428 protein-coding genes, 2 tRNA genes and 5 pseudogenes (1 of these 435 running past the window's edge) are annotated in these 450,572 nt (G+C 60.6%); 182 read left to right on the top strand and 253 right to left on the bottom strand.

The features are described from left to right. Positions 1-42 precede the first annotated feature (42 nt). A complete protein-coding gene (locus tag C4J87_RS07510) occupies positions 43-558 on the bottom strand; it encodes a plastocyanin/azurin family copper-binding protein (protein WP_124366285.1) in 516 nt (171 codons plus the stop codon). Between the two features lie 155 nt (positions 559-713). On the opposite strand from C4J87_RS07510, the gene C4J87_RS07505 reads away from it, so the two are divergent. Further along, entirely contained in the window at positions 714-1,394 is a 681-nt protein-coding gene (locus tag C4J87_RS07505; RefSeq protein WP_124366284.1) for a heavy metal response regulator transcription factor, read from the top strand. Continuing rightward, positions 1,391-2,737 (top strand): heavy metal sensor histidine kinase, encoded by a 1,347-nt coding sequence (locus C4J87_RS07500; RefSeq protein ID WP_124366283.1) that lies wholly within the window; start codon positions 1,391-1,393, stop codon positions 2,735-2,737. Before C4J87_RS07505 ends, C4J87_RS07500 begins: the two co-directional genes overlap by 4 nt. A gap of 115 nt (positions 2,738-2,852) precedes the next feature. On the opposite strand, the gene C4J87_RS07495 is transcribed toward C4J87_RS07500, so the two are convergent. From C4J87_RS07495 to C4J87_RS07485, 3 genes are read right to left on the bottom strand one after another with little or no spacing between them, the layout of a single operon-like run. Further along, entirely contained in the window at positions 2,853-4,097 is a 1,245-nt protein-coding gene (locus tag C4J87_RS07495) for a lipoprotein-releasing ABC transporter permease subunit (protein ID WP_124366282.1), read from the bottom strand. A gap of 60 nt (positions 4,098-4,157) precedes the next feature. Continuing rightward, positions 4,158-4,841 (bottom strand): lipoprotein-releasing ABC transporter ATP-binding protein LolD, encoded by a 684-nt coding sequence (lolD, locus tag C4J87_RS07490; protein ID WP_164487647.1) that lies wholly within the window; start codon positions 4,839-4,841, stop codon positions 4,158-4,160. A gap of 7 nt (positions 4,842-4,848) precedes the next feature. Further along, the gene (locus C4J87_RS07485) at positions 4,849-6,099 is read right to left on the bottom strand and encodes a lipoprotein-releasing ABC transporter permease subunit (protein WP_124366280.1); all 1,251 of its coding nucleotides are present in this window, start codon (positions 6,097-6,099) and stop codon (positions 4,849-4,851) included. Positions 6,100-6,193: 94 nt separating this feature from the next. On the opposite strand from C4J87_RS07485, the gene C4J87_RS07480 reads away from it, so the two are divergent. Together C4J87_RS07480 and C4J87_RS07475 are read left to right on the top strand one after the other, a co-directional pair. Continuing rightward, positions 6,194-6,772 (top strand): PilZ domain-containing protein, encoded by a 579-nt coding sequence (locus C4J87_RS07480; protein ID WP_124366279.1) that lies wholly within the window; start codon positions 6,194-6,196, stop codon positions 6,770-6,772. A gap of 44 nt (positions 6,773-6,816) precedes the next feature. After that, positions 6,817-7,539: a glycerophosphodiester phosphodiesterase family protein gene (locus C4J87_RS07475; RefSeq protein ID WP_124361806.1), complete on the top strand. Its 723-nt coding sequence runs from the start codon at positions 6,817-6,819 to the stop codon at positions 7,537-7,539. A 42-nt stretch (positions 7,540-7,581) separates the two neighbouring features. Here the strand turns inward: C4J87_RS07475 and sthA are convergent, their stop codons facing one another. Further along, complete coding sequence (gene sthA, locus C4J87_RS07470) at positions 7,582-8,976, bottom strand: Si-specific NAD(P)(+) transhydrogenase (RefSeq protein WP_003189670.1); 1,395 nt, start codon at positions 8,974-8,976, stop codon at positions 7,582-7,584. A 600-nt stretch (positions 8,977-9,576) separates the two neighbouring features. Beyond that, the gene (locus C4J87_RS07460; RefSeq protein WP_124361805.1) at positions 9,577-11,040 is read right to left on the bottom strand and encodes a glyceraldehyde-3-phosphate dehydrogenase; all 1,464 of its coding nucleotides are present in this window, start codon (positions 11,038-11,040) and stop codon (positions 9,577-9,579) included. A gap of 340 nt (positions 11,041-11,380) precedes the next feature. Here C4J87_RS07460 and mfd point away from each other — a divergent pair, with 340 nt between their 5' ends. From mfd to C4J87_RS07445, 3 genes are read left to right on the top strand one after another with little or no spacing between them, the layout of a single operon-like run. After that, entirely contained in the window at positions 11,381-14,830 is a 3,450-nt protein-coding gene (gene mfd, locus C4J87_RS07455) for a transcription-repair coupling factor (RefSeq protein ID WP_124366277.1), read from the top strand. Positions 14,831-14,841: 11 nt separating this feature from the next. Beyond that, on the top strand, positions 14,842-15,408 hold the full coding sequence (locus C4J87_RS07450) for a CsiV family protein (protein ID WP_124366276.1): 567 nt from the start codon (positions 14,842-14,844) through the stop codon (positions 15,406-15,408). A 9-nt stretch (positions 15,409-15,417) separates the two neighbouring features. Continuing rightward, positions 15,418-18,108, top strand: coding sequence for a DEAD/DEAH box helicase (locus tag C4J87_RS07445; protein ID WP_124366275.1), 2,691 nt, complete (start codon positions 15,418-15,420; stop codon positions 18,106-18,108). Positions 18,109-18,319: 211 nt separating this feature from the next. Here C4J87_RS07445 and C4J87_RS07440 read toward each other — a convergent pair whose 3' ends face one another. From C4J87_RS07440 to C4J87_RS07430, 3 genes are all read right to left on the bottom strand, one after another. After that, complete coding sequence (locus C4J87_RS07440) at positions 18,320-21,625, bottom strand: DEAD/DEAH box helicase (protein WP_124366274.1); 3,306 nt, start codon at positions 21,623-21,625, stop codon at positions 18,320-18,322. 109 nt (positions 21,626-21,734) lie between these two features. Further along, the gene (gene nagZ, locus C4J87_RS07435; protein WP_124366273.1) at positions 21,735-22,745 is read right to left on the bottom strand and encodes a beta-N-acetylhexosaminidase; all 1,011 of its coding nucleotides are present in this window, start codon (positions 22,743-22,745) and stop codon (positions 21,735-21,737) included. Between the two features lie 135 nt (positions 22,746-22,880). Beyond that, positions 22,881-23,588, bottom strand: a complete 708-nt coding sequence (locus tag C4J87_RS07430) for a TetR/AcrR family transcriptional regulator (RefSeq protein WP_124366272.1) — start codon at positions 23,586-23,588, stop codon at positions 22,881-22,883. Between the two features lie 263 nt (positions 23,589-23,851). Between C4J87_RS07430 and lexA the strand changes: the two genes are divergently transcribed. Both lexA and sulA read left to right on the top strand, forming a co-directional pair. Next, complete coding sequence (gene lexA / locus C4J87_RS07425) at positions 23,852-24,460, top strand: transcriptional repressor LexA (protein ID WP_003172575.1); 609 nt, start codon at positions 23,852-23,854, stop codon at positions 24,458-24,460. Between the two features lie 10 nt (positions 24,461-24,470). Further along, positions 24,471-24,944, top strand: a complete 474-nt coding sequence (gene sulA / locus C4J87_RS07420) for an SOS-induced cell division inhibitor SulA (RefSeq protein ID WP_124366271.1) — start codon at positions 24,471-24,473, stop codon at positions 24,942-24,944. A gap of 23 nt (positions 24,945-24,967) precedes the next feature. On the opposite strand, the gene C4J87_RS07415 is transcribed toward sulA, so the two are convergent. The 7 genes from C4J87_RS07415 to C4J87_RS07385 form a co-directional block, all read right to left on the bottom strand. Further along, the gene (locus C4J87_RS07415) at positions 24,968-25,201 is read right to left on the bottom strand and encodes a hypothetical protein (RefSeq protein WP_124361797.1); all 234 of its coding nucleotides are present in this window, start codon (positions 25,199-25,201) and stop codon (positions 24,968-24,970) included. Positions 25,202-25,264: 63 nt separating this feature from the next. Then, the gene (locus tag C4J87_RS07410; protein WP_124366270.1) at positions 25,265-25,786 is read right to left on the bottom strand and encodes a DUF6586 family protein; all 522 of its coding nucleotides are present in this window, start codon (positions 25,784-25,786) and stop codon (positions 25,265-25,267) included. Between the two features lie 235 nt (positions 25,787-26,021). After that, the gene (gene topA, locus C4J87_RS07405) at positions 26,022-28,643 is read right to left on the bottom strand and encodes a type I DNA topoisomerase (protein WP_124366269.1); all 2,622 of its coding nucleotides are present in this window, start codon (positions 28,641-28,643) and stop codon (positions 26,022-26,024) included. A gap of 114 nt (positions 28,644-28,757) precedes the next feature. Then, a complete protein-coding gene (locus tag C4J87_RS07400) occupies positions 28,758-28,994 on the bottom strand; it encodes a DUF1653 domain-containing protein (protein WP_124366268.1) in 237 nt (78 codons plus the stop codon). Positions 28,995-29,089: 95 nt separating this feature from the next. Beyond that, positions 29,090-30,265, bottom strand: a complete 1,176-nt coding sequence (gene fadA / locus C4J87_RS07395) for an acetyl-CoA C-acyltransferase FadA (protein WP_124361793.1) — start codon at positions 30,263-30,265, stop codon at positions 29,090-29,092. Between the two features lie 29 nt (positions 30,266-30,294). Next, positions 30,295-32,442 (bottom strand): fatty acid oxidation complex subunit alpha FadB, encoded by a 2,148-nt coding sequence (gene fadB / locus C4J87_RS07390; RefSeq protein ID WP_124366267.1) that lies wholly within the window; start codon positions 32,440-32,442, stop codon positions 30,295-30,297. A gap of 474 nt (positions 32,443-32,916) precedes the next feature. Further along, positions 32,917-33,354 (bottom strand): hypothetical protein, encoded by a 438-nt coding sequence (locus C4J87_RS07385; protein ID WP_124361791.1) that lies wholly within the window; start codon positions 33,352-33,354, stop codon positions 32,917-32,919. 105 nt (positions 33,355-33,459) lie between these two features. On the opposite strand from C4J87_RS07385, the gene C4J87_RS07380 reads away from it, so the two are divergent. Then, positions 33,460-33,900: a universal stress protein gene (locus tag C4J87_RS07380; RefSeq protein ID WP_124366266.1), complete on the top strand. Its 441-nt coding sequence runs from the start codon at positions 33,460-33,462 to the stop codon at positions 33,898-33,900. 179 nt (positions 33,901-34,079) lie between these two features. Here the strand turns inward: C4J87_RS07380 and C4J87_RS07375 are convergent, their stop codons facing one another. Then, the gene (locus C4J87_RS07375; protein WP_124366265.1) at positions 34,080-35,999 is read right to left on the bottom strand and encodes an ATP-binding cassette domain-containing protein; all 1,920 of its coding nucleotides are present in this window, start codon (positions 35,997-35,999) and stop codon (positions 34,080-34,082) included. 213 nt (positions 36,000-36,212) lie between these two features. Between C4J87_RS07375 and C4J87_RS07370 the strand changes: the two genes are divergently transcribed. After that, a complete protein-coding gene (locus C4J87_RS07370) occupies positions 36,213-38,141 on the top strand; it encodes a transglycosylase SLT domain-containing protein (RefSeq protein WP_124366264.1) in 1,929 nt (642 codons plus the stop codon). Positions 38,142-38,219: 78 nt separating this feature from the next. On the opposite strand, the pseudogene C4J87_RS07365 reads toward C4J87_RS07370, so the two are convergent. Both C4J87_RS07365 and C4J87_RS07360 read right to left on the bottom strand, forming a co-directional pair. Then, a pseudogene (locus C4J87_RS07365) lies at positions 38,220-38,975 on the bottom strand (Fic family protein); the annotation flags it as partial. Positions 38,976-39,038: 63 nt separating this feature from the next. Next, positions 39,039-40,805: an ABC transporter transmembrane domain-containing protein gene (locus C4J87_RS07360; protein ID WP_124366262.1), complete on the bottom strand. Its 1,767-nt coding sequence runs from the start codon at positions 40,803-40,805 to the stop codon at positions 39,039-39,041. A 245-nt stretch (positions 40,806-41,050) separates the two neighbouring features. Here C4J87_RS07360 and C4J87_RS26085 point away from each other — a divergent pair, with 245 nt between their 5' ends. Further along, positions 41,051-41,224, top strand: coding sequence for a PA1571 family protein (locus C4J87_RS26085; protein ID WP_164485237.1), 174 nt, complete (start codon positions 41,051-41,053; stop codon positions 41,222-41,224). A 54-nt stretch (positions 41,225-41,278) separates the two neighbouring features. Here the strand turns inward: C4J87_RS26085 and pdxB are convergent, their stop codons facing one another. Next, on the bottom strand, positions 41,279-42,421 hold the full coding sequence (gene pdxB / locus C4J87_RS07355; RefSeq protein WP_124366261.1) for a 4-phosphoerythronate dehydrogenase PdxB: 1,143 nt from the start codon (positions 42,419-42,421) through the stop codon (positions 41,279-41,281). Between the two features lie 152 nt (positions 42,422-42,573). Between pdxB and C4J87_RS07350 the strand changes: the two genes are divergently transcribed. Then, positions 42,574-43,722, top strand: coding sequence for a DDE-type integrase/transposase/recombinase (locus tag C4J87_RS07350; protein ID WP_124365247.1), 1,149 nt, complete (start codon positions 42,574-42,576; stop codon positions 43,720-43,722). A gap of 236 nt (positions 43,723-43,958) precedes the next feature. Continuing rightward, entirely contained in the window at positions 43,959-45,353 is a 1,395-nt protein-coding gene (locus tag C4J87_RS07345) for an MATE family efflux transporter (RefSeq protein WP_124366260.1), read from the top strand. Here the strand turns inward: C4J87_RS07345 and tusA are convergent. Both tusA and rlmM read right to left on the bottom strand, forming a co-directional pair. After that, the gene (gene tusA, locus C4J87_RS07340) at positions 45,350-45,595 is read right to left on the bottom strand and encodes a sulfurtransferase TusA (RefSeq protein ID WP_124366259.1); all 246 of its coding nucleotides are present in this window, start codon (positions 45,593-45,595) and stop codon (positions 45,350-45,352) included. The genes C4J87_RS07345 and tusA overlap by 4 nt on opposite strands. 21 nt (positions 45,596-45,616) lie before the next feature. Next, the gene (gene rlmM / locus C4J87_RS07335) at positions 45,617-46,693 is read right to left on the bottom strand and encodes a 23S rRNA (cytidine(2498)-2'-O)-methyltransferase RlmM (RefSeq protein ID WP_124366258.1); all 1,077 of its coding nucleotides are present in this window, start codon (positions 46,691-46,693) and stop codon (positions 45,617-45,619) included. Positions 46,694-46,884: 191 nt separating this feature from the next. Between rlmM and acnA the strand changes: the two genes are divergently transcribed. Further along, entirely contained in the window at positions 46,885-49,626 is a 2,742-nt protein-coding gene (gene acnA, locus C4J87_RS07330) for an aconitate hydratase AcnA (protein WP_124366257.1), read from the top strand. Between the two features lie 125 nt (positions 49,627-49,751). Here acnA and C4J87_RS07325 read toward each other — a convergent pair whose 3' ends face one another. Continuing rightward, positions 49,752-50,687, bottom strand: coding sequence for an aspartyl/asparaginyl beta-hydroxylase domain-containing protein (locus C4J87_RS07325; RefSeq protein ID WP_124366256.1), 936 nt, complete (start codon positions 50,685-50,687; stop codon positions 49,752-49,754). 139 nt (positions 50,688-50,826) lie between these two features. After that, a complete protein-coding gene (cysK, locus tag C4J87_RS07320; RefSeq protein ID WP_124366255.1) occupies positions 50,827-51,801 on the bottom strand; it encodes a cysteine synthase A in 975 nt (324 codons plus the stop codon). A gap of 126 nt (positions 51,802-51,927) precedes the next feature. Between cysK and C4J87_RS07315 the strand changes: the two genes are divergently transcribed. The 3 genes from C4J87_RS07315 (at position 51,928) to C4J87_RS07305 (ending at position 55,126) form a co-directional block, all read left to right on the top strand. After that, positions 51,928-53,004, top strand: a complete 1,077-nt coding sequence (locus C4J87_RS07315; RefSeq protein ID WP_124366254.1) for a DUF748 domain-containing protein — start codon at positions 51,928-51,930, stop codon at positions 53,002-53,004. 98 nt (positions 53,005-53,102) lie between these two features. Then, complete coding sequence (locus tag C4J87_RS07310; protein ID WP_003189627.1) at positions 53,103-53,948, top strand: MoxR family ATPase; 846 nt, start codon at positions 53,103-53,105, stop codon at positions 53,946-53,948. After that, on the top strand, positions 53,948-55,126 hold the full coding sequence (locus C4J87_RS07305; RefSeq protein WP_032892863.1) for a VWA domain-containing protein: 1,179 nt from the start codon (positions 53,948-53,950) through the stop codon (positions 55,124-55,126). Before C4J87_RS07310 ends, C4J87_RS07305 begins: the two co-directional genes overlap by 1 nt. Before the next feature lie 126 nt (positions 55,127-55,252). Here the strand turns inward: C4J87_RS07305 and C4J87_RS07300 are convergent, their stop codons facing one another. The 3 genes from C4J87_RS07300 to C4J87_RS07290 are packed head-to-tail and all read right to left on the bottom strand — an operon-like array spanning position 55,253 to position 57,599. Then, positions 55,253-56,161 carry a biotin-dependent carboxyltransferase family protein gene (locus tag C4J87_RS07300; RefSeq protein WP_124366253.1) on the bottom strand — a complete coding sequence of 303 codons (909 nt, stop codon included), beginning with the start codon at positions 56,159-56,161 and terminating at the stop codon, positions 55,253-55,255. Continuing rightward, positions 56,158-56,862, bottom strand: a complete 705-nt coding sequence (gene pxpB, locus C4J87_RS07295; RefSeq protein ID WP_124366252.1) for a 5-oxoprolinase subunit PxpB — start codon at positions 56,860-56,862, stop codon at positions 56,158-56,160. The genes C4J87_RS07300 and pxpB overlap by 4 nt, the downstream gene beginning before the upstream one ends. After that, positions 56,859-57,599, bottom strand: a complete 741-nt coding sequence (locus C4J87_RS07290; protein WP_124366251.1) for a 5-oxoprolinase subunit PxpA — start codon at positions 57,597-57,599, stop codon at positions 56,859-56,861. The genes pxpB and C4J87_RS07290 overlap by 4 nt, the downstream gene beginning before the upstream one ends. A gap of 177 nt (positions 57,600-57,776) precedes the next feature. Between C4J87_RS07290 and C4J87_RS07285 the strand changes: the two are divergent. Then, positions 57,777-58,690: pseudogene (locus C4J87_RS07285) on the top strand (LysR family transcriptional regulator). A gap of 107 nt (positions 58,691-58,797) precedes the next feature. Here C4J87_RS07285 and C4J87_RS07280 read toward each other — a convergent pair. Genes C4J87_RS07280 through C4J87_RS07270 form a run of 3 tightly spaced genes read right to left on the bottom strand, consistent with a single transcriptional unit; the run spans position 58,798 to position 60,685 of the window. Continuing rightward, entirely contained in the window at positions 58,798-59,340 is a 543-nt protein-coding gene (locus C4J87_RS07280) for a DUF2937 family protein (RefSeq protein WP_005786113.1), read from the bottom strand. 10 nt (positions 59,341-59,350) lie between these two features. After that, entirely contained in the window at positions 59,351-60,127 is a 777-nt protein-coding gene (locus C4J87_RS07275; RefSeq protein ID WP_053136626.1) for a class II glutamine amidotransferase, read from the bottom strand. Between the two features lie 30 nt (positions 60,128-60,157). Beyond that, entirely contained in the window at positions 60,158-60,685 is a 528-nt protein-coding gene (locus C4J87_RS07270) for an MFS transporter (RefSeq protein WP_124366250.1), read from the bottom strand. Positions 60,686-60,709: 24 nt separating this feature from the next. Between C4J87_RS07270 and C4J87_RS07265 the strand changes: the two genes are divergently transcribed. Next, positions 60,710-62,752, top strand: a complete 2,043-nt coding sequence (locus tag C4J87_RS07265) for a S9 family peptidase (RefSeq protein ID WP_124366249.1) — start codon at positions 60,710-60,712, stop codon at positions 62,750-62,752. Between the two features lie 68 nt (positions 62,753-62,820). Then, a complete protein-coding gene (locus C4J87_RS07260; RefSeq protein WP_124361771.1) occupies positions 62,821-63,294 on the top strand; it encodes a cyclic nucleotide-binding domain-containing protein in 474 nt (157 codons plus the stop codon). Here C4J87_RS07260 and C4J87_RS07255 read toward each other — a convergent pair. After that, on the bottom strand, positions 63,291-63,569 hold the full coding sequence (locus C4J87_RS07255; RefSeq protein ID WP_124366248.1) for a hypothetical protein: 279 nt from the start codon (positions 63,567-63,569) through the stop codon (positions 63,291-63,293). The two genes, C4J87_RS07260 and C4J87_RS07255, sit on opposite strands and share 4 nt — an antisense overlap. A 78-nt stretch (positions 63,570-63,647) precedes the next feature. Between C4J87_RS07255 and C4J87_RS07250 the strand changes: the two genes are divergently transcribed. From C4J87_RS07250 to C4J87_RS07235, 4 genes are all read left to right on the top strand, one after another. Then, positions 63,648-64,334: a spermidine synthase gene (locus C4J87_RS07250; protein ID WP_124366247.1), complete on the top strand. Its 687-nt coding sequence runs from the start codon at positions 63,648-63,650 to the stop codon at positions 64,332-64,334. A gap of 59 nt (positions 64,335-64,393) precedes the next feature. Then, entirely contained in the window at positions 64,394-64,768 is a 375-nt protein-coding gene (locus C4J87_RS07245) for a YajD family HNH nuclease (protein WP_003210675.1), read from the top strand. Positions 64,769-64,935: 167 nt separating this feature from the next. Beyond that, entirely contained in the window at positions 64,936-65,403 is a 468-nt protein-coding gene (locus C4J87_RS07240; protein WP_124366246.1) for an RNA methyltransferase, read from the top strand. Positions 65,404-65,470: 67 nt separating this feature from the next. After that, positions 65,471-65,821 (top strand): DUF2892 domain-containing protein, encoded by a 351-nt coding sequence (locus C4J87_RS07235; RefSeq protein WP_124366245.1) that lies wholly within the window; start codon positions 65,471-65,473, stop codon positions 65,819-65,821. Positions 65,822-65,965: 144 nt separating this feature from the next. Here the strand turns inward: C4J87_RS07235 and C4J87_RS07230 are convergent, their stop codons facing one another. Next, positions 65,966-67,186, bottom strand: a complete 1,221-nt coding sequence (locus C4J87_RS07230) for a hypothetical protein (protein ID WP_124366244.1) — start codon at positions 67,184-67,186, stop codon at positions 65,966-65,968. A 13-nt stretch (positions 67,187-67,199) separates the two neighbouring features. Beyond that, the gene (locus C4J87_RS07225; RefSeq protein WP_003172524.1) at positions 67,200-67,649 is read right to left on the bottom strand and encodes a YcgN family cysteine cluster protein; all 450 of its coding nucleotides are present in this window, start codon (positions 67,647-67,649) and stop codon (positions 67,200-67,202) included. Between the two features lie 153 nt (positions 67,650-67,802). Here C4J87_RS07225 and C4J87_RS07220 point away from each other — a divergent pair, with 153 nt between their 5' ends. After that, complete coding sequence (locus tag C4J87_RS07220; protein ID WP_124366243.1) at positions 67,803-68,387, top strand: nitroreductase family protein; 585 nt, start codon at positions 67,803-67,805, stop codon at positions 68,385-68,387. Positions 68,388-68,581: 194 nt separating this feature from the next. Here C4J87_RS07220 and C4J87_RS07215 read toward each other — a convergent pair whose 3' ends face one another. The 4 genes from C4J87_RS07215 to C4J87_RS07200 form a co-directional block, all read right to left on the bottom strand. Next, complete coding sequence (locus C4J87_RS07215; protein WP_124366242.1) at positions 68,582-69,514, bottom strand: D-2-hydroxyacid dehydrogenase; 933 nt, start codon at positions 69,512-69,514, stop codon at positions 68,582-68,584. Between the two features lie 108 nt (positions 69,515-69,622). Then, positions 69,623-69,916: a YcgL domain-containing protein gene (locus tag C4J87_RS07210; protein WP_124366241.1), complete on the bottom strand. Its 294-nt coding sequence runs from the start codon at positions 69,914-69,916 to the stop codon at positions 69,623-69,625. After that, complete coding sequence (gene rnd, locus C4J87_RS07205; RefSeq protein ID WP_124366240.1) at positions 69,913-71,046, bottom strand: ribonuclease D; 1,134 nt, start codon at positions 71,044-71,046, stop codon at positions 69,913-69,915. Before rnd ends, C4J87_RS07210 begins: the two co-directional genes overlap by 4 nt. Before the next feature lie 122 nt (positions 71,047-71,168). Next, positions 71,169-71,768: a class I SAM-dependent methyltransferase gene (locus C4J87_RS07200; protein WP_124366239.1), complete on the bottom strand. Its 600-nt coding sequence runs from the start codon at positions 71,766-71,768 to the stop codon at positions 71,169-71,171. A 207-nt stretch (positions 71,769-71,975) separates the two neighbouring features. Between C4J87_RS07200 and C4J87_RS07195 the strand changes: the two genes are divergently transcribed. After that, positions 71,976-72,749, top strand: a complete 774-nt coding sequence (locus tag C4J87_RS07195) for a transporter substrate-binding domain-containing protein (RefSeq protein ID WP_124366238.1) — start codon at positions 71,976-71,978, stop codon at positions 72,747-72,749. A 72-nt stretch (positions 72,750-72,821) separates the two neighbouring features. After that, positions 72,822-73,661 (top strand): cache domain-containing protein, encoded by an 840-nt coding sequence (locus C4J87_RS07190; protein WP_124366237.1) that lies wholly within the window; start codon positions 72,822-72,824, stop codon positions 73,659-73,661. Between the two features lie 774 nt (positions 73,662-74,435). Here C4J87_RS07190 and C4J87_RS07180 read toward each other — a convergent pair. Both C4J87_RS07180 and pobA read right to left on the bottom strand, forming a co-directional pair. Then, on the bottom strand, positions 74,436-75,950 hold the full coding sequence (locus tag C4J87_RS07180; RefSeq protein ID WP_124366236.1) for an MDR family MFS transporter: 1,515 nt from the start codon (positions 75,948-75,950) through the stop codon (positions 74,436-74,438). Positions 75,951-76,016: 66 nt separating this feature from the next. Continuing rightward, a complete protein-coding gene (gene pobA / locus C4J87_RS07175) occupies positions 76,017-77,201 on the bottom strand; it encodes a 4-hydroxybenzoate 3-monooxygenase (protein ID WP_177412809.1) in 1,185 nt (394 codons plus the stop codon). Between the two features lie 187 nt (positions 77,202-77,388). Here pobA and C4J87_RS07170 point away from each other — a divergent pair, with 187 nt between their 5' ends. Continuing rightward, entirely contained in the window at positions 77,389-78,267 is an 879-nt protein-coding gene (locus tag C4J87_RS07170) for a helix-turn-helix domain-containing protein (protein ID WP_124366234.1), read from the top strand. A gap of 28 nt (positions 78,268-78,295) precedes the next feature. Here C4J87_RS07170 and C4J87_RS26080 read toward each other — a convergent pair whose 3' ends face one another. Together C4J87_RS26080 and C4J87_RS07165 are read right to left on the bottom strand one after the other, a co-directional pair. Further along, entirely contained in the window at positions 78,296-78,472 is a 177-nt protein-coding gene (locus tag C4J87_RS26080; protein WP_164484515.1) for a hypothetical protein, read from the bottom strand. Positions 78,473-78,570: 98 nt separating this feature from the next. Beyond that, positions 78,571-79,476, bottom strand: coding sequence for a LysR family transcriptional regulator (locus C4J87_RS07165; protein ID WP_124366233.1), 906 nt, complete (start codon positions 79,474-79,476; stop codon positions 78,571-78,573). Between the two features lie 105 nt (positions 79,477-79,581). Between C4J87_RS07165 and C4J87_RS07160 the strand changes: the two genes are divergently transcribed. The 4 genes from C4J87_RS07160 to C4J87_RS07145 all read left to right on the top strand — a co-directional run bounded on the left by C4J87_RS07160 (position 79,582) and on the right by C4J87_RS07145 (position 83,609). Next, positions 79,582-80,448: an MBL fold metallo-hydrolase gene (locus C4J87_RS07160; RefSeq protein WP_124366232.1), complete on the top strand. Its 867-nt coding sequence runs from the start codon at positions 79,582-79,584 to the stop codon at positions 80,446-80,448. Between the two features lie 34 nt (positions 80,449-80,482). Then, positions 80,483-81,097 (top strand): NAD(P)-dependent oxidoreductase, encoded by a 615-nt coding sequence (locus C4J87_RS07155; RefSeq protein ID WP_124366231.1) that lies wholly within the window; start codon positions 80,483-80,485, stop codon positions 81,095-81,097. 244 nt (positions 81,098-81,341) lie between these two features. Next, the gene (locus C4J87_RS07150) at positions 81,342-82,529 is read left to right on the top strand and encodes a cyanate transporter (protein ID WP_124366230.1); all 1,188 of its coding nucleotides are present in this window, start codon (positions 81,342-81,344) and stop codon (positions 82,527-82,529) included. Between the two features lie 138 nt (positions 82,530-82,667). Further along, the gene (locus C4J87_RS07145; RefSeq protein WP_124366229.1) at positions 82,668-83,609 is read left to right on the top strand and encodes a LysR family transcriptional regulator; all 942 of its coding nucleotides are present in this window, start codon (positions 82,668-82,670) and stop codon (positions 83,607-83,609) included. Between the two features lie 81 nt (positions 83,610-83,690). Here C4J87_RS07145 and C4J87_RS07140 read toward each other — a convergent pair whose 3' ends face one another. Beyond that, the gene (locus tag C4J87_RS07140) at positions 83,691-84,614 is read right to left on the bottom strand and encodes a LysR substrate-binding domain-containing protein (RefSeq protein ID WP_124361748.1); all 924 of its coding nucleotides are present in this window, start codon (positions 84,612-84,614) and stop codon (positions 83,691-83,693) included. A gap of 1,077 nt (positions 84,615-85,691) precedes the next feature. Between C4J87_RS07140 and C4J87_RS07135 the strand changes: the two genes are divergently transcribed. Both C4J87_RS07135 and C4J87_RS07130 read left to right on the top strand, forming a co-directional pair. Beyond that, complete coding sequence (locus tag C4J87_RS07135) at positions 85,692-86,999, top strand: MFS transporter (RefSeq protein WP_124366228.1); 1,308 nt, start codon at positions 85,692-85,694, stop codon at positions 86,997-86,999. Beyond that, positions 86,996-87,754: a substrate-binding domain-containing protein gene (locus C4J87_RS07130; RefSeq protein ID WP_124366227.1), complete on the top strand. Its 759-nt coding sequence runs from the start codon at positions 86,996-86,998 to the stop codon at positions 87,752-87,754. Before C4J87_RS07135 ends, C4J87_RS07130 begins: the two co-directional genes overlap by 4 nt. Here the strand turns inward: C4J87_RS07130 and C4J87_RS07125 are convergent. Next, complete coding sequence (locus C4J87_RS07125) at positions 87,746-88,648, bottom strand: LysR family transcriptional regulator (RefSeq protein ID WP_065886461.1); 903 nt, start codon at positions 88,646-88,648, stop codon at positions 87,746-87,748. The two genes, C4J87_RS07130 and C4J87_RS07125, sit on opposite strands and share 9 nt — an antisense overlap. Positions 88,649-88,981: 333 nt before the next feature. Here C4J87_RS07125 and C4J87_RS07120 point away from each other — a divergent pair, with 333 nt between their 5' ends. From C4J87_RS07120 to C4J87_RS07095, 5 genes are all read left to right on the top strand, one after another. Further along, complete coding sequence (locus C4J87_RS07120) at positions 88,982-89,263, top strand: type II toxin-antitoxin system ParD family antitoxin (protein WP_177412808.1); 282 nt, start codon at positions 88,982-88,984, stop codon at positions 89,261-89,263. Continuing rightward, a complete protein-coding gene (locus tag C4J87_RS07115; protein WP_124366225.1) occupies positions 89,260-89,577 on the top strand; it encodes a type II toxin-antitoxin system RelE/ParE family toxin in 318 nt (105 codons plus the stop codon). Before C4J87_RS07120 ends, C4J87_RS07115 begins: the two co-directional genes overlap by 4 nt. 219 nt (positions 89,578-89,796) lie before the next feature. After that, positions 89,797-91,023 (top strand): MFS transporter, encoded by a 1,227-nt coding sequence (locus C4J87_RS07110; protein ID WP_124366224.1) that lies wholly within the window; start codon positions 89,797-89,799, stop codon positions 91,021-91,023. Positions 91,024-91,489: 466 nt separating this feature from the next. Then, the gene (locus C4J87_RS07100; protein WP_124366222.1) at positions 91,490-91,729 is read left to right on the top strand and encodes a type II toxin-antitoxin system RelB/DinJ family antitoxin; all 240 of its coding nucleotides are present in this window, start codon (positions 91,490-91,492) and stop codon (positions 91,727-91,729) included. Further along, complete coding sequence (locus tag C4J87_RS07095) at positions 91,719-92,012, top strand: type II toxin-antitoxin system RelE/ParE family toxin (RefSeq protein ID WP_124366221.1); 294 nt, start codon at positions 91,719-91,721, stop codon at positions 92,010-92,012. Before C4J87_RS07100 ends, C4J87_RS07095 begins: the two co-directional genes overlap by 11 nt. A 95-nt stretch (positions 92,013-92,107) precedes the next feature. Here the strand turns inward: C4J87_RS07095 and C4J87_RS07090 are convergent. The 5 genes from C4J87_RS07090 to dapA form a co-directional block, all read right to left on the bottom strand. Next, positions 92,108-92,197 (bottom strand) — tRNA-Ser (locus C4J87_RS07090). A gap of 83 nt (positions 92,198-92,280) precedes the next feature. Beyond that, positions 92,281-92,994 carry a phosphoribosylaminoimidazolesuccinocarboxamide synthase gene (gene purC, locus C4J87_RS07085; protein ID WP_048726015.1) on the bottom strand — a complete coding sequence of 238 codons (714 nt, stop codon included), beginning with the start codon at positions 92,992-92,994 and terminating at the stop codon, positions 92,281-92,283. Between the two features lie 27 nt (positions 92,995-93,021). Beyond that, positions 93,022-93,780, bottom strand: coding sequence for an MBL fold metallo-hydrolase (locus C4J87_RS07080; protein ID WP_057723051.1), 759 nt, complete (start codon positions 93,778-93,780; stop codon positions 93,022-93,024). Positions 93,781-93,784: 4 nt separating this feature from the next. Beyond that, the gene (gene bamC / locus C4J87_RS07075) at positions 93,785-94,900 is read right to left on the bottom strand and encodes an outer membrane protein assembly factor BamC (RefSeq protein ID WP_124361739.1); all 1,116 of its coding nucleotides are present in this window, start codon (positions 94,898-94,900) and stop codon (positions 93,785-93,787) included. A gap of 17 nt (positions 94,901-94,917) precedes the next feature. Then, a complete protein-coding gene (dapA, locus tag C4J87_RS07070) occupies positions 94,918-95,796 on the bottom strand; it encodes a 4-hydroxy-tetrahydrodipicolinate synthase (protein ID WP_124366220.1) in 879 nt (292 codons plus the stop codon). Positions 95,797-96,058: 262 nt separating this feature from the next. On the opposite strand from dapA, the gene C4J87_RS07065 reads away from it, so the two are divergent. Together C4J87_RS07065 and C4J87_RS07060 are read left to right on the top strand one after the other, a co-directional pair. Next, positions 96,059-96,619, top strand: coding sequence for a glycine cleavage system protein R (locus C4J87_RS07065; RefSeq protein WP_003189463.1), 561 nt, complete (start codon positions 96,059-96,061; stop codon positions 96,617-96,619). Positions 96,620-96,629: 10 nt separating this feature from the next. Continuing rightward, positions 96,630-97,103: a peroxiredoxin gene (locus C4J87_RS07060; RefSeq protein WP_124366219.1), complete on the top strand. Its 474-nt coding sequence runs from the start codon at positions 96,630-96,632 to the stop codon at positions 97,101-97,103. Between the two features lie 19 nt (positions 97,104-97,122). Here the strand turns inward: C4J87_RS07060 and C4J87_RS07055 are convergent, their stop codons facing one another. Next, positions 97,123-97,362, bottom strand: a complete 240-nt coding sequence (locus C4J87_RS07055) for a sulfurtransferase TusA family protein (protein WP_124366218.1) — start codon at positions 97,360-97,362, stop codon at positions 97,123-97,125. Between the two features lie 95 nt (positions 97,363-97,457). Here C4J87_RS07055 and C4J87_RS07050 point away from each other — a divergent pair, with 95 nt between their 5' ends. After that, complete coding sequence (locus C4J87_RS07050) at positions 97,458-98,891, top strand: M48 family metalloprotease (RefSeq protein WP_124366217.1); 1,434 nt, start codon at positions 97,458-97,460, stop codon at positions 98,889-98,891. 67 nt (positions 98,892-98,958) lie between these two features. Here the strand turns inward: C4J87_RS07050 and C4J87_RS07045 are convergent, their stop codons facing one another. From C4J87_RS07045 to rpoE, 4 genes are all read right to left on the bottom strand, one after another. Continuing rightward, on the bottom strand, positions 98,959-100,398 hold the full coding sequence (locus C4J87_RS07045) for a DegQ family serine endoprotease (protein ID WP_124366216.1): 1,440 nt from the start codon (positions 100,396-100,398) through the stop codon (positions 98,959-98,961). Positions 100,399-100,633: 235 nt separating this feature from the next. Next, positions 100,634-101,593, bottom strand: a complete 960-nt coding sequence (locus tag C4J87_RS07040; protein ID WP_124366215.1) for a MucB/RseB C-terminal domain-containing protein — start codon at positions 101,591-101,593, stop codon at positions 100,634-100,636. 16 nt (positions 101,594-101,609) lie between these two features. Further along, positions 101,610-102,197 (bottom strand): sigma-E factor negative regulatory protein, encoded by a 588-nt coding sequence (locus C4J87_RS07035; RefSeq protein ID WP_057723059.1) that lies wholly within the window; start codon positions 102,195-102,197, stop codon positions 101,610-101,612. Positions 102,198-102,229: 32 nt separating this feature from the next. Further along, the gene (rpoE, locus tag C4J87_RS07030; RefSeq protein WP_003172477.1) at positions 102,230-102,811 is read right to left on the bottom strand and encodes an RNA polymerase sigma factor RpoE; all 582 of its coding nucleotides are present in this window, start codon (positions 102,809-102,811) and stop codon (positions 102,230-102,232) included. Between the two features lie 464 nt (positions 102,812-103,275). On the opposite strand from rpoE, the gene nadB reads away from it, so the two are divergent. Beyond that, positions 103,276-104,892 carry an L-aspartate oxidase gene (gene nadB / locus C4J87_RS07025; RefSeq protein ID WP_124361732.1) on the top strand — a complete coding sequence of 539 codons (1,617 nt, stop codon included), beginning with the start codon at positions 103,276-103,278 and terminating at the stop codon, positions 104,890-104,892. On the opposite strand, the gene C4J87_RS07020 is transcribed toward nadB, so the two are convergent. Together C4J87_RS07020 and C4J87_RS07015 are read right to left on the bottom strand one after the other, a co-directional pair. Further along, on the bottom strand, positions 104,861-105,307 hold the full coding sequence (locus tag C4J87_RS07020; RefSeq protein ID WP_124366214.1) for a protein YgfX: 447 nt from the start codon (positions 105,305-105,307) through the stop codon (positions 104,861-104,863). The two genes, nadB and C4J87_RS07020, sit on opposite strands and share 32 nt — an antisense overlap. After that, positions 105,291-105,545, bottom strand: a complete 255-nt coding sequence (locus tag C4J87_RS07015; protein ID WP_014717362.1) for a succinate dehydrogenase assembly factor 2 — start codon at positions 105,543-105,545, stop codon at positions 105,291-105,293. The genes C4J87_RS07020 and C4J87_RS07015 overlap by 17 nt, the downstream gene beginning before the upstream one ends. Before the next feature lie 140 nt (positions 105,546-105,685). Between C4J87_RS07015 and C4J87_RS07010 the strand changes: the two genes are divergently transcribed. After that, positions 105,686-106,627, top strand: a complete 942-nt coding sequence (locus C4J87_RS07010) for a folate-binding protein YgfZ (RefSeq protein WP_124366213.1) — start codon at positions 105,686-105,688, stop codon at positions 106,625-106,627. 37 nt (positions 106,628-106,664) lie between these two features. Next, the gene (locus C4J87_RS07005) at positions 106,665-107,486 is read left to right on the top strand and encodes an HDOD domain-containing protein (protein ID WP_124366212.1); all 822 of its coding nucleotides are present in this window, start codon (positions 106,665-106,667) and stop codon (positions 107,484-107,486) included. Here the strand turns inward: C4J87_RS07005 and C4J87_RS07000 are convergent. Both C4J87_RS07000 and C4J87_RS06995 read right to left on the bottom strand, forming a co-directional pair. Further along, positions 107,480-108,871: a sensor histidine kinase gene (locus C4J87_RS07000; protein WP_124366211.1), complete on the bottom strand. Its 1,392-nt coding sequence runs from the start codon at positions 108,869-108,871 to the stop codon at positions 107,480-107,482. The genes C4J87_RS07005 and C4J87_RS07000 overlap by 7 nt on opposite strands. Further along, complete coding sequence (locus tag C4J87_RS06995; protein WP_124366210.1) at positions 108,864-109,535, bottom strand: response regulator; 672 nt, start codon at positions 109,533-109,535, stop codon at positions 108,864-108,866. The genes C4J87_RS07000 and C4J87_RS06995 overlap by 8 nt, the downstream gene beginning before the upstream one ends. A gap of 393 nt (positions 109,536-109,928) precedes the next feature. On the opposite strand from C4J87_RS06995, the gene C4J87_RS06990 reads away from it, so the two are divergent. The 4 genes from C4J87_RS06990 to C4J87_RS06975 all read left to right on the top strand — a co-directional run bounded on the left by C4J87_RS06990 (position 109,929) and on the right by C4J87_RS06975 (position 113,984). Further along, a complete protein-coding gene (locus C4J87_RS06990; RefSeq protein WP_164484579.1) occupies positions 109,929-110,918 on the top strand; it encodes a tripartite tricarboxylate transporter substrate binding protein in 990 nt (329 codons plus the stop codon). A 61-nt stretch (positions 110,919-110,979) separates the two neighbouring features. Beyond that, positions 110,980-111,438 carry a tripartite tricarboxylate transporter TctB family protein gene (locus C4J87_RS06985; RefSeq protein ID WP_124366209.1) on the top strand — a complete coding sequence of 153 codons (459 nt, stop codon included), beginning with the start codon at positions 110,980-110,982 and terminating at the stop codon, positions 111,436-111,438. 1 nt (position 111,439) lies between these two features. Beyond that, a complete protein-coding gene (locus C4J87_RS06980) occupies positions 111,440-112,954 on the top strand; it encodes a tripartite tricarboxylate transporter permease (RefSeq protein WP_124366208.1) in 1,515 nt (504 codons plus the stop codon). Beyond that, positions 112,947-113,984 (top strand): AbrB family transcriptional regulator, encoded by a 1,038-nt coding sequence (locus tag C4J87_RS06975; protein WP_124366207.1) that lies wholly within the window; start codon positions 112,947-112,949, stop codon positions 113,982-113,984. Before C4J87_RS06980 ends, C4J87_RS06975 begins: the two co-directional genes overlap by 8 nt. Before the next feature lie 14 nt (positions 113,985-113,998). Here the strand turns inward: C4J87_RS06975 and ung are convergent, their stop codons facing one another. Then, positions 113,999-114,691 carry a uracil-DNA glycosylase gene (ung, locus tag C4J87_RS06970; RefSeq protein ID WP_124366206.1) on the bottom strand — a complete coding sequence of 231 codons (693 nt, stop codon included), beginning with the start codon at positions 114,689-114,691 and terminating at the stop codon, positions 113,999-114,001. Positions 114,692-114,827: 136 nt separating this feature from the next. Between ung and C4J87_RS06965 the strand changes: the two genes are divergently transcribed. After that, a complete protein-coding gene (locus C4J87_RS06965) occupies positions 114,828-115,940 on the top strand; it encodes an enoyl-CoA hydratase/isomerase family protein (protein ID WP_124366205.1) in 1,113 nt (370 codons plus the stop codon). Between the two features lie 4 nt (positions 115,941-115,944). Here the strand turns inward: C4J87_RS06965 and C4J87_RS06960 are convergent, their stop codons facing one another. After that, positions 115,945-116,379, bottom strand: a complete 435-nt coding sequence (locus C4J87_RS06960; protein ID WP_124366204.1) for a DUF3757 domain-containing protein — start codon at positions 116,377-116,379, stop codon at positions 115,945-115,947. Positions 116,380-116,524: 145 nt separating this feature from the next. After that, positions 116,525-116,878: a hypothetical protein gene (locus C4J87_RS06955; protein ID WP_124361718.1), complete on the bottom strand. Its 354-nt coding sequence runs from the start codon at positions 116,876-116,878 to the stop codon at positions 116,525-116,527. 293 nt (positions 116,879-117,171) lie between these two features. Here C4J87_RS06955 and C4J87_RS06950 point away from each other — a divergent pair, with 293 nt between their 5' ends. The 6 genes from C4J87_RS06950 (at position 117,172) to C4J87_RS06925 (ending at position 120,592) form a co-directional block, all read left to right on the top strand. Then, the gene (locus tag C4J87_RS06950) at positions 117,172-117,384 is read left to right on the top strand and encodes a cysteine-rich CWC family protein (protein ID WP_124366203.1); all 213 of its coding nucleotides are present in this window, start codon (positions 117,172-117,174) and stop codon (positions 117,382-117,384) included. Beyond that, a complete protein-coding gene (locus C4J87_RS06945) occupies positions 117,374-118,066 on the top strand; it encodes a pseudouridine synthase (protein ID WP_124366202.1) in 693 nt (230 codons plus the stop codon). The genes C4J87_RS06950 and C4J87_RS06945 overlap by 11 nt, the downstream gene beginning before the upstream one ends. Before the next feature lie 304 nt (positions 118,067-118,370). Next, positions 118,371-119,255 carry an alpha/beta fold hydrolase gene (locus tag C4J87_RS06940; protein WP_124366201.1) on the top strand — a complete coding sequence of 295 codons (885 nt, stop codon included), beginning with the start codon at positions 118,371-118,373 and terminating at the stop codon, positions 119,253-119,255. Positions 119,256-119,389: 134 nt separating this feature from the next. Further along, positions 119,390-119,463: transfer RNA gene (locus C4J87_RS06935), tRNA-Gly, on the top strand. A gap of 196 nt (positions 119,464-119,659) precedes the next feature. Next, positions 119,660-119,992 (top strand): hypothetical protein, encoded by a 333-nt coding sequence (locus tag C4J87_RS06930; RefSeq protein WP_124366200.1) that lies wholly within the window; start codon positions 119,660-119,662, stop codon positions 119,990-119,992. A gap of 99 nt (positions 119,993-120,091) precedes the next feature. Beyond that, complete coding sequence (locus C4J87_RS06925; protein WP_124366199.1) at positions 120,092-120,592, top strand: methylated-DNA--[protein]-cysteine S-methyltransferase; 501 nt, start codon at positions 120,092-120,094, stop codon at positions 120,590-120,592. On the opposite strand, the gene C4J87_RS06920 is transcribed toward C4J87_RS06925, so the two are convergent. Beyond that, the gene (locus C4J87_RS06920) at positions 120,593-121,375 is read right to left on the bottom strand and encodes a GNAT family N-acetyltransferase (protein ID WP_124366198.1); all 783 of its coding nucleotides are present in this window, start codon (positions 121,373-121,375) and stop codon (positions 120,593-120,595) included. Between the two features lie 176 nt (positions 121,376-121,551). Between C4J87_RS06920 and C4J87_RS06915 the strand changes: the two genes are divergently transcribed. Further along, positions 121,552-121,977 (top strand): low affinity iron permease family protein, encoded by a 426-nt coding sequence (locus C4J87_RS06915; RefSeq protein WP_124366197.1) that lies wholly within the window; start codon positions 121,552-121,554, stop codon positions 121,975-121,977. 53 nt (positions 121,978-122,030) lie between these two features. Here C4J87_RS06915 and C4J87_RS06910 read toward each other — a convergent pair whose 3' ends face one another. Next, positions 122,031-122,558, bottom strand: a complete 528-nt coding sequence (locus tag C4J87_RS06910) for a DUF4142 domain-containing protein (protein ID WP_057723086.1) — start codon at positions 122,556-122,558, stop codon at positions 122,031-122,033. Between the two features lie 169 nt (positions 122,559-122,727). Continuing rightward, positions 122,728-123,138 (bottom strand): fosfomycin resistance glutathione transferase, encoded by a 411-nt coding sequence (gene fos / locus C4J87_RS06905; protein ID WP_124366196.1) that lies wholly within the window; start codon positions 123,136-123,138, stop codon positions 122,728-122,730. 100 nt (positions 123,139-123,238) lie between these two features. Here fos and C4J87_RS06900 point away from each other — a divergent pair, with 100 nt between their 5' ends. Both C4J87_RS06900 and C4J87_RS06895 read left to right on the top strand, forming a co-directional pair. Beyond that, complete coding sequence (locus C4J87_RS06900) at positions 123,239-123,478, top strand: CopG family ribbon-helix-helix protein (protein WP_124361708.1); 240 nt, start codon at positions 123,239-123,241, stop codon at positions 123,476-123,478. Further along, on the top strand, positions 123,468-123,752 hold the full coding sequence (locus C4J87_RS06895) for a type II toxin-antitoxin system RelE/ParE family toxin (RefSeq protein ID WP_124361707.1): 285 nt from the start codon (positions 123,468-123,470) through the stop codon (positions 123,750-123,752). The genes C4J87_RS06900 and C4J87_RS06895 overlap by 11 nt, the downstream gene beginning before the upstream one ends. Positions 123,753-123,759: 7 nt before the next feature. On the opposite strand, the gene C4J87_RS06890 is transcribed toward C4J87_RS06895, so the two are convergent. Next, on the bottom strand, positions 123,760-124,677 hold the full coding sequence (locus tag C4J87_RS06890; RefSeq protein ID WP_124366195.1) for a LysR family transcriptional regulator: 918 nt from the start codon (positions 124,675-124,677) through the stop codon (positions 123,760-123,762). Between the two features lie 68 nt (positions 124,678-124,745). On the opposite strand from C4J87_RS06890, the gene C4J87_RS06885 reads away from it, so the two are divergent. Next, positions 124,746-125,234 carry a DMT family transporter gene (locus C4J87_RS06885; RefSeq protein ID WP_124366194.1) on the top strand — a complete coding sequence of 163 codons (489 nt, stop codon included), beginning with the start codon at positions 124,746-124,748 and terminating at the stop codon, positions 125,232-125,234. A gap of 86 nt (positions 125,235-125,320) precedes the next feature. On the opposite strand, the gene C4J87_RS06880 is transcribed toward C4J87_RS06885, so the two are convergent. Together C4J87_RS06880 and C4J87_RS06875 are read right to left on the bottom strand one after the other, a co-directional pair. Then, positions 125,321-126,514 carry a CaiB/BaiF CoA-transferase family protein gene (locus C4J87_RS06880; RefSeq protein ID WP_124366193.1) on the bottom strand — a complete coding sequence of 398 codons (1,194 nt, stop codon included), beginning with the start codon at positions 126,512-126,514 and terminating at the stop codon, positions 125,321-125,323. A gap of 92 nt (positions 126,515-126,606) precedes the next feature. Then, on the bottom strand, positions 126,607-127,281 hold the full coding sequence (locus tag C4J87_RS06875) for an NAD-dependent epimerase/dehydratase family protein (RefSeq protein WP_124366192.1): 675 nt from the start codon (positions 127,279-127,281) through the stop codon (positions 126,607-126,609). A gap of 352 nt (positions 127,282-127,633) precedes the next feature. Here C4J87_RS06875 and C4J87_RS06870 point away from each other — a divergent pair, with 352 nt between their 5' ends. Both C4J87_RS06870 and C4J87_RS06865 read left to right on the top strand, forming a co-directional pair. Further along, positions 127,634-128,440: an aminotransferase class I/II-fold pyridoxal phosphate-dependent enzyme gene (locus C4J87_RS06870; protein WP_124366191.1), complete on the top strand. Its 807-nt coding sequence runs from the start codon at positions 127,634-127,636 to the stop codon at positions 128,438-128,440. A gap of 104 nt (positions 128,441-128,544) precedes the next feature. Then, a complete protein-coding gene (locus C4J87_RS06865) occupies positions 128,545-129,732 on the top strand; it encodes an MFS transporter (RefSeq protein ID WP_124366190.1) in 1,188 nt (395 codons plus the stop codon). Here the strand turns inward: C4J87_RS06865 and yiaY are convergent. Next, positions 129,699-130,847, bottom strand: coding sequence for an L-threonine dehydrogenase (yiaY, locus tag C4J87_RS06860; RefSeq protein WP_124366189.1), 1,149 nt, complete (start codon positions 130,845-130,847; stop codon positions 129,699-129,701). The two genes, C4J87_RS06865 and yiaY, sit on opposite strands and share 34 nt — an antisense overlap. Before the next feature lie 123 nt (positions 130,848-130,970). On the opposite strand from yiaY, the gene C4J87_RS06855 reads away from it, so the two are divergent. Continuing rightward, positions 130,971-131,987, top strand: coding sequence for a DUF4917 family protein (locus C4J87_RS06855; protein ID WP_124366188.1), 1,017 nt, complete (start codon positions 130,971-130,973; stop codon positions 131,985-131,987). A gap of 125 nt (positions 131,988-132,112) precedes the next feature. Here C4J87_RS06855 and C4J87_RS06845 read toward each other — a convergent pair whose 3' ends face one another. From C4J87_RS06845 to C4J87_RS06830, 4 genes are all read right to left on the bottom strand, one after another. After that, the gene (locus C4J87_RS06845) at positions 132,113-133,330 is read right to left on the bottom strand and encodes an SAM-dependent methyltransferase (RefSeq protein WP_124366186.1); all 1,218 of its coding nucleotides are present in this window, start codon (positions 133,328-133,330) and stop codon (positions 132,113-132,115) included. A 237-nt stretch (positions 133,331-133,567) separates the two neighbouring features. Further along, the gene (locus tag C4J87_RS06840; RefSeq protein WP_124366185.1) at positions 133,568-134,185 is read right to left on the bottom strand and encodes a TPM domain-containing protein; all 618 of its coding nucleotides are present in this window, start codon (positions 134,183-134,185) and stop codon (positions 133,568-133,570) included. Between the two features lie 31 nt (positions 134,186-134,216). Then, positions 134,217-134,975 (bottom strand): YgcG family protein, encoded by a 759-nt coding sequence (locus C4J87_RS06835; RefSeq protein WP_124366184.1) that lies wholly within the window; start codon positions 134,973-134,975, stop codon positions 134,217-134,219. Between the two features lie 18 nt (positions 134,976-134,993). Continuing rightward, positions 134,994-135,605 carry a LemA family protein gene (locus tag C4J87_RS06830; RefSeq protein WP_124361693.1) on the bottom strand — a complete coding sequence of 204 codons (612 nt, stop codon included), beginning with the start codon at positions 135,603-135,605 and terminating at the stop codon, positions 134,994-134,996. A 237-nt stretch (positions 135,606-135,842) separates the two neighbouring features. On the opposite strand from C4J87_RS06830, the gene bglX reads away from it, so the two are divergent. Both bglX and C4J87_RS06820 read left to right on the top strand, forming a co-directional pair. After that, entirely contained in the window at positions 135,843-138,134 is a 2,292-nt protein-coding gene (gene bglX / locus C4J87_RS06825) for a beta-glucosidase BglX (RefSeq protein ID WP_124366183.1), read from the top strand. Between the two features lie 244 nt (positions 138,135-138,378). Further along, positions 138,379-141,342, top strand: a complete 2,964-nt coding sequence (locus C4J87_RS06820) for an autotransporter domain-containing protein (protein WP_164487646.1) — start codon at positions 138,379-138,381, stop codon at positions 141,340-141,342. A 32-nt stretch (positions 141,343-141,374) separates the two neighbouring features. On the opposite strand, the gene C4J87_RS06815 is transcribed toward C4J87_RS06820, so the two are convergent. The 4 genes from C4J87_RS06815 to C4J87_RS06800 all read right to left on the bottom strand — a co-directional run bounded on the left by C4J87_RS06815 (position 141,375) and on the right by C4J87_RS06800 (position 144,670). Beyond that, positions 141,375-142,532 carry a phosphatidylserine/phosphatidylglycerophosphate/cardiolipin synthase family protein gene (locus C4J87_RS06815; protein WP_124366181.1) on the bottom strand — a complete coding sequence of 386 codons (1,158 nt, stop codon included), beginning with the start codon at positions 142,530-142,532 and terminating at the stop codon, positions 141,375-141,377. Position 142,533: 1 nt separating this feature from the next. Further along, entirely contained in the window at positions 142,534-143,115 is a 582-nt protein-coding gene (locus C4J87_RS06810; RefSeq protein ID WP_124366180.1) for a YceI family protein, read from the bottom strand. Between the two features lie 170 nt (positions 143,116-143,285). Continuing rightward, the gene (locus C4J87_RS06805) at positions 143,286-143,600 is read right to left on the bottom strand and encodes an amidase (protein WP_124366179.1); all 315 of its coding nucleotides are present in this window, start codon (positions 143,598-143,600) and stop codon (positions 143,286-143,288) included. Further along, positions 143,597-144,670, bottom strand: coding sequence for a serine hydrolase (locus C4J87_RS06800; protein ID WP_124366178.1), 1,074 nt, complete (start codon positions 144,668-144,670; stop codon positions 143,597-143,599). The genes C4J87_RS06805 and C4J87_RS06800 overlap by 4 nt, the downstream gene beginning before the upstream one ends. A 185-nt stretch (positions 144,671-144,855) precedes the next feature. Here C4J87_RS06800 and olsB point away from each other — a divergent pair, with 185 nt between their 5' ends. Together olsB and C4J87_RS06790 are read left to right on the top strand one after the other, a co-directional pair. Beyond that, positions 144,856-145,611, top strand: coding sequence for an L-ornithine N(alpha)-acyltransferase (olsB, locus tag C4J87_RS06795; protein ID WP_124366177.1), 756 nt, complete (start codon positions 144,856-144,858; stop codon positions 145,609-145,611). Beyond that, positions 145,611-146,402: a 1-acyl-sn-glycerol-3-phosphate acyltransferase gene (locus tag C4J87_RS06790; RefSeq protein ID WP_124366176.1), complete on the top strand. Its 792-nt coding sequence runs from the start codon at positions 145,611-145,613 to the stop codon at positions 146,400-146,402. The genes olsB and C4J87_RS06790 overlap by 1 nt, the downstream gene beginning before the upstream one ends. Before the next feature lie 121 nt (positions 146,403-146,523). Here C4J87_RS06790 and C4J87_RS06785 read toward each other — a convergent pair whose 3' ends face one another. Continuing rightward, positions 146,524-147,108 carry an ACP phosphodiesterase gene (locus C4J87_RS06785; protein WP_124366175.1) on the bottom strand — a complete coding sequence of 195 codons (585 nt, stop codon included), beginning with the start codon at positions 147,106-147,108 and terminating at the stop codon, positions 146,524-146,526. Positions 147,109-147,262: 154 nt separating this feature from the next. Here C4J87_RS06785 and C4J87_RS06780 point away from each other — a divergent pair, with 154 nt between their 5' ends. Further along, complete coding sequence (locus C4J87_RS06780; protein WP_124366174.1) at positions 147,263-147,604, top strand: helix-turn-helix transcriptional regulator; 342 nt, start codon at positions 147,263-147,265, stop codon at positions 147,602-147,604. Between the two features lie 26 nt (positions 147,605-147,630). Continuing rightward, on the top strand, positions 147,631-148,686 hold the full coding sequence (locus C4J87_RS06775; RefSeq protein ID WP_124366173.1) for an alkene reductase: 1,056 nt from the start codon (positions 147,631-147,633) through the stop codon (positions 148,684-148,686). A 302-nt stretch (positions 148,687-148,988) separates the two neighbouring features. Here C4J87_RS06775 and C4J87_RS06770 read toward each other — a convergent pair whose 3' ends face one another. Next, on the bottom strand, positions 148,989-149,621 hold the full coding sequence (locus tag C4J87_RS06770; RefSeq protein WP_124366172.1) for a TetR family transcriptional regulator: 633 nt from the start codon (positions 149,619-149,621) through the stop codon (positions 148,989-148,991). A 286-nt stretch (positions 149,622-149,907) separates the two neighbouring features. Here C4J87_RS06770 and C4J87_RS06765 point away from each other — a divergent pair, with 286 nt between their 5' ends. The 5 genes from C4J87_RS06765 (at position 149,908) to C4J87_RS06745 (ending at position 158,091) form a co-directional block, all read left to right on the top strand. Then, positions 149,908-151,056 carry an efflux RND transporter periplasmic adaptor subunit gene (locus C4J87_RS06765; RefSeq protein WP_124361682.1) on the top strand — a complete coding sequence of 383 codons (1,149 nt, stop codon included), beginning with the start codon at positions 149,908-149,910 and terminating at the stop codon, positions 151,054-151,056. A gap of 3 nt (positions 151,057-151,059) precedes the next feature. Beyond that, positions 151,060-154,221: an efflux RND transporter permease subunit gene (locus tag C4J87_RS06760; RefSeq protein WP_124366171.1), complete on the top strand. Its 3,162-nt coding sequence runs from the start codon at positions 151,060-151,062 to the stop codon at positions 154,219-154,221. Beyond that, positions 154,218-155,675, top strand: a complete 1,458-nt coding sequence (gene adeC, locus C4J87_RS06755) for an AdeC/AdeK/OprM family multidrug efflux complex outer membrane factor (protein ID WP_124361680.1) — start codon at positions 154,218-154,220, stop codon at positions 155,673-155,675. Before C4J87_RS06760 ends, adeC begins: the two co-directional genes overlap by 4 nt. A gap of 181 nt (positions 155,676-155,856) precedes the next feature. Further along, the gene (locus tag C4J87_RS06750; protein ID WP_124366170.1) at positions 155,857-157,107 is read left to right on the top strand and encodes an OprD family porin; all 1,251 of its coding nucleotides are present in this window, start codon (positions 155,857-155,859) and stop codon (positions 157,105-157,107) included. 84 nt (positions 157,108-157,191) lie between these two features. Continuing rightward, positions 157,192-158,091 (top strand): polysaccharide deacetylase family protein, encoded by a 900-nt coding sequence (locus C4J87_RS06745; protein WP_124366169.1) that lies wholly within the window; start codon positions 157,192-157,194, stop codon positions 158,089-158,091. A 139-nt stretch (positions 158,092-158,230) separates the two neighbouring features. Here the strand turns inward: C4J87_RS06745 and pcaC are convergent, their stop codons facing one another. From pcaC to pcaR, 11 genes are all read right to left on the bottom strand, one after another. Next, entirely contained in the window at positions 158,231-158,626 is a 396-nt protein-coding gene (gene pcaC / locus C4J87_RS06740; protein ID WP_124366168.1) for a 4-carboxymuconolactone decarboxylase, read from the bottom strand. Between the two features lie 10 nt (positions 158,627-158,636). Then, positions 158,637-159,428 carry a 3-oxoadipate enol-lactonase gene (gene pcaD / locus C4J87_RS06735; RefSeq protein WP_124366167.1) on the bottom strand — a complete coding sequence of 264 codons (792 nt, stop codon included), beginning with the start codon at positions 159,426-159,428 and terminating at the stop codon, positions 158,637-158,639. 10 nt (positions 159,429-159,438) lie between these two features. Further along, positions 159,439-160,803: a 3-carboxy-cis,cis-muconate cycloisomerase gene (locus C4J87_RS06730; RefSeq protein WP_124366166.1), complete on the bottom strand. Its 1,365-nt coding sequence runs from the start codon at positions 160,801-160,803 to the stop codon at positions 159,439-159,441. 10 nt (positions 160,804-160,813) lie between these two features. Next, a complete protein-coding gene (locus tag C4J87_RS06725; protein WP_124366165.1) occupies positions 160,814-162,109 on the bottom strand; it encodes an MFS family transporter in 1,296 nt (431 codons plus the stop codon). A 185-nt stretch (positions 162,110-162,294) separates the two neighbouring features. Continuing rightward, complete coding sequence (gene pcaG / locus C4J87_RS06720) at positions 162,295-162,861, bottom strand: protocatechuate 3,4-dioxygenase subunit alpha (protein ID WP_124366164.1); 567 nt, start codon at positions 162,859-162,861, stop codon at positions 162,295-162,297. Between the two features lies 1 nt (position 162,862). Next, positions 162,863-163,567, bottom strand: coding sequence for a protocatechuate 3,4-dioxygenase subunit beta (gene pcaH, locus C4J87_RS06715; RefSeq protein ID WP_124366163.1), 705 nt, complete (start codon positions 163,565-163,567; stop codon positions 162,863-162,865). A gap of 17 nt (positions 163,568-163,584) precedes the next feature. Then, a complete protein-coding gene (gene pcaF / locus C4J87_RS06710; protein WP_177412772.1) occupies positions 163,585-164,787 on the bottom strand; it encodes a 3-oxoadipyl-CoA thiolase in 1,203 nt (400 codons plus the stop codon). Further along, positions 164,784-165,566, bottom strand: coding sequence for a CoA-transferase subunit beta (locus tag C4J87_RS06705; protein ID WP_177412789.1), 783 nt, complete (start codon positions 165,564-165,566; stop codon positions 164,784-164,786). The genes pcaF and C4J87_RS06705 overlap by 4 nt, the downstream gene beginning before the upstream one ends. Then, a complete protein-coding gene (locus C4J87_RS06700; protein WP_124366160.1) occupies positions 165,563-166,420 on the bottom strand; it encodes a CoA transferase subunit A in 858 nt (285 codons plus the stop codon). The genes C4J87_RS06705 and C4J87_RS06700 overlap by 4 nt, the downstream gene beginning before the upstream one ends. 268 nt (positions 166,421-166,688) lie before the next feature. Beyond that, positions 166,689-168,029: an MFS transporter gene (locus C4J87_RS06690; protein ID WP_124366158.1), complete on the bottom strand. Its 1,341-nt coding sequence runs from the start codon at positions 168,027-168,029 to the stop codon at positions 166,689-166,691. A gap of 142 nt (positions 168,030-168,171) precedes the next feature. Further along, a complete protein-coding gene (pcaR, locus tag C4J87_RS06685; RefSeq protein ID WP_124361666.1) occupies positions 168,172-169,014 on the bottom strand; it encodes a pca regulon transcriptional regulator PcaR in 843 nt (280 codons plus the stop codon). Between the two features lie 513 nt (positions 169,015-169,527). Here pcaR and C4J87_RS06680 point away from each other — a divergent pair. Both C4J87_RS06680 and C4J87_RS06675 read left to right on the top strand, forming a co-directional pair. After that, entirely contained in the window at positions 169,528-169,728 is a 201-nt protein-coding gene (locus C4J87_RS06680) for a hypothetical protein (RefSeq protein ID WP_003189295.1), read from the top strand. Positions 169,729-170,062: 334 nt separating this feature from the next. Beyond that, entirely contained in the window at positions 170,063-171,538 is a 1,476-nt protein-coding gene (locus C4J87_RS06675) for an inorganic phosphate transporter (RefSeq protein ID WP_124361665.1), read from the top strand. Positions 171,539-171,786: 248 nt separating this feature from the next. Here the strand turns inward: C4J87_RS06675 and ccoM are convergent, their stop codons facing one another. From ccoM to C4J87_RS06670, 3 genes are all read right to left on the bottom strand, one after another. Beyond that, entirely contained in the window at positions 171,787-171,903 is a 117-nt protein-coding gene (ccoM, locus tag C4J87_RS26520) for a cytochrome c oxidase subunit CcoM (RefSeq protein ID WP_034096309.1), read from the bottom strand. A gap of 143 nt (positions 171,904-172,046) precedes the next feature. Further along, a complete protein-coding gene (locus C4J87_RS26075; RefSeq protein WP_090408332.1) occupies positions 172,047-172,208 on the bottom strand; it encodes a hypothetical protein in 162 nt (53 codons plus the stop codon). Positions 172,209-172,281: 73 nt separating this feature from the next. Continuing rightward, positions 172,282-172,623 (bottom strand): aspartate-semialdehyde dehydrogenase, encoded by a 342-nt coding sequence (locus tag C4J87_RS06670; RefSeq protein WP_124361664.1) that lies wholly within the window; start codon positions 172,621-172,623, stop codon positions 172,282-172,284. Between the two features lie 249 nt (positions 172,624-172,872). On the opposite strand from C4J87_RS06670, the gene rapA reads away from it, so the two are divergent. Next, positions 172,873-175,719: an RNA polymerase-associated protein RapA gene (gene rapA / locus C4J87_RS06665; protein WP_124366157.1), complete on the top strand. Its 2,847-nt coding sequence runs from the start codon at positions 172,873-172,875 to the stop codon at positions 175,717-175,719. Positions 175,720-175,890: 171 nt separating this feature from the next. Here the strand turns inward: rapA and C4J87_RS06660 are convergent, their stop codons facing one another. After that, positions 175,891-177,234 (bottom strand): MFS transporter, encoded by a 1,344-nt coding sequence (locus tag C4J87_RS06660; RefSeq protein WP_124366156.1) that lies wholly within the window; start codon positions 177,232-177,234, stop codon positions 175,891-175,893. A 251-nt stretch (positions 177,235-177,485) separates the two neighbouring features. Here C4J87_RS06660 and C4J87_RS06650 point away from each other — a divergent pair, with 251 nt between their 5' ends. Together C4J87_RS06650 and C4J87_RS06645 are read left to right on the top strand one after the other, a co-directional pair. After that, positions 177,486-177,854 carry a YkgJ family cysteine cluster protein gene (locus C4J87_RS06650; RefSeq protein WP_124366155.1) on the top strand — a complete coding sequence of 123 codons (369 nt, stop codon included), beginning with the start codon at positions 177,486-177,488 and terminating at the stop codon, positions 177,852-177,854. 137 nt (positions 177,855-177,991) lie between these two features. Further along, on the top strand, positions 177,992-180,256 hold the full coding sequence (locus C4J87_RS06645) for a bifunctional diguanylate cyclase/phosphodiesterase (protein WP_124366154.1): 2,265 nt from the start codon (positions 177,992-177,994) through the stop codon (positions 180,254-180,256). 204 nt (positions 180,257-180,460) lie between these two features. Here C4J87_RS06645 and C4J87_RS06640 read toward each other — a convergent pair whose 3' ends face one another. Continuing rightward, positions 180,461-180,763, bottom strand: a complete 303-nt coding sequence (locus C4J87_RS06640) for a DUF2288 domain-containing protein (protein WP_124366153.1) — start codon at positions 180,761-180,763, stop codon at positions 180,461-180,463. 340 nt (positions 180,764-181,103) lie between these two features. Between C4J87_RS06640 and C4J87_RS06630 the strand changes: the two genes are divergently transcribed. The 9 genes from C4J87_RS06630 (at position 181,104) to C4J87_RS06590 (ending at position 188,728) form a co-directional block, all read left to right on the top strand. Beyond that, the gene (locus C4J87_RS06630; RefSeq protein ID WP_027604422.1) at positions 181,104-182,231 is read left to right on the top strand and encodes a branched-chain amino acid ABC transporter substrate-binding protein; all 1,128 of its coding nucleotides are present in this window, start codon (positions 181,104-181,106) and stop codon (positions 182,229-182,231) included. Between the two features lie 229 nt (positions 182,232-182,460). After that, positions 182,461-183,384 (top strand): high-affinity branched-chain amino acid ABC transporter permease LivH, encoded by a 924-nt coding sequence (livH, locus tag C4J87_RS06625; RefSeq protein ID WP_003231100.1) that lies wholly within the window; start codon positions 182,461-182,463, stop codon positions 183,382-183,384. Beyond that, on the top strand, positions 183,381-184,634 hold the full coding sequence (locus tag C4J87_RS06620; RefSeq protein ID WP_124361657.1) for a high-affinity branched-chain amino acid ABC transporter permease LivM: 1,254 nt from the start codon (positions 183,381-183,383) through the stop codon (positions 184,632-184,634). The genes livH and C4J87_RS06620 overlap by 4 nt, the downstream gene beginning before the upstream one ends. Next, positions 184,631-185,398, top strand: a complete 768-nt coding sequence (gene livG / locus C4J87_RS06615) for a high-affinity branched-chain amino acid ABC transporter ATP-binding protein LivG (protein WP_012722652.1) — start codon at positions 184,631-184,633, stop codon at positions 185,396-185,398. The genes C4J87_RS06620 and livG overlap by 4 nt, the downstream gene beginning before the upstream one ends. 1 nt (position 185,399) lies before the next feature. Then, positions 185,400-186,101, top strand: a complete 702-nt coding sequence (locus tag C4J87_RS06610) for an ABC transporter ATP-binding protein (protein ID WP_065932826.1) — start codon at positions 185,400-185,402, stop codon at positions 186,099-186,101. A gap of 173 nt (positions 186,102-186,274) precedes the next feature. Next, positions 186,275-186,571 (top strand): DUF2282 domain-containing protein, encoded by a 297-nt coding sequence (locus C4J87_RS06605; protein ID WP_124366152.1) that lies wholly within the window; start codon positions 186,275-186,277, stop codon positions 186,569-186,571. A gap of 23 nt (positions 186,572-186,594) precedes the next feature. Continuing rightward, positions 186,595-187,473, top strand: coding sequence for a DUF692 domain-containing protein (locus C4J87_RS06600; protein ID WP_124366151.1), 879 nt, complete (start codon positions 186,595-186,597; stop codon positions 187,471-187,473). Next, positions 187,470-188,246, top strand: coding sequence for a DUF2063 domain-containing protein (locus C4J87_RS06595; RefSeq protein ID WP_124366150.1), 777 nt, complete (start codon positions 187,470-187,472; stop codon positions 188,244-188,246). Before C4J87_RS06600 ends, C4J87_RS06595 begins: the two co-directional genes overlap by 4 nt. Further along, on the top strand, positions 188,243-188,728 hold the full coding sequence (locus tag C4J87_RS06590) for a DoxX family protein (protein ID WP_124366149.1): 486 nt from the start codon (positions 188,243-188,245) through the stop codon (positions 188,726-188,728). The genes C4J87_RS06595 and C4J87_RS06590 overlap by 4 nt, the downstream gene beginning before the upstream one ends. On the opposite strand, the pseudogene C4J87_RS06585 reads toward C4J87_RS06590, so the two are convergent. Beyond that, a pseudogene (locus C4J87_RS06585) lies at positions 188,716-189,632 on the bottom strand (LysR family transcriptional regulator). The gene C4J87_RS06590 and the pseudogene C4J87_RS06585 sit on opposite strands and share 13 nt — an antisense overlap. 104 nt (positions 189,633-189,736) lie before the next feature. Between C4J87_RS06585 and C4J87_RS06580 the strand changes: the two are divergent. From C4J87_RS06580 to C4J87_RS06570, 3 genes are all read left to right on the top strand, one after another. Then, positions 189,737-190,336, top strand: coding sequence for a short chain dehydrogenase (locus C4J87_RS06580; protein WP_124366148.1), 600 nt, complete (start codon positions 189,737-189,739; stop codon positions 190,334-190,336). 95 nt (positions 190,337-190,431) lie between these two features. Further along, complete coding sequence (locus C4J87_RS06575) at positions 190,432-191,103, top strand: COG3650 family protein (RefSeq protein WP_124361650.1); 672 nt, start codon at positions 190,432-190,434, stop codon at positions 191,101-191,103. Positions 191,104-191,211: 108 nt separating this feature from the next. Then, on the top strand, positions 191,212-192,825 hold the full coding sequence (locus C4J87_RS06570; protein WP_124366147.1) for an NAD(P)/FAD-dependent oxidoreductase: 1,614 nt from the start codon (positions 191,212-191,214) through the stop codon (positions 192,823-192,825). A 109-nt stretch (positions 192,826-192,934) separates the two neighbouring features. On the opposite strand, the gene C4J87_RS06565 is transcribed toward C4J87_RS06570, so the two are convergent. Then, the gene (locus tag C4J87_RS06565; protein ID WP_124366146.1) at positions 192,935-194,029 is read right to left on the bottom strand and encodes a PLP-dependent cysteine synthase family protein; all 1,095 of its coding nucleotides are present in this window, start codon (positions 194,027-194,029) and stop codon (positions 192,935-192,937) included. Between the two features lie 217 nt (positions 194,030-194,246). Between C4J87_RS06565 and nhaA the strand changes: the two genes are divergently transcribed. After that, positions 194,247-195,431, top strand: a complete 1,185-nt coding sequence (gene nhaA, locus C4J87_RS06560) for a Na+/H+ antiporter NhaA (protein WP_124366145.1) — start codon at positions 194,247-194,249, stop codon at positions 195,429-195,431. Positions 195,432-195,911: 480 nt separating this feature from the next. On the opposite strand, the gene C4J87_RS06555 is transcribed toward nhaA, so the two are convergent. From C4J87_RS06555 to dinG, 6 genes and pseudogenes are all read right to left on the bottom strand, one after another. Beyond that, positions 195,912-196,376: a glycine zipper 2TM domain-containing protein gene (locus C4J87_RS06555; RefSeq protein ID WP_065886131.1), complete on the bottom strand. Its 465-nt coding sequence runs from the start codon at positions 196,374-196,376 to the stop codon at positions 195,912-195,914. A gap of 256 nt (positions 196,377-196,632) precedes the next feature. Continuing rightward, positions 196,633-197,279: pseudogene (gene pdxH, locus C4J87_RS06550) on the bottom strand (pyridoxamine 5'-phosphate oxidase). Between the two features lie 27 nt (positions 197,280-197,306). Further along, positions 197,307-198,467 (bottom strand): OmpA family protein, encoded by a 1,161-nt coding sequence (locus C4J87_RS06545; protein ID WP_124366144.1) that lies wholly within the window; start codon positions 198,465-198,467, stop codon positions 197,307-197,309. A gap of 143 nt (positions 198,468-198,610) precedes the next feature. Beyond that, positions 198,611-199,756: a serine hydrolase domain-containing protein gene (locus C4J87_RS06540; protein WP_124368943.1), complete on the bottom strand. Its 1,146-nt coding sequence runs from the start codon at positions 199,754-199,756 to the stop codon at positions 198,611-198,613. Positions 199,757-199,838: 82 nt separating this feature from the next. Beyond that, a complete protein-coding gene (locus C4J87_RS06535) occupies positions 199,839-202,148 on the bottom strand; it encodes a beta-galactosidase (RefSeq protein WP_124366143.1) in 2,310 nt (769 codons plus the stop codon). An 89-nt stretch (positions 202,149-202,237) separates the two neighbouring features. Next, positions 202,238-204,382: an ATP-dependent DNA helicase DinG gene (dinG, locus tag C4J87_RS06530; RefSeq protein WP_124366142.1), complete on the bottom strand. Its 2,145-nt coding sequence runs from the start codon at positions 204,380-204,382 to the stop codon at positions 202,238-202,240. A 99-nt stretch (positions 204,383-204,481) separates the two neighbouring features. On the opposite strand from dinG, the gene C4J87_RS06525 reads away from it, so the two are divergent. Beyond that, on the top strand, positions 204,482-204,946 hold the full coding sequence (locus tag C4J87_RS06525) for a CopD family protein (RefSeq protein ID WP_124366141.1): 465 nt from the start codon (positions 204,482-204,484) through the stop codon (positions 204,944-204,946). A gap of 79 nt (positions 204,947-205,025) precedes the next feature. On the opposite strand, the gene C4J87_RS06520 is transcribed toward C4J87_RS06525, so the two are convergent. Continuing rightward, entirely contained in the window at positions 205,026-205,784 is a 759-nt protein-coding gene (locus C4J87_RS06520) for a collagen-like protein (protein ID WP_124366140.1), read from the bottom strand. Positions 205,785-205,971: 187 nt separating this feature from the next. Between C4J87_RS06520 and C4J87_RS06515 the strand changes: the two genes are divergently transcribed. The 14 genes from C4J87_RS06515 (at position 205,972) to pdeM (ending at position 220,925) form a co-directional block, all read left to right on the top strand. Continuing rightward, positions 205,972-206,469, top strand: a complete 498-nt coding sequence (locus C4J87_RS06515; protein WP_124366139.1) for a DUF6231 family protein — start codon at positions 205,972-205,974, stop codon at positions 206,467-206,469. Positions 206,470-206,473: 4 nt separating this feature from the next. Continuing rightward, positions 206,474-206,944, top strand: a complete 471-nt coding sequence (locus C4J87_RS06510) for a YchJ family protein (protein WP_124361639.1) — start codon at positions 206,474-206,476, stop codon at positions 206,942-206,944. Positions 206,945-206,966: 22 nt separating this feature from the next. Further along, entirely contained in the window at positions 206,967-207,449 is a 483-nt protein-coding gene (locus C4J87_RS06505) for an LEA type 2 family protein (protein WP_124366138.1), read from the top strand. Beyond that, the gene (locus C4J87_RS06500; protein WP_124361637.1) at positions 207,446-207,652 is read left to right on the top strand and encodes an SEC-C metal-binding domain-containing protein; all 207 of its coding nucleotides are present in this window, start codon (positions 207,446-207,448) and stop codon (positions 207,650-207,652) included. Before C4J87_RS06505 ends, C4J87_RS06500 begins: the two co-directional genes overlap by 4 nt. Before the next feature lie 222 nt (positions 207,653-207,874). Beyond that, on the top strand, positions 207,875-210,316 hold the full coding sequence (locus C4J87_RS06495; RefSeq protein ID WP_124366137.1) for a penicillin acylase family protein: 2,442 nt from the start codon (positions 207,875-207,877) through the stop codon (positions 210,314-210,316). A gap of 296 nt (positions 210,317-210,612) precedes the next feature. Then, on the top strand, positions 210,613-211,617 hold the full coding sequence (locus tag C4J87_RS06490) for a ligase-associated DNA damage response exonuclease (protein ID WP_124366136.1): 1,005 nt from the start codon (positions 210,613-210,615) through the stop codon (positions 211,615-211,617). Beyond that, entirely contained in the window at positions 211,614-213,248 is a 1,635-nt protein-coding gene (locus C4J87_RS06485) for an ATP-dependent DNA ligase (RefSeq protein WP_124366135.1), read from the top strand. Before C4J87_RS06490 ends, C4J87_RS06485 begins: the two co-directional genes overlap by 4 nt. A gap of 310 nt (positions 213,249-213,558) precedes the next feature. Further along, complete coding sequence (locus C4J87_RS06480) at positions 213,559-214,338, top strand: transporter substrate-binding domain-containing protein (RefSeq protein ID WP_122683522.1); 780 nt, start codon at positions 213,559-213,561, stop codon at positions 214,336-214,338. A gap of 57 nt (positions 214,339-214,395) precedes the next feature. Then, positions 214,396-215,124: an ABC transporter permease gene (locus tag C4J87_RS06475; RefSeq protein ID WP_124366134.1), complete on the top strand. Its 729-nt coding sequence runs from the start codon at positions 214,396-214,398 to the stop codon at positions 215,122-215,124. Next, complete coding sequence (locus tag C4J87_RS06470; RefSeq protein ID WP_124361632.1) at positions 215,121-215,831, top strand: ABC transporter permease; 711 nt, start codon at positions 215,121-215,123, stop codon at positions 215,829-215,831. The genes C4J87_RS06475 and C4J87_RS06470 overlap by 4 nt, the downstream gene beginning before the upstream one ends. A 9-nt stretch (positions 215,832-215,840) precedes the next feature. Further along, positions 215,841-216,959 carry a succinylglutamate desuccinylase/aspartoacylase family protein gene (locus tag C4J87_RS06465; protein ID WP_124366133.1) on the top strand — a complete coding sequence of 373 codons (1,119 nt, stop codon included), beginning with the start codon at positions 215,841-215,843 and terminating at the stop codon, positions 216,957-216,959. Between the two features lie 13 nt (positions 216,960-216,972). Beyond that, on the top strand, positions 216,973-217,737 hold the full coding sequence (locus C4J87_RS06460; protein WP_065951958.1) for an ABC transporter ATP-binding protein: 765 nt from the start codon (positions 216,973-216,975) through the stop codon (positions 217,735-217,737). A 57-nt stretch (positions 217,738-217,794) separates the two neighbouring features. Further along, positions 217,795-220,275 (top strand): ligase-associated DNA damage response DEXH box helicase, encoded by a 2,481-nt coding sequence (locus tag C4J87_RS06455; protein WP_124366132.1) that lies wholly within the window; start codon positions 217,795-217,797, stop codon positions 220,273-220,275. Then, positions 220,275-220,925, top strand: coding sequence for a ligase-associated DNA damage response endonuclease PdeM (gene pdeM / locus C4J87_RS06450; RefSeq protein ID WP_124366131.1), 651 nt, complete (start codon positions 220,275-220,277; stop codon positions 220,923-220,925). Before C4J87_RS06455 ends, pdeM begins: the two co-directional genes overlap by 1 nt. A gap of 21 nt (positions 220,926-220,946) precedes the next feature. Here the strand turns inward: pdeM and C4J87_RS06445 are convergent, their stop codons facing one another. After that, positions 220,947-221,147 (bottom strand): hypothetical protein, encoded by a 201-nt coding sequence (locus C4J87_RS06445; RefSeq protein ID WP_124366130.1) that lies wholly within the window; start codon positions 221,145-221,147, stop codon positions 220,947-220,949. Between the two features lie 108 nt (positions 221,148-221,255). Further along, positions 221,256-221,822: a dCTP deaminase gene (dcd, locus tag C4J87_RS06440; protein ID WP_048719838.1), complete on the bottom strand. Its 567-nt coding sequence runs from the start codon at positions 221,820-221,822 to the stop codon at positions 221,256-221,258. A 387-nt stretch (positions 221,823-222,209) separates the two neighbouring features. On the opposite strand from dcd, the gene C4J87_RS06435 reads away from it, so the two are divergent. Further along, positions 222,210-222,419: a cold-shock protein gene (locus tag C4J87_RS06435; RefSeq protein ID WP_002554837.1), complete on the top strand. Its 210-nt coding sequence runs from the start codon at positions 222,210-222,212 to the stop codon at positions 222,417-222,419. Between the two features lie 295 nt (positions 222,420-222,714). Here C4J87_RS06435 and rpoS read toward each other — a convergent pair whose 3' ends face one another. The 8 genes from rpoS to C4J87_RS06395 all read right to left on the bottom strand — a co-directional run bounded on the left by rpoS (position 222,715) and on the right by C4J87_RS06395 (position 229,837). Continuing rightward, entirely contained in the window at positions 222,715-223,722 is a 1,008-nt protein-coding gene (gene rpoS / locus C4J87_RS06430) for an RNA polymerase sigma factor RpoS (protein WP_124361628.1), read from the bottom strand. Positions 223,723-223,827: 105 nt separating this feature from the next. Beyond that, complete coding sequence (locus tag C4J87_RS06425) at positions 223,828-224,664, bottom strand: peptidoglycan DD-metalloendopeptidase family protein (protein ID WP_124366129.1); 837 nt, start codon at positions 224,662-224,664, stop codon at positions 223,828-223,830. A gap of 209 nt (positions 224,665-224,873) precedes the next feature. Continuing rightward, positions 224,874-225,509, bottom strand: coding sequence for a protein-L-isoaspartate(D-aspartate) O-methyltransferase (locus C4J87_RS06420; RefSeq protein WP_170827533.1), 636 nt, complete (start codon positions 225,507-225,509; stop codon positions 224,874-224,876). Between the two features lie 41 nt (positions 225,510-225,550). Continuing rightward, positions 225,551-226,300: a 5'/3'-nucleotidase SurE gene (gene surE, locus C4J87_RS06415; RefSeq protein WP_124366128.1), complete on the bottom strand. Its 750-nt coding sequence runs from the start codon at positions 226,298-226,300 to the stop codon at positions 225,551-225,553. Further along, on the bottom strand, positions 226,288-227,346 hold the full coding sequence (gene truD / locus C4J87_RS06410) for a tRNA pseudouridine(13) synthase TruD (protein ID WP_124366127.1): 1,059 nt from the start codon (positions 227,344-227,346) through the stop codon (positions 226,288-226,290). The genes surE and truD overlap by 13 nt, the downstream gene beginning before the upstream one ends. Continuing rightward, positions 227,343-227,816 carry a 2-C-methyl-D-erythritol 2,4-cyclodiphosphate synthase gene (ispF, locus tag C4J87_RS06405; RefSeq protein WP_012722614.1) on the bottom strand — a complete coding sequence of 158 codons (474 nt, stop codon included), beginning with the start codon at positions 227,814-227,816 and terminating at the stop codon, positions 227,343-227,345. Before ispF ends, truD begins: the two co-directional genes overlap by 4 nt. A gap of 54 nt (positions 227,817-227,870) precedes the next feature. Next, positions 227,871-228,716, bottom strand: coding sequence for an S-formylglutathione hydrolase (gene fghA, locus C4J87_RS06400; RefSeq protein ID WP_124366126.1), 846 nt, complete (start codon positions 228,714-228,716; stop codon positions 227,871-227,873). Positions 228,717-228,724: 8 nt separating this feature from the next. Next, on the bottom strand, positions 228,725-229,837 hold the full coding sequence (locus C4J87_RS06395) for an S-(hydroxymethyl)glutathione dehydrogenase/class III alcohol dehydrogenase (RefSeq protein WP_065880066.1): 1,113 nt from the start codon (positions 229,835-229,837) through the stop codon (positions 228,725-228,727). 108 nt (positions 229,838-229,945) lie between these two features. Here C4J87_RS06395 and C4J87_RS06390 point away from each other — a divergent pair, with 108 nt between their 5' ends. Beyond that, positions 229,946-230,842 (top strand): LysR substrate-binding domain-containing protein, encoded by an 897-nt coding sequence (locus C4J87_RS06390; protein ID WP_124366125.1) that lies wholly within the window; start codon positions 229,946-229,948, stop codon positions 230,840-230,842. A 118-nt stretch (positions 230,843-230,960) separates the two neighbouring features. Here the strand turns inward: C4J87_RS06390 and ispD are convergent, their stop codons facing one another. The 23 genes and pseudogenes from ispD to rpsB form a co-directional block, all read right to left on the bottom strand. Continuing rightward, a complete protein-coding gene (gene ispD, locus C4J87_RS06385; RefSeq protein WP_124366124.1) occupies positions 230,961-231,668 on the bottom strand; it encodes a 2-C-methyl-D-erythritol 4-phosphate cytidylyltransferase in 708 nt (235 codons plus the stop codon). After that, positions 231,665-231,943 carry a cell division protein FtsB gene (ftsB, locus tag C4J87_RS06380; protein ID WP_057723188.1) on the bottom strand — a complete coding sequence of 93 codons (279 nt, stop codon included), beginning with the start codon at positions 231,941-231,943 and terminating at the stop codon, positions 231,665-231,667. The genes ispD and ftsB overlap by 4 nt, the downstream gene beginning before the upstream one ends. Before the next feature lie 171 nt (positions 231,944-232,114). After that, entirely contained in the window at positions 232,115-233,404 is a 1,290-nt protein-coding gene (gene eno, locus C4J87_RS06375; protein ID WP_124366123.1) for a phosphopyruvate hydratase, read from the bottom strand. A 156-nt stretch (positions 233,405-233,560) separates the two neighbouring features. Continuing rightward, entirely contained in the window at positions 233,561-234,406 is an 846-nt protein-coding gene (gene kdsA, locus C4J87_RS06370) for a 3-deoxy-8-phosphooctulonate synthase (RefSeq protein ID WP_124366122.1), read from the bottom strand. 5 nt (positions 234,407-234,411) lie between these two features. Next, a complete protein-coding gene (locus C4J87_RS06365) occupies positions 234,412-236,043 on the bottom strand; it encodes a CTP synthase (protein WP_124361620.1) in 1,632 nt (543 codons plus the stop codon). Between the two features lie 273 nt (positions 236,044-236,316). Next, positions 236,317-237,627 carry a tRNA lysidine(34) synthetase TilS gene (gene tilS / locus C4J87_RS06360; RefSeq protein WP_124366121.1) on the bottom strand — a complete coding sequence of 437 codons (1,311 nt, stop codon included), beginning with the start codon at positions 237,625-237,627 and terminating at the stop codon, positions 236,317-236,319. Positions 237,628-237,788: 161 nt separating this feature from the next. Continuing rightward, complete coding sequence (locus C4J87_RS06355; protein WP_016976871.1) at positions 237,789-238,736, bottom strand: acetyl-CoA carboxylase carboxyltransferase subunit alpha; 948 nt, start codon at positions 238,734-238,736, stop codon at positions 237,789-237,791. 152 nt (positions 238,737-238,888) lie between these two features. After that, entirely contained in the window at positions 238,889-242,410 is a 3,522-nt protein-coding gene (dnaE, locus tag C4J87_RS06350) for a DNA polymerase III subunit alpha (RefSeq protein WP_124366120.1), read from the bottom strand. Positions 242,411-242,487: 77 nt separating this feature from the next. Next, a complete protein-coding gene (rnhB, locus tag C4J87_RS06345) occupies positions 242,488-243,120 on the bottom strand; it encodes a ribonuclease HII (RefSeq protein WP_124366119.1) in 633 nt (210 codons plus the stop codon). Then, positions 243,117-244,256 (bottom strand): lipid-A-disaccharide synthase, encoded by a 1,140-nt coding sequence (lpxB, locus tag C4J87_RS06340; protein ID WP_124366118.1) that lies wholly within the window; start codon positions 244,254-244,256, stop codon positions 243,117-243,119. Before lpxB ends, rnhB begins: the two co-directional genes overlap by 4 nt. Before the next feature lie 2 nt (positions 244,257-244,258). Continuing rightward, positions 244,259-245,035, bottom strand: coding sequence for an acyl-ACP--UDP-N-acetylglucosamine O-acyltransferase (gene lpxA, locus C4J87_RS06335; protein ID WP_124361615.1), 777 nt, complete (start codon positions 245,033-245,035; stop codon positions 244,259-244,261). After that, positions 245,032-245,472: a 3-hydroxyacyl-ACP dehydratase FabZ gene (fabZ, locus tag C4J87_RS06330; protein ID WP_003172281.1), complete on the bottom strand. Its 441-nt coding sequence runs from the start codon at positions 245,470-245,472 to the stop codon at positions 245,032-245,034. The genes lpxA and fabZ overlap by 4 nt, the downstream gene beginning before the upstream one ends. Positions 245,473-245,583: 111 nt before the next feature. After that, on the bottom strand, positions 245,584-246,639 hold the full coding sequence (lpxD, locus tag C4J87_RS06325) for a UDP-3-O-(3-hydroxymyristoyl)glucosamine N-acyltransferase (protein ID WP_124366117.1): 1,056 nt from the start codon (positions 246,637-246,639) through the stop codon (positions 245,584-245,586). 3 nt (positions 246,640-246,642) lie between these two features. Next, positions 246,643-247,146 carry an OmpH family outer membrane protein gene (locus tag C4J87_RS06320; protein WP_003172279.1) on the bottom strand — a complete coding sequence of 168 codons (504 nt, stop codon included), beginning with the start codon at positions 247,144-247,146 and terminating at the stop codon, positions 246,643-246,645. A gap of 45 nt (positions 247,147-247,191) precedes the next feature. Continuing rightward, positions 247,192-249,579 carry an outer membrane protein assembly factor BamA gene (gene bamA, locus C4J87_RS06315; RefSeq protein ID WP_124366116.1) on the bottom strand — a complete coding sequence of 796 codons (2,388 nt, stop codon included), beginning with the start codon at positions 249,577-249,579 and terminating at the stop codon, positions 247,192-247,194. 74 nt (positions 249,580-249,653) lie between these two features. Then, positions 249,654-251,005 (bottom strand): annotated as a pseudogene (gene rseP / locus C4J87_RS06310) (sigma E protease regulator RseP). Between the two features lie 38 nt (positions 251,006-251,043). Next, a complete protein-coding gene (gene ispC, locus C4J87_RS06305) occupies positions 251,044-252,249 on the bottom strand; it encodes a 1-deoxy-D-xylulose-5-phosphate reductoisomerase (protein ID WP_124366115.1) in 1,206 nt (401 codons plus the stop codon). Continuing rightward, positions 252,246-253,052 carry a phosphatidate cytidylyltransferase gene (locus C4J87_RS06300; protein ID WP_124366114.1) on the bottom strand — a complete coding sequence of 269 codons (807 nt, stop codon included), beginning with the start codon at positions 253,050-253,052 and terminating at the stop codon, positions 252,246-252,248. Before C4J87_RS06300 ends, ispC begins: the two co-directional genes overlap by 4 nt. Further along, positions 253,053-253,808 (bottom strand): polyprenyl diphosphate synthase, encoded by a 756-nt coding sequence (gene uppS / locus C4J87_RS06295; RefSeq protein WP_057723202.1) that lies wholly within the window; start codon positions 253,806-253,808, stop codon positions 253,053-253,055. A gap of 17 nt (positions 253,809-253,825) precedes the next feature. Next, a complete protein-coding gene (frr, locus tag C4J87_RS06290) occupies positions 253,826-254,383 on the bottom strand; it encodes a ribosome recycling factor (protein WP_057723203.1) in 558 nt (185 codons plus the stop codon). Continuing rightward, the gene (gene pyrH / locus C4J87_RS06285) at positions 254,380-255,123 is read right to left on the bottom strand and encodes a UMP kinase (protein WP_003172271.1); all 744 of its coding nucleotides are present in this window, start codon (positions 255,121-255,123) and stop codon (positions 254,380-254,382) included. The genes frr and pyrH overlap by 4 nt, the downstream gene beginning before the upstream one ends. Before the next feature lie 211 nt (positions 255,124-255,334). Further along, positions 255,335-256,198, bottom strand: coding sequence for a translation elongation factor Ts (gene tsf / locus C4J87_RS06280; RefSeq protein WP_124361608.1), 864 nt, complete (start codon positions 256,196-256,198; stop codon positions 255,335-255,337). A 203-nt stretch (positions 256,199-256,401) separates the two neighbouring features. Continuing rightward, positions 256,402-257,139, bottom strand: coding sequence for a 30S ribosomal protein S2 (gene rpsB, locus C4J87_RS06275; RefSeq protein ID WP_048719953.1), 738 nt, complete (start codon positions 257,137-257,139; stop codon positions 256,402-256,404). A gap of 376 nt (positions 257,140-257,515) precedes the next feature. Between rpsB and map the strand changes: the two genes are divergently transcribed. From map to C4J87_RS06255, 4 genes are all read left to right on the top strand, one after another. Continuing rightward, positions 257,516-258,310 carry a type I methionyl aminopeptidase gene (gene map, locus C4J87_RS06270; RefSeq protein ID WP_124361607.1) on the top strand — a complete coding sequence of 265 codons (795 nt, stop codon included), beginning with the start codon at positions 257,516-257,518 and terminating at the stop codon, positions 258,308-258,310. A 64-nt stretch (positions 258,311-258,374) separates the two neighbouring features. Further along, positions 258,375-261,077, top strand: a complete 2,703-nt coding sequence (locus C4J87_RS06265) for a [protein-PII] uridylyltransferase (protein ID WP_124366113.1) — start codon at positions 258,375-258,377, stop codon at positions 261,075-261,077. A gap of 157 nt (positions 261,078-261,234) precedes the next feature. Then, complete coding sequence (gene dapC, locus C4J87_RS06260; RefSeq protein ID WP_124366112.1) at positions 261,235-262,434, top strand: succinyldiaminopimelate transaminase; 1,200 nt, start codon at positions 261,235-261,237, stop codon at positions 262,432-262,434. Between the two features lie 114 nt (positions 262,435-262,548). Further along, positions 262,549-263,289 (top strand): M12 family metallopeptidase, encoded by a 741-nt coding sequence (locus C4J87_RS06255; protein ID WP_124366111.1) that lies wholly within the window; start codon positions 262,549-262,551, stop codon positions 263,287-263,289. On the opposite strand, the gene C4J87_RS06250 is transcribed toward C4J87_RS06255, so the two are convergent. Further along, positions 263,282-264,925 (bottom strand): Na+/H+ antiporter, encoded by a 1,644-nt coding sequence (locus C4J87_RS06250; protein WP_124366110.1) that lies wholly within the window; start codon positions 264,923-264,925, stop codon positions 263,282-263,284. The genes C4J87_RS06255 and C4J87_RS06250 overlap by 8 nt on opposite strands. 213 nt (positions 264,926-265,138) lie before the next feature. Between C4J87_RS06250 and C4J87_RS06245 the strand changes: the two genes are divergently transcribed. From C4J87_RS06245 to C4J87_RS06230, 4 genes are all read left to right on the top strand, one after another. After that, the gene (locus C4J87_RS06245) at positions 265,139-265,501 is read left to right on the top strand and encodes an ArsC family reductase (RefSeq protein ID WP_053137275.1); all 363 of its coding nucleotides are present in this window, start codon (positions 265,139-265,141) and stop codon (positions 265,499-265,501) included. Between the two features lie 31 nt (positions 265,502-265,532). Then, complete coding sequence (gene dapD, locus C4J87_RS06240) at positions 265,533-266,567, top strand: 2,3,4,5-tetrahydropyridine-2,6-dicarboxylate N-succinyltransferase (protein ID WP_124366109.1); 1,035 nt, start codon at positions 265,533-265,535, stop codon at positions 266,565-266,567. A gap of 68 nt (positions 266,568-266,635) precedes the next feature. Further along, positions 266,636-267,841, top strand: a complete 1,206-nt coding sequence (locus C4J87_RS06235; RefSeq protein WP_124366108.1) for an aminotransferase class V-fold PLP-dependent enzyme — start codon at positions 266,636-266,638, stop codon at positions 267,839-267,841. Continuing rightward, entirely contained in the window at positions 267,838-268,245 is a 408-nt protein-coding gene (locus C4J87_RS06230) for a SufE family protein (protein WP_124366107.1), read from the top strand. The genes C4J87_RS06235 and C4J87_RS06230 overlap by 4 nt, the downstream gene beginning before the upstream one ends. 100 nt (positions 268,246-268,345) lie before the next feature. On the opposite strand, the gene tcdA is transcribed toward C4J87_RS06230, so the two are convergent. Then, positions 268,346-269,155 carry a tRNA cyclic N6-threonylcarbamoyladenosine(37) synthase TcdA gene (gene tcdA / locus C4J87_RS06225; RefSeq protein ID WP_372238434.1) on the bottom strand — a complete coding sequence of 270 codons (810 nt, stop codon included), beginning with the start codon at positions 269,153-269,155 and terminating at the stop codon, positions 268,346-268,348. Positions 269,156-269,372: 217 nt separating this feature from the next. Between tcdA and C4J87_RS06220 the strand changes: the two genes are divergently transcribed. From C4J87_RS06220 to C4J87_RS06205, 4 genes are all read left to right on the top strand, one after another. Continuing rightward, the gene (locus C4J87_RS06220) at positions 269,373-271,964 is read left to right on the top strand and encodes a glycosyltransferase (RefSeq protein ID WP_124366105.1); all 2,592 of its coding nucleotides are present in this window, start codon (positions 269,373-269,375) and stop codon (positions 271,962-271,964) included. 237 nt (positions 271,965-272,201) lie between these two features. Beyond that, a complete protein-coding gene (gene dapE, locus C4J87_RS06215; RefSeq protein WP_124366104.1) occupies positions 272,202-273,353 on the top strand; it encodes a succinyl-diaminopimelate desuccinylase in 1,152 nt (383 codons plus the stop codon). Further along, complete coding sequence (locus C4J87_RS06210; RefSeq protein WP_124366103.1) at positions 273,353-274,162, top strand: putative RNA methyltransferase; 810 nt, start codon at positions 273,353-273,355, stop codon at positions 274,160-274,162. The genes dapE and C4J87_RS06210 overlap by 1 nt, the downstream gene beginning before the upstream one ends. Before the next feature lie 54 nt (positions 274,163-274,216). Next, on the top strand, positions 274,217-274,594 hold the full coding sequence (locus C4J87_RS06205) for a hypothetical protein (RefSeq protein WP_078731861.1): 378 nt from the start codon (positions 274,217-274,219) through the stop codon (positions 274,592-274,594). 139 nt (positions 274,595-274,733) lie between these two features. On the opposite strand, the gene C4J87_RS06200 is transcribed toward C4J87_RS06205, so the two are convergent. Continuing rightward, complete coding sequence (locus tag C4J87_RS06200) at positions 274,734-274,943, bottom strand: cold-shock protein (RefSeq protein ID WP_124366102.1); 210 nt, start codon at positions 274,941-274,943, stop codon at positions 274,734-274,736. Between the two features lie 178 nt (positions 274,944-275,121). Here C4J87_RS06200 and plsB point away from each other — a divergent pair, with 178 nt between their 5' ends. From plsB to C4J87_RS06185, 3 genes are read left to right on the top strand one after another with little or no spacing between them, the layout of a single operon-like run. Then, a complete protein-coding gene (gene plsB / locus C4J87_RS06195; RefSeq protein WP_124366101.1) occupies positions 275,122-277,632 on the top strand; it encodes a glycerol-3-phosphate 1-O-acyltransferase PlsB in 2,511 nt (836 codons plus the stop codon). 46 nt (positions 277,633-277,678) lie between these two features. Continuing rightward, positions 277,679-278,080, top strand: coding sequence for a YbaY family lipoprotein (locus C4J87_RS06190; protein ID WP_124366100.1), 402 nt, complete (start codon positions 277,679-277,681; stop codon positions 278,078-278,080). A 22-nt stretch (positions 278,081-278,102) separates the two neighbouring features. Next, positions 278,103-278,792, top strand: a complete 690-nt coding sequence (locus tag C4J87_RS06185; RefSeq protein WP_124361593.1) for a DUF4197 domain-containing protein — start codon at positions 278,103-278,105, stop codon at positions 278,790-278,792. Positions 278,793-278,854: 62 nt separating this feature from the next. Here the strand turns inward: C4J87_RS06185 and C4J87_RS06180 are convergent, their stop codons facing one another. The 3 genes from C4J87_RS06180 to C4J87_RS06170 all read right to left on the bottom strand — a co-directional run bounded on the left by C4J87_RS06180 (position 278,855) and on the right by C4J87_RS06170 (position 283,365). Beyond that, positions 278,855-279,070 (bottom strand): hypothetical protein, encoded by a 216-nt coding sequence (locus C4J87_RS06180; protein ID WP_124366099.1) that lies wholly within the window; start codon positions 279,068-279,070, stop codon positions 278,855-278,857. Between the two features lie 128 nt (positions 279,071-279,198). Next, positions 279,199-282,258, bottom strand: coding sequence for an efflux RND transporter permease subunit (locus C4J87_RS06175; RefSeq protein WP_124366098.1), 3,060 nt, complete (start codon positions 282,256-282,258; stop codon positions 279,199-279,201). A gap of 6 nt (positions 282,259-282,264) precedes the next feature. Further along, on the bottom strand, positions 282,265-283,365 hold the full coding sequence (locus C4J87_RS06170; protein ID WP_124366097.1) for an efflux RND transporter periplasmic adaptor subunit: 1,101 nt from the start codon (positions 283,363-283,365) through the stop codon (positions 282,265-282,267). Positions 283,366-283,458: 93 nt separating this feature from the next. On the opposite strand from C4J87_RS06170, the gene C4J87_RS06165 reads away from it, so the two are divergent. Continuing rightward, entirely contained in the window at positions 283,459-284,094 is a 636-nt protein-coding gene (locus tag C4J87_RS06165) for a TetR/AcrR family transcriptional regulator (RefSeq protein WP_124366096.1), read from the top strand. A gap of 567 nt (positions 284,095-284,661) precedes the next feature. Here C4J87_RS06165 and C4J87_RS06160 read toward each other — a convergent pair. Continuing rightward, positions 284,662-285,444, bottom strand: a complete 783-nt coding sequence (locus C4J87_RS06160) for a class I SAM-dependent methyltransferase (protein WP_124366095.1) — start codon at positions 285,442-285,444, stop codon at positions 284,662-284,664. A gap of 96 nt (positions 285,445-285,540) precedes the next feature. Here C4J87_RS06160 and C4J87_RS06155 point away from each other — a divergent pair, with 96 nt between their 5' ends. Then, positions 285,541-286,161: an energy transducer TonB gene (locus tag C4J87_RS06155; RefSeq protein WP_124366094.1), complete on the top strand. Its 621-nt coding sequence runs from the start codon at positions 285,541-285,543 to the stop codon at positions 286,159-286,161. Positions 286,162-286,164: 3 nt separating this feature from the next. Here the strand turns inward: C4J87_RS06155 and C4J87_RS06150 are convergent, their stop codons facing one another. From C4J87_RS06150 to ppc, 7 genes are all read right to left on the bottom strand, one after another. Then, positions 286,165-286,845, bottom strand: a complete 681-nt coding sequence (locus C4J87_RS06150) for an extensin family protein (RefSeq protein WP_124366093.1) — start codon at positions 286,843-286,845, stop codon at positions 286,165-286,167. Between the two features lie 21 nt (positions 286,846-286,866). Next, on the bottom strand, positions 286,867-287,694 hold the full coding sequence (locus C4J87_RS06145) for an isocitrate lyase/phosphoenolpyruvate mutase family protein (protein WP_124366092.1): 828 nt from the start codon (positions 287,692-287,694) through the stop codon (positions 286,867-286,869). 26 nt (positions 287,695-287,720) lie between these two features. Next, a complete protein-coding gene (locus C4J87_RS06140) occupies positions 287,721-288,581 on the bottom strand; it encodes a DUF72 domain-containing protein (RefSeq protein ID WP_124366091.1) in 861 nt (286 codons plus the stop codon). Then, complete coding sequence (locus C4J87_RS06135) at positions 288,581-288,871, bottom strand: hypothetical protein (protein WP_124361584.1); 291 nt, start codon at positions 288,869-288,871, stop codon at positions 288,581-288,583. Before C4J87_RS06135 ends, C4J87_RS06140 begins: the two co-directional genes overlap by 1 nt. Before the next feature lie 160 nt (positions 288,872-289,031). Further along, on the bottom strand, positions 289,032-289,718 hold the full coding sequence (gene tsaB, locus C4J87_RS06130) for a tRNA (adenosine(37)-N6)-threonylcarbamoyltransferase complex dimerization subunit type 1 TsaB (protein ID WP_124366090.1): 687 nt from the start codon (positions 289,716-289,718) through the stop codon (positions 289,032-289,034). 89 nt (positions 289,719-289,807) lie between these two features. Beyond that, on the bottom strand, positions 289,808-290,455 hold the full coding sequence (gene adk, locus C4J87_RS06125; protein ID WP_124361582.1) for an adenylate kinase: 648 nt from the start codon (positions 290,453-290,455) through the stop codon (positions 289,808-289,810). Positions 290,456-290,735: 280 nt separating this feature from the next. Continuing rightward, a complete protein-coding gene (gene ppc / locus C4J87_RS06120; RefSeq protein ID WP_124366089.1) occupies positions 290,736-293,363 on the bottom strand; it encodes a phosphoenolpyruvate carboxylase in 2,628 nt (875 codons plus the stop codon). 163 nt (positions 293,364-293,526) lie between these two features. Between ppc and C4J87_RS06115 the strand changes: the two genes are divergently transcribed. The 3 genes from C4J87_RS06115 (at position 293,527) to C4J87_RS06105 (ending at position 295,411) form a co-directional block, all read left to right on the top strand. Then, complete coding sequence (locus C4J87_RS06115) at positions 293,527-293,871, top strand: pilin assembly protein (RefSeq protein WP_124366088.1); 345 nt, start codon at positions 293,527-293,529, stop codon at positions 293,869-293,871. Positions 293,872-294,143: 272 nt separating this feature from the next. Beyond that, entirely contained in the window at positions 294,144-294,569 is a 426-nt protein-coding gene (locus C4J87_RS06110) for a DUF4398 domain-containing protein (RefSeq protein WP_124361579.1), read from the top strand. A gap of 56 nt (positions 294,570-294,625) precedes the next feature. Further along, positions 294,626-295,411, top strand: a complete 786-nt coding sequence (locus C4J87_RS06105; protein WP_104501912.1) for an OmpA family protein — start codon at positions 294,626-294,628, stop codon at positions 295,409-295,411. 29 nt (positions 295,412-295,440) lie between these two features. Here C4J87_RS06105 and C4J87_RS06100 read toward each other — a convergent pair whose 3' ends face one another. The 16 genes from C4J87_RS06100 to C4J87_RS06025 form a co-directional block, all read right to left on the bottom strand. After that, positions 295,441-295,647 carry a hypothetical protein gene (locus tag C4J87_RS06100; RefSeq protein ID WP_124361578.1) on the bottom strand — a complete coding sequence of 69 codons (207 nt, stop codon included), beginning with the start codon at positions 295,645-295,647 and terminating at the stop codon, positions 295,441-295,443. 143 nt (positions 295,648-295,790) lie between these two features. Then, positions 295,791-296,150 carry a hypothetical protein gene (locus tag C4J87_RS06095; protein WP_177412788.1) on the bottom strand — a complete coding sequence of 120 codons (360 nt, stop codon included), beginning with the start codon at positions 296,148-296,150 and terminating at the stop codon, positions 295,791-295,793. Between the two features lie 168 nt (positions 296,151-296,318). Then, complete coding sequence (locus C4J87_RS06090) at positions 296,319-296,645, bottom strand: hypothetical protein (protein WP_124366087.1); 327 nt, start codon at positions 296,643-296,645, stop codon at positions 296,319-296,321. Then, positions 296,642-297,547 (bottom strand): alpha/beta hydrolase, encoded by a 906-nt coding sequence (locus tag C4J87_RS06085; RefSeq protein ID WP_124366086.1) that lies wholly within the window; start codon positions 297,545-297,547, stop codon positions 296,642-296,644. Before C4J87_RS06085 ends, C4J87_RS06090 begins: the two co-directional genes overlap by 4 nt. Positions 297,548-297,588: 41 nt before the next feature. Then, positions 297,589-298,866: a flavohemoglobin expression-modulating QEGLA motif protein gene (locus C4J87_RS06080; protein ID WP_124361575.1), complete on the bottom strand. Its 1,278-nt coding sequence runs from the start codon at positions 298,864-298,866 to the stop codon at positions 297,589-297,591. A gap of 35 nt (positions 298,867-298,901) precedes the next feature. Further along, the gene (locus C4J87_RS06075; RefSeq protein WP_124366085.1) at positions 298,902-299,618 is read right to left on the bottom strand and encodes a TetR/AcrR family transcriptional regulator; all 717 of its coding nucleotides are present in this window, start codon (positions 299,616-299,618) and stop codon (positions 298,902-298,904) included. Between the two features lie 106 nt (positions 299,619-299,724). Further along, positions 299,725-301,227, bottom strand: coding sequence for a lysine--tRNA ligase (lysS, locus tag C4J87_RS06070; RefSeq protein WP_124366084.1), 1,503 nt, complete (start codon positions 301,225-301,227; stop codon positions 299,725-299,727). A 96-nt stretch (positions 301,228-301,323) separates the two neighbouring features. Further along, positions 301,324-302,419 (bottom strand): peptide chain release factor 2 gene (gene prfB / locus C4J87_RS06065; RefSeq protein ID WP_100226016.1). Its coding sequence is split into 2 segments (ribosomal slippage): positions 301,324-302,346 and positions 302,348-302,419, totalling 1,095 coding nucleotides; the frame shifts between segments, so codons are not numbered across the junction. Positions 302,420-302,837: 418 nt separating this feature from the next. After that, positions 302,838-303,839 (bottom strand): PleD family two-component system response regulator, encoded by a 1,002-nt coding sequence (locus C4J87_RS06060; RefSeq protein ID WP_124366083.1) that lies wholly within the window; start codon positions 303,837-303,839, stop codon positions 302,838-302,840. Positions 303,840-303,891: 52 nt separating this feature from the next. Next, complete coding sequence (locus tag C4J87_RS06055) at positions 303,892-304,902, bottom strand: chemotaxis response regulator protein-glutamate methylesterase (RefSeq protein WP_124366082.1); 1,011 nt, start codon at positions 304,900-304,902, stop codon at positions 303,892-303,894. Further along, entirely contained in the window at positions 304,899-307,166 is a 2,268-nt protein-coding gene (locus C4J87_RS06050; RefSeq protein WP_124366081.1) for a hybrid sensor histidine kinase/response regulator, read from the bottom strand. Before C4J87_RS06050 ends, C4J87_RS06055 begins: the two co-directional genes overlap by 4 nt. Then, positions 307,163-307,864: a chemotaxis protein CheW gene (locus C4J87_RS06045; RefSeq protein WP_124366080.1), complete on the bottom strand. Its 702-nt coding sequence runs from the start codon at positions 307,862-307,864 to the stop codon at positions 307,163-307,165. The genes C4J87_RS06050 and C4J87_RS06045 overlap by 4 nt, the downstream gene beginning before the upstream one ends. After that, entirely contained in the window at positions 307,861-309,120 is a 1,260-nt protein-coding gene (locus tag C4J87_RS06040) for a protein-glutamate O-methyltransferase CheR (protein ID WP_124366079.1), read from the bottom strand. The genes C4J87_RS06045 and C4J87_RS06040 overlap by 4 nt, the downstream gene beginning before the upstream one ends. After that, the gene (locus tag C4J87_RS06035; RefSeq protein WP_124366078.1) at positions 309,117-309,629 is read right to left on the bottom strand and encodes a chemotaxis protein CheW; all 513 of its coding nucleotides are present in this window, start codon (positions 309,627-309,629) and stop codon (positions 309,117-309,119) included. Before C4J87_RS06035 ends, C4J87_RS06040 begins: the two co-directional genes overlap by 4 nt. Then, positions 309,629-311,251, bottom strand: coding sequence for a methyl-accepting chemotaxis protein (locus tag C4J87_RS06030; RefSeq protein ID WP_124366077.1), 1,623 nt, complete (start codon positions 311,249-311,251; stop codon positions 309,629-309,631). The genes C4J87_RS06035 and C4J87_RS06030 overlap by 1 nt, the downstream gene beginning before the upstream one ends. Positions 311,252-311,440: 189 nt before the next feature. After that, positions 311,441-312,148: a tellurite resistance TerB family protein gene (locus C4J87_RS06025; RefSeq protein ID WP_124361565.1), complete on the bottom strand. Its 708-nt coding sequence runs from the start codon at positions 312,146-312,148 to the stop codon at positions 311,441-311,443. Positions 312,149-312,450: 302 nt separating this feature from the next. Between C4J87_RS06025 and C4J87_RS06020 the strand changes: the two genes are divergently transcribed. After that, a complete protein-coding gene (locus C4J87_RS06020) occupies positions 312,451-314,076 on the top strand; it encodes a glucan biosynthesis protein D (RefSeq protein ID WP_124366076.1) in 1,626 nt (541 codons plus the stop codon). Between the two features lie 151 nt (positions 314,077-314,227). On the opposite strand, the gene C4J87_RS06015 is transcribed toward C4J87_RS06020, so the two are convergent. From C4J87_RS06015 to C4J87_RS06005, 3 genes are all read right to left on the bottom strand, one after another. Further along, entirely contained in the window at positions 314,228-314,413 is a 186-nt protein-coding gene (locus tag C4J87_RS06015; RefSeq protein ID WP_124366075.1) for a hypothetical protein, read from the bottom strand. Positions 314,414-314,634: 221 nt separating this feature from the next. Next, the gene (locus tag C4J87_RS06010; protein ID WP_124366074.1) at positions 314,635-315,741 is read right to left on the bottom strand and encodes an NADH:flavin oxidoreductase/NADH oxidase; all 1,107 of its coding nucleotides are present in this window, start codon (positions 315,739-315,741) and stop codon (positions 314,635-314,637) included. 150 nt (positions 315,742-315,891) lie between these two features. After that, positions 315,892-317,793, bottom strand: a complete 1,902-nt coding sequence (locus C4J87_RS06005) for a potassium transporter Kup (protein ID WP_124366073.1) — start codon at positions 317,791-317,793, stop codon at positions 315,892-315,894. Positions 317,794-318,475: 682 nt separating this feature from the next. Here C4J87_RS06005 and C4J87_RS06000 point away from each other — a divergent pair. From C4J87_RS06000 to C4J87_RS26320, 3 genes are all read left to right on the top strand, one after another. Next, the gene (locus C4J87_RS06000; protein WP_124366072.1) at positions 318,476-319,384 is read left to right on the top strand and encodes a hypothetical protein; all 909 of its coding nucleotides are present in this window, start codon (positions 318,476-318,478) and stop codon (positions 319,382-319,384) included. Between the two features lie 520 nt (positions 319,385-319,904). After that, the gene (locus C4J87_RS05995; RefSeq protein WP_256679981.1) at positions 319,905-320,144 is read left to right on the top strand and encodes a hypothetical protein; all 240 of its coding nucleotides are present in this window, start codon (positions 319,905-319,907) and stop codon (positions 320,142-320,144) included. A 13-nt stretch (positions 320,145-320,157) separates the two neighbouring features. Continuing rightward, a complete protein-coding gene (locus C4J87_RS26320) occupies positions 320,158-320,454 on the top strand; it encodes a hypothetical protein (RefSeq protein ID WP_124366071.1) in 297 nt (98 codons plus the stop codon). A gap of 817 nt (positions 320,455-321,271) precedes the next feature. On the opposite strand, the gene C4J87_RS05985 is transcribed toward C4J87_RS26320, so the two are convergent. The 24 genes from C4J87_RS05985 to C4J87_RS05875 all read right to left on the bottom strand — a co-directional run bounded on the left by C4J87_RS05985 (position 321,272) and on the right by C4J87_RS05875 (position 339,829). Beyond that, the gene (locus C4J87_RS05985; protein WP_124366070.1) at positions 321,272-322,243 is read right to left on the bottom strand and encodes a hypothetical protein; all 972 of its coding nucleotides are present in this window, start codon (positions 322,241-322,243) and stop codon (positions 321,272-321,274) included. Beyond that, positions 322,216-322,920 (bottom strand): hypothetical protein, encoded by a 705-nt coding sequence (locus tag C4J87_RS05980; RefSeq protein ID WP_124366069.1) that lies wholly within the window; start codon positions 322,918-322,920, stop codon positions 322,216-322,218. Before C4J87_RS05980 ends, C4J87_RS05985 begins: the two co-directional genes overlap by 28 nt. Continuing rightward, positions 322,917-323,468 (bottom strand): DNA-binding protein, encoded by a 552-nt coding sequence (locus C4J87_RS05975; RefSeq protein WP_124366068.1) that lies wholly within the window; start codon positions 323,466-323,468, stop codon positions 322,917-322,919. Before C4J87_RS05975 ends, C4J87_RS05980 begins: the two co-directional genes overlap by 4 nt. After that, positions 323,465-324,388: a hypothetical protein gene (locus C4J87_RS05970; RefSeq protein WP_124368940.1), complete on the bottom strand. Its 924-nt coding sequence runs from the start codon at positions 324,386-324,388 to the stop codon at positions 323,465-323,467. The genes C4J87_RS05975 and C4J87_RS05970 overlap by 4 nt, the downstream gene beginning before the upstream one ends. 1 nt (position 324,389) lies before the next feature. Further along, positions 324,390-325,028 (bottom strand): hypothetical protein, encoded by a 639-nt coding sequence (locus tag C4J87_RS05965; protein ID WP_124366067.1) that lies wholly within the window; start codon positions 325,026-325,028, stop codon positions 324,390-324,392. A 2-nt stretch (positions 325,029-325,030) separates the two neighbouring features. Then, on the bottom strand, positions 325,031-327,667 hold the full coding sequence (locus C4J87_RS05960; RefSeq protein ID WP_124366066.1) for a phage tail protein: 2,637 nt from the start codon (positions 327,665-327,667) through the stop codon (positions 325,031-325,033). A 9-nt stretch (positions 327,668-327,676) separates the two neighbouring features. Next, positions 327,677-328,201, bottom strand: a complete 525-nt coding sequence (locus tag C4J87_RS05955; RefSeq protein WP_032895744.1) for a phage tail protein — start codon at positions 328,199-328,201, stop codon at positions 327,677-327,679. Further along, positions 328,198-329,370, bottom strand: coding sequence for a baseplate J/gp47 family protein (locus C4J87_RS05950; protein WP_124366065.1), 1,173 nt, complete (start codon positions 329,368-329,370; stop codon positions 328,198-328,200). The genes C4J87_RS05955 and C4J87_RS05950 overlap by 4 nt, the downstream gene beginning before the upstream one ends. Beyond that, positions 329,367-329,684 carry a DUF2590 family protein gene (locus C4J87_RS05945; RefSeq protein ID WP_124366064.1) on the bottom strand — a complete coding sequence of 106 codons (318 nt, stop codon included), beginning with the start codon at positions 329,682-329,684 and terminating at the stop codon, positions 329,367-329,369. Before C4J87_RS05945 ends, C4J87_RS05950 begins: the two co-directional genes overlap by 4 nt. Beyond that, complete coding sequence (locus C4J87_RS05940) at positions 329,681-331,993, bottom strand: phage tail tape measure protein (protein ID WP_124366063.1); 2,313 nt, start codon at positions 331,991-331,993, stop codon at positions 329,681-329,683. Before C4J87_RS05940 ends, C4J87_RS05945 begins: the two co-directional genes overlap by 4 nt. 6 nt (positions 331,994-331,999) lie before the next feature. Next, positions 332,000-332,143: a hypothetical protein gene (locus C4J87_RS26315; RefSeq protein ID WP_032862709.1), complete on the bottom strand. Its 144-nt coding sequence runs from the start codon at positions 332,141-332,143 to the stop codon at positions 332,000-332,002. Between the two features lie 20 nt (positions 332,144-332,163). After that, the gene (locus C4J87_RS05935) at positions 332,164-332,451 is read right to left on the bottom strand and encodes a putative phage tail assembly chaperone (protein ID WP_124366062.1); all 288 of its coding nucleotides are present in this window, start codon (positions 332,449-332,451) and stop codon (positions 332,164-332,166) included. A gap of 13 nt (positions 332,452-332,464) precedes the next feature. After that, positions 332,465-332,941, bottom strand: coding sequence for a lysis system i-spanin subunit Rz (locus C4J87_RS05930; protein WP_124366061.1), 477 nt, complete (start codon positions 332,939-332,941; stop codon positions 332,465-332,467). Continuing rightward, positions 332,941-333,474 (bottom strand): lysozyme, encoded by a 534-nt coding sequence (locus tag C4J87_RS05925; RefSeq protein WP_124366060.1) that lies wholly within the window; start codon positions 333,472-333,474, stop codon positions 332,941-332,943. Before C4J87_RS05925 ends, C4J87_RS05930 begins: the two co-directional genes overlap by 1 nt. Then, positions 333,471-333,677 (bottom strand): hypothetical protein, encoded by a 207-nt coding sequence (locus C4J87_RS05920; protein ID WP_057701077.1) that lies wholly within the window; start codon positions 333,675-333,677, stop codon positions 333,471-333,473. The genes C4J87_RS05925 and C4J87_RS05920 overlap by 4 nt, the downstream gene beginning before the upstream one ends. After that, positions 333,674-333,892 (bottom strand): TraR/DksA family transcriptional regulator, encoded by a 219-nt coding sequence (locus C4J87_RS05915; RefSeq protein ID WP_003235240.1) that lies wholly within the window; start codon positions 333,890-333,892, stop codon positions 333,674-333,676. The genes C4J87_RS05920 and C4J87_RS05915 overlap by 4 nt, the downstream gene beginning before the upstream one ends. Beyond that, positions 333,892-334,341: a phage protein gene (locus C4J87_RS05910; protein WP_032895736.1), complete on the bottom strand. Its 450-nt coding sequence runs from the start codon at positions 334,339-334,341 to the stop codon at positions 333,892-333,894. The genes C4J87_RS05915 and C4J87_RS05910 overlap by 1 nt, the downstream gene beginning before the upstream one ends. A gap of 6 nt (positions 334,342-334,347) precedes the next feature. Continuing rightward, complete coding sequence (locus tag C4J87_RS05905) at positions 334,348-335,469, bottom strand: DUF2586 domain-containing protein (protein ID WP_124366059.1); 1,122 nt, start codon at positions 335,467-335,469, stop codon at positions 334,348-334,350. Positions 335,470-335,480: 11 nt separating this feature from the next. After that, a complete protein-coding gene (locus C4J87_RS05900) occupies positions 335,481-336,161 on the bottom strand; it encodes a virion morphogenesis protein (RefSeq protein WP_124366058.1) in 681 nt (226 codons plus the stop codon). Next, positions 336,151-336,600, bottom strand: a complete 450-nt coding sequence (locus C4J87_RS05895; RefSeq protein WP_124366057.1) for a phage tail protein — start codon at positions 336,598-336,600, stop codon at positions 336,151-336,153. Before C4J87_RS05895 ends, C4J87_RS05900 begins: the two co-directional genes overlap by 11 nt. Continuing rightward, a complete protein-coding gene (locus C4J87_RS05890; RefSeq protein WP_124366056.1) occupies positions 336,597-337,067 on the bottom strand; it encodes a head completion/stabilization protein in 471 nt (156 codons plus the stop codon). Before C4J87_RS05890 ends, C4J87_RS05895 begins: the two co-directional genes overlap by 4 nt. A 98-nt stretch (positions 337,068-337,165) precedes the next feature. Next, positions 337,166-337,894: a phage terminase small subunit gene (gene gpM, locus C4J87_RS05885; protein WP_124366055.1), complete on the bottom strand. Its 729-nt coding sequence runs from the start codon at positions 337,892-337,894 to the stop codon at positions 337,166-337,168. Next, a complete protein-coding gene (locus C4J87_RS05880) occupies positions 337,891-338,910 on the bottom strand; it encodes a phage major capsid protein, P2 family (RefSeq protein ID WP_124366054.1) in 1,020 nt (339 codons plus the stop codon). Before C4J87_RS05880 ends, gpM begins: the two co-directional genes overlap by 4 nt. 1 nt (position 338,911) lies before the next feature. Then, on the bottom strand, positions 338,912-339,829 hold the full coding sequence (locus C4J87_RS05875) for a GPO family capsid scaffolding protein (protein ID WP_124366053.1): 918 nt from the start codon (positions 339,827-339,829) through the stop codon (positions 338,912-338,914). Between the two features lie 162 nt (positions 339,830-339,991). On the opposite strand from C4J87_RS05875, the gene C4J87_RS05870 reads away from it, so the two are divergent. The 3 genes from C4J87_RS05870 (at position 339,992) to C4J87_RS05860 (ending at position 343,163) form a co-directional block, all read left to right on the top strand. Continuing rightward, complete coding sequence (locus C4J87_RS05870) at positions 339,992-342,049, top strand: terminase large subunit domain-containing protein (protein WP_124366052.1); 2,058 nt, start codon at positions 339,992-339,994, stop codon at positions 342,047-342,049. Continuing rightward, a complete protein-coding gene (locus C4J87_RS05865) occupies positions 341,961-342,830 on the top strand; it encodes a phage portal protein (RefSeq protein WP_164487682.1) in 870 nt (289 codons plus the stop codon). The genes C4J87_RS05870 and C4J87_RS05865 overlap by 89 nt, the downstream gene beginning before the upstream one ends. Positions 342,831-342,902: 72 nt before the next feature. Continuing rightward, positions 342,903-343,163: an ogr/Delta-like zinc finger family protein gene (locus C4J87_RS05860; protein ID WP_038449110.1), complete on the top strand. Its 261-nt coding sequence runs from the start codon at positions 342,903-342,905 to the stop codon at positions 343,161-343,163. 703 nt (positions 343,164-343,866) lie between these two features. Here the strand turns inward: C4J87_RS05860 and C4J87_RS05855 are convergent. From C4J87_RS05855 to C4J87_RS05845, 3 genes are read right to left on the bottom strand one after another with little or no spacing between them, the layout of a single operon-like run. Continuing rightward, positions 343,867-344,793, bottom strand: coding sequence for a hypothetical protein (locus tag C4J87_RS05855; protein WP_256679978.1), 927 nt, complete (start codon positions 344,791-344,793; stop codon positions 343,867-343,869). 5 nt (positions 344,794-344,798) lie between these two features. After that, positions 344,799-345,422 carry a hypothetical protein gene (locus tag C4J87_RS05850; protein WP_124366051.1) on the bottom strand — a complete coding sequence of 208 codons (624 nt, stop codon included), beginning with the start codon at positions 345,420-345,422 and terminating at the stop codon, positions 344,799-344,801. Then, a complete protein-coding gene (locus C4J87_RS05845) occupies positions 345,419-345,649 on the bottom strand; it encodes a Cro/CI family transcriptional regulator (protein WP_124366050.1) in 231 nt (76 codons plus the stop codon). Before C4J87_RS05845 ends, C4J87_RS05850 begins: the two co-directional genes overlap by 4 nt. A 150-nt stretch (positions 345,650-345,799) precedes the next feature. On the opposite strand from C4J87_RS05845, the gene C4J87_RS05840 reads away from it, so the two are divergent. Continuing rightward, on the top strand, positions 345,800-346,504 hold the full coding sequence (locus C4J87_RS05840; RefSeq protein ID WP_038449107.1) for an XRE family transcriptional regulator: 705 nt from the start codon (positions 345,800-345,802) through the stop codon (positions 346,502-346,504). Positions 346,505-346,535: 31 nt separating this feature from the next. Here the strand turns inward: C4J87_RS05840 and C4J87_RS05835 are convergent, their stop codons facing one another. The 6 genes from C4J87_RS05835 to C4J87_RS05810 form a co-directional block, all read right to left on the bottom strand. Further along, positions 346,536-346,835 (bottom strand): hypothetical protein, encoded by a 300-nt coding sequence (locus tag C4J87_RS05835; RefSeq protein ID WP_122560722.1) that lies wholly within the window; start codon positions 346,833-346,835, stop codon positions 346,536-346,538. Then, positions 346,832-347,074, bottom strand: a complete 243-nt coding sequence (locus tag C4J87_RS05830) for a hypothetical protein (protein ID WP_124366049.1) — start codon at positions 347,072-347,074, stop codon at positions 346,832-346,834. Before C4J87_RS05830 ends, C4J87_RS05835 begins: the two co-directional genes overlap by 4 nt. Before the next feature lie 3 nt (positions 347,075-347,077). After that, positions 347,078-347,632: a hypothetical protein gene (locus C4J87_RS05825; protein ID WP_124366048.1), complete on the bottom strand. Its 555-nt coding sequence runs from the start codon at positions 347,630-347,632 to the stop codon at positions 347,078-347,080. Between the two features lie 116 nt (positions 347,633-347,748). Further along, positions 347,749-348,021: a DUF1654 domain-containing protein gene (locus C4J87_RS26590; RefSeq protein WP_124366047.1), complete on the bottom strand. Its 273-nt coding sequence runs from the start codon at positions 348,019-348,021 to the stop codon at positions 347,749-347,751. Positions 348,022-348,088: 67 nt separating this feature from the next. Continuing rightward, complete coding sequence (locus C4J87_RS05815; RefSeq protein WP_124366046.1) at positions 348,089-349,708, bottom strand: recombinase family protein; 1,620 nt, start codon at positions 349,706-349,708, stop codon at positions 348,089-348,091. Further along, complete coding sequence (locus tag C4J87_RS05810) at positions 349,705-350,730, bottom strand: hypothetical protein (RefSeq protein WP_124366045.1); 1,026 nt, start codon at positions 350,728-350,730, stop codon at positions 349,705-349,707. Before C4J87_RS05810 ends, C4J87_RS05815 begins: the two co-directional genes overlap by 4 nt. 130 nt (positions 350,731-350,860) lie before the next feature. Between C4J87_RS05810 and rimO the strand changes: the two genes are divergently transcribed. The 5 genes from rimO to tsaA all read left to right on the top strand — a co-directional run bounded on the left by rimO (position 350,861) and on the right by tsaA (position 354,808). Continuing rightward, positions 350,861-352,186, top strand: a complete 1,326-nt coding sequence (rimO, locus tag C4J87_RS05805; RefSeq protein WP_124366044.1) for a 30S ribosomal protein S12 methylthiotransferase RimO — start codon at positions 350,861-350,863, stop codon at positions 352,184-352,186. Between the two features lie 100 nt (positions 352,187-352,286). Continuing rightward, positions 352,287-352,757 carry a GNAT family N-acetyltransferase gene (locus tag C4J87_RS05800; protein ID WP_124366043.1) on the top strand — a complete coding sequence of 157 codons (471 nt, stop codon included), beginning with the start codon at positions 352,287-352,289 and terminating at the stop codon, positions 352,755-352,757. Between the two features lie 109 nt (positions 352,758-352,866). Further along, positions 352,867-353,577 (top strand): rRNA pseudouridine synthase, encoded by a 711-nt coding sequence (locus tag C4J87_RS05795; RefSeq protein WP_124366042.1) that lies wholly within the window; start codon positions 352,867-352,869, stop codon positions 353,575-353,577. Positions 353,578-353,647: 70 nt separating this feature from the next. Beyond that, a complete protein-coding gene (locus C4J87_RS05790) occupies positions 353,648-354,109 on the top strand; it encodes a DUF1456 family protein (protein ID WP_124361554.1) in 462 nt (153 codons plus the stop codon). A 3-nt stretch (positions 354,110-354,112) separates the two neighbouring features. Further along, complete coding sequence (tsaA, locus tag C4J87_RS05785) at positions 354,113-354,808, top strand: tRNA (N6-threonylcarbamoyladenosine(37)-N6)-methyltransferase TrmO (protein WP_124366041.1); 696 nt, start codon at positions 354,113-354,115, stop codon at positions 354,806-354,808. A 119-nt stretch (positions 354,809-354,927) separates the two neighbouring features. Here the strand turns inward: tsaA and fpr are convergent, their stop codons facing one another. Continuing rightward, positions 354,928-355,707, bottom strand: a complete 780-nt coding sequence (fpr, locus tag C4J87_RS05780; protein WP_003189055.1) for a ferredoxin-NADP reductase — start codon at positions 355,705-355,707, stop codon at positions 354,928-354,930. A gap of 124 nt (positions 355,708-355,831) precedes the next feature. Here fpr and C4J87_RS05775 point away from each other — a divergent pair, with 124 nt between their 5' ends. Next, positions 355,832-356,758 carry a LysR family transcriptional regulator gene (locus C4J87_RS05775; RefSeq protein WP_010212678.1) on the top strand — a complete coding sequence of 309 codons (927 nt, stop codon included), beginning with the start codon at positions 355,832-355,834 and terminating at the stop codon, positions 356,756-356,758. Between the two features lie 3 nt (positions 356,759-356,761). Here the strand turns inward: C4J87_RS05775 and C4J87_RS05770 are convergent, their stop codons facing one another. The 3 genes from C4J87_RS05770 to C4J87_RS05760 form a co-directional block, all read right to left on the bottom strand. Continuing rightward, positions 356,762-357,124 carry a diacylglycerol kinase gene (locus C4J87_RS05770; protein ID WP_003189051.1) on the bottom strand — a complete coding sequence of 121 codons (363 nt, stop codon included), beginning with the start codon at positions 357,122-357,124 and terminating at the stop codon, positions 356,762-356,764. Positions 357,125-357,199: 75 nt separating this feature from the next. Beyond that, complete coding sequence (gene erdR, locus C4J87_RS05765; protein ID WP_124366040.1) at positions 357,200-357,850, bottom strand: response regulator transcription factor ErdR; 651 nt, start codon at positions 357,848-357,850, stop codon at positions 357,200-357,202. 251 nt (positions 357,851-358,101) lie between these two features. Continuing rightward, the gene (locus tag C4J87_RS05760) at positions 358,102-358,821 is read right to left on the bottom strand and encodes a tRNA-uridine aminocarboxypropyltransferase (RefSeq protein ID WP_124366039.1); all 720 of its coding nucleotides are present in this window, start codon (positions 358,819-358,821) and stop codon (positions 358,102-358,104) included. A gap of 178 nt (positions 358,822-358,999) precedes the next feature. On the opposite strand from C4J87_RS05760, the gene C4J87_RS05755 reads away from it, so the two are divergent. Together C4J87_RS05755 and C4J87_RS05750 are read left to right on the top strand one after the other, a co-directional pair. After that, positions 359,000-359,434 (top strand): PA3611 family quorum-sensing-regulated virulence factor, encoded by a 435-nt coding sequence (locus tag C4J87_RS05755; protein WP_124366038.1) that lies wholly within the window; start codon positions 359,000-359,002, stop codon positions 359,432-359,434. Positions 359,435-359,718: 284 nt separating this feature from the next. Then, positions 359,719-360,831 (top strand): TIGR00730 family Rossman fold protein, encoded by a 1,113-nt coding sequence (locus C4J87_RS05750; RefSeq protein WP_124366037.1) that lies wholly within the window; start codon positions 359,719-359,721, stop codon positions 360,829-360,831. Between the two features lie 61 nt (positions 360,832-360,892). Here C4J87_RS05750 and recX read toward each other — a convergent pair whose 3' ends face one another. From recX to C4J87_RS05640, 23 genes are all read right to left on the bottom strand, one after another. Continuing rightward, positions 360,893-361,360, bottom strand: coding sequence for a recombination regulator RecX (gene recX, locus C4J87_RS05745; protein WP_124366036.1), 468 nt, complete (start codon positions 361,358-361,360; stop codon positions 360,893-360,895). A gap of 8 nt (positions 361,361-361,368) precedes the next feature. Beyond that, complete coding sequence (recA, locus tag C4J87_RS05740; RefSeq protein WP_005785454.1) at positions 361,369-362,427, bottom strand: recombinase RecA; 1,059 nt, start codon at positions 362,425-362,427, stop codon at positions 361,369-361,371. Between the two features lie 83 nt (positions 362,428-362,510). Continuing rightward, entirely contained in the window at positions 362,511-363,011 is a 501-nt protein-coding gene (locus C4J87_RS05735) for a CinA family protein (protein WP_124366035.1), read from the bottom strand. Positions 363,012-363,092: 81 nt separating this feature from the next. After that, a complete protein-coding gene (locus C4J87_RS05730; protein WP_124366034.1) occupies positions 363,093-363,593 on the bottom strand; it encodes a lysis system i-spanin subunit Rz in 501 nt (166 codons plus the stop codon). Beyond that, positions 363,581-364,138 (bottom strand): glycoside hydrolase family 19 protein, encoded by a 558-nt coding sequence (locus C4J87_RS05725; protein ID WP_124361544.1) that lies wholly within the window; start codon positions 364,136-364,138, stop codon positions 363,581-363,583. Before C4J87_RS05725 ends, C4J87_RS05730 begins: the two co-directional genes overlap by 13 nt. Positions 364,139-364,160: 22 nt before the next feature. Continuing rightward, positions 364,161-365,162 carry a contractile injection system protein, VgrG/Pvc8 family gene (locus tag C4J87_RS05720; protein WP_124366033.1) on the bottom strand — a complete coding sequence of 334 codons (1,002 nt, stop codon included), beginning with the start codon at positions 365,160-365,162 and terminating at the stop codon, positions 364,161-364,163. Positions 365,163-365,171: 9 nt separating this feature from the next. Continuing rightward, positions 365,172-365,384, bottom strand: coding sequence for a tail protein X (locus C4J87_RS05715; RefSeq protein WP_124366032.1), 213 nt, complete (start codon positions 365,382-365,384; stop codon positions 365,172-365,174). Beyond that, complete coding sequence (locus C4J87_RS05710; protein ID WP_124366031.1) at positions 365,377-365,760, bottom strand: phage tail protein; 384 nt, start codon at positions 365,758-365,760, stop codon at positions 365,377-365,379. The genes C4J87_RS05715 and C4J87_RS05710 overlap by 8 nt, the downstream gene beginning before the upstream one ends. Continuing rightward, entirely contained in the window at positions 365,760-367,982 is a 2,223-nt protein-coding gene (locus tag C4J87_RS05705) for a phage tail tape measure protein (RefSeq protein ID WP_124366030.1), read from the bottom strand. Before C4J87_RS05705 ends, C4J87_RS05710 begins: the two co-directional genes overlap by 1 nt. A 128-nt stretch (positions 367,983-368,110) precedes the next feature. Beyond that, positions 368,111-368,692: a phage tail assembly protein gene (locus C4J87_RS05700; RefSeq protein ID WP_124366029.1), complete on the bottom strand. Its 582-nt coding sequence runs from the start codon at positions 368,690-368,692 to the stop codon at positions 368,111-368,113. A gap of 52 nt (positions 368,693-368,744) precedes the next feature. After that, on the bottom strand, positions 368,745-369,251 hold the full coding sequence (locus C4J87_RS05695) for a phage major tail tube protein (RefSeq protein ID WP_124366028.1): 507 nt from the start codon (positions 369,249-369,251) through the stop codon (positions 368,745-368,747). Continuing rightward, positions 369,251-370,417, bottom strand: a complete 1,167-nt coding sequence (locus tag C4J87_RS05690) for a phage tail protein (protein ID WP_124366027.1) — start codon at positions 370,415-370,417, stop codon at positions 369,251-369,253. Before C4J87_RS05690 ends, C4J87_RS05695 begins: the two co-directional genes overlap by 1 nt. Positions 370,418-370,419: 2 nt before the next feature. Then, positions 370,420-370,593, bottom strand: coding sequence for a hypothetical protein (locus C4J87_RS26070; protein WP_164484513.1), 174 nt, complete (start codon positions 370,591-370,593; stop codon positions 370,420-370,422). A gap of 86 nt (positions 370,594-370,679) precedes the next feature. Then, positions 370,680-370,937 (bottom strand): tail fiber assembly protein, encoded by a 258-nt coding sequence (locus tag C4J87_RS05685; protein WP_124366026.1) that lies wholly within the window; start codon positions 370,935-370,937, stop codon positions 370,680-370,682. A gap of 12 nt (positions 370,938-370,949) precedes the next feature. Further along, a complete protein-coding gene (locus C4J87_RS05680) occupies positions 370,950-371,570 on the bottom strand; it encodes a hypothetical protein (RefSeq protein WP_124366025.1) in 621 nt (206 codons plus the stop codon). A 26-nt stretch (positions 371,571-371,596) separates the two neighbouring features. Continuing rightward, complete coding sequence (locus tag C4J87_RS05675) at positions 371,597-372,130, bottom strand: phage tail protein (RefSeq protein WP_124366024.1); 534 nt, start codon at positions 372,128-372,130, stop codon at positions 371,597-371,599. Further along, positions 372,127-372,765 (bottom strand): phage tail protein I, encoded by a 639-nt coding sequence (locus C4J87_RS05670; protein ID WP_124366023.1) that lies wholly within the window; start codon positions 372,763-372,765, stop codon positions 372,127-372,129. The genes C4J87_RS05675 and C4J87_RS05670 overlap by 4 nt, the downstream gene beginning before the upstream one ends. Further along, positions 372,762-373,757, bottom strand: a complete 996-nt coding sequence (locus C4J87_RS05665) for a baseplate J/gp47 family protein (RefSeq protein WP_124366022.1) — start codon at positions 373,755-373,757, stop codon at positions 372,762-372,764. Before C4J87_RS05665 ends, C4J87_RS05670 begins: the two co-directional genes overlap by 4 nt. Next, a complete protein-coding gene (locus C4J87_RS05660) occupies positions 373,754-374,086 on the bottom strand; it encodes a phage baseplate protein (protein WP_124361531.1) in 333 nt (110 codons plus the stop codon). Before C4J87_RS05660 ends, C4J87_RS05665 begins: the two co-directional genes overlap by 4 nt. Before the next feature lie 12 nt (positions 374,087-374,098). Next, positions 374,099-374,707 (bottom strand): phage baseplate assembly protein V, encoded by a 609-nt coding sequence (locus C4J87_RS05655; protein WP_124366021.1) that lies wholly within the window; start codon positions 374,705-374,707, stop codon positions 374,099-374,101. Positions 374,708-374,710: 3 nt separating this feature from the next. Beyond that, on the bottom strand, positions 374,711-375,226 hold the full coding sequence (locus C4J87_RS05650) for a hypothetical protein (protein ID WP_124366020.1): 516 nt from the start codon (positions 375,224-375,226) through the stop codon (positions 374,711-374,713). Positions 375,227-375,245: 19 nt separating this feature from the next. After that, a complete protein-coding gene (locus C4J87_RS05645; protein ID WP_124366019.1) occupies positions 375,246-375,584 on the bottom strand; it encodes a phage holin family protein in 339 nt (112 codons plus the stop codon). Positions 375,585-376,173: 589 nt separating this feature from the next. Further along, positions 376,174-376,908, bottom strand: a complete 735-nt coding sequence (locus C4J87_RS05640; protein WP_124361528.1) for an XRE family transcriptional regulator — start codon at positions 376,906-376,908, stop codon at positions 376,174-376,176. Between the two features lie 262 nt (positions 376,909-377,170). On the opposite strand from C4J87_RS05640, the gene C4J87_RS05635 reads away from it, so the two are divergent. The 4 genes from C4J87_RS05635 to fdxA all read left to right on the top strand — a co-directional run bounded on the left by C4J87_RS05635 (position 377,171) and on the right by fdxA (position 381,264). Next, positions 377,171-377,659, top strand: coding sequence for a Panacea domain-containing protein (locus C4J87_RS05635; protein WP_124366018.1), 489 nt, complete (start codon positions 377,171-377,173; stop codon positions 377,657-377,659). Then, the gene (locus tag C4J87_RS05630; protein WP_124366017.1) at positions 377,652-378,023 is read left to right on the top strand and encodes a hypothetical protein; all 372 of its coding nucleotides are present in this window, start codon (positions 377,652-377,654) and stop codon (positions 378,021-378,023) included. The genes C4J87_RS05635 and C4J87_RS05630 overlap by 8 nt, the downstream gene beginning before the upstream one ends. A 183-nt stretch (positions 378,024-378,206) precedes the next feature. After that, positions 378,207-380,798, top strand: a complete 2,592-nt coding sequence (gene mutS, locus C4J87_RS05625) for a DNA mismatch repair protein MutS (RefSeq protein WP_124366016.1) — start codon at positions 378,207-378,209, stop codon at positions 380,796-380,798. A gap of 142 nt (positions 380,799-380,940) precedes the next feature. Continuing rightward, on the top strand, positions 380,941-381,264 hold the full coding sequence (gene fdxA, locus C4J87_RS05620) for a ferredoxin FdxA (RefSeq protein WP_124361524.1): 324 nt from the start codon (positions 380,941-380,943) through the stop codon (positions 381,262-381,264). A gap of 454 nt (positions 381,265-381,718) precedes the next feature. Here the strand turns inward: fdxA and apbC are convergent, their stop codons facing one another. Beyond that, the gene (gene apbC, locus C4J87_RS05615; protein ID WP_124366015.1) at positions 381,719-382,813 is read right to left on the bottom strand and encodes an iron-sulfur cluster carrier protein ApbC; all 1,095 of its coding nucleotides are present in this window, start codon (positions 382,811-382,813) and stop codon (positions 381,719-381,721) included. Between the two features lie 172 nt (positions 382,814-382,985). Between apbC and metG the strand changes: the two genes are divergently transcribed. The 4 genes from metG to C4J87_RS05595 all read left to right on the top strand — a co-directional run bounded on the left by metG (position 382,986) and on the right by C4J87_RS05595 (position 387,094). Continuing rightward, positions 382,986-385,037, top strand: a complete 2,052-nt coding sequence (gene metG / locus C4J87_RS05610) for a methionine--tRNA ligase (RefSeq protein ID WP_124366014.1) — start codon at positions 382,986-382,988, stop codon at positions 385,035-385,037. Between the two features lie 87 nt (positions 385,038-385,124). Beyond that, entirely contained in the window at positions 385,125-386,099 is a 975-nt protein-coding gene (gene rsxB / locus C4J87_RS05605; RefSeq protein WP_124366013.1) for an electron transport complex subunit RsxB, read from the top strand. 67 nt (positions 386,100-386,166) lie between these two features. Next, positions 386,167-386,805, top strand: coding sequence for an endonuclease III (gene nth / locus C4J87_RS05600; protein ID WP_124366012.1), 639 nt, complete (start codon positions 386,167-386,169; stop codon positions 386,803-386,805). A 106-nt stretch (positions 386,806-386,911) separates the two neighbouring features. Then, positions 386,912-387,094 (top strand): PA3496 family putative envelope integrity protein, encoded by a 183-nt coding sequence (locus C4J87_RS05595; protein ID WP_124361519.1) that lies wholly within the window; start codon positions 386,912-386,914, stop codon positions 387,092-387,094. Between the two features lie 87 nt (positions 387,095-387,181). On the opposite strand, the gene C4J87_RS05590 is transcribed toward C4J87_RS05595, so the two are convergent. The 3 genes from C4J87_RS05590 to C4J87_RS05580 form a co-directional block, all read right to left on the bottom strand. Continuing rightward, positions 387,182-387,814, bottom strand: coding sequence for a response regulator transcription factor (locus C4J87_RS05590; protein WP_003188986.1), 633 nt, complete (start codon positions 387,812-387,814; stop codon positions 387,182-387,184). A 628-nt stretch (positions 387,815-388,442) separates the two neighbouring features. After that, positions 388,443-389,660: an argininosuccinate synthase gene (locus C4J87_RS05585; RefSeq protein WP_065886002.1), complete on the bottom strand. Its 1,218-nt coding sequence runs from the start codon at positions 389,658-389,660 to the stop codon at positions 388,443-388,445. 129 nt (positions 389,661-389,789) lie between these two features. Then, positions 389,790-390,698, bottom strand: coding sequence for an OmpA family protein (locus tag C4J87_RS05580; protein WP_124366011.1), 909 nt, complete (start codon positions 390,696-390,698; stop codon positions 389,790-389,792). Between the two features lie 156 nt (positions 390,699-390,854). Between C4J87_RS05580 and pyrC the strand changes: the two genes are divergently transcribed. After that, positions 390,855-391,901, top strand: coding sequence for a dihydroorotase (pyrC, locus tag C4J87_RS05575; RefSeq protein ID WP_124361516.1), 1,047 nt, complete (start codon positions 390,855-390,857; stop codon positions 391,899-391,901). Further along, entirely contained in the window at positions 391,898-392,572 is a 675-nt protein-coding gene (gene rnt / locus C4J87_RS05570) for a ribonuclease T (RefSeq protein ID WP_124366010.1), read from the top strand. Before pyrC ends, rnt begins: the two co-directional genes overlap by 4 nt. A gap of 64 nt (positions 392,573-392,636) precedes the next feature. On the opposite strand, the gene C4J87_RS05565 is transcribed toward rnt, so the two are convergent. Continuing rightward, the gene (locus C4J87_RS05565; RefSeq protein WP_124361514.1) at positions 392,637-393,239 is read right to left on the bottom strand and encodes a peroxiredoxin; all 603 of its coding nucleotides are present in this window, start codon (positions 393,237-393,239) and stop codon (positions 392,637-392,639) included. Positions 393,240-393,484: 245 nt separating this feature from the next. Between C4J87_RS05565 and C4J87_RS05560 the strand changes: the two genes are divergently transcribed. Both C4J87_RS05560 and bfr read left to right on the top strand, forming a co-directional pair. After that, positions 393,485-393,703 (top strand): bacterioferritin-associated ferredoxin, encoded by a 219-nt coding sequence (locus C4J87_RS05560; RefSeq protein ID WP_124365113.1) that lies wholly within the window; start codon positions 393,485-393,487, stop codon positions 393,701-393,703. A gap of 200 nt (positions 393,704-393,903) precedes the next feature. After that, positions 393,904-394,374 (top strand): bacterioferritin, encoded by a 471-nt coding sequence (bfr, locus tag C4J87_RS05555; RefSeq protein WP_124361513.1) that lies wholly within the window; start codon positions 393,904-393,906, stop codon positions 394,372-394,374. 191 nt (positions 394,375-394,565) lie between these two features. Here bfr and grxD read toward each other — a convergent pair whose 3' ends face one another. Beyond that, positions 394,566-394,904 (bottom strand): Grx4 family monothiol glutaredoxin, encoded by a 339-nt coding sequence (gene grxD / locus C4J87_RS05550; RefSeq protein ID WP_110624405.1) that lies wholly within the window; start codon positions 394,902-394,904, stop codon positions 394,566-394,568. A gap of 99 nt (positions 394,905-395,003) precedes the next feature. Beyond that, positions 395,004-397,112, bottom strand: coding sequence for a molybdopterin oxidoreductase family protein (locus C4J87_RS05545; RefSeq protein WP_124366009.1), 2,109 nt, complete (start codon positions 397,110-397,112; stop codon positions 395,004-395,006). 432 nt (positions 397,113-397,544) lie between these two features. Here C4J87_RS05545 and argF point away from each other — a divergent pair, with 432 nt between their 5' ends. Then, positions 397,545-398,465, top strand: coding sequence for an ornithine carbamoyltransferase (gene argF, locus C4J87_RS05535; RefSeq protein ID WP_124366008.1), 921 nt, complete (start codon positions 397,545-397,547; stop codon positions 398,463-398,465). Beyond that, the gene (locus C4J87_RS05530; protein ID WP_124366007.1) at positions 398,462-399,505 is read left to right on the top strand and encodes an ABC transporter ATP-binding protein; all 1,044 of its coding nucleotides are present in this window, start codon (positions 398,462-398,464) and stop codon (positions 399,503-399,505) included. Before argF ends, C4J87_RS05530 begins: the two co-directional genes overlap by 4 nt. 123 nt (positions 399,506-399,628) lie before the next feature. Here the strand turns inward: C4J87_RS05530 and ybaK are convergent, their stop codons facing one another. After that, positions 399,629-400,099: a Cys-tRNA(Pro) deacylase gene (ybaK, locus tag C4J87_RS05525; RefSeq protein ID WP_124366006.1), complete on the bottom strand. Its 471-nt coding sequence runs from the start codon at positions 400,097-400,099 to the stop codon at positions 399,629-399,631. A gap of 325 nt (positions 400,100-400,424) precedes the next feature. Here ybaK and C4J87_RS05520 point away from each other — a divergent pair, with 325 nt between their 5' ends. The 11 genes from C4J87_RS05520 (at position 400,425) to C4J87_RS05470 (ending at position 412,873) form a co-directional block, all read left to right on the top strand. After that, positions 400,425-401,279: an MIP/aquaporin family protein gene (locus C4J87_RS05520; RefSeq protein WP_124361508.1), complete on the top strand. Its 855-nt coding sequence runs from the start codon at positions 400,425-400,427 to the stop codon at positions 401,277-401,279. Positions 401,280-401,355: 76 nt separating this feature from the next. Continuing rightward, positions 401,356-402,861: a glycerol kinase GlpK gene (gene glpK / locus C4J87_RS05515; protein ID WP_124361507.1), complete on the top strand. Its 1,506-nt coding sequence runs from the start codon at positions 401,356-401,358 to the stop codon at positions 402,859-402,861. Between the two features lie 94 nt (positions 402,862-402,955). Continuing rightward, the gene (locus tag C4J87_RS05510) at positions 402,956-403,711 is read left to right on the top strand and encodes a DeoR/GlpR family transcriptional regulator (protein ID WP_124361506.1); all 756 of its coding nucleotides are present in this window, start codon (positions 402,956-402,958) and stop codon (positions 403,709-403,711) included. A 249-nt stretch (positions 403,712-403,960) separates the two neighbouring features. Next, positions 403,961-405,499 (top strand): glycerol-3-phosphate dehydrogenase, encoded by a 1,539-nt coding sequence (gene glpD, locus C4J87_RS05505; RefSeq protein ID WP_124366005.1) that lies wholly within the window; start codon positions 403,961-403,963, stop codon positions 405,497-405,499. A gap of 374 nt (positions 405,500-405,873) precedes the next feature. Continuing rightward, on the top strand, positions 405,874-406,800 hold the full coding sequence (locus C4J87_RS05500) for a glutamate/aspartate ABC transporter substrate-binding protein (protein ID WP_124366004.1): 927 nt from the start codon (positions 405,874-405,876) through the stop codon (positions 406,798-406,800). Between the two features lie 192 nt (positions 406,801-406,992). Continuing rightward, a complete protein-coding gene (locus C4J87_RS05495; protein WP_024073702.1) occupies positions 406,993-407,739 on the top strand; it encodes an amino acid ABC transporter permease in 747 nt (248 codons plus the stop codon). Further along, positions 407,739-408,410 (top strand): amino acid ABC transporter permease, encoded by a 672-nt coding sequence (locus tag C4J87_RS05490; RefSeq protein ID WP_046071144.1) that lies wholly within the window; start codon positions 407,739-407,741, stop codon positions 408,408-408,410. The genes C4J87_RS05495 and C4J87_RS05490 overlap by 1 nt, the downstream gene beginning before the upstream one ends. Next, positions 408,407-409,141: an amino acid ABC transporter ATP-binding protein gene (locus C4J87_RS05485; RefSeq protein WP_124361503.1), complete on the top strand. Its 735-nt coding sequence runs from the start codon at positions 408,407-408,409 to the stop codon at positions 409,139-409,141. The genes C4J87_RS05490 and C4J87_RS05485 overlap by 4 nt, the downstream gene beginning before the upstream one ends. 158 nt (positions 409,142-409,299) lie before the next feature. After that, entirely contained in the window at positions 409,300-411,201 is a 1,902-nt protein-coding gene (locus C4J87_RS05480) for a sensor histidine kinase (protein ID WP_124366003.1), read from the top strand. Then, positions 411,198-412,535 carry a sigma-54 dependent transcriptional regulator gene (locus C4J87_RS05475; RefSeq protein WP_124366002.1) on the top strand — a complete coding sequence of 446 codons (1,338 nt, stop codon included), beginning with the start codon at positions 411,198-411,200 and terminating at the stop codon, positions 412,533-412,535. Before C4J87_RS05480 ends, C4J87_RS05475 begins: the two co-directional genes overlap by 4 nt. Continuing rightward, positions 412,535-412,873 carry a GlpM family protein gene (locus tag C4J87_RS05470; RefSeq protein ID WP_124361500.1) on the top strand — a complete coding sequence of 113 codons (339 nt, stop codon included), beginning with the start codon at positions 412,535-412,537 and terminating at the stop codon, positions 412,871-412,873. The genes C4J87_RS05475 and C4J87_RS05470 overlap by 1 nt, the downstream gene beginning before the upstream one ends. Before the next feature lie 121 nt (positions 412,874-412,994). Here C4J87_RS05470 and C4J87_RS05465 read toward each other — a convergent pair whose 3' ends face one another. The 6 genes from C4J87_RS05465 to C4J87_RS05440 all read right to left on the bottom strand — a co-directional run bounded on the left by C4J87_RS05465 (position 412,995) and on the right by C4J87_RS05440 (position 420,357). After that, the gene (locus C4J87_RS05465; RefSeq protein ID WP_124366001.1) at positions 412,995-414,392 is read right to left on the bottom strand and encodes a sigma-54 dependent transcriptional regulator; all 1,398 of its coding nucleotides are present in this window, start codon (positions 414,390-414,392) and stop codon (positions 412,995-412,997) included. Continuing rightward, complete coding sequence (locus C4J87_RS05460) at positions 414,382-416,160, bottom strand: HAMP domain-containing sensor histidine kinase (RefSeq protein ID WP_124366000.1); 1,779 nt, start codon at positions 416,158-416,160, stop codon at positions 414,382-414,384. The genes C4J87_RS05465 and C4J87_RS05460 overlap by 11 nt, the downstream gene beginning before the upstream one ends. Further along, complete coding sequence (locus C4J87_RS05455; protein WP_124365999.1) at positions 416,160-417,284, bottom strand: GNAT family N-acetyltransferase; 1,125 nt, start codon at positions 417,282-417,284, stop codon at positions 416,160-416,162. The genes C4J87_RS05460 and C4J87_RS05455 overlap by 1 nt, the downstream gene beginning before the upstream one ends. Before the next feature lie 79 nt (positions 417,285-417,363). Continuing rightward, positions 417,364-418,275, bottom strand: a complete 912-nt coding sequence (locus C4J87_RS05450; RefSeq protein ID WP_124365998.1) for a carboxylesterase — start codon at positions 418,273-418,275, stop codon at positions 417,364-417,366. Continuing rightward, on the bottom strand, positions 418,272-419,666 hold the full coding sequence (locus C4J87_RS05445; RefSeq protein ID WP_124365997.1) for an aspartate aminotransferase family protein: 1,395 nt from the start codon (positions 419,664-419,666) through the stop codon (positions 418,272-418,274). The genes C4J87_RS05450 and C4J87_RS05445 overlap by 4 nt, the downstream gene beginning before the upstream one ends. Continuing rightward, a complete protein-coding gene (locus C4J87_RS05440) occupies positions 419,659-420,357 on the bottom strand; it encodes an MtnX-like HAD-IB family phosphatase (protein ID WP_124365996.1) in 699 nt (232 codons plus the stop codon). Before C4J87_RS05440 ends, C4J87_RS05445 begins: the two co-directional genes overlap by 8 nt. Positions 420,358-420,588: 231 nt before the next feature. Between C4J87_RS05440 and C4J87_RS05435 the strand changes: the two genes are divergently transcribed. Next, on the top strand, positions 420,589-421,344 hold the full coding sequence (locus C4J87_RS05435; protein WP_124365995.1) for a MipA/OmpV family protein: 756 nt from the start codon (positions 420,589-420,591) through the stop codon (positions 421,342-421,344). Positions 421,345-421,476: 132 nt separating this feature from the next. Here C4J87_RS05435 and C4J87_RS05430 read toward each other — a convergent pair whose 3' ends face one another. The 6 genes from C4J87_RS05430 to C4J87_RS05410 all read right to left on the bottom strand — a co-directional run bounded on the left by C4J87_RS05430 (position 421,477) and on the right by C4J87_RS05410 (position 425,116). Then, positions 421,477-421,881, bottom strand: a complete 405-nt coding sequence (locus C4J87_RS05430; RefSeq protein ID WP_124365994.1) for an EamA family transporter — start codon at positions 421,879-421,881, stop codon at positions 421,477-421,479. Further along, positions 421,878-422,258 (bottom strand): EamA family transporter, encoded by a 381-nt coding sequence (locus C4J87_RS05425; RefSeq protein ID WP_124365993.1) that lies wholly within the window; start codon positions 422,256-422,258, stop codon positions 421,878-421,880. The genes C4J87_RS05430 and C4J87_RS05425 overlap by 4 nt, the downstream gene beginning before the upstream one ends. Beyond that, positions 422,255-423,175 (bottom strand): arginase, encoded by a 921-nt coding sequence (locus C4J87_RS05420; RefSeq protein ID WP_124365992.1) that lies wholly within the window; start codon positions 423,173-423,175, stop codon positions 422,255-422,257. The genes C4J87_RS05425 and C4J87_RS05420 overlap by 4 nt, the downstream gene beginning before the upstream one ends. 212 nt (positions 423,176-423,387) lie before the next feature. Then, the gene (locus C4J87_RS05415; protein ID WP_124365991.1) at positions 423,388-424,041 is read right to left on the bottom strand and encodes a DsbA family oxidoreductase; all 654 of its coding nucleotides are present in this window, start codon (positions 424,039-424,041) and stop codon (positions 423,388-423,390) included. Positions 424,042-424,097: 56 nt separating this feature from the next. Further along, complete coding sequence (locus tag C4J87_RS26310; RefSeq protein WP_256679975.1) at positions 424,098-424,454, bottom strand: alpha/beta fold hydrolase; 357 nt, start codon at positions 424,452-424,454, stop codon at positions 424,098-424,100. Further along, positions 424,400-425,116 carry an alpha/beta fold hydrolase gene (locus C4J87_RS05410; RefSeq protein ID WP_256679974.1) on the bottom strand — a complete coding sequence of 239 codons (717 nt, stop codon included), beginning with the start codon at positions 425,114-425,116 and terminating at the stop codon, positions 424,400-424,402. Before C4J87_RS05410 ends, C4J87_RS26310 begins: the two co-directional genes overlap by 55 nt. A gap of 182 nt (positions 425,117-425,298) precedes the next feature. Here C4J87_RS05410 and metR point away from each other — a divergent pair, with 182 nt between their 5' ends. Beyond that, the gene (gene metR / locus C4J87_RS05405; RefSeq protein ID WP_124365990.1) at positions 425,299-426,216 is read left to right on the top strand and encodes a transcriptional regulator MetR; all 918 of its coding nucleotides are present in this window, start codon (positions 425,299-425,301) and stop codon (positions 426,214-426,216) included. Positions 426,217-426,455: 239 nt separating this feature from the next. Next, a complete protein-coding gene (locus tag C4J87_RS05400) occupies positions 426,456-430,637 on the top strand; it encodes a dermonecrotic toxin domain-containing protein (protein ID WP_124365989.1) in 4,182 nt (1,393 codons plus the stop codon). A gap of 7 nt (positions 430,638-430,644) precedes the next feature. Here C4J87_RS05400 and C4J87_RS05395 read toward each other — a convergent pair whose 3' ends face one another. Genes C4J87_RS05395 through C4J87_RS05385 form a run of 3 tightly spaced genes read right to left on the bottom strand, consistent with a single transcriptional unit; the run spans position 430,645 to position 432,874 of the window. Then, positions 430,645-431,154, bottom strand: a complete 510-nt coding sequence (locus C4J87_RS05395; RefSeq protein WP_124365988.1) for a GNAT family N-acetyltransferase — start codon at positions 431,152-431,154, stop codon at positions 430,645-430,647. After that, entirely contained in the window at positions 431,151-431,564 is a 414-nt protein-coding gene (locus C4J87_RS05390) for an NUDIX domain-containing protein (protein WP_124365987.1), read from the bottom strand. The genes C4J87_RS05395 and C4J87_RS05390 overlap by 4 nt, the downstream gene beginning before the upstream one ends. Continuing rightward, the gene (locus tag C4J87_RS05385; RefSeq protein ID WP_124365986.1) at positions 431,561-432,874 is read right to left on the bottom strand and encodes an HD domain-containing phosphohydrolase; all 1,314 of its coding nucleotides are present in this window, start codon (positions 432,872-432,874) and stop codon (positions 431,561-431,563) included. The genes C4J87_RS05390 and C4J87_RS05385 overlap by 4 nt, the downstream gene beginning before the upstream one ends. Before the next feature lie 221 nt (positions 432,875-433,095). Here C4J87_RS05385 and C4J87_RS05380 point away from each other — a divergent pair, with 221 nt between their 5' ends. From C4J87_RS05380 to C4J87_RS05365, 4 genes are read left to right on the top strand one after another with little or no spacing between them, the layout of a single operon-like run. Beyond that, positions 433,096-434,970: a bifunctional diguanylate cyclase/phosphodiesterase gene (locus tag C4J87_RS05380; RefSeq protein ID WP_124365985.1), complete on the top strand. Its 1,875-nt coding sequence runs from the start codon at positions 433,096-433,098 to the stop codon at positions 434,968-434,970. A 24-nt stretch (positions 434,971-434,994) separates the two neighbouring features. Next, a complete protein-coding gene (locus C4J87_RS05375) occupies positions 434,995-435,963 on the top strand; it encodes a cytochrome-c peroxidase (RefSeq protein WP_124365984.1) in 969 nt (322 codons plus the stop codon). Next, the gene (locus C4J87_RS05370; protein ID WP_124365983.1) at positions 435,960-437,786 is read left to right on the top strand and encodes a DAHL domain-containing protein; all 1,827 of its coding nucleotides are present in this window, start codon (positions 435,960-435,962) and stop codon (positions 437,784-437,786) included. Before C4J87_RS05375 ends, C4J87_RS05370 begins: the two co-directional genes overlap by 4 nt. Continuing rightward, positions 437,783-439,162, top strand: a complete 1,380-nt coding sequence (locus tag C4J87_RS05365) for an ATP-binding protein (RefSeq protein WP_124365982.1) — start codon at positions 437,783-437,785, stop codon at positions 439,160-439,162. The genes C4J87_RS05370 and C4J87_RS05365 overlap by 4 nt, the downstream gene beginning before the upstream one ends. Before the next feature lie 30 nt (positions 439,163-439,192). Here C4J87_RS05365 and C4J87_RS05360 read toward each other — a convergent pair whose 3' ends face one another. Further along, positions 439,193-439,708 carry a hypothetical protein gene (locus C4J87_RS05360; protein WP_124365981.1) on the bottom strand — a complete coding sequence of 172 codons (516 nt, stop codon included), beginning with the start codon at positions 439,706-439,708 and terminating at the stop codon, positions 439,193-439,195. A gap of 141 nt (positions 439,709-439,849) precedes the next feature. Between C4J87_RS05360 and C4J87_RS05355 the strand changes: the two genes are divergently transcribed. Both C4J87_RS05355 and C4J87_RS05350 read left to right on the top strand, forming a co-directional pair. After that, positions 439,850-441,469, top strand: a complete 1,620-nt coding sequence (locus tag C4J87_RS05355; protein ID WP_124365980.1) for an FMN-binding glutamate synthase family protein — start codon at positions 439,850-439,852, stop codon at positions 441,467-441,469. 175 nt (positions 441,470-441,644) lie between these two features. Then, positions 441,645-442,769, top strand: coding sequence for an OpgC family protein (locus C4J87_RS05350; RefSeq protein WP_124365979.1), 1,125 nt, complete (start codon positions 441,645-441,647; stop codon positions 442,767-442,769). A 597-nt stretch (positions 442,770-443,366) separates the two neighbouring features. Here C4J87_RS05350 and C4J87_RS05345 read toward each other — a convergent pair. Beyond that, on the bottom strand, positions 443,367-444,779 hold the full coding sequence (locus tag C4J87_RS05345) for an amino acid permease (RefSeq protein ID WP_124365978.1): 1,413 nt from the start codon (positions 444,777-444,779) through the stop codon (positions 443,367-443,369). Positions 444,780-445,156: 377 nt separating this feature from the next. On the opposite strand from C4J87_RS05345, the gene C4J87_RS05340 reads away from it, so the two are divergent. Together C4J87_RS05340 and C4J87_RS05335 are read left to right on the top strand one after the other, a co-directional pair. Further along, on the top strand, positions 445,157-448,327 hold the full coding sequence (locus C4J87_RS05340) for a transglycosylase domain-containing protein (RefSeq protein ID WP_124365977.1): 3,171 nt from the start codon (positions 445,157-445,159) through the stop codon (positions 448,325-448,327). A 62-nt stretch (positions 448,328-448,389) separates the two neighbouring features. Continuing rightward, positions 448,390-450,572, top strand: partial view of an NEL-type E3 ubiquitin ligase domain-containing protein gene (locus tag C4J87_RS05335; RefSeq protein ID WP_124365976.1) — the beginning only. It continues 2,911 nt past the right edge of the window; only the first 2,183 of its 5,094 coding nucleotides appear in the window; the start codon lies at positions 448,390-448,392; the stop codon falls past the right edge of the window.

Below are 450,572 nucleotides of genomic sequence, written 5' to 3'. Positions count from 1 at the left end.
GCACAAGTCTACCAGCCTTTGCCCGCGCCCTTAAGGAACGCCTTACTCAACGGTCAGTTTGCCGACCATGCCCGCCTGGTAATGCCCGGGAAGATTGCAGGCGAACTCAAGGTCAGTGGCTTTGGAGAACGTCCAAGTCAGCTCGGCGGTTTTGCCGGGCTCGACCAGCACACTGTTCGGATCATCGTGCTTCATCGCGCCATGGTCCATTTTACTGTGGTCCATTTCTCCCATACCGGTGGCCGTAAGCATGCCGCTGGCCTGCATCTGTAACATTTCCTTCTGGTGTTCGGCGTGCATGGCCGCGTCGCCGAGGTTGAACTCATGCAGCAACCGGCCTTTATTGATCAGCACAAAGCGCACCGTCTCACCGGCCTTGACGTCGAGGGACTTGGGCGAAAAGGAAATATCCTGCAGGGTCACCTCAACTGTGCGCGTGGCTGTGGCCGCTGCGGCCGGCTGGCCGAAGGCATAGGTGGTGTGGGCCCCATCGGCCACGGCATCGAAACTCAGGGCCAACAGGCAGCCCGCCAGGAACACAGGTGTACGCAACGCCATCTCTGAATCTCCAAATGGGTGACTCGCTTGGCCAGCACTTTAAGATGGCCTCGCTGCCAGCCAACTGACTGCTAGATTACAACTTTGTCAGGTTACCCCCTTACCTGGGAGCCCGCGGTATAAAGCCCGGCGCCCACCGCTGCCAAGAGTCGCCCATGAAACTGCTGATTGTCGAAGACCAACCGAAAACCGGCCACTATCTGCGCCAGGGCCTGGCCGAAGCCGGGTTCACCACCGAACTGGTGGCCGACGGTATCAGCGGGCAGCACCTGGCGCTGACTGGCGACTATGACTTGTTGATCCTCGATGTGATGCTGCCCGGTCGTGACGGCTGGCAAATCCTGCAAGCGGTGCGCAGTGCCGGCCTGGACATTCCGGTGTTGTTCCTGACCGCGCGCGACGCGGTGGCGGATCGCGTGCACGGCCTGGAGCTGGGCGCCGACGATTACCTGGTCAAGCCCTTCGCCTTTTCCGAACTGCTCGCCCGCGTACGCAGCCTGTTACGGCGCGGCAGCAGTGCACCGCAGGAAACCTGCCTGCAACTGACCGACCTGCGCCTGGACCTTATCCGTCGCCGCGTTGAGCGCAGCGGCCAGCGTATCGACCTCACCGCCAAGGAGTTTGCCCTGCTGGAGCTGCTGCTGCGCCGCCAGGGCGAAGTGCTGCCCAAATCCCTGATCGCCTCGCAGGTGTGGGACATGAATTTCGACAGCGACACCAACATCATCGAAGTGGCGATCCGCCGCCTGCGCCTGAAAGTCGACGACGCCTTTCCCAACAAGCTGATTCACACCGTGCGCGGCATGGGCTATGTACTCGAGGAGCGCTTCACTTGATCAAGCGTTTGTCCCTCGCCAGCCGCCTGGCGCTGCTGTTTGCCGCCTGCACCGCCGTGGTCTCGCTGCTGGCCGGCGTGCTGTTCAACCATGCCAGCGAGGCGCACTTCATCGAGCTGGACCAGCAGCAATTGGACAGCAAACTCGTGGCGCTGCGCAGTACGCTGCAGGGGGTCGACTCGCCGCACGCCTTCGCCCAGCGCGAACCCCAACTGCGTGCCGACCTCAGCCACCAACCCGACCTCGCCTTGCGCATCACGACGGCCGGCCAGCGCTGGCTTGACGATGCGCCGGGCGTGGCGTTGCCCGAGGCCCCTGGCCTGCATAGCGTGCAAAATGCAGGCACCGCCTATCGCGTGTATAACGCGCCCTTGAGCCCTGGCCAATCCAGCTCGGCGCAATTGACCCTGATACTCGACATCACCCACCACCAGCATTTCCTGCAACGCATGCAACGCTTGATCTGGCTGACCGTCGGTCTCTCGGCCCTGGCCACCGCACTGCTCGGCGCCTGGGCGGCGCGCAGCGGGTTGCGGCCATTGCGGCGCATGGCTGAAGTCGCCGCCGGCGTGTCCGCGCATTCCCTGACGCAACGCTTGCCGCACCAGCAAATGCCAGCAGAACTGGCGGAGCTGGCCCAGACCTTCAACGCCATGCTGGGCCGGCTGGACGATGCGTTCCAGCGCCTCTCGGCCTTCTCCGCCGATATCGCCCACGAGTTGCGCACACCGCTGTCGAACCTGCTGACCCAGACCCAGGTCATCCTGACCCAGCCGCGCCCCTTGGAGGACTACCGCGAAGCGCTGCACAGCAACCTGGAGGAACTGCAGTGGATGGCGCAGTTGGTGAACGACATGCTGTACCTGGCCAAGGCCGATCACGGTTTGCTGGTGCCCAAGCGCGAGCCTTTGGCGCTGGCCGATGAAGTGGAGGCGTTGTTGGAGTTTTTTGCGTTGCTGGCCGAAGACGCCCACGTCAGCCTGGTGCGAGAAGGCACAGCCCATACGATGGGTGATCGCGGTATGTTGCGTCGGGCGCTGTCGAACCTGCTCGATAACGCGCTGCGATTTACGCCAGCGGGCGGCGAAGTGCGGGTACGCATGGTGGACGGCGTGACACTCACGATTGAGAACACCGGGGAAGGCATTCCAGCGCAGTTGTTACCGCGGTTGTTCGATCGGTTCTACCGGGCCGACCCGGCGCGCCATGAAGGCAGCAGCGAACACGCGGGGCTGGGGTTGGCGATTACCCAGTCGATTGTACGGGCGCATGGGGGGCGGATTTTTTGTGAGTCCGGGGTGGGGTGGACACGGTTTGTGATCGAGTTACCCCAGGGGGATTGATGCAGGCTGGGCCGGCCCTATCGGGAGCAAGCCCCCTCCCACAGTGGTCCTCATTTGCAGGAAGAATGAGGTCAAAATGTGGGAGGGGGCTTGCTCCCGATAGCGGTCTCAAATATTACGAATATCTCAGCGCATGCGCCGGCTCGATCTTCGCCGCCCGATAAGCCGGGTAAATGGTCGCCAGAAAGCTCAACACAAACCCCGCCGAGCAAATCAGCAACACATCCCCACCTTGCAGTTCGGACGGCAGGTTGCTGACGAAGTACACATCCGAACTGAAGATATGCTGCCCGCTCACCCGCTCCAGCCAGCCTACCAGTTCACTCACGTTCAGCGCCGCAATCACCCCCAGCACGCCGCCGATCAGGGTGCCGACAACGCCGATCACCGTGCCCTGCACCATGAAGATCGCCATGATCTGGCGGGGCGTGGCGCCGATGGTGCGCAGGATCGCGATGTCCGCACCCTTGTCGTTCACCACCATAATCAAGGTGGCGATGATGTTGAAAGCGGCCACCGCGACGATCATCAGCAACAGCAGGCCGATCATGGTCTTTTCCATTTTCATCGCGCTGAACAGGCTGCCCTGGGTGTGGGTCCAGTCGTCCGCCTTATACGCCGCGCCGAGGCTGGCGGCGATATCGGCCGAGACCTTGGGCGCCGCGTACAGGTCTGTCACTGCCAGGCGTACGCTCTGCACCTGGTTGGGTTGCCAATGCTGGATTTCGGCCGCATCGGCCTTGTTGATCAAGGCCATGGAGCCGTCCAGCTCGGCGCCCACCTTGAAGATACCCACCACGTTCAAACGCTGCATGCGCGGGGTGATCCCGCCCGGCGCGGTGCTGATTTCCGGGACGATCAAGGTCAGTTTGTCGCCCACGTTCAGGCGAAAGCGACGCGCGGTGATGTCGCCGATCACTACGCCGAACTCGCCGGCTTTCAAGTCTTCCAATTTGCCGCGCACGATATGCTGGGCCACGATCGACACCTTGCCTTCCTGGGCCGGGTCGACGCCGTTGATCTCAATCGGCTGCATCGCGCCCTTGTAGGAGAACATACCGTCCATCTGGGTAAACGGTACCGCTGCCGTGACTTGCGGGTTCTTCATTGCAGCAGCAGCCACCGGCTGCCAGTCATCGATCGGGTTCACCCCCACGATGGTAGCGTGGGGCACCATGCCGAGGATGCGCGAGCTCATTTCGCGCTGGAAGCCGTTCATCACCGAAAGCACCACGATCATCGCCAACACGCCCAGGGCGAGGCCGATCATCGAGGTCATCGAGATAAACGAGACAAAACGGTTGCGGCGCTTGGCGCGGGTATAGCGCGTGCCGATGAAAATCGATAACGGTCTGAACATTCGCGGGCACCGTTGAAAAAATGAAAAAGCCCGGTTTCAAAAAAACGGGCTTGCAACAGGTCAGATAGCGACCAGATGACCTTCCTGCAAGTGCAGTACTCGGTCCATCTGGCGGGCCATGCTCATGTCATGGGTCACCACCAGGAACGCGGTGCGCATCTGGGTGCTCAGCTCCAGCATCAAGTCCTTGATGCCCTGGGCCGTGTGGGAGTCGAGGTTACCGGTGGGCTCATCGAGCATCACCAAGCCTGGGTTGTTCACCAGGGCACGGGCAATTGCCACGCGCTGGCGCTCGCCGCCGGACAGCTCGGCCGGTTTGTGCTCCAGGCGATGGCCGAGGCCGACGCGCTCCAGCAAGGCCGTGGCACGCTGGCGCGCCTCCGGGATCGCGGTCTTGCCGATCAACAGCGGCATGCACACGTTTTCCAGGGCGGTGAATTCCGGCAACAGGTGGTGGAATTGATACACGAAACCCAGCGAACGGTTGCGCAGCTGGCCGCGGGCCCTTTCATTCAAGGCAGACAGCTCTTCACCGGCCAGCCACACGCTGCCCTGGGACGGCGTATCGAGGCCGCCCAACAGGTTGAGCAAGGTACTTTTGCCGGAACCGGAACTGCCGACGATCGCCACGCGCTCGCCCGGATGCAGTTCAAGCTGCAGGTTGGCCAGCACCACCACGGATTCCGGGCCTTCCTCGTAGGATTTGCCCAGGTTGCGGCAGCTCAGGATTGCTTTTTCACTCATGCCCGATTCACTCATAACGTAATGCCTGTGCTGGCTGGGTGCGTGCCGCGCGCCAGGCTGGATACAGGGTGGCAAGGAAACTCAGGACCAACGCGGCGCCGCCCACCATCAACACGTCCTGGGCCTGAACCTGGGACGGCAAGTAGTCGATGAAGTAGACATCGGCGTTGAGGAACTTGTGGCCGAGCACTTTTTCAAGCAAGGCGATGGCGGCGCTGACATTCAGTGCGGCCAGAATCCCCAAGGCGGTGCCGATCAGGGTGCCGACCACGCCGATCACCGTGCCTTGCACCATGAAGATCGCCATGATCTGCCCCGGCGTGGCGCCGAGGGTGCGCAGGATGGCGATGTCGCCCTTCTTGTCATTCACCACCATCACCAGCGTGGAGATGATGTTGAAGGCGGCCACGGCGACGATCAGCAGCAACAACAGGCCAATCATGGCTTTTTCCATGCGGATGGCCTGGTACAGGTTGCCGTGGGTGCGGGTCCAGTCGCGGGCGTAATACTGCGATTCGCCCAGGTGCTGGGCGATTTCCCAGGCGCCGCGCGGTGCCTCGAACAGGTCGTTGAACTTCAGGCGCAGGCCCTGCACCTGGTCCGGCTGCCAGCGATGCAGGCGCGCCAGGTCAGTGAGGTTGGTCAAGCCGAGGTAGCCGTCGATCTCGCCGGCGCCGACATGGAAGGTGCCGACCACGGTAAAGCGCTTCATGCGTGGGAACATGCCGGCCGGGGTCACGGTGACCTCCGGCGCGACGAAGGTCAGCTTGTCGCCGACGCCCACACCGAGCTTGGCAGCGGCCTTGTCGCCGATGACGATGCCGAAGCTGCCCGGCGCCAGATCGTCGAGTTTGCCCTGCAACATGAACTTGTCGATGATCGAGACGTTGCGCTCCTGGGCCGGGTCGACGGCATTGAGCAGGATTTTCTGCACCTTGCCGTCGTTGGTCAGCAGCCCTTGCATCTGGGTAAACGGCGCAACGGCCAGCACCTTGGGGTTCTGCTTGACCTTGGCGGCCAGGCTTTGCCAGTCACTGATGGGCGCGTCGCCCTCGATGGTCGCGTGGGGCACCATGCCCAGCACGCGGGTGCGCATCTCATGATCGAAGCCGTTCATCACCGACAGCACCACAATCATCACGACCACGCCCAGGGCGAGACCGATCATCGAGGTCAGGGAAATGAACGACACAAAATGATTGCGACGCTTTGCACGGGTATAACGCGTGCCAATAAATACGAAGAGAGGTCTGAACATGTCGGGGCTTGTTCGGAGGAAAAGAAGACGTCCCGGTGGCGGGGTCTGGTCAGCAGCTTTACACTCAGACCATTACCGTTACCTGGGGTTCGCCATGTCGACATTAGATGAAGAAGAGCGCCGCGAATACTACCGTATCGACGACATGATCGCACTCCAAATCAAACCCCTGTCGGCCCCCGACGCGGCGAGCAAGGAAGTGTTGCTGGATGATTCGCCGCTGTTCAATCTGCTCAGTGAACTGCACCTCAGCGAATTCGAGGCCCAGCACCTGCTGCGTCAGATCAACGAAAAAGACCGCAGCCTGGCGGCGTTCCTCAAAGTGCAGAACAAACGCCTGGACCTGCTCAGCCAGGTCATGGCTCGCGGGCTGCTCAGCGAGGTGGGCGCGCCGCAGCCGGTGATCCTTTCCGAAGGCGGCATCGACTTCCAGCACCCTGTGGCGCTGGCCCCGGACACGCACCTGGCGGTCAAGCTGGTGCTGATGCCCCAGGCCCTCGGCCTGCTGCTGCGTGCGCGGGTGACCCATTGCGATCCCAAGGGCGAGCGCTTTGACGTGGGCACGGAGTTCGAATCCATGACCGATGCCCAACGCCAACTGCTGGCGCGCTACATCCTGCAGAAACAGGCGCAGGAACGTCGCCTGGCGCGAGAACAAAGCGACGAACTCTGAATGCGTATTCACGACGCCAGCGAGCCTGGCGCAAAGGAGCAATTGTGACCCTGATTTACGGCCATCGCGGTGCCAAAGGCGAAGCACCGGAAAACACCCTGACCAGCTTTCAGGAATGCCTCAAACACGGCGTGCGCCGCTGCGAACTGGATCTGCACCTGTCCATGGACGGCGAGCTGATGGTCATCCACGACCCGACCCTCAAGCGCACCACTGACCGGCGCGGCAAAGTCGTCGAGTATTCGGCGGCGGACCTGGTGAAGATGGACGCACGCAAAGGCGGCCCAGGCTGGGTCAACCCATGCCCGATCCCGCGCCTGGAAGAGTTGTTCGAACAGTGCGACTTCGATCACTGGCAACTGGAAGTCAAAAGCGCTTCGCGCACTCGCGCTGCGACCACCGTGTTGGCGATCCGCGAGATGGCCGTGCGGTTTGGCCTGATGGACAAGGTCACGGTGACCTCAAGTTCACGGGAAGTGTTGAAAGCGGCGGTTGACCTCACCCCAGACCTGTCACGCGGGCTGGTGGCCGAATACGCCTGGCTCGACCCGTTGAAGGTCGCGCAGAACTACGGTTGTGAGTTCCTGGCATTGAACTGGACGTTGTGCACCCCCGAGCGGCTGGAAAAAGCCCAGCGTCAGGGCCTGCACGTATCCGTTTGGACGGTCAACGAACCTGCGCTGATGCGCAGGCTCGCCGACTTCGGCGTAGATAGCCTGATTACAGACTTTCCCGGTTTGGCCACTGCCACCCTCGGGAATTACTGAAACCGGTCTCCCCGGCCGGCTCAGGCCACCGGCCGGAGCCGCTCAAAAAAGCCGGTTGAGGCCGTCGTAGGCCGCTACCCGATAGGCTTCAGCCATGGTCGGGTAGTTGAACGTGGTGTTCACAAAATACTTCAGGGTATTTTGCTCGCCGGGCTGGTTCATGATTGCCTGGCCGATGTGCACGATCTCCGACGCCTGATAGCCGAAGCAATGCACGCCGAGCACTTCCAGCGTCTCGCGGTGGAACAGAATCTTCAGCATGCCTTGCGGCTCACCGGCGATCTGCGCACGCGCCATGCTCTTGAAGAACGCCTTGCCCACTTCGTAAGGCACCTTGGCCTTGGTCAGTTCGTGCTCGTTCTTGCCGATCGAGCTGATCTCGGGAATGGTGTAGATCCCGGTCGGCACGTCGTTCACGTAGCGCCAGCTGCCGTTGTCGACAATGCTGCCAGCAGCCGAACGACCCTGGTCATGGGCGGCGCTGGCCAGGCTTGGCCAGCCGATCACGTCACCGGCGCCGTAGATGTTCGGCACGCAGGTGCGGTAGTTCTCGTCCACCTCGATCTGACCACGGCTGTTGACCTTGACCCCGATGTTTTCCATGCCCAGCTTGTCGGTGTTGCCGGTACGCCCGTTGCACCAGAGCAAGGCGTCGGCCTTGATCTTCTTGCCGGACTTGAGGTGCAGGATTACGCCGTTATCCAGGCCTTCGACACGCTCGTACTCTTCGTTGTGGCGCACGGTGATGTTGTTGTTGCTGAAGTGGTAGCTCAACGCCTGGGAAATTTCCGAGTCGAGGAAGCTCAGCAACTGGTCGCGATTGTCCACCAGCTCCACCAGCACACCCAGGCCGCTGAAGATCGAGGCGTATTCGCAGCCGATCACCCCGGCGCCGTAGATGATCAGTTTGCGCGGGGTGTGGCCCAGGCTGAGGATGGTGTCGCTATCGTAGATACGGGGGTGGTGAAAATCGATGTCCGCCGGGCGATACGGGCGCGAACCGGTGGCGATGATGATGTGCTTGGCCACCAGTTTCTCGACCACGCCGTTGGCGCAGACCACTTCGACGGTTTGCTCGTCGGCGAAGCTGCCGGTGCCGAAGAACAGGTCGACGCGATTACGGGCGTAGTAGCCGGTACGCGAAGCGACTTGCTTGGAGATGACCTTTTCAGCGCTCTTCAACACGTCCGGAAACGAGAACCAGCGCGGCTCGCCGATGGCCCGGAACATCGGGTTGGTGTTGAATTGCATGATCTGGCGCACGGAGTGACGCAACGCCTTGGACGGGATGGTACCCAGGTGGGTGCAGTTACCGCCGACCTGGCGACGGCTATCGACCATCGCCACCTTGCGCCCTGCTTTGGCAGCGTTCATCGCCGCGCCTTCTCCAGCCGGGCCGGAACCCAGTACCACCACGTCGTAGTTGTAGACAGCCATGCGTACTCCTCAGAACAGGCCAGGCGTACGGTTGGACGCCTGGCTAAATCATGCCGCGGCCAGCGGGCATGAAGGACAATTTGGCTCAAGTGTGTGAACCGGGGCACAGTCTATATAAGGCTCAACGCCGCGCACATTAACCCTTGGTCGCGTCATAGGCCAGTCTTGCCATACTAACAGGCCGCCAATCAGCGTCGATTTCGGGATGAGCATTATGCGGCAACTATTTTGCTGATGGTGTCAGTTGTTGAAGTTGTGGCTGGACTACCGCTATCGGGGGCAAGCCCTAATGCCAGTCAGTTAAGGACGAACACTGTACCTGTGGCGAGGGAGCTTGCTCCCGCTGGGCCGCGAAGCGGCCCCAAAAATGGGACTGCTGCGCAGTCCAGCGGGAGCAAGCCCCCTCGCCACAGGTTACTTTTTACCCTTTCTACTTCTTAACTGACTGGCATTAGGGCAAGCCCCCTCCCACATTTGAATGTATTCGCAAATCAATTGTGGGAGGGGGCTTGCCCCCGATGAGGCCCTCACTCACACCACAAAACCACAGGCATAAAAAAGCCCCAAACCAGTCGGGGCTTTTTCATTTATTGCTGATGCTTAGCGCGGAAACGCCGGCGGGTTGACCCCAGCCATGTCTTCCATCACGCGAACCACCTGGCAGCTGTAGCCGAACTCGTTGTCGTACCACACGTACAGGACAACGCGGTTGTCCTGGCTGATGGTCGCTTCGGCGTCCACCACACCGGCGTGGCGCGAGCCGACGAAGTCGGTGGATACCACTTCCTGGGAATTGACGAAATCGATCTGCTTGTGCAGATCGGAGTGCAGCGCCATGTAGCGCAGGTACTCGTTCATCTCTTCACGGGTGGCGGCTTTCTCAAGGTTCAGGTTGAGAATGGCCATCGACACGTTTGGCGTCGGCACACGGATCGCGTTACCGGTCAGCTTGCCGGCCAGTTCAGGCAGGGCCTTGGCGGCAGCGGTGGCGGCGCCGGTCTCGGTGATTACCATGTTCAGCGCGGCGCTGCGGCCACGGCGGTCGCCCTTGTGGAAGTTGTCGATCAGGTTCTGGTCGTTGGTGTACGAGTGAACGGTTTCGACGTGGCCGTTGACGATACCGAACTTGTCGTTCACTGCTTTGAGCACCGGCACGATGGCGTTGGTGGTGCAGGAAGCGGCGGACACGATCTTGTCGTCAGCGGTGATTTCAGTGTGGTTGATGCCGTGCACGATGTTCTTCAGCTTGCCCTTGCCAGGCGCGGTCAGCACGACACGGTCAACACCCGGGCAGGCCAGGTGCTGGCCCAGGCCCTCGGCATCACGCCATACGCCGGTGTTGTCCACCAGCAGGGCGTCCTTGATGCCGTACTGGGTGTAATCCACCTCGGACGGGTTCTTCGCGTAGATCACCTGGATCAGGTTACCGTTGGCGGTGATGGTGTTGTTTTCTTCGTCGATGACGATGGTGCCGTTGAACGGACCGTGTACCGAGTCGCGGCGCAACAGGCTGGCACGCTTGGTCAGGTCGTTTTCGGCGCCTTTGCGCACCACGATGGCGCGCAGGCGCAGGCCGTCGCCGCCGCCGGTTTTTTCGATCAGGATGCGCGCCAGCAGACGGCCGATACGACCGAAGCCGTACAGCACAACGTCGGTGCCTTTGCGGGCAGCGGCGTTTTGCTGGCCGACCACGTCGGCCATTTCTTCACGCACGAACTGCTCGGCACTGCGGCCGGCGCCTTCTTTACGGAATTTGTACGCCAACTTGCCCAGGTCCACCGACGCCGCGCCGAGCTTGAGCTCGCTCATGGCCTTGAGCAGTGGGAATGTTTCGTGGACGGAGAGTTCGCTGTCGTCGGCGGAACGGTGACGCGCAAAGCGGTGAGCCTTGAGAATCGCGATGACGGACTGATTGATCAGGCTGCGGCCATAGATCGAGCTCACCACATTGTTATTGCGGTACAGCTGGCCGATAAGCGGGATCATCGCTTCTGCGAGTGCTTCACGGTCGATCCATTCACCAAGACACTGGTCGGGCTTCTGAGTCACGGGAACCTTCCACATGTAGGGGCAGAAAAAAGGGGCTACATTATGTCGCCCGACTGCCCGTTGAGCAATGCGCGACAGGCAACAAAAACCCCTTGCAAAAAAATACCACCCCGCTACAGCCCAGGAAACACGCGGGTTCCAGAAGGCCACTAGTTTGCCGAGCAGCTCGACTTGTCCGTAACCCTCCTAAACATTCGCGTATTTTGGCACTACATATTGAGTCAAAACCGACGATTGTTTGTCTTAGCCACTACATTTCCAACAAACCGTAATAGGCACAGTCAGCAACTGACAGGCGGCACCTCTGGCCGCTACAATTACCGACTTTGTCGCAACGCTTGGAGCTCAACCTTCCGTGCCCGTTCTGCGTCTACCGCTACTCCCTGCCGCGGCAGGTAAACAGCACTGGGGCAACCTGCCCGGTGCCGTCCTGAGCCTGGCCATTGCCGAGGCTGCCAGCGCAGCCAAACGCTTTACCCTGCTGCTCACCGCCGACAGCCAAAGCGCCGAGCGGTTGGAGCAGGAGCTGAGCTTCTTCGCCCCCGATTTGCCGGTGCTGCACTTTCCCGACTGGGAAACCCTGCCCTACGATCTGTTCTCGCCGCACCAGGACATCATTTCCCAGCGCATCGCCAGCCTGTACCGTTTGCCGGAACTGGCTCACGGCGTGCTGGTGGTGCCGATCACCACTGCCCTGCATCGCCTGGCGCCGACCAAATTCCTGCTGGGCAGCAGCCTGGTGCTGGATGTCGGCCAGAAACTCGACGTGGAGCAGATGCGCACGCGCCTGGAGGCCACCGGCTACCGCTATGTCGACACGGTGTACGAACACGGCGAATTCACCGTACGCGGCGCATTGATCGACCTGTTCCCGATGGGCAGCAAGTTGCCGTATCGCATCGACCTGTTCGATGACGAAATCGAGACCCTGCGCACCTTCGACCCGGAAAACCAGCGCTCCATCGACAAGGTCGAGTCGATCAAACTGCTGCCGGCGCGGGAATTCCCGCTGCAAAAAGATGCGGTCACGCGCTTCAAGGCACGCTTTCGCGAGCGCTTCGACGTGGACTTCCGCCGCTGCCCGATCTTCCAGGACCTGAGCAGCGGGATTACACCGGCCGGTATCGAGTACTACCTGCCGCTGTTCTTCGACGAAACCTCCACCCTCTTCGACTACCTGCCCCAGGACACCCAGGTGTTCTCGCTGCCAGGCATCGAACAGGCCGCAGAAAACTTCTGGAACGATGTGCGCAACCGCTATGAAGAGCGCCGCGTCGACCCGTCCCGGCCGTTATTACCACCTGCCGAATTGTTCCTGCCGGTGGAAGATTGCTTCGCCCGCCTGAAAAACTGGCCACGCGTGGTCGCCAGCCAGCAGGATGTGGACGCCGGCAGCGGCCGTGAGCGTTTCCCGGCGGGCACACTGCCGGACCTGGCGATCCAGGCCAAAGCCACGCAGCCGCTCGAAGCGCTGTCCAACTTCCTCGGCGACTTCCCCGGCCGCGTGCTGTTCACCGCCGAATCCGCCGGGCGTCGCGAAGTCCTGCTGGAGCTGCTCGAACGCCTCAAGCTGCGCCCGAAGACCGTCGATAGCTGGCCGGATTTCGTAAAAAGCAAAGAGCGCCTGGCGATCACCATCGCGCCATTGGACGAAGGCTTGTTGCTGGACGACCCGGCCCTGGCGCTGATCGCCGAAAGCCCGTTGTTCGGCCAGCGCGTGATGCAGCGTCGCCGCCGTGAAAAACGCGCCGACGCCAACAATGACGCGGTGATCAAGAACCTCACCGAGTTGCGTGAAGGCGCGCCGGTGGTGCACATCGACCACGGCGTGGGCCGCTACCTCGGCTTGCAGACCCTGGAAATCGACAACCAGGCCGCCGAATTCCTCACCATGGAATACGCCGAAGGCGCCAAGCTCTACGTGCCGGTGGCCAGCCTGCACTTGATCGCGCGCTACACCGGTAGCGATGACGCCCTGGCGCCGTTGCACCGCCTGGGCTCCGAGACCTGGCAGAAAGCCAAGCGCAAGGCCGCCGAACAGGTGCGCGACGTCGCCGCCGAACTGCTCGACATCTACGCCCGCCGTGCGGCCCGCGAAGGCTATGCGTTCGCCGACCCGAAAGCCGATTACGCTACCTTCAGCGCCGGCTTCGCCTTCGAAGAAACCCCCGACCAGCAAACCACCATCGACGCCGTGCGCGCCGACATGCTTGCGCCCAAGCCGATGGACCGCCTGGTGTGTGGCGACGTCGGCTTCGGCAAGACCGAAGTGGCGATGCGCGCGGCCTTTATTGCGGTACATGGCGGCAAGCAGGTGGCGATCCTGGTGCCGACTACCCTGCTCGCCCAGCAGCACTACAACAGCTTCCGCGACCGCTTTGCCGACTGGCCGGTGAGCGTGGAAGTGATGAGCCGCTTCAAATCCGCCAAGGAAGTGAATGCCGCCATCGCCGACCTCGCCGAAGGCAAGATCGACATCGTGATCGGCACGCACAAACTGCTATCGGACGATGTGAAGATCAAGAACCTGGGCCTGGTCATCATCGACGAAGAGCACCGCTTCGGCGTGCGCCAGAAAGAACAGCTCAAGGCCCTGCGCAGCGAAGTCGACATCCTCACCCTCACCGCCACGCCGATTCCGCGTACATTGAACATGGCGGTGTCGGGCATGCGCGACCTGTCGATCATCGCCACGCCGCCTGCACGCCGTCTGTCGGTACGCACCTTCGTGATGGAGCAGAACAAAAGCACGGTCAAGGAAGCGCTGCTGCGCGAATTGCTGCGCGGTGGCCAGGTGTATTACCTGCACAACGACGTGAAGACCATCGAGAAATGCGCCGCCGACCTCGCCGAACTGGTGCCGGAGGCCCGCATCGCCATCGGCCATGGGCAGATGCGTGAGCGCGAACTCGAACAGGTGATGAGCGACTTCTACCACAAGCGCTTCAACGTGCTGATCGCCTCGACCATCATCGAGACCGGTATCGACGTCCCCAGCGCCAACACCATTATCATCGAACGCGCCGACAAGTTCGGCCTGGCCCAACTGCATCAACTGCGCGGCCGGGTCGGGCGCAGTCACCACCAGGCCTACGCCTACCTGTTGACGCCACCACGCCAACAGATCACGTCCGACGCGGAAAAGCGCCTGGAAGCGATCGCCAACACCCAGGACCTCGGCGCCGGCTTCGTGCTGGCCACCAACGACCTGGAAATCCGTGGCGCCGGCGAACTGCTCGGCGACGGCCAGAGCGGGCAGATCCAGGCCGTGGGCTTCACCCTTTATATGGAAATGCTCGAGCGCGCGGTGAAAGCCATTCGCAAGGGCGAACAGCCGAACCTCGACCAACCGTTGGGCGGTGGCCCGGAAATCAACCTGCGCTTGCCGGCGTTGATCCCCGAAGCCTACCTGCCGGACGTGCACGCGCGGCTGATCCTGTACAAGCGCATCGCTTCGGCCACCGACGAAGAAGGCCTGAAGGACCTGCAGGTGGAAATGATCGACCGCTTCGGCCTGTTGCCGGAACCGACCAAGAACCTGGTGCGCCTGACCCTGCTCAAATTGCAGGCCGAACAACTGGGCATCAAGAAAGTCGACGCCGGGCCGCAAGGCGGGCGTATCGAATTCGAAGCGCAAACGCCGGTAGACCCGTTGGTGCTGATCAAGCTGATCCAGGGCCAGCCCAACCGCTACAAGTTCGAAGGGGCTACGCTGTTCAAGTTCATGGTGCCGATGGAACGCGCCGAAGAACGCTTCAATACCCTGGAGGCGCTGTTTGAGCGCCTCATTCCGAAATCTGCTTGAAGGACGCCTCCATGCGCGTGTTCCGCATTCTGAGCCTGCTGTTGCTGGTATTCGCGCCTTCGGCCTTTGCCGACAGCCCCTACCAGGTGGAGATGATCCTGGTACGCCAGAATGCAGAGCCGGTGATCAACAGCCGCGCCGCCCCGGAAAACTGGGATAGCGGTGCGCAGCGCCTGGGCGAGCGAATGAGCCCGCCGCGCCTGGGCAATATCGTCGAAAAACTGCGCGCCGATTCCAACTACACCGTGCTTGCGCACAAGGCCTGGGAACAGAGCCTCGGCGAACAGCCAGTGAAGATCGCGATCACCGACGGCCAGGAGCAATTCGGCCAATTTCCTATCGAGGGCGTGCTGAACCTGCAACTGGGTCGCTTCACTGATATCGACGCCGACTTCTGGATCAACCAGTTCGACAGCAACGGCAGCGTGATCGCCAGCGAACACCTGAGTCAGAAAGACGTACGCACCAAGAACAACCAGCTCAATTACCTGGATGGCGGCCACCTGGCGCTGCTGATCAAGATCACTTCGCTGACCGCCAAGCCCCCCAGCGCACCACCGCCCGACATGCAGGACTGATCCCGCGCCATGCCCCTGACAGCGTCGCTGACCAAACCCCTGGCCCCTTCGTGGGCCAATCGCTTCAAAGAGCAAAGCCTGGAGCGCGGGCGGCGTTACGCGTTGGAGAATCGGGTGCGCATCGTCGAGTCCGGCGACAGCACCATCACCGCCAGTTGTGAAGGCTCGGGCGGCAACGTCTACCGACAGACCATTTCGTTACGCGAATCGGCCAAGGGCATGCTGATTCTGGTGGACAGCCGCTGTACCTGCCCGGTGCACACCAATTGCAAACATATTGCCGCCGTGCTGCTCAAGGTGCAGGAAACCCTGGCCTACCCGGCGGCGGCCCAGGATGCCGAGTTGCTGGGAAAACTGCAGGCGGTGTTGGATAACCGTGTGGTACTGCCGCAGGTGGTCATGGAGGATGTGCGCCCAGTGCCGCGCCTGTGGCTAGCCAGTGTGGAGTTCAGCGCGTTCGAACCGCGCAATGGCAAGATGCAGCGTTACATCCAGCATCGCGCGGCGCTGTCGTTCAACTATCTGGGCAACTATGTCAGCGGGCAAAAGAACGCCGATATCATCGTGCGCCAGGAAACCCAAAGCCTGCGCATCAAGCGCCATCCCGAGCTGGAACAGCCCTATCGCGAGCAACTGCGCCTGCTCGGGTTCAAGATCGCCACGCGCCAGAGCAAGGCCTTGCCGGAAAGCGCCGGCGAGCTGTTCGAGATGGTCAATGACAGCGCCTGGTTGAATTTCACCCTCAACGCGTCCCCTGCCCTGCGGGCCGAAGGTTGGGAGCTGCAAATCGATGAAGACTTCGGTTTTGACCTCAGCCCGGTGGACGACTGGTACGCCAGCGTCGATGAAGCCCCCGAGCGGGACTGGTTCGATCTGGAGCTGGGTATCATCGTCAACGGCGAACGGCTGAGCCTGCTGCCCATCCTGCTGAATTTGATGCGTTCCCACACCGAAATCCTCAACCCGGAAAAACTCGCACGGCGCCGCGATGATGAATTGATCCTGGTGAACATTCCCGGCCTGCCCAACGGCCACGGTCCGCTGCAAGTGGCGCTGCCCTACGGGCGATTGAAGCCGGTACTGGCGACCCTCGGCGAGTTCTACCTGCAGGAACCCGGCACCACCACATTGCGCCTGGCCAAGGCCGATGCGGTCCGCTTGAACCCGCTGGAAGATCTGCCGCTGCAATGGGAAGGCGGCGAGAAAATCCGCAACTTCGCCCAGCGCCTGCGGGACATCAAGGATTTCACCTGCGTGGCGCCTGAAGGCTTGAATGCAACCTTGCGCCCTTACCAGCTGGAAGGCCTGAGCTGGATGCAGTCGCTGCGCCAATTGGAGGTGGGTGGGATTCTTGCGGATGACATGGGCCTGGGTAAAACCTTGCAGACCCTGGCGCATATTCTTACGGAAAAAAATGCAGGACGGCTGAATCGACCGTGCATGGTGGTCATGCCTACCAGCCTGATCCCCAATTGGCTCGATGAGGCCGCGCATTTCACTCCGCAATTGCGGGTGCAGGCGCTGTACGGCGCAGGGCGTAAGAAACATTTCGCCAATCTGCAGGACTATGACCTGCTGTTGACCACCTACGCGCTGCTGCCCAAGGACATCGACACCCTCGCCGCCCTGCCCCTGCATGTGCTGATCCTCGATGAAGCCCAGTACATCAAGAACCCCACCAGCAAGGCGGCGCAAGCGGCACGCGAGCTGAATGCGCGGCAGCGCCTGTGCCTGAGCGGCACGCCGCTGGAAAACCACCTGGGCGAGTTATGGTCGTTGTTCCACTTCCTGTTGCCGGGCTGGCTCGGCGATGTGAAAAGCTTCAACCGCGATTACCGCGTCCCCATTGAAAAACGCGCCAGTGAGGTGCGATTGCAGCACCTCAACGGTCGGATCAAGCCGTTCCTGCTGCGCCGCACCAAGGAACAGGTGGCCACGGAACTGCCGCCCAAGACCGAGATTATCCACTGGGTCGACCTTAATGAGGCGCAGCGCGACGTGTATGAAACCATGCGCCTGGCCATGGATAAAAAGGTCCGCGACGAGATCACCCGCAAGGGGGTGGCGCGCAGCCAGATCATCATCCTTGAAGCACTGCTCAAACTGCGCCAAGTGTGCTGCGATTTGCGCCTGGTCAACGATGCCGCCCTGCCCGCCCGCGGCAGCAGCTCGGGCAAGCTCGACAGCTTGATGCAGATGCTTGAGGAATTGTTTGCCGAGGGGCGGCGGATACTGCTGTTCTCGCAGTTCACCTCGATGCTGAGTCTGATCGAGGCTGAACTCAAGCAGCGCAAAATCGCCTACGCCTTGCTGACCGGCCAGACACGTGATCGGCGCACACCAGTGAAGGACTTCCAGAGCGGCAAGCTGCAGATTTTTCTGATCAGCCTGAAGGCCGGCGGCGTCGGCCTGAACCTGACCGAAGCCGACACCGTGATCCACTACGACCCGTGGTGGAACCCCGCAACCGAAAACCAGGCCACTGACCGCGCCTACCGCATCGGGCAAGAGAAGCCGGTGTTCGTCTACAAGATGATTGCCCGAGGCACGGTGGAAGAGAAAATCCAGCATTTGCAGAAGGAAAAATCCGACCTGGCGGCGGGTGTGCTGGATGGGCGTTCGACCGGGGATTGGCAGTTGGGTAATGAGGATATCGAGGCGCTGTTTGCACCGTTGCCGAATAAGCAAGAGAAGCGCTGACTGTCGGATCGACATCGGGGGCAAGCCCTAATGCCCGTCAGTTAAGAAGTAGAAAGGGTAAAAAGTAACCTGTGGCGAGGGAGCTTGCTCCCGTTGGACTGCGCAGCAGTCCCATTTTTGGGGCCGCTTCGCGGCCCAGCGGGAGCAAGCTCCCTCGCCACAGGTACAGTGTTCGTCCTTAACTGACTGGCATTAGGGCAAGCCGCGGTCGTTAGCCAGGCAAAGGTGCAAACAGCGCCTCAATATCCCGCTGCTCCAGCTTCCAACCCGCACTGGCGCCCCCTTCAAGCACGCCGTCGGCAAGCGCTGCCTTTTCCAATTGCAACGCCTGAATCTTTTCTTCCACCGTGCCCCGGGCAATCATCTTGTAGACGAATACCGGCTTATCCTGCCCGATCCGGTAGGCCCGGTCGGTGGCCTGGTTTTCCACGGCCGGGTTCCACCAGGGGTCGTAATGAATCACCGTATCTGCGGCCGTCAGGTTCAAGCCGGTTCCGCCCGCTTTCAGACTGATCAGGAACAACGGCGTCTTGCCGTCCTGGAAATCCTTCACCGGTGTGCGCCGGTCCAGGGTTTCACCGGTCAGGATTGAATAGTCGACCTGACGCTGCTTCAGCTCCTCTTCGATTAATGCCAGCATCGAGGTGAACTGCGAAAAGAGCAGGACGCGCCGCCCCTCGCTGAGCAACTCTTCGAGCATCTCCATCAAACTGCCGAGTTTGCCAGTACCGGCCCGGGCCAGTTTGGAGGCGGGTGCAGTCTTGACCAGGCGCAAGTCGCAGCAGACCTGGCGCAACTTGAGCAGCGCTTCGAGAATGATGATTTGGCTGCGGGCGACACCATGCCGGGTGATTTCGTCGCGAACCTTCTTGTCCATCGCCACACGCACGGTTTCATACACGTCACGCTGGGCGTCGCTCAAGTCCACCCAGTGCACGATCTCGGTCTTGGGCGGCAGCTCGGTGGCCACCTGTTCTTTTTTGCGGCGCAACAGGAAGGGTTTGATCCTCGCCGTCAGGTGCTGCATGCGTTGCGCATTGCCGTGCTTTTCAATCGGCGTGCGGTAATCGCGATTGAAGGTTTTACTATCGCCCAGCCATCCCGGCAACAGGAAGTGAAACAGCGACCAGAGTTCGCCCAAATGGTTTTCCAACGGCGTCCCGCTCAGGCACAGCCGCTGGCCGGCATCCAGTTGGCGAGCGGCCTGGGCCGCCTTGCTGTTGGGATTCTTGATATTTTGCGCTTCGTCGAGGATCAGCACGCTCCAGCGCTGCGGCTGCAGGACCTCAAGGTCTCGCGGCAACAGCGCGTAGGTGGTGAGTACCAGGTCGTAATCGGTCAAGCGCAAGAAGTCAGCCTGACGCTGTGCACCGTGCAGCGCCAGAACTCTGAGCTGTGGCGTGAACCGTGTGGCTTCGTCGATCCAGTTCGGGATCAGGCTGGTGGGCATTACGGCCAATGCGGGCATTTGCAATCGCCCTGCCTGTTTTTCCACGAGCAGGTGCGCAAGGGTTTGTAGGGTTTTGCCCAGGCCCATGTCATCCCCAAGAATCCCGCCGACTTCCAGCTCGCGCAGCGTTTGCATCCAGTTCAGGCCTTCGAGTTGATAGCCACGAAGTTCGGCTCTCAGGCCTTCGGGGGCAGAGACCTGGGCATGGGTGGAGCCCTTGAGACGCTGGGCGAAATCACGCAGTCGCTCGCCGCCCTGCCAGACCAGAGGTAGTGCATCCAGGTTACTGAGCCTTGCCGCATCCGGCGCACTCAGCCGCAGTGCGTCTCCTTCAGGCGCGCGCAGGTAGAGTTCGCCGAGGGTCGCCATCAGAGGTTTGATACGACCGTAGGGCAGCGCAACTTTGATATGAGTGCGGGCATCCAGACTGACCAACACGCGCTCATCATCATCACGTTCGGCCATGTAGGTGGCGTCAAGCAGTTTGGGTTGACGCCGCATCAAGTCGAGCATGATGGGCAACAGGCTGTGCCGCTCGCCATTGACCTCAATGCCCAGCTCAAGGTTGAACCACTCGTGACCGGGTGACTCTTCAATGTCCGCGTACCAGCCGTCAACAGCCTCCACATTGTAATAAAACCCCGGATGAATGACGACTTCCCACCCTGCTTCACGCAGAACCGACAGCTGGCTTTCAACAAAAGCCAGCCAGGCTTCATCGTTGGGTAGATCGAACATCTCTCCTGCACCGACAGGCAGTGCACCGCTTTTGCGATTGACCGTTTTAAAGCCGATTTTCGTGAGCGTCTTGCGCAAGGCTTTTTCAGCTGCGGGCTTGCGTTGGATGCGTTGGGTTTCGGTGCCATTGAGAAACAGGATGTCCTCAGTGCCCTTGCCGCTGACCAGGCTTGTGTCGTAACGAAAAGCCAGGGCGGCGCGGTGTTCCAGGGCGAGCATCCGCCGATAGTCGACCTGGCTGTACACGTAGGATTCGTCGCTTCCCAATGTAAGACACCCTTGGGGCTCCAACGTATCCACGACGCGCTCGGTCAGCTCGCGTGGTGGCGGAATCACCTTGGACACCGCACTGATGCGATGACTGAATAACGCGACTTGCTCAGCTGGAATCATCGGCAAGCCGCAAAGATGCATGGCCAGATTTTCCTCCAGCCCGTGCTCGACCACCCCGATCGTCATGTTATCGAGGTCAAGATAATGAAGCGGCTGGAGGGGCAGCACTTCGTCCAACTCGCGCCCGTCGCTGATCCAGCAGGGAATGTAATTGCCGTCGGGCAACACGGCCCAATCAAAACGAGCAGCGCGCGCCGGGCCAGGGTTGAGCGCCAGTCCAGTGCTCAGCTCCAGAAACAGGCGCTGGGTTTTTAACGCCAATTGGAGAATTTCGGCCCCCGTCTCACCGGCCAACTGAAAACTGCTGCCATAGCTGGCATAAGATCGGCCCAACATCAGCAATCGACCAATGCGGGTATCCAGCTCATGCATATAGCCAGGGGCACGCCGCAATACCTCATCCATCGAGTGCAGAGGCTTGATATCGCTGTACTCGCCTTTTTTCGTCACGCGCGCCCGATACACCTCCAATGACCAGCCACTGGAATAAACATCAGGAGTGATTTGGTACAGCAAACAAGTGCCGGTGTTCTTGGGCTGAGCCTCACCCGGCGGGGTGGGCTTGGGGATACTTTCGAGCCAGTTTTCGAGCTGCGGACTCAGGCGGTCACCCACCGGCTTCTTCGGCTCGTTCAGCTCTTCGTACAGCGCAGTCAACGTAAACAAGACCGCAGCCGCGTGCTTGCAATTGATCGCCACCGGGCAAGAACACACACAGATGATGCCCGGTCGACGGGATGCTGCACTCTCCAGGGTAATCGACAGGCTGTAGACATTACGTCCAGACCCCCTGCAATGCGCGATCAGCCTGTGATGCCCGAACTCTTTGATCTCAAGACGATTTTCGCCAGCATACTCAAACCCGCGCTCCAGCGAACGAGGTTCAAAGTAGGCTTGCCAATCCAACTCGACGATACGTGCAATCAGGTCATTCATGAAACAAGGACTCTACAGCAGCCAGTAATGGAGGTTAAAGCAGCGCAACTCCTACACTGCGGCAAGAAACAGCCTCAGCCGCATTCAAACGCTACCTACATCAAGCTTCTTATTCAATCAGCTGAGCGTCTCGCAACGCTCCAAGGGCTGCCAGCCAGCGCGGATCCTGTTTGTAGTCAGTCGAGGCAATTGCTTGTCCCCGCATACGCGCAATGCGAGCCGAAGGCGTGACCTTCATCCGCTGGGCTGCAGTCAGTGCAAGCTCGGCAGCCGCGCGGTCATTGCACACCAGCCCCATGTCACAACCAGCAGTGAGTGCCGCCTCGATCCGACTGGCCGCATCACCCACCACATGGGCACCGGCCATGGACAGGTCATCACTGAAAATCACCCCGTCGAACTGCAGCTCACCGCGCAGGATGTCCTGCAACCAGCGGCGTGAGAAGCCGGCGGGCTGGCTGTCCACTTGCGGGTAGATCACATGCGCGGGCATCACGGCCGCCAATTGCTTGCTCAGGCGTGCGAAAGGCACCAGGTCATTGGCGCGAATCTGTTCCAGGCTGCGCTCGTCGTTGGGAATCGCGACGTGGGAATCGGCCTCGGCCCAACCGTGACCCGGAAAGTGCTTGCCGGTGGCGGCCATGCCCGCGCTGTTCATGCCGCGGATAAAGGCACCGGCGAGTACGGCGGCGCGCTCGGGGTCGCCTTCGAACGAGCGGGTGCCGACCACGGCGCTGCGCTGGTAATCCAGGTCGAGCACTGGAGCGAAGCTGAGGTCCAGGCCCACGGCGAGTACTTCGGTGGCCATGATCCAGCCACATTGTTCGGCCAGGTACTCGGCGTTGGGGTTATCCGCCAGCGCGCGCATGGCCGGCAAGCGCACGAAGCCCTGGCGCAGGCGCTGCACCCGGCCGCCTTCCTGGTCAACCGCCAGCAGCAGGTCCGGGCGCACCGCACGAATCGCCGCGCTCAATTCGCGAACCTGGCGTGGATGCTCGATATTGCGCGCAAAAATGATCAAGCCGCCCACTTCAGGTTGGCGCAACAGATGGCGGTCCTCGGCCGTCAGCCAGGTACCGGCAACGTCGACCATCAAAGAACCTTGCAGGGCAGCAGTCATAAACCTTCCTTAAATAACGCGCACAACCCGTCATCCCTACCGGTTACGGTAAGCACGACGGGTTGCGCGTAAATAGCTGAAATCGGCATGGCGGCTAGCTTAGCGGATGCAAGCGGCCGCGCACACCCGCAGCGGTCAAACCTTGGCGAGGCTGGGTGTGGACTTGCTGCGCGGGCGCAATTGAGCCACCGCCATGGCCTGATCGGTCACACCGGTTTCAGCGCGCATGCCGGCGGCGAGGAATGGCACCATCAGGCGCATCACCTGCTCGATGGAGGTGTTGACGCCGAAATCGGTCTCGGCAATCGCGCGCAGCGCCTTGATCCCGGACATGCTGAAGGCCGCAGCGCCGAGCATGAAGTGCACGCGCCAGAACAGCTCGATGGGTGGGATACGCGGGGCAGCTTCATTGACCAACAACATATAGCGACGAAACACCTTGCCGTACATGTCTTCCAGGTAACGACGCAGGTGGCCCTGGCTCTGACTGAACGCCAGGCCCAATAGACGCATGAAAATAGACAGGTCGTTACCGCTGCGCGGCTGAACCACCAGGGCTTGCTCGACCAGGATTTCCAAAAGCTCTTCCAGGCTTGGCTTGTTATCCACCTTGGCCTGGCGACGCTCCAGCTCGCGGTCAAGGCTGGCACAGAACGGCCCCAGGAAGCGCGAGAACACCGCCTGGATCAGGGCTTTTTTTGAGCCGAAATGGTAGTTCACGGCGGCGAGGTTAACCCCAGCCTTGCTGGTGATCAGCCGCAATGAAGTTTCAGCAAATCCTTTTTCCGCGAACAATTGCTCGGCAGCATCGAGAATGCGTTCAACGGTTTCCGACTGGGCCATGGCTACTCCGCCTGACAAACACTTGTTTGAAACATACGTTTCAGGGTATGTCTTGTCAAGCCTGCGTGTCCGTTTTCCGGCCGGGCAGTCATCTATTTCGTCGCTATTTAATCACATCTTTCATGGCCTATAGGCAGCGCTACCTCTGCCCCGCAGTACGGATGATGGATGACCGTCCAGCGGAGCCGTTCAAAAGGATGATTGCCAAGCGCCGTTCACTGTATATAATCCCAGTCACTGTATAAAAAGACAGAGCGATCAACATGCTAAAACTGACGCCACGCCAAGCTGAGATTCTGGCTTTTATCAAGCGCTGCCTTGATGACAACGGTTACCCACCGACACGCGCCGAAATTGCGCTGGAGCTGGGTTTCAAGTCTCCCAACGCTGCCGAGGAACACCTCAAGGCCCTCGCGCGCAAAGGCGCGATCGAGATGACCCCAGGGGCTTCGCGCGGTATTCGCATCCCTGGCTTCGAAGCCAAGGCCGACGAATCGACACTGCCGATCATCGGTCGAGTGGCTGCGGGTGCGCCGATCCTGGCGCAGCAACACGTCGAGGAATCCTGCAACATCAACCCGACCTTCTTCCATCCGCGCGCCGATTACCTGTTGCGGGTGCACGGCATGAGCATGAAGGACGTGGGTATTTTCGACGGCGACCTGCTGGCCGTTCACACCACCCGCGAAGCCCGCAATGGCCAGATCGTCGTGGCGCGGATCGGCGATGAGGTCACCGTCAAGCGCTTCAAGCGTGAAGGCAGCAAGGTCTGGCTCCTGGCCGAGAACCCGGAGTTCGCGCCGATTGAAGTGAACCTCAAAGACCAGGACCTGGTGATCGAAGGCTTGAGTGTCGGCGTCATTCGCCGCTAAAGGAGACATCATGCAGCTCGTGCACACCCCACAACACACACAACTGTCGCTGTTCGAGGCCTTTATGGCTCAACCCCTTGCGCCCATCCTCAAGGAAACGGTCGAAGCGCCGTGGAGCTGCGAACCTGAGGTATTCAGTGAATTGTCGTTGCGTGGGGCTGCCGGGAGCTGCTTGAGCCTGCTGGCGCCGATCCTGCGCGAACTCAGTGAGGAGCAGGACGCGCGCTGGTTGACGCTGATCGCCCCGCCCGCCAGCCTGACCCAGGCTTGGCTGCGGGATGCCGGCCTCAACCGTGAGCGTATTCTGTTGCTGCAGCCACGGGGCACGCAAAGTGCTCAGCAGTTGACCTGCGAAGCCTTGCGCCTGGGCCGTAGCCATACGGTGGTGAGCTGGCTGAACCCGTTGAATGCAACGGCCAAGCAGCAGCTGATCAGCGCCGCGCACACGGGCGATGCGCAGAGCTTGAATATTCGACTGGGGTAAGAGGTGAGCGGGTTACCCAGGGCTCAGTGAAGAACCTTTGGGCCATCTTCCTTCTCCGGCTCGCCTTCAGCCAGGCGACCGGCCATTTGCACGCCAACGCTCAACATCGCTTTAGCCACTTCCACATGCTGGCCTTGCAGGAACGCTTTTGCGTCTTCGGAAAAGTCCAGGATGACCAGAGAACCTTCGTCCTCGGCCCGACGCAGCTCGATTCGGCCGTCAGGCAGTTCAACAATTTCCAGAAAGGACGTTGGCATAAAAGTCTGTTCTCCACGAAAGCGCGGGATTATATCAGTGTTGTCGCGTGCAGGCGTGCCCGCTCAGCACTCGCTCAAACCTTCGCGAAAGCGCAACGCCAGCTTTTTAAGTTCCTGACGCCAGCTTTCCAGCTCTTCCCGGCTCAAAGGCCTGGGCTCATCCGCCTCCAATGCAACCGCCAAGATCAATGGCTGCGTCACATCACCCTTGGGTACATGGGGAACGCGGGGCGGCTGGAACATGTCGGCGTGCGCCTTGAGCAGGCGTGCTACCCAACTGTCCGGGCTCTGGGCCATTTCCACCAGTTCGGCCAATTCCGGGATAGCCATGGTTTCCAGCACGTCTCGGGCCATGATCATTTCCGCGCGGGGCGAACCGGCCTGGGGCAAGCGGTAGAACCCGGCGATTTCATGGCATAACCCCAGCAAGGCGCCATACAGGTGAAACAGAGCGGCTTCACGCCCCGCCTGGACCAGCGCGATGGCATTCATCTCCTTGCCCGCCTCGGCACGACCGAGGGCTTCCAGGGATAACCCCGCGAAGTAAATTTTCTGGTTGGTACGGGTATAGAGTTCGTTGGCCATGACGGCAATCTCCACAACGAATGAGGCGTGATGCTGGCTGTGTAGGAGCGAGCTTGCTCGCGTAAAACTTGAGAGCACCACTGTGTATCAGATTTCTCGCGTCATAGTTAACTGCAAGTGCCATTAGGCAGATCCAAATGTGGGAGGGGGCTTGCTCCCGATGGCGATGCATCAGTCATAGGTATGTTGACTGATACACCGCTATCGGGAGCAAGCCCCCTCCCACATTGGGCTATCAAGCGCCCTGACGCTTGTCCTCGACCTTCCACTTGCCGCCGTCGTAGAACGCTTTCCAGCCGGTAGGCTTGCCGTCGACTTCGGTCTGCACGTACTGCTCCTTGGTTTTGCGGCTATAACGGATCACGGCTGGGCGACCATCCGGGTCCTTCTTCGGCGCTTCACACAGGAAGTGGTACTTCGGATCGATCTCATCCTTGTGCGGTACGATTTCCAGCACCAGCGGGGCACGGGTCTCGCGGTTTTTCGGGAACTGGCTGGCTGCCAGGAACAGCCCCGAAGCACCGTCGCGCAGGATGTAGGTGTCGTTGACCTTCTCGCACTTGAGCTCAGGCATCTTCACCGGGTCCATCTTCGGCGGCGCCGCGTCACCGCTCTTCAGCAGTTTGCGGGTGTTCTTGCAGGTTGGGTTGGTGCAACCGAAGAACTTGCCGAAACGGCCGGTCTTGAGCTGCATCTCGCTGCCGCACTTGTCGCACTCCAGGCTCGGACCTTCGTAGCCTTTGATGCGGTAGGTGCCCTCTTCAATCTCGTAACCGTTGCAATCCGGGTTGTTACCGCAGATATGCAGCTTATGCTTTTCATCCAGCAGGTAAGCGTCCATCGCCGTGCTGCAGATCGGGCAACGGTGCTTGCCACGCAACACCAGCGACTCGGATTCACCCTCGTCATCCGCCGCGATTTCATCGCCCGGCACCAGGTTGACGGTGGCCTTGCAGCGCTCTTTGGGCGGCAGGCTGTAGCCCGAGCACCCCAGGAACACGCCGGTGGACGCTGTACGAATCTGCATCGGCCGGCCGCAGGTGAGGCACGGAATGTCGGTCATGACTGGCTGGTTGGCACGCATGCCGCTCTCAGGGCTCTCGGCCACTTCGAGTTTTTTCTTGAAGTCGCCGTAGAACTCGTCCAGCACGCTCTTCCAGTCGCGTTCGCCCTGGGCCACGTCATCGAGGTTCTCTTCCATGCCGGCGGTGAAGCCGTAGTCCATCAGGTTGGAGAAACTTTCGGACAGACGCTCGGTGACGATGTCACCCATTTTTTCCGAATAGAAGCGGCGGTTGTGCAGCGCCACGTAGCCACGGTCCTGGATGGTGGAGATGATCGCCGCATAGGTCGAAGGACGACCGATGCCGCGTTTCTCCATCTCTTTTACCAGGCTGGCTTCCGAATAACGCGCCGGCGGCTTGGTGAAGTGCTGGGACGGGTCGAGCTTGATCAGCTTCAACGTATCGCCCTGGGCCATGTCCGGCAGCACATCGTCGTCGCCAGGCTTGGCGATTTGCGGCATTACACGGGTATAACCGTCGAACTTGAGGATCCGGCCCTTGGCGCGCAGCTCAAAGTCGCCCGCCCCCACGCTGACGGTGGTGGACAGGTATTGCGCCGGCAGCATCTGGCAGGCCAGGAACTGGCGCCAGATCAATTCGTAGAGGCGCTCGGCGTCGCGTTCCATGCCGCTCAGCTTGCTCGGCTCGGTGTTGGCGTCGGAAGGACGAATCGCTTCGTGAGCCTCCTGGGCGCCCTCTTTGCTGCTGTAGACGTTTGGCTTTTCCGGCAGGTACTTCTTGCCGAACTCGCTTTCAATATAAGTACGCGCCATCGCCACCGCGTCTTGCGACAGGTTGGTGGAGTCGGTACGCATGTAAGTGATGTAGCCGGCTTCGTACAGACGCTGGGCCATCATCATGGTTTTCTTCACACCGAAGCCCAGGCGGTTGCTCGCGGCCTGCTGCAGGGTGGAGGTGATGAACGGCGCCGACGGCTTGCTGCTGGTCGGCTTGTCTTCGCGCTTGACGATGCTGTAGCTGGAGGCCTTGAGCTTCTCCAGCGCGGCCATGGCCTGGGCTTCGTTCAGCGGTTTGAAGGCCTCGCCTTTTTCGCGGGCCACTTCAAAGCGCACGTTGTTGCCCTTGGCAGTGCCCAGGTCAGCGTGGACCTCCCAATATTCTTCGGGGTTGAACGCACGAATCTCACGCTCACGCTCCACCACCAGCTTCACCGCCACCGACTGCACACGGCCGGCGGACAGGCCACGGGCGATTTTTGCCCACAGCAGCGGCGAGACCATGTAGCCCACGACGCGGTCGAGGAAGCGCCGCGCCTGCTGGGCGTTGACGCGGTCGATGTCCAGCTCGCCCGGCTTGGAGAAGGCTTCCTGGATGGCTTTCTTGGTGATTTCGTTGAACACCACGCGCTTGTAGCGGCTGTCATCACCGCCGATGGCTTCGCGCAGGTGCCAGGCAATGGCTTCCCCTTCGCGGTCCAAGTCCGTCGCGAGATAGATGGTGTCGGCATCTTTGGCGAGCCGGCGCAGCTCTTCGATGACCTTTTCCTTGCCCGGAAGGATTTCGTACTTGGCCTTCCAGCCATGATCCGGGTCCACACCCATGCGGGAGACCAGCTGCTTGCGCGCTTTCTCTTTAGGCGTGAGCACCGGACCTTCGCCCGCGGCCGCCTTGCCGCGCTTGGCGGCAGGCTCCTTGCTGGCGCTAGCCGAACCGCTGGTGGGCAGGTCTCGGATATGGCCGATACTCGACTTCACCACGTACTCGTTGCCCAAGTACTTGTTGATGGTCTTGGCCTTAGCCGGGGATTCCACAATGACCAGCGATTTGCCCATGGATCGGAAAATTCCTGAATTCGAGAAGTGAAAGGCAGTTGGCGCCTGTCGCGGCAACGCTATATATAGTGGCAACAAGGTGAGGTCAAGCGCAGCATTTTGCGCGACCCGCCGTTATTGCCCTTTAAAAAGACTGGGTTCGGCCTGGACCAAAGCAAAGCGCGGGACCTGCTCGCCGTCAACCTCGACGGTCTCCAGGAACATGCTCAACGGGCGTACCCAAAAGCCGTAATCGCCATACAGTGCTTGGTAGAACACCATTTCTTCTTCGGTCTCGGAGTGCTGCGCCAGGCTGAAAACGCGGTACTGCGGCCCCTTGTAATGCTGGTAGAGCCCGGGTTCGACTTTCATGCTCTGGCCCTCTTACAAAATTTATTGAAAAAAAATTAAAAATTCCAAAAAACAAAAACCGGGGCACTGGGCCCCGGCTTCCGTCAACCCAACGCTTAGACGCGTTCGAAGACGGTGGTAATGCCTTGGCCGAGACCAATGCACATGGTTGCAACCCCAAGGTTACCGCCATTTTGCTTCATCACGTTCAGCAATGTGCCGGAGATGCGGGCACCGGAGCAACCGAATGGGTGGCCCAGGGCAATCGCGCCGCCGTGCAGGTTAACCTTCTCATTCATCTTGTCGAGTACTTTCAAATCTTTCAGCACTGGCAGGGCCTGTGCGGCGAAAGCTTCGTTGAGCTCGAAGAAGTCGATATCGGAGATGGTCAGGCCCGCGCGCTTCAAGGCTTTTTGTGTGGCCGGTACTGGACCATAGCCCATGATCGCAGGGTCCACACCCGCCACGGCCATCGAGCGGATCACCGCCAGCGGCTGGATTCCCAGGTCCTGGGCACGTTGCGCCGACATCACGATCATGCACGAAGCACCGTCGGTGATTTGCGACGACGTACCGGCAGTCACGGTGCCACCCTTGGGATTGAACGCCGGCTTGAGCGCCGCCAGGCTTTCCAGGGTGGTGTCCGGACGAATGGTTTCGTCGTAGTCGAACAACTTCAGGAAACCGTTCTCGTCGTAGCCGTTCATCGGGATGATTTCATCCTTGAACTTGCCCTCCACGGTCGCCTTGTGGGCGAGTTGGTGGGAGCGCAGGCCGAACGCGTCCTGGGCTTCGCGGGTAATGCCGTGCATCTTGCCGAGCATTTCTGCGGTCAGGCCCATCATGCCCGAGGCTTTTGCCGCGTACAGCGACATGTGCGGGTTAGGGTCGACGCCGTGCATCATGCTGACGTGGCCCATGTGCTCCACGCCGCCGACCACGAACACATCACCGTTACCGGTCATGATCGCCTGGGCGGCAGTGTGCAGCGCGCTCATCGACGAACCGCACAGGCGGCTGACGGTCTGGCCGGCCGCGGTGTGCGGGATCTGGGTCATCAAGGAGGCCATGCGCGCGATGTTCCAGCCCTGCTCCAGGGTCTGGTTGACGCAGCCCCAGATCACGTCCTCGACTTCGTTAGGGTCAACCTTGACGTTGCGCTCCAGCAGCTTGCTGATCAGGTGCGCCGACATGTCTTCGGCACGGGTGTTGCGGTGCATGCCGCCCTTGGAGCGGCCCATCGGCGTACGACCGAAGTCGACGATCACGACGTCTCTTGGATTCAAGCTCATAAATATTCTCGCTCTAGTCGATTGGGCGCTTAACCGAAGAAGCTCTGGCCATTCTTGGCCATTTCACGCAGCTTCGCGGTCGGGTGGTACAGCGGGCCCAGATCAGCGTATTTGTCAGCCAGGGCAACGAACTCGGCCACACCGATCGAGTCGATGTAACGCAGCGCACCACCACGGAACGGAGGGAAACCAATACCGTACACCAGGCCCATATCGGCTTCGGCGGCGGTCTCGACGATGCCGTCTTCCAGGCAACGTACGGTTTCCAGGCACAGGGCGATCATCATCCAGTTGATGATGTCCTCGTCGGACACCTCACGCTGCTCGTAGATGACGGGTGCGAGTACTTCGTGCACCGACGGGTCGGCCACTTTCTTCTGCTTGCCCTTCTTGTCGGTCTCGTAGGCGTAGAAGCCCTTGCCGTTCTTCTGGCCCAGGCGCTTGGCTTCGTAGAGTGCGTCGATCGCCGAGCGGCGGTCGTCTTTCATACGGTCCGGGAAGCCTTCAGCCATGACGTCGCGACCGTGGTGGCCGGTGTCGATGCCGACCACGTCCATCAGGTACGCAGGGCCCATTGGCCAGCCGAATTTTTCCATGACCTTGTCGATGCGCACGAAGTCCACACCGGCGCTGACCAGTTTGGCGAAACCGCCAAAGTACGGGAACAGCACGCGGTTGACCAAAAAGCCCGGGCAGTCATTGACCACGATCGGGTTCTTGCCCATTTTCTTGGCGTAGGCAACGGTGGTGGCAATGGCCAGCTCGCTGGACTTCTCGCCACGGATCACTTCCACCAGCGGCATCATGTGCACCGGGTTGAAAAAGTGCATGCCGACGAAGTTTTCCGGACGCTTGAGGGCCTTGGCCAGCAAGCTGATGGAAATGGTCGAGGTGTTGGAAGCCAGGATGGTGTCGTCTTTGACCTGGGCTTCGACTTCAGCCAATACCGCCTGCTTGACCTTCGGGTTCTCGACAACGGCTTCGACGACCAGGTCGACGTGGCCGAAATCGCCGTAGGACAGCGTAGGACGAATGCCGTTAAGCACTTCAGCCATTTTCGCAGCGGTCATACGACCTTTATCGACGCGGCCCACCAGCAGTTTGGCGGCTTCCGCCAGGCCCTGCTCGATGCCGTGCTCGTTGATGTCTTTCATCAGGATCGGCGTGCCTTTGGACGCCGACTGGTAAGCGATACCGCCGCCCATGATACCGGCGCCCAATACGGCGGCCTGTTTCACGTCCTTGGCGATTTCGTCGTAGGCCTTGGCCTTTTTCTTCTGTTCCTGATCGTTCAGGAACAAGCCGATCAGGCTCTGTGCAGCCGAGGTTTTCGCCAACTTGACGAAGCCTGCCGCTTCCACTTCCAGGGCTTTGTCGCGACCGAAGTTCGCGGCCTTCTGGATGGTCTTGATCGCTTCGACCGGTGCCGGGTAATTCGGGCCGGCTTGGCCTGCCACGAAACCTTTGGCGGTTTCGAACGACATCATTTGTTCGATGGCGTTGAGCTTGAGCTTTTCCAGCTTCGGCTGACGCTTGGCCTTGTAGTCGAATTCGCCGCTGATGGCGCCCTTGAGCAGGTTCAGCGCAGCTTCGGCCAGTTTGTCCGGGGCAACCACGGCATCGACGGCACCGACTTTCAGCGCGTCTTCAGCACGGTTTTCCTTGCCGGCGGCAATCCATTCGATGGCATTGTCGGCACCGATCAGGCGCGGCAGGCGCACGGTGCCGCCAAAGCCCGGGTAGATGCCCAGCTTGACTTCAGGCAGACCGATCTTGGCGGTAGCGGACATGACACGAAAGTCTGCCGCGAGGCACATTTCCAGGCCGCCGCCCAGGGCGATACCGTTGATCGCAGCAACGGTGGGTACGTTGAGGTCTTCGAAATCGCTGAAAATCTTGTTGGCTTCGAGGTTGCCAGCCACCAGCTCGGCATCGGGCAGCTTGAAGTTGTCGACGAATTCGGTGATGTCAGCGCCGACGATGAACACGTCCTTGCCGCTGGAGACGATCACGCCCTTGACCGAAGCATCTGCTTTGATGGTGTCTACGGCCTGACGCAGTTCGTTCAGGGTTAGACGGTTGAACTTGTTGACGGACTCACCCTTGAGGTCGAATTTCAATTCGACGATGCCACTTTCAAGAGCCTTAACCGTGATGGCTTTACCTTCGTAAATCATCAACTGATCTCCACGATATGGAAGCTGAACAGTACACACCGGACGCTGGCCTCTGGTTGGACATTGACAACTGCATCAATGCTCACGCCAATCCGCCAGGCACACCCGCCAGTGCGATAGTCGGGGTTATGTCAGAGTCGCCTGTAGGACAAACGCTCAATTCATACGCCCGTTTGATTTGGGTACGCCACCTTCATCCAATTCAGAGCAATTGTCAATCGCTCCAAAGGCTAGGAAAAACGCGACTTTCCAGTCATTTCAGAACCTCGGCCACCGGCTCGCTACCCGTCAATATTGGAATATTCACAGGATCAATAATAGAAAAGTTGTCAAAAAAGGCTGTACGCAATGGGATATGCGGCTAGGCTAGCTGCAACCCAAATGCCTCAAATGAATTTACCGGCCTGCCTGGCCAACTCCAGCCCGATGATATGTCGGGCTTTTTATTGCCTGTTTTTGTAGGAGCGCGCGGCGTCAGGCCAATGCCTTGAGCAGCGCATCAATATCCTTCAACACGCTCGCCTCGCCCTTCTCGCCCCAATACAAGGCGATCATTTGCTTGTCGGCCTCGACCTTGTACACGTTGGCCGGCAGCGTCGAAAAATACGGCAACAACCTTTCATCCACGCAGACCTCGCGCCATTGATTGACCCACACCCCCGGCTCCAACTGCCAGTAACTCCAGAGGGCCGGCGTGCTGCCGCGTCGTGGCCGGCAATACTGCGCGCAGGGGCTCGGCGGCTCTTGCTTGAGCCAGTGCGGCCACTCCTGGGGCGCCAGTTGCATGGCCAGCCCGATGCGACGCGCCTCCATGCGCAGGGCCATGCGCCCGCTCTGATGGCGCGACGGGCGCAGCCATGCCAGAGGGCTCAGGACCACCACAAGGATTGACACCACTATCCAGACCGTCATATGTGTACTCCCGAATTTCTAGATGAGCGGATTTGACCTGACGCAACCGCATCCGCTTGAAAGCAGCCATACTGAACTTATTGCAGTCCCCTGGAGGAACGCCCCATGCCCTACACACATATTCTGGTCGCGGTCGACCTGACCGAAGAGTGCGATCCAGTGATCAAGCGCGCGCAGGAATCTGCATTGGCCAATGGCGCCATACTGTCGTTGGTGCATATCGTCGAGCCCATGGCCATGGCCTTTGGCGGTGACGTGCCGATGGACCTTTCCCAGTTGCAGCAACAACAATTTGACCAGGCCAAGGAGCGCCTGGATCGTTTGATTCTCAAATACCCGCACCTGAAAAGGGAAGACTGCCACCTGACATACGGCCAACCGCGCCAGGAAATCCACCACTTGGCCAAGGAAAAGGCTTGCGACTTGATCGTGGTGGGTAGCCATGGTCGTCACGGTTTGGCGTTGTTGCTGGGTTCTACTGCCAATGATGTACTGCACGGTGCACCGTGCGATGTATTGGCGGTGAAGCTGGTAAAAAATACTTAAGTACGCTGGAACCCAATGTGGGAGGGGGCTTGCTCCCGATAGCAGTCTGTCAGTTGATACATCTGGTGACTGATACACCGCTATCGGGAGCAAGCCCCCTCCCACATGTTGATCGCATTTCATATAAAAAAGCCCGGCGCTCATAAGAGCGCCGGGCTTTTTGATTGTGCGACGGTCACTCAGCCATCCAGTTCGGCCCAACGCTCAACCAGCACTTCCAGCTCCTGATTCAGTTTCTCCAGGGAAGCAATAACCTCGGCAGTCTCTGCCGCCGGACGCTGGTAGAAACCCGCGTCAGCCATTTGTGCTTCCACCGCGGCGATCTGTTGTTCCTTGGCGTCGATATCGCCCGGCAACGCTTCCAGCTCGCGCTGCAGCTTGTAGCTGAGTTTTTTCTTCGCAGAGGGTGCAGCTTCCGGTGCCGGAGCAGCAGCGGTCACGGGCGCGACGACTGCGGAGGTCAAGTCGGCCTTGCCGGACTTGCTCTCGGTTACGCCCAGCAGGCGCGGCGAGCCGCCCTGGCGCAGCCAGTCCTGATAACCACCGACGTACTCGCGCACCTTGCCTTCGCCTTCGAAGACCAGGGTACTGGTGACCACGTTGTCGAGGAATGCCCGGTCGTGGCTGACCATCAGTACGGTGCCGTTGAAGGTCAGCAAGACCTCTTCCAGCAGTTCGAGGGTTTCCACGTCGAGGTCGTTGGTCGGTTCATCGAGCACCAGCAGGTTCGCCGGTTTGCTGAACAGCTTGGCCAGCAGCAGGCGCGCACGCTCGCCACCGGACAAGGCTTTCACCGGTGTACGCGCACGTTGCGGGCTGAACAGGAAGTCGCCCAAATAGCTGAGCACGTGGCGGCTCTGGCCGTCGATGTCGATAAAGTCGCGGCCTTCGGCAACGTTGTCGATCACGGTTTTTTCCAGGTCCAACTGGTGGCGCAGCTGATCGAAGTAGGCCACGTCGATGCGAGTGCCCTCTTCCACCGTGCCGTTGGTCGGCTGCAGACCGCCGAGCATCAGCTTGAGCAAGGTAGTCTTGCCGGTACCGTTGGCGCCCAGCAGGCCGATACGGTCACCGCGCGCCAGGACCATGGAGAAGTCCTTGATCAGGAACGGGCCGTCCGGATGATGGAAGCTGACGTTCTCCAGCACCATTACCTGCTTGCCCGACTTGTCGGCGGTATCGAGCTGGATATTGGCCTTGCCGGTGCGTTCACGCCGTTCGCTGCGCTCAACCCGCAGCGCTTTCAACGCGCGCACGCGGCCTTCGTTACGGGTGCGGCGCGCCTTGATACCCTGGCGGATCCAGACTTCTTCCTGGGCCAGCTTCTTGTCGAACAGGGCGTTGGCGGTCTCTTCAGCCGAGAGTGCAGCTTCCTTGTGCACCAGGAAGCTGGCGTAGTCGCCGTTCCAGTCGATCAGGCCACCGCGGTCCAGTTCCAGGATGCGCGTAGCCAGGTTCTGCAGGAAGGACCGGTCGTGCGTGATGAACAGCACGGCGCCCTGGAAATCCTTGAGGGCTTCTTCGAGCCAGGCGATAGCGCCGATGTCCAGGTGGTTGGTCGGTTCGTCGAGCAGCAGCAGATCCGGCTCGGACACCAACGCCTGGGCCAGCAGCACGCGACGACGCCAGCCACCGGACAATTGGGCGAGGGTCTTGTCGGCGGGCAATTGCAGGCGGCTCAAGGTGCTGTCCACCAGTTGCTGCAGGCGCCAGCCGTCACGGGCTTCGAGGTCTTGCTGGACATGCATCAGCTTGTCCAGGTCGGCTTCGGTGACGCAGTTCTGCGCCAGGTGATGGTATTGCGCAAGCAATTCGCCAACGCCGTCCAGGCCTTCGGCAACCACGTCGAACACTGTCCGCTCGTCGGCTACCGGCAATTCCTGCGGCAATTCGCCGATCTTGAGGCCTGGGGCACGCCAGACAGAGCCTTCATCGGGCTTCTGGTCGCCTTTTACCAGCTTCATCATGCTGGACTTGCCGGTGCCGTTGCGGCCGATGATGCACACCCGCTCACCACGGGCGATCTGCCAGGACACCTTGTCCAACAACGGCATAGCGCCGAAAGCAAGGGACACATCGCTGAATTTGAGCAGGGTCATACACTTCTCCAAAAACTGGGCGCGCATTCTACCTGAGTTGAGGGTGGGATGCGGCCAGCATTTTCTCTGCCGACACGTTCATCAGGACATTTGCCGCGAACTTGAACCAACCGGCCGGCAAAGCTTTCGCCGGCCGCTGGCAAAAGGCTAAGCTAGGGGCAATCAGTGTCGGCGGTGCCGGTGCTAGTCGTGATTTCTCTGCACGGACGTCTCATGCGCAGTCGCCTTTTCAACTTTTTATCCTGCCTGCTTCTCTCCGCCACCGCCGTTCAATCTGCCCAGGCCGTGGACCTCACCACCCAACGTCAATATTACGATGAAGCCAAACGCGCCCTGGCCAAGGGTGACAGCGGCCCGTACATGCAATACAGCCAGGCCTTGGCCGACTACCCGCTGACGCCGTACCTGGCCTATGACGAACTGACCGCGCGTCTTAAAACCGCGAGCAACCAGGAAATCGAACAGTTCCTCGCCAAAAACGGCGACCTGCCCCAGGCCAATTGGATGAAGCTGCGCTGGTTACGCTGGCTGGCCGAACGGGGTGACTGGCAGACCTTTGAAAAGTACTACGATGCCAAGCTCAATTTCGTCGAACTGGACTGCCTGCATGGCCAGTTCCAACTGACCCACAACCTCAAGGCCGAAGGCTACAAGACCGCCGAAAAGCTGTGGATGACCGGTAAAACCCAACCGGCCGCCTGTGATGCGACCTTTGGCCAGTGGGCCTCTGATGGTCAGCTGACCGAACAAAAAATCTGGGACCGCGCCAAGCTCGCCGCCGAAGCGCGCAACTACGCGCTGGCCAACAGCCTGGTGAAAACCCTGCCAACGCTCGGCGCACAAGGCCGCCTGATGATCGACGTGGCGCAAAAGCCCGATATGCTCAGCGACCCGTCGCGCTTCCTGCCGGCCACCGAGGCCATGTCTGACGCCGTAGGCCTGGGCCTGCGTCGCCTCGCACGCCAGGACCCGGACAAGGCCATGGCCCTGCTGGACGGCTACGCCAGCAGCATGCACTTCTCCCGTGACGAAAAAGTCTCGATCGCCCGAGAAATCGGCCTGACCCTGGCACGCCGCTACGATCCTCGCGCATTGGACGTAATGACCAAGTACGACCCGGAGCTGCGCGACAACACCGTCTCCGAATGGCGCCTGCGCCTGCTGTTGCGCCTGGCGCGCTGGGAAGATGCGTACCAGTTGACCCGCAAGCTGCCGCAGGATCTGGCCACCACCAACCGCTGGCGCTACTGGCAGGCACGCAGCCTGGAATTGGCCGAACCGAAAAACCCGCAGGCGTTGGTGCTGTATAAAAACGTGGCCAAGGAACGCGACTTCTACGGCTTCCTCGCTGCGGACCGTTCCAAGACCCCTTACCAGTTGAACAACAAGCCGCTGGTGATGAGCCAGGCGCTGGTCAATAAAGTGCGCAATACCCCAGGCGTGCGCCGGGCCCTGGAGTTCTACGCCCGTGGCCAGATCGTCGATGGCCGCCGCGAGTGGTACCACGTCAGCCGTCACTTCAACCGTGACGAGATGGTCGCGCAGGCGAAGCTGGCCTACGACATGAAGTGGTACTTCCCGGCGATCCGCACGATCAGCCAGGCGCAATACTGGGACGACCTGGACATCCGCTTCCCGATGGCCCACCGCGACACCCTGGTGCGCGAAGCCAAGGTGCGCGGCCTGCATTCAAGCTGGGTGTTCGCGATTACCCGCCAGGAAAGCGCCTTCATGGACGACGCCCGCTCCGGCGTCGGTGCCAGCGGCCTGATGCAGCTGATGCCCGGGACGGCCAAGGAAACCGCGCGCAAGTTCAGCATTCCACTCGCCTCCCCGGCCCAGGTACTGGACCCGGACAAAAACATCCAGCTCGGCGCCGCCTACCTGAGCCAGGTGCACAGCCAATTCAACGGCAATCGCGTGCTCGCCTCCGCCGCCTACAACGCCGGCCCCGGCCGCGTGCGTCAATGGCTACGCGGTGCGGATCACCTGAGTTTCGACGTGTGGGTGGAAAGCATCCCGTTCGACGAGACCCGTCAGTATGTGCAGAACGTGCTGTCTTATTCGGTGATCTACGGGCAGAAGCTCAATTCACCGCAGCCGTTGGTGGATTGGCATGAGCGGTACTTTGATGATCAGTAAGGGAGGGAGCTTCAAGCGCTAAGTTTGAAGCGACAAGAAAATGCCCGCGTTATGCGGGCATTTTTTATGAAGTTGTTACACCGCCTCGGCCAACGCCAGATTCAGGGCTTGCAACATGAACTCTACAAAAGGTGTCGCTTCTGCCTGCTGATCCGCCGCCGAAAGCGCCGCATAGTAGGCATCCTGCTGATCCCGGATGACTGCTTCCACTGGCAGGTAAGCCAGCACCGGGCGCCACTGGCTGAGTATCAACGTTTGCCAGAGCCGCCCCATGCGGCCATTACCGTCTGCAAATGGATGGATGAACTCGAACTCATAATGGAATACGCAACTGGCGATCAAAGGGTGCCAATCTGAAACTGACTGCCATTGCAGCAAGTCATCAATGAGGTGCGCCACGCGGCTCGCAGGCGGCGCCATATGCACCAGTTGTTCGCCACGATAAATGCCGACGCCTGACTGGCGAAGCCGTCCGGCATCGTCTATCAGTCCAAACATCAGCAGTTCGTGGGCTTTCAGCAGGTCGGCACGATCGCTCGGCGTCCATTGCGGCATCGCCTCATAGGCTGCAAACGCGTTGCGCACTTCCTGGATTTCCCGTGGCAGCCCCAATACCCGCTTTCCCTCCAGGACAGCAGTGACCTGCTCGATGCTGAGCGTATTGTTCTCGATGGCGAGCGAAGCCTGAATGGTGCGAATCCTGTTACCGCGCCTCAGCTGAGGCGTCTGACGGCTATCGTTACCGACTGAGAGCTGGCCGATCTGCTCACTGATATCGGCCACCAGGGCCAGCATCTTTGTCGTCAGCGTCAACGGAGGTTGATAACGGCTCATATCCTCATCCAGATCATTATCGAAAAACCACATGATGCCCTAAGACGTAGCCATACCGCAGCTTCATTGCACTTCCTTACCCTCACTGAACTGCAACGCCGCCAACCGCGCATACAGCGGATTGCTCGCAATCAACTGCTGATGCGTGCCCACGGCTACCAGTTTGCCCTGGTCCATCACCGCGATCCGGTCGGCGTTCTTCACCGTGGCCAGGCGGTGCGCAATCACCAGGGTGGTGCGGCCCTGCATCAATTGCGGCAGGGCTTGCTGGATCAGGTGTTCACTCTGGGCATCGAGGGCACTGGTGGCTTCGTCCAGCAGCAGGATGGGCGTGTCTACCAGCAACGCACGGGCGATGGCCAGGCGTTGCCGCTGCCCCCCGGAGAGGCCCAGGCCACCGTCGCCGAGGTGGGTCTGGTAGCCCTCGGGCATTTGCAGGATGAAGTCATGGGCATGGGCGATGCGGGCTGCGGCTTCGACCTGCTCGCGGGTGGCCGTCGGGTTACCGTAGCGGATGTTGTCTTCGATGCTGCCAAAAAACAGCGCCGGGCTCTGGGATACCAGCGCGAAGTGGCGGCGCAGGTCCAGCGGGTCGAGTGCGGTCAGCGGCTGCCCTTCGAGCAGGATGCGGCCGTGCTGGGGGTCGTAGAAGCGCAGCAGCAAGTCGAAGAGCGTCGATTTGCCTGCGCCGGAAGGCCCCACCAAGGCCAGGGTTTCGCCAGGGTTGACGCTCAGGTTCAGGCCGTCGATGGCGTAGCTGTCTGGCCGTGACGGGTAGGAAAAGCGCAGGTCCTGCAGCTCCATGCGCCCGCTGACCCGTTCCGGCAGCCGTAGGCCACCGCTGGCCGGCGCCTGGATGTCGTTGCTCGACTGCAACAGTTCGCCAATCCGCTCCGCCGCACCGGCGGCCCGCTGCAGCTCGCCAAGCACTTCACTCAAGGTGCCGACAGCGCTGCCGACGATCAGGCTGTAGAACACGAACGCCGCCAGCTCACCGCCGGAAATGCGCCCGCTGATCACGTCCATCCCGCCGACCCACAACATCACGCCCACGGCACCGAGCACCAGCATGATCACCAGGGTAATCAGCCAGGAACGTTGCAGGATGCGTTTGCGGGCAGTGGTGAACGCTTCTTCCACGGTGAGGGCGAAACGCTGTTCGTCCTGCGCCTGATGGTTATAGGCCTGCACGGTCTTGATCTGGCCCAGGGTCTCGGACACATAGCTGCCGACATCGGCGATGCGGTCCTGGCTCTGCCGCGACAGGCTGCGCACGCGCCGGCCAAAGATCAGGATCGGCGCCAGCACCAGCGGCAACGCCACCACGACAATGCTGGTGAGCTTGGGGTTGGTGATGAACAACAGCACGATACCGCCGATGACCATCAGGGCATTGCGCAGGAACAGCGACAGCGATGAGCCGATCACCGATTGCAGCAGGGTGGTGTCGGTGGTCAACCGTGACTGGATTTCCGAGCTGCGGTTGTTTTCGTAGAAGCCCGGATGCAGGTAGATCAGGTGGTTGAACACCTGTCGGCGAATGTCCGCCACCACCCGTTCGCCGATCCACGACACCAGGTAGAAGCGCGTGAACGTGCCCACCGCCAGGCCCACTACCAGCACCATGAACAGCGCGATGGACTGGTTGAGCAGGTGCGGTGACTGGGTCATGAAACCCTGGTCGACCAGCAGGCGGATACCTTGCCCCATGGACAAGGTGATGCCGGCGGTGACGATCAGCGCCAGCAGGGCACCCAGCGCCTGCCAGCGGTAGGGCGCAATGAAGCGGCTGGCCAGGCGAATCGCGCGGCGTTGTCGGACTGAGAACATTTAGGGCTTCACCAATGAGGAGACTATTGATCAACATTGGGGGAACTTGGGCAAATAGCAATGAGTCAGGTTAATTATGCCCGCCGATAGAGGCCGCTAGAGGCTATCGGTCTAAGACTGATCTGGAAATATGTGCCGGTTTCTGGTGGACTGGGTGTTCGAACCGATGATCGTGTAAGGAGTTGTAATAGCTCGGTCACGCGGGGGAATTAAAGTAGGTACACAACCTGATGAGGAGACAGGCCATGACCTTGCAAAACAGCAGCGATGCCAAAATTGAAGTGATCCGCCAACCGCAGGAGCTGCCTTGTTCGTACATCGATGCCAAGGGCCGCGAAGTGCAGATTACCGAAGAAATGATCCAGCAAGCCTGCAGCGAACTGGAACAGCGCCTGGTCAAGCCTGCACAGCAAGGCTGAAGCGCCGACGCTCTTGCAAACCCGGCCCAGGTGGCCGGGTTTTTTATTGGGTGTTTAAACGCAGACCGCGCCCAGTGCGGTCACGATGTTCGATAACACGGCCGACTCACCGTTAATGCGCACCTTCAAGCCGTCAATCTCACGACGCTCCGGGTAATGCTTGCGTAACAGGTCGAATGCCTTGCGCTGCTCTTCTACCGTTCCTACAAGGCTGCGACGCAAATCCGCATCGTCCCGGCGCGGGTCGTACACACTGCGGCACAAGGTCGCCAGCGCCCAGGCCGGATCGGTTGAGGCATTCAAGTGCACCTCGGCCAGCCACGGTTGCGGCAGCAGGTCGCGCAAATGAATGCTCGGTTCCTGGCCCAGGTGCGCACAGAACGCCTGGTAGATCTGCGCCGTACCGCGCTGCTTGCCGTCGAGGCTGTAGCCGGCGATATGCGGCGTAGCCAGCACGCACAGGTCAGCCAGGTCAGCATCCACCTGCGGCTCGCCTTCCCACACGTCCAGCACGGCTTGCAGGTCTTCGCGCTCCAGCAACACATCGCGCAGCGCGGCGTTATCCACCACCGCGCCCCGGCTGGCGTTGATCAGCCAGGTGCCGGGCTTGAGCTGCGCTAGGCGCTGGCGATCGAACAGATGCCAGGTGGAGCCATTGCCGGACTTGGTCAGCGGCGTGTGCAAGCTGATGACATCGCATTGCTCGATGATCTGCTGCAGGCTCACGTAATCACCGTCTTCGGCGATCTGCCGTGGCGGATCACACACCAGCACGTTCCAGCCCAGGCCCTTGAGCACCTGGACCAGCCGCCCGCCGACCTCCCCGGCGCCAACGATGCCGTAGGTGCGCCGGCTGAGGTCGGCGCCTTCGATTTCAGCCAGGGTCTGCAAGCTGCCCAGCACATAATCCACCACGCCCCGGGCATTACAGCCGGGTGCGCTGGACCACTGGATACCGGCCTGCCTGAAGTAATCGAGGTCCAGATGATCGGTGCCGATGGTGCAGGTGCCGACAAACCCCACCTTCGTGCCCTCGAGCAAAGCCCGGTTGACGTTGGTCACCGAGCGTACCAGCAGCACATCGGCCTGCTCGACCGTGGCGCGGTCAATGGAACGACCGGGCACGCGGCGAATCTCGCCAAACCCCTGGAAGAATGCATCGAGCAGCGGAATATTTTCGTCGGCAACAATCAGCATGGCAGGCTCCTTTGGCGGATCAGCAGTGTACAGCCTTGTGAGGATCCGATGTGGGAGGGGGCTTGCTCCGGTACAAACCGGGGACATCGTTTACATTTCTAACCGGGGACATGGTTTACAGGTTAATACGCATGATCAGGAGGTAACTGATCATGCCCTGGAACCAAGAGTCTCCGATGAATCAACGAATCAGACTGGTCGCTGACTGGCTTTCTGGTAACTACACCAAAAGCCAGCTGGCGCGCCGCTTTAACGTAAGTCGGCCTACCGTCGACAAATGGATCGGCCGGCACAATGGCGATTTAAAGTCTTTAGCCGAACTGTCCCGACGCCCTCACAACAGCCCCAATAAAATCGACGATGAAATCCTGGCCCGTGTGGTGGCGATGAAGGAGGCGCACGATAAATGGGGTCCGAAGAAGCTTCTCGAGCTATTGCGACTTGAAGATCCCTCCATCGCCTGGCCTTCCCCAAGTACAGCAGGCCAATGGCTTGATCGACTTGGGCTCGTCCAAAAGCGGCGCTTCAAGCGCAGACACGGTACTTCCCCTGTAGCAATGCGCGAGGCCAACGAACCTAACCAGACATGGTGCGCCGACTACAAAGGGCAATTCAAAATGCATAACGCGCAGATGTGCTTCCCTTTGACCATCACAGACCACGCGTCCCGGATGATTTTGGCGTGCAGGGCTCATTCAAAGATCAAGACTGAACCTGTTAAACACGCCTTTGAGAGACTATTTGAGGAGTACGGCATGCCCGAAGTTATTCGGTCGGACAACGGTGTTCCGTTTGCCTCTCCTGGCCTGGCAAGAATGTCCACGCTGGCAGTTTGGTGGATACGTCTGGGCATCTATCCGGAGCGCACCATGCCAGGAAGACCGGCCCAAAATGGTCGCCATGAGCGGATGCACCGTAGCTTGAAACTGGAGCTGCCTTTAGGAGAAAACTTAATCGAGCAGCAGCTTTTGCTGGAGCATTTCAGGCATGAGTTCAATTACGTGCGCCCTCATGAAGCGCTCGGTATGAAGCGTCCAGGGGACGTGTATGTGCCGTCTACCCGGATTTACCCAGGATGCTTGCCGGATGTGGCGTATCCGTCCGAAATGAAGGTTCGAAGCGTCAGGCAGGACGGGTCGATCAAGTGGAAAGGCAAGTTGGTATTTATCAGCGAGGCGCTGTCAGGGGAGCAGATAGGGCTTAAAGAGGCTGAGGATGATGTTTGGGATTTGTACTTGTGTGATTATCCCCTGGGAAGGCTTGGGCGAGGTATGACCCGCGTCCAAGCCTCAAATGTGTAAACGATGTCCCCGGTTTCAGATGTAAACGATGTCTACGGTTCTACATCCCGATGGCGGTGGGTCAGTTGATGCATCTGTGATGAACCACCGCTATCGGGAGCAAGCCCCCTCCCACAGGGGTTACAAGGTGCCTGCGAGACCGCATTACAAATCAGCAACACAGGTTTTTTCCTGACCGTTGCGTCAAAGCGTAGAATCCGCCGTCCTTGCGACTGCATTTTATTGGACACCTGTACGTGAACACTGCCACCGCTACCCTCACCCGCCCCGCCCGTATCAGCCGGGAAGTGCGCGACCTGCTGACGCTGGCGCTGCCGATCATCATCGGCCAACTGGCAACCACCGCGATGAGCTTTGTCGATGCGGTGATGGCCGGACGTGTCAGCCCCCAGGACCTGGCGGCGGTTGGCCTGGGTAACTCGATCTGGATCCCGGTCTACCTGTTGATGACTGGCACCCTGCTGGCCACCACGCCGAAAGTCGCGCAGCGCTACGGCGCAGGCAAGTACAGCGAAATCGGGCCATTGGTGCGCCAGTCTCTGTGGCTAGCCGTGGTGGTCGGCATCGCGGGTGCGCTGCTGCTGCTGTGCGCCGAGCCGGTGCTGCATGCGATGAAGGTCGAGCCGGCCCTGATCGAGCCGTCCATGGGCTACCTGCATGGCATCGCCGCCGGCATGCCGGCCATTGCGCTGTATTACGTGTTCCGCTGCTTCAGCGACGGCATGGGCCGTACGCGGCCGAGCATGGTCATGGGCTTGTGCGGGTTGGCACTGAACATTCCGCTGAACTACATCTTCATCTACGGCCATCTCGGCCTGCCGGCCATGGGCGGCGTAGGCTGCGGCTGGGCCACGGCGATTGCGATGTGGGTGATGATGCTCGGCATGGCCGGGTGGACCCGCTGGGGCCCGGCCTATCAGAGCAGCGAATTGTTCAAGCGTTTCGACTGGCCACAATGGGCGGTGATCAAGCGTGTACTGGGGATCGGCCTGCCGATTGGCGTGGCGATCTTTGCCGAGTCGAGCATCTTCGCGGTGATCGCCCTGCTGCTGGGCAGCCTGGGGGCTACCGTGGTGTCCGGCCATCAGATCGCGCTGAATGTCAGTTCCCTGGTGTTCATGATCCCCTACTCCCTGAGCATGGCCGTCACCGTGCGCGTCGGCCAGGCCCTGGGCCGTGGCGAACCACGTGAAGCCCGCTTCGCCGCCGGCGTTGGCATGGGCACCGCATTGGCCTATGCCTGCCTGTCCTGCAGCCTGATGCTGGTGTTTCGCGAGCAGATTGCGGCGATCTACACCCCCGACCCGGTGGTCATCCACCTGGCATCGATGCTGATCGTGTTCTCGGCGTTGTTCCAGTTTTCCGACTCGATCCAGGTGACCGCCGCCGGCGCGCTGCGCGGCTATCAGGACACCCGGGTCACCATGCTGCTGACCCTGTTCGCCTACTGGGGCGTGGGCTTGCCGGTCGGTTACGCCCTGGGGCTGACCGACTGGCTGGGCGAACCCAGCGGCCCAAGCGGCTTGTGGCAAGGCCTGATCGTCGGCCTGAGCTGCGCGGCAGGCATGTTGCTGGTGCGCCTGGCGCGCAGTGCGCGCCGGCGTATCCACGCTGACAAGGTGCGGGCTTAATCGGCTTTCTTGCGAATCCAGTACAGGTACGTACCGGCCTGCTCCTGCTGATCCACCAGTTCATGGTCGAGGAACACGCAGAATTTGGGAATATCGCGGCGGGTCGACGGGTCGGTCGCGATCACCTTGAGCAGGCCGCCCGCAGGCAGGTCGCGGATGTGCTGGTGCAGCATCATCACCGGTTCCGGGCAATTGAGACCGGTGGCGTCGAGGGTGCCATCGACGGGTAAATCAACGCTCATAGTTCACTCCTGACAGTGAGATCAGTGCTTTCTCGATTTCTTGACGTCCACCAGCCGGCGTAGATGGCAGGTGACTTCCTCGCGGTCGTGGTACAGCTGCTTGCAGCCGATCTCCACCCGAATGCCGCGTGCCTTGAAGCCGTCTTCGATGCGCTCCAGCAGACGCTTCACTTCGGCATACCGTTGCTTCATCGGCAGCTTGAGGTTGACCACCGCCTCGCGGCAATACCCCTCGCCGATCCAGGTTTCCAGCAATGCCGCGTTGCGCGCCGGCTTCTCGACAATATCGCAGACCATCCAGTCCACCGGCTGCTTGGGCACGAAGGTAAAGCCGTCGGCCATCAAATGCTGCACCAGGCCGGTGTCCATCAGGCTTTCGGCCATGGGCCCGTTGTCAATGGCGGTCACCAGCATGCCCCGGTTGACCAGCTGCCACGTCCAGCCGCCGGGGGCCGCACCGAGGTCGACACCGGTCATGTCGCCATGCAGGCGTTCGTCCCACTGCTCGCGAGGAATAAAGTGGTGCCACGCCTCTTCCAGCTTCAAGGTCGAGCGGCTTGGGGCTTCACGCGGGAACTTCAAACGCGGGATACCCATGGGCCACATCGCTGAATTGTTCGATTCGGCCAGGCCCATGAACACTTCGCGGCCGCTCTTGAACGTCAGCAGCAGGCGCGGCTTGCTCGGGTCGTCCACCAGCCTGCCGGCGTTGAGCAAGGCTTTGCGCAGGTGAACCTCGAATTTCTTGCAGAAGTTCGACAGTTCCTTACCGTCGTTGGTATCGACCATCTCCAGCCACAGGCTGCCGCACACCGGGAATTCACGCAGGTGGGCGAGGATCACGCTGATGCGGTCGGTTTCCGGCAGGTCGATGAACACCCCGCGCGCCCATTGCCTGGGGAAGATCAGCTCGGCGAAGCGCTGGCCGTGCATCAGGCGTTGCGCGCCGTCTTCTTCGGTGCAGACAAATTCGGCGCAGGCGCTGCCGGTCTTGGCCTTGGCGTAGCCGGAAACGTTCAGGCGCGCGGCATGTTCCGCGATCTCGGAACAGACCTCGCCTTCAAAACCCGGACGGCAGTGCATAAAAAGGGTGTTCAATTGAATCTCCTGGCAACGGGATTGCTCTATCGCAATACCTGTCATGAAAACGCGCGCATGATAGCCGAGTTCGGAACCTTGGACTTGAGCATAGAGTCCAGTTATTAGCCTGCTAATGAAAATCGCGCTAAGTTGAACGCTCTGTTCGTCCCGTCAGGTCCGTGGCCGTGCGGATCAAAAGGAGTCATGTAATGTCATCCCTTGATAGCCTGAGAACCCTTAAAACCCTGCAAATAGACAGCAAGACCTACCACTACTTCAGCCTGCCCGAAGCCGCCAAGAGCCTGGGTGACCTGGACAAGCTGCCGATGTCGCTCAAAGTGCTGCTGGAAAACCTGCTGCGCTGGGAAGACGCCAAGACCGTCACCGGTACCGACCTCAAGGCCATCGCCGCCTGGCTCAAGGAACGCCGGTCCGACCGTGAGATCCAATACCGCCCCGCCCGCGTGCTGATGCAGGACTTCACCGGCGTGCCCGCCGTGGTCGACCTGGCCGCCATGCGCGCCGCCGTGGCCAAGGCCGGGGGCGACCCGCAGCGCATCAACCCGCTGTCGCCGGTCGACCTGGTGATCGACCACTCGGTGATGGTCGACAAATTCGGCAACGCCGACGCCTTTGAGCAAAACGTCGACATCGAAATGCAGCGCAACGGCGAACGCTACGCTTTCCTGCGCTGGGGCCAGAGCGCCTTTGACAACTTCAGCGTGGTGCCGCCGGGCACCGGCATCTGCCACCAGGTCAACCTGGAATATCTCGGCCGCACCGTGTGGACCAAAGATGAAGACGGCCGCACCTACGCCTTCCCCGATACCCTGGTAGGTACCGATTCCCACACCACCATGATCAACGGCCTCGGCGTGCTCGGCTGGGGCGTGGGCGGGATCGAAGCGGAAGCGGCGATGCTCGGCCAGCCGGTGTCTATGCTGATCCCGGAAGTGATCGGCTTCAAGCTCACCGGCAAATTGAAAGAAGGCATCACCGCCACCGACCTGGTGCTGACCGTGACCCAGATGCTGCGCAAAAAAGGCGTGGTCGGTAAGTTCGTTGAATTCTATGGCGACGGCCTGGCCGATCTGCCCCTGGCCGACCGCGCCACCATTGCCAACATGGCACCGGAATACGGCGCTACCTGCGGCTTTTTCCCGGTAGACGAGGTGACGCTGGACTACCTGCGCCTGTCCGGTCGCCCGACGGAAACTGTCAAGCTGGTCGAGGCCTACACCAAGGCCCAGGGCCTGTGGCGCAACGCCGGCCAGGAGCCGATCTTCACCGACACCCTGGCCCTGGACATGGGCAGCGTCGAAGCCAGCCTTGCCGGGCCGAAACGCCCGCAGGACCGTGTCGCCCTGCCAAACGTGGGCCACGCGTTCAGTGATTTCCTCGACCTGCAATTCAAACCCACCAGCAAGGAAGAAGGCCGCCTGGAAAGCGAAGGCGGTGGCGGCGTCGCCGTGGGCAATGCCGACCTGGTGGGCGAAGCCGATTACGAATACGAAGGCACCACCTATCGCCTGAAAAACGGTGCCGTGGTCATCGCAGCCATCACCTCCTGCACCAACACCTCCAACCCCAGCGTGATGATGGCGGCCGGGCTGGTGGCGAAGAAGGCCGTGGAAAAAGGCCTGACGCGCAAGCCATGGGTCAAGACCTCCCTGGCGCCGGGTTCGAAAGTGGTTACCGACTATTACAAGGCGGCCGGCCTCACCCACTACCTGGACACACTTGGTTTCGACTTGGTGGGCTACGGCTGCACCACCTGCATCGGCAATTCCGGGCCGCTGCCCGAGCCGATCGAAAAAGCCATCCAGCAAGCCGACCTCACCGTCGCCTCAGTGTTGTCCGGCAACCGCAACTTCGAGGGCCGCGTGCACCCACTGGTGAAAACCAACTGGCTGGCCTCGCCGCCCCTGGTGGTGGCCTACGCGTTGGCGGGTACGGTGCGTATCGACATCAGCAGCGAGCCCCTGGGTAATGACCAGCAGGGCAACCCGGTGTACCTCAAGGACATCTGGCCCAGCAGCCAGGAGATCGCCGACGCGGTGGCCCAGGTCAGCACGGGCATGTTCCACAAGGAATACGCCGAAGTATTTGCCGGCGACGCACAGTGGCAAGCGATTGAGGTGCCGCAAGCGGCGACTTATGTGTGGCAGAAGGATTCCACCTATATCCAGCATCCGCCGTTCTTCGACGATATCGCCGGGCCGCTGCCGGTGATCGCAGACATCAAGGGCGCCAACGTGCTGGCCCTGCTCGGCGACTCGGTGACCACCGACCACATCTCCCCTGCCGGCAACATCAAGACCGACAGCCCGGCCGGCCACTACTTGCGCGAGCAAGGCGTGGAGCCACGGGACTTCAACTCCTACGGCTCACGCCGGGGCAACCATGAAGTGATGATGCGCGGCACCTTTGCCAATATCCGGATCCGCAACGAAATGCTCGGCGGCGAGGAAGGTGGCAATACGCTGTATATCCCGACCGGCGAGAGAATGGCGATCTACGATGCTGCGATGAAATACCAGGCATCGGGCACACCGCTGGTGGTAATCGCCGGCCAGGAGTACGGCACCGGCTCAAGCCGCGACTGGGCGGCAAAGGGCACCAACCTGCTGGGCGTCAAGGCGGTGATCGCGGAAAGCTTCGAGCGAATCCACCGCTCCAACCTGGTAGGCATGGGCGTGCTGCCGTTGCAGTTCAAGCTGGACCAGAACCGCAAGTCGCTCCAGCTCACCGGCAAGGAGAAGATCGATATTCTCGGGCTGACGAATGCCGAGATCGAACCTCGGATGAACCTGACGTTAGTGATTACCCGGGAAGATGGCCGCAGCGAGAAGATCGAGGTGCTGTGCCGGATCGATACGCTTAACGAAGTGGAATACTTCAAGGCAGGCGGTATCTTGCATTACGTGCTGCGCCAGTTGATCGCCTCTTAAGCAACACTGCAAAACCAATGTGGGAGGGGGCTTGCTCCCGATGCCGGAGTGTCAGGTTAAACATCTTTACCTGACACTCCGCTATCGGGAGCAAGCCCCCTCCCACATTTTTGACCGCGCTCCGATCAGAACAACCACTTCCACAGCAATACCAGCACAACCACCGCCAACACCGGTCGCGCAATGCGGTAGGCCTTGGGATGCTTGCGCTTCCACTGCTTGACCTGGCCGCTGAACTTGTCGCTGAAGCTCTTGCTCCAGGCATACGCCTGGTTGATGCCACCCACGCGCTCGTCGTCGAGGTTCTGCGGCGCGGTAGCACGCCCCAGTTGCTTGCTGACCCAGCGGTTGACGCGGGTCATCAGGTGGTTGCTCAGCGGGCGTTCGATGTCGCAGAACAGGATTACACGGGTCTGATCGGTTTCGTTCTTGACCCAGTGCACATAGGTTTCGTCGAACATCACGTCTTCACCGTCGCGCCAGGCATAGACCTGGCCGTCGACGAAGATGCGGCAGTCGTCGGAGTTCGGCGTGGACAGCCCCAGGTGATAGCGCAGGGAGCCGGCGAACGGGTCGCGGTGCGGGTTCAGGTGGCTGCCGCCCGGCAACAGCGCAAACATTGCGCCCTTGACGTTGGGGATACTGCTGACCAGCGCCACGGTTTTCGGGCACAGGGCCTCAGCCGATGGCAGGGGCTTGTCGTACCACTTGAGATAGAAGCGCTTCCAGCCTTTTTTGAAGAACGAGCCGAAACCGGCATCGTTGTTCTTTTCGGCGGCGCGGATGTAGCCCTCGTCGAACAGGTGCATGGCCTCTTCGCGGATCACTTCCCAGTTGTCCTTGAGCACGTCCAGTTCCGGGAACTTGCTGCGGTCCAGGTAGGGCTTGGACGGTACCGCGGAAAACAGGTACATCAAGGCGTTATACGGGGCGAACAGCGCCGAATGGTTGACGAACTGGCGCAGCATCGGCAAGCGGGCCTTGCCGCGCAGGTGCACGTACAGCGTGCTGCCGATAAACAGCAGCAACACCGACAGTTTGGCGGCCAAAGAAAAGGTCATGCAGCAACTCCTGGAAATAAGCGCCTGGCCAACAGCAGACGTAGCAGCCGGCCATGATAAACATTTGGGCCATTATGCAGAAGACCTTGGCCAATCGGCTGACCTGAATCAACACCCCGTCGCCCTCTGGTGTAGGCGCTCAAACCTGGTTTTCCTGCTCGGTAAACAAATCACTGAACAACATGCTCGACAGGTAGCGCTCACCGGAGTCCGGCAGGATCACCACGATGGTCTTGCCCTGCATTTCCGGCTTCTCGGCCAGGCGCACCGCCGCCGCCATGGCGGCGCCGCAGGAGATGCCGCACAAAATGCCTTCTTCCTGCATCAAGCGCAGGGCCATGGCCTTGGATTCTTCGTCAGTGACCAACTCCACGCGGTCGACCATCGACAGGTCGAGGTTTTTCGGCACGAAACCGGCGCCAATGCCCTGGATCTTGTGCGGGCTGGGCTTGATCTCTTCGCCGGCCAGCGCCTGGGTGATCACCGGCGACACGAGCGGCTCCACTGCCACTGACAGAATCGGCTTGCCCGCCGTGTGCTTGATATAGCGCGACACACCGGTGAGGGTGCCGCCCGTGCCCACGCCCGCCACCAGCACATCCACGGCGCCATCGGTGTCGTTCCAGATTTCCGGGCCAGTGGTTTTCTCGTGGATGGCAGGGTTTGCCGGGTTTTCAAACTGGCCCGGCATAAAGTAGGCTCCAGGGTCGGCGGCGACAATTTCTGCGGCTTTTTCAATCGCGCCTTTCATGCCCTTGGCCGGTTCGGTCAGCACCAGCTCGGCGCCGAGGGCCTTGAGCACTTTACGGCGCTCGATGCTCATGGACGCGGGCATGGTCAGCAGCAGTTTATAGCCGCGTGCCGCCGCCACGAACGCCAGGCCGATCCCGGTATTGCCGGAGGTGGGCTCGACAATGGTCATGCCCGGCTTGAGTTTGCCGCTGCTTTCCGCGTCCCAGATCATGTTGGCGCCAATGCGGCACTTCACCGAGTAGCCTGGGTTGCGCCCCTCGATCTTGGCCAGGATGGTGACCCCGCGCGGTGCGATGCGGTTGATCTGCACCAGGGGCGTATTACCGATGGAGTGCGCGTTGTCTGCAAAGATGCGGCTCATGACGGATCCTATTTGGCAATGTCCAGAAAGGTCCCAAGGGTATGCCTCGTGCCACTAGGCGTCCAGTCGGAGGAACGTTGCGCCCCTTGCAACAGTCCATCACCTACGAGCAAGGAGGACTGCCCCATGAAACGTCGTTACAGCTGGCCGCTCTGGACCCTCGCCGGGCTGGTGCTGGTACTGGTTGCCGTGCACATCGCGCTGCCTTACCTGGTGCGCAACTACCTGAATGAAAGGCTCGCCAATATGGGCGACTACCGTGGCGAAATTGCCGATGTGGACCTGGCTTTATGGCGCGGCGCCTACCGGATCAATGGTCTGCAGATCGTCAAGGTCGACGGCAAGGTACCGGTGCCGTTCATCAAGGCGCCGCTCATCGAGTTCGCAGTGAGCTGGCATTCGCTGTGGTACGACCATGCGGTGGTAGCCGAAGGGCATTTCGTACGGCCGGAGGTCAATTTCGTCGACGGTGGCGCCAACAAGCAGGCCTCCCAGACTGGTAAAGGCACCGACTGGCAGGAACAACTGCGCAAGCTGCTGCCGATCACCCTCAATGAAGTGCGCATCGAAGACGGCAAGATCTCGTTTCATAACTTCAGCTCCACGCCCAAGGTCAACCTCAATGCCACCGGGGTCAACGCCAGTTTCTACAACCTGACCAACGTGGTGGACGTCAAAGGCAAGCGCGATGCGCGCTTCGAGGGCAAGGCGCTGTTGCAAGGCCAGGCGCCTCTGGAAGCCAACGCCACCTTTGACCCGCTGAGCGATTTCGAAGAGTTCGAATTTCGCTTGCGCGCCCGCGACCTGCAACTCAAGCGCATGAATGACTTTGCCTCGGCCTATGGCAAGTTCGACTTCAAGGCCGGCACCGGCGACGTGGTGATCGAAGCCCAGGCCGAAAAAGGCCAACTGAGCGGCTATATCAAGCCGCTGCTGCGCGATGTCGAGGTGTTCGACTGGCAGCAGGACGTGGAAAACAAAGACAAGAACATCTTCCGCTCGATCTGGGAGGCTGTGGTTGGCGCCAGCGAGACGGTGTTGAAGAACCAGCGCAAAAACCAGTTCGCCACCCGCGTGGAGCTGAGCGGCAGCGTGCATCAACAAAACGTCAGTGCGTTTTCCGCGGTGATCGCGATTCTGCGCAACGGGTTCATCCAGGCGTTCAACGCGCGCTATGAACAACCCAAGCCAACGGCGGAGTGAGCCTGACCGGCCATTCAGAGACTGAATAGCCCGTCTGCGTTCACAGTCGCCGGGGCTGCGCGGTATAGTCGGGCATTGATGAATTCGAGGAATGACCGATGAAGTTCGAAGGCACCCAGGCCTATGTGGCTACCGATGACCTGAAACTGGCCGTCAACGCCGCCATCACCCTGGAGCGTCCGCTGCTGGTCAAGGGCGAACCGGGCACCGGCAAGACCATGCTCGCCGAGCAATTGGCCGAGTCCTTTGGTGCCAGATTGATCACCTGGCACATCAAGTCCACCACCAAGGCCCACCAGGGCCTCTACGAGTACGACGCGGTCAGCCGCCTGCGCGACTCGCAACTGGGTGTGGACAAGGTGCACGACGTGCGCAACTACCTGAAAAAGGGCAAGCTCTGGGAAGCCTTCGAATCCGAGGAGCGGGTGATCCTGCTGATCGACGAAATCGACAAGGCCGACATCGAGTTCCCCAACGACCTGTTGCAGGAACTCGACAAGATGGAGTTCTACGTCTACGAAATCGACGAGACCATCAAGGCCAAGAAACGCCCGATCATCATCATTACCTCCAACAACGAAAAAGAGCTGCCGGACGCGTTCCTGCGCCGCTGCTTCTTCCATTACATCGCCTTCCCCGACCGCACCACCCTGCAAAAAATCGTCGACGTGCACTACCCGGACATCAAGAAAGACCTGGTCAGCGAAGCGCTGGATGTGTTCTTCGACGTGCGCAAGGTGCCCGGTTTGAAGAAAAAACCTTCCACCTCCGAGCTGGTGGACTGGCTCAAGCTGCTGATGGCCGACAATATCGGCGAAGCCGTGCTGCGCGAGCGCGACCCGACCAAGGCCATCCCGCCGCTGGCAGGCGCCTTGGTGAAGAACGAGCAGGACGTACAATTGCTGGAGCGTCTGGCGTTCATGAGCCGTCGCGGTAATCGCTGATGCTGCTCAACCTGTTCAATGAAATGCGGGCCGCCAAGGTGCCGGTGTCGGTGCGCGAGCTGCTCGACCTGATCAACGCGCTGAAACAACGCGTGACCTTCGCCGACATGGACGAGTTCTACTACCTGGCGCGGGCGATCCTGGTCAAGGATGAACGGCATTTCGACAAGTTCGACCGGGCTTTTGGCGCCTACTTCAATGGCCTCGAAAAGCTCGACGATCACCTGCAGGCGCTGATCCCCGAAGAGTGGCTGCGCAAGGAGTTCGAGCGCTCGCTGAGCGATGAAGAGCGCGCGCAGATCCAGTCCCTCGGCGGCCTCGACAAGCTGATCGAGGAATTCAAGAAACGCCTGGAAGAACAGAAAGAACGCCACGCCGGCGGCAACAAATGGATCGGCACCGGCGGCACCAGCCCCTTCGGTTCCGGCGGCTACAACCCGGAAGGCATTCGTGTGGGCGATGCGGGCAAGCGCCAGGGCAAGGCGGTGAAGGTGTGGGACCAGCGCGAGTACAAGAACCTCGACGATCAGGTGGAACTGGGCACGCGCAACATCAAGATCGCCCTGCGCCGCCTGCGCAAATTCGCCCGCCAGGGTGCGGCGGAAGAGCTGGACATCGATGGCACCATCGACCACACCGCGCGCGACGCCGGGCTGTTGAATATCCAGATGCGCCCCGAACGACGCAACACTATCAAGCTGTTGCTGCTGTTCGATATCGGCGGCTCGATGGACGCCCATGTGAAGATCTGCGAAGAGCTGTTCTCTGCCTGCAAGACCGAGTTCAAGCACTTGGAGTACTTCTACTTTCATAACTTCGTGTACGAGTCTGTGTGGAAGAACAACCAGCGCCGCACCTCGGAGCGCACCTCCACTCAGGACCTTCTGCACAAGTACGGCGCGGACTACAAAGTGATCTTTATCGGCGATGCGTCCATGGCGCCCTATGAAATCACCCAGGCCGGCGGCAGCGTCGAGCACTGGAACGAGGAGCCTGGGTATGTATGGATGCAGCGGTTCATGGCCAAGTACAAGAAGCTGATCTGGATAAACCCGTATCCCAAGGATACCTGGGGGTATACGGCGTCGACGGGGATCGTGCGCGAGTTAGTGGAGGACCAGATGTACCCGCTGACGTTGCGCGGGTTGGAAGAAGGTATGCGTTTTCTCTCCAAGTAACCCAAATCCAATACACATCCAATGTGGGAGGGGGCTTGCCCCCGATAGCAGTATGTCAGTCAATACATCAGTGACTGGACCACCGCTATCGGGAGCAAGCCCCCTCCCACATTTTGGACTGCAGTGTTACTGGAATCGGCGCAAATAGTCGATGTGCTGTCGATGCGCGGTTTCCTGCACCACCGGTGTCAATCGCACCTTCTCCCCCGGCAGGCACTGCGCCAGGCGCGCCAGGGATAAAGGCGTCAGCGCACCCAACCGTGGATAACCGCCGATGGTCTGCCGATCATTGAGCAACACAATCGGCTGCCCATCCGGCGGTACCTGGATCGCGCCCAGGGGAATGCCTTCAGAAATCAACGACGGTCCCTGATAGTGCAGCGGCGTGCCGAGCAAGCGCATGCCCATGCGGTCGGCGCGGCTGTCCAGCGCCCATTCGGTGTTGAACGCGTCGAATAAACTCTGCCCGCTGAACCGGCCTATTTGGGCGCCGACGATTACGTCCAGTGAGGCACCGGATTGCAAATCCGGGTTGGCCAGCACCCTCATCGCCCCGCCCGTGCCGGAATAGGCCAAGCGCCCGCCTTCGACCAATGCCTTGCCCAAACCGTCGACGCCGCCCAACTCCTCACGCACCACCGTTGCACAGCTGCCCAGCACCTGCGGCGCATCGAACCCGCCCGGCGCCGCCAGGTAAGCCCGTGCGCCCTTGAACGGCTGGGTAAAGCGCAAGCGCTGGCCTTTTTGCAGGATAAAACTGCGCCCTGGGCTGATTGCGCGCTCGTCGATAAAGGCGCCAAGGTCGGCACCGGCCAGGGCCAGCAGGCAGTAGTCCTCGGCCTGCACGGTAAAGCCGCCCAGGGTGATTTCCACCACGGGCGCATCCAGCGCATTGCCCAGCAGCCAATTGGCCCACGACATCGACACCCAATCCAGCGCGCCGCCCTGGGTCACGCCCAGGTGGCGCACGCCGAAACGTCCGGCATCCTGCAACAGGCACAGCGGCGTGCTGGCTTCGATCAACAAGCGGCTCATGCCTGCGCCTCCAAGGGCGTGTCATCGCCGCCCAGGTTGACGAACTCCGCGTGGCTGACCGCCTCGAAGCGCACCGTGTCGCCCGGCTGCATCAGGCTGTAGCCGTCGCGCTCGCGGTCGAACAGTTTGGCCGGGGTGCGCCCGATCAGGTTCCAGCCACCGGGGGACACCACCGGATAGGCGGCGGTTTGCCGCTCGGCGATACCCACACTGCCGGCCGTCACGCGCTTGCGCGGGGTGCTGAGGCGCGGTGTGGCGAGGACTTCATCCACCAGCCCCATAAAGGCAAAACCGGGGGCGAAACCGAGGGCGAACACTTGATAAAGGTGAGTGCTGTGGCGACGAATCACTTCAGCCACCGCAAGCCCGCTGCGCTGGGCTATCAACGTCAGTTCCGGGCCAACGCTCAGGTCGTACCACACCGGCAGCACATGGCAGCGGCCGCCGCCCTGGGCCTGGGGCTGCAGGTCGGTCAGCGCCTGGTCGATCAACGCCCGCGCCTCGGCCGGGGCCAGCGTGGCGAGGTCGTAATGCACCATCAAAGTGGTGTAGGACGGCACCAGGTCGACCAAGGCACCGCCGAACCCGCTGCGCAACCGCTGGGTGGCGGCGAGCATCCACGGCATGTTGGTTTCGGCAATCTCATCGAACAGCCGCACCATCAGGCAGTCGATGGCCACCACTTCAATCCGTGGCTTCATGCTGGTTTCAACGCCTGGCGGATACGCTGCACCGCGGCCACCGAGCTGGCGTTATCACCGTGGACGCACAACGTGTGGGCCTGCAAGACCAAGGCGCTGCCGTCGCTGGCGCTCAGGGCCTCACCTCGGGAAATAGTCTCCGCCTGATTGACGATGGTCTCGGTATCGTGGTGCACCGCACCCGGCAGTTGGCGAGAAACCAGATGGCCCTGGCTGTCATAGGCGCGGTCGGCAAAGGCTTCGAACCACAGGGTCACACCGTATTCATCGCCCACGGCCTGGGCCGCGCTGTTGTCGCGCGTGGCCAGCAACATCAGCGGCAGGTCGCCGTAAGCGGCCACGGCCTGGATCACCGCGCGCAGCTGGGCGGGGTTGGCCATCATGTCGTTGTACATCGCGCCATGGGGTTTCACGTAACTGACGCGCCCCCCTTGTGCGCGGCAGATCCCATCCAGCGCACCGATCTGGTAGTGCAGCAGGTCCTGGATTTCCTGGGGCGTGTAGTTCATGGAGCGCCGGCCGAAGCCTTGCAGGTCCTGATAGGCCGGGTGCGCGCCCACTTGCACGGCGTGCTTGAGCGCCAGGCTGACGGTCTTGCGCATGATGCTCGGGTCGCCGGCATGGAAGCCGCAGGCCACGTTGGCGCAATCGATGAACGGCATGACTTCAGCGTCCAGACCCATCGTCCAGTTGCCAAAGCTTTCGCCGATGTCGCAATTCAATAGCAGGCGGCTCACGGGGTCGCTCCTGTAGGCTTTGTTTTTTTGTAGTGTGGGATCTTTTACCAACATCTCGCAACGATGTTGTCCTGAACCCCAACGACGCTTATCGTGGAACGACTCGATTTTTGGCGCTGGCCCGGTGCGGCGTCCAACTAATAAAAACCGATCCAAGCATAAGAAAAAGTTGATCCCATGAATTTGAAGTTCCTCGAAACCTTCGTCTGGGTGGCCAAGCTCAAGAGTTTCCGCCTGACCGCCGAAAAGCTGTTCACCACCCAGGCGTCGATTTCCAGCCGCATTGCCGTGCTCGAAAGCGAGTTGGGGGTAAAGCTGTTCCTGCGCGATTCGCGTGGCGTGAGCCTGACCCCGGAAGGTTTGAAGGTGCTCGACTATGCCGAGCAGATGATGGTGACCATGCAGGGCTTGAAGCAGTCCCTGGAAACCACCAGCAGCAAGGTCGGACGGATTCGGATCGGCGCGATGGACACCGTGATTCACACCTGGCTCAGCCCGTTGGTCGCTGAGTTGATGAGCCTGTTCCCGCGGGTAGAAATCGAATTGGTCGCCGATACTGCATTGAACTTAAGCGATCAGCTGCAAAAAGGCTTCCTCGACCTGATCCTGCAAACTGACCTGCTGCGCCTGGAAAGCGTGCGCAGCCTGGAACTGGGCAGCCACCCCATGGCGTGGATCGTCGCCAGCCAGTCGATCTATAACCGCGACTACGCTTCCCTCGCCGAATTGGCCCAGGAACGTATCATCACCTACTCGAAAAACTCCTGCCCCCATCAGGATGTGCTGAGCCTGATGCAGGCCAACGGCGTGGCCGCGCCACGGATGAATTGCGTGAATTCGGTGTCGGCCATCACCCGTTTACTGCGCGATGGCTTTGGCATTGGCGCACTGCCGCCGGTGCTGGTCAGCGAAGAGCTGGCACGGGGGAATTGGTGATGCTGCCGATGGCGCAGAAGTTGCCAAACCTGCAGGTGGTGGTGTCGTGGCGGGTCGGGGTGGAATTGGTGGAGGAGATTGTGGGGTTGTGCCAGAAGGTCGTTGCTCGCTATGCCGAAGAAGTCGGCGAAGAGCGAATGGTGCTGAGCCACTGAATGAACCGGGTCCAAATGTGGGAGGGGGCTTGCTCCCGATAGCAGGGTGTCAGTCAGCCTATTTCCAGCTGACCCACCGCTATCGGGAGCAAGCCCCCTCCCACATTTTAGAGGCCTTTGAGGTCCCGCTCTTCGATCGGCCGGCTCTGGCGCAGGCGTCGGCCGCCCAGCACCACCCAATCGATAAGTCGATACAGGCATTCGATACCGAACGACAACAGCATCGCCCCACCCAGGCCCCAGCCCATGGCTTCGGGCGTGAGCAATATCTGGTAGCTGTAGCCATTCCAGGTTTCCAGGCGAATATCCGGATCGGCGGCCACCGCCACTTGCAGGGCGCGGATGTACCAGGGGCCTTGCATGGCCTGGAATTGCTTGTCCAACTCGAGCTGCCGGTCGAGCATCGCGCCCAGGCTGCTCGCGTCGCTCTGGAACACCGGGTCGTCACTGGCACGGTAATGCGCCACCAGGGCTTGCATGTCACCGTTGAAGAACTGCTGCGCGGTGGACTCGAACCCGCGCAGGCCCGTCTGGGCCTCGATCAGGTGGGCTTCGACGCGCTTGGCGTAATCGTTGATGAAGCCCGGCACTTGCACACCGACCAACAAGCCAATGGCAAACAGCACCAACCGCAGATAACTGAGCAACATGGTCGATTCCTTATTCGGTAACGCCCTGGCTGACGCATTCGCCGCGCCGCCACAGGCTCCATTGGCCCGGTTCGTAGCGGGTCCAGTTTTCGTTGTCGGTCAGAGGCTCGGTGGCGATCACCGTTACCACATCATTGGGGGTGGTTTCGGCCTGAAAATCGACGATCACGTCGACATCTTTCAAGCGGGCCGGGCCAAACGGGGCGCGCCGGGTGATCTGCGCTAGCTTGGTCGAACAGTAGCAGAACAGCCAGTCGCCATCGCTGAGCAGGCAGTTGAACACGCCCTTGCTGCGGTATTCGGCACAGGCGGCGATCAGGTCCGGCAGCATCTGCTCGATATCCACCGGCTCGGGGAAGGCTTCGCGCACGCGGTTGAGCAGGTCGCAGAACGCCGCTTCGCTGTCGGTGTCGCCGACCGGTCGGTAGAAGGTGGCGCGGGGGGTGAAGTCGGCCAGTTGGCCATTGTGCGCAAAACACCAGTTGCGGCCCCACAGTTCGCGCACGAACGGGTGGGTATTGGCCAGGCTCACCTTGCCCACATTGGCCTGGCGGATATGGCCGATCACCACTTCGCTCTTGATGGGATAGCGCTGCACCAGCAACGCGACTTCCGACTCGCTGCTCGCGGCCGGGTCCTGGAACAGGCGCAGGCCACGGCCTTCGTAGAAGGCGATGCCCCAACCGTCGCGGTGCGGGCCGGTACGCCCGCCCCGCTGCATCAGCCCGGTAAAGCTGAACACGATATCGGTGGGGACGTTGGCACTCATGCCCAATAATTCACACATGCCAGGGCTCTCGCTGCAGGACGGACAACGTTAAAGGCGCGGTTCGACCCGCATGCCACCGACGGGCGCCGGGCGATGGAACGGTTCGTCTTCTTCCGGCTCGGCGGCCAACGCGGCATCCGTGGCGGCCTTGCGCTCGCGGCGGGCATTGGCGGCGCGCTCGAGGGGCCAGCGGATCAGCACGAACACGATGTACAGCCCGAACACGATCATGGTGTACATGAACAGGTCGGAGATGGCGCGCCAGGCGTTATTGCCGACCTTGAGCACCAGGTCCAGGGCGGTGATCGCCACGGCCGGCGCGAACTGGGTCTTGATCGGGTCGACGATGGTGGGACTGAGCAACAGCACCGCCATCAGTAACTGCAACGGCTCACGCAGCCAGCGCCACATCCAGCGGGTCATGCGCCACCACACTAACAGGCAGCCCAAAGCGGCGAAGGCGTAAAGGCCCCAAGCGGTCAGATAGTCGTTCTCGGTCATGGTGTCCATGGCAAGGCTGGCAAAGAGGCGGCTATGATAACGGCTTTTGCGTGTCGCGGCTGCAATGCCGGCCACCGTCCGCCCGATAGAGAATTATCCATGCCTATTTCGACCGCACCGATTGCCCGCAAGGCCCCAGGCCCAGACCCGTACGCCTGGCTGCAGGAGCGTGACAGCCGCGACGTCCTCGATTACCTCAAGGCCGAAAACGCCTGGCAAGAGGCGCAGCTCGCCGACCAGCAGGCGTTGCGCGAGACCCTGTTCGAAGAGATCAAGGGCCGTATCCTGGAAACCGACTTGTCCCTGCCCTCCCCCTGGGGCCCGTATCTGTACTACACCCGCACCACCGCCGGTGACGAATACGCGCGCCACTACCGCTGCCGCCGCCCGGCCGATGACAGCAACCAGGTGGATGAGCACAGCGAAGAACTGCTGCTGGACCCGAACGAGCTGGCCAATGGCGGGTTTTTCTCCCTCGGCGCGTTCAGCATCAGCCCCGACCATCAGCGCCTGGCCTACAGCCTCGACACCAGCGGTGAAGAGATCTACACCCTGTTCGTGAAGGAATTGGCTACCGACAAGGTCAGCGAACTGGCGTTCGACAACTGCGACGGCAGCATGACCTGGGCCAACGACAGCCTCACGCTGTTTTTTGGCGAACTGGACGACACCCATCGCCCGCACAAACTCTACCGCTACCGCCTGGACGGCACGGCGGCGCAGGAAGTGTTCCACGAACCCGACGGACGTTTCTTCCTGCATTGCTACCGTTCCAGCTCCGAGCGCCAGTTGCTGCTGGCCCTGGGCAGCAAGACCACCAGCGAAATCTGGGCACTGGACGCCGACCAGCCGCACCTGGGTTTCACCTGCCTGGCGCCACGGGTAGAAGACCATGAATACGATGTCGACCACGGCCAACTGAACGGCCAGTGGACCTGGTTTATCCGCAGCAACCGCGACGGCATCAATTACGCACTGTTCGTTGCCGCCGACACCGGCACGGTGCCCACCGAAGCCGACTGGCAGAACCTGATCCCCCACAGCGACGAGGTGATGCTGGACGGCATCAGCCTGAATGCCAGCGCCATGACCTTGAGCCTGCGCATCGGTGGCCTGCCGGTGATCGAAGTGCACCCCGAGGGCGTGCCGGCCTATCGCGTGGAATTGCCTGACGCGGCCTACAGCCTCTACGTACAGGACAGCCTGGAATTTATCAGCGACAAGGTCCGCCTGCGCTATGAAGCCCTGAACCGCCCGGCCCAGGTGCGCCAGCTGGACCTGGCCAGCGGCGCTCAACAGGTGCTCAAGCAAACCCCGGTTCTCGGCGCATTCAATGCCGACGACTACGTCAGCCAGCGCCTGTGGGCCACGTCCGCCGACGGCACCCAGGTGCCGATCAGCCTGGTGGTCAAGCGTGACCAGCTCGGCAAGCCGACACCGTTGTACCTGTATGGCTACGGCGCTTACGGCCAAAGCCTCGACCCGTGGTTCTCCCACGCACGCCTGAGCCTGCTCGACCGTGGCGTGGCGTTTGCCATCGCCCATGTGCGCGGCGGCGGCGAACTGGGTGAAGCCTGGTATCGCAACGGCAAGCAGGAACACAAGCAGAACACGTTCAGCGATTTCATCGCCTGCGCCGAACACCTCATCGCCCAGGGCCTGACTACCGCCAGGCAGCTGGCGATCAGCGGCGGCAGCGCCGGCGGCCTGTTGATCGGGGCCGTGCTCAACCAGCGCCCGGAGCTGTTCCAGGCGGCGATCGCCGAAGTACCGTTTGTCGATGTGCTCAACACCATGCTCGACCCGGACCTGCCGCTGACCGTCACGGAGTACGACGAATGGGGCAACCCGCAGGAGCCCGAGGTGTATGCGCGCATCAAGGCGTATGCGCCTTACGAAAACGTGCGGGCCCAGGCCTACCCGCACCTGCTGGTGATCGCCGGTTACAACGACAGCCGCGTGCAGTACTGGGAAGCGGCCAAGTGGGTGGCCAAATTGCGCGACACCAAGACCGACGACAACCTGCTGCTGCTCAAGACCGAGCTGGGTGCCGGTCACGGTGGCATGAGTGGCCGTTACCAGGGATTACGTGACGTAGCGCTCGAATACGCCTTTGTCTTCAAGGCGCTGGAACTGATTTAGGAACTTAGCCAGGCGGTCCTGTCTGAACACAGGACCGCCTACCGAATTGATGGACCAAGATCGCAGTTATGTCAGAACCCACCCTGCTCAACCAAGAAATCCGCGACATGCTGATGGACTGCGGCCTGTTCGACCCGCTGCTACCGGAAGATTTTCATATCGCCGCGGGCTACTTCAATATCAGCAGCATTGCCCAGGATGAGGTGATTTTCCTCGAGGGCGATGCCGGCACCTTCATGTGCATCCTCCACAGCGGCCAGGTTGCGGTGCAGAAAACCAACCACGCAGGCCAACGCCTGACCATCGCCACCCTGCGCAGCGGCCGGGCCTTTGGCGAAATGGCGGTACTCGACGGCGAACGGCGCTCGGCCAGCTGCATGGCGGCCACCGACTGTGTGCTGCTGAACCTGGGCAAGGACGCTCTGGAGAAAATGCTCAACGAAGCGCCCAGGGTGGCGGCCAAGATCATCCGCGCGATTGCCATCGCCCTGTCCAAGCGTTTGCGCATGGCTGACGGGCAATTACTGGCGCAACAGTTTTAACCGCCAGGCGTCTTCGGCTTGCTGTCGTTCTGCTGCAGGCCCGGCACGGTCTGGTCCTTGGGCGGCGCCGGCAGCACGATGGGTGCCAGGGGCGGCGAGCCGTTGGTCTTGGGCACGACGGGCGGCGTGACCTGCGGGTACAACGTAGGCGTTGGCGTGCCCGGCGCGCCGGGGGTGGGTGCGGGGGCGACCGGTACGGTTTGCGACTCCTGCGCCTGTGCCGCACCCAATGCGAGCGCGCCAAGCACAATGACCGTTAGAATACTGCACTTCATCGATGGCTCCATGGCCTGACCGGAATGTCGTAAGGCTACTCCCAACCGCGCAAGAATGCCCTTCCCAATGAGATTTCCATGAAACGTTTCGTTCTGCTGGACACCACTCCGATCCCCGACAACGGCGGTGCCTTGTGCCTGTTCGAATACGGCGAGGATTTCGTGATCAAGATTCAGGGCGGTGACGGTGGCCAGTTGATGAACACGCGCATGCACGGCTCCGAAGATGTCCTGGCGGAGATCCCCTGCCGCAAGGTCGCGGGGCGCCCGGGCTCACGGGTGCTGATCGGCGGCCTGGGCATGGGATTCACCCTGGCCTCGGCGCTCAAGCACTTGGGCAAGAGCGCCGAAGTGGTGGTGGCGGAATTGGTCCCGGGCGTGGTGGAGTGGAACCGTGGGCCGCTGGGCGAAAAGTCCGGCCGCCCCTTGCTCGACCCACGCACGGTGATCCGCCTGGAAGACGTGGCCAAGGTGCTGCAGGCCGAGCCCCAGGGCTTTGATGCGATCATGCTCGACGTCGATAACGGCCCTGAAGGCCTCACGCAGAAGGCCAACAGCTGGCTGTATTCCGCCGGTGGCTTGGCCGCCTGCGCCAAAGCGCTGCGCCCCAAGGGCGTGCTGGCGGTGTGGTCAGCCAGCGCCGACAAACTGTTCAGCGACAAACTGCGCAAGGCCGGTTTCAAGGCCGAGGAAGTGCAGGTGTTTGCCCACGGCAACAAGGGCACGCGGCATACCATCTGGATTGCGGAAAAGCTCAAGGGCTAATTGCGCTGTGATTAGCTAGAATCAACCTGTCCGTGACCACCCAATAGCCAGGAGCCATGATGAGCTCGACCAATCCGCCCTCCCACACCGCCAAGCTGGACCGCATCCTCGCCGATGCCCAGCGCGACCGGGAAATGGGCTACCGCGACAAAGCCCTGAAAATGTACCCCCACGTGTGCGGCCGCTGCGCCCGTGAATTCGCCGGCAAGCGCCTGAGCGAACTGACCGTGCATCACCGCAACCACAATCATGACGACAACCCCCAGGACGGCTCCAACTGGGAATTGCTCTGCCTGTACTGCCACGACAACGAACATTCGCGCTATACCGACCAGCAGTATTTCGGCGAAGGCTCCACCAGCAGCCCGACGATTGCCAAGGCCACGCACAACCCGTTTGCGGCGTTGGCGGGGTTGATGAAGAAGGACGACTGAGGATTTTGTCGCCTGTTCCGGCCTCATCGGGAGCAAGCCCCCTCCCACATTTGACTGTATTCACAAATCAAAATGTGGGAGGGGGCTTGCTCCCGATAGCGATCGCCCCAGCACCACGATGCCCCAAAGCCGTATAATCGCGGTTTTTCTCCAAGGCACCTTTCCCCGTGGGCAATAAACGCTACAGCTGCATCGGCCTGTACAACCCCAAATCCCCTGAAAACGTCGGCTCGGTAATGCGCGCCGCCGGCTGCTACGGTGTGGCTTCGGTGTTCTATACCGGCGTGCGCTACGAGCGCGCGCGGGACTTCATCACCGACACCAAGAAGGTCCACCACGACATTCCGCTGATCGGCATCGATGACCTGAAGAAGATCCTGCCCCTGGGCTGCATCCCCGTCGCCGTGGAACTGGTGGAAGGCGCCCGCCCGCTGCCCGAATACACCCACCCCGACCGCGCGCTGTATATCTTCGGCCCGGAAGATGGCTCGCTGGATAAAGACATTCGCGACTGGTGCGAAGACGTCGTCTATATTCCGACCATCGGCTGCATGAACCTTGCCGCCACTGTCAACGTGGTGCTCTACGACCGCCTGGCCAAGGGCAACAACACCCGCTCGGGCCCCAAGTACTGAAATATCGGGAACATCCGGCCCTCGAGAACAGTCAGCTACTTACACTTGCCTTTGTAGGAGACAGACCATGAGCGACAGCAAAACCCTGCGACCTTTCATTGAACATCAGCAGCCTGAAGCCCCGCGTACACAGAACGTGCACGGCTGGGAGCGCATCGGCTCGGTGGCCGGTGGCGTGATGATGGTAGGCAAAGGCCTGCGCCGTGGCGGGCTCTTCGGGCTGATCCAGGTGGCGATTGGTGGCGTGGCGCTGGCTCGGGGTTTCACCGGGCACAGTTCGCTCAAGGACAAGCTGGAGCAAGGCCGCCAGGAAATGAACAGCGTACGCACGAAGATCGAGCGCGCTGGCGCGGAGCTGCAGAACTTGAAGACCAAGGCTGAAGTGGCGGCTGAGAAAGCCACGAAAACCGTGGGGTGACCCAGGTCTTCGGCCTATAGAGATTCAAATGTGGGAGGGGGCTTGCTCCCGATAGCAGGGTGTCAGTCACCGCATACAGTGACTGAACCACAGCAATCGGGAGCAAGCCCCCTCCCACATTTTGCTTTGTGCATGGCTTGAAGATCAGCGCAGCAGCTTGCTGTCGAGCACGGCGGATGAACCATCGATGATGCGCTCAGCCAGTTGCACAAACTCTTTTGTGGTAACGCTACCGGCCCGCATCACCGCCTGTGCCAGATCATCCAGCGAGCGCTTGTTATGGGTTTTCACGCGGATCTCTCGGTCCAGCTCCTGCAACACCACCACGGCCCGTGACACCGTCGCGCCGCTGACATGTTCGCCCCGCAGGCGCGTCACGTCCTTGCCCTCCTTCGCCAGGCGCGCCTGTATCGCCTGATACCGTTCATCGGTGATCCCCCCGGCGCGGCGTACCAGCTCGATGGCGTAATAGCCGGCCAGGCCTTCGCTGATCCAGTCACTGCTGTCGTGGTCATTGAAACGGGCGATGGCCTGCACCACTTCGCGGATCAACGGGCTGCTGCCGTCTTCGCTGACCAGCGGCGTGCGGCTGTTGAGGTAGATCGAGTCACGCGCCGAAACTGCGCCACGGCGCATCGGATCGCTGGCGCCCACCACCAGCAATTTGGCCGGGTGGCGCGGGAACGCGGCTTCCACCTGCGGCCACACGAAGGTCAGCAGCGTCAGCACATCCATACGCCGCATGCCCTGGCCCTTGGGCGAGGTCACGGTAACGTCGGTTTCCCCCAGGCGCATGCGGCGGCTGCCCAGGTTACCGGCAAGCATCCAGCCGGTGGGGCGGTCGAACAGGCGGGATACGTTGTCGACGCGGAACCGATTTTTGCCGATACGCGGCCAGGCGGTCTCGACGCTTTTCCAGCCTGGCGGCAGCTCAAACATCAGCCGCGCGACCAGCTCCACCCCGTCCTGCTGGTCCAGCCGTGCGGCGGGCACCAGGTCATCGCCACGAAACAGCGCCCAGCCTGGCGTCATACGCGTTTCATAGCTGCCCGGCTTGCGCGCGTGGGTGAGGCGTACGCGATAGGTCAGGCTGGCCTTGTCGGCGCCGGGTTGCCAATGACCGCGATGACCAGTGACTTTCCATTGCCCATCGGCCTTGAAGTCGCTGTAGTCACCGTCCTGGCCCAGGTCAAAATCCAGGCTGCGCACGGCGGAACCCTGGGACAGGCTCACGCGCACTTCGGCCTGATCGCTCTGGGGCAGGAGTTTGACGTGGTAATCCAGGTCGACTTTCTTCGCGCACCACGCCGGCATGCTCAGCGCCAGCAACACGGCAGCGGTCGCCAGCTTGAATCCCACCCTCATACACACTCCTTGTTCAACCTGCCCGGAAGATCAGGTAATCCTCCCAGTCGTCCTCTGGCACGCTGCCTTCGCTGAGCATGCGCCCGGACTGGGAAATGCGTTCGTGGTGCACGGCGTCGCGGTCGCCACAGACCAGGTGGTGCCACAGTGGCAAATCCTTGCGCTCGCTGACCAGTCGATAGCCGCAGGTGGGCGGCAGCCACTTGAACTGGTCGGCCTGGCCGGGTGTGAGCTGGATGCAGTCGGGCACCGACGCGCGACGGTTGGGATAGTCGGTGCACTGGCAGGTTTTCAGGTCGAGCAGTTTGCAGGCAATGCGGGTGTAATAGACGCTGTTGTCGTCTTCATCCTCAAGCTTTTGCAGGCAGCACAGGCCACAGCCGTCGCACAACGACTCCCATTCCTCCTGGTCGAGGTGTTCGAGGGTTTTGCGTATCCAGAAAGGTTCGACTTTGGCGGCCATGGCTCTGCATCAGTATCGGTAGGTGAAAAGGCCGCCAGTCTAGTGCCCAAGCCCCCTCGGGCCAAGCGCTGTCGACTGGCGGTGTAACAACACTTGTCAGTCTAGTAGCGGCGCAGTAGTTTTGAGCGCCGAATCGACGATCAGGAACTGCTTATGACCCGTGTTGCCGACTACCCGATCCACCCCCAGTTTATCGACCGCTGGTCGCCGCGCGCCTTTACCGGCGAAAGCATTCCCCAGGAAACCCTGCTGAGCTTCTTCGAGGCGGCGCGTTGGGCCCCTTCGGCCTACAACTCGCAGCCATGGCGTTTTCTCTATGCCCGTCGTGACACGCCGGATTGGCAGCGTTTCCTGGGCCTGCTCAATGAATTCAACCAGGGCTGGGCGCAGCATGCGTCGGCGCTGGTGATCATCGCCTCGAAAACCGACTTCATCGCTCCCGGTGCCAAGGAAGAAACCCCGGCCTTGTGGCACACCTTCGACACCGGCGCCGCCTGGGCTCACCTGGCCCTGCAAGCCAGCCTGAGCGGCTGGCACACCCACGGCATGGCCGGCTTCGATCAGGAGCTGACCCGCAAGGAGCTGAAGATTCCAGAAGGGTATGCACTGCATGCCGCCGTGGCCATCGGCAAGCTGGGGGATAAGTCGAGCCTGCCGGAGTATTTGCAAGGCCGCGAAGCGCCGAGCCCGCGCAAGCCGCTGAGCGAGCTGGTCTCGGAAGGCGACTTCAGTCTCTGAAGCGTGCACTAATGCGAGCCAGTTAGGGCTTTTTGTAGGAGCGAGGCGGGCGGCTAGCCCTTGCTCGCGAAGAACCCAAGGCGCCCGCGTTTATCCAGAATGAACGCGTTGCCTGAACGTTTTTCGCGAGCAAGCTCGCTCCTACAGGAGCATCATCAGGGCAAGCCCCCTCCCACATTTTTTACCGCGTCGTGTCAGTAACCGCGCTCGAAATCCACTTCCCCGCGCAGTGCCTGTTTGGCCTGGTACGCACGCACGTTCTGCACGAACAGCTCCACCATCATCGACGGCGAAGTCGGCGCCGAGCTGTGCCCGGTCAACAATAAGCCCCACGCCGTCCAGAACGGATGGCGCTGCGGCAGCGGTTCCTGGCGGCACACGTCGATCACCGCACCGGCCAGGTGCCCTTCTTTCAGGGCTTCGACCAGATCGGCATCGACCACCGCCACGCCGCGCCCGACGTTGATAAACAGCCCGGTCGGCTTGAATTGCTTGAACAGGGCCGCGTCGTACAGGTCATGGGTTTCGGGGGTGTTGGGCAGCAGGTTGATCACATAATCCACCTCGCCCACCAGCCGGCCCAATTGTTCGAGCCCGGCGACTTCAATAAATGGCGCCTGCTCGCGGGCCTGGCTGGCGATGCCATACAGCTTGACGCCGAACGGCAGCAGGAACTGCGCCACGCTCTGGCCAATATCACCGGTTCCGACGACCAGCACCTTGCGCCCCGCCAGGCTCTGGCCCAAGCGGTTGTCCCACTTGCGCTCGACCTGGCTGACCAGCCGCGCCAGCACTTCACGTTCGTGACCGAGCATGTAGGTCAGGACGAATTCGGCCATGACCTGGCCAAAGATACCGACCGCACGGGTCAGGCGATAATCACGCGGCAGGCCTTCAGCCAGCAGCGGCGTGATGCCGGCCCAGGTCGATTGCAGCCATTGCGGGTGATGCCCCTGGCGCAACAGCGTTGCCAGCAGGTCCGGCTGGCCCAGCCACACCGGACAATCGGCAGCCAGGCGCGAGAGTTCGGCCGAGTCGCCGCTGGTCAGCACCTCGAGGTCTGGCGCGGCTTCGCGAAGCAATTGGGCGTAGAGCGGGTGATCCTGTTCAGCAATCAGAACACGCATGGTTCAAACCTTTCAAAAACAGTACAGACGGCCGCCCGCATCCTTACGGCCACCGCCAACTCAATACGATTGCGTTGAAGAATGTGCCCGGCACCGGGCACCCACCGATCACATCGGGTCGTTGCGTCGCAGCAGCTCTTCGGGCAAGTGTTCGATGTACTCGTCCTCGGCCGGCGGCATTTGCAGGTGGTAGCCCTGCTTGTCGAGGTTTTCCAGGACCACGACGATGTCTTCGCGCGACAGCTTGCGCTGCGGTGTCAACACCATGTCGAACGCGTGATGCGGCTTGCCGAAGGCCATCATCAACGGCTCCGGCACCCGCTCCAGGGCGTCACTTTTGAGGACGTAGAGGTACATGCCGTCTTTTTTCAAGCTGCGATAAATGGAGCAGATACGTTTCAAGGCTGTTCTCCGGCACTGGCCAGGCTGTCGAGCAGCGCCTGGCCCATCAACTCGCGACGCCAGCCACGCAGCGAGTCTGGCAATTGGTAAGGTCCATCGGGGTAGCCACTTTTAACCAGGGCTTCGAGGGTTTTCTTGCGCAGCATCAGTTCCGGGGCCATGTCCAGGCGTTCAGCTTCAGCCTGGCCCAGGGCGCGCAGTTGCTTGATCAGCGCGGCGGCGTCGACCGGCAGCGGTTCAGGCACGGCAGGCGGCCATTGGTCCATGGGCACGCTGCCCGCACGCTTGATCAGGTCGAGCAGGAACTGGCCGTCCTGACGCACGGTGCGCGGGTGCATGTCTTCGATCTTGCCCAGGGCGGCGAGGTTATCCGGCTGGGATTTGGCCAGGGGCCATAATGAGTGTTCACGGATGATGCGGTTGCGCGGCAGGTCACGGGCACGGGCTTGCTGTTCGCGCCAGGCGCACAGTTCACGCAGTACGGCGAGTTGGGCGCGCGACAGCTTCCACGCCAGCTTGGCGTCGCGGTACACCTCGTACGGGTCGACTTCGCGACGCAGGTTGGCCACCAGTTCGGCACCGTCCTCCAGCACCCAGGTGTACTTGTCATCCGACAGACGCGGGCGCAGGCGGATATACACCTCGGCCAGGTGCACGGCGTCTTCGGCGGCGTAGCTCACCTGGGTGTCGGACAATGGCCGCTGCAGCCAGTCCGAGCGCGTCTCGCCCTTGGGCAGGTCGATATCGAGCACCGCTTGCACCAGGCGCGAGTAACCCATGGAGAAACCCAGGTTCAGGTAAGCCGCAGCCAATTGGGTGTCGAACAACGGCGCCGGCAGGCTGCCGGTCAGGCGCAACAGCACTTCCAGGTCTTCGCTGCAGGCGTGTACCACCTTGATCACGCCTGGGTCTTCCAGCAAGGCAGCCAAGGGTTGCCAGTTGTCGATGGTCAGCGGATCGATCAGGTAAGCGCGCACGCCATCACCGATCTGGATCAGCCCGGCAATGGGATAGAAGGTGTCGACCCGCATGAATTCGGTGTCGAGGGCGACGAATGGCAACTGCTGCCATTCGGCGCAATGCTGGCCGAGGCTATCGTTGTCGCAGATCCAGTGAATATCGATGGCCACACGGCTCTCCCTTGAAGAATGGCGCGCAGTATATATCGCGAAAGGGACTTGCGAGCATCCGCAGTGCACAGGCAACCATGAAAACTCAGACAGGAGATGACGAATAATCCGACAGGCGGGAGTTATCCCCTCTTACGCAGGACGTAGACACACCAGAGCTTGGAGCCCGGCAGGAACTCCCGGTGATTCAAAACCTTGAAGCCCGCCTGGCGAAACTCATCCTCAACCGGCGTACGCGCGGCCACGGACACAATCACGGTATCGCGACTGACCCGGTGAAATTCGCGCAGCAACGCCAGGCGCACCTCGGTGCTGGGCACGTGGCGAAACAACTCCAGGCAGAAAATGCAATCCACCGCGTTGGCCGAAAGCCCGATGGAAAACGCCGAGCCGGGGAATGTCTTGACACGTTTGAGCAACGCCGCTGGATGATGGGTGCGGGCATGGTCGAGCATTTCTTCGGAATTGTCCGACGCCAGGATCACCCGATTGACGTGCTCGCCCAGCACCGGCCAGAACCGCCCGGAGCCGCAGGCCAGGTCCAGGATCAACCCCGGCTCCCCGGCGACCTTCAACGCATGGCGCACCAACCGCGCATCGCGCCATGCGGCCAGGCGCTGCAACAGCCCAGGCGGACGTGTATCACCGCAGACCCTGGCATGCTCACGGTCATGGCGCTCGGTGAATTCGGTCTCGATGGAGGATGGAGGTTGTGACGACATCGCGGGCTCATGTGGCTATAACGGAAGTAGAACGACCTTGGTCCGCAGCTTAACCACTGCAACGTGAAAAAAAGGTCGAAAGCCCTTCGGGTCTTCCGTTGATGATTCGGGAGGCTATTGCAGTAGGGCTAAACCGGCGACGCACCTTGTCCCCCTGCCCCGCGCTGTCAATAATGACCACCCGACCTGCCCCAAGGATTCGACCGCATGAAAGCACCTCTAGCCCTGTGTGTACTGGCGAGCATGGCAACCACCGCCCTGGCCGATACCAGCCCGTCGCGCCTCGACGACGTCATCGAGCGTGGCACGCTGACGGTGTGCACCACCGGCGACTACATGCCCTACACCTCGCTGCGTGCCGATGGTCACTATCAAGGCATTGATATCGCCATGGCCGAATCCCTGGCCAAGAGCCTCAACGCGACGATCACCTGGGTGCCCACCACCTGGAAAACCCTGATGCCGGATTTTCTGGCGCAACGCTGCGACATTGCCGTGGGCGGTATTTCGGTGTCGTTGGAGCGCCAGAAAAAAGCCTTCTTCAGCCAGCCGCTGGGCGTCGACGGCAAGATCCCGCTGGTGCGCTGCGCCGACGTACAGCGCTACCAGAGCGTCGAACAGATCAACCAGCCCCAGGTGCGGGTGATCGAGCCGGCGGGTGGCACCAACGAAGTGTTTGCCCGCACCCACCTGGCCCAGGCGCAGATACGCCTGCACGACAACGTGACGATTTTTGACGAACTGCTGGCGGGCAAGGCCGACGTGATGATCACCGACGCCAGCGAAGCGCGGTACCAGCAAAAGCAAAAACCGGGACTGTGCGCGGTCAACCCCGAGCGGCAGATGCAGTACAGCCAGAAAGCCTTCCTGCTGCCGCGCGATGATGTGGCCTGGAAAAGCTACGTCGACCAATGGTTGCACCTGAGCGTGGCGACCGGGGTGTATGACGGCATCGTCAGTCAGTGGCTGGCGGCGCCTTGATCAGCTTGCGCCACGATTCCCTCGCCGACCGTCTACGCTCTTGTCATTCCAACAAAATCGAGGGACGGATAAATGAACACACTGCTGCGATTCACCTGGCTGTTGCTGTTGTGCTGTAGCCAGGTGCACGCCGCCACGGCCGAGGATGCGGAGGCCCAGGCGGCCAAGGCGCTGCTGGAAAAAGCCCTGGCGTACTACCAGAGCAACGGTGACCAGGCATTGGCCGCTTTCAGCCGCCAAGGTGAGTTCATCGACCAGGACCGCTACGTATTCGTGGTCGATACCAAAGGCGTGCTGCTGGCCAGTGGCGGCCCCTCTTCGGCCTTGATCGGTCGAGACGTGTCCGAGGTACTTGGGCCTGATCTGCAGGCTTCGTTCAAGCAAGCTATCAGCGCACCCGAAGGCCAGGGTATCCAGCAGGCCGATTACCGCTGGCAGAACTGGAATGACGGCAAGGTCGAGCACAAGCATGTGTTTTACCAGCGCGTGGGCGAGCGCATCCTGGCGGTCGGCTATTACCTGCCACGGGCTACGCCGGAACAGGCACGGGCGCTGCGCAACAAGGCGGTGAACGCGCTGGTGAAGGATGAAGCGGGGACGCTCAAGGCGATCAACTCATTGCAGGGTGGTTTTCTGCAGGACGATCTCTACGTGTTCGTGGTGGACCTGGATACGCGGCGCTATGTGGCCCATGGCACCAACCTGCGCTTGATCAATACGGATTTTGCCAAGGTCAAGGACCCGGATGGGAAGCCTGTGGGTGAGCCGATTCTTCAGCTGATGACTGAGCAGGATCAGGGGGAGTACAAATATCGGTGGAAGAATCCGGTGACGGGGAAGGTTGAGAATAAGCATGCTTATTTGCGTAAGGCGGGGCGGTTTATGGTGGCGGTGGGGTATTACAGTCCCTGATTAGGGGTTTTTCGTGGCGGCCTCTGGGCCGACCAAGTAGTGAGTTTTATTGAGTACATATCCGTTATTTAGGTAACGGCGGCTTAGGGTTCCGCTCTTACAGCGGGTCACTTTGGAAAAGCCCCAAAGTAACCAAAGGGCTCTTGCCCCACCACTCGGCACCTCGCTCACGCTCGGTGTGCCCGTAATCCGACAGTGATTTGGGGGGCCGCCGCCACGCGCCATCCATGGCGCGGGGCGGCTAAACCGGCATCCCTGCCGGTTTACCCCCCAAATCCCTATCGAATTCCGGCCAGCGTGGTTTAACGGGGCGCTTAGATCAAAAGCAAAAGCAAAAGCAAAGCGAGGCGGCCTTCGAGCCGACCTAATCATTGAAGCGTACGCGGTGTGGCTTCTACTTCCTTAGACGCTGACGAAGTCAGCAATCTTTTGATCTGGCTCTTGCTTTGGATCTTGATCTCAGTCGCCCCGTTAAACCACGCTGGCCGAACGCAGGCTTGAATCCGTGGGTAACCCGGCAGGACGCCGGGTTAGCCGCCCTGCGCCATGGATGGCGCATGGCGGCGGCCCACGGATTCAAGCCGGAGTGAGGGCACACCGAGCCCAAGCGAGGTGCCGAGTGGTGGGGCGAGGACCTTTTGGTTACTTTTGGGTCCCTCCAAAAGTGACCCGCTGTAAGAGCGGAACCGCCAGCCGCCATGACCTAAATAACGGATATGTACACAGTCAACCCCAACGACCTGGTCGGCCCAGAGGCCGCCACGCCCCCAAGCCTCAGCGCTTATCCCCAAGCCCCCGCAACACCCGATCCGGCATCACCACCGCCGCCACCAACCCCAACAACGACACCCCCGCACTCACCATCAACAAATGCCGAAACGTCACCGCCAACTCCCCCCGCAACGCATCCCGCGCCGCCCCAGGCGCAGCGTTAAGCCCATCAAGCAGCACATTCCCAGAGCCCCCCTCGCCCACCAACGCACCACTGGCCAAATGAACAAAACTTCCATCCTGCAACAACGCCAGCAGTAACGCCGACATACACGCCACCCCCACCGCTCCACCCAGGGAGCGGAACAGGTTGGTCGTACTGGTCGCCACGCCAATATCACGCTGCTCCACCGAATTCTGCGTCCCCACCAACGACGTCGGAAACTGCATCCCCGCAGCAATCCCGCACAGCAGCATGAACAATGACGTCAGCCCGACTGCCTCAGGCGCACTGTAGGCCATGCCGAAAATCGCCAGGGGACTCAACACCGCGCCACTGAGGATCATCGGTTTATAGCGGCCCGTCACCGACGTCCTGCGCCCGGCGAAATAGGCGCCCATCGGCAACCCCATCGCCAGGGGCAGCAGGTGCAGGGCCGCGCTGTCGGCACCGGCGCCGGTCACGGTCTGGTAACGCAGCGGCATCAGCACGGTCAGGGAAATCGCCTGGAAGCTGGTGATGAAAATCGTGCACCAGCACAACACCGCGCTGCGGTTGACGAACAGGTGCATGGGCAACAACGGCTCCGGCGCGCGGCGTTCATGCCATACGAACACGCTCAACGCCAACAGCGCACAGGCCAGCAGCCCGAGCACTTGATCGTCACGCCAGGCATGGCCCTGGCCGATTTGCGTGATACCAAGCAACAAAGCGGTCAAACCGATGATCATCAGCACGGTGCCGAGGTAATCGATGATCGGTTTGCGTTGTGGCACCGGCAACCCCACCAGGGTGCGATGGGCCACGTACCAGGCGACTGCGCCCAACGGCAGGTTGATCAGGAACACCCAACGCCAGGACAGGTATTGGGTCATATAACCGCCCAACACCGGCCCGGCGACGCTGGCCACTGCATACATGCTGCTGAAGTAGCCCTGGTAACGCCCGCGCTCGCGGGGTGGGATGATGTCGCCGATGATCGCCTGGCTTACCGAGACCATCCCGCCGGCACCGATGCCCTGGAGAACCCGCGCCAGCACCAGTTGCTCCATGCTTTGCGCCAAGCCACAGAACAGCGAGGCGCCGGTGAACAGCCCCATGCCGATCAACATCATCGGCCGCCGCCCATACAGGTCGCCGAGTTTGCCGTAGATCGGCACCGCCACCGTCATCGCCACCATGTAGCCGGAGATCACCCAGGCCAGCAGGTTGACGTCATGAAATTGCGCGGAAATGGCCGGCATCGACACGGCGACGATGGTCTGGTCCAGCGCACCGAGAAAGATCGCCAGCATCAGCGCGGCGAGGATGCTGCGCACGGCGGGAACGGTTGGAGCGGGCTGATTGAGAGGGGTCACGGCAGAACCTTCGAGCAGGGCCCGCAGGCAACGGCAGCCAGCGGGAAGGCCGAATACGATAGCAGGCTATTCGATAGCTTCGTAAGGAAGCCCGACGTAATTTTCCGCGATGGTCTTGCGCCCCGCCTCGGAGTCAATGAAGTAATCCAGCTCGCTCTCGGCAATGCGCTGGCTGAAGCCGTCCGCCTCGGGAAATTGATGCAGCATCGAGGTCATCCACCAGGAAAACCGTTCGGCCTTCCACACCCGCCGCAGGCAGATGGCGGAGTACCGCTCGAGCAACTCCACGCGCCCTTCGCGATAGACCTTGAGCAAGATCCGAAACAAGGTGTTCACATCACTGGCCGCCAGGTTCAAGCCCTTGGCGCCGGTGGGCGGCACGATGTGCGCGGCATCGCCGAGCAGGAACAGGCGCCCGTACTGCATCGGCTCCACCACGAAGCTGCGCAGCGGTGCGATGCTTTTTTCAAGGGACGGCCCGGTGACCAATCGTTCAGCCAGGTCGGCGGGCAGGCGGGTTTTCAGCTCACCCCAGAAGCGCTCGTCCGACCAGTCGGCCAAGGCCTCCTGCGCGGGCACCTGCAAGTAGTAACGGCTGCGGGTCGGCGAACGCATGCTGCACAGCGCAAAGCCGCGGGAATGCTTGGCGTACACCAGCTCCGGGTGCACCGACGGCGTATCGGCAAGCATGCCCAGCCAGCCGAACGGATAGACGCGCTCGAACACTTGCAGCGCCTCGGGCGGAATCGACTGACGGGCCACGCCGTGAAAGCCATCACAACCGGCGATGTAATCGCACTCCAGGCGAAAGGCCTGGCCCTGATGCTCGAAGGTCAGCCAGGGACGTTCACTTTTCAGGTCATGGGGGCGTACGTTCGAGGCTTCATACAATGTCGTGGCGCCGGCTGCTGCACGGGCGGCCATGAGGTCACGGGTGACTTCGGTCTGGCCGTAGATCATCACCGACTGGCCGCCGGTCAGGGTCTTGAGGTCGATGTGGGTGAGTCGGCCATCGCGCGCCACGGCGAAACCGTCATGCACCAGGCCCTCGGCGTCCATACGTCGGCTGACGCCGGCCTCGCGCAGCAGGTTGACCATGCCTTGCTCCAGCACCCCGGCGCGGATGCGACCTTGCACGTAATCGGCGGTTTGGCGCTCTAGGATCAGGGTCTGAATGCCAGCATTGTGCAGCAACTGGCCGAGCAACAGTCCGGAAGGACCGGCGCCAATAATGGCGACTTGGGTTTTCAGCGTTTTCATTATTCTTATGGCCTGTAGGCTTCACCCGAACCGAACGAGTGAAAGAGTTGTCAGTGGACGTGTGGCTGACATTTTTCACTTGAGCGAGCAGCATAAGAAGGTGAAAACTGTTTCAAAGCCTGCGCTTTTTGCCAATCGGGGCGATTACCGACCACTTCCTGAGTATCGGATTGAAACCATGACCAACACCGCGATTCCGGTCTTCAAGCTTTACGGGGAAAGCCAACAGTGGCCGACCCCCGATTTGTTGCACTGCGAAACCATTTCCCGGCGCAGTCGGGAATACCAGTGGGAAATCCAACCCCACCGGCACGCGGATCTCTGCCAACTGCTGTACGTGCACAAAGGCCAGGCACACCTGGAAATCGAAGGCCAGCGCACCACGCTCAACGAAGCGAGCCTGCAGGTACTGCCGCCGCTGTGTGTGCACGGTTTTCGTTTTTCCGAAGATGTCGAAGGTTACGTGGTGACCCTGTCGGCGCCCCTGGTCAGCCACTTGCAGGCGCAACTGGGCAGCACGGTCGATGGCCTGCACGCCCTGGGCAACTACCCGGCGGGCAAGGACAGTGATTACCTCAACAACCTGTTCACCCGTTTGCAGGACGAGTACGCCGACGATCAACCGGCACGGGACATGATGATGCACGCCCTGGTCAGCGTGCTGCTGGTGTGGGTCAGCCGCCAGGCGATCCAGCGCCGCCACCCCAGGGTGCCACGCAGCCGTGAATATTTCCGACGCTTCACCCAGTTGGTCGAACAGCATTACCGCGAACACCCCAAGATTGAAGACCTGGCCCACAAGTTGGGCATCTCGGTCTCACACTTGAATGGGACGTGTCGGGAATTGGGCGGGCAGCCAGCCTTGCAGATCATGCATGACCGCCAATTGCTGGAGGCCAAGCGCCTGCTCACGTACACCAGCATGACGATCAATGAAATGTCGGAAGTGCTGGGGTTTTCCGACCCGACCAACTTCTCACGCTTGTTCCGCCGCAGGGTCGGATTCTCACCCAAAGCGTTTCGCGAGCAGCTGAAGGCCGATAGCCCGCAGCAATAAACATCGGCGGCTTGCAGCGTGTCCGGCATCAACGCAAGGCACTGAAACTGCCGCTGCGGGGCACACACATATCCTGATGGCAACTGATCGCAAAGGTGGGCTGCATGCGCGTCTGTTCCACGCGATAAGCGGCCGTCCCGTACAGCGCGGTAGCCAATGCGCACAGGCTGAAAATCATCAGGTACTTTCTGGTTTTAATACTCATGACACACCTCTGAACAGATCTATACGGTGCTGTTTAAAGCATAGGTCAGTCCGGGCAAGTTGCCATGATTGCAGGCCATTCAGCCCGTTTATGTCGCCTCAGAGACCGACATCCCAAGCAGGCGCCTCGGGAAACCGCAACACCAGAAAATCCAGCAGACTGCGCAACGCCGAGGGCATGTGCTTGCGCGAGGCGTACACCGCATAGATATTCATCTGCCGTGGCTCGGCTTCCGGCAGCAAGCGCACCAGTTCACCGCTGCGGATCAGGTCGCCGGCCTGATAGCTGGGGAGCATCGCCACCCCTGCCCCAGCCAGCGTTACGCGCAATAACGTACTGGCCTCGTTGGCGGTGATATTGCCGTGTACGGGCACCGACACATGCTCGCCGTTTTCCTCGAAATGCCACAGGTTCTTGCCGAAGTAGGAGTGGGTCAGGCAGTTGTGCCGGGCCAGGTCTTCGACTTTCTGCGGCGCCGGATGCACCTGCAGATAAGCCGGCGTGGCGCATACCACCGAGCGGCATACGGTCAGGCGCCGGGCGATCAGGTTCGGGTCCAGGTCGTTGCTGGTGCGGATCGCCAGGTCGATGCGCTCATCCACCAGGTTCACCGTGCGATCCAGCATCTGCAGGTCGACCGTCACCAACGGGTAGCGTTTGACGTACTCGGCAATGGCAGCGCCCAACTGCGCCTGGCCGAACGAGGTGCTGACACTCAGGCGCAACAGGCCCCGTGGGGTCTCATCGGGCTCGCTGACGGCGGCCTGCATATCAGCGCACAGTTCCAGCAATTGCCGACAACGCGGCAGGGTTTCACTGCCGGCGGCCGTGAGGCTGAGCTTGCGCGTGGTGCGGTGCAGCAGGCGCGCGCCGACCCAATCTTCCAGTTCGGCCAGATAGCGCGAGACCACCGGGCGCGACAGGTCCAGATGATCGGCGGCAGCAGATTGACTGCCCAGGTCCACCACGCTGACAAACACGCGCATTGCTTGAAGACGATCCATGATTTGCCCGATTTCAGAAACAAACTATGTCCCAGCATCGCATTTTTTGTGATGTTTTATGCAACTAAGCTCTGTACATCCCTTACCGATGGCAGGAGCTGCCCGATGTTCACAACCTTCAAACGCTTGACCCTGGCGACCGCCGCCCTGGCCTTCAGCGCCCACGCACTCGCGGCAGAGTTGAAACTCGAGGTGTACAACCCTGGCGAAGCCGCGATTTTCCCGGTCAGCTCGGTGCTGGTCAGCGGTGCCAAGGACGCGATCCTGGTGGACGCACAATTCGGCAAGAGCCAGGCCGAGCAACTGGTGCAGAACATCCGCGCCAGCGGCAAACAGCTGACCACCATCTACATCAGCCACGGCGACCCGGACTACTACTTCGGCCTTGACACCCTCACCGCCGCCTTCCCCGAGGCGAAAGTGCTGGCGCCCCAACCGGTGGTCGACCATATCAACGCCACCGTCGCCGCCAAGCTGGCGTTCTGGGGCCCGAAAATGGGCGCCGACAAACCGGCCAAGACCGTTGTGCCACAGGTGCTTGAAGGCCACAGCCTGACGCTGGAGGGACAGCAGTTGGAAGTCATCGGCCTGGACGGCCCGCAGCCGGATCGCAGTTTTGTGTGGATTCCGTCGATCAAGGCCGTGGTCGGCGGCGTGGTGGTCGCGCAAAACATTCACCTGTGGATGGCTGACACCCAGACTCCGCAGTCCCACAAGGATTGGCTGACCACCTTGCAACGTATTGCAGACTTGAAGCCGACCACCGTGATTCCGGGCCACTACCTGGGTACTCCATCGCCGGCCTCGGTCAGGTTCACCGCCGACTACATCAAGGCCTTCGACATCGAAACCGCCAAGGCCAAGAATTCCGCCGCCCTGATCGCGGCGATGAAAAAGCATTACCCGACCCTCGCCGACGAAAGCTCGCTGGAATTGAGCGCCAAAGTCGCCAAGGGCGAAATGAAGTGGTAATTGGTTTTAAACCCTGACCTGACTGGAGAACGTCATGAGCAAGATCGCAATCATTGGTGCCACCGGCCGTGCCGGTAGCCAACTGCTGGAAGAAGCGCTGCGCCGTGGGCATAGCGTCACTGCCATCGCGCGCAATACCGACACCCTGGCCGGGCGCCCTGGCGTCACAGCCAAAGGCGTCGATGCCCTGGACGCCGATGCCCTGCAACAGGCCGTGAGCGGCAGCGATGTGGTGATCAGTGCGGCGCACTTCGCCACCTTGCCCGCCAGCGCCGTGATCGGCCCGGTCAAGAAGGCCGGGGTCAAACGCCTGTTGGTGGTGGGTGGCGCCGGCTCGCTGCTGCTGCCGGACGGCAGCCGGGTGATCGACAGCCCGGGCTTCCCGGCTGAATACAAAACTGAAGCCAGTGCGGGGGCCGAGTTCCTGGAAACGCTGCGCCAGGAAAAGGAGCTGGATTGGACCTTCCTGTCGCCGTCGGCCCTGTTCGATGGAACCGAGCGCACCGGTAAATTCCGCCTGGGCCAGGATGATCTGCTGGTCAACAGTGACGGGACAAGCTCGATCAGTTTTGCCGACTACGCCATTGCCATGCTCGATGAAGTGGAAACCCCCAAACACTCGCGCAAACGCTTCACCGTTGGCTACTGACACAACAGGGTCAAACTTGTGGGAGGGTGCTTGCTCCCGATGGCGCTGGTTCAGTTGGAGCCTCTTTAACTGATACACCGCTATCGGGAGCAAGCCCCCTCCCACATTGAATCCTCAGTGCTGTGGCCATTTGCGCAATTGGCTGGGGCATAAAGCATTTTTTCAATAGCCCCAACGACTTTCTCATTTGCCTGCCCTCGCCCACCCGTGGCCTGATTCGCCCTGGTTCATTCAAGGCAGGCCCATGGAAAACGTTCAGGCAAAACCCACCACCGCCGTGTGGCTGATGATCAGTGTGGTGCTGGTCGCCCTCAACCTGCGCCCGTCGATGGCGGCCGTGGGGCCTTTGTTGTCGTCGATTCGCGCTGAGGTGCCGCTGAATTTCAGCAGCGCGGCCTTGCTGACCATGTTGCCGGTGATGGGCATGGGCCTGGCGATGTTCTTTGGCATGGGCCTGGCCAGGCGCTTTGGCGAACACCGCAGTATCGTGGTGTCGTTGCTGGTGATCGGCGTGGCGACAGTGTCGCGGCTGTGGCTGGATTCGGCGCTGGAGCTGATTGTCAGCGCCATTGCTGCAGGCATCGGGATCGCGCTGATCCAGGCGTTGATGCCGGCGCTGATCAAGTCGCGCTTCAGCGCTGACGTTTCGTTGTTCATGGGCCTGTATGTCACCGCGATCATGGGCGGCGCGGCACTGGCCGCCTCGTTTGCGCCCTTTGTGCAAGTGCACACCGGCAGTTGGCGCATGGGCCTGGCGATATGGGCGGGGCTGGCGCTGCTGGGGCTGGTGTTCTGGTACGCCCAGCGCTCGGCGTTGCCGCCCTTGCCGCAGGTCGACAGCGGTCCGCAGGCGTGGTTTTTCGGCAATCGCCGGGCCTGGCTGCTGGCGCTGTTTTTCGGCCTTGGCACGGCGTGCTACACCTGTGTGCTGGCGTGGCTGGCGCCGTATTACGTCGAGCAGGGCTGGAGCGAACAGCAGGCCGGTTTGCTGCTGGGTTTGCTGACCGCCATGGAGGTCGTCTCCGGCCTGGCGACCCCCGCCATCGCCAATCGCCGCCGGGATAAACGCGGCGTGGTCGCGGTCTTGCTGGTGCTGATCATCATCGGCTTCTGCGGCCTGATCCTCAGCCCGCAGCACCTGAGCCTGGTGTGGCCGTGCCTGCTTGGCCTGGGAATCGGCGGCCTGTTTCCGATGAGCCTGATCCTGTCCCTCGACCACCTCGACAACCCGCGTCGTGCCGGTGGCCTGACCGCGTTCGTGCAGGGCGTCGGCTACCTGATCGCCGGCCTCTCGCCGCTGATCGCCGGGATGATCCGCGACCAATTGGGCAGCTTCGAATGGGCCTGGTGGTCATTGGCGGCCGTGGTGGTGGTGATGCTGCTGATGGTCACGCGCTTCAATCCCGCGCATTACGCGCGGCATATCCGCTGAGGTCGTGTTGTAAACACTTTTTGTCCCACCCAAAACATAGAAGAGTCCTACAGAGCTTTCTATTGGTACGAGCGTTCCGTTAACATTTTGCGCAGTCTTGTACTGAGTTCGGTACAAAGGGTTTTACGGACGGAACCGATGCTAAACAGTAACTTGCTCAGAAAGCTCGATATGCAGGACTTGATGGTGTTTATCGCTGTCTACGACCAGAGCAGCGTTACCGACGTGTCCGAAACGCTGTTCGTCAGCCAATCCACCGTGAGCTACAGCCTGAAGAAACTGCGCACCAGTTTCGAAGACGAGCTGTTTATCAACACCCGCGCGGGCATGCGTCCGACGTACAAGGCCACCACGATGTACGGCCATGTGCAGAAAATCCTCGAAAGCATCAACCTGTGCCATGCCGGGGGCCAGGCCTTCGACCCGACCCGCGAGGCCGTGACCTTCAATGTGTGCGCCCCGGAATACTTCGAACAGCTGATCCTGCCGCGCCTGCTGAAAAACTTCGACCGCGCCGACCTGCCGGTGATCGTCAACGTGCGCAAGCTGGAAGCCGAGATTCCCGCCGACGACTTGCGCGAAGGCCGCCTCGACCTGGTGATCTGTTTCGGCCCCAATTTTCACCGTGCCCATAAAGACTTCAAGACCCAAATGCTGCTCGAAGATGACCTGGTATGCGTCTTCGATAAACGCGCGGCGCCCCGGGAACCGGCATTCAGCCTGCAGGCCTTCGTCGAGCGGCGCCACGTGTTCCCCACGCCCTGGACGTCCGACACCAACATGATCGACGGCTGGCTGGCGCGCCAGGCCCACAAACGCCAGGTGATCGCGCGGGCCAACAGCTACAGCGCGGCGTTGAAGATGATCAGCGGCACCGACTTCATCGTGACCCTGCCCCGCCGCGTGCAAAAGCTGCTGGCGTCGACTGCGGCGTACGGGTTTTGCGAAGCGCCGAATGGTCTGCCGGGCTTCACCCTGGATATGCAGTGGAATGAAACCAGCGAACAGGACAACGCCAATACCTGGTTTCGCGAGCAAGTGGTGAAGGTGTGTGAGGAGCAGCTGCAAGCGGCAAGTTAAAGCGGCAAGCGAAGCCGGGATGTCTGTTAGCTTGGTGCTGGCAGCTTGTCACTCCCTGCGGCTTCTTTGCGAAACGGTGGATCAGACTTGGACGCCGAGCCCTCGATCACTCATGAACGCCTCCAGCCGCGAGCGCATCCAGCGTTCTGCCGGGTCGGTGTCGACGTGGCTGAGCCAGACCATCGACAAGTCCAGGGTCGGCGTTTCAAATGGAAACGCCTCGCAGAACAGGTTCCCGCCGGCGGCCATGGCCTGGGCCGTGTAGTCCGGCAGGCTGGCGATCATATCGGTGCCGGCGAGCAGCGCCGGTAGCGAGCTGTATTGCGGTACCGACAGCACCACGTGCCGCTTGCGGCCGATCTCCGCCAGCCATTCATCGGCAAACCCGGCCACGTTGGCGGTGTGGGACACCAGCACATGGGGCCGTGCGCAATATTCGTCGAGGGTCAGCGGTGTGTCGGACGCATCGGCGCGCAACAGGCAAGGCCGGATATGTCGCAACAGTTTACGCTTGGCATTCGCCGGCAGGCCGCGGGTCTGGGTGATGCCGACGGTGATATCGCCGGAGGCCAGCAGGTCGGGAATGCGCCAGTAATCCACATGCTGTACCACGAACACCACCTGCGGCGCCTCCTGACGCAGAGCCCGCAGCAACGGCGGCAGCAGGCCGAACTCAACGTCATCGGACAGGCCGATACGAAAGGTCATGGTGCTGATGGACGGGTCGAAATCATGGGTCAGGCTCAGGGCCGACGACAGCGAATCCAAGGCCGGCGACAAGTGCTGGATGATTTCTTCGGCGCGTGCGGTGGGCTCCATGCGGTGGCCGACGCGAATGAACAACGGGTCATTGAACAAAGTGCGCAGACGATTGAGGGCCGAGCTGATGGTCGGCTGGCCGAGAAACAGCTTCTCCGCCACCCGGGTCACGTTGCGCTCGAGCATCAGCGCTTCGAAGACCACCATCAGGTTGATATCGGCCTTGCGTAATTCATTGCGATTCATCGGCGCCTGCCCCTTCCCCAAGACAAGCCGCAGTTTAGAAAGGCAATGGGGCGGCGTCTATGTCGGTCGACGCATCGGGTTTCATGTGGAAGTGGACTTGCCCGCGATTGCGGTGGGTCAGTAGAGGCATGGATTGACTGGCACACCGCAATCGCGGCATAGGTATCTACACAACTTTGGCGTAGCCCTGAACCTGTGGCGAGGGAGCTTGCTCCCGTGGCGACCTGGCGGCCTATAGCTATCTGACTGATGCCGCGCGATCCAAATGTGGGAGGGGCGGTGCGACGATTCGACTTGCCCCCGATGGCGGCCTGACAGCCGACCAGGATGTTGGATCAAGGCGAGTACATATCCGTTGCTGCGGTAACGGCAGCTTAGGGTTCCGCCCTTACGGCGTCTCACTTTTGAAAAGCGCAAAAGTAAGCAAAACGCTCTTGCCCCACCACTCGGCACCTCGCCTAGGCTCGGTGTGCCCGTAATCCGACAGTGATTTGGGGGGCCGCCGCCACGCGCCATCCATGGCGCGGGGCGGCTAAACCGGCATCCCTGCCGGTTTACCCCCCAAATCACTGTCGAATTCCGGCCAGCGTGGTTTAACGGGGCGCCTAAGAGCAAGATCAAGAGCGACTCGCTTCGCATCGTGGTTACCGTTGGCTGCTACGAAGTTGTGTAGATACCTATGGTAATCGCGGGCAAGCCCACTCCCACATTTGGCTCGCGTCGTCCCCGACATCAAGGTTTCAAAGGGAATTCCTGATCCCGCTCTGAAAGCTCAGTCCCATCGTCGGGATGCTTCCAGGTTTGCGGTTTTTCTTCCTCAGGTCGTTGCCGAGGCTGTTCACGCTCCGGCTCATTGTGCTGTTTGTGTTCCTCACCCATAGCCACCTCCCATTCGTAAGCATTGAACCCAGCTTCAAGCGTAGAACAGGACCGACAATTCCGACGGCTCTTTCGATTGATAGCCAAGACGCATCAATCTATCCAAATTTGTCACTTATCATTTCTAAATGTGTCAGCCACTATCCCAAGTCTTAAGCGAAACAAGCACTTTAAAAAGAACGCTGGAGACACAAAACCATGACTAGCCCTTCCCGGCCTGCGGCTGCTTCCTCGAAAGCAGGCGCCGTACTGCGCGTTACTTCGGGCAACTTTCTCGAACAGTTCGATTTCTTTCTGTTCGGCTTCTACGCCACCTACATCGCCGCTGCCTTCTTCCCCGCCGCCAATGAATTTGCCTCATTAATGATGACCTTCGCCGTGTTCGGTGCAGGCTTCCTGATGCGGCCGTTGGGCGCGATCATCCTCGGTGCCTATATCGATGACGTGGGTCGGCGCAAAGGCTTGATCGTGACCCTGTCGATCATGGCCAGCGGCACGCTGTTGATCGTGCTGGTGCCCGGTTATCAGACCATTGGCCTGTGGGCACCCTTGCTGGTGCTGCTGGGGCGTTTGCTGCAGGGCTTCTCGGCCGGTGCGGAATTGGGCGGTGTGTCGGTGTACCTGTCCGAGATGGCCACCCCGGGCCGCAAGGGCTTCTATACCAGCTGGCAGTCGGGCAGCCAGCAGATCTCGATCGTGGTCGCCGCCGCGCTGGGCTATGGCTTGAACGTATGGATGGAGCCGGCCGTCGTGGCCGACTGGGGCTGGCGCATTCCGTTCGCCGTTGGTTGCGTGATCATTCCGTTTATCTTCGTGCTGCGGCGCAACCTGCAGGAAACCGAAGAGTTCGCCAACCGCAAGCACCGCCCGACCATGCGTGAAGTGATGGCCACCCTGGTGAAAAACTGGACCGTGGTGATTGGCGGCATGCTGATGGTGGCCATGACCACCACCGCGTTCTACCTGATCACCGTGTATGCACCGACCTTCGGCAAGACCGTGCTGCAACTGAGCACCTCCGACGCGCTGCTGGTGACGTTGCTGGTAGCGGTGTCGAACTTTGTCTGGCTGCCGATCGGCGGCACGTTGAGCGACCGCTTCGGCCGCAAGCCGGTGCTGGTCGCCATGACGGTGCTGACCGTTCTTACGGCTTATCCGGCGTTGTCCTACGTAGTCAACGCGCCAAGCTTTGCGCACATGTTGGAGACCCTGTTGTGGTTCTCCTTCCTGTACGGCATGTACAACGGCGCAATGATCCCGGCGCTGACTGAAATCATGCCGGTAGAAGTGCGCGTCGCAGGCTTCTCCCTGGCCTACAGCCTGGCAACTGCGGTGTTCGGTGGCTTCACGCCCGCGATCTCCACCTGGTTCATTCACATCACCGGAGATAAAGCGTCGCCGGCTTACTGGATGATATTCGCTGCGCTGTGTGCCTTGTGTTCTACCCTGGCGCTGTATCGCCGCGCCAATGCCCGTGGCCAGGTCATGCAGGGGGCTGCACAATGAAGCCGCTGTTCAAAACCCTCACGGCCTTGGTCCTCGGCGCCCTGGCGCTGTCAGCCCAGGCTGAGGAACTCAAGGTGATGACCTCCGGTGGCTTCACTGCCGCGTATAAATTGCTCGGCCCGCAATATGCCAAGCACAGCGGTGACACCCTCGACACTATCCTCGGCCCGTCCATGGGCAAGGCGCCGGAAGCGATTCCCAACCGCCTGGCCCGTGGCGAACACGCCGATGTGGTGATCATGGTCGGCTACGCCCTGGATGAGCTGATCAAACAAGGCAAGGTCGACCCCGCCTCCCGCGTGGAACTGGCGGATTCGCGGATTGGCTTGGTGGTCAAGGAAGGCGCGGTCAAACCATCGATCGGCACCGATGCCGAACTCAAGGCCGTGCTGAGCAAGGCCAAGTCAGTGGCGTATTCGGACAGCGCCAGCGGTGTGTATGTCGAGAAAGAGCTGTTCAAAAAGCTCGGCATGCCCGCCAAGGGCACCATGATCGAACGCGTGCCGGTGGGCGAACAGGTGGCCAAGGGTGACTACGAAGTCGGCTTGCAACAGGTGGCGGAATTGTTGCCGGTCAAGGGCGTGACGTTTGTAGGTAAAATTCCGGAAGACGTGCAGTCCGTTACGCGTTTTGCAGCGGGCATTCCGGTAAACGCCGAACATCCGCAAGAGGCCAAGGCGCTGCTGCAGTTCATGGCGTCGCCCGAAGCCCAACCGGTGGTGCAGTCCACCGGACTGGACTCGGTGTCACGCTGACCGAAACGGCATCTCCCGCACCAACCGCTCCAACTCCAGCGCCGCCGGCGGCAATGTCCGCCCGCGGCGCTTGATCAAGCCCACATTGCGCATCACCTGCGGTTCCACCAGCGGCACACTCACCAGGATCGGGTGTTCGCACGCCGGCATCGCAATCGACGGCACCATCGCCACGCCCAATCCCGCCTCCACCAACCCGATCATGGTAGTCACGTGGTGGGTCTCGCAGATACTTGGCTTTTTCACACGCACGCCACGCAGGGCCTGGTCCAGCAGGAAGCGGTTGCCCGAGGTTTTGTCCACCGTGATGTAGTCATGCTCATAGGCTTCGGTCCACGTCACGCTCTCACGCGCGGCCAACGGATGGTCACGACGACAGGCCAGCACATAGCGCTCCTGCAGCAACAACTCGAACTCCACTTCATCAGCCAGGCTGCCGCTGAAACTCACGCCAAAATCCGCCTCGCCACTTTCTACCGCATTGCACACTTCACCGGCACTGGCGTCCAGCACCCGCAGGCGAATTTTCGGATACAGCTTGTGGAATTCGGAGATGACGTGAGGCATGAAGTAATACGCGGTGGACGGCACACAGGCGATGGTGACGTTGCCCATGCGCGTGGACGCGACGTTACTGATGCCCATCAAGGCGATGTCGAGGTCGTCGAGCATGCGTTCGACCTGGGGCAGGAACGCCCGCCCGACCATGGTCAGGCTGACCCGCCGCGTGGTGCGCTCGAACAGTTTGACGTCGAGCGCGGATTCCAGCTTTTCGATACGCCGGCTGAGGGCCGGCTGGGAGATCCGGATGGCTTCGGCAGCGCCGCGAAAACTGCCCTTGTCTACCACGGCGCGGAAGGCTTGGAGGTCGTTGAGGTCGAAGTTGATGATCACGGGAGGCAGGCCAAAGTGGTCGGGGGTGGCGGGCATTATCGTATGGGAGCCGGTGGGATGCCATGCATGCCGGGCGGGCTGGCCGAGATAACTCTGTTACACATATGAAGTCATACATATCAGCAGCTTAACAGCGTCCCCAGACCACGCAATCGCCAAAACGGGTCAATACTTGCGGCCTGACCTACACAACGGGAGAGGCAACACCGCATGGAAACCTATCACTTCTGGATGGACGACGAGACGCCGGATATCGGCATCGATCAGCTGCTTCTTGCATCGCGTCAATGGTCGAGTAGGATTGAATCCTACTCACCTCTGGCGGACATCCAAATGCGCTCAACCCAGCAAATGAGCATCACGTTGCCCCTTGAAATGGCTGCCCTGGTCAAGGCCAAGGTGGCTGCCGGCGAATATGCCAGCGAAAGTGAAGTGATTCGCGACGGACTGCGCGTGCTGCTGGCACGTGACCGCGCCATGGACGACTGGCTGAGGGATGAAGTCATTCCGGCAGCGACCGCCCTTGAGGCTGAGCCTGAGCTCGGGCTATCCGCTGAACAGGTCCGCGAACACATGGCAGTCAAACGTCAGCGCAAAGGCACAGGGAAAGCGTGAGCTACTCGGTAGTCTTTTCGCCTGAAGCCCTGGCGCAACTCGATGCCCTCGAAGACTACATCAGCGATGTCGGCTCCCCGCCTGTGGCTGCGCGTTTTATCGACAATCTCGTCAGCTACTGTGAAAGCCTCGCCCTGTTCCCCTTGCGTGGCTTGCGTCGTGACGACCTGCTGACAGGCTTGCGCGTCACCCATTATCGTCGCACCCCCCTCATTGCTTTCAGGGTGAGGGCTGGCTGCGAAACGGTATCGATAGTGGGAATATTTTACGGCGGGCAAGACTACACGGCGTTGTTGCAGGGAGATGAGAGTTAACGTCCAACACTGGATAAAACAGCCTGCTGAAAACGGGTCAGCAGGCTCTTAGTATTTCTTCTCGCTGATTGAATAAGTGCACGCCTCGTCACATCGATGGCACTGATGATTACTATCGAAACGAGCGCCTGCCCGATTGCCCACACTGCTTCCTATAATCCCTTCCGAATTCCCTCCCCCGCCTGGCTTCAGGCGACATTCCTGTTGGAACCCAATCCCATGCCAAGCGCGAGCCAGGCCCCTAGCGGGCTTCCCGAACATAACCAACAAAGTGTCAAACAGCAGTGGCTGGCGATTCTCTCGGTCGCCGTGGGCGCTTTTGCCCTGGTGACCAGCGAATTTCTGCCGGTGGGCGTGCTCAATGATGTCGCCAGCGATCTGGGCATCAGCGCCGGTCACGCCGGGCTGATGGTGACCCTGCCCGGCATCATGGCCGCGCTTGCCGCACCGTTTCTGTCGGTTAGCATCGGCACCATGGACCGTCGCTATCTGCTGATCGGCCTGACGTTGGTGATGATCATCGCCAACTCGGTGGTGGCCTTCGCCAGTGATTTCAACCTGTTGCTGTTCGGTCGTGTACTGCTCGGCATCAGCATTGGCGGCTTCTGGGCCACGGCCATTGCGCTCAGCGGACGGCTGGCGCCCAAGGGCGTGGGCGTTGCGAAAGCCACCTCAATCATCATGATGGGCGTGACCCTGGCCACCGTATTGGGCGTGCCTGTAGGCACCTGGCTCAGCGGCCTGATGGGCTGGCGCATGACCTTCCTGGTCACCGCACTGGTGGGCATTCCGGTGCTGCTGGCGCAGGTTTTCCTGCTGCCCCGACTCACCCCGGAAAAAGCCATTCAGATCCGCGACCTGCCGGCCTTGTTCATCAACCCACAAGCTCGGGTCGGGTTGATCGCCGTACTGCTGATCGGCCTGGCACACTTTGCCGCGTACACCTATGTCGCGCCGTTTTTCAAAAACAGTTCAGGCTTTGACGGCCCGACGATTGGTTCACTGTTGCTGCTGTATGGCGTAGCGGGCGTGATGGGTAACGTGTTCGCCGGCTTCGCCGCCAACCGCAGCGTACGCAACACCCTGCTGCTGGTCGCGCTGATGATCGGCACCAGCACCGCGCTGTTCCCCTACTTCGCCACCGGCATGACCGGCGCCGCGATGCTGATCGCCCTCTGGGGCTTCGCCTTCGGTGCGTTCCCGGCCTGCGCCAGCATCTGGATGTTCGTCGTGGCACCCAAGGACGTGGAGCGCGGCATGCCACTGTTTGTCGCGCTGTTTCAGGTGATCATTGCCCTGGGCTCGTTCTTTGGTGGGCGGATTGTCGATCAGATGGGTAGCTCGGTGTTGTTGAGCCTGGCGACGGTGTTGGTGGGATGTGGTTTTGCGACGGTATTGGTGCTGGGGCGCAAGGTGAGTAATAGCCTGGTGGCGCAGCCTGCCTGATTGGGTTGAATCCGCGAAAAAGCCTGCTGAGCGTGAGTTCAGCAGGCTTTTTTCGTTCCAGCGGCAAGTATTAATCAACGCAACGCTGCTCGAAAACTGCCGGCTCTGCACAACGTAAGCACCTGTTTCGGAAAAGATTGGCAAAGAGAATTCCCACAGGGAGGCTTGTGTGCATAAGCCTCTGAGCTAGCCTCAAAAGGTCGCCGCCGTGGCGACATACTGACAGGATGCTTATATGCCAACGAGATACCGCGATGCGGTCACAGGTGAATACGTGACAGAGCAAGAGGCAAAAAAACGGCCAAGGGAAACGGTAAAGGAAACGGATAAAAAGCCCCCGGCAAAGCCGAAGGCTAAGAAGTAGGGTCAATGAATGAGAGAGATTGCCGTATGTCCAGAGAGGCTTGCCAGTGAAGCACGCTTGCTCCATCGTAATGACGAACGTCATTACATAAGGAGTTATCCCTTGGCCTCTATCAACATTCGTATCGATGACGACCTTAAGGCTCGCGCCTACCTTGAACTGGAAAAACTCGGTGTCACGCCTTCCGAACTGATACGCCAGGCGCTGCAATATGTAGCCGAGCGCGGCCAACTGCCATTCAAGCCCGTGCTGATGACTGAAGAAGATGAAGCCTTGATAGCGACCGTGCGTGAGCGCCTTGCGTCGCCTCAACGAGTGAAGGTTTCTTTAGATGATCTATAGCCTTGATTTTGATGCGCGTGCATTGAAGGAATGGCAAAAACTCGGCGACACCCTTCGTCAGCAATTCAAGAAGAAGCTGGTCAAAATCCTGAACAACCCACACATTGACGCGAACCGCCTGCATGGCCTGCCTGACTGCTACAAGATCAAACTGCGTAGCAGCGGGTACAGGCTGGTCTATCAAGTGATCGATCAGGAAATTACTGTGTTTGTGGTCGCCGTTGATAAACGTGAGCATGATCAGGCTTATCGGAAAGCGTTTGAGCGCTTGGACCGGCGCTAGGTGCGATTGCAGCGAATCCCTAAAGCAGCCATGAACAGCCATAGGAAACGAAAAAGCCCCGTAGCTTATTCAGCTGCGGGGCTTTTCTTATGTAATGGCGGAGAGATAGGGATTCGAACCCTAGGTACCGGTGAAGGTACAACGGATTTCGAATCCGTCCCATTCGGCCACTCTGGCATCTCTCCAACGGCGCGCATCATAACAGCCTGTTTCGTGGAAGCAAAGCGCCGAAGCGTTTTTTTTCCGTGCTATCAGATGCTTGCGTCGATTACAGCGGTACGCCGAGACGCTTGGCGACTTCTTCGTAGGCTTCGATAACATCACCGAGGCCCTGGCGGAAGCGGTCTTTGTCCATCTTCTTCTTGGTGTCCTTGTCCCACAGGCGGCAGCCGTCAGGGCTGAATTCGTCGCCCAGGACGATGGAGCCGTCGTGGAACACACCGAATTCGAGTTTGAAGTCCACCAGCAAGAGGCCGGCGTCGTCGAACAGTTTGCTCAGCACGTCGTTGACCTTGAGGGACAACTCTTTCATGCGCGCCAATTGTTCAGCAGTGCCCCAGCCGAAGGCCACGACGTGGGATTCGTTGATGAACGGGTCGCCCTTGGCGTCGTCCTTCAGGAACAGTTCGAAGGTGTAGGGATTGAGCTTGAGGCCCTCTTCCACGCCCAGGCGTTTGACCAGGCTGCCGGCAGCGTAGTTACGCACGACGCATTCGACGGGGATCATGTCGAGCTTCTTGACCAGACACTCGTTGTCGCCCAGCAGTTTGTCGAATTGGGTCGGAATACCGGCCTCTTCGAGTTTCTGCATGATGAAAGCGTTGAACTTGTTGTTCACCATCCCCTTGCGATCAAGCTGCTCGATGCGCTTACCGTCGAACGCCGAGGTGTCGTTGCGAAACAGCAGGATCAGGCGGTTGGCGTCGTCGGTCTTGTATACCGACTTGGCTTTGCCGCGGTAGAGTTCTTCACGTTTTTCCATGATGGGCTCCGCTTTGAGTGAGGTGGGCTAGGCGATATGTCGCCAGTCGAGCCCTGAATCTTGATCGGCCAGTTGCAGCCAGTCCGGGTCGCACCCGAGGGTGTCGACAAAACATTGCCGGGCAAGCGTCGGCAGGTTGTTCTTGCTGCTCAGGTGGGCCAGGACCAGGTGTTGCAGGTCTTGCCAGCCCAACTCATACACCAGGTACGCCGCCTGATGGTTGTTCAAATGTCCCAGTTCGCCGCCCACCCGCTGCTTGAGAAAGTAGGGGTAATGACCGCGAGCCAGCAGGTCTCGGCAGTGATTGGACTCGATCATCAAGGCATCGAGGTCGCGGTAACCGTCCAGCACCTTGGCGCAGTAGGAACCCAGGTCGGTGAGCACACCGAAGCGCCGCTCGCCGTCACTGAATACATATTGCGTGGGTTCCTGGGCATCGTGAGCGACCGCGACAACACTGATGCTCAGGGCACCGATCTGCAGTTGCTCGCCTCCCGCCAGGAAACCTGCGGGTTCAATGGGTTTGCGCATCCCGCGCAACGTGCCGCGACTCAGGTACACCGGAAGATTGTAGCGCCGAGACAGCAAACCCACGCCATGCACGTGATCGGCATGTTCGTGGGTCACCAGAATCGCGCTCAGCTGCGCGGGGTGAACCCCCAGGCGCAGCAGGCGCCGCTCGGTTTCTCTTAACGAGAAACCACAATCCACCAGTACGTACGTGTCGTCGTGGGCGACCAGCGTGCCGTTCCCTTGGCTACCGCTACCGAGAACAGCAAAACGCATCGGATCAGCCCAGGTTGTCCTGAATCACGCCCAACACTTTGCGCGCTGTTTCAGCTGGCGCGACAGTGTTGATGTTCTTCTCGACCGTGACTTGTACGCTCTCGCCAACCTTGCTCAAACGAACCTGGTAACGCTCGGCGCGGGTCTCGACTTCTTCCTTGGTCGGCTGGCTGCCGAACAATTTGCCGAAGAAACCTGGCTCGTCGTCCTTTTTCTCGGCCTTTTCAGCCACGTTGATGTAGTACAGGCCCAGGCTGCGGTTGATGTCTTCAACGCGCCAAGGACCCTGCTCCAACGCGCGACCGACGCTGGCCCAGGCACGATCCAGGTCTTCACCCAGGTTCAGCACCACGTTGCCGCTGCCATCTTCGGTAAGGCTGACGCGGCTCGGTGTGTCGTAATCGCGTGCGGCGAGCAGGGAAACCGAGCCGCCCTTCTCGGAGATACGACTCATGCTGGCCAGCATCTCGTCGACCAGCGCGGCGTCGACACCGGTATTGACCGAGCGGTTGGTGAAATCGACGTTGGCGGTGCTGCCGGCAGGACGCTCGGCGCTGACCACATAGACTTCACTGGTATTGCGTTGCACGCCAGGCTCGATGCGCACACGCACACGGGCTTCGTTATCGGCGGCTACACCACTGGCCTGCAGACGCTGGGCCATGTTGGCGGAGAGCTCGCTGCCGCGCTGCCAGGCCGTGGTGAACTCACCGGTCTGCGGACGCTGTTGGTCGAGACGAAAACCGTTGTCCTGAAAGAACTGCACGGCCACCGGCCAGACTTCGGCGGGTGGGCGCTGAGCCACGATCCAGCGGTTGTCGCCGCTCTTCTGCAGGCTGTAGTCGCTGGCATCGGCCACCGCCGTGATCGGTTGCGGGCGTGGCACCACGTATTCGCCCTTGACGGTGTCGTCGGCGACATTGCGCGGAATCGGCAGCAGCGGGTCGAGGCGCTTGGCGACGCTCACGTCAGGCGGCAGTTGCATCGGTTTGGTTGCTTGCGCTTCCAGGTAATCGCTGCCACGGTCACGGAAGTAACCTTCCGGGCCCCATACCCAACCGCAGCCACTGGTGCTGGAGATAATCAAGGCAAGTGCGGAAAGTCCGGCCAATCGCTTCATGCGTAGTGCTTCCTCAATTAAACCAGGACGCCGGACTGGCGCAGGGCCTGTCGCAGCGGTTCGTGACAGGCTTCGCTGAGCCGGGTGAGCGGCAGACGGATACCGTCCGGCATCAGGCCCATCTCAAACAGCGCCCACTTCACGGGAATAGGGTTGGATTCGATAAACAGTGTCTTGTTGAGCGGCATCAGCTTCTCGTGGATCGCACGTGCGGTCGTGGCGTCACCGGCAATGGCGGCGGCGCACATTTCGCTCATGGCGCGCGGGGCGACGTTGGCGGTCACGGAAATGTTGCCCTTGCCGCCCAGCAGGATCAGCTCGACAGCGGTGGCGTCGTCACCGGAATACACCAGGAAATCGCTGCTCACGCCGGCCAGGATGTCCTTGGCGCGCTGCAGGTCGCCGGTGGCTTCCTTGATTCCGATGATGTTCGCCACGGTGGACAGGCGGATCACCGTCTCGGCTTTCATATCGCACGCAGTGCGGCCGGGTACGTTGTAGAGGATCTGCGGGATGTCGACAGCTTCGGCAATGGTGCGAAAGTGCTGGTACAGGCCTTCCTGAGTCGGCTTGTTGTAATACGGAGTCACCAGCAGGCACGCATCGGCGCCGGCCTTCTTGGCGTTTTTGGTCAGCTCGATTGCTTCACGCGTCGAGTTGGCGCCGGTACCGGCGATCACGGCGATGCGGCCCGCAACGCGCTTGACCACGAACTCGATCACCTGGATGTGTTCTTCCACATCGAGGGTGGCCGATTCACCTGTGGTGCCGACCGCTACGATGGCATTGGTGCCTTCTTGCAGGTGGAAGTCCACCAGTTTGCCCAGGCTGTCCCAGTCGAGATGACCTTGTGCATCCATGGGTGTGACCAGTGCCACCATACTGCCCGCAATCATGCAACCGCTCCTGCCGGAAAAAGAGAGCCGTAATGGTACTGGCGCCAAGATGCTTGTACAAGCGAAGTACCGTGCGAGGATGCGTTCTGGCGTAACTAAACGACGGGCAATGCGATCATTGGGCCAAAGCACCGCGTGAAGCACGCCGTTCAGGTAATGAAAACGCCACCTCCTAGCCCTTGGCGATGGTTTTCGCTACCCTTCATCCTTTGATCGATACAGCTCTGACGGTATCGACCGCTCATCGCTTTAGGAAGGCTGCATGTCCACCCCCACAGTTCGCGAACAATTCCTTGTTATCAGTGCCCTCGGCGCCAACCCCATGGAGCTGACCAACGTCCTGTGCCGCGCCAGCCATGAAAACCGCTGCGCCGTCGTGACCTCGCGCCTGACCCGCCATGGCGAATGCAGTGCGCTGGTGCTGCAGATTTCCGGCAGTTGGGACGCCTTGGCGCGCCTGGAGACCGGCCTGCCTGGCCTGGCCAAGAAGCACGACTTCACCGTTAACGTGGTGCGCAGCGCAGCCCTGGAAAATCGCCCGCAGGCCCTGCCTTACGTGGCGTATGTCAGCTCGGCCTACCGCTCGGACATCGTCAACGAGCTGTGCCAGTTCTTTATCGACCACAACGTCGAGTTGGAGAACCTGACCTGCGACACCTACCAGGCGCCACAAACCGGCGGCACCATGCTCAACGCCACCTTCACCGTGACCTTGCCGGCCGGCGTGCAGATCAGTTGGCTACGCGACCAGTTCCTGGATTTCGCCGACGCCCTGAACCTTGACGCCCTGATCGAGCCTTGGCGCCCACAGAACCCCATGTAAGGACTTGCCCATGCCGGTAGCCATCGACACACCCGTAGCCGATTTCGAAGCCCAGGCCACCAGCGGCCAGACCTTCAGCCTTGCGGCCCTCAAGGGCAAGCAAGTGGTGCTCTATTTCTATCCGAAAGACAGCACCCCAGGCTGCACCACCGAAGGCCAGGGTTTCCGCGACCAATACGCCGCGTTCCAGGCCGCCAATACCGAAGTGTTTGGCGTGTCGCGCGACAGCGTGAAGTCCCATGAGAACTTCAAGAGTAAGCAGGCGTTTCCGTTCGAGCTGATCAGTGACAAGGACGAAGCGGTGTGCCAGCTGTTTGATGTGATCAAGCTGAAGAAGCTGTACGGCAAGGAATACCTGGGCGTGGATCGCAGCACCTTTCTGATCGACAGCGAAGGTGTGCTCCGTCAGGAATGGCGCGGCGTGAAAGTGCCAGGGCATGTGGACGCGGTCTTGGCGGCGGCGCAGGCGCTGAACAAGAGCTGATCTTCAGCCAATAAAGCCATCAGGCTTTGCGCAACCAATAACGGTACACACCTGCCGCTTCTTCTTCCTGGACCAGCGTGTGGCCCGCCAGCTTGGCAAAGGTGCGGAAGTCGCGCTGGGAGCCTGCGTCCGTGGCGGTCACTTTGAGTACAGCCCCGCTGGCCAGTCGATTGAGCGCAAGCTTGGCCTTGAGCAAGGGCAGCGGACAGTTGAGGCCGCTGGCGTCGAGTTCGGCGTCAAAGGCTACAGCGTCGGTCATGGTGTTACTCCAGGCAAACATTTGAGCTGCTTAGAATATCTGGTCCGAAGCTCAGTGTCCGGCTACAGTAAGCTCTTTGTCGAAAGGCTTTGTGCATGACTTTCCTGCGCCCTACCCTGCTGACGCTGGCCTGCCTGCTGGCCTCCCCGGCCTTCGCTGACGAGCTGCCCTCACTTGGCGACGCCAGTTCTGCCATTGTCTCGCCGCAACAGGAATATCAACTGGGCCGCGCCTGGCTGGCCTACCTGCGCGGGCAGGTCTCGCAACTCAACGACCCGCAGCTCAAGGACTACGTCGAAACCAGCGTGTACAAGCTGGTGGAGACCAGCCAGGTCAATGACCGGCGCCTGGAATTCATCCTGATCAACAGCCCACAACTCAACGCCTTCGCCGCACCCGGCGGGATCGTCGGGGTCAATGGCGGCTTGTTCCTCAATGCCCAGACCGAAGGTGAGTACGCATCAGTGCTGGCTCACGAATTGGCGCATTTGTCCCAGCGCCACTTTGCTCGAGGCGTGGAAGCGCAGTCGCGCATGCAGATCCCGATGATGGCTGCCCTGCTCGGCGGCATCATTGCTGCCGCAGCCGGCGCTGGCGATGCAGGCATCGCCGCGATTGCCGGCTCCCAGGCCGCCGCGATCCAGGAGCAGCGTCGATTCTCCAGGCAGAATGAACAGGAGGCCGACCGTATCGGCATCCTCAACCTGGAGAAAGCCGGCTACGACCCGCGCTCCATGCCTACCATGTTCGAGCGCCTGATGCGCCAGTACCGCTTCGACGCCAAGCCGCCGGAATTCCTGTTGACGCACCCGGTGACGGAATCGCGGATCGCCGACACCCGCAACCGCGCCGAGCAGGCCAAACCCGGCGGAAAGGAAGACAGCCTGCGCTATCAGTTAATCCGCGCTCGGGTGCAATTGAAGTACGAAGACACGCCAGGCCTCGCCGCAAAGCGCTTCCAGGCCCAGTTGGACGAAAACCCGAAGAACGATGTGGCGCGTTATGGCCTGGCCATCGCCCAGATCAAGGGCACCCAGCTCAAGGAAGCACGGGACAGCCTGGCACCGCTGCTGGCCAAAGCGCCCAACGACATCACCTACAACCTGGCGCAGATCGAGCTGGACATCACCAGCAATCGCATGCCGGACGCACAACAACGCACTGACCGCATGCTTGCCCAGTACCCCAGCAACTACCCGCTGAACCAGGTACGCGTAGATCTGCTGCTCAAGCAGAATCGCACCGCTGATGCAGAGAAAGCCCTGGATGGCTTGCTCAAGTCCCGCCCGGATGATCCGGACGTGTGGTATCAGGTCGCCGAGACCCGTGGTTTGTCGGGCAATATCATCGGCCTGCACCAGGCACGCGCCGAATATTTCGCGTTGGTGGGCGACTTCCAGCAAGCCATCCAGCAACTGGACTTTGCCAAGCGCCGCGCAGGCAATAATTTTCCACTGTCCTCGCGCATCGATGCACGCCAGCGTGAGTTGATCGAACAGGAACGCCTGGTGAAAGGGATGATGAGCTAAACCCATCGCCCACAAAAAAGCCCCGCCATCATTCACCGATGGCGGGGCTTTTTATTGGGCTGAAAGGTTACTCGGCCAGCTTGAAGGTGATGAAGCTGGCGCGCCCCTGACGCAGCACGCGCATCGACACCGAACGATTCTTCGGCAATGCCTTGGCGATGTCGGCGAATTCCTTGGTGGTATCGATCGCCTGATTGTTCAGGTGGGTGATCACATCGCCCGGTTGCAGGCCGATCAAGGCGGCTGGACCGTCCTGTACTTCCTTGATCACGACACCGCTCTTGAGATCGAAGGTTTTCTTCTGCTCGGCAGTCAGCTCAACCACGGCAATGCCCAAGCGGTTGCTGCTGCGCTCGGCGCCTGGCTTGGCGTTACCCAGGGCATCCAGGGTCGCGCCCTCTTCCGGGATTGCCCCCACGGTGAGCTCGACATTCTGGCGCTTGCCGTCACGAATCACTTCCAGCTTAGCTTTGCTGCCCGCCTTGAGTGCGCCGACCAGATGCGGCAAGTCGGCCGACATGATGATCGGCTGGCCGTTCATGCTCAGGATCACGTCGCCAACCCGCAGGCCGCCCTTGGCAGCCGGGCCGTCGTCCTGGATCTGCGCGACCAGTGCACCCGCCGGTTTATCGAGACCGAAAGACTCAGCGAGGTCCTTGTTCACTTCCTGGATCACCACGCCCAGCCAACCGCGACTCACTTTGCCACCGGCCTTCAACTGATTGGAGACGTCCATGGCCACGTCGATCGGAATCGCAAAGGACACCCCCATGAAACCACCGGAACGGGTGTAGATCTGCGAATTGATACCGACTACTTCGCCGGCCAGGTTGAACAGCGGACCACCGGAGTTGCCCGGGTTGATCGGCACGTCGGTCTGGATGAACGGCACATAGTTTTCATTAGGCAGGCTGCGGCCGATGGCGCTGACAATGCCCTGGGTGACAGTGTGGTCAAAACCGAACGGCGACCCGATCGCCACCACCCACTGGCCCGCTTTCAGGTCCTGGGATTTACCCAGTTTAAGCACCGGCAAGTCTTTGCCTTCGATTTTCAGCAAGGCCACGTCGGAACGCGGGTCGGTGCCGACCAGCTTGGCTTTCAACTCACTGCGATCGGCCAGGCGCACGAGGATCTCGTCAGCATCGGCAATCACATGATTGTTGGTGAGGATATAGCCGTCAGGCGAAATGATGAAACCAGAGCCCAGGGACTGCGCTTCGCGCTGGCCACCGCCACCACCGCGCGGGCTGCGTGGTTGCGGCATGCCTCGCTCGAAAAACTCGCGCAGCATCGGCGGCAAGCCTTCCAGGTCGGGCATCTGCTGGTTCGAAACTTTGCGATCCGGCAATTTCTGCGTAGTACTGATGTTCACCACCGCAGGCGAGGCCTGCTCCACCAGTTGGGTGAAATCAGGCAGCTCGACCGCTTGCGCGGGCACGGCCTGACCCAGCACCAGCACCGTGGCGACTATGGATAGGTAAGACTTCAAACGTGGTATCGACATACAGCTCCCGTTACGACGAGCAGGGTTGAGCGACAGGGTTCAAAAAAAGCCGGAAACCGCGCCCGGCATTTTTTGTTCCGCGAACAAAACAAGGCAAGGGCCGAGAAGCCCTGACCTATAAAAAACATAAGGATTTTTTGCAAGTGAAAATGCTGATCCAGACATTTCATGCTCTCGACAGGCACCCTAGCATGGCAGCAGAGTGAAAGATCAGGATGAACACTGGATTAACGACTCACGGATTGGCTGCGGCCTTTTCACCGCGAACCGACAACGCGATGCGCTCGGCGGTGCCGATTGGGATTTCCCCGACAACCGTCACCATCATCTGCCCGTCCACCGTATTCACATGCCGCGACACCGCAACCGTGGGCCCAAGCTGGGTGCGGGTTTCCGACACGCTCGCGCCGTCGGTGGGTTCAAGAAATACCGAGAAACGTGCAAGCCCATCATCGTACATCAAGCTGTCTAGGGTGGATTTTGTCTGGGGGTCTTTGCGCGATGCAGTGCTGCTCAGCTCAAACCCAGGCGGCAACCAGTCCAGGTGCCACGCGTTGGATGCGGACGTTTGCGATGTCTCGCTGCGGCCAATCGCAACAGGCGTGCATTCGCTGCTGGGCTGCAAGTCTCGATCAACGGGAGCGGCTGACGTATTCAATCGAACAAACTGAAAGCGCTCCAGCAGTTGCCCCTTCTCGCTGAGTAGCAACGACTTGAGGGGTAACGCGGTTTCACGATCCAGGTGCAACTCGAAACCATAGCGGTAAGGGTCGCGCGGGGTGATCGAAACAATAATTGCATTACGACCGGCCACGCGAGATTTGCCGATAACGGCCAGCTCGTAGAATTGATTGAGTTTTTGCGGGTTCAGCGAACGTGACGCACTGTCACGGGAATTACCCAGGCCGGCGACAAGGGTGCCGCTGACGCACTGAGTATGACCTTCTACCCGCACGACTTCCTGGGCAGAGCCATCGAGCTGCAGAAGCCGCTCCCGGACCTGACCGTTCTGAACAAGGTGCCAGATATCGTAGGTAGAAAAACTGCCGTTACGCTCGTAAATGAACGTACCTTGAAAGCTTTGCTGCCGCTCCGCACGCCCAAGTCGAGTCAGCCAGTCTTGGGCTTCATCGGCATGGGCGGGTAGTGCAAACCAACTACTGAACAAAAGCGTAAGGAGCGGTATGGCGCGCATAGGGCTCCTTAGCGGTTCAGCGGTTTTCCAGGCTTGCTGCGCGAGCGTATGGCAGAGCACTTTCAGCGTTCTTGCCAGCCGCTTCCTGTGCATGTTGACGCAGGTAGCCTGGGAGACGCTGGTCCTGCCAGCCGGATTGCCCCTGAAGCACACCGTTAGCCATAGGGCCGGCGGTATCAGAGCTTTCCTTGTAGCCAGCCAGTACAGCCGGGCCTTTGACTTGCGGACCGGCCATGACCGGTTGCTGAGTCTGCTGGGCCAGCTCGGCACCGGCTATTTCGTCCTGGTTGTACAGACGAACACCGGCCAGTACGGCGACGGTCACCGAGGCAGCGACTGCCAGACGACCCAGGCTACGCCATGGACCACGAGCAGCTTTTGCCGGAACGGCTTCATCGGCCAACGCGGCAGAAACGGCCGCAGCAATATCCAGACGAGGGATTAGAAGATCCTTGTGCATCACCGCCCGAGCGACTTGGTAACGAGACCAGGTGTCACGGGTTTGGGCATCATCAAATGCATTGAGCACTCGACGAAGTTCCAGTTCATCCGCTTCGTTATCCATCACTGCGGACAGCGATTCCTGCAGGGCATCACGACTCATGGCGGTTCCTCTCTTGGCTGTCGCCGCTGTCTTTAGTTTTCCTGCAACAACGGTTGCAAGGCTTTGTCGATGGCTTCCCGGGCCCGGAAAATCCGTGACCTTACAGTCCCCACCGGACATTGCATGACGCTCGCAATGTCTTCGTAACTCAGACCATCGAATTCACGTAAAGTTAACGCCGTACGTAAATCTTCTGGCAGTTGCTGAATTGTTCGATGAACGGTTCCCTCGATTTCGTCGCGCAGCAACGCACGCTCCGGCGACTCGAGATCTTTGAGGCCGTGATCACCATCATAGAATTCAGCATCTTCTGAACTGACATCACTGTCTGGTGGGCGGCGGCCGCGAGACACCAGATAGTTCTTCGCCGTGTTAATGGCGATGCGATATAGCCACGTATAAAACGCACTATCACCGCGGAAATTGCCCAGTGCACGGTACGCCTTGATAAAGGCTTCCTGTGCAACGTCCTGCGCTTCATGGGTGTCGTGCACAAACCGCACGATCAACCCGAGAATTTTGTGCTGATATTTCAGCACTAGCAGATCAAATGCGCGCTTGTCGCCGCGTTGTACGCGCTCGACCAGCTGCTGATCCTCTTCCTGGGTTAGCATGAACACTCCTCGTTGTACTCGAAGGAGGCTTGCATAACTAATCGATCAGGCTTGCAAACATAGACTCGGGCTTTTCGCAAAAGTTCTCCCCCTTCAAGCAAGTTTCCGGCACGCACTGATTTGGCACACACGAAAAACGCAGCTCAGGCAACGCCGGCTGCGCGAATAATCTTTTCGTCGGTTTTCTGACGCGTCCAATGCTCCCGACGGGCCAATAAACACAACGTTTTTTCCCAGCTTTCGGGCAACCTGCTATTGAGTCGGGGCTTATGCAAAAAGTTCCCGCTCGCTGACTGGCTGTTTAACCGGGTGCTGTGCACCGTAATCTCACAATGCCACGAATGCCTGGCTATTGTGCCGCTCCACCCCTCTATATACTAGTGGTCCGTGTGCCCCTTTGATTCGCCGATCCAGGCGTCCTGCTTGCGCCTCCTCTTCGGATCGCTTTTTGCGGAATCCATTCAATGAGCCAACAGTTTCAACACGATGTCCTGGTGATCGGCAGCGGCGCCGCCGGCCTGAGCCTGGCACTGACCCTCCCCAGCCATCTGCGTATAGCCGTACTGAGCAAAGGCGACCTGGCCAACGGTTCGACATTCTGGGCACAGGGCGGCGTCGCCGCCGTACTGGACGACACCGACACCGTACAGTCCCATGTCGAAGACACCCTCAATGCCGGCGGCGGCCTGTGCAATGAAGACGCGGTGCGCTTCACCGTCGAGCATAGTCGCGAGGCAATCCAATGGCTGATCGACCAGGGCGTGCCCTTTACCCGTGATGAGCATGCGGGCAGCGATGACGGCGGCTTCGAGTTCCATCTGACCCGTGAGGGCGGCCACAGCCACCGCCGCATCATCCATGCCGCCGACGCCACCGGCGCCGCCATTTTCAGGACCTTGCTCGACCAGGCGCGCCAACGCCCCAACATCGAATTGCTGGAGCAGCGAGTCGCCGTCGACCTGATCACCGAAAAACGCCTGGGCCTTCCCGGCGAGCGCTGCCTCGGCGCCTATGTGCTCAACCGCACCAGCGGCGAAGTCGACACCTACGGCGCGCGCTTCACCATCCTTGCCTCAGGTGGCGCGGCCAAGGTCTACCTCTATACCAGCAACCCCGACGGGGCCTGCGGCGACGGCATCGCCATGGCCTGGCGCTCGGGCTGCCGGGTGGCGAACCTGGAATTCAACCAGTTCCACCCCACTTGCCTGTACCACCCCCAGGCCAAGAGTTTCCTGATCACCGAGGCGTTGCGCGGGGAAGGTGCGCACTTGAAGCTGCCCAATGGCGAACGCTTCATGCAACGCTTCGACCCGCGCGCCGAGCTGGCACCGCGCGACATCGTCGCCCGCGCCATCGACCACGAGATGAAGCGCCTGGGCATCGACTGCGTCTACCTGGACATCAGCCACAAACCCGAAGCCTTCATCAAGACGCACTTCCCCACCGTCTATGAACGCTGCCTGACCTTCAACATCGACATCACCAAAGGCCCGATCCCGGTCGTGCCTGCCGCGCATTACACCTGCGGCGGCGTGATGGTCGACCAGCATGGCCGCACCGACGTGCCCGGCCTGTACGCCATTGGCGAAACCAGTTTCACCGGCCTGCACGGCGCCAACCGCATGGCCAGCAACTCGCTGCTCGAATGCTTTGTATATGCGCGCTCGGCGGCGGCGGACATCCTCGAACAACTGCCGCGCATCGCGGTGCCGGCCGCCCTGCCGCGCTGGGATGCCAGCCAGGTGACGGATTCGGACGAAGACGTGATCATCGCGCACAACTGGGACGAGCTGCGGCGCTTCATGTGGGACTACGTGGGGATCGTGCGAACCAACAAGCGCCTGCAACGGGCACAGCACCGGGTGCGTTTGCTGCTGGATGAGATCGACGAGTTCTACAGCAACTATAAAGTCAGCCGCGACCTGATCGAATTACGCAACCTGGCCCAAGTCGCCGAGTTGATGATCCGCTCGGCCATGGCGCGCAAGGAAAGCCGAGGGCTGCATTACACCCTCGACTACCCGCAGATGCTGCCTGAGGCCCGCGACACTATTCTGGTGCCAGCCACCTACGGCGACTGAACTTCAAGCGTACGCGCAGGCGCCGGTGCATATCGGCGGTCTGCGCGTCGTGAGGCACGCACGTCGAGCGCACCCATCGTTCACCTTGCACACGATAGCGCAGCACCACGACCAGCGGCAGCGCCAGGCTGTCAGGCCGCAACTGCACGCTGTGCCAGCCGCGCTCGGCGCTGAACAACTGCCAGCCATCCTCATCGCGGCGCAGGCCCCGAATCGACGAGCGGTGAGTCAGCAACACATGCCGCGGCAACACCCAGGCGGCGTGGATGAGGCACGCCAGCATGCCAAGGAATGCAAACGGCAGATCGACTACCAGGCAGGCACCCAGTGCAAACAGTTGTGCAATCAGATACGCCGCCAGCAACAGCCGTGAGGCCTGCCAGCGGCACTCAAAACGGTTACTTGGGCTGGACACGGTCCAGGATCATCCGAACCATGCGTTGCAGCTCCGGGTCTTCCGATTCGGCGCGCTCCATGAACCAGCCGAACATGTCCTGGTCTTCGCAGGTCAGCAGCCGTACGTAAAGGTCGCGATCTACCTGGTTGAGCGTCGCGTAGACTTCTTTGGTGAAAGGCACCAGCAACACGTCCAATTCCAGCATGCCGCGACGGCTGTGCCAGTAGAGGCGATTGATTTCTACATCTTCGACCATGAAACGCTCCTCAAATAGAGCGCAAGTATACAGGCCCGACGGCACCGGGACAGCCGGCTTTGGTCGCGCCCCATGGGAACTATGCATTTGCCGGGCGCCCCTCTATGATGCACCCATGACTTTTTGACCTGCGATGACCCATGGCCGACTCTGCTTTCTTCTGCCCGCTGTCCCACGAAGGCGTTCTCGCCGTCCGCGGCGCGGACGCTGCCAAATTCCTGCAGGGCCAACTGACCTGCAACCTCAATTACCTGAGTGACACCCAGGCCAGCCTGGGCGCGCGCTGCACGCAAAAAGGCCGGATGCAGTCAAGTTTTCGCATCCTGCTACAAGGTGACGGCGTGCTCCTGGCCATGGCCAGCGAACTGCTCGAGCCGCAATTGGCGGACCTGAAGAAATACGCAGTGTTCTCCAAATCCAAACTCACCGATGAAAGCGCCGCCTGGGTGCGTTTCGGCCTGGCGCATGCCGACCAGGCGCTGGCCGCGCTGGGCCTGGCGTTGCCGGTCGAGACCGACAGCGTGGCGCGCACCAAGACGTTGATCGCCATCCGCGTGTCGCCCGACCGCGCTGAACTCTGGGCACCCGCCGAACACGCCGAAGGCCTGCGCAGCCAGTTGGCGGCAAGCCTGCCGCAAGCCGAGCTGAATGAATGGCTGCTGGGCCAGGTCCGCGCCGGCATCGGCCAGGTGATGCCGCAGACCCGCGAACTGTTCATCCCGCAGATGCTCAACCTGCAGGCTGTGGGCGGCGTCAGCTTCAAGAAAGGCTGCTACACCGGCCAGGAGATCGTCGCGCGCATGCAGTACCTGGGCAAACTCAAACGCCGCCTGTACCGCCTGAGTCTGGCTGCGACCGAATTACCCGAGCCAGGCACCGCACTGTTTTCCCCGAGCCATAACAGTTCGATCGGCGAAGTGGTCATCGCGGCAAAAGCGGGTCAGTCCATTGAACTTCTTGCCGTGCTGCAAGCCGAAGCTGCCGATAATGGCGACGTACGCTTAGGCAGCCTGGAAGGACCGGGCCTGCGGCTGCTAGACCTGCCCTACGCGCTGGACCGCGATCGTGAGATCCAGCGATAACCGCCGTACTTTTTTTGCAACACCCTAGAGAGTATGAATGAACGAGCTGGCGGAAAAAGTCCAACAGGCTTTGATGAAGGCCATCGACAACGATGACCTGGTTCTGCCGACATTACCGGAGGTGGCACTGAAAATTCGTCAGGCCGCCGAAGACCCGGAGATCAGCATCAGCCACTTGAGTAAAGTGATCAGTCGAGATACCGCCCTGTCGGCGCGCCTGATCAAAGTGGTCAATAGCCCGTTGCTCAGAGCAACTCAGGAAGTTACCGACCTGCACACCGCCATCACGCGGCTCGGCACCAATTACAGCAGCAACCTGGCCATCGGCCTGGTCATGGAGCAGATCTTTCACGCCCGCTCCGAGGTGGTCGAACAGAAAATGCGCGAAGTGTGGCGCCGCAGCCTGGAGGTCGCGGGCGTCAGCTATGCCTTGTGTCGCCGGCATAGCCAACTCAAGCCGGACCAGGCGGCCCTGGGCGGCCTGGTGCACCAGATCGGCGTGCTGCCGATCCTCACCTACGCCGAAGACCATTACGAGCTGCTGTCCGACCCGGTCAGCCTCAACCACGTGATCGACAGCATCCATCCGGTATTGGGTGACAAGCTGCTCAGCGGCTGGGACTTCCCCGAAATGCTGGCAAAACTGCCCGGCCAGTATCTGAACCTGGAACGCGACGGCGCCCAGCTCGATTACATCGATGTGGTGCAGGTCGCCGTGCTCTACTGTCACCGCCACACCGGACACCCACTGGCGAACGTCGATATGGCGGGTGTACCGGCGGTGAAGAAGCTGCGGATTGACCCCTATAGCGAGACTTTGCGCACCGAGCTGGATGAAGCACGTTCGATGTTCTACTGATCCCCGGCGATAAAACTCACGCGCACTTTCAACCCCGCCGAGTCGCCATCGTGCAGGCTGATCTGCGCCAGGTGCGCACGGCAGATTTCCCCGACAATCGCCAGCCCCAGGCCCGACCCCATACCCTGCTGGCTGCGTCGATAAAATCGCTCGAATACCCGGTCCCGCTCATCCAGCGGGATACCGGGGCCGTCGTCTTCGACTTCGAGCACCGCTGGCGCCGTCACCCGCAAAATCACGTTGCCACCCGGTGGTGTGTGCGCCAGCGCATTGTCCACCAGGTTGCTCAGCAACTCATTGAGCAGCGTCGGTTCGCCGCGCAGCCACACCGGCTCGTCTGCTTCCAGCGCCAAGGCAACGCCTCGCGCGTGGGCCAATGGCGCCATGGCCATGCCCAGCTCTCGGGCCAATTGGCTGAGGTCGAGCAACTGCGCGCCGCCTTCGGCGATGGCCCTGGCGCCGTTTTCGATGCGTGCCAGGGACAGCAGCTGATTAGCCAGGTGCGTGAGACGGTCGGTGCCCTGGGCGGCGGTTTCCAGGGTGGTGCGCCACGTGGCCGGGTCTTCGGCGCGCAGGCCCAGTTCCAGGCGGGCCTTGAGCGCAGCCAGCGGCGTACGCAACTCGTGGGCGGCGTCGGCAATGAACTGCGCCTGGCGTTCGAACTGGCCGCGCAAGCGTTCGGTGAAATGGTTGAGGGAACGCACCAGCGGGCCGAACTCATCCTGCACCTCTACCAGCGGCAAGGGCCGCAAGTCGTCGGGCTGGCGTTCTTCCACCGCCGTGCGCAGGCGCTCCAGCGGGCGCAGCGCCGCGCTGACGGCAAACCACACCAGCAACAGCGCGCCAATGGCAAGCATGCCCAGGCGCAACAAGGTGTCGGCCATCAGGCTTCGGGCCATGGCGACCCGGGCTTCGTCAGTTTCTGCGACACGGATCTCCGCCATGCCATTCATGTTCGGCTCGGAGACGGCCTTGAGCAGGCTCACCACGCGCACCGGCTGGCCCTGATACACGGCGTCGTAGAACCGCGCCAAGGCTGGGTAATCATCCGTACGCGGGGTGCCGGGCGGCGGGCCAGGAAGGTTTTCGTAACCCGATATCAGCTTCTGGTTGATGTCGTTGACCTGGTAATAGATACGCCCGGCGCTGTCGTAGGCAAAGGTGTCCAGGGCCACGTAGGGCACGTTGGCACTGAGCGTGCCGTCCACCTGGGTCAAGCCGGCGGCAATGGTGCGCGCCGAGGCCAGCAGCGTGCGGTCATAGGCGGTGTCGGCCGCTTCGCGTCCGTTCCAGTAGGCACTCATGCCACTGGCGAGCATCAGCAGCACCAGCAACAGCGCGAGGTTCCACAGCAGGCGCCAGCGCAGGCTGCTGGGCTTATGCATCGCGGGCTTCCAGCAGGTAGCCAAGGCCACGGAAGGTCACGATGGCGATAGGCTGGCCGTCGAGTTTCTTGCGCAGGCGGTGCACATAAATTTCGATAGCGTCCGGGCTGGCTTCTTCGTCGAGACCGAACACCTGGGAGGCCAGTTGCTCCTTGCTCATCACGCGGCCAGGCCGGGCGATGAGCGCCTCGAGCACCGCTTGCTCGCGCGAGGTCAGCGTCAGCAGTTCGCCACCGGCCGTGAAGCGCCGAGTATCGAGGTCGTACACCAGCACGCCGCACGCCTGCTGGCGCTCGCCGCCCAATACGCTGCGCCGTAGCAGCGCCTTGACCCGCGCTTCCAGTTCCGTCAGTTCAAACGGTTTGGCGAGGTAATCGTCGGCGCCCAGGTTCAAGCCATGCACGCGGTCTTTTACATCGCTGCGTGCCGTGAGCATCAACACCGGCAAATTTTTTCCACGGGCGCGCAAGCGTGCCAACACTTCGAAACCATCCATGCGCGGCAGCCCCACATCAAGGATCGCCGCCGCGTATTCCTCGCTGCTCAACGCCAGGTCCGCAGCCACGCCATCGTGCAACACGTCGACGGTCAACCCTATGCTCTTGAGCGCTTGGGCGACACTTTCGGCGAGTTGCAAATGGTCTTCAACCAGAAGGACACGCATGAATTTCTACCTCGTGCAGGCGTGGGCGACGCCACGCTTTGGCGGGCAGTTTACAGGCGCAACCTGCCCTGTGAAGCCCGAAAACATTGAAAGGCAACTGAAAGGTTAGTGAAAGCTTCGCCCTTTAGCATCCAGTCACGGTGGTTACGCCCGCCGAGCTACCTCACCCGTAGCGCCCGAAAAACGCCTCGAAGCGTTTTCGCCAAAATAAGAACAATAACGGAGTGCACCACGATGCTGTCGACACAGCCCCAGGCTCGCCCGCCTGCAAGAAATTCCCGCCTTACTCACACCACTCTGCCCTTGCCGTCTTCGAAGACGGTGGCCGTGCGCTCGCGCAACGCCAGGCACAGCAGCGCACGCGGCTAAGCCACTCATAACAAAAATACGGAGATCACCATGACCCTTTCACTGCGTAAAGTTGCCATTACCGCCGGCTGCATGCTGTTTGCCGGCCAACTGCTGGCCGCCGACGAACCCAAGCGCCCTGAATGCATCGCCCCGGCTTCCCCGGGCGGTGGTTTTGACCTGACCTGCAAGCTGGCACAAAGCGCGCTGGTCAACCAGAAACTGCTGAGCAAGCCGATGCGCGTGACCTACATGCCAGGCGGCGTGGGCGCAGTGGCCTACAACGCGGTGGTCGCTCAGCGCCCTGCGGATGGAGGTACCCTGGTGGCCTGGTCCAGCGGTTCATTGCTGAACCTGGCCCAGGGCAAGTTCGGTCGCTTCGATGAAAGCGCCGTGCGCTGGCTCGCAGCGGTAGGCACCAGTTACGGTGCCATCGCAGTGAAAAGTGATTCGCCCTACAAGACGCTCGACGATCTCGTAAAAGCCTTGAAGAAAGATCCAGGCAGCGTAGTGATAGGTTCCGGCGGCACGGTTGGCAGCCAGGACTGGATGCAAACCGCCCTGATTGCCAAGGCCGCCGGGATCAACCCGCGCGAGCTGCGTTACGTCGCGCTGGAAGGCGGCGGCGAAATCGCTACCGCGTTGCTCGGTGGCCACATTCAGGTGGGCAGCACCGATATTTCCGACTCCATGCCGCACATCCTCAGCGGCGACATGCGCTTGTTGGCGGTGTTCTCCGAGCAGCGCCTGGACGAGCCGGAAATGAAGAACATCCCGACCGCCAAAGAGCAAGGCTATGACATCGTCTGGCCAGTGGTGCGCGGCTTCTACCTCGGGCCAAAAGTCAGCGATGCCGACTACGCCTGGTGGAAGGATGCGTTCGACAAACTGCTGGCTTCCGACGAGTTCGCCAAGCTGCGTGACCAGCGCGAGCTGTTCCCGTTCGCCATGACAGGCCCGGAACTGGACACCTACGTGAAAAAACAGGTGGCTGACTACAAAGTGCTGGCCAAAGAGTTCGGCCTGATCCAGTAAACGCCCCCGCTTTCGCGCGGCCACGCCCGCTTAAACACGCGGTGTGGCCCAGGAGTTCACCATGCTCTTACAACGCATTTTCGCCGCCGTACTGTTGCTGGCCTGCGCCGGCCTCGCCCTGATGGCCTGGCCGTATCAGGCGGCGTTTTCCTACGAGCCGGTCGGGCCTCGCGCTTTTCCGCTGCTGATGCTCGGGCTGATGAGCCTGGCGCTGATCTACATGCTGTTTCGCCCGCAACCCACCCAGCACACCGAAGAAGACCCGGCGCTGGACCGCGACACACTGGTCAAGATCGGCATTTGCGTAGCGCTGTTGATCGTGTTCGCCGCCACCTTCGAATCGTTGGGTTTCATCCTCAGCAGCCTGTTGATCGGCATCCCGATGGCACGCCTGTATGGCGGGCGCTGGATGCCCAGCGTAGTGATCGTCGGCCTGATGGCCATCGGCTTGTACCTGCTGTTCGACAAAGCCATGGATGTGCCGCTGCCCCTCGGCCTGCTCGACGTACTGGAGAACTGATATGGATACTTTTGGCTATTTGGGCCAGGGGTTCGGCGTCGCGCTGAGCCCGTACAACCTGGTGACCGCCTTGTGCGGCACGCTGATCGGCACCGTGGTCGGCCTCTTGCCGGGCCTGGGGCCGATCAATGGCGTGGCGTTGTTGATCCCCATCGCATTCGCCCTGGGCCTGCCACCCGAGTCGGCGTTGATCCTGCTCGCAGCGGTGTACCTGGGCTGCGAATACGGCGGCCGTATCAGCTCGATCCTGCTCAATATTCCGGGCGAAGCCTCCACCGTGATGACCACCCTCGACGGCTACCCGATGGCCCGCAAAGGCCTGGCCGGCGTGGCGCTGTCGTTGTCGGCGTGGAGTTCGTTCATCGGTGCCTTTATCGCCACCTGCGGCATGGTGCTGTTTGCCCCGCTGCTGGCCAAATGGGCGATTGCCTTCGGCCCGGCGGAATATTTCGTACTGATGGTATTTGCCATTGTGTGCCTGGGCGGCATGGCCGGTGACAAGCCGCTGAAAACCTTTGTGGCGGCGCTGATCGGTCTGTTCCTCTCGGCGGTGGGCATCGATGCCAACAGCGGCGTGTATCGCTTTACCGGCGACAACATCCACCTCACCGATGGCATTCAGTTCGTGGTGTTGGTGCTAGGCCTGTTTTCCATCAGCGAGATCCTGCTGCTGCTGGAGAAAACCCACCGAGGCCAGGAAGCGGTCAAAGCCACCGGACGGATGATGTTCAACCTGAAGGAAGCGTCTTCGGTTTTCGTAGTCAACATCCGTTGCGGCCTGCTCGGCTTCATCATGGGTGTGCTGCCGGGCGCGGGTGCTACGTTGGCCTCGGCCGTTGCCTACATGACCGAGAAACGCCTGGCCGGTGCCAGCGGTAAATTCGGCCAGGGCGACATGCGCGGCCTCGCCGCGCCGGAAACCGCAATCGGCGCCTCCGCCTGCGGTGCCCTGGTGCCGATGCTGACCCTGGGCGTGCCCGGTTCGGGCACCACGGCCGTGATGATCGGCGCGCTGTCGCTGTACAACATCACCCCAGGACCGCTGTTGTTCCAGCAGCAACCGGACATTGTCTGGGGCCTGATCGCCTCGTTGTTCATTGCCAACATCATGCTGGTGATCCTCAACATCCCGATGATCCGCATCTTCACCCGGATCCTCGCCGTGCCGAACTGGGCGCTGGTACCGGTGATCGCCATCATCACCGCGATCGGCGTGTACGCGGTGCATGCCACCACGTTCGACCTGTTTCTGATGGTCGGTATCGGCATCTTCGGCTACATCCTGCGCAAGCTCGACTTTCCGCTGTCGCCGGTATTGCTGGGCTTTATCCTCGGCGGCCTGATGGAACAGAACCTGCGCCGCGCGCTGTCGATCTCCAACGGTGCGCTGGACATCTTGTGGTCGAGCCCGATCACCTTCGGCGTCTGGGTACTGACCGCGCTGATGCTGATGTTCCCGCTGGTGCGCATCTACCGCAAACGTGCCTTGCAGCGTCGTGCCGTGGCCGATGTCTGAGGTCACTTTCAAGCAATGGTGGGGAACACCGCTGGTCGGCCTGGCCGGCGGTTACCTGGCCAGCCTCGTCGGCTGGCCTTTGCCCTATATGGTCGGCTCGTTGCTGGCGATCATCCTGGTGCGCTGCCTCACGCCCTGGCAATTGGCGGAAATTCCCGGCGGGCGCAAATGCGGCCAATGGGTGGTGGGCATCGGCATCGGCCTGCACTTCACGCCGGTAGTGATCGAACAGGTGATGAGCCACTTCGGGCTGATCTTCTTCGGCGCCTTGGTGACGAGTTTGTCGAGCGTGGTCGGGGTGTGGTTGATGCGCCGCAGCGGTGAAGACCGCGCCACCGCGTTTTTCTCCAGCATGCCGGGCGGCTCCGGGGAGATGGTCAACCTCGGCGCGCGCAATGGTGCGGTGCTCAGCCGGGTTGCGGCGGGGCAGAGTTTGCGCGTGCTGGTAGTGGTGCTGTGCGTGCCGGCGATCTTCAAGTATTTGCTGGGCGGTGGCGCGCCGCAGTTTCATCCGGCACCTGTGGATTGGCGGTGGCTGGCGTTGCTGTTTCCGATGGGGGCTCTGGTGGCCTGGGGCTGGCAGCGTTTGCACCAGCCGAACCCTTGGCTGTTCGGCCCGTTGCTGGTGAGTGCGACTGCCAGTGTGGTCTGGGACCTGCATATCGGCCTGCCCGATGGCGGCAGCCAGATCGGCCAATGGCTGATCGGCAGCGGCTTGGGGTGTCACTTCAACCGCCAGTTCTTTCGCAGGGCTCCATCCTTTATGGGGCGCACGTTGATCGGCACCGCCTTGACCATGGCACTGGCAACATTGGCGGCGGTGGGCCTTAGCGCCCTGACCCAGTTGGACCTGCGCTCCTTGACCCTGGGCATGATGCCTGGCGGCATCGCCGAAATGAGCCTCACGGCTGAAACCTTGCAACTATCGGTGCCGTTGGTGACGGCGATGCAGGTGATGCGGCTGTTGTTCGTGCTGTTTCTGGCGGAGCCGTTGTTCAGGCATTGGAACCGCCGGCCGGAAACCATCTGAATCCTCATCGCCGTTCAGAGCGGCGGTAGCCGCCACTCGATCGGCGCCTCGCCATTCTGCTCAAGAAACTTGTTGGTGCGACTGAAATGCCCGCAGCCCAGGAACCCGCGATACGCCGACAACGGTGATGGATGCACCGAGGTCAGCACCAGGTGCTTGGTGGCATCGATCAGCTTCTGTTTGCTCTGGGCGTGGGCGCCCCACAACAAAAACACCAGATGCGGCTGATGCTCGCTGACCACCTCGATGATCCGGTCGGTAAAGAACTGCCAGCCCTTGCCCGCATGGGCATTGGCATTGGCGCGTTCCACGGTCATGGTGGTGTTGAGCATCAGCACGCCCTGGTCGGCCCAGCTTTGCAGGTAGCCGTGGTTGGGGATGTCGATGTTCAGGTCACGCTTGAGTTCTTTATAGATATTGACCAGGGACGGCGGCGCCGGCACGCCCGGTTGCACCGAAAAGCACAGGCCGTGGGCCTGGCCGGGGCCGTGGTACGGGTCCTGGCCGAGGATCACTACCTTGACCTTGTCCAGCGGCGTCGAGTTGAGGGCATTGAAAATCAGCGGGCCGGGCGGGTAGATCTCCTTGCCGGCCGCATGCTCCTGGCGCAGGAACTCGCGCAACTTGGCCATATAGGGCTTCTCGAACTCATCGCGCAGGGCGTGTTTCCAGCTGGGTTCGAGTTTGATACGGTCGCCATCGGTCATAGTTGAATTGTCTTGTAAAAAAGAATGAGGCGAACCCTAGGAAAGCCGACCCCGCTTGTCAATTGATCTGACACACCACCGGCGCTTTCCCACGAAGGGATCATACTCATCCTTCACCTTCTCGATTGAGGTCACGATGAACCTGCACTTCGAAGAACTGACCGGCAGCGACGGCGCCCGCATCGGCATCGCCAGCCTGGACGCGCAAAAGACCCTCAACGCCCTGTCCCTGCCGATGATTTTGGCCTTGGGTGATCGCCTGGATGCCTGGGCCAAGGACCCGAACATCGTCTGCGTATTGCTGCGCGGCAATGGCCCCAAGGCCTTTTGCGCCGGTGGCGAAGTGCGCAGCCTGGCGCAGGCCTGTCGCGAACAACCCGGCGAAGTACCCGCCCTGGCCGCGCAGTTTTTCGCCGCGGAGTACCGCCTCGATTATCGCCTGCACACCTATCCCAAACCGCTGATCTGTTGGGGCCACGGCTATGTGCTGGGCGGCGGCATGGGGCTGCTGCAAAGCGCGTCCGTGCGTGTCGTGACGCCCACCAGCCGGCTGGCCATGCCGGAAATCAGTATCGGCCTGTACCCGGATGTCGGCGCCAGCAGGTTCTTGTCGCGCCTGCCCGGCAAACTTGGGTTGTTCCTGGGCCTTACCGGCGCCCACATCAATGGTCGTGATGCCTTGGACCTGGGCCTGGCCGACCGTTTCCTGCGCGATGACCAGCAAGACGAACTGCTCGAAGGCCTGCTGCAACTGAACTGGCAGGAACAGAGCGCGATGCAGCTCAACAGCCTGCTCAAGGCCCTCGCCCAGGAAGCCGTCGACCAGCAACCCGAAGCGCAGTGGTTGCCGCGCCGTGGGCAGATCGACGAATGGCTGGATGTGGGTGACATACGCTGCGGCTGGCGCGCGTTGAGCCAGTTGCGTGATCATGCTGATCCGCTGCTGGCTCGCGCCGGCAAGACGCTGAGCGAAGGCTGCCCGCTGACCGCCCATCTGGTGTGGGAGCAAATCCGCCGGGCTCGACATTTGTCGTTGGCTCAAGTGTTCCAGATGGAGTACACGGTGAGCCTCAACTGCTGCCGTCATCCGGAATTCGCCGAAGGGGTGCGGGCGCGGTTGATCGATAAGGACCAGGCGCCGCACTGGCACTGGCCGGATATCAACACAATTCCAGAGGCGGTGGTGCAGGCGCATTTTGAAAAAGCCTGGGAGGGTAGGAATCCTCTGGCAGATTTATCCGATTATTGACAGCCTATCGTTGCGAGTCATTTATCGTGAATGCGCAATTATCGGGTTGATTGTCACGGCAGACATAAACCTGTTGATCGAACGGAATCTTGCCAAGCTCCCAATGCAAGCTGTCGGTCAGCGACATGGTGTTGGCAGCGCCTGAAATGCAAGGACGCATAACGACCAGCTCTTCACGCTGGTTTTCATAAACGCACTTTTCCACGTAGCCGTTTTTTCGGTCAGTGCCCTTTTCAGGCGTGAATAAAGCGCCAAGAAAGCTATGTATATATTCGTTAGGCTCAACCTTGGGACCTTGCCAGAGCACGCCATCCTGCTGGTATCGAAAGTAGCCTTTGACGTTTTGGATCATCGATTTATCCGGACAAAACTGCTTTGCCCCCGCCGGGCCCATGACGCAGCCGACGAGTAAAAGCACGCACATCAGTTGTTTGAACATAGAGGCTTTCCTTCACAAGCACACAACGTTTCCCGCAGTGAATTAGATCTAGAGCCTCAAAGATAGCTGTTAAATCTGACAGTGCCGACGAATGGCAGGCAAAAAAAAGCGGCGCATCATGCGCCGCTTCGTTCAAAGCCTTTCTTCAGCGGTGACCACCGCGCCCACCGCCATGCTCACCACCCCGTCCGTGACCGCCGTTTCCCCAACGATTTCCTCCCCAGCCCTGGTTCGGATACGCCCGGTAGGCAGACCTCGGATAATAACGTGGCGCGGGTTGGTAATAACGCGGCGCCGAGTAATAGCGCGGGGCCGGATAGTAACGTGGAGCCGGCGCGTAGTAGCTGCCCCTGTCATAGCGAGGGCCGCCGTAGTAATAGGCCGGCGCCGGTGCGGTATACACCTCGGAGCGATAGTAAGTGGCGCCTCCATCGTAGTAGGGCACACAAGCTGACAAGGTCAGGCCGAGTAATGCAGTGAGCAGCAGTCGTCGATACATGGCGGCCTCCTCGACCGCGGAAGAGCACCTCCAGCGACGCTGGAGAGCGGCACCCAGCTTGCGCCGAATGACACAATATCTGACATCAAAAACAACATCTGGTGCGTTCCAGTAACAACTTGATACATCAACACGCAAGTCCTGTAGGGACAACCGACGGGAGCCCAAGCTATATCGTTTCAGTCATTTTCAGGCAGATACCATGTTGCTCTCGATGACGGCATTGTCCTGCTGCGGGTCCGAGCTGTATTGTGCAAGGCCGAGCACACCTGCCTATACAGCCCAACCCTGCCATGACCACACCCACGCTTTGCCCCGCCTGCGGAGCCGTCAACGACTGCGCCCTGGCAGACCCACGCACGGTTGACCAGGCGTGCTGGTGCTTCAATGTCACCATTGACCCGGCGGTACTCCTCGCGCTGCCTGACGAACTGCGCAATAAAGCCTGCCTGTGCCCGCGTTGCGCTCAAGTGGATGAACAGTTGCGCACCCCTGATGCGCGTTGATCGGTTCCTCAGCAACCTGCCGCGCTTCAATCGCAGGCAAGTACGGTTGCTGTTGGTGGAACGCCGAGTCAGCGTTGATGGCGTAACGGTCAGTGATCCTCACCATGAGGTACGCGAGTTCAGCCAGGTGTGCGTTGATGGTGAGGTGCTGCAGGCGGGCAAACCGGCGCGCTATTTCATGCTGCACAAACCCCAAGGGTGCGTAAGTGCCACGGCGGATCCGCAACACCCTACCGTGCTCGATCTGCTGAATGAGCCGGACAATGGCACGCTGCATATTGCCGGGCGCCTGGACTACAACACGACCGGCCTGATGTTGATCACCAACGACGGCCAGTGGTCGCGGCGCCTGACACAACCGACGACCAAGTTGCCCAAGGTGTACCGCGTGGAAACAGCGCAGGAAATCGGTCCCGAATACGCGGTGACATTCAAGGCGGGCCTGTACTTCGCGTTCGAAGACCTCACCACCCAACCCGCCGAGCTGGAATTACTCGGACCGACCACGGCGCGCTTGAGCATCATCGAAGGCCGTTATCACCAGGTAAAACGCATGTTCGGGCACTTCAATAACAAGGTAATCGCGCTGCACCGTGAGCGCATGGGCCCGCTGCAGTTGGATCCGTCCCTTGCGCCGGGGGAATACCGAGCCCTGACTGACGATGAAATCCGACAAGTCTGACGACCGTTCAGCCGCTGATGGCAAAAAACCAGCCAGGCGGCTTGCGACCTGCCGAGTCTGTGCTTGAATCAAGTTCACCCGTTGAAATATGACTGGCGAGTCACCTATAACCTCCAAGAAACACCTTGCCCCGCCCGTGCTGGATTGACGGGCCGTCCCGGCAAACATCCCGCCCTGACAACCGCTGTCGGCCAACCGCAATCGGGCCGACAGGGGCGCTCATCTTCCAGGCGTATGCCTACCTGTCATAAAGCTCGTGCAAAGTCATTTGCGCGCCCTACCCGCTTGCCAGGAGTCTTACGACATGAGGCCAGAAATCGCTGTGTTGGATATACAGGGTCAGTACCGGGTTTACACGGAGTTCTATCGCGCGGATGCCGCTGAAAAGACCATCATTCTGGTCAACGGCTCAATGGCCACCACGGCCTCTTTCGCCCAAACCGTGAAAAGCCTTTACCCCCAATTCAATGTGGTGTTGTACGACCAGCCCTACGCCGGCCGTTCCAAAATCCACAACCGCCACGAGCGGATGCTGACAAAGGAAGTAGAAGGCCAGATCCTGCTGGAGCTGATCGAGCGCTTCGCCGCCGAACACGTGCTCTCGTTCTCGTGGGGCGGTACTGCCGCCCTGTTCGCCCTCGCCCAACGCCCGCGACGCATTGAAAAGGCGGTGATCAGCTCGTTCTCCCCGGTGATCAACCCGCCCATGCGCGACTACCTTGAGCGCGGCGTCGACTACCTCGGCAACCTCGACCGCGACCGCGTCGGCCATCTGGTCAACAGCACCATCGGCAAGCATCTGCCGTCGCTGTTCAAGCGCTTCAACTACAAGCACGTCAGCAGCCTTGCCGAGCATGAATACGGGCAGATGCACTTCCACATCAGCCAGGTGCTTAACAGCGATCGCTTGTGTTACCTCAATGCAGCCAGGCAGATCGACATTCCGGTGCTATTCCTGAACGGCGAATGGGACGAGTACACCAGCGCCGAGGATGCCAGGCTGTTTGGGCAACATATAACCCACAGCAGCTTCAGCACTATCCAGGCCACGGGGCATTTCCTGGATATGGAGCATAAAGCGGCATGCCGGGACAGCCGGGAGGCGGTGGTAGGCTTTTTGAAAGGGCAGCGGCCGGTGAGTCGGTTACGCTACCAGCAGGGTCAGACGCAACATGCATGGGCGGTCTGAAGTGAGGCCCACTGTAGGAGCGGGTTCCTGCAGTGGCGCCGCTCATTTGCGGGCGGTGCGCGCGCAACGTGCGATTTTTTCGAAGAAAAACTTCAAATCCAGCTGAACATCTGGTACAAAGTCAGCCGCTTTGAGCGGGTATAGTTTAGTGGCAAAACGAAAGCTTCCCAAGCTTTAGTTGAGGGTTCGATTCCCTCTACCCGCTCCACTCAAATTGGCTTTCCTGTCATGCCATGCCTGACAGGAAATGCATAAAAAACCGGCTCTGGGAGCCGGTTTTTTTATGCCTGCCGTTCAGGTGCCGATACGCTTGTGGCGGTGGCTCAGTAAAGTCTTACTGCGACAACGAACCGGTATTGTGATGATGTCAGCTCGTCGCCTCCCGCGAAATCAGGAGTATCGCAATGCTTGAGCCTGACCAATGCACGCCACCGCCCATCCTGCGCCAAGTGATCGGTTGGGTGGTGGTTCTGCCGCTGCTGGTCTCACTGGCGAGGCCACCCTATCCCCTGGGCTTGGGGCTGGCGCTCGGAGCAATCGCCGCGTCGGTCTATGGGGTGGTGTTCGCCCGTCGTCACGCCAGCCGACGCGTGACTGTGTTCGCCCTGGTCGCTACCCTGCTCAATGCCGTGTCGTTGGTAATGTTAAGCACAGCGTCCGTGCTGATGGCGCTCTACTTTATCGTTCGACTCTACGTATATTCCTACGTCAGCCATTGGGTTTACTGGAACTTCTAAGCCCACGAAAAATTCGAGCGCAAGAAACGTAGTTTGCCAATACCCTGATGGGCTTACAGTAGCGCCGTACGCTTCAGCATCCCTTCGAGGAGCCCGCCCATGCCCTGTGAATACACACTCATGCCCTCCCCTGTCGGCGAACTCACCTTGGTGGCGCGCCATGGCAAACTTGGCGCCATCCTGTGGCAAACAGAGCGCGCCAACCGCGTACGCCTGGGTGAATTGATCGAGACCAACAACAGCCTGGTGCTATTGGAAGCCCAGCGCCAGCTAAACGAATACTTCGCGGGAACACGCAGCCAGTTCGAGTTGGAGTTGGACTTCGCCGGCACCGACTTTCAGAAACAAGTCTGGCAGGCCCTGCTGACCATTCCGTTTGGCGAAACGCGCAGCTACAGCCAGATAGCCCAGCAGATCGGCAACCCGAAAGCCGTGCGTGCAGTCGGGGCGGCGAATGGGCGTAATCCGATTTCGATCATTGCGCCCTGTCACCGAGTGGTGGGTGCTTCGGGCGGGCTGACCGGGTTTGCGGGAGGGCTTGAGGCCAAGCAATATCTGTTGACGCTGGAGAATCGCGGCCAGGCGAAACTGGCGTTCTGATCATGGCTGTGGGGCAGCTGCGCGAATAAAGGACGCGCAATCGAACAAGCGTTGGAAACCGAGCTTTCCATACAGTGCAACGGCGAGCGTCGAGGCCTCGAGAAAACACCGACGAGCCCCCAGGCCCGAGGCGTGAAGCAGGGCCGCTTGAATCAATCGAGTGGCGTAGCCTCTTCCACGAAAGCCGACCCGCGTGCCGACATCACTCAGTCGGGCCTCCCCCTCACATAACGACAAGGTCAACGAACAGCTCACCTGCCCCTCGACAGACAATGTGAAGTGATAAAGGGCTTCACCGGCGTCCAGGGCTCGCTGGTGCCGAGCCTGGTAATGCGCGACCGCTTTGGGCGCTATCAGGAATGCACTGTCGAGCGGAGTCGCCCATTCGTTCAGGTTCCGAGTCAGGCTGATCTGCACACCTTCCTCGTTTATCAATGGCGCAAGGCGCGCCAATGACAGGACCATCGCCGTGGTCTCTTCAGCCGGCTGAAAGCCGAGCTGCGCGAGCACGTCGCGCAAGCCATCGACCTGTTCCTGAGGAATCACGATACGAATGGGGATCAAGGTACGACGGATCAGGTCCAGGGGTAACTCCGTCGCTTCGCACAGCGGGTCGCTGCCCAGACGAATAAACAACATATTCCACGGCGCGCAATGTTCCTCAGCAAAGTAGGTGCTGATACCGGCGCTATGTCGACAATACATCGCGCAGGTCGCCGCAAAAAAATGCGCTTCGGTCAAGTCATAGCGTGCGAATAGGGCATGGGCGTTTTCAGCGTGCATAAGCAATAACCAGGCAAAAACCCAGTCTTGTGCTCAAGGTTTCACAGCGCCGTAGGCCCGCTCCTAAAAGCCCTACAGAAAAACCTCTACTTTTGTCCGACCGATAAGTTGTAAAAAGAAATTTCAGCGAGCGACTGCTGTCAGTAGTTTCATCACCCTTCTTGAGGAAAACGGTCATGAAATTCTCTGCAGTCTCCCAAACCCTGTCGCGCTGGGCCGGCAGCCCCAGGACGTTCTACACGGCGGTGGCGCTGATCCTGGCGTGGAGCCTGAGCGGGCCATACTTTCATTACAACGACACCTGGCAATTGATCATCAACACCTCGACCACCATCATCACGTTCCTGATGGTGTTCCTGATCCAGAACACACAGAACCGCGACAATGACATCCTGCATATCAAGATCGACGAGCTGTTGCGTGTATCCAAGGATGCGCAGAACGCCGTATTGAGCCTGGACGGCCTGGACCGTAAGGAGCTTGAAAAGCTACGTCAGGAATATCGTGATATCGGCAAAGCCGGCAGCTTGAACCTCAACACCAGTTGCGGCCCTGCCGCCGACGACGCGGCGGCGCCGAAAACAAATTTGAACCAGGCCTGAAAAAAACGGCGGTTGGAGATGATCCAACCGCCGTTTTCATTTCAAAGGGAGCTTCAACCGTCGCCCTGATGCCCCTTGCCGTAGGTCGACGCCAGGGCGCGGGCTTTTTCCAGACGCTCCTGCAGCTTGGGCAGGGTCTCATCCACCAACGCTTTTATCTCTGGCACCTGCGACGCCGCGCCTTCCTGCTTGAACAGGGCGATGGCGTCTTCGTTTTCCTTGACCTGTTGCGCGGTGTAAGCGGCGTCGAAGGAGTCGCCGTCCTTGAGTTCGGGCATCAGGGTTTCGGCCTTGTCGACGATCTTCTCGCGCGGGGCTACCGGCAAGTCGAGCTTTTTAGCGATAGCCGCCAGATGCTGGTTGGCCAGGGTGCGCTCATTGATCACCTCGATGGTGTAATCCTTGATCTCTTGGGACGAGGTTCTGGCGTGGGCCATGCGACTGGTTTCGATATCGGCCATGCCTTTGGCCGAAGCCTGCTCGATGAATTCGGCAGGTGACTGGGCGAAAGCATTGCTGGCGCCGAGGCCCAGCAGCATCGCGAAACTGGCGGTGCGTAACCGGATAGCCATGCGGCTCATGATGGGTTCCTCCAGGGCAAAAATAGGTGCGAGGAAACAGCGCCTCGCCCTGGATTCGAATTTTGCTCGAGGCAAAGGTTTAGAAAAAACTTTCCAGTGCGACGAACGGTCGTTGTTGATTCAGGCGGGCTTGCTGGCAAACAGACCCGGAGTTCTGCACGTTCCCAGGCTACGGGTAAAACTTCATTCCGGCATAAGGCTTGGCGCGACAGGCTTGCAACCGCGAGGCGAGATCGCCGACATGGGCTTCGAGCTTGTGACCATCGGGGTCGAGAAAATAGAACGAGGCGCCTTCACTGCGATTGTCGCGCCACTCCCCCACGCCAGCGGCTCGCAAGCGTGCGACTAGGGGAATGAGATCGTGCGCTTCGACGGTCAACGCGTAATGCGTGTAATCGGCGGCCGGGATCGGGTTACGCAACGGGTCCAGCGACAAACATAACCACAGCCCAGGCAGCGAAAGGTAGGCGCCGTTATCCCAGGTGGCGTCAAGCCGAAGCTGCAGGAGCTCATGGTAGAAACGGATGCTTCGCTGTAGATCGGTGACGGCCAGGGTCAGGTGATTCAGACCGGATAGCATAAGTTTTTCCTTTTCCAGGAGACCCCTGACGAACGGGACAATCGATCGATGGGACGACACTGTAGTATGTTGCACTACCTATCACTACATTGAGGTTCGTATGTCTGTTATGTCCCTGCGGATACCGGACGATGTCGCCGATACGCTTGCCAGTCTGGCCAAAGCGACCGGTCGCAGCAAATCGTTCCTCGCTGTTGACGCGCTACGTGAATACTTGACGCGTGAAGCATGGCAAATCGAAGAGATTCAAAAGGCGCTGAAAGAAGCTGATGCGGGGGATTTCGCGACGGCTGCCGAGGTAAAAGCCGTCGCTGACAAATGGCGCAACAATGCAGGTTGAGTGGCTGAGGACAGCCCTCAGAAACCTGGATGATGAAGCGGCCTTTATTGCTGAAGAAAACCCCAAAGCCGCCTACGAGTTCGTCCAGGCGATTTTGGCCGGGCTTGAACACATTGCGCAATTTCCCGCGTTGGGAAAAACCGGGCGCGTCCCAGGGACGCGTGAATGGGTGGTGCCCCGGTGGCCCTACATTGTCCCTTACCGTATTCGTGAAGGGCGACTACAGGTGATGCGAATTTTTCATACCCGCCGCCAACCACCGACCTCCTGGTAGCAACTGATCAGCCCTTTAGCACACCCTGCACCCGCCCACTCAACCACTGCAACCCCGCATCCCCACCCCGTCGCGCATGCCATGCCAGCTCAAATGCAAACGAAGGAATATGAAACGGCGGTGGCACGGCGATCAGTTGGGCATGATCGATATTCAACAAGCCCCGGGAGGAGACGGTCAGGATCAGGTCCGTGCCCTGAATCAACTGCGGTGCCACGCCCCAGTGCGGCAGGCTGACGGCCACATGCCGGCGCTGACGAATCGCGGTCAGCGCACGCTCGATTTCCGGCGTGCCGCTGCCGCGCATTTCCAGCAAGACATGGGGGCGTGACAGGTAGGTAGGCAGGTCCAGCACACCCGTTGCCGGCAAGCTGTCTCGGTCGACCAGGCAGGTGTAATGCTCTTCGAATAAAGGCGTAGTCCGCAGTTCGGCAGGCATGTCAGGGAAAACCCCGGCGGCCAGGTCGAGATCACCATTGAGCACGCCGTCGACCATGCCTTCGCGGCTGGCCTGGATGATTTGCAGGTCAATGCCCGGCGCTTCACGGCGCAACAAGCGCACCAACCCCGGTAGGAAAATCGCCGCACTGTAGTCCGACATTGCCACGCGAAAGCGGCGTTTGGCCGACGCCGGGTCAAAGCGGTTCGGCGCCAGCAGCGCTTGCACCTGGGCCAGCGCCTCCGCCAACGGCGTAGCCAACTCCAGCGCACGCGCCGTTGGTATCAATGAGCCGCCCTGACGCACCAGCAACGGGTCGCCCAGCAGGTCACGCAAGCGCGCCAGCGCGTGGCTGACCGCCGGTTGGCTCAGGTGCAGGCGTTCGGCGGCGCGGGTGACGTGTTGCTCGCTGAGCAACACGTCAAGGATCACCAACAGGTTGAGGTCGATGCGCCTTAGATCATTCATCAGCTGCATGCTCGCCATAAGAACTTGGAATTTAAATTTGCGTGACGAATAACCTAGAGTCCAGCAAAACCTCTGGGAGATTCGCCATGACGACGTTGCATTGGCTGGGTGTGTTGCTGCTGGCGGTGATCGCTGGTGCCGTGGTGCCGTTTCAAAGTGCGATCAACGCCAACCTGGGTCGCGGGCTCGGTCACCCGTTGTGGGCGACGCTGGCTTCGCTGTTGGTAAGCATCATTGTGTTGCTGCCGGTGATCATCGCCCTACGGCTGCCCTTGCCGAGCCTGGCCTTTATCACCCAGGCGCCGCTGTGGATGTGGGCTGGTGGCGCATTCGGCGTGTGCTTTATCTCGCTGGCATTGGTGCTGATGCCCACGCTGGGCGCATCAGGCTTCGTTGCCCTGGCGATGGCCGGGCAGATTCTCGCGTCATTGCTGCTCGACCATTTCGGCCTGTCCGGCCTAGTGGAGCGCCAACTCACAACGCCCCGCGTGGTGGGGGCGTTGCTGTTGATCGGCGGCGTCGCGCTGATTCAGTTCAGCGCGCCGCCGGCCCGTGCATTGGCAACGGCTGGCTGACGACCACAGCGAACCGCCATGCTGATACACGAAAACCCGGCGCGGGCAGACCTCCTACATAATCATCGGGTCGGAATAATCGGTGATCATTGCACCACTCCCGAGGTCTTCAGACGTTGGATGTCAGCGTCTGTCAGGCCCAGGCCGCCGAGGATGTCATCGGTGTGCTGGCCCAGCGCAGGGCCTTGCCAGTTCACCGCGCCGGGCGTTTCCGACAGTTTGGGTACGATGCCGGGCATCTTCACCGACACACCACCGGGCAAATCGGCATCGAGCAACATGTCCCGCGCCTGGTAGTGCGGGTCGCTGACAATGTCCGCCACGGAGTAGATGCGCCCGGCCGGCACTTCAGCAGCCTCCAGAGCGCTGAGCACCTGCTCGATGGGCAGGCTGCTGGTCCAGTGGGTGATTGCCGCGTCGAGCAAACCACTCTGTGCCGCACGGCCATCGTTATGGGCGAACTCAGGCGCAGCGGCCAGGTCGGCGCGGCCGATGGCGGTCATCAGGCGCTTGTAGATCGGGTCGCTGTTGCCGGCGATCACCACGTAGGCGCCGTCGGCGGTCAGGTAGGTATTGGACGGCGCGATACCGGGCAAGGCACCGCCGCTGCGCTCACGTACATGGCCGAGCATGTCGTATTCGGGCACCAGGCTTTCCATCAGGTTGAACACGCTTTCGGCCAGGGACACGTCGACGATCTGCCCGTCACCCTGGCCGGTCTTGACCCGCAGCAGCGACATCAGCGCGCCGATCACACCGTGCAACGACGCAAGCGAATCCCCCAGGCTCACGCCGACCCGCGCCGGTGGCGAATCCGGGTTGCCGGTGGTGTAGCGAATGCCGCCCATGGCCTCGCCGATCGCACCGAAACCCGGGCGGTCGCGATAGGGCCCGGTCTGGCCATAGCCGGAGATGCGCACCAGGGTCAGCTTGGGGTTGAGGGCATGCAATACGTCCCAACCCAGGCCGAGTTTTTCCAGGCCACCGGGGCGCAGGTTTTCGATCAGCACGTCGGCGTCGCCGAGCAGTTGCTTGATCAGGCTCAAGCCTTCTGCCGACTTGAGGTCCAGGGCCAGGGACTGCTTGTTGCGCGACTGCAGGTACCACCACAGCGACGTGCCTTCGTGCAGCTTTCGCCATTTGCGAAGCGGATCGCCCTGCCCCATGGCTTCGATCTTGATCACCTCGGCACCAAAATCGGCCATCATCCGCGCCGCGAAGGGCGCGGCAATCAGGGTGCCGATCTCGATAACCTTGATACCGTTCAGGGGAGCCGTCATCGGATGTACCTCTTATTCTTGGAGTGTGCACCGAGGCTAAAGCACTCGGGCAGGAAAAATCCAACCGCAGCGCACCAGGCTTTTGTGCAGCATCAGCTACGCTCGGCGGCCAAGCGATTGATCTCGGCCTGCTCCACCACAGGCTGCGGCGCGCCACGGCTCACCGCCTGCAACATCGCACGGCCGACGGTCTCGGTGCTGACGACCCAGCTCGGCTTTATCCGACGTACAAACGAGAGCAACGGCCCGAGCACGCTATAAAACGCTTGGTACAACGGCGTCTTCGAACGCACACCGTGCAACGGCTGGACAATCCCCGGCCGGAACACATAGACCGCCTTGAACGGCAAGCGCAGCAAGGCGTTCTCGGTCTTGCCCTTGACCCGCGCCCACATCGACTTGCCCGTCTCGGAACTGTCAGTGCCGGCGCCGGAGACATAGATAAACGTCATCTGCGGGTTGAGCCGCGCCAGGGTGCTGGCGGCGACTAAAGTCAGGTCATAAGTGAGGTGGGTGTAGTTGATTTCATTCATGCCCGCCGAGGAAACACCCAGGCAAAAGAAACACGCATCAAAGCCTTGCAGCAGGTTTTCCAGGGGTTGGAAATCCAGCATGTCGCTGTGCAACACCTGATGCAGTTTGCCGTGCTCCTGGGTCAACGACGTGCGGCCGACGGCAACGACTTCCTGCACGTCGGGCGCCAGCAGGCACTCGCGCAGTACGCCCTGACCGATCATGCCGGTGGCGCCGAATAATAGAATTCTCATCAACTACTCCATTCATGCAGCTGGTTTTGACACCCCGAGAGACAGATCTTTGAAGCCGATCGTCACATTCAGGCCATCGCCCCCACACCTTACTCAATCCAGTACAGAACGGCTTCAACAAATCGCATTCCCGCCTCGATGTCGGCCCCAGCACGTCACCACTAAATACGTCTTTGACCTATCCGCCGAACGGCTCAAACAATCATCGAACTGATGCATATTTACCTTCAAAAATGTAGGAACCGACTTACGCCAAAACTTCCGTTTAGGATAGCGGGTATGGGAAACGTCTGACTTAACCTATAAAAATTTTCCCGCTACTGTTTTCGTCCATCGCCAAGGACGAGTAGAAATGGTAAGCACAGAGCCATCAAATAATTTTTCAAACTACAAAAAAGTAATAGAACTTTCCGAAAACGATTGGCGCTCGGCCAAGACGGGTAAAATCTGCGAGATTAACGCCACAGTTATAGACCGCAACTACCTTGCAGATCAGTATGGGCGCAAGTTTCATCACTTCTGTACCACCTCATACCTTGGTCTTGATTACAACGAGAAAATATTGGAAGGCGGACTATTTCTTTATTTTGATGATTCTCATGCGCTATCCGCATTTGGCGATAAGGGGCGCGGTTTTATCCGACCACGCCTGCCAGAACTAGACGATCAAACTTTAATCGTAGCGTCACTTGGAAAATCATTCGGCGCATCCGGCGGACTGATTATGTTCGGCAGTAGCGAACAAAAAAGTTTAATGTATCGATATGGCGGTCCCAGCAATTGGTCCCAAAGCTTAAATTCTGCAGCTATTGGCGCAGGTTTGGCGTCAATAAAAATACACCACTCTAATGAGCTACTCATGCTTCAAGACAAGCTCCGCACCAACATCCGACTATTTGATAGCCTCATTTACACCGACCAACAAAGCTCACTCTCCGCTATTCGCTTGGTAACCTGTGGCAAAGCTGAAAAAGCAAACGCACTCGCCATACAACTTGCAGACAGTGGCTTTTTCACCTCCGCCGTATTTTTCCCCGTAGTGCCTAGCGGAAAGGCGGCAATTAGAATAACGCTTCGAGCGGATATGACACACGAAACAATACGTTCATTCTGCTCAAAACTATTAGCCCTTATAGAAGAAAACAAAATCACAAACTAGCTAACACGCTCTCAATACACTCATGTGTTCAAGCACGCTAAAACGTCTTGAACACACTAACTTTAGATGAAGTTCTCATATCCTTGAGCAACGGACGGCCCTCATTGAAAAATAGCACCACCCTCACGCTAGCCTGCTGCTCCGCCTTCCTCGCTCAAGTCGGCATCAGCAGCTACCTGCCCGCAGTCCCAGCCATCGCCCACGCCCTCCCTGGCGCCGAAGACCACGTAGCACTGGCCTTGGCGATTTACCTGGTCGGCATGGCATTGCCGATGTTGCTATGGGGCAGCCTGGGCGAACGCTTTGGCAGAAAGCCGGTGCTGCTGGCAGCGCTCGTGGTCTATGCATCAGCCAGCGCGGCGATTCCATCGGCATTCAACGTTGAAGCCTTTCTATCGCTACGGTTGGTTCAAGGCTTGGGCGCGGGTGGTGTTTCGGTGATGGCGCGGGTGTTGGTGCGTGACAGTTTCAGCGGTGCGTTATTGGCCAAAGGCTTATCGTGGCTGGGCATGACGTTTGTGATCGCCATAGGTGTGGGCCAGTTCGCGGGTTCGTTGTTGCTGGTGACGTTCGGTTGGGAGGCGATTTTTTATGGGTTAGCGATTGGCGCTGTCGTGTTGATGGTGGTGCTGCAGCGGGTGGAATTCCCAATGCGGGCGAAAGTCGATTTGTCGGTTTGCGCCTGGCGCACTTATGTCCTGATCGTGCGGTATCCACCCTTTCTGCATGCGGCACTGGCTGGCGGATTGGGCTACGGGATAATCATTGCATTCAACACCTGTGCACCGTTGATATTGCAGGGGCGTTTTGAATGGAGCGCGGCGCAGTACGGCTGGCTGGGCTGGCCGATCAGCGCGGCGTATCTGGTGGGCGCGTTGATGGTCAATCGCTTCGTCGCTCGCGCGGGACGGTTGATGATGATGGGGTGGGGCGTGACGTTGGTGTTGGCGGGAACGACAGTGATGTTGCTGGGCAGTGTGTTTGCCAGCGAGCTCGCCGTACTGCTGTGGCTACCGTATTGCCTGGCCATAGTGGGGCAGTCGATGAGTTACCCGATCAGTTTGTCACTGGCCAGCGATGAATCACCGATAAGTGGCTCCTATGCCATGGCGCTGAGCGGTTTCATGCATCAGTGGATGGCCGCATTGATTGGCGGTGTGGCGAGCCTGCTGGTGAGTCAGCAGGCATGGCCATTGTCGCTCTTGTGTGTGGCATTGGCGGGCGGTGCAGGGGTGTGCGTCGCCCGCTGCCGTGCAGATCAAAACGCGCTGCGAAAAATCTCCTCGATCTGACGCTGATCCGCCCGTCGTGGGTTGGTCAGGCCGCATGCATCCTTTAGCGCATTACTCGCCAGCAGCGGAATATCCTGCAATTTGGCGCCAAGTTCGCGCAGGCCGGCGGGAATTTCCACGTCCTGGGACAGGGCGCGAATCGCGACGATAGCGGCCTGCGCGCCCTCTTCCGGGGTAACGCCCTTGATATCGGCCCCCAACGCGCGCGCCACGTCACTCAAACGCTTGGCGCTGACACTGGCATTGAAACTCTGCACGTGAGGCAGCAGCACCGCATTGCACACGCCATGGGGCAGGTCGTAGAGGCCGCCGAGCTGATGCGCCATGGCGTGCACGAATCCCAGCGACGCGTTGTTGAACGCCATGCCCGCGAGGAACTGCGCATACGCCATGTTTTCCCGCGCGGCTATGTCGCTGCCATCGCGCACGGCCAGGCGCAGGTTGGCGCTGATCAGTTCGATCGCCTTGATTGCGCAAGCGTCGGTGATCGGTGTGGCGGCGGTGGACACGTAGGCTTCGATGGCATGCGTCAAGGCATCCATGCCGGTGGCAGCGGTGAGGCCCTTGGGCATTGCGACCATCAATGCCGGGTCGTTGACCGACAGCAGCGGCGTGACATTGCGGTCGACGATGGCCATTTTCACGTGGCGGGTTTCGTCGGTGATGATGCAGAAACGGGTCATCTCACTGGCCGTGCCGGCGGTGGTGTTGATCGCCACCAGCGGCAATTGCGGCTTGCTCGATTGATCGACACCCTCATAGTCGCCGATACGCCCGCCGTTGGTGGCGCACAGGGCGATCCCCTTGGCGCAGTCATGGGGCGAGCCGCCGCCCAGGGACACCACAAAATCGCAGGCGCTCTGTTGCAGCAGCGCCAGGCCTTTTTCGACGTTTTCTACCGTGGGGTTGGGCCTGGCGCCATCGTAGACCATCGAATCGATGTCCTGCAGCGCAAGCTTTTCGGCGATCATGCTGGCCATGCCAGCTTTGCACAGGCCCTGGTCAGTGACGATCAACGCCTTGCGAAAGCCGTAGTTGCGCATGGCAATCATGGCTTCGTCGAGGCAGCCGATGCCCATGATATTGACGGCGGGAATAAAGAACGTGCTGCTCATGGTCGATCCTCAGGGGCTTTATACCCACAGAATCCACCGGTACCACTTGCCGCATCTTGACCAGGATCAACGCCGGCTCGTGATAAAGTCACCGTCCAGCCGATTTCGAGTAGACCCGCCGCAATGAAGGATTTCCAGGATATTGACGCCCACCTTGAAGACTGGAGCGCACTGCGCGGCGCCATCGACTTCAACGGGATTCTGATCGGCAACGGCGCAAGCCGCACGATTTGGGAAGACTTTGCCTACGACTCACTGTTTGAAAACGCCCGCACAGTGGAAGAAAAGCCACTGGGCCAATCCGAACTCAGCGTATTCGACGCGCTGCAAACCCGCAGCTTCGAGCAGGCCCTGGGCGCACTGAAAACCACCAGTCGCGTCAACAAGGCCCTGGCAGTCAGCTCGGCGGCGCCACGCAATCGCTACTACGCGATCAAGGAAGCGCTGATCAATACGATCCACGCCGTGCACATCCCCTGGCGTCTGGTGCAGCCCTCGACCCTGACGGCCCTGAACACCGAAATGGCCCGCTACGCCACAGTCTTCACCAGCAACTACGACCTGCTCAACTACTGGGCGATCCTGCACACGCCGGGTATTGACGACCTGTTCCGCAGCGCCGATTCAAGCTTCGACCTGCGCGATACCCGCACCGACGCCACGCGTATCCTGTACCTGCACGGCGGCCTGCACCTGGTGCGCAACCTCGACGGCACCGCGCGCAAACTACCGTCCACCGACAGCACGTTGCTCAGCAGTTTTGCGATCAACAACACGATCAAGACCCTGGACGACGTGCCGCTGTTCGTCAGTGAAGGCCCGGTGCACGAGAAGCTCAAGACCATCCGCAGCTCGGATTATCTGTCGTTCTGTTATGAACAGTTGCTCACCCACGAAGGCGCGCTGTGCATCTTCGGCCATGGCCTGGGGCCGCAGGATAAACACTTGGTGGATGCGATCCGCCAGGCCAACATCACCACCCTGGCGATTTCGGTATCGGGGCGCAGCGACGGGTTTATTCGTCAGCAGAAGCAGCGGTATTCGCAGTTATTCCAAGGCACCGGCATGGAACTGAAATTCTTTGCCGCGCGTACTCATCCACTGGGTAATCCGGCGCTGTCGGTGCCAGTCGAACACTGATCCAGTGAACGAAGAAGACCAAATGTGGGAGGGGGCTTGCTCCCGATAACGGTGGATCAGCCAATGAATGTGTCGGCTGACACACCGCCATCGGGAGCAAGCCCCCTCCCACATGGGCCCCGCGCTTAGTTCAAGAAACTATCGGCGCGCAGCAGGGTTTCCAGGCAGTGTTCGGTGATGTGGTAGAACGCCTTCAATGCCTGAATCTTCTCCAGCAACGGCGCAGTGTCCACCGGCTCGGCGCGTTTGACCGCCAGGATCATCTTGTTCTTGTTGGTGTGCTCCAGCGAGATGAACTCAAACACCTTGGTCTCATAACCACAGGCTTCGAGATACAAGGCGCGCAAGCTGTCGGTGACCATTTCTGCCTGTTGGCCCAGGTGCAGGCCGTATTGCAGCATTGGCTTGAGCAGCACCGGGCTCTGGATCTGCAAGCGAATCTGTTTGTGGCAGCACGGCGAGCACATGATGATCGACGCGCCGGAACGGATGCCGGTGTGAATCGCGTAGTCGGTGGCGATATCGCAGGCATGCAGGGCGATCATCACGTCCAGCTCGCTCGGCGCGACGCTGCGCACGTCGCCGCACTTGAATACCAGCCCGGGGTGTTCCAGGCGTGCGGCGGCGGCGTTGCACAGGGTTACCAGGTCTTGACGCAGCTCGACACCGGTCACTTCGCCTTCGGCCTTGAGGGTGTTGCGCAGGTAGTCGTGGATCGCGAACGTGAGGTAGCCCTTGCCCGAGCCGAAATCGGCGACGCGCACGGGTTGGTCCAGCTGCAACGGCGAGGATGTCAGCGCATGGCTGAACACTTCGATGAACTTGTTGATCTGCTTCCACTTGCGCGACATCGACGGGATCAGCGCTTGGCTGGCGTCGGTCACGCCCAGGTCGGCAAGGAACGGCCGGCTCAGGTCGAGGAAGCGATTTTTCTCGCGGTTATGCTCGGCAGATGGCGCCTCACGCAATTGTTGCGGCTTGCTTTTGAACAGCGAGCTTTTGTTCTTCTTGCTGTATTCCAGCTGGGCTTCGTCCGTCAGCGACAACAAGTGTGCGTTCTTGAACGAGGCTGGCAGCAGCTCGGCAATCGCCGCCACGCCGTCCGCCAGTGGGAAGTTCTTGGTGATGTCGCGGGTCTTGTAGCGGTAGACGAAGGACAGGCAGGGCTGCTCCTTGACCGTCACGGGCTTGATGATCAGCCGCTGCAGTTCGGCTTCCGTGCCCACGTATTTGGCCAACACCAGCTTGATGAAGGCGTTCTGCGCCAGGCTTGCGCTCAGCAGTTCGATGAACTGGGCGTGATGATCCGGCGCAGGGCTGGCAGGTTGAGCGGTGACGGACATGAACAAAAACGCCTCGGGCAAAGAATGCGGGGCATTTTAGGGGGGATAACTGGCCAGGGCACGGAGTTATTTGACCAATGGTACGTTCCAACAGCCAAAGTAGATCCAAATGTGGGAGGGGGCTTGCTCCCGATGGCGGTGTGTCAGGCAATGAATAAGTTGACTGATACACCGCTATCGGGGGCAAGTCGAATCGTCGCACCGCCCCTCCCACATTTTAGAACTGTGTTGACTGGGTTATTCGAGTACGACCAAGCGATTGGGCAGTTCATTACGCGTCTGCGTCACCGGCACATGCACCTTGAGCAATTCCCCACACGCCTCGATGCAGGCAATGAACCCGGCCAACGTCTGCCCCTGCTTCACCTGCTGGGTGAATGCCTTGACGATGCCATCCCAATTGCTGTCATCCAGCTGTTTGGAGATGCCTTCATCCACCAGAATTTCCACATAACGCTCGGCCTCGCTGACAAAAATCAGCACACCGGTGCTGCCCAGCGTGTGGTGCAGGTTCTGCTCGAGGAACTGGCGGCGTGCCAGGTTCGAGGCGCGCCAGTGGCGGACCGAGCGAGGGATCAAGCGGGTGGTGACCTTGGGCAGACGAAACAGCAGGCACAACACAATGAAGGTCGCCCACTGCGCCAGCAACAAGGTGTACATGGTCAGGTAGCCCGACAGGTAATGCACCACCCCGGGTACCACCAATGCGATCAGGCTGGCCCACAGCAACGGAATGTAGGCGTAGTCATCGGCGCGTGCAGCCAGCACCGTGACCAGCTCGGCGTCGGTCTGTTGCTCGACCCGGGCGATCGCTTCGGCCACTTGGCGCTGCTCGTGTTCAGTCAGTAATGCCATGGTTGTAAATGCTCTTTTCTCGTTATTGTCATTACCAGCCGCCCGACGCCCCGCCACCGCCGAAACCACCACCGCCGCCGCGAAAACCACCGCCGCCGCCTCCCCCACTACCACCGCCGCCACCGCCACCGCCGCCACCTCCACGCCCGATGAGGCTGAGGATAACCAGCAGGATAGTGCCCACCGGCAGGCCCATGCGATGACACAGCCACAACACGCCGATCAGCAGGATGAAGAAACCGATGGAAAGCGCGGGATTATCTTTCGGCGCGGACCACGGATCCGCCACACGGGCCGGCACGGCCAGCGGTTCACCGCCCACCACCTGGATCATCGCCGCGACACCGTCGCTGATGCCCTGGCTGAAATTGCCGGCCTTGAACTTGGGCGCGATCACCTGGTTGATGATCACCCAGGACTGCGCATCCGTCAGCACGCCTTCCAGGCCGTAGCCGACTTCGATGCGCAACTTGCGCTCGTCACGGGCGACGATCAACAGCGCGCCGTTATCCTTGCCCTTCTGGCCGATCCCCCACTGGCGGCCCAATTGATAACCGTAGTCTTCAATCGGCACGCCCTGCAGGTCGGGCACGGTGACCACCACGATCTGGTCACCGGAGGTCTGTTCCAGCGCCTGCAATTGCTGCGTCAGTTGCTCGCGCACCGCCGGGTCGATCATCTGGGCGTTGTCCACCACCCGCCCGGTCAACGCCGGGAAGGTCAGGGCCGCCTGGGCCACGCCCACGCAGGCCAGCAGCCACAGCGCCAGGCCTATCCGTAATAAACGCATCGACACCTCAAGGCAGCGTTATTTGAACTTCACCTGCGGCGCCTTATCGGCATCGGCACTGGTGGCTTCAAACGTGGCGCGGATCGGCAAGTCGCTGTACATCACGCTGTGCCACAGGCGGCCTGGGAAGGTGCGGATTTCGGTGTTGTAGGCCTGCACGGTCTGGATGAAATCGCGACGGGCCACGGCGATACGGTTTTCAGTCCCTTCGAGCTGCGATTGCAGGGCCAGGAAGTTCTGGTTGGCCTTCAGGTCCGGATAGCGTTCGGACACCACCATCAAACGGCTGAGTGCGCCGCTGAGGCCGTCCTGGGCTTGCTGGAACTGCTTGAGTTTTTCCGGGTTGTCGAGGGTGCTGGCATCCACCTGGATCGAGGTGGCCTTGGCCCGCGCTTCAATCACGGCGGTCAGGGTGTCCTGCTCATGGGCGGCATAGGCCTTCACCGTTTCCACCAGGTTGGGGATCAGGTCGGCACGGCGTTGGTACTGGTTCTGCACCTGGCCCCAGGCCGCCTTGGCCTGTTCGTCGAGGGTCGGAATGTTGTTGATGCCGCAACCGCTCAATACGCTGCTGATCAATAACAGCGCCGCGGCTTTCAAGCCCCAGCGGTAACCTTGTGCTGCTTGCATGGTGTATCTCCTGCCAATCTGGATGGAATGTGATGACTAACCCTATAAACCACGCGTTTGGGGCATAATCCGCCACCACTGGAATGCTTCGAGCCAATCAGCTACAAAGATGCCCAGCGCGAAAAAGAGTTCAGAGTGTGCTGCATTTATCTGAACAACACCCGAACAACAATAGACGCTCCCCACATTTTGGCCGATCAGCCTGACCGCTGTGCAGTGAGCCGAAAAAGGATATTCATGAAGAAGCTGTGTTTGCTCGGCCTTGTTGCCACTCTGGCCAGCCACCCCGCATGGGCAGAAACAAAGCCTGCTGCGCTTGACGACAAGGATGCCTTCGTCAGCGACCTGCTCAAGCAGATGACCCTCGATGAAAAGATCGGCCAATTGCGCCTGATCAGCATCGGCCCCGAGATGCCCCGCGAGCTGATCCGCAAGGAAATCGCCGCCGGCCGCATCGGTGGCACGTTCAACTCCATCACTCGCCCGGAAAACCGGCCGATGCAGGACGCGGCCATGCGCAGCCGGTTGAAGATCCCGATGTTCTTCGCCTACGACGTGATCCACGGCCACCGCACGATTTTCCCGATCAGCCTGGCCCTGGCCTCCAGCTGGGACATGGACGCCATCGGCCGCTCCGGGCGCATCGCCGCCCAGGAAGCCGCCGCCGACAGCCTCGACATCACCTTCGCGCCGATGGTCGACATCTCCCGTGACCCGCGCTGGGGCCGCACCTCCGAAGGTTTCGGCGAAGACACGTACCTGGTGTCGCGCATTGCCGAAGTCATGGTCAAGGCGTTCCAGGGCGCCAGCGCCGCGAACGCCGACAGCATCATGGCCAGCGTCAAGCACTTCGCCCTGTACGGCGCGGTAGAGGGCGGGCGCGATTACAACGTGGTCGACATGAGCCCGGTCAAGATGTACCAGGACTACCTGCCGCCCTACCACGCGGCGATCAAGGCCGGTTCCGGCGGCGTGATGGTAGCGCTCAACTCGATCAACGGCGTGCCCGCCACCGCCAACACCTGGCTGATGAACGACCTGCTGCGCAGGGACTGGGGCTTCAAGGGCCTGGCCGTGAGCGACCACGGTGCGATCTTCGAACTGATCAAGCACGGCGTGGCCAAGGACGGGCGTGAGGCCGCCAAGCTGGCGATCAAGGCCGGCATCGACATGAGCATGAACGACACGCTGTACGGCAAGGAACTGCCGGGGCTGCTCAAGTCCGGCGAGATCGAACAGAGCGACATCGACAACGCCGTGCGCGAAGTGCTCGGCGCCAAGTACGACATGGGCCTGTTCAAGGACCCGTACCTGCGCATCGGCAAGGCCGAGGATGACCCGGCCGACACCTATGCCGACAGCCGCCTGCACCGTGCCGACGCGCGTGACATCGCGCGCCGCAGCCTGGTGTTGCTGAAAAACCAGAACCAGACGCTGCCGCTGAAAAAATCCGCGACCATCGCGCTGGTCGGCCCGCTGGCCAAGGCGCCGATCGACATGATGGGCAGCTGGGCCGCCGCCGGTAAGCCGGAACAGTCGGTGACATTGCTGGACGGCATGAACGCCGTGATCGGCGATAAAGGCAAAATCATCTACGCCCGCGGCGCTAACATCACTAACGACAAGGCCGTGGTCGATTACCTCAACTTCCTCAACTTCGACGCCCCGGAAGTGGTGGATGACAAGCGTGCGCCGCAAGTGTTGATCGATGAGGCGGTCAAGGCGGCCCAGAATGCGGACGTCGTCGTGGCCGCCGTGGGCGAGTCCCGTGGCATGTCCCACGAGTCCTCCAGCCGCACCGACCTGAACATCCCGCAAAGCCAACGCGACCTGATCAAGGCCCTCAAGGCCACCGGCAAACCGCTGGTACTGGTGCTGATGAATGGCCGGCCGCTGTCGATTCTCGAGGAAAACCAACAGGCCGACGCCATCCTGGAAACCTGGTTCGCCGGCACCGAAGGCGGCAACGCCATTGCCGACGTGCTGTTCGGCGACTACAACCCGTCGGGCAAGCTGCCAATCACCTTCCCACGCTCGGTGGGGCAGATTCCCACCTACTACAACCACCTGAGCATCGGCCGGCCGTTCACGCCGGGCAAACCGGGCAACTACACCTCGCAGTACTTCGATGACACCACAGGTCCCCTGTTCCCGTTCGGTTATGGCCTGAGCTACACCACGTTCAGCCTGTCGGACATGGCGCTGTCGTCCACCACCCTGAACAAGACCGGCAAGCTCGACGCCAGCGTCACGCTGAAAAACACCGGCAAGGTCGATGGCGAAACCGTGGTGCAGCTGTACATCCAGGACGTAGCCGGCTCGATGATCCGCCCGGTGAAAGAGCTGAAGAACTTCCAGAAAGTCATGCTCAAGGCGGGAGAGGAGCGCACGCTGCACTTCAGCATTACCGAGGAAGATTTGAAGTTTTACAACAGCCAGCTCAAATTCGCCGCAGAACCGGGTGAGTTCAATGTACAGATCGGGCTGGACTCCCAGGCTGTGCAGCAGCAGACTTTCGAGTTGCTGTAACCCACGCAGCCCCCTCTTTCGCGCGAGAGGGGGCTTGCACCCACATCTGCCGCCGTCAACATAAAGTCAAGTTTCGCTCCACAGTCCCAGCTTCGTCCGACATCCCGCCCCCTGCCTGCTCGCACACTCTGTCTGTCCTAAATCAGTGTGCAGGTGGACTATGTCGCCGACGAAAAACGTCCCACGGGCCATTTACAACATCCTTTTTTACTCAGCGCTCAAGCGAAAAGCACTCGCGCTGTGCATGCTCGGGAGTCTGCCGGGCTTGCCCGTTGAAGCCGCGAGCTACAGCGAACGGGGTCGATTGCACGACGCCGCCAGCTGGCGCAGCGATGAGTTCAAAAAAAGCTGGGGGCTGGGCGCCATCGGTGCCGATTACGCTTATGCCCGGGGGTTGAGTGGCGCGGGCGTGCAAGTGGGGGTTTATGATTCCGGCACCGACTTGCGCCATGACGAGTTTGCCGGCAAACCGCATTCCGGCGTGCGCCTGGCAGACCCCGGATGTAAAAGCGATACGGTGCTGTTCGGTGGCTGCTTCTTCAGCGAGGGTGATCGTTCCGCCGCGCATGTGCTTGAGGCTCTGCCGCCTGAAGCCTTGGTCGCATTAGAGGAGGAAATCGTCAACGGTGATTTCACCCGCGAACAAGTGGATGACTATCTTAAAAACACGGGAGCTCGCTATGAATCGCACGGCACCTTCGTGGCCGCCAACATACTCGCCAACCGAAATGGCGCCGGGGCCCATGGCGTAGCCTTCGGGGCCAATGTGAGTGCGTTGCGCAGATTCAGCAACACTTACCAGGACGGCCCCGGTGTGCGGCCGTACAGCGTCACCTATCCAACACCGGAGGCAGTCAACGCCGCCTACGCCCAACTGCACGAGCAAAATGTGCGAGTCGTCAACCATAGCTGGGGGTCTACAGTCCCCTTGGCAGATGAGGCGGCACTGGACGAGGAATTGGACCAAACCCATACCCGCAGCTATGCAGAGCTCAGAGCCATAGCCGACGCCTCCGTCAAATACGGCATGCTCCAGGTATGGGCGGCGGGCAATACACTTACCCCCAACGCAACACCACGAACAGCACCCTTTGCTGGGGTTCATTCGAGTCTGCCGCGCGCGGTCGCCGAACTCGAGCGCTATTGGTTGACCGTGGTCAACGTCAACCAGGCGCTGACCTTGAGCGATGGTTCGTACCGCTGTGGCTTCAGTAAGGACTGGTGCCTGGCGGCCCCGGGAACGGATATCACTTCTGCCGGGGTAACAGGGGCCATCCACACCGAAACCCACTACGACAACGAAGGCGACGCCGACGGCTTTACAGTGACCGGCGACAAACCCGAATTTACAGACTTCACCGCTTCCGGAACCTCCATCGCCGCGCCTCACGTAACAGGTGCACTGGCCTTGCTGATCGAGCGCTTCCCTTACCTCGACAACCCGCACATCCGCGATGTGTTGCTGACCACCGCCACCGACCTGGGTGAGCCTGGCGTCGACGATGTGTACGGCTGGGGCCTGATAGACCTGAAAAAAGCCATAGACGGGCCCGGCCAACTGCGGGTGGACACACAGGTAAACGTGGACCGCCCCGCGGGCGGCGCGGTGGTATGGCAAGGCGGCGCTTGGGACGACTGGCGCAACGATATCAGCGGCCCCGGGCGCCTGGAAAAAAGCGGCGCCGGCTGGTTACGCTTGAGCGGCAATAACAGCTTTGCCGGGGCCACGCTCAACGCAGGTATCCTGGAGCTGGCCGGCAACAACACCCTCAAGGGCGATGTGAACCTCGAAGGCGGCGTTCTGCGCCTGAACGGCTCTTTGGCCGTCGAAGGTGACTACCGTCAAGCACCCGGCGCAACCCTGATGGCCGAGCTGGTCGCCCAGGGCCGGCAGGCAAAACTGCAGGTCGATAACCAGGCCACTGTCAACGGCGGCACGCTGTACCTGAGCGCACAACCCGGCACCTACCCATTGGGCCAGCAATACAGCATCCTCCAGGCAAAAGGTGCCGTGAGCGGCGAGTTTGTCGCGATCGACCATCGAGAGTTCTCGCCCTTCCTCAGCGTGTCCCAAGTCAAGCAAGCCAATAACCTGCTGGTCGAGTTTGCCCGTGGAAGGCCACTGGCTTCTGCGGCAAACACCACCAACCAACGCGCCGTCGCCACGGCCGCCGATGCTCAAGCCGTGCCGACCCCGCTGCTGCAGCGCCTCACCGCACTGTTCCCCGAACAGGCTCCCTCGGCCCTGGACCAACTGAGCGGCGAGCTGCATGCCAGTACCCAAGCGGCACTGATCGAAAACAGCCGGGTAGTGCGTGAAGCCGTACTCGACCGGCAGCGTAACGCCCATGGCCGTAGCGCTACCGAGGCCGAAGCACTGAGCGAGGGCGCCTGGGTGCAACTGCCACGCCAGACCGGCCAACTGCAAGGCAATAGCAACACCGCCCGCGCGTCCCACAGCAGCACAGGCCTGTTGGTCGGGTTCGATCACCGGCTGGAACAAGGCACACGCGTGGGGATGGTTGCGGGCAGCAGCACTGGCGACGTGAAGGCCGGCGCTCGCGGCAAGGCGAGTGTCGACAGCTACCAATTGGGCCTGCACGTGGGGCATACCTGGGACGCTCTGGGCCTGTACGGCGGCATCGTCTATGCGCAGCATCAGATCGCAACCAAGCGCCGAGTCAGCTTCCCAGGCGTGGAGAATCGGCTGTCTGCCGACTACACCAGCCGTACCGTGCAGGCGTTCGCCGAAGCCAACTATCGCTTCAATCACGGTTTCTGGGATTGGCAGCCCTACCTGCAACTGGCCACTGTGCAGCAGCGCAGCGACGGCTTCACCGAACGCGGCGGCATGGCGTCACTGCGCGGCCAACGCGCGAACGACAGTGTCAAGCTGACCACCGGCGGCGTGCGCGTGAACCTCGACTTGGCCCAGGCACAGACTGGCCCGTCATGGTTGAGGCTGCGTGGCGGCCTGGCCTATACCCATGCTGGCGGCGATCGACAATCGGCGGCTCAAGTGGCCTGGGAAGACGGCTACACCTTTAAGGCGAACGGCGCCCCGCTGGATCGGCTCAGCACACGACTGGAGCTGGGCGCCACCGCACGCCTGAGCCGCAACAGCGCGCTGGACCTGGCTTTCAGCCAACAGCGCGGCGAGCGTTCACGGGACCAGAACATCACGGCGCAGTATTCGTTGCAGTTCTAAACCGCGTAAGTAACCAAAGGCGGGGGAGCACCCTACCCTCGCCGATCCAACAGGTTGACCACCAACCTGTCGACCCACCCCCACAACCTCTGCTTCACCCGCCGCCACAGCGGCCGCGCCTTCCATGCCTGCAGGCTCATCGCCTGGCTCTGGGCGAAATCGCGCTCGAAACTGCCAGCCACTGCCTGCGTCAACTCAGGGTCCAACGCTTCGAGGTTGGCCTCCAGGTTGAAGCGCAGATTCCAGTGGTCGAAATTGCACGAGCCGATGCTCACCCAATCGTCCACCAGCACTATCTTCAGGTGCAAAAAGCACGGCTGGTATTCAAAGATCTGCACCCCCGAGCGCAGCAACCGAGGGTAATAACGGTGCCCGGCGTAACGTACGGATGGGTGGTCGGTACGCGGGCCGGTGAGCAGCAGGCGTACATCGACGCCGCGCCCCGCCGCCCGGCGTAACGCGCGACGCACGCTCCAGGTCGGCAGGAAGTACGGGGTGGCCAGCCAGATCCGCTGCTGGCTGCTGTTCAAGGCGCGGATCAGCGACTGCAGGATATCGCGATGCTGACGGGCGTCGGCATAGGCAACCCGCCCCAGGCCCGGCCCGGTCGCGGGCACCTTGGGCAAACGCGGCAAACCAAAGTGGGTGGCGGGCTTCCACTCGCGGCGGGCGGCGTTGGCGTGCCATTGACGATCGAACAGCGCCTGCCAATCCAGCACCAGCGGACCGCTGATCTGCACCATCACTTCATGCCAGTCGGCGGTGTCCTGGCCCGGCGTCCAGAACTCATCCGTCACACCGGTGCCGCCAACCACCGCGATACCCTGGTCGACCAACAACACCTTGCGGTGGTCACGGTACAGGTTGCGCATCCAGCGCCGCCAGCTCAGGCGGTTGTAGAACCGCAGCTCCACACCCGCGTCGGTCAGGCGCTTGCGCAGCCCGAGGGTAAACGCCAGGCTGCCGTAATCATCGAACAGGCAACGCACCTGCACACCGCGTTCAGCTGCGAGCACCAGCGCCTGCACCATCGCTTCGGCGCAGGCGCCGGCTTCCACCAGGTACAACTCCAGATCGACCTGCTGCTCAGCCCGCGCAATCCCGGCCAACATCTGCGGGAAGAAACTCGGCCCGTCGATCAGCAACTCGAAACGGTTGGCGCTGCGCCACGGGAACACCGCGCCGCCCACGTCAGCGCGCCGTAAAGATCAGCACCGCACCCACCGGCACCGACAAACTGATCGACTTAAGACCTGCGACCTTGCGCAGCGCGGCCACGCCTGGCGCGAGGTCAAAATCCTCGGCATGCAGCACCACCGGCTCCAGGGTCACCACCTGAAAGCGCCGGTCATCCAGGCGCGTGGCCAATAGCTCGGCCGTGTAGGTCTGGGTCTTGCCATGCAAGGTGATGCTCAGCGGCAGGCGCAACTCCAGTTGCGCGCCAGAGGCCAGATCATTGATCGGTTGCAGGTTGATCTGGGTGCTGATCAACGCTTCGGGAAACTGCTTGATCTCGAACAACTCTTTGCGCATGCGCTCGTCACGCAGCGGGACACCACTGTTGATCGACTCCAGCTCCACCTGGACCTGGGCCGCGCCCAGGCTGTCGACCTTGCCATGCAGCACGAGGAAGCGCTGCACTTCGGCGATTTCGGTGTTTTTGGTGGTGACGAAGGACAGGCGTGAAGACTCGTTATCCAGGTACCAGTCGGCATGGGCAGGCACAGCGGCACAGGTCAGCAGTGCAAAGACCAAAGGTTTGAGATTGAACATAAAGGCTCATGGGGCAAAAAATCTGGATGAACCTTAAGCGCAATCTCACGAACGGCGCAAATCCAATGTGGGAGGGGGCTTGCCCCGATAGCGGTGGGTCAGCAACTCATCCTGTGACTGACACGCTGCCATCGGGGGCAAGCCCCCTCCCACAGGGGTGATGTGTATATTCAGGGGTACAGGCGACAGCCCTGACGATCGCCCAGCCACCGTGCCGTATGCGTGCGCCCCAACCCGCTCGCCGTCACTTCACTGCGTTCCGGCTTGTCGATCAGCGCGCTGGTCGGCACGTACTGCTTCACGTAACCCCGGCAATACTGCGCCGGGTTGTTTTCCACGTACCTGCACGAGCAATACTCCTTGGCCGTGTACGCCGCGATGATGTCGGGAAAGGCTTGCAGGTTGACGCGCTCATGCCACACCCAGCCCAACAACACGAGCAACAGCAGCAGCAAAACACTGATAAACGGATGACGACGGATCATGACCGCACCGCCGCCAGCACGCGTTTGAGCAGTTCGTTATGTCGGTAGCTGCCGTCGCGGTCATCGCCGTAGCGCACGATGACCAAGTGTTCGTCGGGCAGCACGAACAGCGCCTGTCCCCAGTGCCCCAGTGCGGCGAAGGTGTCGGCCGGTGCGTCGGGCCAGGGTGCGGGGGTGCCCTGGTTGAGCCACCATTGCCCGCCTGGCACGGCTTCATCCTGGCCCGCTTGGTAGTTGGCGAAGGGTTGGCGATTGAACGCGACCCACTCCTTGGGCAGCAATTGTCGTTCTTCCCAACGCCCGTCCCGCGCCATCAGCAGCCCGACCCGCGCCAGATCGCGGGCGGTGAGGTAGGCATAAGATGAGGCGACAAACGTCTCGTCGGCATCGGTTTCCCAGGTTGCAGTGCGAATGCCCAATGGCTTGAACAGCGCCTCCCACGGGTAGCTCATATAAGCCTTGTGCCCGAGCATGCCTTTGAGCGCTGCCGACAGAATATTGCTGTCGCCGCTGGAGTAACGAAAAACCTGGCCGGGTGCATCGGCGGCCTCGGTCTCGGCCGCGAATTGCGCCATATCGGCGCGGCCACGGGTGTAGAGCATCGCCACTACCGAGGATTTGAGCGGCGCGTATTCATAGTCTTCCTGCCAGTCCAGGCCCGAGGCCCAGTGCAGCAGGTCGGCCATCGTCACCTTGGGGTGCTGTTTCATTGGTGGGTAAAAGCGCGCGGCGGGGTCGTTCAGTTTGAAGCGGTTTTCGCCGTAGGCCACCCCCAGTACGGTCGCCATCAGGCTTTTGCTGACCGACCAGGTCAGGTGCGGCGTGCTGGCGCTAGTGGGCGCTGCGTAGCGTTCATAGATGATCTGGCCGTCGCGGATCACCAACAGCGCGTCGGTACGAATACCTTGGCGAGTGTTGTCGTCACGGGGCGGGAATGCGTAGGCATTCAGCGCGTCGACAGCAGGACCTTCGATCAACCTGCCCGTCACCCAGTCATGGTCTGGCCAGGTTTCAGCGCGCGCACTCACGGTGATGAATAACAAGACAACGCACAGCAGGCCTCTGACCATGGACGCAAACTCAAGGGGCATTCAAGCCCGCGAGCCTAATCCAGGCCGATGACAGATTGACGACAAGGGGCCTGTCATCCAACCGTCACCGTAACTTCATGGAGATGACACCGAGCCTACATAGCCTGAGTTTGGACAACAAAGTCGACTGGCCGCACAACCTGGCCGGCACTCGGAGACTCGCTATGACTCAGCTCGCCCGCATCAGCGACACCGGCAATGAACGCCGCCTGCAAGCCGAACGCCTGGTTGGCGCCGCGGCCTTGCAGGAAGCCCAGGCCCTGCGGTTCAACGTGTTCAGCGGCGAGTTCAACGCCAAGCTGAAAGGCGCGGAACTGGGTCTGGACATGGATGACTATGATGTTCACTGCAGCCACATCGGCGTGCGTGACTTAAACAGCGGTCGGCTGGTGGCCACCACCCGTTTGCTCGATCACCAGGCCGCCAGCACCTTGGGCCGGTTCTACAGCGAAGAGGAATTCAGCCTGCACGGGCTGCTGCACTTGCAGGGCCCGATCCTGGAAATCGGCCGTACCTGCGTCGACCCGGCCTACCGCAATGGCGGCACCATCGCGGTGCTCTGGGGCGAGTTGGCCGAGGTGCTCAACGAGGGCGGCTACAGCTACCTGATGGGGTGCGCGAGCATCCCGATGCACGACGGCGGCATCCAGGCCCACGCAATCATGCAGCGTCTGCGCGAGCGCTACCTGTGCAATGAACACCTGCGCGCCGAGCCGAAAAAGCCCCTGCCGGCGATGGACCTGCCGTCCAACGTCATCGCCGAAATGCCACCGCTGCTCAAGGCTTATATGCGCCTGGGGGCGAAGATTTGCGGCGAGCCGTGCTGGGATGAAGATTTCCAGGTGGCCGACGTGTTCATCCTGCTCAAGCGCGATGAGCTGTGCCCGCGCTATGCGCGCCACTTCAAGGCAGCCATGTGATGGGCCGCCTGCGCGTGTACGGGCGCATCGCCCGGGTGCTGCTGGTGGTGGCGCTGGGCTTGACCATGGCCAGTGTGTTTGGCCTGTTCGAGCGTTTGGGCGTGGCCAATTCAATGGTGCGGCGCCAGCGTTGGTCGCGGTTCTTCATGGCGCGGTTGACCCACGCCCTGCCCTTTCGCGTGACGGTGCACGGCCAGTTGCCGCAAACGCCGATGCTGTGGGTGAGCAATCATGTGTCCTGGACGGATATTCCGCTGCTGGGCATGGTGACGCCGCTGTCGTTCCTGTCCAAAGCCGAAGTGCGCACCTGGCCGGTGGCCGGCTGGTTGGCGGCGAAGGCCGGCAGCCTGTTCATCCGCCGCGGCGCGGGTGACAGCCAGTTGATTCGCAAACAGATGACCCGTCACCTGGAGCAACAGCACCCGCTGTTGATGTTCCCCGAAGGCACCACCACCGACGGTCGCAGCCTGCGCACGTTTCACGGGAGATTGTTGGCCAGTGCGATCGATGCGGACGTGTCGCTGCAGCCGGTGGCGATTCGTTATCTGCGCAATGGCGAGGTGGACCCACTGGCACCGTTCATTGGCGATGATGATCTGCTGTCGCACCTGATGCGGCTGTTTGCCCATGACCAGGGCGATGTGGAGATTCACCTGCTCAAGCCGATTGCCTGCGCCGGACAGGAACGCGCGGCGCTGGCGTATCAGGCGCAGCAGGCGGTGCAAAGGGCGTTGTTTGGGCCGTTGCCGGAAGCCGAATTGGAAGACACTCGGCCCGCCTATGCGGCCTAAGCGGGCACGGTCAAATGTGGGAGGGGCGGTGCGACGATTCGACTTGCTCCCGATAGCAGTGGTTCAGTCAATACATACAGTGACTGACACACTGCTATCGGGAGCAAGCCCCCTCCCACATTCAGTTTTGTGTAGCCAGTTGGATTTGTGCGAATGCCTGTAGCTCTGGGTAGAACTCACTGAAGTCTTTGCTCAGCGGCTCATACAACACACGCAACTCCTGCATCGCATATCCCAACTCCTCAGGCAGGGTCAACCGCCGCGAGATCCCGCGCAACACCTGCTCCATCACCGCGAACTCACGATACGAGCCCAACCAGTCATCCGCCGCCATATACGGCGCAATCTGCGCCAGCCGCCCCGGCAACTGCGGTTCGGCCGCCAGCACGCGGTACACCTGCGCGGTGAAGTGCTCCAGCGGTTGGTCGGCATACCGCGCCCAGTCCCGCGCCAGGCAATGGTCGAAAAACACATCGAGCACGATCCCGGCATAGCGCCTGCGGGTCAGGCTGAAACGCGACAACGCCTCCCCTACCAACGGGTGGCTGTCGGTAAAGCGGTCGATGGAACGGTGCAATTGGATCGCCGCTTCGATCGAGGGACTGAACTGGCCCTGCAAGCGGCCTTTGACGAAGTCGCCATACAGGCTGCCCAGCAGTTGCGCAGGCCGTTGGCCGCCCAGGTGCAAGTGTGCGAGATAATTCATGGCGCGCAGTCTACCACTGCCGCCAACGTATCGTTATAACCCGATATACCCAATTCGACTGACCTCAGAGCAAAATCATATTGGTATATCGGGATATAACGATTTAAGGTTCGCCTCATCGCGATATAACGTTTTACGACACCGAGCCTCTGCCATGCCCTTAGACCTCGACGACATAATAAAAGCCCTGGCGCACCCAGTACGACGAGACATTCTCACCTGGCTGAAAGACCCGAAAGTGCAATTTCCCGAGCAACTGCACAATCACGAATACGGCATCTGCGCCGGGCAGATCGACCAGCGCTGCGGCTTGTCCCAGTCGACCGTGTCGGCCCACCTGGCGACGTTGCAACGGGCGGGCTTGATCACCAGCCAGAAGGCCGGACAGTGGCATTTTTTCAAACGCAATGAGGACGTGATCCAAGCCTTCCTCACTGCGCTCTTCACCGAACTCAGCGCCCCCGGCGATGCCGAGCTGGCCCCCACGACCCACTGATCAACTTGAGACAAAGGTGCTTTCCCATGCCGACTATTTTCGATCCCATCAAACTGGGCGACCTGGAACTGAAAAACCGCATCATCATGGCGCCGCTGACCCGCTGCCGTGCCGACGCCGGCCGCGTGCCCAATGCGCTGATGGCCGAGTACTACGTGCAGCGTGCGTCCGCCGGGCTGATCCTCAGCGAAGCCACCTCCGTAACGCCCATGGGCGTGGGCTACCCGGACACGCCGGGCATCTGGTCCAACGACCAGGTTCGCGGCTGGTCCAATGTGACCAAGGCGATCCACGGAGCGGGCGGCAAGATCTTCCTGCAACTGTGGCACGTCGGGCGCATCTCCCATGAGTCGTACCTGAACGGCGAAACCCCGGTGGCGCCGAGCGCGATCCAACCCAAAGGCCACGTCAGCCTGGTGCGCCCACTGGCCGACTACCCGACCCCACGCGCCCTGGAAACCGCTGAAATCGCCGACATCGTCGACGCTTACCGCACCGGCGCCGAAAACGCCAAGGCCGCCGGTTTCGACGGCGTGGAAATCCACGGTGCCAACGGCTACCTGCTCGACCAGTTCCTGCAAAGCAGCACCAACCAGCGCACCGACCAGTACGGCGGTTCCCTGGAAAACCGTGCGCGCCTGCTGCTGGAAGTGACCGATGCCGCCATCGAAGTCTGGGGCGCCGGCCGCGTGGGCGTGCACCTGGCTCCGCGCGCTGACGCTCACGATATGGGTGACGCCAACCTGACGGAAACCTTCACCTACGTGGCCAGCGAACTGGGCAAGCGTGGCATCGCCTTTATCTGCGCCCGTGAAAAAGAAGGCGCGGACAGCCTCGGCCCACAACTGAAAAAAGCCTTCGGCGGCGTCTACATCGCCAACGAACGCTTCACCAAAGACAGCGCCAACGCCTGGCTGGCCGCCGGCAAGGCCGATGCGGTGGCCTTCGGCATACCGTTCATTGCCAACCCGGACCTGCCGGCACGCTTGAAGGCCGATGCGCCACTGAACGAGCCGCACCCGGAAACCTTCTACGGCAAAGGCCCGGTGGGTTATATCGACTACCCAACGCTGCCGATCTAATACATAGTCGGACACAAAATGTGGGAGGGGGCTTGCCCCCGATAGCAGTGGTTCAGTCAACCCATCATTGACTGACACACCGCCATCGGGAGCAAGCCCCCTCCCACATTTTGCCTGTGTGTAGCCCCTTGGAAACATCGCTTCACAGAACCGCAACAAAATCGCTACAAAATACTTAGGCCGCTACCTATCAACCGCTCACCAGCGCGTATATAAAGTCATCCCTTCAATCAGGCAGAAGGACGATTGACCATCCTTAGGCTTTACTGTTGACACAACTGGACGTAATTACGCATTTTGTCTCAATTGCGCAGGCTGGGGCTCAGGCGCAGCATGTCCAGCCCGGCATCCACCCAGCGTTCGGCGTCCTGATGCAGTTGAAAGCTGTCGGGCACCAACAGCCACTGGCCGATCAGGCCTTGGATGAAGGCATGAATGCACACCGCTGCACGGGTGGTATCGAGATTTTCCGGTAATTGCCCACGATGCACCGCATTACGCAACGTCAGGCCGATGCGCAGGTTGCACTCCAGGGTATGGGCCTGGCGCTGGCGGCGCATGTCACACATTTCATCGGTGAATTCGCACTTATGGAACAAGATCTCGTTGATGCGCCGGGTTTTCGGGTCCAGAGCCACTTGATGATAAAGATGAATCAGCAGCTTGCGCATGCACCCCAACGGGTCGACTTCATCCTCGCTTTCACTCGCCCGGGCCAATTCGTCCAAGGGTTCGTGCAGCGTGTCGAGCAGCGCCTGCAGCAAGTCGGATTTGTTGCTGAAATGCCAGTAGATGGCACCGCGCGTCACGCCCGCCAGAGCGGCGATGTCCGCCAGCGTGGTCCGCGCAACGCCCCGTTCATAAAAGGCTTGCTCGGCGGCTTGGAGGATCTGGCTGCGCGTTTCCTGAGCTTCCTCTTTGGTGCGACGAACCATGGCAGTAAAACCTCAATCAGAACACTTGGGACTATCGTTAACGCAAGGTTAATAGGCGCGAACGATCATCTGAATAATTGTGGGACGACACCGTCATGGGCGCCGAACGTACTAAAATCGAGGCTTTGGGCGGTGCTTTGTCTACATTCCGCCCTGCCTGTCAAGAGTTTACAAACAACCATGAACGTAAGTATATTGCGTAGCAAGCTACTTATCTACTCACAGCTTGTTTTTCACCCTTCCACACTTCTTGTGCGCACCCTGCGCGCCTGACCCGAGGATCTTCATGCAACTTAAGCCAGCTGTTACCGCTCTGGTCACTGCCGTCGCCCTGGCATCGCTGCTCAGCGGATGTAAAAAGGAAGAAGCGGCACCGCCCGCTCAAACCCCTCAGGTCGGCGTGGTCACCATTCAACCGCAAGCCTTTACTCTGACCACCGAGCTGCCAGGCCGCACCACGGCCTACCGCATTGCCGAAGTGCGCCCGCAGGTGAACGGCATCATTCTCAAGCGCCTGTTCAAGGAAGGCGCCGACGTGAAGGAAGGGCAGCAGCTCTACCAGATCGATCCGTCGGTGTATGAGGCCACGCTCAAGAGCGCCCAGGCCAAGCTGACCCAGACCAAGTCGATCACCGATCGCTACAAGCAACTGGTCGATGAGCAAGCCGTCAGCCGCCAGGAATACGACACTGCCGTCGCCGACCGCATGACTGCCGAGGCCGACCTGCAGAGCGCGCAGATCAACGTGCGCTACACCAAGGTATTCGCGCCGATTTCCGGGCGCATTGGCCGTTCTTCGGTGACCGAAGGCGCGCTGGTCAGCAACGGCCAGGCCGACGCCATGGCCGTGATTCAGCAACTGGACCCGATCTACGTCGACGTCACCCAGTCTTCGGCAGAAATGCTGAAACTGCGCCGCGACCTGGAAAGCGGCCAACTGCAAAAAGCCGGCGACAACGCCGCCATGGTCAAGCTGACCCTGGAAGACGGCAGCGACTACGGCCACCCAGGCAAGCTGGAGTTCTCTGAGGTGTCGGTCGACCAGACCACCGGTTCCGTGACCCTGCGCGCCGTGTTCCCTAACCCTGACCATGTGCTGCTGCCCGGCATGTTCGTGCACGCCCAACTGCAAGCCGGTGTGAACAGCAAGGCCATTCTCGCGCCGCAACAAGGCGTGACCCGTGACCTGAAGGGCATTCCGACCGCACTGATCGTGAACAAGGACAACAAGGTCGAGCAACGCGTACTGGTTGCCAATCGGACTTCCGGCGCCTACTGGCTGGTGGAAAAAGGCCTGGACGCCGGCGACCGCGTGATCACCGAAGGCCTGCAATTCATCAAGCCGGGCATTGAAGTCAAGGTCAAGGACGCCGACAACGCCAAACCCGCCGGTACTGCTGCAGCGCCTGCTGCCGCTGCTGGTCAAGGGGAGTAATCCATGTCGAAATTTTTTATCGACCGTCCCATTTTTGCCTGGGTAATTGCCCTGGTGATCATGCTGGTCGGGGCACTGTCGATCCTGAAGTTGCCCATCAACCAATACCCGGCCATTGCGCCAACCGCTATTGATATCCAGGTGACCTACCCAGGCGCGTCCGCACAAACCGTGCAGGACACCGTGGTGCAGGTCATCGAGCAACAGCTCAACGGTATCGACAACCTGCGCTATGTGGCCTCGGACAGTAACTCCGACGGCAGCATGACCATCACCGCGACGTTCAACCAGGGTACCAACCCGGACATCGCCCAGGTGCAGGTGCAGAACAAGCTGAACCTGGCGACCCCACTGCTGCCGCAAGAAGTGCAGCAGCAGGGTATCCGCGTGACCAAGTCGGTGAAGAACTTCCTGATGGTGATCGGTCTGGTGTCGGAAGACGGCAGCATGACCAAGGACGACCTCTCCAACTACATCGTGTCCAACATCCAGGACCCGATCTCCCGTACTTCGGGTGTGGGTGACTTCCAGGTGTTCGGTTCGCAGTACGCCATGCGTATCTGGCTCGACCCGGCCAAGCTGAACAACTTCCAGCTGACCCCGGTAGATGTCAGCAACGCCATCAAGGCCCAGAACGTGCAGGTGGCCACCGGCCAACTGGGCGGCCTGCCTGCCCTGCCCGGCACCCAGCTGAACGCCACCATCATCGGCAAGACCCGTCTGCAAAGCGCTGAAGAGTTCGCCAAGATCCTGATGAAGGTGAATGCCGACGGTTCCCAAGTCCGCTTGGGCGACGTTGCGCGTATCGAACTGGGCGGCCAGAACTACAGCATCAGTGCACAGTTCAACGGCAAGCCGGCCTCCGGTATGGCGATCAAGCTGGCAGCCGGTGCGAACGCCCTGGATACCGGTAAAGCGATCCGCGCTACCGTGGCGTCCCTGGAACCGTTCTTCCCGCCTGGCATGAAAGCCGTGGTGCCGTACGACACGACCCCGGTGGTGACCGAATCTATCTCCGGTGTGGTGCACACCCTGGTCGAAGCGATCGTGCTGGTGTTCCTGGTGATGTTCCTGTTCCTGCAGAACTTCCGCGCCACCATCATCACCACCATGACCGTACCGGTGGTATTGCTGGGTACCTTCGGGATCCTGGCGGCGTTCGGCTTCACCATCAACACCCTGACCATGTTCGGCATGATCCTGGCCATCGGCTTGCTGGTGGACGATGCCATCGTCGTGGTGGAAAACGTCGAACGGGTGATGGCCGAGGAACACCTGTCGCCCAAGGAAGCGACGATCAAGTCCATGGGCCAGATCCAGGGCGCCCTGGTGGGTATTGCCCTGGTACTGTCGGCGGTACTGCTGCCGATGGCCTTCTTCGGCGGTTCCACCGGTGTGATCTACCGCCAGTTCTCCATCACGATCGTGTCGGCGATGGCGTTGTCGGTACTGGTTGCCCTGATCTTCACCCCAGCCCTGTGCGCCACCATGCTCAAGGCGATCGACCCGGAAAAACACGGCCAACCCAAGCGCGGCTTCTTTGGCTGGTTCAACCGCACCTTCGACAGCGGCGTACTCAAGTACGAGCGCGGCGTGGGCGCGATGATCAAGCACAAGATCCCGGCCTTCCTGGTGTACGTGCTGATCCTGGCCGGCATGATCTGGATGTTCACCCGTATTCCGAGCGCGTTCCTGCCTGAAGAAGACCAGGGCGTGATCTTTGCCCAGGTGCAGACACCGGTAGGCTCCTCGGCGGAACGCACGCAAAAAGTCATCGACGACATGCGTGCCTTCCTGCTGCATGACAAGGAAGGCGAGCCAGGCGAAGGCAAGGGCGTGAAATCGGTGTTCACCGTGAACGGCTTCAACTTTGCCGGTCGTGGTCAAAGCTCGGGTCTGGCCTTCGTGATGCTCAAGCCGTGGGACGAGCGTGATGCGTCCACGTCGGTATTCGAGATTGCCAAGCGCGCCCAGGGCTACTTCATGCAGACCTTCAAGGACGCCATGGTTTTTGCCATCGTGCCGCCGTCGGTTCTGGAATTGGGTAACGCCACCGGCTTCGACGTGTTCCTGCAAGACCAGGGTGGTGTCGGCCATGACAAGCTGATGGCAGCCCGTAACCAGTTCCTCGGTGCGGCAGCCCAAAGCAAGATACTGGCGGGCGTGCGGCCCAACGGCGTGAACGATGAGCCGCAGTACGAACTGACCGTCGATGACGAGAAAGCCAGCGCCCAGGGCATCAGCCTCTCGGACATCCAGCAGACCCTGGCCATCGCCTTGGGCGGTAGCTACATCAACGACTTCATCGACCGTGGTCGTGTGAAGAAGGTGTATGTGCAGGGTGACGCGGCCAGCCGTATGTCGCCGGAAGACCTGGACAAATGGTACGTGCGCGCCGACTCCGGGAAAATGGTGCCACTGTCGGCCATTTCGTCGGGCAAGTGGATCTACGGCTCGCCGAAGCTCTCGCGTTATAACGGTGTAGCGGCGATGGAAATCCTCGGCACGCCGGCGCCTGGCTACAGTACCGGTGACGCGATGGCGGAAGTCGAGCGCATTGCCAAGGAACTGCCGGCCGGCATCGGCTATGCGTGGACAGGCCTGTCGTACGAAGAACGTCTGTCCGGCTCCCAGGCGCCTGCGCTGTACGCCCTGTCGCTGCTGGTGGTGTTCCTGTGCCTTGCGGCATTGTACGAAAGCTGGTCGATTCCGATCGCGGTGATCCTGGTAGTGCCACTGGGTGTGATCGGTGCACTGATCGCCACCAGCATGCGCGGCTTGTCCAACGACGTGTTCTTCCAGGTGGGCTTGCTGGTGACGGTGGGCCTGGCGGCGAAAAACGCCATCCTGATCGTGGAGTTCGCCAAAGAGCTCCACGAGCAGGGCAAGGGCATCGTCGAGGCGGCCATCGAGGCGTCCCGCATGCGTCTGCGCCCGATCATCATGACGTCCATGGCGTTCGTGCTCGGCGTATTGCCGCTGGCGATTTCCACCGGCGCCGGCTCAGGCAGCCAGCACGCGATCGGTACCGGCGTTATCGGCGGTATGATCACGGCCACTGTGCTGGCGATCTTCTGGGTGCCACTGTTCTACGCAACCGTGTCCTCCGCTGGCGAGCGTAAAAAGACTGAAACCAAGCAAACTCCTAAAGAGGCTGGCCAATGAGCAAGTCGCTACTTTCCTTAGCCGTCACCGCATTCGTGCTCAGTGGCTGCTCGCTGATCCCTGACTACCAGCGCCCCGAAGCGCCGGTAGCAGCGCAGTTCCCGCAGGGGCCGGCGTATTCGTCGGCCCAGGCGCCGGGCCAGGCTGCCGCCGAGCAAGGCTGGAAGCAGTTTTTCCATGACCCTGCCCTGCAACAGTTGATCCAGACTGCGCTGGTGAACAACCGTGACCTGCGCGTCGCGGCCCTGAACATCGACGCGTATGCGGCGCAGTACCAGATCCAGCGTGCCGACCTGTTCCCGGCCGTCTCGGCCACTGGCAGCGGCAGCCGTTCGCGTACTCCGGCGCGCCTGTCGCAGACCGGCGAATCGACCATTGCCAGCCAGTATTCGGCAGGCCTGGGGATCAGCTCTTATGAGCTGGACCTGTTCGGTCGCGTGCGCAGCCTGAGTGAAGAAGCGCTGCAGCGATACTTCGCCACCGAAGAAGCGCGACGCAGCACCCAGATCAGCCTGGTGGCCAGTGTGGCGAATGCCTACCTGACCTGGCAGGCCGACAAGGAACTGCTCAAGCTGACCCAGGACACTCTCGGCGCGTTCGAGCAGAGCTTCAAGCTCACCTCGCGCAGCAACGAAGTCGGCGTGGCCTCGGCCCTCGACCTCAGCCAGGCGCGCACCTCGGTGGAAAACGCCCGCGTGCAGCTGGCCCGCTATACGCGCCAGGTGGCCCAGGACGAAAACAGCCTGACCCTGCTGCTGGGCACCGGCCTGCCGGCGAATATCGCCAGCAAGCCACTGTCGGATGACCTGCTCAGCGAAGTCCCGGCCGGCTTGCCGTCGGACCTGCTGCAACGGCGTCCCGACATCGTTCAGGCCGAGTACAACCTCAAGGCCGCCAACGCCAACATCGGTGCGGCCCGCGCGGCGTTCTTCCCGAGCATCAGCCTGACCGCCAGCGCCGGTACCGCCAGCCCGAACCTGGGCGGCCTGTTCAAGGGCGGCTCGGGCACCTGGTCCTTCGCGCCGCAGATCAACATCCCGATCTTCAACGCCGGTAGCCTGCGCGCAAGCCTGGACTACTCGAAGATCCAGAAAGAGATCAACGTGGCCAACTACGAGAAGGCCATCCAGACCGGCTTCCAGGAAGTCTCCGACGGCCTCGCTGCGCGTGCGACCTACAAGCAGCAACTGGATGCACAACGTGGCTTCGTCGCCGCCAACCAGGACTACTACCGCCTGGCCGAGCGTCGCTACCGCATCGGTGTGGACAGCAACCTGACCTTCCTCGATGCCCAGCGCCAACTGTTCAGTGCCCAGCAATCGCTGATCACCGACCGCTTGGCGCAGTTGACCAGCGAGGTCAACCTGTACAAGGCCCTCGGCGGTGGCTGGAACGAGCAGACCGCGAAGAACGAGCCTGTGAAAGAAGAGGCACCGCCGCTGAAGTTGTTCTAATAGCGCCGATGTAAACAAACCGCCTCCCTCACCGGAGGCGGTTTTTTTTACGCCGGCTTTTTATCACCAACTTGCGTTCGATCATCGCCCACAACCCGCCCTCCCCCACTTTCATCGCCCCCGCACCGCCGCGCACCATGGCCGCCACCTGCATAAACCCAATAACAACAGGTCCGAAACCATGAGCACTTTCCACCCGCGCCGGCTGTTGCTGGCTACTGCGGTCGCCAGTCTTGCCCTCCCCGTGGTCGCCGAAGAACACGGCTTTCTCGAAGATGCCAGCGCCAACCTCAACCTGCGCAATTTCTTCTTCAATCGCAACTACACCAACCCGACCAAAACCCAGGGCGGCGCGCAGGAGTGGACGCAAAGTTTTATCTTCGACGCCAAGTCCGGGTTCACTCAGGGCACGGTCGGCTTCGGGGTGGACGTGCTGGGCCTGTACTCGCTCAAGCTCGATGGCGGGCGCGGCACCGGCGGCACTCAGTTATTGCCGCTGGACCACGACGGCCGACCGGCCGATGAGTTCGGGCGCCTGGGCGTGGCATTCAAGGCGCGTTTTTCCAGAACTGAAGTGAAAGTCGGCGAATGGATGCCGGTGCTGCCGATCCTGCGCGCGGACGATGGCCGCTCACTGCCGCAAACCCTGCGTGGCGGGCAGATCACATCCAAGGAAATCGAGGGCCTGACCCTGTATGGCGGTCAGTTCCGTGCCAACAGCCCGCGCGACGACAGCAGCATGGGCGACATGTCGATGACCGGCAAACCTGCGTTCACCTCCGACCGCTTCAACTTCCAGGGCGCCGAATACGCCTTCAACGACAAACGCACGCAAGTCGGGGTATGGAATGCCCAGCTCAAGGACATTTACAGCCAGCAATTCGTCAATCTGATCCACAGCCAGCCCGTGGGCGACTGGACCCTGGGCGCCAACCTGGGGTTTTTCTACGGCAAGGACGACGGCAGCGCCCGCGCCGGCAGCCTGGACAACAAGACCTGGTCCGGCTTGTTATCGGCCCGCCACGGTGGCAACACCTTTTACGTCGGCCTGCAAAAGCTCACTGGCGACAGCGCCTGGATGCGGGTCAACGGCACCAGCGGCGGCACCCTGGCCAACGACAGCTATAACTCGAGCTACGACAACGCCGAGGAAAAATCCTGGCAAGTGCGCCACGACTACAACTTCGCCGCCCTTGGCATACCCGGCCTGACCTTGATGAACCGTTATATCAGCGGCAGCAACGTGCACACCGGCACGGTGACCGACGGCAAGGAATGGGGACGCGAAAGCGAATTGGGCTACACCGTGCAAAGCGGCAGCCTGAAAAACCTGACCCTGCGCTGGCGCAACTCCAGCATGCGTCGCGACTACAGCAACAATGAGTTCGATGAAAACCGGTTGATCGTCAGCTACCCGATAAGTCTGCTGTAAACCGGCGCCGCAGTTACTGTATGGTGCGCGCCTGCCGCTGCTGATCGACCCAGCAGCGGCCTTTTATTCGGGCCCGCGCACAGCATGAAAACCTTCGCTACAGCACTCGCAGTGTTTGCCCTGGCCCTGGGCCTGGCCGGCTGTATCGGTGCGCCCATCGCCCTGACGCCGCAGACCGAACAGCGCCTGCAAGCGCAGGCGCCGATCCGCTTCCTGCTGACCTTCGATGATGGCCCCAGCGCATCGGGGTACAACAACCCGACCCGTTCGGTGATGGCCGACCTGGCGCACAACCCGGTGCTGCCAGGGATCAAGGCGGTGTTCTTCCTGCAGACCGAAGCGGCACGCTCCGGCGGCAGCGCCCGGGGGCGCAAGACCATGGAGCGCGAGTACGCCGCCGGCCATGTCCTGGCCTTCCATACGGCCACGGCGTTTCACACCAACCACCGCTGGCTGAACGATGCCGAGCTGGAACGCACACTCACCGAAGGCGCCGCGCACATTGGCGCCATCACCGGCAAGCCGCCCCTGCTGGTGCGACCACCGTTCTGGAACTACGACCGCCGCACCTTCGCCGCCTACCAGCGCCACGGCATGCAGGTATTACTGACCGACCTGAGTGCCAATGACGGCAAAATCTGGGGCTTCAACGCCAGCCCGCGCCGCCGCGCCAACCTGTACCGGCAGCTGTCGGTGGTGCGTGAACGCATAGCCTTGGGCGAGTTGCCGTCGGTGGACGGCGTAATACCGGTGGTGGTGACCTTCCACGACATCAACCGCTACACCGCGCGGCATATGCAGGAGTACCTGCAGATCCTGATGGACAGTGCACGCATCAACGGGATGACTACCGCCGCCGAGCCGTTCTACACCGACACCGCTGCGCTGCAACGCGCGGCGCTGGCACGCACGGTCAAGGATGTGAACGAGCCGGTGCATCTGCCTGGGGTGTGGAATTGGGTGTGGGATGCCGATATGCGCTGATGCCTGAAATTTCATGGCCTACAGAGATCTAATGTGGGAGGGGGCTTGCTCCCGATAGCGGTGGTTCAGTAAATGTGTCTATCACTGATATACCGCTATCGGGAGCAAGCCCCCTCCCACATTTGCCTGTGTTCCAGAGTCAGGTCTCGCGTGATTCGACACCCAACTCATCCCACACCGACTCGGCCAGATGAAACGTCGCATTCGCCGCCGGTATGCCGCAGTAGATCGCGCTCTGCATCAGCACTTCCTTGATTTCGGCGCGGGTCACGCCGTTGCTCGCGGCGGCACGTAGATGCAGCTTCAACTCTTCTGTGCGGTTCATGCCGATCAGCATGGCAATGGTGATCAGGCTGCGGGTGTGCCGGGGCAAGCCAGGACGGGTCCAGATGTCGCCCCAGGCATGGCGGGTGATCATTTCCTGGAACTCGCTGTTGAATTCGGTCAGCGCGTTGAGGCTGCGTTCGACATGGGCGTCGCCCAGCACGTCGCGGCGCACTTGCAGACCCTCGGCATAGCGTTGTTTCTCGTCCACGAAAAGCTCCTCAGCGGCCCAGCAGAAATTCAATGACACGGTCGCTGAAGGCAGCGCCGGCCTGGACATTGGACAGGTGCGCCGCATAGAACTCGGCGTATTCGGCGCCCTGTACATGATTCTGGATAAAGTGGCTGCCGGCCGGCGGTGTTACCGCGTCTTCCGTGCCGGCAATCACCAGGGTCGGTACCTTGATCGACGCCAACTGCTCACGCAAATCCGCATCACGCACCGCCGCGCAGTTGGCGGCATACCCCTCGGGCGAGGTGGCCGCGAGCATGTCGGTGATCTGCTTGGCCTGGTGGGGATGGGCGGCGGCAAAATCGGCGGTGAACCAGCGTGCAATCGAGGCATCGCGCAGCGCGACCATCGCCGCCGCGCCATCGCGCAAGACCATTTCGATACGTGAGTTCCACACCTCTGGCGTGCCGATCTTGGCGGCGGTATTGCACACCACCAGGCGGTTAAGCCGCTTCCCTGCGTTGATGCCCAGCCACTGGCCGATCAGCCCGCCCATGGACAGCCCGCAGAAATGCGCGCGCTGAATATCCAGCGCATCCAGCAACGCGAGCACATCCTGGCCCAGTTGTTCGATGCTGTAGGGCCCTGCGGTGACCAGGGACTTGCCATGACCACGGGTGTCGAAGCGCAGCACACGAAAATGCTCGGTGAACGCCGGAATCTGGATGTCCCACATATGCAGGTCGGTGCCCAGGGAATTGGACAGCACCAATACCGGCGCATCGACGGGCCCATCGAGTTGGTAATGCAGTTCGCCCTCGGCGAGTTGTACGAAAGCCACAGCGGTCTCCTTACGCAGTCAATCCAAAGTGTTCGGTCACGGCGCGGCTGACCCAGGTCTGAGCCTGGCCCAAGTAGTGGGCCGGGTCGAGCAAACGGTCCAGTTCGGCCGACGACAACTCGGCGGTGATCTGCGCCTCGTCCGCCAGCACCGCACGTAAATGGCGCTGCTCGGCGACGGCGCGTTTGCAGCACTGCTCCAGCAGGTGATGCGCGGTTTCACGGCCCAGGCGTTGGGCCAGCACGATGCTGACGGCTTCGGCCAGCACCAGGCCCTGGGTCAGGTCGAGGTTGCGGGCCATGCGCGCGACACCCACCTCCAGGCCTTCGCTGAGCAGCAGCGCCTGTTGCAGCGCACCCGATACCAATCGGCAGATCTCGGGCAAGGTTTCCCATTCGGCATGCCACAGTCCCAGGCTGCGTTCGTGCTCCTGGGGCATGGCACTGAACATCGTCGCGACCAGACCGGGCACGCGGGTAGCGGCGCTGATCAGCACGGCAGCGCCGACGGGATTGCGCTTGTGGGGCATGGTTGACGAACCGCCCTTGCCCGGCGCCGAGGGCTCGAATACTTCCGCCGCTTCGGTTTGCATCAACAGGCTGATATCGCGGCCCAGCTTGCCAAGGCTGCCGGCGATCAAGCCCAGCACGCTGGCGAACTCCACCAGGCGATCACGTTGTGTGTGCCAGGGCTGTTCGGGCAAGCTCAGTTGCAGCTCGGCGGCCAAGGCTTGCGCCACCGGCATGGCCTGCTCGCCGAGCGCCGCCAGGGTGCCCGACGCACCGCCAAATTGCAGCACCAGCAAACGCGGTTTCAATTCGACCAGCCGCTGACGACTGCGCGTTACCGCACCCAGCCAGCCGGCGATTTTCATGCCCAGGGTGACGGGCGTGGCGTGTTGCAGCCAGGTGCGGCCCGCCAAGGGTGTCGACGCATATCTCTGCGCCTGGGCGGCCAGCACATCGCCCAGGCGCGCCAAGTCCGCTTCGATCAACCCCAGCGCGCGGCGCAGTTGCAGCACCAGGCCGGTGTCCATCACATCCTGGCTGGTGGCGCCCAGGTGCACATAGCGCTCGGCCCCGGCATCTGCCTCGGCAATCAGCTTGCCCAGCGCCTTGACCAACGGAATCGCCGAGTTACCCGCCGTGGCAATCGCCACGCTGAGCGCGTCCACGTCATACAACGAGGCCAGGCAGGCCTGGGCAATCGGTGCCACGGCGGCCTGCGGGATCAGCCCGACCTGGGCCTCGGCCCGGGCCAGTGCGGCCTCGAAATCCAGCATGCCCTGCAAGCGGCCTTGGTCGCAGAACACCTCGGCCATGTTGTCAGCGGTGAAGTAAGCGTCGAACAGTTGGTTGCTCGTGCGCAGTGTCATAACTCATCCCTTACAAATCATGGTGCAAATAAGCGGCCTGCTTGGGCAGACGCAAGCTGAACAGGAACGCCACCGCCATCATCGCGGTGACGTACCAGTAGAAGGTGTTTTCCATACCGATGGACTTCAGGCTCAACGCGACCACTTCCGCCGAACCGCCGAACACCGCGTTGGCCACGGCGTACGCCAGGCCCACGCCCAAGGCGCGTACCTGGGGCGGGAACATCTCCGCTTTGACCAGGCCGCTGATCGAGGTGTAGAAGCTGACGATCGCCAGGGCCAGGGTAATCAGGACAAAGGCCAGGAACGGACTGGTGACGGTTTTCAGGGTCAGCAGGATCGGCACCGTGAACAGCGTGCCGAGGCCGGCGAACCAGAGCATGGAATTGCGCCGGCCGATCCTGTCGGCCAGCATGCCGAACAGCGGCTGCATGCACATGTAGAGAAACAGCGCACCGGTCATGATGTAGCTGGACGTCTTGGCGTGCATACCGACGGTGTTCACCAGGTACTTCTGCATGTAGGTGGTAAAGGTATAGAAAATCAGCGAGCCGCCGGCGGTGTAGCCCAGCACCGTGATGAACGCTTTGCCGTGGTCACGGAACAGCGCAACGATACTGCCGGCGTCCTTGTCTTCACGCATTTCCTTGCTGGTGGTTTCCTTGAGGGTACGACGCAGCAGCAGGGAGATCACCGCCGCAATGGCGCCGATCACGAACGGAATCCGCCAGCCCCAGGCGCGTAATTCTTCTTCGGTGAGGATCTGTTGCAGGATTACCACCACCAGCACCGCCAGCAGTTGCCCGCCGATCAGGGTCACGTACTGGAACGAGGCGAAGAAACCGCGCTGGCCCTTGAGTGCCACTTCGCTCATGTAGGTGGCGGTGGTGCCGTATTCGCCACCCACCGACAACCCCTGGAACAGCCGCGCCACCAACAACAGCGCCGGGGCCCAGGCGCCGATATCCTTGTAAGTGGGCAGGAAGGCGATGACCAGGGAGCCGGCGCACATCATCAGCACCGATATCATCATTGAGTTCTTGCGGCCATGCTTGTCGGCCACCCGGCCAAACAGCCAGCCTCCGATGGGGCGCATCAGGAACCCGGCGGCGAATACGCCAGCGGTGTTGAGCAGTTGGACGGTGGGGTCATCCGACGGAAAAAACGCCGGGGCAAAGTAGATGGCGCAGAAGGCATAGACGTAGAAGTCGAACCATTCGACCAGGTTGCCGGAGGAAGCACCGACAATCGCAAAAATCCGTTTGCTGCGTTCTTCTCCGGTGTAGTGACTGGTTTTTGTTGTCATGGTTTTTACTCAATGGGAACGGTTATAGCCTAGACATACTTTGCAACAACCATGTTCCGCAAGCAGACTTTTCGGACAGTGTTGCCTGGGAGGGCCCTATCGGGGGCAAGCCCCCTCCCACACTTGATAGGCGGCGCGGTCAAAATGTGGGAGGGGGCTTGCCCCGATGAGGCCCTCCAGCCAACTCAGTAATCGAAGAACACCGTTTCCTTATCTGTCCCTTGCAAAATCACATTCCACTGATGCACACCCGCCGCATCCGGCTTGGCAATCAAAGTACCGCGCCGCTCGGCCGGCACACACGCCAGCAGCGGGTCATCACCATTCAACGCTTCACCGTCAAAATAAATCCGCGTCAGTAGGTGCTTCACCAATCCTCGGGCAAACACCAGCACGACAAGATGCGGCGCCTGGGTCGTGCCCTTGAGCCCCGGCACGCTGCCCGGCTTGATCGTGGTAAAGCGAAAGCGCCCTTCGGCATCCACCGGCACGCGGCCAAAGCCTTCAAAGTGGGGGTCCAGCGCTTTGTCCTGATCGTCTTCCGGGTGGGCGTACTTGCCGGCGGCGTTCGCCTGCCACACCTCGAGCATGGCGTCGTTGACCACATCACCATTGCCGTCCAGCACTTGCCCGCTGATCGCCACGCGCTCGCCGAGGGTGGCGGCGACGGTCAGGTCTTCGCGGTTAAGCCAGGTCAGGCCGATGTGGTAATACGGCCCGACGGTGTGGGACGTGGTTGCGTAAAGGCTCATCTCATTTCTCCATCGGCGTGGCGTCGCGGCCGCGCAGGACGATGTCCCAGCGGTAGCCGAGGGCATAGGAAGGAATGGTTTTTTCCAGGTCGAAACTGGCGATCAAGCGTTGCTTGGCGCGGGTGTCCGGCACACAGTTGTAGATCGGGTCGTATTCGAGCAGCGGGTCGCCGGGGAAATACATTTGCGTGACCAACCGCGTCAGCACACTCGGGCCGAACAGCGAAAAGTGGATATGCGCCGGACGCCAGGCGTTGTGGTGGTTGCCCCACGGGTAGGCACCGGGCTTGATGGTCTGGAACTGGTACCAGCCCTCGGCATCGGTAACGGTGCGCCCGGTACCGGTGAAGTTCGGGTCCAGCGGCGCATCGTGCAGGTCGCGCTTGTGGTTGTAGCGGCCGGCAGCGTTGGCTTGCCAGATCTCCACGAGGATGCCCGGCACCGGCAGGCCGTTCTCGTCCAGCACACGCCCGTGAATGATGATGCGCTCGCCCTGGGGCTCGCCTTCATGCTGGGCGGTGAGGTCGTTGTCCTGGGCATCGATACGCTCGGCACCGATGGTCGGGCCGGTGATTTCCGACAACGAATGGGGCAGGAACACCAACGGCTGGGACGGCGAACGCAGGTTCGTCGACTGATAGGCCGGGTGCAGGTAATCAGGTTGAGTGCCCGCTTGCGGGCGCCGGTAACCGGGCTTGTCACTCATGGAGCAATCCTCTCTTGTTAGATGCGTTCAATCGCCAGGGCCAGGCCTTGGCCGACGCCCACACACATAGTCGCCAGGCCTTTGCGGCCGCCGGTTTTTTCCAGCTGATGCAGGGCGGTCAGTACCAACCGCGCACCGCTCATGCCCAGGGGATGGCCCAGGGCGATGGCGCCGCCGTTGGGGTTGACCTGCGGCGCATCGTCGGCGAGGCCTAGCTCGCGCAGCACCGCCAGGCCTTGGCTGGCGAAGGCTTCGTTGAGCTCGATCACGTCAAAATCGGTGATCGCCAGCCCCAGGCGCTCCACCAGCTTGCGCACCGCCGGCACCGGGCCGATGCCCATCACACGCGGGGCGACGCCCGCACTGGCCATGCCCAGTACCCGGGCGCGGGCGGTGAGGCCGTGTTTTTTCACCGCCTCGCCAGAGGCCAGGATCAGCGCGGCAGCGCCATCGTTGACCCCCGAGGCATTGCCGGCGGTCACGGTTTTGTCGGGGCCGTTCACCGGTTTGAGTTTGGCCAGCGCTTCCAGGGTGGTGTCCCTGGGATGCTCGTCGTGCTCCACCAGGGTTTCGCCTTTTTTATGGGCGACCCGCACCGGTACGATTTCTTCGGCGAAGAAGCCGGCAGCTTGCGCGGCGGCGGTACGTTGCTGGCTGCGCAGGGCGAACGCGTCCTGGTCGGCGCGGGAAATGTGGTAGTCGTCGGCGACGTTATCGGCGGTCTGCGGCATCGCATCCACGCCGTACAGGGCCTTCATCAACGGGTTGATAAAGCGCCAGCCAATGGTGGTGTCTTCCAGTTTCATGCTGCGCGAAAACGCCGCATCGGCCTTGCCCATCACGAACGGCGCGCGGGACATCGACTCGACGCCACCGGCAATCGCCAACTCCATCTCGCCGCTGGCAATCGCGCGAAAGGCCGTGCCGATGGCGTCCATGCCCGAGGCGCACAGGCGGTTGAGGGTCACGCCTGGGGTGCTTTCCGGCAGACCCGCCAACAGCAGCGCCATGCGTGCCACGTTACGGTTGTCTTCGCCGGCCTGGTTGGCGCAGCCGAGGAACACTTCATCAACGGCATTCCAGTCCACCGTCGGGTTGCGCTCCATCAGTGCCTTGATCGGCAAGGCCGCCAGGTCATCGGCACGCACCGTGGACAGGCCACCGCCGAAACGACCGATGGGGGTTCGAATAGCATCACAGATAAAGACATCACGCATCAGGCTTCTCCCGGCGCTTGGCCATGGGCGGCTGCGGTGCGGGCTTCAAGGTCACGCAGGGCGTTCAGCTCAACGTCGGTCGGTTCGGCGGTGACTTCGACCTGGTCGGCAAAGCGGATTGCCCAACCGGTGGCCGCTGTCACCTGCTCACGGGTCACGCCCGGGTGCAACGCGGTGACCACGAACTCATGGGTGCCCTCTTCCGGCTCCATGATGCACAGGTCGGTAATGATGCCGACGGGACCGGCGCCCGGCAGGCCCAGGCGTTTACGCGAATCGCCACCTTCGCCGTGGCCGACCGAGGTGATGAAGTCCAGCTTGTCGACAAACGAGCGGGACGACTGTTTAAGGATGATCAACACGCTCTTGGCGGAACCGGCGATCTCCGGCGCGCCGCCGGCCCCCGGCAAACGCACCTTGGGCTGGTGATAATCGCCGACCACGGTGGTGTTGATATTGCCGAAACGGTCAACCTGAGCCGCGCCAAGAAAGCCCACGTCGATGCGCCCGCCTTGCAGCCAGTAGCGGAAGATCTCACCGGTCGGCACCACCGTATCGGCGGTTTCCGCCAGTTCACCGTCGCCGATGGACAGCGGCAGCACCGATGGCTTGGCGCCAATCGGGCCGGACTCGTAGATCAGCACCACGTCGGGCGACGAGGTCAGGCGCGCGAGGTTGGCCGCCTTGGACGGCAGGCCGATGCCGACAAAGCACACCGAGCCGTTCTTGAGGCGACGCGCGGCGGCGACGGTCATCATTTCATTGGTGGAGTAAGCCATCACTTGGCCTCCTGCGCGGTGGCCAGCTTGGCCTGGAATTCACTGAAGTCGGCGGTGCCGTGAATGTATTCGTCAATCCAGGCGGTAAAGGTCCCACGGTCGCGGGCAATCGGGTCCCACGCCTGGTAGAAACGGTTGTCCCGCTCGTTGTAGCCGTGGGCGTAGGACGGATGCGCGCCACCGGGCACGTGACACACGGCGGTCAGGGCCCAGGTCGGCAATACGCAGCTATTCATCGGCGCGTTCAGGTCATCGACGATTTCCTCGACGGTGACGATGCAGCGCTTGGCCGCCAGGGCCGCTTCCTTCTGCACGCCAAGAATGCCCCAGAGCAGCACGTTGCCCTTGCGATCAGCCTTCTGCGCATGGATCACCGTGACATCCGGGCGTACCGACGGCACCGCCGCCAGCACCTCGCCGGTGAATGGGCAGGTGACGGTCTTGATCAGCGGGTTGACCTTGGGCAAGTCGGAACCGGCGTAGGCACGCAACACCGCAAACGGCAGGCCGGAGGCGCCGGCGACGTAGGCATTGGCCAGGTCGGCATGGCTGTGTTCTTCGATCTCCAATGGCTGCGGCCAGTGTTTTTCCACGGCGTCGCGCAGGCGATGCAGGGAACCCACACCAGGGTTGCCGCCCCAGGAGAAAATCAACTTGCGCGCACAGCCGGCACCGATCAACTGGTCGTAGATCAGGTCAGGCGTCATACGCACCAGCGTCAGGTCTTTCTTGCCCTGACGAATGATTTCATGACCTGCGGCTGTAGGGATCAGGTGAGTAAAGCCTTCGAGCGCGACGGTATCGCCGTCGCTCACGAAGCGCTTGACTGCATCACGCAGGGTAAGAATTTCAGCCATGGGGTTGGGCTCCCGGTGTTGATCGAAAAAGGCGCTGAGGTGGCGCCGAAGTGCTTGAAGATTAAGCCGGGGAAATGGGTGGAACAATCCGATAATCGACTCAGTGTTCGGTTATCGAACGAATTGTTGCCTACCCTAATCTCCTCAACGAACACGATTCAATGTGGGAGGGGGCTTGCCCCCGATAGCGATATATCAGTCAGGAATTAGTCAACTGACCCACCGCTATCGGGAGCAAGCCCCCTCCCACAGTTAACCGCGCCAGACGTCAGGTCGCGTCGGCATGGCTGACCATGCCTTTGATCACCACGGCAGCGGTGGCCAGCGCTGCCGGAATCACCAATGCCGTCAGCACCTGCTCGAAATTCCAGCCCAGGCCCAGCAAGGTAGCCCCCATCCACGCCCCCAGAATCGCACCGAAACGGCCAATACCGAGCATCCACGACACGCCGGTGGCGCGGCCCTGAGTGGGGTAGAAACGCGCCGCCAGTGAGGGCATCGCCGATTGCGCACCGTTGACGCACATCCCGGCCATCAGCACCAGGGTCGCCAGTAAGGTGATATTGCCCAGGCTCTGCCCTACCGCGTAGGCAAACACCCCGGCCAGCAGATAGAAGGTGCCGATCACCTTGTGCGGGTTGAACCGGTCCATCGCCCAGCCCACGCCCACCGCGCTCAATACGCCGCCAAACTGGAACAACGCGCCGATAAACGCGGCCTGTTCCATGCTGGCGCCACTGTCGCGCATCAGAGTTGGCAGCCAACTGGTGAGCAGATAAACGATCACCAGGCCCATGAAGTAGGTAAGCCACAGCAACAACGTGCCGGCGCTGTAGGTGCCAGAGAAAATCACCGCGAGCACGTTGCGTGTCTTGACGGTCTTCTGCTCCGGCACGCTGAAGGCGCTGGCCTGGGCAACGATAGCGGGCGCAATGGGAGACAGGGTCTTGCGCACCTTGTCGGTGCCACGGTTGCGCACCACCAGGTAACGCGCCGATTCCGGCAACCACACCAACAGCACGGCGGCCAGGATCAACGGCAGGATGCCGCCGATCAGCAACAGGCTGTGCCAGCCGAACGCCGGGATCAACTTGGCCGAGATAAACCCGCCACCGGCCATGCCCAGGTTGAAGCCGCAGAACATGCTGGTCACCAGCAGCGACTTGTGCCGCTCGGGCGTGTATTCAGAAAGCAGCGTGGTGGCGTTGGGCATGCCGGCGCCCAGGCCCAGGCCCGTCAGGAAACGCAACACCAGCAGTTGGTCGACATTGCTGCTGTAGGCCGATGCCAGGCTGAAGGCGCCAAACACCAGCACTGCGCCCACCAGCACGCCTTTGCGCCCGAAGCGGTCGGCCAGCGGGCCGGAACCCAGCGCGCCGAACACCATGCCGATCAATGCGGCGCTCATCACCGGGCCGAGGCTTGCGCGGTCGATGCCCCAGTCCTGGGACAGCGCGGGCGCGATAAAACCCATGGCGGCGGTGTCGAGGCCGTCGAGAAAGACAATCAGGAAACACAGGATTACCACACGCCATTGATAACGCGACAACGGCTGGGCGTTGATGAAGGACTGCACGTCCAAGGTGGTACCGACAGAGGGCTGATTCATTATTTTTATTCCACACCGATGGCGGGTCAGCGACCGGGGGTCGCCGTTATTATTGGAGCGCTTGGGAGCGCTGCCGCACATTAATGAGCCAGGGGAAACAGCGTCAATCGATCAAGCCGGGATCTGTGCGGTCACCGAACACTTAGGCAAACAGTTGCGTACTCAGCTCGCGACTGGCGCTGAGCATGCTCGGCAGGAAGCGCTGCTCCAGCTCGCTGCGGCTGACCCGCCCGGCATGGGTACTCACATTGAGCGCGGCCAACACCTGGCCGGACGCGTCGTACACCGGTACGGCGATGGAGCGCAGGCCCTGCTCCAGTTCCTGATCGACGATGCACCAACCCTGCTGACGAACCTGTTGCAGGCATTCGAACAAAGCCTCGGGCGTGGTCAAGGTGCGACTGGTCTTGGTTTGCAGGTCGGCGTGATCGAGATAATCCTGCAGCGAAGCATCGTCCAAGGCGGCCAGCAGGATACGGCCCATGGAGGTGCAGTACGCCGGCAAGCGGCCGCCCACGGAAAGGTCCACGGAAATCAGGCGCTGAGTGGTGGCGGAACGGGCGATGTACAGAATGTCGTCGCCTTCGAGGGTCGCCATGTTGCAGGCTTCGTGAAGCTGTTCGCTCATGCGGTCCAGATAAGGCTGGGCCGACACGGCCAAAGGCGTCGATGACAGATACGCATGGCCAAGCGTCAGCACCTTGGGCAGCAACGAGTAGGTACGGCCATCGGTGGTGGCGTAACCGAGCTTGATCAAGGTGTGCAGGCAACGGCGCACGGCGGCGCGGGGGATTTCGGTGCGGTGGCTGATCTGGGCGATGGTCAGGTGACGCTTGCGCTCCTGAAACGCCTGCACCACGGCCAGGCCACGGGCCAGGGAGGTCATGAAGTCCGGATCACCCGTGAAGGCCTGGATGCGCTTGGCGGGTGAGGCCACGATCGGCGGCGCCACGGACGCGAAAGAATTGCGCAATTGATCGTTCATTGCAGGGATCCTTTTTCTTGTTTTCAACCACAGAAGGGCTGGCTGTCATTTCTAGCCGCGCCAGCAGAGATGTACAAGACGGGGCCGGCAACATTGGGCGATTATCGGACGATCATTCGATTATCGCAATTTTCAGTGGCCAAGCCTGTTTCAAAGCCTTGTGGAAGAAAAACCAGATGACCATGGATAGATATGTTCAGCCAACACTTACGTTGTGATGTAACAAAACCCGCATATGAAGTTGATGCTTTTAACTTTATGCCGATAGCGTTATTCACATGCATCGCTATAATGCAGCCTGTGCAGAGGTCAGCCCAATTTACCTGTTGGGATCAGAGCTCGCCCGGCGCCGCATACTCGAGCGCAGGGTCGATTAAAGTATCGGATTGAAAAAGCGACCGCGGGTCCCCACTTCAAACTTGCACGGTCCGTCTGTTCAAGTTCGTACACCCCAGGGCCGCCTTTTGGCATGACGTTGCACTTTTATTAAACTCAACTCAATTAGGTACAACTGTGACGAAAGATGAACTGCGCGCGGAACTTGAGCGCCAGGAGCAACGTTACAAGGATGTTTACGGCGGGGAAGTCACCACCTACGCCGCCCAGCCTGAGCCGGAACGTAAGCCATGGCGCAAGCGCGCCAGCCTGCTGGACCAGGCATTCGCTCAGGAAATCCAGAAAATCGAGCAGGAACTCAAGACCGAAGAGCCCTGAGTGCTCCTCGGGTTGAGTCTTCAGGTTTTTGCTGCCTCTGCGGCCCACCACCGGCCGGGGGCAGCACGCATTAGCCGCCGCTGGTCGGCGCCCTACTGCCGCCAACGAATTTTCATACAAATGTTTCACACATGACGTTTTCGTGACGAAACCGCGTCTTTTCGCGCCCCGGCGTTAAAAATCAAAGACTTGCCAAAGCCCCGAAAACCCTGGGATACGCCCGTTTCCAGCGGTTTTTTTCCAAGTAGATTGTTACCGATGAACAGCTAATGCATCGATTACTGAGGTTTTCTGGCATAATCGCGCCCCCTTACGACCGGGTCAGAAAACCTTCATGATCGATTTATTCAGCGGACTGGATGCTTGGGTTCTAGTGAGCCTGTTGCTCGCCCTGGCCTTTGTCCTCGCCTTCGAGTTCATCAATGGCTTTCATGACACCGCTAACGCGGTGGCCACAGTCATCTATACCAAAGCGATGCCGCCACACCTGGCGGTGTTCTTCTCCGGGGTGTTCAATTTCCTCGGCGTGCTGCTCGGTGGTGTGGGTGTCGCCTACGCCATCGTGCATTTGCTGCCGGTGGAGTTGCTGATCAATGTGAACACCGGCCATGGTCTGGCGATGGTCTTCTCGTTGTTGGCGGCGGCAATCACCTGGAACCTGGGCACCTGGTACTTCGGGATCCCGGCCTCCAGCTCCCACACCCTGATCGGCTCGATCCTCGGCGTGGGCCTGGCCAACGCCCTGATCAACGATATTCCCCTGGCTGACGGTGTGAACTGGCAGAAAGCGATCGATATCGGTGCGTCCCTGGTGTTCTCGCCGATGGCCGGTTTCCTGGTCGCAGCCCTGGTGCTGATCGGCCTGAAGTGGTGGCGCCCGCTGTCGAAGATGCACAAGACCCCGGACCAACGCCGCAAGCTTGATGACAAGAAGCACCCGCCGTTCTGGAACCGCCTGGTCCTGGTGATTTCCGCCATGGCCGTGAGCTTCGTGCACGGCTCCAACGATGGGCAGAAAGGTATCGGCCTGATCATGCTGGTACTGATCGGTATCGTGCCGGCGCAGTTCGTGCTCGACCTGGGCAGCACCACCTACCAGATCGAACGGACCCGCGATGCCACTGTGCATCTGAGCCAGTTCTACCAGCGCAACAACGCCACCCTCGGCGAGTTCCTGGCACTGGGCAAAAGCGTGAAGGACGACCTGCCGGGCAAGTTCCAGTGCAACCCGCAGCAGACCGAGCCGACCATCAACGCGCTCGTTGACACGCTCAAAGGTGTGTCCGACTACCACTCGTTGAATGCCGACCAGCGCATTGAAGTGCGTCGCTACCTGCTCTGCCTGGACGATACCGCGAAGAAAGTCGGCAAGCTGCCTGGCCTGGATGCGCGTGAGAAGTCCGACCTCGACAAGCTGCGCAAAGACCTGACCGCCACGACCGAATACGCGCCGTTCTGGGTGATCCTCGCGGTCGCACTGGCCCTGGGCCTGGGCACCATGGTGGGCTGGAAACGCGTGGTACTGACCATCGGTGAGAAGATCGGCAAGCAAGGCATGACCTATGCCCAGGGCATGTCGGCGCAGATCACCACCGCCACCATGATCGGCTTTGCCAATATCTTCGCCCTGCCGGTGTCCACCACCCACGTGTTGTCTTCTGGCGTGGCCGGTACCATGGTCGCCAACAAAAGCGGCCTGCAAGGCGGCACGGTCAAGACCATCCTGATGGCGTGGGTGCTGACCCTGCCGGCAACCGTAGGCCTCTCGGCCGGGTTGTTCTGGCTGGCGTCCAAGGCGCTGGGCAGCTGATAGCAGGCGGCAATGAACAAGGTGCGATTCGCGAGAATCGCACCTTTTTTTATGGCCCTGATGATCGTTCCCACGCTCTGCGTGGGAATGCGCCCCGTGACGCTCCGCGTCACCCATGCGCAGGCCTCAACAGCGGGACGCGGAGCGTCCGAGGCGGCATTCCCACGCAGAGCGTGGGAACGATCGGCCAAAAAAAAGGCGACCGAAGTCGCCCAAAATGCCTTGCGTGCCCTGTAACCCGGAAAGACTTAGGGTTTTTTACGCTTGTGTGCGTCTTTCCAGATAAAAATGCCAAACCCTACAAAAAACAGCACCATGAGGCTTACGGTCAGCACTCCGGCAAATACCACATTATCGATAAACATGACCGGCCTCCTGCACTTGCCCTGTTGCGATAGGGCTAAGTTAATCGAGAAGGCGGATTGGGAAATTGACGGGGATCAATGTCGCCCTCGACGGGGCGTAAAGAAAGGCAATAACTGACCTGCATCAATGGAGGCCAGTTGATTCAACGTTTTTTCGGCTTGTTCTTCGATTTCTTCTTGGCCTTACCCAGGGGCATGGCCTGTTCAAACGCCTGGCGCACTTCATTCAGGCGTTTGTCATTGAGATCATGCACACGCTTGGCGCGCTCGGCATTCAGGTCGATCAGCTTGTCATCATCACTCATGGCTTGGCTTACGTTATGGCGGGAATGTTCCAATAATGCGGCCTCCTCCGCTCGACCGCAAATCAGCCGGCGATCAAACCTCGATATCCACCCACAGGCCCTGGCGCGGCGCGTCTTCAATCAGCGGCGCTACGGGGACAGTATTGTCGGCGTTGAGCAGATCGCCGGGGATCGGCAGGTGCTGCTCGGGATCCTCGCTGGCTTCACGCTGACGCTTTTGCTGCTCTTGCTGACGGCGCTGTTCTTCGCGCAGCAGAAAGGTCGATTGCTCGGCATCGCCTTTTTTCAGGTCGATGGTGCTCTCGTTGGAGCCTTGTTGAACCGGCACCACGGGCGGGATATCCGGCTTCTGGCGTACCGGATCGAGTTGTGACGTGACCGGCACAACGCTGACGGGCAGCATGGGTGGCAACATAATCTTGATTCTCCTGATCAACAGGCTGTCGGCGCGCCCCGGGGCGACTTGAACATTCGCTGGTCAAGCTGTGACCCAGTCGACACTTATGAGTGCCCGCCACCCGTCGATTCGCCCTGCGGGCCTGGGCGCTGACGCAGTAGTTTTTGTCAGAGTACTTTTTGTCAGAGTACTTTTTGTCGGAGTCCTTGGGCGTGAGGCCTTGTTCCGTTAAGATAGTCGGCTTTTTCACGGCGGGAGTCAGGCAGCATGGCGCAGCAGTATCAACCGGGGCAACGCTGGATTAGTGACAGCGAAGCAGAGCTGGGGTTAGGCACCGTTCTGGCACAGGACGGCCGCTTGTTGACCGTGCTCTATCCGGCCACTGGCGACACCCGCCAGTATGCGCTACGGAATGCGCCCCTCACCCGCGTGAGGTTTTCGCCGGGCGACAGCATCACCCATTTCGAAGGCTGGAAGATGACCGTGCAGGAAGTCGACGACGTCGACGGCCTGCTGGTGTACCACGGCCTCAACGGGCAGAACGAACAGGTCACCCTGCCGGAAACCCAACTGTCCAACTTCATCCAGTTCCGCCTCGCCAGCGACCGCCTGTTCGCCGGGCAGATCGACCCGCTGGCCTGGTTCTCGCTGCGCTACCACACCCTGGAACACACCAGTCGCCAATTGCAGTCCGCACTGTGGGGCCTGGGCGGCGTGCGTGCGCAACCGATTGCCCACCAACTGCACATCGCCCGTGAAGTCGCTGACCGTATCGCGCCACGGGTATTGCTGGCCGACGAAGTGGGCCTGGGCAAGACCATCGAAGCCGGCCTGGTGATCCATCGCCAGCTGCTGTCGGGCCGTGCCAGCCGCGTGCTGATCCTGGTCCCGGAAAACCTGCAGCACCAGTGGCTGGTGGAAATGCGCCGGCGCTTCAACCTGCAGGTTGCGCTGTTCGACGAAGAGCGCTTTATCGAAAGCGATGCCACCAACCCGTTCGAAGACACTCAGCTGGCGCTGGTCGCCCTGGAATGGCTGGTGGACGACGAGAAGGCCCAGGACGCGCTGTTTGCCGCGGGTTGGGACCTGCTGGTGGTCGACGAAGCCCACCACCTGGTGTGGCACGAAGAAAAAGCCAGCGCCGAGTACTCGCTGGTCGAGCAACTCGCCGAAGTGATTCCCGGCGTGCTGCTGCTCACCGCTACGCCGGAACAACTGGGCCAGGACAGCCACTTCGCGCGCCTGCGCCTGCTGGACCCGAACCGTTTCCACGACCTGCACGCCTTCCGCGCCGAAAGCGAGAACTACCGCCCGGTGGCCGAAGCCGTGCAGGAGCTGCTGGACAAGGGCCGCTTGTCGCCCGCCGCGCACAAAACCATCCAGGGTTTCCTCGGCAATGAAGGCGAAGCCCTGCTCACCGCCGTCAACGATGGCGACAGCGAGGCCAGCGCGCGCCTGGTGCGTGAACTGCTCGACCGCCACGGCACCGGCCGCGTGCTGTTTCGCAACACCCGCGCCGCCGTGCAGGGGTTCCCCGAGCGTAAACTGCACGCCTACCCGCTGCCGAACCCAGACGAATACATGGAGTTGCCCCTGGGCGAACATGCCGAGCTGTATCCGGAGGTCAGCTTCCAGTCGCAGCCGGACATCGAGGAAGACAACCGCTGGTGGCGCTTCGACCCGCGCGTGGAGTGGCTGATCGACCAGCTGAAAATGCTCAAGCGCACCAAGGTCCTGGTGATCTGCGCTCACGCCGAAACCGCCATGGACCTGGAAGACGCGCTGCGCGTACGTTCCGGCATTCCGGCCACGGTGTTCCACGAAGGCATGAATATCCTCGAGCGCGACCGCGCCGCGGCCTACTTCGCGGATGAAGAGTTCGGCGCCCAGGTGCTGATTTGTTCGGAAATCGGCAGTGAAGGCCGTAACTTCCAGTTCTCCCACCACTTGGTGCTGTTCGACCTGCCGTCGCACCCCGACCTGCTGGAACAGCGCATCGGCCGTCTGGACCGGATCGGCCAGAAACACGTGATCGAACTGCACGTGCCGTACCTGGAAACCAGCCCGCAAGAGCGCCTGTTCCAGTGGTACCACGAAGCGCTGAACGCATTCCTCAACACCTGCCCGACCGGCAACGCCTTGCAGCATCAGTTCGGCCCGCGCCTGCTGCCACTGCTGGAAAACGCCGACGACGGCGAATGGCAGGCCCTGATCGACGAAGCCCGTACCGAGCGCGAGCGTCTGGAGCAGGAACTGCACACCGGTCGTGACCGCTTGCTGGAGCTCAACTCCGGCGGTGCCGGTGAAGGCGATGCGCTGGTCGAAGACATCCTCGAGCAAGACGACCAGTTCGCCCTGCCGATCTATATGGAAACCCTGTTCGACGCCTTCGGCATCGACAGCGAAGACCATTCGGAAAACGCACTGATCCTCAAGCCCAGCGAGAAGATGCTCGACGCCAGCTTCCCCCTGGGCGACGACGAAGGCGTGACCATCACCTACGACCGTAACCAGGCGCTGTCCCGTGAAGACATGCAGTTCATCACCTGGGAACACCCGATGGTGCAAGGCGGCATGGACCTGGTGCTGTCCGGTTCCATGGGCAACACCGCCGTGGCGCTGATCAAGAACAAGGCGCTCAAGCCGGGCACCGTATTGCTCGAACTGCTGTATGTCAGCGAAGTGGTTGCCCCGCGCTCGCTGCAACTGGGTCGCTACCTGCCACCGGCAGCGCTGCGCTGCCTGCTGGATGCCAACGGCAATGACCTGTCCGGCCGCGTGTCGTTCGTGACCTTGAACGAGCAGTTGGAAAGCGTGCCCCGGGCCAGCGCCAACAAATTCGTGCAGGCCCAGCGCGACCAATTGACGCCGCGCATCAATGCCGGCGAAGAGAAAATCGCCCCGCGTCACGCCGAACGTGTGGCCGAGGCCAAGCGTCGCCTGGCGGCAGACACCGACGAAGAGCTGGCGCGCTTGACCGCGCTGCAAGCGGTCAACCCGACCGTGCGCGACAGCGAGCTGGTCGCCCTGCGCAACCAGCGCGAGCAAGGCCTGGCCATGCTCGACAAGGCGGCGTTGCGACTGGAAGCGATTCGGGTGTTGGTCGCGGGTTGAGTACCGCCCTGCCCTGGTGAATAGAGGCCCGCGCAATACGGGCCTTTTTTATTCACTGGAAAATGGCTGTGGCTGTGAGGGCCTCATCGGGGGCAAGCCCCCTCCCACACTCGAATGTATTCACAGTTCAAATGTGGGAGGGGGCTTGCCCCCGATAGAGTCACCGCGATCTCAAGCCGTAGCCAACGCCGGCACCTCCACCGCACTTAGCCCCTCTTTCATCCGCTTGGCATCGCGCACAAAACTGCGCGACGCCTGGAACAGAAACAGCATGGTCAGGAACAACGCCACCGGAATCAGGTACATGGCGTCGTGCAAACCTACAGCCTTGTAGGCCTCGGTCATCTGCTCGGCCCCCGCCGCATACATCGCCGCATGCGCAAAGTGATCAGACAGCCCGCCCACCACAATCGGCCCCATCCCACCGCCCAGCAGATACAAGCCGGCAAAGAACAACGCCATCGCCGTGGCCCGCAGGCGCGGTTCAACCACGTCCTGGATTGCCGTGTACACGCAGGTATAGAAGTTATAGGCAAACAACCAGCCCACACTGAACAGCGCGACGAACACGCCGATCTCGATCCGCCCGGCATGCAATGCCCAGGCGGTGGTGAGCGTGGAGATGATCAGACTGCACGCGGCAAACAGCAGCCGGCCATTGGCGACCCGCTGATGGATCTTGTCGGCAATCCAGCCGCCCAGGGTCAGGCCCACCAGGCCGGTCACGCCAACGATGACACCGGTGGCCACCGCTGCATCCTGCAACGGCATCAGGAAGTAACGCTGCAGCATCGGCACCAGGAACGAGTTGCACGCATAGGTGGCGAAGTTGAAGCACAGCCCGGCCAGTACCAGCCACAGGAAGGTCGGCACCGCGAGTACGCGGCGGATCGGGCGGTCGACGCGTTCCTGGGGCACTTGCACCGTTTCCGCCGCGCCGCGTTTGGGCTCCTTGATGTAGAACATGAATACCGCGAGGATCAGCCCCGGTACGGCGGCAATAAAGAACGGCGCACGCCAGCTGTCGAACGCCTTGACCATCCAGCCGATGGTGAAGAACGCCAGCAGCAAGCCCAACGGCAGGCCCAGCATGAAAATGCCCATGGCGCGCGCGCGGCGGTGGGCGGGAAACAGATCGCCAATCAATGAATTGGCGGCGGGGGCATAGCTGGCCTCCCCGATGCCAATGCCCATGCGCACCACCAGGAAACTCCAGAAACTGCCGGCCAGGCCATTGAGCGCAGTCAGCCCGCTCCAGGCAAACAAGCCCCAGCCCATCAATTTGCTGCGCGAGCCGGTGTCGGCCAGGCGCCCCAGCGGCAGCCCGGCGATGGCATAGACGATGGTGAAAGAGGTACCGATGATGCCGAGCTGAAAGTCGCTCAGGTGCCATTCCATGCGGATCGGCTCGATGATGATCGCGGGAATGGTCCGATCGAAAAAGTTGAACAGGTTGGCGAGGAACAGCAGGAACAGAATGCGCCAGGCATTCGCCGCTTGGGTCGAGTTCTGCATGGGTCCGTCTCTTTTATTGTTATGAGAGCTGCGATGCCCACTGCATCCTGCTCAGGTATCTGCAACATAGTCAGGCTGGCGGCGCTTGTCTGTAATGATTCGTAAAGCTGATAGGACGTGATTTCACCCGGCATTACGGGGCTTTCCCTACAAAAATATATGTGTGCGCCCCCCTTCCCAACGGCCAGCGCCCGGATAGAATGGCGAGCCTTCCCGCAGTCCCCCTTACCTATCCTTAATCGATGACGCCCATGTCCGAAGCCAGTCCGTGTCTGAATTGCGGTGCCTGCTGTTCATACTTTCGTGTGTCTTTCTTCTGGGGCGAGTGCGCCTCATCGGGCGGCACCGTGCCCGATGACCTGGTGGTGCAGATCAACCCCACCCGCGTGGCGATGATCGGCACCGACCAGAAGCCCGCACGCTGCTGCAGCCTCGAGGGTGAAGTGGGCAAAGGCACGCGCTGTTCAATTTATGAACAGCGCTCAAGCCCCTGCCGCGAGTTCGACGCCTCCTGGAGCCAGGGCGTGCAAAACGTCGATTGCGATGCTGCCCGTGCTGCCTTCGGCCTGGCGCCGCTCGAAGAGCCGCTTTTTGCGCTGGATTTGCCCATCAGCGCTTAGCATCAAACGCTATGGCTGGCATGCAAAAAGAGTTGAATCAAAGTGCCATTATTCCTGGCAAATCCCGCGAGGCTTCTATACTCGACCTCATAGGTCATCGCCTGAGGCAATGACGCGACACTATGACGGGACACGCTATGGAATGGCTGGGACTGCACTTTTTCACCGACCTTCCAGACAACGGGCACTTATTACTCAATTGCAGTCATAACCCCTTTCTGGTGCTGCTGGCGTACCTGGTCGCCTGCGCGGCCGGCTTTGGCACGCTGGACATGGCCGAGCGCGTCGGTCATGTCGAAGACCCCACCGCCCGCCGTCGCTGGTGTTGGTTGGGCGCCGGTTGCCTGGCGGGCGGTATCTGGTCGACCCACTTCATCAGCATGCTGGCCTTCCAAGCCCCCGTCGCCATTCATTACGAATTGCTCATGACCTTCGCCTCGTTGGTGATTGCCCTGATCGCTTCGCTGTTCGCCATGCAAACCCTCGGTCATGCGCACCTGCGGCTCCATCAGTACCTGCTGGCCTCGGTGTGGATGGGGCTGGGTATCGCGCTGATGCACTACGTCGGCATGTCAGCCATGCGCTCCCAGGCCCAGGCCTACTTCGACTCCGGGCTGCTCATGGCCTCGGTCGCGATTGCCATCGGCGCAAGCCTGGCAGCGTTGTTGTTGTCGAGCTACCTGCGCGACGGTACCGGCGTGTTTCATCAATTGCTCAAATACGCCGCCAGCCTGGTGCTGGGCGCCGGCATCCTGTGCATGCATTTCACCGGCATGGAGGCCATGCAAATGCTGATACCGGACGGCGCGGATCTGTCGTTGCCCGTCAATAACAATCCGCTGCAACTGAGCCTGTCGGTGGCGACGATCACCTTGCTGGTTGTCGGCAGCAGCATCAGCGCAGCGTTGGCCGACAAAAAGCTGCAGCATAAGGAACGCGATTTGCGCCGGGTCAACGCACTGCTCAGCGAGCTGGACCAGGCCCGTGCCTCGCTGCAACAGGCGGCCCATTACGACGCGCTGACCAGCTTGCTCAACCGGCGTGGCTTCAATCAGATCTTCGCGGAAAAGGTCGCGGAAAAAACCGCGACACGCGGCATGATGGCGGTGATCTTCCTCGACATCGATCATTTCAAGCGCATCAACGACAGCCTTGGGCATGATGCCGGTGACCAATTGCTCTCCGTGCTGGCCAGCCATATCAAAGGCTCGGTACGCAGCCATGCCGACGTGGTCGCGCGTTTTGGCGGGGATGAATTCTGCATTCTGATCAATATCCATCATCGCGACGAAGCGCGGCACCTGGCCCAGCGCATCATGCAAAAAATGAAGGAACCCATCGAGTTGGCAGGCCGGCGCATGGTCATGACTACCAGCATCGGTATCAGCCTGTTTCCCGACGATGGCCAAACCTGTGAAGAACTGCTGAAAACCGCCGACCTGGCGCTTTACCAGTCCAAGGATGCTGGGCGCAATAGCTTGCACTTCTTCAGTTCCAACCTGAAAACCCGCGCTTTCCTTGAGTTGCAACTTGAAGAGCAACTGCGCGCGGCCCTGCGCGGGCGCAATGAGTTGGTGCTGTTTTATCAGCCGATCTTCGACATGAAGCTCGGCAAGGTCACGCGCCTGGAGGCACTGGTGCGCTGGCAGCACCCACAATATGGGTTGCTGGCGCCGGACCGGTTTATCGGGATTGCCGAGAATAACGGCTTGATTGCCGAACTGGACCACTGGGTATTGCGCCAGGCTTGTCATGACTTGAGCCTGTTGTCTGATCGCGGCTATAGCGAGTTGACCATGGCCGTGAATTGCTCGGCCCTGAACCTGGCCCGTGATGAACTGGCGGATGAAATCGAAGCGGCCCTGCGCTTTGCCGGCATTGCCGCCAATCGCCTGGAGCTGGAAGTCACCGAAAACGCATTGATGGGCAATATCAGCAGCACCCTGGCCCTGTTGCGGCAAATCCGCGCCTTGGGCGTATCCCTGGCGATCGATGACTTCGGCACCGGCTATTCATCCCTGGCCTACCTCAAGCGCCTGCCGCTCAACACCTTGAAGATCGACCGGTCGTTTATCCAGGACATACCCAGGTCCACCGCCGACAGCGAAATCGTCCAGGCCATCATTGCCATGGCTCATACGCTGCACTTGGAGGTGGTGACCGAAGGGGTGGAAACCCAGGCGCAATTCGAGCTGTTGCAGCAGCATGGCTGCGATTTCATTCAGGGTTATCTGCTGAGCCCGGCGGTGGCCTTCAGCGACATCATTGGCGTCATGCAAGGCATGCAGATACGCAACCCGCTCCACACATTCAGCGCAGACGGCAATAAAGACGCCCCGCCGCCAAAGGAACCTGCCCCGACGTGCATCAGCCCGCCTTCAGTCGTCAGGCCCATCCGCTGACGTGGCAGGCTGCCAGTAGTCGGGCGCCAATACCTTGAAACAATTTCCCAGCCGTTACGCCAGCGCTCCAACTGTTCCCGTGACGTTAACGTCACCGTCACCTGTGACCTTTCTCTACGGCAACGTGCCATCACGGGGGAAGCGGTTACTCCGCTACACACTTGCGCAGGCGCGAGCCGTGCACCCATTTGGCTCAGTGGTTTCTTACGCTGCCCTTTCCTGGATCAAAATCCACGGCGAGACCACCACCGCCCACAGGCCGGGGTCACGCGTGACCAAGTCCACCGCCCGCGTCGCAGACACTTCGCCAAGACTCCCCGCAGCCAGCCAGGCAGCGACTTTGTCGCGATTGTCTTCGGCCATCGCTTCGGCCGCTTCGATCAAATCCACGCCGGCGTCGACCCACAATAGGGCACCCTTGGCAAAGAACGGTTCGAGCTCCTTCCAGGAAATTTCGGCGGTTTCACCGAGCAGCTTGGCATAGAGGGTGCTAGGTTCTTGCGTCATGGGAGTTCACCTGAGTAAAAAATCGGCGCAATCATAACGTCGTGTCTCAGTTGGAAAAACCCAGTAGCAAATAAGCTGGCGATTGAAAGTGTTGGAAAAGCCAAGGAATGCTCGGAAGGCTGGCATTACCCCGCCGCAATTCTGTCTTTTTCTTTCATTTAAGCGACACAACCCGGTTTTGCCCCCAGCAGCCAGCTTTCCAAGCGATCAACCGGCGCTCTACACTGTACCGGTACAGTTGCCAGGGCATCGCCGGGGGATATCCGAGATATCTGATCCGGTTCTGCAGCTCACAAGGCCGCTAGAACTATAAAAAATACAACAGTAAGAGTGGAGCACTATGAATAAGGCTACTAAGCAGATTTCCAAACTGTTTGCCGCTATGGTCCTGGCTGGGGTTGCCGGCCATTCGTTCGCAGCCGACACCATCAAGATCGGCATCGCCGGCCCCAAGACCGGGCCTGTAACGCAATATGGCGACATGCAATTCATGGGTGCCAAGCAGGCCATCGCCGACATCAACGCCAAGGGCGGCGTAGATGGCAAAATGCTTGAAGCCAAGGAATACGACGACGCGTGCGATCCGAAGCAAGCCGTTGCCGTCGCCAACAAAGTGGTCAACGACGGCGTCAAGTTCGTGGTCGGTCACCTTTGCTCCAGCTCCACTCAGCCAGCCTCCGATATCTATGAAGACGAAGGCGTCATCATGATTACCCCGGCTGCCACCAGCCCCGAGATCACCGCCCGTGGCTACAAGCTGATCTTCCGCACCATCGGCCTGGACAGCGCCCAAGGCCCGGCGGCCGGCAACTACATCGCCGACCACGTGAAGCCGAAAATCGTTGCCGTACTTCACGACAAGCAGCAATACGGTGAAGGCATCGCCACCGCCGTCAAGCAGACCCTCGAGAAGAAAGGCACCAAGGTTGCCGTCTTCGAAGGCCTGAACGCCGGCGACAAGGACTTCTCCTCGATCATCCAGAAACTCAAGCAAGCCAACGTCGACTTCGTCTACTACGGCGGCTACCACCCTGAGCTGGGCCTGATCCTGCGCCAAGCCAAGGAAAAAGGCCTGAATGCCAAGTTCATGGGCCCAGAGGGCGTCGGCAACGACTCCATCTCGCAAATCGCCCAGGGCGCTTCCGAAGGCCTGCTGGTGACCCTGCCTAAATCCTTCGACACCGACCCGGCCAACAAAGCCATCGTTGAAGAGTTCGCCAAGAACAAGCAGGACCCAACCGGTCCGTTCGTGTTCCCGGCCTACTCGGCCATCGAAGTGATCGCCGGCGGTATCAAAGCCGCGAAGAGCGAAGACACCGCCAAGGTGGCCGAGGCCATTCACGCGGGTACCTTCAAGACCCCGACCGGCGAGCTGAGCTTCGACGCCAAGGGCGACCTGAAGGACTTCAAATTCGTGGTCTACGAATGGCACTTCGGCAAACCAAAAACCGAAGTATCCCCTCAGTAAGCCAGGCATTACTGGTCAACAAGCCCACTGTGAAAGCAGTGGGTTTTGTTTTACGAGGTTTATGGGCCATGTCACCCGCGATCCGGGCGCTGGCTCACCTGAAAATCTTAAAACCGTCACCAGCGGTTCGCTGGCAAACGCTTTGTGCAAATGTGCTCACAGAACACAGCGCAGGGCCGGAACATGACTCCACCAGTGAAATGCGTATCGGGTTTTTAGGAGCGCTGTAATGCCTGAGATCTATCATTTTTTCCAACAGCTGGTTAATGGCCTGACCATTGGCAGCACCTATGCCTTGATAGCCATTGGCTACACAATGGTTTACGGCATCATTGGAATGATCAACTTCGCCCATGGCGAGGTGTACATGATTGGTTCCTACGTGGCCTTCATCGCCCTTGCCGGGCTGGCCATGATGGGTATCCACTCCCTGCCGCTGTTGATGACCGCTGCGTTCCTGGCATCGATCGTCGTGACCAGTGCCTATGGCTACAGTATCGAGCGCGTTGCCTACCGCCCCTTGCGCGGCAGCAACCGGTTGATCCCGCTGATTTCCGCCATCGGCATGTCGATATTCCTGCAGAACACCGTATTGCTGTCCCAGGACTCCAAGGACAAGTCCATTCCCAACCTGATCCCAGGGAGCTTCTCCTTCGGCCCCGGTGGTGCACAAGAAGTACTGATTTCCTACATGCAGATCCTGGTCTTTGTCGTCACCCTGGTGGCGATGCTCGGCCTCACACTGTTCATTTCCCGCTCTCGTCTGGGGCGCGCCTGCCGGGCCTGCGCCGAAGACATCAAGATGGCCAACCTGTTGGGCATCAACACCAATAACATCATCGCCCTGACCTTCGTGATCGGTGCCGCGCTGGCGGCGGTCGCGGCCGTATTGCTGAGCATGCAGTACGGCGTGATCAACCCCAACGCCGGTTTCCTGGTGGGCCTCAAGGCCTTTACCGCGGCGGTGCTGGGCGGTATCGGCAGTATTCCGGGCGCCATGCTCGGTGGGCTGGTGCTGGGTGTGGCCGAAGCCTTTGGCGCCGATATCTTCGGTGACCAGTACAAGGACGTCGTGGCGTTCGGCTTGTTGGTCCTGGTGTTGTTGTTCCGTCCGACCGGCATCCTGGGCCGTCCGGAGGTTGAGAAAGTATGAGCAGATATCTTAAATCGGCGTTTTTCAGCGCCTTGCTGGTGTGGGCCGTGGCCTTCCCGGTACTCGGCCTCAAGCTGAGCATTGTCGGCATCAACCTGGAAGTGCATGGCACCGGCCCCGTGACCCTGACCATCATCGCCCTGTGCTCGGTGCTGATGTTCCTGCGCGTGCTGTTCACCCAGCAGGTCGGCGCCCTGTTCAAGGGCAACCGTGCGCCGTTGGTGTCGCCCAAGGTCAGCCAATTCCTGACCCTGCCGCGCACCCAGCGCTACATCATCATCGGCCTGATCGTGGCCGCGTTGATCTGGCCGTTCTTCGGCTCGCGCGGTGCAGTCGACATCGCCACCCTGATCCTGATCTACGTGTTGCTGGGCCTGGGCCTGAACATTGTGGTGGGCCTGGCCGGCCTGCTCGACCTGGGTTATGTGGGCTTCTATGCGGTGGGTGCCTACACCTACGCGCTGCTGTCGCACTACCTGGGTTGGAGCTTCTGGGTCTGCCTGCCCCTCGCCGGCCTGATGGCGGCCACGTTCGGCTTCCTGCTGGGCTTCCCGGTGTTGCGTTTGCGCGGTGACTACCTGGCGATCGTGACCCTGGGCTTCGGTGAAATCATCCGTCTGTTCCTGCGTAACCTCACCGATATCACCGGCGGCCCCAACGGCATCAGCAGCATCCCCAAGCCGACGTTCTTCGGGCTGTCGTTCGACCGCACCGCGGCAGAGGGCATGCAGACTTTCCACGAGTACTTCGGGATTGCCTACAACCCGGTGAGCAAAGTGGTGTTCCTGTACCTGGTAGCGCTGTTGCTGGCACTGGCGGCACTGTTCGTGATCAACCGCCTGCTGCGCATGCCGATTGGCCGCGCGTGGGAAGCGCTGCGCGAAGATGAAATCGCCTGCCGCGCACTGGGCATGAACCCGACCGTCATCAAACTTTCGGCCTTCACCCTTGGGGCAACATTCGCCGGTTTCGCTGGCAGCTTCTTCGCCGCACGCCAAGGCCTGGTGACCCCGGAGTCGTTCACGTTCATCGAGTCGGCGATCATCCTCGCCATCGTGGTACTGGGTGGCATGGGCTCGCAACTGGGTGTGATTCTGGCCGCGATCGTGATGATCCTGCTGCCGGAAATGATGCGAGAGTTCAGCGAGTACCGCATGTTGATGTTCGGCGCCATGATGGTGCTGATGATGATCTGGCGCCCTCAAGGCCTGCTGCCCATGCAACGTCCACACATGGAGCTGCGCAAATGAGCCGCGAGATCCTGAAAGTCGAAAATCTGAGCATGCGCTTTGGCGGCTTGCTCGCGGTCAACGGCGTCGCCCTGACCGTCAAAGAGAAGCAGGTCGTCGCGCTGATCGGCCCCAATGGCGCCGGCAAGACCACGGTGTTCAACTGCCTCACCGGTTTCTACAAGCCGAGCGGCGGCAGTATCCTGCTGGACGGCCAGCCGATCCAGGGCCTGGCCGGTCACGAGATCGCCCGCAAGGGCGTGGTGCGCACGTTCCAGAACGTGCGCTTGTTCAAGGACATGACAGCGGTCGAGAACCTGCTTATCGCCCAGCACCGTCACCTGAACACCAACTTCTTCGCAGGCCTGTTCAAGACCCCGGCGTTCCGCAAGAGCGAGCGCGAAGCCATGGAATACGCGGAGTATTGGCTGGACAAGGTCAATCTCACCGAGTTCGCCAACCGCCCGGCCGGCACCCTGGCCTATGGTCAGCAACGTCGCCTGGAAATCGCCCGCTGCATGATGACCCGCCCGCGGATCCTTATGCTCGACGAACCGGCGGCGGGCTTGAACCCCAAGGAAACCGAAGACCTCAAGGCGCTGATCGGCGTGTTGCGTGAGGAAAACAACGCCACCGTGCTGTTGATCGAACACGATATGAAACTGGTCATGAGCATTTCCGACCATATCGTGGTGATCAACCAGGGCACGCCGCTCGCCGACGGGACGCCGGAGCAGATCCGCGACAATCCCGAAGTGATCAAAGCCTATCTGGGGGAAGCGTAAAATGCTGCAATTCGAAAACGTTTCCACTTTCTACGGCAAGATCCAGGCTCTGCACAGCGTCAACGTGGAAGTGCGTCAGGGTGAGATCGTGACCCTGATCGGCGCCAACGGCGCTGGCAAGTCCACGTTGCTGATGACCCTGTGCGGCTCGCCCCAGGCCCACAGCGGCAGCATCCGCTACATGGGTGAAGAGCTGGTGGGCAAGCACTCCGCCGAAATCATGCGCAAGAGCATTGCGGTGGTACCGGAAGGCCGTCGCGTGTTTTCGCGCCTGACCGTGGAAGAGAACCTGGCCATGGGCGGGTTCTTTACCGACAAGGGCGATTACCAGGAACAGATGGACAAGGTGCTGCACCTGTTCCCTCGGCTCAAGGAGCGCTTCAGCCAGCGCGGCGGCACCATGTCCGGCGGCGAGCAGCAAATGCTCGCCATCGGGCGGGCATTGATGAGCAAACCCAAGCTGTTGCTGTTGGACGAGCCTTCCCTGGGCTTGGCACCGATCATCATCCAGCAGATCTTCGACATCATCGAGCAACTGCGCAAGGACGGGGTGACGGTGTTTTTGGTGGAGCAGAACGCCAACCAGGCGCTGAAAATCGCCGACCGGGCCTACGTGCTGGAAAACGGCCGGGTGGTGATGCAGGGCACCGGCGAGCAATTGCTGACCGATCCTAAGGTGCGTGAGGCCTACCTGGGCGGTTAAAACGGTCGCTGGATGAACCGGCTTTAAAATGTGGGAGGGGCAACCCCTCCCACATTTGCTTTGCGTGATATTTAAATTTTTTCCGGCTGGCTTGTAACGAAGTTCGTCCCCCTCTCTCTAGTGGTGCAAGCAGGCAATCAAGCCTGCCACTCGACCACTGCTGGAGATACTCCATGACCACCAAACTGTCCGCTGCCGCCCTCCTCCTGGCCCTCGGTTCGACCCTGAGCCTGACCGCCCTGACCACCACCGCCCATGCTGCCGACGACATGCAGAAATGCTTCGGCATCGCCGAGGCCGGCAAGAACGACTGCGCCGCCGGCGCTGGCACCTCGTGCGCCGGTACGTCCAAAACCAAGGACCAGGCCAACGCCTGGAAACTGGTCCCAGCCGGTACCTGCCTGAAAACCCCAAGCACTACCTCGCCGACCGGTTTCGGCCAGGAAGCCGCTTTCACCGCAAAGTCCTGAAGCCCAGCGCGACCTGAGTACTGATGATGACCCTTTCATCCCTGCAAGCCGTCTCCCAGGCTCAGGCATCCGGCCTGCCGCGTCGGGCCGGATTGGGACTTAAGACCGAGCACTTCACTGAAGTGCTCGGCTCTTCACCAGACATTGGTTTCTTTGAAGTGCACGCCGAAAACTACATGGTCGCCGGCGGCCCTTTTCACCATTACCTGGGGTTGATCCGCGAACGCTACCCGCTGTCGTTGCACGGCGTGGGCCTCTCCATCGGCGGCGAAGGCCCGCTCAACCCTGAGCACCTGGCACGGTTGGCCGGGCTGATCGAACGCTATCAACCCCACTCATTTTCCGAACACCTGGCCTGGTCCAGCCACGGCGCGGTGTTTCTCAATGACCTGCTGCCCCTGGCCTACGATGCACAAACCCTGGCGCGTGTCTGCGCGCACGTAGATCAGGTGCAAAGCACGCTCAAGCGGCCGATGCTGCTGGAAAACCCATCCACTTATGTGCAGTTCCAACGCTCCACCCTGGACGAAGCGGAGTTCATCAGCGACGTCATTCGGCGCACCGGCTGCGGGTTGCTGCTGGACGTGAATAACGTCTACGTGTCGTGCATCAATCATCAGCGCGATCCGCTGGCCTACATCGATGCCTTACCTTTGCACGCAGTCGGCGAGATCCATCTGGCCGGGTTTGCCGAAGACAGCGACAGCCTGGGCGACAGGCTGCTTATCGATGATCACGGTGCGCCGGTCGATGACGCGGTGTGGCAGCTATACGCGCAACTGCTCAAGCGCACGGGGCCGGTCGCCACGCTGATCGAACGGGATAACCAGGTGCCGAGCTTCAGCACGCTGCACGCCGAGGCCAGGCACGCCGAATGGTATCTGTCGCAGGTGATGTCATGAGCTTTCAGGACGCGTTCACCAACGCCCTGCTCGCGGCGCACGGTTCCTGCCCGGAGGGGGTGTTCAGCAGTAACGGCGCCGACCCCGCCAGCCGCTTTGCGGTGTATCGCAATAACGTCCACAGCTCGTTGATCAATGCCCTGGCGGCCAGTTACCCCGTGACGCTACAGCTGGTGGGCGATGAGTTTTTCCGCGCCATGGCTGGCGTTTTCGTCCAGGCCAACCCGCCCACCAGCCCGCTGATCAACGCGTACGGCAGCACATTGGCCGAGTTTATCCAGGCATTCGCACCAGCCGCCAGCGTGCCCTACCTGGCGGATGTCGCGCGGCTGGAGCGCCTGCGGGTTCGTGCTTATCACGCGCCCGACATTCCGGCGCTGTGCCAGCACGCTGTTCTCCAGCATCTGCAAGGTCAAGCAGGCGTAGAGCGGTTGAGCCTGACGCTGCATCCATCGCTCGCCACCTTGAGCTCTCCTTACCCGGTCGTGACGGTATGGGCCGCGCACCAGGCTGACGGCGACCTCGCTGGCTTGACCCCGTGGCCTACCGAGAACGCGTTGGTGTTGCGCCACGGGTTGGCGGTCAAGGTCTTCGCCATCGACAGCGGCTCGGTGGCCTTTATCAACTGCCTGAACCAGGGCGCGGGACTGGAGATGGCGGTGGAGCATGCCTTGCAGGCCTCCTCCGAATTCGATCTGCATCGGTGCCTGACGCTGTTGATCAGCCACGACGCCATTACTCATTTACACCTGGAACCCAAGGTATCGCCATGAACAATTCCGCCGCCAGCCTGCTGAAACGGGCCATCGCACTTTTTGAGAAAATTCCCTACAGCCTGATCGCCTTTATCGCGCGCTTCTCTATCGCGGCGGTGTTCTGGAAATCCGGACAAACCAAAGTCGAAGGGTTTGCCATTGATCTGATCAGCGGCACCTTCCAACTCGGCGCCCCCAAACTGGCCGCCTCGACCTTGCCGTTATTTCGCAGCGAATACCACGTGCCGCTGTTGTCACCCGAAGTCGCCGCGCACCTGGCAGCGTTTGCCGAGCACTTTTTCCCGCTGCTGATCCTGCTGGGATTCGCCACGCGATTCTCGGCCCTTGCCTTGATCGGCATGACCCTGACCATTCAGTTGTTTGTCTATCCGGACGCCTACCCGACCCATGGCACCTGGATCGCGCTGTTACTGCTGCTGGTGGCTAAGGGCCCGGGCCGGCTGTCCATCGACCACTGGATCGCCCGTCACTCCCGCTGAAGACGGTCCAGGGCCGCGCCGCTGCGCTTGAACCAGTCCACCAAATAGTCGGCCAGTACCTGGGTGCGCCGCGGCAGGCCACCTTGATAGGGATGCACCAGGTACATCGGCTGGCTGCGCGTTTGATAATCGCGCAGCAGCCAGCGCAATCGACCCTCCGCCAATTCCGTTGGTAGCAGGTAGGACGGCAGGCGCGCGATACCGGCGCCCACCAATGCGGCTTTCTTCAAGAGGTTGTAGTGATTGGACGCGAAAGTGCCACTGACCCGCACCCGCAACAGCTCATGCTGCTGGTGGTACAGCCACTCCTCGCGGCCGCTGTAGTGACTGTTGAGCAAACAGGTATGGCCCGCCAGCTCCGCCGGATGCAGCGGTTCACCATGCTGTTCCAGATAGACCGGACTGGCGCAGGTCATCTCGTGCCAGGCCAGCAGCGGCTTGATCACCAGGCGCTCATTCTCGATGGCCCCGAGCGTACGCCCAGATCGAAGCCGTCTCGCGCCAGATCCCGATAGCTATTGTTGAGCTCCAGCTCGATCTGCACCTGTGGGTAGTGCTTGGAAAATTCCAGCAACAAGCCATCGAAGAAGGTTTCTCCCAATGACACCGGAACCGTCATACGTACTGGCCCGGCCAAATCATCCTTGAGTCGGGCCAAGGCCTGACGCGCACGCTCCACCTGTACCACCAGCGCCTGTGCCTGGGGCAGCAAGGCCGCGCCTGCGGCGGTCAGGCTCAGCTTGCGCGTGGTGCGATGCAACAGCACCACGGCGTACTGCGCTTCGAGCTGGCTGATTCGCTTGGACAACTGGCCCTTGCTGCACCCCAGTTGCTCCGACGCCACGGTGAAACTGCCGGCTTCGATCAACACGGCAAACGCCGCCAGGTCATCCATTTCGCTCATGGATTGTTTCCAATTGAAAACCAAAGGTTGCCTATTAGCAGGTTTATCCTGTGAAAAAGCCACCCTAGACTCAACCTTCACCCAGCCTCTGAAGGAACAACACGATGAAAATTCTTTTGATTGGTGCCAACGGCACGATCGGTTCAGCGGTCAAGGCAGAGCTGGCGCAGCGTCACGAGGTGATCGCCATCGGCCGCCACAGCGGCGACTTCCACGTCGATATCAGCGACAGCGCCTCGATTCGCACGCTGTTCGAGCAGACCGGCAAGTTCGACGCGCTGGTGTGCGCGGCAGGCAGCGTGAACTTCGTGGCGCTGGGCGACATGAGCGAAGCCGACTTCGAACTGGGCCTGCGGGACAAGCTGATGGGCCAGGTCAACCTGCTGCTGATCGGCCGGGAGTTCGCCAATGACGGCGCGTCGTTTACCTTTACCAGCGGCATTTTGAACCGCGATCCGATTCGCACCGGCGCCTCGGCGGCCCTGGTCAACGGCGCGCTGGATGCCTTCGTCAAAGCAGCGGCAATCGAACTGCCACGCGGCTTGCGCATTAATGCCGTGAGCCCGACGGTGCTGGTGGAAGCCATGGGCAGCTATGCGCCGTACTTCCGTGGATTCAAACCGGTCGCCGGCGCTGAAGTGGCCTTGGCCTATGCAAAAAGTGTCGAGGGCTTACAGACCGGTCAGACCTTTGTCGTGGGCTGAGTTTCAGATCTGTAAGAATCGCCTGAAGCTGGGCCACGGGCTTGTGATGCGGCGCGAGCCTGCGTAACGTGGCGGCACTTGTCTGGAGACCGAAAATGCGTGCCGCCTCGACCCTAACGTTGCTAGCCCTGTTCCCCTTCTTCGCCGCTTGCCAGATGTTCGACAGCGAGCCCGCCAAGCTGTCTACCGCCGGGCTGACCCGCATGCAGGGTGAATTGACGGCGGTGGACGGCAAGCTGTTGTTCCAGCCCTGCAACGACCAGCGCAACTACGTGGTCAACGACACCGGTGGCACCAGCATCCTGCAGGAAGCCGCCTCGCTGGCCGGTCAGCAGGGCGCGTTGTTTGCAGATTTGCGTGGCAAGTTTTCCGGCGTTGCCAGCGGCACCCAGGGTTCGGTGGACCTGCAACAGCTGTATCGCGTCGAGCGCTCGACCTCAGCCTGTGGCGACCCGGACTTCAAGCGCATGATCCTGCGGGCAAACGGCCATAAGCCGGCCTGGGCGATGAGCGTCACGGCCAAGGGCATGGTGCTGGAGCGCGAAGGCCAACCGCCCCTGGCAGTGCCTTATGTCGAAGAGCAACTGGGTGACGGGCGCTTCAACCTGATGACCGACGCCAATAACCAGCACATCGAATTGTGGGTCGCCCCGCAGCGATGCGTCGACAGCGTGAGCGGCAGCCTGCAGCACATGACCGCCCAATTGCGTGTCAACGGCCAGGTCCAGCGTGGTTGCGCAGCCTTTGGTGGCTCGCGGGACGACTGATTGCGTCCTGCGCTGTTTTTTAACCTGACGGAAAGACGCCATTGGGGCTTATAATCGCCGGTTTGCAAAACAGCCGGCCTTCTTGCCCGCCGCCTACCGGATCCTGTCATGTTACGAATCACCGAACTCAAGCTGCCCATCGACCATCCCGAAGAAGACCTGCGGCCCGCCATCGTGCAGCGCCTGGGCATCGCCAGTGATGACCTGCTCGATTTCACCCTGTTCAAGCGCAGCTACGATGCCCGCAAGAAGTCCTCGGAGCTGTGCTTCATCTACACCGTCGACTTGAATGTAAAGGGTGAAGCCGCCCTGCTGCTCAAGTTCGCCGATGATCGCAACGTCAATCCGGCGCCGGATGTCAGTTACCACGTAGTGGGGCAGGCACCGGAAGGCTTGGTCGAACGGCCGGTGGTGGTCGGTTTCGGCCCATGCGGCATCTTCGCCGGGCTGCTGCTGGCACAGATGGGCTTCAAGCCGATCATCCTCGAGCGTGGCAAGGAAGTACGCCAGCGCACCAAGGACACCTGGGGCCTGTGGCGCAAAAGCGTACTCAACCCCGAGTCCAACGTGCAGTTCGGCGAAGGCGGCGCCGGGACCTTCTCCGACGGCAAGCTGTACAGCCAGATCAAGGACCCGAAATTCCACGGTCGCAAGGTGCTGCATGAGTTCGTCAAGGCCGGCGCCCCGGAAGAGATTCTCTATGTCAGCAAGCCGCATATCGGCACGTTCCGTCTGACCGGCGTGGTGGAAAACATGCGCCAGCAGATCATTGCCCTGGGCGGTGAAGTGCGCTTCGAACAACGGGTTACCGACGTCCTGATCGAGGAGGGCCAGTTGAAGGGCGTGGTCATCGACGGCGGCGAGCAGATCCTCTCCAGGCACGTGATCCTCGCCTTGGGCCACAGCGCCCGCGACACTTTCCGCATGCTTCACGGCCGTGGCGTGTATATGGAGGCCAAGCCGTTCTCGGTGGGCTTCAGGATCGAGCACCCACAGTCGCTGATCGACGCCGCGCGCCTGGGCAAATACGCCGGGCACCCGAAACTCGGCGCCGCCGATTACAAGTTGGTGCACCACGCCAAGAACGGTCGCTCGGTCTACAGCTTCTGCATGTGCCCTGGCGGCACCGTGGTGGCCGCGACGTCGGAGCCCAATCGCGTCGTGACCAACGGCATGAGCCAATACTCGCGCAATGAGCGCAACGCCAACTCAGGCATCGTGGTCGGCATCACGCCTGAGGTGGACTACCCAGGCGGCCCGCTCGCCGGTATCGAACTGCAGGAGCGCCTGGAGTCCCATGCCTACGTGCTCGGCGGCAGTAATTACGAGGCCCCGGCACAGTTGGTCGGCGATTTCATCGCAGGCCGGCCGTCCACGGCCATCGGCAGCGTAGAACCGTCCTACAAGCCTGGGGTAGCCCTGGGTGACCTGGCCCTGGCCCTGCCGGACTTCGCCATCGAAGCTATCCGTGAAGCCTTGCCGGCGTTCGAAAAGCAGATCAAAGGCTACTCGCTGCACGATGCGGTCTTGACCGGTATCGAGACGCGCACCTCATCGCCGCTGCGCATTACCCGCAACGAGTCGATGCAGAGCCTCAACGTGAAAGGCTTGTTCCCGGCCGGCGAAGGCGCGGGCTATGCCGGCGGGATCCTGTCGGCAGGCGTTGACGGGATCCGGATTGCCGAGGCATTGGCGCGGGATATGCTGGGCATCGAGGCCTGAAAAAATGTGGGAGGGGGTTTGCTCCCGATAGCGGTGGGTCAGTCTGAAGGTTTTTGACTGACGCACCGCAATCGGGAGCAAGCCCCTCCCACATTTGGTTTGCGGCGTGTCAGATATTGGCACGCAGGATGCTGGCCGGCAGTGGCTCACCCTGCTCGACACTCGCCGCAACGGCCGCGATCAACCCTTGCAACTCATAGCCCTGCGCCGCCAGCCACGCCTGATCATAGTAAGTCGTGGCATAGCGCTCGCCGCCATCACACAAGATCGCCACGATCGACCCCGACTCCCCCGCCGCTTTCATCTGCTGCGCAGCTACCAGAGCACCGATCAGGTTGGTCCCGCTGGAACCGCCCACGCGCCGCCCCAACCGCTCGGCCAGGTAATGCATGGCCGCCAGAGACAGCGCATCCGGCACCTTGACCATCGCATCGATCACAGCGGGCAAAAACGAGGCTTCGACCCGTGGCCGGCCAATCCCTTCGATCCGTGAGCCGCAGTCCAGACGCAGGCTGGCGTCGCCGCTCAGGTAATAATCGAAAAACACCGAACGTTCGGCATCGGCACATAGCACTCGCGTGCAATGCTGGCGATAACGCACATAGCGCCCCAGGGTCGCGGTAGTGCCGCCAGTTCCGGGGCTGGAAATCAGCCAGCTCGGCTCCGGGTGCTGCTCGAAACGCAATTGCTGGAAGATCGACTCGGCGATGTTGTTGTTCGCGCGCCAGTCGGTGGCGCGCTCGGCGTAGGTGAACTGGTCCATGAAGTGGCCGCCGCTTTCCTGGGCCAAACGTTCGGATTCGGCGTAGATCTGCGTGGGATCCTGCACCAGATGGCTCTTGCCACCATAAAAGGCGATTTGGGCGATCTTCTCCTGGGAAGTGGTGGCGGGCATCACGGCGATAAACGGCAGGCCGAGCAGGCGCGCAAAATAGGCTTCGGAGATCGCCGTCGAACCGCTGGAGGCCTCGATCACGGGGGCGTGCGGCTTCAGCCAGCCATTGCACAACGCGTACAGGAACAGCGAGCGCGCCAGCCGATGTTTCAGGCTGCCGGTCGGGTGGCTGGATTCGTCCTTGAAATACAACTCGATACCCGGCAAACCCGGCAATGGCAAAGGGATCAGATGGGTGTCTGCGCTGCGCTGGAAATCCGCTTCAATGATACGAATGGCTTCGCGGGCCCAGGGACGGTGATCGCTCATGAGGAGGTTTCTCTAAGAATTTCAGCCCCGATATTAGGGGGTTTCCTACACTGCACACAGATACAGTGAGGACTCAATTGGACACACAATTGCTAGGCTTTGAAACCACGCCCACTCTGATCAACGCTTATAACAAATAAGAATATAACTTTTGTTTTAACAACTAACGGTACGGGTTAGGGTACCCACCTATTGAACCTGGATTGGAGAGCATCCCTTGCCTCTGCGAAGCACATTCACCCGTTTTTTCCAGCTGGAAGCCGCCAGCGGCCTGTTGTTGATCGCCGCTGCCGCGTTGGCGCTGATTATCAACAACTCACCTTTGTCGCACCTGTATGGCGCCTTTCTCGACACCCCGGTGGTGGCACAGGTTGGCGCGCTGCAAATCGCCAAGCCCGCCTTGCTGTGGATCAACGACGGCCTGATGGCCCTGTTCTTCCTGCTGATCGGCCTCGAAGTCAAACGCGAGCTGCTCGATGGACACCTGTCCAAACCGTCCCAGGTCGTCCTTCCCGGCGCGGCGGCTATCGGCGGCATGGTCGTCCCCGCGCTCATCTATTGGGCGTTGAACAAGGACAACCCTGCAGCACTCGCCGGCTGGGCGATCCCGATGGCCACGGATATCGCCTTTGCGCTCGGCGTCCTGGCGCTGCTGGGCAAGCGCGTGCCGGTGTCGCTGAAACTGTTCCTGATGACCCTGGCAATCATTGACGACCTGGGTGCCATTATCGTCATTGCGCTGTTCTATTCCGCTGACCTGTCCGGCGCATCCCTGGCGGGTGCAGCGGCCTGCCTGGTCGCCCTTATCGCGATGAACCGCCTGGGGGTGGTCAAGCTCGGGCCGTACATGATCATCGGCCTGATCCTGTGGGTGTGCGTGCTCAAAAGCGGCGTCCACGCTACCCTGGCCGGGGTGACCCTGGCGTTCTGCATTCCATTGCGCACCAAAAATGCCGAAACCTCGCCCCTGCTGACCCTGGAGCATGCGCTGCACCCGTGGGTGGCCTACGCCATCCTGCCGCTGTTCGCATTCGCCAACGCCGGGGTGTCCCTCACCGGCGTCAGCCTTGAGAGTTTCACCCACCCTGTGCCCATGGGCATCGCCGCCGGCCTGTTGATCGGCAAGACCATCGGTGTGTTCGGCCTTACCTGGCTGGCCATCAAGACCGGCATCGCCTCACTGCCCAGCGGTGCGAACTGGGGCCAGGTGCTGGGCGTGGCGATCCTGTGCGGTATCGGCTTTACCATGAGCCTGTTTGTCGGCTCATTGGCATTTGTACCGGGGGTCAGCGAGTTCGCCGGCGAGGATCGCATGGGGATTCTGACCGGGTCGATAGTGGCAGCGTTTATTGGTTATGCGGTGACGGCGATGGCAAGTCGCAAGAAAGCCGTAATTTCATAGTTGAGGTGACATCCAAACACCAAAAAGCCGCCTCGACCTGAATCGAGGCGGCTCCACTTCTCAGACCTTACAGGTCATCAAAGCTGTCCCGCAGGAATACCCATACGTGATAAACACGCAGGGCATTCACTAAGAACGGCGTCGATACTAGCTGAGCGGCCCTTCGAAGCTGTGACTAAGCGCAGGGTGGCCCGGAATATTTATTGCCATTTTTTCTGACAAAAAAAGTATCAGAAGCGATAGTTCCTCTTAGAGCTGCATCTTGCGTGAAGCATCAACCGACAGTAGGATTCCGACATGTCATTGCGTTCTGTGAGCATGCAAGACAAGCTTTATAATGGCCTTGCGATAAAAAACCGCCCTACTAAGGCGGTTTTTTATTGCCTGCAACTTATGCGTTTTTAAAAAGATAAGGCCCACAAGCAAAAAACCCCAACCAGTCACCCGGTTGGGGTTTTTCTTTGCCTGTTGCCTACGCGTTTAGCGAGTAACGCGGCTGGTGCCGTCGACCGTCATGATGCGCACACGGTCGCCAATGCGGAAAATTTCATTTTCCTGCACGGCTTGTACGTAGGAACGCATGCTGCCGTCGTCTTCACGAACGGTGATTTCCACGCCCTGGGTACGGGTCAGACCTTCTTCGGTGGCCGAGCCCAGCAGGCCACCGGCTACCGCGCCGATCACAGCAGTGACGATGCTGCCACGGCCGCCGCCGATGGCGCTGCCGCCAACGCCGCCGATGACTGCACCCGCAGCACCGCCGATTGGGGTCTTGGTGCCTTCGATTTTGACCGGACGCAGGGATTCAATGGTACCCATGCGGACGGTCTGTACACGACGCGCCTCGTCACGGGAGTACGAGTCGCCGGTCAGACTCGAGGCGCAGCCACCCAACAGCAATGACAGGGTGGTAAAGCAGGCAACTAGTAAAACGGACTTACGCATAGCATCAACTCCAAAGGACAGGTATTCATTAAACGCTGCAGCCTGGCGCCTGTCACGGCGAGCCAGGCAGAAAAGTGCTTTCATTCAGCCTGAGTACAGGCTGTCGGCACCACACAGCTCGACGAACGGTAGCTTAACCAAAACATGCCATAGCGTGGTTAGTCAGTGTAGCCATACAGCCGAAAACGCCGAAGTCTCCTGCATAAAGACTTCGGCGCAAAGGGCATGATTCAAATTAGATGACGAAAGGGGACGCTCAGGGCGCCAGACGCTCGCGCGTCCATTGGCCCGCTTGCAGCCGATAGTTGAGACGGTCATGCAGGCGGCTGGCGCGGCCTTGCCAGAACTCGATGCGCTCGGGCAACAAGCGATAACCCCCCAATGCTCGGGGCAGTCGGGCTGGGTGTCGCTGAAACGCTGTTCGGTCGCCTTCAGCAGCGCCTGCAGTTCTTCGCGATCACCAATGACCTTGCTCTGCGGCGATGCCCACGCCCCGAGGCGGCTGCCCAGAGGTCGTACCTGATAATACGCATCCGATTCTTCAGGCGTGACCTTGACCACGCGACCTTCAATGCGCACCTGGCGCTCGAGGGTCGGCCAGAAAAAGGTCATTGCCGCGAATGGCCGCGCCGCCAGTTGTTCACCTTTGGCGCTCTGATAGTTGGTAAAGAAGGTAAAACCCTGCGCATCCAGGCCCTTGAGCAACAGGATGCGACAGTGCGGTCGACCCTCCTGGTCGACCGTGGCCAGGGTCATGGCATTGGCCTCCACCGGTGCCTGCTCGGTTTTCACCGCATCGGCGAACCATTGGTGGAACAAGGCAAACGGCTCGTCCGGGGCCTGGGCCTCGCTCAAACCGTCCCGTGTGTAGTCACGGCGCATATCGGCCAGTGCCTGGGTCATGCGGCGTTATCCTTCTGGTTCAACGGATCAGTTTTTCGCCTGGTCGTTACTCGCCGGTGCAGCAGCCTTTGCCTTGGCCGGAGCGGGTTTCTTCGCAGCCGGTTTGGCCGGGGCTTTTTTTGCGGCTTTAGCAGCTGGCTTGGCGGCGGCCTTCTTGGCTGGCGCTTTCTTCGCAGGGGCTTTTACCGCCGGGGCCGGTGCGGGAACATCCTGCACGGCAACCATTTCCGCCACAGGCGGGGTCTTGCCCGAGTTGTACTTGTTCAGCAGCGCCAACATAGTTGTACGCTGAGTGAACATGATTTCCATGCGACGATTCAGCGCACGGCCCTGGGAACTGTCGTTGGCGGCACGCGGCATCAGGTCGCCCATGCCACGCAGCATCAGGCGATCCTGCTTCAAACCGCTGAGGCTGAAAATCGAGGCAATCGACTGCGCACGTTCTTTGCTCAGCGCCTGGCTGGCCGGCGCGCTACCGGTGGCATCCACGTGGCCCAGCACCAGTACGGCGGTCTTTGGATCCGCTTCGACGGCCTTGGCGACGCGAGTGAACGGGCCCAGGGTCACCGGCAGCAGCATCGCTGGACGTTTCGGGTTGTAGGAGCCGTCCACCGGGGCAATCACTACCAGCACGTTGTCACGACGTTCCAATTGCAGGTTGCTGTCCTTGATGGCGGCACGCAGGCGCGGCTCGTAATCGTCCAACCAGGCCTGGGTGATTTTCGGATCAGGCATCGGCACGTTGGTCACATCGACCTTGGCCAGCGGCTTTGGCTTGGTGTCGAACGGCCACCACCAGTGGGCTTCGGTATCGGTCTTGGCCACGACCGGAGCACCGTCCGGAGCCGGGGTTGCGGCCTTGAGGTCAGCTTTCAGGTCGGCCTTGGCCTCGGCGGCCTTTTCGTCGGCGCTCTTGGTGGAGAAGGGCCACCAGCTGGAGCCTGTGTCAGCCTTGACTGCCGGAGCAGGTGCTGCGGCAGCGGCAGCGGCAACAGGCGCGGCATCCTTGGCGCCGGCAGCGGGCTTGGCGTCCGGCTTGGCGTCGGTTTGGGTCACTGCGTCCTTGGTAGCAGCCTTATCGGACCCAAATGACCACCAGTGCCCACCTTCGGTATCATTCTGTGGTGTTTGTGCACAGCCGGTAATAGTGAGGCACAGCGCCAGTGCCAAGGACTTGTTCGATAACATGAGATATCCACAAAATGAGAAAAAACCAGGGGGGCCAGGTGCCCCGTTAAACCGACGCTTAAAGAACATTGAAGTTACATCATTGCGTTCAGCGTCTTCTTATACGTGTCTTTGTAACAAAAAATTGTGAAACAGCAAGGGGTTTATAGACAACCGGCCAATATTCCGACCAACTTCTGCGCACGTGGGTCCATAAGTACATAGGGCCCCAGGGTATTAGTCACGAAACCGAACGCTACATCGTGCTCTGGGTCGGCAAACCCTACCGAGCCCCCTGCCCCGGGATGCCCAAAGGCGCGCGGGCCAAGGCCGAATGTCGCATTGGGCAACTGCGGTTGATCCAACATGCAACCCAGGCCAAAACGGGTTTGGGTCAATAAGGTTTTATCCGGGCCAATACTGTGTTCACGGGTCAATTGTTCGAGCATGTCGCTTTCCAGCAAACTACCGTCCAATAAACCGCTATAAAACCCGGCCAGGCTCCGTGCATTCCCGTGACCATTTGCCGCCGGTTGCTGCATACGCCGCCACTCGGGTTTATTAGTGCTGGTCAGAATAGACGGTGGGTTGGCAAATGCACGGGTAGTCATGGCCGTGGGTTCACGCATCATTACTTGAAGTAACCGTTGTGCCGCTGCATCGCCCATATTGCCTTTGCTGCGCGCTATATGGGCGACACGATAGAACTCTTCGTCCGCCAGGCCGACGTGAAAATCCAGCCCCAATGGCCGCGCCACCCGCGCCACGATGGACTCCCCAGGCCCGCGCCCGTCGGCACGGCGCAGCAGCTCGCCGACCAACCAGCCATAGGTGATCGCCTCGTAGCCATGGCCCTGGCCGGGTGTCCACCACGGCGCTTCGGCCGCCAGGGTATCGACCATCAGTTGCCAGTCGTACAAGGCTTCGGCGGGCAGCATCTCGCGGATCGCCGGCAACCCGGCCTGGTGGCAGAGCAACTGGCGCAGGGTGATGGATTCCTTGCCCGCCGCCGCGAATTCCGGCCAGTACTCGGCCACGGGCGCGTCCAGCTTCAGCTTGCCTTCGGCCACCAGTTGCAGCGCAGCGACCGCAGTGAAGGTCTTGGTGCAAGAGAACAGGTTAACGATCGTGTCGCTGTGCCAGGCTTCGGCGCCGTCCTTGTCGGCGGTGCCGGCCCACAGGTCGACGACTGTCTCGCCGCCGACCTGGATGCAAAGCCCGGCGCCGCGCTCCTGAGGGTCATCGAACAACGCGGCGAACGCTTCACGTACCGCTTCGAACTGGAGCTCGTAATGACCCTGAATCTGCACCTGAGCGACCTCGAAAAACATCATGAAAGGTGGCCGACATTGTTCCAGCCATTAGGGGTTTTGTGAACCCATCAACGACGAATCAATGCCCATTTGCGGAGTGCCCGCCAGCGTGCCCGGCGCCCTGGCCTGCGTCTTTGCCGGCCTGGCCTGCCCGACCGCCCTCGCTCTCGCGTGCCGCACCGGCCGCCTTGGCCTTTTCGGCCGCCTTACCCAACTGGTCGACCGCCGCGAGATTGCTTTTGCGCACGCTGTCGACAAAGCCCTGAAAGGGCACGTCGGTAATGCCAACGAGGCCGAAGTGGCCGTTTTCACCGTCCAGCAAACGCCCGGTCACCGGCTGGTCCAGATACTGGAACCAGTGCACGCCGACAATCGACGGCTCCGCCATGGCTTGCTTGAGGAAGGCCGCGTACGCCGCGCCACGCTCTTCTTCGGCGGCCAACTGGGTCACGCCGCCCCAGAACGGGCCACGGTCGGTCGAGCCAAAATTGAATTCGGTGATCAGTACCGGCTTGTCGAGTGCACGCAGGGCGGCGAAGTCATAACCGTCCTGGGGCTTGAGGGTGTACATGTTGAAGCTCAACACATCGCAGTACTGGGCACAGGCTGCCACGGCTTCGGGGGTGCTCACCGCATAACGCCCACCCAGCAGCAACTGGTTGGGCGCGTGCCATTTCAACGAATCGGAAATGGTCTTGAAGTAAGCGTCGGCGAAGGTCTTCTGGAAATACTTGAAGTCAGCCTCGATTTCGGGATGCTCCGGGTCAGGCATCGGCGGCTCGAAGCCAGGGTCTTCCATCAGTTCCCAGCCGGCCAAATGGATACCCCAGGCCTTCGACAGGCCTTCTTCATTGCGGTATTTGTCGCGCAGTTGCTTGAGGAAGGCACGCTTGGCCGGTACGTCGGTGGTCATGCGCAGGGTGCCGTAGGCCAGGGCGTAACGGGATTTTGCATCGTCGCCAGGGCCGGCCCAGGCCAGTTCGTTGTCGGCAAAGAAGCCGATCAGCCACGGGTCGTCGCGATGATCGCGAGCGGCAATGGCCACGGCGCGTTCAGTGGCCATGGCGAAACGTGGGTCGAACGGGTCGGGCATGCCGCCCCACCAGTCGGTGCCGGTGCTGATGCTGGCGTAGTCACCCACAATCGACAGCGGCAAGGTGTAGGGCACGCGGTCGGCCGTGGCCAGGTCCGGATCGCTCCAGTTGCCCACGGTGTTGAAGCCCCAGGCTTGCAGGCGATCGAGGGTGTGGCTCACCCAGCGCTTCTGGTCGAAACCGTCGGTGCCGGTTTCAGTGCCATAGGTGCGCTGCAGGTTGGCGCCATAAAAATCATACCAACGCCCTGCGCCAAAACCGCGCCCCTCGCCCGCGCCGTTGCCGGTGCGGTTATCGCCGCTGCCGTAGTACTTGTCGAAGGGCTCGCCGGCCTTGGGCAGCGCCGCAAACATCCACTCACGCCCGGCCACGTAGGTCTGGCTGTTGTCCGGGGCCACGGTGTTGACACCCAGCGAGTAGAACGGATGGCCTTCGGGTGTGACCAGATACCAGCGACCGTCGCGCTTTTCGGTGCGGAAGAAACCGCTGGCGTCGAACGCCGGGCCCTTGTTCCAGCCGCCGTATTGATCCAGGGACGACTTGTCACGCTCGGCAAGCCACACCTTCAGTTGTTGTTGCTCCTTGGCCGCCGCAGCCTTGAGCTGCTCGTCGTTGCTGACTTTTTCCGGCCAGCGCGCGCGGGTGGACTGGCCGTAAGCGTCCACCAGTTCGCTGTAGGCAGCTTTCATCACCGGCTCGCTGTCCTGCACGCCAAAGCGCTCCAGCAGGATGCTTTGCGCGGCATTCGGCTTGATCATCGACAGCGTCACCGACACCACCTGGCTGCGGTCGATTTCCCCGGCGCTGGCAGCCAGCAACACACGCTGGCCGTCCATGGTCATCGGCATCGGCGGGCCGGCCTTCATGCCCTGGCTCAGCGGCGAGTGGGCTTGCAGCGGCACCAGCAAGGTCTGGGCCGGGCCGGCCGGCAGGTCGATGCGGCTGACCAGGGTCTTGCCGTCGGCACTTTGTACTTTTACGTAGAGGGTCAACGCCCAGTTCATGGCGCTCTGGATACGCAGGCTCATGGCGCCCGATTGCGACCAGTCCCACACGCCCGTTTGCGGGCTGAGTACCAGGCTCGGTTCGGCGGCCGGGTTGAAGGTGATGCGGCGCAGCACCTCGCCTTCGGGGGTTTGTTCGGCGTTGTATTGCGGCAGGCTGGCGTCCTGGGTCGCCACCTTGACCACATCGGCGGGCCGGACGAAGTTGAACAGAGTTTGTTGCCCGGCCGGTGCGGCCATCAAGGGCGCAGCGAACAGCAGGGCAAAAAGAGCGGGCAGCGTGCGAATCATACGAACAAGGTTCTCCCAAACGGCCGATGGCTGGCCTGGTGACATACAGTGAGATAGACCACGCCGTGGGCGAATTTGCCCACGGTGGCTTAAGAAATTTCGCGCCTGAACGGCGGCAAGGCATTCAAGATGGCCTTGCCATAGCGCTGGGTGACCAGGCGGCGATCGAGCAAGGTGATGGTGCCCCGGTCCTGCTCGGTGCGCAGCAAGCGCCCGCAGGCCTGCACCAGTTTCAGGGAAGCATCGGGCACCGAGATTTCCATGAACGGGTTGCCGCCTCGGGCTTCGATCCATTCGGCCAGCGCGGCTTCGACCGGGTCGTCCGGCACCGAGAACGGGATCTTGGCGATGACCACGTGTTCGCAATAGGCGCCGGGCAGGTCTACGCCCTCGGCAAAGCTCGCCAGGCCGAACAACACGCTGGAATCACCGCCATCGACCCGCGCCTTGTGCTTGTTCAAGGTTTCCTGCTTGGACAAGTTACCCTGGATAAACACCTGTTTACGCCAGTCGCGATCAAGGCCGTCAAACACGTCCTGCATCTGCTTGCGCGACGAAAACAGCACCAAGGTGCCCCGCGAGCCTTCCACCAATCCGGGCAGGTCGCGGATGATCGCCGCCGTATGCGCCGGCGCGTCCCGTGGGTCGGCCTTGAGGTCGGGCACCCGCAGCACGCCGGCGTCGGCGTGGTGGAACGGGCTCGGCACCACCGCAGTGACAGCCTTTTTCGGCAGGCCGGCGCGCATGCGGAAGCGGTCGAAGGTGCCCAGGGCGGTCAGCGTGGCCGACGTCACCAGGCAGCCGTAGGCTACGTTCCACAGGTTGCGGCGCAGCATTTCGGCGGCAAGGATCGGGCTGGCATTGACCTCGATATCGAACAGCGCACCGCTTTCCGACAAGGTCAGCCAACGCGCCATGGGCGGGTTGTCTTCCGGGTCTTCGACGGTAAAGGCGGTCCACAACTCCCAGTTGCCCTGGGCGCGGGACAGCAGGCTACCGAACAGCGGGTACCACTCTTCGGCCTGGTTGCTGGCGATGCCGATATTGACCTCGCCATCCATGCCTTCCTTGAGCAAGTCCGTCAGACGGGTGAACAGGTCGGTCAGGCGTGAAAAGCCTTTCTTCAGTTCAATGCCCATTTCGCGCATATGCTCGGGAATCATCCCGCCAACAAACCGGTGACGCGGCCGCTCACGGCCTTCCACATCTTCGCCGGGCTTGAAGTCGGCCACCTGCTCGCAGGCGCTGAACATGAACTGCTGCTGGGTCTTGATCTCCCGCGCCAGCTCGGGCACCTGTTCGATCAGCTTGCCCAGGTCACCGGGCAGCGGATGCTGGGCGAGCAGCTTGGTGAGGTTCTTGGCGGTGGTTTCCAGCCAGTCGGCGGTAGAGCGCAGGCGCGTGTAATGGGCAAAGTGGCCGATGGCCTTGTCCGGCAGGTGATGGCCTTCGTCGAACACGTACAGGGTGTCGCGCGGGTCCGGCAGTACGGCGCCGCCGCCCAGGGCCAGGTCGGCCAGCACCATGTCGTGGTTGGTGACGATCACATCAACCTTGCCCATGCCTTCGCGGGCCTTGTAGAAGGCGCACTGGCCGAAGTTGGGGCAATGGCGGTTGGTGCACTGGCTGTGGTCGGTGGTCAGGCGCGCCCAGTCGGAATCCTCCAGGGCGGTGGGCCAGCTGTCGCGATCACCGTCCCATTTATTGCCGGCGAGTTTCTCGATCATGCTGGTGAACAGCTTCTGGCTGGCCTCATCGACCTCGATCTTGAAGCCTTCTTCTTCGAACAGCGAAGCCGTGGCGGTCTGCGCGTGGCCTTCCTGCAGCAATACGTCGAGCTTGGACAGGCACATGTAGCGGCCACGCCCCTTGGCCAGGGCAAAGGTAAAGCTCAAGCCGCTATTGCGCATCAGGTCGGGCAGGTCCTTGTAGACAATCTGCTCTTGCAGTGCGACGGTCGCCGTGGCGATCACCAGGCGCTTGCCCGCGGCCTTGGCGGTGGGGATCGCAGCCAGGCTGTAGGCCACGGTCTTGCCGGTGCCGGTGCCGGCCTCGACGGCCACGATCGCCGGTTCGCCCGCGCGGCGGCCCTCGTCGTCAGTGTCGATATCCCCGAGGACTTTCGCCACTTCGGCGATCATCAGGCGTTGGCCGTAGCGCGGTTTCAAGCTCTTGGCTTCGAGAAAACGCGTATAGGCGCCCTGGATCGTGGTTTTGAGTTCAGTGCTGATCATGGATAGTCGGGCGCAAAAAACGCTGGATAAATTTTCAGTGGTTCGGATCGGCCGCTATCATACCCCGCTAATTAATCCCGCGCAGAACGGAGTACCACAATGACCGCGTTTAGCCTCGCTTACACCCTGCATGTATTGGCCGCCCTGATCTGGGTCGGCGGTATGTTTTTCGCCTGGATGATCCTGCGCCCCGCCGCCATGGCGGCCCTTGAGGGCCCTGCCCGGCTGAAGCTGTGGGCAAATGTGTTTCAACGTTTTTTTGTATGGGTGTGGGTGGCGGTGCTGATTTTGCCGATCAGCGGCGTCGGCCTGCTGCACCTGCGCTTCAACGGCTTTGAAACCGCACCGCGTTATGTACAGGTGATGATGGGCTTGTACCTGGTGATGACGGCGCTGTTTATTCGCATCCAGGCATTGAAGTTTCCGGCGTTGAAGACGGCGGTGGCGGCTGAGGATTGGGCGGCGGGCGCGGCTGCATTGGGGCAGATTCGCAAACTGGTGGGTGTTAACTTGATTGTGGGGCTGGTGGTGGTGGCGATTGCTTCGGCTCGGCCGATGTTCTAAGCACAGCGCCAAGCTTCAAGCCTGAAGCTGCAAGCTTTGAACTTGCAGCTTTAAACTTGAAGCTTGAAGCTACGGCGCTTCAGAGCCGTTGAATGGTCACAGTCCCCGCAGGCCCAGCCGGCCCCGGCTGCCCTTCCAACCCAGGCCGGCCTTTGTCGCCGCCATCGGCGCGGTACACCAGGCAGCCCTTGGACTGCCCGCCCTTGCCAGGTTTGCCCGCTACACCGGCCAAACCACCGGCGCCGCCGTCCACCAAGACCTTGATCTTGTCGCCAGGGAAATCCTGAGGCAGCTCAATACGCACCGTTGCCCCCGACGCCCCCGGCAACCCATCGCCGCCGTTATCGCCATTGAACCCGCGCCCGGCTGAACCCCAGGTGCAACCTGGGTCGACGCCATTGGCGCCATCCAGGCCCGCATACCCTTGGGCACCGGCGCCACCACGGGCATCCACCGACAGTTCTTCGGCTGTCAGCGAATTAACACGCAAGGTCAGGTCACGCCCGGCTTTGGCCGGTTTTTCATGAGTGCCGGGTGCGCCTCGGGAAGTGATCTGGCTGCCGTGCTCCAGTTGCGCCTGGCGCACCTGCAACTGCAGCGCGGTATTGCCAGGAACAATCGCGATGCGCGCGTCACGCCCCAGATGCAGTTCTTCCACCGCGATCTGACTGATGGTGGCCGGAATCAGCAGGGTGCCGTAGTCCGCCACGTCCAGGCGCTCCAGTTGCAACACGCTGGTGCTGCTGGGCAGGCGCATCAACGAGTTGGTTTCGACACTGACACTCTGGGCCAGGGCAACGGGGCTGACCAACAGGGCCAGCAGAAAAACCTTACGCATCATGGGGCTCCCGAGTGTTTTCAAATTTTTCTTTGGACGCACAGTAACGACTTCTGCAGGCGCTTTGCCAGTGAAGGATCAAAAAACTTCGCACGCAACGACTCAAGTGCCGGCGGTATTACCCTGATGCTCTAGGCCCGCACGCCCAGGCGCGCTAGTCTCTACGGTCCTGATGTGAGGATCTGCGATGACCGCTGGAATTTCTGCCCGTACGCCCCAGCAAGCGTTGGCTGCGCTGCTGGACCTGCACGCTCCCAAACGCCTGCTGCTGTTGGGCGCCAGCCACTTCCCGGCACTGGATGCATTTAAAACGGCGCACCCCGATGTGCTCGTCAGTGTTGCGCAACCCGGGCCACTGCCTGCCGACCTGGCGGCGCAGCGTTTTGACCTGGCGCTGGTGGTCGATTGCCTTGAACACCTGCCCAAACCCCAGGGTCTGAGGTTATTGGGTGGTATCCGTAACCTCAATGCCAGTCGCATCGCGGTGCTGGTGGACATGGATGCCTGCGCCTGGAAGGACACCGACTTTTTCTCCCTGGCGTTGCAAGCCGGTGAGCGTTTCCAGCGTGATGAGCAAGTGCTGACGCTGTTTACCTACGATCTGCTTGACTATAAACAAGTGCCGGACTGGCTCAACGCCCGCTTCTGGGCCAATCCGGAAAATTTTGGAAAGTATTGGTGGTAACACGATGAGTACATCCATTTGCCCCTGCGGCAGTGGCAATCTGCTGGACGCCTGCTGCGGCCATTACCACGCCGGCCACCCGGCACCCTCTGCCGAGGCGCTGATGCGTTCGCGTTACAGCGCCTACGTGTTGGGACTGGTGGACTATCTGGTGAGCACCACCCTGCCGGCGCAGCAAGCGGGCCTCGATCGCAACGCGATTGCCGCCTGGAGCGCTCAAAGCACCTGGCTCGGCCTTGAGGTGGAAAGCTCAGAAGTGTTCGGCGGCCAGCCGGAGCACGCCTTTGTCACCTTCACGGCGCGCTGGCACGACAGTGCTGGTGAACACAGCCACCGTGAACGCTCTTCTTTCGTACAGAACGAGGGGCACTGGTACTTCATCGATCCGACGGTGGAGGTGAAGGCCGGGCGTAATGATGTATGTTTGTGTGGCAGCGGACAGAAATTCAAGAAGTGCTGTTCCAGCTACTTTTAACGACCTGACAGGGATAACGCCAATGCTCCGCACCTTCAGCTTGATGCTGGCGTTAACCCTGGGCCTGACCGGCTGCGCCTCGTGGTTTACCGACGATTCGCCGCCGCCCCACGTCTCCCTGGTGAATGTCGAAGTGGTGCGGGCCAAGCTGCTGGAGCAGAAGTTCAAGCTCTACTTTCGCGTGGACAACCGCGACGACGCTGATCTGACCGTGCGTGGCCTGATCTACAAGGTCACCCTTGGCGATCTGGTGCTGACCGAAGGTGAGTCCAACGAATGGCTGACCGTGCCGCCGCGCAGTCATAAATTCTTCCGGGTGTCGGTGCGCACCAACCTGTGGCCACGCATACGCAATGTAGTGCAGATGCTGAAGAATCCCGACCGCCCTGTACCCTATCGCCTGGAAGGCGAGCTGAAAACCGGATTATTCATCGGTAATGACGTGCAGGTGGCCCACAATGGCGAGATAATCCCCGGCGATTTTATTCCGGAGCGACATCGATGACTCAGCAACCCCATGTCCATGGTCCTGACTGCAACCACGATCATGGTCACGATCACCATGATCACGACCACGGCCATGTCCACGGCCCGAACTGCGGCCACGCTCACCAGGAGCCGGTGCGCAACGCCTTGAAAGACGTTGGTCGCAACGACCCTTGCCCCTGCGGCAGCGAGAAAAAATTCAAGAAGTGCCACGGCGCTTAAGCTACCCAATATCCAATGTGGGAGGGGGCTTGCTCCCGATAGCGGTCATCCAGTCGATGCCTATGTCGACTGATACACCGCTATCGGGAGCAAGCCCCCTCCCACATTGATTTGCGCATAAGCCTGAGTACTCACGTAATTACAAAACTCCCGCTTGCGTCGTTTCGCCGCGCTCACTAACGTAGCGCCTTTAATGACGCTACCCCCCGCAGGAGCTTTGCCATGGCCTCGCCAGCCCTTACACATTTTCTTCCCCGGTTCGGCGTTGCCGCGGCAGTGGCCAGTGCGTTAAGCCTGGCCGGTTGCCAGCTCCAGAGCACCCAGGACACCCTGCCCCCCATGGCCGGCGTACAGCCGATCAAGGGCCTGGCGCAAAACGTGTCGATACGCCGTAATGCCCAGGGCATGCCGCTGATTGAAAGCAACACCTTCCACGACGCGCTGTTCAGTCTCGGTTATGTGCACGCCAGCGACCGGATCACGCAGATGGTCACCCTGCGGCTGCTGGCCCAGGGCCGTCTGGCGGAAATGTCCGGCCCTGAGGTACTCGATGTCGACCGTTTCATGCGCGCGGTCAACCTTAAAAAGAGCGCCGGCGAGCTGTACAACGCCTCATCGCCACGGCTCAAGCGGTTCTTTGAAGTCTACACACGGGGCGTTAACGCCTACCTGTTCCGCTACCGCGACAAGCTGCCGACCGACCTGGCCCAGACCGGCTACAAGCCCGAGTACTGGAAACCGGAAGATTCGGCGCTGCTGTTCTGCCTGCTGAATTTCAGCGAGTCGAGCAACCTGCAGGAAGAAATTTCGTCGCTGGTGCTGGCGCAGAAAGTCGGTGTCGACAAGCTCGCCTGGCTTATCCCAAGCGCGCCGGACGAGGCCATCCCGCTGGCCGAAGCCGATAAACTCAAGGGCGTGAACCTGAGCCAGATCACCGGCCTCGCCGGGTTGGACACGGTCAGCCAGCAACTCAACAGCCTCAATGCCCTGGGCGTGACCACGTCCAGCAACTGGGCCATCGGGCCGCAACGCAGCCGCAGCGGCAAAAGCCTGCTGGCCAACGACCTCGCCGCCCAGCCGCAAGCGCCGTCACCTTGGAGCTATGTGCAGATCCGTGCCCCGAAATATCAGGCGGCCGGCGCGTCGATTGCCGGCCTGCCGACCCTGCTGTCGGGCTTCAACGGCAAGGTCGCGTGGAGCATGAGCGCGGTCAAGGGTGATACCCAAGACCTGTTCCTGGAGAAGGTCAAACGCCAGGGCAGCGCGTTGTACTACGAGAACAACGGAAAATGGCTACCGGCTGGCGTGCGTAACGAGACCTTTTTCGTCAAAGGCCAACGCTCGGTTCGCGACGTGGTGTACGAAACCCGCCACGGCGCCTTGCTCAACAGCAGCCAGGCCCTCACCAGCGGTTATGGCCTGGCCCTGCAAACCGCTGATTTGAAGGACGACAAGAGCCTGGATGCGTTCTTCGACCTGTCCCGCGCGCAAAACGCCGGTAAGGCCTCGGACGCCACCCGCGAAATTCGCGCCATTGCGTTGAACATGATCTTCGCCGACGCCAGCAACATCGGCTGGCAAGTCACCGGCCGCTTCCCCAACCGCCGCGAAGGCGAAGGCCTGCTGCCCTCGCCGGGCTGGGATACGCGCTTTGACTGGGACGGTTACGCCGACGCCATGCTGCATCCCTATGACCAGGACCCGGCGCAAGGCTGGATCGGCACCGCCAACCAGCGCACCGCCCCGCGTGGCTATGGCATGCAGCTGTCCAATTCCTGGGATGCGCCGGAGCGCAGCGAGCGCCTGGCGCAACTGGCCAATGCTGGCAAGCATGACAGCCGCAGCCTGATCGCCATGCAATACGACCAGACCACCCTCTTTGCCGCCAAACTCAAGGGCATGTTCCAGGCGCCGGGCATGGCCCAGCCGCTGAAACAGGCAATCGATGCGCTGCCTGCGGCCGAACAGGCCAAGGCGCGCGAAGCACTGGGCCGCCTGATGGCCTTCGATGGTCGCCTTGCGCCAACGTCCGCCGACGCGGCGCTCTACGAGCTGTTCCTGCAAGAGAGCGCCAGACAGATCTTCCTCGACAAACTCGGTCCGGAGCAGAGCGCCAGCTGGAAAGCCTTTGTCAGCAACGCCAGCCTGTCCTACTCAGCCACCGCAGACCATTTGCTGGGCCGTGAAGACAGCCCGCTGTGGGATGACACGCGCACGCCGCACAAAGAAGACAAGCCGGCGATCCTCGCACGCACCCTGGCCGCCACGATCAGCACCGGCGACAGTCTGCTGGGCGCTGATCACAAGGCCTGGCAATGGGGCAAGCTGCACACCACCACCTGGAAAACCACCAGCGGCCAGGTGATCCGTGGCCCGTTGGCCAGTGGTGGCGACCACAACACCCTGAACCCGGCACCGTACCGCTGGGGGCAGGACTTCAATGCGGCCCAGACGTCGGCGTTGCGCATGATTGTCGACTTCGGCCAGCCGGAACCGATGATGGGCCAGGGCGGCACCGGCCAGTCCGGCAACCCGGCCAGCCCGAACTATGCCAACGGCATCGACCCGTCGCTCAAGGCGCAATACCTGAGCTTCCCGATGCAGCCGCAGAATTTTGACAAGGTGTATGGCAAGACCCGGTTGACCCTGACACCCGGCAAGTAACCCGGCGCTCTGATCGTTCCCACGCTCTGCGTGGGAATGCCTTTTGCGACGCTCCGAGTCGCGCGAACCGAGCCGAGTTTCAGCTACCGTGCACAGGTGACGCAGAGCGTCACGGGTTGCATTCCCACGCGGGAGCGTGGGAACGATCCTTGATAGCAGTAGTTCAGTCAATGAATGTGTCGCCTGTCACACCGCTATCGGGAGCAAGCCCCCACATTTGGGCCCCATGCATTCAGATAGAACTTCTCCCACCGTCATATCCTCCTAAATGATAAGCCCACCTCCTCGGTCACCCCATGGACCTTGTCATTGCCCGACCCGAAGGCCTCTATTGTCCCGCCGGGGATTTCTACATCGACCCCTGGCGCCCGGTGGAACGCTCCGTCATCACCCATGCCCACGGCGACCATGCCCGCACCGGCAATCAACATTACCTGGCCGCCGCCCCCGGCGAAGGCATCCTGCGTTCGCGCCTGGGCCAGGACATCAACCTGCAAACCCTGGCCTACGGCGAACAGTTGGTGCACCACGGTGTGACTTTGAGTTTTCATCCGGCCGGGCATGTGTTGGGCTCGGCCCAGGTGCGCCTGGAATACCAGGGCGAAGTCTGGGTCGCGTCCGGCGACTACAAGGTCGAGCCCGATGGCACGTGCGCGCCGTTCGAACCGGTGCGCTGCCACACCTTCATTACCGAATCTACCTTTGGCCTGCCGATCTACCGCTGGCAGCCGCAGGCGCAGATTTTTGCCGGCATTAATGACTGGTGGCAGGCCAATATCGCTGCCGGCAAAGCCAGCGTGCTGTTCTGCTATTCCTTCGGCAAGGCCCAGCGCATTCTGCATGGCATCGATGCCAGCATCGGCCCGATCCTCAGCCATGGCGCCGTCGAGCCGTTGAACCGGGTGTACCGCGAAGCCGGGGTCTACATTCCGGAAACGCTATACGCCGGCGACTTCAAAAAAAACGACCCGCTGCTGCGTCAGGCCTTGATCATCGCCCCGCCCTCCACCAGCGGCAGCACCTGGATACGCCGCTTTGGCGATTACAGCGACGCGTTCGCCAGCGGCTGGATGCGCCTGCGCGGGACTCGGCGGCGGCGCGGGGTCGACCGTGGCTTTGTGCTGTCGGACCACGCCGATTGGCCCGGACTGTTGTGGGCCATCGAACAGACCGGCGCCGAACGGGTGATGGTCACCCACGGCTCGGTCGGCGTACTGGTGCGCCATCTGCGCGAAAAAGGCCTGGATGCCCAGGGTTTCAGCACCGAATATGGCGATGACGAAGAGGAGGCCAGCGCATGAAAGCCTTCGCCGAGCTGTACGCCAACCTCGACGCGACGACCTCCAGCAATGCCAAGCTCGCGGCGCTGCAAGACTATTTTCAGCAGGCACCGCCGGAGGATGCGGCATGGGCGGTGTACTTCCTCTCCGGCGGGCGGCCGCGGCAACTGGTACCGACCCGTCTGCTGAGGGATATGGCGACACAAGCGGCGAGCATCGAGCCGTGGTTGTTCGAAGAGAGTTACCAGTCCGTCGGCGACCTGGCCGAGACGATTTCCCTGCTGCTACCCGAATCGACCTACACCTCCGAAGACGGCCTGGCGGTGTGGCTGGAAGAAAAGCTGCTGCCGCTGCGTGGCCTTGCACCTGCTGAACTGGCCGAACGCCTGCCTGCGTTGTGGGCGCAGCTGGATCAACCGAGCCTGATGGTGTGCATCAAGTTGATCACCGGCAGCTTTCGCGTGGGCGTGTCCAAGCTGCTGGTGACCCGCGCACTTGCCGCCATGGCCGGGCTCGACAGCAAGCGCGTGGCGCAACGGCTGGTGGGCTACACCGACTTGTCCAATCGCCCTACGGCTGCGGGCTACCTCAAGTTGATCGCTGCCGAATCGTCCGACGAACATGCGCAACGTGGCGGTCAGCCCTATCCGTTTTTTCTCGCCCATGGCTTGGCGCAACCAGTGGAGCAGTTCGATGCCCTGCTCGGCGCCCCCGCCGACTGGCAGGTGGAATGGAAGTTTGATGGCATACGCGCGCAACTGGTCAAGCGTGAGGGGCGCCTGTGGGTGTGGTCGCGCGGCGAAGAGCTGGTGACCGAGCGTTTCCCCGAGCTGCACAGCCTGGTCAGTGGCTTGCCGGATGGCACGGTGATCGACGGTGAGATCGTGGTCTGGAAGGACGCGGTGCAACCCTTCGCCCTGCTGCAGCAGCGGATCGGCCGCAAAACCCTGAGTAAAAAAGTGCTGGAAGATGCGCCGGTGGCGGTGCTGGCCTACGACCTGCTGGAGCATCAGGGCGACGACTGGCGCAACCACACCCTGGCTGAACGGCGTGCGCAGCTCGAAAGCGTGATCGCAGCGTGTGACCAACCGGTGTTATTGCCCTCCCCGCTGCTTGAGGGGCCAACCTGGCAAGCGTTGGCCGAGCAGCGCGAAGCCTCCCGCAGCCTGGGTGTGGAAGGCATGATGCTCAAGGACCGCAAAGGCCTCTACGGCGTGGGCCGCACCAAGGATATGGGCCTGTGGTGGAAGTGGAAGGTCGACCCGTTCAGCGTCGACGCGGTGTTGATCTACGCTCAGCGCGGCCATGGCCGGCGCGCCAGCCTGTACAGCGATTACACCTTCGCGGTGTGGGACGGCCCGCCGGGCAGCGAGCGCACCCTGGTGCCGTTCGCCAAGGCCTATTCCGGGCTGACTGACGAAGAAATGCGCAAGGTCGACGCGATCGTGCGCAAAACCACGGTGGAAAAATTCGGCCCGGTCAGCAGCGTTACGCCGAGCATGGTGTTTGAGTTGGGTTTCGAAGGCATCGCCCTGTCCAAGCGGCATAAAAGCGGGATTGCGGTGCGGTTCCCACGGATGTTGCGTTGGCGCCAGGACAAACCGGTGGAGGAAGCCGACAATCTCGCCACGCTGCAGGATCTACTGACCTGACACAAATCAACTGTGGGAGGGGGCTTGCTCCCGATGGCGGTGTGTCAGTCACAGCATTTGTGTCTGATCCACTGCCATCGGGAGCAAGCCCCCTCCCACATTTGGATTTCCGTTCGATCCTAAATGGTGCACTACTCTATCAGTGCCCACTAATGGGCATTTCCTACGCTTAGAAATCCCTCATCCCACCTTTTAAAACGATCATTCGGAACTATGGTGCAGAAATTGCTACTTGGGATCCGTCTGACACCGTTCAGTAACAGTCCTAAATGCGCCACAAGCGCTTATCTTGGTTTCCAGGGAATACATAATGAAAAAAGCATTGCTGACCCTTTCTGCACTGGCTCTGTGCATGGCTGCAGGTGTTGCAACCGCCAAGGAATACAAGGAATTGCGTTTCGGTGTCGATCCCTCCTACGCGCCGTTCGAATCCAAAGCCGCCGACGGCAGCCTGGTGGGCTTCGACATCGACCTGGGCAATGCCATCTGTGCAGAGCTGAAGGTCAAGTGCAAATGGGTTGAAAGCGATTTCGACGGGATGATTCCGGGCCTGAAAGCCAACAAGTTCGACGGTGTGATTTCGTCCATGACCGTGACCCCGGTACGTGAGAAGGCGATCGACTTCTCCAACGAGCTGTTCTCGGGGCCAACCTCGCTGGTGTTCAAGAAAGGCGCCGGGTACTCGACGCCGGAGTCGCTCAAGGGCAAAACCGTGGGCTACGAGCAGGGCACCATCCAGGAAGCCTACGCCAAGGCTGTGCTGGACAAGGCCGGCGTGACCACCAAGGCCTACGCCAACCAGGATCAGGTATATGCGGACCTGACGTCCGGCCGTCTCGATGCCTCCGTGCAGGATATGCTGCAGGCTGAACTGGGTTTTCTGAAGTCCCCAGCCGGTGCTGGATACGAAGTCAGCGCAGCAATCGATGACCCGCTGCTGCCGTCGAAAACCGCGATCGGTATCAAAAAAGGTAACACTGAGCTCAAGGCTCTTTTGGATAAAGGTATCAAAGCGTTACACGATGATGGCACCTACGCCACTATTCAGAAGAAACACTTTGGCGATCTGAACCTGTACAGCGGCAAATAATGCCTGGGGCGCCCCTTTTTTGAAGGGGCGCTTTTTTATCGCCATAGGTCCTGATTTATGTTCGAAGATCTGTTGCAAACCCTCGGGCTGAGCGCGTTTAGCTTGAAGGGTTTCGGCCCGCTGCTGCTGCAAGGCACCTGGATGACCCTTAAATTGTCGGTGCTGTCCCTGGCCGTCAGCGTGTTGCTGGGCCTGCTCGGTGCCAGCGCGAAACTGTCCAGCCTGCCCTTCCTGCGTATCCCCGCCCAGCTCTACACCACCTTGATTCGCGGCGTACCCGACCTGGTGTTGATGCTGCTGATTTTCTACAGCCTGCAAACCTGGCTGACCGGCCTGACCGACGTTATGGAATGGGAGTACATTGAAATAGACCCATTCAGCGCCGGGGTCATCACCCTGGGCTTTATCTACGGTGCCTATTTCACCGAGACTTTTCGTGGCGCGATTCTCGCCGTGCCCCGTGGCCAGCTGGAGGCCGCCACCGCCTACGGGCTCAAGCGCGGGCAACGGTTTCGCTACGTGATCTTCCCGCAGATGATGCGCTTTGCCCTGCCGGGCATCGGCAATAACTGGATGGTGATGCTCAAGGCCACCGCCCTGGTGTCGATCATCGGCCTGGCCGACCTGGTGAAAGCCGCCCAGGATGCCGGCAAGAGCACCTACCAGCTGTTCTACTTCCTGGTGCTCGCCGCGCTGATCTACCTGTTGATCACCAGCGCGTCCAACTTCGTCCTGCGTCGTCTTGAACGGCGCTACGCCGCAGGCTCACGGGAGGCCGTGCGATGATCGAGCTTTTGCAGGAATACTGGCGCCCCTTCCTTTATAGCGACGGCCAGCACATCACCGGCCTGGCCATGACTATGTGGCTGCTCAGCGCGGCACTGGTGATCGGGTTTGTGGTGTCGATTCCACTGTCTATCGCCCGTGTCTCGCGCAGGCGCCTGGTGCGCTGGCCGGTGCAGTTCTACACCTACCTGTTTCGCGGCACGCCGCTGTATATCCAGTTGCTGATTTGCTACACCGGCATCTACAGCATCGCCGCCGTGCGTGCGCAACCGGTGCTCGATGCGTTCTTTCGCGATGCGATGAACTGCACGATCCTGGCCTTCGCCCTCAACACCTGCGCCTACACCACGGAAATTTTCGCCGGGGCGATCCGCAGCATGGCCCACGGCGAAGTCGAAGCGGCCAAGGCCTACGGGCTGAGCGGTTGGAAGTTGTATGCCTATGTGATCATGCCGTCGGCGCTGCGCCGTTCGTTGCCCTACTACAGCAACGAGGTGATCCTGATGCTGCATTCGACCACCGTGGCGTTCACCGCCACCATCCCGGACATCCTCAAAGTCGCCAGGGACGCCAACTCGGCCACCTTCATGACCTTCCAATCGTTCGGCATCGCCGCCTTGATCTACCTGGCCGTGACTTTCGCCCTGGTCGGCCTGTTTCGATTGGCCGAACGCCGCTGGCTGGCCTTCCTCGGGCCGAGCCATTAAGGAGCTTTCATGCGTCATCAGCAACATGACCTGATTGCGCCGGTGCCTGGCACGGCGCGGCAGATTCACAGTTTCCATTTCGGCCCGGAACAGGCCGACCGCAAGATTTACATCCAATCGTCACTGCATGCCGATGAACTGCCGGGCATGCTGGTGGCCTGGCACCTGAAGGCGCGCCTGGCCCAATTGGCCGCCGCCGAGCGCTTGCGCAGCGAAATCGTCCTGGTGCCGGTCGCCAATCCGGTGGGGCTGGAACAGGTGCTGATGGACATCCCCCTGGGCCGCTACGAGCTGGAAAGCGGGCAGAATTTCAATCGCCTGTTCGTCGACCTCAGCGACGCAGTCGGCGATCAGGTTGAAGATGTGCTGGGTGATGACCCCCAGCACAACGCCCGATTGATCCGCTCCGCGTTATCCGACGCCCTCGCCAGGCAAACCGCGTCGACACAATTGCAATCCCAACGCCTGGTGCTGCAACGCCTGGCGTGCGATGCCGACATGGTGCTGGACCTGCATTGTGATTTCGAAGCCGTGGCGCACCTCTACACCACGCCTGAGGCCTGGCCACAGGTGGAGCCGTTGGCGCGTTACCTGGGCTCGGAGGCCAACCTGCTGGCCACCGACTCCGGCGGGCAGTCCTTTGATGAATGTTTCACCCTGGTGTGGTGGCAGTTGCGGCAACGCTTCGGCGCGCGCTTCCCGATCCCCCTGGGCAGCTTTTCCGTGACCGTCGAGTTGCGCGGCCAAGGCGACGTCAACCACGGCCTCGCGACCTTGGACTGCCAGGCGATCATCGATTACCTGATTCACTTCGGTGCGATTGAAGGCGACGCGGCACCACTGCCCGCGCTGCCCTACCCGGCCACGCCATTGGCGGGTGTGGAACCGGTGACCACACCCGTGGGCGGCTTGCTGGTGTTCAGTGCCTTGCCAGGCGAATACCTGGAAGCGGGGCAACGGGTCGCCGAAATCATCGACCCCATCACTGACCGCGTAACGCCCGTGCACTGCCAGCATGCCGGCCTGCTTTACGCCCGTTCGCTACGCCGCATGGCCACTGCCGGGATGGTGATCAGCCATGTCGCCGGCACTGAGGCCTACCGCAGCGGCTACTTACTTTCGCCTTGAGGATGCACGCCCCATGTACAAATTGACCGTTGAAGGCCTGCATAAAAGCTATGGCGACAATGAGGTGCTCAAAGGTGTCTCGCTCAAGGCCAGGACCGGTGACGTGATCAGCCTGATCGGCGCCAGCGGCTCGGGCAAGAGCACCTTCCTGCGCTGCATCAACTTCCTGGAAACGCCCAACGACGGCGCCATGACCCTGGACGGACAAACCATCCGCATGGTCAGCGACCGCCACGGCATGCGCGTGGCCGACGATGCCGAGTTGCAGCGCTTGCGCACGCGACTGGCGATGGTCTTTCAGCACTTCAACCTGTGGAGCCACATGAGCGTGCTGGAAAACATCACCATGGCCCCGCGCCGGGTGCTGGGGTGCAGCAAGAAAGACGCCGAAGACCGCGCCCGGCGCTACCTGGACAAAGTCGGCCTGCCCGCGCGGGTGGCCGATCAATACCCGGCATTCCTGTCTGGCGGCCAGCAGCAACGGGTAGCGATTGCCCGCGCGTTGGCGATGGAGCCCGAGGTGATGCTGTTCGACGAACCCACCTCGGCACTGGACCCGGAGTTGGTCGGTGAAGTATTGAAGGTGATCCAGGGCCTGGCCGAAGAAGGCCGCACCATGATCATGGTGACCCACGAAATGAGCTTTGCGCGCAAGGTTTCCAGCCAGGTACTGTTCCTGCATCAAGGCCGGGTGGAAGAGCAAGGTGCGCCGGCGGACGTGCTGGGCAATCCGAAGAGCGAGCGCCTGCAGCAGTTTTTGAGCGGCAACTTGAAGTAAACCTTTGTGACGCCTGGAGGGTCTGTGCAATAGAGCCTCCAGAGCGTCAGCTGCCGCATGGCAAAACCCGTCGACTTCGCAAAACAATGGTTTGCCACCCGTGGCTGGCGTGCGTTCGCATTCCAGAAAGAAGTGTGGAAGGCCGTCAAGGACGGTCAATCCGGCTTGCTGCATGCCAGTACCGGCGCGGGTAAAACCTACGCGCTGTGGTTCGCCGCCCTCAATCGTTTCGCCATCACGCGCCTGCCCGCTACCGGCAAGCGCAAGGCGCCGGCCGAACCACTGACCGTATTGTGGATCACACCGATGCGCGCCTTGGCCGCCGACACCGCACGCGCGCTTGAGGCGCCGCTGGCGGCCTTGCAGATCCCCTGGAGCGTTGGCCTGCGCACGGGCGACACTAGCAGCGGCGAACGCGCCCGCCAGACCCGCCGCCAGCCCACTGCGCTGATCACCACCCCGGAAAGCCTGACGCTAATGCTTGCGCGCGCCGACAGTGAGGTCAGCCTGGCGCATCTGCGCATGGTGGTGGTGGACGAATGGCATGAACTGATCGGTAATAAGCGCGGTGTGCAACTGCAACTGGCGTTGGCACGGCTGCGACGCTGGCATCCCGACTTGCTGGTCTGGGGCATTTCCGCGACCTTGGGTAATCAGGCTCACGCGCTGGAGGTATTGGTCCCACAGGGTGGCGGAGTCAATGTGCAGGGGCAATCGCCCAAACAGTTGCTGGTTGACACACTGCTGCCGCCCATCGCCGAACGCTTTCCCTGGGCCGGCCATATCGGTTTGAAAATGCTGCCGCAAGTGGTGGCCGAAGTGGACGCCAGCAGCAGTTGCCTGGTGTTCACCAATACCCGGGCGCAGTCGGAAATCTGGTACCAGGCGCTGCTGGAGGCCAGGCCGGAGTGGGCCGGCCTGATTGCGTTGCATCACGGTTCGCTGTCGCGCGAGACCCGGGACTGGGTGGAACGTGCGCTCAAAGACGGCCAACTCAAGGCGGTGGTGTGCACCTCCAGCCTGGACCTGGGCGTGGATTTTCTACCGGTGGAGCGGGTGCTGCAGATTGGCTCGGCCAAAGGTGTAGCGCGCCTGATGCAACGCGCCGGCCGCTCGGGGCATGCACCGGGGCGGCCATCACGGGTGACCCTGGTACCGACCCACAGCCTGGAGCTGGTGGAAGCCGCCGCCGCAAAGGATGCGATTGCCCAGCGCCGCATCGAAGCCCGCGAATCGCCCCATAAACCCCTGGATGTGCTGGTGCAACATCTGGTCAGCATGGCCCTGGGCGGCGGGTTTGTTCCCGATGCGCTGCTGGCGGAGGTCCGCGGTGCCTGGGCCTACCGCGATCTTACCGACGCCGATTGGACCTGGGCCCTGGCCTTTGTGCGCCATGGTGGACTGTCGCTTACCGCTTATCCGGATTACCGCCGCGTAGAGCCCGACGAACAGGGCATCTGGCGCGTACCCGATGCACGACTGGCGCGCCGCCATCGCATGAGCGTGGGCACCATTGTCAGCGATGCGAGTATGCACCTGAAGTACTGGAGCAAAGGCGGTGGCGGCAAAAACCTCGGCAGTGTCGAGGAAGGTTTTATTGCGCGACTCAAGCCAGGGGACGGCTTTCTGTTCGCCGGGCGCCTTCTGGAGTTGGTGCGCGTGGAAAACATGACCGCCTATGTGCGCCGCAGCACCGCGAAAAAAGCCGCCGTGCCGCGCTGGAATGGCGGGCGCATGCCGCTTTCCAATGAGCTGGCGCAGGCGGTGATCGAGCGCTTCGACGCGGCAGCGCAGGGTCGCTTCGACGGCCCGGAGATGCAGGCGGTGCAGCCATTGTTGCTGACACAACTGCGTTGGTCCGGCCTGCCGACCCGTGATCACTTGCTGGCGGAGTTTCTCAAGTCGCGTGAAGGCTGGCATCTGTTTCTCTACCCCTTCGCCGGGCGTCAGGTGCATCTGGGGCTGGCGAGCCTGCTGGCGTGGCGCGTCAGCCGGCAGCAACCCGTGACCTTTTCCATTGCGGTCAATGATTATGGGTTGGAATTGCTGAGCGCCACCGAGGTGCACTGGCCCCAGTTGTTGACCGAGGCGCTGCTCAGCCCAGAGGATTTGCTCACGGACGTGGCAGCCAGCCTCAACGCCGGTGAACTGGCGTTGCGGCGCTTTCGTGAGATCGCACGCATCGCCGGGCTGGTGTTCGCCGGTTACCCCGGCGCGCCGAAAAGCACCCGGCAGGTGCAGGCCTCCAGCGGCCTGTTCTTCGAAGTGTTCAAACAATATGATCCGCACAACCTGCTGCTGACCCAGGCAGGGGAAGAAGTCCTGCGCAACGAACTGGACATTCAGCGCCTGGAAGAGACATTGCTTCGCCTGTCGGCGCTGCAACTGGACCTGCATCTGATCCAACGGCCAACCCCCCTGGCCTTTCCGCTGCTGGTGGAGCGAATGCGCGAAAGCCTGAGCTCGGAAAAACTCTCGGAGCGCATTGCGCGAATGGTCAAGGACCTGGAAAAAGTCGCGGACAGAGGGAACGCTTGATGGTGTGTTCGGTAACGCTTGAGGGTGAGCAAGTATGGTTGCTGGCGGACAAGGCGATGTACTGGCCGGAGCATCAATACTTGCTGATCGCCGACGCTCACTTCGGCAAGGCCTCGGCGTACCGCAGCCTCGGGCAACCCGTGCCCCAGGGCACCACGAGCGAAAACCTGCAGCGCCTGGATCGGTTGCTGGCGGCCTTTGCCTGTGCTCGAGTAATCTTCCTCGGAGATTTTCTCCACGGCCCAGGCTCCCACGCCAGCGGCACCCTGGGCGCGCTCAGGGCCTGGCGAGCGCGCCACGCTGAGTTGCCGATGACGTTGATTCGCGGCAATCACGATCAACGCGCAGGCGACCCGCCTGCCGACCTGAACATCGAGGTGGTGACGGAGCCACTACTGATAGGGCCGTTCGCGCTACAGCACGAGCCGGGCGCCCATCCCAGCCATCACGTGCTGGCGGGGCATGTCCATCCGGTGTATCGCTTGCGCGGCAAAGGCCGGCAGAGCCTGCGCCTGCCGTGCTTTCAGATTGGCACGCGGGTCAGCCTGCTGCCGGCGTTTGGCGCCTTTACCGGCGGTTACGCAGTGGAGCTGGACGATGAGCGCCGAATCTTTGTGATCGGCGATCATGAGGTCTGGCCGGTTCAGTGACGCACAGGCGTGTGTGCTGGATCAGGCAACAGGTGCGGGAGGCGGCTCATCCGGCAGGGTGGGCTCACCCGGTTCGGTAGGCTGCTGCGGATAGTCCGGGTCAGGTTGGCCGGGGATGCCGCCCGCATAAGCAGGGTCGGCCATCAAGGACCAGGCCAGAACACCAATCTGGTTGGGTTCAAGCCGGGCAAGTTCTGCGCTGATTCGCGGGTTGATCTTCATAGGGCACTCCTCAAGCGTGGCTCGACGCGTTTTACACGCGCCGAAGCAGTACACCTAGATAGAGTCAATTTCCGCAGACTAATTCCCTTTACCCGTAGGAGCTTTCGATCAAGCGCGTGGGAGCGTGACGCCACGCTGGCCCTGATACTTGCCGGCACGGTCCTTATAGGACACTTCGCACGCCTCGTCGGACTGCAGGAACAGCATTTGCGCCACGCCTTCGTTGGCGTAGATTTTCGCTGGCAAGGTGGTGGTGTTGGAGAACTCCAGGGTCACATGGCCTTCCCACTCGGGTTCCAGCGGGGTCACGTTGACGATGATGCCGCAACGGGCGTAGGTGCTTTTACCCAGGCAGATGGTCAATACGTCACGCGGGATACGGAAGAACTCCACGGTGCGGGCCAGGGCGAAGGAGTTTGGCGGGATGATGCAAACATCGCTCTTGACGTCGACGAAGCTTTTTTCGTCGAAGTTCTTCGGATCGACAATCGCCGAGTTGATATTGGTGAACACCTTGAATTCATCGGCGCAACGCACGTCGTAGCCATAGCTGGAGACTCCGTACGAAATCACGCGCGCGTCGCCTTCACCACGGATCTGGCGCTCGACGAACGGTTCGATCATGCCGTGTTCCTGCGCCATGCGGCGAATCCACTTGTCCGATTTGATGCTCATGGCGGTGTCCTGAATGCGAGGTGAAAAAATTCTGTGGGGCATCTTACCGGGGCCGGCTGTGGGGTTCAAAGGGCGCAGGACTTTTAATGACGAATGCACCGGCCTCCATTACCCGCAGCCAACGGGGCCGGGGCTCCTGGCGCGACTTTCGGGGACAATAAATACCACCGCCAGTCACGAAAATAGAGAAACCTTCGGAAATACCATTGGCACGTTCCGGAAAAAGGGTTAAGGTGGCGTCACTGTGTTGCTTGTGTCACTGAGAATCTCTACACGATATGTTGAATTTCGATCCAACCATCTCCAAGAATTTTTCCTGCTCTTTGCACTCAGTCTCGGCCAGGGCTTTTCCTGAGTCGCAGTTAACTTTGTTCAAGGAGTTACACCATGTCTAATCGCCAAACTGGTACCGTTAAGTGGTTCAACGATGAAAAAGGCTTCGGCTTCATCACTCCACAATCCGGTGACGACCTGTTCGTTCACTTCAAAGCTATCCAATCCGACGGCTTCAAAAGCCTGAAAGAAGGCCAACAGGTTTCTTTCATCGCTACCCGCGGTCAGAAAGGCATGCAAGCTGAAGAAGTTCAAGTTATCTAACTTGTACTGATTTAGTCGAAAAGACCCCGCCCTTAAAAGCGGGGTTTTTTTATGCCGATCGTTCCCACGCTCTGCGTGGGAATGACTCTTGTGACGCTCTGCGTCACGCCCTGGGACGCAGAGCGTCCTGGTGCTGCATTCCCACGCAGAGCGTGGGAACGATCATGCCAGGCACAAAATAATGTGGGAGGGGGCTTGCCCCCGATGGCGGCGCATCAGTCGATAGCTATCTTGACTGACACACTGCTATCGGGGGCAAGCTCCCTCCCACATTCAAGCATTCAAACGGCGTCGCTTATTGAAACAACGACTCACTCGACAAGCCGTTCTTCTCGAGGATCTCGCGCAAGCGTTTGAGCCCCTCTACCTGAATCTGCCGAACCCGCTCACGGGTCAGGCCGATCTCCAGGCCTACGTCCTCCAGGGTACTGCTCTCATGGCCGCGCAGGCCGAAGCGGCGAATCACCACCTCGCGCTGCTTATCGGTGAGCTCCGACAGCCACTGGTCGATGCTTTGAGACAGATCATCATCCTGCAACAGCTCGCACGGATCTGTCGGGCGATCATCTGTCAGGGTGTCCAGCAGGGTTTTATCCGAATCCGGACCCAGCGAGACATCGACCGAAGACACGCGCTCGTTAAGGCCAAGCATGCGCTTGACCTCCCCTACCGGTTTTTCCAGCAGGTTGGCGATTTCTTCGGGCGAAGGTTCATGATCGAGTTTTTGTGTCAGCTCACGCGCTGCCCGCAGGTACACGTTGAGCTCCTTGACCACATGGATCGGCAACCGGATCGTGCGGGTCTGATTCATGATCGCCCGTTCGATGGTCTGGCGAATCCACCAGGTGGCATAAGTCGAGAAGCGAAAGCCCCGCTCAGGGTCGAACTTCTCCACCGCCCGGATCAAGCCCAGGTTGCCCTCCTCAATCAAGTCCAGCAGCGACAATCCGCGATTGACGTAGCGTCGGGCGATTTTAACCACCAGGCGCAGGTTGCTTTCAATCATGCGTTTGCGCCCAGCCGGATCGCCCTTTTGCGACAGACGCGCAAAATGAACTTCTTCTTCGGGGGTGAGCAGAGGGGAAAAGCCGATTTCATTGAGGTACAACTGGGTCGCGTCGAGCGCCCGTGTGTAATCAATGTACTTGTGTTGCTTTAACGCGGAGGAGTTTTTGGATTTGGTGCGAACTGAGGGTGGTGATGCCCCCTCATTATCTGACATCGGTTCCGTAGCGATACCGGTCTCCATAAGGAGAACCTCATCGTCGATGTCAAACTCCGGCGCTTCTTTACTGAGAGCCATTGTTATAGTCCTTTGGTGAGTTCGACCTCAAGCTCAAGCGACGCCTTTATCCTTGGCAACGCTGGAGCCTGTTCCTTCTACGTGAGGGAACAGGCTGGCAACACATCAACGACGGGGTAGGAATTGCAGTGGGTCTACAGGTTTCCCCTGGCGGCGAATCTCAAAGTGCAGTTTCACCCGGTCTGTACCCGTTGAACCCATTTCGGCAATTGTCTGTCCGACCTTGACCTGCTGCCCCTCCCGAACCAACAACCTGCGGTTATGACCGTAGGCACTGACGTAGGTATCGCTGTGTTTGATGATGACCAGCTCGCCGTAGCCCCGTAGACCACTCCCGGCGTACACCACTGTCCCATCAGACGCAGCCAAAACAGGCTGTCCCAAATCCCCGGCGATATCAATGCCTTTATTCAAACTGCCGTTTGAAGAGAATTTTCCAATTAATACGCCGTTTGAAGGCCATCCCCAACCGGTCGGCGCGGGCCCTGCAGGTGGCAACGGCGCGGGTGCCGGCTTGCTCGCCACCGAAGGTGCGGCGGTACCTGCAGGCCTGGTGATAACCGTGGTTTTGCTCGAAGAAGAAGCCGAAGATCCCGACTTTGTCACAACTGCCGTGGGCGCCGAACCGGTGCGGCCATCGAAGCGAATCGTCTGCCCCGGATGAATCGTATAAGGCACGGGAATGTTGTTACGAGCTGCGAGCGCCTTGTAATCCCAACCATAACGGAAGGCGATCGAGAACAGCGTATCGCCCTTGCGCACGACGTATTGGCCGGTGGTCACCGTCGGCTTCTGCGGTGCCGCATTGGTGCGGTCAACTACCCGCGCACCGCCGGATGGCGTGCTCGAGCAGGCTGCCAGTAAGGAACTCAAGACAAGGCCAAGCACCAGTCGCTGAAAGCTTGTTTTACTCATTCGCTGCGCAGGACCTGTGAGACTCACCCGCCGCTCCCTTTGTGGTGGCTGAACGTTAACGCCTGTATCAGGCTTGAAAGATGACGCAAGTATAACTGGGCATTGGCTTTTTACCGGCACACGAGTGAAACGAAAACTTCATCATGTTTAACTCCGGCGCCTTCCCTCGTTGAATCTATAGACCCCGCTGTAAGACACATCTGCGCCTGTGGAATTCACTGCCTGGAAATAAATGATCAGGCCAGCGGGCCGTTGAGCAGCGGCACGAAGCGCACAGCCCCGAGCACATGCCGGGAAAAGCCATCGTCCTCGCGAATAATGAGCATCAATTGTTGCACTTCGCCGGAGCCCACCGGGATGACCAGCCGGCCGCCGGGCGCCAGTTGATCGAGCAGCGCTTGCGGCACATCGGTGGCCACCGCAGTGACAATGATTCCGTTATAGGGCGCCAATGCCGGCCAGCCTTCCCAGCCATCGCCCCAACGAAACACTACGTTACGCAGGTTCAGCTCCACCAGGCGCTCTTTGGCGCGGTCCTGCAGCACCTTGATGCGCTCGACCGAGAACACCCGTTCGACCAACTGAGACAACACGGCGGTCTGATAGCCGGAGCCGGTGCCGATTTCCAGCACCTTGTCCAACGGCCCGGCGGCCAGCAACAGCTCGCTCATGCGGGCGACCATATAGGGCTGGGAGATGGTCTGGTTGTGGCCGATCGGCAACGCCGTGTCTTCGTAGGCGCGGTGCGCCAGGGCTTCGTCGACAAACAGGTGCCGAGGCGTACGCCGGATCACTTCCAGCACCTGCGCGTTGGACAAGCCTTCTTCGTACAGACGCTGGATCAAACGCTCGCGCGTGCGCTGGGAAGTCATCCCGATGCCACGGCGCAGCAAGTCGTCTTGTTCACGAGCCATCAGCGCAGTCCCTCCAGCCAGCCATCAAGTCCACTGAAGGCATCACTGAAGGTGCGATCGAATTGCAACGGGGTAATCGATACATAGCCTTGCATCACCGCATGAAAGTCCGTGCCCTCGCCGCCATCCTCGGCATCGCCGGCCGCTGCGATCCAATAGCCTTCCTTGCCACGCGGGTCGACCACCTTCAAGGGTGCCGCCGCACGGGCACGGTGCCCCAGCCGCGTCAGTTGGATACCGCGAATATGGTCGAGAGGCAGGTTGGGAATATTGACGTTGAGCACGGTGCGCGGCGGCAGGTCCAGGGAAGCGTGCGCTTGCACCAACTTGCGCGCGTAGTACGCCGCCGTCGCCAGATTATCCAGTTGCCGTGAAGCGAAGGAAAAGGCGAACCCGACACCGCCGAGAAAACGCCCTTCAAGGGCTGCCGCCACGGTACCGGAATACAGCACATCATCGCCCAGGTTTGCGCCCAGGTTGATGCCCGACACCACCAGGTCCGGCGCGTGTTCGAGCAAGCTATTGATCGCCAGGTGCACGCAGTCGGTGGGAGTGCCGTTCACGCTGATAAAGCCATTGGCCAGCACCTTCGGGTGCAACGGACGGTCGAGCGTCAGCGAACTGCTGGCGCCGCTCTTGTCCTGGTCGGGGGCCACCACTACGCATTCGGCGTAATCCGCCAGCGCAGCATAAAGCGCGGCGAGGCCGGGTGCGGTGGCACCGTCATCGTTTGATATCAGAATACGCATGGGTTGTCCGTCGGCCCCACCGGCACCAGATCAACGAGTTCGCGCACCAATACAGTGGCGAAGCATCCGGCCGGCAGGACGAATTCCAATTGCAGAATGTCAGGCCCGGGATAATGCCACGTCAACCCGCCAATGGGCAGCCGCAGAATGCGACGTTCTTGGCTCATTCCCGCATTCACCAGCCAATCACGCAGGTCAGCTTCTGCGGCGGCGACAGATTGTTCCAATTCATAGGTAAGACCTTTCGCCGGAGACTCGCCCTCCCCCCACTGCGGGCCGGTGGGATGCAGGTCGAGGATCGCCAGGCGCGGGTCGCTGCATTCAGCCTCTCCGGCCGGGAAAAAGCTGCGGCTGTCGGTGAAGGCCAGCAGGTCGCCGACTTGGGCGCGCTGCCAGGAGCCGTCGGCGACACGCGCCGCCAACACTTTGTTGAACAGCAAGCTACGGGCGGTGGACAGCAACCTCGAACGCACATTGCGCTGTTCCGGCAAAGCCTTGCGAGCCGCCCAGTCACGGGCATCGACGACATTGCCGCCATTATGGCCAAAGCGCTGGGCACCGAAATAGTTGGGAATACCGTGCCGGGCAATCTGTTGCAGACGCGCATCGATGGCGGCGGTATCACCGTTCAACTGGGTCAGGCGCAAGGTAAAGCCGTTGGCCGCATGCGCACCGCGCTGCAGCTTGCGTTGGTGCCGCGCGGTTTTCAGGATCCGGAGGGTGTCGTTCTCGGCGGCACGCATGTCCGGATCGGCCTTGCCGGGCAATTGCACGCTGAACCACTGGCGGGTCAATGCCTGGCGATCCTTGAGCCCGGCATAGCTGACGGTGCGCAAGGGCACGCCAGCCGCCTTGGCGATACGCCGCGCCGCTTCCTCGGTATTCAGGCCGCGCTTCTCCACCCACAACCACAGGTGCTCGCCTTCGCCGGTCAGCGGGATGTCGAGCACTTCGTCCACCTGGAAATCTTCGGCCGTGGCCTTCAGGACCGCGCTGCCCAACGCTTCGCCATAGGCACGCGGGCCCAGCAACTCAAGTTCGTTCATGCGCGCAGCAACAAGGCGACGGAGTGCACGGCGATGCCCTCTTCACGACCGGTAAACCCGAGCTTTTCGGTGGTGGTGGCTTTCACGTTGACTTGGTCCAATTCTATTTGCAGATCTGCGGCAATCAGGGCGCGCATCGATTCGATATGCGGGGCCATTTTCGGCGCCTGGGCCACGATGGTGTTATCGACGTTGCCGACCTTCCAGCCTTTGGCGTGGATCAAGCCGACGACATGGCGCAGCAACACACGGCTGTCGGCGCCCTTGAAGGTTGGATCGGTGTCCGGAAAGTGCTTGCCGATATCACCCAACGCCGCTGCGCCGAGCAATGCGTCGCTCAAGGCGTGCAACACAACGTCGCCGTCAGAATGAGCCAGCAGCCCATGGTGGTGCGCGATACGCACGCCGCCCAAAGTGATGAAATCGCCTTCAGCGAAACGGTGCACATCGTAGCCGTGGCCAATACGCATAAAAAAACGCCCCGATTTAATTCAGGGCGTGATTCTACCTACTTTTGCCTCACATTAACCGAGCAAAGCACGACCATGATGGCGCAAATGGTCATCGATGAAGCTGGCGATAAAGAAGTAGCTGTGGTCGTAGCCAGGTTGCAGCCGCAGTTCCAGCGGATGACCGGCCGCGTTGGCGGCTTGCTGCAAGGCCTCGGGCTTGAGCTGCACGGCGAGGAAATCGTCGCGATCGCCCTGGTCCACCAACAGCGGCAACTGTTCCGACGCTTCGCTGATCAGCACGCAGGCATCCCATTCGCGCCACTTCGAGCGCTCTTCTCCCAGGTAACGGGAGAAGGCTTTCTGGCCCCAGGGGCAGTCCATCGGATTGTTGATCGGCGAAAACGCCGACACGCTCTGGTAACGCCCAGGGTTGCGCAGCGCGCAGACCAACGCACCGTGGCCGCCCATCGAGTGGCCGCTGATGCCCCGCTTGTCTGACGCCGGGAAATGCGCCTCCACCAACTCCGGCAATTCCTGCACCACATAGTCATGCATCCGATAATGCCTGGCCCAGGGTTCCTGGGTGGCGTTCAGATAGAACCCGGCGCCCAGGCCAAAGTCCCAGGCGCTATCCGGGTCATCCGGCACACCGGGGCCGCGCGGGCTGGTATCCGGCGCCACGATGATCAAGCCCAGCTCGGCGGCCATGCGATGGGCACCGGCCTTTTGCATGAAGTTCTCGTCGGTGCAGGTCAGCCCGGACAGCCAATACAACACCGGTAGCTTGCCGCCCTGCTCCGCCTGCGGCGGCAGGTAGACGGCGAAGGTCATGTCGCAATCAAGCACAGCGGAATGATGCTTATAGCGTTTATGCCAGCCGCCGAAGCTTTTCTGGCAGGACAGGTTTTCCAGACTCATGGCCGACCTCAGAAATGGATGACGGTACGAATGCTTTTGCCTTCATGCATCAGGTCAAACGCTTTGTTGATGTCTTCCAGGCCCATGGTGTGGGTGATGAAGGTATCCAGCGGGATCTCGCCGGTCTGGGCCATTTCCACGTAGCTTGGCAATTCTGTGCGTCCGCGTACGCCACCGAATGCAGAACCGCGCCAGACGCGACCGGTCACCAGTTGGAACGGACGGGTGGCGATTTCCTGGCCGGCACCGGCCACGCCAATGATCACCGACTCGCCCCAGCCTTTATGGCAGCACTCCAGGGCCGCGCGCATCAGTTGGACGTTGCCGATGCACTCGAAGGAAAAGTCCACGCCGCCATCGGTCAAATCGACAATCACGTCCTGGATCGGGCGGTCATAGTCTTTCGGGTTGATGCAGTCGGTAGCGCCCAGTTGCTTGGCGATTTCGAACTTGGCCGGGTTGATGTCGATGGCGATGATGCGACCGGCCTTTGCTTTCACCGCGCCAATCACCGCCGACAGACCGATACCGCCCAGACCGAAGATGGCCACGGTGTCACCCGGCTTGACCTTGGCGGTGTTGATCACCGCGCCGATACCGGTGGTAACGCCACAGCCCAGCAGGCAGACCTTTTCCAGCGGCGCTTCTTTAGGAATCTTGGCGACGGAGATTTCCGGCAGCACGGTGTACTCGGAGAAGGTCGAGGTACCCATGTAGTGGAAAATCGGCTGGCCCTTGTAGGAGAAACGCGTAGTGCCGTCAGGCATCAAGCCCTTGCCCTGGGTGGAACGGATGGCCTGGCACAGGTTGGTCTTGCCGGACAGGCAGAATTTGCATTGACCGCATTCCGGGGTGTACAGCGGGATCACATGGTCGCCGACGGCCACCGAGGTTACGCCTTCGCCAATGGCCTCGACCACGGCACCGCCTTCATGGCCAAGGATCGACGGGAAGATCCCTTCCGGGTCTGCGCCTGAAAGCGTGTAGGCATCGGTATGGCATACGCCGGACGCGACCACGCGCAACAGCACTTCGCCCGCCTTGGGCATGGCGACATCGACTTCCACAATCTCAAGGGGTTTCTTGGCTTCGAAGGCTACGGCGGCGCGGGACTTGATCATCCGGGGTTCTCCATGGAGTAAAAGTTGATTGGACCAGTGTAAAACATGGCTGATTGATTAATAATCCAGGCAAAAGCAAAACATTATTGCTGTATGGGGACAATGTTTATGCTGGAGAATCGTTGGGAAGGCATCGATGAGTTTGTCGCCGTGGCCGAGTGCAGCCAATTCACGGCTGCGGCCGAGCGCCTGGGGGTATCGTCGTCCCATATCAGCCGCCAGGTGGCGCGCCTGGAAGAACGCCTGCAAACCCGCCTGTTGTATCGCAGTACACGCAAGGTGACGCTGACCGAAGCGGGCCAGACGTTCCTGCAACATTGCCAGCGCTTGCAGGACGGTCGCGAAGAGGCCCTGCGCGCCGTGGGCGACCTGACCAGCGAACCCAAAGGCATGTTGCGCATGACCTGCGCCGTGGCCTATGGCGAACGCTTTATCGTGCCGCTGGTGACAGCGTTCATGGCGCTCTATCCACAGTTGCGCGTCGATATCGAGCTGAGCAACCGCCCGCTGGACCTGGTGCACGAGGGGCTCGACCTGGCGATTCGCCTCGGGCGCCTGCAAGACTCGCGCATGGTTGCCAGCCGCCTGGCAGCGCGACGCATGTATTTGTGTGCGTCACCTTCCTACCTGGCCCGGTATGGTCGACCACACAGTTTGTCGGAATTGAGTCGGCACAACTGCCTGATCGGCAGTTCGGATATCTGGCAACTGGCCCAGGACGGCCGCGAATTTTCCCAGCGGGTGCAGGGCAACTGGCGCTGCAACAGTGGGCAGGCGGTGCTGGACGCTGCGCTGCAAGGCATGGGGCTGTGCCAGTTGCCGGACTATTACGTGCTGGAGCACTTGCACAGTGGCGCACTGGTCTCGCTGCTGGAGGCGCATCAGCCGCCGAATACGGCGGTGTGGGCGTTGTATCCGCAGCAGCGGCATTTATCGCCGAAGGTCAGGAAGTTGGTGGATTTCTTGAAGGAGGGGTTGGCTGGGAGGCCGGAGTACAGCGGGTGATTATTTGTTGCCTGACCAGGCCGCATCGGGGGCAAGCCCCCTCCTACATTTTGATCTGTGAACCCAATCAAATGTGGGAGCTGGCTTGCCTGCGATGAAGTCGACGCGGTGCGCCTGACTACCTGCGGTTAACCCAGCGCAACCGCAGCCACTCAAGATCTTCCGGCCGCGTCACCTTGATGTTGTCCGAACGCCCTTCGATCAGGCGTGGTGCCTGGCCGGACCATTCCATGGCCGAGGCTTCATCGGTGATCACCGCATCGGCCACCAGGCTGTCCGCCAAGGCGCGGTGCAAGGCGCCCAGGCGGAACATCTGGGGCGTAAAGGCCTGCCAGATCAGGCTACGATCAACGGTCTCGACGACACGGCCGTGTTTGTCGACGCGCTTGAGGGTGTCACGGGCCGGCACGGCCAGCAGGCCACCCACGGGATCGTCAGCCAGTTCACCCAATAGCTTGTCGAGATCATCACGGCTCAGATTGGGCCGCGCTGCATCGTGCACCAGCACCCAATCTTCATCACGGGCGCCCAGAGCATTGAGCTGCAGCAGTGCATTGAGCACGGAACCTGAGCGCTCCGATCCGCCATCCGCACGCTGAATACGCGGGTCGGCGGCACACGCCAGGGTGGGCCAGTAGGGGTCATCAGCCGCAAGACTGACCACCAGCCCTTGCAACGCAGGGTGGTCAAGGAAACAGTCAAGGCTGTGTTCGAGAATGGTGCGCCCGCCCAGTTGCAGATACTGCTTGGGACGGTCGGCGGCCATACGGGCACCAACACCCGCGGCCGGAATCACGGCCCAGAAGGCCGGTAACTCGGTGTTCATTGGGCCAACTGGTAGAGGGTTTCGCCCTCCTTGACCATGCCCAGCTCATGACGCGCCCGCTCTTCGACGGTCTCCGTGCCTTTTTTCAGCTCAAGCACTTCGGCATCAAGCACGCGGTTGCGCTCCAGCAGACGTTCGTTTTCGGCGTGCTGGTCGGCAATTTGCTGGGTCAGCTCTTCCACCTGCGCAAAGCTGCCGTTACCGACCCATAGGCGGTACTGCAGGCCAGCCAGCAACAAGAGCAAGACGAGGAACAACCAATTGGGACTGCGCATCGAAATCCGGGTATCCAGTGAAAAAAGACAGTCATGCAAACCTTTTGCAGCAACTGATAGCACGAAGCCTGGATAAACCAGGCTTGTGCTTGTCAGTCAGCAGATTAGCGCCGAAATGCCCACTGTCGTGAGATTTCCGACGCAATCGGCCGACTTTTTACCATTTACTGCTCAGCCGCGAAACTCGCTGCGACCGTTGTACTTGGCTTTACCCGCCAATTGCTCTTCGATGCGCAGCAATTGGTTGTACTTGGACACGCGGTCGGAACGGCACAGGGAACCGGTCTTGATCTGGCCCGCCGAGGTACCCACGGCCAGGTCGGCAATGGTCGAATCCTCGGTTTCGCCGGAGCGGTGCGAGATCACGGCGGTGTAGCCCGCAGCCTTGGCCATCTGGATGGCTTCCAGGGTTTCGGTCAGGGTGCCGATCTGGTTGAACTTGATCAGGATCGAGTTGGCGATCTTCTTGTCGATGCCTTCTTTCAGGATCTTGGTGTTGGTCACGAACAGGTCGTCGCCCACCAACTGGATTTTTTCACCGATCTTGTCGGTGAGAATTTTCCAGCCGTCCCAGTCGGACTCATCCAGGCCGTCTTCGATCGAAATGATCGGGTAGCGCTGGGTCAGGCCCTTCAGGTATTCGGCAAAGCCTTCGGAGTTGAACACCTGGCCTTCGCCGGACAGGTTGTACTTGCCGTCCTCAAAGAATTCGCTGGCAGCGCAGTCCAGGGCCAGGGTCACGTCGGTGCCCAGTGTGTAGCCGGCGTTGGCCACAGCTTCGGAGATCACTTTCAGTGCATCTTCGTTGGACGCCAGGTTCGGCGCAAAACCACCTTCGTCACCCACTGCAGTGCTCAGGCCACGGGCCTTCAGCACAGCCTTGAGGTGATGGAAAATCTCGGTGCCCATGCGCAGGCCTTCGGAGAAGGTCTTGGCGCCAACCGGCTGCACCATGAATTCCTGGATGTCGACGTTGTTATCGGCGTGCTCGCCACCGTTGATGATGTTCATCATCGGCACCGGCATCGAGTACACACCCGGCGTGCCGTTCAAGTTGGCGATGTGCGCGTACAGCGGCAGGTCCTGGTCCTGGGCGGCGGCCTTGGCGGCGGCCAGAGACACGGCGAGGATCGCGTTGGCGCCCAGGCTGCCTTTGTTTTCGGTGCCGTCGAGCTTGATCATCGCGTGGTCCAGGGCTTTCTGGTCCAGCGGGTCCTTGCCCAGCAACAGGTCACGGATCGGGCCGTTGATGTTGGCTACCGCCTTGAGTACACCCTTGCCCAGGTAACGGCTCTTGTCGCCATCACGCAGTTCCAGCGCTTCGCGCGAACCGGTGGAAGCACCGGACGGCGCGCAGGCGCTGCCGATGATGCCGTTATCGAGAAGCACGTCGGCTTCGACGGTGGGGTTGCCACGGGAGTCGAGAACTTCACGACCTTTGATGTCGACGATTTTTGCCATTGTTGTAAACACTCCAAAGTTGACGAAAACGACGCAGCTGAAGGAAATCTTTTGACCGACCGCAAGGGTGGAACAACAGGGCAGGCTTGCAGACGACAAGGCTCAGGCCTGGGGCCTGAGCATAAAGCGTGGGAAATTCTACCGGAGAAACGCCGCTTACGCGGTCTCTACCGTCGGAAAACTCTTGACCAGTTCGTCCAACTGCTTGAGCTGGGCCAGGAACGGCTCCAGCTTGTCCAGGCGCAGGGCACAGGGGCCGTCGCACTTGGCGTTGTCCGGGTCCGGGTGGGCTTCCAGGAACAGGCCGGCCAGGGACTGGCTGATGCCCGCCTTGGCCAGGTCCAGCACCTGGGCACGGCGACCGCCGGCGGAATCGGCGCGACCACCGGGCATTTGCAGCGCGTGGGTCACGTCGAAGAACACCGGGTATTCGAACTGTTTCATGATGCCGAAACCGAGCATGTCCACCACGAGGTTGTTATAGCCGAAGCTCGAACCACGCTCGCACAGGATCAACTGGTCGTTACCCGCTTCCACGCATTTGCTCAGGATATGTTTCATTTCCTGGGGCGCGAGGAACTGGGCTTTCTTGATATTGATCACCGCGCCAGTCTTGGCCATGGCGACCACCAGGTCGGTCTGGCGCGACAGGAAGGCCGGCAACTGGATGATGTCGCACACCTCGGCGACCACGGCAGCCTGCTCGGGCTCGTGGACGTCGGTGATGATCGGCACGCCGAAGGCTTGCTTGATGTCCTGGAAGATCCGCATGCCTTCTTCAAGGCCCGGGCCGCGATAGGAGGTCACGGACGAACGGTTGGCCTTGTCGAAGCTGGCCTTGAATACATAGGGGATACCCAACTTCTGGGTAACCCGCACGTACTCTTCACAGACCTGCATCGCCATGTCGCGGCTTTCCAGTACGTTCATGCCGCCGAACAGCACCATGGGCTTGTCGTTGGCAATTTCGATGTCGCCTACGCGAATGATCTTCTGGGCCATCAGGGTTATGCCTTCTTCTGATGTTGCGTCAGTGCCGCTTTGACGAAACCGCTGAACAGCGGGTGACCGTCGCGCGGCGTCGAGGTGAACTCAGGGTGGAACTGACAGGCCACGAACCACGGATGATCCGGTGCCTCGACCACTTCAACCAGCTTGCCGTCGCCGGAGCGGCCGGAAATCTTCAGGCCCGCTTCCTTGATCTGCGGCAGCAGGTTGTTGTTCACTTCGTAGCGGTGACGGTGACGCTCGACGATCACGTCCTTGCCGTAGCAGTCGTGTACCAGCGAACCGGCTTCCAGCAGGCAGTCCTGTGCGCCCAGGCGCATGGTGCCGCCCAGGTCGGAAGCTTCGGTACGGGTTTCGACGGCACCGGTGGCGTCTTCCCACTCGGTGATCAGGCCCACGACCGGGTGGCCGCTGGTGTGATCGAACTCGGTGGAGTTGGCGTCTTTCCAGCCCAGCACGTTACGAGCGAACTCGATGACGGCCACTTGCATGCCCAGGCAGATACCCAGGTAGGGCACCTTGTTCTCGCGAGCGTATTGCACGGCGGTGATCTTGCCTTCCACCCCACGCAGGCCGAAACCGCCGGGAACGAGGATCGCGTCCACGCCTTCGAGCAGGGCGGTGCCCTGGTTCTCGATGTCTTCGGAATCGATGTAGCGCAGGTTGACCTTGGTACGATTGCTGATGCCGGCGTGACTCATCGCTTCGATCAGGGATTTGTACGCGTCGAGCAGTTCCATGTACTTGCCGACCATGGCGATGGTGACTTCATGCTCAGGGTTGAGCTTGGCGTCGACCACGGCTTCCCACTCGGACAGGTCCGCGCCGTTGCACTGCAGGCCGAAACGCTCGACCACAAAATCATCCAGGCCCTGGGAATGCAGGATGCCCGGGATCTTGTAGATGGTGTCGGCGTCTTCCAGGGCGATCACCGCACGCTCTTCAACGTTGGTGAACTGCGCGATCTTGCGACGCGAGGAAATATCGATCGGGTGGTCGGAGCGGCAGACCAGCACGTCCGGCTGCAAGCCAATGGAACGCAGTTCCTTGACCGAGTGCTGGGTTGGTTTGGTTTTGGTTTCGCCGGCAGTGGCGATGTACGGCACCAGGGTGAGGTGCATCAGCATCGCGCGCTTGGCGCCGACTTCGAAACGCAACTGGCGAATGGCTTCGAGGAACGGTTGGGATTCAATGTCACCCACGGTGCCACCGATCTCGACCATCGCCACGTCGGCATCGCCCGCGCCCTTGATGATGCGGCGCTTGATTTCGTCGGTGATGTGCGGGATCACCTGGATGGTTGCACCCAGGTAGTCACCACGGCGCTCCTTGCGCAGCACGTGCTCGTAGACACGGCCGGTGGTGAAGTTATTGTTCTGGGTCATGGTCGTGCGGATGAACCGCTCGTAGTGGCCCAGGTCCAGGTCGGTCTCGGCGCCGTCATGGGTGACGAACACTTCACCGTGCTGGAACGGGCTCATGGTGCCCGGGTCGACGTTGATGTACGGGTCCAGCTTGAGCATGGTGACTTTAAGCCCCCGCGCCTCCAGGATGGCCGCCAATGAAGCGGAGGCAATGCCTTTCCCCAATGAAGAAACAACACCGCCCGTGACGAATATGTAGCGCGTCATGAAAAACCCTAGAAGTCTGCGTTAAAGCGGTACGAGCCGCCGGGGAAAGCGAAGAGAGGCCGAAGCCCCCGATCACCTGCATTAATCACAGTGCACCTTTCAAAAAAACCGCCGCGTTGTGACAGACCAGCAATGGAACACCGGTACGTTGATCGCTACACATTTTTTGGAATCGCCCAGCAAAGACTGCTTGGTAATCGGCAACTGCTGCGATTCAGGCGAATCCACAGAAGTTGTATCAAGAAGGGAGCGTAGTCTACCGGAAAGGCTCTATCAGCTCAAACCTTGATCGCAGGTCTGTGGTAACCAATGCAATTGCCAGTCGTTCGGCGTGCCGGCCCATAGCCCCGCAAGGGTTGGGACAGCCAGCAATCGCTCGCCCCGATACAGCAGCGGCAATCTGCCACGGACAAACCCGGGCATGCCGCACTCATTGAACAGGCGTTTCAGGTCGCGCCGGCCACGACCTGGCACTTCGATGATTTCACCGCCCTGGCGGTAGCGGATTTCCAGCGGACCTTCAGGCGCCTCGCCAATCAGTTTCAACTGACCATTGCCGGGTAACTCCAATGGTTTTTGCGGATGGGGCCAGCTCACCGATGCGTCGGAAAATTCCGACCATGTAGAGGGCAGCCACCAGATGCGCTCGCCGCTGCGGTGCAACTCGCCGTCAGCCAGACGCCATCGGGGCTGCGCATCATCCTTGGCATCGCGCATGGAATACCAGCCAGCCCAGTGGTCGCTGTCGGGCAGGCGGGTGAGTGGAGCCAGCCAATGGCGCAGCGCGTTGCGCTGGCGTGCATCGGAAAGCTCGCGCAAGGGCGTAATAGCCAGGGAGCGCAAAGGCAACCAGGGAAACAACGAAGGTTGATCGGCGCGCTGCAGGTCCATGGCGGCCAGCTCATCGAGCAAGCCTTGGGCTTGCTCCAGATGTTCAGCCGTGCGGGCCAGGCTTGACACCACTTGAGGCCAGCGCTGCGCCAGCACCGGGAAGACGCGGTGCCGCAGATAATTACGGGAGAAACGTGGGTCAGCGTTCGAAGGGTCTTCGATCCACTGTAAATGATGGGCCTGGGCGTAGGCTTCCAGCTCGACACGCGTGACGTCCAGCAGCGGGCGCACCAGATGACCTTGCGCCAAAGCGCGATGCGCGGGCATTGCCGCAAGCCCACGCACCCCGGCGCCGCGCAGCAGGCGGAACAACAGGGTTTCAGCCTGATCGTCGCGATGCTGGCCGGTGAGCAGCACCTCCCCTGCCCCGGTCACCTCGGCAAAGGCCAGATAACGCGCGTCACGGGCCGCGCGCTCAAGGCTGGCGCCGGGCTGTACCTGCACGCGCACCACCCGCAAGGGCACGTTTAAGCCTTCACACACTCGCTGACAATGGCCGGGCCAGGCGTCAGCGGCAGTTTGCAGGCCATGGTGAACATGCACAGCACGCAGAGGAGGAATGTTTGCCAGAGAGGCCAGCAGATGCAACAGGACGGTGGAATCGAGCCCACCCGAAAAAGCGACATGCCAGGCCGGGGCGTTGCGCCAGGGGGCCAGTGTTTGCAGGAGCTTGGCGGATAGGAGTGGCTTCATCAGATAGTAACGCCGCAAACCTGGAATACGTTGGCCAAGCATACACAAAGCAAATGTGGGAGGGGGCTTGCCCCCGATTGCTGAGTGTCAGTCACCGAATCTCGTGACGGGTCCACCGCTATCGGGGGCAAGCCCCCCCCACATGGAGTTACGGCGTCGGCTTAGAGACCGTAGCTCATCAGACGCTCGTAACGACGGGCCAGCAGCGCTTCGTTATCCAGCTTCTTGAGCATCGCCAGTTGCGAGCCCAGTTCGGCACGGATAGTCGCGGCAGCCGCAGCCGGATCACGATGCGCGCCGCCCAATGGCTCGGCGATGACTTTATCAACGATCCCCAGGCCCTTGAGGCGATCAGCGGTGATGCCCATGGCCTCAGCAGCGTCCGGCGCCTTTTCGGCGGTTTTCCACAGAATGGAGGCGCAACCTTCCGGCGAAATCACCGCGTAGGTCGAATATTGCAACATGTTCAGTTGATCGCAGACGCCAATGGCCAGTGCTCCGCCGGAACCACCCTCACCGATCACGGTGGCGATGATTGGCGTCTTGAGGCGCGCCATGACCCGCAGGTTCCAGGCAATCGCTTCGCTCTGGTTGCGCTCTTCGGCATCGATACCTGGGTAGGCACCCGGGGTGTCGATGAAGGTCAGGATCGGCATCTTGAAGCGTTCGGCCATTTCCATCAGGCGGCAAGCCTTGCGGTAGCCTTCCGGACGCGGCATGCCGAAGTTGCGACGCACTTTTTCGCGCACTTCACGGCCTTTCTGATGGCCGATCACCATCACTGGCTGGTCGTCCAGTCGAGCGATACCGCCCACGATGGCCGCGTCGTCGGAGAAATGGCGGTCGCCATGCAGCTCGTCGAACTCGGTGAAGATGTGCTGAATGTAGTCCAGGGTGTACGGACGGCGCGGGTGGCGAGCCAGGCGCGCGATCTGCCAGCTGGTCAGCTTGCCGAAAATGTCTTCGGTGAGCGTACTGCTCTTGTCTTGCAGGCGGGCGATCTCATCGCCGATATTCAGCGAATTGTCATTGCCGACCAGGCGCAGCTCTTCGATCTTGGCTTGCAGGTCAGCGATCGGCTGTTCGAAATCAAGAAAATTCGGGTTCATAAGCGTCCGTCTTGGGTCGACGGCCAAGGGGTGCCTGGCCAGCCGGTTGTCTATTCGCGCCCTACCTTAAGGGAGAGGCGCGTTTAGGTCGAGATTAAATGTTTGGCCGAGATCAGGCGAATACTCTTCAGGGAAAAGCAAGCGCCTGGCCATCAGCGGTATTGGAGAAAGACGTTGTCACGGCCGAACTGGTCACGCAATGCTTGAATCAAGCCGTCAGCGGGATCGATTCGCCAGGTCTCGCCAAACTGCAACATGGCCTTGGCGTCGTTGCCGGTGTACTCCATGGTCACCGGGCACGCACCACGGTGACGCTTGAGCAGGTCACCCAACCAGCGTAGCTGATCGCCCTTGAGCGCCTCGGTCTTGACCTTCAGGCGCAGGCTTTCGGCCAGGTTGGTACGTGCATCTTCCATGCTCATCACGCGCTTGATGCGCAGGCGCAGGCCGCCGGAGAAGTCGTCGTTGCTGACCTCCCCTTCCACCACCACCATGGCGTCGGTCTGCAGCAGCGACTGGGCGGAGTGGAACGCGTCGGCAAACAGTGACGCTTCGATCCGGCCCGAGCGGTCGTCGAGGGTGATAAAACCCATCTTGTCGCCCTTCTTATTTTTCATCACCCGCAGGGCGATGATCATGCCGGCAACCGTCTGGGTATCCCGGGCCGGCTTCAGGTCGATGATGCGCTGACGGGCGAACCGGCGAATCTCGCCTTCGTACTCGTCAATCGGGTGACCCGTGAGGTACAGGCCCAAGGTGTCTTTCTCACCTTTGAGACGTTCCTTGAGAGTCAGCTCCTTGGCCTTGCGGTGGTTGGCATACACATCCGCATCTTCTTCGACGAACAACCCGCCAAACAGGTCGGCGTGGCCACTGTCATGGGTACGGGCAGTCTGTTCGGCGGCCTTGATCGCTTCTTCCATGGCAGTCAGCAGCACCGCGCGGTTGCGGTCGATATTGGCCTGGTAAGCTTTCGGCTCGTCATGGAAATACGGGCCGAGACGGTCCAGCGCACCGCTGCGGATCAGGCCATCGAGGGTGCGCTTGTTGATACGCTTGAGGTCAACCCGCGCGCAGAAGTCGAACAGATCCTTGAAAGGCCCGTCCTGACGCGCCTCGGTGATGGCTTCCACCGGCCCCTCACCCACGCCTTTGATCGCGCCGAGGCCATAAATGATGCGGCCTTCGTCGTTCACCGTGAACTTGAACTCCGAGGCGTTCACGTCCGGCGCGTCGAGGCGCAGCTTCATGGTGCGCACTTCCTCGATCAAGGTCACGACCTTGTCGGTGTTGTGCATATCCGCCGAGAGTACCGCGGCCATGAACGGCGCCGGATAGTGGGCTTTCAACCAGGCGGTCTGGTACGACACCAGGCCGTACGCAGCGGAGTGGGATTTGTTGAAGCCGTAACCGGCGAATTTCTCTACCAGGTCGAAGATGTTACCGGCCAGGTCCGCGTCAATATTGTTGGTGGCGCAGCCCTCGATGAAACCGCCGCGTTGCTTGGCCATTTCTTCGGGTTTCTTTTTACCCATGGCGCGACGCAGCATGTCCGCACCGCCGAGGGTGTAACCCGCCATCACCTGGGCGATCTGCATCACCTGTTCCTGATACAGGATGATGCCGTAGGTTGGCGCCAGTACCGGCTTGAGGCCTTCGTACTGATAGTCGGAGTGCGGGTACGCCAGTTCGGCGCGGCCGTGCTTACGGTTGATAAAGTCATCAACCATGCCCGATTGCAGCGGCCCCGGACGGAACAGGGCCACCAGTGCGATCAAGTCTTCCAGGCAGTCGGGCTTGAGCTTTTTGATCAGCTCCTTCATGCCGCGCGACTCAAGCTGGAACACCGCAGTGGTTTCGGCTTTTTGCAGCAGGCTGTAGGTCGGTTTGTCGTCCAGCGGGATAAAGGCGATATCCAGCGGTTCCTCGCCGACCTTGGCGCGGTCGCGGTTGATGGTCTTGAGCGCCCAGTCGATGATCGTCAGGGTGCGCAGGCCGAGGAAGTCGAACTTCACCAGGCCGGCCGCCTCCACGTCATCCTTGTCGAACTGGGTCACCAGGCCGCCGCCCTCTTCATCGCAGTAGATCGGCGAGAAGTCGGTCAGCTTGGTAGGCGCGATCACCACGCCACCGGCGTGTTTACCGACGTTACGCACCACACCTTCGAGCTTGCGCGCCATGTCCCAGATTTCGGCGGCTTCTTCATCGACCTTGATAAAGTCGCGCAGAATCTCTTCCTGTTCGTAGGCTTTTTCCAGGGTCATGCCCACTTCGAACGGGATCATCTTCGACAGGCGGTCGGCCAGACCGTAGGATTTGCCCTGCACCCGGGCCACGTCGCGGATAACCGCCTTGGCCGCCATGGAACCGAAGGTGATGATCTGGCTGACCGCATTGCGACCGTATTTCTCGGCCACGTATTCGATCACGCGGTCGCGACCGTCCATGCAGAAGTCGACGTCGAAGTCGGGCATGGAAACCCGTTCCGGGTTGAGGAAACGTTCGAACAGCAGGTCATATTCCAACGGGTCGAGGTCGGTGATCTTCTGCACGTAGGCCACCAGCGAGCCAGCACCTGACCCCCGGCCCGGACCGACCGGTACGCCGTTGCTCTTGGCCCACTGGATAAAGTCCATCACGATCAGGAAGTAACCGGGGAACCCCATCTGGATGATGATATCCAGCTCGAAATTCAGCCGGTCGACGTAGACCTGGCGCTTGGCTTCGTAGTCTTCGGTGGTGTCCCTGGGCAGCAGCACGCTGAGCCGCTCTTCCAGGCCGTCGAACGAGACCTTGCGGAAGTATTCGTCAATGGTCATGCCATCGGGAATCGGGAAGTTGGGCAGGAAGTGCTTGCCCAGCTTCACTTCGATATTGCAGCGCTTGGCAATCTCGACGGAGTTTTCCAAGGCCTCGGGCAAGTCGCTGAACAGCTCGGCCATTTCCTCGGCGCTTTTGAGGTACTGCTCTTCGCTGTAGTTCTTGGAGCGACGCGGGTCATCCAGGGCCCGGCCCTCGCCGATGCACACGCGGGTCTCGTGGGCCTCGAAATCTTCCTTCTTGATAAAACGCACATCGTTGGTTGCCACCAGCGGCGCGCCCAGCTTGTCGGCCAGGGCCACGGCGGCGTGCAGGTGCTCTTCATCGTTGGGGCGATTGGTGCGCTGCACTTCCAGGTAGAAGCGGTCAGGGAACACCTGCATCCACTCGCGGGCGAGCACTTCGGCTTCCTGCGGGTTGCCGCCGAGCAGCGCGATACCGATCTCGCCCTCTTTGGCGGCCGAGAGCATGATCAAGCCTTCGCTGGCTTGTGCGACCCACTCGCGCTCGATGATGATCGAGCCGTTGCGCTGACCATCGATGAAGCCACGGGAAATCAGTTCGGTCAGGTTGCGATAACCCACGCCGTTCATCGCCAGCAGGCTGATGCGGCTCAGGGGGTTATCCGGATCCTTGTTGGACAGCCACAGGTCGGCGCCGCAGATCGGCTTGATACCTGCGCCCATGGCGTTTTTGTAGAATTTGACCAGGGAACACATGTTGTTCTGGTCGGTAACCGCTACCGCTGGCATGTTCATGCCCACCAGGGTCTTGACCAGCGGTTTGATCCGTACGAGGCCGTCGACCAGGGAGTATTCAGTGTGCAGGCGTAGATGAACGAATGAAGCCGGCATAGTGATCCTGTGCAGTAACGTGGAAACAACAAGGCCCGGGATTGTACCGGGCCTTGAGCAAAACATCAGCCTTGCGACTACACCTCGCTGAGGCTCTCGCGCAGCTCGTAAGCCTGGCGCACCGGGGCGAACGAGCGGCGATGGATCGGCGTAGGGCCGAGTCGCGCCAAGGCTTCCAGATGAACGGGCGTCGGGTAGCCCTTGTGGCCGCCCATGCCGTAGCCGGGGTAAATCAAGTCGAACGCCGCCATTTCGCGGTCGCGGCTGACCTTGGCCAAAATCGACGCCGCCGCAATGGCCGGCACCTTGCTGTCACCCTGGACCACGGCTTCAGCGCGCATCGCCAGCTGGGGGCAACGATTGCCGTCGATCATCGCCAGCCTGGGCGTGATATGCAGCCCTTCAACCGCACGCTGCATGGCAAGCATGGTGGCGTGCAGGATGTTCAGTTCATCGATTTCTTCCACTTCCGCTCGAGCGATATGCCAACTCAGGGCTTTTTCGCAGATCTCGTCATAGAGCTTTTCACGGCGGGCTTCGGTGAGCTTTTTCGAGTCATTGAGGCCAAGGATCGGACGGTTCGGGTCGAGAATCACCGCCGCCGTTACGACCGCACCGCACAGCGGGCCGCGCCCGACTTCGTCGACACCGGCGACCAGTTCGTGGGCCTGTGCAACCAGGCTGAAATCCAGGCCCATCTGCGTACTCATAAGGCTTCCTGTCTATGGCCGATCAAGTTCAACACAGCGTCAGCCGCCTGGTTCGAGGCATCACGCCGCAGGGTGCGGTGAATCGCATCGAAACCACGGGTCTGCTCTTCGCCGCCGTCAATCAAGGGTAGCAGCGTTTGTGCAAGTGCCTGGGGCGTAGCATCGTCCTGCAACAACTCCGGCACCAACAACCGTTGGGCCAGCAGATTGGGCAAGGAAATATACGGGCTCTTGACCATCCGCTTGAGAATCCAGAAGGTCAGCGGCGCCAGGCGATAGGCCACAACCATGGGGCGCTTGTACAACAAGGCTTCCAGGGTGGCGGTGCCTGAGGCGATCAGTACGGCATCGCAGGCGGCCAGGGCCAGGTGCGACTGACCGTCGAGCAGGGTCAACGGCAGGTTGCGCCCTTCAAGCAGTGTTTCGATTTGTGCGCGACGCTGCGGGCTGGCGCACGGCAGTACAAAACGAATCCCCGGCTTGAGCGCTTGCAGACGTTCGGCGGCATCAAAAAACAGGCCGCCCAGGCGTCCGACTTCGCCCCCCCGGCTACCCGGCATCAGTGCGACCAGCGGGCCATCGGGCAACCCCAGTTCGGTACGCGCTGCGGCACGGTCGGCCTGCAAAGGAATGGCATCGGCCAGGGTATGCCCGACAAACCGCACCGGCACGCCCTTCTCTTCGTAGAACCGCGCTTCGAACGGCAGCAGGGTCAGCATCAAGTCGCAGCCTTCACGAATCTTCAGCACGCGCTTTTGCCGCCACGCCCACACGGACGGGCTGACATAGTGAACCGTCTTGATCCCGGCCTGGCGCAACTTGAGTTCAATGTTGAGAGTGAAGTCCGGGGCATCGATACCGATAAAGACGTCGGGCTTTTCTTCGATCAACGTCTTGATCAGTAGCTTGCGACGCGCGAGCAACTCACGCAGGCGCCCCAGTACTTCTACCAAACCCATGACCGACAGGCGCTCCATCGGAAAGTAGGAGGTGAGGCCTTCGGCCTGCATCAGCGGGCCACCGACGCCAATAAATTCGATGGTCGGGTGCTGGACCTTGAGGGCCCGCATCAGGCCGGCACCGAGAATATCGCCGGAAGCTTCGCCGGCGACCAGTGCGATACGCAACTTGGCCATGGTCAGCGGGTGATGCCGCGAGTCGACGCCTGGATCGAGTCGCGAAACACCGCGACTTCCGGGAACGACGCTGCCGGCTCGGCCAGTTCGGTCAGGGCCTGCTCAACCGTCAGCCCTTGACGGTAAACCGTCTTGTAGGCGCGGCGCAGGGCTTGGATCGCGTCGTCGCTGAAGCCGCGACGGCGCATCCCTTCAAAATTCATGCTGCGGGCTTCAGCGGGGTTGCCGAACACCGTGACGAATGCAGGGACATCCTTGCCGATGGCGGTGCCCATGCCGGAAAAGCTGTGGGCGCCGATATGGCAATATTGGTGCACCAGGGTGAAACCGGACAGGATCGCCCAGTCGTCCACATGCACATGCCCGGCCAAGGCGGTGTTGTTGACCAGGATGCAGTGGTTGCCGATCACGCTGTCGTGGCCGATATGCGCATAGGCCATCACCAGGTTGTGATCCCCCAGCGTGGTCTCTGCCCGATCCTGCACGGTGCCACGGTGAATGGTCACGCCTTCACGGATGATGTTGTGGTCACCGATTACCAGGCGCGTTTCTTCACCCTTGTACTTCATGTCCGGGGTGTCTTCGCCTACCGAGGAAAACTGGTAGATGCGATTGTGTTTGCCAATGCGGGTCGGACCCTTGAGGATCACGTGCGGCCCGATGACAGTCCCCTCGCCGATTTCCACACCTGCGCCGACGATCGACCAAGGGCCGACCTCAACGTCGGCGGCCAGTACGGCCGACGGATCGATGATTGCGCGAGGGTCAATCAAACTCATAGTTTGCGTTCCGCGCAGATGATCTCGGCAGAGCACACCGGCTTGCCATCCACCGAGGCCTGGCATTCGAACTTCCAGATCTGGCGCTTGCAGCTGATGAACTTGGCTTCCAGGATCAACTGGTCACCCGGGGTGACCGGATTGCGAAAACGCAACTTGTCGGAGCCCACGAAATAGTAAAGCGTGCCGTCGGCAGGCTTGAGGTCGAGCATTTTGAAACCAAGGATACCGGCAGCCTGGGCCATTGCTTCGATGATCAACACGCCCGGCATGATGGGATGCGCAGGAAAGTGACCATTGAAAAACGGTTCGTTGATGCTGACATTCTTGTAGGCACGAATGCGCTTTTCCTCAACATTGAGGTCCACTACTCGGTCCACCAGCAGGAACGGGTAACGGTGAGGCAGGTATTCGCGAATCTCGTTGATGTCCATCATTTCGGGGGGAAGCCTGTAATAAAGATTGGGGGCGGGCGGACTAAAAGCACGCCCCGCTAGCAAATCAAGGAGGCAGTCTAGCGGCTGTGCACACTTGATATGGAAATGGTATCAGCCTTCTGATGAAGCATTACCGCCAGGGGTCACGTCTGCAGCACGCTTTTCCAGCTGTTTGAGACGTCGCGCCATGTCGTCGAGCTGCCTCAGACGTGCTGCGCTCTTGCGCCATTCAGCCGCTGGCTGCATGGCGGTACCGGATGAATAAGCCCCTGGCTCGGTAATCGAGTGAGTGACCATGGTCATGCCGGTGATGAAGACGTTGTCGCAAATATCGATATGCCCCACCAGCCCCACGCCACCGGCGAGCATGCAATGCTTGCCGATTTTGGTGCTGCCGGAAATCCCCACGCACGCAGCCATGGCGGTGTGATCGCCAATCTGCACGTTGTGGGCGATCTGAATCTGGTTGTCGAGCTTCACGCCGTTGCCAATCACGGTATCGGCCAGGGCCCCGCGATCGACAGCAGTGTTGACACCGATCTCTACGTCGTCGCCGATCAACACGCCGCCCACCTGGGCGATCTTGTGCCAGATACCCTTGGCGTTGGCAAAACCGAAGCCTTCACCACCAATCACCGCGCCCGACTGAATGACCACTCGCTGCCCAATACGCACATCGTGGTAAAGGGTGACGCGAGGCGCCAGCCAGCCATCGGCACCGATGACGCAACGCGCGCCAATAAAGCAATGCGCGCCGACGGTGACGCCTGCGCCAATACGCGCGCCGCTTTCGATCACGGCAAAGGCGCCAACGCTGGCCGCCGGGTCGACCTGGGCGTCCTCGGCGATCACCGCTGACGGGTGAATACCGCCAGCCGCCTCAGGCTTGGGATCGAACAGGTGCGACGCTTTCGCGTAGCACAGGTAGGGGTCGTCCACTACCAGCGCATCCCCGATAAACCCTTCGGCGTCAGCCGCCTTCAGCAACACGGCTGCGGCTTGGCAATCGACCAGGTATTTACGGTATTGAGGATTTGCGAGGAAGCTCAACTGAGCTGGGCCAGCCTCCTGCAAGGTGGCTAGCCCAGTGATGTCTTTCTCCGGGGAACCACGCAAGGTGGCTCCCAGGAACTCGGCCAACTCGCCGAGCTTGATGGTCGCGGTCATGGTTTACTTCAGCTGGTTCATGCGCTCGATCACCTGGCGGGTGATGTCGTATTGAGGCTTGACGTCAATCACTGCGCCACGCTCGAACACCAGGTCAAAGGCACCCTTCTTGATGACTTCTTCCACGGCGCTGTCGAGTTTCGGCTTGAGCTGCTTGAGCATTTCGCGGTCGGCAACAGCCTTGGCTTCGTTCAGTTCCTTGGATTGGAACTGGTAGTCACGGGCCTTTTGCTTGAATTCAAGCTCCAGACGCTCGCGCTCGCCTTGCTGCATCTTGTCACCACCGGCAACCAGACGGTCCTGGATGCCTTTGGCGCTGCTTTCCAGGGTTTTAAGCTTGGTCAATTGCGGACCGAATTTCTTCTCTGCATCCACGGCGTACTTCTTGGCCGCGTCAGATTCCAGCAGGGCCATCTGATAGTTCAGCACGGCGATTTTCATTTCGGCGAAGGCCGGGGTGGTTACCAGCACAGTGGCCAGCAGGACCAATTGAGTCAACTTACGCACGATGTACTCCTACAGAATCCGTTGTCGTTATCTTAGGTCAGACGCTTAGAACGTCTGGCCAAGGGAGAATTGGAAAATCTGGGTTTCAGCGTTATCCGGTTTCTTGATCGGCATGGCCAGAGCAAAGCTCAACGGGCCCAACGCAGTCACCCAGGTCACACCCACACCGACGGAGCTGGCCATATTGCTCAGGCTCACATCGTTGCACTGGGTGTTGGACTTCACGCCACTCGGGTTGGTGATCTGGTCGCACTTGGAGTCGAACACGTTACCGACGTCCCAGAAGACCGAGGTGCGCAGGGAACGCTGATCTTTCACGAATGGCAACGGGAACAGAATTTCCGCACCACCCTGGATCAACACGTTACCACCGAAAGGCAGCGGGTCGTTGTCGGAGTCCACTTGCGTGCCCTGGTTACCAGTAAACGCCTGACCACGGCTCGGCGTACCACGAGGACCCAAGGTGCTGTCCTTGAAACCACGTACCGAGTTGAAACCACCCGCGTAGTAGTTCTCATAGAACGGCAAGCCATTGGTCGAACCATAACCGTCGCCATAGCCCAGCTCGGTGTGCAGGCGCATGGTGTAGTTGTCGCTCAACGGCTGGAACAACTGGCCACGGTAGTCGAGCTTGAAGAACGACAGGTCGCTGCCCGGCGTGGTGACTTCCGCAGTCAGGCTCTGGGAATGACCACGGGTCGCCAGTACGCCTTTGTTCAGGGTCGACTCGGACCAGCCGGCAGACGCCTTGAAGTTCAGGAACTTGTCGCCTTCACGACGGGTGAAGTCGAAAATCTCATCCACGGTGTAGACACCGGTCTTGATCTCATCCTGCTGCGCGGTCAGGCCGAAGGTCAGGCGCGAGGTCTCACTGATCGGATAACCCACGTTGACGCCGGCACCAAGGCTGTCGATCGCATAGCTTGCAACGTCGACGTCGAGGTCTTTGTAGTCGGTGGTGCGGTAGAAGGCGTTGTAGCCCAGGCTCACACCGTCTGCAGTCCAGTAGGGGTCGGTGTAACCGAAGTTGTATCGGCTCTGGTATTCGCTTCGGGTCAGGCCGATGGACACACGGTTACCGGTACCGAGGAAGTTGTTCTGGGTGATGGAACCACCGAGGATCAAACCCGCGCTCTGTGCGAAACCGACGCTGGCGGTGATCGAGCCCGACGCTTGCTCTTCAACGGCGTAGTTCACGTCGACCTGGTCATCCACACCCGGTACGGCCGGGGTTTCGACGTTGACTTCCTTGAAGAAGCCCAGGCGCTCAAGACGGGTCTTGGATTGGTCGATCAGGTAAGTCGACGCCCAACCGCCTTCCATCTGGCGCATTTCACGACGCAGCACTTCGTCCGAGGACTTGGTGTTGCCACGGAAGTTGATGCGGTTGACGTAGGCACGCTTGCCCGGGTCGACAACGAAGGTGATGTCCACGGTGTGGTCTTCATCGTTCGGGGTCGGCACGCCGTTGACGTTGGCGAAGGTATAGCCTTCGTTACCCAGGCGACGGGTGATCAGCTCGGAGGTGGTGGTCATCAGCTTGCGCGAGAACACCTGGTCTTTCTGGACCAGCAACAGGGACTTGACCTGGTCTTCAGGCACTTTCAAGTCACCGCTGAGCTTGACGTCACGAACCTTGTACTTCTCGCCTTCGTTGACGTTGACGGTAATGTAGACGTGCTTCTTGTCCGGGGTGATGGACACCTGGGTCGAAGCGATGTCCATATTGATGTAGCCACGGTCCAGGTAGTAGGAGCGCAGGCGTTCCAGGTCACCGGACAGTTTTTCACGGGCGTACTTGTCATCGTTCTTGAAGAACGACAACCAGTTGGTGGTCTTGAGCTCGAACAGGTCGATCAGGTCTTCATCCGCGAACTTGGTGTTGCCCACCACGTTGATGTGCTGGATGGCCGCCACGGTGCCTTCGTTGATGTTGACCTTCAGGCCTACCCGGTTACGCGGCTGCGGGATGACTTCCGTCTCCACGCTTGCCGAGTAGCGGCCCTGGGCAACGTACTGGCGTTGCAGTTCGTTACGCACACCTTCAAGGGTGGCGCGCTGGAAGATCTCGCCCTCGGCCAGGCCCGACTGCTTCAACCCTTTCATCAGGTCTTCAGTGGAGATGGCCTTGTTACCTTCGATCGTGATACTCGCGACGGAAGGCCGCTCGACGACGGTGATGACCAGGACGTTGCCTTCGCGACCCAGTTGGATATCTTGAAAGAACCCGGTTTTGAACAGCGCACGAGTGGATTCCACCAGGCGACGATCATCAGCCTGTTCCCCGACGTTCAACGGCAAGGCACCAAAGACGCTACCCGCGGAAACCCGCTGGAGGCCGTTGACGCGAATATCGGAGATGGTGAAGGACTCGGCGTGAACTTCGGCGATCATCAATACGGTGAGAACCGCAGTTAGCAGCAGACGTTTCATGAAGTCCTTTCTTATTCCAACTGGCAATAAACAAACTGCCGCAAAATGCGGCAGATTCGCAATTCAGCGAAGCGTTACAGTCGTCCCAGATCGTTGACCAGAGCTAACAACATCACTCCGACCACCAAACTGATACCGATCTGTATCCCCCAACCCTGCACCCGATCCGACAAGGGGCGACCACGCACCCACTCGACCAGATAAAACAGCAGATGCCCCCATCCAACACTGGAATGGGCAGCAAATTCAGAACTCCAAGGCTGATACTCAGATAAGCCAGGAAATTCAAGAAATCCGCGACACCCGACTGGGCAGAAGCGCCCGCCACTTTAGCAATGGTTATCGGTCCACTCAAGTTTTTTACCGAGAGCTCGCCGAACAACATTTTCTTCAGGGATTCGAGGGTCAGCACGCTCATGGTCCAAGTGCGTTTAGCACCCTCGCCAATCGCTGCCAACGGCCCGAAGCTGATCTCTCGCACCATCGATGGCGGCCACTCGACACCTTTGACCCCGGCCCCCAGGTAACCCCCGGCAGCCTTGGCCTCACCACGCACCGACAAGGTTACAGGGACGTCGATTTGAGCACCTTCGCGCTCAACTTTCAGCACAATTTTCGTATCAGGGCGTACACGTACCAGGTCGACCACTTGCTGCCAATCGCCCAGCGCCTGGCCGTCAAGGGCCAACAGCCGGTCGCCGGTTTTCAGGCCTGCGGCCTGGGCCGGGCCTTTAGGGTCCAGCTCGGCGAGTACCGGCGGCAACGCCGGACGCCACGGACGGATGCCCAGGGACTTGATCGGATCTGGCTCGTCAGCGCCTTGAAGCCAATGGTCCAAGGCCAGCTCACGCGGGCTTTCGGCACTGGAATCCGGCTCACGCACCACCACATTGACAGTGCCGCTCTCACCCAGTCGCCGCACCAACTGCAAATTGACCGCGCCCCAACCCGTGGTGGGCTCGCCATCAATCGAAACAATTTCCTGCCCTGCCACCAGCCCGGCCTTGGCCGCCATACTGCCCGTCTCGACCGCGCCGATGACCGGACGCACTTGCTGGCTGCCCAGCATGGCAAGGACCCAGAAGAACACCATCGCCAACAGGAAATTGGCAATCGGGCCGGCAGCGACAATGGCGATGCGCTGACGAACGGTCTTGCGGTTGAAGGATTGATCCAACTGGTCCGCAGGCACTTCGCCTTCGCGCTCATCGAGCATTTTCACATAGCCACCCAGCGGGATGGCTGCAATCACGAACTCGGTACCCTGACGATCATGCCAGCGAACCAGCGGCATGCCGAAACCGACGGAAAAACGCAATACCTTGACGCCGCAACGACGCGCCACCCAGAAGTGGCCGAATTCGTGGAAGGTAACCAGCACACCCAGAGCAACCAGGGTGCCGACAATCATGTAGAGCGCACTCATCTAATTTCTCCGCATTTCAATCCAATGCCTGAAGGCGCTTACCCGCCTACAGCCTGACGCGCGTTGCGGTCCAGCCATTGCTCGGCCAGGGCCCGAGCCTTTGTATCGGCCTCGAACACGGCCCCCAGGTCATCCACAGCCACAACCGGCTCAGAATCCAGAACGTCCTCGATGATACTCGCGATCTGCGGAAAGCGGATGCGCCGTTCGAGAAACGCCGCCACGGCCACTTCATTGGCTGCATTGAGCATGGCTGGCGCACTGTTGCCCGCCTCAGCTGCTTGCCGGGCCAGACGCAGGCACGGGAAGCGCTGTTCGTCCGGCGCCTGGAAATCCAGGCGCGCGATGGCAAACAGGTCCAATGGCGCCACACCGGAATCAATCCGCTCCGGCCAAGCCAGGGCATTGGCGATCGGCGTGCGCATATCCGGGTTGCCCAATTGCGCCAGTACCGAGCCGTCCACGTAATCCACCAGGGAATGAATCACACTTTGCGGGTGAATCACCACCTCCACCTGATCAGGCCGCGCATCAAACAACCAGCACGCCTCGATCAGCTCCAGGCCTTTGTTCATCATGCTTGCCGAGTCCACGGAGATTTTGCGCCCCATGGACCAGTTCGGGTGCGCGCACGCCTGGTCGGGGGATACATGCTCCAGCTCATCCACCGGAGTCTGCCGGAAGGGGCCACCGGACGCCGTCAGCAAAATCCGGCGCACGCCGACCTGGCCCAGGCCGCGGGCAAAATCAGCGGGCATGCACTGGAAGATCGCGTTGTGCTCGCTGTCCAGGGGCAACAGGACCGCCCCGCTCCTGCGCACGGCCTGCATAAAGAGCGCGCCGGACATGACCAGGGCTTCTTTATTGGCCAGCAGGATTTTCTTGCCCGCATCGACGGCAGCCAGTGTCGGGCGCAAACCCGCCGCACCGACAATAGCTGCCACGACCGTATCCACTTCGGCGTCCGCAGACACCTGGCACAACCCCTCTTCGCCCACCAGCACCTGGGTGGCAAGGCCGGCAGCCCGCAAATCATCCTGCAGGCTTCGCGCGGCAGCGGCCTGCGGCACCACGGCAAAGCGCGGCGAATGACGCACGCATAACGCCAGCAGTTCATTCATGCGCGTAAAGCCGGTCAGGGCGAAAACCTGGTAACGATCGGGGTGACGGGCGATGACATCCAGGCTGCTCAGCCCGACCGAGCCCGTCGCTCCAAGCACGGTGACCTGCTGCAGACGGCTCACGAAGCGATCATCCACAGCAACACGGCAAAGATCGGCAACGCGGCGGTGAGGCTGTCGATACGGTCCAGCACACCACCGTGACCTGGCAGCAGGTTGCTGCTGTCCTTGATCCCGGCCTGGCGCTTGAACATGCTCTCGGTGAGGTCGCCCACCACCGAAATGAATACCACGACGGCAGCCCCCAACAGGGCCAGGAAAATCTCCTTCACCGACCAGTCGCGCCACACACCGACCGCCAGCGCGATCAGCAGCGTCAAGGCCAGCCCGCCGTATACGCCTTCCCAGCTCTTGCCTGGGCTGACGGCCGGCGCCAGCTTACGCTTGCCAAAGGCACGGCCTGAAAAGTAAGCGCCGATGTCAGCGCCCCAGACCAGCACCATGACCGCCAGGATCAATTCGTTGCCATTCGGGAAACGCTTGATTTCCACCAAGCCTTGCCAGGCCGGCAGCAGGATCAGCAAGCCAATCACCAACTTGCAGGCCACACTGGACCAGTGACCGCTGGTGCGTGGATAGGTCAGCACCAGGAACGTCGCCAATGCCCACCACAATACCGACGCCCCGAGCACCCAGGGCGCAATATCGGGCAGGATGTACATCAGGAACAGCAACAGCGCGACGACCGCGGCGTACGCCACGCGTGGCAATTGGTCGCTGAAGCCCGCCAGACGCGCCCATTCCCATGCGCCGAGGGTTACCACCAGGCCGATGAACAGTGCAAAGCCGGAACCCTCGAGCAGGAAAAAACCACACAAGGCAATCGGCAGCAGGATCAGTGCTGTGATGATTCGTTGTTTAAGCATTTAAACCCGGGCTCCAGCTTCGATCTGCTCGCTCGTTTTACCGAAGCGACGCTGACGGGAAGCGAAATCGGCCAGCGCATTGCGCATGGCATCGTGTTTGAAGTCCGGCCAGAACAGGTCGGAGAAATACAACTCGGTATAGGCTAGCTGCCACAGCAGGAAATTGCTGATGCGGTGCTCACCACCGGTACGGATGCACAAGTCCGGCAACGGCAGGTCGCCGGTCACCAGGCAGGTTTGCAGCAGTTCGGGCGTGATGTCGTCGGGCCGCAAATGACCGGCCTGCACTTCGCGGGCCAGTCGCTGCGCAGCCTGGGCGATATCCCATTGGCCGCCGTAGTTGGCCGCGATTTGCAGCACGAAACGGTTGCTGCCGGCCGTGATAGCCTCGGCTTCACGCATGGCTGCCTGCAGCTCCGGATGGAACCGGGAACGGTCACCAATGATGCGCAGGCTGATGCCGTTGTCATTGAGGCGCTTGGCCTCGCGCCGCAGCGCCTTGAAGAACAGGTCCATCAAGGCACTCACTTCTTCGGCGGGCCGCTGCCAGTTCTCGCTGGAAAAGGCAAACAGCGTCAGCACTTCGACCTTGGCCTCGGCGCACACTTCGATGACAGCGCGCACCGCATCGACACCCGCTTTATGCCCGGCAACACCGGGCATAAAGCGTTTTTTCGCCCAGCGATTATTCCCATCCATGATGATCGCGACATGGCGCGGCACCACAGAGGGCACAGTCTGCTTGGTCTTTTCCATGAAGGCGTCCTGACCCCTTATACGGCCATCAGGTCCTTTTCTTTTTCTTCGGTGGCCTTGGTGATCTGGGCCTCCGCATCCTTGGTCAGCTTATCGATATCGGCAACGGCACGGCGCTCTTCGTCTTCGCTGATCTCCTTGTCCTTGACCAGCTTCTTCAGGTCACCCAAGGCATCGCGACGGATGTTGCGCACGGCAACCCGTGCATCTTCAGCCGCGCTGCGCGCCTGCTTGGTGAAGCCCTTGCGGGTCTCTTCGGTCAGGGCAGGCATGGAAATCAACAACAACTCACCCAGGTTGGTCGGGTTGAGGTTCAAGCCGGCACTCTGGATAGCTTTGTCGACCGCCCCGAGCATGTTGCGCTCGAAGGCTACGACCTGCAGGGTGCGCGAGTCTTTTACGGTGATGTTGGCCACCTGGGTAATGGAGGTGTCCGTACCGTAGTAGGGCACCATCACGCTGCCCAGGATGCTCGGGTGAGCCTTGCCCGTGCGAATCTGGCCGAATGCGTGGCTCAGAGACTCCAGGGATTTGTGCATACGCTCTTGAGCGTCTTTCTTGATTTCGTTGATCATTGTTGGCCTTCCTCGATCAGAGTCCCTTCTGCGCCGCCGTGTACGATATTCAGCAGGGCGCCGGGTTTGTTCATGTTAAATACGCGCAGCGGCATCTTGTGGTCGCGGCACAGACAGATAGCCGTCAGGTCCATCACACCCAGCTTGCGATCCAGCACTTCATCGTAGGTCAGATGATCGAACTTCTCGGCATGCGGGTCTTTGAATGGATCTGCAGTGTATACGCCATCCACCTTGGTCGCCTTCAACACCACGTCGGCGTCGATTTCGATAGCACGCAGGCATGCGGCCGAATCGGTGGTGAAGAACGGGTTACCGGTGCCCGCGGCAAAGATCACCACTTCCTTGGCGTTCAGGTGGCGCATGGCTTTGCGGCGATCGTAGTGATCGGTCACACCGACCATGGAAATAGCCGACATCACGATGGCCGAGATATTGGCACGCTCCAGGGCGTCACGCATGGCCAGGGCGTTCATCACAGTGGCCAGCATGCCCATGTGGTCGCCAGTGACCCGATCCATGCCGGCAGCACTCAGTGCCGCGCCGCGGAACAGGTTGCCACCACCGATCACCAGGCCCACCTGAACACCGATACCGACCAGTTGGCCGACTTCTAGCGCCATGCGGTCAAGCACCTTGGGGTCGATCCCGAACTCTTCCGAGCCCATCAGGGCCTCGCCGCTGAGCTTGAGTAGAATGCGTTTATAGCGAGCCTGATAACCACTGCCCTGCTGAGCCATTGCGAATCTCTCCTGCGGCGTATTTTTTAAAAAATTCTTGGCGAGCCGTTTACGGCTTGCGTTCACTCTAGCTGGACGCCATCACAGCGCCATCGGAACACGGCTTTGTAAGCCAGTTCCGAGGGGAAGCCAAATAAATTCGCCTTCCCATTTGAAAAGAGGCTGCGCGCGTGAGCGGGCAGCCTCTTTCGGGCGACAGTTGAAAACTGTCTTATTGCTTGGCGGCAGCCAGCTGGGCAGCAACTTCTTCAGCGAAGTTGTCGACCGGCTTCTCGATACCGTCGCCTACTTTGAAGTAGGTGAAGGAAACGATTTCAGCACCGGCTTTCTTGGCCAGTTCGCCAACCTTGATTTCAGGGTTCTTGACGAACGCCTGCTCAACCAGGCTTGCTTCAGCCAGGAACTTGCTGATACGGCCCTTGACCATATTCTCAACAATGTTTTCTGGCTTGCCTTTGATTTTTTCTTCGTTCAGCTGCAGGAACACAGCTTTTTCACGCTCGATCGCTTCGGCAGAAACTTCCGAAGGCAACAGGAACTCAGGGTTGCTGGCCGCTACGTGCATAGCGATATCTTTGGCCAGTTCAACGTTGCCGCCTTTCAGGACAACTGCAACACCGATCTTGTTGCCGTGCAGGTAACCACCTACCACGTCACCTTCAACGCGCACCAGGCGACGGATGTTGACGTTTTCGCCAACCTTGCCGACCAGTACCAGGCGATCAGCTTCTTGAGCTTCGATCAGCGGAGCGGCGTCAGTCAGTTTGTCGGCGAACGCTTTTTCAACGCTGGCGGCAACAAATGCCTTGAAGTCATCCTGCAGAGCCAGGAAGTCGGTCTGCGAGTTCACTTCCAGCAGTACTGCGGACTTGCCGTCTTCTTTCAGAGCGATAGCGCCTTCAGCAGCCACGTTGCCTGCTTTCTTAGCGGCCTTGATGGCGCCGGAAGCACGCATGTCGTCAATGGCTTTTTCGATGTCGCCGTCGGCCTTTTCCAGGGCCTTCTTGCAATCCATCATGCCTTCGCCGGTACGCTCACGCAGTTCTTTAACCAACGCTGCAGTAATTGCTGCCATTTTCAAATTCCTCTTGGATAGGTTTTCAACCATTCCACCCGATCGAACGGGGGATCAATTCTTCCCGAATATCCGTTGTAGGCTGCTGCACGTTACAGAGCAACGATGCGCCGCCACAAGTGGGCGCCAACAAATGGTTTTCGAGGTGGCAAAAAGGGGGCCAAGCCCCCTTTTTGCTTACTGAGTCAACGCCAGGGCGTCAATTACTCAGCTGCGGCTACCGGAGCTTCTTCAACGAACTGCTCGGTACCACCAGCAACGTGGTTGCGACCACGGATTACAGCGTCAGCCATCGAACCCATGTACAGCTGGATAGCGCGGATTGCGTCATCGTTGCCTGGGATGATGTAGTCAACGCCATCCGGGCTGCTGTTGGTATCGACTACGCCGATAACAGGGATGCCCAGCTTGTTGGCTTCGGTGATCGCGATGCGCTCGTGATCAACGTCGATAACGAACAGTGCGTCAGGCAGACCGCCCATGTCCTTGATACCACCCAGGGAACGATCGAGCTTTTCCAGGTCGCGAGTGCGCATCAGCGCTTCTTTCTTGGTCAGCTTGGCGAAAGTACCGTCTTCGGCTTGCACTTCAAGGTCACGCAGACGCTTGATGGAAGCACGGATGGTTTTGAAGTTGGTCAGCATGCCGCCCAACCAGCGGTGATCGACGTACGGCGAACCGCAACGTGCTGCTTCTTCAGCAACGATCTTGCCAGCGGAACGCTTGGTGCCGACGAACAGGATCTTGTTTTTGCCCTGGGCCAGGCGCTCTACGAAAGTCAAAGCTTCGTTGAACATTGGCAGGGTTTTTTCAAGGTTGATAATGTGAATCTTGTTACGCGCGCCGAAAATGTACTTACCCATTTTCGGGTTCCAGTAACGGGTCTGGTGACCGAAGTGCACACCGGCCTTCAGCATATCGCGCATGTTGACTTGGGACATGATAGTTCCTTAATAAGTCGGGTTTGGCCTCCACGTATCCCAATGACCAACCAGCGGCTTCAAGGCCTCTGGCACCCAGGTCATCGTGTCGACACGTGTGTGGATTTAAGCTCTGCGGGGCATCCCCGGAAAGCGGCGCATTTTATACCACAGCAAGGGCGAAAACGGAACCCGCAATCACATTTGCCGCAAGCTTCCCTGTTCCAACCCTTTGAATGGCGCCGATATACCCCCACTCTATAGAGAGAAGCGATCGTCAGGGGCTCATGGTTTGTCGCCCGCGTCTGTTAGAATCGCGTTTTTTTGTGGCGTGTGCGAAGTGTCGCACGCCCGTGAACCGTATTGATTTCAGCGCGTCGCGCTAGAGAGAGCCTGTATGACCGTTAGTTTGAAAACCGCCGAAGACATCGCCGGCATGCGCATTGCCGGCAAACTGGCCGCCGACGTGCTGGAAATGATCGCCGAACACGTCAAGCCCGGCGTCACCACCGAAGAACTGAACCAGATCTGCCATGACTATATTGTCAATGTGCAAAAGGCCATCCCGGCCCCGCTGAACTACAAAGGCTTTCCCAAGTCGATCTGCACCTCGGTCAACCACGTGGTGTGCCACGGGATCCCGGGTGACAAGCCGTTGAAGGACGGCGACACCTTGAACATCGACGTCACCGTGATCAAGGACCGCTACTTCGGCGACACCAGCCGCATGTTCCACGTCGGCAACGTGCCGGTCTGGGCCGAGCGCCTGTCCCAGGTGACCCAGGAATGCATGTACAAGGCCATCGAGATCGTCAAGCCAGGCTGCCGCCTGGGCGATATCGGTGAAGTGATCCAGAAGCACGCCGAAAAGAACGGCTTCTCGGTGGTGCGCGAGTTCTGCGGCCATGGCATCGGTACCGTATTCCATGAAGAGCCGCAGATCCTGCACTACGGCCGCGCCGGCACCGGCATGGAACTCAAGGCCGGCATGACCTTTACCATCGAGCCGATGATCAACCAGGGCAAGGCCGACACCAAGGTGCTGGGCGATGGCTGGACCGCCATCACCAAGGACCGCAAACTCTCGGCCCAGTGGGAGCACACCCTGCTGGTCACCGAAACCGGCTACGAAATTTTCACCCTGCGCGCCGACGACACGATCCCGCGCACGTCGGATGCTGCTTCGGCTTAGGGATTACTCAGGTTTTCCCCCACTGTTTTGTGAATGACTGATAGATAGAAAGGAAAGCCGATCGATGCCCCAGGTGGATCCCGAACTCTTCGACCGTGGCCAGTTCCAGGCCGAACTGGCGCTGAAGGCAAGCCCTATCGCCGCGTTCAAGAAGGCGATCCGCCAGGCCCGCGAGGTGCTCGATGGGCGCTTTCGCAGCGGCCGCGACATACGCCGGCTGATCGAGGACCGCGCCTGGTTCGTCGACAATATCCTGCAAAAAGCCTGGGAACAGTTCAGCTGGAGCAGCGAGGCGGATATCGCCCTGGTGGCGGTCGGCGGCTACGGTCGTGGTGAGCTGCACCCCTACTCCGACATCGACCTGCTGATTTTGCTGGACAGCGCCGACCATGAGATTTTTCGCGATTCCATCGAGCGGTTTCTGACGCTGCTGTGGGACATCGGCCTGGAAGTCGGCCAGAGCGTACGCTCGGTGGACGAATGCGCCGAAGAGGCCCGCGCCGACCTGACCGTCATCACCAACCTGATGGAAAGCCGCACCATCGCCGGCCCCGAGCGCCTGCGCCAACGCATGCTTGAAGTCACCAACACCGCACACATGTGGCCGAGCAAGGATTTCTTCCTGGCCAAGCGTGCCGAGCAAAAGGCGCGGCACCACAAATACAACGACACCGAATACAACCTGGAACCCAACGTCAAAGGCTCGCCGGGCGGGCTGCGCGATATCCAGACGATCTTGTGGGTGGCCCGTCGCCAGTACGGCACCCTGAACCTGCGCGCCTTGGCCGGCGAGGGCTTTCTGGTGGAGAGCGAAAACGCGCTGCTGGCCTCGTCCCAAGAGTTCCTGTGGAAAGTACGCTACGCCCTGCACATGCTTGCCGGGCGCTCGGAAGACCGCCTGCTGTTCGACCACCAGCGCTCCATCGCGACCCTGCTGGGTTTTGAAGGCGAAGACGCCAAGACCAGCATCGAAAGCTTCATGCAGCAGTATTACCGCGTGGTGATGAGCATTGCCCAGCTCAGCGACCTGATCATCCAGCACTTCGAAGAAGTGATCCTGGCCCCCGAAGACGAAGCGCCGCCGCAACCGATCAATTCGCGCTTCCAGCTGCACGACGGTTACATCGAGGCGCGCAACGACAACGTATTCCGCCGCACGCCGTTCGCCATGCTGGAAATCTTCGTGCTGATGGCCCAGCAGCCGGAAATCAAAGGCGTGCGCGCCGATACCATTCGCCTGCTGCGGGAAAACCGTCATCTGATCGACGATGAGTTTCGTCATGACATCCGCAACACCAGCCTGTTTATCGAACTGTTCAAGTGCAAGATCGGCATCCACCGCAACCTGCGGCGGATGAACCGCTACGGCATCCTCGGGCGCTACCTGCCGGAGTTCGGCTTTATCGTCGGGCAGATGCAGCACGACCTGTTCCACATCTATACCGTGGACGCCCACACCCTGAACCTGATCAAGCACTTGCGTAAGTTGCAGTACACCCAGGTGTCAGAGAAATTCCCACTGGCCAGCAAGCTCATGGCCAAGCTGCCCAAGCCGGAATTGATTTACCTGGCCGGCCTGTACCACGACATCGGCAAGGGCCGGCATGGCGATCACTCGGAGATCGGCGCGGTGGATGCCGAAGCGTTCTGCCAACGCCACCAGTTGCCGTTGTGGGACAGCCGCCTGATCGTCTGGCTGGTGCAGAACCACCTGGTGATGTCGACCACCGCCCAGCGCAAGGACTTGTCCGACCCGCAAGTGATCCACGACTTCGCGCAGATCGTCGGCGATGAAACCCGCCTCGACTACCTCTACGTGCTGACCGTCTCCGACATCAACGCCACCAACCCGACGTTATGGAACTCCTGGCGCGCCAGCCTGTTGCGCCAGTTGTACACCGAGACCAAGCGCGCCCTGCGCCGCGGCCTGGAAAACCCGGTAGACCGCGAAGAGCAGATTCGCCGCACCCAAAGCGCGGCCCTGGATATCCTGGTGCGCGGCGGCAACGACCCGGACGATGTCGAACAACTATGGTCGCAACTGGGTGACGACTATTTCCTGCGCCACACCGCCGGCGATGTCGCCTGGCACACCGACGCCATCCTTCAACAGCCGGCCGATGGTGGCCCGCTGGTCCTGATCAAGGAAACCACCCAGCGCGAATTCGAAGGCGGCACGCAGATCTTCATCTACGCGCCGGACCAACATGACTTCTTCGCCGTGACCGTGGCGGCTATGGACCAGCTCAACCTGAACATTCATGACGCCCGGGTGATCACCTCCAGCAGCCAGTTCACCCTCGACACCTACATTGTGCTCGACACCGAAGGCGACTCGATTGGCGACAATCCGGTGCGTGTGAAGAAGATCCGCGAAGGCCTGACCGAAGCCCTGCGCAACCCGGATGATTACCCGACCATCATCCAGCGCCGGGTACCGCGCCAGCTCAAGCACTTTGCCTTTGCGCCGCAGGTGACGATCTCCAACGACGCCCAGCGCCCGGTAACCGTGCTGGAGCTGAGCGCGCCGGATCGGCCAGGCCTGCTGGCACGCATCGGCGGGATTTTCCTGGAGTTCGACCTGTCGCTGCAGAACGCCAAGATTGCGACCCTCGGCGAGCGCGTGGAAGACGTGTTCTTCATCACCGACGCCGATAACCAGCCGCTGTCCGACCCTGAGCTGTGCCGCCGTTTGCAGGATGCGATCGTGGAGCAATTGAGCGTGACCCAGGAACCTGGCGTCGCGCTGACGCGCCTGACGATTTGAAACGCCGGCGTATATGGGAGGGGGCTTGCTCCCGATAGCAGTGGATCAGATAAGATCAGCTGACTGACACAACGCAATCGGGAGCAAGCCCCCTCCTACATTGAATTTTCGCCGGCAACCAGACCGCGTGCCGACAACTGAATTGACGAGACTTGCGATGAACAACGCCCTGAACCAGCTGCAGCCTTACCCATTCGAGAAACTGCGCGCCCTGCTCGGCAGTGTCACCCCCAACCCGGACAAACGCCCGATTGCCCTATCGATTGGCGAGCCCAAGCACAAATCACCGAGTTTCGTGGCTGAGGCGCTGAGCAACAACCTGGACCAGATGGCGGTGTACCCGACCACACTGGGCATCCCCGCATTACGCGAGGCCATTGGCGCCTGGTGCGAGCGCCGCTTCAACGTACCTGCAGGCTGGCTGGACCCGGCGCGCAATATCCTGCCGGTCAACGGCACACGCGAGGCACTGTTCGCCTTTACCCAGACCGTGGTCAATCGCGGTGACGACGCGCTGGTGGTGAGCCCAAACCCGTTCTACCAGATCTACGAAGGCGCCGCGTTCCTCGCCGGTGCCAAGCCGCATTACCTGGCGTGCCTGGATACCAATGGTTTCAACCCGGACTTCGATGCCGTGTCGCCAGACATCTGGAAACGTTGCCAGATCCTGTTCCTGTGCTCTCCGGGCAACCCGACCGGCGCGCTGATTCCGGTGGACACCCTGAAAAAGCTGATCGCCCTGGCCGATGAGCACGATTTCGTGATCGCCGCCGACGAGTGCTACAGCGAGCTGTACTTCGATGAGCAAACCCCGCCGCCAGGCCTGCTGAGCGCCTGTGTCGAACTGGGTCGCCAGGACTTCAAGCGTTGCGTGGTGTTCCACAGCCTGTCCAAGCGCTCCAACCTGCCGGGCCTGCGTTCGGGCTTTGTCGCTGGCGATGCTGAGATTCTCAAGGCTTTCCTGCTGTATCGCACCTATCACGGCTGCGCAATGCCGGTGCAAACCCAGCTGGCCAGCATCGCCGCCTGGCAGGACGAAGCGCACGTACAGGCCAACCGTGACCTGTATCGCGAGAAGTTCGACGCAGTGCTGGCGATCCTCAAACCGGTGCTGGATGTGCAAAGCCCGGACGGCGGCTTTTATTTGTGGCCGAATGTGAACGGGGACGATGCTGCTTTCTGCCGTGATTTGTTCGTGGAGGAACATGTGACGGTGGTACCGGGCTCTTACCTGTCCCGCGAAGTGGATGGCTTCAACCCAGGCGCCGGGCGTGTACGCCTGGCATTGGTTGCACCGCTGGCCGAATGTGTCGAAGCGGCTGGGCGGATTCGCGATTTCATCCAGCGCCGCGGTTGAGACACAAGCCGCTCCCAACGGGGCGGCCTCCAGCCTTGTATCTTGCAACCATTGCGAGGGAACAGAAACACGCAAACCTTACACCTAAGTTCATATAAACACTTAGGTGCCCCCATGACGCTCACGATTTCGCCCACTTCGCTTTCTGCTCATTGCGTCACCGCGCCGCTCAATAGAAGTAAGCGCGGCGTCGCCATGCCCGACAAGCTCTGGCCTCAGCATTCGGTGCTGACTATCTCCCTGCTGAACATGACCCCAGAACAGAAAGCGTTGGTAAAGCACAACATCAACGCGTGGGCCCCCCATACCAATCTCTACTTCAAGTTCACCGACAGCCCCAATGGCGATATCCGCATCACTGCGGACGCTGACACGAGAGCAGGATGGTCAAACGTGGGCACCGACGCAAAGAAGGTGCCTTTATCCGAACCGACCATGGGCATTAACTTCACAGTCTCGCCAAGCAGCGTCGCCGCAACGATCCAGCATGAATTCGGCCACGCCATCGGCCTCAAACATGAGCATCAGCACCCCGATCGGACGTTGGACCTGAACAGGCAGAACATCTATGACGAATATGCATCGAGAGGAGAACCCTCCTATAAGGCCAAGAACGATATCCTCCGCCCCTTCTCGCGCAAAGAGGTAAAGACTTCAAACTATGATGACAAATCCATCATGCACTATGGGATTCGCGCCTCACACCTGAATAGCGGAAATCCAATCCCGCGCAACTTCAAACTGTCTGAAGGCGATAAAAGCTTTGTGCAGTCACTGTACCCTGAAGATAAAACACTGCTCGGCAAACTGCTCGGTACCGGCATCCGCGCAATGATCAATGCCCAAACTACTTGACGCTGCCCAAGTTCGCTTCACTCATATCCAGATCCGCCAGAACTTCGCGCAATACATCATCGCCAATTTGATGTTGGCGACTCAAACGATACAACTCCAGCCGCTGCGCACGCAGCCCCTTGAGCCGCAGCTTGCGTTCCAGTTGATCCATCTGCAGCGCCAGGGCCTGGGCTTCGGCGGAATCGTTGAATACCTCAAGCTGGTGGCGATATTCCGACATCAATCGCGCCTTGAGCTCAGTGGCCAATGCCGCTTGAGCCGCATCCGACACTGCGGTTTCATCAGGTTCTTCAGCCTCCAGCGCATGGATCGCTGCCACGGCGGTTTTTTTCCAGGCCTCGCGAACCTCCCGGTGACGCTTTTCATCGGGGCTCTTTTCGATCCCGCGAAGCAGCAACGGCAGCGCGATACAGGCGGCGACCAGCGACAACAGAATGACGCCGGCCGCGATAAAGATCAGCAGGTCGCGCTCCGGAAAAGCCTGGCCCGGCGCCAGCAGCAATGGCACCGACATCACGCCCGCCAGTGTCACCGCACCGCGTACGCCGCCCACCGTCAGCAGCCAACAGGATCGCGCCGTGGGTACCAAGGTCAGCTCGCTTTTCCCACGCACACGACGCAGCAAGCCTGACAGCCGCCAAATGCTTTGTACCCAGATAAAGCGCAACACCACCAGCACCACGAAGATCGCAACCACGTCCAGGCAGCGGTACATCAAGGCCGGCCACAACGTCGGCTCATGACTCACCACTGCCTTGATGATGTCCGGCAGTTGCAGGCCCAGCAGCAGAAAGATCAGGCCGTTGAAGGCAAACTCCAGCAGCGACCAGACACTGCGATTGAGCAGGCGTGTACTGGTTTGACGCGGCAGCAGGTCCAGCCAGCTCTGCATCATGCCCGCCGCCACGGCCGACAAAATGCCCGACGCGCCCAAGCGTTCCGCCAGTACGTAGGCCGCGAAGGGCAGCAGCAACATGAACACCACGTGGGTGGCCGGGTCATCCCAACCTCGTGCAATCATCCAGGCACGCAGGCGACCGACCAGCCAGCTCAACGCCACACCGACCGCCAGCCCACCCACTGCGACCAAGACAAAGGTCAGGCTGGCATCGGCCAGGGAAAACACCCCGGTCAACGCGGCTGCCAGGGCAAACTTGAAGGTCACCAGGCCCGACGCATCATTCATCAAGGCCTCACCCTGGAGCATGTGCATCAAGGGCGTAGGCAGGCGATTCTGGGCAATCGCCGACACCGCCACGGCATCCGTCGGCGACAACACGGCCGCCAGGGCAAAGGCTACCGGCAACGGAATCGTCGGCAGAATCCAGTGAATGAAGTACCCCGCGCCGACCACCGTAAACAGCACCAGCCCCACGGCCAAGGTCAGGATCGGCCCGCGCAGGCGCCACAGCTCACGCTTGGGCATGCGCCAACCATCGGAAAACAGCAGCGGCGGCAAGAACAGAAACAGGAACAGCTCCGGGTCCAGCGCCACATGCAGCCCCAACGTGGGCCAGGCCAGCAGGGCCCCGGCGGCAATCTGTACCAGCGGCAGCGGCAGGGGAATGATGCGCCCGACCAGACGCGACACGCTGACCAGCATCAGCAGGATAAGAACGGTGTAGGCGGTTTGCATAACGCGGGTTTCCCAGACAATCGACTTGCAACGACACACATGAGGCAACAACTGGCCGTTGAAGTGCCATATTACCCAGCTATGGTAACCGGCTATGCGGCGCACTGCCCTTTGCACAAACGTCGCACAGCGCTGACGAACGGCGCCGAAACGCGCTGGGCGTGGCATAATCCGCGATCTTTCATTTTTCATTCATCCAAAGGGGGCAATTCCTTGACCGCTTCAAGCAAAACCTTGCACCTTTTCGGCATCAAAGCCTGCGACACCATGAAAAAGGCGCGCACCTGGCTTGATGAGCACGCTGTGAGCTATGAGTTCCATGATTACAAAACGGCCGGTATCGACCGCGAACACTTGACCCAATGGTGCAACGAGCACGGTTGGCAGGTGGTTTTGAACCGTGCGGGCACCACCTTTCGCAAACTCGAAGACGAACGCAAAGCCGATCTCGATCAGTCGAAAGCCATTGAATTGATGCTCGCGCAACCCTCGATGATCAAGCGCCCGGTGCTCGATCTCGGTGACAGAACCCTGATTGGCTTCAAGCCAGATAGTTATTCGGCGGCCCTCAAGTAGGCCAGCCTTCCATTTTTGTAGAGGTAACAGCATGTCCAATTCCCTGTTCAGCCTGGGCTTCGGCGTCGGCACTCAGAACCGCCAAGGTGCTTGGCTGGAAGTGTTTTACGCACAGCCCTTGCTCAACCCGTCGGCTGACATCGTCGCGGCCATCGCGCCGATCCTTGGCTACACCGAAGGCAACCAGGCGATTACCTTCACCGTCACCCAGGCCCTGCAACTGGCCGACGCGCTCAAAGGCGTCGACGCCACCCAGGCCGCCCTGTTGAGCCGCCTGGCTGAAAGCCATACGCCGCTGGTTGCGACCTTGCTGGCCGAAGACGCCGCCCTGACCTCCACGCCTGAGGCCTACCTCAAGCTGCACCTGCTGTCCCACCGCCTGGTCAAACCCCACGGCCTGAACCTGGCCGGCGTGTTCCCGCAACTGCCGAACGTGGCCTGGACTAGCCAGGGCGCCATCGACATCGCCGAACTGGCCGAACGCCAGTTGGAAGCACGCCTGCGCGGCGAGCTGCTGGAAGTGTTCTCGGTGGACAAATTCCCGAAAATGACCGACTACGTCGTACCGAGCGGTGTGCGTATCGCTGATGCCGCCCGCCTGCGCCTGGGCGCCTACGTGGGCGAAGGCACCACCGTCATGCACGAAGGTTTCGTCAACTTCAACGCCGGCACCGAAGGCCCAGGCATGATCGAAGGCCGCGTATCGGCAGGCGTGTTCGTCGGCAAGGGTTCCGACCTGGGCGGCGGCTGCTCGACCATGGGTACCCTGTCGGGCGGCGGCAACATCGTGATCAAGGTCGGCGAAGGCTGCCTGATCGGCGCCAATGCCGGTATCGGTATCCCGCTGGGCGACCGCAACACCGTGGAGTCCGGCCTGTACGTGACCGCCGGGACCAAAGTTGCCTTGCTGGACGAGAAGAACCAACTGGTCAAAGTGGTCAAGGCGCGTGAACTGGCCGGCCAACCGGACCTGCTGTTCCGCCGCAACTCCGAGACCGGTGCCGTGGAGTGCAAAACCCACAAATCGGCCATCGAACTGAACGAAGCGCTGCACGCTCACAACTAAGCAGCCACTCGATGCCCCAGCGGGCCGCACCTTCGGGTTGCGGCCCGCTTATACGAGTCTTGAACATCATGCTTGTGCCCTCCCCCTGGCGTGCCGACTTCCCAGCCATCGCCACCCTGCAACGGCAAGACCAGACCTACCTGGACAACGCCGCCACCACGCAAAAACCCCAAGCCCTGCTGGATGCAATCAGCCATTACTACGCCAATGGCGCAGCCAACGTGCACCGTGCCCAGCATTTGCCGGGAGCCCATGCGACCCAGGCGTTTGAAGACAGTCGCAGCAAGGTTGCGCAGTGGTTGAATGCGGGTGACAGCGGGCAGGTGGTGTTTACCCACGGCGCGACCTCTGCGCTGAACCTCCTGGCCTACGGCCTCGAGCACTTATTCGACGCGGGCGATGAGATTGCCATCAGCGCCCTGGAGCACCACGCCAACCTGTTGCCCTGGCAGCAACTGGCCAGACGTCGCGCACTGACGCTGGTGATACTGCCCCTGGACGCTGACGGCGTGATCGACCTTGACTCCGCTGCCCGGCTGATCGGCCCGCGCACGCGGCTGTTGGCGGTCAGCCAGTTATCCAACGTACTCGGCACCTGGCAGCCGCTCGACGCCTTGCTCGAGCTGGCCCGCAGCCACGGCGCGCTGACGGTGATCGACGGCGCTCAAGGCATTGTCCATGGCCGCCACGACGTGCAGGCTCTGGGCTGCGACTTCTATGTATTTTCCAGTCACAAACTGTACGGCCCAGACGGGGTCGGCGTGCTCTACGGCCGCCACGAAGCCTTGCACCGCCTGCGCCACTGGCAGTTTGGCGGAGAAATGGTGCAGCAGGCGGACTACCACAGCGCCAGCTTCCGCCCTGCCCCCCTGGGTTTTGAGGCGGGAACGCCACCGATAGCCGGCGTGATCGGCCTGGGGGCGACCCTGGATTACCTGACTTCGCTGGATCCACAGGCGGTGGTCAGGCATGAAGCGGCACTGCACGATTATTTGCTGCGCGGCTTAAAAGCGCGCAATGGCGTGCGCATACTCGGCGCGCCGCAAGTGGCGCTGGTCAGCTTTGTGGTGGAGGGCGTGCATAACGCCGACCTCGCGCACCTGCTGACCGAGCAGGGGGTCGCCGTGCGTGCCGGTCATCACTGTGCGATGCCGTTGCTCAAGATGCTGCAGCTGCCGGGGGCGATTCGCGTGTCCCTCGCGCTGTACAACGACTCCGATGACCTGGAGCGCTTCTTTGAAGCGCTGGACCAGGCGCTGGAGATGCTGCGATGAGCTTGCCGGTGGATGCGGTGGCCGCGCTGGAAGCCTTTCAGTCAGTCGGCAGTTGGGAACAACGCGCCCGAATGCTGATGCAATGGGGTGAACGCCTGCCCGCCTTGGCGGATGAGGATAAGGTCGATGCCAACCTCGTACAGGGCTGTGAGAGCCTGGTGTGGTTGGTGGGGCATTTGCACAATGGCCATTGGCAGTTTGCCGCCAGCAGCGAGGCGCGGATGATTCGTGGACTGGTGGCGTTATTGCTGGCGCGGGTGAATGGGTTGTCGGCGGCTGAGTTGCAGGTGGTGGACTTGCCCGACTGGTTCAATCAACTCGGGCTTTCCCGCCAACTGTCGCCGTCACGCAGCAATGGCCTCAATGCAGTCTTGCAGCGCATGCGCGAACTCAGCCATACATAAAACCAAATGTGGGAGGGGGCTTGCCCCCGATTGCGGTGGATCAGTCAACTTATTCAGTGACTGACACTAAGCTATCGGGAGCAAGCCCCCTCCCACATTTTCAGACAGGCTTGACCCGCTCCGACGGCCGGCGCACCCCGGCCACAATCTTGTCCACCGCCTTGGTCGCCGCCACCATGCCGAACGTGGCGGTCACCATCATTACCGCGCCAAACCCTCCCGCGCAGTCCAGCTTCACGCCGTCGCCGACAAAACTCTTCTGCAAACAGATGCTGCCGTCCGGCTTGGGATAGCGCAGCTGCTCGGTGGAAAACACGCAGGGCACGCTGTAATGGCGGGTTACCGTGCGTGAGAAGCCATAGTCACGACGAAGAGTGGAGCGCACTTTCGAGGCCAGCGGGTCGTTGAAGGTGCGGTTCAGGTCGCACACCTGGATCAGCGTCGGGTCGATCTGCCCGCCGGCGCCACCGGTGGTGATGATCTGGATCTTGCGGCGTTTGCACCAGGCAATCAGCGCCGCCTTGGCGTTGACCGCGTCGATGCAGTCGATCACGCAATCAATGTTCGGGGTGATGTACTCGGCCATGGTGTCGCGGGTAACGAAGTCCGCCACCGCATGCACGGTGCAATCCGGGTTGATACCGCGCAGGCGTTCGGCCATCACCTGGACCTTGGGTTTGCCCACGGTGCTGTCCAGCGCATGCAGTTGGCGGTTGCTGTTGCTGACGCAAACGTCATCCAGGTCAAACAGCGAAATCTCGCCCACCCCGCAACGGGCTATCGCTTCCGCCGCCCACGAGCCCACGCCGCCGACGCCGACGATCGCCACATGGGCCGCTTTCAAGCGTTCCAGGCCCTCAATGCCATACAAGCGGGCGACGCCTGCAAACCGCGGATCTTCTGTGCTCATGACCATTACCCTAAAAACCGGCGCGCATTATGGACTACGCCGCGACAAGTTCGAAGCTTCCAGCTACAAGTAAAGAACTTAGGTGAACATTCGCGGACTAACGTCCGGCTTTTCTCTGTCTGCTGTACGCTCAGGGAAAGGCCGGTGTAGGATGCGCGCCGTTCGGTGCAGGCCGACACCTCTTTTCGTTCCACACCCTTTGGAACCCGAAATAACCATGGCATCGCGTAAATTTGGACTCAACCTGGTGATCGTGCTGGCAATCGCCGCGCTGTTCACTGGCTTCTGGGCGCTGATCAACCGCCCGGTCACCGCTCCCAACTGGCCCGAACAGATTTCCGGGTTCTCTTACTCGCCGTTCCAGCAAGGCCAGTATCCTCAGAAAAACCAGTACCCGTCTGACGACCAGATGCGCCAGGACCTGGCGATCATGAGCAAGCTGACGGACAACATCCGTACCTACTCGGTCGACGGCACCCTGGGCGATATTCCCAAGCTGGCCGAAGAGTTCGGTCTGCGGGTGACACTGGGGATCTGGATCAGCCCGGACCTTGAGCGCAACGAACGCGAAATCCAGCGCGCCATCGAAATCGCCAACAGCTCGCGCAGCGTCGTGCGCGTGGTGGTCGGTAACGAAGCGTTGTTTCGTGAAGAAATCACCCCGCAGGACTTGATCGTGCTACTGGACCGCGTGCGTGCAGCGGTCAAGGTGCCGGTGACGACTTCCGAGCAGTGGCACATTTGGGAAAAAAACCCGGAACTGGCCAAGCACGTCGACCTGATCGCCGCGCACATCCTGCCGTTCTGGGAATTTATCCCCATGGACAAGGCCGGCCAGTACGTACTCGACCGTGCGCGGGACCTGAAGAAACTGTTCCCGAAAAAGCCGCTGCTGCTGTCGGAAATTGGCTGGCCGAGTAACGGACGCATGCGCGGTGGTAATGAAACCTCACCTGCCGACCAGGCGGTTTATCTGCGCACGCTGGTGAACAAACTCAATCGCCAGGGCTACAACTACTTTGTCATCGAGGCCTTCGATCAGCCTTGGAAAGTCAGCGACGAAGGCTCGGCGGGCGCTTATTGGGGCGTATTCAACGCCGCGCGTCAGCAGAAATTCAACTTTGAAGGCCCGGTGGTAGCGATCCCGCAGTGGCGCGTGCTGGCCATCGGTTCGGTGGTGCTGGCGCTGCTGTCCCTGACCCTGCTGATGATCGACGGCTCGGCCCTGCGCCAGCGCGGTCGTACCTTCCTGACGTTTATCGCGTTCCTGTGCGGTTCGGTGCTGGTGTGGATCGGCTACGACTACAGCCAGCAATACAGCACCTGGTTCAGCGTGACCGTGGGCATTCTCCTGGCCCTCGGTGCCCTGGGTGTGTTTATCGTGCTGCTGACCGAAGCCCACGAACTGGCGGAAGCGGTGTGGACCCACAAACGCCGACGTGAATTCCTGCCGGTCGAAGGAGAGTCGGACTACCGCCCGAAAGTGTCGATCCATGTGCCGTGCTACAACGAGCCGCCGGAGATGGTCAAACAGACCCTCGACGCCCTGGCCGCACTCGATTACCCGGACTACGAAGTCCTGATCATCGACAACAACACCAAGGACCCGGCGGTATGGGAACCGGTGCGCGACTACTGCGAAACCCTGGGCCCGCGCTTCAAGTTCTTCCACGTCGCGCCCCTCGCCGGTTTCAAGGGTGGCGCGCTGAACTACCTGATCCCGCACACCGCCAAGGACGCCGAAGTGATCGCGGTGATCGACTCGGACTATTGCGTGTCGCCCAACTGGCTCAAGCACATGGTGCCGCACTTCGCCGACCCGAAAATCGCCGTGGTGCAGTCGCCCCAGGATTACCGCGACCAGAACGAAAGCACCTTCAAGAAGCTCTGCTACGCGGAATACAAAGGCTTCTTCCATATCGGCATGGTCACCCGCAACGACCGCGACGCGATCATCCAGCACGGCACCATGACCATGACCCGTCGCTCGGTGCTCGAAGAACTCGGCTGGGCCGACTGGTGCATCTGTGAAGACGCCGAACTGGGCCTGCGCGTGTTCGAGAAAGGCCTGTCGGCGGCGTATTACCACGACAGCTACGGCAAGGGCCTGATGCCCGATACCTTTATCGACTTCAAGAAACAGCGTTTCCGCTGGGCCTACGGTGCGATTCAGATCATCAAGCGCCACACCGCCAGCCTGCTGCGCGGCAAAGGCACCGAGCTGACCCGTGGCCAGCGCTATCACTTCCTCGCGGGCTGGCTGCCGTGGGTGGCTGATGGCATGAACATCTTCTTCACCGTGGGCGCGCTGCTGTGGTCGGCGGCGATGATCATCGTGCCGACCCGCGTCGATCCGCCGTTGCTGATCTTCGCGATCCCGCCGTTGGCGTTGTTCGTGTTCAAGGTGGGCAAGATCATCTTCCTCTACCGCCGTGCGGTCGGGGTGAACCTCAAGGATGCCTTCTGCGCGGCCCTGGCCGGCCTGGCGTTGTCGCACACCATCGCCAAAGCGGTGCTGTACGGCTTCTTCACCACCAGCATTCCGTTCTTTCGTACACCAAAAAACGCGGATAACCATGGCTTCTGGGTGGCGATTTCCGAAGCCCGCGAAGAAATGTTCATCATGCTGCTGTTGTGGGGCGCCGCCTTGGGGATTTACCTGGTGCAAGGCCTGCCGAGCAATGACATGCGCTTCTGGGTGGTAATGTTGCTGGTGCAGTCGCTGCCGTACTTGGCGGCGCTGATCATGGCGTTTTTGTCGTCGCTGCCGAAACCGGCGCCGAAGGCAGAGCCTGTCACCGCCGTGTAAAAACTTGCGCAATGCACTAAACGGCGGCCTCTGGCCGCCGTTTTGCTATAAGATAACGGCCGTTTTATACGCCTTGCACACATCACTGTAGGAGCGAGCTTGCTCGCGAAAATCGTTAACGATGAAGCGGGCACCCTGAATGCACGCGGAGCCCTTGCGTTTTTCGCGAGCAAGGGCTAGCCGCCCGCCTCGCTCCTACAATTAGAACGTCGCTGTCTCGATTTCCGGAGTTCTCCCATGACGGCCCATGCCGACCTTTCGCCGACCCTTCAACTCGCCATCGACCTGATCCGTCGCCCGTCGGTCACGCCGATCGATGCCGATTGCCAGAAGCTGATGATGCAGCGCCTGGGCGACGCCGGTTTTGCGCTCGAGCCGATGCGCATTTTCGAGGTGGATAACTTCTGGGCCACCCATGGCAAACGCGAAGGCCCGGTGCTGTGCTTTGCCGGCCACACCGACGTGGTGCCGACCGGGCCGGTGCAGGCCTGGCAGAACGACCCGTTCGACGCGCTGATCGACGAACACGGTATGCTCTGCGGCCGTGGCGCGGCGGATATGAAAGGCAGCCTGGCGGCGATGCTGGTGGCGGCGGAGCGTTTTGTCGCCGACTACCCGGACCACAAAGGCTCGGTTGCCTTCCTGATTACCAGCGATGAAGAAGGCCCGGCGCACCATGGCACCAAGGCTGTGGTCGAGCGCCTGGCCGCACGCAATGAGCGCCTTGACTGGTGCATCGTCGGCGAGCCATCGAGCACGACACTGGTGGGCGATGTGGTCAAGAACGGCCGTCGTGGCTCCCTCGGCGCCACCCTGACCGTGCGCGGTGTACAGGGCCACGTGGCGTATCCGCACCTGGCGAAGAACCCGATCCATCTGGCCGCACCGGCATTGGCCGAACTCGCCGCCGAGCATTGGGATGACGGCAACACCTTCTTCCCACCGACCAGTTTCCAGATCTCCAACCTTAATTCCGGCACCGGCGCCACCAACGTCATTCCCGGCGACCTGACAGCGGTGTTCAACTTCCGTTTCTCCACCGAATCCACCGTGGAAGAGTTGCAGCAGCGGGTCGCAGCGATTCTGGATAAACACGGCCTGGACTGGCATGTGGACTGGGCGCTGTCGGGCCTGCCGTTCCTCACCGAGCCGGGCGCATTGCTCGACGCGGTATCGGCCAGCATCAAGGCGATCACCGGGCGTGAAACCAAGGCATCCACCAGTGGCGGTACCTCCGATGGCCGTTTCATTGCGACCCTGGGTACCCAGGTGGTCGAGTTGGGCCCGGTGAATGCGACGATCCATCAGGTCAACGAGCGCGTCCTCGCCAGCGACCTCGATGTGTTGACCGAAATCTACTACCAGACCCTGATCAAGTTGCTCGCCTGATGCTTGCCTGCCCCCTTTGCAGCGCCCCGCTCACCGCGGTGGACAACGGTGTGGCGTGCCCCGCCGGGCACCGTTTCGACCGCGCGCGCCAGGGCTACCTGAACCTGTTGCCGGTGCAGCACAAGAACAGCCGCGACCCGGGCGATAACCTGGCGATGGTCGAGGCGCGCCGCGACTTCCTCAATGCCGGGCACTACGCCCCTGTGGCCAAGCGACTGGCGGAGCTGGCCGCCGAACGCGCGCCACAACGCTGGGTGGACATCGGCTGTGGCGAGGGCTACTACACCGCGCAAATCGCCGATGCCCTGCCCGACGCCGACGGCTACGCCCTGGATATTTCCAAGGAAGCGGTCAAGCGCGCGTGCAAGCGCAACCCGGCGCTGACCTGGTTGATCGCCAGCATGGCCCGCGTCCCATTGGCCGACGCCAGTTGCCAGTTTCTCGCCAGCGTGTTCAGCCCGCTGGACTGGCAGGAAGCCAAACGCCTGCTCAGCCCTGGCGGCGGCTTGATGAAGGTGGGCCCCACCCGCGGCCACCTGATGGAGCTGCGCGAACGCTTGTACGACGAAGTGCGCGAATACACCGACGACAAACACCTGGCACTGGTGCCGGATGGCATGGGCCTGGCGCACAGTGAAACCCTTGAGTTCACACTGTGCCTGGCCGAGCCCGGGGACCGCGCCAACCTGCTGGCCATGACCCCTCACGGCTGGCGTGCGAGCGCCGAGCGCCGCAGCGAGGTGATCGAAGCCACCGAGCCGCTGCAGGTGACCGTGTCGATGCGCTACGATTATTTCGTGCTTCAATAACCGACTTTTCAGCACCCGCGAATGGATTTTCGAATCCCGCAACGAGGAACATCCATGCGCCAACCCGATATTGAGATTTACCTGAAGGACGCCGACGTCGACTACAAGGCCATCGCCGCCTGGCTGGGCGCCGCCCTGGGCCCGTGCACCGACTGGGTCCAGAAGGGCCAGACCTACAAGTGCAAAGCCGGCAACGTGCCGGTGACCTGGTTGCCAAAAGCCGTCGGCAAATGGAACAGCCTGTACCTGGAAAGCGATCAGACGCCGTGGGACGACGACATCGCCTGCGCCCGCGCCGCGTTTGCCGCATTGAATGTTGAAGTGCGCTGCGCGCCGGGGACTTGGGTCGAGGAAGAGGGTGAGGAAAGCGCCGACACCTGGATTCGCATCAGCGCAGATGGTGAAGAACAGATCACCTGGAAGACCGCCTGACCCCGAACGCTGCAAACCCAATCAAAAATGTGGGAGGGGGCTTGCTCCCGATAGCGGTGCATCAGTCGATTTATTCAGCGACTGACACTCAGCAATCGGGAGCAAGCCCCCTCCCACATGGGTTTGGCGGTGTAGCAAATTACAGGCCGACCACATCCTCCGCCTGCAAGCCCTTATCGCCTGTCACCACGGCGTATTCCACCTGTTGGCCCTCGGCCAGCGAGCGGTGGCCGTCACCGCGAATGGCACGGTAGTGCACGAACACATCCTTGCCGTCTTCACGCTGGATAAAGCCATAGCCCTTGGCGTCGTTGAACCACTTCACACTGCCGGTTTCGCGCGTTGTCATCTGTTCACTCCCACTGGTTTTTATTATTGAGTCGCTGGCGTTGAACTGCCGAGTATAAGACACGTTCAAAAACCATCAACCCAACTTTACATCGCCGCTTTTTTGCCGATTTTCGGTGAATACGGCACACTACCCGCCCGAGCGCCTGCTCGGTTTTTCCACTTGAAGCAGTTCGCCTATGACCCGCTCCCCGTTCCGTCGTCTGGTGTTTGGCACCTTGCGTCGACTGCTGTACCTCTGGGTTCGCTCGGAGACGATCAACCAGTCGTCCCTCACCCTTAACCTGGACCGCAGCCGGCCGGTGTTCTACGTCCTGCAATCGCCCTCCCTGACCGAATTGGCCGTGGTCGATACCGAGTGCACCAAGGCCGGCCTGCCGCGCCCGGTGCTGCCGGTTTCGGTAGGCCCGTTGATGGAACCCGCAGCGTTCTTTTACCTCACGCCGGACCCGGATTGGCTCGGCCGCCAGGACAAGCGCGGCACACCGCCCACCCTGACGCGCCTGGTCAACACCTTGACCGAACATGCCGAAGAGAATGCACAAATCATTCCGGTCAGCGTGTTCTGGGGCCAATCCCCCGAAAGTGAGTCCAGCCCCTGGAAACTGTTGTTCGCCGACAGCTGGGCGGTCACCGGGCGCCTGCGCCGGTTGTTGAGCATTCTGATCCTGGGTCGCAAGACCCGGGTGCAATTCTCCGCGCCCATCAACCTGCGTGAATTGATCGAGCACAATAAAGGGCACGAACGCACCGTGCGCATGGCCCAACGCATCCTGCGCGTGCACTTTCGTAACCTGAAGACCGCCGTGATCGGCCCCGACCTGTCCCACCGTCGCAACCTGGTGAAGGGCCTGGTCAATATGCCGCTGGTGCGCCAGGCCATTGCCGATGAAGCCGAGCGCGAGAAAATCTCGCCGGAAAAAGCCAAGGCCCTGGCGCTGCGCTATGGCAACGAAATCGCCTCGGACTACACCTACACGGCGATCCGCTTCCTGGAAGTGGTGCTGAGCTGGTTCTGGAACAAAATCTACGACGGCATCAAGGTCAATAACATCGAGGGTGTGCAACAGGTTGCCCAGGGCTACGAAGTGATCTACGTGCCTTGCCACCGCAGCCATATCGACTACCTGCTGCTGTCCTACCTGCTGTTCAAGAATGGCCTGACCCCGCCGCACATTGCCGCCGGCATCAACCTGAACATGCCCGTGATCGGCAGCCTGCTGCGTCGTGGCGGTGCGTTTTTCATGCGCCGCACCTTCAAGGGCAACCCGCTGTACACCTCGGTATTCAACGAATACCTGCACACCCTGTTCACCAAGGGTTTCCCGGTGGAGTACTTCGTCGAAGGCGGCCGTTCGCGCACCGGGCGCATGCTGCAGCCGAAAACCGGGATGCTGGCGATCACCCTGCGCAGTTTCCTGCGCTCTTCGCGCATGCCCATCGTGTTCGTGCCGGTGTATATCGGCTACGAACGGGTGCTGGAAGGCCGTACCTATCTGGGCGAGCTGCGCGGTGCGAGCAAGAAGAAAGAGTCGATTTTCGATATTTTCAAAGTGGCAGGCGCGCTCAAGCAGCGCTTCGGCCAGGTCGCGGTCAACTTCGGCGAGCCGATCAAGCTGGCGGAGTTTCTCGACCACGAGCAACCGGATTGGCGCTCTCAGGAACTGGGCCCGAACTACAAGCCGGCCTGGCTGAATGAAACCACTCACCGCCTCGGCGAGCAGGTGGCCCGCCACTTGAACGAAGCCGCTGCGGTGAACCCGGTGAACCTGGTGGCATTGGCGCTGCTGTCTACCACTCGCCTGGCGCTGGATGAGCAGGCCATGGCCCGCCAGTTGGACCTGTACCTGGCGCTGCTGCGCCGCGTGCCCTATTCACCGCATACCACCCTGCCGGAAGGCGACGGCCTGGCGCTGATCAAGCACGTCAAGGACATGAAGCTGCTGTCGGAACAGAGCGATGCCCTGGGCAAAATCGTCTATCTGGATGAGCAGAACGCCGTCCTGATGACCTATTACCGCAACAACGTGCTGCACATCTTCGCCCTGCCCGCGCTGCTGGCGAGTTTCTTCCAGAGCAGTTCGCGGATGAGCCGCGAACAGATCCTGCGCTACACCCATGCGCTCTATCCGTACCTGCAGTCGGAGCTGTTCATCCGCTGGTCTCTGGAGGAGCTGGATGCGGTGGTCGACCAATGGCTGGATGCTTTCGTCGAACAGGGCCTGCTGCGCTTCGAAAACAACGTGTACCTGCGCCCGGCGCCGAGTTCGCGGCATTTCGTGCTACTGACGCTACTGTCCAAGAGCATCGCCCAGACCCTGCAACGCTTTTACATGGCGATCTCGCTGCTGCTCAACAGCGGCCAGAACAGCGTTAGCGCCGAGGAGCTGGAAGACCTGTGCACGGTCATGGCCCAGCGGCTGTCGATCCTGCATGGCCTCAATGCCCCGGAATTCTTCGACAAGAGCCTTTTCCGACATTTCATCCAGACCTTGCTGGAGCAAGATGTGCTGCGCCGCGATGAAGCCGGCAAGCTGAGCTATCACGACCTGCTCGGCGAGCTGGCCGAAGGCGCGGCCAAGCGTGTACTGCCGGCGGACATTCGCTTGTCGATCCGCCAAGTAGCGTTGCATCGCGTCGATGGGGCGGCCGAGCAACCGGTGGAACCGGCGCAATCCCCACAAGATTGAACAAGGCGCCGGGCGGTTTCCGGCGCCGTTGATAAGGAGCTGCACCATGAAGAAGATCATCCTCCTGGGCCTCACTACCCTGCTCGGAGCCTGCCAATCCATGTCTCCCACCCCCAAGGCCAGCCTCGACGGCGAAGTGTTCTACCTGCAACGCATCGCCCTGCCGCCTACCGCCACCTTGAGCGTCAGCCTGCAAGACGTGTCGCTGATGGACGCCCCGGCCGTGGTGCTCGCCGAACAGAAAGGCCCGATCAAAGGCCAGGTGCCGCTGCCGTTTCACCTGAGTTATGACCCGGCGCAGGTCAAGCCGGGCCATCGCTACTCGGTCAGCGCTCGCATCGAGGTAGATGGCAAGCTACTGTTCATCACCACTGAACGGCACGCCGTACAGCTCGACGGCCAGGATCAACAGCCGCTGCGCGTGCGCGTCGATGCTGCAGCCCACTGAATTCAACCACAAGGAAGCGCCCATGCTCCGTAACCCTCTTCGCCTCACGGCCCTGCTCACCGGCCTGCTGCTGGGCACCAGCGCCATGGCACTGGACCTTGGCAGCCTGTCCCAGGGCGACGCCAGCGGCGGCCTCAAGGACGCCTTGACCCAAGGCGCACAGATCGCCGTGAAACAACTGGGCACGCCCGGTGGTTTCAGCAATAACCCCGACGTGAAGATCGGCTTGCCGGGCAAGCTGGGCAAGGTCGCTGACAAGTTGAAGATGTTCGGCATGGGCGATCAGGTCACCCAGCTCGAAACCAGCATGAACAAAGCGGCGGAAACCGCCGTTACCCAGGCTCAGCCGATTCTGGTCAATGCCGTGAAAAACATGAGTGTGACCGATGCCAAAGGCATCCTCAGCGGCGGCCAGGACTCAGCCACCCAGTACCTGAACAAGAGCAGTCGCGACCAAATCCGCGCCAAGTTCCTGCCCATCGTCAAGGCTGCCACCGACAAGGTCGGCGTGGCCCAGCAGTACAACGCACTCGCCGGCAAGGCCGCCGCGTTTGGCGCGGTGGACGCCAAAAGCGCCAATGTTGAAAACTACGTGACCGAACAGGCGCTGGACGGCTTGTTCAAGATGATCGCGCAGCAGGAAGAAACGATTCGCAAGAATCCGGCAGCTGCCGCCACCAGCCTTGCCAAGAAAGTGTTCGGCGCCCTGTAAACACCTGTATGCACCCGAGCAGGCGGGGAAGATCACCTGCTCGGGTGCCGCTCACTGCACCGTCAGAACAGCTTGCCGGCCAGCCCGCCAAAGATCACCGCACCCAGCGGCATCACGCCTACGCCGAACTTGATCGAGCCACCACCGCCATGGCAGTCGGGTTTGGGTTTGCACTTGTCATTACAGTCATTTGCAGGTGGCTTGGGCTTTGCGCAGTTACCGCCGCCGAAGCTGCTGCTGACAGAAACGCTCAACGATTTGCCGATGAAAAATCCCATTGGACACTCCTTGAATCATCAGATGTGAGATCCGGCCCGCCGGCGTGAAATCCGTCGGACTGAATACCTGTAATCAGGTAGTCCATGAGTGGCGAAACCTTAAGAAACGTTCCTTGCGAAGATTCCAATCATTGCCGCTTGACCCTGAACCACGCGGCGTAAAGCGCCGGTAGAAACAGCAGCGTCAACGCCGTCGCCACGATCAACCCGCCCATGATTGCCACCGCCATCGGCCCGAAGAACACACTGCGCGACAGTGGAATCATCGCCAGTACCGCAGCGAGTGCGGTCAGCACGATCGGCCGAAAGCGTCGGACCGTGGCTTCAATAATCGCTTGCCAGGGCGCCAGCCCCGCCTTGATGTCCTGTTCGATCTGGTCGACCAATATCACCGAGTTGCGCATGATCATCCCCGACAGGGCGATGGTGCCGAGCATCGCCACGAAACCAAATGGTTGACGAAACACCAGCAGAAACAGTGTGACGCCGATCAAGCCCAACGGAGCAGTCAGAAACACCATCGCTGTGCGTGAGAAGCTGCGCAGTTGCAGCATCAGCAAGGTCAGCACCACCACGATAAACAACGGCACACCGGCCTTCACCGAGTTCTGTCCACGCGCAGAGTCCTCCACGGTGCCACCGACCTCCAGCAAATAGCCGTCAGGCAACTCGGCACGCACGCCTTCAAGGGTCGGCAGGATCTGCTGGACCAGCGTCGCCGGTTGTTCCTTGCCATAGATATCGGCGCGCACGGTCACCGTAGGTAGACGGTTACGGTGCCAGATGATGCCTTCCTCAAAGCCATACTCAAGGGTTGCAATCTGCGCCAAGGCCACACTTTTACCGTTGTCGGTAGGTACGGCGAGGCTGGGCAGCAGCGACAACTCGGTGCGTTCGTGAACGGTGCCGCGCAGGAGGATTTCGATCAACTCGTTATCCTCCCGGTACTGGCTGACGGTGCTGCCGGTCAGGGAGCTTTGCAGGAATTTCGACAGATTGGCGGTGCTCACGCCCAGCGCGCGAGCGCGGTCCTGGTCGATATTCAGGTAGACAATTTTGCTCGGTTCTTCCCAGTCCAGATGCACATTGACCACGTGGGTGTTCTCGCGAACCTTGGTCGCCACTTTGCGCGCCAGGGCGCGGACTGCTTCGATGTGCTCACCGGTCACGCGAAACTGCACGGGGTAGCCCACCGGCGGACCATTCTCCAGGCGGGTGACGCGTGAACGCAGGTCAGGAAACTGTTCGTTCAGGGTTTCGATCAGCCAGGTGCGCAGGCTTTCGCGCTCTTCGATGGTGTTGGCCAGCACCACAAATTGCGCGAAGCTGGCCGCCGGCAGTTGCTGGTCGAGCGGCAGGTAGAAGCGCGGCGAACCGGTGCCCACGTAGGCCACGTAATTGCCGATGCCGGCGTGTTCCTTGAGCAAGGTTTCGAGGCGTTTGACCTGCTCGGCGGTGTTGCTCAGGGAGGCACCTTCGGCCAGTTTCAGGTCGACCATCAGTTCCAGGCGACCGGAGGCCGGGAAGAACTGTTGCGGCACGAAACGGAACAATGCAACCGAGCCGATAAACAACAGCAGCGTCAGGACGATCACCGTCTTGCGCCGACGTACGCACCACTCCACCAATCGTCTTACGCGCTGGTAGAACGGCGTGCCGTAAGGGTCAGGACCGTTGGTGCCGTGTTTGGCCGCATGAATCTTCGCCAGGTCCGGCAGAAGCTTTTCGCCCAGATAGGGTACGAACACCACGGCGGCAACCCAGGACGCCAGCAAAGCGATGGTCACCACCTGAAAGATCGAGCGGGTGTATTCGCCAGTACTCGATTGCGCGGTAGCAATCGGCAGGAAGCCCGCCGCCGTGATCAAGGTACCGGTGAGCATCGGGAACGCGGTGCTGGTCCAGGCGAAACTCGCGGCCTTGAGCCGGTCGTAGCCCTGCTCCATTTTGATCGCCATCATTTCCACAGCGATGATTGCGTCATCCACCAGCAAACCCAAGGCCAATACCAGGGCGCCCAGGGAGATTTTGTGCAGGCCGATGCCGAGGTAGTACATGGCGGCGAAAGTCATCGCCAGTACCAGCGGAATCGCCAACGCCACCACCATGCCGGTGCGCACGCCCAAGGAAAAGAAGCTCACCAGCAACACAATGGCCAACGCTTCAGCCAGCACCTGGACGAATTCGCCGACACTGGTTTTCACCGCTGCCGGTTGATCGGAGACCTTGCGCAACTCCATGCCCGCCGGAAGATTCTTCTGCAATCGTGCGAATTCACGCTCCAGGGCCTTGCCCAGCACCAGTATGTCGCCGCCGTCACGCATGGCCACGGCCAGGCCGATGGCGTCGGCGCCCATGTAGCGCATGCGCGGTGCCGGTGGGTCATTGAAACCACGGTGAATATCGGCAACATCGCCGATGCGGAAGGTTCGCTCGCCCACCCGAATCGGAAAGTTGCGGATCTCTTCCACGCTCTTGAAGTTACCCGACACCCGCAATTGCACCCGTTCGGTCGGGGTTTCAAAGAAGCCTGCGGTGGAGACCGCGTTCTGCTCCTGCAGCGCCTGCTGCACAGCGGCCATTGGCAGGCCGAGGGTAGCGAGCTTGAGGTTGGACAGCTCGATCCAGACCTTTTCGTCCTGCAGGCCAAGCAGCTCAACCTTGCCCACGTCCGGCACCCGTTGCAGCTGAATCTGGATGCGGTCGGCGTAGTCCTTGAGCACGGCGTAGTCGAAACCGTCACCGGTCAGGGCGTAGATATTGCCGAACGTGGTGCCGAACTCATCGTTGAAAAACGGCCCCTGGATATCCGGCGGCAGGGTCTGGCGGATATCGCTGATCTTTTTGCGCACCTGATACCACAGCTCGGGAATCTGCGCCGAGTGCATGGAATCACGAGCGATGAAGGTGACTTGGGATTCGCCGGGCCGCGAGAACGAGACAATGCGCTCGTACTCGCCAGTTTCCATCAATTTTTTCTCGATGCGCTCGGTGACCTGGCGTGAAACTTCCTGGGCCGTGGCCCCAGGCCAGTTGGTCTTGATCACCATGGCCTTGAAGGTGAAGGGAGGGTCTTCGCTTTGCCCCAGCTTGGTGTAGGACAAAGTGCCGACCACCGCCAGCAGGATCATCAGGAACAGTACGATCTGGCGATTACGCAACGCCCACTCGGAAAGATTGAAACCCATCGGGGACTACTCCTTGGCCGCCAGATTCACCACACGGTTGGCGCGATCCACCGGGCGCACTTGCTGCCCCTCATGGAGCACATGCACACCCGCCGCAATCACCCAGTCGGTGGGCGCCAGGCCTTCGAGTACCGGCACGGTGTTCTCGCCAAACGCGCCGATGCGCACGGGTGTGCGCTTGAGGGTGTTGTCCGGCTGCACACGCCAGACGTACGACGCGCCGTTCTCCGCACTCAGGGCAGACAGCGGCACCGACAGTGGAATCACACCGTCGACCTGTATGAATACGCGGGCGCTCTGGCCGAGTTCCGCCGGGACTTTACCGCCCGTGAACGCCACCCGCGCAGCGAAGGTGCGCGACTTCGGGTCGGCGGCGGGCGACAGCTCGCGAATGCGCCCGGCAAACCGTTGATCCGGCTGGCTCCACAGCTCAACCGACACCGGCTGGCCGATCTTGAAACGGCCGAAGCCTTGCTCAGGCAGGCTGATCAACACTTCACGCTCGCCATCGGTGGCCAGGGTGAACACGGTTTGGCCAGCGGAGACGACCTGGCCGACTTCAACCGCGCGCCTGGCGACGACACCGTCCTGGGGCGCACGCAGCACCGCATAGCCGGCCTGGTTGCTGGACACGTCGAATTCAGCATTGATCTGCTTGAGACGTGCCTCACCGGCTCGATAAAGATTTTCAGAATTGTCGTACTGGGACCGGCTAACCATCTGACGGTCCATCAGGGTCTTGTAGCGGTCACGCTCGGCGCGCACCAGGCTCAGGTTGGCTTGGGCAGCCGCCACTTGGGCACGGGAGGCTTCCAGTTGCAGGCGCACATCCTGGGGGTCGAGCTCTGCCAGGGGCTGGTTGGCCTTGACCCGCTCGCCCTCTTCCACCAGGCGCTTGCTGACTTTGCCACCGATGCGAAAGGCCAGATCCGGTTCATAGCGGGCGCGCACTTCACCTGGATAGCTGTCCATCGCCTGCGCCGAAGGCTGGGGTTGCACCACCATGGCCGGGCGAATAGTGGTTTGGACCGCGTCTTCGTGGCCGCAGGCGGCTAACAGGAAGACCAAGCTGACAGGCAACGCAAGGGGCAGGAACGTGCTGCGCATGCTGTAGGACCTTTCGCAAATGATGCTAGGAATAATTATACTGGCCGGTATGTTATTAATACCAAACTCACCAGTCCAGTATTAAAGGTGAAAATGTCCGACAATCCTATAAACACCAACAGCCCCGGGCGCCCCAAGGACATGGCAAAACGCCAGGCAATCCTCGAAGCCGCCAAAGTTCTGTTTTTGGGCAATGGCTATGCCAGTACCAGCATGGACGCTGTGGCGCTTGAAGCGGGGGTGTCGAAACTGACCGTCTACAGCCACTTCACCGACAAAGAAACCTTGTTCACTGCCGCCGTCGTCGCCAAGTGCGAGGAACAACTGCCGGTGATGTATTTCGAACTGCCCGACGCCATGCCGGTGCAAACGGTGCTGCTGAACATCGCGCGCGGGTTTCATCGGCTGATCAACAGCGAGGAGTCGGTGAACCTGCATCGCCTGATGATGACGACCGGCAATCAGGACGTGAAACTCTCGCAGATCTTCTTCGAAGCAGGGCCCATGCGCATGTTGCAGGGCATGGAGCGTCTGCTCAGTCGAATCGACGAGAGTGGCGCCCTGAGCATCGACAAACCCTTCAAGGCGGCCGAACACTTCTTTTGCCTGCTCAAAGGCACGGCGAACTTCCGTCTGCTGTATGGCTGTGGCGGGCAATTGAGCGAGGCGGACGCCGAGGCGCATGTGCAGGAGGTGGTGGGGTTGTTTATGCGGGCTTACCGCCTATGAAGCCTTCGCCGTCTGGACTGGCGCTATCGCAGCATGGATATCTACACACTTTGCCGTCGCTCTGAACCTGTGACGGCTCGGGAGCCGAAGCCTCTCTAACTGACGCCCCGCGCTCCAAATGTGGGAGGGGCGGTGCGACGATTCGACTTGCCCCCGATGGCGGCCTGACAGACGACCAGGATGTTAGATCAGAGCGAGTACATATCCGTTGCTGCGGTAACGGCGGCTTAGGGTTCCGCCCTTACGGCGTCTCACTTTTGAAAAGCGCAAAAGTAAGCAAAACGCTCTTGCCCCACCACTCGGCACCTCGCCTAGGCTCGGTGTGCCCGTAATCCGACATTGATTTGGGGGGCCGCCGCCACGCCCCATCCATGGCACGGGGCGGCTAAACCGGCATCCCTGCCGGTTTACCCCCCAAATCACTGTCGAATTCCGGCCAGCGTGGTTTAACGGGGCGCCTAAGATCAAGAGCAAGAGCGGCTCGCTTCGCATCGTGGTTAGCGTAGGCTGCTACGAAGTTGTGTAGATACCTATGCCGCGATGGGGCCCCTGAAGGCCGGATACGTTTTAAGGCTTGAGTGCTTTTTTAGGATAAATATCGTACCGACTGGATTTACCCTCCAGCGCATGGCTCGGCTTGGGCCCCTCAATGCACGGTGCCTTGCGCGGGCGCTTGACCACCACACGGTGGCTGGCCAGGGCCAACGCCGCTGCGAGCAAGGCCGGTGCGTCCGGGTCATCGCCGACCAGTGGCCGGAACAGACGCATTTCCTTCTTCACCAGGGCGGTTTTCTCACGATGCGGGAACATCGGGTCTAGGTAGATCACCTGCGGCGGCTCACCCTCCCAATTGCACATCACCTCGATGGAGTTGCCCTTGAGCAGCTGCATCCGCGCCACGATCGGCGCCACTTCAAAATCCTGCGCAGCGCGTGCCAGGCCATCTTCAAGCAAGGCGCCGATCAACGGCTGGCGCTCGACCAGGCTCATCTCGCAGCCCAGGCTGGCCAGCACGAAGGCATCCTTGCCCAGGCCCGCCGTGGCGTCGAGCACGCGCGGGCGAACGCCTTGGGCGATGCCCACGGCCTTGGCGATCATCTGCCCGCTGCCGCCGCCGTACAGCCGCCGGTGCGCTGCGCCGCCTTCGATAAAGTCGACCCGCACCGGCCCTGGCGCGTCAGGCCCGAGCTGTTGCAACTGCAGGCCTTGTTCCCCGACTTGCAGGGAAAAATCCGCATCATCGAGTTGCACAGGCAAGCCAAGCAGCGCCGCCCACTGCTCGGCGCGGGCCTGGAATCCTTCGGCCAAAGCCTCGACCCGAATGCGGCTGGCCGCTGGTTGTTCGCTCATCAATCGCTACGCTCAAAAATATTAAGGATCGGCAAACACCGGCCGATAAAAACAACAGTCAGGTATTTTGCCAGAGCTGAGCGTCGACCGAAAAAAATGTCAGACATTCTTCCCCTAACTATCGGTGTACTGCCGACCCACAACCACTACGGCCTGCGCAATACTCAAGCGCTGGCCGGGGTGAGCCATGTGTGGCAGGACTTCTTCGCCCGCGCCCTGGCCGAGCAGCTCGGTGCCACGCCGGGCGCGCTGGCCGCCATGGCGACTGCACCGAAAGACCCGGCGGTGGAACCCAGCGAAGGCGCCGACCTGCTCGCGCAGATCCTCACCCAGCGCGAGTGCGACGTGAAAGACATCGCGATCGCCCCGCCTGAGCCGCTGTTCCTGCCGATTGCCGAATTCGAAACCGAGTTGCTGCCACCCGCAGCGCCACCCTTTCCTGATGAAGACATCATCGCCCAGCAACGCCAGCAGAATTTCGAAAGCGGCTGGGTACGCCCGATCGTCTTGAGTGCAGGTCAACCCGTCGCTGAGCCGGGCCCGGCGCCGCAACCCCGCCCGCTGCACTTGCCGATTGCCGAGTTCGAGCTGGACTTGTTGCCACCGGCCGCGACTCCGTTCACCGAACAGGCTCTGGCCGAACAACAGAAGGCCCTGGATTTTGACTACCACTGGGCACGCCCGCTGATCGCCAACAACCTGCGCCTGGCCGCCTGACGCTTAGCGACACATCCACCAGCGGCCCATATCCAGATGGAAGTGGTTACGGTGCGCGGCGTTATAGTCGGGGCTCAACACCCCATTGAAAGCCTGACACGCACTGTCACGCACCTGACGCAAAAACCGTGCATCAGCGCCCTGCCCCGGCCAGTCCTTGAGCACACTGATACGACGTCCATCGGCCAGGCGAAACCCGGCGATATCCAATGCATTGGCCGACGCGTGCTGGCTGAGTCGGCCTTCGGCGCGGTTGTAGACATTGCGACAGGCAAAACTGCCCAGGTGATCGACCCGCGTCACCGCTTGGCCGTATATCGCCTGAGCCGCCGGTTGCAGGCTGTGGCGCTCGAACAAGGCAAACGCTACCGCCAGTGGGCAACTGGCCAGGAAGCTGCTGCTCAAGCCAACCTCTGCGCCCTGTACCCTCAACGTGTTGCGCAGGGGGCAAGCGGCGTCGGCGCGCGAGTCGGCCTGACGGCTCACCCGCAACCCCGAGGTTTTCAGCACCTGGTCGCACAGCGCGGGATCATCCTGCAGCCGCCCCAATTTGTAGCGCGTCAACAGGTTCGGACTGGCGCGCACATCCAGCGGCGCCCATGGATTCCATTCATGCGGCAACGGCACCCAGCCGCGCCATACGCCCACGGCCACCGCGCCGCCAAGCAACAGCAACGCGCCCATCCACCTGATCGACCGCACCGCTTAGCCCTTGAAGAATCGATTGGCCTGGTCGAACGGCATCTTGCGCTCGGTGAAGGTAAAGGTGCCCAGCCCGTAGATTTCCTGCGCCGCCCGATAGAACTCGCCATAGGCCGCCAGGGCCAGGGCCGAGCCCACGCTGATGCGCCGCACGCCCAGTTCGTTCAACTGCGCGACGCTGAGGTTCAGGCCACCGGACATCAACACATTCACCGGTTTGGGCGCGACGGCCTTGACCACCGCCAGCACCTCTTCGGCACTGCGCAGGCCCGGCGCATACAGCACATCGGCGCCCGCTTCGGCGTAGGCTTGCAGGCGGCGAATGGTGTCGGGCAAGTCCGGGCGACCATGCAGAAAGTTTTCTGCACGAGCCGTCAGCGTGAAGGGAAACCCCAGGCTGCGGGCGGCGGCAACGGCAGCCTCGACGCGCTCGACGGCGAGGTCGAAGGGGTAGATCGGATCGACGGCAACTCCGGTGGCGTCTTCGATGGAGCCGCCGACGATACCGGTGGCGGCAGCTCGCAGGATGGTCTGGGCACAGCCTTCGGGGGTGTCGCTGAAGCCGTTTTCCAAGTCAGCGGCGACTGGCAGCGAAGTCGCCCGAACTATGGCTCCGGCATTGCCCAGAGTGTCTTCCAGCGACAGCGCGCCTTCCGCATCCGGCCGTCCCAGGCTGAACGCAAAACCCGCGCTGGTGGTGGCCAACGCTTCGAAGCCCAGGCTGGCAAGCATGATGGCGGAGCCGGCGTCCCACGGATTGGGCATGACAAAGGCACGATCGCGCGCGTGCAGGGCTTTGAAGGTTTCGGCGCGAAGGGTTTGGGCATCCATGACTGACTCCTGGCGGGAAAGAAGCCCTAGAGTAACCCCAGTTGCTCCGCGACGGGTTCTCGATGCAAGGTTGGCAGCGGCGCGAGCCCTGGCAAACGCGCTATCAACTGGTCGTGGAAACGCAAGGCCAATTGCGCGGCGAGGCGGTTGTCCGAGGTGTGCAGGAACATGTAGGGAGTGCGCCCCTCTTCGATCCAGCTGGCGATTTTTTCGACCCAGGGCTTCAGGAACGGGTCGTTGGCTTCAAGCTCGGGATGCCCGATAAAGCGCACTTGGGGAAACAGAGTCAGCGCCGCCGGGCGCGGAGGCACCCTGGGCTTTTTCGATTGGGCATGCAGGACGGCCGCCGAGGTGGAGGTGCAACTGAACAGCGCGCGCGGATCGAGGCAGACGCGTTCGACACCGCGATCGCGCAGCAGGCGGTTAAGCCTGCGCTCGGCCTCGCCTTTGGCGAAGAACTCTTCGTGGCGAACTTCAACGGCCAGCGGGCGATCGATGCCATCGAGGAATCCGGCCAGCTCACCGAGGCGCTGCGGGGTAAAAGCCTTCGACAGTTGCAGCCACAGCGGCGAAACGCGCTCGCCCAAGGGGCTCATCAAGCCGACGAAGCTTTCCGCCGCCGGCAACTGCTCGCGCAAGTCACCGGCATGGCTGATATCACCCGGGAATTTGGCGGTGAAGCGAAAGTGCTCGGGCATGATCTCGGCCCAGCGCTGCACCGTGGCGACCGAGGGGCGCGCATAAAACGTGGTGTTGCCTTCAACCGCGTTGAAGACTTGGGAATAGAGTGCCAGGTAATCATTGGAGCGCGCATCGGCGGGATACAGATATTCCCGCCAGGCGTTTTCACTCCAGGACGGGCAGCCGATGTAGTAAGGCAGACGCATCAGATGTGGATATCGAGACCCAGCACTTCCATATCCCATTCGACAAAGCCGGCGGTGGTCAGGTAGCTGGCCAGGGCAGTGGCAACGCTTTTGCTCATGGAGCGGGGGAAGACCATGTCTTGCTGACGGGCGGGAAGACCGCTGATGCGGGCTTGGGTGCTGGGCTGCGCGTCGGAGTGGACTTCAATGAAGTCTGGCGAGTCCTCGACGGAGTCGTCCACAGTAACGTTAGCCTTACGCGGCTTACGTTTGATTGGGTACGACTGTGAGGAAAAGCCATCAATACGCATAGGCGCGAACTCGCTATCAGTAATGGCATTTTAGTGGCGCGATCCGTAGCGCGCAAATGCTCTGGTGATAACTAGAACACATAATTTGAAAAAGGTTTAAAACCCTGCGCAAATTCTGACGATTGGCGCTATTTCCCGCAGATTTACCGCAATTCTGGCGTCAAATAATCCCTCGCTCTGCCTTGGTCTGTGCGACTTTATCGCGCAGGTACACCGGCGCCGCCAGATCCGCCGCAATCGCCTCGCCGCGCTCGAAAGCAAAGCGTGCAAGGGTCAGCAGGTCTTCGGCATGGGGCAGCATCGCAGCATCCTGACTCGCCAGCTGCACCCCCATACGCTCGCCATAGCCCCAGCCAGTCCCGGCACCGAACCAGTCGCCGCTGGCATCACCGGGCAGTACCGATGACTCCGGCGCTTGCACGGCTTCCACGCCAACCAGGCGCATTTCACCGGCACTCTCGCGGTAGCAGCCCCAATAGACTTCGTCCATGCGCGCATCAATCGCCGCCGCCACTTGCGTGGCGCCATGCTCACGCAGCGCACGTTGGGCCAGTACCGCGAGGTTGGACACCGGCAATACCGGACGCTCCAACGCAAACGCCAAGCCCTGCACCACGCCAATGGCAATCCGCACACCGGTAAACGCGCCGGGGCCACGGCCGAAAGCGATGGCATCCACGGCGGCCAGGCTGGTTCCGGCGTCTTCCAGCAGTTGCTTGATCATGGGCAGCAGCTTCTGCGCGTGCAGCCGCGGGATCACCTCGTAGTGGCTCGTTACCTTGCCGTCGTGCAGCAAGGCCACGGAGCAAGCTTCAGTCGCGGTGTCCAGGGCCAGCAGGGTGCTCATGGGTGTGGGTGTCCAAGTCGAAAAAAGTGCGCCAGTATAAACAACAACGGCCCGCAAGCGGGCCGTTGTGAATGCAGCCGATCAACGCATCAGCTCAGTGCTTGCAGCACCTTGGCAGTGATCGCCTCCACGGAGCCGACGCCAGGAATATGGCTGTATTTCGGCTTGCCCTGTTTAGCGGACAGCTGCTGGTAGAAGTCCACCAGCGGCTTGGTCTGGGAATGGTAGACCGACAGGCGATGACGTACGGTTTCTTCGGTGTCGTCTTTACGCTGCACCAGATCTTCACCGGTGACATCGTCCTTGCCGGCCACTTTCGGCGGGTTGTAGACGATGTGATACACGCGGCCCGAGCCTTCGTGAACGCGTCGACCGGCGATACGCTGGACGATTTCTTCGTCTTCAACCGCGATCTCGACTACGGCGTCCAACTCGACACCGGCTTTCACCAGGGCTTCAGCCTGGGGAATGGTGCGCGGGAAGCCGTCGAACAGGAAACCGTTCTTGCAGTCTTCCTGGCTGATGCGTTCCTTGACCAGGTTGATGATCAGGTCATCGGAGACGAGGCCGCCGCTGTCCATCACGCTCTTGGCGATCAGGCCCAGCTCGGTGCCGGCCTTGACGGCCGCGCGCAGCATGTCGCCGGTGGAGATTTGTGGAATGCCGAATTTTTCAGTGATGAACTTTGCCTGAGTACCTTTACCGGCCCCGGGAGCTCCCAGCAGAATGACGCGCATCGATGTGCTCCTCAATTTTTTATAGAGATGACGCTCGGATTCGCCGCGTGGGGCCAATCTCGTAAAAATGTGGTTCCAGGCCGATCAAACGGCCAAAGGCTGATCAAGATACACAGCAGGCCCTTACCACACAAGCCGCCAAAAGTAGGAGAAACCCGCGCCAGGCATGCGTCAGCCAAAGGGTTTGCCTGGGCGCAACCTACCCCCTCAAATAACGACCGCCCGTTTCAGGGCGGTCGTCGCGGTTGATTCGCAAGCTATTGAGAACAGGCGAAAAACCTCAACCGGTGTTGCGCAAACCGGCGGCAATACCGGCGACGGACACCAGCAGCGCCTGTTCCAGAGGGCTGTCCTGCGCCGCTTCGCGTTGGCGCGAGCGAGCAAGCAATTCGGCCTGCAGCAGGTGCAAGGGGTCGAGGTAGGTGTTGCGCAGGCGGATGAACTCCAGGGTGTCCGGACTGTGGGCCAACAGCTGCGACTGACCAGTCAGGCCAAGCACCACGTCACACGCCTGCGACAATAGGTCGCGTAAGTGCGCGCCCAATGGCAGCAAGTCGGGCTGCACCAGGCGCTCATCATAGAGGCGGGCGATATCGGCGTCGGCCTTGGCCAGCACCATTTCCAGCATATCAATGCGCGTGCGGAAGAACGGCCACTGCTCGCGCATCTGCCCCAGCAACTCACCCTCGCCGCGCTCCAGGGCTTTGCTCAATGCCGCTTCCCAGCCGAGCCAGGCGGGCAGCATCAGGCGGGTCTGGGTCCAGCCGAAGATCCACGGAATCGCGCGCAGGCTTTCAATACCGCCGGCGCGCCGCTTCGCGGGTCGACTGCCAAGCGGCAAACGCCCCAACTCCTGCTCCGGCGTGGACTGGCGGAAATACTCGACGAATTGCGGATTTTCCCGCACCACCGCGCGGTAGGCGCTGACGCCGTCGGCCGCCAATTCGTCCATCAGATGACGCCAGGCCGGCTCCGGTGGCGGCGGTGGCAACAGCGTGGCTTCGAGTACCGCCGCCAAATAGAGGTTGAGGTTCTGTTCGGCGATATCCGGCAGGCCAAACTTGAAGCGGATCATCTCGCCCTGTTCGGTGGTGCGGAACCGCCCCGCCACCGAGCCCGGCGGCTGCGACAGGATCGCCGCATGCGCCGGGCCACCGCCACGGCCGACGGTGCCACCGCGACCGTGGAACAACAGCAATTCCACCTGTTGCTCACGGCAGATATCCACCAGCCGTTCCTGTGCCCGGTACTGCGCCCAGGCGGCGGCGGTGGTGCCGGCGTCCTTGGCCGAGTCCGAATAGCCGATCATCACTTCCTGCGGGCCGTGCAGCCGCGCGCGATAGCCCGGCAGTTGCAACAGCCGCTCCATTACCGGCCCGGCGTTATCCAGGTCGGCCAGGGTCTCGAACAGCGGCACGACGCGCATTGGCCGCTGTACGCCCGACTCTTTGAGCAGCAACTGCACCGCCAGCACGTCCGATGCGGCGCCGGCCATGGAAATCACATAGGAGCCCAGCGATGCGGCCGGTGCAGCGGCGATTTCGCGGCAGGTGTTCAACACCTCAGCGGTGTCCGCCGACGGTTTGAAATAGCCCGGCAGCAGCGGTCGACGATTGGTCAGTTCTTTGCTCAGGAAGTTGATGCGCGTGTCTTCGTCCCAGTCTTCATACCGACCCAGGCCGAGGTAATCGGTGATCTCGGTCATGGCCGACGAGTGACGCGTGGAATCCTGGCGCACATCCAGGCGGACCAGGAACAGGCCAAAAGTGACAGCGCGGCGCAGGCAGTCGAGCAACGGACCATCGGCAATCACGCCCATGCCGCACTCATGCAGCGACTGATAGCACAGCTCCAGCGGGCCGAGCAGGTCGCGATTGTCCTGCAACACCTGCGCCGGTGCCGGTGCTGGGCCACTCAACGCGGCATGGGCCCACTGGCGCGTGGCGCGCAGGCGTTCGCGCAGTTGCTTGAGCAAGGCGCGGTAAGGCTCGACGCTGTCCCCCACCTGGGCCTGCAATGCCGGGCTGGCCTGTTGCATGGACAGCTCGGAAGCGAGCTGATCGATATCGCGCAGATACAAATCCGCCGCCATCCAGCGCGCCAGCAACAGCACTTCGCGAGTGACCGGCGCCGTGACATTCGGGTTGCCGTCCCGATCGCCGCCCATCCACGAGGCAAATCGAATTGGCGCGGCCTCAAGCGGCAGACGCAAACCGGTGGCGGCGTGCAAGGCCTGGTCGGCCTTGCGCAAATAATTGGGAATGGCCTGCCACAACGAATGCTCGATGACCGCAAAGCCCCATTTGGCTTCATCCACCGGCGTGGGCCGGACGCGGCGGATTTCTTCGGTGTGCCACGCCTCGGCGATCAGGCGTTGCAAGCGTTCACGGATCTGCTCGCGTTCGGCGCTGGTGAGGTCACGGTGGTCCTGCAGCGCCAGTTGCGCGGCAATCGCGTCATATTTCTGGATCAGCGTGCGGCGCGCGACTTCGGTGGGGTGGGCGGTGAGGACCAACTCGATCTCCAGCCGCGCCAATTGGCGGGCCAGGGATTCGTCACTGTGGCCTTCGCGTTGCAGGCGGGCCAGCAACTCCGGCAGCACACGGGACTCGAAGGGCGCCGGCTGCGATTCATCGCGCCGATGAATCAACTGGTACTGCTCGGCAATGTTGGCCAGGTTGAGGAACTGGTTAAAGGCCCGCGCTACAGGCAGCAGTTCATCTTCCTGCAGCTGATTCAGGCTCGCGCTGAGCTCAGCGCCCGCGCCGCGCCGGTCAGCCTTGGCGCCTTTACGGATCTGCTCGATCTTGTCGAGAAAAGCATCGCCGTATTGCTCTCGAATGGTGTTGCCCAACAGTTCACCCAGCAGGTGAACATCCTCACGCAAGCGTGCATCGATATCACTCATCAGCCAATCTCCAGCCAGAAATCCGGGACGCGCAGGTGTTCCAGAGTGCCGTCGGCGGCGCTTTCTGACAAGACACTTTAAACCTTGCGGCTTGCAGCTAGTCTCAAGGTTAAGTCGCCGGGTTATCCACACCGGTGGCTGGTCACTCATTATTGAGGTTGCCATGAAAATTCGAGACCTGCCCCAGCATTGGGAAGAAACCGCCAAGGGTCGACTGACCCAAACCCAATACGCGATTCATCTGGACGTAGAAGCCGCCGCGCGGCTGGCTGCCCTTGCCGAAATGTACCCCAAGCGCCACACCGAAGAGCTGCTTGGCGAACTGATCGGCGCCGCCCTCGAAGAGCTGGAAGCCAGCTTTCCCTACGTCAAGGGCCAGCAGGTGATTGCCACCGATGAAGAAGGCGATCCGCTGTATGAAGACGTCGGGCCCACACCGCGCTTTCTGACGTTGTCGCGCCGCTATCTGCATGATTTGTCAGCGAGTGCTGACGAACCGCAGCACTGATCTTCTCTTATTCAAACCGATTCAACCCCTGTATTCCGGGCCTTTCAGCGGCCCGGCGTACCACTGCGCGGGTTGAAAGTTCCAATTTTCTGATGCTGACCATTCAGTCAGATATTTTTTTAGGCAAATCGCCATCTCCGCTGAACTTTTGAAAAAAGCATCCGGTCACAGCCAGTAAGCCATCACTTGGAACGCTCGTTTGAACTGGCGTCATGTGCTTAACCGCCGGGCCCGCAAACGAACGCCAGGATGGATTTTTCAGGAGTTATCCAATGGAGTTGAAGACGATGAAGACCAGCACTGCCAAATCCTCGTTTAACCACCTGCGCGGGCTCAAATTGGCCGCGCTGGCAATCGGCACCAGCTTCGTTCTGGCTGGCTGTGCCGGTAACCCGCCGACCGAGCAATACGCAGTGACCCAATCTGCGGTCAACAGCGCGGTCAGCGCCGGCGGTACCGAGTTTGCAGCCGTGGAAATGAAGTCGGCCCAGGACAAGCTCAAAGAAGCCGAAATCGCCATGCACGACAAGAACTACGACAAGGCTCGTCAGTTGGCTGAACAAGCCGAGTGGGACGCTCGTGTCGCTGAGCGTAAAGCCCAGGCTGCCAAGGCTGAGCAAGCGGTGAAGGATTCCCAGAAAGCAGTTGACGAGTTGCGTAAGGAAGGCATGCGCCCGGCTGCTATCCAGCAGAAGTAAACCGCTGCCCCTTGACTGCATCGCACCTGATATCGAATTGAAAGGACGACACGACTATGCGTAAACAATTGATGATCCCTGCCCTGTTGGCGATGAGCGTTGCCTTGGCAGCCTGCTCCACCCCGCCGAACGCAAATCTGGAAAACGCACGGACCAATTTCACGGCCCTGCAAACCAACCCGCAGGCTACCAAGCTCGCAGCGCTGGAAACCAAAGACGCCAGCGAGTGGCTGGACAAGGCAGACAAGGCCTACCGCGACAAGGAAGACGAGAAGAAAGTCGACCAGTTGGCTTACCTGACCAACCAGCGTGTAGAAGTGGCCAAAGACACCATTTCTCTGCGTGAGTCCGAAGCCAAGCTGAAAAACGCTGGCGACGAACGTGCCCGCGCCCTGCTGGACGCCCGTGACGCGCAGATCAAGCAACTGCAAGACAGCTTGAACGCCAAGCAAACCGATCGCGGCACCCTGGTGACCTTTGGTGACGTACTGTTCGCCACCAACAAGTCCGACCTTAAGTCCAGCGGCCTGGTGAATATCACCAAGCTGGCTCAGTTCCTGCGCGACAACCCGGACCGTAAAGTGATTGTCGAAGGCTACACCGACAGCACCGGTTCCGACTCGTACAACCAGAGCCTGTCCGAGCGCCGTGCGGCTTCCGTGCAACGTGCACTGGCACAGCAAGGCGTGGATATTTCGCGCATCGTGACCCAGGGCTATGGCAAGGAATACCCGGTTGCCGACAACGGCAGCGTATCGGGCCGTGCAATGAACCGCCGCGTTGAAGTGACCATCTCCAACGACAACCAACCGGTCAAGCCACGTTCTTCCGTCGCTAACTGATTGGTTTAAGCGGCATGAAAAAACCCACCTTACGGTGGGTTTTTTTTGGGTTCGTCAAACTGGATGGTGCGGTGAGTATCGTCGGCAGGCATTTCGATTTTGGGGCCATAAGCATTTTGCGACAGCTTATCCATCAGTTGCTTGAGTTCATCGTCCTCAGCGTCTCTGCGCTCCAGCTTCTGATGCTCCCTGGCCATGTCCAACATGTTGCGTATTGCAGCAATGGTTATCGCCACATTCTAGGCCCCGCTTTGTGTAGTTTCATCGCTGTCTGTGGCATCTGACGCGATACGGTTCCAGATATCGCGTCAACAACAAAACCGGTCGCTTGATGCAACCTGAAAAACCGCCAATGAAGGCGGTTTTCCAGAGGCACCCATCAGTAGTCGACGGAGCCTGTACCTTGGGATGGCGGAGACTGGATCTGGCCCTGACCGTCGCTTTGTCCCCCGCTTTGGCCATCTTGTGCGCCTTGACCACCCTGCGCCCCGCCAGCTTTCTGGGCGAGCAGTTTCTTCAGCAGTTCCTCCAATGCCTTGAGAGGATCTTCGCCACCCGCACCGCTATTTCCCTGGTTTTCCTGAGAGCCTTTGGATTTAAGCTCCTGAATCTGATTCTTTACATCTTGAATCTGTTGGTCGAGCCCCTGCTGCGAGCCCCCCTGGCGATTGCCGGTATTACCGACACCGCCCAGGCCACCCATGTTTGCACCACCCGATACGCCGTTGATTCCCGCCATAAACGCTCACTCCAACCAATGAATAAAATGGACTGATCAGCAGCGCCAATCAGTCCATATCTGTGGTGGGAGCGTCAGGATGGTTCCGCTCAGCCGGGCGGACTGACAGGTGACAAATCCATAATCTGTAGAGATAACGGCACTTTCCCACGGCGGGGAAGCCGGCTGTCACTGCTGCAGTTGTGGGGTTTCCTGCCCCATGCAACGCACTGCCTGTTTCTTGTTATTCACCAGCACGCCACTCAGGCCTTTCTGGTCGGTGTCGAACATCACCAATACGCCATCAATGCACTGTGCCACTTGAGCGGCAGGGGTCAACGAGATTTTGTAGTCCTCACCCGGCACGGTCTTGAGCATCGTGAAATCGCTGAGCAACAGCGCATCCTCCGGCTTGGCGAAGTGCAGGTAGCCGTAGTACCACAGGCAACCGACAGTACCGATGATGGTGCCGATGCCAGTGAGAATCAGCGGGATCATGTTGCGCTCTTCACTCATTGCGGGCTCTCTGATGGGTCAGCTTCAGGTAGGGGATAATTCGGGATTTCGCCGAGACGCCGCAGGCCGTTGAAGTGCAGCGGGTCATCCAGGTAACGCAGCATCACGGTTTGCCAGGTCTTGTCGGCAAATGTCTGCACATGCCCACCTCGCGTCAGTTGCAACACCCTGGGCGCCGGTGCCGCCTGGTACAGGCGGATACCGTTGGCCAAGGGCACGATCGGATCATCCAGGCTGTGAAACAGCAGCTTGGGCACGCCAGTCAGTCGGGGCATCGCGTTGATCGCGCTGTCGGCGTCGGGCACCAGCCAGGACAGAGGGACCTGCAACGGCCATGTTAACCAGGACGTGCTCAGGGCAAATTGTCCCACGTCACGATAACTGGCGGGCACACCGTCCAATACCAAGGCCTTGAGCCGGGACTGGCGCTCGGGGTGGGCCGCCAGATAATGCACGGCCAACGCACCGCCCAGGCTCTGGCCAAGGACGATCAGCGGCTGGCCGCGGGCTTCGGGCGCCTGATCGAGCCAACTGAAAGCGGCGTCCACATCCTGATAAATCGCCGGCAATGACGGCTTGCCTTCGGAGAGCCCATAGCCGCGATAGTCGAGCAGCAGCACTTGGTAGCCCTGTTCCGGCAACCACCAACTCCCGCCCAGGTGCCAGGCCAGGTTGCCGCCATTGCCGTGCAGGTGCAGCACTGTGCCTCTGAGTGGCACGCCGGGCTTGGCGGGTAGCCACCAGGCGTGCAGTTTTACGCCGTCGGCGGTGGTGAGGGTGACGTCGCGGTACGCAAGGTGGGCTTTTTGCGGCGTGAACGGCAGGCCGGGCTCCGGGTAGAACAGCAGGGAGCTGCAGCCGTTCAAGGTGAGTAGCAGGCAAAGAATGCCGAGGATTCTCATCCGTTGAAGCCTCGTGGGTGAGTTGAAAATAGCCAGCATCCTTACAGGATATTGGAGTAGTCCGCCTCGATGCGGTCCAGGCTCAAATGGTTGAGGAAGTTGGAGAAGCACATCCACGCCGCCAGTGCGTTCATGTCGCGGAACTGTTCGGGCAGGTATTTGGGCGGCACTACCAGGCCTTCATCGACCAGTTGGCGCAAAGTGCGCATATCTTCAAGGGTGGTCTTACCGCAGAACAACAACGGCACTTGCTCCAACTTGCCCTTGCGCACGGCCAGCTGGATGTAGTTGTAAACCATGATAAAGCCCTTGAGGTAGGACAGATCCTTGGTAAACGGCAAGCCAGTGGGCACCGAGCCACGGAACACGCGACTGGCGTTGCCGTAGCTTTCAGCCATTTCAAAGCCTTGCTCGCGGAAGAATTCGAACACCTGCAGGAAGTCGGCGCCCTCCTCCACCATATGAATGGCGCGGGTGCGGTTGGTCAGTTTGCGCAGCCGGCTGGGGTAGGAGGCGAACGTGATGATCTCCATCAGGATCGCCAGGCCTTCCTGGGTCACGGTGGATGAGGGTGGGCCCTTGGACAGGAACGTGCAGATCGGCTGGTTCTGGCCATTGAGAGTGGTGCCCACATGCACCAGGCCTTCGTGCACTTCCAGGGCGCGCACGTCACGGTCGTTGAACATCGCGTCGGCGCGGATCTTGATGTAGTCGGCGCCCGCCGCCGCGTCGGCGACGATGCCATCGGATTCGAACACGCGGATGGTTTCTTCGGCCTCGCCGAACACTTTGTTCAAGCGCGTTTGCAGCAAGGCGACGGCGTCCTTGGCGGTCAAGGTCTTGGCTTCGTCCTTGAGGTCGCCACGGCCGTCGATATTGTTCAGGTAGTCCGAGAGCATCAGGCCCAGGTCGGCCAGGGTCGGGTCACCGGCGTGGAAGGCGTCGGACGCGGCGCCGTAGAGTTCCTGGGAAATCAGGCCGAAATCCTCGGTGCCACGGGCTTCGAGCATACGCACGACCATGCGGTACTCCCGGCACATACGGCGCATGATCTGCCCTACGGGGCTGAACTGGCCGAGGCGGCGGGTGATGTCGCGCTCGATGTTCTGGAATTCCAGCTTGACCGCACTGGAGTCAAACGACAACGGACGGTTCAGGTAGTAATCGCGATCCACGGCGGGCATGGCCTTGCCCTTGGCCTTGAGAAAGCCCTGGCGAATATTCTCGTCCCACTTCACGGCGTCGAGGACGCGGATCGGCGTTTGCGCCAGCACAATGCGATCGGACAAGGTGCGTATCGTCTGCTGGTAATCGTCCACCCGGTGCTTCCTCTTTAAACGTGGCCTTGCTGGTATCAGACCGAAGCCAATACCAGGTGCATGTAACGCTTGAGTATCTCCAGCATCTCGTCACCGGTCAGAGGCTCTGCGCCGCCCAACAGGCCCTGATATTCCATCCGACTGATAATCGCCGTCAACACCTTGGCATCCTGTTGCGGCTCGCGGGAGCCCAATACCTGGAAAAACTGCCCGGTACCTTGCAACAGAATCTGTTGGTGGGAGCGTACCAGTTCGGCCAGGCGCGGATTCAACAAGGCTTCCTGGCGGAAGGCCTGCTCGGCCATCAGGTATTCACGGCGGTTGGCCAGTTGGCGCTGCACGTAGTCGGCGGTCAGCCGCGCAATGTCATCGGCCAGCTGCGAGCGCGATGCCGGGCTGCCATCGCCATACGCGACCATCTCGCGCAGCAGGCCTTCGTTGCGCACCCACAGTTTGCCCATGAAGGCAGCGCTGCGCTCGACGTATTGGGCAAAGGTGTCGGTGAGCAGGTCATCGATGTCTTTGAAATAGTACGTGGTCGCCGACAACGGTACGCCGGCCTCCGCCGCCACCGCCCGGTGGCGCACGGCACGGACCCCCTCGCGGACCACGATGCGCATGGCCGCATCGAGAATGTCTTGCCGACGTTGTTCACTGCCCCGGCGGCTGGCCTTGCGGCCTTGGTACTGGACGCTTTCAGCCACGGCAGCGGCAATGCCGGCGGCGCCTTCTTGAGCCATTACGCGGTTCACCACACACATCCTTGAATAGAACAAAACCTGGCGCTGTTTGCTTGACGCGAGTACACGCCACATAAAAAAGCCGCCTTATAAAAGGCGGCTTCGGATTTCGCTACGGTTACGCTTGTGGCCGCATGTGCGGGAACAAGATCACATCGCGGATCGACGGCGAGTTGGTCAACAGCATCACCAGGCGGTCGATGCCGATACCTTCACCGGCGGTTGGCGGCATGCCGTATTCCAGCGCACGTACGAAGTCGGCGTCGTAGTGCATGGCTTCGTCGTCGCCGGCGTCCTTGTCGGCCACCTGGGCCATGAAGCGCTCGGCCTGGTCTTGCGCGTCGTTCAGCTCGGAATAGGCGTTGGCGATTTCGCGGCCACCGATGAACAGCTCGAAACGGTCGGTGACGTTCGGGTTGTCATCGTTGCGACGGGCCAGCGGCGACACTTCGAACGGGTACTGGGTAATGAAGTGCGGCTGTTCCAGCTTGTGCTCCACCAGCTCTTCGAAAATCATCACCTGCAGTTTGCCCAGGCCTTCGAAGCCCAGCACCTTGGCGCCGGCTTTCTTGGCGATGGCACGGGCCTTGTCGATGTCGTTCAGATCATCGGCGGTCAGCTCAGGGTTGTACTTGAGGATCGAGTCGAACACCGACAGGCGCACGAACGGCTCGCCGAAGTGGAAGACCTTGTCGCCGTACGGCACGTCGGCACTGCCCAGCACCAGCTGCGCCAGCTCGCGGAACAGTTCTTCGGTGAGGTCCATGTTGTCTTCGTAGTCGGCGTAGGCCTGGTAGAACTCCAACATGGTGAATTCAGGGTTGTGCCGGGTCGAGACGCCTTCGTTACGGAAGTTGCGGTTGATTTCGAAGACTTTCTCGAAACCGCCGACCACCAGGCGCTTGAGGTACAGCTCCGGCGCGATGCGCAGGAACATTGGCAGGTCCAGCGCATTGTGGTGGGTTTCGAACGGCTTGGCTGCGGCACCACCGGGGATGGTCTGCAGCATCGGCGTTTCCACTTCGAGGAAGTCACGCTGCATCAGGAAGCTGCGGATGTGGGCGATGACTTGCGAACGCACGCGGAAGGTCTGGCGCACGTCTTCGTTGACGATCAGGTCAACGTAGCGCTGGCGGTAGCGCTGCTCGGTGTCGGTCAGGCCGTGGTGCTTGTCCGGCAGCGGGCGCAGCGATTTGGTCAGCAGGCGTACGCTGGTCATTTCGACATACAGGTCGCCCTTGCCGGAACGGGCCAGGGTGCCTTCGGCGGCGATGATGTCGCCCATGTCCCAGGTTTTCACCGAGGCCAGGGTTTCTTCGGAAAGGGTCTTGCGGTTGACGTAGACCTGGATACGCCCGGTCATGTCCTGAATCACCATGAACGAGCCACGGTTGAGCATGATGCGACCCGCCACCTTGACCGGGATCGCCGCTTCTGCCAGCTCTTCCTTGGTCTTGTCCGCGTACTGCTTCTGCAAGGCATCGCAGTAGTTTTCGCGGCGGAAGTCGTTGGGGAAGGCGTTACCCTTGGCGCGCTCGGCAGCAAGCTTTTCCTTGCGCAGGGCGATCAGGGAGTTTTCTTCCTGTTGCAGGGCTTGCGGGTCGAGTTGTTGGTCGCTCATGTCTTTTGAAATTCCATCACAGATACGTTTTCCCCAGCCTTCGGCTGGGGATCGCGAGGCAAGGACTAGGCGTCCCCCCCACTCCTACAGGGTTCTTTAGAGGCCCGATTTCAGGCTGGCTTCCAGGTATTCGTCGATATCGCCGTCGAGCACCTTGTCGCAGTCGCTGCGTTCGATGTTAGTGCGCAAATCCTTGATCCGCGACGCATCGAGCACATAGGAGCGGATCTGGTGACCCCAACCGATGTCCGACTTGGTGTCTTCCAGTGCTTGAGAAGCGGCGTTGCGCTTCTGCATTTCCTGCTCGTACAACTTGGCCCGCAACATTTTCATGGCGGTGTCCTTGTTCGCGTGCTGGGAACGCTCGTTCTGGCAACTGACCACGGTGTTGGTCGGTACGTGGGTGATACGGACGGCCGAGTCGGTGGTGTTTACGTGCTGGCCACCGGCACCGGAGGAGCGGTAGGTATCGATACGCAGGTCGGCCGGGTTGATCTCGATTTCCACCTTGTCATCGATCTCTGGCGAGACGAAAACAGCGGAGAACGAGGTATGGCGACGGTTGCCGGAGTCGAACGGGCTCTTGCGCACCAGGCGGTGTACGCCGATCTCGGTACGCAGCCAGCCAAAGGCGTATTCACCCTTGATGTGCACGGTGGCGCCCTTGATGCCCGCCACTTCACCGGCCGACAGTTCCATGATGGTCGCGTCGAAACCGCGCTTGTCGGCCCAGCGCAGGTACATGCGCAGCAGGATGTTGGCCCAGTCCTGGGCCTCGGTGCCGCCGGAACCGGCCTGGATGTCCAGGTAGGCGTTGTTCGGGTCCATTTCGTGGCTGAACATGCGGCGGAATTCAAGCTTGGCGAGGTTTTCCTCGAGACGGGCCAGCTCGGCGACGACATCGCCCACTGCGCCTTCGTCATCTTCTTCGACGGCCATGTCCAGCAGGTCGCGGCAGTCGGCCAGGCCGGTGTTCAGTTCGTCGAGCGTGTCGACGATCTGCGCCAGCGCAGCGCGCTCGCGGCCCAGTTCCTGGGCATATTCAGGTTTGTTCCAGACACTCGGATCTTCAAGCTCGCGATTGACTTCGGTCAGACGCTCATGCTTTTGATCGTAGTCAAAGATACCCCCGAATAGTTTCGGAGCGCTCGGACAGGTCCTTGATGGTGTTCAGGATCGGGTTGATTTCCATGGCGGGCAGCACTCGTTGGCGAACTTTTGAAAGCCGGCGAGTATAACGGCAAACGCCTGGAAACGGCAGCCCGCCTGGCCGAAAAGGCGCGGATTGGTACACAATTCCCAAGGCCAATGAAGATCTGAATGTGGGAGGGGGCTTGCCCCCGATGGCAGTCTGTCAGTCAGTTTATCCTTAGCTGACACACCGCTATCGGGGGCAAGCCCCAATGCCAGTCAGTTAAGGGCGAACACTGTACCTGTGGCGAGGGAGCTTGCTCCCGCTGGGCCGCGAAGCGGCCCCAGAAATGGGACTGCTGCGCAGTCCAGCGGGAGCAAGCTCCCTCGCCACAGGTTACTTTTTACCCTTTCTACTTCTTAACTGACTGGCATTGGGGCAAACCCCCTCCCACATTTGGCTTTGAGCCGGCCTTGAGTTACTCGATGCCGACCTGATTGCGCCCATTGTGCTTTGCCATATACAACCCCTTGTCCGCCGCCATGATCAACTGGCGGCAATCGGTGCCCTGAACGGGTGTCAACGTCGACAGGCCAATGCTGATGGTCAGGCTCGCGCCCTCAGCCGGTGCGATATGCGGAATGTTCAGCGCGGCCACTGCCATGCGCAGTTTTTCCGCGACCAGCCGCGCACCGCCCGGCGAGGTATTGGGCAGCACTAACGCAAATTCTTCACCGCCGTAGCGCGCCGGCAGGTCCGAGGGGCGGCTGCTGGCTTCGCGGATGGTGGCGGCGACTTTGCGCAGGGCTTCGTCGCCTTCGACGTGACCGAAGCTATCGTTGAAGGTCTTGAAGAAGTCCACGTCGATCATCAACAAGGAGAGCTGGGTCTGGTCGCGCATGGCACGGCGCCATTCCAGTTCCAGGTATTCGTCGAAGTGACGGCGATTGGACAGCCCGGTCAGGCCATCGGAATTCATCAGCCGTTGCAGCACCAGGTTGGTGTCCAGCAACTGTTGCTGGCTGACCCGCAGCGCGCGGTAAGCCGCGTCCCGCTGCAACAGGGTCATGTAGGAGCGCGAGTGATAACGGATGCGCGCCACCAATTCGATATTGTCCGGCAGCTTGACCAGGTAATCGTTGGCCCCGGCCGCAAAGGCTGCGCTCTTGATCAGCGGGTCCTCTTTGGTGGAGAGCACGATGATCGGGATATTCGCCGTGGCCGGGTGATTGCGATATTCGCGCACCAGGGTCAGGCCGTCGAGGCCGGGCATGACCAAGTCTTGCAGAATCACCGTCGGCTTGATGCGAATCGCCTGGGAGATCGCCTGGTGCGGGTCGGCGCAAAAGTGGAAGTCGATGTTTTCTTCATGGGCCAGGCCGCGCCGCACGGCTTCGCCGATCATGGCCTGGTCGTCGACCAGCAGCACCATGGCGGCGTTTTCGTCGGTCTTGAAGCCGTCGAGTTGTAAATCAATCATGTGCAGTCACCTGAATTACTGCCTGCAAACCAGCACAGCGGGAGATGTTCGATCATTTTGCAAAGACCTCCAGCAGTCGCGGCGCAATTCTGTCCAGTGGGCGAATTTCAACAGCGGCGTCAATCGCCGCTGCCGCTTTGGGCATGCCATACACCGCCGAACTGTTCTGGTCCTGGGCGATGGTCAAATATCCTTGTTCTCGCATCAACTTGAGGCCCTGGGCCCCGTCGCGCCCCATGCCGGTCAGCAGTACGCCGACGGCGTCACCGTTCCAATGGCTGGCGACACTTTCAAAAAACACATCGATGGAAGGCCGGTAAATTTCGTTCACCGGCTCTGCGGTATAGGCTAGCGTGCCATTTTTCAACAAGCGAATATGGTGGTTGGTACCGGCCAGCAAGACCACCCCGCTTTGGGGCGGCTCCCCTTCACGGGCCAGGCGCACCGGCAGGCCGGACGCACTGCTCAACCACTCGGCCATTCCGGCGGCGAACACCTGATCCACATGCTGCACCAGCACGATCGCGGCAGGAAAGTCACGCGGCAACCCCTTGAGCAGTACTTCCAGGGCTGCGGGGCCACCCGCCGACGAACCAATGGCCACCAGGCTTTGGCGCTTGCCGGTGCTGCGCTGCGGCGCGGTTTCAGCGCGCACACGGCTGCCGCGCTGGCCGATCAGCCAGCCAATATTGAGGATCTTGCGCAACAACGGCGCCGCCGCATCCTTGGGGTTGCCCACCCCCAGCGCTGGCGTGTCCACCACATCCAACGCGCCGTGGCCCATGGCTTCAAAGACCCGGCTGACATTGGCCTGGCGGTCCACGGTGACGATCACGATCGGGCATGGCGTGTCGGCCATGATCTGACGGGTCGCTTCCACGCCGTCCATCACCGGCATGATCAAGTCCATCAGGATCAAATCCGGGATCACCTCAGCGCAACGCTGCACCGCTTCCAGGCCATTGCTGGCGACCCACACCACTTCATGGGCGGGCTCGAAACTCAAGGCGCGACGCAACGCCTCGACGGCCAGCGGCATGTCATTGACGATTGCAATCCTCATGCCCGGGCGCCTCCAATCAATTCAACCACGGCGTCGAGCAGGGCGTCGTCGTGGAAGCTGGCTTTGGCTAAATAATAGTCGGCGCCGGCGTCGAGGCCACGGCGTCGGTCTTCTTCGCGGTCCTTGTAGGAAACCACCATCACCGGCAACGATTGCAGGCGACTGTCACGGCGCAAGAGTGTGACCAATTCAATACCGTCCATGCGTGGCATATCAATATCTGTGATAAGCAGGTCGAAATCCTCGGAGCGCAATGCGTTCCAGCCATCCATGCCATCGACCGCAACGGCCACTTCATAACCGCGATTGAGTAATAACTTGCGTTGCAGCTCACGCACAGTCAGCGAGTCGTCCACCACCAGCACGCGCTTGCGCGGCGCCTCGGTGGCCTGCTGGCTGCGCCTTGCGATGCGCTCCAGGCGGCCGGTGTTGAGCAACTTGTCCACCGAACGCAGCATGTCTTCCACGTCGACGATCAAGGCCACCGAGCCATCGTCGAGCAACGCGCCTGCGGAAATATCCTGGACCTTGCCCAGGCGAGCATCCAGCGGCAACACCACCAGGGTGCGCTCGCCGATGAAACGTTCCACGGCAATCCCATACACGGCATCGCGCTCGCGGATCACCACCACTTTCAAGGTTTCCGAAGGGGTCTGCCCCGGTGGACGCTGCAACAGCTGAGTGGCGGCGACCAGGCCGACATGCCGGCCCTCGTGCCAGAAATGCTGGCGACCTTCCAGTTGCACAATGTCCTCGGGGGCCAGGTCGCACATGCGTTCGATGTGCGCCAGCGGGAAGGCATACGCCTCTTCGCCGACTTCCACCACCAGGCTGCGCACCACCGACAAGGTCAACGGCACCTCCAGATGAAAACGGCTGCCCTGCCCTGCCGCCTGCTCCAGCACCACCGCGCCGCGCAATTGACGCACCATATGCTGCACCGCATCCAGGCCCACGCCGCGACCGGAGACTTCGGTGACCTTGTCGCGCAAGCTGAACCCCGGCAGGAACAGGAACGTCAGCAGTTCCTCCTCGCTCAGGCGCAGCGCGGTTTCCACGGGGGACAGGTGCCGGTCGACAATGGTGCCGCGCAGGCGCTCAAGGTCGACGCCGTTACCGTCATCGCTCAACTCCAGCACCAGCAGCCCGGCTTGATGTGACGCGCGCAGGCGAATCAAGCCTTCCGCCGGCTTGCCCGCCAGCAGCCGCTGCTCGGGCATTTCGATGCCGTGATCGACAGCATTGCGCAATAAATGCGTCAGGGGCGCCTCAAGCTTTTCCAGCACGTCGCGGTCGACCTGGGTTTTTTCCCCTTCGATCTCGAGGCGCACTTGCTTGCCCAGGCTGCGACCGAGGTCGCGCACCATGCGCGCCTGCCCGGCCAGCACATCGGCAAACGGGCGCATGCGACAGGCCAGTGCGGTGTCGTAGAGCACCTGGGCCCGCTGGCCGGCCTGCCAGGCGTACTCGTCCAGTTCGGCATTTTTTTCCGCCAGCAGCGCCTGGGCTTCGCTCAACAAGCGGCGGGTATCGGCCAGGGCTTCCTGGGCCTCGAGGTTCAAATCGACGACCTTGAGGTGACCGTCCAGGACATCCAGGGCCCGCAGGCTGTTGCTTTGAATGCGTTTGAGGCGCTGCAGGCTGGCGAGGTAAGGCTTGAGTCGCTGGGTTTCCACCAGCGACTTGCTGGACAGGTCCAGCAGGCTGTTCAAGCGCTCGGCCGTGACCCGCAGCACGCGCTCGCCGCCTTCGGTCATAGGTTTGCTCTGACGCGGCGGCTCGCTCAGTACGGCAGGCGCAAGTTCCGGTTCCGGCGCTTCGATCACCGGCGCGGCAGCCGGCTCGGGTTTCGGCGCGACCAGGGCGCTGGATTGCGACGGGTCCAGCAAGCGCTCCATCAGCGCCACATAGGCTGCAATATCCGCAGGCCCGACGTCATTGCCCGGGGTGGCGATGCGCATCAGTAAATCCGTGCCCTGCAGCAACGCGTCGATATGTTCGGGCTGCAGGTACAAGCGGCCTTCCTGTGCGCTGACCAGGCAATCTTCCATGACATGGGCCACGCTGACGCCAGCCTCCACGCCGACAATCCGCGCCGCGCCCTTGAGCGAATGCGCGGCGCGCATGCAGGCCTCGAGCTGGTCGGCCTGGGTTGGGTTGCGCTCCAGGGCCAGCAGGCCTGCGCTGAGCACTTGGGTTTGCGCATCGGCTTCCAGGCTGAACAATTCCAACAGCGAAGCGTCGCGCATCTGGTCGGGGGTCATGCGAGGCTCCGGGTCACGGCGGACAGCAATTGGGCTTCGTCCAGCCAGCGCAGGCTGCGACCTTTCCACTGCACGACACCCTGAGTGAAGCGCGCGCTGGCCTGGGTGCCGGAGGCCGATGCGGCGTTCAAGGTGCGCTCATCGATGGAGTGGATGCCATCCACTTCATCCACCGGCACGACCACCGGGCCATCCTGCGCGGCAATAATCAACATGCGCGGCATGATGCGCCCGCCGGTGGCGCCGGTGCTGCTGCTGTCCAGGCCGAGCAATTCCACCAGCGACAAGCAGGCCACCAATGCCCCGCGCACGTTAGCCACGCCCAGCAAGGCCCGGGAACGCTGGTGAGGCAACGAGTGGATCGGTTGCAACGGCGCCACTTCCACCAGGCAACGGGTGGCAATGCCCAGCCATTCTTCGCCGAGGCGGAACATCAGCAAGGAGCGGGTGACCACCTGGTGGTCGAGCTCGCCAGCCGCCTGCGCAGGCCGGTCGTCCTGCTGCAGCGCATAGCGGTCGAGCAGGCGCGTGGCGGCGGCGGAATACACCGAGCAGTTGCGGCAATGGATGTGTTCTGCCAGCAAGGGGCAGGATTTGTCGCCATGAATGCCGATGCGGTTCCAGCAGTCATCAATGGCTTGGGTGTCGGCCAGGGTCAGGTCCAGGCCTGCGGTGCCGAGCGCGTCAGGGCTATTCATCGTTTGGACTCACTGTCAGCTCGCTCGCTACGCGCGGCGCGCGCCTGCAAACGGCGCGCCCCTGCACTGTCGCCCTGGGACTCGAGCAACGCGGCCAGGTGCATCAAGGCCTGCGGATGCTGCGGTTCCAGGTACAAGGCTTTGCGGTAATAACTCTGCGCCTCCACGGCGCTGCCGGCGACATCGCTGAGCAGGCCCAGCCAGTAGAACACGGCGGCGGCCGGCGGATGGCTGTTCAAATAACGTTCGCAGGCAGCACGGGCCTCGGCACTTTTGCCTTGATTGGCGAAGGTGGCGATCTGGTTGAGCATCTCGCCTGCCTCCGGGGGCGGCGCTTTGACCGGTGCCGCCTGGGTGCCGGCCGTGCTGAACGGGCGCGGCTTGAGCGCGATCGACGCCGGACTGCGCTGCGACGTGGGCGCCGGCATCGGTACAAACACCGGGGCGGGTGCGACCGGTTCCACATGCCGACTGAACGCAAAGGACTGCGGCACGCCAATCGAGCGCATGCCATGGCGCCCCAGCAGGGCACCTTCGGCCGGGCCGATAAACAGCACGCCGTCCACGTGGGTCAGCTCCTTGAGCACATCGAAGACTTGCTTCTGGGTGGGCTGGTCGAAGTAGATCAGCAGGTTGCGACAGAACACAAAGTCGTAGGTGGGCTCGTTGGCCAGCAGGGCCGGGTCGAGCAAGTTGCCGACTTGCAGGCGTACTTGTTCGCGAACCCGGTCGGCAATGCGATAGGCACCGCCGTCTTCAGTGAAGTGACGGTCGCGAAACTCAAGGTCGCCGCCGCGAAACGAGTTCTTGCCGTACACGCCGCGGCGCGCACGCTCCACCGACAGCGGGCTGACGTCCATGCCCTGGACTTTGAATTGGTGCGGTGCCAGGCCCGCGTCGAGCAGGGCCATGGCGATCGAATAGGGTTCTTCGCCGGTGGAGCATGGCAGGCTGAGAATGCGCAACGCGCGCATCTGCTTGATTTCGGCCAACCGTGCGTGGGCCAAGCGGGCCAAGGTGGCAAAGGACTCGGGGTAGCGGAAGAACCAGGTTTCGGGGACGATCACCGCTTCGATCAGCGCCTGCTGCTCATCATGGGAGCTGTGCAGGAGCTGCCAGTACGCTTCTGCTGTCTGCGCCTGGGACAACTGGCAACGCTGGCGCACCGCGCGCTCGATGATCGCCTCGCCCACCGAGGCGACGTCCAGGCCGATGCGTTCTTTAAGGAAGGCCCAGAAGCGCGGATCACTGCTCATAGGCTCAACTCGCTGGAAAACAGCAAGGTGCGCACGTCACCGGTCAACAGCTCGGCGACGCCAATCCATTGCATCAAGCCCAGCGCATCTTCGCGCACCGGCCCCAGGTAAGGCGCCTGGCGGTTATCCAGGCCATAGGGCTGGAATTCGGCGGGGTCGCAACGCAAGGTGTCGGTAGCCTGTTCCAGAATCAGCCCCAGCCAACGCGCTTCGCTCCAGGGCTGTGGCTGATAATTGACCAGCACCAGCCGCGTGCTGGTACGCGCTTGGGCCGCAACGCCGAACGTCAAGGCGCTCAGGTCGATGACCGGCACCAGCGCGCCGCGATGGGCAAAGATACCCGCCACCCACACCGGTGCATGAGCGATGGGTTTGAGCGGCAGGCGCGGCAGCACCTCGACCACTTCCGTCGCCTTGAGGGCAAAGCGTTCATTGCCGATGTGGAACACCAGGAACAACGCCTTTTTCGCTGCCGGGACGGCGCCGCGTTTAGCCGCGAGGTCGCTCATCAGACTTTGAAACGCGACACGCCGCTGCGCAGACCGACCGCAACCTGGCTCAGTTCATCGATGGCAAAACTGGCCTGGCGCAGGGACTCGACGGTCTGGCTGCTGGCATCGCCCAGTTGCACCAGCGCGTGGTTGATCTGCTCGGCGCCGGTGGCCTGGGCCTGCATGCCTTCATTGACCATCAGCACTCGCGGCGCGAGGGCCTGCACTTGATGGATGATTTGCGACAGTTGTTCCCCCACCTGCTGCACTTCGAACATGCCTCGGCGCACTTCCTCGGAGAACTTGTCCATGCCCATCACCCCGGCCGACACCGCCGACTGGATCTCACGCACCATCTGCTCGATGTCGTAAGTCGCGACGGCGGTCTGGTCAGCCAGGCGGCGTACTTCGGTGGCGACCACGGCAAAACCGCGCCCGTACTCACCGGCTTTCTCGGCCTCGATGGCGGCGTTGAGGGACAGCAGGTTGGTCTGGTCCGCCACTTTGACGATGGTCACTACCACCTGGTTGATGTTGCCGGCCTTTTCATTGAGGATCGCCAGCTTGGCATTGACCAGGTCGGCGGCGCCCATCACCGAGTGCATGGTTTCTTCCATGCGCGCCAGGCCCTGCTGACCGGAACCGGCGGCGACCGAGGCCTGGTCGGCGGCGGTGGACACTTCGATCATGGTGCGCACCAGGTCCTTGGAGGTCGCGGCGATTTCACGGGAGGTGGCGCCGATTTCAGTGGTGGTGGCGGCGGTTTCAGTGGCGGTCGCCTGCTGCTGCTTGGAGGTAGCGGCGATCTCGGTCACCGAGGTCGTGACCTGCACCGACGAGCGCTGTGCCTGGGAAACCAGAGCGGTCAGTTCGGTCATCATGTCGTTGAAGCCGGTTTCAACCACGTTGAACTCGTCCTTGCGCTCCAGATTCAGGCGCTTGCTCAGGTCGCCGGTGCGCATGGTTTCGAGGATATCGACGATGCGCTGCATCGGCGCCATGATTGCGCGCATCAACAGCAGGCCACACAGCGCAGCAGCAAGAATCGCCAGCAGCAGCGAGACGCCCATGCTGATTTTTGCGGCCTCGACGGCACTGTCGATGGCGTCGGTGGCGCCGTCGGCGACCTGTTTATTCGCGAGGATGATGTCATTGAGTTTCATGCGGCCGGCGACCCAGGCGGGCGTCAGTTGTTCGTTGAACAGCTTGAGTGCCTCGGCGGCGTTGTTGTTCTGCTGCGCCTCGAGCACCTTGGCGAGGGTCTGGTTGTAGCTCTGATGCAGCTTTTCGAAGGCATCGAACTCGTTGCGGTCCTGAGTGGAGCTGATGGTTTTCGTGTAATCGGCCATGTACTTTTCAAGGCGCGTTTCGAAAGACTTGTAGCCTTGCTTTTCGACCTCGGAAACGCCCTGGTTCTTGTGGATCCCCACCAACTCCTGGGTTTGCAGGTAGCTGTCGACCCAGGCGCTGCGAATCATCGAGCTTAAAAACACGCCAGGCACGGCGTCGTCCCGGACCAGGGTTTCGCTGGATTCGATTTTCAGCAGCCGCGAATACGAGAGCACGACCATCAGCAGCATGATCGCGATGATTACCGCAAAGCTCGCCAAAATCCGTTGGCGCAGGGTCCAGTTCTTCACAGTAATTCCTCGCAGGGCCATTCAAATGGAGGGGAGTATAGCTGAGCGCGGGCGTCTACTAATCAATGGTTTTAGGGGGTTTAGCAACAGTGCCAGTACTGGGCTGCGCCATTGCGGCAACTCAGCCAGACTCGATTTAATGTGGGAGAGGCTTGCTCTCTCCACACTTGAATGGATGCACGGCGCTGCTTATGTGTTGAGGCGTACCTGTTTCTCCAGCTCTGCCTTCAACCCCGGCTCAAGTTTCAGCTGGCGTGCCAGTTCGTCCAGGTAGGCCTTCTCCATGAAGTTTTCCTCGTCCACCAGCATCACGCTGGCGATGTACATTTCGGCGGCCATTTCCGGGGTGCTGGCGGCGCGGGCGACGTCGGCCGGGTCGAGGGGTTTGTTCAGCTCCGCGTGCAGCCAGGTTTGCAGCTCGCGGTCGTTGTCGAGTTTGGTGAACTCGCCTTCGATCAACGCGCGTTCACGCTCATCCACGTGGCCGTCGGCCTTGGCGGCGGCAACCAGCGCCTTGAGAATGCCCTGACTGTGCTGCTCGACCTGGGCCGGCGGCAGGCGGTCGATGGTCTGCGGCTCACCCTGGGGCGCGCTGGCCTGCTGCGCCTGCCAATTGCCATAGGCTTTGTAGGCGATGACCCCCAAGGCGGCCAGGCCTCCGTAGGTCAGGGCCTTGCCGCCGAATTTGCGGGCCTTTTTGTTGCCCAGCAGCAAGCCCATGGCGCCGGCCGCCAGTGCGCCACCGCCGGCGCCACCGAGCAAACTGCCGAGCCCGCCGCCGCCAAGCAGCCCACCGAGGGCGCCTTTGTCGGCTGATGGGCGCTGGCCGCCAGCCTTGTTCTGCAACATGTCCTGACCAGACTTGAGCAACTGATCGAGCAATCCACGGGTATTCATGCGTAGCCTCCAGACACTTGGGTTCGTAGGACCAATAGGCCCCCAGCGTAAAACTAAGTGCCAAAAAGCCCCGATCTAGAGTGCTTCCAGATGTAACGCTCACCCTGATATCAGAAATGTCTTGTTGCACAGCGGCGCCATCATCCCGCCATCAATGATTTTTCCTTCACCATCGAACCGCTTAAGCTATCCGGCGTCTGTTTATTGTCCGTTGCGTTTGGCCGAAGGCATGTCCGAACCGTTATTTCTGATCCGTTACGTGCCAGGAACGGCGCGGGATTCGCTCACGATAGGTTGTCTCTATGCACCGCAGGAATTTGCTCAAAGCGTCCATGGCCATTGCGGCCTACACCGGTTTGTCGGCCAGTGGCCTGTTGGCCGCGCAGGCCTGGGCCGGCAACCGTGCCGCCGATGGCAAGGCCGTTGCATTCGATTTTGAAACGCTCAAAGCCCAGGCCAAGCAGCTCGCTGGCAGCGCGTATAAAGATACTCGGCAGGTGCTGCCGCCCACCTTGGCGACCATGACGCCACAGAATTTCAACGCCATCGGCTATGACGCCAACCATTCGTTGTGGAAGGAACTGAAGGGGCAGCTGGACGTGCAGTTTTTCCACGTCGGCATGGGTTTCAAGACGCCGGTGCGCATGCATAGCGTCGACCCCAACACCCGCGAGGCCCGCGAAGTGCATTTCCGCCCTTCGCTGTTCAACTATGAAAAAACCACTGTCGACACTAAACAACTGACCGGCGATCTGGGTTTCTCCGGCTTCAAGCTGTTCAAGGCGCCGGAGCTGGACCGGCATGACGTGCTGTCGTTCCTCGGCGCCAGCTACTTCCGTGCAGTGGACTCCACCGGCCAGTACGGCCTGTCGGCGCGCGGCCTGGCGATTGACACCTATGCGAAAAAACGTGAGGAATTCCCTGACTTCACGCAGTTCTGGTTCGAAACCCCGGACAAGAACGCCACCCGCTTCGTGGTCTACGCCCTGCTCGATTCGCCCAGCGCTACCGGCGCCTACCGCTTCGATATCGACTGCCAGGCCAATCAAGTAGTGATGGCCATCGACGCGCATATCAACGCGCGCACCGCCATCGAACAGCTGGGGATTGCGCCCATGACCAGCATGTTCAGTTGCGGCACGCATGAGCGGCGGATGTGCGACACCATCCACCCGCAAATTCACGACTCGGACCGACTGGCCATGTGGCGTGGCAACGGCGAGTGGATCTGCCGCCCGCTGAACAACCCGGCCAAGCTGCAATTCAACGCATTCGCCGACACTAATCCCAAAGGTTTTGGCCTGGTCCAAACCGACCACGAATTCGCCAGTTACCAGGACACGGTGGACTGGTACAGCAAGCGCCCCAGCCTGTGGGTGGAACCCACCACCGCTTGGGGTGAGGGCTCGATCGACCTGTTGGAAATCCCGACCACTGGCGAAACCCTCGATAACATCGTGGCCTTCTGGACCCCGAAAAAGCCGGTGGCGGCCGGTGATTCGCTCAACTACGGCTACAAGCTTTACTGGAGCGCCCTGCCGCCGGTGAGCACACCGCTGGCCCAGGTCGACGCGACCCGTTCAGGTATGGGTGGGTTCACCGAAGGTTGGGCCCCGGGCGAGCATTACCCTGAGGTGTGGGCACGCCGCTTTGCCGTGGATTTCAAGGGCGGCGGCCTGGACCGTTTGCCACCCGGCACGGGCATCGAGCCGGTGGTCACCTGCTCCCACGGCGAGGTGAAAGACTTCAGCGTGTTGGTGCTCGATAACATCAAGGGCTATCGCATTCTGTTCGACTGGTACCCCACCAGCGACAGCGTGGAGCCGGTAGAGCTGCGCTTGTTTATCCGCACCCAGGACCGCACCTTGAGCGAAACCTGGCTGTATCAGTACTTCCCGCCCGCGCCGGACAAGCGCAAATACACCTGAACCATCTGTGGCGAGGGAGCTTGCTCCCGCTGGGCCGCGAAGCGGCCCCAAACGATGGGACTGCTGCGCAGTCCAGCGGGAGCAAGCTCCCTCGCCACAGGTACCGTGTTCGCCTTGCCTGAAGGGCGTCGTGGCGAGCCCGTTTCGTCATTCAGAACCGCGACACGGTTTTCATCGCCCCGATCAGATAGCGCATCGCTACCTGGTCGCTCTCGGTCAGGGCGCGATAATGCGCCAGCAATTCAACTTCATCCGAACTCAAACTGCGGCCACGCAAGGACATCCTGCGGGTCAGAAAAGATAACACCCCACCCGCTACACCATAGGACTTGGCCATGGACTACTTCTCCTGATATCGATCCAATACTCCTGCCTTAAGCTTAGAAAGAATCCAGTTACGTGTGGGATTTTTTTAGAGTATTAACTTAAATAATTAGATCGGTAATAAATACCTACAGTCGATTCCCATGCATTCGTCGCTTAAATCCGCCTTCTTCATATAGGCGGGCAAAAAAAACCCACCGGATCAGGGTGGGCTCTGTAGGCATACGCTAAGGATCAATCCCTGAGATCGGACTCATGAATCGGCTGGTCGCGGTGCGTCGCCCGCTGATATTGCGCCGGCCAGATCGCCTTGCGCCCGCCCAGGTCATCGTCGGCATGCAGCGGCCAGTACGGATCGCGCAACAATTCACGAGCGAGGAAGATGAGGTCGGCCTGGCAGGTGCGCAGGATGTGTTCGGCCTGGGCCGGTTCGGTGATCATGCCGACCGTGCCGGTAGCGATGCCCGACTCTTTGCGCACGCGCTCGGCAAAGCGCGTCTGGTAGCCGGGACCGGTGGGGATTTCGGCGTTGGCGGCGGTGCCGCCGGAGGACACGTCGATCAAGTCCACGCCCAGGTCTTTCAGGCGGCGCGCCAGTTCGACGGTTTCATCGGGGTTCCAGCCGTCCTCCACCCAGTCGGTGGCCGACACGCGCACAAACAGCGGCAAGTCCTGGGGCCACACGTCGCGCACCGCGCGGGTGACCTCCAGGACCAGGCGGATGCGGTTTTCGAACGAGCCGCCGTACTGGTCCTGACGCTGGTTGCTGATGGGCGACAGGAACTGATGCAGCAGGTAACCGTGGGCGGCATGGATCTCTACCACTTCGAAACCGGCAGTCAAGGCACGCTTGGCGGCGGCGACAAAATCGGCGATCACCTGCTGGATCTGCCCTTCGTCCAGCGGCGTGGGTTGGGTGTGCTGGGGGTCGAATGCGATGGGCGATGGGCCGACCGGCACCCAGCCACCGTCTGCTGGCTTGACGCTGCCATGCTTGCCGATCCAGGGCCGATACGTGCTGGCCTTGCGCCCGGCGTGCGCCAGCTGAATACCGGCCACCGCGCCTTGGGCCGCAATGAAGCGCGTAATGCGTTGCAAGGGTTCGATCTGTTCGTCTTTCCAGAGGCCCAGGTCCTGGGCGGTGATGCGGCCATCGGCGGTCACGGCGGTGGCTTCGGTAAAAATCAGCCCGGCGCCACCGACGGCGCGGCTGCCCAGGTGCACCAGATGCCAGTCGTTGGCCAGGCCATCCTCACTTGAGTACTGGCACATCGGTGAGACCGCGATGCGGTTCAACAGGGTGAGTTGACGCAGGGTGTAGGGTTCGAGCAGCTGACTCATGGCGCACCTCTTCGGGTTCTGTGGGCAAGCTCCAAGGCTCTCTTTCATGGTGCTTAGAGCCTAGTCGACAACGACGGATCGCACAGGGTTCAGAGGTAAACGGTTCAGAAGTAAACCGGGAGCCATTGCCGGCTCCCGCAGGGCAGCGCCTTACATTTCGACCTGGGTGCCCAGTTCGATCACCCGGTTGACCGGGAGTTTGAAGAAGCGCAGGTTGCCGTTGGCATTCTTCAGCATGAACGCGAATAACGCTTCGCGCCAACGCGCCATGCCCTTGATGCGCGAGGCGATCACGGTTTCACGGCTGAGGAAGTAGGTGGTGCGCATCGGGCTGAAATCCAGTTCATCCAGATGGCACAGCTTCAGCGCCTCGGGCACGTCCGGCTCATCGGTAAAGCCGAAGTGCAGGATCACCCGGAAGAACCCTTCGCCATAGGCGTCTACTTCGAAACGCCGCGTCGCAGGCACACGCGGGATGTCTTCGTAGACCACGGTCAGCAGCACCACCTGCTCGTGCAGCACCTGGTTATGCAGCAGGTTGTGCAACAGCGCGTGGGGCACGGCGTCAGGCCGCGCCGTGAGGAACACTGCCGTGCCCTGCACGCGATGGGGCGGCTGCACGCGGATACTGCTGATGAATATCGGCAGCGGCAGGCCGCCTTCGTCGAGGCGCTCGACGAGCAATTGCTTGCCGCGCTTCCAGGTGGTCATCAGCACGAACAGCACGATCCCGGCCAATACCGGGAAGGCGCCGCCCTGGATAATCTTCGGCACGTTGGCGGCAAAGTACAGCCCGTCCACCAACAGGCAGCAGAGCAACACCGGCACCGCCAGCACCGGCGGCCATTTCCACAGCAGCAGCATCACCGCAGACACCAGGATCGTGGTCATCAGCATGGTGCCGGTCACCGCTACGCCATAGGCCGACGCCAGCGCACCGGAAGACTCGAAGCCCAGCACCAGCAGGATCACGCCGACCATCAGCGACCAGTTCACCGCGCCGATATAGATCTGGCCCTGTTCGGCACTGGAGGTGTGTTGAATGTGCATGCGCGGGATATAGCCCAACTGGATCGCCTGGCGCGTCAACGAGAACGCACCGGAAATCACCGCCTGGGATGCAATCACCGTGGCCAGGGTCGACAGCACCACCAGCGGGACCAGCGCCCAGCTCGGCGCCAGCAGGTAGAACGGGTTGCGGGCCGCTTCCGGATCGCCCAGCAGTATGGCGCCCTGGCCGAAATAGTTGAGCACCAGCGCCGGCAGCACCAGGATGAACCAGGCGCGGGCGATGGGTTTGCGGCCGAAGTGGCCCATGTCGGCATACAGCGCTTCCGCCCCGGTCAGGGCCAGCACCACTGCGCCGAGGATGGCCACGCCAATTCCGGGATGCGCCTCGAAGAAGCGCACGGCCCACATCGGGTTCATGGCGCTGAGCACCTCAGGGTGCAGGGTGATGCCATACACGCCGAGGCCGCCAAGCACCAGGAACCAGGTCACCATCACCGGGCCGAACAGCTTGCCGATGCGGTCTGTGCCGTGTTTCTGGATCAGGAACAGCGCCACCAGTACCACCAGCGCGATAGGGACTACCCACCGTTCCAGGCCATCGAAAGCCAGTTCCAGGCCCTCGACGGCCGACAACACCGAAATCGCCGGGGTGATCATGCTGTCGCCGTAGAAAAGCGCTGCGCCGCACAAGCCGCACACCACCAGGAAACTGCGCAACTTCCTGCGCTCCCCCGCCGCCCGGCGTGCCAGGGCGGTCAGCGCCATGATGCCGCCCTCGCCCTGGTTATCGGCGCGCAGCACAAACAGCATGTACTTGATCGACACGACCCAGATCAGCGACCAGAAGATCAGCGCCAGGATCCCCAATACGCCGTCATGGTTGACCTGCACTCCATAACCGCCGTTGAACACCTCTTTAAGGGTGTAGAGCGGGCTGGTGCCGATATCGCCGTACACCACCCCAACCGCTGCCACCAGCATGCCAATCGGCTTGGCGTTTGAATGCTCGGCACCCGCTGCCTGACTACTTGCCTGACCCATCAACCACTCCTGCCCTTTGACCTGAGGTCTTTTATAAACAACGTGCCCAAACGGCCCCTAGCATGCGCTGTTTTACTTCACGTAACAGACGTTTTGTTGACCTTAGGATTTTACCTACGCGCAACGGCGCGAAGCATAGCGCAGCACTCGTCGCATTTCCCTGCATAAAGCTGGTCAAGTGCGTGGCCCGCCGCTAGAATTGCGCACTTTTTGATCAGAGGCGTCACAAACGCCCGTGTACCGCCGTGTCGTGCCCGACTGGCGGCGTCATTCAATACCGAGGTTAGACATGTCCACCACCATCGCAAAAGCCAACCCCAAGGTCGGCTTTGTATCCCTGGGTTGTCCTAACGAAATTTCAACTATACAAATGATACCAGTGCTCCTAGGGAGCTTCCCAAGCTGATCACGATGGTTCAATTCCCTAAACCCGCTCCACTATTTTCAATACCTCCAGCGATATAGAGGTCGAGTCAAGCGATACTGGTGAGCGTTTCAGTGACAGCTACACAAAGCCCCGCCATATAAGAACTACAGCCCGTTTTTTAGCAGCATCACCAAAACTACCTTTCCCGGCGTATTGCTGGGAAAATATCAGTGCGCCATGAAATTTGGTTGGAGAACCTGTAAAGCAGAACCCGTAGAATGGGGACTACAGAAAATTCAACCAGGAAAGGACACCATGGCTCACCACCCGCTTCGGGAAAAGGTTATTGCGCAATTCGTCAAAGGATGGACTCGAGCACGCCCAGCGACGGCCATAGTAGCCGTGGAACGACTCACTGAGCTCTATGACAGATTCCGAGATGCGGGGTTGGCAGATCGTATATTTGAGCAACAGCTAACTTGTGGACAGTCTTCAACTTACGCTCAACGTGTGGGAGAGCTGCTTCTCGCTGACATGCTCTGGAATGACGGCTTCTTCCTGGAAAGCAAAAATGAAGGACCCGACTTCCTAGCTACGAAAGATGGGAAATCCGCCTGGATAGAGTTGCAAACACCTGAACCCGCTGGCATCCCAAAGGACTATCTTGCGGAGTCCTGCACGGGAAAGGTCAGAGCTGTTCCTCACGCAGCTATCAATCTCCGGTGGACTGCTGCTGTTGCGGAGAAAACGAAAAAGCTTCATGGATACCTTGAATCGGGGGTCGTGAAAGCTGACCAGCCATACATCATCGCAGTAAACACACATCTGCTAAATCCGTTTGCAATGACTGGCCTCTATGGTGTAAGCGGGAAACCCGTAGCCGTCGAGGTCTTGTTCAGCGTCGGTCCGATTCAAGTCCAGATAGATAGATTTTCAGGAGACATCGTCGAGCAATTTCACCAACACCGCCCCGTCCTTGATAAACCTGGTACCGAGAATAAAGTGCCATCGGACACGTTTCTCAATGAGCAAAACGCGTGCATCAGCGCGGTCCTAGGATTGGATCTCCTGGAGAATGTGATGATCAATGGCCAGCATCCGTCAGCCTTGGTCTACAACCCTCTTGCGGCGAACCCGATAACTCCACGCTGGATTGGGGCACAGGAGCACTGGCACTGCACGATTGGCTCTGAGGAGTATGTGGTTCAAAGGCTCGATCAATAGCGAAGTAGGCAATCAGCTATTCTGCAAAATGAAATCCATCGAACAAGCCACAGCCCCGTCCAGCTGTGGCTTGCAGGGAGATTCCACCCTTCTCTTACACAGCCAACAATCGTCGCAATAAGAACGTGCGCGTTTCTTAAAACACACCGAAATCCACGTTTCAAAAGTTTCCGCCCAATGAAACCGGGCACTCCAGCGTTAACGCTTCCGTGCGTGGCCTTTGCTTAACTGTGCAACCGCACTGCATTTCCTTTCCAAACTTTGCACTTTTTGAAATTGCAGATCGCCTGCAGAGCCTCCCGGCCCGCCTGGGCTGCAGGTTCGTTAGCACTACGCCCGGAATTGCAAAAAAAATGGACGCAAAGCCCGTCGGCGGGAGGGGGATAAGTGCTTTTTCATCCGTTTTTTTCTTCGCTGCGTAACTTCCGCACTTCATCCCTGCCCTTCGTCGGATCCACAGGCTGATGATCAAACGAAACCATATACTGTCTGCATATACAGTACTGTTTCGGATGTACCTATGACCATTGGCAACCTCTCCAAAGCGTGGACCGTCGAGACATGGATGTTATTCCTGCGGGATCAGTCAGCACTGCTCCAACATCCAGGTGCCCACCATAAAACCCTCTTGCTGCAGGCGCACGAGCTGTACAGAGCGCAGGTGATTGAGCGAGACGACCTATGCGATCTACTTGAGCTAGCCGACAGTGCTTTGGCTTATGCGGTAGAAACGCTTCTTGAAGAGTCAGGCAACGTTTGATCGAGAGGTGTCTATGCATATGCTGGTCACACCGATGCGGTGTAAGGGCGTGCCGCTGACCCCTCAGGAAAGGCGACGGTATCCGGCCATAATGGGAGACGTGCGCGTTAACGCGGAGGTCTCCGAAGAGTTGGGGCGCAACTCCAATGTAGCCACATTGCACAAAGGAATGCCGCTTGAGCCCAGCCCCCTGCCTCAGCTACTGGACGCGACTCTCTCGGGGATGGCTCCATCGGGGTTTGTTCTGAACGGTATTGAGTACATTGATGGCTGCGCCTATGCACAGTCCTGGTGGTGCCGACTTGGATAGTTTAAAAGGCGAGGGCCGATGGCCCTCGCTGTTCGTGGGTTAGAGTTGCTGAATGATTCGAAGCAAACGAACAACCCAATAGGCCGTTTGAAGCAAACGAATCAACTCTTCGGGAAATAGTTTTTTTATGACCGTTTTCATAGAGCAATCCTTTTCGGATCAGGGAGACCTACAGTTCAGTACAAGCAATCGCAGGATGTCCCACTCAACCAGCAACGAAGCGCAATCAATTTTTCACCGCAAACTAATTTGCAAACCCGATCGTAACTTATGTCGTATCTTACGTCGTTTGGTCGTTTGTATGAGCTTGACTGGTCCATCGCTGGGCCATACTCTCTGAAATTCCGGTATCAAAGATGTACAGCGTCGAGCGGTTAGGGCGACGATAGCACAAGTCTTCCTAACGGAAGCAACCTGTAAATCTGCACCTCAAGGCCCGCATACGCGGGCCTTTTTAATTTCTTGGCCCTTCCTCCTCTCCTCTAAAAGGCACTTAACCCGGTAACTACCGGGGTTTCCATTGGTGCACTCCGCAACAACGGTTTAGCGTGCGCTAAGCATGTCACATTGCATCAAATTAAAATTACCTGACGGACGGTCATAAATTTTCTTCTCGCATCGCCAACAGTTATGAAAATGCAATTAACGCAACATAGGAAAGTTGTATTTACGAATACAAAAGCGTTTCTTTAGACGCATGAACTTTAGATGTTGCGAAGCTTAGAAAGTAACTTTCACGCTTTCCAACGTATAAAGCGAAGGTTGAATCAACGTATCTTTCACCCGTATTTTCGCAGAGAACAATGTGATAACACCGCTAAAGCGTGATCGGTTTCACCGCCGTGGTTAGCGCCGAAACCTCCGCTGCATAGCGGGTGAACACCGAGGCATTACCTGGTGGTGGCGTCGGCCCGTGGGTGTGGGCAGATATTTGAACGTTCATCTGCTGGACCAGGTCGAGCAGATCGCACAACACCTGCAGCACATTGACCCCTTCCGATCCCAACCAAGACTTGGGCGCGACCAGTCGCTGACTGACCCCCGCCACACTCTTGCGCAGCCCCTCTATTCTTTCGTGCATATCCCCACCCACTGTGGCGTTGTGCTTTTGCCCCACCACTAGGTTCAAGTCCCGCCCGGTCGCCTGGTGCAAATCATCCACCGCCGCCAGGCTTGCAGATCCACCCGACAACAGCTTGAGCGCGCCCAGCGCCTCGATCGTCTTGATTCCACCCACTGACTCGGTGGAATGGTCATCCACCGTCCTGGTGTGATTCTGGAACGTCTCAGTGTTCCCCATCGCCTCGACTTCCCGCTCGATCGCCTTGTCCCGGATCTTGCCGTCGGTCTGGCGCAGCCAGTTGCCGTCAGCGTCAACACGCTGCTGACAGGCTTCGCTGTGCTGCCACACCTGGTCACCTTTCGGCACGCTGGGCATGCTCAGGCCGTGGGGCAGGATCGTTTGGATATAGGGCTTGTGCGGCAGGCCGTAGGCAAAACACACCACGACTTGGGTACCTTCCTCGGGGAAAGCATAGATCCCCATTTCCTCGCCACCAGTGGGCAGGGGCAGCGGCACGCCGGCCAGGATCGGCAGCTTGGTGTCTGGCTCGCCGTCCGGCCCCATGACCTCAATGTCGACCGCATAGCGCGGCCGGAAGTCATCACAGATGCCGGCGCCGGCCGGGGCATCGGCCACGGCGACAACCCGGGCAAAGCGTGGCAGGTGGTAACCGCCGGTGAGTTCGGGAAATTGTCGTTCTACGCTGCGGCGGATTGCGTCGTCCATCGGATGGCCATCTGGTTGTCGATGAGCGCCACACTGGTGATGCGCTCGCCGTGGTTGATTGTTGCACCTGGTCGCAACCCGGGAAGGGCCGCAATCATTGCGCTTTGATTACCCTGGTAGTCGTCGAATAGCTCGACCGGCAGCTGCAGCGCCGGGCGAACGCCAAAGAAGCTGTCGGACCAACTGCCCACGAACACCTCCCCATCACCCTGCTGTTGCCAGATGAAGTCGGGAATATTGAAAACCCGGGCCAGGCTGTCCATGGCTTGGTAACCAGCGGCCAGGCTGTAGAAGAAAGGCGCCTTGACGCCGGCATACGGCCGATCCGGAACGCGAAAGCGCAACCCGGTGTGCTGGCTGATGTCGACCAGGACGGCGCGCAGGTCGACGTGACGCAAGTTCAGCGGCAGCGGGTTGGCCAGGATCGCGGCCAGCTCGCGGCAGAACAGCACCTGCTGGGAGCTGCTGGCCGTGGTGGAGCGTTCGACGTAGCCAATGAAGTGTCGCTGCAGCGTGTTGCCGTTGTAGCCGATATCGAGCGTCACCAGCCCCTTGACCGAGCCTTTGGCTTGAATGGTTAATGTCGCCCGGCCGGGGCTTTTCGCGTCCAGCCGGACTTCGTTTTTGATCAGGACGTAAGGCACGCCGTTGATGGCCAACTCCTTGTGCAGCTTCATGTGTTAGCCCCGCCCAGCCAGCCATCCACTTTTTTCAACGTGGCTTCAAAACCGGTCAGTTCCTCCGGTCCGTTGCTGGAGTCGCCACCGGTGCCGCCGGCGCCACCCACTGCCCCGCCCGGGCCGGACTGCGCGGTGACCGCGTTGCCCGATCGCCGGCCTTCGACTTTTTCCGGGTTCGACAGTTTTTCAGTCAGGGTGAACTGGATCAGCCAGGCGCGTAGGTTGTCGTCTTCCCGGGCGCTCACGCCTTCGGTGAAGGTCACCTGACGCATGCCAAACGCGGCGGCGGTGTCGTTGACGATGCGGTAGGTCTTGAGCTGGCCACCGCCTTCGGTCGCTTCCACCAGGCGCATCAGGTCACGCAGTTGCACCTGATCAACAAAAGGAATCATCAGGCTGACGGTCAGGGTCTTGGGCTTGAACCCCTTGTGGCCCTTGTCGGTGTTGCTGGTCTGGCCTGACAGATCGTCGCTTTCGATGCGCAGGTTGCCCGTGACCTTGAGGTTTTTCCCGCGCACCTCTTGCCCATCCAGTAGCAGCGTCATAGGCCCACCAACTCACGAACGAAGCTCAAACCCTTCTCAGAACCCACCAGCAAGACACCGGCGCACAGCACCCACTCATGCCCTGGGGCGTCGCCCGCCAATAGCGCCTGGCGCAGCTCGGTGGCATTGCCTGGGCCGATCAGGCGGGCGCGCATGCTGCTGTCAGGGTTACCACCGGCGAGCAAGGCTTTCAGACCGGCCAGTTGCTGGTCACGGCCCTGCTGTTGAGCAGCCTTGCGGCTGGCCAACGCGGCAAGGTCGCCCATGGGCGAGCTGTCGGCCGCGTAGCTCTCCAGGACGGCGAGCTGGCCAGACATAGATTGCTGCGCGGCCTTGACCACGGTGCAACGCTCCAGAGGCAACGACTGCCAACGCGGCAAGGTGCCGGCGGCGGGAATCTCCCACTTTTCCGTTTCCAGCTTGGAAAGGTGCCGTGCGCGGCGTTCGGTTCGCACCAGGTCGGGCATCGGCAACAGCGCATTGAAGCGCGCCAGGCTCGCGGCCAACTGATCAAAGCGTGTGGCCAGGAACATCACGCACAGGGCGAACTGGGGACCATCGGGCCGGCCGGTGTCGCTCACGTCCACCAGTTTGCCGGCCAGCTGCTGCAGCAAGTTTGGCGCAGACAGGAAACGCTGGTAACCGCGGCCCTGCCCAATGCCACTTTGAAAAGGCGTCACCACCAAGCACGCCGGGGCCTCTCCCATCTGACCAGCGAGTGCCCCACGGCCTGCAGCGATCGCACCCTGGGCGGCACCACCCACCGGCCCGGGGCTGGTAGTAGTCTTGCCGTCGAGGTCCGCCAGGCGCTTGGCGGTGTTGGCCAGCTCACCGCCGGCCAAGCCCTGGGCGGCTGACAGCTGGCCCATCCATTCGGTGGCTTGGGCAGGCCAGCGCATCGTCACTGGCGACCAGGTCATGTCAGGCATTTGGCAGCACCAGGGCAGGCAGTTCAGCCACCAGCTCGGCGCCGGTCGGGGTCTTGCGCTTGCCCTGCTCGATGGCCGCCAACTGGTCGTAGCAGTAGGCCCAGCACAACGAGCGCCAGGTACGAAACGCTACGCCGTCAGCCTGAAACTTCGGCACTGCCGGTTCATCCGCATAACTGATGGCGTCCTTGAGGTCGGTATAACCCGCCGCCTTGGCAGTTTGATCCAGGAACAGTTGTACGCTGGTCACAAATCCTGCTTTTACCTGCTCCCACGTCAGCGGTGGCGGGTCCAGGGCGACCGGTCGGCCTTTGACGGCTTGAATGACTTTACCCTGCGCTTGGGCGGCAAATAGAGCCTGGTATTCAGCCTGGGTGATCTCCAGCAACTGCGCAGCTGGCGGCAGGTTGCAGCCAGCATTCGGCACCTCTATCAAAGGTGGTTTGGCCTTGGGGTCTTTAACCTTGATCATCGGAGCTTTATCCGTTGAGCCCTCTGGTGCCATCCAGTCAGGGTCCGGCACGCTGATCATGGGGTGTTTCCACTTCGGATCAGCGATAAGGGCGGTGCGCTCCCCATGGGCGCGGGTGTCGTAGAAGCCAGCTGTTGCGGCGTGAAAATAGATGCTCATGATTAGTAGCCAGTGGCCTCCCAGTAGATTTCATCGGGCGAGTTGAAAGGACCGGATATCACCGAGAACTGAGAGTTGCTGACGATCAGGGTGTTGGTACCGGTGGAAGTATCGGAATAAAAGACGCTTGTCCTGGATGCGACCAATGACGCGCAACGATTTGGGAACGCGATGGGAAAACTGCGGTGGGTCACAGTGTCTGAGGCCCCCAGTGTGAAGCCCCACTGTTTAATCAATCCGGTTTGCGCGCATTTCCACCAGCCGCTTGGTCCCAGTGACGCTGTGTTTTTTAATACCGCGCCGGGTACATCAGGTGTCGCCTGCGGCAAGTTAGTGAGCCCCGCTGCGCTACCGAAATAGGCACCTGCCACCGACAGGTTGCCGCCCTCAGTCAGGGTCATGGCGTTGTTGGTTAAACCAACATGAGTCACCACTTGTGCAGGTGTACTGGCTCCGCCGCCGGCGTAGGCTTCCATCGAAGCCAAATGCCGCTCATTCCACTTGGTAGCTCGCCAAACCATGTACGCGTAGCTATTGATGGAACAATCCACCTGCACCGCTGGCGACCTGCTGCGCCAATCTACAAACCCACCACCCAGCTGCGGAAAATCAAACCGTGCAGTGCCCGTCAGCGTGCCGCCTGCCAGCGGCAATTTAGAACCGTCGGCGATCGCAATGTTTTGGCTGCCATCAAACTCCACGCCATTGATCAGTCGAGGGGTGGCCAGTTTGTAAGCGCTGCCCGCATTGCCAGACACGGCAATGTTATAGGTGCCTGACAGACGCGCAGCCGGAACGGTGCCCAGGGCAAGCGCACCAGCGTTTAAGCCGCCCAGCGACCCACCGTCGCCGATGTACGAGCCCTTGATCGTGAGAGAGCCCGAACCATCGAAGGTAAATGCATTGTTGGCCCAACCTACGTGCATCACCACGGTGGGCTGAGATGTTGAAGAACCACCGGCGTAGACCTCCATGGCCGCCAGGTGGCGGTCCCCCCAGCACGTGCCCCGCCATACTTGGTAGGCCGCAGTGTTGGTGGGGCAAGTGATCTGCAAAGCCGCGCTGCGCTCCTTCCAGTCCACAAAGGAACCCGCCATTGCTGGGAAGTCAGCATAGAGCGAGCCGCTCAGTGTCCCGCCAGTCAGCGGTAGCTTTCCGTCGTCGGTGATTTGAATATCTTTTGAGCCGTCGAACAGCGTGTTGTTGATGCGCCGAGCAGATTCAAACCGGCTCGCCGTCTTGGCATTTCCGGTCACGCTGATGTCATATGTGCCAGTTAGGCGGCCCTTGGGTACCGTCCCGGTCGTAATCTCGCTCGCATTCAGGCTCTGCAGCAACGCCCCGCTGCCCTTGTAGCGGCCGAGTATCGCCAGATCACCGCTACCTTCGAACGTGAAGGCATTAAGTTTTGGATGGACATGTAGCACCACCGAGGGGATGGAATCTTTGGAGCCTCCGGAGTAAACATCCATCGCTGCTAGATCACGTTCCTCCCAGTTGGTGCCTTTCCAGATGGAATAGGCATATTGATTGACTGGGCAATCAATCTGCAGGGCCGGGGTTCTTTTCCACCAATCGACAAAGCCGCCACCCATTGCAGGGAAGTCAGCGCGGATGCCCCCAGCCATCGTGCCACCGGTGAGGGGCAACTTTGTGTTGTCCTCTACCGTCACGTCCGCCGAACCGTCAAATGCCACGCCGTTGATCTTGCGAGGATTGCTCAACTTGTCTGCATTGCCCGAACGCAGTTGCGGGTAATGACCGACCTGAGCGGCGAAATGGTCAACCAGCGGCCCATCTATTTCGGCAACTTTGCGTAGATCGGTGACCAGCCCAGAGCTTGCAATATGCCCCAACTGAATGCAGTAATTGCGCGTTCCAGCGGCGTCCGTGTAGTCGACCTGGTTAGGATCAAAAACCACCTTCCAGCTTGCCACCACATCGTTAAATTCCCGGCGCAACGACACGTGCAGCCACACCGGCGCTGGAGCGCTGGCCGGTGCGATCTGATAAGCACTCGTCAGCTCTAAGCGGATGCCTTCGATGTAGGCCAGTCCTGGTCTGAGCTGATACCAGGCCCCGACCTTCTCCACCTGCCAGCCGCTGCGGTAGAAGCACGCACGGCCAAACACGTCACGATTGCTCAACCGCTCGCGTTCATCAATTCCCTTGAGGCGCACGGTGAAGTCGTGCTGCCAGGTGCTGGCATCGATCGTGATACCGGTCAGCGCCTGGGCACCGTCGAACACCACCAGGATGTTGCGGGTGACGTTGTTGCCGATCTGCTGCGGCGGAATATTCTTGCGTTTCTGCTGCAGCGGGACATAGGCCACGGCCAAGAGGACATTCTCGGCAGTTTCCAGGCCGATCCAGTTCCAGTCAAAGTCCCCGATCTCGCTGCCCAGCATCGAGCTGTAGACCACCTGGTTCGGGTTTACGAAGCCGATGTTCTGTTGCGGAATCGTGTAGGTGTGGACGATCTGCGCCGCCGGCGGCTTTGGCGCGGCACGATTGACCGGGCCGTTCGGGTCCAGTCCGGGCACGTTGGCGAAGACGAAGCGCACGACATCGAGGCGCTGTTGTGCGCCCAGTTTTTGGGCGATCAGGCTTTCGCCTGCAAGGGTAATACTGGCTCCCACAAGAGGCTCCTACAGGCTGGCAATCAGCGTTTGCTGATCGTCGTTGAAGTCAGCCGCGACAAGGCGCAGCGATACGGGGGTGAGGGTCACGAAGTCATAGCGCCGGCAGGTGCGGCCATACTGCTGAATCAGCACGCGCAGCAGCTCCGGATTCTGCGACAGCTGGGAATCGGAAAGGCGCAGCATCACCACGTCCCAGTCCCGATCGGGCATGCGTTCGTCAATCTCGACATAACCCACGCCCAGGCGCTGCAGGATGCGTTTGAGCCCGGCCGTGCTGCCGGCGTCGACGGCATTGATGAAGGCGAACTTGACGCGAAGTCGGTATAGGCTTTCGGGTTCGTCCTTGAAACGGCTGATATCCCGTTGCCAGGCCAGCAGGTCCAGCACGGTCAAGTGGCAGGTGTCGGCATCCATCTGCAGCAGCGGCCATTGCAGCCAACCTTCGACTTTCTCCCACCAGGACTGGGCGGCAGCTTTCAGCTTGGCCAACTGCGGGCCATCGAGCCAGAAGGGCAAATTGAGCTTGATCATGCCGGCACCACCTGCAGGCTCTTTATCCTGGGAATGCTCAGCTCTGACACGATGTCGGCATTGTCGAAATGCAGCGACTCAATGCCGGGGAACTGCTGGTGGAGTTCTTCGCCCAGGCGGCTGAATGAAAACCGCGACTGGGGGTAGGTCAGCGTTGGCTGATAGTCACCGGTACCGCTCTCGCGGAACGCCGCACGGATGAACTGCTCCACCTCGGCCTGCAGCTTGGTGCGTTGCTCCCCGGTCAATAATGGCCGCGCCCACAGGGTCAGGCTCAGGGCGTGCTGGGTTTCTGGCATGACCATCACCAGCAGGTCATCACCGTGGCCATGATTGCCCTGGTCGCGAATATGCGCGTTGATTTGCTCCAGGTAAGTCGCCGCCGGAACGTCTGCATCGAACAGCACGTAGGCATTGGCGCTGCCCGGGCCACGCGGCGCGCCGTGCAGGAAATACACGCCATCCGGCCGAACGCCGGGGAAAGCCGAAATCATGGCGCGGTAAACCGAATCGGTGTGCCACTGGTTGACCGCCGAGAACTGGTTGCGCACGCGCAAACGCAGCTGTTCGTCCGGCTCAGGATCTGCACCTGGTGCAATCAGCCAACCGTCCGCGTTCACCACCTGGACGATGCCGGCGATGGGTACCGGCATGATTGCGTAGTAACCCGGGGCCAGGTTGTAACCGCTGCCCACGTCCTCGGCTTCTACCGGAACTTCCAACTGCAGCACGCCGTCCGCAAAGGTCACGGCCTGGGTAGTGATCAACTGGTAGATATGCCCGTTGATCGCTGCGGACTGCACCCGCACACCGGCGGGCAGTTCCAGCGCGCCACCTGGTACATCGCGGGTAAACAGCAGCACGCCTTTGGCCTTGGTCGCACCCTTGCGCTCGACGTTGACCGCCCAGGCCAGCATGTCCAGCCACTTGTCGCGTGCGGTTTTGACAAAGAAGTTCGGCAGGATCGTGCCGCTGACGAAGTTGATCAGCCACAGCACAGGCTTAGTCACCAAGGCCGTGATCACACGCCAGAACGGCGAATAGGCGCTGGTGTTGCTCATCTTGCTGCCCTGGGCCGCGACTTCCTTTTCCCACGCCTGGCGCAAGCCTTCCTCGGTGACGGGGATACCGCCATCTGCCAGAGCCTGCTTAAAATCTACGTCGCTCACAGGGTCACCTCGACGTCGCCAAATTTCAGCGTTTTCGCCGTGACCAGGTACTGGCCAGGCTCTACTTGTTTAATCAGTGCCGTGCCCGGTACCAGGCGCTCGTCGGCCTCCACCAGCAGTTCCAGTTGCTGGATGCAATCGCGCTGACGCAGCTTGCTGCGCTCGGCTACTAGCGTGACCAGCAAGCCGCTCTCGCGGATCATGTGCGCGATGTCCTGGGCGATGCTGGCCCGGTCCTCAATCAGCAGCGGCTGCCGCGACGGGTCCAGCACCAGGTCGTTGTCGGCAATCAGCAGGTCGATGTATTCGCTCATCCGCCCACCGCCATGGCCAACATGCCTTCCAGCTCCAGCGGGTTCATCGGTTTACCGGTGTGAATGTTGACGTTCTCCACGTGGGTGCCCTTGTTTTGGGTTTGGTTGTTGTTCTGGATGCTGGCCAACAAGCCGCCCCGGGGCACGGCGTCGGGCCGTTTCGGCGACAGGCTGGTCACGGCGTTGTTGATCCGTTGCTGGCTCTGCTCGGCCTTCTCGGTCGGCTTGGACGCTGTGACCAGAGCCGGCGGTTGCGTTGGCTGCGGAACGTGTAGTTGCGGCCCGATCGGCGCCGGCGTTTTTAATACCGGCGTTGCCACCAGGGCCGGCGCCGTACGCGGGGCTTCGGGAGCGGTCAGTGGCTGGGCGATCGGCGCCGGGGTTTTCGGCACAGGTGCCAGCACCAGGGCCGGCGCTTGGGCCCGCGGCTGCAGAGCGTTGAGGGCTGGCATGGCCGGCGCCGGTGCTTTCGACGTAGCAGCCATCACCAGGGGCGGCGCCTGGATGGGTTGCTGGGGAGCGCTCACCAATTGCGGCAGCAACGGTGCCTCGACCTGTGGCGCGCTGATGGTGGGCAAGTCCGGCGCGGCCGGCATGTCGCCGAACGCCGCATCAATCTGCACCCCCGGGATCTTGTTCAACATCTCGATCAGGCCGTTGATCGCGCTCTTGAAGATGTTGACGATGCCGTCCCAGGCCGCGCTGGCCATGGCTGACCAGCCGCCCATCGAGTCGAACCACTCGGACAGCGCGGTCAGTTGGCCGCTGACCCACTGGAACGCTTCACTGTTGAGTAGCGCGCTGGTCCATTCGTCCCAGTAGATGATCGCTGCCGCCACGGCCGCGACCAGGGCAACAATGCCGATCACCACCCAAGTCACTGGGTTGGCCAGCAACGCGGTATTGACCAGCCAGATCGCGCCCTGCCACAGCAACATCGCGCCCTTGACCAGGCCCATCCAGGCGACCATCAACACCAGGCCCGCCACAAACCCGATCACCATGACCGTGTGGTACAGGAACATGGCGATACTGCGTAGGCCGGCCATGGTCAGGACTTTCCACACCGTGACCATGCCCAGCCAGACCATCTTCGACATGCCCACAGTCAAGGTCAGCAAGGACATGGCGGCGATGATCCCGAACACCACCAGCGTAGCGATGCCGATCACGCGGGTGATATTGGGGAACAACTGGGTCCAGCGGGTCAGAGTGCTGGCGATGCCCACCAGGCGATCCATCAGCGGCGCCAGGATAGGGATCAATGACTGGCCGAAAGCGATACGCAGGGCCTGCACAGCGGCACCGAACTGTTGCCACGGATCCACCATCGCCTTGGCCATGCGTTCGGCGTTCTCCAGGCCGCGCACATTGCCCAGCTGTTCCATGCCGTTCTTCAAGCGGCCGGTGTCGCCCATCAGCGTGGTGATCAGGCGCGCCGCTTCGCCGCCGAAGGCATCGCGCAGCTTTTTGCCGTTGGCCTCGATTGTCAGGTCACCAAACTTGCCTTTGAGCTTGTCCAGGATGTCCATCATCGGCAGCAACTTGCCCTGCTGGTCGACAAAGGACATGCCGAGCTTTTCCGATGCGCCGCTGACGTTCTCAAAGAACGACTTGTAGAGGCCACCAGCCTCCCCGCCGTCCATGGTGCTGCCCAACGTGCCCAGCACTGCCATTTGCTCTGACAAGTTGACGCCGGCAGTGCTGGCCAGGCCGCCCGCCGCTTTGAATGCCTCGCCGATCTGCTCGCCGCTGGTGCGAAACAGCTGCACTGCGGTGGCGGTTTGGCCAGCCAGGTTTTCCACCCACTGGCCTTTGCCCATGGCGTCGGCCTGGCCTTTAAAAAGGTTGTACATGGTGCCGACGTAGGTGCCCATGGTGTCGGCATCAGACTTGGTGGCCTTGGCCAACAAGTTGCTGGCATTGGTAAAGGTGGCCAACTGACTGCCCGCCAGGCCCTTGATGGCGCCCTCGATCTGATACGCCGAGGCGGCGAAGTCCCGGGCGTTCTCTCCATAAGCGACGGAGAATTCCAGGGACTTGCGGTTCAGTGCGTTCAACGCATCTTCGGCCACGCCCAACGATCGGACTTCGCCCAGGGCGCGGTTCATCTCCAGCGCGGGTTCCAGCGACTGGGTAATGGCCACGCCGGCGCCCACCATCCCAGCCAGGCCGAGGCCCATTTGGGTGATGTTCTTCTGGCCTTGTTCAGCCAGGTCAGAGAAGCCCATTTTGACCTTGCCCAGCGGGGCGGTGACCTTATCGGTCAGGCTCAAAATGAAGGCCAGGCGGGCGCTTTTGTCAGCCATCAGTGTTTATCCGTTGAGTGCGTAGGCGATGCCGTTGGCAATGGCGATTTCCATCCGGCGCCAGTGCTCGTCCTCCAGCCACTTGGCCGTCCCCATCACCTCGGCGGTGGGTTCGGCACCAGGTAGCCAGCGGCTGGCCAAGGCCACCAGTTGGCCAAGGCCGTTTTCGGTCAGTCGTTCGGCGTGATCGAGGGCTTTTTTACGGTGATTTCAACGTCCGGGCCGTACTCCTCGAGGAGCGCGCCGGCCAGCTGCATGACCAATACCGGGTTGCCCAACTGGGCCTTGAGACTGGCGCGCTGTTCCTGCTTAACGGTGGTTACCAGCAAGTTATTGGCCGGCGAGACTTTGTTGGTCTGGGTCACGGCGTTGAAGTATTTGGTGACGTCCTGCGGGGTAAGGGCGAAGGTGAATTCCTTGTCGCCGACTTCCAGGGTGATATCGCGTGTATCGGTCATGGTGTTGCTCCGTTCAGGGGGTAAGAGTCGCTTGTGATTGGCGCGGGCATACCCGCAGGGCATGGTCTTGCAGGCCCAAAATCATTTGTTTGCTCAGGGCGAGCTGGTCGACAAGGGTGAAATAATCCGGTCGAGCGTCTGTTGCGAGTTCGGCGGCGGCTGCATGAGCCACGCCGCTGGCGCCGGCACTGGCGGGCATTGGGGCGCTGCAGGTGGCGTTGACGCGCAACCGCTTACGGCCAGCAGCAACATCAAGGCGCAGAGCGTCGTTTTCAGTGCGTTCATTGTTGAGTTCCTGGGTACGTTGAAGGTCTATGGCGTCACGCTCGGCCAGCATCTCGCCGCTGAGCCGCGCCGCCTCGCGCAGGCCGCTGGCTTCGAACAGCGCGGCGTCACGCTCGCTACGGGCCGTGTCGCGCTGGCCTTCCAGCAGGTCGAAGCCGAACCAGGCCACCAGGCACACCACCAGGATGAAAATGCCTTCGCGCATCACAAGCCCGCCTCACACAACGCGGCTTCTGCCAGGCGGCGAGCATGTAGCCCCGGGACAAACACCTTCTTGCCCTGGGCGGTGGTGACGAAGGCCCACACCGGGGTTTTGCCGTCCGGCGCCCAGGCCAGGGCCTGGCAGCCGTCTTTGATGCGGCCGGCGTTGATCAGGCCCACGGCGCGACTGGCGCACGTATTGGCCGTGCCAAAGTTGTGGCCATGGCTGCTCAGGGCGTCGAAGGTGTTCTGCCCCACGTCCTGATTGGTGATGCAGTCGGCCAACTGCAACTGCCCTTTGCTGATCACCAGGTGCTCTACCTCGTTGCACCGGGCGTCCGACCAGTAATCACCCACAACCACCGGATACGGGCTGGTATGACGGGTGATGCCCTTGCACACGGTGGGCAGGCCACGGGCCAGCTTGTCGGCGTAGACCGTGTTCTGGCCGTCGCCTTCCCAGGTGCCCAGGAACAGCACCAACGTGGAGCTGCAGAGTGCAATGGCGCCGGCGGCGATCTTGCCGCGCAGGCTCACAGTTTCACCTTCCAGTCGCGCAACATCTGGCGATACTTGGGAACCAACAGCAGGATCTGCAGCACCATGTAAACGGCTGTCAGCATGTAGGCGACAGCCGACCAGTCGACGGCCCCTGTCGCTCCAGTTGCCGCTACACCGATCGCAGGTGACGCCTTCGCCAGTGCGATGGCGGTGTCCTGGGCAGCCTGATTCGTGCTCATCGCTGCACTCCTTTTTCGAAAAAGGACTGGCACGGGACGCAGCGGGTCTTGCCGCCGAGCGCCTGGCGCGCTGCAGGAATCTCGTTGTCACAGTCCTGGCAGTGAGTAAGGCTTGGGCCCGCTGACTCACGCCGGGCCTGGGCCAACTGGGCGTTGATAGCCTGGTCCCGCTGACGTTGTTCCAGGGCTTGGGCGCGATCGAACGGGCAGACCATCAGCTAATGCCCTCGATCTCGGTGGCATCCAGGTACGGCACGCCGTTGATACGGATAAAGTCCGGGCTGGTGACCTCAAAAGGCACCTTGTGCTTGGTCTTCTCGCCACCCTTGGGATCGATGCTCAGCAGGCTGGAAACCTTCAGCTTGCAGCCGAAGGCCTCAATGCGCAGCTCGTCGTCGCCTGCCTTGGCGAAAAACACCGTGTCGAAGGCATCGAGCTTGCGAAAACTGCCTGCAGTGCGTGCCGCTTCGATCAGCAGGTTGAAGTTGGTGGAGTCCAGCTCCAGTTCGCCGGCCGCTGCCACATCGCCGTCGACGTAGCCGTCAGGCACGCCCCGGGTTTGTGCGGTCTTGCTGTTGTCGGTGATATCCAGGGTGCAGCTTTCGACGTGGACCAGCAGGTCGCCCAGGTTCACGTCAAAGTTCTTGCCGCCAATACGTGACATGGGGGGTTACTCCGAATCGTCGTTGGAAAGGTCCAGGGCAATGTTCGCCGTGAGGTCTTTCGGGCAGTTGTGAGGCTTGAGCTTGATGTACGCCTCAACGGCGGTTTTGCTCTTCCAAACCAGCACAATGTCGCCGTCTTTGGGCGTTTCGATCTCGCCCGGGAACACCTCACCGGCGAACTTGACCGACTTGGCCATTCGACGCAGCGGCGCCATCAATGCATTGATGTTCACGGCCATGCTGTTGGGGGTGTTGTTCAACCGGCGATCGCCCACGCGGCGAATCAGCAGCGGCCGCACCTGGCGCGCCGCCTTGTCAGCCAGGCGCAAGTACTCCACGACCTGGTAGTCGCTGCCTGGTGCATCGAGCATGTTGCCGTCGCCCCAGTACACGCCCGGGTAATCGGAATAGGTCTGGGAGACGGAGAAACGTGCCTTGTCGAGTTCCGCGCGGATCGAGGACGGCAATGGCACGCCTTCGGAATCGACAGGTACGGCGCCAAGCCCCAGCACTGCGCCGGTGGCCACGCGCATTGGGCTGTCAGCAATGCTGACGGCCGCGTTGGCCAGCCGGCCGGCCAAAACGCCCAGGTCGTTACCGTGCAACTGCGGCACTACCAGGACACGCGGTGCGGATACGCCGGCGGTGATCTTTTTTTGGGCCACCAGGTACTCGGCCCAGCTCTGGAGCGGGCTCAGCGACAGGCCGGCCGTGGCCGCCATAACGAAAGCACGACGGCCATAGGTGTCATTCATCGACACGGCCGCGTCGTGCATGGCCGACAGTTCAGCACCGGTGGCCACTGGTTTGGTGATTACCACCGCCTCGACGGAAAAGCCCTGCTGCTGGGACATCTCCAGGGCTTTGGTCCAGTCGCCGTCCGGCGCGATCGGCGCCGCCAGGCACGCCCAGCGATCGCCACCATTCAGGCGTGCTGCAGTGATCTGGGTTTTCAGCTCACTGGCCGGTAGGCCCAGTTGGGTGTCCAGATCGCTGTCGGTGTTGAGGGCGATCAATTTGCCGGTGTTTTTCGGGCCGGGACCGATGAAGAGAAAATAGCGCTCGATCTCAGTCACGGCGCCTTGGCCCAGATTGAGATTGTTAACGCTGACTTTGCCAAGTGCCATGCTGTGCCTCGTTAGCGGGGTGAATTAAGGATTTGTTGGAACACCTGGTTAACCAGGTCGCGGGTTTCGCTTCCGCTTTCCACACCGAGGAACTGGCGTTTGGGCAGGGTGATATCCCAGCTTTGCGCGCCGGTAGACTCGGTTCGTTCGTCGTTCAAAATGCGGATCAGCAAGCCGGCCTTGGCGTAGTTCACATGTTCTTGAATCCACGCCACTGACGGCCTGGCCAGCGCCTTTTTGCCCTTCTGGCGAACACGAAAGCCCAACCGGCGCAGGCGCTTGGCCTGTTTGTCGGTGCAGGCGATGCCTGGGGGGACTTTGTTCCAGCGGCGCATCTGCGCGGCGGTACGTCGCTCGCTGACTCCGTTGTGCTGCTGCGCGGCGACCCAACGGGTCAAGGCGTTTTTCCAGCCCAGCTCAGCTTCATCCGAACTGACGCGGGTGACCTGCAGCAGCTTGGCCAGGCCGGCTTCCATCTTCTTTTTTCCCTTGGCAGTGCCCTTGCGCTCAGCAAACGGGGTGCCGTCGGTGTTCTTCTGCTCACGCACCCGCTTACGGCTCATCGTCCGCACACGTGTGGTCACTCTGTTCAGCAATCGCCGGCGCAGTTGGGGCGGCAGCTCAAGCAACGCCAACTGGGCGTCGACATCGAGCAAGCCCCTGACATCGAGGTCGAGCGGGTTAGCGGCCATCGCTGCCCACCTCGCCATGCTCGGCAACCCACAGATCGAACGGGACGAACGCCCAGGTCTTGCCGAACGCCTCGATCTCGCCATCAGGGTCTTCGGCCAGGTACTGCGGTTCGACGAATTCCAGGGACAGATCCACGTCGAAGCTGTCCTGGTCGAGGGGTTCAACTGCGAACAGTGGCGCCGGCAGTTCGTGGCGGTCCCGATCGGGATCATGGTTTTCTAGCCAACTGCCCACCAGGGCCATCAGCCTGGCCGGGTTGCCGGCGAATCGCTCCAGGGAGAACGCAGCGCGGTAGCGCATATCGGCCATGTGCAGGCCGTCGCGGTCGGGCTTCCAAATCAGTTCAAGACTGACCTGCTCGGTCCAGCTGTCGAACTGCTCCGGCGCCACCAGCTCGCGGGCCATCAGGTAGGCGGTCAGCGCCTGCAGCTGAATCACAGCAGCGCCGCCGTGATGCGGCCACGGCCCTGCAGGGCTCGTACGGCCTGCTGGCTGAAAGCCAAGAAGGTTTCCGCACGCTCGGGTGCTTCCTTGCCGGTGTTTTCGGCGCTCTCGCGACGGGTGACGGTGGCGAACTGCGGCAGTGAATGTCCCTTGGCACGGCAATACACAGCCCGTTTGTAGAGCGCGACCTTATTGGCGTAAGCCCATTCTGCGGGGGTTGCCAGACCTGCCGCTGCGGTAAGGTTCGAAACGCCGGCGTCCTGCAGCGTCGCTTTCACGCGGGCCAGGTCGGTGTTCACCTCGACCATGGCGCTTTTCAGTGTGTCGACCAGCAGCTCTACCAGGTACTCCGCCGGCAGGCGTTGTTCCTTTTGGAACTCGGACACAGAGAGGTCTGGCCAGAAACCGTCATTCTCGATCGCGTGTTCCACCAGGGCGGTAGGTTTCCCGGAAAAGCTCATTGCTGGCCGCTCAAATAGGGCGGGGAGCCTGTTTTCAGTGGGACGGTCCATAAATGGGCGGCTCACTTCCACAGGTCCCCGCTGGGGGGGGTAGTCGGTTATTCGGAGGCCGGGGTAGCGGCCGCTTGTTTTTCCAAGGCCTTGCGGACCTTTTTGATGCGGGTGTCGTTGCCGGCTTTCGGATACAGCTCGGTGGAGCGTTCCAAATGCTTGAGCGCGGTCTCCCACTGCTCAGCCTCCATAGCGCGCATGCCGATCAACTTGTGGTAGTGGCTCGGGATCTGCTCAGGTAGGTCCCATTCACCGTCAACGCGGGGCAACAGATCGGATAAGTAGGGCTCAGGGCTGCGGCCCGCGTTGTATTCGTCATAGGCCCAGTCGGCGATCGCGTCAGCAACAAAGGTCTGGATGTCGCGGCGCTTGAATCGCTCCGGCATCTTTTGGCCCTGCTCCATCAGGAAGTCGGCCAGCTCCAGTGCGTCTTCGAACTGGGCGGTGTCGAACAGCCACACCATCACTTGCACTGCAACGCGATTGGGGAAGTTCAGCCCCGACTCGCAGTAGCGCTGGACGTATTCCTGGTACTTGGGCAGCAGCTCGTCCCGCTTGAGCAACTGGCGTCCTGCCAAAGCTCCTTTCATCGCGCTCAGGCGCTCAAGATCCTGATCCAACGCGGCTTCCTGCAACAGCAAGTGTTTGCGCGCATTGGCGGGGCTACTCAGGGCCTCCGCCGGCGAGTAAGGCAGAGCTGCGGAGACGGCGGCCGCCACGACGGCGGCGCCCCCCAGCGCGATGGTGCGGCGCTTATGCGCTAGTGCCAGACTCACGCGACCAGCTCCACGTTTTCGGTCATGGCGAACTTTTCCAGCTGCTCGATCACGTAGCCTTCGTTGCGGCTGTTGTAGTCCTCAACGCGGGAGCGCTTCGGATTGTCGATGGTCTGCTTACGCCAGCTGGAGTCCTGGAAGTAGATCGACAGGTTGTCCCAACTGGTAACGACCACACCGTTGACCGGGAAGAACGGCACGCTGAAGCTCGGCAAGCCGCCATAGGTAGCGATCACCTGGGCTTCTTCGATGCGCTCTTTTTCGGTCGGGGTGTCGCCCTGCTTCGAATACAGCTTGGCCTTGTCAGCAGCCAACAGGTCGGTGCCGATGATCGCGATCAGGTCGCCGGCATCGCGCAGACGCTCGTCCACCAATTGTTTGGTGTCGTGCACCAGGGCATCGAGGTTGGCATAGTCGCCACCGACGCCGAGGGTAACCTTCCCAGCAACTTTGCCTTCCTTCAGGACCTGGGCCGGGATCTGCTCGCGGGCCTGTTGCAGCCAACCTTTGTTGACGTCCTGCAGCATTGGATACTGGGCGATATCGGTCTGCACTGCAGCATGGGTGCCGTGGAAGCCAACCATAATGCGGTCCAGGGCGATCTGCTTTTGCACGGCAGCGGAATAGCGCTGATGGAAGTCCGGGAATTTGGCCCAGGCGTCGATCTTGGCGTACGGCAAGCCCACATCGGATTCGGTGGAAGACAACTCGTAGGTGTCCTGATCCAGCGACGACGCATCCTTGGCTTCGCGATCGGTGGTCTTGGTGTTGGTGCGGCCAGTGACCGGGCCGGAAACGCCGATGAACACCTTCTGACCCTTGATCTCGGTCACCGGAATGACGTTGATACGCCCCAAGAAGTCGGACTTGGCCGTGATGGCGTCGTTCAGCTCCTGGGCAATGGTCGGGTCGACGCTAAAGTGCTTGCTGGCCAGCTCTACGCCGTAGCTTTCAGCGATGGCCAACTGCAGCTGCGCGTACATCTTGGCGCCGTAGGCGCTCAGTGAATAGGCCATGTCAGAGCACCCGCTTTTTGACAGTGCTTACAGGGCCGGGGTTGCGTGGCAACTGGCGCCCGGTCGAGGTGTTCTGCAGCGCTGTGAAACGCTTTTCCAACGCCGCCATGCTCGCCAACAGCGCCTTATTCGTAGCCCCGCCCTTACGGCTGAACTCACGCTCTTCTTCAGCAGTGGTGACGATGCCGTCGACGGCAGCTTGCACGTCATCGATCGGCTCTGGCTCTGGCTCGGGGGCCTCTTCGGCGACGGGCTCAACCACGGCCTGAATGCCGGCAGCGACAATCAGCAGTTGAGCCAGCAGGGCTTTTAAGGCCGTTGCGGTAGCTTCATCCATAGGGGGTTTGGTCTCAGTTGGGGTGGTGGGTTCGGCGGGCTCAGCGTCCGCCGCGAAGCGCTTGAAAAAGCCAGTGAGCAAACCGATTAGCTTGCCCACTTCGCCTTGGGGCTCCTCCTCAAAGGTGCCCAGTTCAACGGAAGCGGCGTAATACGTGGCTTTGTTGGTTCGGCGGGAGAAATAGAGTTCCTGGGTGCCCAGGCTCGAAGGGGTGTCGGTGACCGCAAGGCCGGTCAGGTAGGATTTGCCACTACCCGCAAAATTCGGACAAATCTCAATGCTGGTGAACAGCTTCTGCCCTTGGTCATTCAGGTACAGCAGTCGGTCGTTGGGCTTGAGCTGGGCCTCTAGGGCAATTTGCCCTTCCTCCAGGTCGTCGCCCTCCTCAACCAGACGGACCGCGTATACGGTGCCGAAAGAACCTTCCGAACGTTGGTGCTCACACCAGATAACAGCCGTGTATTTCGACGGCTTGTAGGTTTCAGCGATATCGCGCAGTTCCTGGGGAAGGATCTCGCGACCATCGGCGGTGATGCCGCTGATGGCGACACGTTTCCAGAACGAAACAAGGGAACGGGGCATGGCGTTGACTGCGCTCAATCGGTTGAATGAGCCGCCAAGATAGGGAGCCGTCAGCCCTCAAACAAACGGTTCAAATGCGCGTTTCTCCTATATTTGAGATATAGGCGGATCACGGAATTTAACCCCGCGTTTCCAGCGTTTTCGCCGCATAGACTGCGGCCCATGTACTACTCGACCGAAGTTAAAGAAGCCGCCAAACGCCTGTTTCTGCGCCGCTGTAAGGCAAAGGAAATTCAGGCGCAGCTCAACCTGCCCAACATCCGGATCGTCTACTACTGGATCCGCCAGGGCGGTTGGGAGGACATGCTGTCGGACGAAGAACCGCTGACGGCCGTCGGCCGGCGGATCACCCTCCTCCTGGACAAGGTTGGCAGCCTGTCCAAAGACGACCTCAACGAACTGGACCGACTGACCCTCGTTCGCGAGCGCCTGCTGAAACAAGCGGCCAAGCCCGCACCGGTGGCGGCATCGAACGGCGAGGACATGGGCGAGCCCCAGGAACCGCGCAGGCGGTCGCGTGGCGAACGCTCCAGCCGTGGCGAGGGTAGCGACAGGAAAAAGGAAAAGAAGGCCAAGAACGATATCAGCGGTCTGACCGAAGTCGACTTCCTGGATAAGTTCATCAGCAAGATGTACCGCTATCAGCAGGAGTTGTTCGCGGCCAAGCAAAATCCGCTGACGAGCCGGATCCGCAACATCCTCAAAAGCCGCCAGGTGGGCCTGACCTATTACTTCGCCGGCGAAGCGTTCATGGATGCAGTGCTGACTGGCGACAACCAGGTGTTCCTGTCGGCCAGCCGCTCGCAGTCGGAGATTTTCCGCAGCTACATCATCCAGTTCGCCAAACAGTGGTTCGACATCGAGCTGACCGGCAACCCGATCACGCTCAGCAACGGCGCCGAACTGCGCTTCCTGTCGACCAACAGCAGCACCGCCCAGGGCTACCACGGGCATGTCTACGTCGACGAATACTTCTGGATCCGCGACTTCGAAAAGCTCAGCACCGTGGCCAGCGCCATGGGCACCCACAAGAAGTGGCGCAAAACCTACTTCTCGACGCCCAGCGCGGTGTCGCACCAGGCGTACCCGTTCTGGTCGGGAGAGGAGTTCCGCAACAGCAAACGCGGTAAGAAAGCCGGCGGCACCTGGCCCACCGAGGCGTCCTACACCCAAGGCGCGCTGTGTCCTGACGGCCAATGGCGCAAGACCATTACGATCCAGGATGCGATCGATGGCGGCTGCGATCTGTTCGACCTGGAGCAGCTGCAGCTGGAGTACGACGAAGACAAATTCCAGCAGCTGTTCTACTGCAAGTTCATCGACAGCAGCCAGAGCGCGTTCGGTCTCAAGGATCTGGAGCGCTGCTACTCCGACCTGTCGTTGTGGGAGGACTACGACCCGGAACTGGATAGACCTTTCGGCAACAGTCCGGTCTGGCTTGGCTACGACCCGAGCCGCACCCGCGACGACGCCACATGCGTGGTGGTTGCTCCGCCGCTGGAACCCGGGGCGAAATTCCGCATCCTGGAGAAACACAGCTGGCGGGGGCACTCATTCAATTACCAGGCTGCCCAGGTCAAAAAGCTTACCGAGCGCTTCAACGTCCAACACATCGGTATCGATATCACCGGAGTGGGCTATGGCGTGTTCGACCTGGTGCGCGACTTCTACCCTAAAGCCACGCCGATCCATTACAGCCTGGAGACCAAGAACCTGCTGGTACTCAAGGCCCAGGACACGATCCAGGGCAGTCGCATCGAATGGGACGCCGGCTGGACCGACATCGCCCAGGCGTTCCTGACCATCAAACGCGGCACCACCACTAGCGGCCAAGTGACCTACAGCGCTTCGCGCACCGACGCTACCGGCCACGCCGATATCGCCTGGTCGATCATGCACGCCCTGTTCAATGAACCCCTCAACACCAACAAGCGGCGCCGTAGCCGCTATGTCACGAGCGGAACCAATGCCCAAGCCACGACACAAAAAGCCCCAAATCAGCCAACAGGCGCGACAGCCGCAGCCCATGAGGGCGTTCACATTCGGGGAGCCCGAACAGGTGCTGTCCGGCAACATCGGCGAGTACCTAGGGGTGTTTCTCAGCGACGACGGCGAAATCTACAAGCCGCCGGTGTCACGGGCGGGCCTGGCCAAGCTGCTGCGCGCCAATGCGCACCACGGCGCCATTCCCAAGTTCAAGCGCAACCTGCTGTTGCGTGAATTCATCCCGTCCGAGGGCTGCAGCACGCAGACCATGGGCCGGGCGAGCCTGGATTACATGGTGTTCGGCGAGGCGTATTTCTATCGCGATACCAACGCCTTCGGGGAAGTACTGGAGATGCAGCACCTACCCGCCATCAACATGCGGGTCAAGGTCGACGGCGGGTTCAGGATGCTTTTGCCCGACAGCAAGTACATGGACTTCCACCAGGACGAAATCGAACACGTCCTGGACTATGACGTAGAACAGAACATCTACGGCGTACCCGACTATCTGGGCGGCCTGCAGGCGCTGCTGCTCAACGAAGCCGCGACCCTGTTTCGCCGGCGCTACTACAGCAACGGCGCGCACGCGGGCTACATCTTCTACACCAACGACCCGGACCTTACCGAGGAAGACGAAGAGAACCTTCGCGCCCAGATCAGCGCCAGCAAGGGCGTGGGCAACTTCCGCTCGATGTTCGTCAACATCCCCAACGGCAAGGAAAACGCGATCCAGATCATCCCCGTGGGGGACTTCCAGGCCAAGGACGAGCTGGAGAAGGTGAAGAACATCACTCGTAACGATGTGATTGCCGCCTGGCGAATGAACCCTGCCCTGGCCGGGATCATCCCGGAAAACAGCGGGGGGTTTGGGGATATCGAGAAGATCGATCGTGTGTACACCAGCAACGAGATCAGGCCGATCTGTCAGCTGTTCAACCAAGTGAACGACACCCTTCGCAATGACAGGAGAATCAACTGGAAAAAACTCGAAACACCCACGCAAACAACTGAATAAACAGACAGTAGTTAGTGATTATCACCAATCAGAAAGGCATAATGATGGCTCTTAGACCCTGGGGAGGGAACCATGCGAATCTACTGCACTGCCTGCGATCACAAGGGCCGAATCAGTTCACGGGAAGAGATTACCCGGGGCTATGTGAAGCTGTATTGCCAATGCCTGGATGCTCAGTGCGGGCACACGTGGGTATCGGAGCTGACTTTCAAGCACTCACTACGACCGCCCACACAACGCCTGGAAACGCTCTTGTTCGAACGCATCCGCAATCTGCCGGCGGAACAGCAGCAGGAGCTGTTTCTCCAAGTCGGCGCCTCGCAACCCGCCTGACTGCCGGACCATCCTCCCCTACTCCTCGCCTCGCCCCATCCTCATCGATACAGTGCCGCCAAGCGGCCCTGCCTAACACCAATGGCGGCTATCGCATCGGAATGCCTGCAGCGCAGGCATATAAGCCGCCGCGACATTCTCAAATGAATCTCACAATCGTGGCGCGGCGCTACCCGCGTAGCGGCCGGGATTCTGTCAAAACCACACCCAAAAATATCAGCTGCGCCGCCCGAACATGCCCGCGACCGCTGCCGGTGAATTTTAAAACTCACCTCGGCGCGCCCAATTACCGCTTTGAGGGCGCTAGATCACCAGAACGGAGTGATGGGTATCTAGCACGGGTGCAGGGCACTGCCCTGCCGCTAGGCGGGCGCGCAGCCCGCGCTCCTCATAAAAAGCTGAGCGTAGCGAACTGAGCCCTTGGGCGAAGGCATCATCATGTACCCAACACACTGAACCTACGGACACCTCGAAAATCTCTTTTTAATACCCTTTGGGGATGCTGAGAGGGGTATAAAATTCCGTTTAATTCAAAGGCATCCTGGATCACCTACGCGCACGCCGGCGCCGTTGGAAAAAGACGATAAAAATGGAGGGAGACGGTACGCGTTTGTCCGCATTACGACGCGTGCAGGTGAGGCAAGCACAGCGGGAGGGTATTTTTTCGACCACCAGGCGTAACCTGGCCTCGCAGGGGATGCGATTAATTCGTCGGAGTGTCTTTCTTGACTTGGACGTTGCGCAGTAGGCGCGCCATGGATTCACCCACACCGCCCGGCCCTCTGTCAGGCTCTAGGGGAGGTTTTAACCCAGCAGGTGATCCGGTAGTAGGGCTCAGCGTTTCGTGTTGGCCATGCGCATGAGCCGCCTTGCGCGCCTCACTTCTCTCCCAGTTGTTACGGGATTGCTGTCGCCGGAATGCCTCCAGTGATGCCTTCTCTTGGCGTGCCGCACGAAGGCCGCTGATTTCACGTAGCTCCTTGTCCCTGCGTTTGATCGCGGCTTTTTTGGCCCGAAACCAAAGGTAGCGCACACCAAGATCCGCGAAGAATTTTTCGGTGAACCGGACCAGGACACGAGTTCGCACCAGGTTAAGCCCAGCCTCGTCCTTTTCGTCCAGCCGAACTTTTTCGATCCGCCGGTAAACGTACCCCGCCAGGTCCAAACTGTGCATCAGCCGGTTGAGAGACGCTGGGGACATATCGCAATCTTCTGCGATGCCGCATTGCGTATTGAGAAAGTACTGCCCGCGCTCGACGTCGAGCCATCCTAATACACCGGTAGCCAAGTCCAACCGCAGAAGCATCTGCTCGGAAGCCTTGGCCAGGGCTTCAAACTTTTCGGAGCGCGTGCGGCGACCGCCATGGATGGTGTCCAGATCCCGCAAGTATTTACCGCGTAGATCTCCGATCTGCCGGAGCCGAGAGAAGGCCATTCGCAGCAACGGGTTTTTCAGCTGCTGCCCCGTCAAGCGACGTGGAGCTGAATACCGAGGTGCTCGAATTGGTGCGTGCAGCGCGGCATGTGGACTTTTCTTGTCTTTATGAACAGTCGCCGGCCGGCCCTTACTGGTGCCGCCCTTACGGCTGTTGGCCGCATGCGATTGGATGTCCTTGTCCAGGGTAGTCACAGGCGCTAGTTCACCCGGGACAGGTGGGGGTGCTTGGACTGCTCAAGCAGAACAGCTTCCGCTCGCGACCGCAGCTCGCCGCATCGGGCTTCTACTGAACGCAGGCGATCAACAAACTCTGGCAGCTTATCCAAGTCGTCAGCGTCTATACGACCGTCAGCCAGTATTTCACTGCCCAGAGCAACGGTGGTGCCGAGGCGCGTAACCAGTTGGCCGAACGCCCCTAGCGGGTTGCCGTTTCCATCCAATTCACGCGCCCCTGTAAGACCGTGCCGGCTGGCCAACTCGTTGATGCAGCTGTCCTTAAAGTCGCCGGCCAGCGTCTCAACCCAAGACTCTTCCAGCCAACTCGGTAGATCTACTTCGCCATTGAGCCAGCGCCCAACGCGGCGCAGCCAGGCGCCAGAGGCTCGCAGGAACGACGTGGTGTCGTTCCCCAGAGCGAGCGCGGTGAAGTCGGGAACATCCTTAAGCGCGGCCTTCGCAGGGATCTGCTGGTGCAAATTCGCACTCAACACCTGGGCGAAGTCGTCTTGGCTGAAACAGGTGCGAGCAATCATTTCGACGGCGTGAGCCACCAGCACCTGATCTCGGGAGATGGACAACTGTCGCGGACTGGACGTGGTCATGCAGCGTCGCTGCTTTTAGTCTGCTTGCCGTCTTGGTCATCCGCAACGTGTGAGGGGAATGGACGCACCTCTTGAGCCACGCAGGCGCCATCAGCGGCAACCGCCACCTCAATATTCCGGCGCATTTTCAGCGCTTTGGCGATAGATGCAGGTTTGACGCCTAAAGCACGTGCAACCTTTGCCTGGCCAATCTTCTTGACGAAGTCACTCAACGAGATTTTTTCCACGACATACACCTCAGGTGTCTATGAACGCAGAATATTAGCCGACGGCTATTTCAATGACAAGATTTAATTAGCCGCCGGTTTCATTAAAATTTAGAAATAGGAAGCCAACGGCTAACGGAATAATATTAGCCTGCGGCTTATAATCTGCTTATGACGAACTCAAAAAAACCATTGTCCGAGGCCCTTCTGGCTGAGTGCAAAGCCGCTCACGATCTTTTTCTCGCAAAAAAGAACGCCCTTAAACTCACTCAAAAAAAGATCGCTGATGCGGCTGGGATTACGCCCGTTTCCGTCAACCAGTATCTGAAGGGTACGAACCCGCTGAATGCTCGCTTTGCTGCAGTACTGGCGAAATTGCTCCAGGAACCTATTGCGAGTTTCAGCCCGCGTTTGGCTGCGGAAATTGCTGAGATGGCGAACGTAAGCCCAATGATCCAGCCCCATAGACAGGCATCGGAATATCCGTTGGTAAGTTGGGTTGATGCTGGACGTGGGATTGAGTCGTCAGGCTGCTATCCAACCGGAATTTCAGATGAATGGCTGAGCTCCACGGAAAACGCTGGCCCTAAAGGCTACTGGTTACGCGTCAAGGGCAAGTCGATGACGTCGGATACACCGCCCACCTTCCCCGAAGGAACACCTATCCTGGTGTGTCCGGAAGGCTTTGATGTCATCAGTAGCAAGTTCTACGTTGCACGCAACCTTGTCAGCGGCGAAACCACGTTCAAGCAATACGTTCTTGATGCGGGCGTGGGCTACCTGGTGCCGCTGAATCCCAATTACCAGCCCGTAGTGCTGGATGACAGCTGGGAAATTATCGGGCGGGCAATCGACGCCAAAATCACCGGCATGTAGCGCACGTCTTTGCTCTAACCAGCATCGGGACTTATCGTCTTCCTACAGCGTTTTTTGACGGCGCTGCCTGTGCATTCGGAGGCGTGATGCCTGGAGGGGCACTGTGAACAACGATATGTCCCTGCCCGATTTTGAAATTCTTGACCACAGCGATGCATACATTCCACGCCTCCCGGGCCACGCTGTCGCCTGACTCCACCACGTTCCCCTGGTCATCAATGATCGCAAGGCGCGCCGGCCGGCCATCCGCGGTTTTGAACTGATAACCGCTGGTGACATTGGCACTAATGCGGCCATGCTCAAGGGCGCCTGTCGTTGGAATACCAATCATCCGTGTGCCCCTTGCTCTGTCGTGATGTCAGTGTATTTGTGGAAGATAAGCGCAATGGTATTTGCGTGCGATGCCCGGTCGTTTTGAGCGCGGTCTATCGCCCCCCAATTTTCAGCGCTGATGGCCTCATCGATGTCACCGTTGGCGGCCCTCCAACCGACGAGACCGTTAACAAGCAATCGTTTATCCAGTTCAGAAATACTGATCGCCAGAGCCTGTACTACATTGTCTTCAAGCATGCCTTACCGCTCCCTGCGATAGGTAGCAACGAACTCTTGCACACAAGCAGACAGCAATTCGTAGGCTTGGCCACGGTCACTGGGCAAGCGAAGCGGCAAGGTAATTCCCACGCTATCTAACTCGAAGTGAAAGACTGTCCGCGATGGATCGGCTGCGCTCGGTCGAAGCATCAACCAGAGATTCTCAACCTGATCTACTGGCAACTCATACGTGCCCTGCTGCTGCCGCAGTGCCTCGCGCAGAACCAGCTCCAGATCAGTGACAAACAGAATCTCATCAACTCCCCGCACGGTACTGACGCTCACGCCGTTGATCAGATCCTCTAGAAACCTGATGGCACGCGTTCCAGTGTCCTCACTGACCGCCAGTGTGACGGTGTTGTTGCTGTCACCAATTTCAACGCGCATCAACACGGCACGCTCATACTGCTCAATCGCTACGACAGCGGTCGCGCAGATCACGCCGCTGTAATCGAAGATGCTATGAGAGAACACACCGTTTTGGGTGATCTGCTGACAAAGCCGTGCCCTCACAGAGGGCGTTAGGTGAAGGGTCATGCTGTAGGTCTCCGTTACGATCAGGCAGCGCAAATAGCTGCCAAGAGCTGACGAAGATAAATTAGCCTACGGCTTATTTTTAATCAAGCCGCAGACTAATTTTTATGCAGTGGAAATTAGCCATATGCTATTCGGGAAAAATGCTGATTGGTCCATCTTAGGTGAGCAGCTCCAGCTTCGATGTGCGTCACCCTCACGCTCTCTTCCATCTCCAGCTGGTCCAGGAACGTGTCCCAGTCGTCCAAGCTTTCACCCGGCTGGAGCATGATGACCGTCTGCCGCCTGTGCTGAGCGGTCGAACTATTTATCTGACGGTGAATACGAAGAATCAGACTCTCGTACGAGGTGTACAACTGGCAGACGACACCGTCAGAGGTTTGACTCGGCATTGGAGCTCCTTGCTAATACTGTATAAAAACACAGTATAACCGATCTGTTACAGCTGTAACATTTGCCCTACTCCCAGTCTTCGCTCGCTACCCAAGCGCCGTTCTTGCGGTTGATTCGAAGTAGACGGTGCTGGCCGGAACGCGAGAAGAGCTGCACATCAATGAATGGGCCATTGCGGCCATCGGTCTGCATCCCACGCATATAGATTACGATGCGATTGAACGTGTCCATGACCAGCTGTCGTACCTTCTCCCGGGCGCCGTAGTCCCCAGCTTCAACGTCTGCCGCCAGCTCTACCCACCGTTCGGCCTGCGCTGGTCGTACGGCTCCGCTTGTAGCAACAGCCTCATGCTCCAGTTGAGCAACCTTTTGTTCCGCTGCAGTCAGCTGTGCTTCCAGCTCTCTTGCCTTGCGAACGAACGCGAGAGGAGCCGCGCCGCTTTCATCCGCCAGCAGTGCATCGGTCACTTTAGAAAGCTGTGTGGTGATTTTCGTAACAGCAGCTCGGGCCACAACCAATTGCTTTTGAAGAGTCTGGCCAGCGTCACCGGCCTGCATCAATCTGGTCAGGTTGATCTGATCGGAACAAAAGCTGAGCACGGCGCGCTCAACGGGCACAACACTACAGCTCCCACCATAGGAACAGCCGCCGTTCTTGCTGTAAGAGGTACAGTGCAAACGCCGATGACCGTCAGCGATAGTGCCATCAGCGCGCCGGCGATTCATAATGTTCTGCGCCACCACTGCAGTACCGCAGTAACCGCAGAAAGCTAAGCCCACTCCGGTGATAATTCCCGGAATCTCCCCGGCACCACGGCGGCGGAAGCGCTGGCTTGCCAAGTGCTGCAATTCTGACCATTCGGTATCGGACAAAACCCTCGGGTAATACTCCTCCAATTCGAAGTCTTCACCATCTAAGGTCAAGCGCTTTACGCCGCGTAGCGCTGGCTGCTTAATCATTCGGTAGATTTGCAGACCGGAGATACCCCATTCGGTAAGTTTGAATCCCTCGTCATGCATGACGTTTGCAGCTCGACCAGCGCCAAGGCCCTGGCTGTATAGCTCAAGAGCTCGCTTCACGGCTGCCACACGCTCAGGAATCAACTCCCAGCCTCCGGGAGACAGGCGGAGCCATTGTGGGTCTTTGCCGTTTCGAATCAGACCACGGTACGTTCCTGCTATCCAGCCTTCACACTGCCGGCGAATAGCTGCTTTAACGCGCTTGCTTTTCGTGTCGGACTCTTCATGGGCACGAATCATTACTAGAAGGGAGTAAACCAGGTCCATCGGCTGCGCTTTCAAACTCGCCCGGTTATATTCACGACCGTCGCTTGCAGTTACTACTGTGACGCCACCGTTGATTATTTGAGCCAGTTGCGCCTGAGCAAGCAAAGGTTCAGCTCGGCTTAATCTGTCCAGCCCCTCAACTACTAGCACAGACCCGTTCGGAATCCGACCCTCGGTGATTGCACGGAGAAAAACACCAAGCGCACCTTGCGTTACATGTCTTTCATGATATGCCGACAGCCCCTCATCTTTGAGTGAAAGCGAGGAATCTAAAACCATTCCATGCATTGCAGCCCAAGAAGCAGCGTAAGCAAGTTGACGATCAGCACTACTTCCAACCGCCTGACGAGGATCGGAAAAACGGAGGTAGCTATAAACCTTTTTATCTGAAGCCTTCATGTAGTGCTGGCGCCAGGCTTCGGCTTCTCGGGTTGAAAAAGATCTTTCAACTTCTCAAGAGTCATGTGGGCAGAGCTCATAGACTCAACCATGTAATTAAAGTCATTAGCAGACGCGCCTTTGTATGTCGGCCACTTCACATCCTCTTTCAAAATCTCAGACATTTGATTCCTGATTTTCTCGTCACCGTCGGTCTTGAACTCCTTCAAAGCATAATACCCGAGCAGATAACGGTCATACACTGAGCGAACTCTCAGGCATGCAAGTGAAACCTCTACGTAATATCGGTATTGCTTAAAAAACCACGCCGCGAGGAACTCGACAACGATAAAAGTCATTGAGCAGGCGGCCATACCCACGTACATGACATATGGGTCTGGATGTGTAAGGTTTGCAAAAACTTGCCAAATCACTATCGCAAGAAGATAAAAAACCAAGCCGCCAGCCATAAAAGCGACTCCTTTATCTAAAAGCTTAGTCGCAGTAACCTCTGAACTAGTGGCATATGCGGAAAGCGACTTTAAAATACTTGAGCAATAGATCTCAAATGGTTCACCGTTAGAGACCGCCCCATAACTTAAATAATCTGCTTTTAAGCTATTTTTACCCTCACCGTTATTTTTCTTGCTATCCGAATCATCGCCATCAGCTAGCTCCAGCCCCGTCGATAAGAACAACGCCAACTTCCCAAGTAGGGATAAGGAAGATTCAAACTTAACACGAGCAGTCGGAGTATTTACCTTTTCAAAAGTACCACTACCCAGATTGGTCATTTTCACTATGAAGGCAATAAAAAAAACGCCTACACTAAACAGTAGCGTGAATAATGGGGCTTTATTTTGAAAAGCCAGATCAATAAGTTCAGGACGATTGAATGCCAAAGTCCCATAGACAATGCCTAAGAAAGAAGTATAACCAATCAGCGCCCCCAGTAGCGTTGCCCCGTCATTGAAAGCATCCGCTTTTTTTCGCACGACATAGCTTTTGCCGTCTACGTCGTGGTCTTTTGTATTTTTCGACATCCCTTCCAACTCCCTTCCCAAAACAATAACGAAAATCAATCGCAACAAATGTTTTTGCGCATTAATTGATCAACGTTTAGAATCGCGCGCCTTGAAATTCACCAGGGCAAGCCCTGCAGGCTATGAGTATATGAGTAATAATCCGCGTGTAGGGTTTATATCGCTAGGGTGCCCGAAGGCTCTGGTTGACTCCGAGCGCATCCTCACGCAACTGCGTATGGAAGGCTATGACGTCGTGTCCACTTACCAGGACGCCGACGTGGTGGTGGTCAACACCTGCGGCTTTATCGACTCGGCCAAGGCTGAGTCTTTGGAAGTGATCGGCGAAGCCATCAAGGAAAACGGCAAGGTCATCGTGACCGGCTGCATGGGCGTGGAAGAAGGCAATATCCGCAACGTCCACCCAAGCGTGCTTGCCGTGACCGGCCCGCAGCAGTATGAGCAGGTGGTCAACGCCGTACACGCCGTGGTGCCGCCGCGCCAGGACCACAACCCGCTGATCGACCTGGTGCCGCCGCAAGGCATCAAGCTGACCCCCCGTCACTACGCTTACCTGAAGATTTCCGAAGGCTGCAACCACAGCTGCAGCTTCTGCATCATTCCGTCGATGCGCGGCAAGCTGGTCAGTCGTCCGGTCGGCGACGTGCTGGACGAAGCCCAGCGCCTGGTCAAATCCGGCGTGAAAGAGCTGCTGGTGATTTCCCAGGACACCAGCGCCTATGGCGTCGACGTCAAATACCGCACCGGTTTCTGGAATGGCGCGCCGGTGAAAACCCGCATGACCGAACTCTGCGAAGCCTTGAGCAGCCTGGGCGTGTGGGTGCGCCTGCATTACGTTTACCCGTACCCGCACGTTGACGAGCTGATCCCATTGATGGCCGCCGGCAAGATCCTGCCGTACCTGGACATCCCGTTCCAGCACGCGAGCCCCAAGGTGCTCAAGGCCATGAAACGCCCGGCCTTCGAAGACAAGACCCTGGCACGCATCAAGAACTGGCGCGAAATCTGCCCGGACCTGATCATTCGCTCGACCTTTATCGTCGGTTTTCCTGGCGAAACCGAGGAAGACTTCCAGTACCTGCTGGACTGGCTGACCGAAGCCCAGCTGGACCGCGTCGGCTGCTTCCAGTACTCGCCGGTTGAAGGCGCCCCGGCCAACCTGCTGGACCTGGCCGTGGTGCCGGACGACGTCAAGCAAGACCGTTGGGAGCGCTTCATGGCGCACCAGCAGGCGATCAGCTCGGCGCGCCTGCAACTGCGCATCGGCAAGGAGATCGAAGTGCTGATCGACGAAGTCGACGAGCAAGGCGCGGTTGGCCGTTGCTTCTTCGATGCGCCGGAAATCGACGGTAACGTGTTTATCGACGATGCCAGCGGCTTGAAACCCGGCGATAAGGTGTGGTGCACGGTGACTGACGCCGACGAGTACGACTTGTGGGCTGAAAAGCGCGATTGATTGTAAAAAAATGAAAAAGCCCCGCTCCTGAACAGGATGCGGGGCTTTTTTACGTCTATCGTTTTGCCCATCACTCCCAATAAGGCAAAGGGTCGCGGGCATGCGTCAGCATTCGGTCATCCACACACCTAAAACCTGCGACTACCCAGAGTTGACACGCATTTGGGAGGCCTCGGTGCGGGCTACCCACGACTTCTTGCCGGACAGCTACATCCTGCGCCTGAAAAACCAGGTGCTGACTCGCTATCTGGACGCCGTGATGCTGATCTGCACCAAGGACGCGCGCCAACGCATCACCGGGTTCGCCGGGGTGGCTGCGGGCAAGGTCGAAATGCTGTTTATCGACCCACCCTTTCGAGGCCAGGGCCTGGGCCGGCAATTGCTGCGCTATGCGATCGAGTGCATGAATGCCGATGAGCTGGACGTGAACGAGCAGAACCCGCAGGCGCTGGGGTTCTATTTCAAGCAAGGCTTTGAAGTGGTCGGACGCACGGAACACGACGGCCTGGGCCAGCCCTATCCGTTGCTGCATATGCGCCTGCGCCAGCAGCAGCACATAGGCAGTGGCTGACCACCTTTTGAATCGCGCTTTATCAATAAAGCACCGCGCTGAAATGGGGCCGGGATTAACCGGCCCCACACAGGTACAATAGCCGCCCCCTTTTGTTACGGCCCTTGTCATGACTGACCCCATACGCCTCTCCAAACGCCTTATCGAACTGGTCGGTTGCTCCCGTCGGGAGGCTGAGCTGTTTATCGAAGGCGGCTGGGTCTCGGTGGACGGTGAAGTGATCGACGAACCGCAGTTCAAGGTCACCACCCAGAAGGTCGAGCTGGACCCCGAAGCTAAAGCCACGGTGCCGGAGCCGGTGACCATCCTGCTGCACGCTCCGGCGGGCATGGATGCCGAGACGGCCATGGCGTCGATCAGCGCCGAGACCCTGTCGGAAGAACACCGCTTCAGCAAGCGCCCGCTCAAGGGTCACTTCCTGCGCCTGACCGCCAGTGCCGACCTGCAAGCCAAGGCCAGCGGCCTGCTGGTATTCACCCAGGACTGGAAGATTCTGCGCAAGTTGACCGCCGATGCCGCCAAGATCGAGCAGGAATACGTGGTGGAAGTCGAGGGCGACATCGTGGCCCACGGCCTCAACCGCCTGAACCACGGCCTGACCTACAAAGGCAAGGAGCTGCCGGCTGTGAAAGCCAGCTGGCAGAACGAAAACCGCCTGCGGTTTGCGCTGAAAAACCCGCAGCCGGGGGTGATAGCGCTGTTCTGCGAAGCCGTTGGCTTGAAAGTCGTCGCCATCCGGCGCATTCGCATCGGTGGCGTCTCCATTGGCAAGGTGCCCGTGGGCCAATGGCGTTACCTGTCCGGCAAAGAGAAGTTCTAAGCCGGTGCCCTTTTCCCGACACTGCCTGACTGGGCAGTGTCTACCCCGTTGAAAACCAGGATTGCCCACCATGATTCACAACGACGTACTGCGCAGCGTGCGCTACATGCTCGACATCAGCGACAACAAGATGGTCGAGATCATCAAGCTCGGCGGCATGGACGTAACCAAGGAAGACGTGCTGACTTACCTCAAGAAAGATGAGGAAGAAGGCTTCGTGTTTTGCCCGGATGAGGTGATGGCGCATTTCCTCGATGGCTTGGTCATGTTCAAGCGCGGCAAGGACGAAAGCCGTCCGCCGCAGCCGATCGAAACCCCGGTGACCAACAATATCATCCTGAAGAAACTGCGCGTGGCCTTCGAATTGAAGGAAGACGACATGCACGCCATCCTCAAGGCTGCCGAGTTCCCAGTGTCCAAGCCGGAGCTGAGCGCGCTGTTCCGCAAGTTCGGTCACACCAACTACCGCACCTGTGGTGACCAGTTGCTGCGCAACTTCCTCAAGGGGCTGACGCTGCGGGTTCGCGCGTAAGCCATGAGTTATCAGGTCGCGCCCGTCGGCTTCGTACGCTCCTGCTTCAAGGAGAAGTTCGCTATCCCGCGCCAGCCGCAACTGGCGCCGGCCGCCCGCGGTGTGCTGGAGCTGGTGGCGCCGTTCGATGGCGGCGAAGCGGTGCAAGGCCTGGAACAGGTCAGCCATGTGTGGCTGCTGTTTCTGTTCCACCAGGCGCTGGAAGACAAGCCACGCCTTAAAGTGCGCCCGCCGCGCCTGGGCGGCAACACCGCCATGGGCGTCTTCGCCACCCGCGCGACCCATCGCCCCAATGGCATCGGCCAGTCGGTGGTAAAGCTGGACAAGGTAGAACCGGGGCGCCTGTGGATTTCCGGGATTGATTTGCTCGACGGCACGCCGGTGCTGGATATCAAGCCGTATGTGCCCTATGCCGACAGCGTTGATACCGCCACCAACCGCATCGCCAGCGGTGCGCCGCAGCTGATTGGCGTGCAGTGGCTCAAGACTGCACTGCAACAGGCCCAGGGCCATGCGCAGCGTCTTGGCGAGCCGTTAGTGGAGTTGATCGATCAGTGCCTGGCGCAGGACCCGCGCCCTGCCTACCAGACGCCCGGGCCCGAACGCGAGTACGGTGTGCAGTTCTGGGATGTGGATGTGCGTTGGCACTATCCCGAGGCGGGGCTTATTTGTGTGCTGGAAGTACTTCCAGCCAACTGAATGGACCGGAAACAAAATGTGGGAGGGGGCTTGCTCCCGATGGCGGTGGTTCAGTCACAGATGAGTTGACTGACACACTGCTATCGGGAGCAAGCCCCCTCCCACATTTTTTATCGCGTTTATTTTTCGACGAACGCACGCTCGATCAGATAATCACCCGGCTCACGCATGCGCGGCGAAACTTTCAGACCGAAGCTGTTCAGCACTTCGCTGGTCTCGTCCAACATGCTTGGGCTACCGCACAGCATGGCACGGTCGTCTTCGGGGTTGATCGGTGGCAGGCCGATGTCGCTGAACAGCTTGCCGCTGCGCATCAGGTCGGTCAGGCGGCCCTCGTTTTCGAACGGCTCGCGGGTCACGGTCGGGTAGTAGATCAACTTGTCACGCAAGGCCTCGCCGAAGAATTCGTTCTGCGGCAGGTGCTCGGTGATGAATTCGCGGTAGGCGACTTCGTTGACGTAACGCACGCCGTGGCACAGGATCACTTTTTCGAAGCGCTCGTAGGTCTCCGGGTCCTGAATCACGCTCATGAATGGCGCGAGGCCCGTGCCGGTGCTGAGCAGGTACAGGTGTTTGCCCGGCTTCAAATCGTCAAGCACCAGGGTGCCTGTCGGTTTTTTGCTGATGATGATCTCGTCGCCTTCCTTCAAGTGCTGCAACTGGGAAGTCAGCGGGCCATCCGGCACCTTGATGCTGAAGAATTCCAGATGCTCTTCCCAGTTCGGGCTGGCAATGGAGTAGGCGCGCATGAGCGGGCGGCCGTTGGGCTGTTGCAGGCCGATCATCACGAACTGACCGTTCTCGAAGCGCAAACCCGGATCGCGGGTGCACTTGAAGCTGAACAGAGTGTCGTTCCAGTGATGAACACTGAGGACACGCTCGTGGTTCATGTTGCTCATGTACGGGGGACTCCTGGAAATGGGCCTGCGCCACAGGTGAAGTGCGCAATTGCACAGCATTCTAATGGCGGCGACAATATCTGTTAACTGGATTATTAAGATAAGGGTTATCGGTTATATCGATATGCGATTCACTCTCCGTCAACTGCAAGTCTTCGTTGCCGTCGCCCAGCAGGAAAGCGTCTCCCGCGCTGCTGGCCTTCTGGCCTTATCCCAATCCGCCGCCAGCACGTCGATTACCGAGCTGGAGCGCCAATCCAGCTGCCAATTATTCGACCGCGCCGGCAAACGCCTGAGCCTCAATGCGCTCGGGCATCAATTGCTGCCTCAAGCAGTGGCCCTGCTGGACCAGGCCAAGGAGATCGAGGACCTGCTCAACGGCAAGTCCGGCTTTGGCTCACTGGCCGTGGGCGCCACCCTGACCATCGGCAATTACCTGGCCACCCTGCTGATCGGCAGCTTCATGCAGCAGCACCCCGAGAGTCAGGTGAAACTGCATGTGCAAAACACTGCGCATATCGTGCATCAGGTGGCGCATTACGAAATTGACCTGGGTCTGATTGAAGGCGATTGCAGCCATCCGGACATCGAGGTGCAGACCTGGGTGGAGGATGAGCTGGTGGTGTTCTGCGCGCCCCAGCATCACTTGGCCAAGCGTGGCGTGGCCAGCATGGATGAGCTGACCCATGAGGCGTGGATCCTGCGGGAACAAGGCTCAGGCACGCGCCTGACATTTGATCAGGCTATGCGCCATCATCGCAGCGCGCTGAATATCCGCCTGGAGCTGGAACACACCGAGGCGATCAAACGAGCAGTGGAGTCGGGTTTGGGGATTGGTTGCATTTCGCGACTGGCACTGCGCGATGCGTTCCGCCGTGGCAGCCTGGTGCCGGTAGAAACCCCGGACCTGGACCTGGCCCGGCAGTTCTACTTTATCTGGCATAAGCAGAAGTACCAGACCTCAGCGATGCGCGAGTTCCTGGAACTGTGCCGCGCTTTTACCGCCGGGGTTCAGCGCAGCGACGAAATCGTATTGCCGAGCATCGCCTGATCGTTAGATCAGAATGACCGCCCACACCAGCGTGATCATGGTCAAGGCCACGAATTGCGCGGCGCTGCCCATGTCCTTGGCGTTTTTCGACAGCGGGTGGCGGTCCAGGGAAATGCGGTCGATCGCCGCTTCCACCGCAGAATTGAGCAATTCGACGATCAGCGCCAGCAGGCACACGGCAATCAGCAACGCCCGTTCGACGCGGCTGACCTGCAGGAAAAAACTCAACGGAATCAGGATGACGTTCAGCAGTACCAACTGGCGGAACGCCGCCTCGCCGGTGAAAGCCGCGCGCAGGCCATCCAGGGAATAGCCCCCTGCGTTGAAGATACGTTTGATACCGGTTTGACCCTTGAAAGGCGACATAGATGTAGGCAACTGAACCAAAGAAGTGGGGAAGCTAGATCACGCAAAGTCAAAAAAGCGTGAACCGGTTGTAACTTAATGCTGCGAAATTGACTCAAGTTGTTGCAAGAGCAACGCCGCCTGGGTGCGCGTTCGCACCCCCAACTTGCGGAAAATCGCCGTGACGTGGGCCTTGATGGTCGCTTCCGACACGCTCAGCTCGTAGGCAATCTGCTTGTTCAACAAGCCCTCGCAGACCATGGTCAATACGCGGAACTGCTGGGGCGTCAAACTGGCCAAGCCATCACGAGCCGCCTTGGCTTCGTCGGACACGTTGATTTCTTCAAACGCTTGCGGTGGCCAGGACACATCGCCGTCCAGTACGGCACGCACAGCCTTTTGGATATCTTCCATCGCGCTGGACTTTGGAATGAAGCCGCTGGCGCCGAACTCCTTGGAGCGCACCACCACATCGGCGTCTTCCTGGGCCGAGACCATCACCACCGGAATCTGCGGATATTGCCCGCGCAGCAGCACCAACCCCGAAAAACCATAGGCGCCGGGCATGTTCAGGTCGAGCAGCACCAGGTCCCAGTCGGATTTTTCAGTCAGGCGGGCTTCCAGCTCGGCAATGCTGGCGACTTCGACCAGGCGCACGTCCGGGCCAAGGCCCAGGGTTACGGCCTGATGCAGCGCACTGCGAAACAGCGGGTGGTCATCGGCTATCAGGATTTCGTATGTGGCCATTGATTAAATGATCCTGTTTTTAGGGGAGCCCTGATGGGTTCAGGGTCCGCCAGTACACAAGGCAACAGCCAGGCAGCCATCGCCACGGGGCACGCTCAACGTCAAAAACATGCGAAACAACGTCGAAAAACCAAGCTAGCGCCCCAATCGGCGCCCAGCATGCCCAGCGCAGCCTGGGGGGTCAAGCGCTACGCCCATGGGGATTTTAGCGGGTTACGCGATTAAGGTGCCATCATGCGAACGTCGAGGGGTCAGGCCGCGGGGATATAAGGCGCCAAACGCGTGTGGACACTGTCCGTCGCGTCCAGAGGCAACTGAAACTTGGCGGCCAGATAATGCGTGCTGAATACATCGAGGTAGGCGTCCAGGACTTCGCTGGCGAGCTGATCATCGGCCAACTCCAGACACAGCGCGGCAACCTCGGCGGTGCAGAAATGATCATCACGCTTGGAGCGGCGCAACTTGTAGCGTGACAGCTGCTCCGGCGCCAGGCTCAGCACAGGCAAATGCTCCAGGTAGGGGCTCTTGCGAAACATCTTGCGCGCTTCGCTCCAAGTGCCGTCCAGCAGGATGAACAGTGGGCGCTTGCCCGCCTGGGTATTCACCGTGCTGACCACCCGCTCGGGCGCCACGAATTCTCCGGGGAACACGATGTACGGCTGCCACTGCGGATCGGCCAGCAAGGTGAGCAGGTCCGGATCGACTTCGGTGCGCGACCAGGCGAACGCCGTGGTGTCGTCGATAACGTCGGCGATCAGCCAGCCGGTATTACTGGGCTTCATCGGTTCGACGTCGTGCATCAACAGGCACATGGCAGCGTTGGCCTGAACCGTTGGTCGCCATGCGCACAGGCAATACTCGGGAATCACTCGGCAACCGGAGCACCGCTCGGCACGCGATCCCCGATTAAGGAAAGGCCTGACGGCTCGGGCCAGGCGCTCGGTACGCAAGCGGGAGACGGCGTGGCTCATCGGATGCGCCATACAGACGGGTAAATCGACAAAGGGTCACTCAAGAGCAATTGAAGTGCGCGCAGTTTACCAGCGATACGCCTGGCTGTAGTGACAAGCGCTCACCTATAATTGCGCGCCACTGAACGCACAGCGCAGTGGCTGGTCTATGCACCAGTAACCGAATCAGGAGAGTTTGATGCTGCGTTCCATGCTGCGCCTCGTTGCCCCATCCGTCGCTATTGCGCTGGCCTTGCCTGTGGGCGCCCATGCAGCCTCGCTGCTGGAGGCTCAAATGAACCGGAAGCTGCAAAGCGTCGCGACCGAAAGCAACAAGGACCTGCCCCGGGAAATCGATGAAAAAACCCTGGAAGTGGCCTACACCGTTGAAGGCACGCAACTGATTGATCATCTGAGCGTGCTGCCTGACCGCGCCGAACAGATGCGTGCCAATCCCAAGGCGGTATATTTCCAACTGGGCCGCAGCGTATGCACCAACCCAGGCTACCGAGAACTGATGGCGAAGGGCGCGGTGATGCGCTACGAAATTACCGAGAACAAGACCAACCGTCCTGTAGCCTCGGTAAAATTCGCCGAAGCCGACTGCCCGGCTCCAACCAAGAAGAAAAAGTAACCCTGGCTTGCCATTCGCGCGTGGCTGCCTGGCGACGCGCCCTCCCCCGCTTCAACGACTGACGCCATGGCGAGTGACCAATAAGCGGTTGCCAGCCAAGGGTTTTTCGGCCCATGATCGCATCATTCCATCCGCCCGCCCGCAGCAGCATTCACTGCTGTTCTGCAATGTTTTTTCAGGGCAAAAGAGGCCTGCCCTCCTGCGGCAAGCAACGACACATGCAGTGTCGTGGCCCCTGCCGACGCTCGTCGGCTACCCAGGCCCTGTGAAGAAGGAGAAGTTGAATGCCTTATGAATCGAATGACTCCCTGCTCCAGCTTTTTGAACAAAATGGCACCGACCTCACGCAACAAGTGGACGCGCAACTCCAGCTGATCGCCCCCAACAGTGCAAATATCCCCTTGTATCGCGACATGATCCTCACCGTTCTGCGCATGGCCCAGGATGACCGCGACCGTTGGAACGCCAAGATCACCTTGCGCGCCATTCGTGAGTTGGACCATGCCTTCCGTGTACTCGAACAGTTCAAGGGGCGGCGCAAGGTGACGGTGTTCGGCTCGGCACGTACGCCAGTGGAAAGCCCCCTGTATGCATTGGCTCGAGAGGTAGGTGCGACGTTGGCGCGTTCCGACCTGATGGTCATCACCGGCGGCGGCGGCGGCATCATGGCTGCAGCGCATGAGGGCGCGGGCCTGGAGCACAGCCTGGGGTTCAACATCACCCTGCCGTTTGAACAGCATGCCAATCCGACCATCGACGGCACCGACAACCTGCTGTCCTTCCACTTCTTCTTTACCCGCAAACTGTTTTTCGTCAAGGAAGCCGACGCACTGATCCTGTGCCCGGGTGGTTTCGGCACCCTGGACGAAGCCCTGGAAGTGCTGACCCTGATCCAGACCGGCAAAAGCCCACTGGTGCCGGTGGTACTGCTGGACGCACCCGGCGGCGGCTTCTGGCAAGGCGCTCTGGATTTTATCCGCAGCCAGCTGGAGGCTAATCGCTATATCCTGCCGACCGACCTCAAGCTCATACGCCTGGTCTACAGCGCAGAAGAAGCCGTGGACGAGATCAATCGGTTTTATGCCAACTTCCATTCAACGCGCTGGCTGAAGCGTGAGTTCGTAGTGCGCATGAATCATCCACTCAGTGATCGAGCCCTGGCGCATTTGCAGGATGAGTTTGCCAGCCTGCGGCTGAGCGGAGCGTTCCAGCAGCTTGCCTACACAGGCGAAGACCATGACGAGCCAAGGTTCAGTCATTTGACGCGACTGGTCTTCAACTTCAATGGCCGCGACCAAGGGCGATTGCGCGAATTGGTGGATTACATCAACTTGCCGGAAAACTGGGTCCAGGCTCAGGGTGAGACGCAGCAGCGGGTGACGCCACAGCCTGCGTGATTTTTTGCAGGCGAAAAAAAAGGCCCACTATTTTCATAGTGGGCCTTTCGTTTTGTGGCGTTCAGTCGTCCATGTCCCGACCGCTTAACAAGCGGCTGATCATGTCCATCGAAAACCCGCGATAGCTCAGGAAGCGGCCTTGTTTCGCACGCTCCCTGGCATCAATCGGCAGATGGCCTGAAAACTTGCGGCGCCAAGTCTCTTCCAACTGCGACTGCCAACTGATACCGCACTCACGCAGGGCGAGGTCGATATCGGCACGTTGCAGGCCGCGCTGGCTCAACTCTTCGCGAATCCGCGCAGGGCCATAACCGGAGCGCGCGCGGTAGGACACAAAGCTTTCGAGGTATCGGGCTTCCGACAGCAGCCCTTCTTCCGTCAAACGGTCGAGGGCCGTTTCGATCATTTCAGGCTCTGCGCCGCGCTGACGCAATTTGCGCGTCAGCTCGACTCGACCATGCTCGCGACGTGCGAGCAGGTCCATCGCAGTGCGCCGAACGGCGACAAGTGTATCCAGTACAACAGTCATCGTTTGCTTCAGATGTCAGTGTCGGCTTCTTCCATCTCGTCAACCGGCTCACGGTTGGCGGCGGCTTTGACGTCTGGCGCAGGGGTCAGCAGCTTGTCGCGAATCTGCTTTTCAAGCGTGGCGGCGATATCCGGGTTGTCTGCCAGGAACTTGGCCGAGTTGGCCTTGCCCTGACCGATCTTGCTGCCGTTGTAGGCATACCAGGCACCGGACTTCTCGACAAAACCGTGCAGCACGCCCAGGTCGATCATCTCGCCGTTCAGGTAGATGCCTTTGCCATAAAGAATCTGGAACTCTGCTTGGCGGAAAGGCGGGGCTACCTTGTTCTTCACGACTTTGACGCGGGTTTCGCTACCGACAACCTCGTCACCTTCTTTCACCGCACCGGTACGACGGATATCCAGACGAACCGAAGCGTAGAACTTCAGCGCGTTACCACCGGTGGTGGTTTCCGGGCTGCCGAACATCACACCGATTTTCATACGGATCTGGTTGATGAAGATCACCAGGCAGTTGGCGTTCTTGATGTTGCCGGTGATTTTACGCAGCGCCTGGGACATCAGGCGGGCTTGCAGGCCCACGTGCATGTCGCCCATTTCGCCTTCGATTTCTGCCTTGGGTACCAGGGCAGCCACGGAGTCGACCACGATCACGTCGATGGCGTTGGAGCGCACCAGCATGTCGGTGATTTCCAGGGCTTGCTCACCGGTGTCTGGCTGGGAAACCAGCAGGTCGTCGACGTTGACGCCCAGCTTGCCGGCGTATTCAGGATCCAGGGCGTGCTCGGCATCGACGAATGCGCAGGTGGCGCCCATTTTCTGAGCCTGGGCAATCACCGACAGGGTCAGGGTGGTTTTACCGGAAGATTCAGGACCGTAGATCTCAACGATACGGCCTTTTGGCAGGCCGCCAATGCCGAGCGCGATATCCAGACCCAGAGAGCCAGTGGAGATAGCCGGGATTGCCTGACGGTCGTGATCGCCCATACGCATTACGGCACCCTTGCCGAATTGACGTTCGATCTGACCCAGGGCCGCAGCCAAGGCTTTCTTCTTGTTGTCGTCCATTAAAGTCCTCACGTAATCAATAAGGCCTGACGGCCAACACCTGTATAAGTAGACAGTATTGTTCCACAAAGATCGAAGATCGCCTACCCCTGATTGTCTATTTCTGCTGCAGCTCGTCGCAACAAGCCCTCCAGCGCGGCTTTTACCGTTTGTCGTCGGACTTCATCGCGATTACCGGGGAAGTGCGCAAGCTCGGCCGTGACCTCATCGCCCACGCCGAACGCCAGCCATACCGTGCCCACCGGCTTGTCCCGCGTACCACCGTCCGGGCCCGCCACGCCGCTGACTGCCACGGCAAACCGCGCCAGACTTTTTTCCTGTGCCCCTCGCACCATCGCTTCGACCACTTCCTGGCTGACGGCGCCAACTTTGGAAAACAGCTTTTCCGGTACGTTCAATTGCCGGGTCTTCTGTCGGTTGGAATAGGTAACATAGCCCGCCTCGAACCACGCCGAACTGCCCGGTATGCGCGTGATGGCTTCGGCAATACCGCCGCCGGTGCAGGACTCGGCGGTGGTGACATGGGCATTGAGCACCTGCAAACGGCGCCCCAGTTCAGCAGCCAGTTGAGTGATTTCCTTCACGGTCATCTCCAGGAATGGGCGGTGGTTCGCCTACCCTACAGCAGCCCATCGGTCATGCAAGTTGCAGAGTGCATCAAAAGACTAACGCGCGACGGCCCGCACATAGGCCTGGCAGGCACGCAAGGCGATCAGGGCGTTGTCGCCGTCGTCGGTGATGCGGATAATTCGCTGAGCATGCGCCGGGTCAAGTCGGGCTCGTGGGGCTGCATGAACCACGCCGCCGGGGGTGGCGCAGGCGGGCACAAGCGCGCCGCCGGCGGGATCGGTGGCGTCGAGAAGGACTGACAACCGCACATCAGCAGTGGCCAGGCGGTCGCGCAGAGCAGCTTGGTTACGTTGGGCATCGCTCAACTCCTGGGTGTGTTGTTGGTCACTGGCGTTGAGCTGTTGCTCCAGGGCCAGGCGTTTTTGTTGTTCTGCCTGTTGCTGTTCGAACGCGGCCTGGCGCTGCTGACCAAGTGCCAGCGCATGACCCGCCGCCTGCTGCTCAAGCTGCGCACCATAGCGCCAGGCCTGCACTTGCCACACCAGCGCAAGCAGCAGGCAAATGCCGACCCAGCGCAACCAGCCTAGGAAACGCATAACACCGCCTTCGCCCGCTCCCACAATTGCACGCGGTCCTGCAGGCCGTTCAGGCCGCCGTTGATACGCCGGGTAATCGTGGTGAACTGGTCCTTGTCGGCCAATTCGTTGAGGCCGTTGGTTTGCCAGAACCAGGCGGCGGATTCGCAGGCCCATTGGGGTTGTTCAAGCAACTGCGGTTGCTGCAGCAGGCGATCATCGCCAAACAGTGCCTGGCTGCACGCCAGGTAGTTGCGCCGTCCCGTGACCTGAATCAGCCCCCTGCCCCGGTACTTCTGCCCATCACCATCCGCCTCCGGGGTATTGCCCAAGCGGGCGGACAGGGTGCCGGTGTCGTACTTGCTGAGGTAGTGATCGCTGCCCAGCTCGCGCACGTAGCGCAATTCGGCGGATTCGTGGCCGATCTGGGCGAGGAAGGCGGCGATGCGTTTGGCACTGCTAATCTCATACCGAACGAAGGCTGCATTTAAAGGGGACAAAAAAATGCCCGCTCGAAGGCGGGCCCCAGGCATCACACCCAGAAGCTGGGCAAGTGTCATCAGCATTGGTTTTACTCTGAATAAGTGTCTACACCGACAAACCGCTGGCCTGGATCGTGCACCGATAGCCGTCTGCTCGTTTACCGCTGGCCGTCACCTTCTTGATTGACCAGCGCCCCTGCATGAAGCTTGGCCACGACTCGTCCAGCAGCAGCAAGCCTTCAGCGGCCAACGACGGATTACCGGGGCAAACCACATTGATCTGCAACCCTTCCCGTCCCACACGCCGCATTTCTCCCTGCGCCGCTGAGCGCGCTTCGTCCTCGCTCTGGTAGCGTTGCGTCACCACCTTGAACGGCGCGATGCCCACCTCTACGACATGCTTTTTGCCGGCCGCCACATCCCACCAGGACGTTTGCGCGCCGTTGTATTTGGCACGGCAGGCTTCGGTGAAGCTGGCGCTGATAAAGGCCTGGTCACCCGGGCGATTGTTACGGGTAACGGACAACTGCACATCCGGCAGTGCCTTGCCCGACAACGACTTGATCTGGCCTTTACGCCCCAGCACATACAGCTCGTCGACAGGCTTGGCCACCGCATCGAAGCGTTTGGCCAGCCTGGTCAGAAAGGCCATGTCGCTTTCATTGGTCTGATCGATGTGCGCGATCTGCTCGCGCTCGAGTTCAGGCGCCACACGCGGCGAAAATCCGTAGCGGCTGGTCAATTGGCGAAACAGTGCGCCCAAGGTTATCGGCCCATGGCTGGCGGTACGGCGCTGCTTGAATTCGTGCTCATCGAACGGCGCTGCCGTGGCCACCAGCGCCAAGCGCATCGGGAACAGCGACGGTGTTCGCTGAGTGATCTTGAACACGCCCTTATCCACTAGGCCGGACTCAAGGTACCCCACGCGCAAGCCAATTTTTCCGCCCAGCTCGGGCAACCCTTCAAGGCCCTCGATATCGAGGGTCAGCGTGAGCTGGTCGGATACAAAGCCCGCTGCGTCGACATGCTCCCATTCCAATAGCCGCTCGTTGAACAGCGCAGCATTGGCGCCATACAGCTCCACTACAGGTGTGAATCCCAGTGCCATGATCGCTCCTTAATCCCAGGCTGAAACCGGCCGGCTCGCAGCAGGTTGCGCATCCAATTCGGGCACCAGCACGCTGATGCCTGCCGGCAATACCGCGCCCTTTTCCGCCAGCTCCGGATTCAAGCGCCACAGCGCTTCTTCTGCGGCATCATCACAACGCCCCAGCTCTCGGTAGAGCAGCAGGTTCACCGAGTCGCCAGCGATACTTCGAACCCTACGCATTGACGAACTCCTCCAATACCAGCGACCAACCGATCGCCATCGCCGTACCGTCGTCGATCACGCTGGTTTGTTTTTCGCTGATCGACTTGATGGTCCACAACCCCCAGTTACGCCCTAGGCCGTCCACCAACGGCAACGGTGCCCGCAGGTCTTGCAAGGCGCGCAACTCATCCAGGCGCTGCATGCCCTTGGCACGCGCTGCCTTGCCACCAAAGGTCAGTGTTTCCAGATCCTGCCCCACTTGGCTCGACTTGGGTTTGCCAGCAATGATGTTCAGGCTGACCCAGCCACCACTGCTTCCACGATCCAGGGTGTCGTAGGCGAACCCGCGCGACAGCCCGAAAATAAACGTGCCCAACACCATCTGTTGTCGCATCACACAGCTCCATCGGTGAGTGCTGCGCCACGTCGCGTCGCCAGCAGGTTGTCCATCGACAGCGGGGTAAATTGCGCTTCGATCTGTTGCACCACGAGTGTCGCCAATTGCTGATAGCTGGCTTGTTCCGGCGCGTTGATAGTGATTTGCGGGGCAAAATTGATTTGGCGGTTATCGGCTTGAGGGGTATTGAGGTGAGTGCTGACCTCCGTGGGAGACGGCAAGCGATCCTCGGACCCCATCACTTTTTCAGCCAGCCAGGCGCCAACGTCGCTGCCGACGAACGTTCCGACGGCACCGCCGACCACCTTGCCGATGGCACCGCCGGCAACGCCGCCCATGACGCCACCCAGCAGCGTGCCGGCACCCGGCACAACCGAACCGATCACCGCCCCCGCCAGCGTACCGACAGCTCGGCCAATCGCCATGCCGGCGAACTCACCGGCAAAACCCCCGGCGACCCCGCCGCCTACCGAGCCCACGCTGGTGCCAACCGCTTCACCCAGATTCCCCGACAGCGCGCCCTTGGCGACATCGACTCCGGCGTTCGCCAGCACCAGCCCCAACGCAGCCCCCTTGGCGACTTTGCTGGCCTTCGTCGTTCTGCGCGACCGACCAGCGCCCGGCGCCGAACCCGGCGTACGATTGCCTGCGGGTGTTTCGTTACTCTGAGATTGCTGCGAACGAGCGGATGAGTCGATGGCGCCGCCTTCGCCAAGAATTTTCCCGGCGACCTTTTCAAAGACCTTGTCTTTCACGGCATCGGAAACGCCGGAAATCAACGGCCCCAGCGCAGCACCCGCCAGCGTGACGGCGGCGGTGGCCTGAGGCAGGGCTTCGGCCAACCAACTCACACCATTGACCAAACTGGTCATCGCCGTCAGCGAGGTATCCACAACGGGCGCCAGGGCGGTGTCGGAAGCGGTTTGCAAACGTGTAGTACTGGCCTCGTAGGCCTGTCGACGGGCCTGGGCGGAATCGGCGCGAACCGCTGCCGAGCGCAGGAGAGCGCCATGATCCCCCAGCGCCGATGTGGCGTAGCTGGATGTGTCGGCCACTTGCGAAAAGGCCAGCTTCACAGTGTCGATCATCGGCACCAGGCTCAGAATCGCCTGGTTACCGTCGAACAGTTGCGTCGCCAGCGCCGCCTGCCTTTCGGCCGGTTGCGCTTTGAGTGCCTCCAGCACGGTGACCAGGGTCTGCGCAGCATCCTGTTTCATTCCGCCGGACAACACGTCGGGGTCAAGCTTTAGCGCTGCCCAGGCGTCGCGCTGCCCAGGGGAAGCGCTGTCGCCTTTAGCCAGGGCAGCACTGATTTTTTCCAGCCCGAGGCCAGCAGCGCCTTTGCTATTACCTGCACTCAGCAACGCCGCCGACAGTGCCGCCGCCTGCGCGGGGCTCATGCCCGCATCCGTCGCGGCAGCACCCTGATGTTGCACAATGGCCGCGATATCCGCCGATTCGGCCTTGAGCGAGACAACATTGCCCAGCACCGTTGTCGCGTCGGCCAAGTCCAGGGTTTGTGCGCGGTCCAGATGCATTGACTCGCGCCAGCCGCCCATGAGTTCACCGGCGTGCTTGACATCGATTTTGAACGCCGTCGCCATGATCGCGGCGTCGCGGGCAAACTGCTGCAGGTCAGCCTGGCGCCCGGCCTGGTCGATATTGCCTGAAGCGTCAACTCGGTCGCTGCCGATACCCGACTTGGCGGCAACGTACTCGACCTTCGCAAGGTCAACGGCGCTTGCGCCACTGGCCGCCACCACAGGCTCCGACGCCATGGCGAGGTTGGCTTCACGCATTGACTTGCGCTCGCGTCCGACGAACTGCAACAGTTGGCCCAGGGCGCTCATCGCGGCATCCAGTGCCTGCGACGGTGTGCCTGTATTGGCCGTCGTGCTGGTAGTTGTATCGCTCGCTCCCGCCGCGTCGACCGCGTCAGCTTGCCGAGCGTCCATCACTTTGAGCAACGAGACGTTGAACAGCTCGAGCGTCTCCACAAGCCGGCTCTGGCCTTCGGCCAGATGATTGATCTGCAGGCTGGCATCGGCCAATGCCAATGCCAGGTTCGCAGCACTCCCCGGCCCAGCCTCAGCCGGCCCCGTCAGCGTTTGCGCGAATGGGTTGAGGCTGGCCTGCCCCCCGCCCTGTGCCAGTGAGCCTTGAGTCAGCCAGCCGTCCTTGACGATGGCCGACCCGCCCGCATAGTTACTGTCTGCCATCCCGCTCTACTCCTGTTTGAGCCCAAGGCGACTGATCGCGATGTCATAGCGGCGCATTGCTTTCCCGGCTTCCCAATCGAGGATTTCCGCTTCGCTTACCGAGTAAACCAGCGGTACTACATCGAGGATCACTTCGATGTCGCGCTCCGAAAGAAGTCCGCCGGTTTGTTTAAAAAATCGTCAATGCGCCCCTGCAACTCTGTCCAGTCGGGCACGGTGAGTCCGGCGAGATCGGGAATCATCAGGCCGGCGCAATGCGCGGTGATGAACTCGGCACGTTCTTTATTGGTGGGCAGCTTTTTCATCACTTTGGTGGCGCGCAGGGCGGGCATTTCCAGGGTGACGTGGGTGAGCGTGCGGCCGCTGGCCTCAAGGGGCAGCAGCAGCGCGACCTGCTCGCAGGTCAACGATTCGCGTGGCGCATCGGCTTGATCGAGGAAGAACGATGCAGGCTGAGTCGACATCTCGTGTACGTATTGCGCGATGCTGACGTAGTCCGGGCGCTTGAGTTGGTCGAGCTCTTTTTCCGACAGGCCGGTGGCGAGCTTTGCCAGTTCGAAAAACTGGTCATCCTCGTCATCACCGGCGCGTGCCAGGGCTTCTTTCTGTGGCGCGTAGAACAATGGTTTCAGTTGAATCTGCTCGATCACGACGCCGGTGTCGGCGGTGATCGGGGACAGCAGGATGTGTAACGGAGGCATCCAGGCCATGGGGCAATTCCTTGATGGGGTATGGAGGCGAGCTGACCCGCCCCCAGGGGGATTACGGCATCAGCACGGCGCGGCGCGCGTCACCGAGGATGTCGACGCCGTTGAGCACGAACTTCTGGGTGCGCACATCGATGTCGATCACCGGAATACCGTTTTCCAGACGGCTGTAGGTGCGGCAGGACAGTTCCAGGGTGGTGACCGGCTTGGCGTTCATCGTCAGTGCGGTTTCGGCCAGAGACTTCAACTTGCCGCCTACGGTGTGGTAGGTGAAGTAGGTCTTGCCATCCTGGTCCTGGCCGGCTTCGCGCACGTTCAACAGGATGTCATCACCCTGCGTGACGCCAAGCGCCAGCAGAATTTCTGCACCAACCCCTTGCAACACCAGGGTTGCGCCCAGCACCTTGGCGCTTTTGGCCACCTCTTCGGCGATGAAGCGCCCGCCGGTCATCGGGTCCATTTCGAACTCGATCTTCGGCGGCGTAAAGGAATCGACCGTGGCCGACAACGGCAGGCCTTGAAGGGTGGCCGCAATGGCCTGTCTGACTCGGTTAGTAAACATTAGAGAACGTCCTCCAGGAACTGCTCGATGATTTCATCGCGGGCGTTGAGTTGATAAACCATGTGTTCGTTCGGCGCGTAGCGGCCGTAGTCGATGACGATGAACCAGGTGCCGTTCTTGTATTTCTCGACGCTGTTCAACTCCGGGTGCAGGTAGACGCTGCCGCCAGGGATGGTTTCGTCGGCAACCAGGGTTTGCAGCCAGTCGTTGATGCGTTTGACCTCCTGGTCCATGAAGGACTTGGTGAGGTTCTTGGCCATGGCCTTCTGGCCGGCCTTGACCAGCTTGCGGCTGATGGCGTCTTCGAGGCCGACGTAGCTGATGAACTTGCCGGTGATGGAACGGTTACCCAGCAGCGAGAAACCGCCGAGCACCGTGCGGGCGTAGTAGCTCACGCCATAACGGTTGAGCAGGTCGCCTTCGGTGGAGGTGTCGAGGATGTTGTACTCGACGACGCGGGAAACGTCTTCGGCGAAGGTCACCTGATTACCAGGGCTTTCCCATTGCTTGACTTTGGCAAGCGCGGCGATGGCCAACGAGGACGGCGACAGGAACACGTTCTTTTTCGCGGCCTTGGAATACACCGACGGCATGTTGTGCACCAGCAGGCAACGGTCGAAGCCAAGGTCGGCGCCGCCCAGTTCGCCGCTGTAGGTCACTTGATCGGCGACCGAGGCGTCCTTGCCATCCAGTACCACACGGGCCTTGATGCGCTTGCCGAAGGAGGCGAACTCACCGGCCACAGCCTTGGTGCCGGTAAAGCCCGGGGCGCCGATGATGGTCAGGTCTTCAGGCACGCTGCCCAGGGCAGCCAGGCCGAGTTTGCGGCCGGTGACGGGGTCGTTGCCGCCGATCACATTGTTGACCGTGTCGGCCGGCGTGGCGCCTTCTTCGACGATGACCACATAGACCGGCACCTTCACCACTTTGAGGATCTGGTACACCGCTTGGAACAGCGTGCCCGACTCGGTACCGGTAGGGTCCAGCAGCGCCTGGGTGGTAAAGCTGTTGATCCGGAACGGGGCGTTTTTCGGGATCGATGCATGGGCGTTGGGGGCGGTGCCCACCAGGCCGATGACGTTATCACCCAGGCCACCCATGGCCTCGGGGGATTCGGTGGCATTCACGGTGATGCCGTTGTGCTCGAAGTTCAAAACCTCAGCCATGATTAGTCAGCCTTCTTGGGGGTGGAGTTGAGGACGCTGGTCAGTTCCAGACGACCGGCGGTGCGCAGGGCGGATGCTTCGACGTCCAGCAATTCAAGCTCCTCCCCAGCGGTGGACCAGTGGCCGTTACCGATGGGGAAAGGGATGAGGACGGTGTAGGTTTGGCGGGTGGGCATGGGTAGGATTCTCCGGGTGAGAAACGCCAAAGCCCCTGCGGGGAGGGGCTTTGGGAGGGCAAAAAAAACCGCTTTCGCGGTGGGGGTTATTTCAGGAACGTGGGCAGCACGGGCCACTCCAGCGCCGATGGTTCAGCTGCCTGTTCAGGAATGTCCCGCAATGCTTTGCGATAGGCCGCCACTTCAGTTCGTTGCGCATCGGAAGCGGGATAATCGGGCAGTTGAGTGAAATCGGTAGCCCTTAGCAACTGATCCCGACGCGCACGAATGGCAGCCCATTCAATTTCAGGTGTCGGCGTAGCAATCTTAAATGTTGGATTTTCGACGTTAGATAGTTCAGACATTTCCATTTCTCCTTAGCTAAAAATCACAGTGTCGGCCAACGAAACTTTGGTTTTAAGATCACCGAGATTAAATAGACGACCATTGCCTACACGCATGGTGTCTATACGGATGGTGGTGTAGTAAATATTTGGAATCAAAACCCGCATAACAATATTGCCATTTGCGTCTACGTAAACAGCTGGAGTCATATTTCCGAACGTGGACACATTGTGCAGCGTCCGATTCGGCTGATAGCAATAACCAACGAGTGTTTCGTCGATAATCTTTGCCGTACCGTAGCTATACCCCTTGATGTTGAACCAAAACATCTCAGAATTGACATTGATATTCAGAGGGATCTGAAAATGCATATAAACGTTGGCACTGGCTCCCAAGTCGGCTGGCTTAAAATCACCTATAGCTAAAGCCTCATATACGCCACCGGTACCATAGACGTGTCCTTGGAAAATTGTACTGCGGATGGTGCCCGGATAATTTGGATCACCTTCGACATCTTTTAGGCCGCGCCACTCATTGAACTGAGCTAGCGCACCTGCCATCGTCGCATTGATACTTCCAATTTTCCCATTAACCGCAGCGGTCAAATTATTCGCTGCTGTCACCAGCGATGTAATAGTCGATTCTAAACTCACGTGTAACTCCTTAATTTGTTAATGCCCTAACGGCTCGCTTCCAGCGTTATCACACGAAACAACAACTCGGTTTGACGCGCCATATTGTCAATATTCGCAGTGGCAAGTACCGCAATATCCTCCGCCAACAAAATATTGAGATTATCTCCCCCCACCACAATCGTCACGCTATCCACCGGCAACGGCGAAATATCCAACGTAAACTTCTGCAGTACCCGCGCCGCCGCTGCTTTATACGTCAGCAACTTCCCTGCCACGGAATACACCGCCAGCAAGGTTCCACTGGCGAGGTAAAAACCGAACTCGCCAATCTCATACTCACCGTCGCCGTCAAACAGCGCGGCCATCCTGAGTTGGCGCTCGCCCAGGTCTTCGTAATCCACGATGGCGACCCGTTGGCGCTCATCGCGCAAGGCCACTTCTGTACCGTCTGGGTTGTAGCGACCAGTACCGGCGCCGATGTGGGTGATTTCGGCTTTGAGGCCCTGGTTCTTTGCCTGCAGCACTTCATCCAAACCCTTGGAGGTGAAGCGCACCAGGCGCGTGATTTCATCTGTCATGGCTGCGCCCTGAGGTCGTAGTCGTTAATGGTGTAGTGCCGGGCAACGCCGACACTGTTAAGTCGAGCAACCAACGCCAACTCCGGCAGCGCGCCGTTTAAATACAGCTCGCCGTCGCTTAGCGGGGCATGAAGGACCTGCGTCAACCCAAGCCGACCTTCGGTTTCGTGAACAACGGTTATCGTCGCCTGATCCCGCTCGCTCTTGGCTGCGTTGATGCGGCGGATGAGCCGGTTGTGGTCGCCACTGGACCAACTGCGCCCAATGATCGCCTGCACGTCGAAGGTATAGGGCGTACCGATTGGCCGCTGCTGATACCAGGCGCTGATGTTGGGGGTGAATCCCAGTGACTCCACCGCATAGCTCAGCGCCTTGGGTGTGCCGGCCTGGCGCTGGATCTGCCAGGACAAGGCCACGGTCAGGCGTTTTTCCGATTCGCTGGCATCGGCATCCCATTCGCTGACCCCGCGGTCGGCGGCCAGGTAAGGAAGAAATTCGCTGGGGGTTTGCAGTGGGTTCATCAACGCCGGAAACGGCGGCGTGACTCGCTCGAGCAACTGGCCGAAGCCCAAGTCCAGGGCCTTTTCCAGCGGTGAACTGTTAGCCGGCAACAAACTCGCGTCAGGTTCACTCATAGCGTACGCACCTCCACCTCGACACCCGTGCAATACGGGGCCTGGAACGCGCTGCTGACAATCGGCGCCAGCGGTTCAAGGATTTGCAGTTGCGCCGCCCCTGCACTGTGGATGGCGTAGTCGATCCAGCTGGGGTCGACGCGCCCTTCCAGGCGATGACAGGAGTCCGCGTAAGTCTGCAGCAGTTGCTGCGCCGCCACTTGGGTCAGGCCCGAGTCCGGGCCGGCATTGATCTTGGCGATGACGCGTATCTTGTAGGGCTGAATCTGTGCGCCCTGCACGGTGACGAGATCGGTTTCCGGCCGTACATCCGGCCGTGCGAAATGTCGGCGTACACCGTCAAGCAAATCGGCCGAGGGAGTACCATCGCCCTCACGGGACAACACGGTGACCATCACCTCGCCGGGCGCGATACGACGGCCGTTGCCGTCCTTTACCTGTGCCGCATAACCGTCCGGGTCGAAGGTGTAGTTGACAGTCACCACCCCCGGCGATGCGCTCTGTACCTTGACTGTGGGTCGCTCGCCAAGGGTGAACACTTCGCGGCGATACTGCATCCGCGAGCCGGCAGCCGGGGCATGGGGCGCGAGGTAATAGCGCAAGCGAGCATCGTCGTCGCTTTCCAGGGTCGGCGGCACGGGCGGGAAGGCCGCCGGGTCACCGGGATTAAGCACTTGGCGTTCAAGACCCATGTCAGCCAAGCGCGCATCCAGATTACTGCCGGTGGCCCACCACGCCAGCATCTGCTTGATGCGTGCATTGTATTTGCGCTCATGGGTTTGCAGGCGCACGCAAAAGGCCTCGAGCGCCAACGTCAGCAGTTCACTTTCGTTGTCGAGGCTGACCTTGAGTTTGGCCGCGCTTTGCGGTGCACGGGTGGCGACGTAATCGACCACGAACGCCTTGAATTCGGCGAGCAGCGGCTCGAACTCATCGACTGCAATAATCGCCGGCTCGGCCAGTTGGTTCTGGCCAGGGATCAGCATGCTCATGTCACGACCTCGAAGGATTGTTGGCGGTTTTTCCAGGTGCCGGCAAAGCGCAGCAGCAGCCCGGCGCCCTGGCGAGTGGCGACGATGACCTCGGGCTGGAAATCGCCGATGCCGTTCTGCGCGTTGTAAAACGCTTGGGCGGCGTGGCTTTGAGCGAGCAGCAGCAGGTCATCGCCAAGGTTCTGCCCGAGCAGTTGCGGGATCAGCGAGCCATACAGCGGACGCTTCTGCCGCGTGCCGACGGGTGTGGTCAGCGCTCGGGTGGCGCGCTGCACGAATTGCAGCCAGTCATCAACGGCTGCCCCGGTGTTGCGATCGATGCCGATCATGGAATGTCCTTATCAGGGGCTGATGACTCGACCTTGGTGGTCTATCACCGGGCCGCTGAAGTGAGCGCCGCCGGCATCCAGCAGCAGTGCGGTGCCGCCGATTTGCAAGGTGATGCCCTGCGGGCTGAGGGTCAGGCTGGCGGCGCCGACCTTGACGTCGACCTGTTCGCGGGAAGCGCTGAACGTCGTCGGCCCGTTGACCCAGTTGAACGTATGACTGGCGTCGTCGTAGTCGCTCTGTGTGCCGTCCTGATGGCGCCGCCGGGTCAAGGACGGCACAGTGGAAACAGGCGGAAAGCGACTACTGTTGAGGCCGAACAGCGCCACAGACTGTGAGCCCCCTTCCCCACCGCCGTAGTTGAGCAGCAGGCATTGCTCGCCCACGGATGGAATACGGGTTTCGGTTTGCGCACCGGCGCTGGGGTTGAAAAAGCGGATGGCCGGCGTAAGCAACTCGCCGTGGCTGACCCTGCAGGTATTGCTGGCGGCATCGACCTGTTGGCAAACGCCAATGCGGCAGAAGCTTTCAGCGCGTCGGTAGAGGTCTTCGAGTTGCGCCTCCATCTCCGCCAGGCGCTCGACAATCGGCCCCAGTTGCATGCGTAACAGCGTGTCGAACATGGGCTACTCCGCCAAGGGTTTGTATTGATCGGGGTCATCGATATCCAGGACGTCCCAGGTAGAGGCAAACAGCGGTTGGCCTGTAGGATCATCGAGCAACACGGGTCCGAGGTAGAGGGTTTGAGTGAAGGACACTGTCCAGGTGTCGTAGTCCGTTGCTGCGGTCGTACGCCCAGAGGGAGCGGCGACGATATTCATTGGCAAATCGCACTGGGACTGGGGCAGGCTCCAACGGTTGTCCAGCACCAAGTCCATCAACTGGCTGGCCAGGTCGCAGGCATCGAACGGCAATGCGCCGGGGGCAACCATGACGGTGAGCGAAATGGCCAGGGCATGGGCCTTGCGGCCTTCGCGAGAGCGGATGCCAGGACCATTGCCTTCAACGGTGACCATCACACCGGTTTTTTCTGCGTCGTTCTGGAAGTCCTGGTGGCTGCCGACCCTGAGGTCGGGGAAGGCTGCATGCAGCGCCACGCCGATAGCCTGGGGGAGTTGGGATGGCTTTTCGATAAGGGTCATTTGAGTAGCGTCCTTGCGGTTACTGCGGGTCCTGATGGGAACCTTCATTGATCCCGATGCGCTTGGCCGCCCAGCGTTCATAAAGGCCGATGGCCACGTCGGCACCGGCCATGGCGGTCAGGCAACCAATGGCGCCGGCGGTCCAGATCGACATCCCGGCGGCGTAGCACAGCATCAGGGCCGAAACCCCGCAGACCATGCACGCCCCGGACCGGAGCGCCAGGCGCCGAATCAGCGACCAGCCGCGGGCGCCCTCCTTGTCGGCGCGCCACATTTCGCCGGACACCCCGCCGATCAACGCCAATATAATCACCAGCCAGATAGGCATTTCCGCTAACGCTTGTTGTTCGTTTGTCATGTCACGCCTCCTGGCTGAGCACTGAATAGTCCGTTTTTCAATTACACATACTTCGATAGGTAGGCATTCCAAAAAGCCCGGTTGCCCAGGCTTTTCAGTAATGCTGTCTGCGGACTTTCGGCGCTACTGGCGCGGTACGGTCCTTTCCTCAATGTTTTTCCGACCACGATCCCTGTCTGCCGGATAACTGCTTCTGGTGCTTTACGCTGCACACCCGGGTCAGTTGCCAACCCTCTGAACCGTTAAGGCCGGTTCATCGCTGCCTGTTTTTGAAGCGCTACCACTAAAGAGCGTCGGCATCCTTGCCGGTGTCGCCTGGCATCCTTGCCATCGCTTCGATGGCGTCCTTGCCGGTGTTGCGTGCCTTCCTTGTCTTCCTTGGCAGCATCCCTGCCGCCTCCACCAGGCCTTGTTGGCTGGCTTGAGATGAAGAATATGCATGTATGCATATACAGTCAATGCACAAATGCATTTATTTTTGCTTGGTTCATGCGCTCGTGCATCAAGAGCCCGTGGGCAAAGGGTTTGCCGGTTTTCCCCAGGCGAAAAAAAACCCGCTCGTTGGCGGGCTTTGTCTTACGTAAGTAGGTCAGCGGGCATACATGCCCCACCAGAACACATGGCCGAGGATGCTGATCTGCTCATCCTGGATATCCTGGAAGCTGTAGTCCTCGTCCGGATGCTCGTCACGATTGAAACTGCGCAGACGAATCCCGGACGGCAGGCGGTAGAGCTGTTTCACCCGCAGCTGGCCATTATGATTGATGGCGTACAGGTCACCATCGACAATATCGCCAATCCCGCTCTTGCCGGCATTCACCCCCACCGTCGCGCCATCGCGAAGCACCGGCAACATGCTGTTGCCACGTACCGTCACGCATTTGGCCTGGTCGAACTGCACGCCGTTATGCCGCAGGCTGCGCTTTCCAAAGCGCAGGCTGGCCTTCTCGCTTTCCTCGATGACGAATCTTCCTGATCCAGCAGCCAATTCAACCTCACGCAGAAAGGGGATCGACACCTCGTCATCATTAACGGGGGTGTCGTCGTCCCACAGGCTTATGTCCTTGAGTTCCGAATGCATCGGGTCGCGCCCGTCATCACGCAAGGTACCTACCGCTGCGCGTCCGCGCAGGTGGTCGGTGCTGACGCGGAAGTATTCGGCGATGCGTGAGATGTGTTTGTCCGACGGATCAACGATCTTGCCGCTGAGGATCCGGGACAGGGTGGATTGAGGCACGCCAGTGCGCCGATGAAGCTCCGTGGGGGAGATTCGGTCGCGATCCAGCAGCTCTTTCAAGACGATAGAAACGTTGCGTTTTTGCATAACCGGAATAGTGACGAGAGTTTTTGCGAATGGCAAATGCTAATTTGCATATTTATGCATTAAACAAGCTGACTAGGCGAATCTGAAACAAAATACTGTATATACGAACAGTCAAACAGCCTCTATCATTCCGTGCGACTTCATATACTCGCACGCGACCGGATGTAAAAGGGCGCAGATTGACAGCCGCCCTTGCTTATCGACAATTCAGAGCCTATGTATAAACTCTGTAACAACCTAGCCAGCAACGACGGAGGTGCTCATGGCTTATTCAGCTCTAGCTGTCGCTAACGCCTTCATTGAACGCGCGAAGGAAGGCAAGCTTTCAGGCCTGACGCCGATGAAGCTGCAAAAGCTCCTGTTCTATACCCAGTCCTGGCATCTGCGCGAGCGGGATCAACCGCTTATGGATGACCACTTTGCCCGCTGGCAATATGGCCCGGTCATTCCCTCGCTTTACCATGAGTTGAAATCCTACGGCAGCCGTCCCGTGACTTCGCTGCTCAGCAATTTGAAGCCCGACGACGAAGACATTGTCTTTGTTACACCGAGGGTTCCTGAGAGCGATACCTACACCCATCGTTTGATTGACCGGATCATTAACAAATACGGCAAATGGTCCGGCACTCAACTGTCCAACCTTTCCCACGAGGACGGCACAGCCTGGGCCCTCAAGGGCGCCGACGGTTCCGCCATTGACTGGGAAGACATGGCAGCACTCATTCACCCAAAGAGCCGCATCCGTGAGTGAAGAACTCGACAACCTGGAACTCACCCTGCCCCCCATGGCAGGGCCTGACCAGGACTCCCAAGCCGGTGGCGAGCAAGCCATAGGCACCGACGATGAAAGAAACCAGAATCTGAAAGACCAGAAGGCCGAAAGGCAGCTGCGCAAGAAATATGCGGGGCGCGCCTTTTGGTTTGCTGCCTGCGGCGTGATCTTCTGGGCGGTCCTCCTCGTGTGGAATGGCTGGTCGACGTATTACTCCGGTAAAGCGCCGTTCTCGGATAACGTGTTAATGGCCATCACCACCGCAACTTCGATCAATCTGTTTGCGGCTTTCCTGGGTGTTATCAGAGGTTTGTTTCCTGCCAGCGGTCGCAGGGCAAAGTAAAGCCTCTACAGACGGCACTTCGTGCACCTTTAATGCATAGCCGTTTTTCTTCCCGCGTATTACCTGGCCTTTTGCAAACTGCGAACCCCCGACCTCGCGTGTTAACCTTGCCGCCATCGCAAAAAATGCTGGGCCAAGCGCGCCCTTTGCCCCATCACTTTCAACGAATTTGCCTATTACCCAATGAGTAAAAACGCCTCCGATCTATCCTCCCACACCCCAATGATGCAGCAGTACTGGCGCCTGAAGAACCAGCACCCTGATCAGTTGATGTTCTATCGCATGGGCGACTTCTACGAGATCTTCTATGAGGATGCGAAGAAGGCCGCCAAGTTGCTGGACATCACCCTGACCGCTCGTGGGCAATCGGCGGGACAGTCGATTCCGATGTGTGGGATTCCTTACCATTCGTTGGAAGGTTACTTGGTCAAGCTGGTGAAGCTGGGCGAGTCGGTGGTGATCTGTGAGCAGATCGGCGATCCGGCGACCAGCAAGGGGCCGGTGGAACGCCAGGTGGTGCGCATTATTACGCCGGGGACGGTGAGTGATGAGGCGCTGCTGGATGAGCGGCGCGATAACTTGATCGCGGCTGTCCTGGGTGATGAGCGTTTGTTCGGCCTGTCGGTACTGGATATCACCAGCGGCAATTTCAGCGTGCTGGAGATCAAGGGCTGGGAGAACCTGCTGGCGGAACTGGAGCGTATCAACCCGGTGGAGTTGTTGATTCCGGACGATTGGCCCAAGGACCTGCCGGCGGAGAAGCGCCGTGGGACCAAGCGGCGCGCACCGTGGGATTTCGAGCGAGATTCGGCGCTTAAAAGCCTGTGTCAGCAATTCTCCGTGCAGGACCTCAAAGGCTTCGGTTGCGAAACCTTGACCATGGCCATCGGCGCCGCCGGCTGCCTGCTCAGCTACGCCAAGGAAACCCAGCGCACGGCCCTGCCGCACTTGCGCAGCCTGCGCCATGAGCGTCTGGACGATACCGTGGTACTCGATGGCGCCAGCCGTCGCAATCTGGAACTGGATACCAACTTGTCGGGTGGGCGTGACAATACGCTGCAATCGGTAGTCGACCGCTGCCAGACCGCCATGGGCAGCCGCTTGCTGACCCGCTGGCTGAACCGTCCGTTGCGAGATTTAAGCGTGCTGCAAGCGCGTCAGTCTTCCATTACCTGCCTGCTGGACGGCTATCGTTTTGAAAAGCTGCAGCCGCAACTCAAAGAGATTGGCGATATAGAGCGCATCCTGGCGCGAATCGGCCTACGCAACGCGCGTCCACGTGACCTGGCGCGCCTGCGTGATGCCCTCGGTGCCCTGCCGCAATTGCAGGCGGCGATGACCGAGTTGGACACTGCGCACCTGCAGCAGTTGGCCGTCACCGCCGGCACTTATCCGGATCTCGCGGCCCTGCTGGAAAAGGCCATTATCGATAACCCGCCGGCGATCATCCGTGATGGCGGCGTTCTGAAGACGGGTTACGACAGTGAACTGGATGAGCTGCAGTCGCTGAGCGAAAACGCCGGGCAGTTCCTGATCGACCTGGAGGCGCGCGAAAAAGCCCGCACCGGGCTGGCCAATCTGAAGGTCGGTTACAACCGGGTGCACGGCTATTTTATCGAGTTGCCGAGCAAGCAGGCCGAGTCGGCGCCTATCGATTATCAACGTCGCCAGACCCTCAAAGGCGCCGAGCGGTTTATCACTCCAGAGCTTAAAGCCTTCGAAGACAAGGCGCTGTCGGCCAAAAGCCGCGCCCTGGCGCGGGAAAAAATGCTCTATGAAGCCTTGCTTGAAGACTTGATCAGCCGCCTGGCACCGCTACAAGACACCGCAGCCGCCCTGGCGGAGCTGGATGTGCTGAGCAACCTCGCGGAGCGTGCGCTGAACCTGGATTTGAACTGCCCACGGTTTGTCAGCGAACCGTGCATGCGTATCGTACAAGGGCGCCATCCGGTGGTAGAGCAGGTGCTGACCACGCCGTTCGTCGCCAACGACCTGTCGCTGGACGACGACACCCGCATGCTGGTGATTACCGGTCCGAACATGGGCGGTAAATCCACCTACATGCGCCAGACCGCATTGATCGTGCTGCTGGCCCACATCGGTAGCTTCGTGCCGGCGGCCAGTTGCGAGCTGTCCCTGGTGGACCGGATTTTTACCCGGATCGGTTCCAGTGATGACCTGGCCGGCGGGCGCTCGACGTTCATGGTGGAAATGAGCGAAACCGCCAATATTCTGCATAACGCCACCGAGCGTAGCCTAGTGCTGATGGACGAAGTCGGGCGCGGCACCAGCACGTTCGACGGCCTGTCGCTGGCATGGGCGGCGGCCGAACGCCTGGCTCATTTGCGCGCATATACGTTGTTTGCTACCCACTACTTCGAACTGACCGTGTTACCGGAAAGCGAGCCGCTGGTAGCCAACGTGCACCTCAATGCCACCGAGCACAACGAGCGCATCGTGTTCCTGCACCATGTGCTGCCGGGCCCGGCGAGCCAGAGTTATGGCTTGGCGGTCGCACAATTGGCCGGTGTGCCAAATGATGTGATCACCCGCGCCCGCGAGCACCTCAGCCGCCTCGAAACCATGGCCCTGCCCCATGAAACGGTCGTCGCCAGCCCAGCCAAGGCCAGCAAGAAATCCGCCGTGCCGCATCAGAGCGATATGTTCGCCAGCCTGCCCCATCCGGTACTCGATGAGTTGGCTAAGCTCGACGTGGATGACTTGACCCCACGCAAAGCGCTCGAAATGTTATATGCACTGAAGACTCGGATATAACGCTGACGCTTGCAAGCTGGTAGACTCTCGCGCGGTTTGGGATGCTGCGGGCTATGAGCCTGGCCTGCAGACTATCGCTCCCGAACCTCGCGAGCCCTGCCACACAGGGTTTCGCTGCCGCCGCCTGAGGAGAAAATTAGAAATGACCTTCGTCGTCACCGACAACTGCATCAAGTGCAAGTACACCGACTGCGTAGAAGTGTGTCCGGTGGACTGCTTCTACGAAGGCCCGAATTTCCTGGTCATCCACCCGGACGAGTGCATTGACTGCGCCCTGTGTGAACCAGAATGCCCGGCCGTTGCGATTTTCTCCGAGGACGAAGTCCCGGCAGAGATGCAGGAATTCATTCAGTTGAACGTCGAGCTGGCAGAGATTTGGCCGAACATCACTGAACGCAAAGATCCGATGCCCGATGCAGCGGAGTGGGACGGCAAAAAAGGTAAGATTGCACAGCTCGAACGCTGATAGCGTCACCGTCCCAAAAGGCCCCTTGCGGGCCTTTTTGCGTTTCTACGTAGCCGGTTTCACTTTTCTACAGGCGAAAAAAGGGGCGGTATGACCCGCCCACATTTTTTCCTTAGTCCCTGTATTCCTTTTCATCGTCCTGATGAATCGCATCCTGCGACATTCCTTCAAACCATCATTCCTTGATGGCCGTGCCAATCCGTGGACACAGGGCTGATGTTAGAGAATCCCAAAATAAGTTCAACGGGATCCAACTGGGCGACTGCAGGGCGCGGGCGTTTACACAGAGATGAATAACTGTTTTATTTCAATCAGTTAGAAACATCGCTCACGGATTCGAGACGCTCACACCCTGTAAAAAAACCGAATACCTACAAAAAAGTAAGCGAATGCTTACACAGGTTACTGCGGAAAAAGCGTAACGAGCCTGACAGGTCACGTTCCTACGCAAGGTTCAGTCGTCGCTGACCGTGATCGTCGGCATCGCAGGGGCAATCGCTTCCTGCAGCACTATTCTCGCGCCCACATGGCGGGCCAACTCCTGGTAGACCATAGCAATCTGACCATCGGGCTCGGCAGCCACAGTGGGCTTGCCGCCGTCGGCCTGTTCACGAATGGCCATCGACAGCGGCAACGAGGCCAGCAGTTCGACGCCATATTGAGTCGCCAGCTTCTCGCCACCACCCTCACCGAACAGGTGCTCGGCATGGCCGCAGTTGGAGCAGATGTGAACGGCCATGTTTTCCACCACACCCAGCACCGGGATGTTGACCTTGCGGAACATTTCCACGCCTTTCTTCGCGTCCAACAATGCCAGGTCCTGAGGCGTGGTGACGATCACCGAGCCGGCCACCGGGACTTTCTGCGCCAGGGTCAGCTGGATATCGCCAGTACCGGGCGGCATGTCGATCACCAGGTAGTCCAAATCGCCCCAGGCGGTCTGGGTGACCAATTGCAGCAACGCACCGGAGACCATCGGCCCGCGCCAGACCATCGGCGTGTTGTCATCGGTCAGAAAAGCCATGGACATGACCTCCACGCCCAGGGACTCGATCGGCACAAACCACTTCTGGTCCTTGACCTTCGGCCGTGTACCTTCGGCGATGCCGAACATCACACCCTGGCTCGGACCATAGATATCGGCGTCGAGGATGCCCACGCGCGCGCCTTCACGGGCCAGGGCCAAGGCCAGGTTGGCGGCGGTGGTGGATTTGCCCACACCGCCCTTGCCCGACGCCACGGCGATCACATTCTTGACGTTGGCCAGGCCAGGGATCTGCGCCTGGGCCTTGTGCGGCGCGATCACGCACTGGATATCGACCTTGGCCGAGCGCACGCCATCGAGGCCTTCGATGGCTATTTGCAACATCTGCGCCCATCCGCTTTTGAACAGGCCAGCGGCATAGCCCAGTTCCAACCGGACCGATACCTGGTCACCCTGGACCTCGATAGCCCGTACACAGCCGGCACTGACCGGGTCCTGGTTCAAATAGGGGTCGGTGTACTGGCGAAGAACGGCTTCCACCGCTGCGCGATTGACGGCGCTCATGGGCAACTCCCGAAAAAAGACTGACTGAAACAGGCGGCTATCCTAACCGTTCCAGGCCGCCAGCGGCATGCTTTCGCAGGGATGGAAAATTCTGAAACAGCACCACGGGGTGAAATAAATTTCCCGGCGCTTTATAGTGGCCGACCTCCGTTTCATCAAGTAGCCGAGCCCCATGTCCGAGCCACGCAAGATCCTCGTCACCAGCGCCCTGCCCTATGCCAATGGTTCCATCCATCTTGGCCATATGCTTGAGTACATCCAGACCGATATGTGGGTGCGCTTCCAGAAGCATCGCGGCAATCAATGCATTTATGTCTGCGCGGACGACGCCCACGGTTCGGCCATCATGTTGCGCGCCGAAAAGGAAGGCATCACCCCGGAACAACTGATCGCCAATGTGCAGGCTGAACACAGCGCCGACTTTGCCGAGTTCCTGGTGGATTTCGACAACTTCCATTCGACCCACTCCGACGAAAATCGTGAGCTTTCGAGCCAGATCTACCTGCGATTGAAGGAAGCCGGGCACATCGACCAGCGGTCGGTCACCCAGTACTTCGATCCGGAAAAGAAAATGTTCCTGGCCGACCGCTTCATCAAGGGCACCTGCCCGAAATGCGGCACCGCAGACCAGTACGGCGACAACTGCGAAAAATGCGGCGCGACTTATGCCCCGACTGATTTGAAGGATCCGAAGTCGGCCATCTCCGGCGCCACCCCGGTGCTCAAGGATTCCCAGCACTTCTTCTTCAAACTTCCGGATTTCCAGCAGATGCTGCAAACCTGGACGCGCAGCGGCACCCTGCAGGACGCCGTGGCCAACAAGCTCGCCGAATGGCTCGACAGCGGCTTGCAGCAGTGGGACATCTCCCGCGATGCGCCGTACTTCGGCTTTGAAATCCCGGGCGAGCCGGGCAAGTACTTCTACGTGTGGCTGGATGCGCCGATCGGCTACATGGCCAGCTTCAAGAACCTCTGCGACCGCACGCCAGAGCTGGACTTCGATGCGTTCTGGGGCAAAGACTCCACCGCTGAGCTGTACCACTTCATCGGCAAGGACATCGTCAACTTCCACGCGTTGTTCTGGCCGGCGATGCTCGAAGGTTCGGGCTTCCGCAAGCCGACCGGCATTGCCGTGCACGGCTACCTGACGGTGAACGGGCAGAAGATGTCCAAGTCCCGTGGCACCTTTATCAAGGCGCGCACCTACCTGGACCACCTGTCGCCGGAGTATCTGCGTTACTACTATGCATCCAAGCTGGGCCGTGGCGTCGACGACCTCGACCTGAACCTGGAAGACTTCGTCCAGAAGGTCAACTCGGATCTGGTCGGCAAGGTCGTCAATATCGCCAGCCGTTGTGCCGGGTTCATCCACAAGGGAAATGCGGGGGTACTGGTCGCTGGAAATGCCGCTCCGGAACTGACCGATGCGTTCCTGGCCGCCGCGCCGAGCATCGCCGACGCCTATGAAGCCCGTGACTTCGCTCGTGCAATGCGCGAAATCATGGGCCTGGCTGACCGTGCCAATGCCTGGATTGCAGACAAGGCACCCTGGTCGCTGAACAAGCAGGAAGGCAAAGAGGCCGAAGTTCAGGCGATCTGCGCCACCGGCATCAACCTGTTCCGTCAGTTGGTGATCTTCCTCAAGCCGGTGCTGCCGCTGCTGGCCGCCGACGCAGAAGCGTTCCTCAACGTCGCGCCACTGACCTGGAATGACCACGCCACGCTGCTCAGCAACCACCAGTTGAACGCGTTCAAGCCCCTGATGACCCGCATCGACCCGGTGAAAGTCCAGGCCATGACCGACGCTTCGAAAGAAGACCTGGTCGCCAGCCAGACGGATACCGGCTCGACTGCGCCCGCAGGTAACGGCGAGCTGGCCAAGGACCCTATTTCCGATGAAATCGAGTTCGACACCTTTGCCGCCGTGGACCTGCGCGTTGCACTGATCGTCAAGGCCGAAGCCGTGGAAGGTGCCGACAAGCTGCTGCGCCTGACCCTGGATTTGGGCGGCGAGCGACGCAATGTGTTCTCCGGTATCAAGAGCGCTTACCCTGACCCGTCCAAGCTCGATGGTCGCCTGACCATGATGGTCGCCAACCTCAAGCCACGAAAAATGAAGTTTGGCATGTCTGAAGGCATGGTGATGGCGGCTGGCCCTGGCGGCGAAGAAATCTACCTGCTGAGCCCGGACAGCGGCGCCAAGCCGGGTCAACGCATCAAGTAAACCCTGCAAGATGCCCTGGCGCTTCGGCGCCGGGGCTTTTCAGCCTGCCTGCACCGGTGGGCCTGGCGTCAACGCTATGATCAAAGCATGAACCTCATTCAACGTATCGACGCGCTGCTACCGCAGACTCAATGCGGCAAGTGCGGGCACCCGGGCTGCAAGCCTTACGCCGAAGGCATCGCCAACGGCGAGGCAATCAACAAGTGCCCACCCGGAGGCCAGGAAACCATCGCCGGGCTCGCGCAATTGCTGCGTGTGCCAGTGCTGGCCCTGGATACCAGCCGTGGAGACGCGCCGGCGCAGATCGCCTATATCCGTGAGGCCGAATGCATCGGTTGCACCAAATGCATCCAGGCTTGCCCGGTGGACGCCATCGTGGGCGCCGCCAAGTTGATGCATACGGTAATTATCGACGAGTGCACCGGTTGCGACCTGTGTGTAGCGCCCTGCCCTGTCGACTGCATCGAGCTGCGCCCACTCGCTGACGTCTTGCCTATCGTGGGCGGCCTGGCGGGCAGCGATCACGAACGGCACGAACGTGGCCTCAAACGCGACCGCGCTCGGCGGCGTTTCGAACAGCGCAACGCGCGCCTGCAACGTGAGGAAGCCTGCAAGCTTGCCGAACGCCTGGCGCGGGCCAAACGCACGGCCCCCGTGGCAGCGGCACAAGCTGATCCCCATCAGGCCGTTCAGGATGCCGCGATCAAGCAAGCCAAAATCAATCTCGCCATGAGCCGTGCTCAACTGCACAAGTCCCTGAAGGCGTTTGGGCATCCGCCGACTTATGAGCAGCAGTCGCAATTGATTGTCCTGCAAAGGCAGTTCGAAGCCTCGGAGCAGGCGCTTGCCGCGCTGGAAGGCAACAGCCCGCCAACGCTGCCGACCACCCAGGGCCCTGAGCTCAAACGCGCCAAGATTCAACTGGCGATGCGCCGGGCCGAGTTGAAAAAGGCCCAGGATCAACAAGCTGATGAACAACAACTGGCCAGCCTGAGCGCCGCGCTGAACGCCGCCGAGCAGACGCTGCATGATGCCGAGGCCGACGCCACCGGCAACACCTGACCCACAGCTGATGCTGCACTGTATCGCTTCAATCCCGTCGACCGCCTGCAAGGAAACGTCCGCCCTTATGAACGCTGCAAAACGCCTGGAAATTTTCCGCAGGTTTCACGAAGACAATCCGGAACCCAAGACTGAACTGGCGTACTCCTCGCCGTTCGAGCTGTTGATCGCGGTGATCCTGTCGGCCCAATCCACCGACGTTGGCGTCAACAAGGCCACGGCCAAGCTATTCCCGGTGGCCAATACGCCAGAGGCTATTCATGCCTTGGGTGTGGAGGGATTATCGGAGTACATCAAGACCATCGGCCTGTACAACAGCAAGGCCAAGAACGTGATCGAGACGTGCCGCCTGCTCATAGAGCTACACGCCAGCGAAGTGCCGCAAACCCGGGAAGCCCTGGAAGCGCTGCCCGGAGTCGGGCGCAAGACCGCTAACGTGGTGCTCAACACCGCATTCCGTCAACTCACCATGGCGGTGGACACCCATATTTTTCGCGTCAGCAACCGAACCGGCATCGCTCGCGGCAAGAATGTGGTCGAGGTCGAAAAACAACTGATGAAATTCGTACCCAAGCCCTATCTGCTCGATTCACACCATTGGCTGATTCTTCACGGGCGCTATGTTTGCCAGGCGCGCAAGCCTCGATGTGGCAGCTGCAGGATCGAAGATTTATGCGAATACAAGCACAAGACATCCGACGATTGAGGGTTCCGGGGTTTTCTCTATCCATCGATTGAAAAAATCTTTTTTACCCGCTCGTGGATTATCGCTATAAGGGGCGCCAACGGCAGTCTTAGCCTGGAGTGAACCTATGAGCACTGGCAAAGAACAAATCGAAGTTGATGACGACCTGGTGGAGCTGGAAGACGATGAGGCGCCAGCGCCCGTCGCAGAGGTAGCCAAGACCAATTTGAGCAAACGCCGAACTATCGACAATCTTCTGGAAGAGCGACGCTTGCAGAAACAATTGGCCGATTACGACTTCGATCTTTGACCCTCTGGCAGACGGTCGGAAGCCTCCCTGACGGAGGCTTTTTTGTGCCGGTTGTTACAGGAACGTCAGAGCGGCGGGGCGCCCTGCTCACACCAAGCCATTGCGTTGGGCCAGTTCTATCAAGTCGACCAGGGAGCGGGCATTGAGCTTCAATAGCAGGCGCGTCTTGTAGGTGCTGACGGTCTTGTTGCTGAGGAACATGCCATCGGCGATTTCCTTATTGGTTTTGCCACGGGCCAGTTGCTGGAGCACCATCATTTCCCGCCCCGACAAACGTTCAACCATGTCGGCTTCACTGGCGTTGCCCATCGTGGAGCGTACCGAATTGAGCGCCTGGTTCGGGAAATAGCTGTAGCCGGAAAGCACTGCCTTGATGGCGCTCAGCAACTCGGTCAAGTCCTGCTGCTTGCACACGTAGCCGGCAGCCCCGGCCTGCATGCAGCGCATGGAAAAATGACCAGGTGCCTGGGACGTCAGCACCAGTACCTTGAACGATACGGCTTGCTTGGTTGAAGCTAACCGACAAATAACTTCAAGGCCATCGAGCTTGGGTATTCCAATATCCAGTATGACAATGTCCGGCATATGTTCCCGCGCAAGTTGTAACGCATCGACACCGTTATCAGTCTCGGCAACGACCTCATAACCATGACGCTCCATTAGCATGCGCACAGCAAGCCGAATGACGGGATGATCATCCACGATCAGCACTTTATTCATGAGAAAGTCCAATTTCGCTGTTCGAATTATTTAGAGAAAGCACAATAGCCTAGTCATCTGCTAGTTGGCATAGCGTCCCCCCCGAGCAACAGTAGGCAGAGACCCAACCCACAGCAAGATAGGAATTAACCTACAAAAATTCGCCAACTTTGAGGTATTCGGCTTTATGGAGCCTTTCAGACCTTTCCCTGCTCGTACATATTTTGAGTGAAATATCCTCATCCCCGTGCGTACGCGGTAAACGTGGCGCACACGTCTTTCAGGAAATGCCCCTTGTATGACGCCGCAACGTAAACGAAGGGCTAAAAAAACCGCATCAGCTTCAGTTCCATTTAACATATTTATACCAGCTCCATTTTCCTACAGAAAATCCCATAAATTACATATCAATTGCTCCTACATGAGTGAAAATTCTGTAAGACATAGTTCCTATGCAGATGTAAAAAACCTTTCCTTGGAGAAGTAAAATGCTGAAATTAAAAAAAACAGCTGCATGGATTTGACGCAGAATCCTTAAACAAACACTAAACGTTTGTAAACGTCGCACCTCAATTAATGCCCATATGGGTATATTCAGGACAAAAAAAAGCCCCTTGCATAAGGGGCTTTTTCAGGACAAGCGAAACAGTCAGAACAACTTGCGGCCTTTGTTGGCCGCGATGCGCATGCGCAAGGCGTTCAACTTGATGAAGCCCGCTGCATCCGCCTGATTGTAGGCACCGCCATCTTCCTCGAAGGTAGCGATGTTGGCGTCGAACAGTGATTCATCAGACTTGCGACCGGTCACGATCACATTGCCCTTGTACAGCTTCAGGCGCACGACACCGTTCACATGAGCCTGGGAGGCGTCGATCATCTGCTGCAGCATCAGACGCTCAGGGCTCCACCAGTAACCGGTGTAGATCAGGCTGGCGTACTTGGGCATCAGCTCATCTTTGAGGTGGGCCACTTCACGGTCCAGGGTAATGGACTCGATGGCGCGGTGAGCGCGCAGCATGATAGTGCCACCCGGTGTTTCATAGCAGCCGCGGGACTTCATACCCACGTAACGGTTCTCGACGATGTCGAGACGGCCAATACCGTGTTCACCACCGATACGGTTCAAGGTTGCCAGTACGGTGGCTGGGGTCATCTCGACACCATCCAGCGCGACGATATCGCCGTTGCGGTAGGTCAGTTCCAGATACTGCGGCTTGTCTGGAGCGTTCTCCGGGGAGACGGTCCATTTCCACATGTCTTCTTCGTGCTCGGTCCAAGTGTCTTCCAGCACGCCGCCTTCATAGGAGATGTGCAACAGGTTGGCATCCATCGAGTACGGGGACTTCTTCTTGCCGTGACGCTCGATCGGGATCGCGTGCTTTTCAGCGTAATCCATCAGCTTTTCACGGGACAGCAGGTCCCATTCACGCCAAGGTGCGATCACTTTCACGCCAGGCTTGAGGGCGTAGGCACCCAATTCGAAACGCACCTGGTCGTTGCCCTTGCCGGTGGCGCCATGGGAAATGGCATCTGCGCCGGTTTCGTTGGCGATTTCGATCAGGCGCTTGGCGATCAGCGGACGGGCGATGGAGGTACCGAGCAGGTACTCGCCTTCGTAGACAGTATTGGCGCGAAACATCGGGTAGACGAAATCGCGGACGAACTCTTCGCGCAGGTCGTCAATGTAGATCTCTTTCACGCCCATGGCTTGCGCCTTGGCACGTGCAGGTTCGACCTCTTCGCCCTGACCCAGGTCAGCGGTGAAGGTCACCACTTCACAGTTATAAGTATCCTGCAGCCACTTGAGGATCACCGAAGTGTCCAGGCCGCCGGAATACGCGAGAACGACCTTGTTTACGTCGGCCATGCCATCACTCCACGGGGTTGTACGGAAAGGCGACGATTCTACCGATCAAAACCGTGAAATTACAGGGGCGCGACAGCAAATGAAGATAAAGCGACAGATTATGTCGAACGCGCGACCGATGGTCGCACGTTATGAGGTGGCGGCGGGGTTGCTGGGTGCGGCGGCCTGGGGTGCCGGTTTCTCGGGCGCCGCTACGCGCTCGAGCTGCACGTTGACCCGACGGTTGCGGGCGCGGTTGGCGGCATTGGTGTTGGGCGCCAAGGGGTAGCTTTCGCCGTGGAAGCGCAGGGTGATCTGCGACTCCTGGATGCCATTGGCCTTGAAGTAGTCCATCACCGCCAAGGCGCGGCGTCGCGAGACATCGCGGTTGGTCAAGCGGTTGCCGCTGTTATCCGAATGGCCGTTCAACTCGATATGGTTGACGGTGGGGTCGGCCTTCATGAACGCGACAATCACCGACAGCTTCTTCTTGGCCGCGGCATCCAGCTCGATGCCACCACCGGGGAAGCCGACTTCCGTCTGCTTGACCTGATCGTAATTCATCGGCAACAGCTTGGTAGTACACAGCTGATAGTCGGTGTAGGCCTTGTTGAATTTCACCGGCAGCAGGCGAATCTCCGAGTAACCACCCTCGCGACCGTAATGTCGCACGGTCGGGCTGCGTCCTTCGAGCAAGCCGGTAAACAGCCGCCCGGCCTGGGCCTGGGAGCTGTTAAACAGCACATCACCACTGCCGACGCGTACCGCACCGAGGTTGATATCGCCGCGGCCCGGTTGCCAGGGCGCGGCGGCGGCCAGTAACGTGGCAGAGCCGGCACCAAGCGAACCGTTATAGGCTTTCAGACGAAATGTCGCCTGCTCACCCGCCCGGCGCACGAACTCACCCGAGCCGAAATCGGTGATCGGCTGGGTCAGTCGGCACTCGAACTGATCGCCCTCCACCTTCCACTCAATATTCTCCAGACGTGTCTGGAACGTGAGGGCCATCGCGGGCAGGCTGGCGAACACACTGAGCAGGGCTAGATAATGCTGGCGCACGGGAGGCTCCACTGGTTTCTACAACACTTCAAAGCGTCATACATCGTTAAGGCATACCCAGAGCTATCGGTCGCATCCTGCAAAACTTGATAGCGAGTGCCTGCACGAGTCTTTTCCGGTAGCATTCCCTCCAGATTGACCCGCCTGGAATCCCCAATGTCCGACCGCCTGACCCTGCTGCGTCCCGACGACTGGCATATTCATCTTCGCGATGGTGCTGCGTTGCCCCAAACCGTGGCCGATGTAGCGCGCACGTTTGGCCGTGCCATCATCATGCCTAACCTGGTACCCCCGGTGCGTAACGCGGCCGAAGCCGATGCCTATCGCCAGCGAATCCTCGCTGTGCGCCCGGCCGGCAGCCGCTTCGAACCGCTGATGGTGCTTTACCTTACCGACCGCACCCAGCCTGAAGAAATTCGTGAGGCCAAGGCCAGCGGTTACGTTTACGCCGCCAAGTTGTACCCGGCGGGCGCGACCACCAACTCCGATTCCGGCGTCACCAGCATCGACAAGATCCTGCCGGCCATCGAAGCCATGGCTGAGGTTGGCATGCCGCTGTTGATCCACGGTGAAGTCACCCGTGGCGATGTCGACGTGTTCGATCGCGAGAAGATCTTCATCGACGAGCACATGCGCCGCGTGGTCGAGCTGTTCCCGACGCTCAAGGTGGTGTTCGAACACATCACCACCGCAGAGGCCGTGCAGTTCGTCACCGAGGCTTCGGCCAACGTCGGCGCGACCATCACCGCACATCACCTGTTGTACAACCGCAACCACATGCTGGTGGGCGGGATTCGGCCGCATTTCTACTGCTTGCCGATCCTCAAGCGCAACACCCATCAGGTGGCCTTGCTGGACGCCGCCACCAGCGGCAGCCCGAAGTTCTTCCTCGGCACCGACTCCGCGCCCCACGCGCAGCACGCCAAGGAAGCCGCCTGCGGTTGCGCAGGATGCTACACCGCGTTTGCCGCTATCGAGCTGTACGCGGAAGCGTTCGAACAACGCAACGCCCTGGACAAGCTCGAAGGCTTCGCCAGCCTCAATGGCCCGCGCTTCTATGGCCTGCCGGCGAATACCGACCGCATTACCCTGGTTCGTGAAGACTGGACCGCCCCTGCCAGCCTGCCCTTTGGCGAGTTGACCGTTATCCCGCTGCGCGCCGGTGAAACACTGCGCTGGCGCCTGCTGGAGGAAAGCAAGTGAGTGAAGACCATTACGATGACGACCAGGAACACGCCGGTGGGGGCGGTTCGCGCCACCCGATGGCCGAACGTTTTCGCGGCTACCTGCCTGTCGTTGTCGACGTAGAAACCGGCGGCTTCAATTGCGCCACCGATGCCTTGCTGGAAATTGCCGCGACCACCATCGGCATGGACGAGCAAGGCTTCGTGTACCCGGAACACACCCACTTCTTCCGCGTCGAGCCGTTTGTAGGGGCCAACATCGAAGCAGCAGCCCTGGAATTCACCGGGATCAAGCTCGATCACCCCTTGCGCATGGCAGTGAGTGAAGAAGCGGCGCTGACCGACATCTTCCGTGGCGTACGCAAGGCGCTGAAGGCCAATGGCTGCAAACGCGCGATCCTGGTCGGGCACAACAGCAGTTTCGACCTGGGCTTTCTGAACGCCGCCGTGGCGCGCCTGGACATGAAACGTAACCCGTTCCATCCATTCTCCAGCTTCGACACCGCTACGCTCGCCGGCCTGGCCTATGGTCAGACCGTACTGGCAAAAGCCTGCCAGGCCGCCGGTATCGATTTCGACGGTCGCGAAGCCCACTCGGCACGCTACGACACCGAGAAGACCGCCGAGCTGTTCTGTGGCATCGTCAATCGCTGGAAACAGATGGGCGGTTGGGAAGACTTCAACGACTGAGGTTGAATCCCGCGCATAAAAAAACCGGCCTTTCCAGGCCGGTTTTTTTTACCTTGAATCTGGCTTACAGCTTGCCAGCGTTCTCGGTCAGGTAAGCCGCAACACCTTCGGTGGAAGCGGTCATGCCTTTGTCGCCTTTTTTCCAGTTGGCAGGGCAGACTTCACCGTGCTCTTCGTGGAATTGCAGAGCGTCGACCAGACGGATCAGCTCTTCCATGTTACGGCCCAGCGGCAGGTCGTTGATGATCTGCGAGCGCACAACGCCCTTGTCGTCGATCAGGAACGCGCCACGGAATGCCACGCCGCCTTCGGATTCAACGTCGTAGGCCTTGGCGATATCGTGCTTCATATCGGCTGCCATGGTGTATTGGACTTTGCCGATGCCGCCATCATTGATGGCGGTGTTGCGCCAGGCGTTGTGAGTGAAGTGGGAGTCGATGGAAACGGCGACCACTTCAACATTGCGCGCCTTGAAATCGTCCATGCGGTGATCCAGAGCGATCAGCTCGGATGGGCAGACGAAGGTGAAGTCCAGCGGGTAGAAGAACACCAGGCCGTATTTGCCTTTGATGGCTTCAGACAGTTTGAAGCTGTCTACGATTTCGCCATTGCCGAGAACGGCGGGTACGTCGAAATCCGGGGCTTGTTTGCCGACGAGTACGCTCATTGGATATCTCCTGATGAAGGGGTGACGATTGAAGTAACAGGACCAGCGTCGAGTCTGCCTTGTCTCAGCGACAAACCTGTGACGCGGTCACGCTTCGTAAAGACTGACCATCATACACCGAAAAAACCGTTCGTCAGCGCGCAGGCAATGTGCGTGCGTTCGTTGATGAAACTACTTTGACAATCATTCTCGTTAACATTAAGATCCATCGCACTCAAGCCCTAAACCCGCGACGGTTCTCCCTTATGTATGTGTGCCTCTGTACTGGCGTCACCGACGGACAAATCCGCGAAGCAATCTATGAAGGTTGCTGCAGCTACAAGGAAGTGCGCGAAACCACCGGCGTTGCCAGCCAGTGCGGTAAATGCGCATGCCTCGCCAAGCAAGTGGTACGGGAAACCCTCACGCAGTTGCAGACAGCCCAGGCTGGCGTGCCCTACTCAGCAGAATTTACACACGCTTAAATAGGCGTGTTTTAAAGAACCGGACTCCGTGTCCGGTTTTTTTATGCCTGCAATTCAATTAGTTAGCGTCAAGACGCGGAACACAAACATTCTTATTCCGATTAATTTTCATTTATTATTCAATAACTTAGGTTTGACACCAGGTTTTCCGCCGCTCAAACTCTGCCCCTACACAGCGATTACAGGGCAGGACCCCAGTCATGAAAGGCGACATCACAGTCATCCAGCAACTCAACAAAATCCTTGCCAATGAACTGGTCGCGATCAATCAGTACTTTCTGCATGCACGCATGTATGACGATTGGGGCCTGGAAAAGCTGGGCAAACGCGAATACAAGGAATCGATCAAGGCCATGAAGGACGCCGATGCGCTGATCAAACGCATCCTGTTCCTCGAAGGCCTGCCGAATGTACAGGACCTGGGCAAGCTGAATATCGGCGAGCACACCCAGGAAATGATCAGCAGCGACCTGGGCTTTGAACGCAAGAGCCACAGCGACCTCAAGGCCGCCATCGCTCACTGCGAAGCCACTGGCGACTACGGCAGCCGCGAATTGCTCGAGGATATCCTTGAAGACCAGGAAGAACACATCGACTGGCTTGAAACCCAACTGGGCCTGATCGATAAAGTCAGCCTGGAGAACTACCTGCAATCGCAGATGGGCGAATAACCCCCGTAGTTCTTGTTTTACTGTAGGAGCGAGCTTGCTCGCGAAAAACGCCCAGGCAACGCGTTTATTCTGGATAAACGCGGGGGCCTTAAGTGCTTCGCGAGCAAGCTCGCTCCTACAGAGAAGCCAAAAAAAGCCCCGCCCTCTTATGAGAGGCGGGGCTTTTTATTGCGTGGCCTTTTACCAAAGCATCAAGCTTCAGTCTTGGCTGCCGCTTTTTCCGCTGCATCTTTGATCAACGCTTGCAACGAGCCATCAGCCGCCATTTCAGTGATGATGTCGCTACCGCCAACCAGTTCACCGGCCACCCACAACTGCGGGAAAGTCGGCCAGTTGGCATATTTAGGCAGGTTGGCGCGAATTTCCGGGTTCTGCAGGATATCCACGTAAGCGAACTTCTCGCCACACGCCATGATGGCCTGGGACGCTTTCGCGGAGAAACCGCACTGGGGAGCGTTTGGCGCGCCTTTCATGTAAAGCAGAATGGTGTTGTTGGCAATCTGCTCTTTGATCGTTTCGATGATATCCATGGAACACCTCTGCAGGAACTTTGCGACTCACGGGTCGGCACGGTGGCGCATTGTAACGCAAAAAACCTGCAGGATGCTCGGGCGCGCCGACAGCCAGCCTCACGCCGCTGCAACTTTCACGGGCACGCCATTGAGCGCCGCATTGCCGGAGAGCTCGTCCAACTGCCGCTCATCGGTTAAATCATTCGCACTTGCCCCCGGCTGACCGCTGGCGATGCTCATCTGCACACCTGGGCGCCCGTGCCCCCAGCCATGCGGCAGGCTGACCACGCCAGGCATCATGTCCGTGCTGGCGACCACCTCGATTTCGACCATGCCGATGCGTGAGCTGACGCGCACCCGCTGACCGTCGCTCAGTTGACGACTGGCCAGGTCATCAGGATGCATCAGCAGTTGATGGCGCGGCTTGCCCTTCACCAGCCGATGATAGTTATGCATCCAGGAATTATTACTGCGCACATGGCGACGACCGATCAGCAGCAGTTCGTCAGCCACGGGCGCCGGTTGCGCCGCAAAACGCGCCAGGTCCGCCAGGATCACTAGCGGCGCCGCCTGCACCTTGCCATCGGCGGTTTTCAGCCGCTCGGCCAGGTTTGGCTGGAGCGGCCCCAGGTCCACGCCATGGGGATGATCGGCCAGCATCGCCACCGACAGCTTGCGCGCAGATGCGTCCCCGTAAGTCCCGGCGCGCAACCCGAAGTCGATCATCTGCGCGGGTGGCATCGTCGGCTTGAGCACCACGCCGGTATGGGCCGAGAACGCCTTGGCCAGGCCGACAAAGATTTCCCAGTCGTGCAGCGCACCTTCAGGCTTGGGCAGGATCGCGCGATTGAAGCGCGTGACGTTGCGCACTGCGAACATATTGAAGGTGGTGTCGTAGTGATCATTCTCCAGTGCCGACGTGGACGGCAGGATCAGATCGGCATAGCGCGTGGTCTCGTTGATGTAGAGGTCGATACTGACCATGAACTCCAACCCATCCAGCGCCTGCTCCAGCTGCCGGCCGTTGGGCGTCGACAATACCGGGTTGCCGGCCACCGTCACCAGGGCGCGGACTTGCCCTTCGCCTTCGGTGAGCATTTCCTCGGCCAAGGCAGACACCGGCAGCTCTCCCCCGTACTCGGGCCGCCCGGACACGCGGCTCTGCCAGCGATTGAAATGCCCGCCGCCGGTCGAGGCCACCAAATCCACCGCCGGCGTGGTGCACAAGGCGCCGCCTACCCGATCCAGATTGCCGGTCACCAGGTTGATCAGTTGCACCAGCCAATGACACAGCGTGCCGAACGCCTGGGTCGAGACGCCCATGCGCCCGTAGCACACCGCTTTATCCGCCGCCGCGAAGTCCCGCGCCAGTTGGCGGATCTGCTCGGCAGGCACCGCACACTGACGGCTCATGGCCTCGGCGGTAAACCCGGCGATCGCCTGGCGCACGGTCTCCAAACCTTCAACCGGTAAATGGCTGTCGCGGGTCAAGCCCTCGGCGAACAGGGTGTTGAGCAGCCCGAACAACAAGGCCGCGTCACCGCCAGGACGCACGAACAGGTGCTGATCGGCAATCGCCGCCGTCTCGCTGCGGCGAGGGTCGACCACCACCACTTTGCCGCCTCGGGCCTGAATGGCCTTGAGGCGCTTCTCCACGTCTGGCACGGTCATGATGCTGCCGTTGGAGGCAAGAGGATTGGCGCCCAGGATCAACATGAAGTCGGTGTGGTCGATGTCCGGAATCGGCAGCAACAGGCCATGGCCGTACATCAGGTGGCTGGAGAGATGATGGGGCAGTTGGTCTACCGACGTCGCGGAGTACCGGTTACGCGTCTTCAACAGGCCGAGAAAGTAGTTGCTGTGGGTCATCAGCCCGTAGTTATGCACGCTGGGGTTGCCCTGATACACCGCCACCGCATTCTGCCCATGCCGGGCCTGAATGCCCGCAAGGCGTTCGGCTACCAGCGCAAACGCTTCTTCCCACGGGATTGGTTGCCATTCGTTACCCACCCGCAACATAGGCTGGTGCAGGCGATCCGGGTCATTCTGGATATCCTGCAACGCCACCGCTTTCGGGCAGATATGTCCCCGACTGAAGGTGTCCAACGGGTCGCCCTTGATCGAGGTGATCGCCAGGCTGCCGTCGTCGCCTTGGCTGGTTTCCAGGGTGAGGCCGCAGATCGCTTCGCATAGGTGGCAGGCACGGTGATGGAGAGTCTTGGTCATGGCCAGTCTCTTTTATAAGGGCTTTGTTCAACTATGGGCCGCGACCGCTCGGTGCGCCAGCAACGTTCGCGCGGTGAATCGGCAGCCATAGGCCAAAGCACGGCCAAGAGTGAGCAAATGTTTCGGAAACCTCCCGCACGCGCCTGAAACCGTTAAAACCAGGCCCGGAGCCGCCCCTGCGCATTGCAAAAGGCCTCGACGCCAGTGTACAAATGGGCCGCTGCTGTCAGGAAACCGTCTTCAAAAGCGCTTCGGCGCCCTGCTTGAACACCCTTAAAAACCGTAGCCCTATTGGTAAGACGCGACATTTAATGTCAATATCGCGCCTTCCCCTATTTCGTCGCCCCGTGCGGCTTTCGCCGCAGGTCTCGCCCGTTGTCACAATAAACAAGGCTTTGAGTATCTGCGGTCTGTTGCAAAAGGTAGTTAATGATGAGCGCAAGGCACTTTCTCTCCCTGATGGATTGCACGCCCGAAGAGCTGGTCAGCGTGATCCGTCGAGGCATTGAGCTTAAAGACCTGCGTAACCGCGGTGTACTGTTCGAGCCTCTGAAAAACCGCGTGCTCGGGATGATTTTCGAGAAGTCCTCGACCCGCACCCGCTTGTCCTTCGAAGCCGGCATGATCCAACTGGGCGGCCAGGCGATCTTCCTGTCGCCGCGCGATACCCAATTGGGCCGTGGCGAGCCGATCAGCGATTGCGCCATCGTGATGTCGCGCATGCTCGACGCCGTGATGATCCGTACCTTCGCCCACAGCACCTTGACCGAATTTGCCGCCAACTCGCGTGTGCCGGTGATCAACGGCCTGTCCGATGACCTGCATCCGTGCCAGTTGCTGGCCGACATGCAAACCTTCCTCGAGCACCGCGGCTCGATCCAGGGCAAGACCGTGGCCTGGATCGGCGACGGCAACAATATGTGCAACAGCTATATAGAAGCCGCGATCCAGTTCGACTTCCACCTGCGTATCGCCTGCCCCGAGGGTTACGAACCCAGCGCCGAGTTCCTGGCCAAGGCCGATGGCCGCGTACAACTGCTGCGCGATCCGAAAGACGCGGTGGTCGGCGCCCATCTGGTCAGCACCGACGTCTGGACCTCCATGGGCCAGGAAGACGAAACCGCCAAGCGCCTGGCCCTGTTCGCGCCGTTCCAGGTGACCCGTGCCCTGCTCGACCTGGCCGCGCCGGACGCGCTGTTCATGCACTGCCTGCCTGCCCACCGTGGCGAAGAAATCAGCCTCGACCTGCTCGACGACCCACGCTCGGTCGCCTGGGACCAGGCCGAAAACCGCCTGCATGCGCAAAAGGCCCTGCTCGAATTTCTCGTCCCGCCGTCGTACCACCACGCATGAGCCAGCCATTACTGCTGAACCTGCGCAATCTGGCCTGCGGCTATCAAGATCAAAGGGTGGTGCAGAACCTCAATCTGCACCTCAACGCTGGCGACATCGGCTGCCTGCTGGGCTCCTCGGGTTGCGGCAAGACCACTACCCTGCGTGCAATTGCGGGGTTCGAGCCGGTGCACGAAGGCGAAATCAGCCTGGCGGGCGAAGTGATCTCCAGTGCCGGTTTCACGCTGGCACCCGAGAAACGTCGTATCGGCATGGTGTTTCAGGACTACGCGCTGTTTCCTCATCTGAGCGTGGCCGACAACATCGCCTTCGGCATCCGCAAACACCCGCAAAAAGAACGCGTAGTGGCCGAATTGCTGGAACTGGTCAACCTCAAAGACCTGGGCAAACGCTTCCCCCACGAGCTTTCCGGTGGTCAGCAACAACGTGTCGCCCTCGCCCGCGCCCTGGCGCCGGAGCCGCAGCTGCTGCTGCTGGACGAACCCTTTTCCAACCTGGATGGCGAACTACGGCGCAAGCTCAGCCATGAAGTGCGCGACATTCTCAAGGCGCGCGGCACCAGCGCGATCCTGGTCACCCATGATCAGGAAGAAGCCTTCGCCGTCAGCGATCACGTGGGCGTGTTCAAGGAGGGTCGTCTTGAGCAGTGGGACACGCCCTACAACCTCTACCACGAACCGCAGACGCCGTATGTGGCCAGCTTTATCGGCCAGGGCTATTTCATCCAGGGTCAATTGAGCTCGCCCGAGTCCGTCAGCACTGAGCTGGGTGAACTGCGTGGCAACCGTGCCTATACCTGGCCCACCGGTGGCGCGGTGAAGGTGCTGCTGCGCCCGGATGACATCGTCCATGCGCCGGACAGTGCACTCAAAGCACGGATTGTTGGCAAGACCTTCCTCGGTGCGTCGACCCTGTACCGCCTACAGTTGCCGACCGGTGCGCAGCTGGAGTCGATCTTCCCCAGCCACGTCGATCAGCAGATGGGGACGGATGTGGGCATTCGAGTGACTGCCGAGCATCTGGTCCTGTTCCAGGCGTAAGCAGCTACCTTGTGGGAGGGGGCTTGCTCCCGATAGCGGTGGGTCAGTCAGCTTACCTGTAGCTGATCCACCGCTATCGGGAGCAAGCCCCCTCCCACATTTGGACCTGCGCAGGGCTGAAAATCAGGCCCGGCCAATCGGCGCGAAGGTGGCTTGGGTGTGTTCAGCCAACACCTTGGCTGGCAACTCTACTTCCAACCCTCTCCGGCCGGCACTGACAAAAATCGTCGCAAACGGCTGCGCCGTCACATCGATAAACGTGCGCAAGCGCTTCTTTTGCCCCAAAGGGCTGATGCCGCCCAAAAGATACCCGGTGGAGCGCTGCGCCGCCGCCGGGTCGGCCATTTCGACTTTCTTGACGCCCGCCGCGTGAGCCAGGGCTTTCAGGTCCAGACTTCCGACGACCGGCACCACCGCCACCAACAATTCGCCCTTCTCACTGCTGGCAAGCAAGGTCTTGAACACCTGCGCCGGGTCGAGAGCCAATTTCTCCGCGGCCTCCAGGCCATACGAAGCCGCCTTGGGATCGTGCTCATAACTATGGATGCGATGTTCGGCGCGAACTTTTTTCAACAAATCCAATGCGGGGGTCATGACCTCTCCGGGCTTAGCAAACTGAGACTCGATTCTAGGCCAACCCTGCACAAAACGCTCTAGTCCGCCCTATCCGCCAACCCTATTTAATGTGATGAGCGTGATCATTCATCAAACCTATAGTTCGAAAGTGACTGGCAGTTCACTTTCGACCTTTGACAGCGGTCATTCTTGTCTATATTTTTTCGTTTCCGAATACTGTAGGAATAGCCCTCGGTACTCGAGCAGTAAGCCGTGACACAGGATGGGGATCCTCGTCTCGGTGAAAATCGCGCAACGGCCCGTTGAGGCCTGCGCCAGACAAGAACAACAACTGAGGTTTTCCATGACAACTGCTCTTCAACAGCCTTCACTTTCGAGCCAATGCATGGCCGAATTCCTCGGCACTGCGCTGCTGATCTTCTTCGGTACCGGGTGCGTCGCTGCGCTCAAGGTCGCGGGTGCGAGCTTTGGCTTGTGGGAAATCAGCATTATCTGGGGGGTCGGCGTGAGCATGGCGATCTACCTGAGTGCCGGTATTTCCGGGGCTCACCTCAATCCGGCGGTGAGTATCGCTCTGTGTATTTTCGCCGATTTCGAAAAACGCAAACTGCCGTTCTACATCCTCGCCCAAATCGCCGGCGCCTTCTGCTCCGCCGCGCTGGTGTACACGCTCTACAGCAATCTGTTTTTCGATTACGAACAAACCCACCACATGGTACGTGGCTCCCAGGCCAGCCTGGAGTTGGCCTCGGTGTTCTCCACCTATCCTCATGCATTGCTCAGCACGGCCCAGGCGTTCCTGGTGGAAATGGTCATCACCGCGATCCTGATGGGTGTGATCATGGCCCTGACCGACGACAACAATGGCCTGCCCCGTGGCCCGCTGGCGCCGCTGCTGATCGGCCTGTTGATCGCTGTGATTGGTAGCGCGATGGGCCCGCTGACCGGCTTTGCGATGAACCCGGCGCGGGATTTCGGGCCCAAGCTGATGACCTTTTTCGCCGGCTGGGGTGAAATGGCCTTTACTGGCGGTCGCGATATTCCTTACTTCCTGGTACCGATTTTCGCGCCGATTGTGGGCGCATGCCTCGGCGCCGCAGCGTATCGCGGGCTGATTGCCCGTCACCTGCCGAGCGCCGCACCTGCTATAGCTGAAACAACTGACACGGCTGTCAACGGCAACACCCGTATTTCCTGAAAGCGCCAGCCAGGGTCCCTGCCCTTCGTGATCCCGGCTGATTTCTGACTTCCTTATTTCGTCCAAGGCAATTGACATGACCGACCTTCAGAATAAGAACTACATCATTGCCCTCGATCAGGGCACCACCAGCTCCCGCGCGATCATCTTCGATCGTGACGCCAACGTGGTGTGCACCGCCCAGCGCGAGTTCGTCCAGCATTATCCGCAGGCGGGCTGGGTCGAGCATGACCCGATGGAAATCTTCGCCACCCAGAGCGCGGTGATGGTTGAGGCGCTGGCCCAGGCTGGCCTGCACCACGACCAGGTCGCCGCCATCGGCATCACCAACCAGCGCGAAACCACCGTGGTATGGGACAAGGTCACCGGCCGCCCGATCTACAACGCCATTGTCTGGCAGTGCCGCCGCAGTACCGAGATCTGCCAGCAGCTCAAGCGCGACGGTCACGAGCAATACATCAGCGACACCACGGGCCTGGTCACCGACCCCTACTTCTCCGGCACCAAACTCAAGTGGATCCTCGACAACGTCGAAGGCAGCCGCGAGCGTGCGCGCAACGGCGAGTTGCTGTTCGGCACCATCGACAGCTGGCTGATCTGGAAATTTACCGGCGGCAAGACCCACGTCACCGACTACACCAATGCTTCGCGCACCATGCTCTTCAACATCCACACCCTGGAATGGGATGCGAAGATGCTGGAGATTCTGGACGTTCCACGGGAAATGCTGCCGGAAGTTAAATCTTCGTCCGAGATCTATGGCCGCACCAAAAGCGGCATCGCTATCGGCGGCATTGCAGGCGACCAACAAGCCGCGCTGTTCGGCCAGATGTGCGTCGAGCCCGGCCAGGCCAAAAACACCTACGGCACCGGCTGCTTCCTGCTGATGAACACCGGCGACAAAGCGGTGAAATCCAAGCATGGCATGCTCACCACCATCGCTTGCGGCCCGCGTGGCGAAGTGGCCTACGCACTGGAAGGCGCAGTCTTCAACGGCGGATCCACCGTGCAGTGGTTGCGTGACGAGTTGAAAATCATCAACGACGCCCACGACACCGAATACTTTGCCGGCAAGGTCAAGGACAGCAACGGCGTTTACCTGGTCCCGGCCTTCACCGGCCTGGGCGCGCCGTACTGGGACCCGTATGCCCGTGGCGCATTGTTCGGCCTGACCCGTGGCGTACGCGTGGATCACATTATTCGTGCAGCCCTGGAGTCGATTGCCTACCAGACCCGTGACGTGCTCGACGCCATGCAACAGGACTCGGGCGAACGCCTCAAAGCCCTGCGCGTGGACGGCGGCGCCGTGGCCAACAACTTCCTGATGCAATTCCAGGCCGATATCCTCGGTACCCAGGTCGAACGCCCGCAAATGCGCGAAACCACCGCCCTCGGCGCTGCTTACCTGGCAGGCCTGGCCTGTGGCTTCTGGGGCAGCCTGGACGAGCTGCGCGGCAAAGCGGTGATCGAGCGCGAATTCGAACCACAGCTCGATGAAGCGGCTAAAGAGAAACTCTACGCCGGCTGGCAAAAAGCAGTCAGCCGCACCCGCGACTGGGAGCCGCACGAAGGCGCCGAATAAGCCAAGCGCCGGATCTACACCGGTTGTAACTGGCAGGGAGCGGATTCCTGCGTCATCATGGGCCACTTTTGTATGGCAGCCCAAAGGACGCCCCATGAATCTGCCTCCCCGCCAACAACAAATCCTCGAACTGGTCCGCGAACGCGGCTACGTCAGTATCGAGGAAATGGCGCAGTTGTTCGTTGTCACCCCGCAAACCATCCGCCGCGATATCAACCAGCTGGCGGACGCCAATCTGCTGCGCCGCTACCACGGCGGCGCAGCCTATGACTCCAGTGTCGAGAACACCGCGTACGCCATGCGTGCCGACCAGATGCGCGATGAAAAACAGCGTATCGGCGAAGCCATCGCGGCGCAGATCCCCGATCACGCCTCATTGTTCATCAATATCGGCACCACCACCGAATCCATCGCCCGTGCGCTGCTCAATCACCATCACCTGAAAATCATCACCAACAACCTCAACGTCGCCACCATGCTCAGTGCCAAGGACGACTTCGATGTGTTGCTGACCGGCGGCAATGTGCGCCGTGACGGCGGCGTGGTAGGCCAGGCCAGTGTTGATTTCATCAATCAGTTCAAGGTCGACTTTGCGCTGGTGGGTATCAGTGGTATCGATGAGGATGGCAGCCTGCTGGATTTTGACTATCAGGAAGTACGGGTTTCCCAGGCGATCATCGCCAATGCGCGACAAGTGATTCTGGCCGCGGACTCCAGCAAGTTCGGGCGCAACGCCATGATCCGCCTGGGGCCGATCAGTCTGGTGGACTGCCTGGTGACTGATCAGCAGCCGGTGCCGGCGCTGGTGCAGTTGTTGAATCAGCATAAGGTTCGTTTGGAAGTCGTCTGACTTCTCGTTCCCACGCTCCGCGTGGGAATGCACCGCAGGACGCTCCGCGTCCGCTGTGACGCAGAGCGTCATGGGCTCAATTCCCACGCGGAGCGTGGGAACTATCAGTTCACAAATTTTCCTTTCCCTACCCTTCGATGAGTTTTTTCAATCGAAGTTGGCTGGCTGCGCGCGCATTTATCAGCTACCATTTTCGCAAATGAACATTAATGTTCGAATTCCAATACGAAAAGATCGCGAGGCCAGCCGATGAACCCTTCTACCTTGCCTGCACCACCGCTTGCCGAAGTCTATGACGTTGCCGTAATCGGCGGCGGGATCAATGGCGTCGGCATTGCAGCAGACGCAGCCGGGCGCGGTTTGTCGGTATTCCTTTGCGAAAAGGACGACTTGGCCAGCCACACGTCTTCTGCCAGCAGCAAGCTGATCCACGGTGGCTTGCGCTACCTGGAACATTACGAGTTCCGCCTGGTACGCGAAGCCCTGGCCGAGCGTGAAGTACTGCTGGCGAAGGCCCCGCACATCGTCAAGCAGATGCGCTTCGTGTTGCCGCACCGTCCGCACCTGCGTCCGGCCTGGATGATTCGTGCCGGCCTGTTCCTGTATGACCACCTGGGCAAGCGCGAGAAGCTGGCCGGTTCCAAAAGCCTCAAGTTCGGTGCCGACAGCCCGCTGAAAAGCGAAATCACCAAAGGCTTCGAATATTCCGACTGCTGGGTCGACGACGCCCGCCTCGTGGTGCTCAACGCCATGGCCGCGCGCGAGAAAGGCGCGCATATCCACACCCAGACCCGTTGCGTCAGTGCCCACCGCAGCAACGGCTTGTGGGAAATGAACATGGAACGCGCCGATGGCAGCCTGTTCTCGATCCGCGCCCGGGCGCTGGTGAACGCCGCCGGCCCGTGGGTCGCCAAGTTCATCAAGGACGACCTGAAACTGGATTCGCCTTACGGCATTCGCCTGATCCAGGGCAGCCACCTGATCGTGCCGAAACTCTACGAAGGTGCGCATGCGCACATTCTGCAGAACGAAGACCAGCGCATCGTCTTCACGATTCCGTACCTCAATCACCTGACCATCATCGGCACCACCGACCGCGAATACACCGGCGATCCGGCGAAAGTTACGATCACCGAAGGTGAAACCGACTACATGCTCAAGGTGGTCAACGCACACTTCAAGAAACAGCTGAGCCGTGACGATATCGTCCACACTTATTCGGGCGTGCGCCCGCTGTGCAACGACGAATCGGACAACCCATCGGCCATTACCCGCGACTACACCCTGTCGCTGTCCGGCGGCAGCGGCGAGGCGCCGATCCTGTCGGTGTTCGGCGGCAAGCTGACGACTTACCGCAAGCTCGCCGAATCGGCCATGGCGCAACTGGCGCCGTACTTCACCCAGATGCGCCCAAGCTGGACCGCCAAGGCCAGTCTGCCGGGCGGCGAAGACATGACCACGCCAGAAGCCCTGGCCGAGGCCATTCGCAGCAAGTTCGACTGGGTGCCGAGCGAGATCGCCCGTCGCTGGTCGACCACCTACGGCAGCCGCACCTGGCGCCTGCTGGAAGGTGTGCAAACCCTGGCTGATCTGGGCGAGCACCTGGGCGGTGGCCTTTACACCCGCGAAGTCGATTACCTGTGCGCCGAAGAATGGGTGACCCAGCCTCAGGACATACTGTGGCGCCGCACCAAGCTGGGCCTGTTCACCACGGCGGCAGAGCAGGACAACCTGCAACGCTACCTGTCCAAGGTTGAACAGAACCGCAGCAAGACCGAAGCGGCCTGACCGCCCCATACTGTAGGAGCGAGCTTGCTCGCGAAAAACCTGAGAGCGCCGCGTTAATTCAGAATAAACGCGGCGCTTTTGCGTTTTTCGCGAGCAAGCTCGCTCCTACAATGTCCGGGCTGGGCATTCGGTTATCCGAACGCAATACCTCCCATCATTCGGTTTGCCGTACCCGCACACCGAACCGCTACCGTCACACAAAGTTAATAATCATATAAATCATGGAGTTAAGCTTTTGTCTCGGGTATGGCACGACTCATGCTCTACACTTCCTGACGATTGCCTGAGACGCCTCAGCAGCCGTCAAGGCATTCGCTGTACAAGAGAGCCGTTTAGCTGGCTTTATAAGAAAAACAAATGTCGAGGAAGTATTGATGCGCATCGTTCCCCATATCCTGGGCGCAGCTATCGCTGCTGCTCTGATCAGCACTCCAGTTTTCGCCGCCGAACTCACCGGCACGCTGAAGAAAATCAACGACTCCGGCACTATCACTCTCGCTCACCGCGACAGCTCTATCCCGTTTTCCTACATTGCGGATGGCTCGGGCAAACCCGTGGGCTATTCCCATGACATTCAACTGGCCGTCGTTGAAGCCCTGAAAAAAGACCTGAACAAGCCCGATCTGAAGGTCAAATACAACCTGGTGACGTCTCAGACCCGTATTCCGCTGATCCAGAACGGCACCGCGGACCTGGAATGCGGCTCCACCACCAACAACGCCGAACGCGCCCAGCAAGTTGACTTCACCACCAACATCTTCGAAATCGGCACCCGTCTGCTGGTCAAGAAAGACAAGGAGGGCAAGCCGACCTACGTTGACTTTGCCGACCTGAAAGGCAAGAACGTCGTGACCACCGCCGGCACCACATCCGAGCGCATCATCAAGGCGATGAACGCCGACAAGCAGATGGGCATGAACGTCATCTCCGCCAAAGACCACGGCGAATCCTTCCAGATGCTCGAAAGCGGCCGCGCGGTTGCCTTCATGATGGACGACGCCCTGCTGGCCGGCGAAGAAGCCAAGGCCAAGAAGCCGGATGACTGGGTGATCACCGGTACTCCGCAGTCCTTCGAAGCCTACGCGTGCATGGTTCGCAAAGGCGACCCGGACTTCAAGAAAGCCGTGGATGACGCCATCGCCAGCCTGTACAAGTCCGGCGAAATCAACAAGATCTACGCCAAGTGGTTTGAAAGCCCGATTCCACCAAAAGGCCTGAACCTCAACTTCCCGATGAGCGACAAGGTCAAGGAACTGATCAAGAACCCGAGCGACAAACCGGCTCCGGAAGTAAAGATCTAAAACCTGGCTAACCTTATCGCCTGAGGGAGCCAAACTCCCTCAGGCGCTTGTAATTACCTGCTGGCTTTAACTTGGAACACTCGACCTGGCGGTTTTCGAGCCGATCGTGTGTGCCTGGCGTTCAACGTCAGGCGGGAACGGACTGTCCCAAGCGGGTGCTTGTACATCGATCGATCTCGAGGGGAGACCCTAATGAATTACAACTGGGACTGGGGCGTGTTCTTCAAGTCCACCGGCGTTGGCAGCGAGACTTATCTCGACTGGTACATCGCCGGCCTGGGCTGGACCATCGCCATCGCTGTCGTGGCATGGATCATCGCCTTGCTGCTGGGCTCCATTCTGGGGGTCATGCGCACCGTGCCAAACCGCCTCGTATCGGGCATCGCGACCTGCTACGTGGAACTGTTTCGTAACGTGCCACTGCTGGTTCAGCTGTTCATCTGGTATTTCCTGATACCCGATCTGCTGCCGCAGAACCTGCAGGACTGGTACAAACAAGACCTGAACCCGACCACCTCGGCCTACCTGAGCGTCGTCGTGTGCCTGGGCCTGTTCACCGCCGCCCGTGTGTGTGAACAAGTGCGCACCGGCATCCAGGCGCTGCCCCGTGGCCAGGAAGCCGCCGCGCGCGCCATGGGCTTCAAGCTGCCGCAGATTTACTGGAACGTGCTGCTGCCCCAGGCCTATCGCATCATCATTCCGCCGCTTACCTCCGAATTCCTCAACGTGTTCAAGAACTCCTCCGTGGCGTCCTTGATCGGCCTGATGGAACTGCTGGCGCAAACCAAGCAGACCGCCGAGTTTTCGGCCAACCTGTTCGAGGCCTTCACCCTGGCCACGCTGATCTACTTCACCCTGAACATGAGCCTGATGCTGCTGATGCGCGTGGTCGAGAAGAAAGTCGCGGTGCCCGGCCTGATCTCCGTGGGGGGTAAATAATGGACTTCGATTTCAGCGGTATCATCCCCGCGATCCCGGGCCTGTGGAACGGCATGGTCATGACCCTGCAGTTGATGGTCATGGGCGTGGTCGGCGGCATCATCCTGGGTACGATCCTCGCGCTGATGCGCCTGTCGTCCAGCAAGCTGCTGTCCCGTGTGGCCGGCGCCTATGTGAACTACTTCCGTTCGATCCCGCTGCTGTTGGTGATCACCTGGTTCTACCTGGCGGTGCCGTTCGTGCTGCGCTGGATCACCGGTGAAGACACGCCGATCGGCGCGTTCACCTCCTGCGTCGTGGCCTTCATGATGTTCGAAGCCGCGTACTTCTGCGAAATCGTGCGGGCCGGCGTGCAGTCGATTCCCAAGGGCCAGATGGCCGCCGCGCAGGCGATGGGCATGACCTACGGCCAGACCATGCGCCTGATCATCCTGCCCCAGGCGTTTCGCAAGATGACCCCGCTGCTGCTGCAGCAGAGCATCATCCTGTTCCAGGACACGTCGCTGGTCTACACCGTGGGCCTGGTGGACTTCCTCAACTCTGCCCGTTCCAACGGCGACATCATCGGCCGCTCCAATGAGTTCCTGATCTTCGCCGGTGTCGTCTACTTCATCATCAGCTTTTCCGCCTCGCTGCTGGTCAAGCGTCTGCAAAAAAGGTTTGCCGTATGATCTCTATCAAGAACATCAACAAGTGGTATGGCGACTTCCAGGTGCTGACCGACTGCAGCACCGAGGTTAAAAAAGGCGAAGTGATCGTGGTGTGCGGGCCGTCCGGCTCGGGCAAGTCCACCCTGATCAAGTGTGTGAATGCGCTGGAGCCGTTCCAGAAGGGCGACGTGATCGTCGACGGCACCTCCATCGCCGACCCGAAGACCAACCTGCCGAAACTGCGCTCGCGCGTGGGCATGGTGTTCCAGCACTTCGAACTGTTCCCGCACCTGACCATCACCGAGAACCTGACCATCGCGCAGATCAAGGTGCTCGGCCGCAGCAAGGAAGAAGCCACCAAGAAGGGCCTGCAACTGCTGGAGCGCGTCGGCCTGTCGGCCCATGCCCACAAGCACCCAGGCCAACTGTCCGGTGGCCAGCAACAACGTGTGGCGATTGCCCGCGCCCTGGCCATGGACCCGATCGTCATGCTGTTCGACGAACCGACCTCGGCGCTGGACCCGGAAATGGTCAACGAAGTGCTCGACGTGATGGTGCAGTTGGCCCACGAAGGCATGACCATGATGTGCGTCACCCACGAAATGGGCTTCGCCCGCAAAGTGGCCGACCGCGTGATCTTCATGGACGCCGGCAAGATCATCGAAGACTGCCCGAAAGAAGAGTTCTTCGGCGACATCAGCGCCCGCTCCGAACGTGCGCAGCACTTCCTTGAGAAAATCCTGCAGCACTAAAAACAGCCTCACTCCCACCCTGTAGGAGCGAGCTTGCTCGCGAAGAACCCAAGAGCACCGCGGACATCCAGGATGCACGCGTCATCGTTGACGTTTTTCGCGAGCAAACTCGCTCCTACAGTTGGCCGGAGGGCGGTAGCTGACCCAAGGCATCTGTGATGAAATGCGACCCCACCCCCTATCGCGCTGCGCCGCCATCACTTGCCGTGAAGCCTCGCCTGATACGTCAACTGTTCCTGCCGCCGTTGATCATCGCCCTGATGATCGGCTTGGGTTATATCGGCCTCTGGGTCAGTGAGTACTATGGCATCCGCACCCTCAGCGACAACGGCGAACGCCAGTTGGAGTTGCACGCCCGCACCGTCGAAAGCGAACTGAGCAAATACACCTACCTGCCCAGCCTGCTTGAGCTGGAATCCAGCGTTTCCCTGCTCCTGGCTGACCCCAACCAGGAAACCCGCAAGACCGTCAATGATTACCTCGAAGGCTTGAACCGCCGCAGCCGTAGCCGCGCCATCTACGTGATGGACACCACCGGCCGAGTGCTGGCCACCAGTAACTGGCGCGACGCCGACAGTTACCAAGGTGAAGACCTGTCCTTTCGCGCCTATTTCCAGAACGCCGTGCGCGGCCAGCCCGGTCGTTTCTACGGCATCGGCAGCACCAACGGCGAACCCGGCTACTACCTGGCCCACGGCCTGGAAGAGCATGGCAAGATCATCGGCGTCGCCGTGGTCAAGGTCCGCCTGGAAGCGCTTGAAGAGCGCTGGCAACGCGCGCGCCTCGAAGCTTTTGTCAGCGACGAAAACGGCATCATCATCCTGTCCAGTGACCCGGCCCGCCGCCTCAAGGCCGTGCGTCCCCTGAGCGAAGACACCAGGGACCGGCTGGCTAACAGCCTGCAATATTACTGGGCGACACTGGACGCCCTGGAACCCCTGGCCCGCGAGCGGCTGAACGAAGGCAGCGAAAAGCTGACCTTCCCGGCCAACAGCGAAGTGGTCAACGACAAGCAAGAAGTCAGTTACCTGGCGCAAACCCGGCCACTGAATGACACACCGTGGAACTTCACCCTGCTCACCCCGCTGAATGAACTACGCCGCGCCGCGATCAACCAGGGCATCCTGGTCGCCGTCGCGTTTGGCTTGGTCGCGTTTTTGCTGATTGCCTGGAACGAGCGGCGCAAGGTCATCGCCACCCGCCTCGCCGCACGGGAGGCCTTGCAGGAAGCCAACAGCCAGCTGGAACGACGGATTGCCGAACGCACCGCCGACCTGCGCGCCAGCAATGAACGCCTCAAAGGCCAGATCCGCGAACGGCGCCAGGCCGAAGAGACTTTGCGCCGTGCCCAGGACGAACTGGTGCAGGCCGGCAAACTCGCAGCGATCGGCCAGATGTCCACCAGCATCGCCCACGAATTGAACCAACCCCTGGCCGCGCTGCGCACCCTGTCCGGCAACACCGTGCGCTTCCTCGAACGTGGGGCCCTGGACACCGCCAGCGCCAACCTCAAGACCATCAACGAACTGATCGATCGCATGGGTCGCATCACCGCCAGCCTGCGCTCGTTCGCCCGGCGCGGTGACGACCAGGGCGAAGCGAACCTGGCCAAGGCGGTGGACGCCGCGTTCCAAGTGCTCGGCGCGCGCCTGGACAACCTGTCCCTGGCCGTGCACCGTGACTTCACCCAAGCCCAGTTGCAGATCGATCAGACGCGCCTGGAGCAGATCCTGGTCAACCTGATCGGCAACGCCCTCGATGCGATGCAGGCGCAACCGGCGCCGCAGTTGTGGCTGGAAGGCCAGAGTGCCGAGGGCAAATATCGCCTGCGGGTGCGCGACAATGGCCACGGCATCGACCCCGAGGCACGCAAACACCTGTTCGAGCCCTTCTTCACCACCAAGCCCGGCGAGCAAGGGCTGGGCCTGGGCCTGACCCTCTCCGCAAGCCTTGCGGCGGCCACCGGCGGCAGCCTGGCCGTGGAACATCCGGCCGCTGGTGGTACCGCGTTTGTCCTGAACCTGCCGCTGGCGGGCGCTGAAAAAGTTGAGTCGACATGAATATTGAACCCCAAGACCTCACCGTCCTGATCGTCGAAGATGACCCCCACGTGCTGCTGGGTTGCCAGCAGGCATTGGCGCTGGAAGACATCCCCAGCGTTGGCGTGGGCAGTGCCGAAGAAGCGCTGACCCATATCGGCGAGAATTTTGCCGGCATTGTCATCAGCGATATTCGCCTGCCGGGTATCGATGGCCTGGCCTTGCTCACTCGCCTCAAGGCGCTGGATAAAAGCCTGCCGGTGGTGTTGATCACCGGGCATGGCGATATCTCCATGGCGGTCGGCGCGATGCGCAACGGCGCTTACGATTTCATGGAAAAACCCTTCTCCCCCGAGCGCCTGGTAGACGTCGCCCGTCGTGCCCTTGAACAGCGTGGGCTGGCGCGGGAAGTCTGGTCGCTGCGGCGCCAACTGGCCGAGCGCGATTCGTTGGAGGGCCGCATCATCGGGCGCTCGCCGGCGATGCAAAACTTGCGCGAACTGATCACCAACGTTGCCGACACGTCGGCCAACGTGCTGATCGAAGGCGAAACCGGCACCGGCAAGGAGCTGGTCGCGCGCTGCCTGCATGACTTCAGCCGGCGCCACGCCCACCAGTTCGTCGCCCTGAACTGCGGTGGGCTGCCGGAGAACCTGTTCGAAAGCGAGATCTTCGGCCACGAAGCCAACGCGTTTACCGGCGCCGGCAAGCGCCGCATCGGCAAGATCGAGCACGCCCATGAAGGCACGCTGTTTCTCGATGAAGTGGAAAGCATGCCGATCAACCTGCAGATCAAACTGCTGCGGGTCCTGCAGGAACGCACCCTTGAACGCCTGGGTTCGAACCAGAGCGTGGCCGTGGATTGCCGGGTAATCGCCGCCACCAAGTCCGACCTCGATGAACTGAGCCGCGCCAGCCAGTTCCGCAGCGACCTGTACTACCGTCTCAATGTGGTCACCCTGGAACTGCCGCCACTGCGCGAGCGCCGTGAAGATATCCTGCAGTTGTTCGAACACTTCCTGCAGCAGTCCTCACTGCGCTTCGATCGCCTCGCCCCGGAGCTGGACAACCAGACTCTGTCGAACCTGATGAGCCACGACTGGCCGGGCAACGTACGCGAACTACGCAACGTCGCCGAACGCTTCGCCTTGGGCCTGCCCGCGTTCAAGAAAAGCGGCACGGGCGGCAGCACCCACGGCCTGGCCTTTACCGAGGCGGTGGAAGCCTTCGAACGCAACCTGCTCGTTGACGCCCTGCAACGCAGCGGCGGCAACCTGACCCAGGCCAGCCAGGAACTGGGGATGGCCAAGACCACGCTGTTCGACAAGGTCAAGAAATACGGGTTGAGTCACTGATGGATCTATTCTTGAAAGCCGCCCTCGGCGCGGCGGTGGTGCTTATATTGGCCGCACTGGCCAAGACCAAAAACTATTACATCGCAGGCTTGGTGCCGCTGTTTCCGACCTTCGCGCTGATCGCCCACTACATCGTCGGCAAGGGCCGCTCGGTCGAGGATTTGAAGACCACCATTGTGTTTGGGATGTGGTCGATCATTCCGTACTTTGTGTACTTGGCGACGTTGTATGTGATGGTGGACCGGATGCGGTTGGAGGCGTCGCTCGCCGTGGCCGCAGTGGCCTGGTTGATGGCGGCAACCGTCCTGGTAAGCGTCTGGGTACGCCTGCACACCTGACACACCACAGTCCAAATGTGGGAGGGGGCTTGCTCCCGATGGCGTTGGGTCAGTCAATAAATTCATGGCTGACATACCGCTATCGGGAGCAGCCCCCTCCCACAGTTTTAATCACAGTGTGTCAGCGGATTATTTTGTCGACTTGGATGCCCAGCTTCTTCAGGCGGTACCAAAAGCTGCGCTCCGAAATCCCGATCTTCGCTGCTGCCGCGGCCTGCACGCCATTGCTCTCCTGCAACGCCGCCAGAATGTAGGCTTTCTCCACTTCCGCCAGCGCCGCATCCAGGTCCTGCGGCACACCCGGCCCGTCGCTGAGGATCGCCGTCACCCCGCCCTCGCTCGGTTTCGAAGCAAACAGATACCCCGGCAAATCGATATCCTCGATCACCGGCGAAGCCGCTACGATGGTCGCTCGTTCCACGCAGTTTTGCAGCTCACGGATATTGCCCGGCCAGTGGTACGCCGCCATGGCCTGCAAGGCTTCCGGGCTGAACCCGGTGATGCGTTTGCCGGCGGTCGCGCTGAGGGTGCGGGCGAAGTGCCGGGCCAGGGGTGCGATGTCTTCCACGCGCTCGCGCAGGGCCGGCAAAGGAATCGGGAAGACATTCAGCCGGTAATACAGGTCTTCGCGAAATTCCTTGTTGGCCACCGCGTCCAGCAGGTTCTTGTTGGTCGCGGCGATCACCCGCACGTCCACCTTGCGCTCGCGGGGATCACCCACCGGTTCGATGACCCGTTCCTGCAAGGCGCGCAAAATCTTGGCCTGCAAGGCCAACGGCATATCACCGACTTCATCGAGGAACAGCGTGCCCTTGTCGGCCTGCATGAAGCGCCCTACCCGGTCGGCCACAGCGCCGGTGAAGGCGCCTTTGCGATGACCGAACATCTCGCTTTCCAGCAGCCCCTCAGGAATCGCCGCGCAATTGACCGCCACGAACGGTTGGTCGGCACGGCTGCCATGCTTGTGGATCGCGCGAGCAACCATTTCCTTGCCGGTGCCGCTTTCGCCGGTCAGCAGGATGGTTGCGCTGCTGTCGCGCACCGAGTCCACCGCTTGCAGCACTTTACGAAACGCCGGACTGTCACCCACCAAGCTGTCGAACTGTGCATGTTCATCCAGCTCGGCACGCAGGCGCGCGTTATCGCGCATGATGTCGCGAAACTGCAGGGCCTTGGCCACGGTGATGTCCAACTCGTCGATATCGAACGGCTTGGCAATGTAGTCGTAGGCACCATTGCGCATCGACTGCACGGCATTTTTCACCGTGCTGTAGGCCGTCATCACGATCACCGGCAACTGCGGGTAGCGCTGCTTGATCTCGGCCAGCAACGCCGGCCCGTCCATGCCCGGCATGCGCCAGTCGCTGATGACCAGGTCGATGTCCTCCTGCTCCAGTACCTTGAGCGCATGCAGGCCATTGCCGGCGGTAAACACCTGGATGCCGTTCTGGCTCAGGGCGGATGACAACAGGTCGCAGAGCTTGGGCTCGTCGTCGACCACCAATACGTTATGCGTCATGCCCGTTCTCATCCTCGCCGTCGTCTTCACCGTTAGCCGGAATGTACAGGTTGAAGGTGGCGCCGGCATCTTTCTCACTGAGGCACTCGATGCTGGCGTCATGACTCTCCATGATCGAATAGACTTTGGCCAGGCCCAGCCCCGTGCCCGAGGCCTTGGTGGTGACGAACGGCGTGAAAATGCGCTCGACCATATCCGCCGGGATGCCCTGGCCGGTATCGGCAATGCTGATCACGGTAGTGTCACCCACGCTGCGGATACCCAGGGTGAGGCGCCCGCCTTCAGGCATCGCGTCGATGGCGTTGAGAATCAGGTTCAGGCAGGCCTGCTTGAGCTGCTTGGCATCCGCGTAGAGCGTGGCGTCGGGCGCCTGGTCGTCAATCTGTGCATCGATATTGTGAGTACTCAACTCCGGGCCACAGAAGCCGAGGATGTCTTCCACCAACGGGCGGGCCGGTTGCTGTACGCGGATCGGCGGATTGGGCTTGGCGAAGTCGAGGAATTCGGTGATCAGGTCGTTGATCCGGCTGACCTCGCTGATGACGTACTCCAAGTGGCGCTTGTCGGCGTCCGGAAGGTCGGCGCGCCGGTGCAACAGTTGAGTGGCCGTCTTGATGATGCCCAGCGGGTTGCGGATTTCATGGGCCAGGCCCATGGCGACTTCACCCAGGGCATGCAGACGATCACGCCGGCGCAGTTGGGCTTCCAGGTGATGCAATTCGCCCAGGCGTTCAGTCATGTGGTTGAAGGTGCTGCTCAGTTGCGCCAGCTCGTCGCCGCCGCTGACCTCTACCCGGTGCGCGTAGTTGCCGGAGATCACCGCATTCACGCCTTGGGACAAGTCCCGCAGCGGCTGGGTCAGGCGCCGCGACACCCACACCCCTGCCGCCAGTGAAAGCGCCGAGCTGACCAGGAAAATCAGCACGAACAAGTTGCTCTGATTCACCAGCCCCACCAGGCTCGTGTGGCGCAGCAGGCCGCTGAAGATCACGCCTTGCAGCTCGCCGGCATCGTTGAATATCGGCCAGTACAAGCCGCTGTACTGGTTGGTGAACTGCTCGCTCGGCTGCCGGGTGCTGCGCAGCTCGGCTTCGACGTTCTTCGGGATGCGCGCCGGGTGGTTTTCGAAGCGCTGGGTGGAAAATATCTCGGAAAACCCCGTGGCATTGGCCAGGTACAGGCGCAGGTCGAGGGAATGTACATCGGCCACGCTGGTAAGGAAGCTGCTGTCCAGGTAGGTGGCCACCAGCAACAGATAATCGACCCCATCGCGGTTGGTTTCGAAGGTCGATACCACCAGGCCCGTGCTGACACCGGCCACCTGTACGGTCTGCAATACCGTGTTGCTGGTCAGGTTGATCTGCTTGACGATGTCGTCGGCGGCGGTGCTGAACACCACCTTGTGATCACTGCTACGAATCAGCGCCACCACATCGATGTCGGTGGCATCGGCGATGTCGGCGGTGAGCCGGTCATGCCGTTCGGCCTGCCGCGATGAGGGTGGGCTGGTGTAGCGCAGGAACAGCTTGGCCATGCGCGCGTTGTCGTGAAGGATGTCGCCGATCTCGTCCTTGACGATCTTGGTCGACTCCTGCAGCCAGATACGCACGTTGCTGTCGAAAATCTGCGACAACGTGGTGGCGGCCAATTCCGCCGCGATCATGGTCGGAATGACGCTGACCAGCCAGAAGGCCAGCACCAGCTTGCGCTGGACGCTCCAGCGCGAAATGGCAAAGGGGCGGGCTTTCTGGCGGGTCTTGGTGATCATCAGGTTTCGCTTATCGCAGCAGCCATGGCAGGGTCGGAACGATCCGGTCGGAACAACATTTTGACTAACTTGAGCACGCCGTTGACCAGCCTATTGCGGTGGCGGAAGAACAGGCTGTTGCCCTGGAACTGGCAGCCCAGGCGCAGTTTACTGGCATACCCGGCCTGGCCGCACTCGTACACCGCAATATTGTGTTGAATACAGTAGTCGACATTGGTCAGCCAGCTACGGAAGTACAGGTTGTACTCACGGCTGAACGCGATGTCATGCCCGAAAAACTTGTCGATCAGCCGATGCTCGTCGAGCAGGATCAGGTTGAACGCCACCAGGTGCTCGTCCACCCAGTAAAGAACACACACCGCACGCGCTTGCAGCTGTTCGAGAATCCCGGTGAAGTAACCGGCGGGCAGGCGTTCGAACTGCAAGTCCGCGCGCATCAGCGTGGATTCATAGAGGCGCATGACCTCGGGCAGCACATCATCGATGTTGTGCCGCCACTCCACTCGCGGCCCCGGTGCGCGCAGTTTGCGGCGCAGGTCTTTGCGCGTGGATTTACCCAGCGAGCCAAGGTAAGCGTCCACTGAGCCGTAAGGCAGCGGCAACACGCCCGTAGGCAGGCTCGGCATGCTTTGAAAGCCAGCCGTACGGCAACTTTCGGCCCAATGCGGGTCGTTGCTCGGTGCGTCCTTGACCGCCAGCAGGCCGATGCCAAAGTCATCCGCATCCCGGCGCGCGACCTCCAGCAAGTGCTTGAGCAACTGCGGGCGCCGCGCATCCGCCACGCCACTGGCAAAACCGACGTCGCAGCGCTCGGCCACCGGCGAACCGAGGGCATACAACCCCAGTTGCAACAGACCCGGCCACAGTCGCGCCACACGTTCGGTCAAGCGCTTGCCGGCGCCCGACAGCGTCGTGTCGAGACGATAATGGGTGATGAACGCTACAGCCACTGCCGCCAGCGTTCCCTCTTCGTAAACCGCCAGGTAACGCCACTGAAAGTCATCGATCGCGGCGTTTTCCACCGCGAGGTAATAGTCCCAGTCCTCCAGGGCACCGGGAAAACAGTCATTCCAGGCATCGCGCTGGATAGCCCGGATGGTGGGGAAGGCTTGGGTGGTTATCACATCTGATCCCTTTGTGGCGAGGGAGCTTGCTCCCGCTGGGCTGCGAAGCAGCCCCCTCAACAGCAGTGAGTTCTTCCAGCTAAAAAGAGGCCGCCGGTTTCTGGGCAGCTTCGCTGCCCAGCGGGAGCAAGCTCCCTCGCCACAACAGCTCAGGTTCGACGGACCGAATGCGCTGCTCGATAAACTCGGCGCTCAACTCGATCACCCGGCGGTATTGCAGGTCGACGGTGATCATGTGGTAGCAGTTATCCAGCAGGATCTTGGTCACCGGGCCACCGAGGTGGCGCTCCACGTAATCGGCGTTCCAGCGGCTGGTGATGTCGTCCTCGAGGGAGTGCAGCACCAGCGTCGGTACCTTGACCTCGGGCATGCGTTTCCTGACCACGGCGTTCAGGCGGTGCAACTCGCGCACAGTAATGCCTTCCATGGTCAACAACCCCGCCTCGCTGCTTTCGCCTTGCTTCATCTGCCGCTCGACGACGGCCCGCAGGCGTTCGTTCTTGATGCCGTAGGGCGGCTTTTCTTCGAAGCTGCACAGGTGCACGCCGAACGGAATCTTCATCAGCAACGGCGTAAGAAACGCCAGTTTGTTGATGCTCCAGCCGTCGTACTTCAAGGTGGTGGAATACATCAGCAGCCCGGCGACTCGCCCAGGGTGTTCGGCAGCCACATACATCGACATCACCGCGCCCATGGACAAGCCGCCAACGAACACTTGCGCGTGACGCCGCTCGATCTGTGCGAAGGTCTTGCGCACCCCTTCGTACCAGTCCCGCCAGCCGGTGGCCTGCAAGTCGCTGTTATCACCGCAGTGCCCGGCCAGGGTGGGCACGTACACTGTGCAGTTGCCCGCCTTGACCAGCCCTTTGGCGACCTGGCGCAATTCCGTCGGGGTGCCGGTCAGGCCGTGAATCAACAGGATCCCGACCGGACCAGCACCGAGAACGAAGCCGGCATCACCTTCACCGAGGTCGATCTCGCCGGCACTCACCGTGTGGTCGCTCGCACCAGCAGTTGCTCGAGCAGCTTCAGGCCCAGCTCGATTTCCGGGTAGCTGATTTCCAGGGACGGCGCCAGGGTGATCACGTTCTTGTAGTAGCCGCCCACGTCGAGGATCAGGCCGAGCTTCTGGCCATCCACCAGCATGTCGCCTTTCATGCCCTCCTCGACCATGTAGTCCAGGGTTGCCTTGTCTGGGGTGAAACCGTCCGGGCCGCAGATTTCGCAGCGCAGCGCCAGGCCCAGGCCGTCGACGTCGCCGATGATCGGAAAACGTTTCTGCAAGTCCTGCAGGCCTTCGAGGAAGTATTTACCCTTGGCCATGACCATCGCGCCGTAGTCGACTTCGCTGGTCATCTTGAACATTTCCAGGCCGACCGCCGTACCCAATGGGTTGGAAGCGAAGGTGGAGTGGGTCGAACCTGGCGGGAAGATTTTCGGGTTGATCAACTCTTCACGGGCCCAGATGCCCCCCAGCGGGTTGAGGCCGTTGGTCAGCGCTTTGCCGAACACGATCACGTCCGGCTGCACGTCGAAGTGCTCGATCGACCACAGTTTGCCGGTGCGGTAGAAACCCATCTGGATTTCGTCGCTGACCATCAGGATGCCGTGCTGGTCCAGTACATGCTTGAGCTCGCGGTAGAAGTTCATCGGCGGGATCACGTAGCCGCCGGTGCCCTGGATCGGCTCGACGTAGAACGCCGCGTATTCGCACTGGTTGGTTTTCGGGTCCCAGACGCCGTTGTATTCAGTCTCGAACAACCGCGCAAATTGCTGCACACAGTGGCTGCCGTACTCTTCCTTGGTCATGCCCTTCGGGCCACGGAAGTGATAAGGGAACGGGATGAAGTTGGCGCGCTCGCCAAAGTGACCATAGCGGCGACGGTAGCGGAAGCTGGAGGTGATCGACGAGGCGCCGAGGGTGCGCCCGTGGTAGCCGCCTTCGAAGGCGAACATCAGGCTCTTGCCGTTGGACGCGTTACGCACCACTTTCAACGAGTCTTCAATCGACTGCGAACCACCGACGTTGAAGTGCACGCGACCGTCGAGGCCGAACTTGTTCTTGGCGTCCACCGCGATCATTTCCGACAGCTCGATCTTGCCCTTGTGCAGGTACTGGCTGGCAATCTGCGGCAGGGTGTCGATCTGTTGTTTCAATGCGTTGTTCAGGCGCGGGTTGGCGTAGCCGAAGTTGACAGCCGAGTACCACATCTGCAGGTCGAGGTAGGCCTGGTCTTCGGTGTCCCACACGTAGGAACCTTCGCAACGGCTGAAAATACGCGGCGGCTCGATGTAATGCACGGTGTCGCCGTAGGAGCAGTACTTGGCTTCTTTATCCAGAAGGATCTGGTCTTCAGTGGTAGCGATACGGATATCAGACATGATGGAAAATTTCCTGAGTGTCGGCAGTAAAGGATGTGGCGTTGGCGGCGATGCCTTGTGGCAGTTGCGCCAGCAATGCAGGCACTTCGGCAAAGGTGTCGAAGCGCGCGTGGGGAATCTGGTGGGCGACGCAATACTCGGCGAGGCTGCCCTTGGCGAACACGAAGTCGGCGGTGGAGGCCACGCACATGTCGGACTTGCCGTCGCCGATCACCAGCACGCGCTTGTTGCGCGGCGTGGATTTGCATTTGCAGTTGCCGGAAGCGGCGCGGCAGGCATCGCTGGCATACGGGAAGTCAATGCGCCAGCTGTTCTGGTCGACCTGGCGCAGACGGTTGGCGAGGATCGGCAGCAAGGTCACATAGTTGCGCGACAGAATGCGCGCGATGCCTTGCTCGATGCCGTCGCTGACCACTTCGATGGTCGCGCCCAGGCCCATGACGTGATCGACGAAATCCGGAAAGTCCGGGTCGATCTCGACACTGTCGAAATAGGCCAGCAACTCGCTCGGGGTCGCCTTGATCAGCGCCAGTTGGCGGCTCAGGCATTCGCGTGAGCCGATATGCCCGTCCAGCCATTCCTGTTCGATGGTTTCCCATTCGGGACCGGCGAAGCGTTGGAGGACGTTGTCGATGACATCGGTGGGGGTGATGGTCCCGTCGAAGTCACACACGATATGCCATTGGATCATTGCGTCTACCTTTGGAAAGAGGCGCGCTGTATGCGCTTGCCTTACCGGTAGAGCAGGGAGTGTGCCAATTGGCCAAAGCCCAGCGGGGCTGGGGGTTTGCTGGATATTCCGAGCGACAGGTGCGCCGCAAGCTACAATTTTTGTAGCTTGCTACAAACAAGATGAGTGCTTGCGCAGGCGCCAGGGTTTGCGCGTTCATGCGCGCCTGTTCACTCATCAGGAACTGTGACCATGTTAAGGATCACATGCGCTGCGCTCGTCGGGCTGCTGAGCCTCAGCGCCCAGGCCGGTGGCATCACCGGAGACGTCGGCGCAGGCGTCAGCTACCAACCCCACGACCCGACCGGCAGCCGCTACGAAACCCGCCCCGTGCCCTACCTGGACCTGGACTGGGGCGACGTCAGCCTGAGCACCGATGACGGCTTGACCTGGAGCGCGCTGAACGCCCACGGCCTCACCGCCGGCCCGTACATCAATTATTTGTCGGGGCGTACCTCCAATGGTGCGCTGCAAGGCCTGCGCAATGTGTCGGACATGGCCGAGGTCGGCGGTTTCGTCCAGTACGCGCCGGCCGATTTCTGGCGGGTCTACGCGCAGCTGGGCCAGGCCGTGGGCGGTGGTCATTCCCAGAGCGGGGTGCTGGGCAAGGTCGGCGGTGAACTCGGTTACCCGCTGGGCGGTGGGATTATCGGCAGCAGCGGCCTGGTGGCGCACTTTGCCGACGCGCGCCAGAACCAGACGTTTTTCGGGGTGGACGATAACGAGGCGGCCGCCACGGGGTTCAAGGCCTATAACGCCAGTGGCGGTTTCCAGAACGTCACCTTGAGCCAGAGCTTCCAGTTCCCCCTGGCGCGCAACTGGTCATTGCTGACCAGTGCGAGTTGGGTGCACCTGGTCGGCTCGGCGGCCAACAGCAGCATCGTCAGGCAAGCCGGCGAGGTGAACCAGGGCCAGGTGCAGACGGCGATCAGCTACACCTTCGATTGATTCACCTCGGTCAAAATGTGGGAGGGGCGGTGCGACGATTCGACTTGCTCCCGATAGCGGTGGGTCAGTCAATACACCTTTGGCTGATACACCGCTATCGGGAGCAAGCCCCCTCCCACATGGGATCGTGTTTCAGTTCTCTTCGCCTTCGGCCAGCAGGGCGATACCGGCAATGATCACCACAACCCCCACCCAATGCAGCGGACTGATGTGCTCCCCCAACCCCAGCCAAGACCCCAGCAGTACCGCCACGAACACCAGCGAACTCAACGGAAAGGCCAACGACAGACTGCTGCGCCGCAGGATCAGCATCCACACGAAAAACGCGCTGATATAACTGGCAATCGCCGCCAGAATCCCCGGGTTGCGCGCGACATCCGCCAGCCACTGCCAGGTGAAATCCATCTGCCCCAATTGATCACCGGCCACCTTGGTAAACAGCTGCCCGGCACTTTCAGTGGCGATCAACAGCGCCCACAGCACCAGCGTGCCAAGCCGCCCATGCAACCAGCCCGTGTCGACGGTTTGCGTACTCATGCCTGGCCCCCCGCAATCGCCACCAACATCACCCCAACCGTAATCACCAGCGTGCCCAGCCAACGCCGTCGGCTGACGGTTTCCTTGAGCACTACCCTGCCCGCCAGCACCACCAGGCAATAGGCCAACGCCGCCAGCGGAAACAGCAGGCTCAATGGCGCACGGGACAAGGCTTCCAGCCAGACGAAAAACTCGATGACATAGGCCCCGATGCCGGCCCAGAGCAGCGGCGCATTGAACACCTGGCCCCAGAACGCGCGCAGACGGAAACCGCCATCGAGTTGCGGCAGACGGTCCACGCCCAGCTTGAAACACAACTGGCCGATCACATCGAGCACGATGGAAAGCGCCAGCAACATCACCACGGTCAGGCTCACGGGAACAACTCCTCGAACAGATCGATCAGCGCCGCATTGGTCGCGGCATTGCGCTGCAAATCCTGCGCGCTCCAACGCTCGGGCGGAGGCTGGTCGGACTTGGCTTCCCAGCGCTTGAACGCGTTGCTGAAGGCCGGCGCGGCGAACTCGCCGCACACGTCGATGCCGATGATGCGTTTATGCGCCGCCAACGCCCGCAGGGCCTGGAGCAAGTGGCTCAGGCGCATGCCGCCCTGGTCCCAGTTGGTGGCGGCGTCTTCACTGGCGAGCACGTCTTTGTCGAGGGTGATCCAGACCGCGTCGGTGGGCAGGCTGGCGATCATCTGGTCCAGGAACGTGGTCCAGTCCAGCTCCGCCAGGTTGCGCCAGTGCAGGTGATTTTCCTGCTGTCGGTGCCCGGCGCCATCGCCAACCCGGCCCCAGACTTTCGAGGGCGGGTGCTGCCAGGGGAACAGCTGCAACTGCCCGCGCTTGAGGGCGCCGAGGTTACCGCCGCGCAGCTGCGGGTTATGCAGGTCGTCGCTGCAAGGGCCCAGGGTGACGATGCGTTTGATCGCCGGCATCTTCAGCGCGCGGTTGACCCACGAACCGCAGTGACGCTTGGGCGCAAAGCGCACCCAGTCGGGGTGGTTGTCGAAGTGGATCAGGCTGATGGGTTCTTTCAGGTCGGCGAGAAACGCCGGCGTGAGGTGGTGATAGTCGCCGGAGCCGACGAACAGGATTTCCGGGCGCGCATCCCTGGGCCGTGGCCGCTGGGCCAGGCGCTCGACGAAACGTTTCCAGGTTTTTTCGGTGGACCACAGGCGCAGTTTCGGGCCCAGGTCCAGCAGATCCAGGCGCGTGGCCCGGCCGCTGGCCAACCGCTGGGCAATCGGCGCCTGAGCGGTGAGGCTGTGGTCGAGGTCAAGAATATTCAAGGCAGTGTTTCATCCCTAATGGCAGCGCCCAACCGCAGGCCGGGTGGGCTTCAGGGGGTCAATGCAAGGGATGGGCCAGGGGGCAATGAACACAGGGCACATGTGGGAGGGGGCTTGCTCCCGATGGCGGTGTATCAGTCAATACATGTGCTGACTGATCCACCGCCATCGGGAGCAAGTCGAATCGTCGCACCGCCCCTCCCACATTGGGTTTACTGTTTGGCGTCTTCGATGATCTGACGAATCGCCCCAACAAATGCCTCAGCCGGCTGCCCACCGCTCACGGCATACTGGTCGTTGAACACGATGGTCGGCACCGAGGTCACGCCACGGGTGATCCACAGCTTCTCCTGCTCACGCACCTCTGCTGCATATTCGTCGCTGGCGAGAATCTCGGCGGCGCGCTTGAGGTCCAGGCCGACGCTTTCGGCGATGATCGCCAGGGTCGCGTGGTCGGAGGGGTCCTGGCCGTCGGTGAAATAGGCTTTGAACAGCGCCTCCTTGAGGTTGTATTGCAAGCCTTCCAACCCGGCCCAATGCAACAGGCGGTGCGCATCGAAGGTGTTGTAGATGCGGCTCTGGCCATCGGTGCGAAAGGCAAAGCCCAACGCGGCGCCCATGTCGCGAATGCGCTCGCGGTTGGCCTGGGACTCTTCGGCGCTGGAGCCGTATTTCTCAGTGATATGTTCCACGATGTTCTGCCCGTCGGCGGGCATGTTCGGGTTCAGCTCGAACGGTTGGAAATGAATCTCGGCCTGCACCTCGGCGCCAAGCTGGTCAAGGGCTTCGGTCAGGCCGCGCAGGCCGATGATGCACCAGGGGCAAGACACGTCGCTGATGAAATCGATTTTCAGGGGAGTACTCATGGGCAGGCCACCTCGCTGGCATTAATGCGCCGCAAAAGCGACACGATACACCACCTTCACAGCAGCTTCGAAGGCGCGCCCAGGTCGATCTGCGCCCAGTGCGCGGTATCTTCGCGATGGGCTTGCAGGTAAGGCAGCACCGCCGCCAGCAACGGCGCCTTGAACGCCTCCTGGAAACGGTGGGCCAGGCCTGGAATCAATTTCAACTGACTGCCCTGGATATGCGCGGCCAGATGAACGCCATGCATCACCGGCAGCAACGGGTCGGCGGTGCCATGAACTACCAGGGTCGGCACGCGCAGTTGGTTGAGCAACGGCACGCGGCTCGGCTCGGCGAGGATCGCCATGATCTGGCGCTTCACGCCTTCGGGGTTGAACGCACGGTCATAGGACAGCGCCGCCTGATGCAGCAATGCCTGGCGATCATCCTGCACATTCGGGCTGCCCAGTGCCGCAAGCAAATCCGCCTGCTGTTCCAACGCCACCTCACGATTAGGCGCGCTGCGCCGCGACAGCAACTGCACCAGTGCCGCATTCGGGCCGGCAGGCCTTCGGCGCCGGAGCTGGTCATGATCAGGGTCAGGCTTTCCACCCGCTGCGGCGCCATCGCCGCCAGATGCTGGGCGATCATGCCGCCCATGCTCGCCCCCAGCACATGAAATTGCCGGACCTGCAACGCATCCATCAAACCCAAGGCATCGTCGGCCATGTCGGTCAGCGTGTAGGGCGCCGCCACCGGCAGGCCGAGCTTGTAGCGCAGCACCTCGAAAGTCAGGTTGGCGCTGGCCGGTGCCTGGCGCCAGGTGGACAGGCCAACATCGCGGTTGTCGTAGCGGATCACCCGAAAACCTTGCTGGCACAGGGCGACGACCACTTCGTCAGGCCAGTGGATCAACTGCCCGCCCAGGCCCATCACCAGCAGCAAGGCAGGGTCGGACGCACGCCCGATACTTTGGTAGGCGATGCTTACCTGAGCCAGGTCGACCGTTTGGGTCGGGACATTGACGTCACATCGAGAAGCCGCAAAAGACGGCAGGCCGAACAACAGAGCGGCCAGTAAAAGCAACACGCGCATGAAAAACACCGAAACGCAGAACCCCAGTAGAGCGCGAGTCTGATGAAGTTTGTTCAAGCGCGCTGCCACAGTTCGATGACAGTTTGATGAAGAGTGCCAGGCGGTCCTGGTCGACATGCACTGCAACATGAGACAAACTCACGCCATTGCGCTTCGTCACAAATTGTCTTCATGGAGAGCCCGTGCTCGAGATCCGTCACCTCAAGACCCTGCACGCCCTGCGCGAAGCCGACAGCCTGGTGGAGGCGGCCGAGCGCCTGCACCTGACCCAGTCCGCGCTGTCTCACCAATTCAAGGAACTCGAAGAGCGCCTGGGCATGCCGCTGTTCGTGCGCAAGACCAAACCGGTACGTTTCACCAGCGCCGGCCTGCGCCTGCTGCAACTGGCGGACGCCACCCTGCCCCTGCTGCGCGGCGCCGAGCGCGACATCGCACGCCTGGCCGGCGGCACCGCCGGGCGCCTGCACATGGCCATCGAATGCCACAGCTGCTTCCAGTGGCTGATGCCGACCATCGACCAGTTCCGCGATGCCTGGCCCGAAGTCGAGCTCGACCTGGCCTCGGGCTTTGCCTTCGCGCCGCTGCCGGCCCTGGCCCGTGGCGACCTCGACCTGGTGGTGACGTCCGACCCGCTGGAGCTGCCGGGCATCACTTATGTGCCGCTGTTCACCTACGAAGCCATGCTCGCCGTGGCCAACCAGCACCCGCTGGCGAATAAATCCTACATCGTGCCGCAGGACCTACTGACGCAAACCCTGATCACCTACCCGGTGGAGCGTGATCGCCTGGACATCTTCACCCGCTTTCTGGAGCCGGCCGACGTGGAACCCGCCCAGGTGCGCACTTCGGAACTCACGGTGATGATGATGCAACTGGTGGCCAGCGGCCGTGGCGTGTGCGGCATGCCCCATTGGGCGCTGCACGAGTACAGCTCACGCGGTTATGTGAAGGCCAAGCGGCTGGGCGAGAAAGGTTTGTTCGCCACGCTGTATGCGGGGATTCGCGCGGACATGCTGGATGCGCCGTACATGCGTGACTTCTTGCTGACGGCCAAGGACACGTCATTTTCGACGCTCGATGGCGTGAGTGCGGTGCGCTGAGGCCCGCGACAGGCTCCCCGTTACCTGCATTGGCACGGCACTGAACCTGTGGCGGCTCAGGAGCCGAAGCCTCTCTAACTGATGCTATGCGTTACCTGAGACCAACCCGGCATACTGCTCGGCTGTCCGAGACACATGCACCGCTGGGCCCCTTGGCGCCGCGCCTACACTCGACCCTCACATTCATCCGGGCGCACGGCACCCTCGCTCAACCTGCGCCCTTTAGTAAGGGTTCGCGCATGCACACTTCATTGCCTTCTTCCCCAGCCCGACAGGGTGACGATCCACAACCGATCCAGGCCAAATACACGCCCCTCGTCACTTTTCAGCCCGTGACGTGGCCTGTGGTGCCCCCGGCGTCTTCGACCGAGGACCAGCAGGAGCACCTCATCGGCGAGCTCGCCAAACTCAACGTCCAAACCAACGACCTGATACAGGCACAGCCAGGCCTGGGCAGGGTGTATCAGCATAAATTGACTGAAGCCTTTCCCCATTCGCCCCGGCCCATCAACCCCAACCAGATCTTTTACAGCCGTTACCGGGAGGACCAGGAGGGGCAACGGCAACTCTTGTCCAGCGAACCGTTGGGGTCGTTGCTCACCCGGTTGCGCGCGACAGACGGCGGCACCTATTTGACCCAACAGAGCGGTGCCTTCTACCGGGAACCCAACACACTGGACGCGGACAAGCACCTGTCTTCAAACGGCACGGCGGCGCAGCTGGCCGGCTCGACGGAAATCGCCGTCATCCAAAGTCTGAACGCGTTCTGGGACACCGCCGAGGACGACCAACCCGACCCGGAGGAACAACTGATTGCCTTGCGTCGCCAGGTGCTGGCCCATCAACTGGCGCTGCGCACGGTGGATGGCACGTTATCGGCGGCCGGGCGGACACTGGCCGACAATGTGCTCAAGTACCCCACTGCGGCGGCGCGGGAAAAGGCCTTCGCCATCGACGACAGGCCCGCGGTATACCGACTGATGCTGGAGGACGGCAGTGAGTTCGCCGCCGCATTCATCCTCAACGCCACGGGCAAGACTCCGCCTACGGGCAGCGTGATGCTGTACAGCCCGGGCGAGGCGTTTGAGGAATATGAAAACCTGGACCGTTTGAATCAAGCCGTGGCGGCGCGCATACGCGAAGGCGGCCCGGCCGGCAAGCGCCTGCTCGCAAGCCTGTCGAAAACGGCCCGCGCAGGGCTGCCCGGTTTGCCCGTGCTGGCCGCAAGCCCGCCAACGATAGAGGCCGATATCGTGGCGCACTGTGTTCGCTCAGTACGAATTCGACAATATTTTGCTGTGCGCGAAGCCCTGCGCAAGGAAACATTGCCGGTGGCCGGCGAACTCGATCTGGCGGCGGACACCACCCAGTATCTGGACATCACCGATGCCTTTGCCACACGTAATCTGCGCCTGATAGAGGTGCGCGAACCCGAGTGGCTGAAAACTGCCGACGTGCACGACCAGGCCCGCTACAGGCAACTGGAACAGGCGATGAGTGACAGCAATGCGGCGCTCATGCCTTTTCTTGAAAAGGTTCAGACACTGGAAACGTTTTCACTCGAACACACAGACAAGGTCCTGAAACAACTGAAACCGGCCTATGCCGACGTGGATATTGCCCCGTATAAAAGCCTGGTTCGTCTGCGTCTGTCCTCCTCCCTGTCGGTGGAGTTGACGGGGTATCGCGACGAGAACACCTCGGTCGTTTACATCACCGCCGATGAAAAAATAAACATCCCACGGTTTCTGCAAGGCCAGACACTGACCCGTGGCACCTGGAAGAGCCGGGTCGTCATAGACCTGCGCACACTGGGCAGTTACGCCCAGCGCAATGTCGACCCATGGTCCGCGCATGACTTCCACAGAACCATCAGCGCCACCGCCACCCTTGTCGATACCGACGGCAACACCAAGGGCGCGCTTGGCGATTCGGATTTACGCGCGCTCGCCCAAGAAGCCGACATTGGAGGAAAATACGCCGAGTACCTGAGATCAACCTTTTCGCAGGGCAGCGAAGGCAACAGCTTCGCCACCGCCTGGCAGCGCGCCAACGCGGCGAAAATGCACAAGGACGCCCTGGAGAGCCGGTTGAATCCCGATGTTCACAAGCTGTTTATATTCAAGACGCCCGGGAGCGGGCTTGACTGGATAAAGGCGGTGGTCGAGTACCCCGATTCCACAGAACGCCCCCGGGTCAGCGCGTCCGAGATCGACGTGAACCTGTTGGTGATGGGCGGCGCACTGGATGAAGGCCGAGGGGGGCAAGTGATCAACGGCGTGTTGATCATTCAGCGAAAAGGCACCACGCCTGGCGGCGTCTGCGTGCTGTATACACCGGATGCCCCGGATGAAGCGCCGTTCAGGGAACTGGCCAACGGCCTGAGAGAGCTGGACGCGCTGAAGGCAAAACCGCAATGGCGAGCCTACTTCAGCGCGCGCATGGCCACTAACGATGCGCACGAGCGCTCACGGATCTTCAGCGACACACGCGGCGTGCACCGCTATGCCTTAACAACGATAACCGGCAATTTTCACGCGTATTTGTATCTGGTGCAGCTTGGGTTTCAACTCGCGCATGCCGCTTTCCGTTCACGCAGCAATGCGCAGATTTCCCGCGAGTCCACCGTAAACGCCTTTATGTTCGGCATTGAAGTGGCCGATCTTTTTATCGGCCTGGTGCCCGGCAAGGCCGCACAGACGTTTGTGCGCAGGGGCATAGAGAAAGGGCTAGGCCTGACCAGACAACTGGGCCGCCGTATGCCGGGGCTGGTCCGAAAAATCGGCACCCACCACAGGGCACGCATCGCGGTCACAAAGGCTTCGATCCGGCCGTTGGAGCCGGCCTGGGTCGATGTTGCCGCGTATCGGTTGCCCCAACCGATCGACGCATTCTTTGATGTGGAAGAATTTGCCCAGGCGAACCACTACACGCTGTGGCGCACATCGGGCAACGCCCCGTGTTTTTTTGACAAACACAATAATCAACTGATCGCGATGAGGGATGAAGGCGGGCGTTATCACCTGTTTCAGTCCTTTGTCGAAGACGGTGCGCGCTATGTAAAAGACCCGGCAGGAAACAGCGCGAACTTTATGGTGGTACCGGGCGACGCAAAAAGCTGGAAGCCACGTTTCGAACGCACGACAGCGGGCGGCGGCACGGTGATGGGCATGCTGCGCGGGCTCACGCCTGAACAGCAAGTCGATGCCGACCTGATCGCGGCGCTTGGTATCTACTCAACAGATGAGCAGTTAAGGTATTTCGAACCCCTCATTAAAGAAATGACGGAGCCACAGAAGCGAACACTGCTGGCGAACGCACGACAGCAGATGGGTAATATCGACGAAGCCACCTTTCGTCGCAAGATCTCGGGGCAGCGGAATTTAAGCCCACGCGCCAAAAATGAATTACGTGACGCATTGTTGAGGCTGCATTCGGAGACGGACATCTATGTCCACATAAACAGATCAACCTCGAACCTGGTCCCTCCCCTGCTCCCGTTGGACAAAGATAAATTATTTAAAAAAATAAAAAGACTAATTGGCAAAAACGATAACTTTTCAAAAGAAATCCGAGCCTCCATTAGAATTCAGGACCCCGACACAAACGCACAGTTTGTAGGTTATGCGATCACACCCAAGCAGATGAAGAGCCTGGATAAATTTGATGAAAATTATAAACTTTCAACTTGGTCATCGGATTCGCTCAAGGCGTTTCTAAACGAAAAAGGACGCCAACAAACGCTTACCCGAATAGCTACCGATAATAAAATTACGCGCGAGGAGGCGCTGGAATCGCTTTTGTCGAACCCTGAAGTACAAAAATCCTTGACCCTGTTCAGAACAATAAAATTCAAGGAAAAGCTCAAGGAACTTGGCGTGGTCTCCTACGCCGAGGACTTTAAAAAATCCGGCATTCCCTATGTCGCCATGTCACGCGGTACATACAAGAGTGGTGAGTCTGGCGTAAGAATGATCGACAGTGTCGCCGTCACGGATTTTGAAAAGAACCTCCCTCGGTTTTCAGCGTCTTTAGAGTTTGACGCCCCCCGTGTACCCATCAAAAAAATTGAAAAACCATCCCCTGCACCGACACCTTCCCCGGCTCCCCCAACGGCCCGAGACCCCGCGGTCAACATCGTGAAGCAGGACGAGTTGTTAGAAGCGCAAAGCCCGCTGCTATCAGAGAGTGCGAGAAACAAACTCGAGCAGATCACTCAGGACATTCAGGCAGGTCGTGTCAGCCGCAAAAAAATCGGCAACTACACCTATACTGATTTACCCCAGATAGAGGCAGGCGCGGGCCGTGGTCGATGGCGGGTGGCCATTGAGCGCACCGCAAAAGAGGATGGCAAAGATGTCTTCGTACTCCGAGGTATCTTTGATTATCACGATACCCGGTCGGTCGCCTGGGGAATGTAATGCCCCCTTAACCCTCGCCGCGCAGCTCACGCCACATGTGGATCTTGTCGAAGTAGTCCAGGCCCACCCGCACCGCCAACGGTTCCAGGCCGTACTGGATAAAGCCGCAGCGCCGGTACAACGCAAAGGCGGCGTCATTGCCGGCGGTGACGGTCAGTTGGACCACCTTGAGGTGCGGGTGCTCGCGTGCCTGGTCGAGTGCCGCCTGCACCAACCGGCGGCCCAGGCCGTTGCGTTGATGGGCGGCAGTCACGTACATGCCGAACAACGTCACCTTGTGCCGCGCTTTCTCCCGAGGCTCGAATGCCAGGCCGACGATGCCGACCAGTGCGTCGCCGGCATATGCGCCGAGCAAACGGTCCAACGCACCGTCCAGGCGCTTTTGCCACCAACTCAACGGCATCGCTGCGCGCTCGGCGACGCTGGAGGTGAACGCCTGGGGATAAACATCATAGGCCTCGAGCATCAATGCCCGATAGGCCTCGGCATCGCAGGCGTTGAGTGGGCGAATCGTCATGCGCCGAGCAGCGACGCGCGGTAGAGCGGCAGGATCTGGTCACGGCTCAGCGGCGCCAATGGCAGGCCGCCGTCGCCCATGGGGTCGATCCAGCGTATTTCTTCAATTTCAGCGGCCGGGGACACCGCCACGTCGATGTGCAGCTGGAACATGTCGGCCTGCACGGTGAAGCCCGGCTCGTTGGCCGCAGGCCCAGAGAACTGCCCGAGGTACACCGCTTGTGCCGGATCGATATGCAGGTTCAGTTCTTCCCGCAGCTCGCGGGCCAGCGCCTCGACCGGTTGTTCGCCAGCGTCAATCTTGCCGCCGGGCTGCATGAAAGCCAGGGTCCCGCGTTTGCGCACCAGCAAGGTCTGGCCGTGTTTGTCGATCAGGACCGCGGCAGCGATGCGGATAATTGAAGGGCTCATGTGGGAATCGTTATCTCGTCGGGTTGTTTGATAAATACGCTGTATTTTGCGCCCTCCATCGACTCGAACGCGATCAGCTTGTCCACCAGCGGCAGGTTCAGCACCTTGCCGGCGTTGAGCAGAAGCATGCCGTTGTCGGCGTTGAGGTTGCGCGCCAGGACCATGCCGTCCTCAAGTTCGCGGGTGGTGAGGACTTTGACCGTGGGGTCGCCCAGGGTCACGTCGCTGAGGAAGGTGGCGCAGGCCTGCACAAAATCCTCGACCAACTCCGGGTCGTAAAGGCGCCCGGCGTACTTGCGGATATACAGCAACGCTTCGTCGCTGTTCAGGTGCCGCTCCAGGATCAGGCCTTTTTGCAGCTCGATGAAGTCCACGGCCAGTTTCAGCAGCCGTGAACCCGCCGGGATCGCCTCGCCCTTGAGGTGGTCGGGAAACCCCGAGCCATCCCAACGCTCCTGGTGATGACGAATGATCCGCGCCGCGTCCTTCATCGGCTCCAGGGTCATCAACAGCGACTCGCTCTGGGTCGGGTATTCGCGATACAGCGCGCGGTCGGTGCTGTACAGCTTGTCGGACGGCGCAACCATCATGCTGTCGGTCCAGCTCAGTTTGCCGATGTTGTACAGCGCCGCAGCCATGGTCAGGTCGCGGGTGCTGGCTTCATCCATGACCTGGGCGGCGCAGTACACGCGGATCAATTCGATCAACGCGCGGTTGGTCTGCTTGTCCTTGGGCAGCCGCAGGTTGGCCAGCAACGAAAACACTTCGGTACCGGTCACGTAGCTGCGCTTGAGCTCGTCGTAGGCCAGGTCGAGCATGTCGGCGGTCTGTTGCAGTTCGGCGGTACGCGCCGTCACACGCTTTTCCAGCGTGGCGTTCAGCGCTTTGAGCTGGTCGTTCTGCTCCCGCGCAAGGCGTTCAAGCCGCTGATGTTCGAGGGTCTGCTGCAAGACCAGCTGCAACTCTTCGTCATTCCAGGGTTTGCTGATGTAGCGGTGAATCTGCCCGTCGTTGATCGCCTTGACGATGGTGGTCAGGTCGGCGTAACCGGTGAGCAGGATGCGGCCGGTGGCCGGGTACAGGCGGTGGACTTGCGCCAACAGCGTGGCCCCGTCCATACCGGGCATGCGCGCATCGCTCATCACCAGGTCGATGGGCCGGGTTGCCATGATTTCCAGCGCCTGGGCGCCGCTGGTGGCCAACACCACCTCGTAAGGCTGGTTGCGCAACAGGCGGCGCAGGCTGTTGAGGATCGACTCTTCATCATCGACCAGCAGCACAGCGGACTTCGTAGCGAGTTGTTCATCCATGGCGACTCTGCCTTCAAATTAAACGATGTGAAGCTCAATTGAACCGGTGCGCCGTGCCGATCCAGGCCAGCAGCGCGAAAATGCTGTTGATTTGACGCCAACTGGCCGTCGATATCAAGGGAGCTCAGCTATGCTGTCACTGCATGTTCACACCCCTTTGATTGTAAAACCAGGGAAGGAATCGTTATGCCGTCGAGTCTTCTGCACAGGCGCAGGGCACCATGACCCCGGAATCAGGGCGGGCCAACCGTCGCATCCTGATCGTCGATGACACGGCTTCGATCCACCAGGATTTTCGCAAGATCCTCTGCGCCGACGAGCACGGCGAGCCCTCCCTGGACACCTTGGAGTCGGCCCTTTTCGGCACCGCCGCGCCGGTACGCCAGACATTCGAGCTGGACTCCGCCTACCAGGGCCAGGAAGCGTTGGCGCTGGTGAACAAGGCCCTGCAGGCCCAGGCGCCCTATGCGCTGGTGTTTATCGACATGCGCATGCCCCCCGGTTGGGACGGTCTGCAAACCATCGAACAGCTGTGGAACGTCGACCCCAACCTGCAAATTGCCCTGTGCACTGCCTATTCCGACTACTCCTTCGAGGCGATCGAAGCGCGCTTGAAGTACAACGATCAGTTGCTGATCCTGAAAAAGCCGTTCGACCACCTGGAAATCCGCCAGATGGCCAGCGCCCTGACGTGGAAATGGCAACTGGCCCAGGACGCCGCGCTCAAGGTGATCAGCCTGGAGCGCACCATCGAAGAACGCGTGCAGGAACTGCTCAAGGTCTCGCACCTGTTGCAATACGACGCCCTCACCGGGCTGCCCAACAGTACGCTGCTGGGCGACCGGCTGACCCAGGCCATCGCCCTGGGCCGGCGACATGACACGCAACTGGCGGTGATGTTTATCGGGCTCGACCGCTTCAAGCGCATCAACAATGCCCTGGGCTACCCGGTGGGCGATGAAGTGCTCGAGCAGGTCAGCCAGAACCTGGTGGCAACGGTACGGGCCTCTGATTCGGTGTTTCGCTACGGCGCCGATGAATTCGTGATCCTGCTCAACGATATCCAGCACCCCCAGCAAACCCAGCACATTGCGCAAAAAGTGCTGAATGCCATCAGCGCGACGCGGCACGTCGCCGGGCAGGTCCTGAGCGTGACCGCGAGCCTTGGGATCAGCGTTTACCCCAACGACAGCGCCAACGCGGTGGGGTTGATCAAGCAGGCTGAAACCGCCATGCGCACCAGCAAGGAACGCGGCCCGAACGACTTCAGTTTTTATACCGAAGACATGAACCTGCGCGCCCGGCACCAGCAAAACCTGGAGAGCGCGCTGCGCCAGGCGCTGGAGCGCGATGAGTTGGTGCTGCACTACCAGCCCAAGCTGGAGCTGGAATCCGGCCGGATCGTCGGCGCGGAGGCACTGACACGCTGGTCTCATCCAAGGTCCGGCTGGATCAGCCCGGCCGAGTTCATTCCGGTCGCCGAAGACAGCGGCCTGATCGTGCGCCTGACCCAGTGGGTACTGCGCCAGGCCTGCGCACAAGCCCAAGCCTGGCGGCACATGGGCCTGGCGCCGCTGCGCATGTCGGTGAATATTTCGGCGATCGACTTTCGCCAACGCAACTTCGTCGACAACCTGGCCGCCATCCTCGAACAAACCGGCCTGCCGCCCGCCCTGCTGGAACTGGAAATTACCGAAAGCGTGCTGATGCAGAACGTCGATGAAACCGTGGCGATCCTGCAAAGGATCAAGGCGCTGGGGGTGCGCCTGGCCCTGGATGATTTCGGCACCGGTTACTCCAGCCTCAGCTACCTGCGGCGCTTTCCCATCGATGTGCTGAAGATCGACCAATCCTTCGTGCGCGGCCTGAGCATTAATAGTCAGGACGAACAACTGATCAGGGCTATCATCGGCATGGGTAAAAGCCTGAAACTGGACATCATTGCCGAAGGCGTAGAAACCATCGACCAACTGAATTTCCTCAAAGCCCAGCGCTGTGAGGAGGGCCAGGGTTTTCTCTTCAGCAAAGCGTTGGCGCCGCAGGATTTCGTCCAGTTGCTGCAGGTCGGTAGCGCGACACTGATGCCCGATCAATAGCCCCAGGCCGCAAGGAGTGCTCGCTTGAGCCATATTTCGACTGTCCGTACCGGCTTCATTCTCGCGTTGTGCCTGGGCAGCGGCGCACCGCTGGCCGCCGCACCGCTGAACGAGGCGCTCAAGCCCATGCCGGCAATACCGGCGCTGGACCCGGCCAAGGTCGAGCTGGGCCGCCAGTTGTTCAACGAGCCGCGCTTGTCGGCGAATAACACGCTGTCCTGCGCCAGCTGTCACCGCCTGGAATCCGGCGGCGCCGACAACAAGCCGTTCTCGATCGGCTTTGACGGTAAACCTGTGGCGCTCAACACGCCTTCAGTGTTCAACGCCAGCCTGAACTTCAAGCAGTTCTGGAATGGTCGGGTAGACACGCTGGAAGCACAGGTTGATCAGGTGGTCACCAGCCCCGTGGAAATGGGCAGTGACTGGAACACCGTGGTGCAGAACCTGACGGCCCTGCCCGTCTACCAACGCGCCTTCGCGCAGGCCTACCCCGATGGCCTCAGCGCCGCCAACGTGCAGAACGCTCTGGCTACCTATGAGCGTACGCTGCTCACGCCCGACTCGCGCTTCGATCAGTATCTGCAGGGCAACACCGCAATACTGACCACCCAGGAAAAGTACGGCTACCAGCGCTTCAAGGACTACGGCTGCATCGCCTGCCATCAGGGCGTGAACATCGGCGGCAATATGTTCCAGAAATTCGGAGTGATGGGCGATTACTTCCAGGCGCGCGGCAACCCGCAGGAGTCGGACCTGGGGCGCTACCTGCTGACAAAGGAGGAAGAGGACCGCTATGTGTTCAAGGTGCCCAGCCTGCGCAATGTCGCCGTCACCGCACCGTATTTTCACGACGCTTCGGCCAAGACCCTGGAAGAAGCGGTCGATGTGATGTTCAAGTACCAACTGGGGCGTAACCCGACCCAGGAAGACAAGGACCTGATTATCCTATTTCTCAAGACCCTGACCGGTAGCTGGGCGGGCAAGTCCCTATGAGACGTTTGTCACGCCTGTATCGCCGCCGCGCCAGCCAGGTGCTGCTTGGCCTGATGAGCCTGTTCCTGGCTTCCACGCTGGTGTTTTTGTACCTCAAGTCTTCCCGCGACCAGACGGCCACTTATACCCAGTCGCGAGACCTGATCCGCCAGCTCCAGCAGCTCAATGCCCAGTGGGACAGCGAAGTGCTCAAGGCGCGGATCGCGCTGACCCACAACTACGACCCGCTGGTCATGCCCCTGACGGAAATGACCCGGATCGGCGCTGAACTTGCGAGCCGCGACTCCTACCACAGCGCTACCGACCTGCCGGGTTGGCAAGCCAGCCAGGCGGCCTATCAGGCGGCCATCCAGGACAAAGCCCGGTTGGTGGACCAGTTCAAATCCCACAACGCGGTATTGCGTAATTCGCTGGCGTTTCTGCCGACCGCCGAAGATGACATCCAGGCCCAATTCAACAGCATTGACGACGAAGGCCGCCTGCAAATGCAAAGCGTGGCCACCGACACCTATGACCTGCTGCTCAGCAGCCTGGAGTTCGCCCAAGTCACCAGCGACGAGCGCGCCGCCGATATCCTGGTGGGCCTGGGCAAACTGGCGATCAACAAACAGAGCCTGCCGGTTGAGTTCCGGGCGCCGGTGGACATCCTCAGCAGCCACATTTCGCTGATACTGCGCGAACAGCCCGTGGTCAACAGCCTGCTCGAACGGATTGCCGCCGTGCCCGTGGCCGAGCACCTCGACGCGCTGACCACCCACCTCGATCAAGACCAGCAGGCCGCCGATCTCATCGAACATCAATACCACCGCTACCTGCTGGTGTTCTCGACCTTGCTGGTGGTGCTGCTGCTCTACCTGGCCGTGCGCCTGCTGCGCAGTTTCGCCGAGATCAACCGCGTCAACCGCGCCTTGCAATCGGCCAACGAAACCCTGGAACAACGGGTGGAACGGCGCACGCAACAACTCAAGGACGCCCAGAGCGAGCTGCTCGACAGCGCCCGCCAGGCAGGCATGGCCGAGATCGCCACCAACGTGTTGCACAACGTCGGCAACGTGCTCAACAGCGTGAATATTTCCGCCGACCTGGTCAGCCGCAAACTGCGCAGCAGCAAGGCCCAGGGCCTGGGCAAGGCCATGCAACTGATCAACGCGCACCAGGGCGACCTGGGCACCTTCCTCACCGAGGATGAAAAAGGCAAATTGCTGCCGGCCTACCTGAACCAACTGGTGGAGGCGATTGCCAGCGAGCAGCAAGGCATGAGCGATGAGCTGGCGCAGTTGAGCAAAAGCGTCGACCACATCAAGGACATCGTCTCGACCCAGCAATCCTATGCCGGCGCTTCCAAGCTGCTGGAGCCTGTGGATATCGGTGCCCTGATGGACGATGCCTTGCGCATGAACGCCGGCGCCCTGAGTCGTCACCACGTCACGGTGGTCAAGGAATACGCGCCGGTGCCGCAGATTCTGGGGGACAAACACCGGTTGCTGCTGATCATGGTCAACCTGATCAGCAACGCCAAGTACGCCATGACCGGTCTTTCCGAGCGGCCACGGCAAATCACCCTGAGGGTCGAACAGGTAGATGACCAGACCCTTAAAATCAGTGTGAAAGACGACGGCGAAGGCATACCGGTCGAGAACATAACGCGGATCTTCACCCACGGCTTTACCACCCGCAAGGAAGGCCACGGTTTCGGCCTGCACAGTTGCGCCCTGGCCGCCGTGGAAATGCACGGCCAACTCACGGCTCACAGCGACGGACCGGGCCTTGGCGCGGTGTTTACCTTGACGATTCCCCTGACCCTTGTCGGAAGTACCGCATGAACCAGCCTCCCAACCGGCGCATCCTGCTGATCGATGACACCCCGTCCATTCATGAGGATTTTCGCAAGATCCTGATGCCGAGCGCGCCATCCAACGAGGCGCTGGACGAGATGGAGTCGGCGCTGTTTGGTGACACCGCCACGCCGCAAGCCCAGGCGTTCGAGCTGCACTGCGCCTATGGCGGCGAAGAAGGCCTGGCCTTGCTGAGCACCGCCATGGCCGAGCAACGCCCTTACGCGTTGGCCTTCGTTGACATGCGCATGCCCCAAGGCTGGGACGGCGCGAAGACCATCGAGCAACTGTGGAAGGTCGCACCCGACCTGCAAGTGGTGGTATGCACCGCGTACTCGGATTATTCCTGGGATGACCTGCTGTCGCGCCTGAACGCCTATGACCGCTTGCTGATCCTGAAAAAGCCGTTCGACAACATCGAAGTCCAGCAAATGGCCAACACCCTGGCCAATAAATGGGACATGGCCCGGCGCGCATCCCTGCAAACCCAGCATCTGGAACAGCTGGTGGAACAACGCACCCAGGCGTTGCAGTTGGAAATCAACGAGCGCAAGCACCTGGAAAGCCAGTTGGTGCAGTCGGAGAAGCTGGCCTCACTGGGGCAACTCGCGGCCGGCGTCGCTCATGAGATCAACAACCCGGTGGGATTCATCTCATCCAACCTCAGCACCCTCGACAGCTACTTCAACCAGTTGCAACAGATGCTGGAGGCTTATCAACAAACCGAAGCGCTGATCCCGGCGCAGGACCAGCGCGAGCGGCTCAAGGCGTTGCGCACAGAACTGGAACTGGAGTTTCTCAAGGAGGACATTCCGGTGCTGATCCGCGAGTCCAAGGACGGCATTGGCCGCGTGGTACAGATCGTCAAGGACCTGAAGAACTTCTCGCGGGTGGATAACGACCAGACCTGGCAGTTCGCCAACCTGCAACAGGGCATCGATTCGACGCTGAACATCGTCGCCAGCGAACTCAAGTACAAGGCCGATGTGGTCAAGCACTACACGCCCCTGCCGGACATCGAATGCCTGGCCTCGCAGCTCAACCAGGTGGTGATGAACCTGGTGATCAACGCCGCCCAGGCCATGGGGCCGGAGCGCGGCACCATCACCATCAGCAACGGCGTGGACGGCGACACCATCTGGTTGGAAGTGGCGGACAACGGCTGCGGCATCGCGCCCGACACCGTGCAGAAGATTTTCGACCCGTTCTTCACCACCAAGCCGGTGGGCGAAGGCACCGGGTTGGGGCTGTCATTGTCCTACGGCATCGTCAAGAAACACCGTGGGCATATCTCGGTCAGCAGCGAGCTGGGCAAGGGCACGACGTTTCGGGTGGTGCTGCCGATTCGGCAGACGGCGGCGTAGGGCACGCCGCCGGGTACGGCCAGTGACCCATCAAGCCTGCAGCGCTATTTTTTGCTGGCGCAGCGTCGCGGCCAGGTCTAACAAGCCTGAACCTTCGCGCAGCCCTTTTTTGACGGACTCAGGCGTGGCGTCGTTCCTTACCACCGCATTGAGGTAACCGTTGGCTATCGCCTGGTAATCGCCGGTAACCGCACCGAGAAGCGCCTTGTCAAAACCGTCTTCGCGGGTTTTACGAAACCCGTCCAGCGCCCCGCTGATGGTGCCATCAAGGCCTGGCTTAGCCTTTGCAATTCCCTGCAACACGTTGCTCATGCCTGGGATAAACCACAGGCTCTTGGCCGCGTCAGCGGCAAACCGCTGGAATTTTCCCGGTGGGGTGCCGTCGCGCAACGCGTGGGAAGTGTGGTGGTGCTGAGCGGATTGCATCCGCTGCTCACGGTCGATCGCGGCGGACGCGCCTTGATGAATGATAGAAGGGCCGAAAGCGGCAGATATGTTCGACATGAGCGATGACTCCAAGAGCATGAGAGAAAGGGCGTCCTGCACGATAGTGGCCGCCTTTCGCCGAACGGTTCCATGGCTCGCGCCTGACAAATACCGCCCCAGAGCCTCCGATCCTTGTCCCCTGTTTCAGTACAGGCGCAGAATGGCGGATCGACCTTAAGAGTCCGAACCAAGGAAAACCGTATGAGCCTGTCGTTACTAAGCCGTTACGCGTTCTTTGCCGTATGCATCCTGTTCACCCTTGCCAGCCTGCCCTTTATCGAACATGAATGGCTGTGGCCCATCACGATAGTCACCGGCCTGCTCAGTTTGATCGGCATCTTCGACCTGCTGCAAAGCCCCCACGCCGTGCGCCGCAACTACCCGATCCTGGGCAATATCCGTTATCTGGTGGAAGCCATCCGCCCGGAAATCCGCCAGTACCTGCTCGAATCCGACAGCGATGCCCTGCCCTTCTCCCGGGCCCAACGTTCGCTGGTGTATTCACGCGCCAAGAACGAAACCGCCGACAAGCCCTTCGGTACCTTGATCGACGTCTATCAGTCGGGCTTTGAATTCATCGGCCACTCCATGCGGCCCGCCCCGTTGAGCGACCCCAGCGCGTTTCGCGTAATCGTCGGCGGCCCGCAGTGCACACAGCCGTACTCGGCGTCGGTGTTCAATATTTCGGCGATGAGTTTTGGCTCACTGAGCGCCAACGCCATTCGCGCGCTGAACCAGGGCGCCAAACTCGGCAACTTCGCCCATGACACCGGCGAAGGCAGCATCAGCCCCTACCACCGCGAAAACGGCGGCGACCTCACTTGGGAGCTGGGTAGCGGTTACTTCGGCTGCCGCACCAGTGACGGCCGCTTTGACCCGGAACGCTTTGCCACCCAAGCGCAAGACCCGCAAGTGCGCATGATCGAAATCAAGATGAGCCAGGGCGCCAAACCAGGCCATGGCGGGATCCTGCCCAAGCATAAAGTCACCCGGGAAATCGCCGACACCCGCGGCATCATGATGGGTGAGGACTGCATCTCGCCGTCACGCCACAGCGCATTTTCCACGCCGGTCGAACTGATGCAGTTCATCGCCCGGCTTCGCGAGTTGTCCGGCGGTAAACCGGTGGGGTTCAAGTTCTGCCTGGGCCACCCCTGGGAGTTCATGGGCATCGCCAAAGCCATGCTCGAAACCGGCATCCTTCCGGACTTTATCGTGGTCGACGGCAAGGAAGGCGGCACGGGCGCGGCACCGGTGGAATTCACCGACCACATCGGCGTGCCGCTGCGCGAGGGCCTGTTGTTCGTGCACAACACCCTGGTGGGCCTGAACCTGCGCGACAAGATCAAGCTCGGCGCCAGCGGCAAGATCGTCAGTGCCTTCGACATCGCCAGTGTGCTGGCCATCGGCGCCGACTGGGCCAACTCGGCGCGCGGCTTTATGTTCGCCATTGGCTGCATTCAGTCGCAGAGCTGTCACACCAACAAATGCCCGACTGGCGTCGCCACTCAGGACCCGCTGCGCCAACGTGCGCTGGTGGTACCGGACAAGGCCCAGCGCGTGTTCAACTTCCACCGCAATACCCTCCACGCCCTGGCGGAAATGCTCGCCGCCGCCGGGCTGGAGCATCCGTCGCAGTTGTCGGCCAAGCACTTGGTGCGACGCATGTCGGCGACCGAGATCAAGCTGTTCTCGCAGCTGCATGTGTTCCTCAAACCGGGTGAGCTGCTCACCGGCGAGGTGAATGGCGAGTTCTATTCGCGGATGTGGCAGATGGCGCGGGCGGACAGTTTTGAACCGCATGAAGTAGCCGCCGCCTGATTCACACGGTTGAAGCCTGCCCGGCCTTCGGGCAGGCCACTGAGACATTCGGTAATACCCAGCCTTTTGCAATCGCTTACAAATACCGCCAACCTGCGCCCGCCCGACGTGCGGCGTACGACAACGCGCGCGCTCGCCACTCCTCATTCAACAACTTGTTCAAGAGCCCGCTGCCATGCTGAACGGACGCGACCCGCGCATCGATTTTTTTCGGGGCCTGGCATTGATCTTCATATTCTGGGATCACGTGCCCCACAATCCCCTGGCCCATGTCACCGTGCAGAACATCGGGTTCAGTGACGCCGCCGAAATCTTCGTATTCCTGGCCGGCTACGCGGCGGTGCTGGCGTACGGCAAGATCCTGCAGCGTGAGGGTTATTTCATCGCCTGTTTAAGAATCCTGCGCCGAGTGTGGACGCTCTACGTGGTGCACATCTTCCTGCTGGCGCTGTTGATGGGCATCGTGATATTCGCCAACAGCCATATCGAAACCCGCGACCTGGTGCAGGAGATGGGCCTGGAGTATTTCCTCAACAATACCCAGCAGGCCCTGGTCGATGAATTGCTGCTGCGGTTCAAGCCCAACCTGACCGACCCTTTGCCGCTGTATATCGTGCTGATTCTGAGCCTGCCCCTCACGCTGCCGTTGCTGTTGCGTGTGCCGAGGATCGCGGTGGGCGTTTCTGTGGCGGTGTACCTGCTGGCGCCCTGGCAGGGCTGGAACCTGCCGGCCAGCAACGGCGGGGTCTGGTACTTCAACCCGGTGACCTGGCAGTGCCTGTTTATCCTCGGTGGCGCAGCGGCCTTGCGGTCGGCCCGCCCGGCTGACCAGCGGCCCGTGTTGCGTCAACCGTTGTTCCTGGCGGCTGCGGCGTATGTGCTGACGAGCTGCGTGATCACCCTGTCGTGGCGCTGGCCCGAGGTGCACGATGCCTGGATGCCACGCCTGATCGGCGAATGGCTGTACCCCATCAGCAAGACCGACCTGTCACCGGTGCGCTTGCTGCACTTTTTGGCCCTGGCCTATGTCACCGCCAAATTGCTCCCCGGTGTCGGCTGGACGCAACACGCACTGGCCCGGCAACTAGGGCGGATGGGGCGCTACTCGCTGGAAGTGTTCTGCCTGGGTGTGGTGCTGGCGCCGTTGGCGGACATGGCCAACGCCCTGACCGGTGACACCTTCGCCATGCAGATATTCACCGCGCTGGTGGGGGCCGCAGTGATGATGCTGTTTGCCGCGTGGCTGGAATTCAACAAGCAATTGGACCAGCGCAGAGCCGCTGTGCCCGCGCCTGGTTAGTGCAGAGCTGATTGACATGTGGGAGGGGGCTTGCTCCCGATGGCGGCCTGACAGCCGACCAGGATGCTGGATCAGGGCGAGTACATATCCGTTGCTGCGGTAACGGCTGCTATGGGTTCCGCCCTTACGGCGTCTCACTTTTGAAAAGCGCAAAAGTAAGCAAAACGCTCTTGCCCCACCACTCGGCACCTCGCCTAGGCTCGGTGTGCCCGTAATCCGACAGTGATTTGGGGGCCGCCGCCACGCGCCATCCATGGCGCGGGGCGGCTAAACCGGCATCCCTGCCGGTTTACCCCCCAAATCACTATCGGATTCCGGCCAGCGTGGTTTAACGGGGCGCCTAGATCAAAAGCAAGATCAAGAGCGACTCGCTTCGCATCGTGGTTACCGTAGGCTGCTACAAAGTTGTGTAGATACCTATGGCCATCGGGGGCAAGCCCCCTCCCACATGGGTTTTGCGGCGTTTATTCGATCAGGACAATGCTATGCGCCCAATCAGGACCAGCACGAATCGCGTTGTCGCTGCAGGTCTAAATGTGGGAGGGGGCTTGCCCCCGATGGCGGTGTGACTGACACACCACCATCCCAGGCAAGCCCTCAGGCTGCAGAACGCACCGCCCCATTGGTCGGCTGCAACTTGAACACGTAGAACAACACCGTCAACAACACCAGAAACGCAGGCCCTACATACAGTGCCACGCGGGTGTCCGGGAAGTAAGCCATCAGGCCCGCCACCAGCACCAGGAACGCCAGCGCCAGGTAGGAGCTGACCGGGTACAGCCACATGCGGTACTTGAGGCCCGCCTGCTCGGCCGGGCTCAGGCCTTTGCGGAATTTGAGCTGGGCCAGCAGGATCATCAGCCAGGTCCAGATCGCGCCGAAGGTTGCGATGGAGGTGACCCACACGAACACCTGGTCCGGCACCAGGTAGTTGAGCAACACGCCCAGCAGCAAGGCAAAGATCGACAGCAGCAGCGCTTTGCGTGGCACGCCATTGCTTGAGGTGGTGCCGAACGTCGCGGGCGCCTGGCCGTTCTGCGCCAGGCTGTAGAGCATGCGCCCGGTGCTGAAGATGCCGCCGTTGCACGACGACAACGCGGCGGTGATCACCACGAAGTTGATGATGCCCGCTGCGGTCTTGATACCCAGGCGCTCGAACGTCATCACGAACGGGCTGCCCTGGGTGCCGATTTCATTCCATGGGTAGATCGACAGGATGACGAACAACGCGCCCACATAGAACAGCAGAATGCGCCAGAACACCGAGCCGATGGCGCTGGGGATGGTCTTCTGCGGGTTGCGCGCTTCACCGGCGGTGAGGCCGATCATCTCTACGCCAAGGTAAGCGAACATCACCATCTGCAACGACATCAATACGCCTTGCACGCCGTTGGGCATGAAGCCGCCATGGGTCCACAGGTTGGAAATGCCCAGCGCCACGCCGTCATTGCCGAAACCGAAAGCGATGATGCCGACGCCGCCGATCACCATGGCAATGATGGTGACGATCTTGATCAGCGCGAACCAGAACTCGAACTCACCGAAGGCCTTGACCGCGATCAGGTTGATGGTGCCCATGCTGATCAGCGCCGCCAGGGCCCAGATCCAACGCGGGGTGTCGGGGAACCAGACGCCCATGTACACCGCCACGGCGGTGATTTCCGCGATGCAGGTCACCAACCACAGGAACCAGTAGTTCCAGCCGGTCAGGAAACCGGCCAACGGGCCGAGGTAGTCCTGTGCATAACGGCTGAAGGAACCGGCGACCGGGTTGTGTACGGCCATCTCGCCGAGGGCACGCATGATCACCAGGATGGCCAGGCCACCGATGATGTAGGACAGCATGATGGCCGGGCCGGCCATTTCGATGGCCTTGGCCGAGCCGAGGAACAGGCCGACACCGATACAGGCACCGAGGGCCATCAGGCGAATATGCCGTTCACCCAATTCGCGTTTGAGCGGGCCGCCTGAAGCGGTCTCGCCATGGGGCAGTTGGTTGCCGACTGGCATAGGGATACAACCTCATCTTGTTATTGGATTGTCCGTCGAGTTTCCACGGTGCAAGCCGGTAAGCCTGCGCCCTTGTTGAAACCGGGGCCGCCTCATGGACGGGCCCGTCTTGCCAGGCAAGATCAACGGGGCGTGCAGTATAAAAAGCCCGGAGTAGGGCCTTTCACTATAAAAACGAGGCAATTTAGGGGAAGCGTGGGTCAAAATGCAATTTTACAGGAGCATCTGACCTGCATCGGGCGACAAAACGTCGCGGAGGCGCCGCTGCAGATCCACCGGAAGATTCCTACACTCAAAACACAATTCCCTCACACCCAGCCATCAGCGACTAAACTTCAGGCAAGTCCGATCTATCTGCGTGAAGGGATCAATCGACTATGGGCGCACTGTGGCAAACCGAATCGAGCAAGGCTGCGAAAGTACATGGCAGTTCGGACCCAGCGCCTTTATCCAAAAATAAACCCAGGCCTCGTTACGCACGGCGCCTGTTCTGGTTGATTGTGTTGATGGCGCTGGCGGCCCTGGGGTTTGCCGTCGCCAAGGAGCTGCGCACCTCACGCCTGCAGGCCCAGGAACTCAGCCGCCTGGCCCGTGACCTGACCTATCGGTTGGAGCCCGGCCCCAGCCCGGCAATCGCCTATCCCGGCGCCGGCCCCTTCGACCGGCGACTCGGTTACAGCGACCTCGGCACGTTCCTGCCACGCTTGCTCAAACGCGGTTATGTGATTGAAACCCAGGCGCGCTTTTCGGCCGAATTGATGGACTACAGCACCAAGGGCCTGTTCGTGCCCTACGCGGAAAAAATCCAGGCCGGGCTCTCCATCACCGACTGCCGCGCCGTGCCGCTCTACCAATACAACTATCCGCAACAACTCTACGAAAACTTCGCCGCGATCCCGCCGGTGGTGGTCAACAGCCTGCTGTTCATCGAGAACCGCGACCTGCTCGACCCGGCTCAGCCCGAAGCCAACCCGGCGGTGGACTGGCCGCGCTTCGCCAAAGCGGCCTGGTCACAAGTGGCCAGGCTCCTGCATTTGCCCGGGCAGACCGCCGGTGGCAGCACCCTCGCGACCCAGCTGGAAAAGTACCGTCACTCCCCCGACGGCCTGACCCTGTCGGGCGGCGAGAAACTGCGGCAGATGTTTTCCGCCAGCGTACGCGCCTACCAGGAGGGTCCGCAGACCTTGCAGGCACGCCGCAATATCGTGCGCGACTACCTCAACAGCGTGCCGTTGTCCGCCGTGCCCGGTCACGGTGAAGTGCATGGCCTGGCCGAAGGGTTGCGGGTGTGGTACGGCGCCGACTTCAACCGCACCAACGCCCTGCTCGCCGACAGCAGCACGCAAAACCTCGGGCAAAAAGGCCTGGCCCTGCGTGAAGTGTTGTCATTGATGATCGCCCAGCGCCGGCCCTCGCACTACCTGTCCAAGGGCCACGCCGAACTGGCGAACCTGACCGACAGCCACATTCGCCTGCTCGCGCAGAACGCGGTCATCGACCCGGCCCTGGCACAGGCCGCCCTGGCCAGCCAGGTGAGCTATCGCGATTGGCTGCAACAGCCGACGATTCAACCGATTGAAACCAACAAAGGCATCAGTGTTGCCCGCAGCCGCCTGGCCGCCCTGCTCAATCGCCCGCTGTACGACCTCGACCGCCTGGACCTGTCCGCCACCAGCACCTTGCAGGATGACTTGCAAACCCAAGCCACCACCTACCTCAAGCACCTGGCCGACCCCGCCTTCGCCGGGCAAATCGGCTTGCTCGGCCCGCGCCTGTTGACGCCCGCCAGCACCGCGCAAGTGCGCTACAGCTTCACGCTCTATGAGATGACCACCGATGGCGCACGGGTGCGGGTACAGACCGACAACACCGACCAACCCTTCGATATCAACGAGAGCAGCAAGCTGGAACTGGGCTCCACCGCCAAGCTGCGGGTGCTGACCACCTACCTGCAAATCATCAGCGAACTGCATGATCGTTATGCCGACCAGCCCCCTGCCGAGCTGAAAAAAATCAGCGTCGACGAGCAAGATCGCCTGTCGCGCTGGGCCGTGGATTACCTGGCGCAAAACCGCGACCGGAGCCTGCCGAAGATGCTCGACGCGGCGCTCGAGCGGCAATATTCGGCCAGCCCCGGCGAACGTTTTTTCACCGGTGGCGGCCTGCACCACTTCAATAACTTTCGCAACGAAGACAACGGGCGTAACCCCACGCTGCGCGAGGCCCTGCGTGAGTCGATCAACCTGCCGTTCATTCGCCTGATGCGCGACCTGGTGCGCTACAGCACCTATCAGGGCCCCAACAGCAGCGCCGAGTTGCTCAAGGACGACAGCGACCCACGCCGCCAGGAGTACCTGGCGCAATTCGCCGACCGCGAGGGCACCACCTTCCTGCTGCGCTTCTGGAAGCGCTACCGCAACAAAGACACCCAGGCCCGGCTCGACACCTTTCTCGACAGCATGCACCCCACCGCCATGCGCCTGGCCGCAGTGCACCGTTATCTGCTGCCCCAGGCCAACCAGGACAGCTTCAACCGTTTCGTGCGCGCGCACCTGCCCACCAAGGCCCCGGAAAAACTCACCGATGAACGCCTGGCCAAGCTCTACAAGGATTACGGTCCCGGCGCCTACGACCTGCCGGACCAAGGCTATATCGCCAAGGTCCATCCACTGGATTTGTGGCTGCTCGGTTACCTGCTGAACCACCCCGACGCCACCTTCACCCAGGCCGTCGCCGCCAGTGAGCACGAACGCCAGGAAGTCTACGGCTGGCTCTTCAAGAGCCGCCACAAGAGCGCCCGCGACAGTCGCATCCGCACCATGCTGGAGATCGAAGCGTTCCTGGATATTCATCAACGCTGGCAGGCTGTGGGCTATCCGTTCGATCACCTGGTGCCGTCCCTGGCCACCGCTATTGGCAGCTCGGGAGATCGCCCGGCGGCCCTGGCGGAGCTGGTCGGGATCATTCTCAATGACGGAGTGCGCGAGCCGACCGTGCGTATCGACAGCCTGCACTTTGCCGCCGGCACCCCTTATGAAACCCGCCTGGTCAACAACCCGGACCGAGGCAAGCGGGTCATGCCCAGTGAAGTCGCCAACGCCTTGCGCGAGGCGTTGTCCCAGGTGGTGGATGCCGGTACCGCAAAACGTGTGGCCGGCAGCTTCAAACTGGCTGACGGCACACCCCTGGCCATGGGCGGCAAGACCGGCACCGGCGACAACCGCATCGAAGCAATCGGTGCCGGCGGGCGCCTACTCAGCTCCAAGGCGATCAACCGCACCGCCACCTTTGTGTTCTATATCGGCGACCGCCATTTCGGCACGCTGACCGCATTCGTCCCCGGCGCCTCGGCCCAAGGCTTCACCTTCACCTCGGCATTGCCGGTGCAAGTGCTCAAGGGCATGGCGCCGTTGCTCGGCCCTTATCTGCAACCCGGCAGCCGGACGCAGTGCAAGCCGGGGGGGCCCGGCACATTCAGTGCACAAATTCTGCATTCGCACACCGAACAACCCGCACATTTCAGTCCCGACTTAGCTGCAATATATTGAACGTTTGTTCTTGATTTCGACGGATAGGCTAAGCACTCGAGCCACTTAACGAGTTCAACTTGATGCCTATACGTTCACTGCCTTCCAGCACGCCTGCGCGCGCCTATAAAGGCCCTCACTATGACTTGATCAAACAAACAATTCCGGACTGGCTTGCCACGACCTCCCTGGCCCGGGCCCATCAGATGAGCGCCGCCGACCTTTCTCGACTGCCCGCTTACACCCGCGCCCTCCCCGCACAGCATCAAGCCCTGCAGGCGGCCAATGCTGAAGGCTGGCGGACGCAAAACGCCGTGGACCGGCAGCTGCGCGACATACAAGACGTGTATGCCTTTGCCGAGCCCCTGCTGAAACAAGCCATTCTGGACAAGTACCACCTTGACCTGGACGTCAAAGCAACGTTTCTGCACCTGTATATCGCCAAGAAACTGCCTTGGTACGCCCACAGTTTTTTCAAGGGCGTGACCGGCCGCAAGGTGTCATTGCTCGACGCGGCCTTGCAGAACTTTGCCGCCGGGGAATCCTTCGAAAGCGACTCCAGCTATATCACCCGTCCCGACTACCGTGGCCACTTCCAGCCCCTGGCGTTGAGCGACACGATGTCCATCCCACAGTTCAAGGCCTTGTGCCGTGAACTGGACCTCGGCGCACGCTATCAACAACACCTGAACAACTACTTGCTGCCAACGGACCTCAGCGCTCGCACCACCTTGAAAAACCAGGTCATCGCCAGCCAGAAAGCCGCGCTCAAGGCGGCGGCACACCTGGCTTACCTGCCCACCGACGGCCAACAGGTCGCGGACCTGGGTGCCGCGACCTACCACGTGTTGATGCGCGCGTTGCGCGGTGAACGGGGCGTGATGCGGTTCTATCAACTGCACATCCTCGATGCTTCACTGAGCGGTATCCTGCTGATCGCCGCTGACCTGGATCGGGTTTCCAGCGCCTCGAAACTGATCGCCTACATCCCCCATGACCCCGAGAGTCCCGTCAAGGAGTACACCTCCAGCCTTGCCTTCATGCTCGACCTGACCCGCAAGCTGCAAACCAATGCGTCGATACCATCTCGCCAGGGGCAAACCTACCAACAGTTCTTCAGCCAGTTTGTCGACCATAATCAACGCGGGCATTTCTTTGCCGGACTCAATCAGCGGCTGTCCAACGTTCGGTGGCACCCGGCGCAGCCACTGGACCCGCGCCCTCAATGGCGGGAAGCGCCGCTGGACAATCCCAAACTGCACTTCTCCTCGCCCGCCATCGAGGGCGATCTATGGGAATACCGCTACCAGCAATCCTTCAACAAGATATTCAACGACGCACGCAGCATCGCGGTGCCTACGGCCGACGCCGACAGAACAGAGCGCTGGGCCTGGTGGGACAACTTCACAAAAATCCTCTCGGATATTTTCAATGTCGCGCTGCTGGTCATCACTCCATTCGTGCCGTTCCTCGGCGAGCTGATGCTGGCATACACCGCCTACCAACTGGCCAGCGATGTGATCGAAGGCGTGGTAGACCTGGCCGAAGGGCAGTTCATAGAAGCCGCCGAACACCTCGTCACGGTCGCAACCGATACGATCCAACTGGGACTCTTCGCCGTCGGTGGAGAAGTCGCGAGCGCGTTCAAACGCTCGCTCTTCGTCGACAATTTGCGCGCGGTTGAAGTCGACGGGCAACAGCGCCTGTGGAACCCGGACCTGGCGCCTTACGCCCACGACAACCTGCAGCTGGCGAGCGATTCTCAGCCCGATGAACTGGGCCTGCATACGCACCAGGACCAGAAAGTCCTGCCGCTGGATAACCGGCACTACGTCATCGAACACGACACCACCCACCACACCCATCGCATCAAGCATCCCACCCGTCCCGACGCCTATTCACCCAGCATCGAGCATCACCCCAGTGGCGCGTGGGTCCATGAAGGCGAGGCCCCCAACACCTGGGACAGCGAGACGCTGCGTCGGCGCCTCGGGCCTTCGGTGGAGGACCTCAGCCCCGCCCAACTTGAACAGGCCTGCCAGACCAGCGGCACCCACGATGACGCCTTGCGCATGATGTATGCCCAACGCGACACACCACCGCCGCTATTGGCCGACAGCCTCAAGCGGATAAAGCTGCGCCAGCAACTCGAAAGTGCTCCGCAGCAGGTTCGCGCCGGGGCCAGTGCGGACCTGCCGACCAACTGGACGGTGCAAACCACCACCGAACTCCAGGGTTGGCCGGCAAACAAAGCCATCCGGGTGTT

Origin of the sequence: Pseudomonas sp. R1-43-08, from assembly GCF_003852255.1 — a bacterium.
Taxonomy (GTDB): domain Bacteria; phylum Pseudomonadota; class Gammaproteobacteria; order Pseudomonadales; family Pseudomonadaceae; genus Aquipseudomonas.
This window is presented reverse-complemented; position numbering and strand designations above follow the sequence as displayed.

What these genes read in the sequence shown, in the direction of transcription:
- C4J87_RS07510 (WP_124366285.1), bottom strand. Translation starts at nt 558, where the DNA reads ATGGCGTTGCGTACACCTGTGTTCCTGGCGGGCTGCCTGTTGGCCCTG.
- C4J87_RS07505 (WP_124366284.1), top strand. Translation starts at nt 714, where the DNA reads ATGAAACTGCTGATTGTCGAAGACCAACCGAAAACCGGCCACTATCTG.
- C4J87_RS07495 (WP_124366282.1), bottom strand. Translation starts at nt 4,097, where the DNA reads ATGTTCAGACCGTTATCGATTTTCATCGGCACGCGCTATACCCGCGCC.
- lolD (WP_164487647.1), bottom strand. Translation starts at nt 4,841, where the DNA reads ATGAGTGAAAAAGCAATCCTGAGCTGCCGCAACCTGGGCAAATCCTAC.
- C4J87_RS07485 (WP_124366280.1), bottom strand. Translation starts at nt 6,099, where the DNA reads ATGTTCAGACCTCTCTTCGTATTTATTGGCACGCGTTATACCCGTGCA.
- C4J87_RS07480 (WP_124366279.1), top strand. Translation starts at nt 6,194, where the DNA reads ATGTCGACATTAGATGAAGAAGAGCGCCGCGAATACTACCGTATCGAC.
- sthA (WP_003189670.1), bottom strand. Translation starts at nt 8,976, where the DNA reads ATGGCTGTCTACAACTACGACGTGGTGGTACTGGGTTCCGGCCCGGCT.
- C4J87_RS07460 (WP_124361805.1), bottom strand. Translation starts at nt 11,040, where the DNA reads ATGTGGAAGGTTCCCGTGACTCAGAAGCCCGACCAGTGTCTTGGTGAA.
- C4J87_RS07450 (WP_124366276.1), top strand. Translation starts at nt 14,842, where the DNA reads ATGCGCGTGTTCCGCATTCTGAGCCTGCTGTTGCTGGTATTCGCGCCT.
- C4J87_RS07445 (WP_124366275.1), top strand. Translation starts at nt 15,418, where the DNA reads ATGCCCCTGACAGCGTCGCTGACCAAACCCCTGGCCCCTTCGTGGGCC.
- C4J87_RS07440 (WP_124366274.1), bottom strand. Translation starts at nt 21,625, where the DNA reads ATGAATGACCTGATTGCACGTATCGTCGAGTTGGATTGGCAAGCCTAC.
- nagZ (WP_124366273.1), bottom strand. Translation starts at nt 22,745, where the DNA reads ATGACTGCTGCCCTGCAAGGTTCTTTGATGGTCGACGTTGCCGGTACC.
- C4J87_RS07430 (WP_124366272.1), bottom strand. Translation starts at nt 23,588, where the DNA reads ATGGCCCAGTCGGAAACCGTTGAACGCATTCTCGATGCTGCCGAGCAA.
- lexA (WP_003172575.1), top strand. Translation starts at nt 23,852, where the DNA reads ATGCTAAAACTGACGCCACGCCAAGCTGAGATTCTGGCTTTTATCAAG.
- sulA (WP_124366271.1), top strand. Translation starts at nt 24,471, where the DNA reads ATGCAGCTCGTGCACACCCCACAACACACACAACTGTCGCTGTTCGAG.
- C4J87_RS07415 (WP_124361797.1), bottom strand. Translation starts at nt 25,201, where the DNA reads ATGCCAACGTCCTTTCTGGAAATTGTTGAACTGCCTGACGGCCGAATC.
- C4J87_RS07410 (WP_124366270.1), bottom strand. Translation starts at nt 25,786, where the DNA reads ATGGCCAACGAACTCTATACCCGTACCAACCAGAAAATTTACTTCGCG.
- topA (WP_124366269.1), bottom strand. Translation starts at nt 28,643, where the DNA reads ATGGGCAAATCGCTGGTCATTGTGGAATCCCCGGCTAAGGCCAAGACC.
- C4J87_RS07400 (WP_124366268.1), bottom strand. Translation starts at nt 28,994, where the DNA reads ATGAAAGTCGAACCCGGGCTCTACCAGCATTACAAGGGGCCGCAGTAC.
- fadA (WP_124361793.1), bottom strand. Translation starts at nt 30,265, where the DNA reads ATGAGCTTGAATCCAAGAGACGTCGTGATCGTCGACTTCGGTCGTACG.
- fadB (WP_124366267.1), bottom strand. Translation starts at nt 32,442, where the DNA reads ATGATTTACGAAGGTAAAGCCATCACGGTTAAGGCTCTTGAAAGTGGC.
- C4J87_RS07385 (WP_124361791.1), bottom strand. Translation starts at nt 33,354, where the DNA reads ATGACGGTCTGGATAGTGGTGTCAATCCTTGTGGTGGTCCTGAGCCCT.
- C4J87_RS07380 (WP_124366266.1), top strand. Translation starts at nt 33,460, where the DNA reads ATGCCCTACACACATATTCTGGTCGCGGTCGACCTGACCGAAGAGTGC.
- C4J87_RS07375 (WP_124366265.1), bottom strand. Translation starts at nt 35,999, where the DNA reads ATGACCCTGCTCAAATTCAGCGATGTGTCCCTTGCTTTCGGCGCTATG.
- C4J87_RS07370 (WP_124366264.1), top strand. Translation starts at nt 36,213, where the DNA reads ATGCGCAGTCGCCTTTTCAACTTTTTATCCTGCCTGCTTCTCTCCGCC.
- C4J87_RS07360 (WP_124366262.1), bottom strand. Translation starts at nt 40,805, where the DNA reads ATGTTCTCAGTCCGACAACGCCGCGCGATTCGCCTGGCCAGCCGCTTC.
- C4J87_RS26085 (WP_164485237.1), top strand. Translation starts at nt 41,051, where the DNA reads ATGACCTTGCAAAACAGCAGCGATGCCAAAATTGAAGTGATCCGCCAA.
- pdxB (WP_124366261.1), bottom strand. Translation starts at nt 42,421, where the DNA reads ATGCTGATTGTTGCCGACGAAAATATTCCGCTGCTCGATGCATTCTTC.
- C4J87_RS07350 (WP_124365247.1), top strand. Translation starts at nt 42,574, where the DNA reads ATGCCCTGGAACCAAGAGTCTCCGATGAATCAACGAATCAGACTGGTC.
- tusA (WP_124366259.1), bottom strand. Translation starts at nt 45,595, where the DNA reads ATGAGCGTTGATTTACCCGTCGATGGCACCCTCGACGCCACCGGTCTC.
- acnA (WP_124366257.1), top strand. Translation starts at nt 46,885, where the DNA reads ATGTCATCCCTTGATAGCCTGAGAACCCTTAAAACCCTGCAAATAGAC.
- C4J87_RS07325 (WP_124366256.1), bottom strand. Translation starts at nt 50,687, where the DNA reads ATGACCTTTTCTTTGGCCGCCAAACTGTCGGTGTTGCTGCTGTTTATC.
- cysK (WP_124366255.1), bottom strand. Translation starts at nt 51,801, where the DNA reads ATGAGCCGCATCTTTGCAGACAACGCGCACTCCATCGGTAATACGCCC.
- C4J87_RS07315 (WP_124366254.1), top strand. Translation starts at nt 51,928, where the DNA reads ATGAAACGTCGTTACAGCTGGCCGCTCTGGACCCTCGCCGGGCTGGTG.
- C4J87_RS07310 (WP_003189627.1), top strand. Translation starts at nt 53,103, where the DNA reads ATGAAGTTCGAAGGCACCCAGGCCTATGTGGCTACCGATGACCTGAAA.
- C4J87_RS07305 (WP_032892863.1), top strand. Translation starts at nt 53,948, where the DNA reads ATGCTGCTCAACCTGTTCAATGAAATGCGGGCCGCCAAGGTGCCGGTG.
- C4J87_RS07300 (WP_124366253.1), bottom strand. Translation starts at nt 56,161, where the DNA reads ATGAGCCGCTTGTTGATCGAAGCCAGCACGCCGCTGTGCCTGTTGCAG.
- pxpB (WP_124366252.1), bottom strand. Translation starts at nt 56,862, where the DNA reads ATGAAGCCACGGATTGAAGTGGTGGCCATCGACTGCCTGATGGTGCGG.
- C4J87_RS07280 (WP_005786113.1), bottom strand. Translation starts at nt 59,340, where the DNA reads ATGTTGCTCAGTTATCTGCGGTTGGTGCTGTTTGCCATTGGCTTGTTG.
- C4J87_RS07275 (WP_053136626.1), bottom strand. Translation starts at nt 60,127, where the DNA reads ATGTGTGAATTATTGGGCATGAGTGCCAACGTCCCCACCGATATCGTG.
- C4J87_RS07265 (WP_124366249.1), top strand. Translation starts at nt 60,710, where the DNA reads ATGCCTATTTCGACCGCACCGATTGCCCGCAAGGCCCCAGGCCCAGAC.
- C4J87_RS07260 (WP_124361771.1), top strand. Translation starts at nt 62,821, where the DNA reads ATGTCAGAACCCACCCTGCTCAACCAAGAAATCCGCGACATGCTGATG.
- C4J87_RS07255 (WP_124366248.1), bottom strand. Translation starts at nt 63,569, where the DNA reads ATGAAGTGCAGTATTCTAACGGTCATTGTGCTTGGCGCGCTCGCATTG.
- C4J87_RS07250 (WP_124366247.1), top strand. Translation starts at nt 63,648, where the DNA reads ATGAAACGTTTCGTTCTGCTGGACACCACTCCGATCCCCGACAACGGC.
- C4J87_RS07245 (WP_003210675.1), top strand. Translation starts at nt 64,394, where the DNA reads ATGAGCTCGACCAATCCGCCCTCCCACACCGCCAAGCTGGACCGCATC.
- C4J87_RS07235 (WP_124366245.1), top strand. Translation starts at nt 65,471, where the DNA reads ATGAGCGACAGCAAAACCCTGCGACCTTTCATTGAACATCAGCAGCCT.
- C4J87_RS07230 (WP_124366244.1), bottom strand. Translation starts at nt 67,186, where the DNA reads ATGAGGGTGGGATTCAAGCTGGCGACCGCTGCCGTGTTGCTGGCGCTG.
- C4J87_RS07225 (WP_003172524.1), bottom strand. Translation starts at nt 67,649, where the DNA reads ATGGCCGCCAAAGTCGAACCTTTCTGGATACGCAAAACCCTCGAACAC.
- C4J87_RS07220 (WP_124366243.1), top strand. Translation starts at nt 67,803, where the DNA reads ATGACCCGTGTTGCCGACTACCCGATCCACCCCCAGTTTATCGACCGC.
- C4J87_RS07215 (WP_124366242.1), bottom strand. Translation starts at nt 69,514, where the DNA reads ATGCGTGTTCTGATTGCTGAACAGGATCACCCGCTCTACGCCCAATTG.
- C4J87_RS07200 (WP_124366239.1), bottom strand. Translation starts at nt 71,768, where the DNA reads ATGTCGTCACAACCTCCATCCTCCATCGAGACCGAATTCACCGAGCGC.
- C4J87_RS07195 (WP_124366238.1), top strand. Translation starts at nt 71,976, where the DNA reads ATGAAAGCACCTCTAGCCCTGTGTGTACTGGCGAGCATGGCAACCACC.
- C4J87_RS07190 (WP_124366237.1), top strand. Translation starts at nt 72,822, where the DNA reads ATGAACACACTGCTGCGATTCACCTGGCTGTTGCTGTTGTGCTGTAGC.
- C4J87_RS07170 (WP_124366234.1), top strand. Translation starts at nt 77,389, where the DNA reads ATGACCAACACCGCGATTCCGGTCTTCAAGCTTTACGGGGAAAGCCAA.
- C4J87_RS26080 (WP_164484515.1), bottom strand. Translation starts at nt 78,472, where the DNA reads ATGAGTATTAAAACCAGAAAGTACCTGATGATTTTCAGCCTGTGCGCA.
- C4J87_RS07165 (WP_124366233.1), bottom strand. Translation starts at nt 79,476, where the DNA reads ATGGATCGTCTTCAAGCAATGCGCGTGTTTGTCAGCGTGGTGGACCTG.
- C4J87_RS07160 (WP_124366232.1), top strand. Translation starts at nt 79,582, where the DNA reads ATGTTCACAACCTTCAAACGCTTGACCCTGGCGACCGCCGCCCTGGCC.
- C4J87_RS07155 (WP_124366231.1), top strand. Translation starts at nt 80,483, where the DNA reads ATGAGCAAGATCGCAATCATTGGTGCCACCGGCCGTGCCGGTAGCCAA.
- C4J87_RS07150 (WP_124366230.1), top strand. Translation starts at nt 81,342, where the DNA reads ATGGAAAACGTTCAGGCAAAACCCACCACCGCCGTGTGGCTGATGATC.
- C4J87_RS07145 (WP_124366229.1), top strand. Translation starts at nt 82,668, where the DNA reads ATGCTAAACAGTAACTTGCTCAGAAAGCTCGATATGCAGGACTTGATG.
- C4J87_RS07140 (WP_124361748.1), bottom strand. Translation starts at nt 84,614, where the DNA reads ATGAATCGCAATGAATTACGCAAGGCCGATATCAACCTGATGGTGGTC.
- C4J87_RS07135 (WP_124366228.1), top strand. Translation starts at nt 85,692, where the DNA reads ATGACTAGCCCTTCCCGGCCTGCGGCTGCTTCCTCGAAAGCAGGCGCC.
- C4J87_RS07130 (WP_124366227.1), top strand. Translation starts at nt 86,996, where the DNA reads ATGAAGCCGCTGTTCAAAACCCTCACGGCCTTGGTCCTCGGCGCCCTG.
- C4J87_RS07120 (WP_177412808.1), top strand. Translation starts at nt 88,982, where the DNA reads ATGCGCTCAACCCAGCAAATGAGCATCACGTTGCCCCTTGAAATGGCT.
- C4J87_RS07110 (WP_124366224.1), top strand. Translation starts at nt 89,797, where the DNA reads ATGCCAAGCGCGAGCCAGGCCCCTAGCGGGCTTCCCGAACATAACCAA.
- C4J87_RS07095 (WP_124366221.1), top strand. Translation starts at nt 91,719, where the DNA reads ATGATCTATAGCCTTGATTTTGATGCGCGTGCATTGAAGGAATGGCAA.
- purC (WP_048726015.1), bottom strand. Translation starts at nt 92,994, where the DNA reads ATGGAAAAACGTGAAGAACTCTACCGCGGCAAAGCCAAGTCGGTATAC.
- C4J87_RS07080 (WP_057723051.1), bottom strand. Translation starts at nt 93,780, where the DNA reads ATGCGTTTTGCTGTTCTCGGTAGCGGTAGCCAAGGGAACGGCACGCTG.
- bamC (WP_124361739.1), bottom strand. Translation starts at nt 94,900, where the DNA reads ATGAAGCGATTGGCCGGACTTTCCGCACTTGCCTTGATTATCTCCAGC.
- dapA (WP_124366220.1), bottom strand. Translation starts at nt 95,796, where the DNA reads ATGATTGCGGGCAGTATGGTGGCACTGGTCACACCCATGGATGCACAA.
- C4J87_RS07065 (WP_003189463.1), top strand. Translation starts at nt 96,059, where the DNA reads ATGTCCACCCCCACAGTTCGCGAACAATTCCTTGTTATCAGTGCCCTC.
- C4J87_RS07060 (WP_124366219.1), top strand. Translation starts at nt 96,630, where the DNA reads ATGCCGGTAGCCATCGACACACCCGTAGCCGATTTCGAAGCCCAGGCC.
- C4J87_RS07055 (WP_124366218.1), bottom strand. Translation starts at nt 97,362, where the DNA reads ATGACCGACGCTGTAGCCTTTGACGCCGAACTCGACGCCAGCGGCCTC.
- C4J87_RS07050 (WP_124366217.1), top strand. Translation starts at nt 97,458, where the DNA reads ATGACTTTCCTGCGCCCTACCCTGCTGACGCTGGCCTGCCTGCTGGCC.
- C4J87_RS07045 (WP_124366216.1), bottom strand. Translation starts at nt 100,398, where the DNA reads ATGTCGATACCACGTTTGAAGTCTTACCTATCCATAGTCGCCACGGTG.
- C4J87_RS07040 (WP_124366215.1), bottom strand. Translation starts at nt 101,593, where the DNA reads ATGCGCGCCATACCGCTCCTTACGCTTTTGTTCAGTAGTTGGTTTGCA.
- C4J87_RS07035 (WP_057723059.1), bottom strand. Translation starts at nt 102,197, where the DNA reads ATGAGTCGTGATGCCCTGCAGGAATCGCTGTCCGCAGTGATGGATAAC.
- rpoE (WP_003172477.1), bottom strand. Translation starts at nt 102,811, where the DNA reads ATGCTAACCCAGGAAGAGGATCAGCAGCTGGTCGAGCGCGTACAACGC.
- nadB (WP_124361732.1), top strand. Translation starts at nt 103,276, where the DNA reads ATGAGCCAACAGTTTCAACACGATGTCCTGGTGATCGGCAGCGGCGCC.
- C4J87_RS07015 (WP_014717362.1), bottom strand. Translation starts at nt 105,545, where the DNA reads ATGGTCGAAGATGTAGAAATCAATCGCCTCTACTGGCACAGCCGTCGC.
- C4J87_RS07010 (WP_124366213.1), top strand. Translation starts at nt 105,686, where the DNA reads ATGGCCGACTCTGCTTTCTTCTGCCCGCTGTCCCACGAAGGCGTTCTC.
- C4J87_RS07005 (WP_124366212.1), top strand. Translation starts at nt 106,665, where the DNA reads ATGAACGAGCTGGCGGAAAAAGTCCAACAGGCTTTGATGAAGGCCATC.
- C4J87_RS07000 (WP_124366211.1), bottom strand. Translation starts at nt 108,871, where the DNA reads ATGCATAAGCCCAGCAGCCTGCGCTGGCGCCTGCTGTGGAACCTCGCG.
- C4J87_RS06995 (WP_124366210.1), bottom strand. Translation starts at nt 109,535, where the DNA reads ATGCGTGTCCTTCTGGTTGAAGACCATTTGCAACTCGCCGAAAGTGTC.
- C4J87_RS06985 (WP_124366209.1), top strand. Translation starts at nt 110,980, where the DNA reads ATGCTCTTACAACGCATTTTCGCCGCCGTACTGTTGCTGGCCTGCGCC.
- C4J87_RS06980 (WP_124366208.1), top strand. Translation starts at nt 111,440, where the DNA reads ATGGATACTTTTGGCTATTTGGGCCAGGGGTTCGGCGTCGCGCTGAGC.
- C4J87_RS06975 (WP_124366207.1), top strand. Translation starts at nt 112,947, where the DNA reads ATGTCTGAGGTCACTTTCAAGCAATGGTGGGGAACACCGCTGGTCGGC.
- ung (WP_124366206.1), bottom strand. Translation starts at nt 114,691, where the DNA reads ATGACCGATGGCGACCGTATCAAACTCGAACCCAGCTGGAAACACGCC.
- C4J87_RS06965 (WP_124366205.1), top strand. Translation starts at nt 114,828, where the DNA reads ATGAACCTGCACTTCGAAGAACTGACCGGCAGCGACGGCGCCCGCATC.
- C4J87_RS06960 (WP_124366204.1), bottom strand. Translation starts at nt 116,379, where the DNA reads ATGTTCAAACAACTGATGTGCGTGCTTTTACTCGTCGGCTGCGTCATG.
- C4J87_RS06955 (WP_124361718.1), bottom strand. Translation starts at nt 116,878, where the DNA reads ATGTATCGACGACTGCTGCTCACTGCATTACTCGGCCTGACCTTGTCA.
- C4J87_RS06950 (WP_124366203.1), top strand. Translation starts at nt 117,172, where the DNA reads ATGACCACACCCACGCTTTGCCCCGCCTGCGGAGCCGTCAACGACTGC.
- C4J87_RS06945 (WP_124366202.1), top strand. Translation starts at nt 117,374, where the DNA reads ATGCGCGTTGATCGGTTCCTCAGCAACCTGCCGCGCTTCAATCGCAGG.
- C4J87_RS06940 (WP_124366201.1), top strand. Translation starts at nt 118,371, where the DNA reads ATGAGGCCAGAAATCGCTGTGTTGGATATACAGGGTCAGTACCGGGTT.
- C4J87_RS06930 (WP_124366200.1), top strand. Translation starts at nt 119,660, where the DNA reads ATGCTTGAGCCTGACCAATGCACGCCACCGCCCATCCTGCGCCAAGTG.
- C4J87_RS06925 (WP_124366199.1), top strand. Translation starts at nt 120,092, where the DNA reads ATGCCCTGTGAATACACACTCATGCCCTCCCCTGTCGGCGAACTCACC.
- C4J87_RS06920 (WP_124366198.1), bottom strand. Translation starts at nt 121,375, where the DNA reads ATGCACGCTGAAAACGCCCATGCCCTATTCGCACGCTATGACTTGACC.
- C4J87_RS06915 (WP_124366197.1), top strand. Translation starts at nt 121,552, where the DNA reads ATGAAATTCTCTGCAGTCTCCCAAACCCTGTCGCGCTGGGCCGGCAGC.
- C4J87_RS06910 (WP_057723086.1), bottom strand. Translation starts at nt 122,558, where the DNA reads ATGAGCCGCATGGCTATCCGGTTACGCACCGCCAGTTTCGCGATGCTG.
- fos (WP_124366196.1), bottom strand. Translation starts at nt 123,138, where the DNA reads ATGCTATCCGGTCTGAATCACCTGACCCTGGCCGTCACCGATCTACAG.
- C4J87_RS06900 (WP_124361708.1), top strand. Translation starts at nt 123,239, where the DNA reads ATGTCTGTTATGTCCCTGCGGATACCGGACGATGTCGCCGATACGCTT.
- C4J87_RS06895 (WP_124361707.1), top strand. Translation starts at nt 123,468, where the DNA reads ATGCAGGTTGAGTGGCTGAGGACAGCCCTCAGAAACCTGGATGATGAA.
- C4J87_RS06890 (WP_124366195.1), bottom strand. Translation starts at nt 124,677, where the DNA reads ATGGCGAGCATGCAGCTGATGAATGATCTAAGGCGCATCGACCTCAAC.
- C4J87_RS06885 (WP_124366194.1), top strand. Translation starts at nt 124,746, where the DNA reads ATGACGACGTTGCATTGGCTGGGTGTGTTGCTGCTGGCGGTGATCGCT.
- C4J87_RS06880 (WP_124366193.1), bottom strand. Translation starts at nt 126,514, where the DNA reads ATGACGGCTCCCCTGAACGGTATCAAGGTTATCGAGATCGGCACCCTG.
- C4J87_RS06875 (WP_124366192.1), bottom strand. Translation starts at nt 127,281, where the DNA reads ATGAGAATTCTATTATTCGGCGCCACCGGCATGATCGGTCAGGGCGTA.
- C4J87_RS06870 (WP_124366191.1), top strand. Translation starts at nt 127,634, where the DNA reads ATGGTAAGCACAGAGCCATCAAATAATTTTTCAAACTACAAAAAAGTA.
- yiaY (WP_124366189.1), bottom strand. Translation starts at nt 130,847, where the DNA reads ATGAGCAGCACGTTCTTTATTCCCGCCGTCAATATCATGGGCATCGGC.
- C4J87_RS06855 (WP_124366188.1), top strand. Translation starts at nt 130,971, where the DNA reads ATGAAGGATTTCCAGGATATTGACGCCCACCTTGAAGACTGGAGCGCA.
- C4J87_RS06845 (WP_124366186.1), bottom strand. Translation starts at nt 133,330, where the DNA reads ATGTCCGTCACCGCTCAACCTGCCAGCCCTGCGCCGGATCATCACGCC.
- C4J87_RS06840 (WP_124366185.1), bottom strand. Translation starts at nt 134,185, where the DNA reads ATGGCATTACTGACTGAACACGAGCAGCGCCAAGTGGCCGAAGCGATC.
- C4J87_RS06835 (WP_124366184.1), bottom strand. Translation starts at nt 134,975, where the DNA reads ATGCGTTTATTACGGATAGGCCTGGCGCTGTGGCTGCTGGCCTGCGTG.
- C4J87_RS06830 (WP_124361693.1), bottom strand. Translation starts at nt 135,605, where the DNA reads ATGCAAGCAGCACAAGGTTACCGCTGGGGCTTGAAAGCCGCGGCGCTG.
- bglX (WP_124366183.1), top strand. Translation starts at nt 135,843, where the DNA reads ATGAAGAAGCTGTGTTTGCTCGGCCTTGTTGCCACTCTGGCCAGCCAC.
- C4J87_RS06820 (WP_164487646.1), top strand. Translation starts at nt 138,379, where the DNA reads ATGCTCGGGAGTCTGCCGGGCTTGCCCGTTGAAGCCGCGAGCTACAGC.
- C4J87_RS06810 (WP_124366180.1), bottom strand. Translation starts at nt 143,115, where the DNA reads ATGTTCAATCTCAAACCTTTGGTCTTTGCACTGCTGACCTGTGCCGCT.
- C4J87_RS06805 (WP_124366179.1), bottom strand. Translation starts at nt 143,600, where the DNA reads ATGATCCGTCGTCATCCGTTTATCAGTGTTTTGCTGCTGCTGTTGCTC.
- C4J87_RS06800 (WP_124366178.1), bottom strand. Translation starts at nt 144,670, where the DNA reads ATGGTCAGAGGCCTGCTGTGCGTTGTCTTGTTATTCATCACCGTGAGT.
- olsB (WP_124366177.1), top strand. Translation starts at nt 144,856, where the DNA reads ATGACTCAGCTCGCCCGCATCAGCGACACCGGCAATGAACGCCGCCTG.
- C4J87_RS06790 (WP_124366176.1), top strand. Translation starts at nt 145,611, where the DNA reads ATGGGCCGCCTGCGCGTGTACGGGCGCATCGCCCGGGTGCTGCTGGTG.
- C4J87_RS06785 (WP_124366175.1), bottom strand. Translation starts at nt 147,108, where the DNA reads ATGAATTATCTCGCACACTTGCACCTGGGCGGCCAACGGCCTGCGCAA.
- C4J87_RS06780 (WP_124366174.1), top strand. Translation starts at nt 147,263, where the DNA reads ATGCCCTTAGACCTCGACGACATAATAAAAGCCCTGGCGCACCCAGTA.
- C4J87_RS06775 (WP_124366173.1), top strand. Translation starts at nt 147,631, where the DNA reads ATGCCGACTATTTTCGATCCCATCAAACTGGGCGACCTGGAACTGAAA.
- C4J87_RS06770 (WP_124366172.1), bottom strand. Translation starts at nt 149,621, where the DNA reads ATGGTTCGTCGCACCAAAGAGGAAGCTCAGGAAACGCGCAGCCAGATC.
- C4J87_RS06765 (WP_124361682.1), top strand. Translation starts at nt 149,908, where the DNA reads ATGCAACTTAAGCCAGCTGTTACCGCTCTGGTCACTGCCGTCGCCCTG.
- C4J87_RS06760 (WP_124366171.1), top strand. Translation starts at nt 151,060, where the DNA reads ATGTCGAAATTTTTTATCGACCGTCCCATTTTTGCCTGGGTAATTGCC.
- adeC (WP_124361680.1), top strand. Translation starts at nt 154,218, where the DNA reads ATGAGCAAGTCGCTACTTTCCTTAGCCGTCACCGCATTCGTGCTCAGT.
- C4J87_RS06750 (WP_124366170.1), top strand. Translation starts at nt 155,857, where the DNA reads ATGAGCACTTTCCACCCGCGCCGGCTGTTGCTGGCTACTGCGGTCGCC.
- C4J87_RS06745 (WP_124366169.1), top strand. Translation starts at nt 157,192, where the DNA reads ATGAAAACCTTCGCTACAGCACTCGCAGTGTTTGCCCTGGCCCTGGGC.
- C4J87_RS06730 (WP_124366166.1), bottom strand. Translation starts at nt 160,803, where the DNA reads ATGACACTGCGCACGAGCAACCAACTGTTCGACGCTTACTTCACCGCT.
- C4J87_RS06725 (WP_124366165.1), bottom strand. Translation starts at nt 162,109, where the DNA reads ATGACAACAAAAACCAGTCACTACACCGGAGAAGAACGCAGCAAACGG.
- pcaG (WP_124366164.1), bottom strand. Translation starts at nt 162,861, where the DNA reads ATGAGCCTTTACGCAACCACGTCCCACACCGTCGGGCCGTATTACCAC.
- pcaH (WP_124366163.1), bottom strand. Translation starts at nt 163,567, where the DNA reads ATGAGTGACAAGCCCGGTTACCGGCGCCCGCAAGCGGGCACTCAACCT.
- C4J87_RS06700 (WP_124366160.1), bottom strand. Translation starts at nt 166,420, where the DNA reads ATGGCTGAAATTCTTACCCTGCGTGATGCAGTCAAGCGCTTCGTGAGC.
- C4J87_RS06690 (WP_124366158.1), bottom strand. Translation starts at nt 168,029, where the DNA reads ATGAATCAGCCCTCTGTCGGTACCACCTTGGACGTGCAGTCCTTCATC.
- pcaR (WP_124361666.1), bottom strand. Translation starts at nt 169,014, where the DNA reads ATGAACGATCAATTGCGCAATTCTTTCGCGTCCGTGGCGCCGCCGATC.
- C4J87_RS06675 (WP_124361665.1), top strand. Translation starts at nt 170,063, where the DNA reads ATGATCGATTTATTCAGCGGACTGGATGCTTGGGTTCTAGTGAGCCTG.
- ccoM (WP_034096309.1), bottom strand. Translation starts at nt 171,903, where the DNA reads ATGTTTATCGATAATGTGGTATTTGCCGGAGTGCTGACCGTAAGCCTC.
- C4J87_RS26075 (WP_090408332.1), bottom strand. Translation starts at nt 172,208, where the DNA reads ATGAGTGATGATGACAAGCTGATCGACCTGAATGCCGAGCGCGCCAAG.
- C4J87_RS06670 (WP_124361664.1), bottom strand. Translation starts at nt 172,623, where the DNA reads ATGTTGCCACCCATGCTGCCCGTCAGCGTTGTGCCGGTCACGTCACAA.
- rapA (WP_124366157.1), top strand. Translation starts at nt 172,873, where the DNA reads ATGGCGCAGCAGTATCAACCGGGGCAACGCTGGATTAGTGACAGCGAA.
- C4J87_RS06660 (WP_124366156.1), bottom strand. Translation starts at nt 177,234, where the DNA reads ATGCAGAACTCGACCCAAGCGGCGAATGCCTGGCGCATTCTGTTCCTG.
- C4J87_RS06650 (WP_124366155.1), top strand. Translation starts at nt 177,486, where the DNA reads ATGTCCGAAGCCAGTCCGTGTCTGAATTGCGGTGCCTGCTGTTCATAC.
- C4J87_RS06645 (WP_124366154.1), top strand. Translation starts at nt 177,992, where the DNA reads ATGGAATGGCTGGGACTGCACTTTTTCACCGACCTTCCAGACAACGGG.
- C4J87_RS06640 (WP_124366153.1), bottom strand. Translation starts at nt 180,763, where the DNA reads ATGACGCAAGAACCTAGCACCCTCTATGCCAAGCTGCTCGGTGAAACC.
- C4J87_RS06630 (WP_027604422.1), top strand. Translation starts at nt 181,104, where the DNA reads ATGAATAAGGCTACTAAGCAGATTTCCAAACTGTTTGCCGCTATGGTC.
- livH (WP_003231100.1), top strand. Translation starts at nt 182,461, where the DNA reads ATGCCTGAGATCTATCATTTTTTCCAACAGCTGGTTAATGGCCTGACC.
- C4J87_RS06620 (WP_124361657.1), top strand. Translation starts at nt 183,381, where the DNA reads ATGAGCAGATATCTTAAATCGGCGTTTTTCAGCGCCTTGCTGGTGTGG.
- livG (WP_012722652.1), top strand. Translation starts at nt 184,631, where the DNA reads ATGAGCCGCGAGATCCTGAAAGTCGAAAATCTGAGCATGCGCTTTGGC.
- C4J87_RS06610 (WP_065932826.1), top strand. Translation starts at nt 185,400, where the DNA reads ATGCTGCAATTCGAAAACGTTTCCACTTTCTACGGCAAGATCCAGGCT.
- C4J87_RS06605 (WP_124366152.1), top strand. Translation starts at nt 186,275, where the DNA reads ATGACCACCAAACTGTCCGCTGCCGCCCTCCTCCTGGCCCTCGGTTCG.
- C4J87_RS06600 (WP_124366151.1), top strand. Translation starts at nt 186,595, where the DNA reads ATGATGACCCTTTCATCCCTGCAAGCCGTCTCCCAGGCTCAGGCATCC.
- C4J87_RS06595 (WP_124366150.1), top strand. Translation starts at nt 187,470, where the DNA reads ATGAGCTTTCAGGACGCGTTCACCAACGCCCTGCTCGCGGCGCACGGT.
- C4J87_RS06590 (WP_124366149.1), top strand. Translation starts at nt 188,243, where the DNA reads ATGAACAATTCCGCCGCCAGCCTGCTGAAACGGGCCATCGCACTTTTT.
- C4J87_RS06580 (WP_124366148.1), top strand. Translation starts at nt 189,737, where the DNA reads ATGAAAATTCTTTTGATTGGTGCCAACGGCACGATCGGTTCAGCGGTC.
- C4J87_RS06575 (WP_124361650.1), top strand. Translation starts at nt 190,432, where the DNA reads ATGCGTGCCGCCTCGACCCTAACGTTGCTAGCCCTGTTCCCCTTCTTC.
- C4J87_RS06570 (WP_124366147.1), top strand. Translation starts at nt 191,212, where the DNA reads ATGTTACGAATCACCGAACTCAAGCTGCCCATCGACCATCCCGAAGAA.
- C4J87_RS06565 (WP_124366146.1), bottom strand. Translation starts at nt 194,029, where the DNA reads ATGAGCGATCACCGTCCCTGGGCCCGCGAAGCCATTCGTATCATTGAA.
- C4J87_RS06555 (WP_065886131.1), bottom strand. Translation starts at nt 196,376, where the DNA reads ATGCGTAAGTCCGTTTTACTAGTTGCCTGCTTTACCACCCTGTCATTG.
- C4J87_RS06545 (WP_124366144.1), bottom strand. Translation starts at nt 198,467, where the DNA reads ATGTTATCGAACAAGTCCTTGGCACTGGCGCTGTGCCTCACTATTACC.
- C4J87_RS06535 (WP_124366143.1), bottom strand. Translation starts at nt 202,148, where the DNA reads ATGATTCGCACGCTGCCCGCTCTTTTTGCCCTGCTGTTCGCTGCGCCC.
- dinG (WP_124366142.1), bottom strand. Translation starts at nt 204,382, where the DNA reads ATGATCAGCACTGAACTCAAAACCACGATCCAGGGCGCCTATACGCGT.
- C4J87_RS06525 (WP_124366141.1), top strand. Translation starts at nt 204,482, where the DNA reads ATGACCGCGTTTAGCCTCGCTTACACCCTGCATGTATTGGCCGCCCTG.
- C4J87_RS06520 (WP_124366140.1), bottom strand. Translation starts at nt 205,784, where the DNA reads ATGCGTAAGGTTTTTCTGCTGGCCCTGTTGGTCAGCCCCGTTGCCCTG.
- C4J87_RS06515 (WP_124366139.1), top strand. Translation starts at nt 205,972, where the DNA reads ATGACCGCTGGAATTTCTGCCCGTACGCCCCAGCAAGCGTTGGCTGCG.
- C4J87_RS06510 (WP_124361639.1), top strand. Translation starts at nt 206,474, where the DNA reads ATGAGTACATCCATTTGCCCCTGCGGCAGTGGCAATCTGCTGGACGCC.
- C4J87_RS06505 (WP_124366138.1), top strand. Translation starts at nt 206,967, where the DNA reads ATGCTCCGCACCTTCAGCTTGATGCTGGCGTTAACCCTGGGCCTGACC.
- C4J87_RS06500 (WP_124361637.1), top strand. Translation starts at nt 207,446, where the DNA reads ATGACTCAGCAACCCCATGTCCATGGTCCTGACTGCAACCACGATCAT.
- C4J87_RS06495 (WP_124366137.1), top strand. Translation starts at nt 207,875, where the DNA reads ATGGCCTCGCCAGCCCTTACACATTTTCTTCCCCGGTTCGGCGTTGCC.
- C4J87_RS06490 (WP_124366136.1), top strand. Translation starts at nt 210,613, where the DNA reads ATGGACCTTGTCATTGCCCGACCCGAAGGCCTCTATTGTCCCGCCGGG.
- C4J87_RS06485 (WP_124366135.1), top strand. Translation starts at nt 211,614, where the DNA reads ATGAAAGCCTTCGCCGAGCTGTACGCCAACCTCGACGCGACGACCTCC.
- C4J87_RS06480 (WP_122683522.1), top strand. Translation starts at nt 213,559, where the DNA reads ATGAAAAAAGCATTGCTGACCCTTTCTGCACTGGCTCTGTGCATGGCT.
- C4J87_RS06475 (WP_124366134.1), top strand. Translation starts at nt 214,396, where the DNA reads ATGTTCGAAGATCTGTTGCAAACCCTCGGGCTGAGCGCGTTTAGCTTG.
- C4J87_RS06470 (WP_124361632.1), top strand. Translation starts at nt 215,121, where the DNA reads ATGATCGAGCTTTTGCAGGAATACTGGCGCCCCTTCCTTTATAGCGAC.
- C4J87_RS06465 (WP_124366133.1), top strand. Translation starts at nt 215,841, where the DNA reads ATGCGTCATCAGCAACATGACCTGATTGCGCCGGTGCCTGGCACGGCG.
- C4J87_RS06460 (WP_065951958.1), top strand. Translation starts at nt 216,973, where the DNA reads ATGTACAAATTGACCGTTGAAGGCCTGCATAAAAGCTATGGCGACAAT.
- C4J87_RS06455 (WP_124366132.1), top strand. Translation starts at nt 217,795, where the DNA reads ATGGCAAAACCCGTCGACTTCGCAAAACAATGGTTTGCCACCCGTGGC.
- pdeM (WP_124366131.1), top strand. Translation starts at nt 220,275, where the DNA reads ATGGTGTGTTCGGTAACGCTTGAGGGTGAGCAAGTATGGTTGCTGGCG.
- C4J87_RS06445 (WP_124366130.1), bottom strand. Translation starts at nt 221,147, where the DNA reads ATGAAGATCAACCCGCGAATCAGCGCAGAACTTGCCCGGCTTGAACCC.
- dcd (WP_048719838.1), bottom strand. Translation starts at nt 221,822, where the DNA reads ATGAGCATCAAATCGGACAAGTGGATTCGCCGCATGGCGCAGGAACAC.
- C4J87_RS06435 (WP_002554837.1), top strand. Translation starts at nt 222,210, where the DNA reads ATGTCTAATCGCCAAACTGGTACCGTTAAGTGGTTCAACGATGAAAAA.
- rpoS (WP_124361628.1), bottom strand. Translation starts at nt 223,722, where the DNA reads ATGGCTCTCAGTAAAGAAGCGCCGGAGTTTGACATCGACGATGAGGTT.
- C4J87_RS06420 (WP_170827533.1), bottom strand. Translation starts at nt 225,509, where the DNA reads ATGACTTCCCAGCGCACGCGCGAGCGTTTGATCCAGCGTCTGTACGAA.
- surE (WP_124366128.1), bottom strand. Translation starts at nt 226,300, where the DNA reads ATGCGTATTCTGATATCAAACGATGACGGTGCCACCGCACCCGGCCTC.
- truD (WP_124366127.1), bottom strand. Translation starts at nt 227,346, where the DNA reads ATGAACGAACTTGAGTTGCTGGGCCCGCGTGCCTATGGCGAAGCGTTG.
- ispF (WP_012722614.1), bottom strand. Translation starts at nt 227,816, where the DNA reads ATGCGTATTGGCCACGGCTACGATGTGCACCGTTTCGCTGAAGGCGAT.
- fghA (WP_124366126.1), bottom strand. Translation starts at nt 228,716, where the DNA reads ATGAGTCTGGAAAACCTGTCCTGCCAGAAAAGCTTCGGCGGCTGGCAT.
- C4J87_RS06395 (WP_065880066.1), bottom strand. Translation starts at nt 229,837, where the DNA reads ATGATCAAGTCCCGCGCCGCCGTAGCCTTCGAAGCCAAGAAACCCCTT.
- C4J87_RS06390 (WP_124366125.1), top strand. Translation starts at nt 229,946, where the DNA reads ATGCTGGAGAATCGTTGGGAAGGCATCGATGAGTTTGTCGCCGTGGCC.
- ispD (WP_124366124.1), bottom strand. Translation starts at nt 231,668, where the DNA reads ATGAACACCGAGTTACCGGCCTTCTGGGCCGTGATTCCGGCCGCGGGT.
- ftsB (WP_057723188.1), bottom strand. Translation starts at nt 231,943, where the DNA reads ATGCGCAGTCCCAATTGGTTGTTCCTCGTCTTGCTCTTGTTGCTGGCT.
- eno (WP_124366123.1), bottom strand. Translation starts at nt 233,404, where the DNA reads ATGGCAAAAATCGTCGACATCAAAGGTCGTGAAGTTCTCGACTCCCGT.
- kdsA (WP_124366122.1), bottom strand. Translation starts at nt 234,406, where the DNA reads ATGGCCCAGAAGATCATTCGCGTAGGCGACATCGAAATTGCCAACGAC.
- C4J87_RS06365 (WP_124361620.1), bottom strand. Translation starts at nt 236,043, where the DNA reads ATGACGCGCTACATATTCGTCACGGGCGGTGTTGTTTCTTCATTGGGG.
- tilS (WP_124366121.1), bottom strand. Translation starts at nt 237,627, where the DNA reads ATGAAGCCACTCCTATCCGCCAAGCTCCTGCAAACACTGGCCCCCTGG.
- C4J87_RS06355 (WP_016976871.1), bottom strand. Translation starts at nt 238,736, where the DNA reads ATGAACCCGAATTTTCTTGATTTCGAACAGCCGATCGCTGACCTGCAA.
- dnaE (WP_124366120.1), bottom strand. Translation starts at nt 242,410, where the DNA reads ATGCCGGCTTCATTCGTTCATCTACGCCTGCACACTGAATACTCCCTG.
- rnhB (WP_124366119.1), bottom strand. Translation starts at nt 243,120, where the DNA reads ATGAGTACGCAGATGGGCCTGGATTTCAGCCTGGTTGCACAGGCCCAC.
- lpxB (WP_124366118.1), bottom strand. Translation starts at nt 244,256, where the DNA reads ATGGCCAAGTTGCGTATCGCACTGGTCGCCGGCGAAGCTTCCGGCGAT.
- lpxA (WP_124361615.1), bottom strand. Translation starts at nt 245,035, where the DNA reads ATGAGTTTGATTGACCCTCGCGCAATCATCGATCCGTCGGCCGTACTG.
- fabZ (WP_003172281.1), bottom strand. Translation starts at nt 245,472, where the DNA reads ATGATGGACATCAACGAGATTCGCGAATACCTGCCTCACCGTTACCCG.
- lpxD (WP_124366117.1), bottom strand. Translation starts at nt 246,639, where the DNA reads ATGACCGCGACCATCAAGCTCGGCGAGTTGGCCGAGTTCCTGGGAGCC.
- bamA (WP_124366116.1), bottom strand. Translation starts at nt 249,579, where the DNA reads ATGAAACGTCTGCTGCTAACTGCGGTTCTCACCGTATTGATGATCGCC.
- C4J87_RS06300 (WP_124366114.1), bottom strand. Translation starts at nt 253,052, where the DNA reads ATGCTTAAACAACGAATCATCACAGCACTGATCCTGCTGCCGATTGCC.
- uppS (WP_057723202.1), bottom strand. Translation starts at nt 253,808, where the DNA reads ATGGAAAAGACCAAGCAGACTGTGCCCTCTGTGGTGCCGCGCCATGTC.
- frr (WP_057723203.1), bottom strand. Translation starts at nt 254,383, where the DNA reads ATGATCAACGAAATCAAGAAAGACGCTCAAGAGCGTATGCACAAATCC.
- pyrH (WP_003172271.1), bottom strand. Translation starts at nt 255,123, where the DNA reads ATGGCTCAGCAGGGCAGTGGTTATCAGGCTCGCTATAAACGCATTCTA.
- tsf (WP_124361608.1), bottom strand. Translation starts at nt 256,198, where the DNA reads ATGGCAGCAATTACTGCAGCGTTGGTTAAAGAACTGCGTGAGCGTACC.
- rpsB (WP_048719953.1), bottom strand. Translation starts at nt 257,139, where the DNA reads ATGTCCCAAGTCAACATGCGCGATATGCTGAAGGCCGGTGTGCACTTC.
- map (WP_124361607.1), top strand. Translation starts at nt 257,516, where the DNA reads ATGACCGTTAGTTTGAAAACCGCCGAAGACATCGCCGGCATGCGCATT.
- C4J87_RS06265 (WP_124366113.1), top strand. Translation starts at nt 258,375, where the DNA reads ATGCCCCAGGTGGATCCCGAACTCTTCGACCGTGGCCAGTTCCAGGCC.
- dapC (WP_124366112.1), top strand. Translation starts at nt 261,235, where the DNA reads ATGAACAACGCCCTGAACCAGCTGCAGCCTTACCCATTCGAGAAACTG.
- C4J87_RS06255 (WP_124366111.1), top strand. Translation starts at nt 262,549, where the DNA reads ATGACGCTCACGATTTCGCCCACTTCGCTTTCTGCTCATTGCGTCACC.
- C4J87_RS06250 (WP_124366110.1), bottom strand. Translation starts at nt 264,925, where the DNA reads ATGCAAACCGCCTACACCGTTCTTATCCTGCTGATGCTGGTCAGCGTG.
- dapD (WP_124366109.1), top strand. Translation starts at nt 265,533, where the DNA reads ATGTCCAATTCCCTGTTCAGCCTGGGCTTCGGCGTCGGCACTCAGAAC.
- C4J87_RS06235 (WP_124366108.1), top strand. Translation starts at nt 266,636, where the DNA reads ATGCTTGTGCCCTCCCCCTGGCGTGCCGACTTCCCAGCCATCGCCACC.
- C4J87_RS06230 (WP_124366107.1), top strand. Translation starts at nt 267,838, where the DNA reads ATGAGCTTGCCGGTGGATGCGGTGGCCGCGCTGGAAGCCTTTCAGTCA.
- tcdA (WP_372238434.1), bottom strand. Translation starts at nt 269,155, where the DNA reads ATGAGCACAGAAGATCCGCGGTTTGCAGGCGTCGCCCGCTTGTATGGC.
- C4J87_RS06220 (WP_124366105.1), top strand. Translation starts at nt 269,373, where the DNA reads ATGGCATCGCGTAAATTTGGACTCAACCTGGTGATCGTGCTGGCAATC.
- dapE (WP_124366104.1), top strand. Translation starts at nt 272,202, where the DNA reads ATGACGGCCCATGCCGACCTTTCGCCGACCCTTCAACTCGCCATCGAC.
- C4J87_RS06210 (WP_124366103.1), top strand. Translation starts at nt 273,353, where the DNA reads ATGCTTGCCTGCCCCCTTTGCAGCGCCCCGCTCACCGCGGTGGACAAC.
- C4J87_RS06205 (WP_078731861.1), top strand. Translation starts at nt 274,217, where the DNA reads ATGCGCCAACCCGATATTGAGATTTACCTGAAGGACGCCGACGTCGAC.
- C4J87_RS06200 (WP_124366102.1), bottom strand. Translation starts at nt 274,943, where the DNA reads ATGACAACGCGCGAAACCGGCAGTGTGAAGTGGTTCAACGACGCCAAG.
- plsB (WP_124366101.1), top strand. Translation starts at nt 275,122, where the DNA reads ATGACCCGCTCCCCGTTCCGTCGTCTGGTGTTTGGCACCTTGCGTCGA.
- C4J87_RS06190 (WP_124366100.1), top strand. Translation starts at nt 277,679, where the DNA reads ATGAAGAAGATCATCCTCCTGGGCCTCACTACCCTGCTCGGAGCCTGC.
- C4J87_RS06185 (WP_124361593.1), top strand. Translation starts at nt 278,103, where the DNA reads ATGCTCCGTAACCCTCTTCGCCTCACGGCCCTGCTCACCGGCCTGCTG.
- C4J87_RS06180 (WP_124366099.1), bottom strand. Translation starts at nt 279,070, where the DNA reads ATGGGATTTTTCATCGGCAAATCGTTGAGCGTTTCTGTCAGCAGCAGC.
- C4J87_RS06175 (WP_124366098.1), bottom strand. Translation starts at nt 282,258, where the DNA reads ATGGGTTTCAATCTTTCCGAGTGGGCGTTGCGTAATCGCCAGATCGTA.
- C4J87_RS06170 (WP_124366097.1), bottom strand. Translation starts at nt 283,365, where the DNA reads ATGCGCAGCACGTTCCTGCCCCTTGCGTTGCCTGTCAGCTTGGTCTTC.
- C4J87_RS06165 (WP_124366096.1), top strand. Translation starts at nt 283,459, where the DNA reads ATGTCCGACAATCCTATAAACACCAACAGCCCCGGGCGCCCCAAGGAC.
- C4J87_RS06160 (WP_124366095.1), bottom strand. Translation starts at nt 285,444, where the DNA reads ATGAGCGAACAACCAGCGGCCAGCCGCATTCGGGTCGAGGCTTTGGCC.
- C4J87_RS06155 (WP_124366094.1), top strand. Translation starts at nt 285,541, where the DNA reads ATGTCAGACATTCTTCCCCTAACTATCGGTGTACTGCCGACCCACAAC.
- C4J87_RS06150 (WP_124366093.1), bottom strand. Translation starts at nt 286,845, where the DNA reads ATGGGCGCGTTGCTGTTGCTTGGCGGCGCGGTGGCCGTGGGCGTATGG.
- C4J87_RS06145 (WP_124366092.1), bottom strand. Translation starts at nt 287,694, where the DNA reads ATGGATGCCCAAACCCTTCGCGCCGAAACCTTCAAAGCCCTGCACGCG.
- C4J87_RS06140 (WP_124366091.1), bottom strand. Translation starts at nt 288,581, where the DNA reads ATGCGTCTGCCTTACTACATCGGCTGCCCGTCCTGGAGTGAAAACGCC.
- C4J87_RS06135 (WP_124361584.1), bottom strand. Translation starts at nt 288,871, where the DNA reads ATGCGTATTGATGGCTTTTCCTCACAGTCGTACCCAATCAAACGTAAG.
- tsaB (WP_124366090.1), bottom strand. Translation starts at nt 289,718, where the DNA reads ATGAGCACCCTGCTGGCCCTGGACACCGCGACTGAAGCTTGCTCCGTG.
- adk (WP_124361582.1), bottom strand. Translation starts at nt 290,455, where the DNA reads ATGCGCGTCATTCTGCTGGGAGCTCCCGGGGCCGGTAAAGGTACTCAG.
- ppc (WP_124366089.1), bottom strand. Translation starts at nt 293,363, where the DNA reads ATGAGTGATATCGATGCACGCTTGCGTGAGGATGTTCACCTGCTGGGT.
- C4J87_RS06115 (WP_124366088.1), top strand. Translation starts at nt 293,527, where the DNA reads ATGAAAATTCGAGACCTGCCCCAGCATTGGGAAGAAACCGCCAAGGGT.
- C4J87_RS06110 (WP_124361579.1), top strand. Translation starts at nt 294,144, where the DNA reads ATGGAGTTGAAGACGATGAAGACCAGCACTGCCAAATCCTCGTTTAAC.
- C4J87_RS06105 (WP_104501912.1), top strand. Translation starts at nt 294,626, where the DNA reads ATGCGTAAACAATTGATGATCCCTGCCCTGTTGGCGATGAGCGTTGCC.
- C4J87_RS06095 (WP_177412788.1), bottom strand. Translation starts at nt 296,150, where the DNA reads ATGGCGGGAATCAACGGCGTATCGGGTGGTGCAAACATGGGTGGCCTG.
- C4J87_RS06090 (WP_124366087.1), bottom strand. Translation starts at nt 296,645, where the DNA reads ATGAGTGAAGAGCGCAACATGATCCCGCTGATTCTCACTGGCATCGGC.
- C4J87_RS06085 (WP_124366086.1), bottom strand. Translation starts at nt 297,547, where the DNA reads ATGAGAATCCTCGGCATTCTTTGCCTGCTACTCACCTTGAACGGCTGC.
- lysS (WP_124366084.1), bottom strand. Translation starts at nt 301,227, where the DNA reads ATGAGCGACCAACAACTCGACCCGCAAGCCCTGCAACAGGAAGAAAAC.
- C4J87_RS06060 (WP_124366083.1), bottom strand. Translation starts at nt 303,839, where the DNA reads ATGATTGATTTACAACTCGACGGCTTCAAGACCGACGAAAACGCCGCC.
- C4J87_RS06055 (WP_124366082.1), bottom strand. Translation starts at nt 304,902, where the DNA reads ATGAGGATTGCAATCGTCAATGACATGCCGCTGGCCGTCGAGGCGTTG.
- C4J87_RS06050 (WP_124366081.1), bottom strand. Translation starts at nt 307,166, where the DNA reads ATGACCCCCGACCAGATGCGCGACGCTTCGCTGTTGGAATTGTTCAGC.
- C4J87_RS06045 (WP_124366080.1), bottom strand. Translation starts at nt 307,864, where the DNA reads ATGAATAGCCCTGACGCGCTCGGCACCGCAGGCCTGGACCTGACCCTG.
- C4J87_RS06040 (WP_124366079.1), bottom strand. Translation starts at nt 309,120, where the DNA reads ATGAGCAGTGATCCGCGCTTCTGGGCCTTCCTTAAAGAACGCATCGGC.
- C4J87_RS06035 (WP_124366078.1), bottom strand. Translation starts at nt 309,629, where the DNA reads ATGAGCGACCTCGCGGCTAAACGCGGCGCCGTCCCGGCAGCGAAAAAG.
- C4J87_RS06025 (WP_124361565.1), bottom strand. Translation starts at nt 312,148, where the DNA reads ATGAATACCCGTGGATTGCTCGATCAGTTGCTCAAGTCTGGTCAGGAC.
- C4J87_RS06020 (WP_124366076.1), top strand. Translation starts at nt 312,451, where the DNA reads ATGCACCGCAGGAATTTGCTCAAAGCGTCCATGGCCATTGCGGCCTAC.
- C4J87_RS06015 (WP_124366075.1), bottom strand. Translation starts at nt 314,413, where the DNA reads ATGGCCAAGTCCTATGGTGTAGCGGGTGGGGTGTTATCTTTTCTGACC.
- C4J87_RS06010 (WP_124366074.1), bottom strand. Translation starts at nt 315,741, where the DNA reads ATGAGTCAGCTGCTCGAACCCTACACCCTGCGTCAACTCACCCTGTTG.
- C4J87_RS06005 (WP_124366073.1), bottom strand. Translation starts at nt 317,793, where the DNA reads ATGGGTCAGGCAAGTAGTCAGGCAGCGGGTGCCGAGCATTCAAACGCC.
- C4J87_RS06000 (WP_124366072.1), top strand. Translation starts at nt 318,476, where the DNA reads ATGGCTCACCACCCGCTTCGGGAAAAGGTTATTGCGCAATTCGTCAAA.
- C4J87_RS05995 (WP_256679981.1), top strand. Translation starts at nt 319,905, where the DNA reads ATGACCATTGGCAACCTCTCCAAAGCGTGGACCGTCGAGACATGGATG.
- C4J87_RS26320 (WP_124366071.1), top strand. Translation starts at nt 320,158, where the DNA reads ATGCATATGCTGGTCACACCGATGCGGTGTAAGGGCGTGCCGCTGACC.
- C4J87_RS05985 (WP_124366070.1), bottom strand. Translation starts at nt 322,243, where the DNA reads ATGGACGACGCAATCCGCCGCAGCGTAGAACGACAATTTCCCGAACTC.
- C4J87_RS05980 (WP_124366069.1), bottom strand. Translation starts at nt 322,920, where the DNA reads ATGAAGCTGCACAAGGAGTTGGCCATCAACGGCGTGCCTTACGTCCTG.
- C4J87_RS05975 (WP_124366068.1), bottom strand. Translation starts at nt 323,468, where the DNA reads ATGACGCTGCTACTGGATGGGCAAGAGGTGCGCGGGAAAAACCTCAAG.
- C4J87_RS05970 (WP_124368940.1), bottom strand. Translation starts at nt 324,388, where the DNA reads ATGACCTGGTCGCCAGTGACGATGCGCTGGCCTGCCCAAGCCACCGAA.
- C4J87_RS05965 (WP_124366067.1), bottom strand. Translation starts at nt 325,028, where the DNA reads ATGAGCATCTATTTTCACGCCGCAACAGCTGGCTTCTACGACACCCGC.
- C4J87_RS05955 (WP_032895744.1), bottom strand. Translation starts at nt 328,201, where the DNA reads ATGATCAAGCTCAATTTGCCCTTCTGGCTCGATGGCCCGCAGTTGGCC.
- C4J87_RS05945 (WP_124366064.1), bottom strand. Translation starts at nt 329,684, where the DNA reads ATGAGCGAATACATCGACCTGCTGATTGCCGACAACGACCTGGTGCTG.
- C4J87_RS05940 (WP_124366063.1), bottom strand. Translation starts at nt 331,993, where the DNA reads ATGGCTGACAAAAGCGCCCGCCTGGCCTTCATTTTGAGCCTGACCGAT.
- C4J87_RS05935 (WP_124366062.1), bottom strand. Translation starts at nt 332,451, where the DNA reads ATGACCGATACACGCGATATCACCCTGGAAGTCGGCGACAAGGAATTC.
- C4J87_RS05930 (WP_124366061.1), bottom strand. Translation starts at nt 332,941, where the DNA reads ATGCGCGAAGGCATTTTCATCCTGGTGGTGTGCCTGGTGGCCTGGTTC.
- C4J87_RS05920 (WP_057701077.1), bottom strand. Translation starts at nt 333,677, where the DNA reads ATGAGCACGAATCAGGCTGCCCAGGACACCGCCATCGCACTGGCGAAG.
- C4J87_RS05915 (WP_003235240.1), bottom strand. Translation starts at nt 333,892, where the DNA reads ATGGTCTGCCCGTTCGATCGCGCCCAAGCCCTGGAACAACGTCAGCGG.
- C4J87_RS05910 (WP_032895736.1), bottom strand. Translation starts at nt 334,341, where the DNA reads ATGTCACGTATTGGCGGCAAGAACTTTGACGTGAACCTGGGCGACCTG.
- C4J87_RS05905 (WP_124366059.1), bottom strand. Translation starts at nt 335,469, where the DNA reads ATGGCACTTGGCAAAGTCAGCGTTAACAATCTCAATCTGGGCCAAGGC.
- C4J87_RS05900 (WP_124366058.1), bottom strand. Translation starts at nt 336,161, where the DNA reads ATGGCCGCTAACCCGCTCGACCTCGATGTCAGGGGCTTGCTCGATGTC.
- C4J87_RS05890 (WP_124366056.1), bottom strand. Translation starts at nt 337,067, where the DNA reads ATGAGCTTTTCCGGGAAACCTACCGCCCTGGTGGAACACGCGATCGAG.
- C4J87_RS05880 (WP_124366054.1), bottom strand. Translation starts at nt 338,910, where the DNA reads ATGGCCTATTCACTGAGCGCCTACGGCGCCAAGATGTACGCGCAGCTG.
- C4J87_RS05875 (WP_124366053.1), bottom strand. Translation starts at nt 339,829, where the DNA reads ATGCCCCGTTCCCTTGTTTCGTTCTGGAAACGTGTCGCCATCAGCGGC.
- C4J87_RS05870 (WP_124366052.1), top strand. Translation starts at nt 339,992, where the DNA reads ATGTACTACTCGACCGAAGTTAAAGAAGCCGCCAAACGCCTGTTTCTG.
- C4J87_RS05860 (WP_038449110.1), top strand. Translation starts at nt 342,903, where the DNA reads ATGCGAATCTACTGCACTGCCTGCGATCACAAGGGCCGAATCAGTTCA.
- C4J87_RS05850 (WP_124366051.1), bottom strand. Translation starts at nt 345,422, where the DNA reads ATGACCACGTCCAGTCCGCGACAGTTGTCCATCTCCCGAGATCAGGTG.
- C4J87_RS05840 (WP_038449107.1), top strand. Translation starts at nt 345,800, where the DNA reads ATGACGAACTCAAAAAAACCATTGTCCGAGGCCCTTCTGGCTGAGTGC.
- C4J87_RS05835 (WP_122560722.1), bottom strand. Translation starts at nt 346,835, where the DNA reads ATGATTGGTATTCCAACGACAGGCGCCCTTGAGCATGGCCGCATTAGT.
- C4J87_RS05830 (WP_124366049.1), bottom strand. Translation starts at nt 347,074, where the DNA reads ATGCTTGAAGACAATGTAGTACAGGCTCTGGCGATCAGTATTTCTGAA.
- C4J87_RS05825 (WP_124366048.1), bottom strand. Translation starts at nt 347,632, where the DNA reads ATGACCCTTCACCTAACGCCCTCTGTGAGGGCACGGCTTTGTCAGCAG.
- C4J87_RS26590 (WP_124366047.1), bottom strand. Translation starts at nt 348,021, where the DNA reads ATGCCGAGTCAAACCTCTGACGGTGTCGTCTGCCAGTTGTACACCTCG.
- C4J87_RS05815 (WP_124366046.1), bottom strand. Translation starts at nt 349,708, where the DNA reads ATGAAGGCTTCAGATAAAAAGGTTTATAGCTACCTCCGTTTTTCCGAT.
- C4J87_RS05810 (WP_124366045.1), bottom strand. Translation starts at nt 350,730, where the DNA reads ATGTCGAAAAATACAAAAGACCACGACGTAGACGGCAAAAGCTATGTC.
- rimO (WP_124366044.1), top strand. Translation starts at nt 350,861, where the DNA reads ATGAGTAATAATCCGCGTGTAGGGTTTATATCGCTAGGGTGCCCGAAG.
- C4J87_RS05800 (WP_124366043.1), top strand. Translation starts at nt 352,287, where the DNA reads ATGCGTCAGCATTCGGTCATCCACACACCTAAAACCTGCGACTACCCA.
- C4J87_RS05795 (WP_124366042.1), top strand. Translation starts at nt 352,867, where the DNA reads ATGACTGACCCCATACGCCTCTCCAAACGCCTTATCGAACTGGTCGGT.
- C4J87_RS05790 (WP_124361554.1), top strand. Translation starts at nt 353,648, where the DNA reads ATGATTCACAACGACGTACTGCGCAGCGTGCGCTACATGCTCGACATC.
- tsaA (WP_124366041.1), top strand. Translation starts at nt 354,113, where the DNA reads ATGAGTTATCAGGTCGCGCCCGTCGGCTTCGTACGCTCCTGCTTCAAG.
- fpr (WP_003189055.1), bottom strand. Translation starts at nt 355,707, where the DNA reads ATGAGCAACATGAACCACGAGCGTGTCCTCAGTGTTCATCACTGGAAC.
- C4J87_RS05775 (WP_010212678.1), top strand. Translation starts at nt 355,832, where the DNA reads ATGCGATTCACTCTCCGTCAACTGCAAGTCTTCGTTGCCGTCGCCCAG.
- C4J87_RS05770 (WP_003189051.1), bottom strand. Translation starts at nt 357,124, where the DNA reads ATGTCGCCTTTCAAGGGTCAAACCGGTATCAAACGTATCTTCAACGCA.
- erdR (WP_124366040.1), bottom strand. Translation starts at nt 357,850, where the DNA reads ATGGCCACATACGAAATCCTGATAGCCGATGACCACCCGCTGTTTCGC.
- C4J87_RS05760 (WP_124366039.1), bottom strand. Translation starts at nt 358,821, where the DNA reads ATGAGCCACGCCGTCTCCCGCTTGCGTACCGAGCGCCTGGCCCGAGCC.
- C4J87_RS05755 (WP_124366038.1), top strand. Translation starts at nt 359,000, where the DNA reads ATGCTGCGTTCCATGCTGCGCCTCGTTGCCCCATCCGTCGCTATTGCG.
- C4J87_RS05750 (WP_124366037.1), top strand. Translation starts at nt 359,719, where the DNA reads ATGCCTTATGAATCGAATGACTCCCTGCTCCAGCTTTTTGAACAAAAT.
- recX (WP_124366036.1), bottom strand. Translation starts at nt 361,360, where the DNA reads ATGACTGTTGTACTGGATACACTTGTCGCCGTTCGGCGCACTGCGATG.
- recA (WP_005785454.1), bottom strand. Translation starts at nt 362,427, where the DNA reads ATGGACGACAACAAGAAGAAAGCCTTGGCTGCGGCCCTGGGTCAGATC.
- C4J87_RS05730 (WP_124366034.1), bottom strand. Translation starts at nt 363,593, where the DNA reads ATGCGTTTCCTAGGCTGGTTGCGCTGGGTCGGCATTTGCCTGCTGCTT.
- C4J87_RS05725 (WP_124361544.1), bottom strand. Translation starts at nt 364,138, where the DNA reads ATGCTGATGACACTTGCCCAGCTTCTGGGTGTGATGCCTGGGGCCCGC.
- C4J87_RS05720 (WP_124366033.1), bottom strand. Translation starts at nt 365,162, where the DNA reads ATGGCACTGGGATTCACACCTGTAGTGGAGCTGTATGGCGCCAATGCT.
- C4J87_RS05715 (WP_124366032.1), bottom strand. Translation starts at nt 365,384, where the DNA reads ATGCGTAGGGTTCGAAGTATCGCTGGCGACTCGGTGAACCTGCTGCTC.
- C4J87_RS05710 (WP_124366031.1), bottom strand. Translation starts at nt 365,760, where the DNA reads ATGCGACAACAGATGGTGTTGGGCACGTTTATTTTCGGGCTGTCGCGC.
- C4J87_RS05705 (WP_124366030.1), bottom strand. Translation starts at nt 367,982, where the DNA reads ATGGCAGACAGTAACTATGCGGGCGGGTCGGCCATCGTCAAGGACGGC.
- C4J87_RS05700 (WP_124366029.1), bottom strand. Translation starts at nt 368,692, where the DNA reads ATGGCCTGGATGCCTCCGTTACACATCCTGCTGTCCCCGATCACCGCC.
- C4J87_RS05695 (WP_124366028.1), bottom strand. Translation starts at nt 369,251, where the DNA reads ATGTTTACTAACCGAGTCAGACAGGCCATTGCGGCCACCCTTCAAGGC.
- C4J87_RS05690 (WP_124366027.1), bottom strand. Translation starts at nt 370,417, where the DNA reads ATGGCTGAGGTTTTGAACTTCGAGCACAACGGCATCACCGTGAATGCC.
- C4J87_RS26070 (WP_164484513.1), bottom strand. Translation starts at nt 370,593, where the DNA reads ATGCCCACCCGCCAAACCTACACCGTCCTCATCCCTTTCCCCATCGGT.
- C4J87_RS05685 (WP_124366026.1), bottom strand. Translation starts at nt 370,937, where the DNA reads ATGTCTGAACTATCTAACGTCGAAAATCCAACATTTAAGATTGCTACG.
- C4J87_RS05675 (WP_124366024.1), bottom strand. Translation starts at nt 372,130, where the DNA reads ATGACAGATGAAATCACGCGCCTGGTGCGCTTCACCTCCAAGGGTTTG.
- C4J87_RS05670 (WP_124366023.1), bottom strand. Translation starts at nt 372,765, where the DNA reads ATGAGTGAACCTGACGCGAGTTTGTTGCCGGCTAACAGTTCACCGCTG.
- C4J87_RS05665 (WP_124366022.1), bottom strand. Translation starts at nt 373,757, where the DNA reads ATGAGCATGCTGATCCCTGGCCAGAACCAACTGGCCGAGCCGGCGATT.
- C4J87_RS05660 (WP_124361531.1), bottom strand. Translation starts at nt 374,086, where the DNA reads ATGATCGGCATCGATCGCAACACCGGGGCAGCCGTTGATGACTGGCTG.
- C4J87_RS05655 (WP_124366021.1), bottom strand. Translation starts at nt 374,707, where the DNA reads ATGTTCGACACGCTGTTACGCATGCAACTGGGGCCGATTGTCGAGCGC.
- C4J87_RS05650 (WP_124366020.1), bottom strand. Translation starts at nt 375,226, where the DNA reads ATGACCCTTATCGAAAAGCCATCCCAACTCCCCCAGGCTATCGGCGTG.
- C4J87_RS05645 (WP_124366019.1), bottom strand. Translation starts at nt 375,584, where the DNA reads ATGACAAACGAACAACAAGCGTTAGCGGAAATGCCTATCTGGCTGGTG.
- C4J87_RS05640 (WP_124361528.1), bottom strand. Translation starts at nt 376,908, where the DNA reads ATGCAAAAACGCAACGTTTCTATCGTCTTGAAAGAGCTGCTGGATCGC.
- C4J87_RS05635 (WP_124366018.1), top strand. Translation starts at nt 377,171, where the DNA reads ATGGCTTATTCAGCTCTAGCTGTCGCTAACGCCTTCATTGAACGCGCG.
- mutS (WP_124366016.1), top strand. Translation starts at nt 378,207, where the DNA reads ATGAGTAAAAACGCCTCCGATCTATCCTCCCACACCCCAATGATGCAG.
- fdxA (WP_124361524.1), top strand. Translation starts at nt 380,941, where the DNA reads ATGACCTTCGTCGTCACCGACAACTGCATCAAGTGCAAGTACACCGAC.
- apbC (WP_124366015.1), bottom strand. Translation starts at nt 382,813, where the DNA reads ATGAGCGCCGTCAATCGCGCAGCGGTGGAAGCCGTTCTTCGCCAGTAC.
- metG (WP_124366014.1), top strand. Translation starts at nt 382,986, where the DNA reads ATGTCCGAGCCACGCAAGATCCTCGTCACCAGCGCCCTGCCCTATGCC.
- rsxB (WP_124366013.1), top strand. Translation starts at nt 385,125, where the DNA reads ATGAACCTCATTCAACGTATCGACGCGCTGCTACCGCAGACTCAATGC.
- nth (WP_124366012.1), top strand. Translation starts at nt 386,167, where the DNA reads ATGAACGCTGCAAAACGCCTGGAAATTTTCCGCAGGTTTCACGAAGAC.
- C4J87_RS05595 (WP_124361519.1), top strand. Translation starts at nt 386,912, where the DNA reads ATGAGCACTGGCAAAGAACAAATCGAAGTTGATGACGACCTGGTGGAG.
- C4J87_RS05590 (WP_003188986.1), bottom strand. Translation starts at nt 387,814, where the DNA reads ATGAATAAAGTGCTGATCGTGGATGATCATCCCGTCATTCGGCTTGCT.
- C4J87_RS05585 (WP_065886002.1), bottom strand. Translation starts at nt 389,660, where the DNA reads ATGGCCGACGTAAACAAGGTCGTTCTCGCGTATTCCGGCGGCCTGGAC.
- pyrC (WP_124361516.1), top strand. Translation starts at nt 390,855, where the DNA reads ATGTCCGACCGCCTGACCCTGCTGCGTCCCGACGACTGGCATATTCAT.
- C4J87_RS05565 (WP_124361514.1), bottom strand. Translation starts at nt 393,239, where the DNA reads ATGAGCGTACTCGTCGGCAAACAAGCCCCGGATTTCGACGTACCCGCC.
- C4J87_RS05560 (WP_124365113.1), top strand. Translation starts at nt 393,485, where the DNA reads ATGTATGTGTGCCTCTGTACTGGCGTCACCGACGGACAAATCCGCGAA.
- bfr (WP_124361513.1), top strand. Translation starts at nt 393,904, where the DNA reads ATGAAAGGCGACATCACAGTCATCCAGCAACTCAACAAAATCCTTGCC.
- grxD (WP_110624405.1), bottom strand. Translation starts at nt 394,904, where the DNA reads ATGGATATCATCGAAACGATCAAAGAGCAGATTGCCAACAACACCATT.
- C4J87_RS05545 (WP_124366009.1), bottom strand. Translation starts at nt 397,112, where the DNA reads ATGACCAAGACTCTCCATCACCGTGCCTGCCACCTATGCGAAGCGATC.
- argF (WP_124366008.1), top strand. Translation starts at nt 397,545, where the DNA reads ATGAGCGCAAGGCACTTTCTCTCCCTGATGGATTGCACGCCCGAAGAG.
- C4J87_RS05530 (WP_124366007.1), top strand. Translation starts at nt 398,462, where the DNA reads ATGAGCCAGCCATTACTGCTGAACCTGCGCAATCTGGCCTGCGGCTAT.
- ybaK (WP_124366006.1), bottom strand. Translation starts at nt 400,099, where the DNA reads ATGACCCCCGCATTGGATTTGTTGAAAAAAGTTCGCGCCGAACATCGC.
- C4J87_RS05520 (WP_124361508.1), top strand. Translation starts at nt 400,425, where the DNA reads ATGACAACTGCTCTTCAACAGCCTTCACTTTCGAGCCAATGCATGGCC.
- glpK (WP_124361507.1), top strand. Translation starts at nt 401,356, where the DNA reads ATGACCGACCTTCAGAATAAGAACTACATCATTGCCCTCGATCAGGGC.
- C4J87_RS05510 (WP_124361506.1), top strand. Translation starts at nt 402,956, where the DNA reads ATGAATCTGCCTCCCCGCCAACAACAAATCCTCGAACTGGTCCGCGAA.
- glpD (WP_124366005.1), top strand. Translation starts at nt 403,961, where the DNA reads ATGAACCCTTCTACCTTGCCTGCACCACCGCTTGCCGAAGTCTATGAC.
- C4J87_RS05500 (WP_124366004.1), top strand. Translation starts at nt 405,874, where the DNA reads ATGCGCATCGTTCCCCATATCCTGGGCGCAGCTATCGCTGCTGCTCTG.
- C4J87_RS05495 (WP_024073702.1), top strand. Translation starts at nt 406,993, where the DNA reads ATGAATTACAACTGGGACTGGGGCGTGTTCTTCAAGTCCACCGGCGTT.
- C4J87_RS05490 (WP_046071144.1), top strand. Translation starts at nt 407,739, where the DNA reads ATGGACTTCGATTTCAGCGGTATCATCCCCGCGATCCCGGGCCTGTGG.
- C4J87_RS05485 (WP_124361503.1), top strand. Translation starts at nt 408,407, where the DNA reads ATGATCTCTATCAAGAACATCAACAAGTGGTATGGCGACTTCCAGGTG.
- C4J87_RS05480 (WP_124366003.1), top strand. Translation starts at nt 409,300, where the DNA reads ATGAAATGCGACCCCACCCCCTATCGCGCTGCGCCGCCATCACTTGCC.
- C4J87_RS05475 (WP_124366002.1), top strand. Translation starts at nt 411,198, where the DNA reads ATGAATATTGAACCCCAAGACCTCACCGTCCTGATCGTCGAAGATGAC.
- C4J87_RS05470 (WP_124361500.1), top strand. Translation starts at nt 412,535, where the DNA reads ATGGATCTATTCTTGAAAGCCGCCCTCGGCGCGGCGGTGGTGCTTATA.
- C4J87_RS05465 (WP_124366001.1), bottom strand. Translation starts at nt 414,392, where the DNA reads ATGACGCATAACGTATTGGTGGTCGACGACGAGCCCAAGCTCTGCGAC.
- C4J87_RS05460 (WP_124366000.1), bottom strand. Translation starts at nt 416,160, where the DNA reads ATGATCACCAAGACCCGCCAGAAAGCCCGCCCCTTTGCCATTTCGCGC.
- C4J87_RS05445 (WP_124365997.1), bottom strand. Translation starts at nt 419,666, where the DNA reads ATGTCTGATATCCGTATCGCTACCACTGAAGACCAGATCCTTCTGGAT.
- C4J87_RS05440 (WP_124365996.1), bottom strand. Translation starts at nt 420,357, where the DNA reads ATGATCCAATGGCATATCGTGTGTGACTTCGACGGGACCATCACCCCC.
- C4J87_RS05435 (WP_124365995.1), top strand. Translation starts at nt 420,589, where the DNA reads ATGTTAAGGATCACATGCGCTGCGCTCGTCGGGCTGCTGAGCCTCAGC.
- C4J87_RS05430 (WP_124365994.1), bottom strand. Translation starts at nt 421,881, where the DNA reads ATGAGTACGCAAACCGTCGACACGGGCTGGTTGCATGGGCGGCTTGGC.
- C4J87_RS05415 (WP_124365991.1), bottom strand. Translation starts at nt 424,041, where the DNA reads ATGAGTACTCCCCTGAAAATCGATTTCATCAGCGACGTGTCTTGCCCC.
- C4J87_RS05410 (WP_256679974.1), bottom strand. Translation starts at nt 425,116, where the DNA reads ATGCGCGTGTTGCTTTTACTGGCCGCTCTGTTGTTCGGCCTGCCGTCT.
- C4J87_RS05400 (WP_124365989.1), top strand. Translation starts at nt 426,456, where the DNA reads ATGCACACTTCATTGCCTTCTTCCCCAGCCCGACAGGGTGACGATCCA.
- C4J87_RS05395 (WP_124365988.1), bottom strand. Translation starts at nt 431,154, where the DNA reads ATGACGATTCGCCCACTCAACGCCTGCGATGCCGAGGCCTATCGGGCA.
- C4J87_RS05390 (WP_124365987.1), bottom strand. Translation starts at nt 431,564, where the DNA reads ATGAGCCCTTCAATTATCCGCATCGCTGCCGCGGTCCTGATCGACAAA.
- C4J87_RS05385 (WP_124365986.1), bottom strand. Translation starts at nt 432,874, where the DNA reads ATGGATGAACAACTCGCTACGAAGTCCGCTGTGCTGCTGGTCGATGAT.
- C4J87_RS05380 (WP_124365985.1), top strand. Translation starts at nt 433,096, where the DNA reads ATGACCCCGGAATCAGGGCGGGCCAACCGTCGCATCCTGATCGTCGAT.
- C4J87_RS05370 (WP_124365983.1), top strand. Translation starts at nt 435,960, where the DNA reads ATGAGACGTTTGTCACGCCTGTATCGCCGCCGCGCCAGCCAGGTGCTG.
- C4J87_RS05365 (WP_124365982.1), top strand. Translation starts at nt 437,783, where the DNA reads ATGAACCAGCCTCCCAACCGGCGCATCCTGCTGATCGATGACACCCCG.
- C4J87_RS05355 (WP_124365980.1), top strand. Translation starts at nt 439,850, where the DNA reads ATGAGCCTGTCGTTACTAAGCCGTTACGCGTTCTTTGCCGTATGCATC.
- C4J87_RS05350 (WP_124365979.1), top strand. Translation starts at nt 441,645, where the DNA reads ATGCTGAACGGACGCGACCCGCGCATCGATTTTTTTCGGGGCCTGGCA.
- C4J87_RS05345 (WP_124365978.1), bottom strand. Translation starts at nt 444,779, where the DNA reads ATGCCAGTCGGCAACCAACTGCCCCATGGCGAGACCGCTTCAGGCGGC.
- C4J87_RS05340 (WP_124365977.1), top strand. Translation starts at nt 445,157, where the DNA reads ATGGGCGCACTGTGGCAAACCGAATCGAGCAAGGCTGCGAAAGTACAT.